General features: G+C 63.6%; 410 protein-coding genes, 4 tRNA genes and 4 pseudogenes. 212 read left to right on the plus strand and 206 right to left on the minus strand.

Annotated elements, in window-relative coordinates; all coding sequences use genetic code 11:
• Window positions 1–155 precede the first annotated feature (155 nt).
• Window positions 156–1298 carry an acyl-CoA dehydrogenase family protein gene (locus CH286_RS01675; protein WP_037155591.1) on the minus strand — a complete coding sequence of 381 codons (1143 nt, stop codon included), beginning with the start codon at window positions 1296–1298 and terminating at the stop codon, window positions 156–158.
• Between the two features lie 95 nt (window positions 1299–1393).
• On the opposite strand from CH286_RS01675, the gene CH286_RS01680 reads away from it, so the two are divergent.
• From CH286_RS01680 to CH286_RS01705, 6 genes are all read left to right on the plus strand, one after another.
• Complete coding sequence (locus tag CH286_RS01680) at window positions 1394–1975, plus strand: TetR/AcrR family transcriptional regulator (protein WP_230592549.1); 582 nt, start codon at window positions 1394–1396, stop codon at window positions 1973–1975.
• A gap of 81 nt (window positions 1976–2056) precedes the next feature.
• Window positions 2057–3076 carry an LLM class flavin-dependent oxidoreductase gene (locus CH286_RS01685; protein ID WP_032377156.1) on the plus strand — a complete coding sequence of 340 codons (1020 nt, stop codon included), beginning with the start codon at window positions 2057–2059 and terminating at the stop codon, window positions 3074–3076.
• A gap of 84 nt (window positions 3077–3160) precedes the next feature.
• Window positions 3161–3967, plus strand: coding sequence for a transglutaminase-like domain-containing protein (locus tag CH286_RS01690; RefSeq protein ID WP_052058828.1), 807 nt, complete (start codon window positions 3161–3163; stop codon window positions 3965–3967).
• 117 nt (window positions 3968–4084) lie between these two features.
• Window positions 4085–4255, plus strand: coding sequence for a CsbD family protein (locus tag CH286_RS01695; protein WP_027495724.1), 171 nt, complete (start codon window positions 4085–4087; stop codon window positions 4253–4255).
• A 91-nt stretch (window positions 4256–4346) separates the two neighbouring features.
• Window positions 4347–4604 (plus strand): lipopolysaccharide assembly protein LapA domain-containing protein, encoded by a 258-nt coding sequence (locus CH286_RS01700; RefSeq protein WP_032377157.1) that lies wholly within the window; start codon window positions 4347–4349, stop codon window positions 4602–4604.
• 28 nt (window positions 4605–4632) lie between these two features.
• Window positions 4633–4860 (plus strand): hypothetical protein, encoded by a 228-nt coding sequence (locus CH286_RS01705; protein WP_037155588.1) that lies wholly within the window; start codon window positions 4633–4635, stop codon window positions 4858–4860.
• 64 nt (window positions 4861–4924) lie between these two features.
• Here CH286_RS01705 and CH286_RS01710 read toward each other — a convergent pair whose 3' ends face one another.
• Together CH286_RS01710 and thiD are read right to left on the minus strand one after the other, a co-directional pair.
• Window positions 4925–5230, minus strand: coding sequence for a membrane protein (locus CH286_RS01710; protein ID WP_037155585.1), 306 nt, complete (start codon window positions 5228–5230; stop codon window positions 4925–4927).
• A gap of 103 nt (window positions 5231–5333) precedes the next feature.
• A complete protein-coding gene (thiD, locus tag CH286_RS01715) occupies window positions 5334–6125 on the minus strand; it encodes a bifunctional hydroxymethylpyrimidine kinase/phosphomethylpyrimidine kinase (protein WP_032404113.1) in 792 nt (263 codons plus the stop codon).
• Between the two features lie 210 nt (window positions 6126–6335).
• Between thiD and CH286_RS01720 the strand changes: the two genes are divergently transcribed.
• The 7 genes from CH286_RS01720 (at window position 6336) to CH286_RS01750 (ending at window position 12378) form a co-directional block, all read left to right on the plus strand.
• Window positions 6336–6773, plus strand: coding sequence for an SRPBCC family protein (locus CH286_RS01720; RefSeq protein ID WP_094608159.1), 438 nt, complete (start codon window positions 6336–6338; stop codon window positions 6771–6773).
• Window positions 6770–8089, plus strand: a complete 1320-nt coding sequence (locus CH286_RS01725; protein WP_255182536.1) for an APC family permease — start codon at window positions 6770–6772, stop codon at window positions 8087–8089. Before CH286_RS01720 ends, CH286_RS01725 begins: the two co-directional genes overlap by 4 nt.
• Complete coding sequence (locus CH286_RS01730; protein WP_094608160.1) at window positions 8086–9678, plus strand: phytoene desaturase family protein; 1593 nt, start codon at window positions 8086–8088, stop codon at window positions 9676–9678. Before CH286_RS01725 ends, CH286_RS01730 begins: the two co-directional genes overlap by 4 nt.
• Before the next feature lie 157 nt (window positions 9679–9835).
• A complete protein-coding gene (locus CH286_RS01735; protein WP_052058827.1) occupies window positions 9836–10192 on the plus strand; it encodes an STAS domain-containing protein in 357 nt (118 codons plus the stop codon).
• A gap of 31 nt (window positions 10193–10223) precedes the next feature.
• The gene (locus tag CH286_RS01740) at window positions 10224–10613 is read left to right on the plus strand and encodes an STAS domain-containing protein (protein WP_032404116.1); all 390 of its coding nucleotides are present in this window, start codon (window positions 10224–10226) and stop codon (window positions 10611–10613) included.
• A 28-nt stretch (window positions 10614–10641) separates the two neighbouring features.
• Complete coding sequence (locus CH286_RS01745) at window positions 10642–11094, plus strand: ATP-binding protein (protein ID WP_037155579.1); 453 nt, start codon at window positions 10642–10644, stop codon at window positions 11092–11094.
• Window positions 11095–11109: 15 nt separating this feature from the next.
• Window positions 11110–12378, plus strand: coding sequence for a PP2C family protein-serine/threonine phosphatase (locus CH286_RS01750; RefSeq protein WP_037155577.1), 1269 nt, complete (start codon window positions 11110–11112; stop codon window positions 12376–12378).
• A gap of 19 nt (window positions 12379–12397) precedes the next feature.
• Here CH286_RS01750 and CH286_RS01755 read toward each other — a convergent pair whose 3' ends face one another.
• Window positions 12398–13642, minus strand: coding sequence for a TetR/AcrR family transcriptional regulator (locus CH286_RS01755; RefSeq protein WP_141215771.1), 1245 nt, complete (start codon window positions 13640–13642; stop codon window positions 12398–12400).
• Window positions 13643–13868: 226 nt separating this feature from the next.
• Here CH286_RS01755 and CH286_RS28360 point away from each other — a divergent pair, with 226 nt between their 5' ends.
• Together CH286_RS28360 and CH286_RS01765 are read left to right on the plus strand one after the other, a co-directional pair.
• Window positions 13869–14249: a LuxR C-terminal-related transcriptional regulator gene (locus CH286_RS28360; RefSeq protein WP_306436903.1), complete on the plus strand. Its 381-nt coding sequence runs from the start codon at window positions 13869–13871 to the stop codon at window positions 14247–14249.
• A 78-nt stretch (window positions 14250–14327) separates the two neighbouring features.
• Window positions 14328–15092 carry an alpha/beta fold hydrolase gene (locus tag CH286_RS01765; protein ID WP_094608162.1) on the plus strand — a complete coding sequence of 255 codons (765 nt, stop codon included), beginning with the start codon at window positions 14328–14330 and terminating at the stop codon, window positions 15090–15092.
• 8 nt (window positions 15093–15100) lie between these two features.
• Here the strand turns inward: CH286_RS01765 and CH286_RS01770 are convergent, their stop codons facing one another.
• Together CH286_RS01770 and CH286_RS01775 are read right to left on the minus strand one after the other, a co-directional pair.
• Complete coding sequence (locus CH286_RS01770; protein WP_052077852.1) at window positions 15101–16021, minus strand: MBL fold metallo-hydrolase; 921 nt, start codon at window positions 16019–16021, stop codon at window positions 15101–15103.
• A 2-nt stretch (window positions 16022–16023) separates the two neighbouring features.
• Window positions 16024–17688 carry an FAD-binding dehydrogenase gene (locus CH286_RS01775; protein WP_094608163.1) on the minus strand — a complete coding sequence of 555 codons (1665 nt, stop codon included), beginning with the start codon at window positions 17686–17688 and terminating at the stop codon, window positions 16024–16026.
• A 128-nt stretch (window positions 17689–17816) separates the two neighbouring features.
• On the opposite strand from CH286_RS01775, the gene CH286_RS01780 reads away from it, so the two are divergent.
• Together CH286_RS01780 and CH286_RS01785 are read left to right on the plus strand one after the other, a co-directional pair.
• A complete protein-coding gene (locus CH286_RS01780; protein ID WP_141215773.1) occupies window positions 17817–19019 on the plus strand; it encodes a helix-turn-helix domain-containing protein in 1203 nt (400 codons plus the stop codon).
• A 96-nt stretch (window positions 19020–19115) separates the two neighbouring features.
• Window positions 19116–19868, plus strand: coding sequence for an alpha/beta hydrolase family protein (locus CH286_RS01785; RefSeq protein ID WP_032377170.1), 753 nt, complete (start codon window positions 19116–19118; stop codon window positions 19866–19868).
• A gap of 18 nt (window positions 19869–19886) precedes the next feature.
• On the opposite strand, the gene CH286_RS01790 is transcribed toward CH286_RS01785, so the two are convergent.
• Window positions 19887–20786 carry a 3-hydroxyacyl-CoA dehydrogenase gene (locus tag CH286_RS01790; protein ID WP_094608165.1) on the minus strand — a complete coding sequence of 300 codons (900 nt, stop codon included), beginning with the start codon at window positions 20784–20786 and terminating at the stop codon, window positions 19887–19889.
• A gap of 352 nt (window positions 20787–21138) precedes the next feature.
• Window positions 21139–21963, minus strand: coding sequence for a dienelactone hydrolase family protein (locus tag CH286_RS01800; protein ID WP_037155570.1), 825 nt, complete (start codon window positions 21961–21963; stop codon window positions 21139–21141).
• 179 nt (window positions 21964–22142) lie between these two features.
• Between CH286_RS01800 and CH286_RS01805 the strand changes: the two genes are divergently transcribed.
• Entirely contained in the window at window positions 22143–22997 is an 855-nt protein-coding gene (locus CH286_RS01805) for an SGNH/GDSL hydrolase family protein (RefSeq protein WP_094608166.1), read from the plus strand.
• Here CH286_RS01805 and CH286_RS01810 read toward each other — a convergent pair whose 3' ends face one another.
• The gene (locus tag CH286_RS01810; protein ID WP_094608167.1) at window positions 22998–23375 is read right to left on the minus strand and encodes a hypothetical protein; all 378 of its coding nucleotides are present in this window, start codon (window positions 23373–23375) and stop codon (window positions 22998–23000) included.
• 68 nt (window positions 23376–23443) lie between these two features.
• Here CH286_RS01810 and CH286_RS01815 point away from each other — a divergent pair, with 68 nt between their 5' ends.
• Window positions 23444–23983 (plus strand): TetR/AcrR family transcriptional regulator, encoded by a 540-nt coding sequence (locus CH286_RS01815; RefSeq protein WP_141215774.1) that lies wholly within the window; start codon window positions 23444–23446, stop codon window positions 23981–23983.
• Window positions 23984–24004: 21 nt separating this feature from the next.
• Here CH286_RS01815 and CH286_RS01820 read toward each other — a convergent pair whose 3' ends face one another.
• From CH286_RS01820 to CH286_RS01830, 3 genes are read right to left on the minus strand one after another with little or no spacing between them, the layout of a single operon-like run.
• A complete protein-coding gene (locus CH286_RS01820; RefSeq protein WP_094608169.1) occupies window positions 24005–24799 on the minus strand; it encodes a MerR family transcriptional regulator in 795 nt (264 codons plus the stop codon).
• 55 nt (window positions 24800–24854) lie between these two features.
• Entirely contained in the window at window positions 24855–26147 is a 1293-nt protein-coding gene (locus tag CH286_RS01825; protein WP_052058825.1) for an MFS transporter, read from the minus strand.
• Window positions 26144–27781 carry a class I adenylate-forming enzyme family protein gene (locus CH286_RS01830; RefSeq protein WP_094608170.1) on the minus strand — a complete coding sequence of 546 codons (1638 nt, stop codon included), beginning with the start codon at window positions 27779–27781 and terminating at the stop codon, window positions 26144–26146. Before CH286_RS01830 ends, CH286_RS01825 begins: the two co-directional genes overlap by 4 nt.
• 153 nt (window positions 27782–27934) lie before the next feature.
• On the opposite strand from CH286_RS01830, the gene CH286_RS01835 reads away from it, so the two are divergent.
• From CH286_RS01835 to CH286_RS01845, 3 genes are all read left to right on the plus strand, one after another.
• Window positions 27935–28552, plus strand: a complete 618-nt coding sequence (locus CH286_RS01835; protein ID WP_032404129.1) for a TetR/AcrR family transcriptional regulator — start codon at window positions 27935–27937, stop codon at window positions 28550–28552.
• Window positions 28553–28647: 95 nt separating this feature from the next.
• On the plus strand, window positions 28648–29859 hold the full coding sequence (locus CH286_RS01840; protein ID WP_037156167.1) for an acyl-CoA dehydrogenase family protein: 1212 nt from the start codon (window positions 28648–28650) through the stop codon (window positions 29857–29859).
• A complete protein-coding gene (locus CH286_RS01845) occupies window positions 29856–30881 on the plus strand; it encodes a phosphotransferase family protein (protein WP_037155563.1) in 1026 nt (341 codons plus the stop codon). Before CH286_RS01840 ends, CH286_RS01845 begins: the two co-directional genes overlap by 4 nt.
• 14 nt (window positions 30882–30895) lie before the next feature.
• Here CH286_RS01845 and CH286_RS01850 read toward each other — a convergent pair whose 3' ends face one another.
• Both CH286_RS01850 and CH286_RS01855 read right to left on the minus strand, forming a co-directional pair.
• Complete coding sequence (locus tag CH286_RS01850; RefSeq protein ID WP_094608358.1) at window positions 30896–31828, minus strand: arabinofuranosidase; 933 nt, start codon at window positions 31826–31828, stop codon at window positions 30896–30898.
• A 113-nt stretch (window positions 31829–31941) separates the two neighbouring features.
• Window positions 31942–33546: a diguanylate cyclase domain-containing protein gene (locus CH286_RS01855; protein WP_176458102.1), complete on the minus strand. Its 1605-nt coding sequence runs from the start codon at window positions 33544–33546 to the stop codon at window positions 31942–31944.
• A gap of 191 nt (window positions 33547–33737) precedes the next feature.
• Here CH286_RS01855 and CH286_RS01860 point away from each other — a divergent pair, with 191 nt between their 5' ends.
• The gene (locus tag CH286_RS01860; protein WP_094608172.1) at window positions 33738–34910 is read left to right on the plus strand and encodes a beta-ketoacyl synthase N-terminal-like domain-containing protein; all 1173 of its coding nucleotides are present in this window, start codon (window positions 33738–33740) and stop codon (window positions 34908–34910) included.
• A gap of 10 nt (window positions 34911–34920) precedes the next feature.
• Here the strand turns inward: CH286_RS01860 and CH286_RS01865 are convergent, their stop codons facing one another.
• The gene (locus CH286_RS01865; RefSeq protein WP_032404133.1) at window positions 34921–35124 is read right to left on the minus strand and encodes a zinc-ribbon domain-containing protein; all 204 of its coding nucleotides are present in this window, start codon (window positions 35122–35124) and stop codon (window positions 34921–34923) included.
• 109 nt (window positions 35125–35233) lie between these two features.
• Window positions 35234–36451, minus strand: coding sequence for a formaldehyde dehydrogenase, glutathione-independent (gene fdhA, locus CH286_RS01870; RefSeq protein ID WP_032404829.1), 1218 nt, complete (start codon window positions 36449–36451; stop codon window positions 35234–35236).
• A gap of 267 nt (window positions 36452–36718) precedes the next feature.
• Between fdhA and araB the strand changes: the two genes are divergently transcribed.
• The 4 genes from araB to CH286_RS01890 all read left to right on the plus strand — a co-directional run bounded on the left by araB (window position 36719) and on the right by CH286_RS01890 (window position 42605).
• Window positions 36719–38392 carry a ribulokinase gene (gene araB, locus CH286_RS01875; RefSeq protein WP_094608173.1) on the plus strand — a complete coding sequence of 558 codons (1674 nt, stop codon included), beginning with the start codon at window positions 36719–36721 and terminating at the stop codon, window positions 38390–38392.
• Complete coding sequence (locus CH286_RS01880; protein ID WP_037155560.1) at window positions 38389–39066, plus strand: L-ribulose-5-phosphate 4-epimerase; 678 nt, start codon at window positions 38389–38391, stop codon at window positions 39064–39066. The genes araB and CH286_RS01880 overlap by 4 nt, the downstream gene beginning before the upstream one ends.
• 39 nt (window positions 39067–39105) lie before the next feature.
• Window positions 39106–40590, plus strand: coding sequence for an L-arabinose isomerase (gene araA, locus CH286_RS01885; RefSeq protein WP_032404136.1), 1485 nt, complete (start codon window positions 39106–39108; stop codon window positions 40588–40590).
• 167 nt (window positions 40591–40757) lie between these two features.
• Complete coding sequence (locus tag CH286_RS01890) at window positions 40758–42605, plus strand: multicopper oxidase family protein (protein ID WP_094608174.1); 1848 nt, start codon at window positions 40758–40760, stop codon at window positions 42603–42605.
• On the opposite strand, the gene CH286_RS01895 is transcribed toward CH286_RS01890, so the two are convergent.
• The 3 genes from CH286_RS01895 to CH286_RS01905 all read right to left on the minus strand — a co-directional run bounded on the left by CH286_RS01895 (window position 42574) and on the right by CH286_RS01905 (window position 45443).
• Window positions 42574–43842: a CaiB/BaiF CoA transferase family protein gene (locus CH286_RS01895; protein ID WP_255182537.1), complete on the minus strand. Its 1269-nt coding sequence runs from the start codon at window positions 43840–43842 to the stop codon at window positions 42574–42576. The genes CH286_RS01890 and CH286_RS01895 overlap by 32 nt on opposite strands.
• Before the next feature lie 70 nt (window positions 43843–43912).
• Window positions 43913–44542, minus strand: coding sequence for a TetR/AcrR family transcriptional regulator (locus CH286_RS01900; RefSeq protein WP_094608176.1), 630 nt, complete (start codon window positions 44540–44542; stop codon window positions 43913–43915).
• Window positions 44543–44603: 61 nt separating this feature from the next.
• Window positions 44604–45443: an esterase/lipase family protein gene (locus tag CH286_RS01905; RefSeq protein WP_094608359.1), complete on the minus strand. Its 840-nt coding sequence runs from the start codon at window positions 45441–45443 to the stop codon at window positions 44604–44606.
• A 103-nt stretch (window positions 45444–45546) separates the two neighbouring features.
• Between CH286_RS01905 and CH286_RS01910 the strand changes: the two genes are divergently transcribed.
• From CH286_RS01910 to CH286_RS01950, 9 genes are read left to right on the plus strand one after another with little or no spacing between them, the layout of a single operon-like run.
• The gene (locus CH286_RS01910; protein ID WP_094608177.1) at window positions 45547–47403 is read left to right on the plus strand and encodes a multicopper oxidase domain-containing protein; all 1857 of its coding nucleotides are present in this window, start codon (window positions 45547–45549) and stop codon (window positions 47401–47403) included.
• Entirely contained in the window at window positions 47400–48185 is a 786-nt protein-coding gene (locus CH286_RS01915; RefSeq protein WP_037155554.1) for an MlaE family ABC transporter permease, read from the plus strand. The genes CH286_RS01910 and CH286_RS01915 overlap by 4 nt, the downstream gene beginning before the upstream one ends.
• An 8-nt stretch (window positions 48186–48193) precedes the next feature.
• A complete protein-coding gene (locus CH286_RS01920) occupies window positions 48194–49036 on the plus strand; it encodes an MlaE family ABC transporter permease (protein WP_032404140.1) in 843 nt (280 codons plus the stop codon).
• 2 nt (window positions 49037–49038) lie between these two features.
• Window positions 49039–50244: an MCE family protein gene (locus CH286_RS01925; protein WP_094608178.1), complete on the plus strand. Its 1206-nt coding sequence runs from the start codon at window positions 49039–49041 to the stop codon at window positions 50242–50244.
• Entirely contained in the window at window positions 50241–51263 is a 1023-nt protein-coding gene (locus tag CH286_RS01930; RefSeq protein WP_094608179.1) for an MCE family protein, read from the plus strand. Before CH286_RS01925 ends, CH286_RS01930 begins: the two co-directional genes overlap by 4 nt.
• Window positions 51260–52315, plus strand: a complete 1056-nt coding sequence (locus CH286_RS01935; protein WP_255182538.1) for an MCE family protein — start codon at window positions 51260–51262, stop codon at window positions 52313–52315. Before CH286_RS01930 ends, CH286_RS01935 begins: the two co-directional genes overlap by 4 nt.
• Window positions 52312–53544 (plus strand): MCE family protein, encoded by a 1233-nt coding sequence (locus tag CH286_RS01940; protein ID WP_032404143.1) that lies wholly within the window; start codon window positions 52312–52314, stop codon window positions 53542–53544. Before CH286_RS01935 ends, CH286_RS01940 begins: the two co-directional genes overlap by 4 nt.
• Complete coding sequence (locus tag CH286_RS01945) at window positions 53541–54656, plus strand: MCE family protein (RefSeq protein WP_032404144.1); 1116 nt, start codon at window positions 53541–53543, stop codon at window positions 54654–54656. The genes CH286_RS01940 and CH286_RS01945 overlap by 4 nt, the downstream gene beginning before the upstream one ends.
• Window positions 54653–55954, plus strand: coding sequence for an MCE family protein (locus CH286_RS01950; RefSeq protein ID WP_037155550.1), 1302 nt, complete (start codon window positions 54653–54655; stop codon window positions 55952–55954). Before CH286_RS01945 ends, CH286_RS01950 begins: the two co-directional genes overlap by 4 nt.
• Window positions 55955–55975: 21 nt before the next feature.
• Here the strand turns inward: CH286_RS01950 and CH286_RS01955 are convergent, their stop codons facing one another.
• A complete protein-coding gene (locus tag CH286_RS01955) occupies window positions 55976–56458 on the minus strand; it encodes a hypothetical protein (RefSeq protein ID WP_032404146.1) in 483 nt (160 codons plus the stop codon).
• A complete protein-coding gene (locus CH286_RS01960; RefSeq protein WP_249304988.1) occupies window positions 56455–57051 on the minus strand; it encodes a hypothetical protein in 597 nt (198 codons plus the stop codon). The genes CH286_RS01955 and CH286_RS01960 overlap by 4 nt, the downstream gene beginning before the upstream one ends.
• 156 nt (window positions 57052–57207) lie before the next feature.
• On the opposite strand from CH286_RS01960, the gene CH286_RS01965 reads away from it, so the two are divergent.
• Genes CH286_RS01965 through CH286_RS01990 form a run of 6 tightly spaced genes read left to right on the plus strand, consistent with a single transcriptional unit; the run spans window position 57208 to window position 64273 of the window.
• The gene (locus CH286_RS01965) at window positions 57208–58311 is read left to right on the plus strand and encodes an alpha/beta hydrolase (protein WP_094608182.1); all 1104 of its coding nucleotides are present in this window, start codon (window positions 57208–57210) and stop codon (window positions 58309–58311) included.
• Window positions 58308–59561: an oxygenase MpaB family protein gene (locus CH286_RS01970; RefSeq protein WP_094608183.1), complete on the plus strand. Its 1254-nt coding sequence runs from the start codon at window positions 58308–58310 to the stop codon at window positions 59559–59561. The genes CH286_RS01965 and CH286_RS01970 overlap by 4 nt, the downstream gene beginning before the upstream one ends.
• Window positions 59558–60880 (plus strand): homogentisate 1,2-dioxygenase, encoded by a 1323-nt coding sequence (hmgA, locus tag CH286_RS01975; protein ID WP_094608184.1) that lies wholly within the window; start codon window positions 59558–59560, stop codon window positions 60878–60880. The genes CH286_RS01970 and hmgA overlap by 4 nt, the downstream gene beginning before the upstream one ends.
• Window positions 60877–62364, plus strand: coding sequence for an aldehyde dehydrogenase family protein (locus CH286_RS01980; protein WP_094608185.1), 1488 nt, complete (start codon window positions 60877–60879; stop codon window positions 62362–62364). The genes hmgA and CH286_RS01980 overlap by 4 nt, the downstream gene beginning before the upstream one ends.
• A gap of 35 nt (window positions 62365–62399) precedes the next feature.
• Window positions 62400–63470, plus strand: coding sequence for a lipocalin-like domain-containing protein (locus CH286_RS01985; RefSeq protein ID WP_230592551.1), 1071 nt, complete (start codon window positions 62400–62402; stop codon window positions 63468–63470).
• A 29-nt stretch (window positions 63471–63499) separates the two neighbouring features.
• Window positions 63500–64273 (plus strand): hypothetical protein, encoded by a 774-nt coding sequence (locus CH286_RS01990; RefSeq protein ID WP_094608186.1) that lies wholly within the window; start codon window positions 63500–63502, stop codon window positions 64271–64273.
• 16 nt (window positions 64274–64289) lie between these two features.
• On the opposite strand, the gene CH286_RS01995 is transcribed toward CH286_RS01990, so the two are convergent.
• From CH286_RS01995 to CH286_RS02015, 5 genes are all read right to left on the minus strand, one after another.
• Window positions 64290–65228: a TAXI family TRAP transporter solute-binding subunit gene (locus CH286_RS01995; protein WP_094608360.1), complete on the minus strand. Its 939-nt coding sequence runs from the start codon at window positions 65226–65228 to the stop codon at window positions 64290–64292.
• A 10-nt stretch (window positions 65229–65238) separates the two neighbouring features.
• Entirely contained in the window at window positions 65239–66618 is a 1380-nt protein-coding gene (locus tag CH286_RS02000; RefSeq protein WP_032404835.1) for an MFS transporter, read from the minus strand.
• A gap of 124 nt (window positions 66619–66742) precedes the next feature.
• Complete coding sequence (locus tag CH286_RS02005; protein ID WP_255182539.1) at window positions 66743–68143, minus strand: sensor histidine kinase; 1401 nt, start codon at window positions 68141–68143, stop codon at window positions 66743–66745.
• Between the two features lies 1 nt (window position 68144).
• A complete protein-coding gene (locus CH286_RS02010) occupies window positions 68145–68804 on the minus strand; it encodes a response regulator transcription factor (protein WP_037155532.1) in 660 nt (219 codons plus the stop codon).
• Window positions 68805–68825: 21 nt separating this feature from the next.
• Entirely contained in the window at window positions 68826–70085 is a 1260-nt protein-coding gene (locus CH286_RS02015) for an MFS transporter (protein ID WP_176458103.1), read from the minus strand.
• Between the two features lie 133 nt (window positions 70086–70218).
• Here CH286_RS02015 and CH286_RS02020 point away from each other — a divergent pair, with 133 nt between their 5' ends.
• The 3 genes from CH286_RS02020 to CH286_RS27720 all read left to right on the plus strand — a co-directional run bounded on the left by CH286_RS02020 (window position 70219) and on the right by CH286_RS27720 (window position 72355).
• Window positions 70219–70773, plus strand: a complete 555-nt coding sequence (locus tag CH286_RS02020) for a helix-turn-helix domain-containing protein (RefSeq protein ID WP_094608188.1) — start codon at window positions 70219–70221, stop codon at window positions 70771–70773.
• Between the two features lie 63 nt (window positions 70774–70836).
• Window positions 70837–72126: a competence/damage-inducible protein A gene (locus CH286_RS02025; RefSeq protein ID WP_094608189.1), complete on the plus strand. Its 1290-nt coding sequence runs from the start codon at window positions 70837–70839 to the stop codon at window positions 72124–72126.
• Window positions 72127–72199: 73 nt separating this feature from the next.
• Entirely contained in the window at window positions 72200–72355 is a 156-nt protein-coding gene (locus tag CH286_RS27720) for a hypothetical protein (RefSeq protein WP_165430196.1), read from the plus strand.
• Window positions 72356–72490: 135 nt separating this feature from the next.
• Here the strand turns inward: CH286_RS27720 and CH286_RS02030 are convergent, their stop codons facing one another.
• Entirely contained in the window at window positions 72491–73840 is a 1350-nt protein-coding gene (locus CH286_RS02030; RefSeq protein WP_094608190.1) for an alpha/beta hydrolase, read from the minus strand.
• A 68-nt stretch (window positions 73841–73908) separates the two neighbouring features.
• Window positions 73909–74397 (minus strand): nucleoside deaminase, encoded by a 489-nt coding sequence (locus tag CH286_RS02035; RefSeq protein WP_094608362.1) that lies wholly within the window; start codon window positions 74395–74397, stop codon window positions 73909–73911.
• A 143-nt stretch (window positions 74398–74540) separates the two neighbouring features.
• On the opposite strand from CH286_RS02035, the gene CH286_RS02040 reads away from it, so the two are divergent.
• The 3 genes from CH286_RS02040 (at window position 74541) to CH286_RS02050 (ending at window position 77371) form a co-directional block, all read left to right on the plus strand.
• The gene (locus CH286_RS02040) at window positions 74541–75116 is read left to right on the plus strand and encodes a GNAT family N-acetyltransferase (protein ID WP_094608191.1); all 576 of its coding nucleotides are present in this window, start codon (window positions 74541–74543) and stop codon (window positions 75114–75116) included.
• Window positions 75117–75314: 198 nt separating this feature from the next.
• Window positions 75315–76361, plus strand: a complete 1047-nt coding sequence (locus CH286_RS02045) for an NAD(P)-dependent alcohol dehydrogenase (RefSeq protein WP_094608192.1) — start codon at window positions 75315–75317, stop codon at window positions 76359–76361.
• Between the two features lie 131 nt (window positions 76362–76492).
• The gene (locus CH286_RS02050; protein ID WP_032404160.1) at window positions 76493–77371 is read left to right on the plus strand and encodes a helix-turn-helix transcriptional regulator; all 879 of its coding nucleotides are present in this window, start codon (window positions 76493–76495) and stop codon (window positions 77369–77371) included.
• Between the two features lie 38 nt (window positions 77372–77409).
• On the opposite strand, the gene CH286_RS02055 is transcribed toward CH286_RS02050, so the two are convergent.
• Window positions 77410–78405, minus strand: coding sequence for a Bug family tripartite tricarboxylate transporter substrate binding protein (locus tag CH286_RS02055; protein WP_255182540.1), 996 nt, complete (start codon window positions 78403–78405; stop codon window positions 77410–77412).
• A gap of 168 nt (window positions 78406–78573) precedes the next feature.
• Between CH286_RS02055 and CH286_RS02060 the strand changes: the two genes are divergently transcribed.
• Entirely contained in the window at window positions 78574–79377 is an 804-nt protein-coding gene (locus CH286_RS02060) for a bestrophin-like domain (RefSeq protein ID WP_032404839.1), read from the plus strand.
• Between the two features lie 22 nt (window positions 79378–79399).
• Here the strand turns inward: CH286_RS02060 and CH286_RS02065 are convergent, their stop codons facing one another.
• Window positions 79400–79807, minus strand: coding sequence for a DoxX family protein (locus CH286_RS02065; RefSeq protein ID WP_094608194.1), 408 nt, complete (start codon window positions 79805–79807; stop codon window positions 79400–79402).
• A gap of 94 nt (window positions 79808–79901) precedes the next feature.
• Here CH286_RS02065 and CH286_RS02070 point away from each other — a divergent pair.
• The 4 genes and pseudogenes from CH286_RS02070 to CH286_RS02085 all read left to right on the plus strand — a co-directional run.
• Window positions 79902–80021, plus strand: a pseudogene (locus tag CH286_RS02070) (3-ketoacyl-ACP reductase); the annotation flags it as partial.
• 84 nt (window positions 80022–80105) lie between these two features.
• Window positions 80106–80705, plus strand: coding sequence for a sulfite oxidase-like oxidoreductase (locus CH286_RS02075; protein ID WP_094608195.1), 600 nt, complete (start codon window positions 80106–80108; stop codon window positions 80703–80705).
• Between the two features lies 1 nt (window position 80706).
• Window positions 80707–81459, plus strand: a complete 753-nt coding sequence (locus tag CH286_RS02080; protein WP_037155517.1) for a ferredoxin reductase — start codon at window positions 80707–80709, stop codon at window positions 81457–81459.
• A 116-nt stretch (window positions 81460–81575) separates the two neighbouring features.
• Complete coding sequence (locus CH286_RS02085) at window positions 81576–82442, plus strand: alpha/beta fold hydrolase (protein WP_094608196.1); 867 nt, start codon at window positions 81576–81578, stop codon at window positions 82440–82442.
• On the opposite strand, the gene CH286_RS02090 is transcribed toward CH286_RS02085, so the two are convergent.
• A complete protein-coding gene (locus CH286_RS02090) occupies window positions 82429–82845 on the minus strand; it encodes a MerR family transcriptional regulator (protein ID WP_094608197.1) in 417 nt (138 codons plus the stop codon). The two genes, CH286_RS02085 and CH286_RS02090, sit on opposite strands and share 14 nt — an antisense overlap.
• A 131-nt stretch (window positions 82846–82976) precedes the next feature.
• Here CH286_RS02090 and CH286_RS02095 point away from each other — a divergent pair, with 131 nt between their 5' ends.
• Window positions 82977–83702 carry an SDR family oxidoreductase gene (locus tag CH286_RS02095; RefSeq protein WP_094608198.1) on the plus strand — a complete coding sequence of 242 codons (726 nt, stop codon included), beginning with the start codon at window positions 82977–82979 and terminating at the stop codon, window positions 83700–83702.
• A 156-nt stretch (window positions 83703–83858) separates the two neighbouring features.
• On the opposite strand, the gene CH286_RS02100 is transcribed toward CH286_RS02095, so the two are convergent.
• Window positions 83859–84263: a TetR/AcrR family transcriptional regulator C-terminal domain-containing protein gene (locus tag CH286_RS02100; RefSeq protein ID WP_094608199.1), complete on the minus strand. Its 405-nt coding sequence runs from the start codon at window positions 84261–84263 to the stop codon at window positions 83859–83861.
• Window positions 84264–84297: 34 nt separating this feature from the next.
• On the opposite strand from CH286_RS02100, the gene CH286_RS02105 reads away from it, so the two are divergent.
• Window positions 84298–85047, plus strand: a complete 750-nt coding sequence (locus CH286_RS02105) for a crotonase/enoyl-CoA hydratase family protein (RefSeq protein ID WP_094608200.1) — start codon at window positions 84298–84300, stop codon at window positions 85045–85047.
• Between the two features lie 78 nt (window positions 85048–85125).
• Here the strand turns inward: CH286_RS02105 and CH286_RS02110 are convergent, their stop codons facing one another.
• Window positions 85126–85503, minus strand: a complete 378-nt coding sequence (locus CH286_RS02110) for a nuclear transport factor 2 family protein (RefSeq protein WP_165430194.1) — start codon at window positions 85501–85503, stop codon at window positions 85126–85128.
• Between the two features lie 17 nt (window positions 85504–85520).
• Window positions 85521–86744 carry an MFS transporter gene (locus CH286_RS02115; RefSeq protein ID WP_037155509.1) on the minus strand — a complete coding sequence of 408 codons (1224 nt, stop codon included), beginning with the start codon at window positions 86742–86744 and terminating at the stop codon, window positions 85521–85523.
• Window positions 86745–86999: 255 nt separating this feature from the next.
• On the opposite strand from CH286_RS02115, the gene CH286_RS02120 reads away from it, so the two are divergent.
• Genes CH286_RS02120 through CH286_RS02150 form a run of 7 tightly spaced genes read left to right on the plus strand, consistent with a single transcriptional unit; the run spans window position 87000 to window position 93841 of the window.
• Complete coding sequence (locus tag CH286_RS02120) at window positions 87000–88007, plus strand: fumarylacetoacetate hydrolase family protein (RefSeq protein WP_217902895.1); 1008 nt, start codon at window positions 87000–87002, stop codon at window positions 88005–88007.
• Complete coding sequence (locus CH286_RS02125; RefSeq protein ID WP_032404188.1) at window positions 88004–89134, plus strand: FAD-dependent monooxygenase; 1131 nt, start codon at window positions 88004–88006, stop codon at window positions 89132–89134. Before CH286_RS02120 ends, CH286_RS02125 begins: the two co-directional genes overlap by 4 nt.
• Window positions 89131–90162, plus strand: a complete 1032-nt coding sequence (locus CH286_RS02130; RefSeq protein WP_032404189.1) for an amidohydrolase family protein — start codon at window positions 89131–89133, stop codon at window positions 90160–90162. The genes CH286_RS02125 and CH286_RS02130 overlap by 4 nt, the downstream gene beginning before the upstream one ends.
• Window positions 90159–91106, plus strand: a complete 948-nt coding sequence (locus CH286_RS02135; RefSeq protein ID WP_032404190.1) for a VOC family protein — start codon at window positions 90159–90161, stop codon at window positions 91104–91106. The genes CH286_RS02130 and CH286_RS02135 overlap by 4 nt, the downstream gene beginning before the upstream one ends.
• Window positions 91103–92068: a fumarylacetoacetate hydrolase family protein gene (locus CH286_RS02140; RefSeq protein ID WP_094608201.1), complete on the plus strand. Its 966-nt coding sequence runs from the start codon at window positions 91103–91105 to the stop codon at window positions 92066–92068. The genes CH286_RS02135 and CH286_RS02140 overlap by 4 nt, the downstream gene beginning before the upstream one ends.
• Window positions 92069–92075: 7 nt before the next feature.
• Window positions 92076–93068 (plus strand): cyclase family protein, encoded by a 993-nt coding sequence (locus tag CH286_RS02145; protein WP_094608202.1) that lies wholly within the window; start codon window positions 92076–92078, stop codon window positions 93066–93068.
• Complete coding sequence (locus CH286_RS02150; RefSeq protein ID WP_037155502.1) at window positions 93065–93841, plus strand: SDR family NAD(P)-dependent oxidoreductase; 777 nt, start codon at window positions 93065–93067, stop codon at window positions 93839–93841. The genes CH286_RS02145 and CH286_RS02150 overlap by 4 nt, the downstream gene beginning before the upstream one ends.
• A 7-nt stretch (window positions 93842–93848) precedes the next feature.
• On the opposite strand, the gene CH286_RS02155 is transcribed toward CH286_RS02150, so the two are convergent.
• The 3 genes from CH286_RS02155 to CH286_RS02165 all read right to left on the minus strand — a co-directional run bounded on the left by CH286_RS02155 (window position 93849) and on the right by CH286_RS02165 (window position 97133).
• Window positions 93849–94790, minus strand: coding sequence for a LysR family transcriptional regulator (locus CH286_RS02155; protein WP_037155501.1), 942 nt, complete (start codon window positions 94788–94790; stop codon window positions 93849–93851).
• Window positions 94791–95343: 553 nt separating this feature from the next.
• Window positions 95344–96294, minus strand: a complete 951-nt coding sequence (locus tag CH286_RS02160) for an alpha/beta hydrolase (RefSeq protein WP_037155500.1) — start codon at window positions 96292–96294, stop codon at window positions 95344–95346.
• Between the two features lie 41 nt (window positions 96295–96335).
• Window positions 96336–97133, minus strand: coding sequence for an SDR family NAD(P)-dependent oxidoreductase (locus CH286_RS02165; RefSeq protein ID WP_094608365.1), 798 nt, complete (start codon window positions 97131–97133; stop codon window positions 96336–96338).
• Window positions 97134–97212: 79 nt separating this feature from the next.
• Here CH286_RS02165 and CH286_RS02170 point away from each other — a divergent pair, with 79 nt between their 5' ends.
• Entirely contained in the window at window positions 97213–97776 is a 564-nt protein-coding gene (locus CH286_RS02170) for a TetR/AcrR family transcriptional regulator (protein WP_255182541.1), read from the plus strand.
• Window positions 97773–99086: a lipase family protein gene (locus CH286_RS02175; RefSeq protein WP_094608203.1), complete on the plus strand. Its 1314-nt coding sequence runs from the start codon at window positions 97773–97775 to the stop codon at window positions 99084–99086. Before CH286_RS02170 ends, CH286_RS02175 begins: the two co-directional genes overlap by 4 nt.
• Before the next feature lie 43 nt (window positions 99087–99129).
• Here CH286_RS02175 and CH286_RS02180 read toward each other — a convergent pair whose 3' ends face one another.
• From CH286_RS02180 to CH286_RS02190, 3 genes are all read right to left on the minus strand, one after another.
• On the minus strand, window positions 99130–100290 hold the full coding sequence (locus tag CH286_RS02180) for an epoxide hydrolase family protein (RefSeq protein WP_094608204.1): 1161 nt from the start codon (window positions 100288–100290) through the stop codon (window positions 99130–99132).
• Window positions 100291–100392: 102 nt separating this feature from the next.
• A complete protein-coding gene (locus CH286_RS02185; protein WP_094608205.1) occupies window positions 100393–102846 on the minus strand; it encodes an excinuclease ABC subunit UvrA in 2454 nt (817 codons plus the stop codon).
• 9 nt (window positions 102847–102855) lie between these two features.
• The gene (locus tag CH286_RS02190) at window positions 102856–103155 is read right to left on the minus strand and encodes a hypothetical protein (protein ID WP_141215775.1); all 300 of its coding nucleotides are present in this window, start codon (window positions 103153–103155) and stop codon (window positions 102856–102858) included.
• A 481-nt stretch (window positions 103156–103636) separates the two neighbouring features.
• Here CH286_RS02190 and CH286_RS02195 point away from each other — a divergent pair, with 481 nt between their 5' ends.
• Entirely contained in the window at window positions 103637–104263 is a 627-nt protein-coding gene (locus CH286_RS02195; protein ID WP_141215776.1) for a hypothetical protein, read from the plus strand.
• The gene (locus CH286_RS02200; RefSeq protein WP_094608208.1) at window positions 104260–105453 is read left to right on the plus strand and encodes a PrsW family intramembrane metalloprotease; all 1194 of its coding nucleotides are present in this window, start codon (window positions 104260–104262) and stop codon (window positions 105451–105453) included. Before CH286_RS02195 ends, CH286_RS02200 begins: the two co-directional genes overlap by 4 nt.
• Here CH286_RS02200 and CH286_RS02205 read toward each other — a convergent pair.
• Both CH286_RS02205 and CH286_RS02210 read right to left on the minus strand, forming a co-directional pair.
• On the minus strand, window positions 105440–105730 hold the full coding sequence (locus CH286_RS02205) for a hypothetical protein (protein WP_217902896.1): 291 nt from the start codon (window positions 105728–105730) through the stop codon (window positions 105440–105442). The genes CH286_RS02200 and CH286_RS02205 overlap by 14 nt on opposite strands.
• An 86-nt stretch (window positions 105731–105816) precedes the next feature.
• Entirely contained in the window at window positions 105817–106230 is a 414-nt protein-coding gene (locus tag CH286_RS02210) for a MarR family winged helix-turn-helix transcriptional regulator (protein WP_094608209.1), read from the minus strand.
• Between the two features lie 50 nt (window positions 106231–106280).
• Between CH286_RS02210 and CH286_RS02215 the strand changes: the two genes are divergently transcribed.
• A complete protein-coding gene (locus CH286_RS02215) occupies window positions 106281–107057 on the plus strand; it encodes an alpha/beta fold hydrolase (RefSeq protein WP_094608210.1) in 777 nt (258 codons plus the stop codon).
• 43 nt (window positions 107058–107100) lie between these two features.
• Here CH286_RS02215 and CH286_RS02220 read toward each other — a convergent pair whose 3' ends face one another.
• On the minus strand, window positions 107101–107553 hold the full coding sequence (locus CH286_RS02220; protein ID WP_094608211.1) for a MarR family winged helix-turn-helix transcriptional regulator: 453 nt from the start codon (window positions 107551–107553) through the stop codon (window positions 107101–107103).
• A 62-nt stretch (window positions 107554–107615) separates the two neighbouring features.
• On the opposite strand from CH286_RS02220, the gene CH286_RS02225 reads away from it, so the two are divergent.
• The gene (locus CH286_RS02225) at window positions 107616–107984 is read left to right on the plus strand and encodes a VOC family protein (RefSeq protein ID WP_037176283.1); all 369 of its coding nucleotides are present in this window, start codon (window positions 107616–107618) and stop codon (window positions 107982–107984) included.
• Complete coding sequence (locus tag CH286_RS02230; protein ID WP_255182542.1) at window positions 107977–108447, plus strand: EVE domain-containing protein; 471 nt, start codon at window positions 107977–107979, stop codon at window positions 108445–108447. The genes CH286_RS02225 and CH286_RS02230 overlap by 8 nt, the downstream gene beginning before the upstream one ends.
• 148 nt (window positions 108448–108595) lie before the next feature.
• Here CH286_RS02230 and CH286_RS02235 read toward each other — a convergent pair whose 3' ends face one another.
• Window positions 108596–110071 carry an MFS transporter gene (locus tag CH286_RS02235; RefSeq protein ID WP_094608212.1) on the minus strand — a complete coding sequence of 492 codons (1476 nt, stop codon included), beginning with the start codon at window positions 110069–110071 and terminating at the stop codon, window positions 108596–108598.
• 285 nt (window positions 110072–110356) lie between these two features.
• Between CH286_RS02235 and CH286_RS28365 the strand changes: the two genes are divergently transcribed.
• From CH286_RS28365 to CH286_RS02250, 4 genes are all read left to right on the plus strand, one after another.
• Window positions 110357–110761: an alpha/beta fold hydrolase gene (locus tag CH286_RS28365; protein ID WP_369597533.1), complete on the plus strand. Its 405-nt coding sequence runs from the start codon at window positions 110357–110359 to the stop codon at window positions 110759–110761.
• A 224-nt stretch (window positions 110762–110985) separates the two neighbouring features.
• Window positions 110986–111213 carry a hypothetical protein gene (locus CH286_RS28370; protein WP_329955192.1) on the plus strand — a complete coding sequence of 76 codons (228 nt, stop codon included), beginning with the start codon at window positions 110986–110988 and terminating at the stop codon, window positions 111211–111213.
• A gap of 259 nt (window positions 111214–111472) precedes the next feature.
• A complete protein-coding gene (locus CH286_RS02245; protein ID WP_094608213.1) occupies window positions 111473–112654 on the plus strand; it encodes a lipase family protein in 1182 nt (393 codons plus the stop codon).
• 593 nt (window positions 112655–113247) lie between these two features.
• Window positions 113248–113769 (plus strand): Gfo/Idh/MocA family protein, encoded by a 522-nt coding sequence (locus CH286_RS02250; protein WP_141215777.1) that lies wholly within the window; start codon window positions 113248–113250, stop codon window positions 113767–113769.
• A 25-nt stretch (window positions 113770–113794) separates the two neighbouring features.
• Here CH286_RS02250 and CH286_RS02255 read toward each other — a convergent pair whose 3' ends face one another.
• The 10 genes from CH286_RS02255 to CH286_RS02300 all read right to left on the minus strand — a co-directional run bounded on the left by CH286_RS02255 (window position 113795) and on the right by CH286_RS02300 (window position 124580).
• Window positions 113795–114364 carry a TetR/AcrR family transcriptional regulator gene (locus tag CH286_RS02255; protein ID WP_242640322.1) on the minus strand — a complete coding sequence of 190 codons (570 nt, stop codon included), beginning with the start codon at window positions 114362–114364 and terminating at the stop codon, window positions 113795–113797.
• A gap of 14 nt (window positions 114365–114378) precedes the next feature.
• On the minus strand, window positions 114379–115836 hold the full coding sequence (locus CH286_RS02260; RefSeq protein ID WP_094608214.1) for an MFS transporter: 1458 nt from the start codon (window positions 115834–115836) through the stop codon (window positions 114379–114381).
• Window positions 115837–115940: 104 nt separating this feature from the next.
• Window positions 115941–116627: a FadR/GntR family transcriptional regulator gene (locus CH286_RS02265; RefSeq protein WP_141215778.1), complete on the minus strand. Its 687-nt coding sequence runs from the start codon at window positions 116625–116627 to the stop codon at window positions 115941–115943.
• A gap of 13 nt (window positions 116628–116640) precedes the next feature.
• On the minus strand, window positions 116641–118122 hold the full coding sequence (gene mqo / locus CH286_RS02270; protein WP_094608216.1) for a malate dehydrogenase (quinone): 1482 nt from the start codon (window positions 118120–118122) through the stop codon (window positions 116641–116643).
• 49 nt (window positions 118123–118171) lie between these two features.
• Window positions 118172–119572 carry an FAD-binding oxidoreductase gene (locus CH286_RS02275; protein ID WP_176458105.1) on the minus strand — a complete coding sequence of 467 codons (1401 nt, stop codon included), beginning with the start codon at window positions 119570–119572 and terminating at the stop codon, window positions 118172–118174.
• Window positions 119569–120117 (minus strand): gamma carbonic anhydrase family protein, encoded by a 549-nt coding sequence (locus CH286_RS02280; protein ID WP_094608217.1) that lies wholly within the window; start codon window positions 120115–120117, stop codon window positions 119569–119571. Before CH286_RS02280 ends, CH286_RS02275 begins: the two co-directional genes overlap by 4 nt.
• Window positions 120114–120911, minus strand: coding sequence for an SDR family NAD(P)-dependent oxidoreductase (locus CH286_RS02285; protein WP_094608218.1), 798 nt, complete (start codon window positions 120909–120911; stop codon window positions 120114–120116). The genes CH286_RS02280 and CH286_RS02285 overlap by 4 nt, the downstream gene beginning before the upstream one ends.
• Window positions 120908–121717, minus strand: coding sequence for a PCC domain-containing protein (locus tag CH286_RS02290; RefSeq protein WP_176458106.1), 810 nt, complete (start codon window positions 121715–121717; stop codon window positions 120908–120910). The genes CH286_RS02285 and CH286_RS02290 overlap by 4 nt, the downstream gene beginning before the upstream one ends.
• A gap of 86 nt (window positions 121718–121803) precedes the next feature.
• A complete protein-coding gene (locus tag CH286_RS02295) occupies window positions 121804–123411 on the minus strand; it encodes an AMP-binding protein (protein WP_176458107.1) in 1608 nt (535 codons plus the stop codon).
• A complete protein-coding gene (locus CH286_RS02300) occupies window positions 123408–124580 on the minus strand; it encodes an acetyl-CoA acetyltransferase (protein ID WP_037155444.1) in 1173 nt (390 codons plus the stop codon). The genes CH286_RS02295 and CH286_RS02300 overlap by 4 nt, the downstream gene beginning before the upstream one ends.
• 186 nt (window positions 124581–124766) lie before the next feature.
• Between CH286_RS02300 and CH286_RS02305 the strand changes: the two genes are divergently transcribed.
• Window positions 124767–125990 carry a PucR family transcriptional regulator gene (locus CH286_RS02305; protein ID WP_037155442.1) on the plus strand — a complete coding sequence of 408 codons (1224 nt, stop codon included), beginning with the start codon at window positions 124767–124769 and terminating at the stop codon, window positions 125988–125990.
• A 168-nt stretch (window positions 125991–126158) separates the two neighbouring features.
• Window positions 126159–127049 (plus strand): alpha/beta fold hydrolase, encoded by an 891-nt coding sequence (locus CH286_RS02310; RefSeq protein ID WP_176458108.1) that lies wholly within the window; start codon window positions 126159–126161, stop codon window positions 127047–127049.
• A gap of 68 nt (window positions 127050–127117) precedes the next feature.
• Here the strand turns inward: CH286_RS02310 and CH286_RS02315 are convergent, their stop codons facing one another.
• From CH286_RS02315 to CH286_RS28060, 3 genes are all read right to left on the minus strand, one after another.
• The gene (locus CH286_RS02315; RefSeq protein ID WP_255182543.1) at window positions 127118–127342 is read right to left on the minus strand and encodes a WhiB family transcriptional regulator; all 225 of its coding nucleotides are present in this window, start codon (window positions 127340–127342) and stop codon (window positions 127118–127120) included.
• Window positions 127291–127950 (minus strand): SDR family NAD(P)-dependent oxidoreductase, encoded by a 660-nt coding sequence (locus CH286_RS02320; protein WP_094608221.1) that lies wholly within the window; start codon window positions 127948–127950, stop codon window positions 127291–127293. The genes CH286_RS02315 and CH286_RS02320 overlap by 52 nt, the downstream gene beginning before the upstream one ends.
• Before the next feature lie 73 nt (window positions 127951–128023).
• Window positions 128024–128473: a lyase family protein gene (locus CH286_RS28060; protein WP_255182544.1), complete on the minus strand. Its 450-nt coding sequence runs from the start codon at window positions 128471–128473 to the stop codon at window positions 128024–128026.
• Between the two features lie 331 nt (window positions 128474–128804).
• On the opposite strand from CH286_RS28060, the gene CH286_RS02330 reads away from it, so the two are divergent.
• Together CH286_RS02330 and CH286_RS27725 are read left to right on the plus strand one after the other, a co-directional pair.
• Window positions 128805–130166, plus strand: coding sequence for an FAD-binding protein (locus CH286_RS02330; protein WP_094608223.1), 1362 nt, complete (start codon window positions 128805–128807; stop codon window positions 130164–130166).
• A gap of 875 nt (window positions 130167–131041) precedes the next feature.
• Complete coding sequence (locus CH286_RS27725) at window positions 131042–131992, plus strand: hypothetical protein (RefSeq protein ID WP_255182556.1); 951 nt, start codon at window positions 131042–131044, stop codon at window positions 131990–131992.
• Window positions 131993–132521: 529 nt separating this feature from the next.
• Here the strand turns inward: CH286_RS27725 and CH286_RS02340 are convergent.
• Window positions 132522–133118, minus strand: coding sequence for a TetR/AcrR family transcriptional regulator (locus tag CH286_RS02340; protein WP_094608225.1), 597 nt, complete (start codon window positions 133116–133118; stop codon window positions 132522–132524).
• Window positions 133119–133224: 106 nt separating this feature from the next.
• On the opposite strand from CH286_RS02340, the gene CH286_RS02345 reads away from it, so the two are divergent.
• Window positions 133225–134142, plus strand: a complete 918-nt coding sequence (locus CH286_RS02345; RefSeq protein WP_441347102.1) for an alpha/beta hydrolase — start codon at window positions 133225–133227, stop codon at window positions 134140–134142.
• The gene (locus CH286_RS02350) at window positions 134139–134930 is read left to right on the plus strand and encodes an SDR family NAD(P)-dependent oxidoreductase (RefSeq protein ID WP_094608226.1); all 792 of its coding nucleotides are present in this window, start codon (window positions 134139–134141) and stop codon (window positions 134928–134930) included. The genes CH286_RS02345 and CH286_RS02350 overlap by 4 nt, the downstream gene beginning before the upstream one ends.
• Window positions 134931–135045: 115 nt before the next feature.
• Here CH286_RS02350 and CH286_RS02355 read toward each other — a convergent pair whose 3' ends face one another.
• Window positions 135046–136062 carry a magnesium and cobalt transport protein CorA gene (locus tag CH286_RS02355; protein WP_094608227.1) on the minus strand — a complete coding sequence of 339 codons (1017 nt, stop codon included), beginning with the start codon at window positions 136060–136062 and terminating at the stop codon, window positions 135046–135048.
• Between the two features lie 254 nt (window positions 136063–136316).
• Between CH286_RS02355 and CH286_RS02360 the strand changes: the two genes are divergently transcribed.
• The 3 genes from CH286_RS02360 to CH286_RS02370 are packed head-to-tail and all read left to right on the plus strand — an operon-like array spanning window position 136317 to window position 138889.
• Window positions 136317–136820: an SgcJ/EcaC family oxidoreductase gene (locus tag CH286_RS02360; RefSeq protein ID WP_094608228.1), complete on the plus strand. Its 504-nt coding sequence runs from the start codon at window positions 136317–136319 to the stop codon at window positions 136818–136820.
• 15 nt (window positions 136821–136835) lie between these two features.
• Window positions 136836–137507, plus strand: a complete 672-nt coding sequence (locus CH286_RS02365) for a response regulator transcription factor (protein WP_176458109.1) — start codon at window positions 136836–136838, stop codon at window positions 137505–137507.
• Window positions 137504–138889, plus strand: a complete 1386-nt coding sequence (locus CH286_RS02370; RefSeq protein ID WP_094608229.1) for a sensor histidine kinase — start codon at window positions 137504–137506, stop codon at window positions 138887–138889. The genes CH286_RS02365 and CH286_RS02370 overlap by 4 nt, the downstream gene beginning before the upstream one ends.
• A 362-nt stretch (window positions 138890–139251) precedes the next feature.
• On the opposite strand, the pseudogene CH286_RS28375 reads toward CH286_RS02370, so the two are convergent.
• From CH286_RS28375 to CH286_RS02380, 3 genes and pseudogenes are all read right to left on the minus strand, one after another.
• Window positions 139252–139353, minus strand: a pseudogene (locus tag CH286_RS28375) (amidohydrolase family protein); the annotation flags it as partial.
• A 353-nt stretch (window positions 139354–139706) separates the two neighbouring features.
• Window positions 139707–140048: pseudogene (locus tag CH286_RS28380) on the minus strand (nuclear transport factor 2 family protein); the annotation flags it as partial.
• A 226-nt stretch (window positions 140049–140274) separates the two neighbouring features.
• Window positions 140275–141036: a GntR family transcriptional regulator gene (locus CH286_RS02380; RefSeq protein ID WP_176458110.1), complete on the minus strand. Its 762-nt coding sequence runs from the start codon at window positions 141034–141036 to the stop codon at window positions 140275–140277.
• Window positions 141037–141326: 290 nt separating this feature from the next.
• Between CH286_RS02380 and CH286_RS02385 the strand changes: the two genes are divergently transcribed.
• From CH286_RS02385 to CH286_RS28080, 12 genes are all read left to right on the plus strand, one after another.
• On the plus strand, window positions 141327–141794 hold the full coding sequence (locus CH286_RS02385) for an SRPBCC family protein (protein WP_094608232.1): 468 nt from the start codon (window positions 141327–141329) through the stop codon (window positions 141792–141794).
• A gap of 34 nt (window positions 141795–141828) precedes the next feature.
• Window positions 141829–142182 carry a nuclear transport factor 2 family protein gene (locus CH286_RS02390; RefSeq protein ID WP_176458111.1) on the plus strand — a complete coding sequence of 118 codons (354 nt, stop codon included), beginning with the start codon at window positions 141829–141831 and terminating at the stop codon, window positions 142180–142182.
• The gene (locus CH286_RS02395) at window positions 142175–142930 is read left to right on the plus strand and encodes an SDR family NAD(P)-dependent oxidoreductase (protein WP_094608234.1); all 756 of its coding nucleotides are present in this window, start codon (window positions 142175–142177) and stop codon (window positions 142928–142930) included. The genes CH286_RS02390 and CH286_RS02395 overlap by 8 nt, the downstream gene beginning before the upstream one ends.
• A 126-nt stretch (window positions 142931–143056) precedes the next feature.
• Window positions 143057–144373: an MFS transporter gene (locus CH286_RS02400; protein WP_094608235.1), complete on the plus strand. Its 1317-nt coding sequence runs from the start codon at window positions 143057–143059 to the stop codon at window positions 144371–144373.
• Window positions 144374–144536: 163 nt separating this feature from the next.
• Window positions 144537–145283, plus strand: a complete 747-nt coding sequence (locus tag CH286_RS02405; protein ID WP_217902898.1) for an SDR family NAD(P)-dependent oxidoreductase — start codon at window positions 144537–144539, stop codon at window positions 145281–145283.
• Between the two features lie 30 nt (window positions 145284–145313).
• Complete coding sequence (locus CH286_RS02410) at window positions 145314–146207, plus strand: fumarylacetoacetate hydrolase family protein (RefSeq protein ID WP_094608237.1); 894 nt, start codon at window positions 145314–145316, stop codon at window positions 146205–146207.
• Between the two features lie 62 nt (window positions 146208–146269).
• Window positions 146270–147304 (plus strand): zinc-binding dehydrogenase, encoded by a 1035-nt coding sequence (locus CH286_RS02415; RefSeq protein ID WP_094608371.1) that lies wholly within the window; start codon window positions 146270–146272, stop codon window positions 147302–147304.
• Between the two features lie 78 nt (window positions 147305–147382).
• The gene (locus tag CH286_RS02420; RefSeq protein ID WP_094608372.1) at window positions 147383–148303 is read left to right on the plus strand and encodes a VOC family protein; all 921 of its coding nucleotides are present in this window, start codon (window positions 147383–147385) and stop codon (window positions 148301–148303) included.
• Window positions 148304–148747: 444 nt separating this feature from the next.
• The gene (locus tag CH286_RS28065) at window positions 148748–149113 is read left to right on the plus strand and encodes a PaaX family transcriptional regulator C-terminal domain-containing protein (RefSeq protein ID WP_255182545.1); all 366 of its coding nucleotides are present in this window, start codon (window positions 148748–148750) and stop codon (window positions 149111–149113) included.
• Window positions 149114–149322: 209 nt separating this feature from the next.
• The gene (locus CH286_RS28070) at window positions 149323–149451 is read left to right on the plus strand and encodes a hypothetical protein (protein ID WP_255182546.1); all 129 of its coding nucleotides are present in this window, start codon (window positions 149323–149325) and stop codon (window positions 149449–149451) included.
• 129 nt (window positions 149452–149580) lie between these two features.
• On the plus strand, window positions 149581–150360 hold the full coding sequence (locus CH286_RS28075; protein ID WP_094608238.1) for an FAD-dependent monooxygenase: 780 nt from the start codon (window positions 149581–149583) through the stop codon (window positions 150358–150360).
• 147 nt (window positions 150361–150507) lie between these two features.
• The gene (locus CH286_RS28080) at window positions 150508–150795 is read left to right on the plus strand and encodes a hypothetical protein (protein ID WP_094608239.1); all 288 of its coding nucleotides are present in this window, start codon (window positions 150508–150510) and stop codon (window positions 150793–150795) included.
• Window positions 150796–151195: 400 nt separating this feature from the next.
• On the opposite strand, the gene CH286_RS02440 is transcribed toward CH286_RS28080, so the two are convergent.
• Genes CH286_RS02440 through CH286_RS02485 form a run of 10 tightly spaced genes read right to left on the minus strand, consistent with a single transcriptional unit; the run spans window position 151196 to window position 160186 of the window.
• Complete coding sequence (locus tag CH286_RS02440) at window positions 151196–151522, minus strand: isochorismatase family protein (protein ID WP_094608240.1); 327 nt, start codon at window positions 151520–151522, stop codon at window positions 151196–151198.
• Window positions 151523–151565: 43 nt separating this feature from the next.
• The gene (locus CH286_RS02445; RefSeq protein WP_094608241.1) at window positions 151566–153323 is read right to left on the minus strand and encodes a thiamine pyrophosphate-binding protein; all 1758 of its coding nucleotides are present in this window, start codon (window positions 153321–153323) and stop codon (window positions 151566–151568) included.
• On the minus strand, window positions 153320–154783 hold the full coding sequence (locus tag CH286_RS02450) for an aldehyde dehydrogenase family protein (RefSeq protein WP_037155384.1): 1464 nt from the start codon (window positions 154781–154783) through the stop codon (window positions 153320–153322). The genes CH286_RS02445 and CH286_RS02450 overlap by 4 nt, the downstream gene beginning before the upstream one ends.
• A 2-nt stretch (window positions 154784–154785) precedes the next feature.
• Window positions 154786–155529, minus strand: a complete 744-nt coding sequence (locus CH286_RS02455; RefSeq protein WP_094608373.1) for a class II aldolase/adducin family protein — start codon at window positions 155527–155529, stop codon at window positions 154786–154788.
• Window positions 155530–155549: 20 nt separating this feature from the next.
• Entirely contained in the window at window positions 155550–156788 is a 1239-nt protein-coding gene (locus tag CH286_RS02460; RefSeq protein ID WP_255182547.1) for an NAD(P)/FAD-dependent oxidoreductase, read from the minus strand.
• The gene (locus CH286_RS02465; RefSeq protein ID WP_094608243.1) at window positions 156785–156982 is read right to left on the minus strand and encodes a ferredoxin; all 198 of its coding nucleotides are present in this window, start codon (window positions 156980–156982) and stop codon (window positions 156785–156787) included. The genes CH286_RS02460 and CH286_RS02465 overlap by 4 nt, the downstream gene beginning before the upstream one ends.
• Window positions 156983–157021: 39 nt before the next feature.
• A complete protein-coding gene (hcaB, locus tag CH286_RS02470; protein ID WP_037155375.1) occupies window positions 157022–157828 on the minus strand; it encodes a 3-(cis-5,6-dihydroxycyclohexa-1,3-dien-1-yl)propanoate dehydrogenase in 807 nt (268 codons plus the stop codon).
• Window positions 157825–158136: a hypothetical protein gene (locus CH286_RS02475; RefSeq protein WP_094608244.1), complete on the minus strand. Its 312-nt coding sequence runs from the start codon at window positions 158134–158136 to the stop codon at window positions 157825–157827. Before CH286_RS02475 ends, hcaB begins: the two co-directional genes overlap by 4 nt.
• A complete protein-coding gene (locus CH286_RS02480) occupies window positions 158133–158750 on the minus strand; it encodes a 3-phenylpropionate/cinnamic acid dioxygenase subunit beta (RefSeq protein WP_052058804.1) in 618 nt (205 codons plus the stop codon). Before CH286_RS02480 ends, CH286_RS02475 begins: the two co-directional genes overlap by 4 nt.
• Window positions 158747–160186: a Rieske 2Fe-2S domain-containing protein gene (locus tag CH286_RS02485; RefSeq protein WP_037155371.1), complete on the minus strand. Its 1440-nt coding sequence runs from the start codon at window positions 160184–160186 to the stop codon at window positions 158747–158749. Before CH286_RS02485 ends, CH286_RS02480 begins: the two co-directional genes overlap by 4 nt.
• 193 nt (window positions 160187–160379) lie before the next feature.
• On the opposite strand from CH286_RS02485, the gene CH286_RS02490 reads away from it, so the two are divergent.
• Together CH286_RS02490 and CH286_RS02495 are read left to right on the plus strand one after the other, a co-directional pair.
• Window positions 160380–161171, plus strand: a complete 792-nt coding sequence (locus CH286_RS02490; protein WP_037155369.1) for an IclR family transcriptional regulator — start codon at window positions 160380–160382, stop codon at window positions 161169–161171.
• A 230-nt stretch (window positions 161172–161401) separates the two neighbouring features.
• A complete protein-coding gene (locus CH286_RS02495; protein ID WP_094608245.1) occupies window positions 161402–162772 on the plus strand; it encodes an SLC13 family permease in 1371 nt (456 codons plus the stop codon).
• 269 nt (window positions 162773–163041) lie between these two features.
• Here CH286_RS02495 and CH286_RS02500 read toward each other — a convergent pair whose 3' ends face one another.
• Window positions 163042–164040 carry a helix-turn-helix transcriptional regulator gene (locus tag CH286_RS02500; RefSeq protein WP_094608246.1) on the minus strand — a complete coding sequence of 333 codons (999 nt, stop codon included), beginning with the start codon at window positions 164038–164040 and terminating at the stop codon, window positions 163042–163044.
• A gap of 104 nt (window positions 164041–164144) precedes the next feature.
• On the opposite strand from CH286_RS02500, the gene CH286_RS02505 reads away from it, so the two are divergent.
• The 10 genes from CH286_RS02505 (at window position 164145) to CH286_RS02545 (ending at window position 174513) form a co-directional block, all read left to right on the plus strand.
• Window positions 164145–164600: a VOC family protein gene (locus tag CH286_RS02505; RefSeq protein WP_094608374.1), complete on the plus strand. Its 456-nt coding sequence runs from the start codon at window positions 164145–164147 to the stop codon at window positions 164598–164600.
• Window positions 164601–164784: 184 nt separating this feature from the next.
• Complete coding sequence (locus CH286_RS28085; protein ID WP_255182548.1) at window positions 164785–165291, plus strand: aldo/keto reductase; 507 nt, start codon at window positions 164785–164787, stop codon at window positions 165289–165291.
• Between the two features lie 77 nt (window positions 165292–165368).
• A complete protein-coding gene (locus tag CH286_RS28090; protein WP_255182549.1) occupies window positions 165369–165515 on the plus strand; it encodes a hypothetical protein in 147 nt (48 codons plus the stop codon).
• A 298-nt stretch (window positions 165516–165813) separates the two neighbouring features.
• A complete protein-coding gene (locus CH286_RS02515; RefSeq protein WP_094608247.1) occupies window positions 165814–166623 on the plus strand; it encodes an SDR family oxidoreductase in 810 nt (269 codons plus the stop codon).
• Complete coding sequence (locus tag CH286_RS02520) at window positions 166620–168146, plus strand: flavin-containing monooxygenase (protein WP_094608248.1); 1527 nt, start codon at window positions 166620–166622, stop codon at window positions 168144–168146. The genes CH286_RS02515 and CH286_RS02520 overlap by 4 nt, the downstream gene beginning before the upstream one ends.
• The gene (locus CH286_RS02525; protein ID WP_094608249.1) at window positions 168143–169777 is read left to right on the plus strand and encodes a phytoene desaturase family protein; all 1635 of its coding nucleotides are present in this window, start codon (window positions 168143–168145) and stop codon (window positions 169775–169777) included. The genes CH286_RS02520 and CH286_RS02525 overlap by 4 nt, the downstream gene beginning before the upstream one ends.
• 71 nt (window positions 169778–169848) lie before the next feature.
• Window positions 169849–170937 carry an LLM class flavin-dependent oxidoreductase gene (locus CH286_RS02530; protein WP_094608250.1) on the plus strand — a complete coding sequence of 363 codons (1089 nt, stop codon included), beginning with the start codon at window positions 169849–169851 and terminating at the stop codon, window positions 170935–170937.
• Between the two features lie 53 nt (window positions 170938–170990).
• A complete protein-coding gene (locus CH286_RS02535) occupies window positions 170991–171779 on the plus strand; it encodes a cyclase family protein (RefSeq protein WP_037155356.1) in 789 nt (262 codons plus the stop codon).
• The gene (locus CH286_RS02540) at window positions 171776–173440 is read left to right on the plus strand and encodes a thiamine pyrophosphate-binding protein (protein ID WP_094608251.1); all 1665 of its coding nucleotides are present in this window, start codon (window positions 171776–171778) and stop codon (window positions 173438–173440) included. The genes CH286_RS02535 and CH286_RS02540 overlap by 4 nt, the downstream gene beginning before the upstream one ends.
• Before the next feature lie 104 nt (window positions 173441–173544).
• Entirely contained in the window at window positions 173545–174513 is a 969-nt protein-coding gene (locus CH286_RS02545) for an AraC family transcriptional regulator (protein ID WP_094608252.1), read from the plus strand.
• On the opposite strand, the gene CH286_RS02550 is transcribed toward CH286_RS02545, so the two are convergent.
• From CH286_RS02550 to CH286_RS02575, 6 genes are read right to left on the minus strand one after another with little or no spacing between them, the layout of a single operon-like run.
• Window positions 174495–174938: an acyl-CoA thioesterase gene (locus CH286_RS02550; protein ID WP_037155347.1), complete on the minus strand. Its 444-nt coding sequence runs from the start codon at window positions 174936–174938 to the stop codon at window positions 174495–174497. The two genes, CH286_RS02545 and CH286_RS02550, sit on opposite strands and share 19 nt — an antisense overlap.
• Entirely contained in the window at window positions 174935–177316 is a 2382-nt protein-coding gene (locus CH286_RS02555) for a bifunctional salicylyl-CoA 5-hydroxylase/oxidoreductase (RefSeq protein WP_094608253.1), read from the minus strand. Before CH286_RS02555 ends, CH286_RS02550 begins: the two co-directional genes overlap by 4 nt.
• Window positions 177313–178974 (minus strand): AMP-binding protein, encoded by a 1662-nt coding sequence (locus CH286_RS02560; protein ID WP_094608254.1) that lies wholly within the window; start codon window positions 178972–178974, stop codon window positions 177313–177315. Before CH286_RS02560 ends, CH286_RS02555 begins: the two co-directional genes overlap by 4 nt.
• Window positions 178971–179897 (minus strand): acyl-CoA thioesterase, encoded by a 927-nt coding sequence (locus CH286_RS02565; RefSeq protein ID WP_255182550.1) that lies wholly within the window; start codon window positions 179895–179897, stop codon window positions 178971–178973. Before CH286_RS02565 ends, CH286_RS02560 begins: the two co-directional genes overlap by 4 nt.
• A gap of 8 nt (window positions 179898–179905) precedes the next feature.
• Complete coding sequence (locus CH286_RS02570; RefSeq protein WP_094608255.1) at window positions 179906–180400, minus strand: cupin domain-containing protein; 495 nt, start codon at window positions 180398–180400, stop codon at window positions 179906–179908.
• The gene (locus tag CH286_RS02575) at window positions 180397–181242 is read right to left on the minus strand and encodes a fumarylacetoacetate hydrolase family protein (RefSeq protein ID WP_094608256.1); all 846 of its coding nucleotides are present in this window, start codon (window positions 181240–181242) and stop codon (window positions 180397–180399) included. The genes CH286_RS02570 and CH286_RS02575 overlap by 4 nt, the downstream gene beginning before the upstream one ends.
• A 107-nt stretch (window positions 181243–181349) precedes the next feature.
• Here CH286_RS02575 and CH286_RS02580 point away from each other — a divergent pair, with 107 nt between their 5' ends.
• Complete coding sequence (locus CH286_RS02580; RefSeq protein ID WP_094608257.1) at window positions 181350–181763, plus strand: RidA family protein; 414 nt, start codon at window positions 181350–181352, stop codon at window positions 181761–181763.
• 9 nt (window positions 181764–181772) lie between these two features.
• Here the strand turns inward: CH286_RS02580 and CH286_RS02585 are convergent, their stop codons facing one another.
• Window positions 181773–182645: a PaaX family transcriptional regulator gene (locus CH286_RS02585; RefSeq protein WP_094608376.1), complete on the minus strand. Its 873-nt coding sequence runs from the start codon at window positions 182643–182645 to the stop codon at window positions 181773–181775.
• 1362 nt (window positions 182646–184007) lie between these two features.
• Between CH286_RS02585 and CH286_RS02590 the strand changes: the two genes are divergently transcribed.
• Window positions 184008–184379: a hypothetical protein gene (locus CH286_RS02590; protein ID WP_094608258.1), complete on the plus strand. Its 372-nt coding sequence runs from the start codon at window positions 184008–184010 to the stop codon at window positions 184377–184379.
• 33 nt (window positions 184380–184412) lie between these two features.
• On the opposite strand, the gene CH286_RS02595 is transcribed toward CH286_RS02590, so the two are convergent.
• Window positions 184413–186017: a carboxylesterase/lipase family protein gene (locus CH286_RS02595; RefSeq protein ID WP_094608259.1), complete on the minus strand. Its 1605-nt coding sequence runs from the start codon at window positions 186015–186017 to the stop codon at window positions 184413–184415.
• Window positions 186014–186604, minus strand: a complete 591-nt coding sequence (locus CH286_RS02600; protein WP_094608260.1) for a TetR/AcrR family transcriptional regulator — start codon at window positions 186602–186604, stop codon at window positions 186014–186016. The genes CH286_RS02595 and CH286_RS02600 overlap by 4 nt, the downstream gene beginning before the upstream one ends.
• A 240-nt stretch (window positions 186605–186844) precedes the next feature.
• Here CH286_RS02600 and CH286_RS02605 point away from each other — a divergent pair, with 240 nt between their 5' ends.
• Entirely contained in the window at window positions 186845–187558 is a 714-nt protein-coding gene (locus CH286_RS02605) for an IclR family transcriptional regulator (RefSeq protein WP_094608261.1), read from the plus strand.
• Between the two features lie 438 nt (window positions 187559–187996).
• Here CH286_RS02605 and CH286_RS27570 read toward each other — a convergent pair whose 3' ends face one another.
• A complete protein-coding gene (locus CH286_RS27570) occupies window positions 187997–188629 on the minus strand; it encodes a hypothetical protein (protein ID WP_141215779.1) in 633 nt (210 codons plus the stop codon).
• Window positions 188630–188740: 111 nt separating this feature from the next.
• On the opposite strand from CH286_RS27570, the gene CH286_RS02620 reads away from it, so the two are divergent.
• A complete protein-coding gene (locus CH286_RS02620; protein ID WP_255182551.1) occupies window positions 188741–190450 on the plus strand; it encodes a hypothetical protein in 1710 nt (569 codons plus the stop codon).
• A 1-nt stretch (window position 190451) separates the two neighbouring features.
• Here the strand turns inward: CH286_RS02620 and CH286_RS02625 are convergent, their stop codons facing one another.
• Both CH286_RS02625 and CH286_RS02630 read right to left on the minus strand, forming a co-directional pair.
• The gene (locus CH286_RS02625; protein ID WP_094608378.1) at window positions 190452–190931 is read right to left on the minus strand and encodes a MarR family winged helix-turn-helix transcriptional regulator; all 480 of its coding nucleotides are present in this window, start codon (window positions 190929–190931) and stop codon (window positions 190452–190454) included.
• 289 nt (window positions 190932–191220) lie between these two features.
• Window positions 191221–192399 carry a DUF4062 domain-containing protein gene (locus CH286_RS02630; protein WP_141215780.1) on the minus strand — a complete coding sequence of 393 codons (1179 nt, stop codon included), beginning with the start codon at window positions 192397–192399 and terminating at the stop codon, window positions 191221–191223.
• A 906-nt stretch (window positions 192400–193305) separates the two neighbouring features.
• On the opposite strand from CH286_RS02630, the gene CH286_RS02640 reads away from it, so the two are divergent.
• The 4 genes from CH286_RS02640 (at window position 193306) to CH286_RS02655 (ending at window position 198312) form a co-directional block, all read left to right on the plus strand.
• Window positions 193306–193986 carry a DUF3159 domain-containing protein gene (locus CH286_RS02640; RefSeq protein ID WP_094608265.1) on the plus strand — a complete coding sequence of 227 codons (681 nt, stop codon included), beginning with the start codon at window positions 193306–193308 and terminating at the stop codon, window positions 193984–193986.
• 86 nt (window positions 193987–194072) lie between these two features.
• Complete coding sequence (locus CH286_RS02645; RefSeq protein ID WP_094608266.1) at window positions 194073–194795, plus strand: MerR family transcriptional regulator; 723 nt, start codon at window positions 194073–194075, stop codon at window positions 194793–194795.
• Window positions 194796–194834: 39 nt separating this feature from the next.
• Window positions 194835–196403 carry an alpha/beta hydrolase gene (locus tag CH286_RS02650; RefSeq protein ID WP_255182552.1) on the plus strand — a complete coding sequence of 523 codons (1569 nt, stop codon included), beginning with the start codon at window positions 194835–194837 and terminating at the stop codon, window positions 196401–196403.
• A 22-nt stretch (window positions 196404–196425) separates the two neighbouring features.
• Window positions 196426–198312 (plus strand): S9 family peptidase, encoded by a 1887-nt coding sequence (locus CH286_RS02655; RefSeq protein WP_094608268.1) that lies wholly within the window; start codon window positions 196426–196428, stop codon window positions 198310–198312.
• A 74-nt stretch (window positions 198313–198386) separates the two neighbouring features.
• On the opposite strand, the gene CH286_RS02660 is transcribed toward CH286_RS02655, so the two are convergent.
• Window positions 198387–199028 carry a TetR/AcrR family transcriptional regulator gene (locus CH286_RS02660; protein ID WP_255182553.1) on the minus strand — a complete coding sequence of 214 codons (642 nt, stop codon included), beginning with the start codon at window positions 199026–199028 and terminating at the stop codon, window positions 198387–198389.
• Window positions 199029–199166: 138 nt separating this feature from the next.
• On the opposite strand from CH286_RS02660, the gene CH286_RS02665 reads away from it, so the two are divergent.
• The 3 genes from CH286_RS02665 to CH286_RS02675 are packed head-to-tail and all read left to right on the plus strand — an operon-like array spanning window position 199167 to window position 201897.
• Window positions 199167–199619 carry a hypothetical protein gene (locus CH286_RS02665; RefSeq protein WP_141215781.1) on the plus strand — a complete coding sequence of 151 codons (453 nt, stop codon included), beginning with the start codon at window positions 199167–199169 and terminating at the stop codon, window positions 199617–199619.
• 21 nt (window positions 199620–199640) lie between these two features.
• A complete protein-coding gene (locus tag CH286_RS02670) occupies window positions 199641–200282 on the plus strand; it encodes a hypothetical protein (protein WP_094608270.1) in 642 nt (213 codons plus the stop codon).
• 22 nt (window positions 200283–200304) lie between these two features.
• The gene (locus tag CH286_RS02675) at window positions 200305–201897 is read left to right on the plus strand and encodes an alpha/beta hydrolase (protein WP_094608271.1); all 1593 of its coding nucleotides are present in this window, start codon (window positions 200305–200307) and stop codon (window positions 201895–201897) included.
• Window positions 201898–202367: 470 nt separating this feature from the next.
• Here CH286_RS02675 and CH286_RS02685 read toward each other — a convergent pair.
• From CH286_RS02685 to CH286_RS02715, 7 genes are all read right to left on the minus strand, one after another.
• A tRNA-Leu gene (locus CH286_RS02685) sits at window positions 202368–202441 on the minus strand.
• Window positions 202442–202485: 44 nt separating this feature from the next.
• Window positions 202486–203937 (minus strand): short-chain fatty acid transporter, encoded by a 1452-nt coding sequence (locus CH286_RS02690; RefSeq protein WP_094608273.1) that lies wholly within the window; start codon window positions 203935–203937, stop codon window positions 202486–202488.
• A gap of 116 nt (window positions 203938–204053) precedes the next feature.
• Window positions 204054–204998 carry a Ppx/GppA phosphatase family protein gene (locus CH286_RS02695; protein WP_032377243.1) on the minus strand — a complete coding sequence of 315 codons (945 nt, stop codon included), beginning with the start codon at window positions 204996–204998 and terminating at the stop codon, window positions 204054–204056.
• Window positions 204995–205525, minus strand: a complete 531-nt coding sequence (locus tag CH286_RS02700) for a DUF501 domain-containing protein (protein ID WP_094608274.1) — start codon at window positions 205523–205525, stop codon at window positions 204995–204997. Before CH286_RS02700 ends, CH286_RS02695 begins: the two co-directional genes overlap by 4 nt.
• A complete protein-coding gene (locus tag CH286_RS02705) occupies window positions 205522–206073 on the minus strand; it encodes an FtsB family cell division protein (RefSeq protein WP_032377245.1) in 552 nt (183 codons plus the stop codon). Before CH286_RS02705 ends, CH286_RS02700 begins: the two co-directional genes overlap by 4 nt.
• A gap of 192 nt (window positions 206074–206265) precedes the next feature.
• The gene (gene eno, locus CH286_RS02710) at window positions 206266–207552 is read right to left on the minus strand and encodes a phosphopyruvate hydratase (RefSeq protein WP_008718800.1); all 1287 of its coding nucleotides are present in this window, start codon (window positions 207550–207552) and stop codon (window positions 206266–206268) included.
• A gap of 88 nt (window positions 207553–207640) precedes the next feature.
• The gene (locus CH286_RS02715; RefSeq protein WP_032404887.1) at window positions 207641–208351 is read right to left on the minus strand and encodes a lytic transglycosylase domain-containing protein; all 711 of its coding nucleotides are present in this window, start codon (window positions 208349–208351) and stop codon (window positions 207641–207643) included.
• Window positions 208352–208540: 189 nt separating this feature from the next.
• Here CH286_RS02715 and efeU point away from each other — a divergent pair, with 189 nt between their 5' ends.
• The 6 genes from efeU to CH286_RS02745 all read left to right on the plus strand — a co-directional run bounded on the left by efeU (window position 208541) and on the right by CH286_RS02745 (window position 215217).
• The gene (gene efeU / locus CH286_RS02720; RefSeq protein WP_032404888.1) at window positions 208541–209422 is read left to right on the plus strand and encodes an iron uptake transporter permease EfeU; all 882 of its coding nucleotides are present in this window, start codon (window positions 208541–208543) and stop codon (window positions 209420–209422) included.
• A 14-nt stretch (window positions 209423–209436) separates the two neighbouring features.
• The gene (efeO, locus tag CH286_RS02725) at window positions 209437–210576 is read left to right on the plus strand and encodes an iron uptake system protein EfeO (RefSeq protein WP_094608381.1); all 1140 of its coding nucleotides are present in this window, start codon (window positions 209437–209439) and stop codon (window positions 210574–210576) included.
• Window positions 210557–211807 (plus strand): iron uptake transporter deferrochelatase/peroxidase subunit, encoded by a 1251-nt coding sequence (efeB, locus tag CH286_RS02730; protein ID WP_032404267.1) that lies wholly within the window; start codon window positions 210557–210559, stop codon window positions 211805–211807. Before efeO ends, efeB begins: the two co-directional genes overlap by 20 nt.
• A gap of 369 nt (window positions 211808–212176) precedes the next feature.
• A complete protein-coding gene (locus CH286_RS02735) occupies window positions 212177–213907 on the plus strand; it encodes a DEAD/DEAH box helicase (protein WP_094608382.1) in 1731 nt (576 codons plus the stop codon).
• 1 nt (window position 213908) lies between these two features.
• A complete protein-coding gene (locus CH286_RS02740; RefSeq protein WP_037155235.1) occupies window positions 213909–214463 on the plus strand; it encodes an SWIM zinc finger-containing protein in 555 nt (184 codons plus the stop codon).
• Between the two features lie 112 nt (window positions 214464–214575).
• Window positions 214576–215217: a dihydrofolate reductase family protein gene (locus CH286_RS02745; protein WP_094608275.1), complete on the plus strand. Its 642-nt coding sequence runs from the start codon at window positions 214576–214578 to the stop codon at window positions 215215–215217.
• Window positions 215218–215319: 102 nt separating this feature from the next.
• On the opposite strand, the gene CH286_RS02750 is transcribed toward CH286_RS02745, so the two are convergent.
• The 3 genes from CH286_RS02750 to CH286_RS02760 all read right to left on the minus strand — a co-directional run bounded on the left by CH286_RS02750 (window position 215320) and on the right by CH286_RS02760 (window position 220601).
• Window positions 215320–216234, minus strand: coding sequence for a MazG family protein (locus tag CH286_RS02750; protein ID WP_094608276.1), 915 nt, complete (start codon window positions 216232–216234; stop codon window positions 215320–215322).
• A 2-nt stretch (window positions 216235–216236) separates the two neighbouring features.
• Window positions 216237–219815 (minus strand): transcription-repair coupling factor, encoded by a 3579-nt coding sequence (gene mfd, locus CH286_RS02755; RefSeq protein WP_255182558.1) that lies wholly within the window; start codon window positions 219813–219815, stop codon window positions 216237–216239.
• 216 nt (window positions 219816–220031) lie between these two features.
• Entirely contained in the window at window positions 220032–220601 is a 570-nt protein-coding gene (locus CH286_RS02760) for a TetR/AcrR family transcriptional regulator (protein WP_032404272.1), read from the minus strand.
• Between the two features lie 55 nt (window positions 220602–220656).
• On the opposite strand from CH286_RS02760, the gene CH286_RS02765 reads away from it, so the two are divergent.
• Window positions 220657–221637 carry an alpha/beta fold hydrolase gene (locus CH286_RS02765; protein ID WP_094608277.1) on the plus strand — a complete coding sequence of 327 codons (981 nt, stop codon included), beginning with the start codon at window positions 220657–220659 and terminating at the stop codon, window positions 221635–221637.
• 1 nt (window position 221638) lies between these two features.
• Here the strand turns inward: CH286_RS02765 and CH286_RS02770 are convergent, their stop codons facing one another.
• Window positions 221639–222283 (minus strand): ScbR family autoregulator-binding transcription factor, encoded by a 645-nt coding sequence (locus CH286_RS02770; RefSeq protein ID WP_032377254.1) that lies wholly within the window; start codon window positions 222281–222283, stop codon window positions 221639–221641.
• Between the two features lie 189 nt (window positions 222284–222472).
• On the minus strand, window positions 222473–223105 hold the full coding sequence (locus tag CH286_RS02775; RefSeq protein WP_080730482.1) for a TetR/AcrR family transcriptional regulator: 633 nt from the start codon (window positions 223103–223105) through the stop codon (window positions 222473–222475).
• A 243-nt stretch (window positions 223106–223348) separates the two neighbouring features.
• Here CH286_RS02775 and CH286_RS02780 point away from each other — a divergent pair.
• The 8 genes from CH286_RS02780 (at window position 223349) to CH286_RS02815 (ending at window position 230808) form a co-directional block, all read left to right on the plus strand.
• Window positions 223349–223419, plus strand: a tRNA-Gln gene (locus CH286_RS02780).
• Between the two features lie 54 nt (window positions 223420–223473).
• A complete protein-coding gene (gene glmU, locus CH286_RS02785; protein ID WP_032377256.1) occupies window positions 223474–224946 on the plus strand; it encodes a bifunctional UDP-N-acetylglucosamine diphosphorylase/glucosamine-1-phosphate N-acetyltransferase GlmU in 1473 nt (490 codons plus the stop codon).
• A complete protein-coding gene (locus tag CH286_RS02790) occupies window positions 224943–225926 on the plus strand; it encodes a ribose-phosphate diphosphokinase (RefSeq protein WP_032377257.1) in 984 nt (327 codons plus the stop codon). The genes glmU and CH286_RS02790 overlap by 4 nt, the downstream gene beginning before the upstream one ends.
• A gap of 147 nt (window positions 225927–226073) precedes the next feature.
• Complete coding sequence (locus CH286_RS02795) at window positions 226074–226706, plus strand: hypothetical protein (RefSeq protein ID WP_230592568.1); 633 nt, start codon at window positions 226074–226076, stop codon at window positions 226704–226706.
• Between the two features lie 18 nt (window positions 226707–226724).
• Complete coding sequence (locus CH286_RS02800) at window positions 226725–227921, plus strand: sensor histidine kinase (protein WP_032404275.1); 1197 nt, start codon at window positions 226725–226727, stop codon at window positions 227919–227921.
• Window positions 227918–228580 carry a response regulator gene (locus tag CH286_RS02805; protein WP_032404276.1) on the plus strand — a complete coding sequence of 221 codons (663 nt, stop codon included), beginning with the start codon at window positions 227918–227920 and terminating at the stop codon, window positions 228578–228580. Before CH286_RS02800 ends, CH286_RS02805 begins: the two co-directional genes overlap by 4 nt.
• A gap of 93 nt (window positions 228581–228673) precedes the next feature.
• Entirely contained in the window at window positions 228674–229426 is a 753-nt protein-coding gene (locus CH286_RS02810; protein ID WP_094608278.1) for an ABC transporter ATP-binding protein, read from the plus strand.
• Window positions 229423–230808 carry an ABC transporter permease gene (locus CH286_RS02815; RefSeq protein WP_094608279.1) on the plus strand — a complete coding sequence of 462 codons (1386 nt, stop codon included), beginning with the start codon at window positions 229423–229425 and terminating at the stop codon, window positions 230806–230808. Before CH286_RS02810 ends, CH286_RS02815 begins: the two co-directional genes overlap by 4 nt.
• On the opposite strand, the pseudogene CH286_RS02820 reads toward CH286_RS02815, so the two are convergent.
• A pseudogene (locus tag CH286_RS02820) lies at window positions 230772–231783 on the minus strand (helix-turn-helix transcriptional regulator). The gene CH286_RS02815 and the pseudogene CH286_RS02820 sit on opposite strands and share 37 nt — an antisense overlap.
• Window positions 231784–231879: 96 nt before the next feature.
• Here CH286_RS02820 and CH286_RS02825 point away from each other — a divergent pair.
• Window positions 231880–232275 (plus strand): RidA family protein, encoded by a 396-nt coding sequence (locus tag CH286_RS02825; RefSeq protein ID WP_094608280.1) that lies wholly within the window; start codon window positions 231880–231882, stop codon window positions 232273–232275.
• Window positions 232276–232284: 9 nt separating this feature from the next.
• On the opposite strand, the gene CH286_RS02830 is transcribed toward CH286_RS02825, so the two are convergent.
• Entirely contained in the window at window positions 232285–233280 is a 996-nt protein-coding gene (locus CH286_RS02830; RefSeq protein WP_094608384.1) for an aldo/keto reductase, read from the minus strand.
• Window positions 233281–233381: 101 nt separating this feature from the next.
• Here CH286_RS02830 and CH286_RS02835 point away from each other — a divergent pair, with 101 nt between their 5' ends.
• The gene (locus tag CH286_RS02835; RefSeq protein WP_094608385.1) at window positions 233382–234233 is read left to right on the plus strand and encodes a helix-turn-helix transcriptional regulator; all 852 of its coding nucleotides are present in this window, start codon (window positions 233382–233384) and stop codon (window positions 234231–234233) included.
• Between the two features lie 4 nt (window positions 234234–234237).
• On the opposite strand, the gene egtD is transcribed toward CH286_RS02835, so the two are convergent.
• Genes egtD through egtA form a run of 4 tightly spaced genes read right to left on the minus strand, consistent with a single transcriptional unit; the run spans window position 234238 to window position 238510 of the window.
• A complete protein-coding gene (egtD, locus tag CH286_RS02840; protein WP_037155214.1) occupies window positions 234238–235206 on the minus strand; it encodes an L-histidine N(alpha)-methyltransferase in 969 nt (322 codons plus the stop codon).
• Entirely contained in the window at window positions 235203–235952 is a 750-nt protein-coding gene (gene egtC, locus CH286_RS02845) for an ergothioneine biosynthesis protein EgtC (protein WP_037155211.1), read from the minus strand. The genes egtD and egtC overlap by 4 nt, the downstream gene beginning before the upstream one ends.
• A complete protein-coding gene (gene egtB, locus CH286_RS02850; protein WP_176458113.1) occupies window positions 235953–237257 on the minus strand; it encodes an ergothioneine biosynthesis protein EgtB in 1305 nt (434 codons plus the stop codon).
• Window positions 237254–238510 carry an ergothioneine biosynthesis glutamate--cysteine ligase EgtA gene (gene egtA / locus CH286_RS02855; protein ID WP_094608282.1) on the minus strand — a complete coding sequence of 419 codons (1257 nt, stop codon included), beginning with the start codon at window positions 238508–238510 and terminating at the stop codon, window positions 237254–237256. The genes egtB and egtA overlap by 4 nt, the downstream gene beginning before the upstream one ends.
• Window positions 238511–238655: 145 nt before the next feature.
• On the opposite strand from egtA, the gene CH286_RS02860 reads away from it, so the two are divergent.
• Window positions 238656–239825, plus strand: a complete 1170-nt coding sequence (locus tag CH286_RS02860) for an aminotransferase class V-fold PLP-dependent enzyme (protein ID WP_094608283.1) — start codon at window positions 238656–238658, stop codon at window positions 239823–239825.
• Here the strand turns inward: CH286_RS02860 and CH286_RS27575 are convergent.
• On the minus strand, window positions 239768–240769 hold the full coding sequence (locus CH286_RS27575) for a DMT family transporter (protein WP_176458114.1): 1002 nt from the start codon (window positions 240767–240769) through the stop codon (window positions 239768–239770). The genes CH286_RS02860 and CH286_RS27575 overlap by 58 nt on opposite strands.
• 73 nt (window positions 240770–240842) lie before the next feature.
• Here CH286_RS27575 and CH286_RS02875 point away from each other — a divergent pair, with 73 nt between their 5' ends.
• From CH286_RS02875 to pth, 3 genes are all read left to right on the plus strand, one after another.
• Entirely contained in the window at window positions 240843–241451 is a 609-nt protein-coding gene (locus CH286_RS02875) for a TetR/AcrR family transcriptional regulator (protein WP_094608284.1), read from the plus strand.
• Between the two features lie 178 nt (window positions 241452–241629).
• Window positions 241630–242292: a 50S ribosomal protein L25/general stress protein Ctc gene (locus CH286_RS02880; protein WP_032404287.1), complete on the plus strand. Its 663-nt coding sequence runs from the start codon at window positions 241630–241632 to the stop codon at window positions 242290–242292.
• An 88-nt stretch (window positions 242293–242380) separates the two neighbouring features.
• Entirely contained in the window at window positions 242381–242968 is a 588-nt protein-coding gene (pth, locus tag CH286_RS02885; protein ID WP_230594531.1) for an aminoacyl-tRNA hydrolase, read from the plus strand.
• A gap of 91 nt (window positions 242969–243059) precedes the next feature.
• Here pth and CH286_RS02890 read toward each other — a convergent pair whose 3' ends face one another.
• Entirely contained in the window at window positions 243060–244694 is a 1635-nt protein-coding gene (locus CH286_RS02890; RefSeq protein ID WP_032404289.1) for a fatty acyl-AMP ligase, read from the minus strand.
• 217 nt (window positions 244695–244911) lie between these two features.
• Between CH286_RS02890 and CH286_RS02895 the strand changes: the two genes are divergently transcribed.
• Together CH286_RS02895 and pnuC are read left to right on the plus strand one after the other, a co-directional pair.
• Window positions 244912–246546: a peptide chain release factor 3 gene (locus CH286_RS02895; RefSeq protein ID WP_052077867.1), complete on the plus strand. Its 1635-nt coding sequence runs from the start codon at window positions 244912–244914 to the stop codon at window positions 246544–246546.
• A gap of 6 nt (window positions 246547–246552) precedes the next feature.
• Complete coding sequence (gene pnuC / locus CH286_RS02900) at window positions 246553–247206, plus strand: nicotinamide riboside transporter PnuC (RefSeq protein WP_094608285.1); 654 nt, start codon at window positions 246553–246555, stop codon at window positions 247204–247206.
• 166 nt (window positions 247207–247372) lie between these two features.
• Here pnuC and CH286_RS28095 read toward each other — a convergent pair whose 3' ends face one another.
• The gene (locus CH286_RS28095; RefSeq protein ID WP_230592570.1) at window positions 247373–247597 is read right to left on the minus strand and encodes a hypothetical protein; all 225 of its coding nucleotides are present in this window, start codon (window positions 247595–247597) and stop codon (window positions 247373–247375) included.
• Window positions 247598–247667: 70 nt separating this feature from the next.
• Between CH286_RS28095 and CH286_RS28100 the strand changes: the two genes are divergently transcribed.
• Entirely contained in the window at window positions 247668–248018 is a 351-nt protein-coding gene (locus CH286_RS28100) for a hypothetical protein (protein ID WP_230592571.1), read from the plus strand.
• Window positions 248019–248028: 10 nt separating this feature from the next.
• On the opposite strand, the gene CH286_RS02910 is transcribed toward CH286_RS28100, so the two are convergent.
• The 4 genes from CH286_RS02910 to CH286_RS02925 all read right to left on the minus strand — a co-directional run bounded on the left by CH286_RS02910 (window position 248029) and on the right by CH286_RS02925 (window position 252604).
• Window positions 248029–249027 carry an enoyl-CoA hydratase/isomerase family protein gene (locus CH286_RS02910; protein WP_094608286.1) on the minus strand — a complete coding sequence of 333 codons (999 nt, stop codon included), beginning with the start codon at window positions 249025–249027 and terminating at the stop codon, window positions 248029–248031.
• A gap of 49 nt (window positions 249028–249076) precedes the next feature.
• A complete protein-coding gene (locus CH286_RS02915; RefSeq protein ID WP_032377272.1) occupies window positions 249077–249760 on the minus strand; it encodes a DUF4166 domain-containing protein in 684 nt (227 codons plus the stop codon).
• A 112-nt stretch (window positions 249761–249872) separates the two neighbouring features.
• Complete coding sequence (locus CH286_RS02920; RefSeq protein WP_032377273.1) at window positions 249873–251669, minus strand: ABC-F family ATP-binding cassette domain-containing protein; 1797 nt, start codon at window positions 251667–251669, stop codon at window positions 249873–249875.
• Window positions 251669–252604, minus strand: coding sequence for a 4-(cytidine 5'-diphospho)-2-C-methyl-D-erythritol kinase (locus tag CH286_RS02925; RefSeq protein ID WP_094608387.1), 936 nt, complete (start codon window positions 252602–252604; stop codon window positions 251669–251671). Before CH286_RS02925 ends, CH286_RS02920 begins: the two co-directional genes overlap by 1 nt.
• A gap of 95 nt (window positions 252605–252699) precedes the next feature.
• Here CH286_RS02925 and CH286_RS02930 point away from each other — a divergent pair, with 95 nt between their 5' ends.
• The 3 genes from CH286_RS02930 to CH286_RS02940 all read left to right on the plus strand — a co-directional run bounded on the left by CH286_RS02930 (window position 252700) and on the right by CH286_RS02940 (window position 255122).
• Window positions 252700–253689, plus strand: a complete 990-nt coding sequence (locus CH286_RS02930; RefSeq protein WP_032377274.1) for a helix-turn-helix transcriptional regulator — start codon at window positions 252700–252702, stop codon at window positions 253687–253689.
• Between the two features lie 12 nt (window positions 253690–253701).
• Entirely contained in the window at window positions 253702–254517 is an 816-nt protein-coding gene (locus CH286_RS02935) for a DNA/RNA non-specific endonuclease (RefSeq protein ID WP_094608287.1), read from the plus strand.
• Between the two features lie 101 nt (window positions 254518–254618).
• On the plus strand, window positions 254619–255122 hold the full coding sequence (locus tag CH286_RS02940; RefSeq protein ID WP_094608288.1) for a hypothetical protein: 504 nt from the start codon (window positions 254619–254621) through the stop codon (window positions 255120–255122).
• Between the two features lie 3 nt (window positions 255123–255125).
• On the opposite strand, the gene rsmA is transcribed toward CH286_RS02940, so the two are convergent.
• The 3 genes from rsmA to CH286_RS02955 all read right to left on the minus strand — a co-directional run bounded on the left by rsmA (window position 255126) and on the right by CH286_RS02955 (window position 258075).
• The gene (gene rsmA, locus CH286_RS02945) at window positions 255126–256001 is read right to left on the minus strand and encodes a 16S rRNA (adenine(1518)-N(6)/adenine(1519)-N(6))-dimethyltransferase RsmA (RefSeq protein WP_094608289.1); all 876 of its coding nucleotides are present in this window, start codon (window positions 255999–256001) and stop codon (window positions 255126–255128) included.
• Between the two features lie 18 nt (window positions 256002–256019).
• On the minus strand, window positions 256020–257147 hold the full coding sequence (locus CH286_RS02950) for a resuscitation-promoting factor (protein ID WP_094608290.1): 1128 nt from the start codon (window positions 257145–257147) through the stop codon (window positions 256020–256022).
• A gap of 100 nt (window positions 257148–257247) precedes the next feature.
• Window positions 257248–258075, minus strand: a complete 828-nt coding sequence (locus CH286_RS02955) for a TatD family hydrolase (protein ID WP_094608291.1) — start codon at window positions 258073–258075, stop codon at window positions 257248–257250.
• Window positions 258076–258096: 21 nt separating this feature from the next.
• Between CH286_RS02955 and metG the strand changes: the two genes are divergently transcribed.
• Window positions 258097–259641, plus strand: coding sequence for a methionine--tRNA ligase (metG, locus tag CH286_RS02960; protein WP_094608292.1), 1545 nt, complete (start codon window positions 258097–258099; stop codon window positions 259639–259641).
• Window positions 259642–259712: 71 nt separating this feature from the next.
• Here the strand turns inward: metG and CH286_RS02965 are convergent, their stop codons facing one another.
• Window positions 259713–261092, minus strand: coding sequence for a WS/DGAT/MGAT family O-acyltransferase (locus CH286_RS02965; RefSeq protein ID WP_094608388.1), 1380 nt, complete (start codon window positions 261090–261092; stop codon window positions 259713–259715).
• 171 nt (window positions 261093–261263) lie between these two features.
• On the opposite strand from CH286_RS02965, the gene CH286_RS02970 reads away from it, so the two are divergent.
• The gene (locus tag CH286_RS02970) at window positions 261264–262283 is read left to right on the plus strand and encodes an alpha/beta hydrolase (RefSeq protein WP_032377280.1); all 1020 of its coding nucleotides are present in this window, start codon (window positions 261264–261266) and stop codon (window positions 262281–262283) included.
• A gap of 14 nt (window positions 262284–262297) precedes the next feature.
• Entirely contained in the window at window positions 262298–262726 is a 429-nt protein-coding gene (locus tag CH286_RS02975) for an SRPBCC family protein (protein WP_094608293.1), read from the plus strand.
• Between the two features lie 4 nt (window positions 262727–262730).
• Here CH286_RS02975 and rsmI read toward each other — a convergent pair whose 3' ends face one another.
• Window positions 262731–263555 carry a 16S rRNA (cytidine(1402)-2'-O)-methyltransferase gene (rsmI, locus tag CH286_RS02980; RefSeq protein ID WP_230592572.1) on the minus strand — a complete coding sequence of 275 codons (825 nt, stop codon included), beginning with the start codon at window positions 263553–263555 and terminating at the stop codon, window positions 262731–262733.
• A gap of 107 nt (window positions 263556–263662) precedes the next feature.
• On the opposite strand from rsmI, the gene CH286_RS02985 reads away from it, so the two are divergent.
• Window positions 263663–265174 carry a dolichyl-phosphate-mannose--protein mannosyltransferase gene (locus CH286_RS02985; RefSeq protein WP_032404897.1) on the plus strand — a complete coding sequence of 504 codons (1512 nt, stop codon included), beginning with the start codon at window positions 263663–263665 and terminating at the stop codon, window positions 265172–265174.
• A gap of 24 nt (window positions 265175–265198) precedes the next feature.
• On the opposite strand, the gene CH286_RS02990 is transcribed toward CH286_RS02985, so the two are convergent.
• The 3 genes from CH286_RS02990 to CH286_RS03000 form a co-directional block, all read right to left on the minus strand.
• A complete protein-coding gene (locus CH286_RS02990; protein ID WP_094608294.1) occupies window positions 265199–265621 on the minus strand; it encodes a DoxX family protein in 423 nt (140 codons plus the stop codon).
• Window positions 265622–265687: 66 nt separating this feature from the next.
• The gene (locus tag CH286_RS02995; RefSeq protein WP_037155173.1) at window positions 265688–266056 is read right to left on the minus strand and encodes a GntR family transcriptional regulator; all 369 of its coding nucleotides are present in this window, start codon (window positions 266054–266056) and stop codon (window positions 265688–265690) included.
• Between the two features lie 10 nt (window positions 266057–266066).
• Entirely contained in the window at window positions 266067–266735 is a 669-nt protein-coding gene (locus CH286_RS03000) for an SDR family oxidoreductase (protein ID WP_037155170.1), read from the minus strand.
• 62 nt (window positions 266736–266797) lie between these two features.
• Between CH286_RS03000 and arsC the strand changes: the two genes are divergently transcribed.
• Both arsC and soxR read left to right on the plus strand, forming a co-directional pair.
• Complete coding sequence (gene arsC / locus CH286_RS03005) at window positions 266798–267181, plus strand: arsenate reductase (glutaredoxin) (RefSeq protein ID WP_052058787.1); 384 nt, start codon at window positions 266798–266800, stop codon at window positions 267179–267181.
• 61 nt (window positions 267182–267242) lie between these two features.
• A complete protein-coding gene (gene soxR / locus CH286_RS03010; protein WP_080730484.1) occupies window positions 267243–267743 on the plus strand; it encodes a redox-sensitive transcriptional activator SoxR in 501 nt (166 codons plus the stop codon).
• Here soxR and CH286_RS03015 read toward each other — a convergent pair.
• From CH286_RS03015 to CH286_RS03035, 6 genes are all read right to left on the minus strand, one after another.
• Window positions 267659–268561 (minus strand): SDR family oxidoreductase, encoded by a 903-nt coding sequence (locus CH286_RS03015; RefSeq protein WP_032404300.1) that lies wholly within the window; start codon window positions 268559–268561, stop codon window positions 267659–267661. The two genes, soxR and CH286_RS03015, sit on opposite strands and share 85 nt — an antisense overlap.
• A 74-nt stretch (window positions 268562–268635) precedes the next feature.
• Window positions 268636–268806, minus strand: a complete 171-nt coding sequence (locus CH286_RS27740; RefSeq protein ID WP_165430185.1) for a hypothetical protein — start codon at window positions 268804–268806, stop codon at window positions 268636–268638.
• Window positions 268807–268880: 74 nt separating this feature from the next.
• Window positions 268881–269555 carry a ScbR family autoregulator-binding transcription factor gene (locus tag CH286_RS03020; protein ID WP_032404301.1) on the minus strand — a complete coding sequence of 225 codons (675 nt, stop codon included), beginning with the start codon at window positions 269553–269555 and terminating at the stop codon, window positions 268881–268883.
• Window positions 269556–269743: 188 nt separating this feature from the next.
• Entirely contained in the window at window positions 269744–270178 is a 435-nt protein-coding gene (locus CH286_RS03025; protein ID WP_242640307.1) for an effector binding domain-containing protein, read from the minus strand.
• A complete protein-coding gene (locus tag CH286_RS03030) occupies window positions 270175–270630 on the minus strand; it encodes a GyrI-like domain-containing protein (RefSeq protein ID WP_032377291.1) in 456 nt (151 codons plus the stop codon). Before CH286_RS03030 ends, CH286_RS03025 begins: the two co-directional genes overlap by 4 nt.
• Before the next feature lie 140 nt (window positions 270631–270770).
• A complete protein-coding gene (locus CH286_RS03035; protein ID WP_037155165.1) occupies window positions 270771–271970 on the minus strand; it encodes an MFS transporter in 1200 nt (399 codons plus the stop codon).
• An 85-nt stretch (window positions 271971–272055) separates the two neighbouring features.
• On the opposite strand from CH286_RS03035, the gene CH286_RS03040 reads away from it, so the two are divergent.
• A complete protein-coding gene (locus CH286_RS03040) occupies window positions 272056–272946 on the plus strand; it encodes a LysR family transcriptional regulator (protein WP_032404303.1) in 891 nt (296 codons plus the stop codon).
• 129 nt (window positions 272947–273075) lie between these two features.
• Here the strand turns inward: CH286_RS03040 and CH286_RS03045 are convergent, their stop codons facing one another.
• The 7 genes from CH286_RS03045 to CH286_RS03075 form a co-directional block, all read right to left on the minus strand.
• Window positions 273076–273957 (minus strand): glycosyltransferase family 2 protein, encoded by an 882-nt coding sequence (locus CH286_RS03045; RefSeq protein ID WP_176458116.1) that lies wholly within the window; start codon window positions 273955–273957, stop codon window positions 273076–273078.
• Between the two features lie 241 nt (window positions 273958–274198).
• Window positions 274199–274735, minus strand: coding sequence for an acyltransferase (locus CH286_RS03050; protein ID WP_052058785.1), 537 nt, complete (start codon window positions 274733–274735; stop codon window positions 274199–274201).
• Window positions 274736–274859: 124 nt separating this feature from the next.
• Window positions 274860–274932: transfer RNA gene (locus tag CH286_RS03055), tRNA-Ala, on the minus strand.
• A 55-nt stretch (window positions 274933–274987) separates the two neighbouring features.
• On the minus strand, window positions 274988–275857 hold the full coding sequence (gene sepX / locus CH286_RS03060) for a divisome protein SepX/GlpR (RefSeq protein WP_032377294.1): 870 nt from the start codon (window positions 275855–275857) through the stop codon (window positions 274988–274990).
• A gap of 145 nt (window positions 275858–276002) precedes the next feature.
• The gene (locus CH286_RS03065) at window positions 276003–276650 is read right to left on the minus strand and encodes a GNAT family N-acetyltransferase (RefSeq protein WP_032404305.1); all 648 of its coding nucleotides are present in this window, start codon (window positions 276648–276650) and stop codon (window positions 276003–276005) included.
• A 72-nt stretch (window positions 276651–276722) separates the two neighbouring features.
• Entirely contained in the window at window positions 276723–277982 is a 1260-nt protein-coding gene (gene glp, locus CH286_RS03070) for a molybdotransferase-like divisome protein Glp (protein ID WP_032377296.1), read from the minus strand.
• A gap of 33 nt (window positions 277983–278015) precedes the next feature.
• Complete coding sequence (locus CH286_RS03075) at window positions 278016–278969, minus strand: UTP--glucose-1-phosphate uridylyltransferase (protein ID WP_032377297.1); 954 nt, start codon at window positions 278967–278969, stop codon at window positions 278016–278018.
• Between the two features lie 107 nt (window positions 278970–279076).
• On the opposite strand from CH286_RS03075, the gene CH286_RS03080 reads away from it, so the two are divergent.
• The 5 genes from CH286_RS03080 (at window position 279077) to CH286_RS03100 (ending at window position 282092) form a co-directional block, all read left to right on the plus strand.
• Window positions 279077–279673: a 5-formyltetrahydrofolate cyclo-ligase gene (locus CH286_RS03080; protein ID WP_094608296.1), complete on the plus strand. Its 597-nt coding sequence runs from the start codon at window positions 279077–279079 to the stop codon at window positions 279671–279673.
• A gap of 143 nt (window positions 279674–279816) precedes the next feature.
• Window positions 279817–280173 (plus strand): FmdB family zinc ribbon protein, encoded by a 357-nt coding sequence (locus CH286_RS03085; RefSeq protein ID WP_032377299.1) that lies wholly within the window; start codon window positions 279817–279819, stop codon window positions 280171–280173.
• 88 nt (window positions 280174–280261) lie between these two features.
• The gene (locus CH286_RS03090) at window positions 280262–280924 is read left to right on the plus strand and encodes an SAF domain-containing protein (protein ID WP_094608297.1); all 663 of its coding nucleotides are present in this window, start codon (window positions 280262–280264) and stop codon (window positions 280922–280924) included.
• A 43-nt stretch (window positions 280925–280967) separates the two neighbouring features.
• Complete coding sequence (gene mscL / locus CH286_RS03095) at window positions 280968–281444, plus strand: large conductance mechanosensitive channel protein MscL (RefSeq protein WP_094608298.1); 477 nt, start codon at window positions 280968–280970, stop codon at window positions 281442–281444.
• Window positions 281445–281657: 213 nt separating this feature from the next.
• Entirely contained in the window at window positions 281658–282092 is a 435-nt protein-coding gene (locus tag CH286_RS03100; RefSeq protein ID WP_094608299.1) for a hypothetical protein, read from the plus strand.
• A gap of 130 nt (window positions 282093–282222) precedes the next feature.
• On the opposite strand, the gene CH286_RS03105 is transcribed toward CH286_RS03100, so the two are convergent.
• The 7 genes from CH286_RS03105 to CH286_RS03140 form a co-directional block, all read right to left on the minus strand.
• Complete coding sequence (locus tag CH286_RS03105; RefSeq protein ID WP_094608300.1) at window positions 282223–282666, minus strand: hypothetical protein; 444 nt, start codon at window positions 282664–282666, stop codon at window positions 282223–282225.
• 146 nt (window positions 282667–282812) lie between these two features.
• Window positions 282813–283613 (minus strand): MspA family porin, encoded by an 801-nt coding sequence (locus CH286_RS03110; protein WP_094608301.1) that lies wholly within the window; start codon window positions 283611–283613, stop codon window positions 282813–282815.
• Between the two features lie 772 nt (window positions 283614–284385).
• On the minus strand, window positions 284386–284883 hold the full coding sequence (locus tag CH286_RS03120; protein ID WP_032377304.1) for a MogA/MoaB family molybdenum cofactor biosynthesis protein: 498 nt from the start codon (window positions 284881–284883) through the stop codon (window positions 284386–284388).
• A gap of 89 nt (window positions 284884–284972) precedes the next feature.
• Window positions 284973–286547, minus strand: coding sequence for a S1C family serine protease (locus tag CH286_RS03125; protein ID WP_094608303.1), 1575 nt, complete (start codon window positions 286545–286547; stop codon window positions 284973–284975).
• 102 nt (window positions 286548–286649) lie between these two features.
• Window positions 286650–288119: a HAMP domain-containing sensor histidine kinase gene (locus CH286_RS03130; protein ID WP_032404311.1), complete on the minus strand. Its 1470-nt coding sequence runs from the start codon at window positions 288117–288119 to the stop codon at window positions 286650–286652.
• On the minus strand, window positions 288119–288805 hold the full coding sequence (locus tag CH286_RS03135) for a response regulator transcription factor (protein WP_032377306.1): 687 nt from the start codon (window positions 288803–288805) through the stop codon (window positions 288119–288121). The genes CH286_RS03130 and CH286_RS03135 overlap by 1 nt, the downstream gene beginning before the upstream one ends.
• A 55-nt stretch (window positions 288806–288860) precedes the next feature.
• The gene (locus tag CH286_RS03140; protein ID WP_032404313.1) at window positions 288861–289475 is read right to left on the minus strand and encodes a trimeric intracellular cation channel family protein; all 615 of its coding nucleotides are present in this window, start codon (window positions 289473–289475) and stop codon (window positions 288861–288863) included.
• Window positions 289476–289586: 111 nt separating this feature from the next.
• Here CH286_RS03140 and CH286_RS03145 point away from each other — a divergent pair, with 111 nt between their 5' ends.
• Both CH286_RS03145 and corA read left to right on the plus strand, forming a co-directional pair.
• Window positions 289587–289868 (plus strand): PASTA domain-containing protein, encoded by a 282-nt coding sequence (locus CH286_RS03145; protein ID WP_094608304.1) that lies wholly within the window; start codon window positions 289587–289589, stop codon window positions 289866–289868.
• Window positions 289869–290018: 150 nt separating this feature from the next.
• Entirely contained in the window at window positions 290019–291035 is a 1017-nt protein-coding gene (gene corA / locus CH286_RS03150; protein ID WP_094608305.1) for a magnesium/cobalt transporter CorA, read from the plus strand.
• Window positions 291036–291099: 64 nt separating this feature from the next.
• On the opposite strand, the gene CH286_RS03155 is transcribed toward corA, so the two are convergent.
• From CH286_RS03155 to mrf, 6 genes are all read right to left on the minus strand, one after another.
• The gene (locus tag CH286_RS03155) at window positions 291100–292818 is read right to left on the minus strand and encodes a metallophosphoesterase family protein (protein WP_094608306.1); all 1719 of its coding nucleotides are present in this window, start codon (window positions 292816–292818) and stop codon (window positions 291100–291102) included.
• A gap of 164 nt (window positions 292819–292982) precedes the next feature.
• The gene (locus CH286_RS03160; protein WP_094608389.1) at window positions 292983–294164 is read right to left on the minus strand and encodes an RtcB family protein; all 1182 of its coding nucleotides are present in this window, start codon (window positions 294162–294164) and stop codon (window positions 292983–292985) included.
• A 320-nt stretch (window positions 294165–294484) separates the two neighbouring features.
• Complete coding sequence (locus CH286_RS03165; protein ID WP_032404317.1) at window positions 294485–295546, minus strand: VIT1/CCC1 transporter family protein; 1062 nt, start codon at window positions 295544–295546, stop codon at window positions 294485–294487.
• 26 nt (window positions 295547–295572) lie between these two features.
• Window positions 295573–295740 (minus strand): 50S ribosomal protein L32, encoded by a 168-nt coding sequence (gene rpmF, locus CH286_RS03170; protein ID WP_032404318.1) that lies wholly within the window; start codon window positions 295738–295740, stop codon window positions 295573–295575.
• Between the two features lie 2 nt (window positions 295741–295742).
• Window positions 295743–296003 carry a type B 50S ribosomal protein L31 gene (locus CH286_RS03175; RefSeq protein WP_094608307.1) on the minus strand — a complete coding sequence of 87 codons (261 nt, stop codon included), beginning with the start codon at window positions 296001–296003 and terminating at the stop codon, window positions 295743–295745.
• Window positions 296000–297250, minus strand: coding sequence for a ribosome hibernation factor-recruiting GTPase MRF (gene mrf / locus CH286_RS03180; RefSeq protein ID WP_094608390.1), 1251 nt, complete (start codon window positions 297248–297250; stop codon window positions 296000–296002). The genes CH286_RS03175 and mrf overlap by 4 nt, the downstream gene beginning before the upstream one ends.
• Window positions 297251–297370: 120 nt before the next feature.
• Between mrf and rpmB the strand changes: the two genes are divergently transcribed.
• The 7 genes from rpmB to CH286_RS03215 all read left to right on the plus strand — a co-directional run bounded on the left by rpmB (window position 297371) and on the right by CH286_RS03215 (window position 300466).
• The gene (gene rpmB, locus CH286_RS03185) at window positions 297371–297607 is read left to right on the plus strand and encodes a 50S ribosomal protein L28 (protein WP_094608391.1); all 237 of its coding nucleotides are present in this window, start codon (window positions 297371–297373) and stop codon (window positions 297605–297607) included.
• Complete coding sequence (rpmG, locus tag CH286_RS03190) at window positions 297604–297774, plus strand: 50S ribosomal protein L33 (protein WP_170944568.1); 171 nt, start codon at window positions 297604–297606, stop codon at window positions 297772–297774. The genes rpmB and rpmG overlap by 4 nt, the downstream gene beginning before the upstream one ends.
• A 2-nt stretch (window positions 297775–297776) precedes the next feature.
• Entirely contained in the window at window positions 297777–298082 is a 306-nt protein-coding gene (gene rpsN / locus CH286_RS03195; RefSeq protein ID WP_032404321.1) for a 30S ribosomal protein S14, read from the plus strand.
• Window positions 298083–298096: 14 nt separating this feature from the next.
• Complete coding sequence (rpsR, locus tag CH286_RS03200) at window positions 298097–298351, plus strand: 30S ribosomal protein S18 (protein WP_008719028.1); 255 nt, start codon at window positions 298097–298099, stop codon at window positions 298349–298351.
• A gap of 82 nt (window positions 298352–298433) precedes the next feature.
• Window positions 298434–299360 carry an AEC family transporter gene (locus tag CH286_RS03205; protein ID WP_032404322.1) on the plus strand — a complete coding sequence of 309 codons (927 nt, stop codon included), beginning with the start codon at window positions 298434–298436 and terminating at the stop codon, window positions 299358–299360.
• A 46-nt stretch (window positions 299361–299406) separates the two neighbouring features.
• A complete protein-coding gene (locus tag CH286_RS03210) occupies window positions 299407–299871 on the plus strand; it encodes a hypothetical protein (protein WP_037155123.1) in 465 nt (154 codons plus the stop codon).
• 25 nt (window positions 299872–299896) lie between these two features.
• Complete coding sequence (locus tag CH286_RS03215; protein WP_094608308.1) at window positions 299897–300466, plus strand: DUF1707 SHOCT-like domain-containing protein; 570 nt, start codon at window positions 299897–299899, stop codon at window positions 300464–300466.
• 4 nt (window positions 300467–300470) lie between these two features.
• On the opposite strand, the gene CH286_RS03220 is transcribed toward CH286_RS03215, so the two are convergent.
• The 11 genes from CH286_RS03220 to CH286_RS03270 all read right to left on the minus strand — a co-directional run bounded on the left by CH286_RS03220 (window position 300471) and on the right by CH286_RS03270 (window position 313267).
• Window positions 300471–302417 (minus strand): vWA domain-containing protein, encoded by a 1947-nt coding sequence (locus CH286_RS03220; RefSeq protein ID WP_094608309.1) that lies wholly within the window; start codon window positions 302415–302417, stop codon window positions 300471–300473.
• Window positions 302417–303802: an ATP-binding protein gene (locus CH286_RS03225; protein ID WP_032404326.1), complete on the minus strand. Its 1386-nt coding sequence runs from the start codon at window positions 303800–303802 to the stop codon at window positions 302417–302419. The genes CH286_RS03220 and CH286_RS03225 overlap by 1 nt, the downstream gene beginning before the upstream one ends.
• A gap of 116 nt (window positions 303803–303918) precedes the next feature.
• Window positions 303919–304788 carry a DUF559 domain-containing protein gene (locus tag CH286_RS03230; protein WP_094608310.1) on the minus strand — a complete coding sequence of 290 codons (870 nt, stop codon included), beginning with the start codon at window positions 304786–304788 and terminating at the stop codon, window positions 303919–303921.
• Window positions 304789–304938: 150 nt separating this feature from the next.
• The gene (purH, locus tag CH286_RS03235; RefSeq protein WP_094608311.1) at window positions 304939–306489 is read right to left on the minus strand and encodes a bifunctional phosphoribosylaminoimidazolecarboxamide formyltransferase/IMP cyclohydrolase; all 1551 of its coding nucleotides are present in this window, start codon (window positions 306487–306489) and stop codon (window positions 304939–304941) included.
• Entirely contained in the window at window positions 306486–307178 is a 693-nt protein-coding gene (purN, locus tag CH286_RS03240; protein ID WP_094608312.1) for a phosphoribosylglycinamide formyltransferase, read from the minus strand. The genes purH and purN overlap by 4 nt, the downstream gene beginning before the upstream one ends.
• Before the next feature lie 5 nt (window positions 307179–307183).
• A complete protein-coding gene (locus CH286_RS03245) occupies window positions 307184–308626 on the minus strand; it encodes a cell division protein PerM (RefSeq protein ID WP_176458118.1) in 1443 nt (480 codons plus the stop codon).
• Window positions 308627–308697: 71 nt separating this feature from the next.
• Window positions 308698–309891 carry a DUF5336 domain-containing protein gene (locus CH286_RS03250; RefSeq protein ID WP_141215783.1) on the minus strand — a complete coding sequence of 398 codons (1194 nt, stop codon included), beginning with the start codon at window positions 309889–309891 and terminating at the stop codon, window positions 308698–308700.
• Between the two features lie 95 nt (window positions 309892–309986).
• Window positions 309987–311111, minus strand: a complete 1125-nt coding sequence (gene sfnG, locus CH286_RS03255) for a dimethylsulfone monooxygenase SfnG (protein ID WP_094608314.1) — start codon at window positions 311109–311111, stop codon at window positions 309987–309989.
• A gap of 23 nt (window positions 311112–311134) precedes the next feature.
• The gene (locus tag CH286_RS03260; RefSeq protein ID WP_094608315.1) at window positions 311135–312358 is read right to left on the minus strand and encodes an acyl-CoA dehydrogenase family protein; all 1224 of its coding nucleotides are present in this window, start codon (window positions 312356–312358) and stop codon (window positions 311135–311137) included.
• Between the two features lie 68 nt (window positions 312359–312426).
• Window positions 312427–312768: a DUF2200 domain-containing protein gene (locus CH286_RS03265; RefSeq protein ID WP_037155106.1), complete on the minus strand. Its 342-nt coding sequence runs from the start codon at window positions 312766–312768 to the stop codon at window positions 312427–312429.
• Window positions 312769–312778: 10 nt separating this feature from the next.
• Window positions 312779–313267, minus strand: a complete 489-nt coding sequence (locus tag CH286_RS03270; protein WP_037155104.1) for a hypothetical protein — start codon at window positions 313265–313267, stop codon at window positions 312779–312781.
• A 127-nt stretch (window positions 313268–313394) separates the two neighbouring features.
• On the opposite strand from CH286_RS03270, the gene CH286_RS27745 reads away from it, so the two are divergent.
• The gene (locus CH286_RS27745; protein WP_155292698.1) at window positions 313395–313568 is read left to right on the plus strand and encodes a hypothetical protein; all 174 of its coding nucleotides are present in this window, start codon (window positions 313395–313397) and stop codon (window positions 313566–313568) included.
• 126 nt (window positions 313569–313694) lie between these two features.
• Here CH286_RS27745 and sucD read toward each other — a convergent pair whose 3' ends face one another.
• The 3 genes from sucD to CH286_RS03285 form a co-directional block, all read right to left on the minus strand.
• A complete protein-coding gene (sucD, locus tag CH286_RS03275; RefSeq protein ID WP_032371251.1) occupies window positions 313695–314606 on the minus strand; it encodes a succinate--CoA ligase subunit alpha in 912 nt (303 codons plus the stop codon).
• Between the two features lie 8 nt (window positions 314607–314614).
• A complete protein-coding gene (gene sucC, locus CH286_RS03280) occupies window positions 314615–315778 on the minus strand; it encodes an ADP-forming succinate--CoA ligase subunit beta (RefSeq protein WP_032377331.1) in 1164 nt (387 codons plus the stop codon).
• Window positions 315779–315924: 146 nt separating this feature from the next.
• The gene (locus CH286_RS03285; RefSeq protein WP_094608316.1) at window positions 315925–317790 is read right to left on the minus strand and encodes a hypothetical protein; all 1866 of its coding nucleotides are present in this window, start codon (window positions 317788–317790) and stop codon (window positions 315925–315927) included.
• A 232-nt stretch (window positions 317791–318022) separates the two neighbouring features.
• Here CH286_RS03285 and CH286_RS03290 point away from each other — a divergent pair, with 232 nt between their 5' ends.
• Complete coding sequence (locus CH286_RS03290) at window positions 318023–319030, plus strand: M23 family metallopeptidase (protein WP_032377333.1); 1008 nt, start codon at window positions 318023–318025, stop codon at window positions 319028–319030.
• Between the two features lie 85 nt (window positions 319031–319115).
• Here CH286_RS03290 and CH286_RS03295 read toward each other — a convergent pair whose 3' ends face one another.
• Entirely contained in the window at window positions 319116–321605 is a 2490-nt protein-coding gene (locus CH286_RS03295; RefSeq protein WP_094608317.1) for a UvrD-helicase domain-containing protein, read from the minus strand.
• A 331-nt stretch (window positions 321606–321936) separates the two neighbouring features.
• Between CH286_RS03295 and CH286_RS03300 the strand changes: the two genes are divergently transcribed.
• Window positions 321937–322227, plus strand: coding sequence for a chorismate mutase (locus tag CH286_RS03300; protein WP_032378292.1), 291 nt, complete (start codon window positions 321937–321939; stop codon window positions 322225–322227).
• A 44-nt stretch (window positions 322228–322271) separates the two neighbouring features.
• Here the strand turns inward: CH286_RS03300 and CH286_RS03305 are convergent, their stop codons facing one another.
• Window positions 322272–323723: an NAD-dependent succinate-semialdehyde dehydrogenase gene (locus CH286_RS03305; RefSeq protein WP_094608392.1), complete on the minus strand. Its 1452-nt coding sequence runs from the start codon at window positions 323721–323723 to the stop codon at window positions 322272–322274.
• Window positions 323724–323806: 83 nt separating this feature from the next.
• Here CH286_RS03305 and pgi point away from each other — a divergent pair, with 83 nt between their 5' ends.
• Together pgi and CH286_RS03315 are read left to right on the plus strand one after the other, a co-directional pair.
• Entirely contained in the window at window positions 323807–325456 is a 1650-nt protein-coding gene (gene pgi, locus CH286_RS03310; protein WP_032404339.1) for a glucose-6-phosphate isomerase, read from the plus strand.
• 124 nt (window positions 325457–325580) lie between these two features.
• A complete protein-coding gene (locus CH286_RS03315; protein ID WP_094608318.1) occupies window positions 325581–326549 on the plus strand; it encodes a type IV toxin-antitoxin system AbiEi family antitoxin domain-containing protein in 969 nt (322 codons plus the stop codon).
• Between the two features lie 51 nt (window positions 326550–326600).
• Here CH286_RS03315 and CH286_RS03320 read toward each other — a convergent pair whose 3' ends face one another.
• A complete protein-coding gene (locus CH286_RS03320) occupies window positions 326601–328217 on the minus strand; it encodes an acyl-CoA dehydrogenase family protein (protein ID WP_094608319.1) in 1617 nt (538 codons plus the stop codon).
• Entirely contained in the window at window positions 328204–328806 is a 603-nt protein-coding gene (locus CH286_RS03325) for a TetR/AcrR family transcriptional regulator (RefSeq protein ID WP_032404341.1), read from the minus strand. The genes CH286_RS03320 and CH286_RS03325 overlap by 14 nt, the downstream gene beginning before the upstream one ends.
• A 61-nt stretch (window positions 328807–328867) precedes the next feature.
• Between CH286_RS03325 and CH286_RS03330 the strand changes: the two genes are divergently transcribed.
• Genes CH286_RS03330 through CH286_RS03340 form a run of 3 tightly spaced genes read left to right on the plus strand, consistent with a single transcriptional unit; the run spans window position 328868 to window position 331141 of the window.
• Window positions 328868–329632: a crotonase/enoyl-CoA hydratase family protein gene (locus CH286_RS03330; protein ID WP_032404342.1), complete on the plus strand. Its 765-nt coding sequence runs from the start codon at window positions 328868–328870 to the stop codon at window positions 329630–329632.
• Window positions 329629–330879 (plus strand): hypothetical protein, encoded by a 1251-nt coding sequence (locus CH286_RS03335; protein ID WP_094608320.1) that lies wholly within the window; start codon window positions 329629–329631, stop codon window positions 330877–330879. The genes CH286_RS03330 and CH286_RS03335 overlap by 4 nt, the downstream gene beginning before the upstream one ends.
• Window positions 330880–330895: 16 nt before the next feature.
• Window positions 330896–331141, plus strand: coding sequence for a DUF2630 family protein (locus CH286_RS03340; RefSeq protein ID WP_032378297.1), 246 nt, complete (start codon window positions 330896–330898; stop codon window positions 331139–331141).
• Here the strand turns inward: CH286_RS03340 and CH286_RS03345 are convergent, their stop codons facing one another.
• A complete protein-coding gene (locus CH286_RS03345; RefSeq protein ID WP_094608321.1) occupies window positions 331142–331900 on the minus strand; it encodes an SDR family oxidoreductase in 759 nt (252 codons plus the stop codon).
• 29 nt (window positions 331901–331929) lie between these two features.
• Here CH286_RS03345 and CH286_RS03350 point away from each other — a divergent pair, with 29 nt between their 5' ends.
• Entirely contained in the window at window positions 331930–333372 is a 1443-nt protein-coding gene (locus tag CH286_RS03350) for a dihydrolipoyl dehydrogenase family protein (protein ID WP_094608322.1), read from the plus strand.
• Here the strand turns inward: CH286_RS03350 and CH286_RS03355 are convergent.
• Window positions 333366–334772: an APC family permease gene (locus CH286_RS03355; protein ID WP_094608323.1), complete on the minus strand. Its 1407-nt coding sequence runs from the start codon at window positions 334770–334772 to the stop codon at window positions 333366–333368. The genes CH286_RS03350 and CH286_RS03355 overlap by 7 nt on opposite strands.
• A 38-nt stretch (window positions 334773–334810) precedes the next feature.
• Between CH286_RS03355 and CH286_RS03360 the strand changes: the two genes are divergently transcribed.
• Together CH286_RS03360 and CH286_RS03365 are read left to right on the plus strand one after the other, a co-directional pair.
• Complete coding sequence (locus tag CH286_RS03360; protein ID WP_037155084.1) at window positions 334811–335404, plus strand: TMEM175 family protein; 594 nt, start codon at window positions 334811–334813, stop codon at window positions 335402–335404.
• 9 nt (window positions 335405–335413) lie between these two features.
• On the plus strand, window positions 335414–336190 hold the full coding sequence (locus tag CH286_RS03365; RefSeq protein WP_032404346.1) for an IclR family transcriptional regulator: 777 nt from the start codon (window positions 335414–335416) through the stop codon (window positions 336188–336190).
• Here CH286_RS03365 and CH286_RS03370 read toward each other — a convergent pair.
• From CH286_RS03370 to CH286_RS03390, 5 genes are all read right to left on the minus strand, one after another.
• Window positions 336178–337167, minus strand: coding sequence for a 2-hydroxyacid dehydrogenase (locus CH286_RS03370; RefSeq protein WP_094608324.1), 990 nt, complete (start codon window positions 337165–337167; stop codon window positions 336178–336180). The genes CH286_RS03365 and CH286_RS03370 overlap by 13 nt on opposite strands.
• Window positions 337164–338087: a hydroxymethylglutaryl-CoA lyase gene (locus CH286_RS03375; RefSeq protein ID WP_094608325.1), complete on the minus strand. Its 924-nt coding sequence runs from the start codon at window positions 338085–338087 to the stop codon at window positions 337164–337166. The genes CH286_RS03370 and CH286_RS03375 overlap by 4 nt, the downstream gene beginning before the upstream one ends.
• Complete coding sequence (locus tag CH286_RS03380) at window positions 338088–339308, minus strand: CaiB/BaiF CoA transferase family protein (protein ID WP_032404349.1); 1221 nt, start codon at window positions 339306–339308, stop codon at window positions 338088–338090.
• Between the two features lie 47 nt (window positions 339309–339355).
• On the minus strand, window positions 339356–340747 hold the full coding sequence (locus tag CH286_RS03385) for a GntP family permease (RefSeq protein WP_094608326.1): 1392 nt from the start codon (window positions 340745–340747) through the stop codon (window positions 339356–339358).
• Between the two features lie 151 nt (window positions 340748–340898).
• Window positions 340899–341459 carry a molybdenum cofactor biosysynthesis protein gene (locus CH286_RS03390; RefSeq protein ID WP_037155075.1) on the minus strand — a complete coding sequence of 187 codons (561 nt, stop codon included), beginning with the start codon at window positions 341457–341459 and terminating at the stop codon, window positions 340899–340901.
• A gap of 74 nt (window positions 341460–341533) precedes the next feature.
• On the opposite strand from CH286_RS03390, the gene CH286_RS03395 reads away from it, so the two are divergent.
• Window positions 341534–343078 (plus strand): carboxylesterase/lipase family protein, encoded by a 1545-nt coding sequence (locus CH286_RS03395; RefSeq protein WP_094608327.1) that lies wholly within the window; start codon window positions 341534–341536, stop codon window positions 343076–343078.
• On the opposite strand, the gene CH286_RS03400 is transcribed toward CH286_RS03395, so the two are convergent.
• Window positions 343071–343937 carry a DNA-formamidopyrimidine glycosylase family protein gene (locus tag CH286_RS03400; RefSeq protein WP_094608328.1) on the minus strand — a complete coding sequence of 289 codons (867 nt, stop codon included), beginning with the start codon at window positions 343935–343937 and terminating at the stop codon, window positions 343071–343073. The genes CH286_RS03395 and CH286_RS03400 overlap by 8 nt on opposite strands.
• Before the next feature lie 29 nt (window positions 343938–343966).
• Between CH286_RS03400 and CH286_RS03405 the strand changes: the two genes are divergently transcribed.
• Genes CH286_RS03405 through CH286_RS03415 form a run of 3 tightly spaced genes read left to right on the plus strand, consistent with a single transcriptional unit; the run spans window position 343967 to window position 345654 of the window.
• Window positions 343967–344767 (plus strand): thymidylate synthase, encoded by an 801-nt coding sequence (locus CH286_RS03405; protein ID WP_283164489.1) that lies wholly within the window; start codon window positions 343967–343969, stop codon window positions 344765–344767.
• On the plus strand, window positions 344764–345273 hold the full coding sequence (locus tag CH286_RS03410; RefSeq protein WP_094608329.1) for a dihydrofolate reductase: 510 nt from the start codon (window positions 344764–344766) through the stop codon (window positions 345271–345273). Before CH286_RS03405 ends, CH286_RS03410 begins: the two co-directional genes overlap by 4 nt.
• Before the next feature lie 54 nt (window positions 345274–345327).
• Window positions 345328–345654 (plus strand): cupin domain-containing protein, encoded by a 327-nt coding sequence (locus tag CH286_RS03415; RefSeq protein WP_032377351.1) that lies wholly within the window; start codon window positions 345328–345330, stop codon window positions 345652–345654.
• Here CH286_RS03415 and CH286_RS03420 read toward each other — a convergent pair.
• The gene (locus tag CH286_RS03420; RefSeq protein ID WP_032404355.1) at window positions 345647–346507 is read right to left on the minus strand and encodes a universal stress protein; all 861 of its coding nucleotides are present in this window, start codon (window positions 346505–346507) and stop codon (window positions 345647–345649) included. The genes CH286_RS03415 and CH286_RS03420 overlap by 8 nt on opposite strands.
• 98 nt (window positions 346508–346605) lie before the next feature.
• Window positions 346606–347511, minus strand: coding sequence for an acyl-ACP desaturase (locus tag CH286_RS03425; RefSeq protein WP_094608330.1), 906 nt, complete (start codon window positions 347509–347511; stop codon window positions 346606–346608).
• A 328-nt stretch (window positions 347512–347839) separates the two neighbouring features.
• Here CH286_RS03425 and CH286_RS03430 point away from each other — a divergent pair, with 328 nt between their 5' ends.
• The 6 genes from CH286_RS03430 (at window position 347840) to CH286_RS03460 (ending at window position 355851) form a co-directional block, all read left to right on the plus strand.
• Window positions 347840–349072, plus strand: coding sequence for a PucR family transcriptional regulator (locus CH286_RS03430; RefSeq protein ID WP_032377353.1), 1233 nt, complete (start codon window positions 347840–347842; stop codon window positions 349070–349072).
• Window positions 349073–349159: 87 nt separating this feature from the next.
• A complete protein-coding gene (locus CH286_RS03435; protein ID WP_032378300.1) occupies window positions 349160–349861 on the plus strand; it encodes an ABC transporter ATP-binding protein in 702 nt (233 codons plus the stop codon).
• Window positions 349862–349911: 50 nt separating this feature from the next.
• Window positions 349912–352329, plus strand: coding sequence for an FtsX-like permease family protein (locus tag CH286_RS03440; protein WP_141215784.1), 2418 nt, complete (start codon window positions 349912–349914; stop codon window positions 352327–352329).
• A 394-nt stretch (window positions 352330–352723) separates the two neighbouring features.
• A tRNA-Arg gene (locus CH286_RS03450) sits at window positions 352724–352799 on the plus strand.
• Between the two features lie 100 nt (window positions 352800–352899).
• On the plus strand, window positions 352900–354243 hold the full coding sequence (locus CH286_RS03455; RefSeq protein ID WP_176458119.1) for an HNH endonuclease: 1344 nt from the start codon (window positions 352900–352902) through the stop codon (window positions 354241–354243).
• A gap of 222 nt (window positions 354244–354465) precedes the next feature.
• Window positions 354466–355851: a DEAD/DEAH box helicase gene (locus CH286_RS03460; RefSeq protein WP_094608333.1), complete on the plus strand. Its 1386-nt coding sequence runs from the start codon at window positions 354466–354468 to the stop codon at window positions 355849–355851.
• 43 nt (window positions 355852–355894) lie between these two features.
• Here CH286_RS03460 and CH286_RS03465 read toward each other — a convergent pair whose 3' ends face one another.
• Window positions 355895–357175: an MFS transporter gene (locus tag CH286_RS03465; protein WP_094608394.1), complete on the minus strand. Its 1281-nt coding sequence runs from the start codon at window positions 357173–357175 to the stop codon at window positions 355895–355897.
• Window positions 357176–357199: 24 nt separating this feature from the next.
• Between CH286_RS03465 and CH286_RS03470 the strand changes: the two genes are divergently transcribed.
• Both CH286_RS03470 and CH286_RS03475 read left to right on the plus strand, forming a co-directional pair.
• Window positions 357200–359233, plus strand: a complete 2034-nt coding sequence (locus tag CH286_RS03470) for an ABC transporter ATP-binding protein (RefSeq protein WP_176458120.1) — start codon at window positions 357200–357202, stop codon at window positions 359231–359233.
• Window positions 359230–359967 carry an energy-coupling factor transporter transmembrane component T family protein gene (locus tag CH286_RS03475; RefSeq protein ID WP_094608334.1) on the plus strand — a complete coding sequence of 246 codons (738 nt, stop codon included), beginning with the start codon at window positions 359230–359232 and terminating at the stop codon, window positions 359965–359967. The genes CH286_RS03470 and CH286_RS03475 overlap by 4 nt, the downstream gene beginning before the upstream one ends.
• 3 nt (window positions 359968–359970) lie before the next feature.
• On the opposite strand, the gene CH286_RS03480 is transcribed toward CH286_RS03475, so the two are convergent.
• From CH286_RS03480 to CH286_RS03545, 14 genes are all read right to left on the minus strand, one after another.
• Window positions 359971–361578, minus strand: coding sequence for a VWA domain-containing protein (locus tag CH286_RS03480; RefSeq protein ID WP_255182554.1), 1608 nt, complete (start codon window positions 361576–361578; stop codon window positions 359971–359973).
• Window positions 361579–361727: 149 nt separating this feature from the next.
• Window positions 361728–363359 (minus strand): substrate-binding domain-containing protein, encoded by a 1632-nt coding sequence (locus CH286_RS03485; protein WP_176458121.1) that lies wholly within the window; start codon window positions 363357–363359, stop codon window positions 361728–361730.
• A 72-nt stretch (window positions 363360–363431) separates the two neighbouring features.
• On the minus strand, window positions 363432–363863 hold the full coding sequence (locus CH286_RS03490) for a type II toxin-antitoxin system Rv0910 family toxin (RefSeq protein WP_032377358.1): 432 nt from the start codon (window positions 363861–363863) through the stop codon (window positions 363432–363434).
• A gap of 83 nt (window positions 363864–363946) precedes the next feature.
• Window positions 363947–365578 carry a solute symporter family protein gene (locus tag CH286_RS03495; protein ID WP_032404359.1) on the minus strand — a complete coding sequence of 544 codons (1632 nt, stop codon included), beginning with the start codon at window positions 365576–365578 and terminating at the stop codon, window positions 363947–363949.
• A complete protein-coding gene (locus CH286_RS03500) occupies window positions 365575–365874 on the minus strand; it encodes a DUF485 domain-containing protein (protein ID WP_032404916.1) in 300 nt (99 codons plus the stop codon). Before CH286_RS03500 ends, CH286_RS03495 begins: the two co-directional genes overlap by 4 nt.
• 264 nt (window positions 365875–366138) lie before the next feature.
• Window positions 366139–367881, minus strand: coding sequence for a sodium/solute symporter (locus tag CH286_RS03505; RefSeq protein ID WP_094608336.1), 1743 nt, complete (start codon window positions 367879–367881; stop codon window positions 366139–366141).
• A gap of 6 nt (window positions 367882–367887) precedes the next feature.
• Window positions 367888–368193: a hypothetical protein gene (locus tag CH286_RS03510; RefSeq protein WP_230592612.1), complete on the minus strand. Its 306-nt coding sequence runs from the start codon at window positions 368191–368193 to the stop codon at window positions 367888–367890.
• Window positions 368194–368260: 67 nt separating this feature from the next.
• Window positions 368261–369061, minus strand: a complete 801-nt coding sequence (locus CH286_RS03515) for a LytR/AlgR family response regulator transcription factor (protein ID WP_037155058.1) — start codon at window positions 369059–369061, stop codon at window positions 368261–368263.
• A complete protein-coding gene (locus CH286_RS03520) occupies window positions 369058–370230 on the minus strand; it encodes a sensor histidine kinase (RefSeq protein WP_037156002.1) in 1173 nt (390 codons plus the stop codon). Before CH286_RS03520 ends, CH286_RS03515 begins: the two co-directional genes overlap by 4 nt.
• Window positions 370227–371408 carry a lipase family protein gene (locus tag CH286_RS03525; protein WP_094608337.1) on the minus strand — a complete coding sequence of 394 codons (1182 nt, stop codon included), beginning with the start codon at window positions 371406–371408 and terminating at the stop codon, window positions 370227–370229. The genes CH286_RS03520 and CH286_RS03525 overlap by 4 nt, the downstream gene beginning before the upstream one ends.
• Window positions 371409–371436: 28 nt before the next feature.
• Window positions 371437–373065, minus strand: a complete 1629-nt coding sequence (locus tag CH286_RS03530) for a Na+/H+ antiporter (RefSeq protein WP_094608338.1) — start codon at window positions 373063–373065, stop codon at window positions 371437–371439.
• Between the two features lie 78 nt (window positions 373066–373143).
• Window positions 373144–373332, minus strand: coding sequence for an antitoxin (locus CH286_RS03535; protein ID WP_032377365.1), 189 nt, complete (start codon window positions 373330–373332; stop codon window positions 373144–373146).
• Between the two features lie 40 nt (window positions 373333–373372).
• A complete protein-coding gene (locus tag CH286_RS03540) occupies window positions 373373–375787 on the minus strand; it encodes an HAD-IC family P-type ATPase (protein ID WP_094608339.1) in 2415 nt (804 codons plus the stop codon).
• Between the two features lie 23 nt (window positions 375788–375810).
• Window positions 375811–376926 (minus strand): MBL fold metallo-hydrolase, encoded by a 1116-nt coding sequence (locus CH286_RS03545; protein WP_094608397.1) that lies wholly within the window; start codon window positions 376924–376926, stop codon window positions 375811–375813.
• A gap of 94 nt (window positions 376927–377020) precedes the next feature.
• Here CH286_RS03545 and htpG point away from each other — a divergent pair, with 94 nt between their 5' ends.
• Window positions 377021–378946: a molecular chaperone HtpG gene (gene htpG, locus CH286_RS03550; RefSeq protein WP_094608340.1), complete on the plus strand. Its 1926-nt coding sequence runs from the start codon at window positions 377021–377023 to the stop codon at window positions 378944–378946.
• A gap of 72 nt (window positions 378947–379018) precedes the next feature.
• On the opposite strand, the gene CH286_RS03555 is transcribed toward htpG, so the two are convergent.
• Together CH286_RS03555 and shbA are read right to left on the minus strand one after the other, a co-directional pair.
• A complete protein-coding gene (locus tag CH286_RS03555) occupies window positions 379019–380665 on the minus strand; it encodes a purine-cytosine permease family protein (protein ID WP_094608341.1) in 1647 nt (548 codons plus the stop codon).
• 113 nt (window positions 380666–380778) lie between these two features.
• Window positions 380779–381354: an RNA polymerase sigma factor ShbA gene (gene shbA / locus CH286_RS03560; protein ID WP_037155048.1), complete on the minus strand. Its 576-nt coding sequence runs from the start codon at window positions 381352–381354 to the stop codon at window positions 380779–380781.
• Between the two features lie 197 nt (window positions 381355–381551).
• On the opposite strand from shbA, the gene CH286_RS03565 reads away from it, so the two are divergent.
• A complete protein-coding gene (locus tag CH286_RS03565; RefSeq protein ID WP_176458123.1) occupies window positions 381552–382499 on the plus strand; it encodes an alpha/beta fold hydrolase in 948 nt (315 codons plus the stop codon).
• A 67-nt stretch (window positions 382500–382566) separates the two neighbouring features.
• Here CH286_RS03565 and CH286_RS03570 read toward each other — a convergent pair whose 3' ends face one another.
• The 3 genes from CH286_RS03570 to CH286_RS03580 all read right to left on the minus strand — a co-directional run bounded on the left by CH286_RS03570 (window position 382567) and on the right by CH286_RS03580 (window position 385496).
• On the minus strand, window positions 382567–383241 hold the full coding sequence (locus tag CH286_RS03570) for a hypothetical protein (RefSeq protein ID WP_037175505.1): 675 nt from the start codon (window positions 383239–383241) through the stop codon (window positions 382567–382569).
• 192 nt (window positions 383242–383433) lie between these two features.
• Window positions 383434–384768: an ammonium transporter gene (locus CH286_RS03575; protein ID WP_037155043.1), complete on the minus strand. Its 1335-nt coding sequence runs from the start codon at window positions 384766–384768 to the stop codon at window positions 383434–383436.
• Entirely contained in the window at window positions 384765–385496 is a 732-nt protein-coding gene (locus CH286_RS03580) for an enoyl-CoA hydratase (protein ID WP_032404371.1), read from the minus strand. The genes CH286_RS03575 and CH286_RS03580 overlap by 4 nt, the downstream gene beginning before the upstream one ends.
• A 56-nt stretch (window positions 385497–385552) precedes the next feature.
• Between CH286_RS03580 and CH286_RS03585 the strand changes: the two genes are divergently transcribed.
• Window positions 385553–386626 (plus strand): NAD(P)-binding domain-containing protein, encoded by a 1074-nt coding sequence (locus CH286_RS03585; protein ID WP_094608399.1) that lies wholly within the window; start codon window positions 385553–385555, stop codon window positions 386624–386626.
• Window positions 386627–386644: 18 nt separating this feature from the next.
• Here the strand turns inward: CH286_RS03585 and CH286_RS03590 are convergent, their stop codons facing one another.
• Complete coding sequence (locus CH286_RS03590; protein WP_094608342.1) at window positions 386645–387472, minus strand: uroporphyrinogen-III synthase; 828 nt, start codon at window positions 387470–387472, stop codon at window positions 386645–386647.
• A 41-nt stretch (window positions 387473–387513) separates the two neighbouring features.
• On the minus strand, window positions 387514–388362 hold the full coding sequence (locus CH286_RS03595) for an aldo/keto reductase (protein WP_032404373.1): 849 nt from the start codon (window positions 388360–388362) through the stop codon (window positions 387514–387516).
• A gap of 54 nt (window positions 388363–388416) precedes the next feature.
• Here CH286_RS03595 and CH286_RS03600 point away from each other — a divergent pair, with 54 nt between their 5' ends.
• A complete protein-coding gene (locus CH286_RS03600) occupies window positions 388417–390048 on the plus strand; it encodes an ABC-F family ATP-binding cassette domain-containing protein (protein WP_094608343.1) in 1632 nt (543 codons plus the stop codon).
• A gap of 19 nt (window positions 390049–390067) precedes the next feature.
• Here the strand turns inward: CH286_RS03600 and CH286_RS03605 are convergent, their stop codons facing one another.
• Window positions 390068–390898, minus strand: coding sequence for an alpha/beta fold hydrolase (locus tag CH286_RS03605; RefSeq protein ID WP_255182555.1), 831 nt, complete (start codon window positions 390896–390898; stop codon window positions 390068–390070).
• An 81-nt stretch (window positions 390899–390979) separates the two neighbouring features.
• Between CH286_RS03605 and CH286_RS03610 the strand changes: the two genes are divergently transcribed.
• The 7 genes from CH286_RS03610 to CH286_RS03640 all read left to right on the plus strand — a co-directional run bounded on the left by CH286_RS03610 (window position 390980) and on the right by CH286_RS03640 (window position 396467).
• Window positions 390980–391435: a MarR family winged helix-turn-helix transcriptional regulator gene (locus tag CH286_RS03610; protein ID WP_094608344.1), complete on the plus strand. Its 456-nt coding sequence runs from the start codon at window positions 390980–390982 to the stop codon at window positions 391433–391435.
• 64 nt (window positions 391436–391499) lie between these two features.
• Complete coding sequence (locus CH286_RS03615) at window positions 391500–391772, plus strand: helix-turn-helix transcriptional regulator (protein ID WP_094608345.1); 273 nt, start codon at window positions 391500–391502, stop codon at window positions 391770–391772.
• Window positions 391769–392296, plus strand: a complete 528-nt coding sequence (locus tag CH286_RS03620; RefSeq protein WP_032404378.1) for a hypothetical protein — start codon at window positions 391769–391771, stop codon at window positions 392294–392296. The genes CH286_RS03615 and CH286_RS03620 overlap by 4 nt, the downstream gene beginning before the upstream one ends.
• Before the next feature lie 4 nt (window positions 392297–392300).
• Window positions 392301–392852: a hypothetical protein gene (locus tag CH286_RS03625; protein ID WP_037155026.1), complete on the plus strand. Its 552-nt coding sequence runs from the start codon at window positions 392301–392303 to the stop codon at window positions 392850–392852.
• Window positions 392853–392868: 16 nt separating this feature from the next.
• Complete coding sequence (locus CH286_RS03630) at window positions 392869–393762, plus strand: ABC transporter ATP-binding protein (protein WP_094608346.1); 894 nt, start codon at window positions 392869–392871, stop codon at window positions 393760–393762.
• Window positions 393759–394958, plus strand: a complete 1200-nt coding sequence (locus CH286_RS03635) for an ABC transporter permease (RefSeq protein WP_094608347.1) — start codon at window positions 393759–393761, stop codon at window positions 394956–394958. Before CH286_RS03630 ends, CH286_RS03635 begins: the two co-directional genes overlap by 4 nt.
• A 24-nt stretch (window positions 394959–394982) precedes the next feature.
• A complete protein-coding gene (locus CH286_RS03640) occupies window positions 394983–396467 on the plus strand; it encodes a carboxyl transferase domain-containing protein (RefSeq protein WP_094608348.1) in 1485 nt (494 codons plus the stop codon).
• 70 nt (window positions 396468–396537) lie between these two features.
• Here CH286_RS03640 and CH286_RS03645 read toward each other — a convergent pair whose 3' ends face one another.
• A complete protein-coding gene (locus CH286_RS03645; protein WP_032377384.1) occupies window positions 396538–396936 on the minus strand; it encodes a hypothetical protein in 399 nt (132 codons plus the stop codon).
• Between the two features lie 127 nt (window positions 396937–397063).
• Here CH286_RS03645 and CH286_RS03650 point away from each other — a divergent pair, with 127 nt between their 5' ends.
• From CH286_RS03650 to CH286_RS03675, 6 genes are all read left to right on the plus strand, one after another.
• Window positions 397064–397729 (plus strand): class I SAM-dependent methyltransferase, encoded by a 666-nt coding sequence (locus CH286_RS03650; RefSeq protein WP_037155019.1) that lies wholly within the window; start codon window positions 397064–397066, stop codon window positions 397727–397729.
• Entirely contained in the window at window positions 397726–398334 is a 609-nt protein-coding gene (locus tag CH286_RS03655) for a TetR/AcrR family transcriptional regulator (RefSeq protein WP_037155017.1), read from the plus strand. The genes CH286_RS03650 and CH286_RS03655 overlap by 4 nt, the downstream gene beginning before the upstream one ends.
• 94 nt (window positions 398335–398428) lie before the next feature.
• Window positions 398429–399676 carry a molybdopterin-dependent oxidoreductase gene (locus CH286_RS03660; RefSeq protein ID WP_037155015.1) on the plus strand — a complete coding sequence of 416 codons (1248 nt, stop codon included), beginning with the start codon at window positions 398429–398431 and terminating at the stop codon, window positions 399674–399676.
• Entirely contained in the window at window positions 399673–400125 is a 453-nt protein-coding gene (locus tag CH286_RS03665; RefSeq protein WP_037155012.1) for a hypothetical protein, read from the plus strand. Before CH286_RS03660 ends, CH286_RS03665 begins: the two co-directional genes overlap by 4 nt.
• A gap of 145 nt (window positions 400126–400270) precedes the next feature.
• On the plus strand, window positions 400271–402127 hold the full coding sequence (locus CH286_RS03670) for a propionyl-CoA synthetase (protein ID WP_094608401.1): 1857 nt from the start codon (window positions 400271–400273) through the stop codon (window positions 402125–402127).
• A 73-nt stretch (window positions 402128–402200) separates the two neighbouring features.
• Window positions 402201–403103 carry a DMT family transporter gene (locus CH286_RS03675; RefSeq protein WP_094608350.1) on the plus strand — a complete coding sequence of 301 codons (903 nt, stop codon included), beginning with the start codon at window positions 402201–402203 and terminating at the stop codon, window positions 403101–403103.
• Window positions 403104–403109: 6 nt separating this feature from the next.
• Here the strand turns inward: CH286_RS03675 and CH286_RS03680 are convergent, their stop codons facing one another.
• Window positions 403110–404438: a cryptochrome/photolyase family protein gene (locus tag CH286_RS03680; protein ID WP_094608351.1), complete on the minus strand. Its 1329-nt coding sequence runs from the start codon at window positions 404436–404438 to the stop codon at window positions 403110–403112.
• Window positions 404439–404579: 141 nt separating this feature from the next.
• On the opposite strand from CH286_RS03680, the gene CH286_RS03685 reads away from it, so the two are divergent.
• The 4 genes from CH286_RS03685 (at window position 404580) to CH286_RS03700 (ending at window position 407930) form a co-directional block, all read left to right on the plus strand.
• Entirely contained in the window at window positions 404580–404786 is a 207-nt protein-coding gene (locus CH286_RS03685) for a hypothetical protein (protein ID WP_032378310.1), read from the plus strand.
• A 17-nt stretch (window positions 404787–404803) separates the two neighbouring features.
• Window positions 404804–405532 carry a response regulator transcription factor gene (locus CH286_RS03690; RefSeq protein WP_032404385.1) on the plus strand — a complete coding sequence of 243 codons (729 nt, stop codon included), beginning with the start codon at window positions 404804–404806 and terminating at the stop codon, window positions 405530–405532.
• Window positions 405529–406830: a sensor histidine kinase gene (locus CH286_RS03695; RefSeq protein WP_032404386.1), complete on the plus strand. Its 1302-nt coding sequence runs from the start codon at window positions 405529–405531 to the stop codon at window positions 406828–406830. The genes CH286_RS03690 and CH286_RS03695 overlap by 4 nt, the downstream gene beginning before the upstream one ends.
• A gap of 62 nt (window positions 406831–406892) precedes the next feature.
• Window positions 406893–407930, plus strand: a complete 1038-nt coding sequence (locus tag CH286_RS03700) for an isopenicillin N synthase family dioxygenase (protein WP_094608352.1) — start codon at window positions 406893–406895, stop codon at window positions 407928–407930.
• Here CH286_RS03700 and CH286_RS03705 read toward each other — a convergent pair.
• Complete coding sequence (locus CH286_RS03705) at window positions 407923–408282, minus strand: FKBP-type peptidyl-prolyl cis-trans isomerase (RefSeq protein ID WP_032377394.1); 360 nt, start codon at window positions 408280–408282, stop codon at window positions 407923–407925. The genes CH286_RS03700 and CH286_RS03705 overlap by 8 nt on opposite strands.
• An 85-nt stretch (window positions 408283–408367) precedes the next feature.
• Entirely contained in the window at window positions 408368–409042 is a 675-nt protein-coding gene (locus tag CH286_RS03710; protein ID WP_094608353.1) for a DUF2848 domain-containing protein, read from the minus strand.
• Window positions 409043–409172: 130 nt separating this feature from the next.
• On the opposite strand from CH286_RS03710, the gene CH286_RS03715 reads away from it, so the two are divergent.
• Window positions 409173–410522 carry an MFS transporter gene (locus CH286_RS03715; protein WP_037175552.1) on the plus strand — a complete coding sequence of 450 codons (1350 nt, stop codon included), beginning with the start codon at window positions 409173–409175 and terminating at the stop codon, window positions 410520–410522.
• Here CH286_RS03715 and CH286_RS03720 read toward each other — a convergent pair.
• Window positions 410494–411135, minus strand: a complete 642-nt coding sequence (locus tag CH286_RS03720) for a GntR family transcriptional regulator (RefSeq protein WP_032404390.1) — start codon at window positions 411133–411135, stop codon at window positions 410494–410496. The genes CH286_RS03715 and CH286_RS03720 overlap by 29 nt on opposite strands.
• Before the next feature lie 46 nt (window positions 411136–411181).
• Between CH286_RS03720 and CH286_RS03725 the strand changes: the two genes are divergently transcribed.
• Entirely contained in the window at window positions 411182–411982 is an 801-nt protein-coding gene (locus CH286_RS03725) for a carbon-nitrogen hydrolase family protein (protein ID WP_094608354.1), read from the plus strand.
• 128 nt (window positions 411983–412110) lie between these two features.
• Here the strand turns inward: CH286_RS03725 and CH286_RS03730 are convergent, their stop codons facing one another.
• The 5 genes from CH286_RS03730 to pdxH all read right to left on the minus strand — a co-directional run bounded on the left by CH286_RS03730 (window position 412111) and on the right by pdxH (window position 417306).
• Window positions 412111–413409 carry a citrate synthase gene (locus CH286_RS03730; protein ID WP_032377399.1) on the minus strand — a complete coding sequence of 433 codons (1299 nt, stop codon included), beginning with the start codon at window positions 413407–413409 and terminating at the stop codon, window positions 412111–412113.
• Window positions 413410–413479: 70 nt separating this feature from the next.
• Window positions 413480–414418: a carbohydrate kinase family protein gene (locus CH286_RS03735; RefSeq protein WP_032404392.1), complete on the minus strand. Its 939-nt coding sequence runs from the start codon at window positions 414416–414418 to the stop codon at window positions 413480–413482.
• Entirely contained in the window at window positions 414415–415344 is a 930-nt protein-coding gene (locus tag CH286_RS03740) for an aldose 1-epimerase family protein (RefSeq protein WP_094608355.1), read from the minus strand. Before CH286_RS03740 ends, CH286_RS03735 begins: the two co-directional genes overlap by 4 nt.
• Window positions 415328–416626 (minus strand): MFS transporter, encoded by a 1299-nt coding sequence (locus tag CH286_RS03745; RefSeq protein WP_176458127.1) that lies wholly within the window; start codon window positions 416624–416626, stop codon window positions 415328–415330. The genes CH286_RS03740 and CH286_RS03745 overlap by 17 nt, the downstream gene beginning before the upstream one ends.
• A 5-nt stretch (window positions 416627–416631) precedes the next feature.
• Window positions 416632–417306, minus strand: coding sequence for a pyridoxamine 5'-phosphate oxidase (pdxH, locus tag CH286_RS03750; RefSeq protein ID WP_080734566.1), 675 nt, complete (start codon window positions 417304–417306; stop codon window positions 416632–416634).
• A gap of 78 nt (window positions 417307–417384) precedes the next feature.
• Here pdxH and CH286_RS03755 point away from each other — a divergent pair.
• Window positions 417385–417576 (plus strand): citrate/2-methylcitrate synthase (locus tag CH286_RS03755; RefSeq protein WP_303396142.1); only part of this gene is annotated, 192 nt, incomplete at its 3' end.

The raw sequence follows: 417576 nt of genomic DNA on the forward strand, positions 1-417576 counted from the left end.
TGGACCCGCTCCACCGCCGCCTCACCCGAGGGATGCTCCGCACCCGCGAGACGTTTACGAAGATCGGCCAATTTACCCGCAGTGGTATGGATATCGGGTTCGGTTGTCGTCATGCAGATGTCCCCTACGTTGTGTGAAAAGCCGGGTACGGATCGTCAGTTGCTTGCGAGCGATCGCGCGATGACCAGACGTTGAATCTGGTTGGTGCCCTCGAAGATCTGGGTGATCTTGGCGTCGCGCATGTATCGCTCGACGCGGAAATCCCTGGTGTAGCCGTAACCGCCGAACACCTGAACTGCATCGGTGGTCACCTTCATGGCTGCGTCCGTGGCGATCAGTTTTGCGACGGAAGCATTGCGGGAGTACGGAAGTCCTGCGTCCCGGCGGCGGGCCGCATCGAGATAGGTAGCGCGGGCGGAATCGACCGCAGCCGCCATGTCCGCCAGTACGAAGCCCAGCCCCTGATGGTCGATGATCTTCTTGCCGAACGCAGTGCGCTCCTGGGCGTACTTCACGGCATCGTCGAGTGCTGCCTGGGCGATTCCTACTGCGACAGCAGCAATTCCGAGCCTTCCGGCGTCCAGCGCACTGAAGGCGATCTGCAGCCCTTGGCCCTCCGCTCCGATTCGCCATTCGGTGGGTACGTGCACGTTGTCGTAGTGCGCGGAGGTCGTCGGGATCGCATGCAACCCCATCTTCTCCTCGGGCTTACCGAAGCTCAACCCCTCGGTTCCGTTCGGAACGAGGAAGCACGAGATCCCCTTCGAGCCTTCTCCGGTGCGGGCGAAGAGGTTGTAGAAATCAGCCACACCGCCGTGCGTGATCCAGGCCTTCGATCCGTTCACCGTGTAGCCACCGTCGGTCGCGGCGGCCTTGCAACTCAGCGCCGCTGCGTCGGAACCGGCCTGGGCCTCGGACAGCGAGTACGCACCGATCTGTCCGCCGCCGAGCATGCCGGGGAGCTTGTCTTCCTTCTGCTGATCGGTACCGAACGCCATCATGGGATAGCAGGCCAGACCGTGCACGCTCACCGCCACTGCAACTGCGGCCCAACGTGATGCCAACTCTTCGAGAACCTGCAGGTAGACCTCGTACGGCTGGCCGCCACCGCCCCACTCTTCGGCGTACGGCAGGCTCAGCAGACCCGCCTCGCCCAGTGTCGCGAACACCCCGTCCGGGTAGGTCTCATGGCGTTCGTGTTCGTCGACGATCGGGTCGAGTACCTTGTCCGCCACATCTCGGGTGAGCGCTATGAGGTCACGTGCTTCAGCGGTGGGCAACAGGCGATCGACGGGCACGGACAACCTCCGGGACTTTTCAGCATCAGTACTGCAGGGTGATCCGCAGTACTGATGCACAGTACTGCACAAGTCGATGCAGTACCATCCTTGATGTGAACGCACCCGTGACCTCGCACGCCACGGCGCGCCGTTCCGAGCTCTTCGACCAACTCGTGAGTCTGTTCTTGGCCGAGGGATTCGCACACCTGACACTCGACACCATCGCGGCACGGCTTCGCTGCTCCAAGTCCACCCTCTACACCCTGGCGTCCAGCAAGGATCAGCTGGTCGGCGCAGCTACAGTGCACTACTTCAAGTCCATGACCACCCAGGTCGAAAATGCGGTCGCCGAGGTGGACGGCACCCGCAATCGCATCACCACCTACCTCACCGCCGTCGGTGCTGCTCTGGAATCGGCATCCGAACAGTTCATGACCGATCTGGCATCGCTCGAGTCGGCGCGTTCGGTGTACGAGCGCAACACCGCAATCGCCGCACGACGCGTCCAGGAGTTGATCAGCGAAGGAGTTGCCAGTGGCGAGGTACGTGACGTGCACGCGGCCTTCGTCGGCGACGTCGCGTCCTCGGTCATGGTCCGAATTCAGACGCGAGAAGTGTTCCGATTGACCGGCCTGAGTGACGGAGATGCGTATCTCGAACTGGCAAAATTGCTTACCGCTGGAATCGGCGCGTAGCAGCGGAGTCGGGAATGAAACCACCCCGACACGTGCTGAAGTACAGTGAATATGGTTGATCCTTCAACGAAAGAGCACGTGATGAAGAAGATCGGATTCCTGTCCTTCGGTCATTGGTCCCCGTCCCCGCAGTCACAGACGCGATCGGCGTCGGATGTACTGCTGCAGTCGATCGACCTCGCGGTGGCGGCCGAAGAACTCGGGGCCGACGGCGCGTACTACCGCGTGCACCACTTCGCCAACCAGCTTGCCTCTCCGTTTCCGCTGCTCGCCGCCGTGGGGGCCAGAACGAGCACCATCGAAATCGGTACCGGCGTCATCGACATGCGCTACGAGAATCCTTTCTACATGGCCGAGGATTCCGGCTCTGCCGACCTCATCTCGGGCGGGCGGTTGCAACTCGGGGTGAGCCGAGGATCGCCCGAACAGGTCATCGAGGGTTACCGGTACTTCGGATACTCCCCCGCGGAGGGCTCCGATCATGCAGACATGGCTCGCGAGCACACCCGCATCTACCTCGATCTCCTGGAAGGCAAGGGCTTCGCTCAACCGAACCCGCGGCCGATGTTCCCCAACCCGCCCGGCCTGCTGCGCCTGGAACCTCACGCACCGGGTCTGCGCCAACGCATCTGGTGGGGTGCAGGCACCCGCGAGACGGCCGAGTGGACAGCACGCCAGGGCATGAACTTGATGAGCTCGACCCTGCTGAGCGAAGACACCGGAGTGCCCTTCCATCAGTTGCAAGCCGAGCAGATCGAACGTTTTCACAAGACGTGGAGCGACGCAGGCCACGACTTCGCTCCTCGAACGTCCGTGAGTCGCAGCATCTTTCCGATCGTGAGCGACCTGGATCGCGCCTACTTCGGACGGGAGGGAAGCGGCGACGACCAAGTCGGCTACCTCGACGGCGGCAAGGCCCGGTTCGGCAAGACCTACGCAGGTGAGCCCGACCGACTGATCGAAGAACTCGCCGCAGACGAGGCGATCGCCGCCGCGGACACCCTCCTGCTCACCGTTCCGAATCAGTTGGGCGTCGATTACTGCGCTCACGTGGTGGAGACACTGCTCCGCGACGTGGCCCCCGCACTGGGGTGGCGCTGATCACTCCATGACGAGGCGCGATTGGTTTCGGTGGATACGGGTACTGGCAGCAGGTTCACCCACCACCACCTGCCAGGAGTTCCAGTGCTCAAACGCGACGTATCCGCGCGCCTCGATGTAGACATCACCGCAGCCACCACACTCGAATTCCAGATCGCGATTGCTCCGCACCCGGGCACGACGGTCACCGAATCACTGTCCTTCGTCCTCGACGGCAAACCCATCGAGGCAAAGGAAGTGAGCGGGCCGCACGGCAACCGGATTCACGTCATGCCCGCCGATGTCGGCAACCTTCAGGTCTCGTACGACGCCACGATTCTGGGTAACACCACCCCGGCACCGGTCACCGACTACGACATGTCGCTCTATCTGCGACCGAGTCGGTACGCCGAGGCCGACAAGTTCTACGGTTTCGCCGCCACCGAATTCGGCGACTACGCGGACTCCGAGGAACTGCTGGCGAAGATTTCCGCGTGGGTCGGCGCTCGGCTGAGTTACGTTCCGGGAAGCAGTGATCCGATCGACGGTGCTGTCGACACGTTGCTCGCCGGACAGGGCGTCTGCCGGGACTACTCGCACCTCGTGGTCGCCATGCTGCGTGCGGTCAACGTTCCGGCCCGCCTGGTGGCGGTGTACGCGCCCGGCTGCGATCCGATGGACTTCCATGCTGTCGCCGAGGCGTTCGTGGGCGGCCAATGGCGTGTTGTCGATGCCACCTGCCTCGCCCCCCGCTCCACGTTGGTACGAATCTCCGTCGGTCGCGATGCTGCCGACACCGCATTCCTGGACAACCACAAGGGTGCCATCACGTTGAACAGTTCCGTGGTCACCGCCGTGGTCGACGGTGAGCTCCCCCAGGACGACATCACCGAGCTGGTCTCCCTCACCTGATCTTTCGACCGAACGCCACCGCGATATGAGCTACATCACAGTGGCGTTTGTTTTCGCGCGCGAAAACCGACTATCTATCCGTTACCAACATTCACAGCCACCTGAAAGGCGAACACCATGAGCTTCATCGACAAGGCCAAGAACGCAGCAGAAGACGCCATCGGCAAGGCGAAGGAAGTTGTGGGCGACGCCACGAACAACAAGGACCTCGAGGCCGAGGGCAAGAAGGATCAGGGTTCGGCAGGCGTGAAGAAGGTCGGCGAGAACATCAAGGACACCTTCAAGTAACCACCCCAGCTCATCGAGTGCCGCCGATCTCGATGATCGGCGGCACTTGCACTTCATCCCACTTTTCACACCGGAGAACGGAAAACCCCTCATGACCACATCGACCGACACCACGACCACCAAGCGCCGCGGCGGATTCGCCTCGAAGCTCGCCCTGCTGATCACGCTCGTACTGGTCGCCGCACTGGTGATCTTCGTACTGCAGAACACCGTGCACACCACGATCAACTTCCTGGGCTGGAACTTCGATCTCGGCCAAGGAGTCTCGCTGCTCGGCGCAGCCGTGGTCGGTGCCGTCATCACGCTGACCGCTACCGCCGCACTGAAGGTTCGACGCGCAGTCCGCTGACCGACTCCCACACGAAAGGATCCTTCCGATGCTTCCCTTGCTGGCACGCAAGTACCTGTACCGCTACCTCATCGTCGCGATCGGGCTTCCCATCCTCGCTCGCACGTTGGCCTTCGCCGGGCAAAGCCTCGAAAAGCGGACGGGGAAAGACAACTTCGTGTCGAAGGGACTGAAGTCGGCCGGCAGATTTGCGCAGAAACGGGCCGACAAGTCGCAGGGCAAGAAGGAACGCAAGTCTCAGCACGCCCTGCGCTAGGCCCGCCGACGAGTACGTCGACCGGTTGTACCGGCCGTGAAGGCGCCGGTCGAGGTCGAGTCGATCAATGTCCAGCCGGGTCGGTCAGCGACTTGCCTTCCTGAGCCTTGACGCGCTTGCGCTCCAGGAGAACCAGGGCAATCCCGGCCACGAGCAGAACCGGCGCGGCAATTGCCCCGATCCACACCCACCCGGTGAATCCGTACCCTGCCGCGGTGAGAGTGAGGCCGAGGCTCACCAACGCGACTCCGATGCAGATGTAGCCCGGCCAGTTGCGGGTGTCGACGATTGCCTCACCCGCGTGGCCGCGGGTCGTCCGATCGTCGTCGGTTGCCCCGGCGTCGGATTCGCTCGTGTTCTCGTCTGCCATGTGGATCCTCTCCGGATACGGACCGTTCGTCCCATTCGAGACGAACCGTCCACGTCGGCTGCCCGCTGGACCTCGGCGGTAAACCTGACGTCGGATCGGACGGTCAGTCGTGCCAACTCACAGCAGCGAACGGAGCACGGCTCGCGAGCCGGCCGACGATGCCGGCGTGCGCGAAGTTCTTGGCCGTCGCCACGGCGTCCAGCACGTCCGCGCCCTTGGCCAACTCCGCGGTGATGGCTGCGGCGAATACGCAGCCCGCACCCGACACACGTTCTTCGCCCACTTTGGAAGCACGGAGCACGGTGAGGTCGGACCCGTCGTAGACGACATCGACGGCCTCGCCGCCGGGCAGCCCGGCACCACCCTTGACCACCACGTAGCGAGGTCCGAGGTCGGCGATTCTCTTCGCGGCCTCGCCGAGCTCGTCTACGGTGGTGATCTCGTCCATCCCGGACAGCGTCTGCGCCTCGAACAGGTTCGGGGTGATCACGGTGGCCAGCGGAAGAATCTCGCGCCGGAGCGCATTGTCGGTGTCGAGCGCGGCACCGGGCTCCTGGCCTTTGCAGATCAACACCGGATCGACCACAACGTGCCGCCACGACTGCCGACGCAACGAGTCGGCCACCGTGTCGACGGTGTCCGGGGTACCGAGCATACCGATCTTGACGACATCGAGATCGTGTGCGGCAGTGGCGACTTCGATCTGATCGGCGATGACCGACCTGTCGATGGGAACGAATCGATGACCCCAGCCGGACTTCGGATCGAACGACACGATGCAGGTGATCGTTCCGACGCCGTACACCCCGAGCCGCTCGAATGTCTTGAGGTCTGCCTGCAGACCGGCACCGCCGGTAGCTTCCGAACCTGCAATGACATACGCGATTGTCGACATGCACTCAGTATGACAATCCTGGATCGCCCGTGAATCAGGTGGTCGACATCCGATTGGGTCCGGCTGTTTCGGGGCATACGTCGAATTCGGTTCGGCTCACCGAGCGACCGACGACACCGCGCAGCACATCGACTTCGAGCCCAGGAGTAGCGGAGCACGATCGCTGATCGTGCAATCACGCCCAACGACCAGAGTCCCGGAGGCCGAACAGTGCCCACCAGCAGGAACACGACAGCCAGTTGCGACGAGGTGTGGGACGTTCTCGCGAACGGATGGAGCTACGCGACATGGGTTGTCGGTGCTTCCCGAATTCGCGCCGTCGACGGCAACTGGCCCGCTGCCGGAAGCTCGATCCATCATTCGGTCGGCACCTGGCCCGCGGTACTCAGTGACGTGACCCGGTCGGTGGGAATGCACGCCGGTCGTGAACTCCAGCTGGAGGCGCGTGCACTGCCGTTCGGAAAGGCGTCGATCACAGTGCGGTTGCACCCGATCCCCACCGGATGCCGCATCGAGATCATCGAACATGCGATCACAGCACCGTTCGACCTGGTGCCGGACCGTATACAACATATTCTCGCGCATCCACGCAACGCCGAGGCTTTGCGCAGACTTGCACTCCTGGCCGAGCGGTCCACCGCGCCGTGACCAACACTCCACTGCGACAAGCAGTCTCGGGGAGAATGTTGTTCGTATTCATTCTCGGCGACGTGCTCGGTGCCGGAATCTACGCTCTCGTCGGCGAGATCGCGGGTGAGGTCGGCGGAGCCATTTGGCTTCCCATGCTCGTCGCCCTGCTGATGGCGCTGCTCACCGCTGCCTCGTATGCGGAGTTGGTCACCAAGTACCCACGAGCAGGCGGCGCAGCCGTGTTCGCGCAACAGGCGTACGGAAAACCTCTCGTGTCGTTCCTGGTCGGGTTTTCGATGCTCGCCGCAGGCGTCACCAGTGCCGCCGGGCTTGCGCTTGCCTTCTCGGGCGATTACCTGGGCGTGTTCCTCGACGTGCCGGCCGTCCCCGCTGCAGTGGTCTTCTTGCTGCTGGTCGGGTTGCTCAACGCGCGTGGAATCACCGAATCTCTCCGGGCCAACCTCGTCATGACAGTGGTCGAGGTGTCCGGACTGGTGGTCGTCATCGCCCTTGCCGGACTCGTACTGAGCCGCGGAGACGGCGTGCCGTCGCGCGTCCTCGAATTCACCGACGAGACAACCCCGACGCTGGCCGTGCTCGGGGCGGCCCTGCTCGCGTTCTACTCGTTCGTGGGCTTCGAGACCTCGGCGAACATCGCCGAGGAAGTCGAGGACGTGCGCCGGGTCTACCCACGAGCCCTACTGGGCGCCGTCACGGCGGCCGGTGTGGTGTACGTGCTGGTCGGGCTCGCAGTCTCGACCGTCGTGCCTGCCGACAAGCTGTCGGAATCGACAGGCCCACTGCTCGAGGTCGTCGCCGCCGCAGACGCCGGCATCCCGCCGTGGGTGTTCAGCCTCGTCGCGCTCGTCGCGGTCGCCAACGGCGCGTTGCTGACGATGATCATGGCGTCGCGACTGACGTTCGGGATGGCGCGCGACGGTCTGCTCCCCGGAGCGCTGGCCAAGGTTCTCCCCGGACGCAAGACACCGTGGACTGCCATCGTGGCCACCACCGTCGTCGCAATGGTTCTCTGCACAACCGGATCTGTTGCGGCACTGGCCGAAACCGTGGTGCTGCTACTGCTGTTCGTCTTCGTCAGCACCAACGTCGCAGTGCTCGTGCTACGCCGCGATCGCGCAGACACCGACCATTTCCGAACGCCCACAGCACTTCCCGTTCTCGCGCTGATCACCTGCGCTGTACTGCTGACCCAACAGTCGGCGGCAACGTGGCTGCGCGCCGGACTGCTCCTCGCGGTGGGGGTCGCACTGTACGTCGTCGGTACAGTCCTGACCAGGAAGACCACGACCGAGCAGAGGAGCGCTTCCCGATGACCACCACCGAGGTCGACGCGATTGTCATCGGCAGCGGTCACAACGGGTTGGTAGCGGCCGCAGCGATGGCCGACGCAGGCTGGGACGTGGTGGTCCTCGAAGCCGCCGAGCACCCAGGCGGTGCCGTGCGCAGTGCCGAGCTCGTTCCGGGTTTCACCAGCGACCTCTTCAGCGCCTTCTACCCGATGGCGCTCGCATCGCCTGCCATGACCGCACTCGAGCTCGGACGACACGGGTTGCAGTGGTCGCACTCCCCTGCGGTGTACGGCCATGCACGGTCGGCACAGGACACCGACGCTCCGGTCGTCCATCACGACGTCGAGACCACGGCGGCGCTACTGTCCGAACACGACGCGCGAGACGGCGACACCTGGCTGCGGCTCTTCGAGCAGTGGGAGCGCATTCGCAAGCCGCTCCTCGATTCACTGTTCGGACCCTTTCCGCCCGTGGCACCCGCAGCACGGCTGGTCCGCACCCTCGGGGTGCCCGAGACACTGCGTTTCGTCCGATTCGCGGCCCTTCCGGCCCGGGTGATGGCTCACGAGTTGTTCCACAGCGAAGCCGCGCGTTGCTTGCTGCTCGGCAATGCCATGCACGGCGACGTGCCGACCGATGCCCCCGTCAGCGGAATGATGGGCTACCTGCTCACGATGCTCGCCCAGGACGTCGGCTACCCCGCCCCGGTCGGTGGATCATCGGCGCTGACCGACGCTCTGATTCGCCGAGGGGCCGCATCGGGTGCCGCGCTCGAATGCGGACAGCTGGTCGAATCGATCGACGTTCGCGGCGGTCGCGCGCGTGCGGTGCACACGGCGGCCGGAGACACGTTCCGTGCGCGCAGGGCAATCGTCGCCGATGTATCGGCACCGGCACTGTACGGCTCACTGCTTCCGTTCGACGCAGTTCCGCGTCGAGTGCACGACGACCTGCGCACCTTCGAGTGGGACACCCCGGTGGTGAAGGTCAACTACGCCCTCGATCATCGAATACCCTGGAACTCACCGTCTTTGGCGGATGCAGGCACAGTTCACCTCGGTGCCGACGACAACGGCCTCGTCCACTGGGCCGCCGATCTCACCACCGGAGTTCTCCCACAGAGCCCGTTCATGCTGTTCGGCCAGATGACCACTGCCGATCGAAGCAGGTCGCCGGAAGGTACCGAAAGCGCATGGGCCTACACCCATCTACCGAGAGGCGTCGTCGACGATGCCGCGGCCGACACCGTTGCCGACCGTGTGGACAGAGTTCTCGATGCTCATGCACCGGGATTTCTGGATTCGATCGTCGGCCGGGTCGTGCAGCGACCGAGCGATCTGCACGGTGCCGATCCCAACCTGTACGGCGGCGCAGTGAACGGTGGGACCGCACAGCTTCAGCAGCAATTGATATTTCGACCGACTCCGGGGCTGGGACGGTCGGAAACTCCCGTCGAGGGTCTGTTCCTCGGTTCTGCATCGGCGCACCCCGGTGGCGGGGTACACGGAGCAGCAGGCCTGAACGCTGCTCGGGCAGCGCTCGGGCAGCGCGGCGTGCGAGGTTGGATGAAGAAGAAGGTCACCAGTTCGCTCATAGAGCTGCTGACCAGGTGACGGCGTTACCGAACCGATACTTGTCGTTACCGATTCGTGATCTGCGGCAGAGCCTTCCGCAACTACGCACTGACATTGTTGAAAGCACAACAACTCAGCGTCTCGCACCGCACGGGCACACCGATCGGAGCGAGCGCTTCGGGGAAGAGGTAAGGACATGCTGACGAGCACTGCAACCATGGAACGCTCCCTCCGCGACGACGAAGGCGTCTTCCGACTCGAGACAGTTCGCACTTCCGACGGCCTCGACACACTGCGCGCATTCGGCGAGCTGGACATGTCCACTCGTGCCGAATTCGTCCACAGCCTCGACTGCCTCGCGTCCACGTCGGATCGGGTGGTGGTCGATCTGTCGCAGGTGTCGTTCATGTATTCGGGTGTGGCCAATGCGATCATCGATGCGACGTACGCGCATCCGGGCAAGATCGCCGTATTCGCACCTGCACGATCGGTTCGTATGGTTCTGGACGTGCTCGGTGCCGGCGGGTTGTTGATCGACAGTTTCCGGTCGTGAATCGCACTCGGTAACAGGTAACGTCGCAGACATGTCAGAGGAGCCGACCGGAGGGCCGTTCGAGATCGTGTCGGCTGCGCACGACTCGACAACCGTACTCACTGTTCGAGGGGAATTGGACCTCGACACCATCCCCACACTGTCTGCCACGGCGTTTCCTGCGGCCGACACCGCCAAGGGGGGCCTGGTCGTGGACTTGACCGATGTGAGCTTCCTGTCGTCGAGCGCGATCACAGTGTTGGTGCGCGTGTGCGATCGACTGCCGGACGCCTCGCGCATGGCGTTGGTTGCGGTGAACGGCGTCGTCGTTCGGCCCGTGCAGCTCAGCGGAATCGATCGCGTGATGGCCACGTTCACCACCGTTCCTGACGCCGTTGCGCACGTGCAGTCGTCGACTCGCAGCGGCGAGGCCGACCGATGACACCACATCCCCGGTCGGAGCGTAGATCGTGACCGAGAGCAATTCGGGGTCAGCCCCTCTGCGTTGGAGTCACACAGCCCAGGCCGAGCCGACCACGGCAACCACGCTTCGGCGGCGGCTGCGCGGCTGGGTGCTCGAACTCGGAGTGAACAGCGCTCTGGTGGACGACATCGTGCTCGGGGTCTACGAGGCGCTCGCCAACGTCGTCGAACATGCCTATCGCGCGTCCCCCGAAATCGGAACGATGACGATCACCGCGGCGTACGACCACGAGACGCTCACCGTGACCGTCTCCGACACCGGAACGTGGCACCCACCGACACCGACGACCACTCGTAGCCACGGCCTGCAGTTGGCCGCCGCAGTATCGGACGAGCTGTCGGTCGATCATCGACCCGGTCTCGGCACGGTCGTGACCGTCGCGTGGAGCAAGCCGCTCGCCGCGGCCCGCCCCAGCGGGTCATCCCACCGCGCGACCTGATCAGGAGGAGTACCCATGACCGCTTCGGCTGCCGAACTACTCGCCTCTGCGCCCTGCGGAGTGTTCTCGGTCGACGTCGCCAGCGGCAGAATTCTGTACGCGAACGTGGCCGCCTCTCGAATCACCGCCCGCAGCCGTGACTCGCTGGAGGGAACCCCCGTGGCAGACCTCTTCGGTACCGAATTCGCGCCGGTGCTGGCCGGCCTGCTCGACGCTGCATCCACATCCGATTCGGACGTGCCGATCGGGACTGCAGCCCAGCTGACCGGCGCGCCGGGGCGAGCGTCGTCCACTGCGGTGTCCGTGCTGGCGAACAGACTTCGTTCGGAGTCGGGCGCGATGACCGTCACGATGACGCTGCACAACGAGACGGAACGCCGAGTGCGCGAGCAGGATCTCGTCGACGCCCGTATTCATGCCGAGGCGGCTCAGGACGATGCCGAAGCAGCCCTCGATCGATCCCAGGATGCGCTGGGAGCATCGGAGCAAGCCCGAAAGTTGGCCGAGGCCGAACGGACTCAGGTTCAGATCTTGGCGTCGACGCTTCAGCGGACTCTGCTACCACCGATCCTCTCCGCGCCGACCGGCATGAACGTCGCAGCCCACTATCACCCCGCGTCCCTCGATGAAGTCGGTGGTGATTTCTACGATGTGTTTCCACTCGACAAAGACACGTGGGGCTTCTTTCTCGGTGACGTGAGCGGTAAGGGTGCCGGTGCCGCCGCCGTCACGTCACTGACCCGGTACACCTTGCGGGCCGCGGCAGTGTTCGACCGCAACCCGATCTCGGTGTTGGAGAACCTCAACACCGTTCTGCATCACGAGTTTCACGGCGACGACCCGAGGTTCTGCACGGTGGTGTTCGGCACCATCACTCCGCAACCGAACGGCGCGGTGGTGCACCTAGCAAGCGGCGGGCATCCACCTGCGATACGCGTAACCCACGACGCTGCAGTCGATTTCGTCGACACCACCGGTGGGCAGCTCGTCGGTGCCCTGTCCGAGCCCCACTTCGAATCGGCATCGGTGACGCTGCGGGCCGGTGACGTCATGGCGTTCTACACCGATGGGCTGACCGAAGCCATCGTGGGGCCCGGCCGAACTCGCTTCGACGACAACGGCAACCTCGAGACCTTCGTCGCCGAGATGGGGCCCACCACTGCTCCGAAGATCGTCGACGACCTCACCACCCTGCTGGCGTCGTTCGGAGACGGACTTCAGGACGACGTGGCTCTGCTCGCCTTCGACGTCCCACTTCCCGACACAGACTCTGTCGAGGCATAGTTGTCGTGGAGTGCGTCGATCAACGAGACAATATTCCGGACAGGAACACTTTCAGCACATTGTCGGCGACTTCTTCCGGGGATTCTCCCGATCGCGTCAGCGATCTGATCACCACATTGTTGGCGAGCACGGTGGCCAGTTCGACTGCGGACACCTCGGTAGCGAAGTCGCCTCGGAGCTGACCGCTCTCGAGAATCGGGGTCAGTGCCGACGGCACGGGAAGGTGTTCCCTGATGGTGGTGACGGTACCGGGCTCGTGAAATTGCTCGAAGCTCAGCGCAAGCAACATTCCCGAGCTCATGGCCCGGTTGCGCGACACGAACTCCGCCAGACGATTCACCGAACGCACTAGAGCGACAACCGGTTCCACGTCGAGCCGAGCATCCGCGCGACCCAGCCGGAGTACACGCTCGAACTCGGGGGTGAGTGCGGCGACGATGATGTCGACTTTGCTCGGAAACAATCGCTTGAGATCGGTGACGGTGAGCGAGGACGCCGACGCGATGTCCGCGAGGGTGACCGAGAAGTATCCGTGCTCCGAGAACAGCGTCTCGGTGGCCACGATGACATCGGATTCGATGTCGCCCCTTGCCGGATCGAGGGATTCGAGCGATGGCAGCGCATCGACCTGCTCGTCGGTACGCTGCCGTCGATCCGAGTGGACCGGGTCCACCGCCCAATCGAGCAACGAATCGATGGCCGTGGCCACGCGTTCCGCGGAGATCGTTCCCGGGCTGAGACTTTCGCGGAAGGCAAGCCCGTCGAGCAGAGCTACGAACACTGTGGAGAGGTCGGCCACCGTCAGCGGCGTTCTCACCGAGCCGCCCACAGCGCGGAGTTTGTGCCGCACTGCGCTCTCGACGGCGTGATCCATGGCATCGAATTCCGGTGCCAACGAGGACCGCGCTCCGGCGTGATCGGAGGCGATCATGGCACCGATCATCCTTTGACGCAGCAGCCCCGAGGTCAGCTGCTCGAAATAGGCCGCGAGATCCGAGGACGGCTGCTCGGCGACGTCATCGGGCGGTGAGTACTCCAACGTCACGTGTGCGAGCAGATCCTCCATGAACGCTTCCTTGCCGCCGCGCTCGCCGGTGCGGGAGGAACCTGGATAGGCATTGTGAAAAGTCTGATGCGACAGTCCTGCTTCTTCCACGACCGCTGCAATGGACAGCGAGCGCGCCAACACCGTCATATCGAGATCGGTCAGCAGGCGGGAACCGGCCCGGAGCAATTGTTCGCGTGGTGTGGATTTCGAGCTCAACGACAACCGCCTACGGATGTTCGATCTGATGGATCGTCGACTATATCAATACACACCACGAGCTGAATTTTTATAAGTGTATAAAGTGCGTTGGATTCGGATGTCGAATTACGCAGTGATCCTCGAACATGATGGTGTTGTTTCATATTTCGCGGCGTGGTCGGATTATCGAAACACCCAAGACGGACAACGGGGATCGAATGCCATGCGGGACACGAACACAGGTGTGACGACCACGACGCTCGAGATTGCGTCCGGTGGGTCGCTTCACCCGTCACAGCGATTTGCGCCTCGGCGAAGCGCGTCGGCGGTGCGCTCCCGAACCACGGCAACCCCCGGCACCGATAGGCCTCGGGTGCCGCAGGTACCGGCCGAGTTCGTCGATCCCGGATTGACCACGCGCGAAATTGCGGTTCTCGGAGCCTGGTTGCGCTGCGACTCCAAGCAAGAAGTGTGCGCTGTGCTGCATATTGCGCTGGGCACGGTGAATACCCATCTGTCCCGTATTCGCGCGAAGTATGCGAGTGTCGGTCGAGCCGCGCCGACCAAAGCGTCGCTGGTGGCGAGAGCACTGCAGGACGGCCTGGTCGCCCTGGACGATCTGTGAGCGAAGGTCGGCACGAGGCGGACAGTGCAACGATGCCCTGCCCGCCCAGGTGACGACGCACGTGGCACACTTCGATCGATGAACGACAAGCCTGTGTTGATGTTGCTGCACGGTGTCACCATGTCGGGAGCAGCGTGGAACGACGTCGTGCCGTTGCTGGCCGAACGGTTCGATGTCATTGCTCCCACCGCGGCCGGTCATCGTGGAGGCCCGGCGCTCGAAGGCGTGGCGACAATAACCGCCGTCACCGATGCCGCAGAACGCGAACTCGACGAGCGCGGCCTGGATGCAGTACACATCGCCGGAAATTCGATGGGCGGATGGATGGCCGTCGAACTGGCGAGACGGGGACGCGCACGCTCGGTCTGCGCCTTCTCACCAGCAGGACTGTGGGAGAAGGATGAGAAGCCAGGTGCCAGCAGAACCACCTTGATCCGTACCAAGAGACTGGCCGACGCGACTCGTCGTCTCGCCCCGTCGCTGATGAGGTTCGGTCTCGCTCGCCGAATTGCCATGCGCGACATCGCAGTCCACGGGGACACAATGACGCCGCAGCAAGCCGTTCGGTCGTTTCAGGATCTTGTCGGGTGTGAGGCAGCGTACGAACTACTGAACACCCGCGAGAGCATGGATCCACTCCTCGACCTGCCGTGCCCGGTCACCGTCGCATGGGCCGCTCACGATCGCATCTTTCCGCCTGCAGAGTTCGTCCCCATTGCCCGGCAGCGCCTCCCTCGGGCCCGGTTCGTCACCGTGCCGGGCGTCGGCCACGTTCCGATGATCGACGACCCGGTTCTGTGCGCACGAACGATCGTCGATTCGATCGAGAACCAGGCGGGCTGACGCGTCCGTCAGGCCCACGGGTCCACACGTCGCCACAGCGTCGGTAGCTCGAGAACGACTCCGTCTCTCAGTGCGCAGTCGGCCAGCACGTCGATCGAGACAGTCATATCGTCGAAGGCGTACGGGAGTGCATGTAGGGGCTTGTGCAAAGGCCGAAAGAAGTTGTCCCAGTGCGTCAGAACGACGCGCCGGGCACCGACGACCGAGACCGTCTCGCGCCAATACTGCTCGATGAACGCTCGCGATTGCCGGCCGAGTTGGCCCATCGACAGATAGACCACGTCTGCGCGGCTTCCGTGGAGCATGCCCACCCGGAAACCGGCGCTGCTGTGGACGAGTGCGGTCCGGCCGCTGGGAATGTGTTCGATCAGCATCGACCACGCCTCACCGCACCGATACTCGCTCACCCGAGCGGGCTGGCTCAGAGGTCGCTCGATCACCCCGTGCGCTCGATCCGGATGCGAGTGAACGGATTCGAAGAATGTGACGGCGAAATTCCCATGCTCGGTCGTTTCACCGTTCTCGACCGCGACGATGCGGTCGTCGGGTAGGTCCGAACCCTGCCCGATGAAACCGGTCGAGGAACCACCGACCAGAACCGCCCCGGTTATCCGAGCCACCGCCGCTGAATCGAGGGCGTGATCGTAGTGCGAGTGGGCACACAGAACAGCGTCGAGCGAGATGATTCCCGCTCTGCGCAGGGCGGCGTCGATGCGCTGCATGTCGGAACGAAGCGGCAGCGCAAGGGTTCTCGCCAGTGACGGGCGCGAGAAGAACCCATCGGTGAGAATCGCGGATTCGCCGTCGTCGAACAACACCGTGCTGACACCGAGGAAAGACACCGTCACCGGCGAGGAAGGAGTCGCCGACGCGGTGGTGGCGATCTCCGACGGGCCCGGCAACGGGGGCCGACCGACGCGTCGGAACACCGTCACGCCTGCGCTGCGAGCGCACGCCCGGCTTGCCGGCCCCCGAAGATGCACCCGCCCAGGAACGTTCCCTCCAGCGAACGATATCCGTGCACCCCACCACCGCCGAATCCGGCAATCTCGCCTGCCGCCCACAGCCCCTCGATCGCTCTCCCCTCGCTGTCGAGAACGCGCCCCTGAAGGTCGGTTTGGATTCCGCCCAACGTCTTTCGAGTGATGATGTTCAACCGCACCGCAATCAACGGTCCCGATTTGGGATCGAGAATTTTGTGCAGAGACGCAGTACGCGCGATGCGCTCCCCGCGCGAACGACGGGAATTGTGAATCGCGGAGACCTGCAGGTCCTTGGTGAACGGGTTGTCGACTTCCCGGTCGCGAGCCTCGATCTGCCGGCGCAAGTCCACCAGGTCGATCAGGTCCTCGCCGGAGACCCTGTTCATTCCCTGCACGAGTTCACCGAGGGTGTCGGCGACGACAAAATCCTCGCCGTTCTTCTTGAACGCCTCGACCGGTGCACTGGCACCGGGCAAGACTCGGCCGAGTACGAGCTTGAGGTTCTTGCCGGTGATGTCCGGGTTCTGCTCCGATCCCGACAGTGCAAATTCTTTCTCGATGATCTTCTGGGTGAGGACGAACCATGAGTACTCGAAACCGCTGTCCTGGATGGCTTTCAATGTTCCCAGTGTGTCGAAGCCCGGGAAGTTGGGAGCCGAGAATCGCCGACCACGCGCATCGAACCACATCGACGACGGTCCTGGAATGATCCTGATTCCGTGGTTCTTCCAGATCGGGTTCCAGTTCTTGATGCCTTCGGTGTAGTGCCACATCCGGTCCTTGTTGACCAGACGTCCGCCGACCTTCTCGGTGATACCGAGCATGCGGCCGTCGACGTGTTCGGGGACTCCCGAAATCAGCGATTTCGGAGCCGTTCCCAGACGAGCCGGCCAATTCTCCCGCACCAGATCGTGATTCGCTCCGATGCCGCCCGCAGTGACGAGCACCGCACCGGCGCGCAACTCGAACTCCCCCACCTCGACGCGAGTACTGCCCGCACCGCGTTCCGCTGCGCTGGGTTCGAGAATTGCGCCGCGCACTCCCTCGACCACCCCTGCGCTGACGACGAACTCGTCGACGCGATGACGAAAACCGAAGCGCACCAGTCCTTTGTCCGCAGCCTCGCGGACACGACGCTCGAACGGTGCGACGACGCCCGGCCCGGTGCCCCAGGTCAAGTGGAAGCGTGGAACCGAGTTGCCGTGCCCGTCGGCGAGGTACCCGCCGCGTTCGGCCCAGCCGACGACAGGAACCCACCGCACGCCCTGCGCGTGCAGCCAGGACCGCTTCTCCCCTGCCGCGAAATCGAGGTACGCCCGTGCCCACTGGTGACCCCAGTAATCCTCGCCGGCGGGATCGTCGATACCCCGATCGAATGTCGCGGTGCCGAGCCAGTCCTGCCAGGCCAGTTCGGCCGAATCCTTGATGCCCATTCGTCGCTGTTCCGGAGTGTCGACCATGAACAGCCCGCCGAGTGACCAGAACGCCTGTCCACCCAGATTCTGCTCGGGCTCCTGGTCGAGGAGAAGCACACGCTTTCCGGCGTCGGCCAATTCGGCGGTTGCCACCAGTCCGGCCAAGCCCGCGCCCACCACGATCACGTCTGCGTCCATTGCCCCACTCTTCTGCTCGACCCGGATGTCTCCTTCGACTGTGCTGAGGTCGCCGCCGGAACTCAAGGAAACCGACTCGAATGACTATAGGATTTATCAGTCACTGACAAGGAGTGGGAGGTGGATCGATGTACCCAGCGCGGGTCGCCGTGGTCGCGAAGATCGAATCGGAGTTGGGCCCCGTCGTCGCATCGGCAGTACTCGCGATTCGCGACGCGATCCCGGTCTACCGATCACTGCAGGGTGCACAGTTGGCCGATGTCGAGGGCATTGCGTATTGGTCACTGAGGCGGTTGATGGCCCTGTGGGCGCACGGCGATCGGACGATCGACGACCGTGACCACAGCAGATTCCGCGCGATCGGTGCCGCGCGCGCCGCGGACGGGCGCCCGCTGGCCGATGTGCTCCGTGCGTATCGAGTCGCGTCGAGCGTGTTCGTTCGGCACGTGACAACCGAGTATCTCGATGTACTCGAACCACCGGACATCGCCGAACTCGGCCTCGGCGTGCTCGACGCCATCGACGCAATCTCCGAGGAAATCATCGGCGCGTACGTCATTGCGCGCGAACAGCTCACAACCAACCGCGCGCAGGCGCACGCCGCGTTGCTCGACGACTTGCTGGCTGCCAGACACAATTCACCCGGGACGGTGTCGGATCGTTCCCGCGAACTCGACCTGAAGCTACCCACGCACCCGAATCTGCTCGTGGTGCAATCGACAGATCCGGGCCGACCCATGTCCGACGACACCGTCGAATCGCTGGTTCTCGCAGTGGGACTCGTTCCCCCGGACCGCACCGCGACGTCGGGTCAGCGGACTCACCTGTGCACTCGACGCGAACAACGCGCGATCGCGTTGCTGCCACCATCGATCCACCGCGCCGAGGCCGACCTCGCGTGTCGAGATCTACTGCTCCGCGGATGCCTCGTGGAGAGATCGACCGTTGCCGGTATCAGCAGTTCGTGGCGTCTCGCCTCGGAAGCGCTGGACACCGCACCGGATCACGCGTTCGACGACCGGGCACTGCTCGATCAGGGTGACGGTCAGCTGCTGGCACTGTTGACCGCGCGCCCCACCGCGGACACGAGCGAGGTGGTACGTACCGTGCTCGGTCCGCTGACCGAGGCGGCGAACGAGCACATTCTGCAGGGCCTTTCGGCCTTCATCTCCACCGGTACGGCAACGGCTGCCGCCACCCGACTACAGGTGCACCCGCAGACTTTGCGCTATCGATTGCGCCGGGCCCAGGAACTGACCGGACGCGATCCGCGATCGGCCTGGCATCGACTGGCCCTCGATACTGCGATACAACTACGCCAACTCGGTTGACCCGGCTCGGCTGAACCCAGCGTCGTCGGTGGTCATACGCCACTGCGACCGTGCCTTACTACTCGAGCCCGAGTTGTGGATCCTAGGATGACCGGTATGTCGGAACAGGTCACGTTTTCCAGCGCAACCGGACCCACCTTGGCAGGCGTGGTCGATGTTCCCGAGGGTGAAGCGCGAGGGTGGGGCGTATTCGCTCACGGATTCACGCTGGGCAAGGACTGCCCGGCGGCGAATCGAATGTGCAAGCAGCTCGCGGCCGACGGCATCGGAATGCTTCGCTTCGACAACCTCGGTCTGGGCCACTCCGAGGGCGACTGGGGCGACGGTTCGTTCTCGAACAAGGTGCACGACACCGTCAAGGCCGTCGAGTTCATGAACGCGACCGGTCGCGAGGTGAAGTTGCTCGTCGGCCATTCCTTCGGCGGCTCGGCGGCCATTGCTGCAGCGCACGACTGTCCGACGGTCGAAGCGGTCGCCATCGTCGCCGCCCCGTTTCAACCCGCGCATGTCGAGCACAACTACGACGCACTCATTCATCGGATCCAGGACGAGGGCGAAGCGCCGTTCCACGCCGGCGGCAAAGCGCTGACCCTCAAACGACAGTTCGTCGACGACGTCCGCAAAGCAGACCTGCGCGAGCGCATCACCACCCTGCGGAGACCGCTACTCGTCATGCACTCCCCCACCGACAACACGGTAGGGATCGACAACGCCAGCGAGATCTTCCAGGCCGCCCGTCACCCCCGGAGCTTCGTTTCGCTCGAGGGGGCCAATCACCTTCTCACCGGCAAGAATCAAGCAGCTCGTGCCGGTCGGATCATCAGCGCCTGGGCGGATCCGTACCTCTGACAGGCGGGATCGAGCGATTCAGTTGATGTTCCACGACTCGACAGCATCCAGTCGCTGGCCGTCGGAGTCGTACGTGTAGAAGCCTTCACCGTCCCCGAGACCGGTCTTTCCCGAGTCGATACCCTTTTGCAGTATGTCGGCAAATTTGACCTGAACCTCGCCACCGTGTGCGCGCGCGATATGTGCTGCGACGTTGAAGCCGACAGTGTCGTATATCTGGAACGGACCGGCGGGTGCCCCGGTGGCTATGCGCCACACGTTGTCGATGTCCGCCGGATTGGCAACCCCGCCGACGTAAAGGTTGGCTCCTGCTTGCAGCAGCGGGATCAGAAGACTGTTCAGCACGTATCCCGGAATTTCCTTTCGGACCGGAACGGGAACGAGACCGATCTCCGAAGTAAAGCTCAGTACGACATCGAAGTAGACAGGATCTGTTGCAGCAGTTGCCATCACCTCACCGGTGTTGTACCGCCACACGAGATTGGCGAAGTGCAATGCAAGAAACTTTTCCGGCCGCCCGGTGGCCTCGGCGAAACTGCTGGGCAGTAGCGACGACGAGTTGGTCACGAAGATAGTTTTCGGCGGAGCGGACGCGCCGATATCCGACCAGACCTTCTTCTTCAGGTCGAGATCCTCCGGAACTGCTTCGATCACCAGGTCGGCGTCCGAAACGGCCTCGGCGACGCTGGTGGTGGTCGTGATGGATTCGATGGCCGCGTCGAATCGCGCCTCGTCGAAAGTCTTCAGGTCACGCTTGTAGTAACCGCGCATCCATTCCCAGCGATCCGGCAGCTTGGCAAGTAGTTCGTCGGAAATGTCGTATCCCACAACGGTTTTTCCGTGGTAGGCAGCCTGCATCATGATCTGCGAACCGAGCACTCCGGTTCCGAATACGGTCACGTTCTCAACATCGGTCATGGACGACACACTTCCCTTTATGGAGTCACTGGTTTCCCGCTCTCCAAGTTCTACCGCTGAGCGCGGAGCCATCGTCTCGTGGGGTCCAACAGTGGACCGACTCGCCCGACGACAGCGCCTTTACACTCCACAGGATCGACGGTTCACGCATACTCGAACGATGGCTGTGGATCCCCGCGGAAGAGACCTGAAGCGCGTCGCGTAAGGCGTTCAGCGAGATGGTGGCCGATCCCGAATATCAGACGGTGACGGCGTTACGGACCGCCGCGTCGAAAGAGGCGGTTCTGCAGGCCACCATCCCGTGGTCGTGAATTCGACCTTCGGCTTCGCATCGTGTTCGTGCCGCGGGACCTCACGGCGTTGCGAGCAACTTACTGCGGAACAGGTCGAGTACCTGGTCCAAAGCCTGCCGGGTCGGCTGACCCGGCTCGTCGATGAGTCCTTCCGTCACGACGGAGTGTGGCGGCCCGAAGGCTTCCGGGTTGAACGCAGAATCGGGCAATTCCACCGACACGAATGCGTCGCCGAGTTGTTCCCTCAGAAACTCGAACCGTGCAGGGGGACACATCTTGTCGCCCTGAAACCGCATACCGAGGACAGTGAGATCTCCCGCAGCACAACGGCTCTTCACCTTCGAAAGGTCGCCGGCATTGATGTCGATGGAACGACTGCGTGACTTCGATGCCGCGAACGGAAGGGACGGTTGCGACAGCACCGGCGCGATCAATCGATCGTCGGCGGCCATCGCGAGGGCGAACCCGCCGGTGAAGCACATTCCGATGGCACCGACACCTGGTCCGCCGCACCGCTCGTGTTCCTCGGCCGCCAGAGCACGCAGCCACACCACGATCCGCGACGACTTGCCGGTGGCCAAGATGGTGAATTCTCGGCTGATGCACGCCGGCACCATGGCACGGGACATGGTGGCAGCGGTACCGAGCAGTCCGAGGGGTGCGGTCAGCGGGTCCTTCCCGTCGACGCCGAACAGGTGCGGCACGATCGCGGTGCATCCGATTCCGGCGACGGTGCGCGCGAAGTCCGCAACCTTCGGCGTGATGCCCGGCATTTCGGACATCACGATGACCGCCGGCCCGGTGCCGATGCGATAGACCGGTGCCGTGCGCCCGTCTGCGGTGAACTCGGTTCGTTCGAAATCGGCCAACGCGTCGTCGGTCATGGGAGTACGTCCTTCGGAGAGGGGTACACGCGGCTGCGGTGTCGAAGACGAGCATAGAGCGATGGCGCAATTTGTCCGGAAGACCAGCGACTACCGCGTGTACTCCCGCAGCAGGCGATCGCCGCGGCACCGAACGGCGGTACGCTCTCGAGCAGCATCCGCCGGCGAGGGAGTCTGTCATGCGCATCGGAACGCATCGGTTCGGTCTCGGAATTGTCGTGTCCGTCATTGTCGCGCTGGCGATCCCCTCCCATGCAACAGCGTCGCCCATCGAGTACGTCAACCTCGGCGACAGCTTCGGTGCAGGCAACGGCGTGCTGCCGCTGGCACCGAACACGCCACTGAGGTGCCTCCAGTCGGAACAGAACTTTGCTCATCTCGTCGCGCGCGAGCAGGGCTCCAGCCTCACCGATGTCAGCTGCGGCGGTGCTGCCACCGACGACTTCTATGCCCCTCAATTCGAGGGCACACGACCGCAATTCGATGCATTGTCGCCATCGTCCGATGTGGTGACCTTGATGATCGGTGGCAACGACAACAGCGTGTTCTCGGGAGCGATCGCAGCATGCGTGAGTGCACTCGCAACCCACGCCGGTGCATTCGATCCGTGCACGCAGCAGAACGGAAGTAGCTTCGACGACAAGATTCTCGACAGCACCCTGCCGGCCGTCCGACAAGCACTGCGCGACATACATACTCGCGCGCCCGAGGCGAAGGTGATCATCATCGGCTATCCATGGCTCATCCCCGCAGCGAGCACGTGCGAACCGTCGGTCCCCGTCGCGCTCGGCGACGTTCCGTATCTGCGCAACCTCCAGGCCACGCTGAACGATGCCATCCGCGAGGCAGCGGCCGACACCGACACGACCTTCGTGGACATGTCCGTGGCGTCGGAGGGGCACGACTCCTGCCAGCCCGTCGGAGTGCGGTGGGTGGAACCACTGCTGTTCGCGGATCAGTTCGTGCCGCTGCACCCCAATGCCCTCGGTGAGGCCGCGATTGCAGCAGAAGTCACGGACGCGCTGGCCGGGTGATCACGAGGAGGTCGAGTCCGCGATGATCGTTGCGCCCAGCACGACGAACAACGTTGCGCCTGCCGCTACTCCGACCAAACTCGAGGCAGGCGCGCCCGCGCGACGGCCGAGCACACTTGCTGCGACGTCGAGGACATCGATTGCGATCCCGGCCTCCACGGCCGCTTTGCGAACGTCCGCGGATGGGTGGTGCAGCGCCATTCCCAGCGCGAGATCGCGGACTCCGAAGAGGCGCGTCACAACCCCCGCACTTCCGACTTGACGCATGGGTCCGAGACCGAAGGCACGCCACGAATGTGCGGGACTCACCCACGAGACCAGTCCGGCGGTCGATCGCAGAACCGACAGTGCGAGCAAGGGAGTCGAACGTGTACGCATAGCGTCTCCTTCGAGTTGTAGTGGTCACTACAACAAAAGCTACCTGTAGTGACCACTACAATCAAGGTGTGGTCAAGAGACATTCACGCGAAGAGATGCTGTCCGTGGCACTGGACGCCGCCCTGGAAGGCGGCCTGAGCCGCTTGACCTTCGGCAGACTCGCGTCTCGTTTGAAGATCAGTGATCGCATGGTCGTCTACTACTTCCCGACGAAGGACGACCTCGTCACGTCTGTTCTGTCAGTGGTCGGAGATCGATTGCAACATCTGTTGGCCGCGGCGTTCTCGACGCCCATGAACGACCACCGCTCACTGGTTGCGACGGCGTGGCCGGTTGTGGCACAGCCGGAGTGCGATCCGCTGTTCGGGCTCTACTTCGAGGCGATCGGCCAAGCAACAGCAGGACTCGAGCCCTACAAGTCCGTGGCCTCGCACTTGGTCGAGGGCTGGATCGAATGGCTCGGAGGCTTCGTCGTCGGTGATCAGGACTACCGACGCAGGGAAGCTGCCGCAGCTGTGGCTGTGCTCGACGGCCTTCTGCTCATGCGTCTACTCGGAGGCAGTGACCTCGCCGACTCGGCATCGACGTCACTGCTCGATCACCGATAGATCCGCTGGGGCAGAGCGGGTTCAGGACGCCGCTAATTCTGGGAGTGGCGTCTGGAACGACCACAGATGACCCTCGGGATCGCGAACGCTGTATTCACGAACGCCGTAGGGCATGTCGGTGGGCGGGTAGTCGATGGCTGCTCCGGTTGCCGCCACGCGAGCGTGATGGGCATCGACGTCGTCGACGAGGATCGCAAGCGACGCGGTGACCGCGCCGGTGGTCAGCGGCGACACCATACGATGTTCGGGGGCCTCGCGGTGCAACCAGACAACACCGTCACCGGCGTGAACCTCGCCGTGGACGGCTCGGTCGCCGTCGTATTCGATCTGTCCGGGAGCCAGTCCCAGCACGTCGACGAGGTAGGAATGGGCTGCTGCGATGTCGCGGTAGACCAGCAAAGTGGTGCGGCGAGTGACCGCAGGCTCTTCGGTCGACAGGCCGGAGAGCAGGTCCAGCAGGGCGTCGTCGCTCGGGCGATCACCATGAAGAAGTCGGTCCTCCACGGCCCGAACACGCTCTCGCACACGAGCGAGGTCGGCCATTCGTCGATCCAGGTCGGCCAGATGATCCCGCGTCAGGTGCTGGAGGTCCACGGCCTCCGGATCGACGTCCGCAAGCGGAGTGCCCAGTTCTCGGAGCAGGCGAATCCGGTACAGCCGGTCGAGATCTCCGCCGTCGTACCGACGCCTACCCCCTCCGTCCCGGTCCGGAGCGAGCAGGCCCAACTCTTCGTAATAGCGCAGGGTCCGCTCGGTGACGCCGGTCCGACGGGCGACGTCACCGATACCCCAGGTGGCCGAATCACTGCTGTTCATGTAGGCAACGGTAGAACCTCACGCCACGTCAGGAGCAAACTCCGGTCGGGACGGGTCATACGTCTTCGAGTCGAATTCCCTTGGTTTCCTTCATGAAGAAGCAGGCGACGCCGGTCAGAGCGGCCAGGAACATGATGTACACGCCGAACACCCAGCCCAGATCGAACCCGAGGAACAGCTGGTTGAGATACGGCGCGGTTCCGCCGAACACCGCCACCGAGAACGAGTAGGCGAATCCGATTGCCTGCGTGCGGAGTCGGGTGGGAAAGCTCTCCGACAGTGTCGACGACAGAATCGAGGCCGGGACGGCGATGACGAGCAGGGCCACCGTCGACGGGAGCAGCAATGTCCACCACTGCGTCGAGATCAGCATCGTCAGCGGGATCTGCAGCAGGAACATCAGCACGGCGAAGGCGGCCAACATCGGCCGTCGACCGATCGAATCCGAGAGACGACCGAAGAACGGTAGGGACACCAGCGCTATCAACTGCGCGATGACGAGCATCCAGTACGCGGTGTCGGGATTCATCCCACGCTGTGTGATGGCGAATGTCGAGACGTACGAGGTCCAGGTGTAGTGCGCCGCCGTGATTCCCGACGTCATTCCGATCATCAGCACGACCGCCTTCACGACGGTCTTGCGTGCGATCGGTGCTTGTTCGACCTTGTTCTGCTCCGAGTCGAACACCTCGCTCTCGTCCATGTTCTTGCGCAGGTAGAGAGCGAACAGCGCCAGGAGTGCGCCCAGCAGGAAGGGGATGCGCCAACCCCATTGCCCGACAGCAGAATCCGACAGTGTGGAGGTGATGACGCCACCCACTGTGTATGCCAGAGCCGATCCACCGAAGATCGCGACGAACGCGACACTGCCCCACATGCCACGTCGGTTCGGCGGCGCGATCTCGCCGACGTAGGAATACGCCGTCGCCGACTCGCCACCATGCGCGAAACCCTGCATGACGCGTGCGAGCAACAGCAGTACCGACGCCCAGGCCCCGATCGCACCGTAGGTGGGCATGATGCCGATCAGCAGGCTGCCGGTCGCCATCATGAGCATCGTGGTGACGAGGACGAACTTACGGCCCTTCTTGTCCGCGATCCGTCCGAACACGATGCCGCCGAGAGGCCGCATCAGGAATCCGACCGCGAAGACCGCCAGCGTGGACAGCAATGCGGAGACCGGATCGGACTGGCTGAACATCGCTGCCGCGATGAATGGTGCGAACACTGCGTAGGCGCTCCACTCGTACCATTCGAGTACGTTGCCTATCGTGCTGGCGAACAGCGATTTCTTGCGTGAGGAGATATCGGGCGTCGAGCGGGTGTCCGGTGATGATCCGACGGTCATGGAGTGTCGCTTTCGATCGAATGAAGCTCGACAGGAACAGGTTTGAGTGCTGCACGTCGAATCTTCCCGGTCTGAGTCTTGGGAAGTTCGTCGATGATGTGAATGGCTTTAGGACGCTTGTACGCGGCCAACCGATCGCGCGCGAAATCGACCAGCGCATCCGGTGTCACCGAGGTTCCGTGTCGCAGAGATACGTAGGCCACCACCGATTCGCCTTGGTAGGCGTCGGGTCTGCCCACCACGGCGGCCTCGAATACTGCAGGATGTTCGTAGAGGGTGTCCTCGACTTCCCGGGGCCAGACCTTGTATCCCGACACGTTGATCTGGTCCTTGAGTCGGTCGACGAGATACACCCATCCGTCGTCGTCGATGATCGCCACGTCTCCCGTGCGAAGACGACCTTCGGGCATCGTCGACGCGGTCGCAGCGGGATTTCTCCAGTAACCGGAGACCACCTGGGGACCCGAGATCACCAGCTCCCCAGCAACTCCCGGATCCGTCGGCTGCCCTGCGGGGTCCACCGTTCGTAAGGTCACACGGGGTAGCGCCAGCCCGACGGACAACGACCCACTCGCGGGATCGACCGGCGCACGCACGCCGGGCGGAACGGCGATGACGCCCGCCGTGGTTTCGGTCATGCCGTATGCGTTGTGTATGTAGCAGCCGAACGCGGACTCGAATGCGGTCACCGTCGCGGGCGGAATCGGCGCACCGCCGGAGTACAACGCCTTCACCGACTCGAAATGAGCTCGCGTCACCCCCGCGGTCTCGGAGATCGCGTTGAACACCGTGATGGACCCGATGGTGTAGGTGACACGATGCTCGACGAAGGCGTCGAGAGTGACTGCTGCGTCGAAACGATGCGCGAACACGAGCACGCAGTCGCGAATCAGGGCCACCGCGGCGTCGAGCATTGCGCCGGTGATGTGAAACAGCGGCGCGACTGCGAACACGACGTCACCGTCGACGAGACCGGCCCGTTCCCCGAAATCGAGAGCAGTGGCGAATGCGTTCGCGTGCGAGATCTGCGCGCCCTTCGGCGGACCCGTGGTTCCCGACGTGTACGCCAGAAGTGCGAGATCGTCTGGCTTCGGATCGAACTCGGGGATGGATCGGCCACGGTAGACGTCGATCAGACCCATCAGATCCTCGTCGGGCCGAGGTGTCACGCGTGACCTCGACGAAAAGACTCGTGGGTCGTTGCGTGTCTGCACATCGAGTCCGCTTGTGCTCACGATCGATCGAATCGAACTGCCGCGCAACGTCGCCCCCACAGCATCGAGGTCGCGTTCGTCGCACACGAGTGCGATCGGTTCCGCATCGTCGATCAAGGTACGCAGTTCACGGTTGCGGTACATCGGGTTGAGGATCAACGCGACCGCCCCGATCTTCCACAGTGCGAGAAACGTCAAGGCGTACTGCGGAATGTTCTGCAGATAGATGCCGACGCGATCACCCTGCGACACGCCTCGCTCGATCATGGCCGCGGCAAGCGCATCGGATGCCTCGTCCACCTCGCGGACAGTGAGCACGGCGTCGAAGTACGCCAGTGCCGGCCGGTCCGGGGTGTCGGAGACTCGGTTACGCCAGGCGTCGAGAACAGTTGCAGGCCCGGTCGCTCCGTCGAGGGTCATGGACGGCCCTTTCGCTCGAGCAGAATTTCGGCCCGAATGGACCGACCGAACACTCGCTCGGTCTGCGTTTCAACAGTGTTGCGGATCACAAGTTTTGTGTCAACCCGGTGCATAGGGGTCGGCCCCAGCCGAGTCGACCTCTACGGTAAGCGCATGACCGCGACCCACATCTGGCGAACCTACGAGGGCTCGAACCTCTCCCCAGCTTTGGCGTCGGCGCTGAACATGTTCGTCGAGCAGGGGTACCACGGCACGTCGGTGCGGCAGATCGCCGCAGGTGCCGGCCTGTCGGTTCCCGGCCTCTACCACCACTTTCCATCGAAGCAGGCCTTGCTGGTCGGCATCATGGATGCGTCGATGGACGAACTGCTGGATCGCACCCGATCGGCCGAGGACGGGGCGGGTCCGTCGCCCAGCGACCGATTCGACGCAGTCGTGGAGTCCCTGCTGTTGTTCCACATTCACCGGCGCGACGCCGCCTTCGTCTGCTCGACGGAAATCCGCAGTCTCGACTCGGCGAATCGCACCGCGTACATCGCCAAGCGGGACGAAGAGCAACGGCTGCTCGACGCGATCGTTGCCGAAGGAGTCGAATCCGGGGTCTTCGACACCCCGCACCCGGCGGATGCCAGCCGAGCCGTCACCACCATGTGCGTCGGCCTCGCCACCTGGTATCGCCCCGACGGACCGATGACGCCAGGCGAATTGGTCGCCGTGTATCTCGACATCGCCCGACGGACGGTCGGTGCCGCGACCGCGATACCCGAGTAGCGGCGCGGGCCGGGTCCCTTGACCCGGAGGGGCAGTTGTGCCAACCTTCGAGGAACCGAGCGAGTGTTCGGTCGGTACTGGACAAGGAGCGCATGGTGGCCATCGATCTGACGTACGACCCGGACATCGAGAAGCTGATCGACCGGACTCGCGCCTTCACTCGAGACCACGTGCTTCCCATCGAGGACCGGTTTCTGGGCAACATCACCGATGCGGGCGGCGACCGACTTCGCGTCGAGATGCAGGTGGCCGCGAAGGACGCGGGCGTGTTCGCACCACATGCGCCCGTCGAATACGGCGGCCACGGGCTGTCGATGAGTGACCGCGCCCCGGTGTTCGAGGAAGCCGGCTATTCACTGTTCGGCCCCATCGCCCTGAACCTCGGTGCGCCCGACGAGGGCAATGTCCACATGCTGGCGCACATCGCGTCGGCGGCACAGAAAGAGCAATTTCTCGCTCCCCTCGCGCACGGAGACGTGCGCTCGGCTTTCGCAATGACCGAACCTGCCCCGGGTGCCGGTTCAGATCCCTCGGCGTTGACCACCGCGGCCGAAAGGGTCGAGGGTGGATGGAAGATCAACGGGCACAAGTGGTTCATCACCGGTGCCGACGGTGCGGGGTTCTTCATCATCATGGCCCGAACATCGGGTGAGCCGGGCGATCGAGGCGGAGCCACGATGTTCCTGGCCCCCGCCGACACTGCGGGCATCACGGTCGGCCGACATATCGGCACTTTGGACAAGGCCATGATCGGCGGACACTGCGAGGTGTTCTTCGAGAACGTATTCGTGCCCGACGAGAACGTGCTCGGGGCCGTCGACGAGGGATTCGCCTATGCCCAGGTGCGTTTGGGACCGGCCCGCATGACCCATGTGATGCGCTGGCTCGGAGCCTCGAGGCGAGCTCACGACATCGCCGTCGCCCAGGTGGCCCAGCGCGAAGGGTTCGGCGGGAAGCTCGGCGATCTCGGCATGGTGCAGAAGATGGTCGCGGACAACGAAATCGACATCGCGGCCACTCGCGCACTGTTGATCAAGGCGTGCTTCGAGCTGGACCGGGGTGGACACGCGAGCAACGAGACATCCATCGCCAAGACGTTCGCCGCCGAGGCGATCTTCCGCATCGTCGACCGAAGCATCCAGATGTGCGGAGGTCTCGGCGTTTCGGACGATCTTCCGCTGGCGCGGCTCTCCCGCGAAGTGCGGCCGTTCCGCGTGTACGACGGACCGTCCGAGGTACACCGCTGGGCCATCGCCAAGCGGACGATCGGTGCCGCCAAGCGCGCCGCGCGGGAGGCACAGTCGTGAGCGATCTGCAGGGAATGAATCGCGATGCGCTGGAACGGTTCCTGCAGAACAACGGTATCGAGCTCGATGGCACGTTGTCGGTCGAGATGATCAGCGGTGGTCGCTCCAACCTCACCTACAAGGCATACGACGACACCTCGACATGGGTCGTTCGTCGACCGCCCACCAGTGGGCTCACCCCCTCTGCACACGACATGGCCCGCGAGTGGGCCGTCACCGAGGCACTTGCATCCACCGATGTCCCCGTCGCCCGGACAGTGGCCTTCGATCGAGACGGTTCGGTTCTCGGCGCTCCGATGACCGTCGTGGATTTCGTACCCGGCCGAGTGGTCCGCACGCGTGAGGATCTTTCCGACCTCACCGACACGCAGGTCACCGAGAACGCCGCCGAGCTCGTCCGGGTACTCGCCAGGCTGCATGCCGTCGACCCCGCTGCTGTGGGCCTCGGAGCGTTCGGCCGACCCGACGGTTTCGTCTCCCGCCAGGTCGCGACGTGGGCTCGGCAGTGGCACAGCGTCAAGACCCGAGATCTACCCGATGTCGACCGACTTCACCGTGCACTCGAGGCTGCGATACCGACGCACTCGGCGTCATCCATCGTCCACGGAGACTATCGCGTCGACAACACCATTCTCGATGCCGACAACGTCGGTTCTGTTGCCGCCGTGGTCGACTGGGAGATGTCCACCCTCGGCGATCCCCTCACCGACGTCGCACTGATGTGCATCTACCGTCAACCCGTGTTCGATGCGGTCCTGGGCGCGGACGCGGCATGGACGAGCGATCGATATCCCTCGGCCGACGACCTCGCACACCAGTACGCAGTGGAATCCGGTCGTGAACTGCACAATTGGGGCTTCTACCTCGCCCTGGCCAATTTCAAGCTCGGAGTGATCGGTGAGGGCATCACTCACCGCGCGCTGTCGGGTTCCGATACCGGAGCCGGTGCCCGTAACGCCGCAGACGCCACCGGGGAGTTCATCGCAGCCGGGCTCAGAGCACTATCGGGTACCACCGACTGACACGGACGCCCTCGTCAGGCAGGCTCTCTCATCACGCCGACATGGCGCACGGTTCCCGATAGGCCCGGGAGTTCCGTCGGTTCGGACCAGACGTTCATACCGTCCGAACTGTCGGAGTAGAAGTACTTCCGGTTGGTGTAGTCGTCGTAGTAGAGCCGCCAGGTGCCGTCCGGCAACTCGATGACGGCGGGGCCTTCCTTCAAAGGACCGAAGTCGCGGAACGGAGCGGGCGTATAGGGCCCGATCAACGACGGCGCGGTCCAATGCTCGATCACCTTGCGGGTCTCGTTCTTCGTGAACGCGTGATAGGTCGATCCGGACTTCACGACCGTGGTATCGATGTGGTCGGCGTCGATCCCGACGAAAGGAACCGGGAAGCTCCACATTCTCAGGCCCGGATCCATCGCGGTCATCAGATACGGCACGAATCCACCACCGGTCGAGAGCGACACGATGATGCTGACGCGGTCACCGTCGACGAACCATTCGGGTGCCCAAGCCTTCGTGGTGAACGGCGACAGGGACGGACCGTCCGAGAAGCCGGCCGAGCCGGTGAAGCCGGGCGGGCTCGCCGATCCGGTTCCGGCGCCGGTACCGGGCAGGAAGGCGCAGCAGAACGGAATCGGGAAATTCTGCAGGAACGTCCAGTCGACGCGGTCGCTGCTGCGAGCGAAGCCGATGTTGGCTCCGCCGCCCGTCGTGTAGGTCGCGTAGTACATACCGTCGGTGTGCCGAAAGATGCTCGAGTCTCGCACCACGCCGGACGGCGGCTGGTACGCCGAGGTCTGCAACGCGGTGAAGTCGGTGCCGTCGCTGGATTGGTAGACGTCCATGTTGCGATCACTGTCGTTGCTGAACGCCACCATCGTGTAGCGCCACTCGGAAGGCGCGGCGGCACCGGTCCCCGCGGAGGCGAACAACAGGCCGGCTACAGCGAGGACCACCATCGACATCGCGAGCATGCACTTTCGAGCGGTCGGTATCACCGAAGCAGTATCTACGACCCATACGCCTCGTGCGTAACTTTGGCAGCACGCACGAGAAATCGTTACCGATTCTGTTACGGATGCGAAAGATACTGCGTTGCGGGCTTGGCTTGGTACATCTCGTGGTCGGCGTCGTCGAGAATGTCGAGTGCACTTCGGGTGTCATCGCTGTCGACGGTGACACCACCGATGCTCGCCGTCACCGTCAACACCCGTCCCGCCGTCGTGATGGGAGAGGCGAGCTCGGCGCGCACATCATCGGCCTCGGTGCCCGCCCGATGTGGAACCACTGCCACGAACTCGTCGCCACCGATTCGTCCGACGAAGGCGTCGGCCGGGAGCGCTCTGGTCAGACGCGCGGCAACCACTCCGAGCACAGCGTCGCCGACAGTGTGTCCGTGCAGGTCGTTGATCGTCTTGAAGTTGTCGAGGTCGATGAACAGCACCGCCATGGCGTCGTCGCGGGCCGGCCGCGCCAGTTCCTCGTCGAGGCGCGCCAGGATCAGCGGCCTGTTCGGCAGGCCGGTCAGATCGTCGTGAGTCGCGGCATGTTCGAGCTTTATGTTCATCCGGTAGGCGTCGGTGATGTCGACGAACGTGGCGACTACGGAGGGGGACGGGCTGCCCGACGTCAGCATCGTCGCCGTCAACGACAGCCAGAAGTTCCGGCCGTCTCGTCGACGCTCGATGCCGATCACCGCCTGGCTGGGCGCGCCGGTCTTTCTCGTAGCGGCGACCGGGTGCTCGAACGGGTGAATCGGTCCCTCGTCGGTTCCGTACACGCGGAAGGGGAGGTACGCCCCCTGCCCTGTCTCGGTCCCCACCTGAATGTCCAGGATCGTCTTCGCCGCGAGGTTCGCCGACTCGATGCGGCCGGTGTGATCGAGCACGACGACCCCTGCCTCGAGCGATTCCACCACGGCGGTGAAGTGGTCCTCGGCCCGTCGCACCGCACTTCGGTCGGCGCACACCAACACCCAGCCATCGGGCATCTGAGCCGCGGACACCACTACCGCCAGCGCGGTGCCGTCCGCACGACGATGCGACTCGCACAGTTGTCCACCGGCCCGCAGAATCGAGGCCGGATCGCACGGAACGCCGACCGCGTACGAGACGCTGCGACCGAGAACGTCGGCCGAACACCGTCCGTACACCGACTCGGCTGCGGGGTTCCAACTCGACACCAGACCATCGGACGACACTCCGACGATGGCATCGCTGACGTGCTCGACCAAGGCGGCTTGATACCGCAACGCCTTCTGTGCCGCCTTGTGCTCGGTGAGATCTCGCAGAATGACCTGAAACGCCGGCTCGCCGTTCCACACCGTACGCACGGACACTGCTTCCATGGTCAGTGTCGTCCCGTCGAGTGCAAGCACCGTCGCTTCGGACGCAGCGCTGGCCGTGCCGTGAATGCCGAGAGCGGCGATGCGCTCGAACATGGGCCCGATCGACTCGGCAGCAATGAAGTCTTCGATCGGCCGTCCGATGACCTCTTCGGCGCTTTCGGCGCGTAGGTATCGCATTCCGGCAGGGTTCAGATAGACGAGTGTCCCACGTCGGTGAACACCGATCGCGTCCGGTGAATGCTCGACGAGAACCCGGTAGCGGTCTGCCAATCCAGGCGACGCGGGACTTGGTTCAGGGTCGCCGACGCTCTCGCGCTCCCCTGGGGCCATGCTCGGTCCTCGCGTTCGTAGACAGACGGTCAACACCCGATTGAACCACCAGAACGGAGATCGGTGGAGTTCGATGCCCGATTTACAACGAACATCCGATTCTCGACTGGACCCAATGCCGGTTTCACGGGCTAAATCGAGGCGTGAGCCGAATCCGGCTTGCATACCTCGGAAAGAAACGGATATCGACGATGAGCACTCAGGGCATCGGCATCACGGGGATCGACATCAGCGGGATCGGCGCAGTGTCCGGCTACGGCTGGGGCACCGACGCCCTGTGGCACGGCCTGTCCACGGGCAAGGCGGCAGCCACCCTGCACCACGATCGCACCCGACGCGGCAGAAATCCGGTGTGGCTGGCAAAAGTCCCCGACGGCGGAGACCACGGCGACGGCACCAGCCGGTTCGGTCGGGCGCTTCGCGGGGCCGCACGGGAGGCCATCGACGACGCGATGAAGCGCGGTTGGCATCCGGGGCGACGTGTCGGTCTGATCCATGCCGTCGTCCTCGGTGAAGTGGACGAGTGGCGAAACTTCTACCTGGAGGACGGTGGTGAGCGCCGAGTACGTGACTATTTGACCTTGATGCCGTCGACGCCGGTGTCGCTCTTGATGCAGGAATACGGTTTTCACGGCCCGGCCATGAATGTCTCGGCCATGTGCGCATCGGGCAACGCCGGCCTGCTGACTGCCAAGATGTGGCTCGATACCGACTTCGTCGACGACGTCGTGTTCGTCGCCACCGATCTGTCGCTGACGCCGGAGAACATCGATCATTTCGTCAAGCTCGGCGTCGGCGTCGTCGACGTGGAGCCCCAGGAGGGCTGCCGGCCGTTCCAGGAGGGCAGTCGCGGATTCGGAATGGGCGAAGCGGCAACGGCTTTCGTACTGTCCAATCGAAGCTCTGCCTCGTACGCTCGGGTGTTGGGCGGCTCCATGACGCACGACGCGTTCCACGCCACCTCGATCGACCCGGCCCTCACCCAGGTACGAGGATGCTTCGAGCAGGCCTTGGCCGATGCCGGCGTCACACCACGCCAGGTGCGTTACCTCAATGCCCACGGCCCCGGCACCGCGCAATGCGACGCAGCGGAGACGGAGATGTTGGAGACGGTGCTCGAGTCACACGCACAGGTGTATTCGGTGAAACCGTTGACCGGACACTGCCAGGGTGCGGCCTCGGCAATCGAAACAGTCTCTGCGGTCATGGGATTCGAACGTGGAATCGTGCCCGCAGCACCTCAGGTCTCCGATGCCCATCCCCTGCTGCTCGACGGATTCACCACGGCAGAAAGCGGATTGACGGTGAAGTCGTCACTGGGAATGGGCGGACACAACTCGGTGGTGGTGCTTGCTCCGGCGTGACGTGCCTTCCTCAGACCTCGGTGGCAGCTCCGCAGATTCCGCACTCCTCGAATTCGACTCGCTTCCAGCGTGCAATCGGAACGAAGAACAGCGTGAATTGCTGATACTGCTTCATCCGCACCCACTGCGTGGTGTTGTGGCACCGCGGGCAGTTTCGCGTTGCGCCAGGGCCGACGTGTTTGCGCTTGCTGCCGAAACCGAAGAGTAGGAACATCACCCCAGCATAGGTGGCCGAACGACTGCCGAACTCGATGCAGCACACGTTCGAGCCACCCTCGCATTCTCGCGATGGTGGCTCGAACGACTGCCGGGGTCGGACGCTGTCAGCCGGCGATCATGCCGTGCGGGTCGATGACGAATTTCTGTGCAACGCCACTGTCGAATTCGCGGTAGCCGCGCGGTGCATCGTCGAGCGTGATGACCGTGGCATTCACGGCCTTGGCAATCGAAACCCGTTCCTTGAGAATCGCATTCATCAACTCTCGGTGGTAGCTCATCACCGGGCACTGCCCGGTGGCGAACGACAGCGACTTGGCCCAACCGGTACCGAGGCTGAGCGAGAGAGCGCCACGCTGCGCAGCCTCGTCCACACCGCCCGGATCGCCGGTGACGTACAGCCCGGGGATCCCGATGCCGCCACCCGCCGTGGTGATCTCCATGAGCGAGTTGAGCACCGTCGCCGGTGCCTCGTGAGACGAATCTCCACCGTGACCGCGAGCCTCGAAGCCCACTGCATCCACCGCGGCGTCGACCTCGGGGACGCCGAGAATCTGTTCGATCTGATCCTGCGGTGCACCCTTGCCGACGTCGACGGTCTCACAGCCGAAGGTTCGCGCCTGGGCCAACCTGTCGGCGTTCATGTCGCCGACTATCACCACCGACGCTCCCAACAGTTGCGCACCGACCGCAGCAGCGAGGCCGACCGGACCCGCACCCGCGATGTAGACCGTCGCACCGGGTTTCACTCCTGCGGTGACCGCTCCGTGGAATCCGGTGGGAAAGATATCGGACAGCATCGTCAGGTCCAGGATCTTCTCCAGCGCCTGGTCCCGGTCGGGAAACTTCAACAGGTTGAAGTCCGCATACGGTGCCATGACGTACTCGGCCTGGCCCCCGACCCAACCGCCCATGTCGACGTACCCGAACGCCGACCCGGGTCGATCGGGGTTCACGTTGAGGCAGATGCCGGTCTTGCGTTCCTTGCAGTTTCGACACCGTCCACACGCGATGTTAAACGGTACCGAGCAGATGTCTCCGACCTTCAGGAATTCGACGTCACGACCCACCTCGACGATTTCGCCGGTGATCTCGTGGCCCAGCACGAGCCCCTCGGGTGCGGTCGTGCGCCCGCGCACCATGTGCTGGTCGCTGCCACAGATGTTGGTCGAGACGACCTTGAGGATCACACCGTGTTCGCATTTTCGACCGACATTGGCGGGGTTCACTCCGGGTCCGTCGGTCAACTCCAACCCGGGAAACGCGATGTCGTGGACCTCCACCTTCCCCGGGCCGGCGTATGTCACTGCGCGGTTGTCTGCCATGAGTTCTCCTCTTCGATGAGTGAGCTGGGTGACCGGCAGGCCGAGATCATCGACTCGATCTGCGCCTGTGGCCCGCGTCACACCAGTATGCACAGTTCTTCATGTGTTCGCGGACACCGAACTCGCAGTGGAGGTGAGCGACCCGAGATCGACGCCCCGTCCCCCAATCGATCGACCATCACATACCGAGCACTTGACTCAGCCCGATGTTAGCGCTCACACTGTGTTGCACACGTCACAGTCGGTGGCACAGTGAAGGAGATTTGCATGCCGGTGGACCAGTACACGGTGGGCATCGACTACGGCACCCTCTCCGGCCGTGCCGTCGTCGTCCGCGTCTCGGACGGTGCCGAAATAGCATCTGCCGTACACGAATACCGACATGCCGTGCTCGAGGAAACTCTGCCCGGCAGTACAGTCCGACTGCCCGACGCCTGGGCCCTGCAGGTACCCGACGACTATCGCGACGTCCTACGCCATGCGGTACCCGCAGCGATCGCGGCCGCCGGAATCGCGCCGGAGCAGGTGGTGGGCATCGGTACCGACTTCACCGCATGCACCATGGTGCCCACCTATGCGGACGGCACCCCGCTGAGCGAAGACCCTCGATTCGCCGATCGACCACACGCATACGTCAAACTGTGGAAACACCATGCAGCGCAGGGACAAGCCGATCGCATCAACGAACTGGCCGCCCGACGCGGCGAGAGCTGGCTCCCCCGCTACGGCGGCTTGATCTCCTCGGAATGGGAATTCGCCAAAGCGCTGCAGATCCACGAGGAAGACGCCGAGATCTACGAGGCCATGGACCGGTGGGTCGAGGCGGCCGACTGGATCGTCTGGCAGCTGTGCGGAAACTACGTACGCAACGCATGCACCGCGGGCTACAAGGGCATCTACCAGGACGGGAAATATCCTTCGGTCGATTTCCTGACCGAACTCGCGCCCGGCTTCGCCGGATTCGTCGCCGACAAACTCGATCAGCCTCTGGGTGAACTTGGCTCGCGGGCAGGCACGTTGACCGCCGAAGCTGCGGTATGGACGGGACTGCCCGAGGGAATCGCCGTCGCGGTCGGCAACGTGGATGCTCACGTCACGGCACCGGCCGCGGGCGCAGTCGAGTCGGGTCGCATGGTCGCCATCATGGGAACGTCCACCTGCCACGTGATGAATTCGACCGTGTTGAACGACGTCCCCGGGATGTGCGGCGTCGTCGACGGCGGCATCGTGGCCGGCTCCTACGGGTACGAGGCGGGCCAGAGTGGCGTCGGTGACATCTTCGGATGGTTCACGCGCACTTCGGTTCCCTCGTCGTACTCCGAAGCAGCGGCGGCCGCCGGGGAGTCGGTGCACGAATACCTGACGCGGCTCGCGTCTGCCCAAGAAGTGGGCGAGCACGGCCTGGTCGCGCTCGACTGGCACAGCGGCAACCGGTCGGTGCTGGTGGACCACGAACTCTCCGGACTCGTCATCGGAACCACACTGGCCACGCGTCCCGAGGACACCTATCGCGCACTGCTGGAGGCCACCGCATTCGGAACCCGCGTCATCGTCGAGACGTTTCGCGACAGCGGCGTTCCTGTCGAGGAATTCGTCGTGGCCGGGGGTCTGGCTCGCAACCCACTGCTGATGCAGATCTACGCGAATGTACTGCGAATGCCATTGTCCGTCATCACTTCCGCGCAAGGGCCCGCACTCGGCTCCGCCATCCATGCCGCCGTGGCCGCCGGTTGCTACCCAGACGTGCCGGTGGCGTCGAAATCGATGGGGAAGGTTCGCCGCGGTGCCTTCGTACCGGACGAGTCCCGATCGAAGGCCTACGACTCGCTGTACGAGATCTATCTGGAACTACACGATCGCTTCGGTCGGGACGTACCGACGATGCGCCGGCTGCGATCACTCCGACGCGCCGCCCTGACCAGGAAGTTGGAATCGAAATGACGGTTGTCGACGATGTTCGCGAAGTCGTCGAGGAGATCCGCAAGGACGTGTGCACATTGCACGCCGAACTGATGCGCTACGGATTGGTCGTGTGGACGGCAGGCAACGTGTCCGCGCGCGTACCCGGGCGAGATCTCATGGTCATCAAACCCAGCGGCGTCGCCTACGACGACCTGACACCGGGCAACATGGTGGTCTGCGATCTGCACGGTCGAGTGGTCGAAGGTGAGCATGCGCCGTCCTCGGACACCGAGGCACAGGCGTACGTCTATCGGCACCTCGACCACATCAACGGTGTGGTGCACACTCATTCGCCTTATGCGGTCGCGTGGGCTGCTCGAGGAGAACCCATCCCGGTCGTCACCACGATGTGCGCGGACGAATTCGGCGGAGACATTCCCGTGGGTCCTTTTGCCGTCATCGGCGACGACTCGATCGGCCGCGGCATCGTCGACACCCTGGCCGGCAGTCGGTCTCCCGCCGTCCTGATGCAGAACCACGGAGTGTTCGCAGTGGGACCCAACGCTCGATCCGCGGTGAAGGCGGCGGTCATGTGCGAGGACGTCGCACGGTCCGTACATCTGTCTTACCAACTGGGACAACCACTTCGCATTCCGAGCTCCTCGGTCGACGCACTGTACGACCGATACCAGAACGTCTACGGCCAGCGCTGACCGGCGCCACACACTCTTTCCACGGAAGGTACATTCTCCATGTCCGAAGTATGGTTTCTCACCGGCAGCCAAGCCCTCTACGGTCCCGAGACGCTCGAGCAGGTAGCGGTCCAATCACGTGAGATCGCAGACAAACTCGACGACGCACTACCGGTGTCGGTCGTCTGGAAGCCGGTACTGCTCGACGCCTCGTCCATCCTGCGCTGCATGCGCGAGGCCAACGCCTCCGACGACTGCATCGGCGTTGTCACTTGGATGCACACCTTCTCCCCCGCCAAGATGTGGATCGCCGGCCTCGATGCCCTGGACGTCCCACTGCTGCACCTGCACACCCAAGCCGGAATGTCGTTGCCGTGGTCCACGATCGACATGGAGTTCATGAACCTGAACCAGGCTGCACACGGCGATCGCGAGTTCGGGCACATCGAATCCAGGGTCGGTGTACTGCGGACCACCGTCGCAGGCCATGTCGACAATCCGACGGTACGGACGCGGGCGGAGCAGTGGGCACGTGCGGCCCTCGGGCGGGCCGAGCTGCGGTCGCTACGGCTGGCTCGTTTCGGCGACAACATGCGCGACGTCGCCGTCACCGAGGGCGACAAGGTCGAGGCACAGCTACGCTTCGGCGTTTCCGTGAACACCTATGGCGTCAACGATCTCGTGGACGTGGTCGACGGTGTCAGCGAGGCGGCAGTCTCGGAACTCGTCGATGAGTATCGGTCGCTGTACGACATTGCCCCCAGTCTGGACAAGGACGGGGACCGTCACGACTCCCTTCGATACGGTGCACGCGTCGAAGCCGGAATGCGGCAGTTCCTGACCGACGGCGGATTCAAGGCCTTCACCACCAACTTCGAGGATCTCGGTGGGCTTCGTCAGTTGCCGGGACTCGCAGTGCAACGGCTGATGGCCGACGGTTACGGCTTCGGCGGCGAGGGCGACTGGAAGACGTCGATGTTGTTGCGCGGCATGAAGGTGATGGCCGAGGGACTGGACGGTGGCACGTCCTTCATGGAGGACTACACCTACCACCTGGTGCCCGGAGAAGAGAAGATCCTCGGCGCACACATGCTGGAGGTGTGCCCATCGATCACGACGTCGCGACCCACACTGGAAATCCATCCGCTGTCGATCGGCGGACGTGAGGATCCGGTGCGGTTGCGATTCACCGCCGATCCAGGACACGGCGTCGTCGTCGGGCTGTCCGACGTCGGTGAGCGATTCCGATTGACGGCCAACGTGATCGACGTGGTCGAACCCGACGAGGCACTGCCGAAGCTGCCGGTGGCGTGTGCAGTGTGGGAACCGCAGCCGTCACTGTCGGTGTCGGCAGAATCGTGGTTGACAGCCGGCGCGCCCCACCACACTGTCCTGAGCACGGCCATCGGTCTGCCTGTGCTGGAGGCGTTCTCGGACATGATCGGGGTCGAGCTGCTCGCGATCGACTCCACCACCACCACACGCGGATTCCAGCAGACCTTGCGTTGGAACGCGGCGTACCACCGACTCGCAGCGAGGTTGTGACCGCAGCCCATCCAATTTCGAAGGCGCCACGTCAGACGTCGTCTACCTGATCGAACGACCGAACCACCGTCGGACGCGAGTATGGAGCGGGCATTCAGCTGAAAAGCTAATCCATACCGTACCGAACTGTATTGTCACTCCCGTCTGCATCAGGGAGGACGGAACCGATGGTGAAACGACAGTGGCAGCCGAGCAGGCGACGGCTCCTCGGTAGCGCAGCAGCCGTGGTGGCAGGGACCGTAAGCGGTGCATGGCTTTCGCGTGCGAGCGCCGACCCGACGGCTCCGTTCTTCCCGTCGCGCGCGCACGACCAACCGACGATCCCTGGAATCTCGGTGTTCTCGTACAAGTCTCCGAACTTGACCAAGTTCATCGACCCACTGACGATCCTGCCGCGCCGCCGCCTGGGCGGGGACATCGTCGCCGGACTGCACCAGCACCGGTTTCACCGTGACCTACCGGAAGTTGCGAGCTGGGGATTCGACGGCGTCACTCATCTGGGTCCGATTCTGGAAGTTCGGCGCGGTGAGATCATCTCCACGCGGTTCGTCAACGACCTGCGCTCGCACGTGCTCGCGGCCGACGTCGACACCACTTTGCACGGTGCCCTCGAAATCGACCGCACGGAGCCACCATTGGCTGTCCATCTTCACGGAGCGCCCAACCGCCCCGAGTTCGACGGCTATCCGACGTCTGCCGTTCGACCCGGCCAGAGCGTCGAGATGACCTTCGGGAACGATCTCGACGCAACTACGCTGTGGTACCACGACCACTCGATGGGAACGAGTCGTCTGTCGATCTATTCCGGGCTGGCCGCAACCTATTTCGTTCGTGACGACTGGGATACCGGTGAGGCAGACAATCCACTCGGGCTCCCGTCGGGGACTCGTGAGATTCCGTTGATGTTGTGCGACAAACTGTTCTACGACGACGGGCGGTTGCGCTACGACAACACCCCGACCGTGCAGCAGGGTCACTGGGCGGGCGGACTGTGCGGGGACGTGATGGTGGTCAACGGTAAGGCGTGGCCCTATCTCGACGTCGATCGAGGCGTGTATCGCTTTCGGTTGATCAGTTCGAGCCAACTCAACGACTACCGATTGGCACTGTCGAACGGCGAGCCGTTCTGGGTGATCGGTAGCGATGGTGGACTTCTGGACGCCCCGGTCATGGTTGGCGAACTGGACATCGCGCCCGCCGAACGCTACGACATTCTGATCGACTTCTCCCGTGCCGAGCCAGGAACCGCCATCGATCTGGTCAACACGATGCAGATATCGATCGCGGGACAGGCCAACGGCGCCATGGCGATCCGCGACGTGATGCGCTTCGTCGTCGGCGAGAGCCAGGCACCGGTGCGGACCGTCCCCCACACGCTGAGGCGCTCGGCCACTGCTGTTCCGGGGACACCACAATCTGTCCGTACAGCGACGCTGTCTGTCAACGCCAACACCGAGAACCCCACGTTTCTCGGTGTCCTCGGTATGAGTCTGAACAACATGCGATTCGATCAGTCCGATTTCGACATGCCGGTGCAGGGAACCACCGAGCAGTGGGATTTCGTGAACGCGGACGCCACCTTTCAGGTTCATTCGATGCACGTTCACCTGGTGCAGTTCAAGGTCCTCGGCCGCCAGGACTTCGACAAAGTGCGCTACCTGGCCGAGAACCCACCGCCGCTACTGGGTACTCGCTGGACACCGTCGGCCGACGAGTACACCACGAACAGCCCGGAACCGCCCGCGCCGTACGAATCCGGATGGAAAGACACTGTCCGATGCCCACCGAACCAGATCACTCGAATTCTGGTCCGATGGCCGACAGCCGATGAACTCGGATTCGATCCTGACGCGGAGTTCACCGGCCCCGACGGCGCCGCCGCGCAGGGGTACGTGTGGCACTGCCATCTGACCGATCACGAGGACAACGAGATGATGCAACGACTGAGGGTCGTGTCGGCCGAGGGCGCTGCCCCCTCCTCAGTCACGCACGGTGCCGGCGGACACCACCATTGACCTGCTCTCCACCGAGATCTGTTCGAGCGCTCGCCAACTCACCGAGAATATCGTCGGTGTGTTGACCGAGTTCAGGTCCTACGTTGCGGATCGACACCGATCGCTCGCCGATTACCGGTACGATGCCGGGAAACCCCACCGAGACCGGGTCAGGACCACCTGTATCGACAGGGAACTGCTGAATCATGTTGCGAGAGAGCATCTGCTCGTCCGTACAGATATCGGCCGCTGTATTGATCGGACCGCTCGGCACCTCCGCTGCGTCGAGCACTGCGAGCGCCTCGGCACGAGTCGCCGTGGCAGCCCACGCACCGATCGCCTCATCGAGTTCGTCTCGACGTTTCCACCTGCCCGCACCACCGGACAGTTCGGGATCGGTAGCCAAGTCGGGACGCCCGATCGCCAGCATGTAGCGAACGAAGATGGCGTCTCCGTTGCCTGCCACAACGATCGACAACCCATCCGAGCACGTGTAAGCGTTGGACGGCGCTATCCCTTCCATCCGCCCGCCGAGACGTTGCCGCTCGACACCGTACGCCAGGTAGTCGGGAATCAGTGACTCGAGCACCGAGAACATGGATTCGCTCAGCGCAACATCGATCACCCGAGACGACAGCGGCAGCGGACCTTCTTCGATGGTCCGAGAACGATTGTGCAGCAACGCCATCACTGCTCCGAATCCTGCATACAATGCGGCTACCGTGTCGCCTATGGACACTCCGACCCGAACGGGCGGCCGGTCGGGATCGCCGACCAACTCCCGAAATCCGCTGTACGCTTCGGCAACTGCAGCAAATCCCGGCCGTTTCGACAGCGGCCCGGTTTGCCCGAACGCCGAAATGCGCACGAGGACGACGTTCGGATTGGCGGCATCGAGGGCGTCCGGCCCGATGCCCCACTTCTCCAGTGTTCCAGGGCGGAAGTTCTCGACCACCACGTCGCACGTCGCCGCCAAGTCGAGGACGGACCGTCGACCCTCTTCGGTCTTGAGATCGAGCACGATCGACTTCTTGTTGCGGTTGAGCGTTCTGAACAACATGGAGGTCGTCCCTGAATACAGGCGCCACGAACGGGTCTCGTCGCCCGTGTCCGGGCGCTCCACCTTGATCACTTCGGCACCGAAATCCGCGAGCAGGCGTGCAGCGGTGGGCCCGGCGATGTAGTTCCCCAGTTCCAGTACGCGAAACCCGCTCAGCGGCAGTGCATTCGAGTCAGCAGATGGGTCTTCTCCGAGCACAGCAGCCTCCGTCGAGTGATGGGAATCAACCCACTCACAGTACCATTGAGTATGGTACTGATTTACGGCTTCAATGGCGCGTGAGCAGCTCGAACATCGCATGAACTTCCGCAGCCGATGGAGTTGGCAGGCTGCCCCGCGCATGAACGAACCCGATGCCCGAGTACACGAGAATGCCTGCCCGAAGCCGGGCCTCGTCGGGGTCGAAGCCGAGATCGAGCAGCGAGCGCTGGACGACCTCGAAGATTCGATTGTCGAGTTCGCGCACCGCGTCGGCGATCTTGCCGTAGTTGCGAGCCCAGTCCCGAACAGCCGACTCCACAGCCCAGGTTCGTTGGTCGATCAACAGTTCGGCCATGATCTGCAGACGCTGCTCGACCTCGACGGTCTCGAGGCCTTTCAGTCCACGAACAGTGTCGTTCTGAGTGTCGCACCACTTGTCCGCTATCGCTTCCATCAGCTTGTCGATATCGGCAAAATGCCAGTAGAAGCTCCCCTTGGTGACCTCGAGGCGTTCACACAACTTGGTGATCTTCACACCGGAGACGCCGTCGGTGGCCATCAGCTCGAACGAGGCGTCGATCCAGTCGTCGACCGACAAGCGTGTTGCGCGACGCGCCGGTTTGGTCCCGGCCTTTGCCCCCACAGCCTTCTTTGCGGGTGCACGTCGCGACGACGCCGACCTGGGTGTGCCTGCCATCAGAGTGAACTCCTCGCTGTCGGAGCGGCGTACCGCCCTTCGATCGTACGATCCGAAGTCGTCATCCGACGGCAGGGGCGGTAAGGGCGGTGAGGGCCAACCGACGAACGAGTGGATCGTTCATCAGTTGCAGGTGGTTCGCCCGATCGCTCGGGTCCACATCCTGGACGATCACGTTCTCACTGCCGGGTACTGCTGCCGACAGAGGGTCGGTCATCAGGCCGTCGTACCGCGACATCACGTTGACATATCGCACCCCCGGCACCACCCACCCAGTGCGAGCAGCATCGTGCATGTACCCGGAGTTGGCGACGATCTGGCCGCACGCGGCGCAGATCGGTTCGAGCAGAGGCTTTTCCACCACGGCGAGAGCGTCGTAGATTCCGAGGCTCCGATTGACGGCAGCGATCGTGCCGAGACCGGCGATATCGGTCCCGTTCCACAGCGGCCCCACGGTCACCAGCGTGCGAACGTCCTCCGCACCGGCGTGCGCAATCCACTGCTGCGCCACCAACCCGCCTGCACCGTGCGCGAGAACCTGCACTCGGTCGGCCCCGGTGCGTTCGCGGACGGAGCCGACGAATTCTCCGAACTCGATTGCCGAGTCCTCGATTCTCGACAGACCTGCCACCGCCAGTCCGTTCTGCTGCAACAGAACCGAAGCCTCCGAGGCACCGTAGGTGAACGCGAACGCGCACACACCCCGGCCACCCAGCTCGTCGAGCCACCCGTCCCACTCGCGCTCCGAAGATGCGAGATCGTGCACCAGGACGGTGGGCGTGGCGCACGTCGAGGGGGACGCAGCGGCGGCCGAAACGCCGAAGCTCGTGACGGCGGCAACGATCGACGAGGTCGTGACGACAACCCGCGCCACTCGACCTGCGTTCTCACGCAGTTTCATCGGGCCCTCCATCTGCGGTTTCGGTGAAAGTGATTGACCACACCATACAGTGCGGTATGGTGTGTGTCACATCGTTCGACCGGCGCGAAAGGCCCCCTCACACATGGCGCACGACATGACCCGCCGCAATCTTCTCCGAGCGCTGGGTGTCGGCACCGCAGCAGTGGCACTCGGCGGCGTCAGCGCCTCCCGCGCATTCACCTCGCCCATCGACAACGCATTCGAGAGTCCGCTGCTGTTCCACTCGCCCAACGTGACTGCGTTCCGAGATGCGCTACCGACACTCCCGACCGTGTCGGGATCGAATCTCTCGGTCGATGCGGTGTCTGCGATGCACAGATTCCATGCGGACATGCCCGAGGTACCTACCCTGGCCTATCACTGCGGACCGAACGCACAACCCGGCTACCTCGGGCCCATCATCGAAGGGCACGCCGAGGACCCGCTGACCCTCCGATTCTCCAACAACATGGCCCTGCACCCCATGGCCCAGGACATGGACACCTCGCTGCACGGTGTAACCGACAGTTTCCGTACCTCGACCCCGATGTCCCTGCACCTGCACGGCGGCGTGACTCCTCCCGAGAGCGACGGCAATCCGGAACAGCTCACACTCCCCGGAGGAAGCATCGTCCACCACTTCCCCAACGGCCAGGAAGCGGCAACGCTCTGGTATCACGATCACGCGATGGCCATCACCCGGGTCAACGTCTACGCGGGCCTGGCCGGTATGTACCTACTGCGAGATCGATTCGACACCGGCCTCACCGACAATTCCCTCGGCTTGCCTGCCGGTGAATTCGAAATGCCACTGGTCATGCAGGAGAAAATCTTTCGCGAGGACGGTCACCTGAGCATCCGATCGACTCGCATCGTGCCCGAGGGTTCCTGGGAAGGTGGAGCCGTCGGAGATGTGGGGCTCGTCAACGGCATGATCTGGCCCGAACTCACCGTTGCCCGAGGCCTCTATCGCTTTCGGATGATCAACGCCGCGTCGTACAGCGTGTGGAATCTGCACTTCGAGAACCACATGAGGTTCTGGGTCATCGGTAACGACGGAGGATTGCTCGACGCCCCGGTGCCCGTGACGTCGATCAGAGTTGCTCCGGGTGAGCGATACGACGTACTCGTGGACTTCTCCGACTACGACGCGGGCCAGACGGTCGAGTTACGAAACGACGAGGCCCCACCCTTTCAAGCGGCCGTCATCGGCGCGGTCACCATGCCGCTGTTCTGTCGGTTCAGGGTGGGTGCCGCGCGCGGATTCATCGGAGGGGTACCGACATCGCTGCGCGGCGGTCGAGGGCCGGCACCGATCGCACCGATCCAGCAGCCGACGAAGATCCGTACCGTCACCGTCAGCCAGCCCTATGCGCTGCGCAATCCACCGGCCATCATGTCGCTCAACAATCTTCGCTACAGCGACCCGGATATCGAGATGCCTCGGCCCGGAACGGTCGAGCAGTGGAACATCGTCAACATCACTCCCGATCCACACCCGATCCACATCCACCTCGTCACGTTCAGGATCCTGAGCCGCACTCCCCTGCGCACCGTCGATTACCAGGTGGCAAATCCACAACCCGCCGTCGGAATCAAGTGGACTCCCGATCCGGAGGGGTTTCTCGCCGGACCCGCAACCCCGCCTGCCCCGTGGGAAGCCGGATGGAAGGACACGGTCCGGGTGGACGGCGGTACGGTCACTCGCATCATCGTTCGTTTTCCGACGGCCGACGAATTGGGGTTCGACCCCGACGCCACCTTCGCCCGGCCCGGCGGTACGTCGGCGCAGGAACCGAGTCCCGAACACAGCGTCGATCACGGCCCGATGCATCAGGTGCACAACGGAATGGACCATTCCGCGGAACCCGCGGGCGACCTTCAGGGCTACGTCTGGCACTGCCATCTCCTCGACCACGAGGACCACGACATGATGCTGAAGTATCGGATAACCCAGTGACACAGCCTCTTCGGAGTGCAGCGCGCGCGACCGCCAAGGCGACGTCGGCGGTCGGTGAGTTCTACGGCCTCTCGATCGACACCGCGGTGGCACTGGGACGCAGAGACTTCCAGTGGCGCGAGTTCGTGGACCAGAGCTGGTTCATCGCCCGAGTGTCTCTTCTACCCACGATCTTGATGTCGATCCCCTTCACGGTTCTGGTCGTATTCACACTCAACTCACTGCTCTCGGAATTGGGAGCCAGCGATCTCAGTGGCGCGGGGGCCGGACTGGGTGCGGTGACCCAGATCGGTCCCCTGGTGACCGTATTGGTCGTTGCCGGTGCTGCGGCCACAGCGATTGCCGCGGACCTCGGATCGCGCACCATCCGTGAAGAAGTGGCGGCGATGGAGGTGCTCGGCATCGACCCCATTCATCGGCTCGTCGTTCCTCGTGTCGTTGCCTGCACCATGATCGCGGCGCTGTTGAACGGAGCCGTATGCAGCATCGGCCTCGTGGGCGGCTTCTTCTTCTCTGTGTATCTCCAGGACGTCACGCCAGGTGCTTACGTATCCGGGATCACCCTGCTCGTCGGCCTACCGGAACTGCTCCTGTCCGAGATCAAGGCGGCATTGTTCGGTTTACTGGCCGCACTGATCGCCTGCTACCGCGGCCTATCCGTCGTCGGAGGGCCACGAAGCGTAGGCGAGGCAGTCAACGAGACCGTCGTATTCTCCTTCGTTGCTTTGTTTCTCGTCAATCTCACGCTGACGTCTGTCGGCCTTGCACTGAGCGACCGGTGAAGAACGTGATGGGCTTCGATATCGCCGTCCGAGTGAATCGTCGGTACCGCAGCGTTGTCCGCGGAATCGACACCGTGGGCGATCTCGCTCTGTTCTTCGGACGCGCCGTCGCGTCGACCGGAAAAGCCGCACGTGACTACAGAGCCGAAACCCTGCGCGTACTTGCCGAGATCAGTCTCGGCACAGGCGCTCTCGCGGCCGTCGGTGGAAGCATCGTCGTGCTGGGATTCCTCACGCTGTTCGCCGGCGCTACCGTTGCAGTCCAGGGATTCGACTCCCTGGGGAATATCGGTGTCGATGCCCTCACCGGTTTTCTCGCCGCGTATGTCAACGTTCGTGTGGTAGCTCCGATCACTGCCGGCGTCGGCTTGGCGGCAACTATCGGCGCAGGCACCACAGCGCAATTGGGTGCGATGCGCATCAGCGAGGAGATCGATGCGCTCGAGGTCATGGCCATCAAATCCGTGCCGTATCTCGTCGGAACGCGGGTGCTTGCAGGCATGCTCGCTGTGCTGCCCCTGTACTCCTTGTCACTTATCACCTCGTTTCTGGCCAGCCGAATCGCCACAGTCGTCGTTCTCGGACAATCCGGCGGCGTCTACGACCACTACTTCTCGACGTTTCTCGTCCCCTCGGACGTCCTGTGGTCCTTCCTGCAGGTCTTCGTCATGGCGGCTGCCGTCATGCTCATCCACACCTACTACGGCTACACGGCCACCGGTGGGCCGGCAGGAGTGGGAACTGCCACCGGTCGCGCCGTCCGACTCTCGCTCATCACCGTCGTGATGGTGACGTTGATGATTTCGCTTGCCCTCTACGGTAATTCCCGATCAGTACACCTGGCGGGGTGACGATGAACCACACACACCGGATCGGATCGGCTGCACCCCGTGTGGCTGCCGTGATCATGGCCGCACTGCTCGTTCTCGCAGTGGCGGCCACCTACTTCGCCTTCACCGGCGCGGTGGGCGATGCCGTCCGTCCACCGACCAGGGTGACACTGCAGTCGGATCGGAGCGGCCTCGTGATGCAACCGGGGGCCTTGGTGAAGATGCACGGCGTGGAAGTGGGAACGGTGGACGCCGTCCGCCAGGTTCCAGGTGGCGCGGTCGTCGAGCTTCGCCTCGACGGCGCTGCAGCACAGTCCATTCCGGAGAACGTCGAGGCCCGGATTGCCGCTACCACGATCTTCGGGTCGAAGTTCGTCACGCTCACCCAGCCTGCCAGTCCATCGACCACACCGATCGTGTCGGGCGCGGTCGTCGAATCATCCTCGGTGACAGTGGAGGTCAACACCGTGTTCGAGACCCTGACCGAGGTGCTGGCGGCTGTGGAACCGGACAAGCTGAACGCGACGCTGACCTCGTTGGCCACGGCAACGAGTGGGCGCGGTAGCGATCTGGGGCTGACCCTCGACGAGACGAACGCACTGCTCGCCGGCGTCGAACCTCGGGTTCCGACGCTGCAGCGCGACATCGCATCGGGAGCGACCGCCACCGAGACGTTGGCCGACGCAGCACCGGATCTGCTGACGAACCTGAACAACCTGACGACGACCGGGCGCACGCTCGTCGACACCACCGACAGTCTCGACGCCGTGCTGCTCGGCGTGATCGGAATGGCCGAGGTGGGAAATACGGTGCTGACGGACAATGCTGCAGGCATCTCGAGCACTGTGCACGAGTTGAAGCCGACAACCGAACTGCTCGAGGAGTATTCGCCCGAGTTCACCTGTTTCCTACAGGGAGCGGACCGCGCCCGGGTCGGTGCCGAGGAAGTTTCCGGCGGAAATGGACGCACCATGTTGCTCAACAGCACCGTGCTCTTCGGCATACCGCCGTACGAGTACGAGTCGGACCTGCCCCGAGTAGCGGCGTCCGGTGGACCGCGATGCGGCGCATTGCCCAACGTGCCGAACGATGCCGTACCGACCCCGTACGTGGTTGCCGACACCGGATCGAACCCGTTCCGTGCCGGCAATACCGGCCCGGTCTTGTCACCGAGTTCGTTACTGGACTTTCTGCCCGGCGGACTCGCCGCACCGGGCGGGACCCGATGAGCCGCACATCCACGACGATCAAGCTGATCGTGTTCGTGGTGGTGATGGCCGTCGTGCTCGCGTGCCTGGTCGTCGTGTTCGGACAGGTCAGATTCGAATCGACAGCCTCGTTCCGGGCAGTCTTCACCAGTGCATCCGGCCTTCGCAGTGGAGATTTCGTACGAGTTGCAGGCGTGGAAGTCGGCAAGGTCGGCGACGTCACCATCGTCGACAACGATCGCGCGGCGGTCGGCATCGACGTGGGTGCAGGTTACGTCGTGACGTCGTCCACGACCGCAACCGTGCGCTACCAGAATCTCGTCGGCGACCGCTATCTCGAACTCGCGGACGGACCCGGGGATGCGGTTCCGATGGACGAGGGTGCCACTATTCCACTCGAACGAACCTCACCCGCACTGGATCTGGACCAACTCATCGGCAGCTTCGAGCCACTTTTCCAGGCCGTCGATCCCTCGAAGGTCAACGATCTGAGCGCAGAACTCGTCGCGACACTGCAGGGTCAGGGCGGATCGATCGCATCCCTGCTCGCCCATACCGCCACACTGACCACATCCCTCGCCGATCGAGACGAGGTGATCGGACGGGTGATCACCAACCTGGACACGACCTTGACGACGTTGGCAGACCAGAAGGACGTCGTGTCCACAGCACTCGATCGTGCCCAGAATCTGGCGTCCGGCCTGGCCACCGACAGCGCCGCGTGGGGCACGGCACTGAACGATATCGATTCGTCATCGGCCACGGTGGCGGACCTGCTTAACGTGGCCAGACCGCCGCTGAAGTCCACGCTCGACGAGCTCGGTCGCACTGCTGCTCAACTGGATTCGGAAAAGGAGACGATCGGTAGCGTCGTCTCCCGGTTGCCCGATACCTACGCTGCGCTCAGTCGGCTCGGCGCGTACGGAAACTTCTTCAACTATTACCTGTGCGGCATCAAGTTGAAGATCGATACACCCGACGGCCGAGGGCTGACCACGCCGCTCATCGGCCAGGAAACGGGAAGGTGCGCGCCGCGATGAATCAGCGAGTTCGAGGTCGCAATATGCTCCGACTCGGTATCGTCGGTACCGTCCTGGCGATACTGCTGACGCTGGTGGCGACGAATGTGTCATCGCTGCCGATATTGTCGGCCAGCTCTGAATACAGTGGCACATTTCGGGACACCGGGGGGCTCGCCGTCGGTGCCGATGTCGAGGTCGCAGGGATTACGGTGGGCACAGTTACCGACATCGAAATCGACTTGGACACAGTCATAATCACGTTCACCGTGAGCGGCGACGTCATACTGCGAGAAGATACCCGTCTGTCCATACCGACACAGACGGTGCTGGGTACGAAGAACCTGCGCATCGATCCCGGCACCAGCGGCCGATTGAGTTCGGGGGCTCGGATCCAGCTGGACAACACCACGAGCCCGTACCAATTGACCGACGCGCTGGGAGATCTGACCGACGATGTCACCGAACTCGACACCGATGGACTCACCGACGCCATGCGCGTGACCACCGACGTACTCGAGCAGACACCCGCCGACCTCGCGGCCGCTGTCGACGGTGTAGGTCGACTGTCGCAGACCATCGCATCCCGGGACGAATCCTTGCGGTCGCTGCTGGCGGCAGCGGAACAAGTGACCGGGGTACTCGCCACTCGCAGCGAACAGATCGACACTCTCGTCGTCGATGCCGACACGATCCTGCGTGAACTCGATCGCCGCAGAGCCGCCGTGGACCGGCTGTTCGACAGTGTCACCGACCTCGCCCAGAATCTGAGCGGCCTCGTCGCAGACAACGAGGCCCAACTCGGGTCGACGCTCGCCTCACTGGATTCGGTCCTCGAGGTTCTGGAACAGAACCGAGACAACATCGGTCAGGCCATCGAGAACCTGGGTCCCTACATCACCCAACTCGGTGAAGCAGTGTCGAGTGGACCGTTCTTCAACTCGTACATTCAGAACTTGATCCCCGGGCAGATCATCTCTCCGTTCATTCGGGCCGCCCTCGGACTCGGTCCGGCTCCCGGCGAATCTGCCACCGTGAACCCGTTGTCCGTCATCGACGGAGCGCCGCGGTGACGGCCCGGCAGTGGCAACTGGCCGCCATCGGAACCGGCTTGGCGGTGCTGGCCGCGGTCTCGTACACCGTGGTCCCTCGCATGATCACCACGTCCATAGTCGCCGAATTCTCGAGCACCACCGGCCTGTACGTCGGTGACGACGTGAAGATCATGGGAGTCGATGTCGGCTCCGTCCGGTCGATCGAACCCCGCGGCGATCACGCCGACGTGGAGCTCGAAGTCGACTCGTCCTATCCGGTACCCGCCGATGCCATGGCCGTGATCGTCTCGCAGAGCCTGGTCGCCAGCCGTTTCGTCCAACTCACCCCGCCCTACACCGGTGGCCCGGCAATGGACGACGGGCAACGAATCCCGATCTCGCGCACGGCGGTTCCGGTCGAGTGGGATCAGATCAAGGCCCAGCTCGCCCGGGTGGCCGACGCGTTGGGAACCGCGACACCTGATCGACAGGCACCTCTCGGGGCCCTGGTAGACGCTGCCGATGCCAACCTGCGAGGTCAAGGGCAGAACATCGCCACTACGGTCAGTCAGCTCTCCGATGCGCTGAAGACGTTGTCCGACGGCCGAACCGACCTGTTCGCCGTCGTCCGGAACCTGCAGGTATTCGTCTCTGCACTGTCGGCGAGCGGACAGCAGATCGTGAACTTCAACAACTCGATGGCGTCGATCACCGAGGTCCTGGATACGAACTCCGAACAGATCGGTACCGCGTTGACGTCACTGGATGTCGCGGTGGGCGATGTGCAGCGCTTCGTCGCCGCCAATCGAGACGGTCTCGACGACACTCTCCGCAGCCTGCAGAGCGTGATCGGTGAACTCGCCGCGCAACGGGACGGAATCGCGCAGATACTCCATGTCGCCCCGACCGCGTTGTCGAACCTGAACAACATCTACCAGCCGGCTCACAATGCGATCGTCTCCGCGCTGGCACCGAACAACTTCGCCAATCCGATGGACTTCATCTGTTCTGCCATTGCCGCAGCGGAGGAAGTCGGAGCTCAGGAAGGGGCGAATCTGTGCGTGCAGTACCTCGGTCCGTTGCTGAAAACACTGGCCTTCGATTATCTTCCCTTGTCCACCAACCCGATTCACGGAGTGGGCGCACTCCCCGATCAGCTGGTCTACAGCGAACCCGAGCTCGTACCGGCCGCCCCGGCACCATTCCCCGCCCCGGCACCCTCGCCGTCGTCGCTGACGGACCTCCTCCTTCCGGGAGGCGGGCAATGACGACGCGCACGCCGAAGCGTCGTTCGATACTGCCGCTCACCGGTGTGGCACTCGTTCTGCTGACCTCCGGGTGTGGCTGGCAAGGTCTCAATTCCCTCCCGCTCCCCGGCACCGAAGGCGAAGGGCCAGGCGCATATTCGGTGACCATCGAGATGCCGGACGTATCCACCATCGACCGCAATTCGCGAGTGCTCGCTTCCGACGTCACGGTGGGACGCGTCGCAGACATCGAACTGGACGACGGCCACGCGGTCGTCACCGTGCACATCGACCAGGGCGTGGAGCTGCCGGAGAACGCCGTGGCAGCAGTCGGACAGACCAGCCTTTTGGGCTCCACCCACATCGAACTGTCGCCGCCTACCGCCGTGTCACCCACCGGCCGTCTCGCCGATGGAGATGTCATCCCGCTGGATCGAGCAGGCGCGTACCCCACCACCGAACAGACGCTGTCCTCGCTCTCGCTCGTGCTGAACGGCGGCGGACTTCCCCAACTCGGTGACATCGTCGACGAGCTGGACGCCGCACTCGGTGGACGGCCGGAATCGGTTCGCGCTCTCATCGATCGTCTGAACACCCTTCTCGACGGTCTCGTCGAACAGCAAGCCGACATCGAACGCTCCATCGACAACCTCGATCGCTTCGCCGCCGACGTCGCGGCTCAGAACCAGGTGCTTGCCGACGCCGTCACGACACTCGGGCCTGCACTGGACGTCTTGTCCGATCGCCGACAGGATCTGACCACCGCACTGGTCTCGCTAGGCACGCTGGGAAGCACCGCGAAAGAGATCGTCGACGACACCGGCGGTGACCTGGTCGCCGAACTGGAGGAGTTGCGTCCGGTCCTGGCCTCCCTGGCAGACTCCGGTACGTCACTGACCGACTCGTTCCGCTACCTACTCACCTATCCGTTTCCGATCGACACCTACCAGAATGCGGTGCGCGGCGACTACGCCAACGGTGATGTGACACTGGACCTTCGGCTCGACACCCTCGACAATGCGCTGTTTCTCGGCACGCCGCTCGAAGGCGCACTCGGATCGTTCTCACCCAGCCCGGCAGCGACGATCCCGTCGACCACAGATCTTCTCATCCCACCGGCAGGCACTCCATGACACCGAAGCAGTCTCTCCATCGCAAGCTGTGGATCATTCTGGTGGTCGCGGTGGTCTCGACCTCGACCACCGGGATCTACTTCGCGCGAGTGTCGGAACAGCTCGGCATCGGCCGCTATCGAGTCGCCGTCGAACTCGCGGACGGTGCCGGTCTGTACACCGGAGCCAACGTGACGTATCGAGGGTCCGAAATCGGCCGGGTCGTCGAGCTGACCAGCCACGGTGACGGAGCGCGGGCAGTGTTGTCACTCGAGTCGGATGTCGCAGTTCCCGCCGACACCGAAGCCGAAGTCCACTCCATGTCCGCGATCGGCGAGCAGTACATCGACATCGTCCCCGACTCGTCCGACGGACCGTATCTGTCCGACGGTTCGGTGATTCCCCGGGACAGGACATCGGTCCCCGAACAGGTTGGGCCCACGATCGACCTGCTGCAGACGGCGTTGGCATCCATCGGCTCCGACAACCTTCGGAGCGTGCTCGACGAAAGCGCTGCAGCGCTGGGCAACAACGGAACGAACGTAGCCGAACTCCTCGACTCGTTCCGGACCCTGAGCGCCGACGCGAACGCCGATGCCGCGTCGATCACCGGACTGATCGACAACGCCGACCCCGTCCTGACTGCCGCCGCAGCGAGCAGTGAGTCGATCAGAGCCTGGGCGGCATCGCTGACCGGTGTCACCGGAGAACTACGCGACCGCGACGCGTCGATCCGCTCCCTGATCGACAAGGGCACACCGATGGCCACGGAAGTGACCGCGTTGTTCCAGCAGCTGCAGCCGACACTGCCTCTGCTACTGGCGAATCTGACGACCGTCGAACAGGTTGCCGTGGTCTACAACCCGTCGATCGAACAGATTCTGGTGTTGTACCCGCCCCTCATCGCAGCGACACAGGGAACAGGAATGCTCAATTCCCAGTCCGGCGAGCCGGGCCAGAACACGTACTTCGCGGCGCAGGTGAACGACCCACCGCCCTGCACCACCGGGTTCCTACCGGCATCCGAACGCCGATCACCCACCGAGATCGACACCATCCCGACTCCTGACGGGCTCTATTGCAAGGTCGATCCGGCCGATCCGACTGCCATTCGTGGCGCGAGAAACCTTCCGTGCATGGAGTTTCCGGGGCGTCGTGCCGCTACCGTGGAACTATGCCGCGACCCGGTGGCATCCACCGGCGAATACGACACGACCGATAGTTCCTACATCGCCGGCGACGGTCGGCGATACGTCGACGAGAACCTCGACACCACGACGCAGACCCTGGACGGCCTGCTGGTCCCTGGCGGGGGCTGAGCGCCCACGACGTCCTCGGAGTCAGATCGGATCGAGTGTGGAGATCAACCACCGGCCGTCGACCTGGGTGAGTTCGATCCGGAGGCTGCTCGATGCGGCCTTCGGATCCGGTGCGTCGGTGGAGGTGATGTTCTGGTTCACGAACACCAGTGCCACCGCCGAGTCTTCCGACGATGACACCACTGAACTGGCCGATACCGTTGCACTCGAGGTGATTCCGCGATCTTTCGCGGCCGGAGCGATGGACTCGGCACCGAATGCGCTGTAGTAGTTCAGGAAATCGCCGGTGAGGAAGGACGCGGCATGCTCGATGTCGGCGTCGACCGACTCGGCGCGGTAGGACAGGACCGCGACGGCACCGTCGTCGGCCGCGTCGCTGATTGCCGAGCGCACCTGCTGCTGCTCTTCGTCGGCTCGATTCATCACGTAGAGCGAGGCCGTGGATGCGCCGGCGCCGACGAGCAGCACCGACAGGCCCGCTACCAGTAGCCGATGGTGGATCACGGGACGAACTCCACATCGGAGACCAAGATCGACTCGCCGGCGTTGTCGAGGGTCACTCGCAGTCTCCACACTCGCGGTTCTTCCTGCGCGCCGGACGAATTGGTGACACTCGACGTCGCTGCCACGAGAACACTCGCTGTGCGGTCGTCGGCGTTCTCGATTCCCGCTTCGGTGATGGACCCCGTCGCCTGCACATCGGCTTGCTGCACCACCGAGACGAAATCATCTGCTCGCTCGCCGAACTGGTCGCGAAACGTGCCTGTCGAACGCTCCAGAACTCGCGCGACATCGTCGTCGACGGTCGACGCGGAGATCGTGGTCAGATCGAGCACACTCTGGCGGGCAACCTGCAGATAGCGCTGCTGAAGGTCCTGTGCAGCAGCCAACTTCTGATGCTGATGCAGCAGCAGTGCACTGCTCGCGCCGAGCGCCACGACCCCGAGCACAGCGAACCCGATCAGACTGCGACGCAGCCGCAGCGGACGCCTGGGTTCATCGTTCGATTCGTCCTTGTCGACAGCGATGTCATCGACATCCGGCGCATCCTCGGTCGATTCGGATGCGCTCTCCAGCACTGCTTCTCGCTCACTCATCGATATCACTCTCTCAGTCCAGAACCAACCGACCGTACTACACAGTATGGACGGTTCGCAGCCGAATGAACGAAAAGAACGGGACTTGTCCATACCTCGAAGTATGGTACGTTCCTGTGACTCGGATCGCATTCGTCCTAGGAGGCGGACCCTCAAGTGATCGTCGACAATTTCCAGAGAATCCAATACGAACCAGCCCGAGACGGCCGGGTGGAAATGCACTCGGGCCTGTCCCGGCACTACCCCACGCTGCACGCCAATCTCGTTGCCCCGCAGCACCACGACCGCAGTGTCGGAATCCTTCTCGCACATCCCACCTCGGACTTCCTCTCGCACTTCCTACTTCGCGGCTTCGCCGAGGCAGGTCTGCCGATCATGGGACTGAACACGCGGTACAGCTCCAACGAACCGGCACTGTTGATGGAACGCGCGATCGCCGATGTCGGATCCGGTGTGCGCTGGATGAAGAACGAACTCGGCTTCGAGAAGGTCGTTCTTCTCGGGTTCAGTGGCGGCGGCTCGCTGTCGACCTACTACCAGGAGCAGGCGGAGTCGCCGACCGTCGAGGTCGACGGCCCCGCGCTGGTCCCGGCCGATGCACTGATGCTCGTCGGAGCTCACTCCGGGCGGGCGCGCGTACTGCGGCACTGGATCGACCCCGCGGTCACCGACGAGAACGATCCGTTCTCCACCGACCCAGAGCTCGATCTGTACAGTCCCGATCGCAACATTCCCCTCGATCGGAACTGGGTCGAGCAGTACCGCGCGGCGCAGCTCGAACGCATCAGAAGAATCGACGACTGGGCAATCCGCGAACTCGACACCGTGTCGGTCCGGGGCGCGTCGGATCACGCATTCGTGGTCCACCGTACGGTCGCAGACCCTCGATTCGTCGACCTCACGCTCGATCCAAGCGACCGGCAACCGGGAAGCATGTACGGAGATCCCCAGCGCGCCAACACCGCTGCCGGCGGGCTCGCACGATTCGTGTCGGTACGCAGTTGGCTGAGCACCTGGAGCTCGGATCACACCGGAGCCGACGCCCTGAAGAATCTACCGAGGATCGATGCACCGACGCTGATCGTCTCGCTGCTCGGCGATCAAGCAGCCTTCGCCGGAGATTCCCGCTCGATGCACGACGCCAGTCCAGACTCGACACTCGTCGAGCTGCCCGAACTCAATCACTATCTCGTCGACCAACCCCACGGAGTCGGCACCGTCACCGACGAATGCGGCACCTGGATGGAGAAGAACGTATGACCCTCACCGCGGACACCGGACGCGTACCGACCGCCTTCACCTACTGGGAGCATCGGAAGAACCCGCGTCTCGCCCGAGTCGAATCGACGGTGCGAAAGCTGTTCGGCACGTCGCTCTTTCCGTCCGACGACCTCGCCGCCGACTTCTGCGACAGCCTGTTCCACGGAGACCCCGTCGCCGAGAACTTCGTCGACGAGGTGTTCGCTTCTGATCCGAAGGCCGGGCGCGCACTTCTCGACCGAGCGTTGGTGGAGGGCATCGACGCACTCGACGACGTACCGGCCAGCATGCGTGTTCTCTTCGACGAGTTCGAGACGCTGCCGGAGTGGGTGCGGCCGGAGCTCGTCGAACAGGGCGCGGCCATCTGGCGGCGCTGGGGCACGATGTTGTTCGCTGTTGCGGGCGGCATCACCCTCGAGATGTACACCGAGGCCGCCGTTGCGACACCGCTGTCCCTCGCCGGCGGCTACGCAGGCGACAACGCACTACGTCGATTTCTGGAAACCTGCCAGTTCTGGGTCGACACGTCGGAGCCGGGGGCACTGCTGAGCATCGGATCGACCGGCCGCGCAACCGCGATGAAGGTGCGGGTGATGCACGTTGCAGTAAGACGCCGCATCGACGGGCATCCCGAATGGCACACCGAGAAGTGGGGCTACCCCATCAGCCAGGGCTATCAGATGCTGACGCTGCTCGGTGGCAGCACCGTACCCGCGTTGGCCCTGCGACTCGTCGGGCTGCAGACCACACCCACCGAGATTCGCGCGCTGCTGCATTTTCAGAAGTTCATGGGTCATCTGCTCGGGGTGAACGTGGACAACTTCCCGACCACCATCGCCGACTCACTGCGCATGACGGCCATGGTCTCGGCAGCACGTAGTCACGACGCCGGGGTACACGGCAAGGAACTCATCGAATCGTTTCCCGCCAGCTTTGCGCCCAGGCCGCACCAGAAGGGATTGGCGCGCCTACGTGCTCGGTACAACTACGGCATCTACGGCGCGTACACCACGCTGTTCATGGGCCCGGCGACGCGTGCGAAATACGACATGCCTTCGGCGTTCCCATGGATTCTGATCGTGCTCGCGCGATTCCCTCTCATCACCGCGCTCGAGCTCGTTCGCCGAATCGTTCCCGGGGTCGCACCGAGAATGGAACGAATTGCCGACGCGCACCGCCGCAGCTGGCTTCGTGCCCAAATGGACGGCCGAGAGGCCGAATTCGATGCCCAGGGAGCATTGCGCCGATGACCGAGAACCTCCAATATCAGACCGGATTCGGGAACGAACATCATTCCGAGGCGATCGCCGGTGCCCTGCCGTGGGGTCAGAACTCCCCGCAGCGAGCGCCCTACGGCCTCTATGCCGAGCAGCTCTCGGGAACCGCGTTCACCGAGCCGCGCGAAATCAATCGGCGCAGTTGGGTCTACCGCATCGACCCATCGGCACGGCACCCGAGGTTCGAGCGCATCGACAACCGCCACTTCCGATCCGCTCCCTTGGTCGACGGCGTACTCGACGTCAATCGTCTGCGCTGGAATCCGCTGGACACCCCGTGGCCGGACGAGGACTTCCTGGACAGCATGTACACCATGGCAGCGAACGGTAATGTGCTCGAGCGCAACGGAATCGCCGTGCACATGTACCACGCGACACAGTCGATGACCGACCGGTACTTCGCCGACCTCGACGGTGAACTGCTCGTCGTTCCGCAATCGGGTGGAATACGAGTGCACACCGAGTTCGGACTCCTCGACGTCATGCCCGGCGAGATCGCCGTGATCGGTCGTGCAGTGAAGTTTCGGGTGTCACTGCACGCGGATTCTGCCTCCGGGTACGTCTGCGAGAACTACGGGTCCTACTTCACCCTGCCCGAACTGGGCCCCATCGGATCCAACGGCCTGGCGCATGCCCGTGACTTCTCGTATCCGGTTGCCGCGTTCGAGGATCGCGCAGACACCGTGCAGGTGGTCCAGAAGTTCGGCGGCCAACTCTGGGCAGCGGAATACGACCACTCCCCCTTGGACGTCGTGGCCTGGCACGGCACACACAGTGCGTACAAATACGACACCGACCGTTTCAACGCCATGGGCACCGTCGGGTGGGATCACCCCGACCCATCCATCTTCACCGTTCTGACCTCGCCGTCGGAGCGACCCGGCCAGGCGAATGTCGACCTCGCCATCTTTCCCCCGCGATGGAACGTCGCCGAACATTCGTTCCGGCCTCCCCACTTCCACCGCAACATCATGACCGAGTTCATGGGACTCGTTCGAGGGCAACATGATTCCAAGGCCGAAGGTTTCGTCCCCGGTGGGGCGAGCCTGCACAACATGTGGGGAGCCCACGGGCCCGACCTCGAAACATTCACCACCGCGTCGAATGCAGAGCTGGTGCCCCAGAAGTTCGACGGCTCATTGGCCTTCATGTTCGAGACCCGGCTTCCGCTGATCACGACGGACTTCGCGCACAGTGCTGGGCACCGTCAGCCGGACTACGACTCTTCGTGGAGCGGCTTGCAACGACATTTCGTTCCCCGAGATTCCGCATCCAGAGGAGATCCACGATGACCACAGCCGACATCACCCGACCTGAATTCGATCTACCCGAGCCACTGCTTCGCATCGGTGGCGCACGTATCGCCGCGGCCGACGGTGCCACGTACACCTCGACCAATCCTGCCACCGGCGAGGTGGTCGCCCAGATCGCCGCGGCCGGCCAGGAGGACGTGGATGCGGCGGTTCGCTCTGCGCGCGAGCAGTTCGAGCACGGCGAATGGTCGCGGACCAGTGGAGCCGAACGAGGTAGAGCTCTCAACCGACTGGCAGTACTCATCGAAGCCAACGCCGAGACACTTGCCGCGCTCGAAGCCGTCGAGATGGGCAAGCTCTTTCGCGACTCCGTCGGCGGTGACATTCCCTGTGCCGCCGAGGTGTTCCGGCACTTCGCCGGGTGGGCAGACAAGATCTCCGGCTCGACCGTGTCCCTCCCCAACTTCGGCCCACAGAACAGATTCGGCTACACCGTCCGTCAGCCGCTCGGTGTGGTCGCCGCAATCACCCCCTGGAACAACCCGGCCCTCATCGCGGCCTGGAAGCTGGCCCCGGCTCTCGCCGCCGGGAACACCGTCGTCGTCAAGCCCGCCGAGGATGCCTCGTTGTCCACGCTACGACTGGCCGAACTCGCCACCACAGCGGGCATTCCCGATGGCGTGATCAACGTGGTCACCGGTCTCGGTCCCGTCGCAGGTGCGACCCTGGCCACGCACCCCGGTGTCGACAAGGTCTCGTTCACCGGCAGTCCCGCTGTGGGACAATCGATTCAGAGCTTCGCGGGCGGCAGCTTTCGCAAGCTCGTTCTCGAACTCGGAGGCAAGGCACCCCAGCTGATCTTCGAGGACGCGGACCTCGACGCTGCGATGCCCTGGATCGCAATGGGCAACTTCTACCATCAGGGTCAGGTGTGTGCTGCCGGGACGCGAGTGCTGGCGCACGAATCCGTCGTCGATCAGGTTGTCGACGGACTCGTTGCAGCAGCAGAGAGCGCTGTGGTCGGCGATCCCTTCGACAACCGGTCCACCATGGGGACCATCGTCAACGCGAAGCAGCTCGCCCGCATCGAGGGGTACATCGACTCCGGCATATCCGAGGGCGCACAGCTGATCTACGGCGGTAAGCGCGAACGCAGTACGGGAATCTACGCACAGCCCACGGTATTCCGCGGTACCAACGACCTCACCATCGCCCGTGACGAGATCTTCGGCCCGGTTGCCACAGTGATCAGCTTCCGCACCACCGACGAGGCAATTCGGATAGCCAACGACACTCGGTACGGACTCAACGCAATGGTTTACTCGCAGAACATCTCCCGTGTCCATTCCGTCGTCGAGAAGCTTCGGGTGGGAACGGTCTGGGTCAACGGATGGGGTGTGCCGGATCCGGCACTGCCCTGGGGCGGCAGAGCAGGGAGCGGCATCGGCCGCGAACTCGGCCGATCCGGACTCGAAGGCGACACCGAGGAAAAAACAGTACACATCGGCTTCGACGGCCTGTGATGCCTGAAACCAGCAAACGAAGCGGAGAACCAGAGATGACATCGACCGAAATCGTAGAGACCTGGAACGGCCCCGGCAGGACCGACGCCGCCCTGACCACAGTTCTGCCCAGACACAACGGTGCGCACCCCGTGCCGGGCAGCCGAACAGGCTTCGAGCACTGGTACTTCGATGCCCATCTCGACGACGGACACACCATCATCGGCTTCCTCAACCTGCGCCGGCCGGAGGAGCCGGCAATGGTGGCCAAGCCGAGCGTGGAGATCCTGATCTACGCACCGGATGGAACCCGCCGTCAGATCTTCAAGCGGTACTCGAAGAAGGAGTCCTCGGCGTCGATGTCTCAGTGCGATGTTCGGGTCGGCCCCAATCACGCCTGGGCCGAGTTTCCTCCGGACAGTCTGCCCATTCATCATCTGTCGCTCTCGGAAGAGGACGTCACGTTCGATCTACGGTTCCACAACGAGCTACCCAGCTGGATGCCCGGCGAGGGCGAAACCTTGTTCGGCGAAACCGATGTGTTCGGCTGGGTCGTCGCTGCTCCACGTGCACGTGTCGAGGGGTCGATCACGATCGGAGCAAGGACGAAAGCTGTGTCCGGCAGGGGATACGCCGACCACAACTGGGGTGCAGGCGATATGAAGAGCGTCATCGATCGCTGGCACTGGGGACGCCTGTACGACGACGACTACTCGCTGCTCTACGCACTGGTGAAGACGCAGGAACGCCTCGATGCGCATGAGAGCCGGCCGATGATGCTGGCGTACAAGGGCGAGGTCATTCTCAGCTCGGGTGAGGCGGAGGTCTCCGAAGGGCCGATGAAGTACAACGCGATTGCCAACCGCGAGTATCCGGAATGGCTGAAGATCGAGATCCCCGGCGTCGTCAAGTTGATACTCACCGTCGAGAACGTGGTGCACGCGCACGACCTACTGGACGACGTGCCGATCGCCGGGCACAAGGTGTTTCGCCCGCTGTTGTACCGACTCGTCGGCCATCCGGGCTACTTCCGATTCGATTCCACATTCGAGCTCACAGTGGTCCGAGACGGTGTCACCGATGTTCGCACGGGCAGAACCCTGCATGAACTCGTCGCCCTGAACTGATTCCACCACTGTCCCGGAAAGGCACTGCTGTGCAACATAGTTCGATTCGCTACCGCCGACCGTCACTGGCCACCGGGTTTGCCCTTCTGCTGAGTGTGGGGGTGACCCCCACCGCGGGCGCGGTAGAGCCGACCGACATCGGCGGGTTCTACGCCCGAGATTGCGTCGAAGTGTCGGCCATCGTCTCGGTGCCGCCGGCCAACGCCGACGCTGCACTGCCCGACGGGTACACCTCGTCGAGCTTCTTCGGACTTCCTGGAGGCCCCGGAGTACCCGGCAGTTCATCGTTGCTCATGGGTGTCGAGACATGCCAGAGCGGCACTATCGACGGGGTCCCCTTCGACGGACCGTTCGCCTTCGGCGAGCGAGTTCTGTCGGTCGACCGCCACGACGCCGCCTCGGGTTACCATTTCTATGCCGTCGAACAGGTGACCGACAACCGAAAGATCTACGACCTGATGCACGGAGCCGGTTTCGACATCGCGTATCTGCCGGGAGTAGGCGCTACCGCCGACGCCGCCGGCGGGATCTCCGAGGGGGGATCCGTCCGCATCGTCGATCAGGCACCACTGCCACAGTTGCCCTCGCCGCTCGACAAGGTCAGCATCTGGAACGAAGCCGGGAGCGGCACAAAGGTTCTGCGGCTGTCGGTACACCACCCGACGGCACAGGCCGGAGTCGGTCGAGTATCGGCCGATGCGGGTTCGGCGATGGCCTCGTTGATCGGCACCGAGGAGGCAACCGGGTTGGGCGCGATCAACAGATTCGATTTCGAGGCGCGAGTGGAGTCGATCGCGCGTTAGTCCACGTTGAGCCGGCTCACCCGTGCCGTCTTCGGTATTCCTGTTCGGCCCCGGGATGCAGGGGGATGCTGCCGGTCATGACGAGCGAGCGGGCGTCGAGGAATTGACTGCCGACCGCCTGCCCTGGAACCAGTGCGGACGATCGATCCAGCAGCACGCCCACCAGTTTCGAGACAACACCGTCCGGCACTTCGGGGTGCGCCAGGAGCACGTTCGGAATCCCGACGGTCGTCACCTCGGGGTGCTCGCCGTACACGTTCGCCGGAACGAGCACCGCCTCGTAGGCAGTACCGAATTCGCGGCGCAGATCAGCGACGACGGCTCCCAGATCGAGCAAGCGGATCGCAGTTCGAGGCTCGGCGAACGCCGGGGTCGGCAATCCACCCGCCCACATCACTGCGTCGATTTCGTTGTCGGCCAACGCATCCGATGCCGCGCCCATCGGCAACTGCACCTGCTCGACCGCAGCCGATCCGGATACACCCACCGCGTCGAGGACACGTTGCGACACCATGGTCGCACCGGACCCCGCGGCTCCGATACTCACCCGGCGACCCCGCAGATCTCCTGCGGTCCGGATGGCGGAGTCCGCTCGTACCGCGACCTGAAAGTAGTTCTCGTACACGCACCCGACCGCCGCGAGATCTGCACTCGGATGGCTGTACGCCGCGTCGATGAGAGTCAGCGCCAACTCGGCCCGTCCGGTGCCGAGGGCTTCGAGGTTGTCGATGGAGCCGGCCGACGTCAGCGGAACGATATCCGCAGCACCGGCGTCTGCGGCACCGTCGGCCAACAAGCCTGCGAACTCCCAGAAGAAGCCGCCGACCTCGCCGGCGGCGAGACGCAACTGGGTCGGCAACTCCGATGTGCACGCACCCAGCGCGGCAGCCGTCAAGGAAACAAGACCCGCCCGCAACGCCGTCCTCCGAGAGAACAACGCTGCGGGCGGATTCATGTCAGTCACCCTATGACGTGGTGGACTGCTCGAACGCTCGCCCCTGCTCCCGGTCCAGCACGGTCTCTGTCTTGTTCCGCAGAACGAAGATGTACACCAAGAGCGAGATGGCGATGACGATCGTGACGTAGAGGATGAACCAGCCGACGTGCCCGCCGTTCTTCGCGGCCTGGTAGATCAACGGGGCGGTACCGCCGAAGGCAGAGTTCGCGAGCGCGTATCCCAAACCGACGCCGAGGGCACGGATGTGCGAGGGAAACAGTTCGGCTTTGACGATCGCATTGATCGAGGTGTAACCGGTGAGAATGACGTAACCCACGCAGACCAGCGCCAAGGACTGCACCACCGACGTGGCGGACGGCAGATACGTGATGAGTACGTAGGTGTACAGCACCCCGCCGACGCCGAAGAAGACGAGCAGCGGCTTGCGACCGACCTTGTCACTGATCAACCCGCCGATGGGCTGCAGCAGCATGAGGAAAACCAGCCCGAACAGGTTGATCCACGTTCCGGTCATTCCGCGGTCCTCGTACGCCGCCTTGATCATCGAGGGTGCGTTGACGCTGTAGGTGTAGAACGCGATGGTGCCACCAGCGGTCACCATGAAGCAGATCAGCAGGGCGCGCCAATGCTTGGTGACCAGCTCTTTCATGGATCCCGAAGATCGATCGGCTCCGCTGCGCACGGCCTCGAGCTGATCCTTGGTCAGCGACTCGTCCATGCTGCGGCGCAGCCAGAAGACGACCACTGCGGCGACGCCACCGATGAAGAACGCGATCCGCCAACCGAAGTCCTCGATCTGTTCCCGCTCGAAGAAGACCTGCATCAGCAACAGCGTCACCTGCGCCAGAACGTGTCCGCCGATCAGCGTGACGTACTGGAACGAGGAGAAGAAACCGCGACGCTCACGGGTGGCGGCCTCGGACATGTAGGTGGCCGACGCCCCGTACTCACCGCCGGTGGCGAAGCCCTGCACCAGACGGCACAGGATGAGGATGACGGCGGCCCACACGCCGATGCTCTCCCGCCCGGGGGTGAACGCGATGACCATCGAGCAGGCCGCCATCATCGAGACACTGAACGTCAACGCGGCACGACGGCCTCGTCGGTCTGCGTAGCGTCCGAAGAACCACGAACCGACCGGACGCATCAGGAAGGTGACCGCGAAGATGCCGTAGACGTAGATCGTCGAGTTCTTGTCTGCCGAGTCGAAGAATTGGTTCTCGAAATAGGTCGCGAAGACGGTGTAGACGTAGACGTCGTACCACTCGACGAGGTTGCCCGACGACCCACGCAACGTGTTGTACACGGCGCGACGAGTGGCGGCGGGAGACGAGATGGGTGGGGTCGATCGCGGCGAACCGGTGATCGAAGTGGCCTCGTTGGCCATGCTCTGGTCCTTCCACATTCAGCGGGCGGTGGGCTGCCGGCTGGCAATCGGCAACCGAAGTCCCCCCTACTGTGACGGCAAGCACAGCCCGAAACCAAGCTGTTTCACGATTCCTAACACTCCCTTAGGAAACGACCCTCGGTAGCCGAATCTCGACACGCAGTCCAGACGGTCGACGCGCCTCGACCCGGATGGATCCGCCCGCTCGCTCGGCGAGCGCACGGACGATGGACAGACCGAGGCCGGTTCCGTCCCCGCGAGCAGTCGACGCCCGAAAGAATCGATCGGCGACCTTCGGCAGCTCGTCGACAGGAACGCCGGGCCCGGTATCGGACACCCACATCGTGATGTCGGTGTCCGATGTCCGACGCCCGATCTCGATGTCCGAACCGGCCCCTGCGTACTTGGTTGCATTGCTCAAAAGGGCATCGAAGATTCGAGTCAGGTCGTCCCCGGGCATCATCACTCGGCCGTCCTCCTCGGACTCCCACGTCGTGACGTCGACACTCATTCCTGCCGAAACCACTGCACTCGACCAGAACTCCACCCGATCCGCAATAACAGCGCCCGAGTCGCACCCCGTTGATCGGGTGCTGGACGGGGTTTCGGCGGCAGCGAGGACGAGCAGGTCTTCGACGACGGCACTGAGGCGGTCGACTTCGAGGGTGGTCCGACGGTGCGCTTCGGTCGCCGACTCGGGTACGCGCATTCCGAGCACATCGTTTCGAATTCTCAACGCAGCCAACGGGTTACGCAGCGCATGAGCAGTATCTGCCACCAACCTGCGCTGCGCAGCGGTTGCTGCCTCGACATCGTCGGCCATGGCGTCGAACGCCCGGGACAGTTCGCGTACTTCCGGTGGCCCATCGTAGGCGGCCGGCTCCGGCGTCGGGGCCTCGCCGATCGGTAACCGATCGTGGAACTTGCCGCCGAACGAGTGAACGCGCGACGACAGTGCGGTCAGTGGCCGAACAACCCAGCGTGACAATGCAACAGCGATCACCGCCACCGTTGCGAGAATCAGGAGAGCTCCGCCGGCGATCACCATCCAGGCAGTACCGACGTCCCGACGGGCGGAGGTAGTGGACGCCTCGAGGACCACCGCGCCGTCCACCTGAGTTCCCCCGCCGACCGGGGCAGTGATCAACGCCGTCGACTGCGACCACGGCGACAGACTCGACGGTAGGTCACCCCGCTGATTTCGCAACGCTCCCGCGATGGCCTGCTGGACGTCGGCGCGGTCGAAGTCCAGACCGGACAGTGCACGCGCCTGACCGTTGCGGTCGACGACGGCAATTCCCTCGTCGTACAAATTGCTGTAACGATCGACAGACTCCTGAAGGCGAGGAATCCCGGACCGGTCCTCCCGCGAACCCAGATCGGCGAAAAACGTTGCGGCGGCTGTCCTGTTCTCGGTGAATCTCTGGGCCCGCTCCCTGCCCACCAACACTGCCAACGGAACCGCCAACGCCAGCACGACGACAGTCGAGTAGATCATCAGCACCATCAGTACACGCAGGCGCACGTCAGCTGTCCCAGCGGTAGCCGAAGCCGCGGATGGTGACGATGGTGCCCGGCCGATCGAGCTTGGATCGCAAGGCCGTCATGTGCACATCGAGCGTCCGCGAAATCGCGACGTACGCGTCACCCCAGATGGCGTCCATCAACTGTTCCCGGCTCACCGCTTCGCCGCGTCGAGTCACCAGATGAGCCAGAAGGTCGAACTCCTTGGTGGTCAGTGCGATGTCTCGTCCGTCTACTTCGACCCCTCGTCCGATGAGGTCGACAACGATGTCGCCGAGCACCACCCTGTCTGTGCCGGCATCGCTCGCCGCGCGCCGACGACGCGCCGCGACCTCGAGCCTGGCATGCAACTCCCCCAACCGAGCCGGCTTGACCACGTAGTCGTCCGCGCCGGTGCGCAGAGCCCGCACCACCGACCGCTCGTCGTCGCGCGCGGTGAGCACCACCACCGGAATCGAACTCAGGGTCCGTAGCTTCCGAAGGACTTCGAGGCCATCCATGTCCGGTAGCCCGAGATCCAGTAGTACAACGTCCATCTCGTGATAGCCGAGTAACACGTCGGCACCGCGGCGCATGCGGACAGGCGTATGACCCACCTCGGTCAACGCGTCCACCAACGCATCACCGACTCCGTCGTCGTCTTCCACCACTGCAATACGCATCGAGATCAAGATAGGCCACCATCAGGGTTGGACGAACGTCACCGGCGAATCTCGCCCGGCCATCCATCCGCACAGTGTCAGCGGAACCATGACCGCCAGTAATGCGAGTAGGGGCGCAGTCCACGAGCCGGTCGAGCTGTGGATCGCACCCGCCACGACGGGTCCCGCTGCGGCAACGAGGTAGCCGATCGATTGCGCCATGGTCGACAGGCTCGTTGCCGTCGCTGTATTCGGAGCTCGTAGATTGATCAGCGTCAGAGCGAGCGAAAGTTGCCCTCCCTGACCGAGTCCGAGCAGAATCGCCCACATTGGAGCCAGCTCGATACTGCCTGCCAGAACACCGATCAGTCCGACGACGGACAATGCGACGACAGCGATTGCGAGCACACTCTGCCGACGGATGCGGGCGGCGAGTACGGGGACGGTCAGCGCCGTGGCGATGCTCGACACCGACAGCGCAGTCAGCAGCAGTCCCGCATTCTCGGCACTGAGCCCGCGATCTCGGTAGATCGTGGGGAGCCACGCAATCATCGAATACGCGAGCAACGATTGCAGTCCCATGAATCCGGTGACAGCCCAGGCGACAGATGATCGCAGAACAGCGGTCTGCCACTTCGGTTCGGCAGATCGGTCCGTTGAGGTCGTCGTCCGGTCGACGTGGCGATACCGCCACGCGAGAAGTGCCATGGCCCCCAGCGCGGCGGCGGACGGTACGGCCCAGACCATGAGAGTCGTTCGCCAGTTGTGGAATACCGACGAGTCGATCGGAATCGTGGCTCCCGAGGCGATTCCTGCGCTGGCACTGACCAGTGCCGTGAACAAGCCCGTCATCGATCCGATTCGGTGTGGGAAAAGCAGTCGGATCAACACCGGACCGAGAACGTTCGCAACTGCGATGCCCATCCCGGCGAGCAGAGTTCCGATTATCAGCGCCGGCCACAAAGGCGCGCCCCGCAGCGCGGTCCCGACGAGAATCAGCATCAGGCATCCGGTCAGCACGACGGGTACGGTCCATCGCCGAACTGCCCGAGTCGCAGCGACGGCAAAAAGACCCAGACACAGGACCGGTCCGGTGGTCAGCAACGCGGCCGAACCGGACCCCAGAGCGTAGGACTGTCGAATTTCGGCCAGCACCGCCGACGCGCTCCCGAACACCAAGCGTAGATCGAGGCCGAGCAGAACGATTGCTGCCACAGCGGCACCCGTTCCCACTACGGAGAGAGCAGTTCGATCGGAACCCTCCGGGCTGCCGGCCGGATGTTCCGAGCCGGTATCGGTCACCGGTGCTCCCATCCTCGAATCGCCATGGCTCGCAATCGACCATCGCAGGCGGGCGCCGACAAATCAACCCCATGGGCAATTTGTATGACCCACAGGGCAATATTCTGCTGTCGGTGTGCGTACCATTTCTTCCATGCCGGGCCATCCGAGTGACGAGAACTGGATCGGACGCAGGATCGCGAGTCTTCGGCGCGAACGGGGTTGGACACTGGCCGCCCTCGGGGAGCGGGTCGGCCTGTCGACCACGCAACTCTCGCGCATCGAGTCAGGGAGTCGGCAGTCGTCGGTGGGCACGTTGATCGAACTTGCACGCGTGTTCCAAGTGACGTTGAGCGAACTCGTCGCCGAGGAGCCGACTCTCGCGTTTCACCTGGTGAGAGCCGCAGAGCAGCGTCGCCACGGTTCTGCCAACGGAGCGATGACTCCCCTGTCCGGCAACTACCCCGGTATCGATGCCGTTCTGTTGACCATCCCGCCCGCCTCGGATGCCCCGACTGCCAACCACGCCGGCGAGGAATGGCTCTACATACTGGACGGCTCGGTGGAGGTCACCATCGGAAACGACAGTGTTCGACTCGAAACCGGAGATGCGCTGCACTTCCCGTCGCTCAACGCTCACTCCGTCCGCGCACTCGGCGACGAACCCGCGCGTGCACTGCTGGTGTCCACCACCTCGCGCACCCACTGACGTCATGCGACGAAGAGCGGCCACCGCAGCTCCGCTCGAACCCCGGGACAGTAAGGTCGAGGAATGACTGTGCGAGCGGGTGTAGTGGTCACAGGAACCGAAGTGCTGGCCGGTCGGGTTGCCGACCGGAACGGCCCGTGGGTAGCCCAGCAACTCCTCGAGCTGGGCGTCGACGTAGCACACATCACGATCTGTGGCGACCGACCCGATGACCTGACGGCACAACTGCGATTTCTCGCGGATCAGCGCGTCGATCTGATCGTCACCACCGGAGGCCTCGGTCCGACCGCCGACGATCTCACGGTGGCGACAGTCGCTGCGTTGTACGGCCGAGAAATGCACCTCGACGTTCAGCTCGAGAAGCGAATCTCCGAGATCGTCGAGCGCTGGCGCAGCCGGCTCAGCTCCGCGGTCGACTCCGAGCCGCTGAAGGCGGGAATTCGCAAGCAAGCCATGGTTCCCGAAGGTGCGCAATCTATTTCGCCAACCGGGACTGCGCCTGGCGTGGCGATATCAGCGAACGATTCTGGGACGCTTCCCGCAGTGCTGATCTTGCCCGGTCCTCCTCGCGAACTACAAGCGATGTGGACGGAGGCACTCGCGTGCGCGCCCATAGCCCAGGTCTTGTCTCGGCGCGCGCAGATCCGCCAGGACACCATTCGCGCATACAGGCTGTCCGAAGCCGATCTCGCCGCAACATTGCGGACGGCAGAACGTGCCATCCCAGGATTCGACGCACTCGAAATCACCACCTGCTTGAGTCTCGGTGAGCTCGAGATGGTGACCCGCTATGCGGAGTCGGCAGCAACCGCATACTCCGACCTCGTCGGCCTCATCGACGAACACCATGGTGCACAAGTCTTCTCGACCGACGGATCCACCATCGACGACATCGTGGCCGACCGACTGACCGGCCGAACAATCGCCACTGCGGAATCCTGCACCGGAGGCATGATCGCGGCCCGGCTCACCGACCGCGCAGGCTCGTCTGCGTATGTGATCGGCGCTGTGGTGTCGTACGCGAACGAAGCGAAGATCGGCCTGCTCGACGTTCCCGCGGAGACCATCGAACAGCACGGAGCCGTCAGCGAACCGGTCGCGGCATCGATGGCCGAGGGCGCACGGACCCGACTGGGCGTCGACATCGCCGTATCCACCAGCGGAATCGCGGGACCGGGCGGCGGCACGGAACTCAAACCGGTCGGCACCGTCTGCTTCGCTATTGCCGCTGTCGGCCGACCGACCTCGACCCGCACGCTTCATCTCCCCGGCGACCGGGCAAGTGTGCGTGCGCTGTCCACCACAGCAGCGATGCACATGCTCGCCGACGCGTTGAAGCCTGACCGGGTGTAGTTCTGTGTCCAGCGGGGCACTCCCAGGAGGTCCTGATACCGGCGACCGGTCGCCTCGACCACTAGGAGATTCCATGACGATGCCCAGCGATGCAAGCGAAGCAGTACCGTCCCACGGCAGCAATGACGGTCCGCGTGACCACACCGCCGAGACCGATGCAGTCGAAGGCGCGCACGTGGACGAAGAGAACGTGCCGCATCCTCCGACCGACGAGGCTCCCCAGAACTGAGCGGTCGCCCGATGGCTACCGAGTGGTCGAGAGTCGATGTCACTGCTTGGACCCGGGCCGATCGCAAAACTCACCGCAAGACCCCGTCCCGAAAAACTGATTGCACGCCTCGAGGATCCATCTCTCGGTGAAAGATCAGACGAAGTCTCGCAGGAACTCGATCCTGAGACGGTTGTAGTCGTCGGTCCACTGCGAACTCACCGCCATGAATCCATGGTCGAGTCTCGCCTCGTTCTTGCTGTACAGGTTCAGGCGATTGGCGACGCCCACTCTGTCCAGCTTGGCGCTCAGTTCGGCTGCCTGGTCCGGGAAAGTACCGGTGTTGCCGTCGGAGATGAAACTCGGCGGGAAGTCGGCTGTCGCGTTGTCCGTGACATTCGCCTGCGCCAGCAGCGCCGTGTCGGTGGTGTCCAGGTAGCTTCGGGCCGCGATGTCGAAAAAGAAGCCGTTCGACGGGCTCGGTGATTGTGGTGTACCCGCTCTCCCGACGTCGAGGGCAGCGCTTTCGAACACGATCGCCTTCAAGGCATTTCGGTCCAGGGTCGGTTCGACGCCCAGTGCGCGCGCGTACTCGGGGTTGGTCTGCACAATGGCGTAATTGCCCACGATGTGGCCACCCGCGCTGGTTCCGGCGAGCACGACGCGACTCATGTCGAGTCCGTACCGGTCGGCGTTCGTGTCGAGAAAGCGCATGGCCTGGCCCAGTTGGATTGTCTGCGTGGGGAAGCGGTACTGCGGCGCGAACGCGTAGTTCAGCGACACCACGTTGTAGCCGGCGTCGAGCATGGGGCCGGCCCAGGACGCACCGTCCGAATCTGTGCTGGGAGCACCGTCCGCTTTGTCTCCGACTATCCAGCCACCACCGTGAACCGATACGTACGTGGGCCGGCTGATCGATGCATCGTTGTCCGCGATGTAGATGTCGAGAAACGAATTCGGCAGCGCCGAGCCGTATTCGACGTCGCTGGTGAGACGGGCCCCGTCGACCACCGTCGTCGTTGTCGGCGCGTCGGACGCGAAGGAGTTGCTCTGCCCCAACGCGTGCAGCGATCGAATCAGCGGTGCCGGACTGGCTGCGGTAGTTATCACCAGCGCGGAGACCACCACCGCACTCGCCGCAGCGAAACCGGCCGGTACGACGGCAACCGCCCTACGGATACCGGCCCGAGGCGACGAGTCCACCGAACGGCCCGCCCAAGCCGAAGCCAGCAGAAAGAATCCGAGTGCAATCGCCGCGGTCGAGCACAAGACCCACAGTGTGTGAAAGCCCGTCACCAGCCATGCGACCTGAGTGACGACGACGGCAGTGCCGAGCGAAGTGCCTACGGCTGCAGGCTTCCCGGCATCGGACGAGACGAGCCATATCGCCACCACTGCCATGGCGATGACCCACAATCCCACCGCGAGCTGCTGACGGATGAGAACGAACTCGAGCCACGCCAGTAGGACGCTGCCGCCACCGGTCGCTGCGAGCGCGGTTGTCATCGCACTCGTACGCTGCCTGTTGTCGATCTCGATGCCGTCCGGCACGGCCTTCCCCTCTGTGTTGCTCTCTACTGCGCAGACGCGTGACGTTGCCGGTGTAGTTCGCGAACGGCATCGCCGAACTCGGCGACCGGCCCGTCCACCACGATCCCCGGCACGATCTGTTCGATGGGCGACGGTGTGATCGCGAGTGGTGCAGCGTCGAATTCCTGGAGCCAGGTGAGCAATTGAGCGGTGGACGTCGCGTATACGATGCGCCCGAGCCCGACTATTCCGTGACTCGCAGCGCACATCACACAATGCTCACCAGAGGTGTAGACCGTCGCCGCTCGACGCTGAACAGGGCTCAGATTGGTAGCGGCCCAACGTGACAGAGCGATCTCGGGGTGCTGGGTTGGATCGTTCCGGTCGCCCACCCGATTCCTGTCCTCGGCCAACACTTCCCCGCCCTCCGAGACGAGCACCGAGCCGAACGGATCGTTGCCCGTCCGCACCGCCTCCGCCGCCAAGTCCACAGCACGGACCAGGAACGTGCGGTCGCTCGAGGAAATACTCACAGCGCACCGCCGGGTGCATCGACGATCGAAGTGTCCACGCCACGACCGTACCGGGTCGAGACGCGGAAACTCCGGGCCGGTTCGTCCGGACACCGGGTGCTTGTTCCGGGGCAGCATCCATCGATGCTCGGTATGGTCGGCGGGTGAGCTTCTCGATACGGCCGGCCACGTCGTTCGCGGATCTGCGTGAAATCCTCGGCCCGAAGAACCCGACGTCCTCGGTCTGCTGGTGCCTCAGCCACCGAATCGATTCCGCGACCAACAGGGCACTCGTCGGCCCCGAACGCGCCGAGTACGTGAAGAAGCTGACCCGTCGAACAGTCGCGCCGGGGGTACTGGCCTACGACGGCGACGAGGTGGTCGGCTGGGCGGGAGTTGCACCGCGCTCGGAGTTACCGTTCGCGCGGTCCAACAAGATTCCGCACGTCGACGATCTGCCGGTCTGGACGGTCTGGTGCTTCCGGGTCAGGGCCGGCCACCGAAAACGAGGAATCGCACACGCGTTGTTGGACGGTGCCGTTCGGTTCGCGGACGACCATGGTGCCCCGGCGGTCGAGGGGTATCCGGTCGACAACGAGGGCAAGAAAGTCGATCTCACCATGGCATACGTGGGAACCCGTCGGCTGTTCGAGTCGGCGGGCTTCGAGTTCGCCGTCGAAACAACGTCGGTGTCGGGTGGCTTCCCTCGGGTGATCATGCGAAAAGACCTGCGGCACTGAGGTGGTACGGTTCTGCCGTTACGCCACATCAGGATTGGACAACCACGGCAGTTCACCCGGCTCGCGTCGACGCGGAGAGAAGCAGGCGCAGATCAGCAGCAGGTGGACGATCTCCAGCAGAACCGACAAGGGGTGCTCTCCTGGTGCACCTCTCGTCAGAGACTGTCTCGATCTCGCCGACTCATGTTTCATCGAAACATGACAACTTCCGTGAAGGCCTACGCCGCCACCGCAGCCGACCAGCCGCTGTCCCTCATCACGATCGAGCGCCGCGACCTCGGACCACACGACGTCCGTATCGACATCGAGTTCGCCGGCATCTGCCACTCCGATATTCACACCGCGCGCGGCGAATGGGGCCCGGTACCGTACCCGCTGGTCGTCGGCCACGAGATCGCAGGAACAGTGGCCGAGGTCGGATCCGAGGTCACCACGCACGCCGTCGGCGATCGTGTCGGAGTCGGCTGCATGGTCGACTCGTGCGGCGAATGTGCCCAGTGCGTCAAGGGTCTCGAACAGTACTGCCTCGTCGGCAACATTCAGACCTACGGCGGCACCGACCGCGACGGCACGACCACCCAGGGCGGCTACTCCCAACAGGTCGTCGTCACCGAACACTTCGTGGTGAAGATCCCCGAGGGCATCGCGCTCGACGCCGCCGCACCGCTGCTGTGCGCCGGGCTCACCACCTATTCACCGCTCCGGCACTGGGGAGCCGGTCCCGGCAAGAAGGTCGCGGTGGTCGGCATGGGCGGGTTGGGCCACATGGCCGTCAAGATCGCCCACGCCATGGGTGCCGAGGTGACGGTTCTGTCGCAGTCGCTGAAGAAGCAGGAGGACGGACTTCGACTGGGAGCAAACCACTACTACGCAACCAGTGACCCCGACACATTCGAGAAGCTCGCGTCCACATTCGATCTGATCATCAACACCGTCAGCGCCTCGATCGATCTGAACGCACACCTGTCTCTGCTCGCCGTCGACGGCGCAATGGTCAACGTGGGCGCTCCCGCAGAACCCCTTCCGTTGCAGGTCTTCTCGCTCATCCCCCACCGCAGAACGTTCGCAGGATCGGCCATCGGATCGATCGCCGAAACGCAGGAAATGCTCGACTTCTGCGCCGACCACCACCTCGGAGCCGACATCGAAGTCATCTCCGCCGACAAGATCAACGACGCGTGGGAACGGGTACTCTCCTCCGACGTTCGCTACCGATTCGTCATCGATACCTCGACCCTGATCTGATCGAGTAGGGGTAGCCGGTGCAGTCGGCGATCTGCTTGCACCGGCGACCTCGAAATCCACCGATGCGTCATCACGAAGGATGTATCAGCAGGGCGTCGCTCGATTCGACCGGCAGACTTAGGCTGGACCGCATGGACAACAAGGCAGAGGTACGCGAGTTCCTCATGACCCGCCGAGCCAGGCTCACCCCGGATGCGGCCGGTATCACGGGTGGAAGCAGCCGTCGCCGAGTCGCCGGACTACGACGAAGCGAAGTGGCAGCACTTGCCGGCCTCTCTGTCGAGTACTACGCGCGTATCGAGCGCGGTGCCATCGGCGGTGCATCGGCGTCCGTGCTCGATGCCCTCTCGCGCGCACTACAACTCGACGACACCGAACATGCACACCTTCTCGACCTTGCGCGAGCTGTGGACGGAGTACCGACCTCCGGACGCCCTCGACGCAAGGCTGCCCGCCCCGCTGCCCCGAGAATCAGCCTGCAATGGGCCCTCGATTCGATAACGGACGGGATTGCCTTCGTACGCAACCAACGTCAGGATCTGCTGGCGACGAACGAACTCGCGAAAGCGTTCTACGCCCCTGTGATCGGGGACGGTGGACGAACGCCCAACCTCGCTCGATTCCAGTTCTTGGATCCTTCGTCCCGAGAGTTCTACCCCGACTGGGACACCTTCGCCGAAATGTGTGTAGCCATCATGCGCGCCGAAGCAGGTCGCGACCCGCACGACAAGGGACTCCAAGACCTCGTCGGGGAACTCTCCACGCGCGACGAAACATTCCGAAAACTGTGGGGTGCCCACAACGTTCGAACCCATGGGGCCGGCATGAAGCGCTTCAACCACCCGGTCGTCGGCGAGGTTCACCTCGCTTACGAGGCGCTCGCTATCACCGCCGATCCCGGGGCCGTCCTCATGGTGTACACCGCTGAGCCGGGCTCGCCGAGCGCGGAACGCATACGGCTTCTCGGATCATGGGCCGCAGAACGCACCGAGGCACAGCCGAACCCCTGACCCGTATGTAATCGACTGTCGCCGCCGCGCCGCGCCGCTCACCGCGGAACCGCTTGCACTCCGGTCTCCACATCCTTCTGGGTCTCGGCCAGGAAAGTTTGGAACTCGTCGCCGATCATGAAGGTCGTCGTGAATTTGCTGCGCTCTGCGATCTGCTTCCAAGTGGGTGTCTCCACCATCTTCCCCAACGCCGTCCGCCAGTAGTCGACCGCGTCGACGGGCATGTCCGGTGGCCCGTACAGTCCGCGCCAATTGGCCAGCGTCACATCGAATCCCAGCTCTCGCGCGGTGGGAACGTCGAGACCTGGGATCCGATTGTCGGCCAGAACGCCGATACCGTCGAGGTCCCCGGATGCCAGTTGATCGACGAATTCACTGACGCCACCGATGGCCACGTCGATCTCACCACCCAGAAGTGCGGCGATCTGTTCGCGGCCACCCTCCTGGGTGACGTAGCGGACGGCAGACGGGTCGCCGCCGGCAGCCGAAACCAGCAGGGAGAAAGGCAACTCGTCATCGTGGGCCGCACCGACCACGACGCCCGATGGGTTGGACGCTATTGCCGTCATGACTCCGCGAAGGTCGGTGAGAGGACTGCCGGGACGCGCTACGACGACGTAGTACTCGGTCATCAGTCGGGCGATCATCGTGACGTCGTCGTAGCCGTATTTCGACACCCCACTCACCTGGTTCACCATCATCGACAACGACGTCACCGCAAGCTGATCGTCGGCGCTCCGATGGTCCTCGACCATCGTGGCAAGGTAGTCGGCACCACTCCCGCCGGGTCGATTCTGCACCGGCAGAGCTGTTTCGACGATCTTCTCCTTCTGCAGGGCATCCACGACCGAACGGATGGTGAGGTCGAAGCCACTGCCGGGATCGGCTCCCGCCGTCATCGTGACGGGGCCGTCGGGATAGGGCACCGAATCGGACGTAGATGCAGGATCGGTGTCGGGTCCGGAATCGGTACATCCGGCCAACACCAATGCGGCCGCGATCATGACGCCGAATATCGATTTCTTCGCGGTCACAGCATCGCCCCTCGGCCCGGTCCGCACAGCGGTCGCTGCTTCCACCCAACTCTAGGATGCAGTGACAAGGGGCGGAGCAAAATGACGTCCGGACAATCGCGTTCACTCATGCGCGACGAGTACGCGATTCCGCCGACGCGCCGGAGCGCACTCACTTACAGTTGCGCAGTGCCGAGCTGGATACTGGGTCTGATCGTCGTACTCGTCGTGGTGTTGGCTGTGACGGCCAAACTCGCTGCTCGCACCCGCGCGCCCGATCCGGGATGGTTCATCGACAGCACTCGTGCAGCCGGTGCACTGACGGTCATCGGAACGATGTTCTCTGTCCTGCTGGCATTCACCATCTTCTTCGCGCTGCAGAGTTACCAGCGCGCGAGCAATGGGGCCAGCGTCGAAGCCGTCGCCGTGACGGAGCTGCACAATGTGGCCGATGTCCTCGAAGGACACGGCGGTGCACAGTTGCACGGTGGCCTCATCTGCTACGGCCGTGCTGTCGTCTCGGACGAATGGTCTGCAATGGCGCGCGGTGAAACGTCCCCATCGGTCAATCATTGGGTGGACACCATGGCCCAGGATTTTGCCGCCACCACACCGGAAGGTGCCTCGCAGGAGGCGGCGTACGGACAGTGGTTCGATCAGCAAGCCGAACGCCGCGACGGTCGCCGCGACCGACTGGCCGAGGCAACACCGTCGGTTCCGTTTCCTCTCTGGATCGTGCTGGGCATCGGAGCGTCGGCAATTCTCTCGTACATGTGCGTACAGGCGGATCGCCGCGAATCCGCTGTAGTGCAAGCCGTTCCGATCGCGTTCGTATCCGCGCTCGTGGCCTCGGCGCTGGTCGTCGTCGCGTTTCTCGACCACCCGTACTCCGATTGGTCGGGCAGCATCCAACCCACCGAGATGAACGTGACGCTGCAGTTCATCGACGACGGCCACTCGGCCCCGTGCGACGAGTCCGGCAACCCCACCTGACCCGACGGATGCGCAGCACCCTCTACCGCACGATCGGCATGACCTGACGCACCTTCGGATCCCGCAGATACAGCGCACCCCAAGCAAGAACTCCGACGTACACCGCGAACAAGACCGTAGTGAACAACGGCTTGTCCACTCGCCAATTGGTGAGGACGGCACCACCGAGATATCCGGTCAGCAGAACCGCACCGAGAAACGCGGTACGAGGCACCAGGTAGAGAACCAGGCACACAAGCAGGACGATGCCGATGACGGGCGTCATCTCGTCGCGGAGCCCCAACTCCGCAGTCGAATCTTTCACCTGCTGCACATTCAGTAGTTTGCCGACGATGTCGAAGATCAGGAATAGCGCAAGAAGGCCGGTGAGGCCCCAGCCAGCGCGGGTTGCGCGGCGTGAGTTGGTCGCAGGGGTGGTCGTCGTGGTCATGGTCGTCTCCGATGCTCGATACGTAAGGTGTCGCCGGTATCGACTGCCGTCGGTACGAAAACTCACCGCCGTGAGAAGCACACCAGGACTGCTTCCGCCTCGATCACGAACATTGGGTCCACCGGAGGACATCGCCGAGACCGTGGCCCACCTGGCCGGTCCTGCTCGATGGATCAATGGTCAGGTCGTGTACGCCAACGGCGGGATCGTCTGACCCCCTTCTCGGATATTGGGCAGCTCCACGTCGAATGCGTCCTGACTTGTCAGACTCCCGACCACGAGCGCACAATTCGTCACCATGGCACTGATCTCGAAGGGCTTCGTCGGCCGCAGACGCGGCGACGATGGGCGCACTCCCCCCGGTCAGTATCTGACCAAGGATTTTCCCGTCCTCGCGATCGGGCCCGCGCCCGTGGTCGCGACCGAAACATGGTCGTTCTCGATCACCACCGAACGGGGCGAGACTCGCAGCTGGACCTGGGACGAGTTCGCGGAACTTCCGCACGACACTCCGACCGTCGACATCCACTGCGTCACCAAGTGGTCGAAGCTCGATACCACCTGGAAGGGCGTAAGCCTGGACGTTCTGCTGGACGGTCTCGATACCGATGCCGGGTTCGTCGTGGTCCACGGCTTCGACGGCTACACCACCAACCTCCCCCTCGAAGACCTCAGGGATGGCAGGGCCTGGCTGGTGACCGAATTCGACGGCGCTCCCCTGGCTCGCGAACACGGTGGTCCCGCAAGACTTCTCGTTCCGCATCTGTATTTCTGGAAATCGGCCAAGTGGATCTCGCGTATCGAACTCACGCTGGAGAACGAACAAGGCTTCTGGGAGCGCGGCGGCTACCACGACTACGGAGATCCGTGGCGCGAGCAGCGGTACCAGGGCGACTGACGTGACATCGGCGGCTGGGGCGAAACCCTGGCTCGTTGCCACGGTGCAGACCGTGCGGCGTGAGACACCCACCGCGTCCACCCTGGTTCTCGACGTCGACGGATGGCCCGGCCATCTTGCCGGGCAGCACGTGGACGTCAAGCTCACCGCCGAAGACGGCTACAGCGCACAGCGAAGCTACTCCTTGGCCTCGGCACCCGACGGCACGTCGCGCATAGAGATCGCGGTCCAGAACGTCGCGGACGGCGAGGTGTCGCCGTACCTGGTCGAGTCCGTCGAGGTCGGCGATCGCATCGAGATCCGCGGGCCGGTGGGGCGATGGTTCGTCTGGCGGCCGTCCCAGCCTTCGGAGACCCAGTCTCCTCCAATCCTGTTGGTGGGTGGCGGTTCCGGCATCGTCCCGCTCCGCGCGATGGTTCGCGCGCAGGCTTCCGCGACGGGCGGACGAGTACCTTTCCGGGTCCTGTACTCGGTGCGCGAACCCGCAGAGGTCTACTTCGCCGACGAGTGGGCTCACCCTCCGGCCGGCGTGGACGTCACCATGATCCACACACGGCGTGCTCCCGCCGGCAACGCACGGCCCCTCGGCCGCATCACGGTCGAGGACCTCGACGCCCACGGATGGCCGGCAGAGTTCGAGCCGCGGTGCTACATCTGCGGCCCCACGAGCTTCGTCGACACGGTGGCCGACATGTTGGTTGCTCGGGGTCACTCGGCAGCGAACATCCGTACCGAGCGTTTCGGACCGAGCTGAGGGAAGGCCCTCGGCTCGGCACCGCGTACATGGTAGATGAACTATCCACATTTCCACGGTCACAGTGGGGTTCGGATCCGTCCCTTCTGGATCCGGCTTCCCATACTGTCGGCATCATGACCATCGATCGAGTACCGGTATCCGGCGGAGACATCGTCGTGGAAACTCACACTGGGACCAGTGAGCCCGTCCTCGTGGTGCACGGGGTCTCCAGCCAGCGCATGCTGTGGAGCTGGCTGCACGCGGAGTCGCCGCACCTGACCCTCGTCGCACCGGATCTGCGCGGCCGAGGTGACAGTGTGGATGTCACGGGACCGTCATCGCTGACACGGCACGCAGACGATCTGGACGCCGTCATGGATGCATTGGGACTCGACTCCGTGCACGTGTGCGGAATGTCGATGGGAGCGTTCGTGGCGGTCGAGTTCGCAGCCCGGTATCCGTCCCGGGTGAAGAGTCTCGTTCTTGTCGACGGGGGCGTGCCGGTACCACCGCCCGCCGGTCTCACACAGGACAACGTTGCGGCTGCCTTCGCAGACAAGATTGCTCGAACTCAGCAGCGGTGGAACGACATCGAGGATTACATCGAGTTCTTGGTGTCGACGTCGTTGCCGCTACTCGACCCGGCCGATCCGCTACTACGGACGTACGCCGAACACGATCTGGCCGACGGATCGATTCGACTGTCTTCGGCTGCGGTCGTCGCCGACGCCACGGACGTGTTCTTCGGCGCTTCACGATTCCGGGAACTGACGATGCCGATTCGATTCCTGCACGCGCAGTGGAGCATTGGTGCAGATTCCGCCCCGATGTACTCGCCCCAGGACATCGACGCGCTCGACCTGACATCCATCACCCCGATGCCTGGACTCGATCACGCAGGGACGATCATGACGTCGGTCGGTGCGGCTGCAGTGGGAGAAACGATCGACGAAGCAATCGATGCGGAGCCAGAAGGAGTCGGGCACTTCACCGATGCGTAGCAGAGGCGTCGGCCTCGAACGGTGCCCATGGGGTGTCTCGAAGCGCAGGACAGTGTTCGGGTGTCGGGTTGTGTGCAATGTCGATCATCCGATCGAGGACGTCACGCGTGGCGGCCAGATCGGCCATGGCCGCGGTGATTCGGTCTCGTTCGACTCTCATGATCTCGAAGGCCTCGGGCGAGCTCTGGCCGCTGTCTATACACGGCAGTAGTTGCAGAATCTTCCGACTCGAAAGACCAGCGGAGAAAAGTTGCTGGAGTAACTTCACGCGCTCGACGGCAGACTCAGGGTAGACGCGTTGTTCGCTGGAGGTACGTTCGGACGCCAGCAAGCCCTGCTCTTCGTAGTAGCGAAGAGCTCGCGTGCTCACTCCTGCCAGGTGTGCCACCTCGCCTATACGCATCCAGTATCTCCCTCGGAGGAATGTTTCGGTTCTTGGACTTGCCCTTGACGTTAACGTGAAGTTTTAGCCTTGTCGATGTCGGACCGATCAGGACCGAAAACACGAAAGTTCGCGAAGAAAGTAGGGTCCCCATGGACTTCTCCGACCAGATCGCGCTCGTCACCGGAGCCAACCGTGGCATCGGCCGTCACTTCGTCCTCGAACTGCTCGATCGAGGTGCGGAGAAAATCTACGCGACAGCTCGCAGACCAGAAACGCTCGACTTCGACGACAACCGGGTGGTTCCGTTGACGCTCGACTTGCTCGACAGCGAATCGGTGAGAGCAGCGGCGTCGACGGCGTCCGATGTCACACTGCTCGTCAACAATGCGGGCATCTCCACCGGTGCCGCGCTCGTCACCGGTGACCTCACCGAGGTTCGACGCGAGATGGACACACACTTCTGGGGCACACTGCACGTCATTCGGGCATTCGCCCCGGTACTCGCAGCACAGGGTGGCGGCTCGATCGTCAATATCTTGTCGGCTCTATCTTGGTTCGCCACAACGGGATCCGGGGCCTACTCTGCCGCGAAGGCCGCCGAATGGAACATGACGAACGGTGTACGCCTGGAACTGGCACCGCAGGGAACATTCGTACAGGGCGTACTTCTCGGCGCTGCAGATACCGACATCGCCGCCGGCTACGACGGACCGAAGATCGATCCCCGCACAGTGCCGCGTGCCGCCCTGGACGGTCTGGCGGCCGGCTCCATCGAAATCATCGTCGACGAATGGACCGCTATGGTGAAGTCCTCTCTCGCCGGCGATCCCGCAGCTTTCTATGCACAGATGGCCGAACTACTCGGAGCGAACTGACTTTCCATCCCAACTCCCGAACCCCAACCGAAAGGCACTGGGCGGGGCCATACGGATTCGATCCGAGAACTGTGGGGTGCACCGAACCGTTCGGTCGGGCGGAAGGGATGTGAGCGGCGAGGTGTCGCACTACGGAGCCGCTCTTTTCACGCTCGCCTAGGTTCGATCCCGAGCCAGGATGCGTTCGAGGTAGTCCAGGTCTTCGCGGAGCATGGAGATGGCCCGTTCGGGTCCCTCGGGTACGACGGGCTTGCCGCTGTCCTGGGCAACAGTGCGCAGTGCCATGTCGGCGAGTTGGACGGCCACGCTCCGATCGGCGTCCGGATCACCGCTCTGATGCCACCAGGCAACCCAGTTCAGCATGCCGATGATGCCGAGTGCCGCAGTACGCGGATCGACGGGCCTGAATTCCCCTGCCTTGACACCGCTTTCGACGACCGTCACGAACTCCTTGCGGACGTGTCGTCGACTCTGCTGGTAGGTCCGCGACATCTCCTCGGGGAGGTCGGCTTCCGACCTGATGATGAGCTTGAAGCGGTCGGCGGTCTCGGCCTGATTCAACGCCGAACGCGTAGGACACACGGTCTTATGGACTTTGAACAATCCCGATGCTCGAAATCCCATCTCCGAGGTCGACACAATCGAAGCCCTCGAAGACGCGGTCACCGCCGCTGATCGTGACCCCGACCTGCGGGTGGCAATCCTCACCGGTGCCGGCTCTGCATTCTCTTCCGGCGGCAACGTCAAGCACATGCGAGACAAAGAAGGAATGTTCGGCGGAACCCCCGCCGAACTGCGGCAGGGCTACCGACACGGCATTCAACGCATCCCCAAAGCGCTGTACCACTGCAAGATCCCAACCATTGCTGCCGTCAACGGTGCAGCAATCGGTGCCGGATTCGACCTGGCATTGATGTGCGATCTGCGGATCGCTTCGACCGCAGCATTATTCGCTGAGAGCTTCGTCAAAGTGGGCATCGTCCCCGGGGATGGCGGTGCGCGGCTGCTGCCCCGTGCCGTCGGATTGGCACGTGCCAGTGAACTCGCCTTCACCGGCGAAGCCATCGACGCCACGACCGCCCTCGCGTGGGGTGTCGTCTCCGCTGTAGTAGACCCGAGCGCACTGATCGACGAGGCTCACGCTCTCGCCGACCGAATCGCGGTCAACCCTCCACACGTGCTCAGGATGACCAAAAAGCCACTGCGCGAGGGGCAACATCAGTCTCTCGAGAGTCTGCTCGAACTGTCCGCGGCCATGCAGGCCATCGCACACCATACCGAGGATCATCATGAGGCCGTGGCAGCTCTGCTCGAACGTCGCGACGCTCGGTTCAGCGGCCGATGATCGCCCGACAGTAGGAATGATGAGCAAAGGTTTGGTGCTGTGCACCCCGGTACAGGGCCTCGAACTCGCCACCGATAGTCAGAACAGCGGATGTGGGTTCGTCGCGGTTTCGGGTAGGGCCTGGACAACGTCCCAGTGCTCGACGATCGATCCGTTTTCGAGCCGGTAGATGTCTGCTACCGCGAGGATCGGCCTACCCGGCACCGTTGCGCGAACATGCACGACCGCGAGGTCCTCCTCTACCACCATCCGCTGCACCTCGAAGTGAGCATCAGCGGTGAAAACGTGCTTCAGGTGGTCGATGGCTGCGGGTCGCCCGTCCGCAATTGCGGGATTGTGTTGGATGTAGTCCTCGGCAACAAATCTGTCGAACGCCGAAGGCACGTCTTTCTCGTAGTAGAAGAGCCGGACGAACTCTTCGACGATTTCACGTGTGGTGGGCGGAACGAGACTCATCATCGACCTTTCGAAAGTCAGGATTCGAATGCAGGCTGAGCCGAGCGAACGGAGGACAGTCGAGTCGCGGCAACAGCCACGACGAGCGTCACCGCGCCGACAACCAACAGGGCCGCGGACAGCCCGCCGACCACAGCGGCGACCCCCAGTACGATCAACGCCGAGAAAAATTGCCCGATGAACAGGCACGCAGTCCACGCTCCGGTTCCACGGCCGCGTTCGCCGAAGTCCAGGGTGCCGAGAACCCACGTCAGCAGCGTTGGAAGAAGGACACCACAACCCGCCGACGCGATCGCACCGCCCAGTGCCACCGCCAGGGGTGACGTAGCCAGTCCGATGATCGCTATGCCGATACCCGCGGCAGCGAATGCGCTCGGCAGCAACACCTTCGGGCCGAAAGCACCGAGACGCGTGAACGAGATCGCACCGACGGCCGTAGCAATGGCAACAAGTGCGCTCACCAACCCGATGGCGCCCGAACCCGTCATGCCCACGTCCGCGAGAGCGTACGGAATCTCGACGATCGGAACGTAGAAGACAATTCCGCCGAACAGCGTCACGGTCAAAGGGACGGCCAACGCAGCCCAGTCGACCGGGGGCAGCTTGGCGACGACGACGTTGCTCTCTCGGCGAGCGGGTGCCCAGAGGACAATCGGAACGAGCAGCGCGAAGAGTATGCCAACCGAGTACAGCCAGAACGGCGTGCGCCAACTCGACACCGCGAGAGCACCACCCAGTCCGATGAACAGAACGGCAGACAACGAACTGAAGACCACCTGTAGCCCGAGGTATCGGGCGCGGACCTTTCCGTCGAAGTAGTCAGCGATCAAAGTCGTGCAGCACGTCATGATCGCGGCCTCGGCGATTCCCACCCCAACCCTGGAGATGACGATCGCGCTCAGAGCATCGAGCCACAACGGTGCTGTGCCGCACAACGCGTAGATCACAAGTGCGATTTTGAGCAGTCGGAGCCGGCCGACTGCATCGACGATCCGTCCCGCCCCCAGCGCCAGGAGCCCCACCATCAGTGCAGGGGTTGTGACCACGAGCGGAACGAGCCACGTCGCCGAGGAATTGCCGGCGAACGCGTCGAGCATCTGAGGTTGAACCGGAGCGAGCAAAACAGCGCCGAGCACCGAGAGGCAGCTCATCGCGATGAGCAGAAACCCTTGACGGCGTCCAGCGATACGCATGGTGTCGGCAGTGATGCCCTGTCTGTCGGGCGATATTTCGTAGGTCATCGAGACTCCACAGATGTTGAGGGATGGACGAAGATCGGTCTGGCCACGCGATCGACATCAGTGTGTGCGGCAAGAACTTCATAAGGAAATAAGTTCTTGCGAGGTCCGCTATAACTCGCATTTATAGCGATTACGCGTCGACGCATAAATATGACTGATGGTGCACATCAGCTCTTTCGTATTCCCTGATGCGCTCGGACGCGCGAAGCTGGTCGAAACCACATCTCGTACGCAGTCGCAATCGGACCCGAACTCGTGAAAGAAGTTGAACTGGTGGACCTTGCATCGCTTTCCCTCCCCTCCTTCGCACTCGGTACGGCTCGAATCGACGGCGCGATTCACGCCGTCGCACTGACCAACATGAAGGTGCTCGACCTTGACAGCGTCGCAACACATCTGGGCTTGAACGTCCCGATCACCACTCGCGCTGTCATCGACGATTGGGATCGAGTTCTCCCGATCCTCAGAAACATTGCCCAGTCGCCGGACGGATCCTGGACACCATTGACCGAGGTCGAGGTCCTTGCCCCCATCGAGCCCCGGCAGATACTGCAGGCGGGCGCCAACTACCGCACCCATGTCATCGACCTGGCCGTCAAGCACGCCGATATCGCGAACGGCCGCACCGAGGAACAAGTTCGCGCCGAGACGGCGGAAATGATGGACAAGCGTGCCCGCGAGGGCGACCCGTACTTCTTCGTCGGTCTGCCGTCGGCCGTGACAGGCCCGTATGACGACGTCACTCTGCCCCCTGGGACGGAAAAAAACGACTGGGAGCTCGAACTCGCAGCGGTGGTAGGCCGACGGGCTCATCGCATCGGTGTCGACGATGCTCTCGATGCGATCGCCGGGTACACGATCGTCAACGACCTGACCACCCGAGAGCTGGTCTTCCGCCGCGATATGCCGCAGATCGGTACCGACTGGCTCCGGGCCAAGAACTCACCGGGATTCCTACCCGTCGGGCCGTGGATCGTGCCCCGCGACGAAGCCGGCGATGTGGCCGAACTCCGACTGACCTTGGAACTCAACGGGACGACCATGCAAGACGAATCGACCAAGGACATGCTGTTCGGCGTTGCCGAGCTGGTATCGGCAGTGTCGCAGACGGTGACCCTGCTACCCGGCGACCTCGTGCTCACGGGAAGTCCGGCCGGCAACGGTATGCACTGGGGGAGGTTGCTGCGGGACGGCGACGTCATGACGTCGACGATCACTGGTCTCGGCCATCAGCGGACGACAGTTGTCGGGAGTCCGCGATGACATCGGCAATCCACTCCGTGCTCGTCATCGGTGGCGGTATCGCCGGATGTGCAGCCGCCATCGGGTTGGCGGCCGGCGGCGTCGCCGTAGACCTGATCGAACGCGGACCGCGTTCGAATTCGAGCGGTTCAGGAATAACATTGCAAGGCAACGCATTGCGGGTACTTCGAACGCTGGGCGTGTGGGAGTCCGCTGCCGAGTGCGGTTTCGGGTTCGATACTCTCGGCCTCCGCGCACCTGACGGCACGGTTCTCGTCGAAATGAACGACGCACGTACGGGCGGACCTGATCTTCCCTCAACTTTGGGAATGGAACGACCGGTTCTCGCACGAATACTACGAGACGCCGCAGAAAATGCGGGCGTGAAGATACGCTTCGACACCTCTGCTGAGGTTCTCGCACAGGATGATTCGGGGGTGGACGTCGAATTCTCCGATGGTGATGCTCGTCGATACGACGTCGTCATCGGTGCCGACGGGTTACGGTCGACAACGCGACAGGCACTCGGTATTGAACTGGACACGACACCGACCGGAATGGGAATTTGGCGCCTCGTAGGCCCGCGGCCTGCGTCCGTCACCCGCACGGATCTGATCTACGGCGGCCCAGGGTACATAGCGGGTTACTGTCCCACCGGGGAAGATTCTCTGTATGCGTACATCGTAGAAGACGCTCAGGATCGCGCCTCGCTGACAAAGCAGCAGCAACTCGATGTCATGCGCGACCTCGCAGCGGGCTACCACGGACCGTGGGACGAAATCAGGTCGAGCCTCATCGATCCGGACGCGATCAACTACACCTGTTTCGAGAGCCACGTGCTCGAGGGACCATGGCACCGGGGCCGAGTCGTCCTGATCGGTGATGCTGCACATTGCTGCCCTCCCACACTCGCCCAGGGCGGAGCTCAAGCGCTGGAAGACGCGGCCGTCCTGACCGAATTGCTATTGGCGGCAGACACAGTCGACGACGAACTGTTCCGCATGTTTGTCGAGAGACGATTGCCACGGGCCAAGGAAGTCGTAGACGCGTCTGTCCGCATCAGTCGCTGGATGCTCGATCATGATACGAACGCCGATGTGCCGGGCCTGATGGGCCACATCGCAGCGTTGGTGAGCGAGCCGGCATGAGCACGCCGACGGTCGACGTTCACGCGCATGCGATCATCACCGACGTCGAAGCAGCAGTCACCGGACTCCCCGGTCTGGACGCGCACCGCGCGCTGGAAGCTGTGCGAAACGGAGCGGAATCGCTTGCCGTGTCGGGAAAAATGGTGGGATCGCGAATCCCCCAGCTCACCGACCTCGACCGCCGACTCCACGACATGGACGATGCAGGCATCGACGTCCAGGTCATCTCCCCCTCACCGTCCCAATACCACTACTGGGCGGACGTGGAACTATCGCAGACCATCACGCACTGCGCGAATCGCGGTATCGCCGCGCTCGTTGCCGAGGAACCGTCACGCCTACTGGGGCTCGGACTCGTTCCGCTGCAGCATCCCGACGCGATCGTGGCCGCACTCGACGACGCCGTACTCACCTGTGGTCTGAACGGTGTGGAGATATCGTCCTTCGCGCAGACGGCGCACGGCACGATCGAACTGTCCGACGCATCGCTGGAACCATTCTGGACCCGAGCCGAGGAACTCGGTGCGGTGGTGTTCCTCCATCCGTTCGGCTGTTCGCTCGATGCGCGACTGGATCGCTTCTACCTGTCCAATACAGTCGGCCAACCTACCGAGAACGCAGCTGCCCTGTCGCACCTGATCTTCTCCGGCACGCTCGACCGCCACCCAGCCCTCAAACTGGTTGTCGCGCATGGTGGCGGGTACCTGCCCACCTATCTGGGTAGATCCGATCACGCGTGGAAGGTCCGTCCGGAGGCTCGGCGCTGCGCGGAACCGCCCAGCAACTACCTACGGCGCTTGACCTTCGACTCGTTGGTCCACGGACCGAATCAACTTCGGGCTCTCGTCGACGCGGTCGGGGCAGAATCGGTCGTCCTGGGATCGGACTACCCGTTCGACATGGGAACAGAAAACCCGGTCGCAGAAGTGCACGCAGCAGGTTTACCGGAAACGACCATCGAACACGTACTCGGCGGCAACGCTGCCGCACTCGGATTACGCACCACCACAGTAGGAGTCACGCCATGACCAGAGCCGAGAATTACGCGCTCACCCACCTGCGTCACATCGATCTGGCTGTACCGGAATACCAGAAGGAGCTCGAATTCTACACCGGGCATTGGGGATTGACCGTCGCAGCGACCGACGGTGATGTCACCTATCTGGCCGCCGAGGGCTCGCCGGAACAGTACGTGGTCCGCATCCGAAAGGACAACGACAAACGATTGGACCTGGTCTCGTACGGTGCCGCCGATGCCGCCACTGTCGACACGGTCGCAGAAAGACTCGGACGGGACGGAGTCACGTTGGTTGGCGATCCGGACGTACTGCAGACGCCGGGTGGCGGATACGGGTTCCGATTCTTCGACAACGACGGCCGCACCATCGAGATCTCGTCCGATGTCGCCGTTCGTAAGCATCGAAAGATCGAAGAAGGCGAATCGATCCCGGTCAAACTCTCGCATGTTGTACTCAACACCCCGAACCCCGAAGAGACAGTTGCGTTCTACGACAAGCACTTCGGATTCCGGTTGTCCGACACGCTCATGCACCCTCGCATGGGCAACATGATGTGGTTTCTGCGTACCAACAGGCAGCACCACAGCATGGCGGTGGCGCGTGGACCCCACGTCGCCTTGCACCACGCCTCCTTCGAACTCCGTGGAATCGACGAGTACATGAGAGGGACCGGCAGGATGTTGCGTGCCGGTGTCGAGAAGATTTGGGGGCCCGGACGGCATCAGGCGGGTAACAACACGTTCACGTACTTCCTCGACCCCAACGGAAACACGATGGAGTACACCACCGAACTCGAAATTCTGGACGAAGACACCTGGCACCCGCACCTGCTGGATTTCTCGACTCCCGAGGTCTCCGATCAGTGGGGCACCGCCAACGCCATGAACGAGTTCGTGGCACAGCAATCATTCAACGACCCCGACAAGGGCTTGTTCGTGGCACCACCGCTATGAAGTTCGCGACCTTCAGACACCACGGATCCACCCACACGGGTGTCGTCGACGCCGATGCGGTGCACCCAATCGGGTCCGTCGACAGCATGCTCGAGCTCCTCCGCGGTGGACTCGACGCGGCACTCGTCCTCGGGAAATCTGCACTCCGATCTTCGGCAATTCCACTGTCGGACGTCGTCTTACAGGCACCACTGGTGCCACCGACCATCCGCGACTTCGTGACCTTCGAGGAACACGTCGCGGGGGTGCGCCGCAGCATCGACGGAGCCGAAGGAGTGGTCGACGCTTGGTACGAGGCACCGAGGTTCTACTTCACCAATCCCTACGCCGTCATCGGTCCCGGCGACTCGGTGTTGGCGCCGCGCGACACCAGAGCACTCGACTTCGAACTGGAGGTTGCCGCGGTGGTGGGGCGTTCGGGATCCAGTTGCACCGTGGAGCAGGCCCGCGATCACATATTCGGCTACACGATTCTCAACGATTGGTCCGCCCGCGATATTCAGGGTCGAGAGATGCAGGTGAACCTGGGGCCCTCGAAAGGCAAGGACTTCGCCAACACACTGGGACCTTGGATCGTGACGGCAGACGAGCTCGATCGTCATCGCGACGAGGATGGCTTTCTACACCTCGACTGTTCCGTCACCGTCAACGGTGCACTGGTGGGCCACGATTCGTTGGCCAACATGGCGTGGACGTTCGATGCAATGGTGGCGTACGCATCACGCGACACCTGGATACATCCCGGAGACGTACTCGGTTCCGGCACCGTAGGCAACGGCGGATGTCTCGCCGAATTGTGGGGACGAAGCGGCGAGCGGACTCCCCCGCCGCTGCTACCGGGCGATGTCGTCACACTCACCGTCGACAGCATCGGGTCGGTCACCAACACCATCGGTCGATCGACTACAGCACCCATCGTTCCGCCCGCGAGACGCGCCGACCACGAACGACCTGCGAGATAGGGAAAAGATGACTGTGCAACGGATTCCGCAAACACGACTCGACCGAACGGACCCTGCAGGGGCGATTGCGGCCTCGGCGCAGCGTAACCGAAACTGGAACCGCTGGGGCGCAGATGATGTGCGCGGAACCATGAACTTCCTTACCGACGAGATTCGCGCCGATGCAGCCGGGTTGATCGGACGCGGAGCATCGTTTTCACTGTCGCAGAGTTTCGATATGGACGGCCCGCAGAAGGGGTGGCGACGACGCACCAACCCGGTCCACACGATGTTGGACACCGGTACCGACGCTGCAGCGGGCGTACAAAGATTTCCGCACGGGATCGGTGGTGCCGATGATGTGGTGGCCATGCCGCTGCAGTGCTCGACTCAATGGGACGGGCTCGGCCATATCTTCGACCACGGCAGAGCGTGGAATGGAAGGGCAGCAGACGAAGTCGTCACCTCCCTGGGGGACAATGTCACCGGAATCGAGACAGTGGCGAACGGGGTGGTGGGCCGCGGGGTTCTGCTCGACGTCGCCCGTCATCTGACGCCGGACGGAGAACTCCCCGACGGATTCGCCGTCACCACCGACCACCTCCTCAGCACGATCGAGGCGCAGGGTGTCACATCCGAAGTGAGGACAGGTGATCTCGTGCTCGTTCGCACCGGCCAACTCTCGCGAGCTCGACGCGAGGGGTGGGGCGACTATGCAGGCGGTGCGGCACCCGGGCTGTCCTTCACCACCGCAGACTGGCTGCACGACAGCGAAATTGCGGCCATCGCGACCGACACCTGGGGGTTCGAAGTCCGCCCGAACGAGTTCGACGATGCATTCCAGCCGCTGCATCAGGTGGCGATTCCCAACATCGGACTGTTCATCGGCGAGATGTGGGACCTCGATGCGCTCGCCGACGACTGCGCGGAGGACGGCGTATACGAGTTTTTCCTCACCGCCGCGCCCATACCTTTCACCGGGGCTGTCGGCTCCCCGGTCAATCCGATCGCTGTCAAATGACAGGACGCCTGAGCGGAAAGGTCGCAGTCATCACCGGAACCGCGGGCGGCCAGGGTCGAGCTGCGGCACTACTGTTCGCGGCCGAGGGTGCCACCGTGGTCGGATGCGACGTCGATGCCACCGGAGCAGAAGAAACGGTCGCCATGGTCCGCGCGGCCGGTGGCACCATGTCCAGTACTCATCCCCTCGACCTGACCGACGATCGCCAGGTAGGCAATTGGATGTACTCGATCGGAGTCGAGCACGGCAGAGTAGATGTTCTCTACGCAAACGCCGGCGCGACGAGGTTCTCGGCGATCGGTGACACCTCGCACCTGGAGTGGAAGTTCGTACTCGACCACGAACTCGATCTGGTGTTCCTCCCGATCAACCACGGTTGGTCGTTGCTGGCCAGGAGCTCTGCCCCAAGCATCGTTCTGGTCGGATCCACGGCCGGTGTCAGTGGATCGTCCACCAACACGCGCCTGGCACACACGGCCACCAAGGGCGCGGTCATCGCGATGACCAAACAACTTGCAGCAGAGGGTGCCCCGCACGGAATCCGAGCGAACTGTGTCAGCCCCGGCATGATTCGAACCCCAGCAACCGAAGGCGATCTGTTGGCCCCCGGGCATCCGATGAATCGGATAGCCGAGAAGATTCCTCTCCGCCGAATCGGGACACCGGACGAGGTGGTGCAGTGCGCGCTGTTCCTCGCATCGGACGAGGCGTCGTATGTCACGGGATCCAACCTGATGGTGGACGGAGGCTGGTCAGCGGTTCTGCCAGGCTGAGCCTGACTTACCCGGACGATTCAGCAGGGCCAGTTGCCATGTCCGCTGCCCGAACTACGAGGTCGCGAAAGTAGACGTGCTCGGGATCTCGTTCGTACACCGGGTGCCACCACATTGCTTCCACTAATGGGGCGACCTCCACCGGGCACGGCAGGGTTCGAATGCCGACATTGAGCGGCATCAGCCGAACCAGCCGCTCCTGTAGCAAGGCTATGCGTGCACTCCCTGCAATCAAAGACGGCACGGACAGAAAGCTTTCGGTGATGACTTGCACCCGGGGTTCGATGCCCAGCATCCGGAGCTGTCGAGCTGCAGGGGTCGATGCCGTCTGTCCGTGGTAGACGAGCACCCACGGAAAAGTTCGTAGCTGCTCATCGGAAATCGAATCGCGGACCGAATCATTATCCGTCGACAATGCGATCACCCATTCGTCGCGGTACAAATCGGTGTGCGGCAAATCGGTGATGAACCCGTGAGGCATCAGTAGTACATCGGAGCCCAGCAGCGTGCGATCGGCATGCCCCACCTGATCCGGGCTCGTCGGTGCGAATCTCAGTGTGGCCCCAGGTGCCTCTTCGGTGAGCAACGAAACCAAAGTATCACCGAGGACACTGATTCCGTAATCGCTTACCAGCATGGAGAATTCGCGAGTTGTCTCGGTCGGATCGAACTCGGGCTGGGCCGAGAAAACACGCTCCACTCCGTCCAAAGCCAGCCGAACCCGTCCGCGCAGTTCGGAGGCCAAGGGGGTAAGTCGATAGTCGTTTCCCACCCGATACAGCAGCTCATCGTTGAAATGGCGACGTAGCCGTGCCAGCGACGCCGACAACGCGGGCTGACTCAACCCCAAATGCTGAGCTGACTTCGTAACGCTCCGACTCTGGAGCAATACATCCAGAGACACAAGCAAATTCAGATCGAGATTTGCAAGACCGCTGACACTGCGCATACTCGAAGCCTAGACAAGTACCGATACCTCTGCAGCCAGTCGGGCATCAGTCATGCCGCCAAGTGGAAGTTCGCTGTCACCGAAGAACACCCCGGATCTGTCGCCCTTCCGAATGCGAGCCACGCTGCAGCCTGATGACGTTGGCTCGCCACTAGTCGAAAAGGCCGTTGCCGAGTTCTCTCGACTGCGTTGCTCTTTTGATTTACGCACCTCACGGGACTTCGAGATGCACAGCAATATCTGAACGAAGTCGCCTATTCGCTGCAGCGGGTCTGGAGATTCGTCGTGTGTCCGAGCGCCTGCCGGAATACGCTTAAATGCAGTTCTTTCCGGCGATTCCCGGTCACTAGCCACTGGAACCGCCTCGCGTAATTTCCGTTCGCCACCGCAGGTTGGCTCGGATCGCGTCTCCGACGCTTGCCGTGAAATCGGAAGCAACCTCCGCCGAATCATTCAGTGCGGGTACGACTTCCGCCATCGGTCGGCGAGTCGGGTCGATCGAACGCCCGGTGCTCGCCAATCCGAGAACTGTGGGGTGCGCCGAACCGTTCGGTCAGGCGGAGGGGACTGCCCGGAGTTGCAGGGGCACGTTGTCGGCCAAGAACGTCAGTTGATCTCGAATCACCGAGGAGAACAGTGGATCGACGTACGGGTCGAAATGACCGCCCGAGTAGACGCGTACCGTGGCTTTGCGCACTTTCCCCGCGGCGCGTTGTGCGACGGACGCCGGGGTGACGGAATCATCGGACGCAATCTGCACCAGCGTGGGGCAGTCGATCGCGGACATCGTACTGCCCGGGGAATACCGCCAGATCCTCAACAGTATCCGGGCCGCCACGGTCTCGGGGTAGTCGCCGTCCTTCAGGTCGGACTCGAGCACCAAGCGGTCGCGCCCTTTCATCGCGTCGGGTGACACCATCACTGCGCGAGCCCCCGGCAGCCCGACACTGTCGACGTAGCGCGGCGATCGCCCGAGCACAGCGCGGACGCTGTCGGTGATGGCGGCTGGTGCCAGCCGCAACGCCTGCCGGAACCCGGTCGCGCGAACGGCGGCGATGCCGTCGACGTGGGGCACCTGGGCGATGACCGCTGCAAACCGAATGCCGTTGCCCGCCAAAGTGAGTACGTGGCCACCGGCGAACGATGTACCCCATCCGACGATTCGGTTCTCGCCGACCCCGTCGAGCGAGCGAGCAAAGTCGACTGCGCTTCGCCAATCGGCAAGCTGCGAACCCACATCCAACATTTGGCGCGGTTCGCCGTCGCTGTCCCCGAAGAACCGATAGTCGAAGACGCAGACCACGTAACCAGCCTCGACGAAACGCTCGGCGTACGCGTACAGGCGCATCGCCCGAGGAGTGCCGAATCCGTGCGCCATCACGATTGCCGGCCGTGCCTCGGCGGCGGACCCAGCGGGACGAAAGACCGTTGCTGCGCATCGAACTCCGTCCGACATGAACGATGTTTCGGCACGGGTGAAGCCGGTGTGGTTGCCGGTGGTCATGCGTTCGTCTCTCTGTTCTCCAGCAGCACGGTGATCGGATCTCACAGCTTGAAAGGGTTGAGGGTTTTGCCGAGGTAGTAGCCGATGCGAGTCGGAATCGGCTTCGCGGCAGCAGCAGTCACCTTGTTGACCATTCCGGGCACGCACACCGGCGTGCCGTTGTTCACTGCCCGCCATCCCTCTCGGACAACGTCCTCGGGCGACTGCCACAGCAGAGAGGGCAGCTTGGAGGTCGCTGCATCTCGGGTTCCCATTACGTCGTGGAACTCACTGTGGGTGAAACCAGGGCAGAGCGCAGTCACGTGGATGCCGTGCGGGCGCAACTCCATGTCGAGTGCTTGCGACATGTCGAGCACATAGGACTTGATTCCGGTGTACAGCAGACTCGCACCAGGTGGCAGCAACGCCGCCAACGACGACAGATTCACGATTCGGCCGTACCCGCGTTCTTTCATGCCGGGCACCGTGAGATGAGCGAGTTCGGTGACGGCAGTGATCATCACCTGTATTTCCGCGGCGTGTGCGTCGAACGGCGCATCTGCAAACGTGGAGTTCCCCGACATGCCCGCGTTGTTGACGAGGATGTCGACGTCGACGCCGAGGGATTTCGTTTCGTCGACGATGGCCCGGGGCGCAGAGCGATCGGCGAGGTCCGCGGGCACGACGTCGCATCGCACATCGTGCTGGGACGACAGCTCGTCCGCCAGTGCGATGAGTCGGTCCTCGCGCCGCGCGACGAGAACGAGGTTGTGCCCCTCGGCCGCGAGGTGTCGAGCAAATGCCGCGCCTATGCCCGCTGATGCTCCGGTGATCAGCGCGGTTCTTCCGGTCTTCGACATCGACGAGCCTCCACTCTCTTGAACGGTATCCAAGGACGGTAGCAGGCTCTTGAAGACCATTCAAGATATAGTTGTTCCTATGCCGAAGAACCGCGGACTTCACGACAGGGAGAGCAAGCGAGAGGACATCGTGCACGCCGCCCGCGAAATGTTCGTATCCGACGGCTTCGACCGCACCTCGATCAGCCGTCTGGCGAAAGCAGCGGGCGTCACCGCGAATACGCTGTACTGGTACTTCGGCGACAAGGACGACATCCTGGTCGCTGTTCTGACGGCCATCGCCGCCGAGGACGCCACGGATTACCTCCAGATCGTCGATCTACCGCTGGCCGACCGGCTGTACTGGCTGGTGGAGCGGCTTCGGAGAGTCGGCCCATTGGTCTCCACGGTGCACGATCGGGTGGCCGAGTCGGAGGCCATCGATCAGTGGCACAACGGGTTTCATGCCTTCGCGGAATCGCTGTTCGCCGCCGATATCGAGGCTGCAGGCCTATCCGGTGAGGCGGCCGATGCCATGCTCCGCATCGGTACGTTCGTCGTCGAGGGCTTGCTGACTCACGCAGCGTCGCCCGAAGTCTCCCGCGCAGTCATCGAGCAACTCGTCGACACCATCGCACCCGCACCAGGAAGCAATCCACTATGAGTACCGAACCCGATACCGCGTCGACCGGTCGTCTGCGAGTGGCAGCCGACCACGCCGACTCGGAATCGATCATCGCGATTCCCAGCATGGACCCGTTCTATCGGGCCCCTGCCGGATTCGAGCGCGCGGAGCCGGGGACCGTGTTGCGGTCCCGCGAGGTGACCCTCGGGTTGTTCGGTGTCATTCGGCAGAAGGTGTCGGCGTGGCAACTTCTGTACCGGACCACCAGCCTCGAGGGGGCAGCGCGCGTCGCGGTCACGACGGTGATTCTTCCGGTCGGGTGCCGAGCGCGACCGCAGCGCGCTCTGCTGTCCTATCAGTGCGCGATCGACGCCGTGTCGGATCGATGCTTCCCGTCCTACGTCCTGCGGGCGGGCGCTCGAGCCGTCGGCTCAGTACCGCAGTTCGAGTTCATGATCATCCTGTACGCACTGCGCCGCGGATGGGTTCTGTCCCTTCCCGATCACGAGGGCATGAACGGACAGTGGGGAGCACCGATCGAGCCCGGCTACTGCACACTCGACGGCGTCCGCGCGGCACTGTCTTTCGAGCCGCTCGACCTCGCAGCCACCACCCCTGTCGCACTGTGGGGGTACTCGGGTGGCGGATTGGCGACGTCATGGGCCGCGGAGGCTGCAGCCGACTACGCCCCTGAACTCGACATCGTCGGCGCTGCACTCGGATCGCCCGTCGGCGATCCCGGATCTGCATTTTCCCGCCTCAACGGCACGGTTTTCGCGGCGCTGCCCGCGATGGTGGTGGAGGGCCTCCGTCGCACCTATCCCGTACTCGACCGCCTCGTTCGCGAACACGTTGCTGCGGCGGGGCTCGAAACCCTCTCATCCCTGCACCGCAAAACGACAGTGCACGCCGTCATGTCCATGGTGATGCACGATCTGGAGCGACACCTCGATATCCCGATGGCAGACCTTCTGGCGACACCCGAGATGGTGCGAATTTTTCGGGATATCCAACCTGGCAAGACAGCACCCAACTTTCCGCTTCTCGTGGTGCAGGCAGTGCATGATCCGATGATCGACGTGGACGACGTCGACGGGCAAGTACGCCGCTACCGCGCTGCGGGGGCGAACGTCACGTACATCCGTGATCGCCTCAGCGAACACCTGTCGCTGCACCCGATCGCAGCCCCCGTCACTCTTGATTGGCTCTCGGATCGCTTCGCGGGCAAGCCGACCGACGAATCGTCGACGAACACCGTGTGGTCGCTGGCGGGATCTTTGCCCGGGTTGCGGGGATTGCTCGGACTGGCTGTGTCCACCGGACGCGCATTCGCCGGCCGGATCGGTTGAGCGACAATGACAGAGCGGCAACGATGACGGTCCGAGAGGTCGGTCACTCGGCCGACGACGTAGACAGAAACAACCGGAGATCCGCGGCAAGACGCACCGGCTCCTCCATCGCCGCAAAGTGACCACCGTGATCCGGGACCTCGCTCCAGTGCACGATGTCGAACTCTTGTTCCGCGAGGTGCCTGATGCCGATGTCGTGCGCGAACATGATGGCACCCACCGGTTGCGACGGTTTAGCCTTCGGACCATCCCAGGCTCCACCCTCGGCCGCGTAGACCGTGTAGGCGGCGCTACCGGCGCTCCGAGTCAACCAGTACAGGGTGACGTGGGCGAGTATCCGATTGCGGCCGAGGGCACCATCCGGTTCCGCGTCGAACGGATAAGTCCACGCGCGGAATTTGTCCAGCATCCATGACAACTGACCGATGGGACTGTCGGTCAGAGCAGCACCGAGAAGTTGCGGACGCGTCGACTGGATGGAGATGTACCCGAACTCCGACTCCATGAACTGGCCCACACGTCGATAGCGGTCCAATTCGGTTTCGGTGCAACGTTTCTGCTCTGCCTCGTCGGGTTCCTGGAAGGGTGCGCCGATGGACCCGTTGACATGAATGGCGGCGCAGTGGTCCGGATCGAGACGACCCATCGCCGGTGCGACTCCGGCACCGTAATCACCGCCCTGCACTACATAGGACCCGTATCCGAGGAAACTCATCAACTCCACGAACGCTTGGGCCACGCGATCGGTACTCCACCCGCCGTCGGACAGCGGCGTCGAGAATGCGAATCCGGGGACGGATGGCACGATCACGTCGAAGGCTTGAAGGTCGGCGTCGTCCGGCTCGGTCAGCAGTGGGACGAGGTCGAGGAATTCGAGGTACGACCCCGGCCATCCGTGGCACAGCAGCACGGGAGTGGAGTCGGCTCGCGACGACCGCACGTGAAGGTAGTGGATGCGCTGCCCGTCGATCTCCACCATGTACTGAGGGAACGACGCGAGCTGCTTCTCCACCTCTCGCCAGCTGAAGTCGTCGACCCAGGTGGTCGCCATCGAACGGAGCACGGACACAGGCACTCCAGTAGTCCAGTCGTCGGCACCGAGGGGTTCGGGCAGACGTGCGTCCCGAACACGACGGGCTAGGTCGTCGAGCTCGGATTGCGGAACGTCGACAACGAACGGGGTGGGAGGCTCAGTGATTGTCATGACGTCATCGTGCAAGGTATCGCGGACAGCGGTGGTCCTGAATTGCCGGCAAGCCCACGATGTAGCTCGCATAGTTGTCGGTCGCGTCGGTAGGGCTGAAGCTCAATGAGACGAAGCGGCAGTTGAGGATTGGAGCCGTCGGGCCAGATATGGTCCCGTGATGCTGTCCGGAGACGCCGCCACTTCGGCGGGCGTCCCGGTGGCAACCACGGTGCCCCCGTTGTCGCCGCCGCCGGGACCGAGGTCGATAACCCAGTCTGCGGAGGCGATGGCATCCAAGTCGTGTTCCACCATCACCACAGTGTTGCCCGCGTCGACAAGCAGGTGTAGTTGGCGCATGAGCAGTGCGACGTCGGAGGGATGCAGCCCTGCCGTCGGTTCGTCCAGCAGATAAAGGGCAGTGCCGCGGCGGGTGCGCTGCAATTCGGTGGCTATCTTGATGCGCTGCGCTTCTCCGCCGCTCAGCTCGGTGGCAGGTTGACCGAGCCGAAGGTAGCCGAGCCCGATGTCGCGCAAGGTCTCCAGACTGCGGGATGCTCCCGCGATATCGGCGAAGAACATCGCAGCCTCGTCCACCGACATGTGCAATACCTGGGCAATCGTCTTGTCGCGCCAGGTGATTTCGAGAGTTTCCGGGGTGTACCGGTCACCATGGCAGGTGGGGCAAGGGCCGTAGGTGCCGGGAAGGAACAGCAGCTCCACCTCGACGAAACCGTCACCCTGGCACGTGGGGCATCGTCCGTCGGCGACGTTGAAGGAGAACCGTCCTGGTGACCATCCGCGGGCCTTGGCCTCATCGGTGGCGGCAAACAGTTTGCGAACGATATCGAACATTCCGACGTAGGTGGCCAGTGTCGATCGGGGGGTTCGGCCGATGGGGCGTTGATCCACCCGGACCAGGCGGGTGAACATCTCGATTCCGGACACCTCGGCCACGTCGACCTCGATCTGCGCGTCATCGTCCTCGTCCGCAGCGGTCTCGAGTCGGTGGCGCGCCACCTCGAACAGGACCTGGCTGACGAGCGTCGACTTCCCAGAGCCCGACACACCCGTCACTGCCGTCAACACCGCGTGTGGGAACTTCGCCGTCAACTCCTGCAGATTGTGCCGGGTGACTCCGGTCAGAGTCAGCCAGTCCTGAGTGGGGCGCGCCTCGCGCTGCTCGGATTCCGCCCGACCGAAGAGGTGCCTGCCGGTGACCGATTCCTCGATCTCCTCCAACCCAGGGACGGGGCCGCTGTACAGAACCCGTCCACCGCCCTCGCCGGCCGCGGGACCGATATCGACCACCCAGTCGGCGCGGCGAACCACGTCCATGTCGTGTTCGACGACGAAAAGGGAGTTGCCCGACGCCTTCAGCTGGTCCAGGACGTCGAGCAGTGGCTCGGCATCCGCGGGATGCAGTCCTGCGGAAGGTTCGTCCAGCACGTAGACCACCCCGAAGAGACCGGAACGGAGTTGCGTGGCGATCCGCAATCGCTGCGTCTCGCCAGGCGACAGCGTCGTCGAGCTACGCCCCAGCGCCAAATATCCCAAGCCCAGGCCGAGCAACACATCGATTCTGACCAGCAGGTCGGCGGTGATGCGTACCGCCACCTCGGTTCCCTCTCCTTCCTGTTCGCCGATCGGGCGCAACACCTGCGCTAGTTCGGTCAAGGAAAGTGCATTGATCTCGGCGATCGAGCGGCCCGCGATGGTGACGGCCAGCGCATCGGCGCGCAGTCCACTGCCGGAGCACATCGGGCAGCGAACGGTCTCGGTGAACTGCAGCGCGCGGTCCCGCATCCGCTCGCTGTTCGAGTCCGCCAGAACGTGCATGACGTGACTCCGAGCGCTCCAGAACTTGCCTTCGTAGCTGTGGTCGACGCGGCCCTCTTCGGGTTCGATCCACACCTTGGGGTGCTCGTCGGTGAAGAGAAGCCACTCCCGGTCCTTCTTCTTCAGCGTGCGCCACGGCACGTCGATGTCGATACCCAGTCCGGCAACGATGCTGCGCAGGTTGGCACCCTGCCACGCACCCGGCCACGCCGCGATCGCCCCCTCGCGAATACTGAGCGAGGGGTCGGGGACGAGCAATTCCGTTGTCACATCGTGGAAGTCGCCCAATCCGCCGCATCGCGGGCACGCGCCGGCGACCGTGTTGGGTGAAAACGCCTCCGCCGCGAGCAGCGGCGCACCATCGGGATAGCTACCGGCCCGCGAGTACAGCATGCGGAGCAGGTTGGACATGGTGGTGATGGTGCCGACGCTGGAGCGTGAGCTGGGCGAACCCCGGCGCTGCTGCAGCGCAACGGCCGGTGGAAGGCCGGTGATGGAGGCGACATGGGGTGCGCCCACTTGCTGAAGCAGCCGACGCGCGTATGGCGCAACCGACTCGAAGTAGCGTCGCTGCGCTTCGGCATACAAGGTGCTGAAAGCCAGTGACGACTTTCCGGACCCCGACACCCCTGTGAACGCGACGAAGGCATTGCGAGGTATGTCGACATCGACAGCGGCCAGATTGTGCTCAGTGGCGCCGCGCACACGGACATACCCGTCCCACGTTGAGTCCGTCACCGAACGAGCCTAGCTGGCGTCCTCGGCCCGAGGGCACAGAAGCGGCGGGATGCGCTGCATCGGCGGGTGGGCATGATCCGTCAACGTCGAAAGAAGAACGTTTCCGCGCCGTCTGTGCGCCACGCTCAGGTGCGAACGTGGAATCTCGGCGAGTAGTCCCAATTTCTGCCATGATCCGAACACCTCGGATCGCTTGCGCGCCAGTGCATACAACGTCGTCTCGGACATCGCGAGTACCACCGATGGTGTCATCTTCTGACGTCGAGCCGCGTGAAACCGCAAGGGCCACATCGAGAATCCGGTCACCACCGACGGACTCCTGCGCACCCGCCCGGGCTTTGCTCTCACGGAACCTGACTTGTCGGTCGCATGTCGGGTCCGGCCCAATATTCAATGGCCGGGCCGTACCGTTCACCGTACGAAGAACGACGTTGCTGCCTGGCGCTTTTCTCGAGATCCGGGAACCATCCCTCGGAACAGCAATGTAGGCACATTGGTTTCGCCCTCTCCCCTCGCCCGACCACTTTTTGCATTACGTGATGTCGCGGCTATCGCGAATGCCGTCTGGCGACGAGGGCAAACTTCTGATTTCTTCGTAGTAAATGTACTTTCAGTTTTTTTCGAGCAGAGCGACAGCGGATACCCACGCGCCTTTGATATCAATGAACTCGGTGACGAACGACCGCGCACTGTTGCACCGCAAGCACCACTCTGCTCATTCCACCCCTGTTGGACTGCACCGATCACGAGGTCCATGTGCACGAACAACACTCGGCACCGAGGAGTACCCGTGACACAGATACATGTTGCGCACCAAGAACATCGGGTGCCGGCGGAGCATCGTCTGCTCGGACTCGACCGACGCACGTTTCCACCGGCGCTCTTCGTCGTCGCGGTCTTCGTAGTGCTGACCATCTTCGTGCCACGTGTCAATGCAGCCATCGGCTGGGACGATCCAGTGGTAGCCGGCGAGCAACTCGCGATCACCGACACCATCGTCTTCACCCCGGCCACCGGCTGGGATGTCGAAGCGGGCTTTCGGGCAAAAGATCAGGGACGCAGGTCCGGCGACGCCACCATCGCCGGGAAGGGCGTCACCTTCCAGGTCTCGCCGGACACGTTCGACGGCACTCCCGGTGAATTGTTGGACCAGGTAGAGAAGGTCACCTCCCGCACCGAAGACCCGACCTTCCGGGTCGACGGCGACCGGACCACTCTCACCACGACGGCGGGCGAGACGGGTGTCGCGCAGCCCTACAGCAGTGTGACCGGCGACGGTGTGGTCGCAGCATTCGTCATCTCCGGTACCGGCGTGAAAATCACCGCCTACGGTCCTCCCGCTCAGATGACCGCAGCCGTCGACGACATCCAGACCATGATCGCCAGCATCCGGACCGTAGACGGGAACAACTCATGAGCGAGACCGGTACCGACACCACGCGCAGCTCCGAGTCTTCCGAAGCCCGCCAACGCCAGGCCCGTGCGATCGAGGTCTCCGGCTGGGGTGAGCGTTTCCGCTTCGTGCAACCCCACAATCTTTCGTTCTGGGTCTACCTCGCTTTGACTGCGATCGGCGTGTTCCATGCGTGGGCGTTCTTCGCGCCGTCGGCCGGTTTCTACGCCGACGCTTTCGCGATCTCGGCAATACTGTGTGGTTTGTGTGGGCTGGCGTGGTTCGCCTGGTTCCGTCATATCGACCGTTGGGAGCGCCAGCCAGGCCGCCTCGTTCTCGCTGCGCTTCTGTGGGGCGCTATCCCGGCAACCTTCGCGTTCGCGTACACCGTGAACACCGCGATGCTCGGCATCTACTCCAAGCTGTTCGGTCAGGTGTGGAGCGCCGACTGGGCAGCCGGTGCTACTGCACCGATCACCGAAGAGGCCGCCAAACTCTGCGGATTCATCCTCCTCATGGGCCTCGCCCCGCGATTGATTCGGACCGCGAACGACGGTCTGATAGTCGGCGCGTTCCTCGGACTCGGATTCGCGGTCTTCGAGGATTTTCTGTACGCGGCCAACTCCACTGCCCGGGCGTTCGGTACCGATCCGGTCGGTCAGGCAGTGCAGATGTCGTTCACCCGCATCGCGGTCAGCTTCGTTTCCCATCCGCTCTTCAGTGCCCTCGTCTGTACGGGTGTCATCTACATCATCGGCACCGCGGCCCAGCCACGCCGGATCGGGCGCGGCCTGGCATTCGTCTTGTTCGGCATGTTCCTGCACTTCACCTGGGACGACGCCACCGGCCTCGGTATGGGTGGCATCTTGACCTTCCCCGTCATGATCGGCTCCATCGTGCTCGGGTTCACCGTGCTGACCATCGCGTTTCGACGAGCAGCGCCGCGCGAGTACCAGTTCGTCCGCGACATCCTCGCCCCCGAGGTCGAAGCGGGGACCGTGACCGACGCAGAGGTGGACGGCATCCTGGAGAAGAAGGCGCGTAAGGCGTTCATCAAGTCCGCGCCCCATCACAAGTCCCGTCGAGCACGCAAGCATCTTCGGCGCGCGATTCTCGACCTCGCCCACGACCTTGCCAGCGGGAAAGGAGCCGACACCGAGGCCGTGCGTCACTCTCGCTCGGAGGTCGAGCGTCTGCGCGTCAAGGCCGGCTGACCGACAACCGAACAGAACCGGTGTGCGGTCGATGACGTCGATGGAGACGGTCCATGTCATTCATCGTCACCATGCCGAAGGGCGTGGTGGTCATTCCCTCCTCCTTGTAGTCACACACGTGAGGATGCGTGTTGTTGGCTCGGCGGTAGGTCGGACAATAGATGAGCCATGGGTAACCGTGATAGGCGACGATCACAGGCACGTCCACCCCGAAGGGACTGTCGTACTCGCGTTGCGGCATCCAGTGCGGATGCTCGGTCTCGTCCTGCAGCCGCATGAGGGTAAGGACCGTACGGTCACTGGGAGCACACGGAGCGGAGTTCGCCTCGCTGACCGCCGCAGCGGCACTCGAGACCGTCCAACTCAAGGCTCTTCGGTGAGATTGCGAAGAGTCCGAAGTAGTTCGCGGCGTTGCACTTCACCGAGTGGCGCGAAGAGGCCTTCCAGCGTTTCGCGCGTCAGCTGTCGACCTTCCGTGAGTGCGCGCACTCCCGCGTCGGTCAGGACGTGTTCCACCCGGCGTCCGCGGCCCGAGGAGCGTCTGATGAGCCCTCGCTCTTCGAGCCTGCCCGCCAAAGTCCCGAATGCCTGATCGCTCTGAAAGGTCGTCACAGCGAGCTCGTGCCCGGAGGCACCCGGCATGCGATCGATCGCGCGCAGCGCATCCCACTGCACGAGGCTGACACCTATCTCGCGTAGAGCAGCGTCCATCGCGCGGTGATTTCGATACTGCGCGCGCTTGATTGCCTGTCCGAGGACTTCGAGATCGGTAGCCATGGTGCTACCGTATCAATATCATTATATAAACATATTGATACAGGAGAATCATGAACGCATCGTTGCCGATCGACTTCCCCGTCGCCTCGACCGCTCACCTTCGGTCACGAACCGCGCTGGTACTGCACGGCGGCGGCGGACCTGGAACCGTTGCTCCCCTAGCCGGACACGTCGCGCTCCACCGGCACGTGCTGACACCCACCCATCCTGGCTGGGACGGCACCGACCGTCCGGACAACATCACCTCGATCGCGCAACTCGCCGCCGGTTACCTCGCCCTCTTGCGCGAGCGCGGGTACACCGACGTCGTGGTGATCGGGTCCTCCATCGGCGGGTGGATCGCCCTGGAAATGGCAGTGCAGGCCGCCCGTGCCGAGCAGTACCGAACATCGATCGGAGCAGTGGTCGTCATCGACGGCGTCGGAGCGATCGTGGACGGAGAACCTGTCGCGGATTTCTTCGCCCTCGACGCTCGCGAACTTGCCGACGCCGCATGGCACGACCCGCACCGTGGATACATCGACCCCGGCACTTTCACCGATGAACAGCGAGCGATGCAGTTGGCAAATAGGAACACCATGGAAACCCTGGCGGGCAGGAACATGAGCGATCCGACTCTGATGGCGCGGCTCGACGCAATCACAGTGCCGACGCTCGTGGTGTGGGGAGAGAGCGACCGAATTGTCACACCGGCCTACGGACGGGCCATCGCCGACGCGATCTCCGGCGCGCAGTTCGTCGAAATCGCCCACGCCGGACACCTGCCCCACTTGGAAGCGCCGGACGCGACCTGGACGGCTATCGATCCGTTCCTGGCGGACATCTGAAAGTTCATCGGACAATGCGCGGGCCGTCGAAGAGCCGCCCTGATCAACCGTTCGGATGGTTCAGCGACTCGATGATGGTCGACAGAATGCGCCGGGTCGCGACCTGGTCCTGATCGGACAACCCTGCGAGCATCTGCTTCTCGATTGCCCTGACGGCCACCGTCGCCCGGGCCAATCTCCGTCGCCCGGCGGCAGTGAGACTGGTGGGCAGGGCCTTGCCGACGGGTGCTCGAGCGGGCCGACTTACATATCCGTCGCGTTCGAGTGACTGCAGGAGAACATTCATCGCCTGCCGCGTGACAAAGGTGCCCCGTGCCAGATCCGAATTCGACAGGCCCGGACGTTGCGACAGAAGCTCGAGGCACGAGTAGTGGGTCACCGTCATCCCGAGGGGCCGAAGGGCCGCTTCCATAGCGGCACGAAGCGCACTGGAAGCCTCCTTCAGTTGGTATCCCAGAGACGTCTTCAAGTCGATACCCTCATCCGCTTGACTCATGTCAGTAGTTTGACATAGCTTGATGTGTGTCAACAAACTGACAAACGAAACGGAGCATCACCATGGCTGTCACCGGACCCGACTTCATCAACCTCCAAGCAACCGACCTCGCCGCATCGCAGTCGTTCTACGAGCACTACCTCGGTCTCGTGCGTTCGCAGGCCGGCCCGCCTCACGCCGTCGTTTTCGAGACGTCCCCGATCGCATTCGCGCTCCGCGACGTCATCCCCGGCACCGACATCGCGTCCACCCCGCAGCCCGGCATCGGTGCGGCAATCTGGTTGCACGCCACAGATGTTCAGGCCATCCATGATGCCCTCGTCGCCGATGGCAAGACGATCGTCTCCGCGCCGATCGACGGACCCTTCGGCCGCACGTTCACATTCGCCGACCCCGACGGCTATCACATCACCCTCCACGACCGTGCCTGAACCGCGCACGAAGATCATGACGAGCCACACGCCCCCGAAGACCCGCCCGAGGCCCGCCACGGACAAGCCGGAGCAGCGGTTCTGGATCAACACCGTCAGCCTGGACCACGTCGAGGCAGCCACCAAGGGTGGCTTCACGCAGGCCGATCACGGCGCGAGAACGCGTCTCGGTCGACCTCGGCCGGGCGACGAAATGATCTTCTACTCCCCCCGCACGAGCCTCCAGAACGGTACTCCCGTCCGACAATTCACAGCATGGGCGACCATCACCGGGGACGAGCCCTATCGAGTCGACATCACCGAGAACTTCCGGCCGTGGAGACTGGCCGCCACGTTCACCCCTGCACACCCGTGGACGCACGACCGCTTGTCGATCGACTGTCGTTCATTCCAGACGCTGCCCACTGGGGTCTTCCCTTTCGTCGCGGACTGTTCACCATTCCCCGAGAAGACTTTTCGATGATCTGTGCCCGGATGCGCCGCTGACCTCTCCACAACCACGTCACACCGCCAACGTGGATGGAGACGTCACAACGGCCACCATGCTCACAGCCGACTCGGCGAGCAAAGCAACCAAGTCCGCGCGCCTCGATTGATATCTCCCTGAGCGATCAGAGTCCGCCAAGGCCTGACCGCGCCCGGGTCATGCCGAGCAGCACCAGCGCTGCAGCCGCCGCCGTGATGACGAACCCCGCTACGGTCACTCCGGTTTGGAACGAGGCCGCTTGCTCGGCGCTCCACGTAGTACTCGAGATGTTGCCCGTGAAGAGAGCGGCGAGGATGGTGCCGGTGACGGTGATCCCGACGCCGGTAGCGACCTGACTCGATGTGTCGACCATGGCGGCCCCGATGGTGGTGCGGCTCTCCGGGAGACCTGCCATGACGTTGGTACCTGCGACGACACCGACTATGCGCATACCTACCGCGACGAGGACGAGAGCAAAAGCGACCCAGACATACCCGTATCGGCTACCAACGGCGAAGACGGCCAGCCCCAGCACCACCGCCGCCGCGCTCATCCAGGCGGCGTGGTTCATCCCCACTCGTCGCAGGAACGGCGCGACGAGTCGGCCGCCCACGAGCAGCACAACGACCTGAGGGAGCATCCCTATCGATGCGAGGGCCGGCGACCATCCCCATGCGAGCTGCAGCTGCAGTGTGACCATGTAGCCGAGGCCGGCGATGGCGAGACCGGACGCGGCTTTGTAGGCGAGACCGCTGGACACGAGGGGAAGCGCGACGAGCTTCAGGTCCAAGAGCGGGTACCTTGCCGTGCGAGCGCGGACGACGAACAGCGTTGCCGCAGCAAGGGTTCCGGTAGTTGCTGCCCACGGCGTCCATGATTCGGGACCCACCTCGACGAACAGGGTCGGCGCGACGAGCGCCAGGACGATGGTGGCCGTCCCGAAAAACGCCCCAACGACATCGAGGGGGTCGCGGTGCAACTCCTCGGGAAGGTCTTTCATGACGCCCACGCGGATTCCGATGAACGCGAGAATCGCAATGGGTACGTTGATCACAAGCAGGACCTGCCAGGGCGCGAAAGCGAGAACGAAGCCTCCTGCGGTCGGTCCGATCGCCAACCCGACCAGACCGACTGTCGATATCAGGGTGAGGGCTCGAACGCGTAAGGACTCCTCACCGAAGAGCCGGAACGCGAGCGCCATGGAGCCGGGGGTGGTCATGGCCGCCGCGACACCCATCGCGGCACGCACTGCGATGAGCTGCTCGGGAGTCTCGACGACGGACGTAGCCGCGCTGGCAACCGCCAGTAATACCAGGCCGCTCAACATCATTCGACGTCGCCCGAATCGGTCTGCGATGGCACTGAACAGCAACATCAGTCCCCCGAACACGACCGCGTACACGCCGGAGACCCACTGCAGCGCGGTGGTCGACGCACCGAGTTCACGCCCGATGGTAGGAAGGGCAACGTTGAGGATCGAGTTGTCGAGCATCTCGAAAAGAAACACTGCAGAAAGGCCGGCCAGTGCTACCGCGGCGGCTTTCAAAGTCTGCGGACGGTGCCGCGTCGAAGAGGCCTGCGCCTCATCTGTGTTGGCTGGTCGCTCATTTTTCAGGCTCATACACGTCTCCATCCAAAGGAGAAGTGGCAGCTCGGTGAGCGGCGTATGAACGGGGCTGACAGCCCTCGCTTTTACTTCCGGTAATCCGACTCTAACAGGCAGCAGCAAGCGAGGGGAGCCCGACTTCGTTGCTGGAATGTTCCGGATTTCCGCCCCGACCGGGGTCCAAAACCAGCCGGCTACCGGACCACCAGATTCGGCGATTCGATGTGAGCGCGCGTGGCCGGTGCACACAACTATCACGATGATCTAATATCTCGACTATCGAGACACTTAGGAGGTTCGGTGAGTAGGTTCTCTGATAGCACCGCAGCTGAGAGATTCTTTTCGGCCTACGACCGCGTGCTGGGGAAGTGGCCGCTGCCCATCGACACCATCGACGTCGAATCCAACTACGGCACAACCCGAGTCAACGCCTCCGGACCCGCCGACGGACCTCCGGTGGTGCTGCTGCCCGGTGGCGGATCAACCTCGACCGTCTGGTTCGCCAACGTCGCGGCCCTGGCCCGGGAGAACCGGGTCTTCGCAATCGAGCCGATGGGTGACCCCGGACGAAGCGTGGTCGGTCCGAAAACGATCCGCACGGTCGATAACCTGATGTCCTGGCTCGATCAAGTCCTCGAAACACTCGTTGCCACGCGAACTTCGATGGTCGGACATGGGTACGGGGCAACGGTGGCGCTCGCATAGGCGCTGCACCGACCGGAGCGCGTCGGCGCGCTCGTCCTGCTGGATCCCCCTTCGTGTTTCGTCGGCATGCGGCTGGCGTATTTTCTGCGCGCGGTGCCACTTCTGGTGCGACCGACTCGCGAACGGATGCGTTCTCTGATCCGGTGGGAAACGCAGAATTCGCAGCGCGACGCCGACTGGCTCGACCTCACAGAGCGAGGCACCGACTCCCGTCGGCGAAACCAGTGGTTCCTCGCCGCCCCAAGGGAGGTCGATGGGCGACGCTGTCCGCGGACGTCACCGTCGTCTTTGCCGGTGAGAGTAAGGTGCACAACGGTTCTCGTGTTGCCGAAGCTGTTGGGAAAGTTCTCCCGAACGCACACACCGTCGTCCTGACCGGCTGCAGCCACCACATGCTGCCGATGCTCCCGGCCGGGGAACTCGATGCCGTGCTGCTGACCGCCCTACGTTGACACATGTTGTCTGATCACCGCCAGCTGTATCTGGGCAGCGATCGAGAGGGCGGGAACCCGCTGTTCTTGTTCACAACGCTGGATTCGTAGGAACTTCGATGCCCCAGTCGGACTCGAACCGACACTGTGCGAATTCCAAGGGAACCAGGGGCCGCGGGTGTGACCCGCGGGGACGTCCCCATTTTTGCGTTCTCCGACCACCTCGCACTGTACGGTGACCGCGGGGATGGATACGGTTCGAGAAGAATGTCGGGGGATCATGGCTCTGTTCGGTGTGCTCGATCGCGTATTGACTCGACGACTGCCTCTGGAGCCTCCGGACGATCCCCATGCCGCGATCCTTCCGACCCCGATCGACAACGACGCCTTCTTCCTCACCCCTCCCGGCATCGAGGACCTCGCGCCCGGTGCGGTGATCCGGCAGCGCACGACTCGCGGTCTGGTGCCTCGGCCGCGAACCGCCCTGCATCAGTTCATGGTGCGATCGACCGACGCGCGGGGTCTCCCCGCCGGCGTCACCGCCTCGCTGCTGATCCCGAGGCGGCCGTGGACCGGCCGCGGACCGCGGCCCGTCGTCGCCCACAACGTGGCCATCGATTCTCTCGGAGCCAAGAGCACGCCGTCGTACCGGCTCGTGCACGGTGTCGGTGCCGACCTCCCGCCGGTGATGCCGCTCTGGCTCGCCCGCGGATACGCCGTCCTCGTCGCCGATCACCAAGGCCCGCGGATGTCGTACTCCGAAGGCACGATGGCCGGGCATGCCGTCCTGGACTCGTTACGCGGGATGGCGGTCGTCGCCCCGGAGCTCGCCGACAGCCCAGTGGTGGCCTACGGCTATAGCGGAGGCGCGATCGCCACCACGTGGACGGCACAACTGCAGCCGAGGTACGCGCCGGACGTGAGGTTGGTGGGCGCCGTCGCCGGTGGAACACCCACCGACTTCTCGATGCTGCTGGACACCATGAACGGCACCATCGCGGCCGGCCTGCTGGGTGCGGCGAGCATGGGTCTCGCGCGTGAGCACCCCGAGATGGTCGAGCTGTTCGGCCCGAAGGCGCTACTGTTGGCGTCCTGGGTCAAGGACATGTCCGTCCTCCCCCTGGCCTTGGGCGGGTTGGCACGCATGCGAATCGAGGACTTGGCGTCCGAGCCCGACCCGTTCGACTCCGACATCGCGCGGCGGGTGATCGCCGCGAACCGTCCGGGTGCCGAAGCGCCGTCGGCACCGGTCGCGTTCTTCCACGGTTCCGAGAGCAAGTGGATCGGCGATCGCTTCATCCCCGAGGCCGGCGTGACTGCCCTGATCGAGCAGTGGCGCACCAAGGGTGCCGACGTGCACTACGAGCCCGTGGCGGGCGACCACTTCATCGGTGCCATGACTGGACTTCCGTTCGTTTTGCGTTGGACCGCAGGGCAATTCGCGATCAACGGTTCGGGTTAGCTCACCGAGGCGTGATAGCGCTGTGACCTGAGGAATTCTGGTGCCCCCAGTCGGACTCGAACCGACACTGTGCGGATTTTAAGTCCCTAGAAGTGGATTCACCTGAACGTCCCTGGACTCGATATTTGTTTATTTACAACGGTTTTCGTACATCACCGTCCGAACGAGTCCATGTTCGATCGTACCGACTTGTGACACCCTCGTGACATCGTACTAGCGCCGGTGCTCCGGCACCGGACAGTCGTGATCAGTCGCGGACATCTACAGTCTCCGGTGGACGAGCGCGCCACACCGCATCAACACTCTGTGCGGACTCGCGACAACGAGACTCGTTCGTCGCAGATAGACGTCGCCCTGGCGTCACTAGGCAGGTGAGTCTGTGTGACCCCACCTCGCTTCGACGTCGAGCCGGCAAGTTTCGTCACTGTCGTTGTACGGCCGGGATTTCGCTGCCGGGGGCCACAGGACACGGAACAAAGATTTAGACGTCTGAATCATCTGGATTGTCCTTCCGGAGTTGACCTTCATTGCCGCAAACGCCTGGATGACAGCCGATCTGGAATCCATCCCGCCGAACCGAGGTAGTGATGCAGATGGCCGCGCCCGCATCGGCTGATCCGCGATGGAGTTACGAACTCGGCCGAAGTGCGGTCATGGACATGGGGTGCTACAGAATTCATGCTCTGCGTCAGCTGAGTAATCGGGTCGCTGGAGGCGAGCCGACGCTTTCAGGCGCACGCGGTGTCGAGCGGTCGAGGCAGGTGGACGAGTCGTTCGATCTCGAGGTCGAGTTCCCGAGCAGGGTAACCGGTTCCGTCTCGAGCTCGATGGTGGCAGATCATGTCGAGATGACGTTGCGACTGGTAGGTGATCGCGGCGAGGTGTACGCACCGGACTACGCCCTGCAATACGGCGACGACCGGGTACTCGTCACCACCGAGGATGGGACGACGGTCGAACATCTGGGCTTGCGCTCGACCTACACATACCAGCTCGACGCGTTCGCGGATCACCTGGCCGGCGGCACCGCACTTGCGATCGGTCCGGACGACGCGGTCGCGAACATGGCCTTCATCGACGCTGCCTACACCGCAGCGGGTCTGAAGTTGCGCTGAGAGTACGAAGTGGCGCTCGACGAGATCATCTCGGAGACAGCGTGATTGCGTTGTGAATGAGGTCGGCGTAGCGGCGCCAGGTCTGGGGGTCGTGCTCATCTGCTTCGAACAACACTCGCGACACGCCCCCGAGCATCACGCGGATGTCCTGCGTGGTCACTCCCTCTCGCACACTGCCACGGCGTTGCCCCTCCGCGATGATGCGCGCAAGGGGCTCGCTGTCCTCGGCCCTTCCAGGCAGCGCCTCCGCGAGTGAGCGGTCGCGAGCCAGTCTGTCGACGATGTCCCGGAACATGATTCGCAGTGTCTCGTACGGATCGTCGAGATTCTCTGCTGCCTGATCGATGTACCGTCCGAGCCATTCGAGTTGGAATGCTGCGACCGCAGCGACGAGGTCTTTTTTGGTCGGGTAGCTGCGGTACACAGTTGCTTTTCCGACCCCGGCCCGACTGGCGATCTGCGGAATCGTGGCGCTGACACCTTTTTCCGCGAACAACTCCACGGCCGCCGCGAGGATCCGCTCGTGGTTCGCCCGCGCGTCGGACCGCCTGTCCGACCAGTCGGCAGGCGGTCCGGAGTTCGCGGTGGTTGTCACTACTTCAGTGTGCATCACCGCACTGGGGTCGCGCCCTCGACGTCGGTATCGACACCGGAAACGTCGGTGTCGACGGTGCGTGATTTCGGCAGCGCCGCACTGACGATCAGGGCGATGATCGATGCCCCTGCAGCCAACCAGAACGACGTCGTGAATGCGCTGTCCTTGGGCAAGGGACTGCCATCGCCGACGCTCCCGGCGATGATCGTGGCAACGACCTGCGATCCGATGGCAGTTCCCAGCGACCTGAACAGCACGTTCATCCCTGTTGCCTGACCGCGTTCTTCTGCGGGTGTGTTGTCGATGATCAAGTTCGGCATTGCCGACAGGCTCATCCCGACGCCAAACAGGACAATCGTCGAGAAGGCGATGACCTGCGCCTGGCCGCTGTGATCGAAACCGAGCAACGCCAGACCGACTGTGGTGACAACGGTTCCGATCAGTAGCGCGAGCTTGCCGCCAAACCTTCCGATGAGGCGTCCTGCCAGAGCGCCCGCGACGAGCATTCCGAGACAGCCTGGCAAAAGTACGAGACCGGAACCGGTGGCATCGAGACCGAAGCCGTAGCCCGATTGCTCGGGCAGCTGCGAGATCTGCGGGATCAGCACGAAGATCCCGAACATGCTCGCACCGATCAGAAGAGTGGCGAGGTTGGTGACGGCAACGATCGGTCTCGCAAGTGCCCGCACGTCGACCAGCGGGTCGGCGACCTTGGTCTCAACAAAGACGAAAGCAGCAAGTACAGCGAGCCCGGCAATCGCCAATCCCAGCGTCGACGCTGACGTCCACCCCCACGTCGATCCCTTGTTGAGCGCGAGCAGCGGGGCCGTGAGACCGATCGCAAGCAGAACAAGTCCGACGAAGTCCACTCGTCCCACATTTTTCGGTCCGGTCGCGGGCAAGAGCAAAGATCCGGCGGCAGCCAGACCGGAAAGGATCGCGCCCGACCAGAAGATCCAGTGCCAGGAGGCATGATCGACGAGCAGACCGCCGAGGAGCAGACCCAAGCCGGCCCCCAATCCGGCGATGGCCGAGATCAGCCCGAGCGCGGCAGCGCGCGCTTTTCGGTCGAGAACGTCGCCGATGATGCCGAAGCACAGCGGAAACAGACCGCCGCCGACGCCTTGAACCACCCGCGCAGCGACCAGAACCCAGACGTTCGGCGCAAGCGCTGCAACGACACTCGCCGCAGTGAAGACGACCAGGACGATCAGGATCAGTCTGCGCTTGCCGTACATGTCCCCGAGCCGGCCGACCACAGGAGTCATGATCGCCGCCGAGATGAGGTAACCCGTCAGTACCCACGCCACATTTGCCGACGAGGTGTCGAGCGACGTCGCCAGATCGCCGATAGCCGGAACGACCGTCGTCTGCGCCAGCGCGAAGGCTGCTGCAGCAAGCGCCAGCACCAACGTGATGGTCAATGTCGATGGTTCAGCCCGTTGTGGACGTACCTCGGCCGATGCCGCCATGTCTTACCCACCCTTTACTAAGTGGACCCACGGGTCCGGTTGGCACGACGATAGCGTAGTTGTACGGCCCACGCATCTTCGATACGCCCTCCCTCGGACGCCCGTCAGGAGCGTTCGAGTCTGACGAGCGAGGCATCGAGGTGCGTCCGCATGGCCGCGGCCGCTCCCATGGGATCACCGGCCGCGATGGCGTCGCGGATTCGGTGATGCTCGTCGAGAACCCTGCGTTGGTGTGCGCTGTCCTGCCCGTCTTCACCGACGTACGGTCGCGTGATGACCGCGGCTCCGAGGCTGTCGAGCACCTCGAGCAGAAAGCGATTGTTCGACGCGAGTGCGACGGCTCGGTGGAACACGAAGTCGGCCGCCACCGCATCACTTGCGTCGACCGGGGCAGCGATGGACGCATCGAGAGACGCGTCGAGAGAGGCCACCGCGCCGTCGGTACGCCGCGTTGCTGCGAGAGCGGCCGCCTCCACTTCCACAGCCCGTCGAAGTTCGAGCAAATGGACACGGTCGGCCCGGTTGTGTACCGATTCCAGCGACCGACCGAAATCACCGGAAGGAGGTTTGGCGAGCACGACCGATCCCCTGCCCTTTCGGGTCTGGACCAACCCAGCTGTGCGCAGTCTCGAAATCGCCTCGCGCACAACCGTCCTGCTGACACCATGAGTGGACGCGAGTTCGTTCTCGGACGGAATCAGAGAGCCCTGAGGCCACACTTCGTCGCTGATGCAGCGTCGAAGCTCGCTCTCGACACGATCCGTCAGTCCGCCTGCCTCGTTTTCGATCACGATCGACACACTCTCACTGTCGAGCCGGATCGAACAGTTTCAACACCCCGTCGGCCCCGTCGACGACCCGAGACCCGACGCCGGGAACCACGTCGTCGAGCGCGTCGCGCCATCCGATCATGCGGTCAGGAAAGCTTCGTTCGAGTACATCGAGCATGATCGAGGCCGACGCGGACGCTCCAGGCGACGCCCCGAGCAGTGCAGCGAGTCGCCCCTCACGCGGGGTGACGATTTCCGTTCCGAATCCGGCGATGGCTCCGCGGCCCCCGATGCGTTTGACGACCTGCACCCGTTGCCCGGCCGTCGCCAACTGCCAGTCCGCGGCCTCCGCAGTAGGGACGAACCGCCGAAGAGAACGGATGCGTGCGTCCTGCGACATCGCCAACTGACCGACGAGGTATCGGACCATCTCTCGGTTGTGGATCCCCGCACCGGCGTAGGTCGTCCAATTCTGCGGCGTCACCGATCTGGGCAGATCCATCAAGCCTCCACGCCTGAGAAACCGCGGCGAGAATGCCGCGAACGGACCGAACATGAGGTATCTGCGGCCGTCCACGACCCGCGTGTCGAGGTGCGGTACGGAGATGGCGGGCGCACCCGGTTCGGCGTGACCATAGACCTTGGCGTGATGGCCGGCCACCAGATGTGCCGCATCTGTCCGTAGGAACTGCCCACTGATCGGGAATCCGCCGTAGTCACTGATGCCGTCGACGCCCGCCCGCTGCAGCAGGGGCAACGTGCCGCCGCCTGCACCCAGGAACACGAATGCACCGTGCACACCATAGGTTCGGTCGCCGGCGATATCTCGCACCTTCAGGTCCCAGCCGGTGCGCGAACGACTCAGCGAACGTACATCCTGGCCAGTTCGGATGTCTGCGCCCTGGCCTGCCAAACCCTCGTACAGCCGCCGGGTGATCACCCCGTAGTCGACGTCGGTGCCTCCGCCACTGCGACAGAGAGCAACCTCGCCCCTCGGCGACCGGCCGTCGAACATCAGCGGGAGCCACTCGGACATCTGGTCCCGATCCCGGGTCATCGTCATTCCGTCGAAGAGCGGATTGCCTTGCAGCGCTTCATGACGCAGGCGAAGGTGTTCGATACCGTCCGCGCCGTGCGCGAATCCGAAGTGCGGCACGGTGCGAATGAAATCCTCGGGCTCACCGAGCATTCCATCGCGCACGAGCGTGGCCCAGAACTGTTTCGAGGCCTGAAACTGCTCACCGACCGTCACCGCACTGCTGACGTCGATCGTTCCGTCGGCGTTCAACGGCGTGTAGTTGAACTCGCACAGGCCGGCATGCCCCGTCCCCGCGTTGTTCCAACCAGACGAGCTTTCGAGACCGAGTCCGTCCAATCGCTCCAACACGAGAATCGACAACTCCGGGGCAACCTTGCGCAGCAACATTCCCAGTGTGGCGCTCATGATTCCGCCACCGACCAAAACCACGTCGTAGTCCACAGGACACGCCCCTTCTCCGAATGGGCGTCGACCCATCCAACCTGTTATACATCTACTTCACATGTATAACAGGTTGGCGGCGGTGTCACCGGCGAGTTCCGGATCCTCCTGCGAGCACCGCGCACGGATTCAAGATCCCCGCCGGATCCAGCGCTACCTTCACTGCGCGTTGTGCAGCGATCGCGACGTCATCGAGCTCGACTTCCAGCCAACTCGACTTCAACCGACCCACGCCGTGTTCACCGGTGATCGTCCCGCCGAGTTCCAAGGCCCGCTCGGTGATCGCGTTGAATGCGGCCAAAGCTGCGGTGCGGCTCGACGGATCGTTCTCGTCGTAGATGACGGTCGGATGCAGGTTGCCGTCACCTGCGTGCCCGAACACTCCGATGGTCAGGCCGTATTCGGCTGCAATGGATTCCACCGAGGCGATCAGATCCGTGATGGCAGAGCACGGCACCGCCACGTCGTCGAGAAGCCAGTCCCCGAGTTGCTCCAGCGCCGGAAGCGCAAGCCGACGTGCTTCGAGAAGCATTGCAGCCTCCGTGGGGTCGGAACTGACCGCAACGTCGGTCGCGCCGTTGTCGGTACAGATCGATTCGATCTTCGACAGCACTTCGAGTGCGTCCACGTCGTCGCTCTGCACCAACAGAAGCGCATCGACGTCGTCACCGATTCCCATCTTGGACAACGCATTCACCGCCTGAACCGTCGTGCGATCCAAGATCTCGAGCATCGACGGTGTCGAACCGGACGAGGAGATGTCGCCGACGGCGGATCCTGCGCCTGCGAGCGAGGGGAACGACGCGACAAGCGTCTGCGCCTGTCGAGGTGCGGGAAGCAGTTTCACGGTGATTTCGGTGATCACTCCGAGCGTTCCCTCCGATCCGACCATGAGACTGGTCAGGTCGTAGCCGGCGACGCCCTTGACCGTCCGTCGACCGGTACGCATGACTCGTCCGTCGGCCAGGACCACTTCGAGTCCCAGGACGAAGTCACCCGTCACGCCGTACTTGACGCAGCACATTCCGCCTGCATTGGTCGAGACGTTGCCGCCGATCGTGCTGAAATCGACGCTACCCGGGTCGGGCGGATAGAACAGTCCCGATTCCGCTGCCCGGCTTCGTAAATCGCCGGTAACCACCCCTGGTTCGACCACTGCAATTCTGTTGACCACATCGATCTCTTTGATCGCCGTCATACGGTGCAGGCTGAGCACAACCGCCCCGGACGACGCGTTGGCCGCTCCACTCAATCCGCTACCAGCACCGCGCGGGACGACGGCAACGCCGCACTCGTGCGCGAGACGCATGCACAGCGCAACCTCATCGGTGGTGCGGGGCATCAGAACAGCCAACGGCACACCGTTGTCGGTGAACCGCGATTGGTCACGAGCGTAGGCAACGACGATGTCCGGGTCGGTCACGACTATCTCGTCGGGTAGCGATTCGAGAGCGAGCCGAACCGCGCCGTGCACCGGGGCGCTCATCGCACTGCCTCGAGTGCACGTCGGTGCTCCGCTGCAAGTTCGACGTAGTGGTGAGCATTGCCACCGTTCGCCGCGATGGCATCCGCGTCGAGCGCGCGTTTGATCTTTCCCGGCACACCGGCGATCAGCGAACCTGCCGGGACGACGGTTTCCTCGGTGATCACGGTGCCCGCTGCGATCAGCGAGCCTGCGCCGATCACTGCGCCGTTCATGATCACGGCGCCCATGCCGACCAGCACACCGTCCTCGATTCGACATCCGTGCAGGATGGCGTCGTGCCCGACGGTGACGTGGTTTCCGATGGAGACGGGCATTCCTGGATCGGTGTGCACGACGCAGTTGTCCTGGATGTTGGTGCCCGATCCGATTCGAATTTCTTCGGCGTCCGCTCGCAGAGATGCGCCGTACCAGATGCTGACGTCGCGCCCTAGCTCCACGGAACCGATGACGGCCGCCGTCGGGGCGATCCAGGCCGCCTCGTCGACGACCGGCCGTCGTTCACCGACACCGAAAACCAGGGCAGCGACCGAACGTTCGGCGGTCATCGAGACCTCATGGAGAGCCCACCGTCGACCGGCAGCATGACACCGTTGACGTAGGCGGCTTCGTCGGAGGCCAGAAAGACAGCGGCGTGGGCAACATCCCACGGCGATCCCATGCGCCCGGTCGGGCTGGCAGCATCGCGCTCCGCCATTTCCCTGGCAGCTTGACGTTCGTCGCCACACACGATCTGCTGCGACACCAAGGGTGTGTTGATCAGGCCGGGAAGAATCGCGTTGGCGCGGATACCGCGGGAGGCGTACTCGAGTGCCACGGAGACCGTGAGCTGATCGACGGCACCCTTCGACGCCATGTAACTGGGGTAGTTGTACCCGGTGTGACGGACGGCGGCCAGCGACGACACGTTGATGATCGAACCGGTTCCCGCCTCCAACATCCAAGGAATGGTGTGCTTGCATGCGAGAAAAACGCCGGTCAAATTGACCTGCATGGCAGCATCCCATGCGGCGAGATCGAGTTCGGTGATATCCCCGACCCTGGCCGCGCCGACATTGTTGTGCAACACCGTAGGTGGACCGAAACTCTCGGCTACGTCCGCCACTGCGGCACGAACCTGTTCCTCGTCGGTGACGTCGGCAGAGAACGCCTTGGCGTTACCACCCTCACGAACGATTTCCTTGGCCGTGAGTTCGGCCTCGGCCGGACTTCTGTCTATCGCGGCGACCACCGCTCCTTCGCGTGCGAACGCCAACGCTGCGGCGCGCCCGTTGCTCAGGGTAGCGCCGCTCGATCCAGCGCCGAAAACGATGGCGACTTTACCCTCTAGTCTGTCGTTCATGTGTTCCTCGAATCCTCGATGATCAGTAGTTCGAAGGTGACTGCGACCGGATTCCGGCCTCGCAGTAGCGAACCCGCGTGCACATCACCGCGCAGGTCGACCAGGATCCCCGACAGGGTTCCGCGCGGAGCACCGTCGGCGTCCGGAACGATAGATCCTTGAATCGTCACGATTTCCGTTGCCGGGCCGTCGACGAGCTTGTCCGAATCTCGACGCTGCAAGCAACCACCGACAAGACTGCCGACGCCTGCGCGTACCAGCGCGCGCTCGAAACCGTTGGTGCGGCACACTTCCTCCGCGGCCATCACGATGTCTTCACCGGGCAGAATTCGGCTTATCACTGCGCGCGCCTGATCGCGCTGTCGGCCTGACACGTGTGCCGGCGCCACTGGTGTGAACGCGGGCATACGGGTTTCGGGATCAACCGAGCTCACCATGTCCACACCCGAAAGGGTGTGCAGAACTGCGTACACCGGGACTGCCCCCAAACGAGACTCGGGCCAGAGGTGGCCGGCACGAAGCGTTCCTGACGCATCGATCCACGCGGCATGGCAGTGCATGAACCGCTCACCGTTCCGATAGCCGAAGGTCACCGAGGCAATGAGCAATTGAGCAGGTACCTCGGACTCGTGTGTCTCGCTGTAGCTGACCGGGTTCTCACCGGTGCCGCACGCTGGAAAGCAGTACGAGATGCGGTCCAATGTGCCGCCCATGAGTTCGAACTGGGCCGACGAGGCGCCATGTCGATCGGCAACGATGTCCAGCGCGTCGATCAGCCGAATGTTCGGCTCGAGCGTGACGTTCACCGAGGATGTATGAGTCGGTACCGTGTGTCGGCGATCCGGGTGGCGTGGCCCCGGAAATACGAGCGCGGCCGAGTCCGTCGTCAGAGTCATCGTCCACTCACCGCCACAGCCTCCACGCCGCGAATCTTCAATTCCGCCTTGACATCTTTCTTGGCCACCTTGCCGTATGCAGTGGTCGGTAACGCCGACCACTGCACGAAGTGCCTCGGCAGTTTGTACTTGGCGACGGAGGGCGCGAGCCAAGCACTGAGTTCTTCCGACGTGGTCGCGTCGGACTCGGAGCACACCCACACCGCGACTCCGATCTCTCCCCATACCGGGTCCAGAATGCCGACCACCGCCACATCGATCACCGACGGGTGCTTCAATATCTTTTCTTCGATCTCCCGGGGGTACACATTCGACCCTCCGGAGATGTACATGTCCGACGCCCGACCGGTGATGTACAGGAATCCCTGCTCGTCGAATCGGCCGAGATCGCCGGTATGAAACCAACCGTCGCGAAACGCTTCCGCGTTGGCACTGTCGTTGTCGAGATACCCCGCGCACACTGCCGGTCCCGCGACACAGATCTGACCTTGCTCGCCCGTCGGCACCGCCGTTCCGTCCTCGGCGAGTACAACGACGTGCATACCGGTTCGAGGTCGTCCGCAGCTTCCGAAATCGACACCGGTAAGCCCCTTGCGCCCATGTTCGCCGGGGCGAAGCACTGTGATGTTACCCGTGACTTCTCCGAGCCCGTAGTACTGAACAAGGACGTCGCCCAGCACCTTTCGAGCTGCTTCCTGATCGACTGCGTACATCGGTGCACCGGCGTAGATGACGTACTCGAGCGACGAATGGTCGTGTTCGTGCACGGCGGGGTGCTCGACGAGCTTCTTCAGAATCGTGGGAACGGTGAAGACGTTGCTCACGTGCTCGCGGGCGATCGTCGCCCACACCTCGTTGCCGTCGAGGCTCGCGGATTCGGTCAGGATCGTCGCTGCTCCCGCAGCTACCTGAGGTAGGAGATGCACTCCTGCGCCGTGGGACAGCGGTGCGACGACGAGCGATGCATCGTCTTCGCTGGTACCCGGCATCAGATCGGCCAGGTGGTTGTTGATGACGAAACTCAACTGAAAGTGCGTCAGTATCGCGGCCTTCGGGGTTCCACTGGTGCCGGAGGTGAAGAAGTACCACGCGTGGTCCTCGGAGTCGACGCCTTCGTTGCCGAATACATCGGATGCGGAGATCTCGGTATCGGCAAGCGCAGCAATCGAATCAGCGCCTTCGGAAGCGATCCACAAGGTGCCCGCAGTCAGGTCGACAGCGTCGGCGATCGCGGCAGCATGGTCGCCGCAATCCCGGTGACTCACGAGAGCGACAGGCTTGCACACCGCCGCGATCGATGCGGCGTCACCGGGAGTGATCCGGGCGTTCGTCGGCGCCAAGATCGCGCCGACTCGCCAGATCGCGAACATCGCCTGAACGAATTCGACGTGATTCGGACTGTGCACCAGCACCACGTCGCCCTTGGCTACACCCCGACGACGTAGATCGCCGGCCAGCAGGTTCACCGCGGCGTCCAGGTCCTTCCAGCTCCACCGCACCGGACCACAGACTACCGCTGGGCGATCGGGAATTCGCTTGGCATTGGTGGTCAGCATCTCCGCGAGGTTCATCGCACGACGACTCGCGGCAACGGTGGCGGTCATCGAACTGCCTCCAGAATCGTTGCGTAGTTCACGACAGCTGCCCCGCCCATGTTGAAGACAGCAGCACGATCTGCGCGCGGCAGTTGCATGTCGCCGGCTTCCCCGGTCAGCTGCATCGCCGCCATCACGTGCTGCGAGACGCCCGTCGCGCCGATCGGGTGGCCTTTGGACTTGAGTCCGCCGGAGACGTTCACCGGCAACTTCCCATCGCGTTCGGTGACCCCCTCGGCAAGGATCGTTCCGCCTTTACCCGTCTCGGCAAGCCCGAAGGCCTCGTACTGCAGCAACTCTGCCACGGTGAAACAGTCGTGGGTCTCGAGGAGGTCCAGATCGTCCAAGGTGACACCCGCGTCGCGAAGGGCGTTCGAAAAAGCGGTCTTGGCACCCTGAAAGACCAACGGATCTCGCCTGTTCGCTATCGCCATGGCCTCGTTCGCGTGCGCTCTCGACTTGATCGTCACAGCGCGCCGTGCCGTCCGCGCCACATCAGCGGAGGCAACCACCAGAGCAGCAGCGCCGTCCGAGACCATCGAACAGTCCGTACGTAGAAGCGGAGCCACGACGAAAGGATTGCGGTCGGACACTGTCCGGCAGAACTCGAAGCCCAGGTCTTTTCGCATGTGCGCGTACGGGTTCGCCACGCCGTTGCGATGGTTCTTGGCGGCAATTGTTGCCAACGCGTCCCGCGGATCGCCGTACCGGTCGCCGTATTGGGTGGCGAGCGAGGCGAAGACGCCGGGGAAGCTGCCGTACGACGCCTCGGTTGCCAGATGTGTCGCGCCGAGCAGTATGTCACCGACCTGCGCACCCGGTGTTGCTGTCATCTTCTCGGCGCCGACGACGAGCGCAATCCGGCCCCGACCGCTCTCTATGAAATCGAGCGCGGCGTACAGCGCTGCGCTGCCTGTGGCACAAGCATTTTCGGACCGAACTGCGGGTGTAGCGCCGAGTTCGTGTGTGCCTGCTCCTACGAGAGCAGCGTCGAAACTCTGTGGCGAGAATCCGGAGTTGAAGACCCCGACGTGGACAGCGTCTACATCGGTGGAGCTGACGCCGGCGTGGTCGAGAGCTGTGCTGGCGACACGCGCCATGAGCGCTTCGACGTCGGGGTCAGCGAGTTTGCCGAACTCGGTGTGTGCCCAACCGATGATGCTGGGAGTGTGTGTCATTGCGTGACTCCTAGAGCGATGTGCTCCCGGTCGGCTGGTGCTGATTGGTAATGCGTACAGCCGATGAAGGAGGCTTGGTTGTACGTTCGAGTATCGATCGGCAGTGAGCCACGCAACATGGCACCGCGTTGCGATTTCGGACGGATTTATCCACGTTTTGTAGAAGTTGCCTGGAAGATGGGTTGAATGACCAGTCCGATCATTGCCGGTGCCGAGGTTCGCTCGCTGGTGGACGAGCTCGGTGAGTTCCTCGGCCGCTCGGTCGTCATCGACGATCCGGCGGTGCGGCTGATCTTCTCGAGTCGCCATTTCGGCGACGAGGACACCGTCCGCATACGCGCGATGCTCGACCGCGACGCGGGCGACGAGATCGGCAGATTCGTTCTGGGCCAAGGCGCGGCCCGGTGGCACGGCCCGCACATACTCGAAGGGAGCATCGTGCTGGGGCTCAAGTCCAGGCTGTGCGTGCCCCTGTACGGCCCTGGCATGTTGATCGGACTTCTGATGGTCATCGATGCCGATCAGACGCTGACCGATGACGAAATCGACCACATCGAAAAAGTCAGCCGTGACATCGCATCACACATGTACGCGGACTCGCTCGCATCCGATCCACAACAACTCGAGCGGCGAACTGCGTTGCGTGATGTGCTCTCCGAGGACGCACAAGCCAGGCAGGGCGCACTCGCCTACTTCGAGGAGAGCAGGGACCTGTCAGCTCTCGACAGCATCACCGTCACCGTTGTGGTAGCCGACCGTTCGGATCACTCGAACACCCCGGTGGAGATTGCATTGCGGGTCGCGATCGACACCGTGACCCGAATTCAGTCGAAGAGCGCACGCGCCTACATCACCGAGGACCGTGCCGTACTGCTGCAGGTCAAGGGATCGCCGATGGACCGGAGCGATCTGGAGCGGCAGGCCCGCCAGATCGAGTCGGAATTGACGCGACTCCTGGGCGATGGTTCGGACAGCACGTGGATCGGGATCGGGACCGTGACAGGCGGCTTGGCCAATGCGTTCACGGCACGGCACCGTGCGGACATTGCAGCGAAAGCGGCTGCACGCATGGCGTCGATCAAGGACACCGTCGTCTTCTGGGACGACCTCGGAATCGACGCTGTGCTCCTCGATCTCCCCGAGTCATCGCTGGTGTGGACCACTGTTCCGCAGCCACTACGAGACCTGATCGATGCCGACGAGTCAGGCAAGCTCGTGCAGACGCTGCGTAGTTTCCTCGACAACGGTGGCTCGATTGCACGTACCGCGACCGCCCTGCACATGCACCGAACTTCTCTCTACTACCGGCTCGAACAGATCCGGGCCGCAGCCGGTATCGATCTCGATTCCGGCGCAGACCGACTGTCGATGCACGTCGGTCTGCATCTGCTCGAGATCGTCAGGCGCTGATCCGAGCCGCTGTCCAGTCGTTTTCTACATAATGACGGAAAAAATGCGCTCTTCTTCGACGTTTGTTCATGGTGATGGCAGTCACTCCAGGGCCACAATCAGTCACAGGTTACTTCGCGTCGGACAGCCTCGACCGTCCCGCGATCACAGACGATGGAGGATCGACACATGAGTTCATTCACCACAAGCGACGGCTGCATCCTCGATGTTCATGACACCGGGCACGTCGCGTCGGGACGCACCTTGGTCATGCTGCATGGTTGGTCGCAGTCTCGCGCCATGTTCGATCGGGTCATACCTCTGCTGTCGGAGTCGGTACGGGTCGTCAGCTTCGATCAGCGCGGCCACGGCGAGTCGAGCAAGCCCTCCACGGGTGCGCGCATAGCCCGACTCGCGGCGGACCTGGACGAGGTCCTCGACCATCTCGGCGTCGAACGGGCCACGTTTCTCGGCCACTCGATGGGCGCGTCGGTTCTGTGGAGCTATCTCGATTCACACGGGACGTCCAAATTCGAGAAGTTCGTCATCGTCGACCAGCCGAGCGCCTGCGCTGTGCTGCCGTGGATGACCGCTGAAGATGCGAAGCAAGCCGGTGCGATTCTCGACTTCGAGGGCGCTGCTCAGTTCGCTTCCGCGGTCGCCGGCCCCGATGGACCCACCGCTCGCCACGACTTTCTGGTGTCGATGCTCACCCCGAACATCCCGGCCGACGATCTGGAGTGGTTGTACCGTGAAAACCTGAAGCTACCGGCCGCATGGGGCGCTCGATTGCTGTTCGATCACATCATGCAGGACTGGCGAGACATTCTCCCGACGATCGACGTGCCCACTTTGGTCATCGCAGGCGAGGTCAGTCATGTTGCCCCCGCTTCACAGATCTGGACCACGGACCACATCGCCGGTGCTCGCTTCAGGAAGTTCACCGAAGCCGAAGGTGGCGCACACTTCGCCTTCTTCGAGAACCCCGCACCTTTCGCGGAAGCGATTCTCGACTTTCTGTCCGGCACTGATAGTGATGCTGCAGAACATATCTCGCACGCCAATGCCGTGACAGCGTGATGCGGAGGCCGGCGTCGCACCTCGTCGTCGCCGGCCTCCGGAAAATGCGACTCAGACCTCGCATCAGGCTACCGAATGAGCCAACGACGTTCTGTTGTTCCACTTACCCGCGGAAGTCGGATCCACCGCCGCACAGACGGTGTAGTTCCGCCCCAAATCCCTTGTAGCTCTATAGAATCGATCGCGTACCGAAGACACGCGGTCGACACGGGACACTGTCCGCAAATTCTCTTGGCATTCGCTACAGCCTCGCTGTCGACTTCCTTCGACTTGAAGAAGAGATCGAAACCCAACCCCCGACAGCGGGCCCGGCTCTGCCATTCGATGTGTTGTCGACGAAGCCGGGGTCCACTGCTCGGTCGAGGTACGCGGTGTTGCCGGTGTTCCAGAACGTGTACAGCGTCTGCGCGATACGAACGACCTCGCGGGTTCGGTACGTCGCCGACGAGGTCAGGAACGCCACCACCCCGTTCGCCGTCGCCATCACCGACAGGCCGGGCGCAGGTTTCCAGGCGGCGACGCCGGAGAAAAACAGGAACGAACCCCCCTCGCGAACCTGCGGCGAGAAGTGCTTGGCCAACAGGATCGGCCCGATCACTTTTGCGTCGAACGCATGTCGTATGGCACCCGCGTCCAGTTCCGTGACGGGCCCGTTCGCGTGATCTGCTGCGAGACCGACGACGCGGTCCACCGCGCCGACCGACGTGGCAGCCAGTGCAATGGATGCCTGGTCCCCGAGATCGATCGTCAACGCACTCGCCCCCGGACCCAGCTCCGAGACTGCAGCATCGAGTGAATCGCGGTGTCGCCCAGCGAGGATGACTTCGCCGCCGCGGTCGAGAACGGCCGACGCGATCGACCGTCCGATTCCCGAGGATCCACTGACCAGAAGTACGCGCATTGGGTGATCCTTTCGTTGGGTGTGCGTTCCAATTCAGTGAAGCAAGAAAGTGACCGTCGAACAATCGATGCTTTCACTCGCTGCTATCGGAAATGTCGATACCGATCATTCTTGCCGGGTCGACGATACGGTCGAATTCGTCGCCGTCGACGAATCCGATGGCCAGGGCCGCGTCGCGCAGTATGCTGTCGTCGGCCAGAGCCCGGTGCGCCATCGCCGCCGCCTTCTCGTACCCGATCACGGGGGACAGTGCAGTGACGAGCATCAGCGACCGGGCGACGTAACCCGCGATGGTGGGACGATTCAATTCGATTCCGTCGACGCAGTATTCGGTGAACTTCGCGCACATGTCGCCGAGAATCGTGGCCGAATGGAGCACGTCGTCGATGATGATCGGGCGCATCGCGTTGAGCTCGAAGTTGCCCTGCGTACCGGCGAACGCCACGGCGGTGTCGTCGGCGATCACCTGAATGCACACCATCACCGTTGCCTCGCACTGAGTGGGGTTCACCTTGCCGGGCATGATGGACATTCGATGGCCGCCACTCGGCTGATGGTGTCTGCTTACGAACCCGTCGCTTTTCCTTGTGTCTCCATCGAACCTACGAATCGCAGCCAGGCGGGTCTGGTCGCGGGCTGCCGTCCGTCGACTCAGCGAAGCGCCTCGAGTTTGTGCTGGTGAGGGGCGGTGTGGCGCGACTCGACGGAGTGTTCCCGCCTTCGTAAGCGCACCGACTGCATCTCCCGGGGAGCAGTCACCGCCCACTGTTGACCGGTCGCACTTGTCGAACACGTTGCGGTACAACGAAAGAGGACGAACGACACCACAGCCTCCACACGACGATAAGGAACACATGACATTCGCCGAGACGACCTCGATAACCGACCTGTTGGATCGCGCCACACGGGGGTCGGTATGGGGCCCGGGTTCCGCGGAATACGACGACGAGGTGGCCGGATTCAATGTCGCCGTGGCTCATTCACCGGCCGCAGTGGTCGTCGCCGCCGATGCCGGCGACGTCGCGGCGGCGGTTCGAGTCGCAGCAGCCGCCGGTTACGGGGTGGCCGTCAAAGCCACCGGCCATGGTGCCCGCGCGACGGACGACACGTCGATCATGATCTCCACCCGGCGGTTGAGCGACGTACACATCGATGCCGGTGCGCGCACTGCGAACGTCGGTGCCGGTGTCCGGTGGCAGCAAGTACTCGACGCGGCCGCGGTGTTCGATCTCGGCGCACCGTCCGGGTCATCCACCGCTGCGGGAGCTGTCGGATACACCCTCGGCGGTGGGCTGAGCCCGCTGGGTCGAACCATCGGATTCGCCGCCGACCTGGTGCGCTCGTTCCAGATCGTCACTGCCGCCGGCCGAGTGACCATGGTCGACGAGCACACGGACGGCGAGTTGTTCTGGGCGCTGCGGGGCGGGGGCGGCGGCGGGTTCGGCATCGTGACCGAAATGGTGATCGATCTGCTGCCGATGCACACGGTGTTCGGCGGTGGCATGTTCTTCGATCTCGACGACGCCCCCAGCGTTCTTCACGCATGGCGAACCTGGGTGCAAACTGTGCCGGAATCCGTGTCGACATCGATCGCGCTCCTGCACTTGCCGCCGGACCCCGCCCTCGCGGTAGAGCTTCGTGGCCGCACCGTCCTACACCTGCGGTACGCCCACGTCGGATCCGCCGAACGCGGCCAGGAACTACTCGCGCCGATGCGCTCGATCACCGGACCCATCATCGACACGGTGGCCACCATGCCGATGACCGCATTGGCCTCGATTCACATGGACCCGGTCGAACCGTTGCCGGTGATCGAGCGCGGGCTGCTGTTGTCGACGATGACCGAAAAGACAATCGACGCGGTCCTGTCCGCTGCCGACCTGCCCGTCGCCACAGTCGAATTGAGATTGATGGGCGGGGCCTTGGATCGGTCGCCGCGATCCCCCGGCTCTGCGGGCGGACGTTCGGCCGCATTCTGCCTGTATCTGATCGGGGTTGCCGAGCCGGCCATCGCGGCGGACCTACCAGGCGTGCTCGACGAACTCCTCTCGCGTTTCACGGCCGATTCCGCCGACCGCGCATTCCTCAACCTCGCAGGCACGGGGTCGATGAATCTGGTGCGGGCAGGATGGACCACAACCGAATCGGAGCGACTGGAAGCGGCCCGACACACGGTCGACCCAACCGGTGTGTTCGCTCCATCCGCACGTTGGTAGCTGCGACGACTCGACGTCGCCGACCCGAAGACGGTAACCCTGGTTGGGCGCGCCCCGAGTGTCCTTACGACATCTACTCGTGCTGGCAAGGGACGCCGACACCATCCGCCGCAGCCTCCGCTGCCGCGACGTGCTCATGTGGACCAAAATGGCCGCTACGCCGACATGGTTCTGTTGCAACAGGCTCGGTGTAGCGTCCGTGTCGCTGTCGTCGGGGTTGGATTGACGTCACGGCGACGCTCCGCCGCTTCCTCCTCTGTCTCGGGGCGATAAATGCGGGCGTCGCCGTTCAGTATCAAATCATCGTTGGTGCGACCCGACGCCTTCAGAATGGTGTTCAGCGAGGCTTCTGCGTAACCTTGGGCAGCCAATTCGGTTTCGGCGGCGTCGAGCAACAAGGCCCGCGCGCTCCGACTGTTCTGCGACTACACTGCAGATCTACGCAATTGCTGAACTGCGCTGTGCGAGAAAGTGTTCAGTACCCATCCCGCATAAGTCTGCTTTGAATGAACACCGCCACCCACTCCGGCGAGCAAGGGACAGACCGCGCGCTGTGTTCTGACTAAACCTCGAGGACCCTCTGACGTGCTCTGCCCACGCTCGGTGACCGAAAGGTCGCGTCGACCGTTTTCGGGTGTGCGTCGATAGCTGGCCGACGCAGCGTTTCCACGGTTGTCGGTACCCGGGCGATGACGAGAGTTGTTAGATATCAGGCCGGTTGGTGCGGATTGAACCCGATGATGTTGCGCCACGAACGAAGCTACGAATCCTGCTAGGGCCATTCCGGGGTAGGTGGATTGTGGCCTGCGGCCGCACGAAACGGGCAGGAATGTCAAGGATCCTGCGCTGTGGTGGCGGCACTGGACCGCGGTACGATGACTTCGTCGCCCATCATTCCGACAGGGACCCTCGACGTCGACTGGATCACCGAGGTCGGTCAGCGCGATTGGGTCTTGGTCACCAACGGCCGTCGATTGCGAACCCGACCCGACGAGGCCACCGCAGCGGTCGCCCACAAGCTGAAAGTGGTTCACCTCCACGGCTCGGCCGGCACCGCAAACGCGTGGGGGCAAGCCGAGCGAGTCTTCCAGAGATGGGCTGCGATCGAACAGCAGATCAACGCAGCTCCAGTCGGTCCATGGCGGCTCTCGATCGAGTCCACACGCCATCGGCTGCTGAACTTCCAGCAGGGTTCCCCCAGCGGTAAACCAACCGCGGAGTTTACAGAAGATCGAATAATACTGTTGCTCAACAGTATTGATACCAGGATGCCAAACTCCCACAAGGCCGTGCGCGAGACGAGAAAGTGTGTCGAGTTTCCAGACCCGATCGTCGCCCGCGCTACGTACGGCGCCGACGTCAGACAGCTCCCGGGACCTAGTTGTGACAGCCTCGTGACACCGAGCTGCACGCGAATACGATCGTTCGTAGCAAAACTCGCCCCTGAGCTGCACGAATGTGAAGATGCGACGATGGAGAAGGTACCCGCGCGGATTTCAAATCCGGTGCGTCGCTCGCCCATTGAAAACCAGCGAAGTTCACCGAAGTCCACGACACCCGCCGAAACTCGTCACCGGCAGAGATTTTCGGATTCATATAGACTCTCGAGCGCCCCAGTCGGACTCACACCGACACTTGACGGATTTAAGTCCTTTCCGAGTGGAGCTGCTATCTCCCGCGCTCGCACATCTTCCCACTCTGACCTCTGCATTGTGCGTCCGCCAGCGTCTCGGGTGCCTGACCGGATCTGGCCGTATTGCGGGCTGGGTGCGGACCGAGCTCGGACCTGCCATCCACCCAAGCCAGAAACTCACCTGCGAGATTGATTGCGATGGCTCAATTACGTTGCGTTAGAAGTAATATCGTGGCAGAGTCGTTCGAAGGGATCGTGGCCGAGCATCGTCTGCACACGGCATTCCTGTTGTCCTGCTGCGGACTCCAACAATCCGAGGTGTCGCCACCCCGGGTGGAACGACACCTCAACCTGTCGAGGTGGACGCTCAGCGTCGAACACAGCCATGTTGATGTTGGCAGGTAGCGAGCACGCCATCGATGCCCCGAAAACATTACGGTCGCGGCACACATCCCCTGCCACCAGGCGCGGTGACCGACCTGTCGGCAACTGCACTCGCGGGCCCAGCAGCACGAGCCCTCGCCATCGGTGTCCCGTGGGACCAGGACCGGCTCGTCTGCTCGAACGTAGATGTGACCGCCCGTCCGCCCACGCACCACACCGAACGATCGCACGGACCAGTGAGAACGCGGGCTGGGCGCGCGATAGGGATAGGCCATCCCGTCGCTCTCGAACAGAGCCTCTATCAGGGTCACGTTCGTCGCCGCTGCCAATCGATCGCGCTATCGACGAGTGGTTCCATCCTGGGGCGGCGCAGGGCATTCTCCGCCGAGAGCGGACGGTGGCCAGCGTGAAGCCAGCGCCTCGCAGATAGCGCGTTGTTCGTGCTCGTCCTGGGTGTGCATGAGCAGTCCCTCGACAGTGAATACCGCGATCATCACCTCGGCGTCGATCGTCGCGGCAGGCACACCCGCGTCCTCGAGCTCGGCCCCGAACACACTGCCGGTGAGCAGGTGAAAGTTGTGGTGCCATTCGGCGACCGCCGGGGAATGCCCCACGCGCGCATGCACGGTGGTAACCAGTCCGCTCATCTCCGTCAGCCTGCGGACGATCCACAACACTCGGGCGGCGATCGGTTGATCGGCCACATCTCGATAGCGCGGCCACACCTCGGCCATCACGGCCGAGAGCACCGCTATGAGGACATCGTCCTTGTCGCCGAAGTACCAGTAGATGGTGTTGGCAGACACGCCTGCTTCCTTGGCCAGCCGGTTCATCGATGTCGCGTCGTAGCCGCCGTCGACGTACAGTCGCCGCGCGGCCGCGACGATCTCGGCCCGCTTCTCGTCCGCCGCCTGGGGTCGTTTGTTGCGCGGCACAGTTTCCAGCCTCCCTTGCCCGTCGGATCGCACGCAGATCTTGAATGTCAATCAAGACAGTGTTAATGTCCTTGAACTGCATTCAAGATACTCGATGAAGGAGAGCATGGTGCACCGTCGAAACAGCTATGTTCGGTCCGATGTCACTTTTACATCCAGAGGTATTCTGTGTTCGGCATGGTTGTATCGCCCTGATGGTGTGATGAACCCGCCGATCGTGGTCCTCGCCCACGGTTTCGCGGCATTCAGAGAATTGCGACTCGACGCGTACGCCTCACGATTCGCTCAGGCAGGGTACGCCGCGCTGGTCTTCGACTACCGGCACTGGGGCGACAGTGACGGTCAGCCCCGACGTGTCCTAGATATCGCAAAGCAGCATGCCGATTGGCGCGCTGCGGTCGCGTTTGCTCGCACACTCGACAATGTCGATGCTTCCCGTCTGGTCGGGTGGGGTTCCTCGTTCGGCGGGGGCCATGTTCTCGACCTCGCGGCCAAAGATCACACGCTGGCGGGAGCGATCGTTCAGGTTCCCCATGTCAGCGGTCCTGCGTCGACATTCACGCAGAAACCAAAAGCGGTAGTCCGCTTGATGATTGCCGCGATTCGGGACCAGGTGGGGGCGTGGACAGGTCGTCCGCCGTACCGAGTCAAGTCCATCGGTCGTCCCGGTGAAATGGCGATGATGACCTCCCCTGGCGCGTACGAGCAGGTCGAACGCATGGGTGACATGCGAGAAGAGCTCCTGCTGGAGAACGATGTCGCAGCTCGGATCGTGCTCCGCGTGCCGTTCTACTCTCCCGGCCGCCACGTCCGCCGCGTCACGGCACCAACGTTGATCCAGCTTGCCAAACACGACGATGTCACCCCCATCGACACAGCACTCGCCGTGGCCCGTCGCATCCCCAACGGAGAAATCCTTACTTACGACTGTGGTCACTTCGATCCTTATCTCGACCCCTACTTCGATACGATCGTCGGCGACCAAATCGACTTCCTCGACCGAACAGTGGGAGAAATGCGATGAGCACCACAGGCCGCACAGCCCTTGTCACGGGCGCGTCAGCGGGAATCGGCGCCAGCTTCGCCCACCACCTCGCCGCCAAAAACTACGATGTGATCCTGGTTGCCCGACGCGCCTCACGGTTACACGAACTCGCATCGGACCTACGCAGCCGATACGGGGTACGCGCCGAGGTCGTCGCCGCAGATCTGAGCGCACCAGAAGGGCCGACGACAGTCGTCGACCGGGCCACCGAACTGGGCATACCTGTCGACGTACTGATCAACAACGCCGGCCTGTCGTCGAGTACCAAGTTCTCCGCCACCCCATGGAATGCGGTTGCCGCCGAACTGCAGCTCATGGTGACATCAGTGACCGAACTGACCCACCTGGTGACTCCGGGTATGAAAGACCGTCGTTGGGGGCGAATCGTCAATCTTTCCTCTCTTGCAGCGCTGTCCCCGCCGGGCGAAGGATTGCTCTACACCGGGATCAAAACGTACGTACTGAACATGTCTCAATCCCTCGATATGGAACTCAAACCGTTCGGAATCAACGTCACTGCATTGTGTCCCGGCTTCACCCACAGCGAGTTCCACGACGTCATGGGAACGCGAGATGCGGCTGACCGACTGCCTCGTTTCATGTGGCAACAACCCGAGGACGTCGTCGCCGAAGGCTGGGCAGCAGTGATGGCCGGAAAACCCGTCTGTACGCCCGGAATCGTCAACAAGATTTCCGCCGCCGCGATGCGTCCCATCCCCCAACGCATTCAATACATCCTCGGACGCACTTTTAATCCGTTCAAATAACGGCACCGAAGACGAGTCGACGTGACTCGAACATTTCCGTCACGTCGACTGTTCGGGATCTGCGAAATCCCTGCCGCAAAGGATGTAGTTGTGAGCGAACGAACTTCGGCCTCTGTCACAACCAATTCTGGCGGCGAAAGACGATATACAGCAGGATCGAACTGATCGCCATTGCCACCAGGGCGAGTTGATATCCGAACTGCCAGGACAACTCGGGCATGGCGTCGAAGTTCATTCCGTAGATCGCAGCGATGAGTGACGGTGCAAACAGGATCGCGCCCCATGACGAGATTTTCTTCACCTGTTCGTTCTGCTCGAGACTCACCTGCGTCATCGAGCGGATCTCGTCGTTCTGTTGTTGCGCAACAAGAGTCGCATTCACCAACAGTGCGTTCTGCAGGTTCGAGCGGACTGCATCGACGCGCTCATCGACTCGCACACAGTGATCGAGAACCCGGCGCAGATTTCGCTGCAACTCGATGTCCACGTCGTATTTGTCCGACCCTCGTCGCAGCGATTCGATCATCGGAACCAAAGGTGCTGTAGCGCGCTGTAATTCCGCCACCTCATGAGCGAGGGTGTAGATACGCCGGGAAACAGCGGGATCGAACGAGAACAACTGATCTTCGATCTCGTCGGTGTCGATCTCGAGCTCCTCGACGACAGGAAGATACTCGTCGACCACTTGATCGAGGATCGTGTAGAGGATCGCTTCCGGTCCCAGCCGGAGCAGGTCTGGGCTACTTTCGAGCCGTTGACGTACGTCTGCAAGCTCGGGCGACTCGGCATGACGAACCGTCACCACGAAGTCCACACCCACGAACAAATGCACCTCCCCCAGTTCGACTTTCTCGTTTTTGTCGAGGTAGCGGGCGGGTCTGAGGACGACGAACAGCTGCTCGCCGTAGCGCTCGAGTTTGGGTCTCTGGTGGGCAGCAATCGCGTCCTCGACCGCCAGCCGATGGATATCGAATTCATCTGCCATGGACATGATTTCGTCGATACCAGGGCGATACAACCCAACCCATGCCACGCCTCTGCACTTGCGCATCACCTCGAACGTGATCTCCAAGGACTCGGGGTTCGCGGTCCTCTTCCCGTCGACATACACAGCGTTGTCGACTATTGCCACAGATGAACCTCCGAATTATCCGAACATGGTGTGTAGCGAGCCTGCCAGACGAATCTTCGTCGACGACGAATCCTTACGAAACAATTACGCACTCCCTCAACGGGGAGGCAGAGGCGCTGTACCGCAGACACAGCGGTGCCCTTCCGAAAGATGTCATAGCCCTTACATTCTCTTGGCCCGACGCTGGACCAGGCACCAGCACACTTGATTCATCGCCGGAGAACACGACTTCCGGCAATCAACCAGGAGGTCACATGCGTACTCGTACATCCATTTCGGCACTGGCCCTCGGCGTCGCAGTGATCGCCCTACTGCCCGCCTGCTCGTCGAAGATCGCCGAAGCCACCGAAGGCAGCACCTCTCGAACGCTGCCCACAACGTCCGAGATAGAAGCCATCTACAACACCTGGAGTGACGCGGTCGAGACGGGCGATCCGGACACCGTGAACGCTCTGTACGCAGATGATGGTGTGTTGCTGCCGACTGTGTCTCCCGGTGTGTTCGATTCCGTCGAGGAGCGGAGGGGATACTTCGAGTTCTTCCTCCAGAACAAGCCTGTAGGGGTGGTTACCGAGGGGCGGGCTCAGCCGCTCAGCAGCACGTTGGCGGCATACTCGGGCCTGTACACATTCACGCTCGGCACGACCGGCGAGGTGATTCCGGCCCGCTTCACCTATGTCTTCCAACGTGAGTCGGTAAATGACCAGTGGAAGATCATCGATCACCACTCGTCGAAGGAGCCTGTGGCAGCGAGCTGACGCTTCATCGAGCACATGTTCGACGTGCGCGTACTACTCGTCGAGGACGACCGATCCATCGCTGATTCACTTCGCTCCGGTCTGGAGAGATACGGATACGAGGTAACAGCGGTGGCAACCGGTTCCGCTGCTCTGTCCGCTTCCGCTCCCGATGTTGTCCTGCTAGACCTGGGACTCCCTGATATGGACGGTCTCGACGTCTGCAGAATGCTTCGCGCCCATTCGACGGTGCCGATCATCGTGATCACCGCCAGGGGTGACGAGATCGACACCGTCGCCGGTCTCGAGGTCGGTGCCGACGACTACGTCGCCAAACCGTTCGGTGTGCGCGAGATAATTGCACGTATTCGGGCAGTGATGCGCCGCATCGACTCGGCCCCCGATTCTGCGGCAGCTGTCCAGGCAATCGGCGACATCCAGATCGACCGTTCGGCGCGCCGCGTTCTGGTCCACGACAAAGAGGTGGCACTGACGCCCAAGGAATTCGATCTGCTGGCGTATCTCGGCCTTTCACCGGGGGCGGTGCGTACCCGCGAGGAGTTGATGGACGCGGTGTGGGACGAACATTGGTTCGGGTCGACCCGCACTCTCGATGTTCACATCGCCGCATTGCGACAGAAGTTCGCTGACAGATTTGTGATCACCACCGTCCGCGGGGTCGGTTTCCGTTTGGACGTACCGACATGACTCGTCGCCTGGTGATGTCCTACTTGTTGTTGGTCGTATTCGCCCTCGTGATTTTCACAGTGCCGGTGGGGATTTCGCTGGCGTCGTTGCTCAATGGTAATCAGGAGGAAGTCGGGCTTCGGGAGGCACGCACGGTGGCGGTCCTGTTGGCCGAACTCGAAACTGCTCCGTCCTCGGCTACTGCAGAGGGCGCTGCCCTCGCACTCGAAACGCTACGCACGAACCTCGAGGAACAGACGGACGGGCGAGTGGAACTGTTGAGCTCGACCGGAAGTCCGGCATTGGGTCGCGACATCCTTCGTCCGACCTCGACAGATCTGGCCGATACGAGAGATGGCAAGGAAACCGTCCTGCATCTCGACGAATCGGTACTCGGCGAGCCTGGGTTGCAGGTGACGGTACCCGCGTTATCGGGAGACCAGGTGGTCGGCGCAGTTCGATTGACCTATCCGTCCGGTCCCGTCGACCGACAGATCATCGAGATCTGGGTATTCAGGGCGCTCGCCGGCTGCGCCACACTCGGAGTCGCAACTGTGATCGCACTGTGGCTCGCCCGCTCCATGACCCGTCCGCTCCGCATGCTCGACGCGATGGCAGGACAACTGTCGGCAGGTGACTTCTCGGCCCGCGCTGATGTCGCTGCGGCCGGACCGGAGGAGACAAGACTGCTGGCGGAAACGTTGAACGACGGTGCCCGCAGGATCGGGACCCTCGTCGATGCGCAGCAAAGATTCGTGGCTGACGCCTCACACCAGTTACGCACGCCCCTTACTGCTCTGCGGCTGAGCCTGGACAATCTGCACGACGGACTCAGATCCGAGAACGACCGTCGTGCAACGGATCATGCGATAGCGGAGACGGTTCGGATGACTCGTCTGGTCAACGACCTGCTTGCGCTGACCCGAGCCCAGAGCGCCGTCCCCAGCATCGAATCGGTGTCCATCTCGTCGATCACGAGAGAGCGAGCAGTAGCCTGGGGGGCCGCCGCCGCCGAGGCGCAGGTGACCCTGAACGACGAAGTGCCGCACCAAACTTTCGCCCGTATGACACGTGGCCACCTGGAACAGATCCTCGACAACACACTGTCCAACGCAATCGCGTTTTCACCAGCAGGATCGACGGTGACCGTTTCCGCGCATACCAGTAGGTCCAGAGTGCTGGTGCAGATACGTGATGAGGGACCCGGCCTGTCGGACAGCGATATCGAACGCGCACTGGACCGTTTCTGGCGTGGACCTCAACCACCGTTTTCGCACTCCGATGGCAGTGGCCTCGGCCTACCGATTGCCGCACAACTTGCGGAGGAGAACGGAGGATCGATCACCCTTCGGCGCGGTGACCACAGGGGTCTCGTCGTCACTGTCGAGCTCCGCTCAGCGTGACAGTCTCGAATTCTCAACCAGGAGCGGGCTCGATGATGCCGGAATACAGGTCTCAGCTCACCGTTTGATGTTCGAACGGAGAACGGGTGATCCCCCGTCGCCACATGGTGCTCGAGCTTGCTCTCGGTCGCCGACCACTCGAATAGGTTGAGGATCAACGAATTCTCGCAGCCGACGCTGCTGCTCGCTCGAGTACTTCTCTGCGGGCATCTTCTGTGGGTATTGTCAGGAGGCCGTCTCGTCTCACGAACTCGCCGTTGATCAGAACGATGTGTATGTTTCCTGTGTGCGTCGCCAGGATTACTGGCCGACGGGATCGTTGAGCGGCGCCGTGTTCCAGTCCTAGCTCGCACCACGATGATGTCTGCTCGTTTGCCGACCTCCACGGTGCCGATTCGATGGTCGAAACCGAGTGCACGAGCACCCTGGACGGTGGCGAAGTCGAGCGCATCGCTTGTCGACAGGTTTGGTTACCTCGAACTGCGCCCATACTCCGCGGGCCCAGTCGAGCAGATCGACGTGTCCATCGCCTACACGCTTGGGGTGGTCGACATCGAGAATTGCGACCGAATGCCATGCACAAGCCATTGTTCGAGGTCTTGGAGGTCGATACGTGCACGTAGTCGTAGAGCCCCATAGGATCTGATCTCGGTCGGTGGCGACAACGCGGGTAGGGGCCGGGGGCGTGCGCAGCGGAGGACGCTTTGCCTACGAGACCTGTGTCGTCGTGGCCGCGGGTCCACGTGACGTCCAGGTCCATTTTCGAGATCAGCCACTGGTCGTCGACTTTGGCGAATTTCCAAGTGTACGAGTCGCACTCGTCAAAATTTCGGTTCAGGTCAGATCGCGAATGTGTGCAGGCGGCAATGAAGTTCGTTCGTCCCGATGCCTGGCCCTCGGCAGTCACCGTGATCTGAATACTGCCGTACAGATGATCGGTGACCTCGAAGGGCGACAGAGCAGCATGTCCACATTCGGCAAGCCCGTCCCGACCTGCGTGATTGGCGAACGGCATCGTGATGCGAGCCTCTTCGGTGAAACATTCCTGCCAGGACGACCGCTGCTTGCGGTCGACCGCAGCGGCGCAGCGGATCGGCAACTTTCGGATCTGGTCCTTGTCGATCAGGTTTTGCAACTGTGCGCTGTCGGTGGTGAGCATTGTGCACTTCTCGATATCCGCTTAGTTGACCCTGTGATTCAGGGCATAGCCAAAGTGTAGACACCTTTCGTGTGGGTGCGGCTTTTTCGGCATGCATCTCGTCGGTTCCAATCACCCACGACCCGCCGCCGACTCGACCGTGGGGACCCCCGACCGGCAGGTGGGTGAAATTCGACGAAACGAATAGTTGGCTCGGTTATCCCAGTAGGCAACTGCCGGTCGAACGTCAACGGCGTGGGATCGACGCTTTTCCTCCGGCCATCACGAGCGCCTCGCTGACCGCGTGATGGGCGCTGCCCGGAGCAAGGTCGTCCAGCACTGTCAGGGCGGTGCGTGCCAGGTGGCCGGCCATCATGGCACCGGCTCGCTTGGCGTCCGTACCGCGAATGGCGTTCAAGATTTTCTCGTGTTCGTCATGGGCGGTCGCGAACGACTGGGGGTGCCAAATTTGATACAGCCTCAGATAACGCTCACTACGTTCCGAATACGAGGTGATCGTTTTCATCAACGGATCGCTCACCCTTGCCATGCACGCCAGGTGAAATTGACGGTGCACCTCGCCCCACGCTGCCATATCGCCCAGGTCGTGGACGCGCTCCATCTCGGTCAACAAGGTGGTAGCCCGGATGTACTCATCTTCGGTCAATCTCCCGGTTGTGGTTCTGACCGCCAAAGCCTCGAGGGCGATACGGCCGCCGTAGAGCTGATCGAGTTCGTTCGCATCGACATTTCGTACACGGCCGGCCTGATTCAGATCTGCCTCGATCAGGCCCTCCTCCTGCAGCATGCGGAATGCTTCCCTCACCGGACCTCGGCTGGTGCCGAATCTGCGCGCCAACTCGGCTTGCTTGAGCGACGTTCCGGGCGGCAGCGTCGAATCGAGGATGAGGTCGCGAAGATGACGGTGCACTTCGATGCTGGTCGTACGCGGGTTGGTGAACGACGGCCGCGGGATAGCCGAAACCCTCTGTTCGGAAAGCTCGGTCACGATTCCCACCCTCTCGACTACACGATCGCTCGACTCGCAAGCGCTGCCACCTGATTGTGGCAGAGCAATCGGGTCCGACACCGCGTTCGACTCTTTCGCCACCTCCCACCAGCCCTGCGGGTTGTCGACCGTACCGATCGACGACGGTGAGAACCGCATCACTCCTGATCAAGACTGTGATGCTTGACACGGACAAATAGTGTCGACACTATGAACCTGCGTTACTCACACTTGCCCCGGTTCATCGAGTCGATGCTCCCGGCGTCCCCTACTTTCGAGGAGAAGATCGCGTGATCGAAGCAAGCAGCACTATTGCAGTGAACAACCCCGATGACACCGAGACATTGACGCGAGACGATGTGTGGGCGGGACTGGTGGAAAAGGCGGAGAACCCACTCCCGTACGTCCGCAACATTTCCGAATGCGTGGTTGCCGAGCGGTTCGAGGGCGGTTTGATCCGTGACATCGTTCACGTCGGACAGCACGTGCGCGAGACAGTCACCTTCTACCCCAAATCACGTGTCCATTTCGTCCGTACACATGGAATCGCGAGAGGCACCATCGACAACGAGATCAGCGAATCAAGCGATGGCACACTTGAATTGACTTTCACATTCCGCATCGTCGTGGACGGTGTCGACGCGGGAAGCGCCGAGGAAGGTGAGTTTGCATCGAATATGAAAGCGGACTATCTCGACGCCGTACAGACGACACTTCAGGCAGTGCGTGACCGCGTTGCTACTTCAGCGTCCCAGTGACCGGAATCGAGACGACATGACAAAGACACCATCAATGGCAACCGCATCAGAGGTTTTCGCCGTCATCGACTCCCTCGACGTAGAGGCATTCGCGAACATGTTCGCCGAGTCGGGACGCCTCACATTCGCGAACGGGACGACGATGATCGGCCCGACGCAGGTGCGCGCCGGCGTCGACACCTTCTTCACCACGATTCGAGGCCTACACCATGAAATCGTGAACGAGTGGCAGGTGGAAGGCACTGCGATCACCGAGCTCGAGGTCACCTACGATCGACTCGACGGCACCAGCGTCACTATTCCAGTGGCGACTCTGTGGCGACAGAACCCCGACGGTTCATTCGACAACTACCGAGTCTTCTTCGATCTGGAGCCCGTTTATGCTTGATCTATCAGGAAAAGTAGCCGTCATCACCGGTGCGGGCGGGGGTATCGGCCAGGCATGTGTTGCGGCGTTCATCGAGTCCGGTGCATGCGTTGTGGCCGCGGATCGAGACGTCGAAGCAGGCAGACGGACCGTTCGAGATCTTCCGTCGGGCAGTCCAGCGATATTCGTCGAAACCGATGTCACCGACGCAGACTCCGTGGGAGCAATGGTCGCAGCCGCTGTCGACAACTTCGGCGGACTACATATCGCCCACAACAATGCCGGCGTCGAGGCCGCCGGCAAGAACGTCGTCGAGATGAGCGAAACCGACTGGTACAGAACGATTGATGTCAACCTTTCCGGTGTATGGCAATGCCTTCGTGCGGAAATTCCAGCAATCATCGCCTCCGGCGGCGGCTCGATCATCAACACCGCCTCAGCCCTGGGACTCGTAGCACTTCCCCACCAAGCCTCCTATGTCGCATCGAAACACGGTGTCATCGGTCTCACCAAAGCTGCCGCGCTCGAATTCTCCGCATCAGGAGTGCGGATCAACGCCATATGCCCCGGAGTGGTGCGCACCGCAATGATCGACGAGGTCGCCGCATCCGATCCGACATTCATGGACAAAATGCACGCAATGCATGCCATCGGCCGAATTGCCGAACCCCACGAAATTGCCGACGCCGCAATCTGGTTGGCGTCGAATTCGTCTTCTTTCGTCACCGGTACCGCGCTCAGCATCGACGGGGCCTACACCGCAAGCTAGGCTCGGGCCCCAATATCGCCTCGGACGTTGATCCGCGAATACAAGCGCCGCAGGTATGGGCACAACGTCTAAGTGTCGACACTTTTTCTATTCTTTGTTTTCACAAGCGATTCTTGGGAGTTCACGATGTTCGACTCGAAAAACCAGCCTGCGATTGCCGCGGCACCACTCGGAGCACGCAGACGCAGCAGCGGCATGATTGTCTTGTTGTGCTTCCTCACCATCACTTTCGACGGTTACGACCTCGTCGTCTACGGCACGACCATCCCGTCGATACTGGGTTACGACGCGTGGAATATCAGCCCGAGCACAGTGGGTTTGATCGGGAGCCTGACCTCGTTCGGATTGCTCATCGGGGCTTTGAGCGCCGGTTCCCTCAGTGCTCGCTTCGGCGCGCGTGCAGTCATGGTGGGCTCGATCATCTCCTTCTCGTCGATGATGGGATTCGCGGCACTTGCGCCCAATCCGGAAGTATTCGCTCTGGTGAGGTTTCTCGGCGGTCTCGGCCTCGGGGCGGTGATGCCCACCGCGATCTCGCTGACGGTGGAATACTCCCGGCGTGAGCGTCGCAATCTCAACAACGCGCTCATGTTCAGCGGATACGCCGTCGGTGCAATTCTGGCCTCGGGCACCGCCATTGTCGTGCTTCCGCAGCTGGGGTTTCGGTGGATGTACGCCATCGGGCTCATTCCCTTGCTGCTCGTACCCGCTATCTGGCGAGTGTTGCCCGAATCCCGCGTCTATCTGATCGCGCAGGGCCGTCGATCCGAAGCCGATCACCTCACCGAGCAGTACGGCTTGGACGACGCCGCTGTTCGCACTCGTTCACAGACGGACCGAAGCATGCGCCAATTGCTCGCGCGCACACATGCCCTCCCCCTGGCATTGTTCACCGTCGCCACATTCTGCGGTTTGCTGGTCATCTATGGCGTCAACACCTGGCTACCCAACATCATGAGAGAGGCCGGGTACTCGCTCGGAATGTCACTGACGTTCTTGGCCACCTTGAACGCAGGGGCGATCGTCGGGGGAATTACCGGCTCTGTCGTCGCGGACCGAATCGGCTCCAAGATTCCCGCTGTGATCGCGTTCTCGATTGCGACCACCTCGACGATCTTGATCAGCACGGGGCTTCCCACCGCAGGACTGTTCGTGGTGGTTGCCATGCTGGGAATGGGCACCACCGGGACTCAGATCGTCGTCACGGGGTGGGTGGCCACCTACTTCCCGGACGCGCTGCGCACAGGTGCCATCGGATTCGTCCTTGGACTGGGCAGGCTCGGTGCCATTGCGGGCCCGGCCATCGGTGGATGGATCACCGCATCCGCACTCGGCCACCAATGGAACTACTACACCTTCGCTGCATTTGCAGTCACGGGCGCGGTAGCCATGTTCCTCGTCCCACTCACGCGCACAGAATCGACCCGACACACTCCTCAGTGATCAGGCCACCCGTACGTCAGCACAGTGATGCTTGACACAAGGACTAAGTGTCGACACTATTGATACGGACTCGAGCGACATCCGCTGATCACGCTGATTGAACGCGTAGTCGTGTGGCGGGATGACAGGCCGGAAAAACAGATCGATCAACGTTTGGAGAACTGTGAATTCATTGGAAGGCTCCGTTGCCATGGTTACCGGCGCGGCTCGCGGAATCGGTGCGGCATCGGCGCACGCGCTTGCCCGCGAAGGCGCGGCAGTGTTGATCTGCGACCTTCTCGACGACGACGCAGAAGAAACACTGCGATCGATCGTCGACTCCGGTGGACGCGCGTCGTATATACGCACGGACGTATCGGACTCCGATTCCGTCCAAGCTGCAATCGCGCATGCCGAGAGGACATTCGGACCGCTCGACATCGCTCACAACAACGCCGGTACCTTTCGGCCGGCTCCACTGGCCGAGCTCGACGACGACGACTGGGACACCGTCATCAAGGTCAATCTCACCGGCGTGTTTCTCTGTATGAAGTATCAGCTTCGTGCCATGCTCCCCCGCGCCACAGGGTCCATCGTCAATACGGCATCGGTCTGGTCGTTCGCCGGCTCCAATGGCCAAGCAGCTTATGCCGCAAGCAAACACGGCGTTGTTGGATTGACGAAAACGGCTGCACTGGACTACGGCACCTCAGGGATACGAATCAATGCCGTAGCCCCGGGCCCGATCGCCACCGCGATGACAGCATCGGTTCCGAACGAGATCATGGAGCAGGTTGTCGGAAGGACCGCAGCCCAGAGGTACGGCCAACCCGACGAAGTCGGCAACGCCGTGGCATGGCTGTCATCGAGCCAGGCGTCGTACATCAACGGCGTCGTACTACCCGTGGACGGCGGATGGCTCGCTAGCTGAGCTCACTGAAATCGAATGAAAGAAACCTCTATGACTACACCGACTTGGTCCCTCGTCCAGTACACGGTCGACGGTGCCGACGTTACGCTGGGAATAGCCTCCGACGGCGTCGTCCGGCGCGCTCCGATCGACCTGAACAAGATGAACACCGTCGAACTACTTCGCCAATGGGACACCCACCGGGATATGTTGCAGAACCTCGACATAGACGAACTGGAGATCGTCGACAGCGCCGTACTCGTGGCACCGCTGACATACCCGAACTCGATCCTGTGCGCGGGCGTGAACTACTACGACCACGCCGAAGAAATGGGCACCGCACGGCCCGACCCCGCGGCGGATCCATTCTTCTTCCTCAAGTCGCCTACCGCCACGGTCATCGGGCCCGCCAGTGATATCGCGATCTTCGACAAGGATCGGTCCAACGTGGACTGGGAGGCAGAGCTCGGTGTCGTCATCGCACGCACATGTGACTCGATTACCGAAGAACAGGCAGCCGAATATATCGCGGGATACGTAGTAGCCAACGACATATCCGACCGTGGACTGTTCCACCGCGACAACGCAGTCTTCCCGGCATTCGAATGGGACTGGGTGGGACACAAGAGCCAGAACGGCTTCTGCCCCATCGGACCCGGGATCGTACCTTCCTGGCAAGTACCCGATCCGCAGGCACTCGGGATACGCCTCGATGTCAACGGAACGATCAAGCAGGACTCCAACACCTCCCAGATGGTCAGCAACGTCTACGCTCTCGTCGCTGCTGCGAGCCGCATCATGACCCTCGCTCCCGGTGATCTCGTTCTGACGGGCACCCCGGCCGGAGTCGGCATGCCGCGTAAGGACTTCCTGAAGGTCGGCGACGTCGTCACCGTGGCAATCGACGGGATCGGAAAACTCACCAACACGATCGTTGCAAAATGACCTCCCACGACGACATCGCGCGTGTTACGAGCTGGCCAACGGAGGCAACACTGCCGGGCACGATGACCGCTGTGACATTCCGACAATTCGGTGGACCCGATGTTCTGCACCCGGAAGAAGTTCAGGTACCACCACTCGCGCGGGATCACGTTCTGATACGCGTCGGTGCAGTGAGTGTCGGCCGACTGCTCGACCTCGTAGCGCGCTCCGGCAACCATCCATACGCTCGCTTTTCGTTCCCGCACATACTCGGGGCCGAGCACGCCGGAGTCGTCGCCGCGATCGGTGCCGACGTCACCGGACATCGGATCGGAGATCACGTAGCCACCTTCCCCGTGGTCACGGACCCAAATTGTCCTGTCGTGCAGGCTGGATACGGAGAATTGTCACCGACACTGCAAATCATCGGCACTCACCGTCAGGGGGCGTACGCCCAGTACGCTGCAGTCCCCGCGCGCAACGTGTTCTCCGTACCGGACGGTCTGTCACCCTCCGACGCTGTGGCGGTGGCATTGGCCGGTGCGGTGGCGATGAACCAACTGCACCGCGCGGGATTTGTTCCTGGACAACGCCTTGTCGTACAGGGAGCCACATCGGCACTGGGATCGACGACGGCTCTCCTTGCCCAGCATCTCGGTGCCGAACTGATCGTTACGTCACGACATGCCGACAAGCGAAAGCGACTGTCCGCTCTAGGTTTCGCCAATGTGCTCGACTCCACGTCCGTTTCGCTGGCGCAGGACATCAGAGATATTTTCACAGGCCGCGGCTCAGACATTGTCGTCGACAACCTCGGGGACCTCGCATTGTGGACCAAGGGCATGGACGCCTTGGCACCCGGTGGAGCGATGGTCACTTCAGGAGCATTCCTCGGCCGCGAAGTCACCGTCGATCTGCAGAGGCTGTACTCGCAGGGACAACGAATAATCGGCGTTCGAACGGGGAACCTCGAATCGGCAACCCGCATGTGGGCAGAGGTCCACAAGGGTTTCCGCAGCGTCGTCGACCGAACGTTCCCGCTGAGATCGGCATCCGAGGCTCATCGATACGTGGAATGCAGCTCCAACGTAGGCCGCGTGACTCTTACCGTGGACTAGAACCGACCAAGCACAGGCACCGTCGGCCCGATCGTCGTGTTCGTGCCGACCGAAGACGAACATTGGAAAGGACAACCCATGACCAGCGCACCCAATCCCGATGGAGCGGACCCAGCGGCCCGAGTATCCAAACTTGGTTACGTCACTTTCGACACTCCTGACGTCGAACGAATGGTGTGGTACTACACGCAGGTTCTCGACTTCGCGGTCGTCGAGCAGTCCGCGGACGAGGCATTTCTCACCACCGGTGCGGACCACCACAGTGTCGTCATCAAAAAGGGCGACAAGAAGGCTCGCTCGGCCGTGGGCTACGAGGTGTGGGATTCACTCAGCGACGCTCAGCAACGCCTGAACAACGCCGGTTACGAGGTCGAACGACGTTCCGACGTCGCGCCCGGAACCCCCGACGTAGTCATCCTGAGCGAGCCGGGGACCGGCGTCGAACTCCACCTCATCGAGTCGCAGAAAGCCAGCGGAGTCGACGGACGCGCGACGCTCCGACCGACCAAACTGGGTCACGTCGCAGCGTTCACACCCGAGCTCGACCGAATGCAGAACTTCTACCAAGATCTACTCGGATTCAAATGGTCCGACACCATCGGCGACTTCTTCGTCTTCCTCCGGTGCAACGCAGACCATCACGCTGCAAACTTCATGTCCAGCACGAAGAAGGTAGGTATGCACCACATCGCCTACGAGATGCGGGATCCGAACCACCTGATCACGATGGTGGATCACCTCGCCAAGAACGACTTCCGTTTGCACTGGGGACCCGGTCGTCACGGCCCCGGACACAATCTGTTCACGTACCACAAGGACCCCGACGGCAACACGATCGAACTGTTCACCCAGCTCGACATCATTCACGACGAAGCCAAGGGTTATTGGGAGCCTCGTCCGTGGCACGAGAGCTACCCGCAGTACCCGCGGACGTGGGAGGTCGATGTCGCGACCGTGAACATCTGGGGCCCGATCAACGAACAGGAAATGGAACACTGAGTTTACGCAGTGGGTTGCGGACAATTTTGTCCGCAACCCACCCGGTACCGGACGGTTCCCAAATATGTAACGTAAAGATACGATTGCATCTACTTTTGTTGCATATTTAGCTGAAGCAGCCACGGTGCGACCACGATCTCTCGTCTTCGACTTGTACGGCGAGTATTTTCGCTTCACCGGCGGTGCCGCGAAGCTCGGTGCCCTCAACCGAACTCATGGGGGTCTTCGGTGTGGAGCCTGCCACGGTCAGAGTGGTGATGGCACGGCTGCGCAAGGAAGGCTGGTTCGACTCGGCAAAACTCGGTCGAGAAGTCACCTACCTGCTCGACGAACAGAGTTGGAGATTGCTCGAAGACGGGCGCAGTCGAGTATTCGAACGTCTGGTGGGCGAGTGGGACAGGACCTGGACCCAGGTCCTGGTGGATCCGACAGGCCTCGAACGCGATGGACGCAAGCGCATCGAGACAGCGCTGCCTGCGCAGTCGTGCTTCGGGGCTGACCGACGACCGGTTCATTGCAGAACGCTGTTGGGATCTGGCCGAATTGGGCGAGGGGTATCAGGAATTCATTTGCCTTCATACGTCACGTATCGCGCGGTACCGACGAGGAGTGACCGGTCGAAAGGCTCTCGAGGAGCGGATGGAACTGGTGCAGGCCTACCGCCGCTTCCCCTTTCGCGACCCGGATCTTCCCGAGCCCCTTCTCCCGCCGCGGTGGCGCGGAGGTCCCGCGCACGTGCTGTTCGTCGAATGCGACGACGCACTACGGGACGAAGCTGAAGCATTCGTGCGGTCAGCCCAGGGCCTCTGAGTGCACGAAAAGCAAAACATGTATCATTTACATTGACTAATTTCACCGTTCTGTCACATAATGTGTTTAATGGGACCCGATAGACGGGCAATCAAAATCTCTTACAAGGGACGACATCGATGTCACACCCAGGCGCAACGACAGACTCCGGCCCATCACCTGACCCCCGTGTAACACCTGACCCCCGTGTAAATCCACTACGGGTCGCAGTGATCGGCGGCGGCCCCGGCGGATTGTTCTCGGCCATTGCACTCGCCCAGCGCGTACCCAACTCGGTCGTCGACGTCTTCGAGCAAAACAAGGAAGCCGACGTGTTCGGCTTCGGAGTGGTGTTCTAGGATAGTACGCTCGACTAATTCGACAAGGTCGACACGGTACTTCGAGACACACTCACCGATCATGGTCGACACTGGGACGCGATCGAGGTTCGAGCCAAGGGGCAGACCGTCCGAGCCGGCGGAAACGGTATGTCCGCCGTTCACCGCCGCGTCCTCCTCGGCGCACTACAGAGCCGCGCGGCCGCCCTGGGCGCGAACTTGCACTACTCCAGCTTCGTCGATGCCCAGTCACTCGATGCATCCGGCAAGTACGATCTCGTCGTCGTCGCAGACGGCACCAATTCTGCATCACGCCAACACTTCTCGGATCAGTTGAATCATTCGGTCGAAGATGCGACCGTCAAATTCATCTGGTTCGGCACCACCTTCCAATTCGACGGCCTCACGTTCTTGCACACCGAGTCCGAGCACGGGAACTTCGCGGTCCACGCCTACCCCATCGGGTCCGACTCGAGCACCTTCATCGTCGAGACCGACGAGGACACGTGGCGTCGCGCCGGATTGGATGGATTCGACTCCTCGTCCCCGTCGGGAGTCTCCGACACCGTCAGCCAGAAATACTTGAGAACCCTGTTCGCCGACCAAATCGAAGGTCATGAACTGGTGGCCAACAATTCCCGGTGGTCGAACTTCCGAACCCGACGCACCGAACACTGGCACACGCGCGCCGAACACGGCACTCCGGTGGTGTTCATCGACGACGCGATGCATACAGCCCATTTCTCGGTCGGATCCGGTACCAACATGGCCATGGAGGACGGTGCTGCGCTCGCACACAGCGTCGCTGCGCATTCGGACATGAACGTCGCACTGACGGAGTTCGAGAACACTCGTAGACCTCAGGTCGCAAAGATCCAGACCTCGTCCGTCCCTAGCTTGTCCTGGTGGGACCACTTCGGCGAGTACTAGCGTTCGCTCGAGCCGTGGCAGTTCGGGTTCCACTTCTTCAGCAGGTCGATTTCTGCCGAGAAGAATCGTGTCCGCGATCCGCAGTTCGTCGCGACCATCGAGATCTCGTGGACGAAAGAGCATGAAAGCGAACCTCTTTCGACGCCGTTGACAATCGGAGCGAAGACCCTGGTTACACGACTGCTGACCGTCGTCGACACCGCAGACGGCCAGCTTCACCTCTCCGACGGGACAACGACGATCACTGCGGCGTCGGAGTACGACTCAGCCCACGGCACCCTGCCGTTGGTCACGGCCCCTGACGTACACGGCACCACTCTCGGCCCATCCACCCGTCGCCTCATTTGCACCATCATCGAAAACAACCCGGCTGCAGTCGTGGTCCGCGGCGGCACGGAACTGTCGCGAGTTCTGTGTTCGGAACTGATGAGGTAGGTCGCGCCGGTCGGAATCCGAGGAGGGCGGCAGGAACGAGACGAGGAGAGAACTGACCCGACACACCATCGGTCCGCTCAAACGACGGTTCGTCAAATTCACTACACGCGAACGGGACACGCCCACAGGGTGAATCGACGACAGGCCCAGCATGTGCACGGCCACTGTCGGCAGTCAACGGGCGCGCCGTGCCCTGGCATACCCCTACGAGGTCCGCGGGCCAGGGGCTATTCAGTGTTTGAGTGGTCACTGTTCAGCATGCACCGTCTGGTTCAACCGAGGCGGTGAACGCTAGGTCCCTCCGTAGACACGCGGGGCGGCACCATCAGCTCGGCCTCACCGTCTCCTGCAACCAGCGGAGGGTTGCGGCATCTCGATGTCGCGCCCCCACTGTCTCGCCTCAGGCTCGAGCAGTTACGTACGGCAGCAACGATCCGTAGAACGGAATCGCATACTCCTCGTACAGGGTTGCAAGTTCCTGACCGCCGTCGTTACGCAGATCTCGCTGCAGCTCGGCTGAAACACCGACGGTGCTGTTGAGCGTGACGCCGCCGCGGTACACACGGGTCGCCGCCGCCTCTGATGCCAGTGCATTCCACGTGCCGGACGCATCGAGCACTGCGTGAGTTCGGAAACCCTTCTGCACAGCCGATAGGGCCGCGAAGGTGACACATACATCGGTACTGATGCCGGCGATGATCAACTGCGTACGACCGGTCGATACCATAAATTGTATCCTGTCGAACGAAGTGACCGACAAACTCGCGCGGTCAGTTGAGTTCACGCGTCAGGCCAGCTGACATGGCGGCGGAATAGCCCGGCCTGACAACGACATCCACGACAACAGGTCGACCAGAGCGTACTAGGGACATAGCCTCGGCAAGTGCGCCCGGCAAATCAGCCATCGAGGTGATCGGCCCGATTCCCTCGAGGCCCTGCGCCCGCGCCAGCTGGGCAAGGTCCGGTGCTGGATCATCGATGCGTTGTCCTATCCATTTGCGGTCGACGTCTCGATTCCTCATTACCGCGACCTTTTCCTGGTGCACCTCGTCATTGAAGTAGGACCGATTGTTGGACACGACCGCCAGGAACGGAATGTCGTCGTGCGCCGCAGTCCACAGGGCCTGTACTCCCATGAGGTAATCGCCATCTCCGAGTATGCCGACGGGGATACGCCCCTCGCCCGCATCCCGCAGGGCCAGGGCGGCACCCACCAACATGCCAGGCCCGGACCCGATCCCGCCACCACCGTCGTAACCGAGGAAGTCGAGCGGGTGGGTGAAATCCCAGTCGTCGCCATTCCATCCGAGCGGCAGCCGCACCAGGGTTGCTTGGTGCCCCGCCAATTCAGCGCGTAAAGCGACGGCTATGTCCGACAGTGAAATTGGACGGTCCGCGGTATCCATTTCGTCGTTCTCGCGTACCGCAACTCCGCCGCTCGCGTCCGCTTTTGTGAGGGGTGGGACGTCGAGCGAGGTCAGAAGCTGCTCGACCGCGGTATCGGGATCCGTGGCCAACCACACGTCGACCTCAGGTCGCGCCTGACTGTCTTTACTCCAGCCGTTGTAGAGGTGCTGGTCGAGTGACGCGTTCACCAGAGTCCGTGAACCGGTCGCCGGGGCCTGAGCGAGCGTTCCTGCTGGATCTATCCAGTCCAGCGCAAGTACACAGTCCGACGCCTCGAGCACTTCTTTACCCGCCGCCCCGAGAAAGAAGCCGGGCCCAGAGACGTGAGCAGGATGCGTTGTAGGAAAGGACGAGCCTGCCTTGAGATCGGTGACGACTCGAGCACCGATCGCCTCGACGAGCTCGATCCTTCTTTGCCAATCGATTTCGGACCGCCCGACGCGGCCCGCTAGGACAACGGGCCGTTGAGCGGACGTCAGCAACGTCAACGCACGTGCGATCGACTGCGGAGATGCGACAGATTTGTCGCTGGGCAGACCCGCGCTGACACGTGGCACCACGACGGTACGGTCGAGCGCTTCTTCCTGCACAGCCGCGTCGAGGCACACATAGGTCGGTCCTGGCGGCTCGGCGCGCGCTATGTCCCACGCTCGCGCGAGGGCATCGGACGTCGCTTCCACGGAAAGTGGCTGATCGTCCCACTTCACGAACGGCCGCACCAGGGCAGCCTGGTCCGACGAGGTATGAATCCAGTCGATCCAAGGTCGCCGAAGAGCAGCATCAACTGGACCGGTCGCACCCAGCAGAAACACCGGAACCCGGTCGCACCACGCGTTGTAGATGGCCATGCTCGCGTGCATCAGACCAACATTGCTGTGGATGGCAACCGCGAGCGGCGTGCCCGTCACCTTGGCCCAGCCGTGTGCCAATGCCACAGTGTGCTCTTCGTGCAAACACATCAACATTGCAGGCCGGCTGCCGCCGAGATGGTTGACCAAGCTGTCGTGAAGCCCCCGGAAACTAGCTCCCGGGTTCAGGGCAATGTAGGGAATGCCTGTGTGTCGCAGAAAATCTGCAACGACATCGCTGCCGTAGACCGGGTCGGGTTTGTTCGTCGTCATGAAAGCACCACCGTTGTCGCTTTGGTTTCGGAATAAGACAGCAATTCTTCGACGGATTCCTCGCGGCCCACCCCCGACGACTTCACACCGCCGAATGGAAGGCCCCAGTAATGACGACTGGCACCGTTGACAATCACGTATCCCGCATCGATCGCCCGCGCCATACGGTGCGCCCGAGTGATGTCGCTGGTCCACACTGCGCCGGTCAGGCCGTATTCGACGGAGTTCGCGATCGAGATGGCTTCGTCCTCGTCACTGAACGTAATGACAGAAAGGACCGGCCCGAAGATCTCGTTCTGGGCGACGGCGGAGTCCGGGGGGACGTCGGCGAGTACCGTCGGTTGCAAGAACCACCCCCGGTCACCTAGCCCAACCGGCCGTGATCCGCCCGCAACTACCCTGGCTCCGCTCCGAACACCGGATGCGATGGCGTCGAGGGACTTTCGGTACTGAGCCTCCGAGATCAGCGGACCCATCTGGGTGGTCGGGTCGAGCGGGTCGCCAACCACGATGTCCGTGACGATTGCGGCGACCCTTGCCGTCACCTCCTCTGCGATGGACTCGTGCACGAGTAGCCGACTGGTCGACCCGCACGATTGCCCGGCAGTCCAGGTGAAGTTCATTCCTGTGACCGCAGCCTCCACTGCGCGATCCAAGTCGGCGTCAGCCATGACGATCATCGCGTTCTTGCCGCCGAGTTCGAGTGTGATGTTCTTGACCGCAACGGAGGCGGCGTCCTGTTGAATCATGCGACCGGTCTCCGGGGAGCCGATGAAGCCGATGCGGCGAACATCGGGATGGCGAACCAATGCTCGACCCGCCCCGGCTCCGCGTCCGCTGACCGTTACACACAAGTCACGGGGTAGAACCGTTGCTGCCAATTCCGCCATGCGGAGCGCGGACAGTGGGGCTTGGTCGGGGGCTTTGACGATAACAGCGTTGCCGGCCACCAGTGGCGCAGCCGCTTTCGATGCAGAGAAGAAGAACGGGTGATTGAACGCTCCGATGCGGGCCACGACGCCGAACGGCTGCTGGGTCGTGTAGTGGAGATTGTCGCTGACCGGAATTGTGCGTCCGCCCAGGTCGAGTGCGGCATCACAGAAGATGTCGATCAAGTCGGCCGCCGCATCGACGTCGATGCGCATCATTGGGAGCGGGAATCCTCCGTCGATGGCATCGAGAGTCGCGAGCTCGTCCCGGTGTTCCCGAACGACGCGACCGAATGCGCGCACTTGGTGTGCTCGCTCCCGCGGAGGCAAAGCGCCCCAAGCGCGCTGAGCGATCGTGGCACGACGAACGACGTCGTCGACCTCGGTATCCGAGCAATCCGGAACGTGCGTCAAAATTTGTCCGGTTGCGGGATTCTCGACGGCATACATGCTGGTGGGTGAAACAGATGCGCCGTCCTGCAGAATGGTCCATTCACGCTGTGCGGGCGAAATGTCGATTAATGGTGTCATTGCTAGTTTCCGTTCGTGATGTCGGCGAGCGCGACCTCGTGCCGCCACGCTGTCGCGGTGTTGAAACTGGGACCGAGGTCGGGAAGGTCGCTCCAGTCAGCGTCGTCGATCGGTCGCAGAACCCCACCTGCGGAAAGTATTTGAAGCGACATCCGAGCCAGCTCGCTGACACTGATCGCTTGCAGTACGGCACCCTGCACACTGGTGGACGCGGAGGTTATTCCATGGCCTCGACAGATGACAACGGGGCGACCATTCATTGCATCAGCCATCTCGCTGCCAAGCTCCATTGTCCTGATCAGCACTGCCCGCCGGTAGACAGGAATACCTGCGCGAGCGAGATGGGCTCCCGGAATGTCATATGCGCCGTATATCGGCATCAGTTCGATTCCGGCGAGATCGGCTGCGACCACGTGCGGTGGATGCAAATGCGCGACTGCGCGATTGTCGGGGGACACAGCCATCGCCGCTGTGTGAACCGGAAGTTCGTTCGGAACGCTGTAACCGTCGAGTTCACCCGGTAGCCCGGCTGAGCCGTCGAAGTTCACGAGGCGAATATCCGACGCACGAGTGGACGCGACTCCACGGTCGTCCGCGCTTCGACACCGTATGAGAAGGCGCTGATCGTCGATTCGGAGGCTGATGTGCCCTAGAATCCCATCAACGAGTCCCCTTGCTGCAGCAACTCGACACGCTTCGGCTACGTCAGATCGCTGCGCATAGAGCGGCTGCCTCGATCGCTCGATTTGTTGATCGGTCGTTTTGCTCACGTGTGCCCCCCTGACGGTGGTTTCGGAGCCGCGAGCTGCTCGAGCAATTCGACGAACGACGCGAAAGTCGTGTCATTGTCCAGACCGCGCCTCGCGGCTACGACTACTTTCGGCCAATTCACTGCGACGACACCGGCGAGATATGAGTCCGCGGACGCGTAGGCGATGGCGAATCGATCGGGCGTAGTCGAATGCTCGACGAGGATGTTCTCGCGCGACCCCGCCAACCCCACGATCTGAATCTTCCAGTCGTACTGGTCGCTCCAGACATACTCGACGGGTCTGTGTCCGAGTGGTTCCGACGGTGTCACGATGTTGTGCGCAACTACCGTCGCTTGATCGACTGCGTTGGTCCAATGTTCGAGTCGCGTCAGGCCACCGCGACGTTCGTTGTCGAAACGCGCGACGTCGCCTACCGCGTACACGTTCGCTTGTCCGACTGCTTTGCAGAAGCGATCACAAACAACCCCGTTGTCGATGTCGAGGCCGGACGAAGTCAGCCAACGATCGTTCGGTTGAGCTCCGATACCGACGACCACCACGCTGGCATCGAGGGCGCTACCGTCCGTCAATCCAATTCGGAAAGCACCTCGTTCACCGTCGATCGTTTCGACTCCTACACCCAACCGAACGTCCACGCCGTGAGCTGCATGCAGATCGATGAACCGTTGACCCATCTCTGCACCGAGGATGCGTGACATCGGGACTGGGCTCGGGTCGATCATGGTGACTTCGAGTCCCAACTTGCGTCCCGTCGCCGCTACCTCGGCTCCGATGAAACCTGCGCCGACGACCGCGAGGCGACCTCCGGCCGCCAGATCGGCACGTAGCGCGACCGCATCCGCCATCGACCGGATGACGTGTATGCCGGATCGGTCGCCCCACGGTGACGGGCGTGCGCTCGCACCGGTTGCCAGAATAACCGCGTCGTACCTCACGACCGTACCGTTCTCCAACAGAACGGTCGATTCGGCAACGTCGAGACGTATTGCTGCACTACCCAACACGAGGTCTATATCGAGTTCGACAGCGCCGGCTTCGTCGATGAGACGCACCTGATCGGGCTCCACCTCGCCGGCCAGTACAGCCTTCGAGAGCGGAGGCTTGTCGTACGGCATCTCCGCTTCGTCACCGACCAGAACTACACGGCCATCGAAACCAGCGTTTCGCAACGCCTGTGCGGTACGAACACCGCCGATCGATGCGCCGACGATTACCGCTGTATAGGCGATCACTCGTCGACCAACCATAACGCCGAGACGGGACACGACTTTGCCGCTGTCTCCACCCGCGCGCGCTCGGACTCCGGTACGTCGGTGATCAATACATCTACAACCCCGTCATTGTTGATGTCGAAGTAGTCATCGGCCCCAACCACACAATTGGCATAGCCCTGGCACGCTACCAAATCTGCCTTCACCGTGGTCATGGTCTCTCCTTTCCGGGTTGGCTTTCGCAAGAGTTCGAGTCATTCCGACGAGGGTTTGGGTGCACCGATTCCGAACCCGCCGTCAGGGTGTGTTTGCCCTCCCGTTATGCCCCGCGAACGATCGGAGGCGAAGAACACGAAACTCCACGCGTGGTCTCTGCCAGACAACGCGACTTTCAGCGGCGTTCGCGCCGCAAGTTGTTTCGCGCGGTCGGGAGCATCGTCCAACCGAATTGTGTTGGTCCCCAGAGATTCGAGGCCACGAAGGTCCGTGTTGAGCGTTCCGCCCGGTGCCACGCCGTTCACACGAATCCGAGGCGCCAATTCGTAGGCCAGTGTTGCCACCAGTCCACGGACTGCGAATTTGGACGACACGTACAGCAGCCCTCCGCGCCCTGGGTAGAAAGACGACGCAGACTCTGCCAGAACGATCGATGCCCCGTCGTGTCTGTCCAGTTCAGGCAGCGCAGCCTTGACCGAGTTGACGTGGGTGAGCACGTTGGCCGAATACATCTCGGTAAACGCACCGGATAGCACTTCCGCTGGGATGTCACGAATCCCTTTGTAGAAGTCGAAGATGCCGACGCAATTCACCAAAGTGTCTACGCCCCCGTATGCGTTCGCGACCTCAGTGACGGCACGCTCATTGTCCTCGAAGACGGTGGCGTCACCTTCGACGACCGCGACTCCAGGCAGTTCTCGTCGCATCTGGTCACATTTGCCGGCGTCACGTTCGAGGACCCCAACCTGTGCGCCCTCCTCGATATATGCATCGACGACGGCACGACCGATTCCGGACCCCGCGCCCACCACGAGAGCACGCTTGCCCTCGAGCCAACCGGTCATTCGTCGTCTCCTTCGGAGATCAACGGCGCGAACATATTTCCGACCATGGCAGCGAACGTCGCCTCGTTCTGCCACGTCAACGACTCCAGTTCGAGAGGGTCGACCGAGACCCACTGTCCGGATCTCACCGAGTGGATCAGAAGGCGCACGCCGTTCCTCGTCTCGACTCGGCGGACCGTCACCTCAGCGAATTCGTTCGCGATGGTCAGAGGTTCTCCGACCGAGGCCGCAATGTGCGATTCGAGCTCTGCGGCTGCCCGTCGGGCGGCCTCGGCATCCTCGTCCTCGCCTTCCCATTTCAGGCTCACAGGAACACCGCCAGATTCTGCATGCGCATTACGGACTCGTCGACCGAAATCGTGCGACGCGCCAGCTTCCATTCACCAGCGACTTTTCGAAGCAAATCCTCACGTCCGCACGACACGAACGCAGATTCGTTCACGTCACCGCGGCTACGGAACAACAACTCGGCACTGTCGACGATCAGATGTTCGCCGCTACCGTCCGCGACGAACGTTCGCACATTTGTAATGAAGTGCCGCAGACGAGAAGGGGGATCCTCGGTCCATGCGTGCTCTGTTGCGAACCGCGCTACCCGACGACTCAGCGAGTAGAAATTCTCGTCGAAATGAGCCATTCCGGGCGAGGTGTCGAATCCGGCCCCGAGAGCAGTGGTGACCTTGACCGGCATAACGTAATGGATATCGGGCGTCAATGTTTCGAGCCAGCTATCGTAGCTCTGAGTATCGAAAAGATACGCCTCCTCCACCAGGAACTGGTGGGCATCGACGTGACGGGGATCGTCGAACCGCAACGGCGCACCAATACGGCGATTCCGCGGCGCATGATCGCCCAGAGCGGCTTGTTCGGAATAGGTCGTCCCGTTCCGGACGCGCGCATATCCGACGGTCGGGATGGTCATGCCTTCGACCCCGCTTCTTCAGTCCTGCTGCAGCTCCCGTTTGTCTGTGCCATCGGCCTGATTCCCTTGGGGTTGTCAGTACCCACCGCTGTGAAAGACGATGCAAGATGGGGCTTCTCCAAGTACTCAGCCCACAGTTCGAGCAGTGCGCGCTGATTGTGCTCGTTGTATCCCACCTGCGCGAAGCCTGGACCGTGAAACTCGTTCGGGTCGAGTTGCGGGACGACTGGGGCACCATCAGCCAGTAGGCCCATGCGACTGTTCAGCGTAAGTCGACGAGCCATCGAGCCAGCAGCAGTGTTGGTCAACGAGACCCAGTTCTCCACGTCGTCTTGCTCGAACATGCCTGTCGAACCGAAGCACATGAGGTACGCCTTGTAGGAGTTCTTCTTGTACTCTTCCGGCGCTGCGGAATCGACGGCGAACCACGACAGAACTTCGGTCTCGTTCTCGCTGATTGGCTGCCACATCCGAATGGAAATGAACGGGAGGACGTTATCGCCGTCCTCCACTTTCGGCCAGTTGTGAACAAAACTGAGGTTGGGGAATACCGATGCTGCAGAAATCATGAACCCGTCTTCCCCGACAACTTGTTGCTGCTGAGTTGACCATGTTTGCTTTGCCCGCTCGACCATATCGTCGGTGTATCCGACGTATCGCATTCGCTCGTCGAACGACCCCTCTGGAAGCTTGTATGTGGTTCCCCCGCCCTTTCCTGCCCAGTACGTTGCCCCATCCTTTCGCTTCTCGGCCTTCGGTTCGCGGAATAGTCCGATCTCCACGACCGAGGTGTGCGTCTGGGGGGTGTGGTACATGTCGCCGGCGAAGTTCTCGGCACCGATCTTCCAGTTCGCTTTGACTCGCCAGCGCTGCGGTCCACGCACCTCGAGCCCGTGCGAGCTCTGTTTTGTGTAGTAATCCAGGTAGAACTTGAAGTCACCGAGATAGTCCTCCAGCGACTCTGCATCGGGATCCATATTAATGAAGATCATCCCGTTGTAGCTCGCCAGATTCGGTGCAGGAAGAAGGGTTTGACCCTTTTTCTTGAATCCATCCTCGCCTCCGTACGCGTCCGAGTGGAACGGCAAACCGATGATTCGTCCGTCGTTGCGATACGACCACCCGTGGTAGGGGCACCGAAAATTGGATGCATTCCCCATCTCAGCGCGACATACTTGCATTCCTCGGTGCAGACACATGTTGAACATCGCCCGGATCTCGCCTTTCGAGTCGCGAGCAACGATGAAAGAATCGTCCAGCACACGACGAACGACGTAGTCACCCGCGGTGGGTATCTCCGATTCGTGCGCGACGAAGAGCCATGCACGGCTGAAGACCGTCGCCTTCTCCTCCTCGAAAATCTCTCGGTCGTTGTAGATGTGCGCGGGGATCATCCCGTGTCGCACATCCTCCAGTACTTGAGCGTTGGCGGTCATCGAGCGCTCCCATACGTTGACATTCCTTGACTCTGCCGTCTTACAGTCTCTGTATAGCAGAAGCATACTCTGTTGGAAAGAGGCGATTCGTAGGAATGCCACGTTTATGCAGCTAGAGGGAGCGCACCCACCGGCCAAATGGCCTCTCCGAAGGAAAGCCCGAGGCGAACCCGCGTCCTGTAACGTCTCTGCTATGCAGAAGCCCAGCGTCGACAGCCTCGAGTTCGGGCATCCGCCTCAGTACCCGATCGAATCCGTGGACAACGCATTGAGACTGCTTCTCCTGCTCGGTGAGCGCCATGAGATCCGCATGACGGAGGCAAGCAAGTTCCTAGGAGTTGCGTCGTCGACAGCTCACCGTCTGCTGGCGATGCTGCAGTACCGCGGATTCATCCGGCAGGACCCCACTTCCAAGGCGTACCTACCGGGCCCGGCTTTGACTGGAGTCGCGTTCGCAGTCCTCGGAAGACTGGATATTCCGACAACAGCGGCACCTGTACTTCGACGGCTCAGCATGGAATTACGCGAGACGGTCCACGTGGGAATGCTCGACGGCCAGTCGGTACGCTTCGTGGCAGCCCTCGAAAGCCCTGCAGCGGTCCGAGTCGCATCCCGACTCGGCCGCGTCATGCCCGCGCACTGCACGTCCACTGGCAAAGCGATGCTGGCTGAGTTGAGCCCCACCGAACTTCGATCTCTGTATCCAGACGAGGTTCTCGCCGGCGTCACCCCTTGGTCCCTGACGAGCCGGGATGCGCTGGAAGAGCAATTGCAGGCAGTTCGCGCCAACGGATACGCGGTCAACCGTGAAGAGTCCGAGGAAGGTGTTGCGTCGGTGGCGGTCCCGGTCCTAACTTCCGCGCCAGGTTTACGACTGGCACTCAACGCGTCTGCACCTAAGTTCCAACTTCCCGCAGGAAAAGTGCGCAAGTTCGCATCGACCCTGACCGCCGCGGCCGAGGATCTGGCTCGCGCACTGGTTTGAGCGCAATCAGGCACGTTGACTCGCGGCATTCAGCGTAGCGCCTGGAAAACGTTGCGCCCCTGCAGTTCAGATTCAAAACCTCCCTTCAGCCAGGCATCGAGACTTCTCTGCACAGCAGAGTCGGCTTGTGTCTTGCAGAATGTCTGCTTATGGTGTGTTCTACATCTCAACCACCACACTTTGTACGACACCTCAACCAGTTGTGAGGCCGTCGACCGGAGGAGTCAGCAGTGACATACATAGACATCCTGGGAATTGGCCTTCTAGCCGTCATATTCGCTATCGGCACCCTGCGCCCGATCAATCTAGGCGTGCTCTCTCTGGTGGGCGCATTCACTTTGGCCCTATTCTTCGCCAATAGATCCACAGCCGACGTACTGGACGGATTCCCCGCTGATTTATTCGTCCTGCTGGTCGGAGTGACCTTCCTCTTCGGAATTGCCTCGGCAAACGGTACGATCGAGTGGATTGTTGACAGCTGCGTACGGCTGGTGGGAGGACGAGCACTTTACATACCGTGGATCGTATTCTTCGTCTCGGCAATTCCGACGACAGCTGGAGCACTCGGACCGGCGACCGTAGCGTTACTTGCTCCTCTTGGGATCCGATTGTCGCTGCGCTACAACATGAACCCAGTTCTAGTGGGTCTGATGGTCATTCACGGCTCCGCCGCAGGAAACTTCTCCCCCGTCAACGCTCTGGGTGCAATCGTCAACCAAACTGCCGAGCGTGCGGGCCTAAGTTCGTCTCCTCTCGTTCTGTTCGCGGCAAACTTCGTGTTCAACATCGGTCTCGGCGTCGCAATATTTCTGATTTTCGGCGGAGTCCAGTTGATCCGTGACAGACGCGGGAAAGTTGTTGAAGGCACGCCTTCCAGAACACACGGAGTTGACCACCCGATTGGTGGCACTACGGCTATGACGGATGACTCGGCCGGCGGAGGAGGAGGGACCAGCCTGACCGCAATCAAGTCAACCGCCCTCACGGCTGTCGACAGGAAGCAAATTACTGGGCCTCAGATCTTGACGCTGGCTACGATCGCCGTGACAGGCGGCGTCGCGCTCGCATTCGAAGCGAACATCGGAGTCGTGGCCCTTTTCGCAGCTGTCTTCTTGAAGCTCGTCACTCCCAAATCCAGCGCGAATGCAGAGAAACTCATTGCGTGGCAGACTGTGCTGTTGATCTGCGGAATCATCACTTACGTTGGCGTGCTCCAAGCAATCGGCACGGTGGACTCGATCGGAGACAGCGTAACAAATCTGGGAATTCCATTGCTGGCGGCGTTTGTGATCTGCTTCGTTGGGGCGGCGGTGTCCGCATTCGCGTCTAGCACTGGAATCTTGGGCGCATTGATCCCACTCTCGATTCCATTCTTGCTGCAAGGTGAGGTGAGTGTCATTGCGTTCCTGGTTGCTTTGTCCGTGTGCGCAACGGTTGTCGACTCAACGCCATTCTCGACAGTCGGATCGCTGGTGGTCGCAAACACGCCCGAGGCCGATGCGAAAAGAGTTTACAAGGGTTTGCTGAGGTGGGGAATGAGCATGATCGTCGTCGCTCCTGTCGCGACTTTCGTTCTCATCATTGTTCCGTCTGCCATCTGACGTCGACGGCATCCCAAATGTTGTGGGGCGAAGAAAAGCCCCGTCGGCATCTCACAAAATCGTTCTTCCGCGACACCTCTGATACACAACCCGCTTCGTTGGATACCAAAACCGAGAAACCGATTTGGTCGGGACGATTTCCAGCGACCGTCAACAATGCAGTGGCGGTGAATACCGTTTCTACGATCGACGTCACATGGTCGGCCGCGGTCTCTTCGTCAACGCGGCACGCCGTCGTCAGCGGACCGGTACCGCCGACTAGCTCAGCGTCATGAGTCGACCGAACCGTCACCTCTTGCGGTTGCCAAATTACGCGAACCGAGTTGTCCGAACGCTTGTGTCAGTTCCACCGGGCCGATGACCTGAATGTCGGTGTCGAAACGGTTGAGGGCGGCGGCGAGGGCTACCCAGGACCACGAGCCGACCTCGAGGCTGCACCGTCCGGAGTCGAGGTCTTCGACGATTCCGTCGCCCGCGAATGGGAAGACGTAACTGGCGGGGCGGTTGAGAATGACTTTCCCGGTGCAGGGCCACTGGTTGGTGCGTTCAGCGCCTTTGAAACGGGCGGAAATGTACTCGAATACATCGCCGCCGGGTACTTCACGGGGGGCGAATCTCGGTCCCGTCGGAGTGCGGGGTGTGATGCGGTGTGCGCTGAAGATGCGCCAGTCATCGCGCTCGAGGTCCCAGGCGACGAGGTACCAGTGGCTGTGCGAGGTCACCAAGTGGTGTGGCTCTACTCGGCGCGGTGGTGCCGCCTCGGACGCGTCGTCGGGGTGCCGTCCGGCGTAATCGAATCGCAGCACTTCCGAGGCTCTCGCTGCCGTTGACAGCGCGATGAGTACGTCCGGCGAAACGAAGGTGGGTGCTCCGTCTCCGGGGCGGCTCGCGATGGTTGTGAACTCGAGTGCGTTCAAACGATGTCGCAAACGGGACGGCATGATCTGTCGCACGGTAGTCAGCGCTCGGAGGGCCGCTTCCTCGATGCCGACTCCGGTCACGGTGGCAGCCTGCAGTGCGACGGCGAGTGCGATCGCCTGGTCGTCGTCGAACAGCAGCGGGGGCAATTCGCTGCCGGCATCGAGTCGGTAGCCGCCGTCGGTGCCCATCGTCGCCTGGATGCTGTATCCCATCTCGCGAAGACGGTCGACATCGCGGCGCACTGTGCGGTGGCTGATGTTCAACCGCTCGGCGAGCACTGAGCCCGGCCAGTCGCGTCGAGTCTGAAGCAGCGAAAGCAGCTTCAACAGTCGGGAGGTCGTGGTCATTTCTCGAGCTTAGGCCGGCATCTAGGTCAGAAAACGCCCTATATAGCTGCAAAACTCGATGCCGTCGGGGAAAACACTCCGCCGTGTACTCATCAGGAGCAGAAATGACCATCCAGACCACCACCCACTTGAACTTCCGGGGCGACGCCCGAGCAGCACTGGAGTTCTACCAGTCCGTGTTCGGCGGGCACGCCGTGATCAACACTTACTCGGACTTCGGTATGCCGGCCGAACTGCCTGGTGCCGACAAGGTCGTCTTCGGTCTCGTGGCCGCGGAGAACGGCTTTCGGGTGATGGGTTACGACATCCCGGGCCAGACCGAGGGCTCGATCACCGGTGGTGGCTCGACCAGTCGCGAGAACGGCACCACCCTCACCGATCAGGCACTGTTCGTCTCGATCGGTTCCGACACCCTTGCTGAGGTCCAGGGTTACTGGGATGCGCTGTCGGTCGACGCCGTGATTGTCGAGCCCCTGGCCTCATCGGCATGGAGCGCCGGCTTCGGCATGCTTACCGACCGGTTCGGTGTTACCTGGAGCGTCGGCGTCACCGCCGCCTGAGTGACCCGCCGCGGGCGGGTTCATCAACCCGCGCCGCGGCGTTGCCAGTTGCACTCTTTCCATTCTCTGAGGAATCCACAGTTTCGCTGTCCTGTCCGACATCGACTGGCTCGCCGTCACCACCGCAACCATCGTCCAAGCCCTGCTCGGCACAACGATGTTCGGGTCGGCTGGAAACACTGATGTGGACGATTGCCACCGAATCATCCACCGTGCCCTGGACGCGGGCATCAACTTCGTCGACACCGCCGACGTCTACGGCGGCGGTGTGACCGAAGAGATCGTCGTGCTCGCCACCAAATTCAGCGGGCCGATGGGTCGAAACCCGAACCGTCACGGTGCGTCCGGTCGGTGGATTGCGACCGCAGTCGAGGATTCGCTGCGACGCCTCGGTACCGACTACATCGACCTTTATCAGATCCACCACTTCGACCCTGCGACGGACATCGAAGAGACCCTCTCGGCGCTCACCGATCTCGTCACGAGCGGCAAGGTGCGCGCGGTGGGGTCGTCGAACTTCCTTCCCTCCGACATCACCGAAGCACAATGGGTTTCGGAGAGAAGGGGTCTGATTCGGCTGCGAACAGAACAGCCGTCGTACTCGATCCTCGCCCGGGGCACAGAACGCGAGATTCTCCCCGTCGCAGAGAAATATGGGATGAGGGTTCTCACCTGGAGTCCGCTGTCGTAGGGGCTGCTCACCGGAAAGTACAGCTCGCACTCGGACGCGAAGATTTCGTTAGGCTGGAAGATGTGGGGCCCAGGCACATGACCGAACAGACAAAGTACGACGGCGCGGGCATGTGGCTCACACACATGGCTATGCCGTTCGTCCGCGCCCACCCACAGGTGACATCGGCAATTGTCGCACCGCGCACCATGGACCAACCCGACGATTTGCTCGCCGGATCTTAGAAATCGCTCACCGACGACATGCTCGACCGAATCGACGAGATCACCCCGCCCGGCACGGACACCGGCGTCTTCGACATCGGTTATCACCCGCCGGCGGCAGTGCACATGAAACCCTGATGTGATTGCGCTCTCTCACAGCTGGATTGGGCGGCCACACATCGCGGCACGTCAGTTTCGATCGGTGCGCCATCGGGACTATCGCTGCGCATTTCGGATATGCGAGCCCCCTCGATCTCCGTAATGTCCCTCGCTACCGAGGGCCCGCGAGTTGTGGCTCTCCAATCGCAAGGGAGGCCCCGTGACAACCGCAGACCTGACAGGACGAACGGCCATAGTCACCGGCGGAGCCACGCTGCTCGGGCGCGGAGTCGTACAGGTGCTCGCCGATCACGGCGCATCCGTCGTCATTGCCGACATCGACGAGGAGAACGGCAGAAGCGTCGCACAGGAGACGTCGAGCTCCAGGGTCACCTTTCGTCGGGTCGACGTCACCGACGACGCGGCGCTGGCGACTCTCGTCGCCGAGACGGTCGCCGAGCACGGCGGCCTCGACATCGTGGTCAACCTGGCGGCCGTCTACATCGACGACGGATTCACAACCACGCGAGCAGATTGGCTCACGGCTCTGAACGTCAACGTCGTGAGCATGGTCGCCTTGGTGCAAGCCGCGCACCCCCATCTGAGGGCGAGCCGACACGCGTCCGTCGTCAACTTCACGTCGATCTCGAGCTCGGTCGCGCAGACCGGACGTTGGGTATACCCAGCAGGCAAAGCAGCGATAGCCCAGCTCACCCGATCGATGGCCATGGACCTCGCCGCCGATGGCATTCGGGTCAACTCGGTCAGCCCGGGCTGGACGTGGTCCGCGATCATGGACAACCTCTCCGGCGGCGATCGGGTCAAGACCGACCGGGTTGCCGCGCCGTTCCACCTCACCGGACGTGTCGGTGACCCCAGCGAAGTCGGCAACGTCGTCGCCTTTCTTGCGTCCGATGCAGCCTCGGTCGTCACCGGAGCCGATTGGGCCGCGGACGGCGGATACTCCGCCATGGGTCCCGAGCAAGCCACTCCAGCCATTCCCCTTCTCGCCGAACAGGATCCCTCATGAATGTCCATAGCATCCGTCCCCGCAAGACCATCGCGATAGTCGGTGCCGGGTTCGCCGGACTGTCTTCGGCACGGGTACTGAGCGAACTGGGGCACGCCGTCGTCGTGTACGAGAAGGCCCCCGACGTCGGCGGTGTGTGGAGCGCGACGCGTCGTTACCCGGGACTGAAGACGCAGAACGACAAGGGCACCTACGCGTTGTCCGAGATGCCGATGCCGAAGCACTACCCTGAATGGCCCTCCGGCGAACAGGTCCAGTCCTACCTCGAAAACTACGCTCGCACATTCGATCTCATGGATCGTGTGCACTGCGATACCGAGGTGATCGATGCTGCTCCGACCCCAACCGGCGGCTGGGACGTCACCACGAAGCGCTCGGATCCAGCGGTGCATGGAGCCGAGCCGGTCACCAACACCGAGCACGTCGACCATCTGATTCTCGCCAGCGGCATCTTCTCCGAGCCTTTCGTTCCGGCGTTCGAGGGTGCAGACGTCTTCCTCGACGCAGGGGGCCGGATCTTCCCCGCTGGGGACCTTCACAGCCTGGACCAGGTGGCCGACAAGCACGCGATCATCGTCGGATACGGTAAGTCGGCGTGCGATATCACCGTCGAGGTATCGAAAGTCGCGGCCTCCACCACTGTGGTCGCACGTGAATTGTTGTGGAAATTGCCTCGGAAGATTCGCAACGTAGTCAACTACAAGTTCATCATGTTGACTCGGCTCGGCGAGGGCCTGTTTCGCTACCACTCGGTGAATGGAGTCGAAAGACTGCTCCACGCAGCCGATTCCACGATCGCCGGCTCGATGGTATCCAGCGTGGGAAGCGTCACCACCCAACAGCTCGGCCTGAAAAAGCTCGGCCTGATCCCGCAGGGTACGTTCGCCGACATCGCGCGGTCGACGGTCTCCCTCGTTTCGGAAGGATTCTTCGAGGGGATCGCGGACGGAACCATCGACGTGCGCCGTGAAACCACCATCGTGCGCCTGCTCGAAAAGGACGGACATCCGCACGCCGAATTGTCGGATGGCACGGTGATTCGGGCGGATGTCGTGCTCGCAGCGACCGGCTGGAAGCAGAACATCCCGTTCCTGTCCCCGGATGTGCTGAGCCGGTTCACCGACGCCAACGGTGACTACGTTCTGCATCAGCAAATCCATCCCGTCGGGGTGTCGGATCTGAGCTTCGCCGGATACAACTCCTCGTTCTTCTCGCCGCTGTCGGCAGAGACATCCGCGTTGTGGATCGGTTCACTGCTCGGCGGAAATCACACGCTTCCGTCGGATGAAGAGATGCGAGCGTCCGTCACGAAACGCCTTGCCTGGATGCGCGAACGCACCAACGGCAATCACGCGCGAGGGACCAACGTCATTCCGTTCTCGGTGCACAACATCGACGAAACGCTGAAGGACATCGGAATCAACGTGTCGATGCTGACGAGGGCGAAGCAATGGCTGTTTCCGGTGAACCCGAGTGATTATCGTGGAATCGTGCAGACATTGAAGAAGCGGATCCACGGGTGACCACCCGCAGTTTCGACGCCGTTGTGGTCGGTGCAGGTATCAACGGAATGGTCGCTGCCGCAGAACTCGCCGGCGCCGGGTGGTCGGTCGCGCTCGTCGATGAACGCGAGAAGCTGGGCGGATTCATCGCGTCAGACTCGCTGACACGCCCCGGTTTCGTACACGACACCTTCAGTTCCTGGCACCCCTTGTTCGTCACCGGCGGCGCGTACGCGACGCTCGGTGACGATCTGCACCGTCATGGTCTCGCGTACTCCAACACCGACGGAGCTGTCACGGCCGCGGTTTCCGATCACGGTGTCGCAGTGGCACATCGCGACCCGACGAAAACCGCCCACAGCTTCGAGTACGAGCACGATCGCGCGGCGTACGCAGCTATGCTGGCCGAGCTCGAGTCCTGGTCCCCCCATGTGTTCGGTGCCCTGGGCTCGGAACTGCGGCCGTTCGATCTCGCTCGCCTGGGCGTGTCGATGGCGCGCGCGCTGGGCAAGGACGGCAGCATCGATATGCTGCGCGTCTCGGCGCAGAGCGGACGCGCGCTGATCCGTGAGCGCTTTCGAGGTTTCGAGGCCGACCACCTGTGGTCTCCGTGGCTTCTGCATGCCGGCCTGTCCCCCGACCACGCGACCGGCGGGCTGATGCTCCCGATCATGGCTTTCACCATGCACGCGGTCGGGCTGCCTGTGGTGACCGGCGGCGCGGACAATTTCGTGACCGCATTCGCGCGCGTGCTCAGCGAGCGCGGGGTGACGGTGATACTCGGTGAAACCGCGGCGCACATCGAGATTCGGTCCGGTCGCGCCGTTGCAGTGCATCTGGCCGACGAGAGACTGTCGGCGACGCGGGCCGTACTGTCGTCGACAGCAACGCCCAGACTCTACGACAACCTGCTCGATCCCGCGGCCGTTCCTGCTGCGGGCCGGCGCGCAGCCGATCGGCATCGCCCGGGCCGCGCTGCGATGCAACTGCACTTCGCATTGGACCGTCCCGTTCGGTGGTCGGATTCGCGACTGGACGATGTGCCGCTGGTACATATTGGTAACGGTGCGTCGAGCACCGGAATCGCATGTGCACAAGCCGAATCCGGCTACCTACCGGCAGATCCCACGATCGTCGTAGGCCAGCAGTGCGTTCTCGATCCGAGCCGCGCTCCGACCGGCAAGGCCACTTTGTGGGTACAGCTTCAGGAGCTTCCGTTTGCGCCGAAAGGCGATGCGGCGGGTTCGATTACGACGGACGGTACGTGGAGTCCCGACACAACGGCAGCGTACGTCGATCGCGTGTTGGACTCGATCGAGCGCTTCGCACCTGGTCTACGTGCGACCGTGTTGGACTCGTATTCCATCCCGCCGACCGCACTGACTGCAGCGAACGCGAACGCCGTCGCCGGCGATCCCTACGGCGGTGCGGCCGAAATCGATCAATCTCTGTTCTGGCGCCCCGGTACCGGCACGGGCCACCGCACCGGCATCGACGGACTGTTTCACATCGGTGCTTTCACGCACCCCGGCCCGGGACTCGGCGGTGGTTCGGGCCACCTCGTTGCGCAGCAACTGCTCGCGCCATCTCGTCGCACCCGCACTGCCGATCGCATCCGCGTCGGTATCGAGAAATTTACATCGAAAACATGACGACAGTCATCAAACCGCTATATCGTCATGGTGCTCGGTCAGAGGGCACCCCCGAACGATAGGACGAAGCGATGCTTTCACTTTCCGATCCCACACACTTCGCGCTCGGTTTGTTCTCGGCGAACTGCAGCAGCGGCCTGGCCGTGACCAAGGTTCCCGAACGGTGGTCGGGGTCATGGGAAGACAATCTTGCAGCCGCACAGATCGCCGACGAAGCAGGCCTGGACTTCCTTCTTCCGATCGCGCGATGGATCGGCTACGGCGGCGAGACCAACTTCCACGAAGGTGTACTCGAGCCCATCGCGTGGGCAGCGGCATTGCTCGCCCGGACGTCGAACATCACCGTGTTCGCCACCGTGCACACCGCGTTCAACCACCCGATCGTCACCGCGAAGCAAATCGCCACCCTTGACCGCATCGGAAGCGGTAGGGCGGGACTCAATATCGTCGCCGGGTGGAACGAGCCCGAGTATCGCGCGTTCGGGATGGACCTACCGTCCAATCACGACGACCGATACGCATTCGGGCAGGAGTGGCTCGACGTCGTGACGAAGCTGTGGACCGAAGTGGGTCCGTTCGATTTCGACGGCAACTTCTTCCATATGGAAGGCGTCCACTCCGATCCCAAGCCCCTGAACGGGCGGGTGCCGGTTCTCAACGCGGGGGCCTCACCTCAGGGCCGCGCGTTCGCGGCGAAGAACGCAGACTTCCTGTTCACCCCTGTGCAGGACTTCGACAATGCTGCCGCGACGGTCACCGACGTCCAAGCCGCCGCCGAGGCGAACGACCGGTCGATCGGGGTGTTGACCCTGTCTCACGTGGTGTGTCGACCGACCGAGCAGGAGGCCCTGGATTACCTGGAGTATTACGCGGACACCAACGCAGACTGGCAGGCCGTCGACAACCTCATGGCACTCCAGGGTTTGCATGCTCAATCGTTCTCACCCGAGATGCTCGCCAACTTCCGCCCCCGGTTCGCCGCAGGCCACGGAAGTTACCCCCTTGTCGGCACTCCCGACCAGATTGCCGACAGCATCGAGAAGCTGGCTGCGAGCGGCTTGGCCGGCACCACTTTGGCGTTCGTCGATTATGCAGCCGAATTGCCGTACTTCGTCGACGAGGTTCTGCCACGTCTACGCCAGCGCGGCCTGCGGGCATGAGATCTCGACCCGGCCGACAGTAGCTTTGCCAGAACCGACGAAAGGCTCGAACGATGACCACTCCAGCGACAACCTCGACACTGACCAGCCTGTTGACCGAGCTGGCGAACGGCGCGATACGCATCGTCGACCTCACTGCTCCCCTGTCGTCCACGACACCGGTGCTGGCCCTGCCCGCACCGTTCGCGAACACGATCTCACTGTCCCTCGAGCCAGTCAGCGACTTCGACGATGCAGGCCCAGGATGGGGATGGAACAACATTCACACCGGAGAGCACACCGGCACTCACGTCGATGCGCCCGCTCACTGGGCAACCGGCCGGGACGGCCATACCGTCGACACGATTCCCCCGTCGCGACTCGTCGGTCCCGCCGTCGTGCTGGACTTCACCGCCGAGGTCGCGTCGGACCCGGATTTCCTGCTCGAGCCTGCCCACCTGGACGAGTTCGTGGCGAAGAACGGCCCCCTTCCGGACAACGCCTGGTTGGTGTTCCGCACGGGATGGAGTGCTCGCAACCAAGACGCCGGAGCGTTCTTGAACGCTGACGACAGCGGCCCGCACACTCCCGGAGTGTCGGTGGCCGGTGCGCAGTGGCTGGCCGGGTCGGCCATCTCCGGATTCGCCGTCGAGACCGTGGGCGTGGACGCCGGCCAAGCGGCCGGGATGGAACCGATGTTCCCGGTCCATCACCACCTTCTCGGTGCCGACAAGTACGGCGTCACCCAACTGCAGAACCTGGACCAGCTCCCCACCGTCGGTGCTGTACTCGTAGTCTCACCGCTGCCGATCGTCGGCGGAACCGGTTCTCCTGCACGCGTTCTCGCGTTCGTTCCGGCATGACACGCACGGTTGCACACCTGGTGGCGGACGTGCTGGCCGATCTCGGAGTCGGACACATCTTCGGTGTTGTCGGTAGCGGAAACTTCGACGTCACCAACGCCCTCATCGCACGCGGCATCCCCTACACAGCAGCACGGCACGAAGGAGGTGCCGCATCGATGGCCGATGGATTTGCCCGCCTTGCGGCGCTACCCGCGGTCGTCAGCGTGCACCAGGGTTGCGGACTGACGAACGCGATGACCGGCATCGGCGAGGCCGCCAAGAGCCGCACCCCCGTCATCGTGCTGGCCGCAGACGTCGCAGCATCCTCGCGACTGTCGAACTTCCGCATCGACCAAGACGCACTGGCCCACAGCGTCGGCGCTGTCTCCGAGCGTGTGCACTCGGCGGCGACCGCCATCGCCGACGTGACCCGAGCGTGGCAGACCGCCGTGCACGGCCGTCGCACCGTGGTGCTCAATCTGCCGCTCGACGTCCAGTCCGCTCCCGCACCGGAACTCGCCGGTACCGTCGCGCGCCCATCGGCTCCCGAGCCGGTGCGTCCGGCACAGTCGGCGGTCGAGCAGTTCGCGGCCCTACTCGCGGGGGCTTCGCGACCGGTGTTCGTCACCGGCCGTGGTGGCCGCGGTGCGGGCCCGGAGATCTCGGCTCTGGCCGAGCATGCCGGGGCGCTCGTGGCGACCTCAGCAGTCGCGAACGGCCTGTTTCGGGGTGAGGAATTCGATCTGGGAATCTCCGGTGGGTTCTCCGCTCCGCTGACGGCACGATTGATCGTCGACGCAGACCTCGTGGTGGGGTGGGGATGCGCGCTGAACATGTGGACGATGCGACACGGATCGTTGATCGGACCAGATGCACGAGTGGTCCAAATCGATGACACAGCCTCCGCACTCGGTACGCATCGCCCGATAGACCTCGGAATTCACGGCGACTGCGCATCCACCGCGATCGACGTCCTCACCGAACTCGCGCGTAACACCATGGCGCGCAATGGGTACCGGACACCGAAGGTCTCCGACGAGCTTTCCGCACGTCGATGGTGGAACGATACCGAGACTCCCGACTTGTCCACCTCGGCGACCATCGACCCGCGCCCGTTCACGAAAGCCCTGGACGACATGCTGCCCGCAGAACGAGTGGTAGCCATCGACTCGGGCAATTTCATGGGATACCCGTCGACGTATCTGCGCGTTCCCGACCATATGGGTTTCTGCTTCACACAGGCGTTCCAATCGATCGGTCTCGGATTGTCCAGTGGCATCGGAGCAGCATTGGCTCAACCCGACCGCCTTGCGGTGGTCGGCACCGGCGACGGCGGCTTCATGATGGGTATCTCGGAACTCGAGACCGCTGTTCGACTGGGACGTCCGATGCTGATTGCGGTGTACAACGATGCGGCCTACGGCGCGGAGGTTCACCACTTCCAAGACCTCACTCACGACGGCGCCCCTACGGATCTGTCGACGGTCACCTTTCCTGACAGCGATATCGCCGCTGTGGCCAGAGGATTCGGTGCCCGCGGAGTAACCGTGCGAACTCTCGCCGACTTGGACGAAGTGCGGCGCTGGGCCACAGCACCGGATGGCGTCATGGTGATCGATGCCAAAATCGCCGCTGACGGCGGAGCGTGGTGGCTCGCAGAGGCATTCAAGGGCCACTGAGCGGTAGGCGCTCAGAGGTATCGTCGATTTTCGACGATCGATACATCCTCGCAACATTCCGCGGCTATGATAGAGGTCACACAGCCCGGAAGGTGAGGACCGCCATGCCCGCTCTGCTTCGCCGTCATCCGGTGCTCGCCACAGCCGACCTGGACGAAGCACGCTCGTCGGTCGGACAGGCCTTCTGCCCGCATCGCCTGACGGTGAAGGCTCGCCACAGCACGCTGTCGGTAGTGCACAATGCTGCCTCCGTGGGCGGAATCGGCATGAACTACCTCCGCTACGGACAGGACGTGCGGATCACCCCCGGGACCTTCGAGTCCTTCTACCTCGTGCAGATCCCGCTTCACGGCACTGCTCGAGTTCGGGTCGGCGATACCGTCGTGCAATCGGACCGACGGTTCGCCTCCCTCCCCTCACCAACCCTGCACGTCGACATGGAATGGTCGGCCGACTGCGAACAGCTTCTCGTGCACATTCCCCGCGAGGCTGTGCAGTCGGCCGCCCGAGCGGAGCCGGGTGCATCGACGGATCCGGTTGTGTTCCACCCGCTGGTGGACATGAACTCACCTGCTGTGTCGAGCTGGATGAGGATCGTCCGCCTTGCCTGCGATGAGGCCGAACGAGAAACCGGAATTCTCTCCTCATCACTGGCCGCGAGTCACTTCGAGCAGGTCCTCATCACGGGACTTCTTGCAGCGCAACCGAACTCCTCTATGCAGTCGCCTGAGCCGACACAGGCCGCGCTGACATCTCGAACTGTTCGTTGCGCACTGGATCTGATACGCGAACAGCCGGAATACCCCTGGAAGGTTGCGGAATTGGCTGCCAGAGTGGGAGTGGGTCCGCGGACACTTCAAGCTGCTTTTCAGCGTGAGCGAGGAACCACCCCGCTCGAGGAACTGCGCAGAGCTCGCCTCGCACGCGCGCACGCCGACCTGGTCGACGCCGCCCCCGATGGTGCCAGTGTCACCGAAGTTGCGACCAGATGGGGGTTCTTCCACCTCGGTCGGTTCTCACAGTTCTATCGCGCCGAATTCGGCCTGAGCCCGTCTCAGACTCTCGCGTCCTGACCCGGCCCGTCAGTCGTCTTCACCCAACCTTGCAGCACCTCGAACCATCGCGACGGCCACGGAGCGGCAACGGCTCCCGAGGCAGTGCGGTCGATGTGGACGGTCACGTATGCGCCCCTCGCTGCCAGTTGTCGATCTCGCCCCTCGAACGCCTCACCCCAGATCGAGAACTCGAAACGCATCGATGACGACCCGAGGTGTGCGATGTCGAGGTCCGTCGTCACTTCCTGTCCGAAGTACAGCGGTGCATGGAAGTCGACCTCGTACCGCACTCGTGGGACTACCGGAAAATAGCCGACGAGGCCACACTCGCGAACGAGTGCGGCCTCGGCAGATTCGACGAAACGGATGACTGTGCTGTTGTGGTAGATGCCTGCTGCATCGGTGTCCACCCATTCGACCCGGCCTGTCAGCGAGAAAGTCATGCGGGCACTGTACTTCTCGGGCGCCAGCGGACATGGGCGGAGTTGTCGGAACCGTCCCGAAGCAACGACAGGCGAGGTGGGATCTTGTCGGTACGAGAGGTCGGTGGACGTCGCCGACCCGCGTGCCACTGCACAGGCCACTGCGCTCCGGGTCCTCGGTACTCCTGCTCCGCAGCAGCGTGCAGCGTCCACTGTGGGTCGTAGAGATGCGGTCGACCGAGCGCGCAGATGTCTGCTCGGCCTGCCAAAAGAATGGAATTGACATCGTCGTACGACGAAATCGCTCCCACGGCGATGACAGCCACTCCTGCTGCCGCGGCCACCTCGTGACGTATCCGGTCGGCGAACGGAGTCTGATACGACCGTCCGAACGCCGGCTTCTCGTCCTTGGTCACCTGGCCCGAGGACACATCGATGGCGGCGGCACCGTGATCGACGAACGCCCGCACGATCTCGACGGCGTCCTCCAAGGTGTTTCCGTCCGGAGCCCAGTCGGTCGCCGAGATACGCACGGACACGGGGAAACTCGACGGGACCGCGCGCCGGACGGCGTCGAAGACCTCGAGCGGGAATCGCAGGCGGTTCTCCAAACTACCGCCGTAGGAGTCCGTTCTCACGTTCGCAACCGGAGACAGGAACGACGAGAGCAAATATCCATGCGCCGCATGGACTTCGATCAGGTCGAAACCGGCGGCAACTGCGCGCTCGGCCGCGGCGACGAAATCGGCCACCACGATGTCCATGTCTTCGCGAGTTGCCTCGCGTGGAACATGGCATCCGTCGCCGTATGGAAGTGGCGACGGTCCGATCGGCTCCCAATTACCCGAATCGAGCGGCTCGTCGATTCCGTCCCACATCAGCTTCGTCGACCCCTTGCGACCCGAATGACCCAGCTGAACTCCGATTTTCGCAGCGCTGTTGCCGTGGACGAACGACGTCACACGGGCCCAAGCATCGCTCTGTTCATCCGTCCACAGTCCCGGGCAGCCCAGGGTAATCCGGGCTTCTGGCGACACGCACGTCATCTCCGTCATGAGCAGGCCTGCCCCACCCAGCGCCTTGGAGCCGAGATGAACGAGATGGAACTCTCCGGGCAGACCGTCGACGGCCGAGTACATGTCCATCGGCGAGAGCATGATTCGATTTGCCAGGTCCAGTTCACCGATGCGTACCGGTTGGAACATCGCCGGTGCTGATTCGGCCGCATTTCCACCCGCAACGGTGTCGGCAAACCGCTGCTGCACCAGTGCGGCGAACTCGTCGTCGCGCTCGCCGAGGTTCTCGAATGTGATTCTGCGAGAACGGGTCAACAGATTGAAGACGAACTGTGTGTCCTCTTGATCGGCATAGAGACCGATGTTCTCGAACCACTCCAACGAAGCCTGGGCTGCTCGCTGGGTACTCTCCACCACAGGCTTGCGCTCGGACTGGTACGCCGCAAGGGCATCGGAGATGTCCGCGTGCTCGTGCACACAAGCAGCGAGCGCGAGCGCATCCTCCATCGCGAGCTTCGTTCCCGACCCGATCGAAAAGTGGGCGGTATGCGCCGCGTCGCCGAGAAGGACTACGTTGCCGTCGAACCACCGCTCGTTACGAACGGTGTTGAACGAGAGCCACTTCGAGTTGTTGGTCAGAATATCGTGACCGCCGAGGTCGTCCTCGAATATTTCCCTGATCCGGTCCACTGCATAGGTGTCCGACACTCCCGGCGGAAGATCGTGATCCTCGGTCGCGTCGAGACCGGCACGCCGCCAGACATCCTCGTGCATCTCGACGATGAACGTCGAGCCCTGGTCCGAATAGGGATAGCCGTGAATCTGCATCGTGCCGAACTCGGTACGTTTGACGATGAACTCGAATGCCTCGAACACCTTGTCGGTACCGAACCAGATGTACTTGTTGTCACGCCTGTCGAGCGTCGGCCGAAAAGCTTCCGCGTACCGGGTCCGAACTGCTGAATTGACTCCGTCGCAGGCGATCACCAAGTCGTACGAGCCCCGCAGGACGTCCGTGTCGGGTGCCTGGGTGCGGTACTGCACCTCGACCCCCAACTCCGCGACCCGCTGCTGCAGGATGGACAACAGTTCCTTGCGGCTCATCGCCGCGAACCCCTGCCCGCCCACCGTGTAGGAGCGGCCGTCGATATCGACATCGATGTCCGTCCACCGAGCGAACCGACGCTCCATCTCGGTGTGCACGACGGCGTCGGCACCTTCGATGCTGCCGAGAGTCTCGTCCGAGAACACGACGCCGAACCCGAATGTGTCGTCGGGCGCATTTCGCTCCCAGACATCGATCCGATGGCTCGGATCGAGTTGTTTTGCAAGGGCGGCGAAGTAGAGACCGCCTGGGCCCCCACCCACGATAGCAATCCTCATGAAGGGTTCTCCTGTGTCGTTTCGCGGAGCTTGAAGTGCTGGAGTTTGCCGCTCGAATTGCGTGGCAGGGCATCGATGAAGCGAATCCGTCTTGGGTACTTGTACGGTGCCAGTTCGGCTTTGACGTGGTCCTGAATGCATTTTACTGTGACTGCGTCCTCGGCAACTCCGTCTCGAAGCACAACGAACGCGCTGACGATCTGCCCCCGTTCGGCATCGTCTTCGGCAATGACGGCCGCATCGACGACGTCGGGATGCGTGTCGATGCATGCCTCGACTTCGGGGGCACCGATGTTGTAACCCGAGGACACGATCATCGAATCGGTTCGGGCACAGTAGAAGAAGTAGCCATCTTCATCTCTGTAGAAGGTGTCGCCGGTGACGTTCCAGCCGTTCTCGACCCGCTCGTGCTGTCGATCGTCGGCGAGGTAGCGGCACCCGACAGGACCGATCACCGCCAGTCGACCGGGTACACCCGCCGCCACCGGTTCGCCGTCGTCGCCGAGGATCTCGGCTCGATAGCCGGGCACAGGCTTTCCGGTCGAACCCGCGCGTGTCTCGCTCGCTGCGGCGGTGGACAGGAAGATGTGAAGCAATTCTGTGGCGCCGATCCCGTCGATGACCTCGAGACCCACCGACTCTCGGATGTGATTCCACACCGCCGCCGAGATGTGTTCTCCTGCGCTGACTGCGACTCGAAGATCCTCGAGCAGTGAGATCTTGCCTGCTTTGATGATCTGTTTGTATGCCGTGGGTGCAGTGGCCAGGACAGTCACGCCCTCGTTTCGCACCAGATCAGCGAGTTCGGCCGGGGCTACCGCGTCGGTGAGCAGGGCACAGGCACCGGCTCGGAGCGGGAACACCACGAGCATCCCCAGGCCGAAGGTGAAGGCCATCGGAGCGGTGCAGGCAACGACGTCGCCTGGTCGTAGTCCGAGACCGTGTTTTCCGAACGTGTTGTCTATCGAGAGCACATCGCGATGGAAGTGCATGGTGATCTTGGGGGTTCCCGTACTACCGGAAGTAGGGCATAGCACTGCGACGTCGTCCGCCGCGGTCTCGACTGCCACGAAGTCGGTCGGCTTGTCCGCCGACCGAGCCGTCAGATCGTCGGAATCGCCCCCTCCGAACGGAACCACCACGAGTTCGGGATGAGCCTCGTCGCGAACGATGTGGAGATCGTGCGCGAATCGCGCGTCCACCAGCGCGACGACAGGTCGAGTCTTGTCGACGATCGGCGTCAGTTCACGCGAGCGAAGTGCGCTCATCACCACCACGGCGATGCCGCCGGCTTCGAGGATCGCCAGCCACGACGCCACCGCCATCGGGGTGTTCGGCGAACGAAGCAGGACACGGTTACCCGGCGCGACTCCGAGGTCCTCGGTCAACACCCGAGCGATGCGATGCGTGTGGTCGCGCAATTCGCCGAGCGTCCAGGCGACTCCGGCCGGTGTACGAAGGGCAGGATGGTCGGCACCGAATCGGTCGACGGCACGCTCGATGAGCTCGGCCCCGGCGTTGAGCCGCTTCGGGTACTGGAGCTCCGGGGTCGTAAATTCGAGGATCGGCCACAATTCGGCGGGCGGGAGGTTGTCGCGCGCGAACGTGTCTACGTAGGCACTGGGAGAGAGGGTCGGCGTTGTCGTATCCGTGGTCATTGCACGGCTCCTGTCGTCTCTGCATCGATCATGCCCTCCTGGACGACGGTGGCCAGGTGGATTCCGTCGGGGGTGAAGAACCGGCCCAGGCCGACACCGCGACCGCGATCAGCGGCCACCGCCTCCTGGGCGTAGAGCAGCCAACCGTCCATCGCACCGGGTTCGGGGGCGCGATGGAACCACATCGCGTGATCGAGGCTGGCGGTGATCAGGCCTTTCTCGGCCCACGGGTGGCCGAGCGCCCGCAGCACGGGCTCGAGAATGGTGTAGTCACAGACGTAGGCGAGCGCGGCGAGGTCCCGCTGTGCATCGGACAGACCGTCCACGGGGCGTAGCCGGTCGAACGGACGCACCCAGATTGCCTGGTGTGGGCTCTGCCCACCCTCGGTGTCGAGATAGACCGGCCCCGGTACGTGCCGCATGTCGAAGCTGCGGCCCGTCGACCAGTACTCTTTCGAGATCGCGGTCATCGTGTTCTCGCCCGAAACCGGTTGCTCGGCCAAGTACTGCGCCGAGGACGGAAGGCCCTCTGGCGCAGGCACATTTAGGGGTACTGCGCTGCCCAGCGATCCGCTGTGACCGCCGGCCGCGACCGAGATCATGCCGACATAGGCGACTTTGTCGTTCTGATACGCACGAACCTGACGGGTGGCGAACCTACGCCCGTCACGCACTACCTCCACGTCGTAGTGCACCGGGGCGCCGATGTCGACAGGGCGCAAGAAGTACGAGTGCATCGAGTGCATCGACTTTCCGTCGGTCACCGAACGCATGGCTGCGGCCGCCGCCTGGGCGACCATATCGCCGCCATATGCCTTGGGCCACGGGCATTGCTGAGTCACGGCAGTGAAACCCAGATCGGCGTGACGCGGTTCGTCCTCGGTCAGCGATACGCACCGGGTGAACATTTCGGAGGTCGCCACTTCGGGAGTCACGGCCGATTCGACCAGTCGCGCAGTGAATCATCGGACACCGGAGCAAGATTGACGACGATGTTGTCCGGTGTACGGGTAGTGAGCCAGTGCAGCGGTTCGGTGCGGCTGAGATTGCATTCGATATGCGGCATGAACGGTGGCACGAAGACCCAGTCGCCTTCGTTCATGTCGATGTACTCGGAATAGTTCTCACCGAAATAGATACGTGCGCGTCCCGACAGCACGTACCCGCCCGTCTCGGCTTCTCCGTGATGGTGTGCCAGAGAGCGGTAACCAGGTTCGTTGCTCACCTTTCCGTACCAGATCTTGGTTGCGGGGGTGTGCTGGGGACTGACACCGGAGATTCGTACCGCACCCTCTGTCTGTCCGGTTCGGCCGTCCTCTTCGCCGGCCCGGGTCACAACAGGAACGACGTGCCCATCCTCGCTTGCGTATGCCGAGTTATCGCCTTGTAGAACGTATCCGGCGTTGGAATCGATTCGGGTGGTCATGCTGTTCTCCTTGCTCGAGATGCCGGCTCGGTGACCCGGACGGTATTGGTGAGGGTGCCGATGGATTCGATCTCCGTTTCGAGAACGTCGCCGTCGGCGAGAAACCAGGCGGGCTCACGGGCCATGCCTATTCCGCCCGGTGTGCCGGTGAGCACGAGATCACCGGGACGCAGAGTGGTGAAAATCGATATGTACGAGAGAAGTTCGGCAGAGTCGAACACCAGCGTGCGCGTGCTGTCGTGCTGAACTTGCACGCCATTGACCCGGCACGTGATGGTGAGACCAGCCCCCGGATCGACCTCGTCTGCCGTGACCACGACCGGACCGACCGGGGTCGTAGCGTCCCATGCCTTGCCTTGGAACCACTGCAGGGTGCGCTTCTGCCAGTCTCGCATCGATACGTCGTTCGCGACGGTATAGCCGAGGATCGCATCGGCTGCCTCGGAACGAGAAGCCCGCTTCAACGTCCGCCCGACGACTACGGCCAACTCCGCCTCCCAATCGCCCGAGACATCTCCGGGGATCACCACGTCGTCCGTCGGCCCGGTGAGCGAATCCGCAAATTTGGTGAACAGCGTTGGGTGAGTGGGCAGATCGCGACCGGTCTCGGCGATGTGCTCGCCGTAGTTCAATCCGCAGCAGATCACCTTGGCAGGTGCCGGCAGTGGTAGTGCGAGGTCGCCGGTGACAAGAGGACCTGTCACAGTTCCGGACTCGGGTGCGGTCCAGCCGGTACTCAGTAGTTCGGACAGCGATAAAGCAGGCAGCGCGACCCAACCATCCACGGACGCAGCCGCCGCAACGGTCCTCCCGTTGTCGAGTCGAAGCGTCGCGAGCCTCATCGTGTGTCCTTCCGACGTGATCTTGTATCGAGTTTTGCACGATCGTCGTAAGTGCGCAATACTTATCGGCAATTCGATTACTCGGCGACCCCCGGAAGGGACCCCACATGGCTCACCACACAGTCAATCCGCCCGAACTGCCGACACCCAGCGGGTTTTCACACGGCACGCTGGCCGGCAACACGCTCTACCTGGGCGGACAGACGGCCCTGGACAAGAACATGAACATCGTCGCCGGCGGGATCGTGGAGCAGTTCCGCCAGGCGTTCTCGAATGTTCTGACCACTTTGGCCGCGGCGGGTGGGCAACCCGAGGATCTGGCCAACATCACGATTTTCTTGACCGACATTCCCGACTATCAAGCGCACGGTCGCGAGATCGGACGTGTGTGGCGTGAACTGGCCGGGCAGGTGTATCCGGCGATGGCCGGTATAGGTACCACCGCTCTGTGGCAACCAGAGGCCCTGATCGAAATTACAGCTGTCGCAGTGATTCCCGAAGAGCGACTGGTCCGGACATAGACAGCAGACTCAAACCTGGTCGACGAAGGAGTGCGCCGGCCTCTCGAGCAGCGCGCGTAGATCGGCGAACAGAGCGGTAGCCCGCTCACCGGGCCAGGGCTGAGGAAGAAGGTGAGCGGGCAGGCCCGGGTCACGATATGGGAGCCGCCTCCAGGCCGTCAGTACGCGAACGTAATCTGCGAACGCCGCGCCAGGGTGCTCGGCCGGTGACGCCTCGTTCCACGTCTCCCGAAGTGCTTCGTACTGGGCGAAGAACCGAACATAGGCGGCTCCGAGTGCCTCCAGGTCCCACCACTGCGACACCTGACGCGCGATGTCGCCGGACGCGAGATGCGCGCCGACGAAGACGTCGGCGTAGGCATCGAGTCCGTCCCCCGCCAGTGCAGTAGCGCAGTCCTGAGCCAGATGAGCCGGTGCGATCCACACACCCGATGTGACATTGCCGAAACCGAGACCCGAGAGGCGGGTACGGAGCGCATGCCTGCTGCGACGCTCGCTTTCCGGGACCGAGAAGACCACCATGGTCCAGTCTTCCTCGATCGCAACCGGCCTTGCGAAAATTCGTCGATCACCGATGGCAAGAATGTCCTGAGCGACGTCCGACAGCGCATATCCTGCTGTCGTGCCGCGCTTCTCGGCAACAAGAATCCCGCGCCGTTTGAGTCTCGACACGGCGGACCTCACGGCGGGCGCGTCCACCCCCACGGGCTCCAAGAGACGAATCAAGCTGCTGACACTGACCCATCCTCCGAACTCACGGACATAGAGCCCGACCACGGTGACAATCAGGGATCGAGGAGGAAGCGATCGGTCAGCAAGATCTTCTGCGCCGTCGACCGAGTCGACGTCGCCCATCATGTCGGAACCGTCGAAATCCACCACGTGCCAATCCAACCACACGGCAAATCGACCTACCGCAGTTCCCCATTTCGAGACCACGGAGACGAAGCCGCCGGACTGCCGCTGAACCCAGATCCATTGGCCGAGTCCACGGCAGGCCTGTGCGTGCCTGGGTGCTGATCGCGCCCTTCCTCGGCTTCCTGCTCTACGTCGTGAGCACCAATCGCACACTGATGAGCGACCTGCACAACACCTGATGGAGGAACATCGTCGGTGAGCTCGGGTTTCTTTCCATATCCCGCTCTCAGGACTGTTTCGTCTACTGCAGCGCGCGGTCTCGCATCCGCCGGCTGTTCGAGCCCGCCAGAGCATGCATGACGTGACTACGGGCGCTCCAGAACTTACCTTCGTAACCGTGGTCGACGCGGCCTGCCCCCAGTCGGACTCGAACCGACACTGTGCGAATTTCAAGTCCCTAGAAGTGGATCCGCATGAACTTCAATGGACCTGATATTCGTGTATTTGCAACGGTTTTCGTGCATCTCCGTCAAGCCCAGTCCATGCTCGATCGTACCGACTTGTGACGCTCTCGTGACACCGAACTGCCGCCGATTCTCCGACACCGGGCAGTCCTGAACGGTGTCGGACAACCATGGCATCGGGTGGACGGAGAGCGTCCTGGCGCACCGGCGCTCTGTGCGGACTCGTGACAACGAGACTCGTTCGAGCGATGCCACATCGCCCCGGAGCCAGTAGGAAAGTGCGACCACGTGACGAACCGCATTTGTCCAACAGATTTTTGGACAAATGCCGCTTCAGGCAGGCGTCCGCGATCCGCAGACGACTTTGCATCAGCCCACTTCGATGTCGAACGGGCAGATTTCACCACTATCGTCGTCCGGCCGGCATTTCGCTGCCCGTCTACCTGCTTGGTCTACAAAGAGTTTGCGGAGCCGGATGAAAGAAGCGGTCGCGATGAGATGTCAAACGGACCGGTGCGGCGACGCGACTCCAGTTCGTTTCGAAGTGATGAGTTCAGACATGCGCTCCGGAGGGACCGGAATGCAGGATCTATCACGGTAGAAATTGCCGTCGGAAGAAGGCAAGTGAGCGTTCCGACCTGAATTCATCGTGACGTCCCAGTAGGTACCACGCCCGAAAATGTAGGCGGGTTAGGCCCTGTCGGCAACAACGAGACCTGGATTCCGGAACGATCGGGCCTCAAATTGCTGTCGATGGGTGGTGGAGCAGTCTACGAGCTTGCCGCACCGGCCGCGGAACGCCAGCGAAAAAGAAAGCGACGGAGCCGCAAACTGGTCGGACATTGCAGCGACACTGCTATCCGGAGAGATAACGAGTTGGCTCAACGTCCGTGGTCGCCGAGGCGGTGTCCACACCCGGCCGGTGTTCGCCGCGTGGGGCGAGACGTCATTCTTCTTCGCCATCAAGGCATCGGCGTCGAAAACTGCCCACCTGCAGAACGACAACGAGGTCTCGCTGGCCATCGACCTCGGCGACGTGCATCTCGTCGCCGAGGGTGTTGCCGAACGCCTCACAACAGCGGACGACATGCACCGAGCCTCCGCAGCCATGCTCGACGTCTTCGACTGGCCCACCGAGGTTCGAGACGACGAACTCGACGCACCGTACGCGGCACCGACGCCCGGTGGGCCACCCTTCCAAGCGTGGGAGCTACGTCCCACCCGCGCTTACGCATTTCCGACCCGAGACCAGGTCGAGCCGACCAGGTTCGTGTATCGGGCGGCTGACCGTTGATTTGATGACGCTGAACGATGTAAGGCTCGTGCGTCACTCTGGGGTGATCGCGTCCCACAGCTCGCAGTGGTGCTCCGCTCGATGATCGACGAGGTGCACGCCTGACCCGGTGACCGGATTGTCGAATTGCATGACCGGGGTTTCGGTACCGGTGGTGACGGGCCACTCGGGGTCATCGGACGCACCGGGAGTACCCGTGTGGGCGAACGCGGCCCAGGCGGCCACCATGTCGTCGCCGAGCTCGCGTTGTCCGGGTTCGGTGAGCAGATCTTCGCTGCCGAGATCGAACAGGTACGGCAGGTCGGTGGCGTGCGCCGCCCCCTGGGGCACACTCGATGACCCCACGCCGCTCACGTCGTGCGCGCTGCGATCTGCGAATTCGTAGCTGTACACCGGTGTTCCGGCCGCAGCGAGATCGCGTGCACCGCGAGATGTCGTGCAGGCCCACGCCACATCGGTCACCACGGTGGCCCACGCAACGGGAGCCGACTCGTAGTCACCGAGCGGATACGCAGCGCTCACCGCTCCCACGTCGGCCGGGAAGGAGCTTCGAATCAACGACTTGTAATTCTCCGCGGTCACTGCGGTCGGGTCGGTGAGCAAGAGTCCGCCGATGAACGAGCGATGTTCGTCGCGATTGCCGCCGGACAGGACGGGAACCTTCAGCCAATTCCCCTGCTGGACTGCTGTCGACGGTTGCTGCGGAAGCAGTTCGGTCCCGTACGCGATCGGGTTACCGAACAACACTGCCTGCCCCAGTAGGGCATCGACGGGTTGTGCGCGTAAGCACCCCAGCGGGTCGGGGTCGGTACACCCGAGCGCAGCAGCAGCCACAGAACCCTGGGCTTCGCTGTCGGACAACGAAATCAGAGATGATGACGCAGGCAAACCGGGGAACAGCGTTCCAGCGGGCCACGCGAGGCTGCACGAGCCGGAGGAGAAAATGGCCCTGTCGACGAGACCTACCGCAGCCGGTGATGTCAGCGCGGCGCAGACGGACGTTCCGCCGGCCGATTCACCGAACACAGTGATCGAGTCGGGGTTCCCGCCGAATACCTCGGCGTTGTCGTTGGCCCAACGCAGAGCAGCCAATTGGTCTGCGAGACCGAAGTTTCCGGCCTCGTCGAGACTGGGCAATCCGAGATAGCCGAGCATCCCGAGCCGATAGTTCGCAGTCACCACGACGACGTCACCCTGATCGGCAAGCCGCTGAGCGTCGTACGGCGCGCCGGCTCCACTGGTGAAACCGCCACCGTGCCACCACACCATCACGGGGCGCGGTGTCTCGCTCGCTCGGGCCGGCACGGTGACATTCAGGAACAGGCAATCCTCGTCGGTCGACGAGACGGCCTGCGCAGTCTCTCCCGTTTGTGGACACGGTGACCCCGCCCGGGTGGCATCGAGGACGTCACCGGTATCGGAAACCGGTTCGGGCAGGGTCCACCGGCGGTCACCGGTCGGCGGCTGCGCGTACCGAACACCGAGGAACTGGCGCGTCTCGCCCACGGCCACCCCCTGCAGAGTCCCCGTCGTGGTGTCCACCACCAGATCCGACCCGGTCGCCGCGTTGTTGCCCACCGACGAACAGCCAGTGGCGACCAGCACCGTCGCCGCGAGGACCGCCAGTGCGCGCCTCACGAGATCACCCGCGTGGCCCCATCAATGGTGCTGACCAGCTCGTCGGCAAGCACAACCGGGTCGGCTCCCGCTGCGGTCAACCCGACCGCAGTATCCAGGATGGCGCGGATGGTCAGCGCCATGAGTGTCACGTCGAACTCGCGCATCTGACCGGCCACCTGACCGTCCCGGAGCAGGCCGGCGGTCGCCATCATCTCGGCCGCATGCTCAGGTCGATCCTCCCGCCGCAGACTGTCCCCGGTGCGGCTGGTGTAGATCGCGGTGAGGGCCCGGAGGTGACTCGGGTAGCGGGCGTAAAACGCAATGCTCCCCCGAACGAACGACGCCACGCTGTCGCGGGGCGACTGCGCCGACAGCGTGTCCGGCTGCACTTCCCGGCGGCCGAGGTCGTAAACGGCGTCCACAGCTGCCTCGAACAACTCGCGACGTCCCCCAGGAAAGTGGTAGTTCACCACCCCGCGGCTGACGCCCGCGCACTCGGCTATCCGCACCAGAGAGGCCTGTTCGGCACCCAGGTCGGCCAGAACGTCGATCGCGGCATCGACGAGTTGAGCGCGTCGTGCCGATTGGAGGAACGTGTGGTCCATGAGGCCAATTTAGCATCATCGCTTAAAATCTGACACCTATGTCAGATCCAGATCCAGGAAGGCGACGCCGTAACTCGGTTTTTCGTCGCCGGTCCGCTCGACGTCGCTCTGCTCGCATCGTCATTCTGGCCAGGCGATCGACGGCCTCGTCGATCACATGCTCTTCCACTGATGACATGCGGCAGACGATACGAGCATCCCGATGCTCTAACCTAGGATGCATCTCATGAACGGGATGACATGTCGCTGCTCGAACGCTACACGTTGATTCTCGACGCATTTCCCCCCGGTGACGCCTTGGGGCTTGCGCAAGTTGCTACACGGACCGGCCTGCCGAATTCAACCGTGCACCGAATGCTGGTCGACATGGTTGCCGTCAATTGGATACAGCGAGCCGGACGCCGATTCGAGCTCGGCATGCGACTGTTCGAGCTCGGTGAGCGAGTCCCGGTCAATTACCGACTTCGCACGGCCGCAATGCCGTACATGCACGATCTACACGCAGTCACGGGATATACGGTGCACCTCGGAGTCCGCGACGAACATGACATCGTCTACATCGAGAAGCTTCAAGTGCGTACACCGATGCCGCTACCGTCACAAATCGGCGGACGCCTTCCACTGACCTGCACCGGTGTCGGCAAAGCACTGCTCGCGTTCGAGGGAAACGAACTTCGCGAAGCTGTTCTCGCGCGGCCGCTCCGTCGATACACAGACAGATCGATAGTAGACGCCGACGTAGTGAGGAGTCAGCTGATCGATATCCGTAAGACCGGGATAGCAATCGAGCGCGAAGAAGCCGCCGACGGTGGTTGCTGCGTTGCATCGCCCATATTAATCGACGGCAAACCGATCGCTGCGATCTCTGTATCCGTTCCGACCCTTCAGTTTCGACCGGAGTTATTAGCTCCGGCTGTGCGCACCACCGCCCTGGCCCTGGCGCGCGCACTATAGAGAAATGGCCCGTCCGACACTGTCCGTCCCGTCTTGCGCAACGACGATTGCGGCGCTCGGGTGTCGCGGGAGGAAGGTGCCGCGCCGGCCCGACCCCGTCAGCATCCCTGACAGCTGTCGGTTATTTTTGGTAATTTTGCGATTTCAGCGAACAGATCGCAGCGTCTGTCCTGTTCGGCACGTCGCAGCTCCCGTCGATCGCGCCCCGAGAGTTCCCGTCGAGATGCGGACGCTCACCGAGGACGAGGTTCAGCGGCTACTGATGAATTCTGCGTCTGACCGAGCTCATCGGCGATAAAGCTTTAGCCGAATGCAGGATCCTCCGCGTAAATCTCGCGAGCGATGTTGATCAGATGCACTCCGTCCCAATTACGTTGTGTGACTGTCTGTCTCTTCAATTGCAGAACGCTTGATTGGAGAATCCGAGCAACCGGCAGGTCAGTGTGACGGGACTCCGTCAGCAGGAGGGTCGAGTACCAGCGGTGGGGGCACCTCCCGCTTGCGGGGGGAGTTCGTTTCGGGTTGACGTCCCGGTAAAGATAGGCGAATGAACTCGGCTTCGTGCTCGAGCAGCTTGATTCGTTTGCGGGCCCTTCGCAACTCGGCGGACTCGTCCGAGCCCGCCGCCGCGGCACCACTGCGTGCGATTCCATCGTCGCGGTCGGCGATTTTCAGCCAGCGATGCAGACATCCTTCGGATATTCCGAAAACCTTCGCGATCTTACGTAGCGGGGCCTCGCCCATGTGTGCGACGGTGACGACGTCGCGGCGGAACTGGCTGCGACTACGTCGCTGCCGCGGCGGACACCGCTGTCGAGGGCTAGAGTCTGCGCCGAAACTTTCGGCTACCGTCGCAGCGAGGTTACCCAGACCGAGATGCACCGCAAGATTCCTCACCGAAAGGCTGGCCCAATCGTCTGCCTCGGCCCGGATGGCCTTGCGTTCGACCTCTTTCGCTACCAGATCTTTGACGCCATGTGTAGATATAATTTCTCCCTGCGTGACCGCGAATCTCATCCCTTCGTGAGTCGACCTCTGCGCCGACGCCGTGCCCGCTGTGGACCCTCCCATACAGTTCGCACCTGGTTTGTGACTTACAAGAATTTGCGCCTGGGCATCGGCCCGCATGTAAGGATTCCTTACATGAAACGGTCCCGATATTCCTCCGACCCATTCAGACTCGTGTCCACCGCCGCAATTACGGCTCTGATGGCTCCATTGGTTGTTGTCACCGGATCCACCGCTGCCGCAGACCCTGCGCGGACCGAGACTCTGTGGACATCGAGCTCCCCGGTCGACGGCATCATCAGCTCCGAGATCACACTCCAGGTACCGCTGCCACCCGGCGTAGCCCCGCACCCGGATCGGTGCGATGCCCTTTCCTATCTTCGCTGGCGCTCGTCCTCGGGCCCACAGGACTCGGCGTCGGCAGACCGGATTCTCGTCGCCCAGCCCGGTGTCTTCGAGGGTGCCGGTGCGTTCGACAGCGTCGCGCGCAATACTGTGGCAGCGGCAGCAGTCCAGGGCACCTCGATCGAGTTCTGGGCCCTCGACCGTCGGTCGAATTGCCTGGAGGATCACTATGGCGTTCAAGCCGCACTGAAAACACGGGACTTCGACACCGCCGCGAACTACTACTTCAGCGGTGCGGACGTCGACGGGAGAAAATTCGCCGGATACGCGGACGGGGCCGACACACAATGGCTCGAAAGCCAAGGCCTGGAACAAACATTGAGAGACCAATACGACATTCTCCGGCTCGAGCTACCGGACCCCGAGACCCGTAAAGACAAGGTCCTCTGCGGTGGACACTCACTCGGCGGATTCCTCACCGGATACTTCGCGGAGTGGGACTTCGACGGTAACGCCGCCACCACCGACGACGCTGGGTACAACCAATGCGGCGGATACTTCGCCCTCGATACCGTCATCAAAGCCGGTATGCCTGCGTTGGGGGGACCCGAACTCAGCGAAATACCGCCGCCTCTGGCGGGGCCGCTCGAACAAGCGTCGCTCGCACTCGACAGCGCGTTGCCCGTGCTCCGCCTCCCGGCCGTCATCAACCCGGAAACGACGAACCTCCTGGCGCTCGCAGGCCTGGCCGCAACGTTGGACCCGGAAGGCGTGAATGCCCTTCTCGACCGAGCCCCAGACAACACAAACATCGATCTGACTCTCCGTACGTTGCTGTCCAAGGACGCCGCAATGGCCGTCACAGGATCTCCCGATGTGCGAGATCTCGAAGTCTCCAACGAAGCCACCGTCGGCGCATTACTCGACGACAACTCCCAACCACTCGGGTTCCTGCAATCCAGCATAGGATTTCTCACCGGAGGACCCGTCGTCGACAAGTCGTTCCCACTGCCGTCCTCGTTAGCGCTCGGCGACAGTGGAAGTGGCGCTTTCGGCGACGCGAACAAGGCATCACCGTCGGTGTACGGCAACCCTGACGTCACCTATCGCTGGTTGGATTACGACGAAGTAGGTACCGCTGCATCGCTTCCCAACGAAGCCGAGTACACAAACCGCTCCAGTGAGGTCTCTTCCGTCGCTGAGGTCGCACGCAGCCTCAGCGAACCACCGCTCGACTTCACCGAGTGGTACTTCCCCTCGCGATTGAACTTCGACCTTGGCCAGACTGCCGCCCCGTCCATCGCCGAGCATCACCTGCACCTGGACGGTGTGAGCCGAAACCCAATAGTCACATTCCACGGCGACGGCGGAATCTCGTTGCCGGAGTCGAACAATCCGAACGACGTACCTGTTGTTCTACCCGGATACAACCACATCGACGTGCTGACAGCCGCGCCAGTTCAGAACGACGGTCGCCCAGAAGTAGTGTCGACCACTCTCGCCCGGTTCGCAGCCAACCCCTCATCCGGCGGCCGCTAGCTCAAGAGCCGTTGACCGCTGTGCCACAGAGCGCACGTCGACATTCGACCAGAACCTCGCGCAACCCGATTCGCTGGTCGTCGGATAAACCTGCGAGCATGCGCTCTTCCAGTGCTCGCACGTCGACGTCACACCGTTCCAGCAACAATCGACCGGCGTCGGACAAATCGATCAAGATCCGACGCCGGTTCGATGTATCCGCTCGACGCGCGACAAAGCCTTTCGACTCCAGGTTGGTGACCATCTCGCCCATCGTCTGCGCGGTGACAAACGAATTTCGAGCCAACTCCGCCGAGGACGCCCCATCGCGTCGAGCCAACACGGTCAATGCCGTGTACTGCAACACGGTGATGCCCATTGGCTTCAGCAATTCGTCCAAACGAACACGCACCGCCAACTCCAGCTGCTTGACGACGTACAACATGGTCGGTGGTTCGTTGACAAGCGCGACCGTCTCGGTCTCTGAATCGGACTTCCGCATCAGGGCCACACTCCGGACGATACCGTTCGAACCTCGGACCACAGCGAAACCGACGAACACACGCCCCCGCGGCGGCCACACGGAGTCACCATCTGCCGTCCGATGTGGCGCACGGTCGCACCGCTGCCGCACGACGTTTTCGATCTGATCGTCCCAATGAAATGTAGGCGCTGAGGACATCTCCCATCCTCAGAGCCTGCGACCCTCCAGGATTTGTGGCTGCAAACAGCTTCGACCCGTTGCAGAAGCGTAGGAAGTCCACCTAGAACACGGGCGCAGGAGATCTCCCTCAGACGCCGCTCAGCAGTCCTTCGATAGTGACCGTTGAGGGGGCGGGAACGTTGTCGTAGATCTTAGGGGGCGCCCAGGTGACCTTCAGCCGTCGCTTTCCGACTACAGACGGACCAAGAACGACTGCGTTGACAACGGCAGCAGAGCCCGACTCGAACAGGTGTTGCGTAATCAGCAAGGACACGATCGGCCGGAGGACCGAGTCGTCGAGCCCAAGTCGACGGATAAGTTTGAGAGGATCGACCGGTGCCGTCAGCGCGCCCCAGGGCGAGAAAGAATCGTCGCTTGCAGGCTCGCCGAACAATCCGGCTGTCAGCGATTTTTTCTGAACCTCGTCAGCGGGGACACCGTTTATCGAACCGAGACGGAATACGGCAGCCGCCGACTGTCTCTGCGAGACAACAGATAATTCAATGGTTTCGTCGTGGACGTTTGTCGAGCGCATCGTCGAGGACAACCGATCGATCCGTACGACTTTGGACTCTGCAGTGGAGGCAAACACAATTTGCGTTCGAGCGTCCCGCAGCTGACCAAGTTCCGCGTGAACCGAGGCGGAACGAACTTGGGCTTTGATGATCAATTTCGTGCCGTCGCCGGAAATATCCGTTGCCCTGAAAAACAACGGTCCCAACCTGACCCACGGTGCGAGGTCCTCTGCTGCCAAAGCCATCAATCGTGTGCGAATGCGTTCTTGAAGATCATCAACCGTATGCCATGTGCTGGTGGTGTATAGATTTCGTGCACCTGCGATGAGATCTCGCTGCTGGCCATCGAAGTCCGAGGAGTTGGCGTCACCTACGAACAGACAAAGTCTCAGCCCCTGTTTTTCTGCCTCTAGAAACTCCGCGTGGGTTGCCGAGTAACCATCGGACATCCGGACTCCATATCGCGGACCCCAAAGACCGACGTAGACATCAGACCCCCGAACGCCCGCCAAATACGCCTCATCGGCACTGACGTCCTGTGCTCCGAGCTCATGCTCGAACATCACTGGATCCGCGCCGATATCTGCGATCGCGGACCTCGACGCTGCACGCTCATCTAGCATGTCGGTAATCAAGCTGGAAACAAAGATCCTGCGGCCGGACGCCCAGTCAGCGATGTCTTCTTGCCTCGGCAACACGGATGCGGAGCGTTGATCTATGTCTACATGTGGGCCCATCACCTGATTAGACATCACCCGACCGATAAGTCACGTGAGGACGGGATCTGAGCGGCCTCGTTGGTCGTATCGTCCAGGTGGCAACATGTAGATCTGGCAATGTCCGGGACACGTATTTTTTTGAGATGTGTCAATATGTGTCACTCTCACGAGCGTTCGAACGTCCATGCACGTCCCATACCAACCCTGACCTGCGGAATCGCAGTGCCCCCAGTCGGACTCGAACCGACACTGTGCGGATTTTAAGTCCCTAGAAGTGGATCCACCCAGACTTCAGAGGACTCAATATTTGTTTATTCACAACGCTTTTCGTGCATGACCGTCCAGCCCAGTCCAGGTCCGAACGTACCGACTTGTGACACTCTCGTGACACCGAACTGCCACCGATTCTCCGACACCGGACAGTCCTGATCGGTGTCGGACAGCCACGGTATCGGATGAACGAAGAGCGTCCTGGCGATCGACGCTCTGTGCGGACTCGTGACAACGAGACTCATTCGTCGCGAATCCATATCGCCCTCGAGTCAGTGGGACCGTGCGACTGCGGGCTCCACAGCGACGACTTTGCATCAGCGCACTTCAGCGTCGAACGGGCAGGTTTCGTCGCTGCCCTTGTACGGCCGGGTTTCGCTACCCGGCCGCCTGCTTGATCTGTCTTGGAGTTGCGGAGCCGCCAGAGCCGCGGTGCGCCTGGAGTGCTCTGGCGGTTCAGCAAAAAACCAACTCTCTCTGACGCAGTCGACGCTGTTCTCGGGCCACCGACCTAGCGATCACGCTGCCAGGACATGACATCTGTCATGGCCGGCCGATGATGCTGTCACCAGATCCCATGTTTGTGTGCACTGTTGTGTGCCGGTCGCCGAGACGACAGTAAGGGAAGCAAGAGCGAACCGAAGCATCGACGAGGAGGGCACCGTGAACATGCCAGAATCGACATCGGCCGACAACAACGAGACGCAGACAGTTTCGGGTGGCAAGACCACTGAAAAGGTCGATGCAACAAAGCTTTTGCTCGACAACCTCGGCGGAACCAGCGGAATGATCTACACCGCGATTCCGGTCGTGGCATTCGTCACCGCTAACGCTCTGGTGGCCCTACCCATCGCCGTCGGCATCGCTATCGCGATCGCACTGGTGATCACCGTAATTCGTGTGCGGCGCGGTGAGCCGATCGCGCAGGCCAGCGGCGGACTACTGGGCGTCGTCGTCGCAGGCGGCGTTGCGGCGTGGACTGGCTCTGCGGGTGGATACTTCCTCATCGGAATCTGGCTGAGCTTGGCCGGAGCGGCCCTGATGCTGATCTCGATACTCGCCCGGCGACCATTGACCGGGCTGCTGTGGAATGCGCTGCACGGCAACGAGTACGCCTGGCGGTCGAATCGCTTCGTCACCCGCGCCCATTACATCGCGACGTCGACATTCGCCGTATTGTTCGGTGCCCGCTACGTCGTTCAGGACTGGTTGTACGACACCGACGCCACCGGCTGGCTCGCATTCGCCCGGATCGCAATGGGCACCCCGTTGCTCGCACTGGCAGTGTTCGTCACCGTCTGGGCCTTCCGCCGCTCCACAGCACAGTTGGTTCACTCGAACCCCGCGTAGACCTTGCTGGACGAGTTGACCCTTGACTATGCCGTTAGGTCACAGTCGACACTGATTCCGACCGAAACGAACCGGAGGAGAGCGACATGGGCTGGAGCACGCGGCAGATCGCCGACCTCGCCGGCACCACCCTGAAGTCGGTTCGGCACTACCACGAAGTCGGACTACTCGATGAGCCCCAGCGTGCCTCGAACGGCTACAAGCAGTACGGCGTCACACATCTCGTACGGCTGATGCAGATCAAACGCCTGACCGAACTGGGATTCTCGTTGGCCGACATCGCCGCTCAGGGTGATGGGCGCGACCATCCGGAACAGGCGCTGCGCACCCTGGATGCCGAACTCGGCGCAACGATCGAGCGTCTGCACCGAGCACGGTTGGAAATCGCGATGCTTCTCCACGAATCCCTTCCGACCGATCTGCCACCCGAACTCGGATCTGCTGCAGCACATCTGACGACAGCAGACCGTCAGTTCATCACCTTCGCCAGCACCGTACTGAACCCGACGGCGCTCGACGCCTACGGCGATCTGCTGCGGTCCACTCCGCAGCTACCCACCGATCCGGAGTTCGACAACCTCCCAGCCGACGCCGACAGCGAAACCACCACGGATCTCGCGGAACGAATGGCGCCGCACGTTCGCCGGCTGGCGGCTCGTTTCCCGGCCCTGTTCGCCGACACGGAATCCGACGGCGACAGGCAACGGGTGACTCGCGCCCTCGCAGTCGCCGTGGAGGACCTGTACAACCCTGCGCAACGCGACGTGCTGCGACAGGTTGCGGCACTCAACGCCATCGATCCCGAATAGACGATCAGCACAATGCAATTCGATAGGAGTAGACCGACCATGCCCGTATCCGCCAACAGGAGAGCAGGACTTTTCGCTGTAGCGTCAGCGTCCATCATGCTGCTCGGTGCCTGCAGCCAGTCGCCGCCGGAACCGGACGCCGGCTCCGAGCCGACAGCGCAGTTTCAGCAGTTCTACGACCAGGACGTGACCTTCGAGCCGTGTGAAGGCTACGGCACTACCACGACCGACGAGCAATTGTTCGCCAGTGACCCAAGATTCGAATGCGCCCGAGTGGATGTGCCACTCGACTACGAGAACCCGGACGGACGCACCGCGCAGATCGCGCTGCTCAAGGCCCCCGCACGCGGAGAAAAGGTGGGCTCGCTCCTGCTCAACTCCGGCGGACCCGGCGGGCCAGGAATGAGCATGGCGGCGTCAGGTGCGACGGCGACCTGGGCGCAGAGTCCTCTCACCGAACGATTCGACCTGATCGGGTTCGATCCCCGCGGTGTCGGTGCGTCCACACCGGCCATCGACTGCTTCACCGATGAGGAGTACGAGGCAGGGCAGGCCTACACCACGGTCCTCACGGGCTCGAGAACCCTCACCGAGGACGGTGCACGACAGCTGGTGAGCCAATGCTCCGAACGATCCGGCAGCGACGATGTCCTCGAACACGTCGGCACCCGCGACGCTGCCCGCGACATGGACATTCTCCGCGCCGTGCTCGGCGACGACACCCTGAGCTACTTCGGCCAGAGCTACGGAACACGACTCGGTGCGGTCTACGCGGAAATGTTCCCGGAGAACGTGCGCGCGATGGTCCTCGACGGCGGAATCGATCCGGGGCAGGACACCGCTGAGCGCAGGATCTACCAATACACCAACTTCCAAAAAGCTTTCGACGACATGGCCGCGGCATGCGCGAGCACGCCCGACTGCCCACTGGGCACCGATCCGAGCAAGGCTGTCGACAACTTCCAACAGATCGTCAGACCGTTGATCGACAACCCGATCGTCACCCCCGATGGCCGCGTCATTGACTTCGACGCCGCCTACGGTGCCGTCATCGCGGGCCTCTACGACTCCTCGGCATGGCCGGTCATCACCAAGGGAATAGCAGAACTTCAAGCAGGACAGGCCGATACCCTTCTGAAGATCAACGACATCTTCGGCGGACGTGACGCCGACGGCACCGTCCCGAACTTCTCCGAAGCGCTTTACGCGATCAACTGCATGGACGAACAGCGCAACACCCCGGAACAAGAAGTCGATCTCAAGCGGCAGATTCAAGAGATAGCACCGTTCACCGACGCCGGCCTCGGACCGGACGGCGCACGAGACCCTTGCGAATTCTGGCCTGCAGAACCGACTCTCGACATCCCCTACGCCACCGACATCGACGGACTGCCCGACACTCTGACCATCTCGATCACCGGCGACCCGTCCACACCGTACGAGGGAGGCGTCAACTTGGCGAACACCCTCGGCGGCTCGCTTCTCACCGTCGATGGCGACCAGCACACCGTGGCGTTCGGTGCAACAAGCACCTGCGTCAACGACATCGTCGAGAACTACCTCGTCGATCTCCAATCCCCACCGACCGACACCCGCTGCGCTCTGTAGCAGCCGAACGAAAGGACGAATCATGACTGCACCCCCACTGATCTCGGTCGAGGACTTCTTCGGCCCACCCGTTCGCTCCGGTGCCACGATCTCACCGGACGGCAACACGATGGCGTTCCTCGCGCCGTGGAAGAACCGTCTGAATGTGTGGATCGAGAACCTCGCGCCCGGCAGCGAACCACGCTGCGTCACAGCGGACGAAACCCGGAGTGTGCACGACTTCCGGTGGACGGACGACCCCCGCTGGCTGCTGTATCTGCAGGACACCGGTGGTGACGAGAACGACCACGTGTTCCGAGTCGACCTGGAGGATTCCGATGCCGCTGCTGTCGATCTGACGCCGTTTCCCGGTTCCCGCGCGGTGGCCATCGAACCGGTGCGGGGGCGGGCAGGGGTGTATACCGTCCTGATCAATGCGAGAAACATCGCCGAGTTCGATCTGTACGAAATCGACATTGCCACAGGTGAATTGACGATGATTCGGCAGAGCCCGGGCGTCGGCCGGTATCCGATACTCGGTGCCGACGGCAAGGTGTTCGTCTTCGCGATGACCGCCGACGGCACCATCGACATCACGCGGTTGGACGAGTCCGGTGCAGAAACCACGGTGGCGTCGTTCGATGGCACCGATTACCCGATGGGCATCAGCCCGATGCAGATCACTGCGGACGGTACCGGCATGTGGCTGGGTTCCAACCGAGGGCGCGACTTGGCCCATCTGATTCGACTCGACCTGGAGACCGGCGAGGAGACCGTCGTCGACAGCCACCCGACACTCGAACTCGACGGTGCGCGACGAGCCGTCGAGCAGACCTCGCCACCGCTGATCTGCGACAGTGCAACCGGAGAGCTCATCGGTGTTCGGTATCTGGGAGAACGCCAGGTGATCCATGCATTGGAACCGGGTTTCGCAGAGATCCTGAAGAATCTGGAGCAACTGTTCGACGGTGACATCGGAGCACTGTCCTCCGACGAAAGCGGACAGAAGTGGATTGTCAGCTTCATCCACGACCGCGATCCGTCCGTCTCCTACTACTACGATCACGCCACCGGATCGAGTCGCCGACTGTTCCGCCCCTACCCACATCTCGATCCCGAGGACATGGCCCCGATGGTGCCGGTGAGCATTCAGGCGCGCGACGGGCTGGCTCTGCCGTCGTATCTGACGCTTCCGGTGGGCGTGACACCCGAGAGTCTGCCGATGGTTCTGTTGGTGCACGGCGGCCCCTGGTATCGGGATTCGTGGAACTTCGATCCCATCGCGCAGATGCTGGCGAACCGCGGATATGCAGTGTTGCAGGTCAACTTTCGCGGGTCCGTCGGATACGGCACAGCGCACACGAACGCCGCGGTCGGTGAATTCGCGGGCGCGATGCACGACGATCTCATCGATGCAGTGAACTGGGCGGTCGAAGCGGGGTACGCCGATCGCGAGCGAGTTGCCATCATGGGTGGTTCCTACGGCGGCTATGCGGCGCTGGTGGGCGCATCGTTCACTCCCGACACGTTTACCGCGGCGATAGACTGCGTCGGCATCTCGGATCTGTCGAACTTCATGCGCACCCAACCGGCCTTCATCGGCCCGGGAATCATCAACAGCTGGCACCGCTTCGTCGGCGACCCCGCCGACCCCGATCAGCTGGCCGACATGCTCGCACGATCCCCCATCTCCAAGCTCGACGCGATACGCGCGCCACTCCTGATTGCACAGGGTGCCAACGATCCTCGGGTCGTCAAGGCAGAATCGGACAACGTCGTCGAGCGCCTGAGGTCACGTGGCGTCGACGTCGACTACCTCGTGTTCGACGACGAGGGCCACGGATTCGTCAACCCGGAGAACAGTATTCGCTACTACCGCGCGGTGGAAGAATTTCTCGCCCAGCACCTCGGCAGCCGTAGTCTGCAATGACCGGAAGCACAGTCGATGTCGATGCGATTCGACAGGATGTGACACCGGGCAAGAACTCGAGCTCGTCGTCGAAGTCAGTCCGAGTCGCCCTTCGGCACGGGTGCAGCGGTGTGAAAAAGCATCGAAATGGCGTGGTGCAGAACGTCTGTTTCCGAGCGAATTCGAGCAGCGTCGGTCGGGAGGGCTCGCGCTACGGAGAGCCCGTCCAGTACCACGTTGAGATAGGCGGCGCGCTGGGTGTTGTCACCCGGCGGCAGGGCACCTTCTTTGTCGAGGACGTCCAGCCAGTGTTCGATGTGCCGGAGTCCGGCCGCGCTGAGAGCGATGTACGTGTCGATGGCGTCAGCGTTGAGCTCCGAGCTGAGGTAGGTGCCGAACGCCCGTCGCCACGTATCTCGGGCTTGCTCACCGGTGCCGGTGGCCGACAACACCTGCTGCATACACCCCAATAATCGCTCCTCGGCAGGCACAGTGGCGTCTTCGATGACATTTTTGTTCGCCACCAGCCCGGTGATTCCCGCGGCGACTTCGTCCATCAACGCTTGCTGCGTGGGAAAGAAATGACGCAATGATCCGGTACTGACCCCTGCTCGCGCGGCGACCGCTCGGACGCTGATCCGGGTACCCGGATCCTCGGACACCATCGTCGCGGCTGCGATCAGAATCCGATCCCTTGTGCTGGGTTCGCTTTTTCGAGTCTCCACATTGTCCGACACCTCCCCGACCCTAATACAGCGTGATACGTTAAATCTACTATCACGCTGTACTAGTCGCGCCGTGGAAGAGAACCCCACAGCACTGGCACCTACGCCACCGAGCCTCTGAGCCTCTGAGCCTCTGAGAGAGGAATTACGATGTTCCACAGTCGATCCCATCCGAATTGGAAGGATCACGGCCGCCGGACGGCAGTGCTCGAAACCGCCGCAGCGACGATGGCCGGATTGTGGGCTCTCACCTCATGCAGCGCACTGTCCCCGGTCGAGCCGCAGCCTTCGGCTGCACCGACACGTTACGACCAACAAACGATCGACTTCCCTGCGTGCAACCCGCTGTCACAGGCATTGCCGACGACAGGGTCGAATGCACAACGCTCGAAGTACCGCCGTAACCCTGCGGCCATTTCGGAGACCGGTGCCGTCAACGACCCCACGCTCGAGCACACCGTGAGTGTCTCGCCCAGCATCGCTGCGGCCCTGCGGATCTGGGCACGCGCCCGGTTGCTTCTACTCAACATTCGCGTCTACTTTTCCGTGACCATTTTCCATCACAGTGTGCTAGCGTCATCAGCGACTATCACGCTGTACTAGTAGAGATCGAGGATCGAGCAGATGGGAATCAAACGGTGGCGCTACCGCCGCATTCGCGCCGGATCGGGTGAACCGCTCCGCCGCTACCGCTGGTGGCAGATGTTCGGCAGATCGCTCCGGTCGATCACGCTCACCGCACCCGACGGCACGACGTCGATCTACGCAGTCGATGTACGGCACATGGGCGACGCAAAGGACGGTGAGGTGCGCGCTCGCCTCTACGTCGACGGCGCACTCGAGTCGTACGCCAAGATGCCGACCCGCTTCCCCGTCCCCGGTGGGCACATCGAGGTCGCGGCCACGGGGTTCGGGCTCAAGCGCTGCCATTACGTGCGTGAGGACGGCACCGAACAGCAGCTGTCTCCCGATCCCGCATCCGCAGAGGGACGTCGCGCTCGGCTGCACCACCGGCACCCCGGTCCCAGTCGCGTCATCGGTGTCATCTCGATGCTGCTCGTCATCGGCGGACTCTGCGTGGAGGTGCCGCAAATCATCGCATCCCTCTCTCTCATTCCCGCCATCGCCGACTCGATCGGGACCTTCACCTCACCTATCCGACTCCCGATCCACGTCAACCTGCTCATCGCATTCGCCGCTGTCATCGGCAGCACGGAACGAGCTCTCCGGATGCGATCGAGCTGGATAGACGAACTCGCCAGCTGAACCCTACGAAAGGAACACCACCATGCCACACACAACTCCGACGGGATTCCGACGGAAGGCCGAGGAGCGACGGCGATGGCCTAAGCCGGTGATGGCGGCGGCGGCCGCTGCCTCAGTGTTCCTGCTCGCCGGATGCTCCGGTGCAGCACCGAATGATGACGACAGCGCGAACGGGGTTGGCCTCGAACGGTTCATGGAGCAGGAGCTCGCGTTCGGGGCGTGCGATGCCAGCGTCGTGGACTCCCAGCCGCCCGTTCCCCAAGTCGTCGAGGCCGCAAAGAAGGCGGAGTGCGCGATGCTCACTGTCCCGATGGATTACGAGGATCTCGACGGCGAGACCATCGAGATAGCCGTGTCCCGTATTTCCGCCACCGGCGACAACCCGATCGGCTCTGTCCTGCTGAACCCAGGCGGTCCCGGAGCGGCAGGGACGACGCTCGCACCGCTGGTGAATGCCCTGTGGACGGGAGGCCCCATCCCCGAACGCTTCGACATCGTCGGCTTCGATCCGCGTGGAGTCGGTCTGAGCAATCCGGCAATCGACTGCTACTCCGATGAGGAGCGCGACGCCGACGCACCCCTGTCGGCTCTCGGTAGGTGGACCGAAGAATCCGCGCGCGCCATTGTCGACAAATGCGCCGACGGCTCCGGAAGCGCAGAGGTACTCGCCCACCTCGGAACACGGGATGTCGCTCGCGACATGGATGTGCTCCGCTCCGCGCTCGGCGATGACAAGCTCACCTATGCGGGAGTCAGCTACGGCACTCGACTCGGCTCGGTGTACGCTGACCTGTTCCCCGACAATGTCCGTGCTCTCGTTCTTGACGGCGCGGTGGATCCGCTCATGGACACCGCGGATCGCAGGATCCAGCTCAGCGAAGGACTGCAGGCATCGTTCCAGCGTTTCGCCGACTTCTGCGTCACACAAGCCGCATGCCCACTCGGAACCGACCCGGCGCAGGCGACCGCTGCAGCCCAGAAGCTCCTCCAACCCCTCGAAGAAAAGCCGCTCGTAGCCACTGACGGACGACAGGTCGGCTTCCTCGCCGCCGGCGAAGGAATCGTCTCCGGCCTCTACTCCGAAGCCAACTGGCCCGCCATCATCACGGGACTGACGGAGCTGAAAGCCGGACGACCCGACGCCCTCCTCGCACTTCGCGACGGGTACTACGGCCGATCCGACAGCGGGGAGTACACCAATTCGTTCGAAGCGCTCTTCGCCATCAACTGCCTCGACGAGGAACGGTTCACCGAACAAGAGATGACTCAGCTCGGCCGCGATCTCAACGAGGCTGTGCCGTTCCTCGACCCCGGATCGCCTCCCCCTGCGCAGGACGGCTGCGAGTTCTGGCCGGCCGAGCCCACGCTCGGATATCCCTACGCCACCGACATCGACGGGCTTCCCGAGGTGCTCGTGGTCTCGGCCACCGGCGACCCCGTGACGCCTCACGAAGGAGGCATCAGCCTGGCCGACACCCTCGGGGCGCGGTTGCTCACGGTCGAGGCCAACCAGCACGGGACGATCATCTCCGCCAACGCCTGTGTCGACGGAGCGATCGCCGACTACCTGATCGACCTCGAACTACCGGATGAAGGTGCACGCTGCACCATCTGACCCTGCTGAGCCATCGAGCGGGCCCTGATCCGCTCGATGGCTCAGCCGTCCCTGCGCTCAATCACGAGCTACCGCAATCGCATCGTTATGCAGCGCATCGGCGTGGAACGCCGCGCGCCTCGGCTACGCATCATGGATCATCCTCGCTGGGTTCGTGCTTACCGTGGCGGGAATGGTCGCAACTTCTTCGATGGGTGAAGATTCGAGGTCGCGGGTGTCGAGCAGGTCAGCCAGGTCCAGTTGTGACAGCCTCGTGACACCGAGCCACACGCGAAGAAAACTGTCCGACAGGAAACTAGGCCTGAGCTGCACGAATGCGAAGTTTTGATGACGGAAAGTTTCAAGAATACGCGGATCTGAAATCCGCTGTCTCGGTTGTCCACTCAGATCCGTGGGATGCCACCGAAGTACACGCTACCACCCGAAAAGCACTGTCCTGGTCCAGAAATCTGGATCCATGTGGACTCCGGTGCCCCCAGTCGGACTCGAACCGACACTGTGCGAATTTTAAGTCCGCTGCCTCTGCCAATTGGGCTATAGGGGCCACCGCTGGAGTCGCGCTCCAGCGGTGACGATCATATCGGGCTGCTACTGGGCAGGGATGACCGGCGGCACGAAGTCGAAAGTCATGCCGAGAAGCCACACGAGCAGCAGGACCACCGGGAAGTGGAAGATGAACTGCAGGAACGTGAATCCGATCAAGTCTCGCGCTCGCAGGCCTAGAACCGCCAGCAGAGGCAGCATGAAGAACGGATTGATCAGGTTCGGCAACGCCTCTGCGACGTTGTAGATCTGGACTGTCCAGCCGAGGTTCATCTGCACGTCCGTCGCCGACTGCATGACGTACGGCGCTTCGACGAGCCACTTGCCGCCGCCGGAGGGAACGAACAGCCCGAGCACGACGGTGTACACCGCAATGACCACGGCGAATCCGCCACCGCTACCGATGTCGGTGAAAAAGTTCGCGAGGTGCTCGGAGATCGTGACGCCTCCCCTGCCCTCCGCCTTGGTCAACATGGCCGCCATCGCCGCATACAGCGGAAACTGCACCAGGATCCCGGCGGTCGCGGGCACCGCCTTGCTGACCGAATCGAGGAAGCGCCGCGGGGTGCCGTGCAGCACGAGTCCGAGCATCAGGAACACCAACAAGTACCCGTTGAGGCTGCTGACCACCGACAGCACCGGCAGCGTCAGCAGTTGGGAGACAAGCCATCCCAGAGTCATCGCGCCGGCGAACAGTGGCAGGATGCGGCTGTACTCGAGCCACTCCCCCGGCCTGGTGCGCGGTGCCGGTTCCGCGACGGTGTCGTCGAGATCGACCTTCATGTCCGCGGCAGTCTTGATTGCGGCACCCTTGGGAGCGGACACGTGTGCGATCACGACAGTCAACACGATGATGATCGCGCACATCAGCAACGACTGCCACGTGAAAATCGTGGTTCCGAAATCGAGTACTCCGGTGACCGAAAGCAGTGTCGCCGGAAGCGATTTCGCCGTCGCCTGCAGCTGCGCAGCCGAGGACGACATCCCGAGTGCCCAGACCGCTCCGAGTCCCATGAATGCCGCAGCCCCGAGTGCTCGGTAGTCCGTTCGCAGATCGTCACGGCGCGCGATGGCACGGGCTAGTAGACCGGCGAACACCAAGCTCAAGCCCCAGTTGAGGAACGAGACCGAGCAAGACAGTAGTGCCACGAAACTGACTGCGCTGCTGGAACTCTTGGGCACTTGCGCCAGCCGAGTGATGAGCCGCGCGACCGGCGGAGAGGTGGCCACGACGTAGCCGGTGAGAACGACCATGGCCATCTGCAGGGTGAAGGCGGTCAGATCCCAGAACCCGTTTCCGAATGCGTCGACCACATTCTGCGGAGACGACCCGTTGGCGAAGGCGGCGACGGCAACGACCACCACGCCGACGAGGGCAAAGATGTACGCATCGGGGAACCACTTCTCGGTCCCCTTGGCGAGCGCTTGCGCTACGCGAGCCAGCCCTTTCTCGGCCGGCGCCTGGTTGGCCGGTGCCTGCTCGGCGGGTGACGTCATCGGTGGTCCTCACCTCGAAGGGAGCCGTGACGTGGGCCACAGCGCCTGTAAGGCTTCACCGAATCACGCAGCGATGCAACCTACATCGCCGCAGACCGCATCTGCAGAATTGCAGATCAGATCTTGATGGACATCGCGATGCCGTCGAGGATGTCGTGCTCACTGACCGTCAATGAGCTAACGGCACCGCGTCGCTCGAATTCCTCGGCCAATACGCTGCACACAATTGCACCGCCGCCGATGACGTCGACCCGACCTGGATGCATGGGGCCCAACGCACTTCGCTGCGTATGCGTCATGCCGATCAGTCGCTCGCATACCTCGAAGAGCTGATCGAAGGGCACTCGCGACAGGTGCACCGCGTCTGCGTCGTACTCGGGCAGGTCCTTGGCGATGGCAGCGATGGTCGTCATCGTGCCGGCCACACCGACCCAGCTCGACGCGTCGCCGATCGACACTTCCTCGAACGCCTCCGCCAACTTCTCGCGGGCGTACTCACGCGCGCCGTTGATCTCGTCCGCGGTGGGAGGATCCGAATGCAGGAATCGTTCAGTCAGACGGACACAGCCGATGTTCGCCGAGAACGCAGACTTGACGCCTTTGGCGTCGCCCAGTACGAGCTCGGTAGAACCGCCGCCCAGATCGACAACCAGGAAAGGCCCTGCCGCAGAGTCGAGTTCACCGACTGCACCGGCGAAGGACAACCGCGCTTCCTCGTCACCGGTGATCACTTCGGCCTCGGCACCGGGGATGACCTTGCCGAGCACCTCGCGCACCATGGAGAAGAAGTCCTCGCGATTCGACGCATCCCGGGTGGCAGAGGTGGCCACCATTCGCACTGCGGTGGCCCCTGTCTTGCGAATGATCTCCGCGTACTCGACCAACGCCACACGAGTGCGTTCGATGGCCTCGGGGACGAACGCTCCCGTCGCGTCGACTCCCTGACCGAGCCGCACGATCCGCATCTCGCGGGCGACGTCGGCGAGGGACTTCCCGTTGTTGTCAGCGACGAGCAGGCGAATCGAGTTGGTGCCGCAATCTATTGCTGCAACCCTGGTCATTGTTTCTCCGCACGTAGTTCTTCGACGGTCGGCCAATCGGCCGGAATAGCCTTGCCACGCAACGAGTTCTCGGCGGCAAGGGCCACCGACTCGTCACCCAGCGGGTTGACGCCCGGGCCCTTAGCCAACGAATGGGCGATCAGGACGTGCAAGCATTTGACCCGATCGGGCATGCCACCACCGGTGAAATCCGTTCCGAGAGATTCGATCTCGTCACGCTCGGCCAGGTAGGACTGATGGGCGCGCAGGTAGGCAGCAGCCAGCTCGGGATCGGTGCCCAGGCGTTCGGTCATCTCCCGCATCACACCGGCCGATTCCTGCCGGCTCGCCTCGGCCGTCAGCCGCGGATCGGTCAGATAGAACAGGGTGGGGAACGGCGTGCCGTCGGGCAGCTTGGGGGCGGTTTTGACCACGCCCGGCCTGCCGTCCGGAGATCGATATGCGATCTCGAGTACGCCACGCGGTTCACGTCCGAGCTGCGATGCGACCGCATCGAGATCTTCCTGCGAGACTGCCGAGGAATTCACCCGACCGGTCCTCCTTCTGATTGTGGTGCCGGAGCGGCCGGCACGGGTTCTGGCTGTACGACGGGCATCGGTGCGGACGTCGGCTCCGCTGGCTCGTTCGATCCCTGCGGCTGAACTGCGGTGTTCCAGAGGTCGGTGTACCAGGGACCCGTCGGCGCACTGTCGGCCGCGAGTTCCTCCGGCGTCTTGCCGTAGTCGCCGGGCAACTGCACCTGGTACGGCGTCTCCCCCGGCATGACGAACCGCAGGCGCTCACGCGCATCGGCCGCGATGCGGGACGGCTCGTCGAGCTGAGATTTCTGGGTCTGCAGCGCTTGTACGTCGTTCTCCAACGCTTGCCGCTCGGCCAGCACGGACTCGAGTTCGCTGCGCTGCGAGAAGTAGGTGCGTAGCGGTACTGCCAGCGTCAACGCCAGCGCGCACACCACAACACCGAGAATGACGGCCCGTCCGGTGGACAGTCCGAGGAACGTCCGCTCGGGCATCTTGGGCCGACGAACACCGACGCGCCGGGGAGCGGCCTTGCCGCCGACCACCGCGTCGCGCACCTGCTCCGATGGTTCCGGCGGGGTGGCCGTCCGACCGGAGGCGTTCTCGTCACGAGAGACGCCCCCGGCCTTCGACCGAGTCGAAGAGGAGGAGCGGCCGCGGGGTCGGGGATCACGTCCACCTGGACTGGTCCCGGACCTTCCGCGCCGTGCCATCATTCATCTCCACTTCGTGCGATACGTACCTGCCTGCTATCCCTCGTAATTGAACCGGGGGAAAGACAACTCGCCGGCGTAACGCGCCGCGTCGCCCAGAGCTTCTTCGATACGCAGCAACTGGTTGTACTTGGCCACGCGCTCGCTCCGAGCCGGAGCACCGGTCTTGATCTGGCCGCTGCCGACGGCAACTGCCAGGTCAGCGATGGTGGTGTCCTCGGTCTCGCCGGACCGGTGGCTCATCATCGTCTTGTAACCGTTGCGGTGAGCGAGATCGACTGCGTCGAGGGTCTCGGTGAGCGTGCCGATCTGGTTGACCTTGACCAGCAGCGCGTTGGCCGCACCCTTGACGATGCCGTCTTCGAGACGCTCGGGGTTGGTGACGAACAGGTCGTCTCCGACGAGCTGAACCTTGTCGCCGATCGACTCGGTGAGTGCAACCCAGCCGTCCCAGTCGTTCTCGTCGAGCGGATCCTCGATGGAGACCAGCGGGTAGGCATCGACCAGTTCGCCGTAGAACGCCGACATCTGCTCGGCCGACTTGGTCTCACGCTCGAAGGCGTAGCCGGTACCTGCGGTGTAGAACTCGGTGGCCGCCACGTCGAGCGCGAGAGCAACGTCCTGGCCGGGCTTGAGGCCGGTCTTGCCGATGGCCTCGAGGATCAGGTCGAGAGCTGCCTTGGTGCCGGCGAGATCGGGAGCGAAGCCGCCCTCGTCGCCGAGTCCGGTGGACAGGCCCTTGGCCTTGAGCACGGACTTGAGTGCGTGGTAGACCTCGGCACCCCAGCGCAGCGACTCCTTGAACGTGGGAGCACCGATCGGCGCGATCATGAACTCCTGCACGTCGACGCCGCTGTCTGCGTGTGCGCCGCCGTTGATGATGTTCATCATCGGCACGGGAAGGATGTGTGCGTTCGGTCCGCCGAGGTAGCGGAAGAGCTCCAGGCCGGTGGACTCGGCCGCAGCCTTGGCGACAGCGAGCGAGACACCCAGCAGGGAGTTCGCGCCGAGGCGAGACTTGTCGGGCGTGCCGTCGAGATCCAGCAGAGCCTGATCGACCGTGCGCTGCTCGATGGCGTCGAGGCCGATGACCGCGGGCGCGATCTCGTCGAGCACCGCGTTGACGGCCTTCTCGACGCCCTTGCCGCCGTAGCGGTCTCCGCCGTCACGAAGCTCGACGGCCTCGTGCTCACCGGTGGATGCGCCGGAGGGGACGGCTGCGCGGGTCAACGTCCCGTCGTCCAATGCGACCTCGACCTCAACCGTGGGGTTGCCACGGGAATCGAGGATCTCGCGAGCTCCGACCTGCTCAATGATGGCCACGAATGCTTCTCCTAGTAACGGGGACCGGCGGACTGTGCCGGGTGCAAGACTAGCCGCTCCCCCGTGGTGCCCGCGATGCACGGAGTTTCTACGGCCTGGTGCCCACCGAGTACGCGGCCGCGCGATCTCGCACGTCACGCAGATACTGGCCCGAGAGGTTGTACGCCATCAACGCCGTCTCCCAGCCCTGTGCCGTCCGCAGATCGCCGCCGCGGGCGCACAGATAGCGAGCTGCCGTCAACGCCGCATCGTCGATGTTGTCCGGATCTGCGATGCCGTCGCCGTTGGCGTCGACACCCCATTTCTTCCACGTCTCGGGGATGAACTGCATGGGACCCATCGCACGGTCGAACTCGGCGTCACCGTCCATGACGCCGCCGTCGGTGTCGGGAATCTCGGCGACACCCGGCCCGCCGTCGAGAGGAATACCCCGGATCGGCGGTGCGACCAGCCCGTCGGGCTGCACCGAGGACCCCTGGAACGTGCCGTGTCGGCTCTCGATGTAGCCGATGCCGGCCAGTGTCGTCCACGCAATTCCGCAGTCTGCGTCCGTCTCGGTCATGATCGCGGCCGCGTGCCCGTACGACGCGAGAGCCGTCACCGAGATACCGAGCGCGTCGGTCTGAGGTTCGGCCCACGCGAGCAACAGATCGGCTGTCCGGCCGGGGGCATTGAAGTCGATCAGCGGCACCTCGGTTCCCGGACCGGGCGGAATGCCCTCGGGAATCTCACGCTTCGGCTCGCTGCTGCCACATGCGGTGAGTGCAAGGAGGAGCGATGCGGTGGCGAGCACGCAGATTCGTGAGATCACCTCACCATCCTGCACACGCAAGGTAATAGAAAGCTAAAGACCCGTAAAACCCCAGTTCAACGTGCATTCGACTGGCGATGCAGGGTGTATGTTTCTGTCAACCTTCACGCATGAGGGTCGCCTACCCTTTGAGAGGGAAGGCGTACCAATGTTCATTGCAAAACAGGAGAAGTGCCCGTGTCCGTTCTCGCCGCCGCAGGATCCGCGCCGTCGATCGCCACTCAGATGTTCGGCAGCGGTCTGATCGGTCTTCGCGAGGGCCTCGAGACCGGCATCGTGGTGATGATCCTCGTTGCGTTCCTCGTCAAAGCCAACCGACGCGACGCACTCAAATGGGTGTGGCTGGGCGTCGGGCTGGCCGTTGCCATGGTGGCCGCGATCTTCTTCGTCATCCACTACGGCACATCCACGGTCACCGGACTGACCGCCGAGATCATCGCAGGCGCGGCATCGCTCGTGGCCGTGGTCATCGTGACGGCGATGGTGCTCTGGATGCGGACCGCCGCGAAGAACATCTCCGGCGAGCTGCGGGCGAACATGGAGAAAGCACTCACCGTCGGGCCTGCTGCAGTGCTGACGCTCTCGTTCTTCGCCGTCGGCCGCGAAGGTGTCGAAACCGCACTGCTCATGGTCGGCTACGCCGAGAACACCAACGGCAGCCTGTGGCCGCTGCTCGGTCTACTGCTCGGCATCGTCGTCGCTGCCGTGCTGACGGTGTTCCTGTACTTCGGTGCCGTGCGCATCAACTTCGCCGTCTTCTTCAAGTACACCGGCATCTTCCTCATCGTGGTCGCCGCCGGAATCCTCGCCTACGGCATCCGCGCACTGCAGATCGGCGGAGTTCTGCCCGGTGGCAGCGCTGTCGCCTTCGACATCAGCGCGCACTTCGACGCCTCGAGCTGGTACGGCACCGTGCTCGGCGGCATCTTCAACTTCCGTCCCGAACCCACTGTCTTCCAAGCGATCGCATGGGTGCTCTACATCGTCGTCGTGTTGTTCCTCTTCCTCCGGCCGGTCCACGTTCCCGCGGCTCCCGAGCCCGTACTTCAGAACTCTTGAAAGGCACCACCATCATGCGTCGTTCCACCATCGCTCTGGCCGCGGTCGCGGTTCTGCCGATAGCCCTGGCCGGATGCACCGAAAAGTCTTCCAACGAAGCCGCATCGGGCGATATCGCCGTCACCGCGACCGACTCCTCCTGCGACGTGAGCGCATCCGAAGGCACCACCGGTAACTCGACGTTCCAGATCACCAACAACGGCAGCAAGGTCACCGAGTTCTACGTCTACGGCGCGGGCGACCGCGTCATGGGTGAGGTCGAGAACATCGGACCCGGGTTGACGCGTCAGCTCATCGTCGCCCTGCCCGACCCCGGCACCTACCAAACCGCCTGCAAGGCAGGCATGGTGGGCGACGGTATCCGCGCCGATTACGTCGTCTCCGGCGACTCGGTCCGCACCGCCGACGAGAACGGCCTCCTCACCGAGGCCGCCGCCGGCTACAAGCGCTACGTCGTCAGCCAGATCGACGCGTTGCAGGACACCACGGCATCGTTCGTCACCGCCGTCAAGAGCGGCGACGTCGACGCAGCCAAGGCCCAGTTCCCCATTGCGCGTAGCTACTACGAGCGCATCGAGCCCGTGGCCGAGAGCTTCCCCGACGACCTCGACCCACGTATCGACCTGCGTGAACCGGACGTGGAGCCCGGTGCCGAGTGGACCGGATTCCACCGCATCGAGAAGGACCTGTGGTCGCAGGGGCTGCAGCCGGACACCAACGCAATGGCCGATCAACTCGAGGCCGACATCACCGAACTCGCCGACAAGATCAAGGCCGACGATTTCACCATCGACCCCATTCAGGTCGCCGGTGGCGCACAGGGATTGCTCGACGAAGTTGCCAAGACCAAGATCAGCGGTGAAGAGGACTTCTTCTCACACACCGACCTGTGGGACTTCCAAGCCAACGTCGACGGCTCCCAGGCCGCCATCGCTGCGGTGCGTCCCATCCTCGACGAGCGCAACGCCGAACTCGGTACCGCCATCGATGCCCGCTTCGCAGAACTCGACGCCGAACTGGCCAAGTACCGCAGCGGCGACGGCTTCGTCTTCTACGACACGGTGACCGAACCACAGCGCCAGGAACTCTCGAACAAGATCGACGCATTGTCCGCCGAAGTGAGCCAGGTGCAGGGTGTCGTTGCCGGACAATAAGACTGGACAATTCTCCCGACGGCGCCTCTTCGGTGCCGTCGGGACGGGGGCTGCACTCGTCGGAGTAGGAGCCATCGCTGGACACGCGACCGCGTCGGGTGCCGAGGCACCCGCTTCGGACGTCGTCGAATTTCGCGGAGACCACCAGGCCGGAATCGTCACCCCGGCACAGGATCGCATGCACTTCGTCGCCTTCGACATCACCACCGACTCACGCGACGACGTTGTTGCGCTGCTGAAGAAGTGGACCCTGATGGCCGAACGGCTCACCAAGGGCGAAGAGACGTTCGACGGCGGTGCCGTCGACGGTGGCCAGTACAACCCGCCGTCGGATACCGGCGAAGCACTCGGTCTGACTGCGTCGTCGCTGACGCTGACGATCGGATTCGGTCCGTCGATGTTCGATCGATTCGATCTGGCCTCCAAAAGACCTGCGTCGCTTGCCGACCTGCAGCACTTCCCGGCCGACAACCTCGATCCCCGACGCTCCGGCGGCGACCTTTGCATCCAGGCCTGCGCCGACGACCCCCAGGTTGCCGTCCACGCGATCCGCAACCTCGCTCGTGTCGGATTCGGCACCGTCTCGGTGAAGTGGTCTCAACTCGGCTTCGGCCGAACCTCGTCCACGTCCACCGCCCAGGCAACGCCGCGAAACCTGTTCGGCTTCAAGGACGGAACGGCGAACCTCAAGGCCGAGGACCCGTCGCTGCTCGACGAGAACGTGTGGGTAGCTTCCGATGACGACCAGGAATGGATGGCAGGCGGCTCCTACCTCGTCGCCCGTCGCATCCGCATGCTCATCGAGTCGTGGGATCGCACCACACTGAAGGAACAGGAGCGAGTGATCGGGCGCAGCAAGGGATCCGGCGCGCCGCTCGGCCAGAAAGACGAATTCGACGCACTCGATTTCGAGTCACAGGGCCCCGAGGGCACCTTCATCGACAAGACCGCGCACGTACGCCTGGCGTCGAAGGAAAACCTCGGCGGCGTCCAGATCCTGCGTCGGGGATACAACTTCACCGACGGATCTGACGGCTTCGGACACCTCGACGCCGGACTGTTCTTCATCGCCTACTGCCGCGACCCACTGACCCAATTCGTGCCGATGCAATTGGCCCTGTCCCGCAAGGACGCACTGAACGAATACATCCAACACGTGGGTTCTGCGGTATTCGCCTGCCCTCCCGGCGTCGGAGAATCCGAATACTGGGGTTCGACGCTGTTCGAGTAGGTCGGTTGCCCGTGTCGCGTCAATGGACCATTGCACACGTCTGACCCGTGCAGTGGTTCATTCACGCAATAGCCCGGTCCGCGTCAATGGCGCACTGCATACGTCCGACCGGTGCAACGGTCCATTGACGCGGGCGGGTGAGCCCTCAGTCCAGCGGAGAACACCGAATCATCTGGGTGTCAAATTTCGACGTAGGGTCATAAATTCCGTTATTTTGCAACAGCTTTCGGAAATATTTCGAGTTTGACAGAACTGTGCGGCCTGCTTATGTTCTAGCGGTTCGGATTCGTCGCCGACTGCTTCTCGAAGGGATTCATGCCCCTCCCCCAGACTGCCGATACTCACGCGACCTACCTCCTCGATCGTCACATGTTCGCCCTGTGGACCTGGTCATCCGGCACTGTCGCACCTCCCCCACCCGTCGGCGATGCCCAGACGGTCACGCTGGCAGTTCCGACTCCAGACCTTTCGGGTTTCGAGGTGTCCGACGTCGACTGCGCGTTGATAGAGCCCGATCGACTGGCTGACGTTGTCCTCGACACTTCCGGTGCCTCGGTCGATGCGTGGCGGACGCACCTGGCGGGCGGCGGTTCTGCGCTGCCGATCGCGGGGCATGCGGTTCCCGATGCCACCGGGAGAGCGGTCATGTCGGCGGAACACGCCGTCGCCACCTTTCGCCACACGACGGCCGTCGCCGCCGAACTGCGCACAGCGCTGGTCGCGGAGATGCGGCCCTACCAGGTGCGCGGCGTGAGTTGGCTGCGTGAGACGGTGACCGCCCACGGCGGTGCGGTGCTCGCGGACGAGATGGGGCTCGGCAAAACGCTGCAGGCAATCGGCTACCTCGTCGGGCGCGCCGACGAGGGGCCACAGGTGGTGGTGAGTCCGACGTCGCTGGTCGGGAACTGGGCACACGAGATCGCTCGGTTTGCGCCGAGCCTCTCGACCGTGACCTGGCGCGGCGGGCCACTGCCGGCAATGGACCCGAGAACGGTGATGCTCACCGGGTATCCGACGTTGCGCACGCACGGTCCACAACTCGCCGATCTTCACTGGGCCACTGCCGTATTCGACGAGGCACAGGTGCTGAAGAACCCGCGTACCCAGATCTCGAAGGCCGCGCGACTCATCCACGCCGACGCGACGATCGCGATGACCGGCACGCCCGTCGAGAACCATCTCGACGAATTCTGGGCGCTGCTCAACCTCGTCGCACCGCACGTGTTCGGGAACAAGACTCAGTTCCGGCGTCGCTTCATCAAGCCGATATCGGACGGTTCCGGCGCCGCCGCCATTCGGCTACGGGCAGCGATCGAACCGGTTGTGTTGATGCGAAAGAAGTCTCAGGTCGCCGGATCACTTCCGCCGAAGATTCACGCCGACCTGATCTGCGATCTCACCGAGGAACAACAGCGGTTGTACGACCGCGTCCTCGATCAGGCGATCGACGACGGCTTCGGCGATGGCGTGCAACGCCAGGCCCGGGTGCTGGCGGCTCTGACCGCACTGAAACAAGTCTGCAATCACCCGGCACTGGTCACGGGCGACTCCGATGATCTGTCGGGGCGTTCGGGGAAGCTCGACCTCTGCACCGACATCGTGGCCAACAACCTCGAAACCGATTCGCCGACAATCATCTTCACCCAATATCGCAGGACCGGCGAGCTTCTCGTGCGACACTTCGGCGAGCAGTTCCGAGTGTCGGTGCCGTTCTTTCACGGTGGCCTGAATCAGGAGCAACGGGCAGATATCGTTCGACGTTTCCAGTCCGACGACGGCCCTACCGTACTGGTGCTGAGCCTGAAAGCCGGCGGCACCGGACTCACCCTGACTCGCGCAGCCGACGTCGTCCACTTCGACCGATGGTGGAACCCAGCCGTCGAGGCGCAGGCCTCGGATCGAGTCCATCGGATCGGGCAGACCCGCACGGTCACCATCACCACGCTGACCACCGACACCACCATCGAGGAGCACATCGCGGCCATGCATTCACGAAAATCGACGCTGTCCGACGTCGCCGATATGTCGGGTGTAGCCGAGCTGGCGAAGTTGGACGACGACCGGCTCGTCGACACGCTGCGCCGCAAGCGAAGCCGCTGACGTGGCGGACGACGACTTCGGCTACACAGTGTGGGGGCGGGACTGGGTTCGACTCGCCCAGCCGTTACGCGTGACCCGGCCCGACCCCCGGCTGCCCCGCGCCCGCGCACTGGCGAAGGGCGGAAAAGTGGAGGTGACGATCAGTGCCGGCAAGATCCGAGGAGCCGTCGAACACGGCCGCACAACACCTGAGGTGTCTATCGAGGTGGCACCGATGCCTTCACCTGCTCTGAACATCATCACCACCCAATTACAGGGAACCCGAACAATTCTCACCGACGAGATGTACAGCGAATGCACTGATCGAGGTCATCCGCCTGTACCCACACTCACCCGGGTCGAATGCACCTGCTCCGACAGCACCGGTCGCTGCGTCCACGTGCTGGCAGTCTTCTACGACGTGGCCCGGCGCATCGACGACGACCCGCGGCTGGCACTCGATATCCAGGACTTCGTCCGAGCCACGTCCGGCAGCACACAGGGCGACGCTGCGGTTCCGCACAGATGGATCGCACTCGACGGCCTCGATCCGGCCGACTACTTCACGGTTCGGTGATCGATGACGTGTGCCACCGGACTAGTCTGATCCGATCCAGTTCAGCGATGAGTTTCTACACGCGGCTCGGTCTACACGTCGTAGATCTTCATCATCGACATCGGGAGCACACATGGGACAGCTGGTTCGGGTACAGAACTTCACCATTTCGAGCGATGGGATCGCTGCGGGAGTGGACCAGAGCTTCGAGAGCCCGTTCGGTCTCGATCATGGAAGCCTGATGGCGTGGTGCGGGGCAACCGCGAGCTGGCCGAACCGCACCGCTCCAGGCGGCAGTCGTGGTCTGGACGACTACCTCGCCCGCGACTTCGCGAACAACATCGGTGCCGAGATCATGGGCCGACACAAGTTCGGCCCTCAACGCGGTCCGTGGGCCGACCACGAATGGCAGGGCTGGTGGGGCGAGGAACCACCGTTCCACACACCCGTCTTTGTCCTCACCCACCACGAGCGACCATCGATCACACTCTCCGACACCACGTTCCACTTCGTCGACGGCGAGCCGTCCGAGGTGCTGACACAGGCAAAGGAGGCGGCCGACGGTAAGGACGTGCGCCTCGGCGGTGGCGTCACCAGCATCCGGGAATTCCTCGATGCCGATCTCGTCGACACCATGCACATCGCTGTCGCTCCCATCGAATTCGGTTCGGGCCTGAAGCTGTGGGATTCACCCGGCGAGTTGGACGACAGATTCGAGCACGAGGTCGTCCCCAGCAGCAGTGGAATCACTCATCACCTGTTCTGGCGTAAGTAGTCGATCCGGATCAATGCGGCTTTGTTGCACTCTGAGCGACTGAAACCCACATTGATCCCATAACCGAGGGACGAGGTGAGGGGTGGAGCGGGTGGTGTAGGACTACCCCCGCAGACCCCAGTGCTCGATCCAATCCAGTGCAGACATTTCTCCCGGCGCGATGCCCGCGTTACGGGCGGATGCTTCGGCGTTGCGGATCAGGGATGCAAAATCCAATACCCGACGCCGCAGTGCGTCCTCGGCGCTTTCTCCACCGTGCGAATGGTCGACCCCGATGTGCACGACGCGTAGGCCGTCGGGAACGAGTTCGTCGGGTAGGCCGGCCTTGGTGGCTCGTCCGATCACCTTCTGCGCCAGGGCGAGTGACGGCTGGGACAAAGCAATGCCGTCGATGCAGGATCGCCGTGCCTTTTCCGACGCCTTCTGCGCTTCCCAGGCGCGCTCTTGTTCGACGATGTCGATCGGTCCGCCGTCCTGGCGAGCGAGGTGCGGGCTGCGGTGGGTGAGTTTGGCAACGAGTCCCGCGGCGACGTCGTCGATATCGAACGCATTCTCGGCGGCGTTCTGAGCGATTCTGGAGTGAAAGAGTACCTGCAGCAACAGGTCTCCGAGTTCCTCGCGCAGGTCGTTCAAGTTCCCTGCGGCTATGGCGTCGAGGAGTTCGTAGGTTTCTTCCAACAGGTAACCACGCAGCGATTCGTGGGTCTGCTGCGCTTCCCAGCCACCGACGGTGTGCAATCGGTCCATCAAGTGCACCGCTGCGATCACGTCGTCACCGGGCAACTTCTCGGCGGCGATGACTCGTTCTCCGCGCGCGATCCGGTCCTGGACGTCGGGGTTGGCCCGGTCGGTGCTGACCAGGACGGGATCGACGGCATCGGGCGCAGCGGTGCCGGAGAACAGCCACCGCACCCGCACCGGTACCTCTTCGGTGAATTGCACCGCACCACCGAGGAATTCGACAGCATCCACGGGTACCTGCGCCGGACGAACGGGGTCGAGCAGAACTACCGTCACCGCTACACCCCCACTGTTTGCTCCAACAAGACCGACCGAGATGGCTTCCCGTCCAAGGATAGGATGAGATCGGCGATGAACTGCACCAATTCGACGTCGCGCACGCGCGCCGCGCCCACTCCGCCACCCTCGACGCGCGGCAGCGGCAATTGCACCACCCCGGTCGTCGCCCGGTAGGTGGCGCTGGGATAAAGCCGCTTGAGGCGAATCTGCTTGGAATCGGGCAACTCCATCGGAGCCAGCTTCACCTGCGTTCCGGCGACGTTGACGTCGGTCAAGCCGTATTCCTTGGCGATCAGCCTCAACTTCGCGATGGAGACCAGGCGGCCGACCTCCTCGGGAAGGGGCCCGTACCGGTCGACGAGTTCGTCGATGACGGCGTCGATACCAGCAGAATCGGCTGCCGCAGCGAGCTTTCGGTAGCCCTCGAGGCGCAACCGGTCGCTGGTGACGTAGTCGGGTGGAATGTTGGCGTCGACGGGAAGGTCGATGCGCACTTCCTTCGGAGCCTCGTCGGTCGTGATGGGCTTTCCGTCCGCAGCGGCGCGGTAGGCCTCGACCGCCTCACCCACGAGCCGCACGTACAGGTCGAATCCAACGCCTGCGACGTGCCCGGACTGCTCGGCTCCCAGAACGTTTCCGGCACCGCGGATTTCGAGGTCCTTCATCGCCACGGCCATACCGGCACCGAGGTCGGAGTTCTGCGAGATGGTCGCCAGGCGATCGTAGGCGGTCTCGGTCAGCGGCTTCTCCGGTGGATACAGGAAGTACGCGTAGCCACGCTCGCGACTACGACCCACTCGCCCTCGGAGCTGGTGCAGCTGAGAGAGGCCGAGCGAATCGGACCGCTCCACGATCAGCGTGTTGGCATTCGAGATGTCCAGACCGGTTTCGATGATGGTGGTACACACCAGCACGTCGGTCTCGCGCTGCCAGAAACCCTGCACGGTCCGTTCGAGTGTCTCCTCGTTCATCTGACCGTGGGCGGTCGCGACCCTGGCCTCGGGCACCAGATCACGAATCTTCTTGGCGGCCTTGTCGATCGAACTGACTCGGTTGTGGACGAAGAACACCTGACCGTCACGCAGCAACTCGCGCCTGATGGCCGCGGCGACCTGCTTGTCGTTGTACGCCCCGACGTAGGTGAGCACCGGGTGCCGCTCCTCGGGCGGGGTGAGAATGGTGGACATCTCACGGATGCCGGCCAGACTCATCTCGAGGGTTCGTGGAATCGGCGTGGCCGACATCGTCAGCACGTCCACGTGGGTTCGAAGCGACTTGATGTGCTCCTTGTGCTCGACGCCGAAACGCTGCTCCTCGTCGACGATGACCAGACCGAGGTCCTTCCAGGCGACACCGGTCTGCAGCAATCTGTGTGTCCCGACGACAATATCGACTGTGCCGTCGGCCAACCCGGCCATGACCTCTTTGGACTCGGACCCGTGCGTGAAGCGGGAGAGCCCCTTCACCGTCACCGGGAACGACGCCATGCGTGCGGTGAAGGTCTGCAGATGCTGTTGTGCCAGAAGCGTTGTCGGAACCAAGACGGCGACCTGCTTGCCGTCCTGCACAGCCTTGAACGCGGCGCGTACTGCGATTTCGGTCTTGCCGTACCCGACGTCGCCGAGGATGACGCGGTCCATCGGGACCGCCTTCTCCATGTCGGCCTTGACGTCGGTGATGGCGGTCATCTGGTCGACCGTCTCGGTGAATCCGAACGCATCTTCCATCTCGAGCTGCCACGGAGTGTCGGGCCCGAAGGCATGCCCGGGAGCTGCCTGACGAGCGGCGTACAGCTGCACCAGCTCGCCGGCGATCTCACGAACTGCCTTGCGCGCCTTGCGTTTGGTATTGGCCCAGTCGGATCCGCCGAGCTTGCTCAACGACGGCAGCTCGCCGCCGACGTAGCGTGAGAGCTGATCGAGCGAGTCCATCGGGACGAACAGTCGGTCGCCGGGATGGCCCCGCTTGCTCGGTGCATATTCGACGACGAGGTATTCGCGTCGGGCACCACCGATGGTGCGTTCGACCATCTCGACGAATCGACCGATGCCGTGCTGATCGTGCACGACGCTGTCGCCGGCGACGAGAGCAAGGGGATCGACCTGATTGCGACGCTTCGCCGGAAGCTTGCGCCCCTCCCCCGCTGCGGCGACGCGGTTGCCGGTCAGATCGCTTTCGGTGACGACGACGAGCTTGGCATCGGGGAACACCAGGCCGTCGTGCAACGATCCGCAGAGGACGTTGACGACGTCCGCGACCGGAACCGCACCGGACTCGAGATGTGCTGCAGGCACTTCGGCCTCGGCGAGGCGTTCGATGATGCGAGTGGCGGTACCGGCGCCCGCCACGGAGATGACGGCGCGGCCACCGGTGGCAATGTGCGCCCGCAGGGTGGCGAACAGGGCCGTCAGAGCTTCCTCGGACCCGCGGACCTCCGGGACCGAATCGACAGCGAGTTCGACTTCTTCGCCGTTGCCGGATGCGAGCGGGCTGATGGTCCACCAGGGACGGCCGTGCACCTGCGCGGACTCGCGAACCTGTCGAAGAGACCGATACGCCGAGGCACCGAGATCCAGTGACGCGCCTTCGAGACTGGACGTGTCGAGGGTGGAGGTATCGAGCGGCGCAGCTCCACCGATCGAGGCTGCCGTCCAGGATGCTTCGAGGAACTCTTGGCCCGTGCGCACCAGATCTGTTGCGCGCGTGCGGATTCGCTCAGGGTCGCACAGCAGTACGTGCGTTCCCGCGGGGAGGGTATCGGCGAGCAATTGCAGTTCGCCCGGCTGCAGCAGCGGAAGCAACGCTTCCATTCCCTCCACGGGAACTCCGGCGGAGAGCTTGTCCAGCATCTCCACCAGCGCCGTGTCACCCGCGTTGTCGGCGGCGAGCACTGCGGCGCGGTCGCGGACCTCCTGGGTGAGGAGCAGCTCACGGCACGGCGGCGCGATGACGAGTTCGACCTCGTGATCGGGCAGCGACCGTTGATCGGAGACCGCGAACGCGCGGAGTTCGGTGATCTCGTCGCCCCAGAATTCCACGCGCACCGGGTGATCTGCCGTCGGCGAGAAGAGGTCGAGGATGCCGCCGCGGACGGCGAACTCGCCGCGCTTGCCGACCATGTCCACGCGCAGGTATCCGAACTCGACGAGTCGGTGGATCAAGCCGTCGAAGTCGATGTCGAGCCCGACCTTCAACGTCACAGGTTCGATCTCGCCGAGACCGGGAGCCATGGGCTGCACCAGCGAGCGGACGGTGGTGACGATGACGCGCAGAGGATCGCCGTAATCGGTATCGCCGGGACGCGCGAGCCGGCGGAGCACGTCCAGTCGCTTGCCGACTGTGTCTGCGCTCGGTGACAGTCGCTCGTGTGGAAGCGTCTCCCACGACGGGAACATCACGACGCCGCCGCCGAGGATCTGGCGGAGTTCGTCGGTGAGGTCGTCCGCTTCACGCCCGGTGGCGGTGACGATCAACAGCTGAGTGTGCTGCGCGATCGCGGCCGCGACGAATGGGCGAACCGAGTGCGGTCCGATGAGGGTGTGCTCAGCGGTGCCGATCGCGTCGGCAACGGCCACCATCGACGAATCCGTCAGCGCAACGCTGGCCAGACCCGACAGTTGCAGCGCCGCGTCGGGAACGATCGGGGCCGGCCCGGATGGCGACACGGCAGGCAGAGAATCGGAAGACAACAGCAATGCTCCTACAAGCGATTCGAGGCGACGGCTGCGCATGCACAGTCGCCATCGAGTCTATGGGAGTACGCCGACAACCTGGCAGGCGGGAGACACGCGAGCTCAGCTCAGAGCTGCGTCGAGCATCGCCGCGAGTGACTCGCCAGCAGCAGCCGAATCGTAATCCGGGTCGTGCAGGCATTCGGTGACGATCGCGTCGACCGCGCCGCCGGTGATGATGGCGAGCGTTCGTGAATCGACACCGTCCGTCCCACGTGCACGGACCGACGCGTCGATGAGGTCGGCCAACGGCCGCCATCGCTGCTCCGGCGTGTGTCCGGCCGTGGAGTTTGCCAGCGCCTCGATCAGCATGCGCGTGTGCCGGGGGTGAGCGCGGAGGTGGCCGACCATGGCCCGGACGTACGCCTGAGGACCGTCCTGCGCTGGAACATCCCCGACCGCAGCAGCCACGTCCTGGACGAGAGCATCGAGAACGAATCGATACGCCGCTTCCACAACCGCATCCTTGGTTCGGAAGTGGTACAGCACAGCCGCTTTGGTGATGCCGGCGTTGTCTGCGATACGCGCGAGCGAGACGTTCGAGTATCCGTGCTCGGCGACCGCAGCGATCGTGACGTCGATCAGCTGCGCGCGCCGGGTGCGTTCGATGAAGCTCGGTTCTCTCGTTGCCACAACCGCCAGCTTACCGTACGGTCGAAATACTTACCGATCGGTTAGGAGACCGGACATGAACGATCGAGTACCGAAAACACGCCGTCGATACCTGAAGATCGCAGCCGGGGCGTTGACCGTCGGCGCGCTCGCCCTCACGTTCGCGCTCCGATCCCCCTCACCTGTTGGGCACTGGAACAGCGCAGAGAGCGAGGATCGATTTCTCGCCGCATACGACCGCGCTTTCGAAGATCTACCCACCCCGGCAGAAACAATCGACGTTCGCACCGACTATGGCGTCGTCCGCGTCTATCGGTTTGCCGGCACGGGCGGCTCCACGCACCCGCTACTACTCCTACCTGGGCGGTCCTCCGCGACCCCGGTCTGGGCAGCGAATCTTCCGGGCCTGCTGACGATCGGGGACGTCTACACCGTCGATCTACTGGGCGAACCGGGTCGCAGTATTCAAGAACGTCCGATCTCCGGTGACGAAGATCAGGCAGACTGGCTCGCGCAGACCCTCGCGGCTCTGCCCGTCGACAAAGTGCACGTGATCGGGCTGTCCATCGGCGGGTGGACGGCGGCGAACCTGGCACTGCACGACAGCTCCCGCATCGCCTCCCTCACACTGATCGACCCTGTGGAGGTCTTTTCCGACATCCCCTGGAGCACCGCGATCCGCGCGCTCCCTGCCGCCGTACCGTGGCTGCCGAAGTCATGGCGAGACGGCTTCAACTCGTACACCGCGGGCGGTGCCGAGGTCCAGAACGTTCCGATTGCAGACATGATCGAGGTCGGAATGCAGGGCTACTCGCTGAAACTGCCGCAGCCCACGCGAATCACCGAAGAACGCCTAGCGACACTCGAGGTGCCGCTACTGGCCGTCATCGCAGGAAAGTCCGTGATGCACGACGCCACGGATGCCGTCGCCACGGCAGAACGGGCGCTTCCCGACGGGACCGTGCGGCTCTATCCCGACGCCTCACATGCCGTCAACGGCGAATATCCGGATCGCCTCCAGGGCGATATTGCAGACTTCGTTGCGGAGAACTCGTGAGTTACGGGCCGAAGCGGATGACTCGACGAGCCGCGAACTCGCGGAAGTAGTCCAACTTGTTGGCAGGAACAAGGGCCGGCAGGAGGTAGTACCAGAGTCGCTCCATGCGCGAGGGCAGTTCCTCGGTGGTGGAGGTGGCGACCGCAACCATGTGCACGCCGGTGAGAATCTCGAGTACGAGCGAACCGATGGTGCGTGAATCCGAGTTGGGATCGATGTCGCCCTGCGCGATCGCCTTGGCGGCGAGCCTGTCGAACGACTCGCTCCAGCCGGCCATCACATTGCCCTCGGTGCCTCGGTAGTCACCGATCTGATGGCTCAATCGGAGCATGGCCGAGACCATGGGATCGCTGACCGAGAGATCGACGACGATGTAGGAGATGCCGATAGCCGCTTCGAGTGCGGGGATGCGACCATCGTTGAACTGCGAGCAGGCAGTGGTCAGACGAGTGTTGCCCTCGTCGATGACCGCACGCGCCAATTCTTCCTTGGAACCGAAATGGAAGTACAGAGCGCCTTTGGTGACCTGAGACTGAGAGATGATCTCGCTGAGACTCGCGTTCGCGTACCCGAGGCGCAGGAATACATTCGCTGCGCCCGCGAGCACGGTGTCGCGGGTTATCTCAGCGCGGGCCTGCCTGACCATAGGATCCGCCTTCGCGATTCTGTACTGACACTGCGCAAATTACGCCCGAACGGTACCACTGAGTGGCTTTACGTCTCATGCCAACATGCATCGGTCCGGTTGAGCACTGTGCCGTGAGTGACACAGCTCTCATGGCCGACAAAGGGGACGATACCCCCTCTTTCACCGCGAAGAGACGAAACCGGGTACTCATTCCTCGGTCAGTCGAGGGTCCGCTTCCAGGTTTGTCAACCCGTTCCAGCACAGGTTGACCACGTGTGCAGCCACCACTTCCTTCGAGGGAGTGCGCACGTCCAGCCACCACTGCGCCGTCATCGACACCATTCCGACCAGGGCCTGGGCATACATCGGGGCGAACTCGGGATCGAGGCCGCGACGCGAGAAGTCTCCGGCCAACATATGTCCGACGCGTCCGATGGCCTCGTTGAGCAGGGACGAGTACTTGCCGTCCTCGGCAGAGGCAGGGGAATCACGAACGAGAATGCGGAAACCGTCGGTCCGATCCTCGATGTAGGTCAGCAGCGCGAGCGCGACACGTTCCACACGGATTCGCGATCGATTGAGGTCGAGAGATTTGGTGATCATCCCCAGCAACGTGGACATCTCACGGTCGACGATGACGGCGTAGAGGCCTTCTTTACCGCCGAAATGTTCGTAGACGACCGGCTTGGACACGTTGGCACGTCCGGCGATCTCCTCCACCGACGCGGCCTCGTAGCCACGTTCGGCGAAGAGCGTCCGTCCCACCTCGATCAGCTGCTCGCGACGTTGAGTGCCGGTCATCCGAACTCGAGGTGAGCGTTCTTGCTCCGAGGCTGACATGGAAACCGCTTCCGTTACCGACCGTGCACGTCCTGACGCCGGAATCGACGACCACCTCACCCTAGCGATGTCCGATCCATCCCATTGGTGTGCCTGTGGGAACGACCTGCCCGGTCTGTTATACGTCGCGGTTCGACTCACCACTACCTCTCATGCGAGGATCGTTGCGCTCGGTGGGAGCGCAACGGCTTGACGAATGCGTCGTTCGATTCGTCGGCCACTGTCTGTACCACCGGTCGATTATCCGCCGTGGTGTAATGGCAGCACCTCTGATTTTGGTTCAGATAGTTCAGGTTCGAGTCCTGGCGGCGGAGCGAGCAACATCATTCACGCATGCCCGTCTTTCGCGTTACCGCCTGAGGAGCTCAATGCCTGTGCAGACCGCCGTGGTCGTTCTCGCTGCGGGTGCAGGTACCCGAATGCGCTCGAAGACCCCGAAAGTTCTGCATCCTCTCGCCGGACGCACGATGCTCGCGCACGCCCTTCACGCGGCCGCCGACCTCGGGCCCGACCACCTGGTTACCGTCGTCGGACACGATCGTGAACGAGTTTCTTCCGCCGTGCACGATCTCGCGGCCACCTTGGGTCGCACCATCCACACCGCTGTTCAGGATCGACAGTTGGGTACCGGACATGCCGTGCAGTGCGGCCTGGCCGCGCTCCCGGACGACTTCGAGGGCACGATCCTCGTCACCGCGGCCGACGTCCCTCTGCTCGACGGCCACACCCTCAAGGCATTGCTCGACGAGCATCTGAGTGCCCCGCGTCCCGCGGCCGCGACGGTGCTGACCTTCGTCCCGGACGATGCCAACGGCTACGGCCGCATCGTTCGCACCGACGACGGCGAGGTGGCCGAGATCGTCGAACACGCCGACGCCACCCCCGCGCAGGTGCTGATCGGCGAGGTCAACTCCGGCGTCTACGCGTTCGACGCGGTGGCGCTGCGCACCGCACTCGGCAAGCTCAGCACCGCCAATGCCCAGCACGAGCTGTATCTGACCGACGTCGTCAAGATCAGCAAGGCCGACGGCAAGGCTGTCTACGGCACCCAGCTCGCCGATCCCGACCTGGTGGTGGGCGTCAACGATCGCGTGCAGCTGTCGCACGTCACGTCGGTACTCAATCGCCACATCATCGAGCGGCACATGCGGGCAGGCGTCACCGTCGTCGACCCGTCGACCACGTGGATCGACATCGATGTCACTCTCGGTGCGGACGTTCGCCTCGAGCCCGGTGTCCAGCTGCACGGCAAAACCCATATCGCCGACGACGCGGTCGTCGGGCCGGATTCGACCCTGCGTGACGTCGAGATCGGGGAACGCGCGTCGGTGGTGCGCACCCACGCCGAGCAGGCCGTGATCGGACCGGATGCCACCGTCGGACCGTTCACGTACCTGCGTCCGGGCACCGTTCTCGGCACCGGCGGCAAGCTCGGTGCCTACGTCGAGACCAAGAACGCGACGATCGGCAACCACACCAAGGTTCCGCACCTGACCTACGTCGGCGATGCCACGATCGGCGACCACAGCAACATCGGTTGCTCCAACGTCTTCGCCAACTACGACGGCGTCAACAAGAGCCGCACGGAAATCGGATCCCATGTACGGACCGGTTCCGACTCGACGTTCGTCGCTCCCGTTCACGTGGGCGACGGCGCTTACACCGGCGCAGGGACAGTGGTTCGGGAAGATGTTCCTCCCGGCGCGCTGGCCGTCTCCGGTGGCAAGCAACGCAATATCGAAGGCTGGGTCATCGACAACAGGCCCGGAACCGAAGCTGCGCAGGCAGCGGCGCTCGCAGATCGTGATCGGCACGAACAAAAGGACGGCGAACAGCAGTGAGCACCCCCAATTGGATCGACAACCAGAAGAACCTGATGTTGTTCTCTGGTCGAGCACATCCGGAGTTGGCCGAGCAGGTCGCCAAGGAACTCGGCATCGAGATCACCCCGCAGACGGCACGTGACTTCGCCAACGGCGAGATCTTCGTGCGCTTCGAGGAGTCGGTCCGCGGATCGGACGCGTTCGTTCTGCAGTCGCATCCGTTCCCGCTCAACACCTGGCTGATGGAACAGCTGATCATGATCGACGCTCTCAAGCGTGGATCGGCCAAGCGCATCACCGCGATCCTCCCGTTCTACCCGTACGCCCGCCAGGACAAGAAGCACCGCGGCCGCGAGCCCATCTCCGCTCGCCTCGTCGCCGATCTGCTCAAGACCGCAGGTGCAGACCGCATCATCACCGTCGACCTGCACACCGATCAGATTCAGGGCTTCTTCGACGGCCCCGTCGATCACATGCACGCGCACAGCCAGCTCGCCGATCACATCCGCGGCAAGTACAGCCTCGAGCACATCACCGTCGTCTCCCCCGACTCCGGCCGCGTCCGCGTCGCCGAGAAGTGGGCGGACTCCTTCGGCGGCGCACCGCTGGCCTTCATCCACAAGACGCGTGATCCGCTGGTGCCCAACCAGGTCAAGTCCAACCGCGTCGTCGGCGAGGTCGAGGGTCGCACCTGCATCCTCATCGACGACATGATCGACACCGGCGGTACCATCGCGGGCGCCGTGAAGGTTCTCAAGGAAGCAGGCGCGGGCGACGTCGTCATCGCCGCGACTCACGGCGTTCTGTCCAACCCGGCCGCCGAGCGCCTCGCCAACTGCGGCGCCAAGGAAGTCGTCGTCACCAACACCCTCCCGATCAGCGACGAGAAGCGCTTCGAGACGCTCACCGAGCTGTCGATCGCACCCCTGCTGGCCCGCACCATCCGCGAGGTCTTCGAAAACGGTTCCGTCACCAGCCTTTTCAACGGCAGCGCATAACAATAGGTCTGTTTCGCTCGACCGGAACCCGCCCCACCCACTCTCCGTCCGCACTGCATGAACTACGTCACGTCGACGACCGGAATATGCAGCTCGCGAGACGGGGGTGTGTGGGGCGGGTTTTGTTGTCACCTAAGATGACTCGTCGTGATCGACGCGCACTCTCTCAACGGCCCGGCTGGAACTACTACCGTCAGAATTGCTCGATGGACGCCGGGCGGGTGCGTCTGGTGCGGCAGCACCGACAGCGTCGAAACCTTCAGGAACGAGCCTCGCTGCGGTCTGTGCCGCGAGAAGGAAGCCGTCATCGACGAGGCCAAGCACTTCATCGGCATGTACGGTCTGCGGCCCCTGGGCGGCACCCTGGCATCCGAGGACGACGAGGAGCGCGAGTACCGCGTCACCGCCCGCGATGCGCGTGAGGTCCTCAACCGCATTCGGCTCGAGAAGCTTCCCGACCCGGCCGCCGTACGCAAGGCGTTGCGCCCCAGGGCCGCTGCCGCGGTGAACGCACCGGCCTCACCCTCGTCGACCTCCGCTCCGGCGAAGGCACCGACGAAGAAGTCGCAGGCCGGTGTCACCGGAATCGATGCGATCGAACTGCAGTCCCGCGTGGAGAAGTTGCTCGGCCAACTCACCTCCGTCGACGAGCAGATCAGCGCACTCGACGGCGTTCAGGGCCTCCCCGCACGCGCTCGCATGAAGGATCTCGAACGTCAGCGGACCACCGTGCTGACAACACTGGCCGCGCTCGAGAAGGCTCGTCGCCGCACCAACTGATCCACGTAGTCTGATCGAGTGCTTCGCAAGCGTTCGATCTCACGGCAGGTGCTCGATGTCACCTACGCCGTGGTCTTCGTTCTGCTCCTGCTGCCGTCGACTCTGAGCCAATCCTCCGGTTCTCCGAGCGCAGCTGTTCTGATCGGGTTCGGCATCGCATTGGCCATCCGGCGCCGATCGCCACGATGGTCCTTGGCGCTCGCCTGGGTCCTTGCCGTCGTACAGATGGTCAGCGGAGTGCTCCCCCTGTCGGCGGATACAGCGATCTTCGCGATTCTGTACTGCTCGGCCGCGTACGGCGACAACGTGGTTCGACGCCTCGGTCTCGCCTCGGCCGTCGTCGGCGGAGTGATAGCGGCGCTGTACCTGGCGTTCGTGGACGGCAATCCATTCGGGGCGCCCACCGATGCAGGATTTCAGGAACCGAGGCTGCTGCAGGCCGCCGTTCTCCTCGCTGCGCTGTGGGCCATGCTCGGGCTGTCCTGGGCGCTCGGTCGACTCGCCTACGCCCGGCGTACAGCCATCGAATCGGCACACGCACGCGAGCTCGCCGAGGTACACCAGGCGCGAGCCGAACATGAAGTGGCAATCGAACAGGAGCGCAACCGAATTGCCCGGGACATGCACGACATCGTGGCGCATTCCCTGGCCGTGGTGATCGCTCAGGCCGATGGCGCACGCTACGTGCGTGCACTGGACCCCGCGGCCGTCGACACTGCACTGACGACGATCTCCGACACAGCGCGCGAGGCACTGTCCGACGTCCGGGTGCTGCTGGGGCAGCTCCGCCACAGCCAAGGCGATCTACCGACCCCCGGTCCGGGCGACCTGGAGCGTCTGCTCGACCAGATGCGCGCCACCGGCCTGAACATCGACTCCTCGATCGACACCGGCGACGTGTCGTTGGGTGCCGGAGCGCATCTGGCGTTGTACCGCATCGCGCAGGAATCGTTGACCAATGCACTGCGCCATGGCGATCCGAACGCGCCGGTGACCGTCGCCATCGAATCGGATTCTGCCGGCGTCGAACTGACGGTACGAAACAGTGTGTTCCCGGGGCTTCCCGCGGCGGAATCGTCCGGCCACGGAGTGGCCGGCATGAAGGAACGCGCCGGCCTCTCCGGCGGCACGTGCACAGCGACCGGCGACGCCTCGTCATGGACTGTGACGGCGTGGTTGCCCACCACCACCCCCTCGACGAAGGGCACGACGTGAGTTCCGATCGCATCGAAGTTGCGCTGGTCGACGATCAGCAGCTGTTCCGAGCCGGCATTCGCATGCTGATCTCCTCCCAGCCCGACCTGGAATTCGTCGGGGAGGCGGGCAACGGACGAGAAGCCGTCGAACTCGCAGCGTCCGTCACTCCCGACGTGATGCTCATGGACATCCGGATGCCGGTGCTCGACGGTATCGCCGCGACCGAGCAGATTCTGGCCGCCTCCGACACACCACCGCGCATTCTGGTACTCACCACGTTCGACCTGGACGAGAGCGCTGCGCGAGCCATTCGTTCGGGCGCAAGCGGATTCGTGCTCAAGGATGCCGACCCGGAGTTTCTGCTCGCTGCGATCCGTACGGTCCATGCCGGAAACTCGGTGATCGCCGCGTCCGCGACGACCGGCTTGTTGGCGCATTTCACTCCGACGCCTCCGGTTCCGACGGTGCCGGCCGCCTTCGAGACCCTCACTGCGCGGGAGAAGGAGCTCTTCCGGCTCACAGCCCGCGGGCTGAGCAACTCCGAGATCGCCGAACTGGAGTACCTGAGCGAAGCGACGGTGAAAACACACATCAGCCGCATATTCGCCAAGCTGCACCTGCGCGATCGAGTGCAGCTGGTGGTCTACGCATTCGAGCACGGACTGAACTCGCCTTGACCCCGGGACTGACGCCGATGTCATCCTGCAGATGTACGACGCGAAGACTCGCGCCTGATTACTTCGATCCGGCGAATTCATAGCGTTGTGGGCATGACGATCACAGCAAGCCCTGTTGCACGGGCATTTCAGGTCAGTAAGCACTTCGGCGACTCGTCCAATCCGGTGAGCGCCCTCGACAACGTCTCTCTCGACATTCACGCCGGCCAGTTCACCGCCATCATGGGACCGTCCGGTTCCGGCAAATCGACGCTCATGCACGTCATGGCCGGACTGGACAACGCCAGCTCGGGTCACTTGATGCTGGCCGGTGCAGACATCACCTCGGCCAACGACGACGCTCTGACGACGTTGCGACGCAAGCAAGTCGGGTTCATCTTCCAGTCCTTCAATCTTGTTCCCACTCTGGATGTTCGGGGCAACATCCTGCTGCCGTTCGAGCTCGACGGCCGCGCACCCAGTGCACAGGAGTCGGCCTGGATCGAGCAACTCATCGATACCTTGGGACTACAAGGTCGGGTGAACCACCGTCCACATCAGCTCTCCGGCGGACAGCAGCAGCGCGTCGCGATCGCCCGTGCGCTGGGGACTCGACCGCATCTCATCTTCGCCGACGAGCCCACCGGCAACCTCGATTCCCGCACCGGCCGCGAGGTTCTCGGCCTCCTGGCCGCGGCGGTGCGCGAGTACGGCCAGTCGATCGTCATGGTCACCCACGATCCGATCGCAGCCAGCTACGCCGATCGCATCGTCTTCCTCGCCGATGGGCGAATCGTCAACGAGCTCGGGCGTTCGAGCGCAGAACAGATTTCGAGCTACATGCTGGGAATGGAGAGCGTCCGATGAGTGCGTTGACTTCTGCTCAGGCGTCGAAAGAGCACGGTGCCAGCATTCTGGTGACATCGCTGGCGTCGTTCTTCGGAGTTGTGTTGATTCAGGCAACCGCGTTTCTGGTCGACATCTTCGGGGATTCAGACCTCGACGGTGCTGCCGTCAACGCGCTGTACAGCGTGGCGCTGGTGTTCATCGGCCTCGCGTTGTACGTCGCGGCGGTGGTCACCTCGAACACGTTCGCGACGATCGTCGCGGGGCGCACCCGCACCATCGCACTCCTTCGACTGTTGGGAGCCCGCTCTCGTGACCTGCGCCGATCGGTAGCCCGCGAGGGCCTCGTCGTCGGATTGTTCGGTGGCGCAGTCGGTATGGTCCTCGGCGTCGGCGCGAGTCACCTGGCCCGGGCCGTTGCGGTCTCGGCCGGTCAGCTGCCGGATGTCCAGTACACGACCGTTCAGCCCGTGGTGCTTCTGCCCGTCGTGATCGTGGTGCTGACGACCACCGTCGCGTCGTATGTGGGGTCACGAAAGGTCCTGGACGTCACACCTGTCCAGGCAACCGGAGGTGCCGTCGACACGGGCGTGGAGGCTCCGCGGTCGCGTCGGATCAGGACCGCGCTCTCTATCGTGCTCATCGCCGGCGGCGTGGCTCTGCTGGGGCTCGGTGTCCTGATCGGGATGGTCAACCCGGGCGGTGTTCTGGTCGCGTTCCTCGGTGGTGTCGCATCGTTCACCGGAATCATGGTCGGGGCGTACCGCATTCTGCCCGCCACACTGAAACTGGTCGGGAGACTGTCCGGCCGTGGACCCGCTGCCCGATTGGCATCCGCCAACGCGATTCGCTATCCGGATCGCAGTACCCGTACCGCGGTGGGACTGTTGATCGGGGTGACGTTGGTGACGACGTTCGCGGTCGCGATGTACAGCTACCGGTCGATGCTCGTCAACGAATACGACGAGGCCACGGTCGGCCAAGTGCTCACCGTGACAGTAGGAATCATGACCGGACTCATCGGCTTCTCGGCCGTCATCGCGGCCGTCGGAATGGTGAACAACCTGCTGCTGAGCATTCTGCAGCGCACCCGTGAGATCGGTCTGCTGCGTGCACTCGGATTCACCCGCAAGCAGATTCGAGCGATGATCGTCTCGGAAAGTACTCAGATGGTGGTCTCGTCCATGGGCTTCGGTCTGATCCTCGGCATCGTGTACGGCTGGGCCGCAGCACAATCGCTGCTGGGCTCACTCGATTCCCGCGGACTCACCGCGCCCACCCTCCCGTGGGCAGTCATCGCCGGAACCGTGTTGTGCGGTGGACTCCTCGCACTCGGGGCCTCACTGACCCCGGCGCGACGTGCCAATCAGATCTCGCCGGTACTCGCGTTGGCGGACGCCTGATCGCGTGGTCTGTAGCGCTCGGCGATTGCAAGGGCCCGGCCGTACAGACCATCCCGCAACGACTGCGGCACCAGGACTTCCGCGTCGGTACCGAGTTGCCACAGAGCCCACTCAGCGTGCCGCGCATCCTGGAAAGTCATGTCCATTCGCAACCGACCGTCACCGCCGAGATCCTCGTCGGTGACGGTCAATGCGGTGTCTGCCAGTTCTTCCCGGCGCCTCGGGTCGATGAGCGCCGACACCGTCACAGGGGTGCCGCCGTTCCTGAATCGGGTGCTGCGCTCGTGCCACATCCGGTCGAGATGCACGCTGTCCGGCCGTTCGGCCGGCTCGAGAAGCACCTCGGCGTCCTGCACCCGCGAAAGTCGGTAGGTGCGGTCTTCGCCGTCTCGGGTCGCCAGCAGGTAGCTCCGGCTTCGCACTGCGACCAAGCCGACAGGATCCACCGTGCGCCACTGCGCATCTCGGTCGTTCGGCGCGTAGAGAATCCGGAGCTTTCTGCCGTCGAACACGGCCCTGCGAACCGAGTCCATGATGGGAGCGGGTATCTGCTCGGTGACAACCCGTCGAGACAGAAGGTCTGTCTCCGGCTCGATGAGTAGCCGGCGGGCAGCAGTACGCGCGGTGTCGTGATGGCCGTCGGGCAACGCGTCCATCACCCTTTCGGAGCGCTGACACCACTCCGGATCCGAGGCCGAGCGCGTGCTCTCCGCCGTTCGATCCCACTGCAGCCAGTAGCGACAGGGCCTCATCGTGGTTGAGGCCCGGAAATTCGGTCCTGAAGCCAGGCAGTAGCGCGAACCCTCCCAGCCTGCCGCGCTCCGCGTAGACAGGGACGCCCGCAGTCGACAGGGCATCGATGTCGCGGAGCACGGTACGAGTCGACACTTCCAGTTCGACGGCGAGAGAGTCGGCCGTCATTCGGCCGCGCTGGCGCAACAGAAGCACCAGCGAGACCAACCTGTCCGCACGCATGCGCGAACGGTACCGAAATACACGACAGAGGGTGTCGTGTATCGCTGTCAATCTTGCTTCGTATCGATCGGAAACGAACGAGACGGAGACGAAGATATGGAAAGAACTGCAATCGACCCGGTGAACTGGTCAGTCGCTCTGGGCTTTCACCAGGGCGAGCTGGTCACCGGACACACCAGGACCCTCTACTGCTCCGGGCAGACCTCGACGAACAGCGACGCCGCGCCCGTGCACGAGGGAGACATGAAAGCGCAGCTGACGCTGAGTCTCGACAATCTGGACGCAGTGTTGGCGGGGGCCGAGATGTCGATCTCGAACGTGGTGAGGCTGGGCGTGTACACCACCGACGTCGACCTCCTGTTCCAGCACTACGGCGTACTCATGGCGAGACTGGGAGCAGCAGGAGTTGCACCGACCACCACGATGCTGGGGGTGGCCAGGTTGGCAATCCCGGGTCAGATGATCGAAATCGACGCCATCGCCGTGGGCTGACGCCTCTGCTCAGGCCTCGCTGTCGAGTTGCGCCATCTGAGACTCGGCATAGCGGGTGCCGGCGACCGCATCCGTCGGCACGGCCGACTCGATTCGGGCCACCTCATCGGGGCTCAACGAGATATCCTCAGCAGCAATGGTTTCCATCAACCGCTCGACCGAGCGGGCACCGATCACCGGGACGATATCGTCACCACGAGACATGACCCAAGCGATGGCGAGCTGCGCGACGGTGATGCTGCGGTCGTCGGCGATTTCGGCGAGTAGTTCCACCAACTCGACGTTCCGGGTGAGGTTCTCCCCCTGAAATCGCGGGCTGTGTGCCCGGAAATCGTCGGCGGACAGTGGCTTGTGAGCTCGAAACGTGTTGCTGAGCAACCCACGTGAGAGCACGCCGTATGCCGTGATTCCGACGCCGAGTTCACGCGCGGTATCGAGGATGTCTGACTCGATACCGCGCGAGACGATGGAGTATTCGATCTGGAGATCGCTGATCGGGTGCACCGCCGCCGCTCGCCGCAGTGTCTCGCTACCGATCTCGGACAGACCGATGTGGCGGACGTAGCCCGCCTCGATCATCTCGGCAATGGCACCGACAGTATCCTCGATCGGCACCCGTGGATCGAGTCGAGCCGGCCGGTAGACGTCGACGTGATCCACACCCAGCCGCTGCAACGTGTAGCCGAGCGAACTCTTGACGCTCTCCGGTCGGCCGTCGAAGCCGAGCCATCCACCGTCAGGCCCGCGCAGGGCTCCGAATTTCACCGACAGCACGACGTCGTCCCGGTTGCGCTCTTTCAGTGCCCTTCCTATCAGCATCTCGTTGTGGCCGGCACCGTAGAAGTCACCGGTGTCGACAAGATCGACGCCTGCGTCGACAGCAGCATGGATGGTGCGGATCGATTCCCGGTCGTTCGATTCGCCGTATGCACCGGACATCCCCATCGCGCCGAGGCCGATACGCGAAACGGTGGGTCCGGACTTTCCCAGTTGTGTTCTGTTCATGTCGTCCACTGTGCGTTCCCGACGAGAATTGCGGCAGAGAGCAGTTGTCGGAGGACTGCCGATCCCTGGCTCGAACCGGCGACGAGGCGCACACTCGATACGTGGAACTTGACGAACTGGCCGATTTTCTCCGACGACGTCGGGAACTTCTGACTCCCGGCGACGTAGGTGTCGCACCGGGACCGCGACGCCGCACGCCCGGGCTGCGGCGCGACGAGGTGGCACTGCTGGCCGGCATGTCCACCGACTATTACACCCGCCTCGAACAACGCCGCGGGCCGCACCCGTCGACTCAGATATTGAGTGCGCTGGCCCGCGCCCTGAGGTTGGACGACGACGAGCGAGACCATCTCTACATCCTCGCCGGCCAATCACCACCGACGCGGATGGGTGCGGACAAACACGTCGGCCCCGGCCTCATGCACCTGTTGACCAAGCTCGACGACACACCCGCCTGCGTCGTGACCGACCTCGGTGAGATCGTGGCGCACAATGCGATGTACCTCGCGCTGGCCGAGGACCCGCGCAGGTACACCGGGCTCGGCAAGTACGTGGTGTGGCGTTGGTTCACCGATCCCGGCACGCGCCGCAACTTCGTACGCGAGGACTGGGATCGGATGGGCCACAAGCACGTCGCCGATCTTCGAGCAGTGTCGGCCAGGCGAGCAGGCGATCCTGAGGTCGCTGTACTGGTCGAGCGTCTACGCGCCGCCAGTTCCGAGTTCGAGACGATTTGGAGCGAACACCGAGTCGCATACAAGACGTCGGCGTCCAAACGCTTCGTGCATCCCGAACTCGGCGTAATCGCGGTCCACTGCGAGACACTCGTGACTCAGAAAGAGGGCCAACACCTCCTGGTCTATTCGCCGCAACCGGGAACCGATGCCCGAGAGAAACTGGATCTACTCGGCGTCATCGGCACTCAGCAACTGGATGTGACTCTCGCCGAATAGGTCGCTACCCACCCTTGCGCGCGAGGATGAGCGCGAAGCGAGATTCTGCATCGGACCACAGATGGTCGACGTCGAATCCCGCGGCGGCGAGTTCTTCGGTGATGCCTTCCGGTCGAAACTTCGCCGAGATTTCGGTGCGCAGATCCTCGCCGGCGTCGAAGTGCACGGGCAGATCGAGATCGGCGAGATACACCTCCTGCGGCGACGAGGCCCGTAGCCGCATCTCGATCCACTCCTGCTCGGCATTCCAGAGCGCAACATGCTCGAACGCGTCGGCATCGAAGTTTCCGCCCAGGCGAGAATTGATCACCGACAGCACGTTTCGATTGAACTCCGCCGTCACCCCGGCCGCGTCGTCGTACGCCGGAACGAGAACCTTCGGGTCGATGACCAGCCCGACACCGAGCAGCAGGTGCTCTCCTGGATCGAGCGCGTCGGCGATGGCCTTCAGAAATTCCTCGCGCTCCTCGGGGATGAGGTTGCCCAAGGTGCCGCCGAGAAACGCAATGGTGCGTGAGTTACCCGCCGGCAGATTGTGCAGTGTGTCGGTGAAATCACTGACGATGCCGTGCACCTCGAGAGCGGGGAACTCCTGGGCGATCTGCTCGATGGCTCCCTCGAGCGCCGTAACGGATACATCCTGCGGCACATACGTTTTCAGTGATCCGTGCTTGACCCCTGCAGCGAGCAGAATCTTCGTCTTCTCCGACGAGCCCGAGCCCAACTCGATCAACATCGTCGATTCGGTTGCCTCGGCGATGTCGAGGGCATGTTCTTCGAGGAGTGCCCGCTCGGTGCGGGTCGGGTAGTACTCCGGCAGCACGGTGATCTGCTCGAACAACTCGCTGCCCAGTGCGTCGTAGAAGTACTTGGGCGAGAGCCACTTCGGTGAAGACGTCAACCCGTCTCGCACATCCTTGCGTAATTCGTCCACCAGTGCTGTGTCTGCGAGGTGTACCTCGACAGTGCTCATGTGTGCTCCTCTTCGTCGAGACGGGAAACGGTGAACTCCGACGCCGTGGCAACGACAAGACTGCGGTCGTCGATGTGCGTCCAGTCGGTACTGTCGTCGGTCGGTTCGGATGCGATGGTGACGGCGTCATCGGAACGACGGACCGACAATGCGTGATGCACTGCGGTGGCGTACATGTTCTCCCCATCGCCGAGGAGGAAGTTGAGCCTGGACCCCGGCGCACGCGCTTCGATGCGCCGAACCAACGTGGCGAGGGCTGCCGGCGGGTCGAGAGTGTCGAGTAACTGCCGCAACACGATCCAGACTGCGGCTGCGTCGGTCGGAGCAGGCAACGTGAGTGCATCGACCGGTGGCACCTCGGACCACAGGTCGGTCAGCGAGTGGGGCCAGCCGCGAACCACACCGTTGTGACTGAACGCCCAACGGCCGTCGGTGAACGGCGCGCAGGCCGATCGTTCCACCGGCATTCCCACCGTGGCCGATCGCACCGCGGCGATCACCGACGTCGAATGGAGCTGCGGCAGAACATCATCGACCGCCGGATCGGTCCAGATGGGCATCGGATTGCGGTAGCTGCGCACCGAACCGTCCTGCCACCACGCGACGCCGAACCCGTCGGCGTTGATGGTGCCCCCGCCGCGCATGTCGTTCGGGGCGTACGACTGCACACGTAAACTGTGTTCACCGTCGGTGAGCACTCCCCCGACGGACGTGCGGGGGCCGAGATACCCCAGGTGACGGCACATTCAGCTGGGCTCGACGTCGCGGGCCAACCGGAAGCCGCTGAAGATCTGCCGGCGAATCGGGTGGTCCCAGTTACGGAACGTGCCTCGACACGCCACTTCGTCGGTGCCGAAGGAGCCGCCGCGTAACACCTTGTAATCGCCTCGCAGAAACACCTCGGAGTATTCGGCGTAGGGGAACGCCTCGAATCCGGGGTACGGCTCGAAGTCCGACGACGTCCATTCCCAGACGTCACCGATGAGTTGGTGCACGCCGTCCGCGGACGCACCGTCCGGATACGCGCCCACGTCCGCCGGTTCGAGGTGCCGCTGATTCAGATTGGCATGCGCCGCAGTGGGTTCGTCGTCGCCCCACGGGTAGGCACGGCTGGTACCGGTCTCGGCATCGAAGCGCGCGGCCTTCTCCCACTCCGCCTCCGTCGGTAGGCGCTTGCCCGCCCACCGGGCGTACGCGTCGGCCTCGAACCAGCACACGTGAACGACGGGTTGGTGCGGACGCACCGGACGGCGCACCCCGAAGCTTCGACGCCACCACGTGCCGTCGGAATCGCGCTCCCAGAACTGCGGAGCGCTGAGATCGGCCTCGACGCGGTGCTGCCAACCCTTCTCGGTCCACAGATCGCGGCGTCGGTATCCGCCGTCCTCGATGAACTCGACGAACTGTGCATTGGTGATCGGGGCGCGGTCCATCGCGAACGTGGGCACGTGCACCGGGTGGGCCGGACGTTCGTTGTCCAGCGCCCACGGGTCGAGTGAGGTGCCCATCGAGAACGACCCACCGGAGATGATCGCCTCACCCGAGACCTGAACCGCAGACGACGGCGGCGCAGGGGCGGCGAGAACAGCGGGCCCCGAGCGCAATTGATGCGTCGCCAGCATGGTCTCGTCGTGTTGCTGCTCGTGCTGCGCGATCATGCCGAACGCGAATCCGTGCTTCTCGACCGGCCTGCCCGCAAATGTGCTGCGGTCGAGCACGTCCCAGGCCTTGTCTCGAACGGTTTGCACGTAGACGCGCGCCTCGTCGGGAGTGAGCAGCGGAAGCGACGTTCGTGAAGAACGCGAGTGCTTGAACGCGTCGTACAGCTCGTCGATATCGGGACGCACTGGGTCACGGCCACCGACGTCGCGAACCAGCCAGAGTTCTTCCTGACTTCCGATGTGCGCGAGATCCCAGACCAGCGGGCTCATCAACGGCGAATGCTGCGCCATCAGTTCGGTTTCGTCCACGCAATCGGTGAGTGCTGCGCTGCGGGCGCGGCTGCGTGTGAGGACCGTTTCGATCCTGTTCCTGAGTTGTTCGGCGCTCACACCGATTCCTTTCGAGTGTGGAATTCCCGCGTCGCAGAGTCGAATTCGCTCGGGGGCTCGCCCGAGTGACATCGGCGAGCGGCCGCCGACAGGTAGTCGGCGTGCTCGCCGCCGAACTCCGCCGCGAGTTTCAGCAATTCGGTTGCGGCCGATCGGAGATCGCGGTCGCCCAGCCCGACGCGCGCCGCGTCGATCCAACGTCCGGCGGTCCCTGCTCCGATCTCGGTGGCGCGAGCCACCAGCTCGGGTGTCGACAACAGCGCCTCGAACGCCGCCGCAGGAACCACCCACTGCCCGTCCGGCTGGGCATCGAGGTAACGGATCTCGAGGTGACCGCACGCTCGAACCTGAGGAAAGAGGGTGGTCAGGTGGTAGTCGAGATCCCCGTATGTTGGTGCGCGCCCGACGACACCTGGATCGGCCAACCATTGTGCGAACGTCGTACCCGCGGGCGCTTCCCAGTTCTGGTCGACGCCCTGTATGCAGAGCAGCGGCACGTCGAGAGCCCACCGTGCGTAGTCGGAAATCGGGTCGCCGGTAGTGGGAACCGCGGTTCTGCTGGAATCCGTTCTACTGGAATCGAGTTCGAGCCACGTCCGCATGCGCTGGGACGCCCATACTCCTTCCGGGGCTCCCTCGAGTTCCGGGGATCGCGCGAATGCCGCCACGAAGGCCGGGCCGATGACGTGGAGCATTCGCCAACGCGCGGCAACCTCGGCTCGATCACGACCGGCGTCGACACTCACCTGCGCGGCAGCCGTGTTGCACATCATCAATTTGCCATAGGGGCCGATGGTGGTGAATCGGTTCTCCATCGCGCAGTATCTCGGCAGGACGAGGAGCCGTTCCGGAGCACGCGCGGTATCGGCCGGAACCGCCAGGATGTTGATGCCGGAGTCCTCGAGCATGTCTCGCAACAACCGGGCATCGGCGTCGAGCATCGGTGCGAGATCGGAAACGGATGTATAAGGCGAACTGGACAATTCGACTTGGCCGCCGGGTTCGACGGTGACCATACTTCCGCCCGGCAACGTCAGGGCGGGTGACTCGGGGGCGATACTGCGCGGGGAGTGATCACCGAGTGCAGTTGCAAGCGAAGAGAGGCTGGGACGCGTTCCGTCGTCGAGGGCAGTGAGCCACTCGAGTTCGGCACCGATCAGGGCCGGTGGACCCAGCTTGAAACACACTTTCGACACGTACGCCTCGGCTGCTGGGCGTGTGCTCAGCTCGAGGGATTTCTCGTTCGACGACACTTTTTCCTTCTTTCCGCACTCACCACGTTCTTCGCTACCGAACGTACCCAGCTGCGGGGATCGAAAACGCCGTGATCCCGCGTCGTATCGAGGCTACCGATTGTGCAACCCTGATGCCGAGAGTTCCTGACAGGAAGGACGCCCGATGCTCGATCACGACCGCATTCGCCGCGACACCCCCGGTGCGTCGGGTCGGGTCTTCCTCGACAGCGCCGGGTCCTCGTTGCCGCCGACCGTCGTCGTCGATACCGCCGTCGCGCACCTGCGCCGGGAAGCGGAAATCGGTGGCTACCGGGCCGCAACCGAACGAGCGAACGACCTCGCCGCGGTGAAGACATCGATCGGAACGTTGATCGGGGCTTCGGCGTCGAGCATCGCACTGAGTGACTCCGCGACGCGCGCGTGGAACGACTTCTTCTACTCGGTGCCGCTCTCCCCCGGTGATCGAATTCTGCTGTGCGAGGCCGAATACGCCAGCAACGCGATCTCCGCCCTCCACCGCGCCGAGGTCACCGGAGCGATCGTCGAGGTGATTCCGAGCGACGAATCGGGACTAATCGACATCGACGCGCTGGCAACCATGCTCGACGATCGCGTCAAGCTGGTCTCGGTGGTGCACGCACCCACCAACGGCGGTCTGATCAATCCCGCTCGCGCTGTCGCAGATCTCGCCCACCGACACGGTGCCCTGGTACTGCTCGACGCCTGCCAGTCCATGGGGCAGATGCGTGTCGACGTCGCCGAGCTCGATGTCGACGCTCTGTCCGCCACCGGACGCAAATGGCTTCGTGGCCCGCGCGGAACCGGATTTCTCTACCTGCGTCCAGGATTGGCGTCGACGCTGCATCCACCGGCCCTCGATTTGCACAGCGCTCAGTGGGAAGACACCTCCACCTACCGAATGGCCGACGACGCCACACGATTCGAGTTCTGGGAATGCGACGTCGCGGCCAGGCTCGCACTCGGCGCTGCCGTCGACTATCTACTCGAGCTCGGCATCGACCACGTCGAAGAAGCCGTCGCCGAACGTGCCGAGTACCTTCGCGCCGGACTCCGAAAAATCCCCGGGGTGACGGTGCAGGATCTGGGCGATCGCAAGAGTGGCATCGTCTCCTTCACCGTCGACGGTGAAGATCCCGTCACTGTTCGCGACCGACTCGCCGCCGAGGAAGTGACGGTGACCGTCAGCCACCGCAGCTCGACGCGACTGGACATGACAGGCCGGGGACTCGACGCCGTGGTGCGCGCATCTCCCCACTATTTCGTCACGTTCGCCGAACTGGACACGATGCTCGCTGCGCTCGCAGGTGAGTGACCGGCTCTCCGGTCGTTCCGCAGGCTCCACTCCGGGCTCGTAGCAGGGGTCGGCAGGAGTGGACCCCGCGAAACGACCCGTTCCACACTTCCGCTCACATAGGTAGCCACTCCGATTGCCGAGACCACGAGGCCACCCACTCCAACCCAGGTGATCGCATCGCCGAACATGAGCCAGGCCCACACCATGGTCGTCGGCGGAGTCAGGTAAAGCAGCACACTGGCGCGGGTGGGCCCGCTGCGACGCACCACGAACAGATACGCGCCGTATGCTCCGAAGGTCGACAGCACCACGGTCCAGGCGACGGCCAATCCGAAACCCACCGTCATCGGCGGTGCGGCATCTCCGGCCAGCATGCTCCATGTCATGAAACCGGCTGCGCTGATCGAACATTGGATGGCCATCGACAGCGCGATCGGCTCCTTCGGTGCCAGGATTCGCTGACCGATCGTCCCTATCGACAGAGCCAGCATCCCGGCGGCCGGTAGCAAGTAGACGGGCCAGGCGAGATCCGCACCGGACATGTCCCCCACCACGACCAGCGTTACCCCGACGATCCCGACGACGAGCCCCAGACTCTGCCTCGCCCCGACGCGTTCGCCGAAGATCCTGCTCGACGCCAACGCGACCAGCAGAGGCTGCAGGGCGGCGATCAGCGCGGCGACACCTGGCGGCACGCCCATCCCGATGCCGGTGATGGTGGCCCCGAGGTAGAGGAACTGGCAGAACAGGCCGAGGACGGCGTGAATTCGGATGGCGTGCCAGGTCGGTGTCAGCCGTCGATATCGGCACCAGGCGATCAGTAGCACCACGGCCGCGACATAGCGCCAGGCCAGCAGCGTGTGCGCGGGGGCTTGCGCTGTACCGAGCTCGGCTCCGATGAACCCCGAACTCCACAGCACCACCAGGGCAGTACCTGCGACGGCGTCGACATTTGCTTTCATGCAGCGATGTAAACATACAGGTCTGTATACTCGCAGTGCACCTGCTTCCCACCAGCGCTTTCGGAAGGCAACCATGCTCGACAAGCCACTCACCCCCGCCGGAGAACGCATTCTCACCGTCGCCAGCGAGCTGTTCTACGCCCGCGGAATTCGCGCCGTCGGCGTCGACCTCATCGCCGAGGAAGCCGGCACCACCAAGAAGACCCTGTACGACCGCTTCGGCTCAAAGGACGGCCTGGTGCAGCGGTACCTCACCCGCCGCTACGGCCTGTGGTGCGAGCACGTGAGCCGGTACGTCGAATCCCTCGCCCCGGGAGACGCGCGCATCCTGGGGGTGTACGACGCCCTCGATCTGTGGATGCGCGACAACCATCGCGGCTGCGGATTCGTCAACGCGTTCGCCGAGTTCGGCGGCACCGACAGCCCGGTACTCGAGATCATCAAGTCCGAGAAGGAATGGACCAGATCGCTGTTCGCGCGATTGGCCGACGACGCCGGGTATGCCAACGCCGAACAGCTGGGATCGCGACTGTCGGTACTGCACGAGGGCGCGGTGGTGATGGGAACCGCGGGCGGCCGTGACGATGCGATATCCGTGGCGCGTGATGTTGCCGCCGAGTTGCTCGCTGCGCTCGCAGGTGCGCGAAAGTTCGTAGCAGGGGTCGAAATTCCGCGCACATGACGTGGTCGTGTATTGTCTTCCAGGTTGTCTCGGCGAGGGTAGATCCACGATTTCAGGATCCACCGTTATCGACGCGGCTCGGCCCCGTTGGCCGCGCTCGTTCGTGTCCGCCCCGACGAGCTTGACCGCCCGACGAAGTACGCCGCACGAACCACAGTTATCAGGAGCATGTAGCACCATGGCATCGAAGGTAAACAATCTCACCGCGCAGGTCCGCACCGAATTCGGCAAGGGCGCAGCTCGCCGCGCACGTCGCGACGGCCTCGTTCCCGCCGTTCTGTACGGACACGCCACCGACCCCCAGCACCTCGCGCTGGACGCTCGCGCGTTCGCGGCTGTGCTGCGTAACGACGGCACCAACGCTGTGCTCACCCTCGACATCGCCGGCAAGTCGCAACTGGCGCTCACCAAGTCGATCGTCGTGCACCCGATCCGTCGCAGCATCGAGCACGCCGACCTCCTCGTCCTGAAGAAGGGCGAGCGCGTCACCGTCGAGGTCAACATCATCGTCGAGGGCGACGCCGCACCGGGCACCCTCGTCACCACCGACTCGACCGCGGTCGAGATCGAGGCCGACGCACTGGAGATCCCCGAGAACTTCGTCGTCTCCGTCGAAGAGGCTCAGATCGGTACCCAGATCACCGCAGCCGACCTGGACCTTCCGTCCGGCGTCACCCTGGTGTCCGACGGCGAGACGCTCCTCGTCAACGTCGTCGAGGCTCCGTCCGAGGAAGACCTCGAGGCCGACGGCGAAGGCACCGAGCCCATCTCCGAAGAGGGCGAAGCCGAGACTCAGGAAGAAGCAGAGTCCACGGACGAGGAAAGCTCCGACGAGAGCTGATTCTCACCCACCACGTCGAACGGCGCGTCGATCCCCCACGGGACCGGCGCGCCGTTCGTTTCGAATCACCGATGAGAGAATGACGACCGTGAGTGTTGACCCCGAAGCGCCGGCCCTGATCGTCGGGCTCGGCAATCCTGGCCCGCAGTACGAAAAGACCCGCCACAACGTCGGTTTCATGGTCGCCGACGCCTTGGCCGGACGCATCGGCGGGGCGTTCTCCTCGCACAAGAAGTCCAATTCCGACATCGTGCAGGCACGTCTGGGGCGTCGCTCGGTGGTCGTCGCCAAGCCGCGGACGTTCATGAATCTCTCGGGCCAGCCGGTGGCCGCGTTGGCACGGTTCTTCTCCATCGACGCGGCGAACATCGTGGTGGTGCACGACGAGTTGGACATCGACTTCGGTGCTCTACGACTCAAACTCGGCGGCGGCGAAGGCGGACACAACGGGCTGCGCTCGATCTCCCAGCATCTGAGCACCAAGGACTACCTGCGGGTTCGCGTCGGCGTCGGACGCCCACCCGGACGAATGGATCCGGCGTCGTTCGTCCTCAAGCCGTTCTCGGCGGCCGAACGCAAGGATCTCGGCGTCGTCGTCGAAGAAGCCGCGGACGCCGCCGAACTTCTACTCTCGGCCGGGCTCGAAGCAGCCCAGAACAGGGTGCACCCGCGCTGAACCCCACACCCCTGTTGTGAGGTGCGCGCCTGTTCTCGCTTCCGAACGCACGCGCGCACCCCGCAAAATAGATGTGAGGTCTCCTGCCGTTTCAGGCGATCAGTGACGCCGAATTGGCCCGTCGCAGTTTGCCGCTCGACGTCTTGGGAATGCTGCCCGGTCCGAGTACGGCAACGGTGCGGGGTCGCACTCCGACCTCCGAGTGCACGGCGTGGACCACCTCACGTTCGATGCGCTTGACCTCGTCCGCATTGCCGATGTCGTTGGTTTCCACGGCTACAGCGAAACTTTCACGCTTGTCGCCTGCATCGAGCCGGATGGCAACGGCATTGCCGGGCCGCACACCTGCGACGGTTTGTGCTGCCCGTTCGATGTCGGTGGGATAGATGTTGCGACCGCCCATGATGATGACGTCCTTGATGCGTCCGCAGACGACCACCAGTTCTTCCTCGGTGATGTAGCCGACATCGCCCGTGTCGAGCCAGCCGTCGGCGTCTTGCGTCGAGACCGGCCCCTCGACGGTGATGTACCCGGGGGTGACGGCCTTGCCCCGCACTTCGATGATGCCGACACCTCTAGCGGTCAGCACCTGCCCCTCCTTGTCGACGACGCGGCCCTCGAGGCCCGGCACGAATTTGCCGAGGGTGGCGAGAGATCTTGTGTTGCCACGCGTGGACGGAACGGCTCGCCCGAGAGTCTCGAGCAGGTCCGCGTCGACCACGTCGATCACCTGACCGCGAGCGGGGTCCGGAATCGACACCGCCAGAGTGGTTTCCGCCATTCCGTACACCGGCGCGAGAGCCAACGGGTTCAGCTTGTACCGGGCGCCGGCCTCTGCCAACGCGATCATCGTGTCCGGATCGACAGGCTCCGCCCCGTTCCAGGCGTAACGCAGAGTGGACAGGTCGAGGTCCAGATCGTCCTCGGCCTGGCGCAACCGACGCGCAAGCAGTGAGTACGCGAAATTCGGTGCCGCCGTGACGGTTCCGCGGTACTTGTGGATGAGCTTGGCCCACAGCAGCGGCGAACGCAGAAAGTCCAGCGGAGTGATGCTGACGACCTCGGCACCGACTTGCATCGGCACCGAGAGAAAGCCCACCATCCCCATGTCGTGGAACAGCGGCAGCCAACTGACCATCACGTCGGACTCGACGTCGAACTCGATGCGGTCGATCATCGCGTACGCATTGACGTAGAAGTTCTCGTGCGTGATCCGAACGGCTTTCGGTGAGCCGGTCGAACCGGACGTGAGCTGCTGCAACGCGATATCGGATTCCGCCGTCGGCACCGGGTCGATATCGCGACCGGTCTTCATGTCCTCGATCTTCAGCACGGTGATGCCGCGCTCCTCGAGCACCGGGGCGGCGATGTCGAACGGGGCCCCGAGAACGACGGCCTTCGCCTCGATCATCCGCACGACGGTCTCGGTGTCCTCGCCCCACACTGCGAGGTCGGTCCGCGGAGTCGGCTGATGAAGCATCGTCACCGATGCCCCGCGCATCCACGTCGCCTGACACGCGGGTGCGATGTCCACCGGCTGACCGGCCAGGATGCCGATCGCGTCACCGTGCACGACGCCCGCGTCGGCCAGCGCGCCTGCCATACGACGCGCCTGCTCGTGGATTTCGCCCCAGGACTGTCGCAGCGCCTCATCGGGCTCGCCGGTCACCAGACCTCGCTTGCTGGTGCTCGCGGTCTCGAACATTTCCTCGGTGAACTTGCTCAACGCGCGTCTCCTCGTGAGGTGTATCCCGCCCCACCGAACACAGTAGGCAGTCCCGCCCCGCCCGCGAGGCACAACAGGCCGCGTATCCTGAGAATTCGAACGCAGGATTTTGCCCGGTCACCGTGTCGGTGCCGCCTTCAACGAGAATGAGGTTTTCGTGAGTACCCCGTCCAGTACCCCCGACGTCGACGCAGCGCTCGAAGGGTCCGGACCGGCAGTGCGCGGCGATTCCGGGCCCTCTCGAAACCCTTCGAAAGAGCTCGAGACCGAGGTCGCCCGACGTCGGACCTTCGCGGTGATCTCTCACCCCGACGCGGGTAAATCGACGCTCACCGAGGCACTCGCACTGCATGCACGCGTCATCTCCGAGGCCGGAGCCATCCACGGTAAAGCCGGCCGTCGCTCCACCGTCTCGGACTGGATGGAGATGGAGAAGGCCCGCGGAATCTCGGTGAGTTCGACTGCGCTGCAGTTCAATTACCACACTTCACCCGATGCCGAGATCACCAACGTCATCAACCTCGTCGACACTCCCGGCCACGCCGACTTCTCCGAGGACACCTACCGCGTGCTGACCGCCGTCGACGCGGCCGTGATGCTCATCGACGCCGCCAAGGGCCTGGAACCGCAGACTCTCAAGCTGTTCCAGGTGTGCCGTCAGTTCGGCATCCCGGTGATCACCGTGATCAACAAGTGGGATCGCCCGGGCCAGTCGCCGCTGGAGCTGCTCGACGAGATCGAGTCGCGGATCGGCCTTACTCCGACGCCGCTGTACTGGCCCGTCGGCATCGCGGGCGATTTCCGCGGGCTGCTCGACGTGCAGGACGGCAGCTACATCCGCTTCACCCGCACCGCGGGCGGTGCGACCATTGCGCCGGAGGAATTCATGTCGGCCGAGGCAGCCGCCGAACGCGAGGGCGTCGACTGGGAGACCGCGGTCGAGGAAAGCGATCTACTGATCTCGAGCGGTCAACGGCACGATCAGGAGATGTTCCTGGCCGGCCAGACGTCGCCGGTGATCTTCGGCTCGGCGATGCTCAACTTCGGTGTTCGGCAGATTCTCGACACCCTGGTGGCCTTGGCCCCCGCGCCGGGATCTCGCGAGGATGCCTCCGGCGGCGTGCGCGAGGTCACCGACCCGTTCAGCGCTGTGGTGTTCAAGGTGCAGGCGGGTATGGACACCGCCCATCGGGACCGACTCGCCTTCATGCGTGTGGTGTCCGGCGTCTTCGAACGCGGAATGGTCGTCACGCACGCCCAGACCAAGAAGCCGTTCACCACCAAATACGCCTTGACGGTGTTCGGCCGCGATCGCACGACGGTCGAGAACGCCTACCCGGGCGACATCGTCGGCCTCGTCAATGCGACCGCACTGGCCCCTGGCCACACCCTGTACTCGGACAAGAAGGTCGAGTTCCCGCCGATCCCGTCGTTCGCGCCCGAGCACTTCTCGGCACTGCGCGTCGACAGTGCGGACAAGTACAAGAAGTTCCGCCGCGCCGTGGAACAGCTCGACTCCGAGGGCGTGGTTCAGGTGCTGCGCAACGACATTCGCGGCGACGCCTCCCCGGTGCTCGCCGCCGTCGGTCCGATGCAGTTCGAGGTGGTCACCGCACGAATGAAGACCGAATTCGGCGTCGATGCTCGGATGGAACCCCTCGGGTACTCCCTTGCCCGGCGGACCGACGCGGCATCGGCCGTCGAACTGGGTCGTCAGCGTGGGGTCGAAATCTTCACCCGGACGGACGGAGCACTGCTGGCGCTGGTGAGCGACAAGTGGCGCTTGCAGTACATCCAGAAGGAAATGCCGGAGTTGACCCTCGAACCGCTCGTCGCCGCGGGCGATCAGTAGCACCTTGTGCTGATCGATCTGCTCGATGCCGAATTCAGCGTGTTCGGCCACCCCGTGCTGTGGCGTGAGGTGGTCGGCAACGGCTTCGGGCTGCTCTCGGCCATCGGTGGGATGCGACGCGTCGTGTGGGCGTGGCCGGTGGGCATCATCGGAAACGCGTTGCTGTTCACCGTGTTTCTGGGCGGCGTGTTCCATACACCGCAGGCACTCGATCTCTACGGCCAAGCCGGACGCCAGCTGATGTTCATCGCCGTGAGTGTCTACGGGCTGGTGCGCTGGATGCGAGATTCCAAGCGATCGGGGGCCGCTGTGCTCCCGCGGTGGGGTACTGCGCGAGAACGGACCGCCATGCTCGTGGTCGCGGTCGTCGGCACGGTGGTGTTCGCGCAGCTCTTCGGCTATCTCGGCTCGTTCGGCAAATGGGCCGACGCGTGGATCTTCACCGGATCGATGCTGGCCACCTTCGGAATGGCGCGCGGACTCACAGAGTTCTGGCTGATCTGGATCGCGGTGGACGTAGTGGGGGTACCGCTGCTCGTCGTCGCCGGTTTCTACCCGTCCGCGGCTCTCTACGTGGTGTACGCCGCGTTTGTCGCCTGGGGTTTTGCCGTGTGGTTCAGGATCCAGAACAAATACATCGGTCGAAAAATAGCGTCTTAAACAATCGTGATGCTACTCTCAGTGTGTCCGAACAAACTTAGAGTACGTTTTGGCGTGCTCGACGCCGAGTGAGTCGTCCTGATCGATATCCGATCGTGACATCTCGGCACCGAGTCACCTGGGAACACGATGAAGTGGAAGACGACATGACGACACAGGGATCGAACTACCCATTGGCCGGGATCAAGGTCGGTGGCGCTCCTGCGCATCGTTTGGCGACGCCGCCGAAGTCCGGCTCCACTTCGCCCACCAGTGCCCGCACCGATTCTTCGGCGGCAGCGCCCGCCGAGAAGGCGGTCGAGGCCGCAACCACCGAGAAATCGGCCGAAGCGGCCACGCCCACCGAGAAGGCGTCCGCAACAACGCCTGCACCAGCAACGTCGTCCGTCACGGATTCAGCGACCCCCCGCGCGGATCGACGTCGTCCAGAGAAGCCCGCCACGGAATCGAACGAGGTTGAAGTGACTACAAGCGATCAGATCTCAGAACACGGCCTGCCCACCAACGGCCGCTCCACGTCTCACGGATCGACCGGCTCCACGCCGACGCTCGGGCGTGGCCAGGCTCCCGACCGTCGTACCGCCATGGGCGTCGCCTCGGTACGCATCGCAGGCCGGCTGACCCAGAACGAGCTCGGCAGCCGCACCGGTGACATCCGCACCCCCGATACCTCCGTCGGCCCCGACGAGCTGCTGCAGCTTCTCGGCGAATACCTCGTCTCGGGTGGCCTGCAGAACCCCGAGATCCACGTGCGTTCCAACGGCCAGACCATCGTGCTGGACCTGCAGAACCCGGCCAAGGGTTACCGCTGACCCCAGACGGTCACAACAGCTGCTGGAAGACCTCTGGTCGCACCATTTCGAGTACCAGAGGCTTCCACTGCGGTGCACGGTCCTTGTCGACCAACACCGCGCGTACACCCTCGGCGAAATCCGGCTCGGTGATGATCCAGGTAGCCATTCGCAACTCGCGGTCAAGGCATTCCCGCAACGTGCTGTCTGCTCCGCGCGCAATCAGCGCGTCGGTGGCCATCAGGGACGTCGGAGACAACGTCGCCAGCTGAGTCTTCGTTGTGCGCGACCACGGTGTATCGCACTCGAGTGCGTCGATGACGTCGACGAGAGACTCCTTCTCGAACACCGCCGCCACCGCCTCCGCGTCGAACGACAGCTCCGTCGACGACGGTGCCGTGGTGTGACGCTCCAGCGCTTGGTGAATATCGGTGCCGGCGAGGATGTCGGCCTTCAGCTCGTCCACCACCTCGCTCGGGCAGAAGTGCGTGGCCAATCCGAGTGCGAGAGCGTCCGATCCGGTGATGCGCGTACCCGTGAGCGCCAGGTAACGCCCGACACGACCGGGCAGCCGCGACAGAAAATAGCTCGACCCCACATCCGGCACGAAGCCGATCGCCGTCTCCGGCATGGCCAGCACTGCGTTCTCGGTGACGATGCGGATGCTGCCGTGAATCGAGATACCCAGACCTCCGCCGAAGGCCGCGGCCTCGATGACGGCGATGTACGGCTTGGGGTAGTTCGCGATCAGTTCGTCGAGATCGTACTCGGCCGCGAAGTACTGCGGACCGGCGTCGTGGTCGCCGTCGACGACTGCCTGCCGAATCGCCTTGATGTCTCCGCCCGCGCAGAACGCCCGCGGCGAACCGCTCGTCACCAGAACCGACGCGACAGCATCGTCGTCTAGCCACGCATCGAGAGCGTCTCGGATGCCCTGGATCATGGCACCGTTCAACGAGTTCAGAGCCTCCGGCCGATTCAGGACGATATGTCCGACCCCGCCGGACACCTCGGCTTCGACAACGGCCACAGTTGACTCCTTCACACGCGCATCGTTCGACGCGTAACAGTAGCGCGCGCTACTCGCGAGACTCCACCGATCGCGGGCGCGCGTCACCGGGGATGTCGGCAGGTCGACACGGCCTCTCCTCTGCGGTGAACCATCCGCGGTACAGAAACAACTGGCCGAGCACCGGACTCTGCACCTTGATCTCGATGCGATGCCGCTCCTCGGCTGCGTCCCACCACTCCCGACCGATCGTCAGCGCCGACGCCACCTTCGGCAACTTCGGCGCCAGCGGGCCGAGCAGGAATCTCGGCACTTCGCTCTCGAGTATCAGACCGCCCTCGTCGTCGACCTCACACCTGGTGTGCACCACCATGTCCGAGGAGAATCCCAGATAGTCCAGGGCATACGCGTCGGATTCCGCCGAGGAGACCATCACCGAGTTCATCCCCTGCGGATGGCCGACGAAGGCGAAGCGTCGCACGAAAGACAGTGTCTCGCGGCCCAATTCGTCGACATACGCGTAGTTGGCGATGGTGAACGGCACGTCCTTGCCCACACCGGCGGGGAACAGTCCACGCTTGCGGCCGGCCCACAGCAACGGCGGCGGCACCAGCCGAGAGTGCGTCATCTCCTCCATCACGCCCACCCCGAATTGGGCGAGATGGTCCGAGGACTTCAATCCGAAGCGCCACTGAACCTTGGGATGCAGACGGGAGAAATCCGAACCGAGTACTTCCGCGACCACCGATGCCATGTCTCCAGTATGCGCATCGGGCACGTGAGCGAAACTTCGTAGTGGACTACGAGCCAACTAGAACCCCGGGTCGTTCCGCAGGCTCCACTCCTGCCACGTGCGGCGGAGCCGCTCACTCCAACTCGGCGGCCAGTTCCATCCACCGTTCCTCGGCAACGTCCTTGTCCGCAAGGACCTGCTTGAGCTCGGTGTCGAGAGCGACGAGTTTGCTCTGCTCGGTCGACGCGTCGACTAGTTCTGCGTGCAGCTCGACCTCACGCTTGGAGAGCCGAAGGACGAGCTTCTCGAGCTTGCTGAGTTCCTTGCGTGCTGCGCGCTCCGAGGCCGCATCACGGGTGGCCTTGCGCGGTGCCCCACCGGTGGTCAACGAGTCCGGCGTCGCGTCGGCGGCGAGGACGGCCCGCCTACGCAGGTACTCTTCGATGCCGCCGGGAAGGTTGGTGAGCTTGCCGTCGCCGAACAGTGCCCACGTCGAGTCACAGATGCGCTCGATCAGGTACCGGTCGTGACTGATGACGACGAGCGTGCCCGCCCAGCCGTCCAGGATGTCCTCGAGCTGCTGCAGGGTGTCGATGTCCAGATCGTTGGTGGGCTCGTCGAGCAACAGCACGTTGGGCTCGGCCATCAGAACTCGCGTCAACTGCAGGCGGCGACGTTCGCCACCGGACAGATCTCCGACCGGTGTGCGCTGGCGAGCGGGGGTGAAGCCCAGCCTTTCCGCGAGCTGCCCAGCAGAAATCTCCTTGTCGCCCAACGTGATCCGCTCGGCCACTTCCTTGACCGCGTCGAGGACACGCAGCTTCTTGGGTAAGTCGTCCAATTCCTGCTTCAGCCAACCGATCTTGACGGTCTGGCCCTGAATGCGCTTGCCCGCGGCGGGCTGCAGTTCACCGGCGAGCGTGCGGAGCATCGTCGTCTTACCCGAACCGTTGACGCCGACCAGACCGACGCGCTCGCCGGGAGCCAGACGCCACGTGAAGTCCTTGACCAACTCGCGGCCGTCGGGAGTTTCCAGGCGCGCGTCCTCGAGTTCGATGACCACCTTGCCCAGCCGACGCTGCGCGAAGGAGGACAGTGCTACGGAGTCACGAGGCGGCGGTACATCGGCGATCAATGCCTCCGCAGCCTCGATGCGGTACTTCGGCTTGGACGTTCGCGCAGGAGCACCGCGGCGCAGCCATGCAAGTTCCTTGCGGGCGAGGTTGCGACGCCGCTCCTCCGATGCGTCGGCCTGACGGGACCGTTCGGCCCGCGCGAAGACCCAATCGTTGTAGCCACCCTCGTAGGTTTCGATACCACCCCCGACGACCTCCCACGTCTGATTGGCGACGGTATCGAGGAACCACCGATCGTGAGTGACCACGACGAGTGCGCTGCGACGCGACACCAGGTGCGCAGCGAGCCATTGCACTCCTTCGACGTCCAGGTGGTTGGTGGGCTCGTCGAGCACGAGCAAGTCCAGGTCCTGCACGAGCGCCGCAGCCAGCGCGACGCGACGCCGCTCGCCGCCCGACAGATTGTCGATCGACGCGTCGAGCCCGGAGCTGCCGACCGGTCCGAGATCGGCGATGCCGATGCCCGTCAGGATGTTGCGCACCCGAGAATCACCGGCCCATTCGTGCTCGGCCATTCCGAGTGGGTCGAGCACCACCTGGCCGACGGTCGACCCGGGCGGAAGCACGCCACGCTGAGTGACGACGGCCATCCGCAGGCCGTTGACTCGGCTGACGCGTCCCGAATCGGGCGGTTCGAGACCGGCCAGAACCTCGAGTGTGGTGGTCTTGCCACCGCCGTTGAGGCCCACCATGCCGATGCGCTCGCCCTCCTGTACACCGAGGGAGACGCCGTCGAGCAGCGGCTTGACGCCGAAGGACTTGCTGACGTTTTCGAGATTGACGAGATTGACCATCAGGAAAAACCAATCGATTCATTAGTGACAACACGAGCGCCGGGAACCGGCCCACTCGCAACACGGACGGTGCGGCACACGCCGGCACCGGACAGTTCAGCGCTCACCGACACCGCCGCATCGGCGTCGGCGCACAGAAACGCGCACGTGGGGCCCGAGCCCGAGACGATGCCCGCCAACGCCCCGGCCGTGACCCCCGCTCGAAGGGTGCGACGCAGCTGTGGCATCAGCGACACCGCAGCAGCCTGCAGATCGTTGCCGAGCAACGGTGCGAGTGCTCGCGCATCACCGGACGTGAGCGCGTGCATCAGATCCTCGGTGCCACCGAGGCGAGGCGGACTGCCCTTGGCACGCAACTCGTCGAGCTCGTTGTACACCGCGGGCGTCTGCAGACCGCCCTTGGCCAACGCCAGTACCCAGTGAAAGCTGTTGCGCGAGAGCACCGGAAGCAACTTCTCACCGCGTCCTGTTCCCACCGCGGTGCCGCCGTGCAACGAGAACGGCACGTCGCTACCGAGTTCGGCCGCAACCTCGTCGAGCTCGTCGCGAGAGAGATCCAGATGCCACATCGCATTGAGCGCCACCAGCGTCGCGGCAGCATCGGCACTTCCGCCTGCCATGCCTCCGGCCACCGGAATGCCCTTGTCGATCGTGATCTCCACCGACGGCTCACGGCCGACTCGACGCCCCAGCAACACCGCGGCCTTCCACACCAGATTCCGCGAATCGGTGGGAACCACCTTCGCGTCGTCGCCGCGCACCCGAACCGAGAGCGACGTGGCCGGAATCACCGACAGCTCGTCGGACAGCGAGAGCGCCTGGAACACCGTCGTCAACTCGTGAAAGCCATCGGGACGCAGGTCACCGACCGCGAGATGCAAGTTCACCTTCGACGGGGCCCGAACGACAACGGGTGTGGGAACGACAGACAGCACGAGTAACCACAGTAGTGGAGAAACAGCGGCCGAGTTCACCACCGGGGTTTTGCATGCGGACCGAACATGTCCGCATTGCGTGGCATCGTGTGAGCATGAAAGAAACCTCGGCACGGCTGCTGCGGTTGCTCTCCCTGCTTCAGACCCGTCGCGATTGGGCGGGCGCGGAGCTGGCGGAGCGGCTCGACGTCACCCCGCGGACGCTGCGCCGCGATGTGGACAAGCTGCGCGATATCGGTTACCCGGTCAATGCGACGCCGGGGGTGGGCGGCGGCTATCAGCTCGGCCCCGGTGCCGAGATGCCGCCGCTACTGCTCGACGACGACGAGGCACTGGCGGTGGCGTTCGGGTTGCAGTCCGCCGCCGGTGGGTCGGTGGCAGGCATCGGCGAGGCGTCGCTGCGGGCACTGACAAAACTGCGGCAGGTGATGCCGTCGCGCATCCGGCATCGGCTCGACGCGCTGCGAATCGACGTGGTGGAACAGACGCCGCGTTCGGCGGTGGACGCCTCGGTGCTGTCGACGGTGGCGGCGGTGTGTCACGGGCACGAGCGGCTGCGATTCGATTACCGCAAGCACGACGGTTCCGAGTCCAGACGTGAGGTGGAACCGTACAGTCTGGTGCGGGCAGGGGCACGCTGGTATCTGCTGGGATGGGATGTGCTGCGGGAGGATTGGCGATCGTATCGAGTGGATCGTCTGATTCCGAAGATTCCGACGGGTCCTCGGTTCACCCCGCGAGAGTTGCCTGCAGGCGGGGCGGCCGCGTTCGTCTCGAAGGGAATCGATCGCGCGTTCACTCAGGTGCAGGCGAGGATCGCACTGCATGCACCGATCGAGACTATCGCTCCGATGATCGACGAACAATGGGGCGCAATCGAATCCATCGACGAGCACACCTGCGCGGTGGTGCTGTCCGGCGATTCGCTGCCGTCGATCGCGCGATGGCTGGCGGCGTTCGACACCGATTTCACCGTGCTCGATCCACCGGAATTACGTGAGGAATGCCGAGTCGTGGCAGAGCGACACGCGAGACTGACCGACCGGTACCTCGCGGCGGTTCACTCTCCGGTAACCGACACGTGAGTCAATGGACCGATGACGACCCCATTCGTTTTCGACCCGAAGTTCCTGGCCGACATCGACGTTCCGTTGCCCGATCGCGCGGGTGTGGTGGTACTGCCGTACACGCACTTCTCGGTGTCCATCGACCCCGACCGACGCCTCGCCGCGGTCACCGGTGTCAACATCGACGGGGCCAGCCTGAAGGATGTCGAGCGGGGCGACGACTGGCGATTGGACGACCGCCTGCCGCCGTCGCAGCAGGCCGGTAACGAGCTGTACTCCAACAACGACCTCGATCGCGGACACCTGGTTCGCCGGCGAGACCCGGTGTGGGGCGAGCTGTCGGTGGCCACCCGCGCCAACGAGGACACCTTCCACTACACGGTGTGCGCTCCGCAGACGGCCACGCTGAACCAATCGAAGACACTGTGGCTCGGGCTCGAAGATTACGTTCTGGGCTACGCAGAGCAATACGGCCGACGTCTTTCGGTGTTCAGCGGCTGCGTATTCGCCGACGACGATCCCATCTACCGAGGCATCGCCATTCCGCGACGGTTCTTCAAAATCGCTGTGTGGTCACAGGATTCGAATCCTGCATGCACCGGCTACGTGCTGGACCAGTCGCCGTCTCTCGACCCGATCCTCGACAAACCGCTGCGACTCGAGACCGATCCCCCGCCCCTCGGCCCCTACCGGACGTACCAGGTTCCGGTGGCCGACATCGCGTCGGCGACCGGTCTCGAGCTGGACCTTCTGATCGAAGCCGATCGTTACGCACCGGTGGCCGCGGCCCGCGGTGCGGCGTCGAGGTGGACCGAGCTGACGCGACTTTCGGACATCCACCTCTGAACGAACCACTTGGTTCGATACGGAATCGTGACGCGCAGCGGCGCGGAATGCCAATAGCATTGCTCAGCATCTGACGAGGCGTCGACGAACAGGGGTTCGACATGCGAAGACGATGGACGACGGCACTGCTGGCGCTGGCGATGACGGTGGCAGCGCTGTTCGTCTCGAGTGGCACGGCGGCGGCGGCACCGCATTCCCATCTCACGACCGTGTCCATCCCGAGCGCGTACCCCTGGGAAGCGCCGTACTCGCTCGAGGTCAACGGTTACAGCGGCCTTCGATCGGACTACGGCGGGCCGTATCACGCATTCCTGGCGATCACCGCGCAGCCGCCGACCACCGACCCGATCTACAGCCAGAACTGGCGTTTTCTGTCGTTCGCTTCGCACACCGAAGTGCAGTGGCGCAACACGACGACCGGCGCCTCGGGCGTCGCACACGAGGACAGAACTGCGAGGTATCCGTGGGGTGAGGCCTACATCGACACCGGTCTCGGGTGGGTCGAGTACACGATCACGCTCACCTCGGGAGCATTGATTCAGCAGCTCAATCCGCAGCGGGTCACGTCGTCCGGCGCACTCGAAGTGACCCTGAACCCGTTCTGACGGTCAGGCTTCGGTGGCGGCCAAACGGACGAAGGCTGCGGCGTCGATGGTCTCGCCGCGTGCCGTCGGGTCGATTCCGGCCTCGCGAAGTCGCCGTTCGGCGGCGACCGGGGAGCCTGCCCACCCCGCCAGGGCTGCTCGTAAAGTCTTGCGCCGCTGCGCGAATGCGGCATCGATCACGGAGAAGACAGCCTTGCGATGCGCGGTGTCCGTCGGCCACGGTGGCTCGGCATACCGATCGATGCGAACCAGGCCCGACTCGACTTTGGGGACTGGCCAGAACACCGAACGACCCACTGCTCCTGCCCTCTTGACGTCACCGAAGAATCTCGCCTTGACGCTGGGGATGCCGTAGATCTTGCTTCCCGGCACCGCGGCCAGTCGATCGGCCACCTCGGCCTGGACCATCACCACAGCCACCCGAAGACTCGGCAGTTCCGAGAACAGATGGATCAGCACGGGAACGGCGACGTTGTACGGAAGATTGGCCACCAAGGCGGTCGGCTCCCCGGCAATCTCCGCGGCGCGGATACGAAGGGCGTCGGCCTCGATGACCGTCAGGCGGTCGGCCAGAGTCGGGGCCCGGTCGGCCACCGTGATCGGCAGACGGGTCGCAAGCTTGGGGTCGATCTCGACGGCGATGACGGCCTCGGCGACATCGAGCAGCGCGAGTGTCAGCGATCCGAGGCCAGGGCCGACCTCGAGCACCGTGTCCTGTGGGCCAACTCCGGCCGAGGCGACGATGCGTCGGACGGTGTTGGCGTCGTGCACGAAGTTCTGGCCGAGCTGCTTGGTGGGCCGTACATCGAGCTCGGCGGCCAACGAGCGGACCTCGGCAGGACCGAGAAGAGCCGCAGATCCCCTCACATGTTCGGACACGGGCGAAACTCTACGTGACTAGCGATAACCCAGACGCGAAGTGCAGGCAGGCCATGCGCCCCAACCCTGGGACTTCTGCGTCACCGATGCGATGGCGATCTGCTCTTCGCGGGTGGCGAGATCGGCGCGCGGAGCGTACTTGAGGCCGCCCTGGCGTTCCCACGTGTTCTGGTCGAACTGCACGCCGCCGTAGAAACCGTTGCCGGTGTTGATCGCCCAGTTCCCGGTTGCCTCGCATTGGGCAAGCGCGTCCCAGATCGCCCCGTTCTCCACCGGCGGCACCTCGGTACCGGGCTTGGCTCCGACGCGAACCGTCTTCGGCTGCGCTGGCACCTTGACCACTTCGTCGACCTTCTCGCGGCCGACCTCGACACCGTTGACCATGTTGATTTTCCAGGTGATATCGGAGACACCAGGAGCGCCGGGATTCTCGACGACGGTCTTGCTCATGTTCATCGTCGGATCCTCGATGCGCTGCTCGGGAGCATCGACATCGGTGGTCTCGGACTTGGTCACGGTCCGATCGCGCGTCACGACGATCTCTGCGCCGTCGGTGACGGTGGCGTCCGGATCCGGGGTGACGGTATCGGCCTCTTCAAGCGGCTTGCCCGCTGCTTCGAGGAATTCACGCACGGTCGGTGCGGCCAGAGTGACCGGGGTGACCGGGGAACCGCCGTCGACCAGCGAGACCTGCTTGGGGAGAGCCACGTCGAGCTTGGTTCCGTCGAGGGGCAGTCGTTCGGATCTGGACGCGGACACGTGCACGTCCTCGGCCAAACCGGTCTGCTGGAGTGCCTCGTCGACGGTCAGGGCGGTGGTCCAGATGTCCTCGGGCTTGCCGTCCACGTTCAGCGTGATCTCACGGGCGCGGCGCAGCACCACGGTGTCGCCGTCGTTGAGCCCGGAGTCCGGGGCGGGAACAACCAGATCCTTGTCCGACGGCGCGTAGCCGGCGTCGAGCAGGGCGCTGTTGACGTCGGTCTTCATCGTGCTCAGCGAAATCATGTCGCCGTCGACGTCGATGGTCACGGTCTTGTGACGGCTCACGGCCATCACACCACCGGCGACGAGCGTCATCAACAGGGCCGCGATGACCAGGTAGAGCGTGGTCGAACGGGCGGAGTTGAGACGTCTGATAGTCGACAAGTTTCGTATTCCTGGCGGTTGTGAGCTGACTCTGTACGCAAAACATCGAGTTCGGTCACGGTACGGTAACGAATTAGCACCCATGCCGCAACTTCAGCAGCTAGAGGCCGTACACCCTCTCGGCATTCGCCGTGGCGTGCGCAGCGAGCTCTGCCGGATCCTGGCCACGAATCTCGGCCAACGCCCGGGCCGTGTACGGCAGGCAGTACGACTCGTTGGGGGCACCACGGAACGGGTGCGGAGTGAGGAACGGAGCGTCGGTCTCCACCAGTACCAATTCGTCGGGCACCAGCACCGCGGCCTCCCGCAACGCGTGCGCATTCTTGAAGCTGACGGTTCCCGAAAAGCTGAGAACGTAGCCGGCGTCGACGCAGGCCGTCGCGGTCTCGGGACCACCGGAGAAGCAGTGGAAGATCACCGTCTCGGGAGCACCCTCCGATTTCAGAACAGCCAGCAGATCCTCGTCTGCCTCACGGTTATGAATCATCAACGGCTTGCCCAGTCGCTTCGCCAGGTCGATATGCCAGCGAAATCCCTCGTGCTGCTCGGCCACCGTCGCGCAACCGTCGAGCTTTCCCTGCCAGTAGTAGTCCAGCCCTGTCTCCCCCACGGCAACCACACGAGGATCGGAAGCCAACCGCTCGATCTCGGCCTTGGCGTCCTCATCGAGCACGTTCGCGCGGGTGGGGTGAATGGCCACCGCGGCCCATACCCGCGGATCCCAGGACGCAGCGTCGACGGCGAAGCGCGCGGCCTCGAGATCGTCGGCGATGGTGACCACGCGGGTGACGCCGACGGACTCGGCCTTGTCCACGATCGCGGCCACACTCGCCGCGTCGGTCGCGCCGCACGCATCGAGGTGGGTGTGCGCGTCGACGAGGGTGCCGACGGGCTCGGGCAACGGTGGTGCGGGACGGTCTCTACTCACGATCGTTAGAGTAGGCGCACCATGACTGCGCCAGCTGATGCCTCACGGCCACCCTTCTACGTCACCACGGCGATCGCGTACCCCAACGGCGCTCCCCACATCGGGCACGCCTACGAGTACATCGCCACCGACGCCATCGCGCGCTTCAAGCGCCTCGACGGTTACGACGTGCGATTCCTGACGGGAACCGACGAGCACGGGCTCAAGATGCAGCAGACTGCCCAGACCGAGGGCGTCGACGTTCGCGAACTCGCCGCACGCAACTCCGATGCGTTCCAGGCCGCTCAGGATCTACTGAAGATCTCGTATGGTCGCTTCATCCGCACCACCGACGCCGACCACCACGCCGCCAGCCAGGAACTGTGGAAGCGGATGGAGGCGAACGGCGACATCTACCTGGACTCGTACTCCGGGTGGTACTCGGTGCGCGACGAGGCGTTCTACACCGAGGCCGAAACGACTCTCGGCGAGGACGGCTCCCGCGTCGCGACGGAGACGAACACGCCCGTCGAGTGGACCGAGGAATCGTCGTACTTCTTCCGGCTCTCGCAGTACCAGGACAAGCTCCTCGCGCTGTACGACGCGTCGCCGGACTTCATTGCGCCCAACACGCGCCGAAACGAGATCGTGAATTTCGTCAAGGGCGGTCTGCGCGACCTCTCGATCTCTCGAACCACGTTCGACTGGGGCGTTCCGGTTCCCGGCGATCCCGCGCACGTGATGTACGTCTGGGTCGACGCACTGACCAACTACCTCACCGGAGCCGGCTATCCCGACATCGAGTCGGAGTCGTACCGGAGGTTCTGGCCGGCCGATCTGCACATCATCGGCAAGGACATCACCCGCTTCCACACCGTCTACTGGCCTGCGTTCCTGATGTCCGCGGGTATCGAGCTACCCAAGCGGGTGTTCGTGCACGGATTCTTGAACGTCAAGGGCGAGAAGATGTCCAAGTCTCTCGGCAACGTGCTGGACCCGAAGTCGTTGGTGGAGAACTACGGTCTCGATCCGGTGCGCTTCTTCTTCCTGCGCGAGGTCTCGTTCGGTCAGGACGGCAGCTACAGCCACGAGGCCATCGTCGCCCGTGTCAACGCCGATCTGTCCAACGAACTCGGCAACCTCGCGCAGCGTTCGCTGACGATGGTCGCGAAGAATCTGGAAGGAAAGCTCCCGACACCCGGCGACTTCAGCGCCGAGGACGAGGCGATGCTGGCTCGCGCGGACGCGCTGCTGGAGATCTGCCGACGCGAATTCGATGTGCAGGCAATCCATTCCGCGCTCGAAGCGATCTGGTCGGTACTCGGTGAGACCAACCGCTACTTCTCGCTGCAGCAGCCGTGGGTGCTACGCAAGACCGATCCCGATCGCATGGCCACCGTGCTGTACGTGACGATCGAGGTGCTACGCATCGTGAGCATCCTGGCGCAGCCCGTCATGCCAGATTCCGCGTCGCGCATCCTCGACCTGCTCGGTGCGTCGAACCGCGAATTTGCCGATTTGGCAACACGTTCGGTACCCGGCACGGCACTACCGACCCCGACGCCGGTGTTCCCCAAGTACGAGTAGAGCGCTCCGCGCATGTGAGTGGAACTTCGACCCCCACTACGAAGTTTTACTCACATGCGGCGAAGCCGCTCTCACAAGGTCTTTTCGAGCTCTTCCAACGTGTTCTCCAGATGCGTCAGCATGCGCTGCAGGTGCGGCACACTGCGTCGGCACCCGATGAGTCCGAAGTTCAGCGAGTCGCCGTTGCTGGCGACGGTGATGTTGAGCGCCTGCCCGTCGGCCACGATCGAGGCCGGGTAGATGCCGTCGAGTTTCGCGCCGTTCCAGTACAGATCCTCCTTGGACCCCGGCACGTTGGAGATGATGACGTTGAACGGCGGCGGGGTGTAATCGACGAATCCCGGCACCGGACCGAACAGCAACGGGGCCATGGTGATTGCGCCGACGGTGAGCGCTTCGAGCGTGTTGAGCTCGCTCATCATCTGCTTGCCCTTGACGGTCGAATCCTTGATCCGCTCCAGCCGCACGATCGGATCCGATTCGTCGGTCGCCAGATTGCACAGGATCACCGTCACCGAGTTACCGGCATCCCTGTCGTCCCCCTCCTTGCGCAGCGACACCGGAACCATCGCGATCAGCGGCTCCTCGGGCAACGCGTTCTGATCGATGAGGTACGCGCGCAGCGCTCCCGCGCACATCGCGAGCACCATGTCGTTGAGCGTCGCGTCGAGTGCGGTACCCACCGTGCGGATGCGCTCGATCGACCAACTCTCGGCGGCGAATCGGCGGGCCCCACCGATGGGCACGTTGAACATCGTCCGCGGCGCTTGTAACGGCAGCTGCGCTCCTTCCTTCTTCAACGCACGCAAGCCGATTCGGGCCGTAGCGGGCGCGAAATCGACCAAGTCCCCGACGATCTTGCGGCCCACCGAGAGTCCACTGCTCAGCTGCGCCAATCGCCCGGACTGGTCCTCGGCGACCTGCTTCTTGCGCCGACCGAACAGCGACGGGTCCCAGGTGGCGACCCCACTTCGATCGTCCGGGTCCGTGCTGAGAGTCCGCTGCATCAGCTTCAACGCGCTCACTCCGTCGACCAGCGAGTGATGCACCTTGGTGTACAGCGCAATTCGACCGTCGGCCAACCCCTCGATGATGTGTAGTTCCCACATCGGCCGATAGCGATCCAGCGGTGCGCTGTGGTTGAGCGAGAGGAACTGGAACAGTTCCCGAATGCGTCCGGGTGCCGGCAGCACCGTACGGCGAACGTGGTACTCGAAGTCGACGTCCTGATCGAATGCCCAGGCCAGATTGCCCATGATCTGCACGGGCCGCGCAGGGCGCTTTCGGAAGAGCTCGTGCACCTCGCCGGAGGTGAACTTGCGGTGCACTTCCTCGGCGAACTCGTGCGGATCGCCGGGCGGCACGAACAACTCCAAACCGCCCACGTGCATCGGGTGCTCCCGTGACTCGGCGATCAGAAACATCGATTCCGTGATGGGCATGAGTGCCATGAGCTGTCCCTTTTCCATTTGTTTTCGGTCACGGTACGGCACCGAATGTGACTCAGAACACGACCTTACGTCCGGTCACGAAAAGCTACCCGCTATTGTCCGTTACCAGGGGTTCCAAATAGAGCGGGGTTCCAACGCACGGCGCACACGCTCCGCGCAACGACAACGGGGATGGAGGCGACGGCTATGAACCCGGCGCTCACCGTAGTGAAATCGACCGACCCGGCGGCCACCGCACGCCGACGCGACATCCGCGGCGCGAGCCTGCAGTCGCAGATCCTGTCCAAGTACCTGCAGTTCACCGTCCGCCCGTTTCTGACCGTGTGGGCGCAGGCCCCCTCTCTTCCGTGGCCGATGGGGCTTGTCGACTACGCCGGTCTGCTCGTCCCGCAGATCAGCGGCACCACGCGCAGCCGCGTCATGCTGGCCGAGTGCGAAGCCGAGTGGATCCGCGCCGAGGGAACCGGAAGCGATCGCGTGGTCCTGTACCTGCACGGCGGCGCGTTCGTCTGCTGCGGCCTGCGTACCCATCGCCGGATGACCTCACGGGTCTCCAAGCAGGTCGACGGATCGGTGTTGTCGGTGAACTACCGGATGATGCCGCGCAATCCGATCACCCATGCGGTCGAGGACGGCGTGGACGCGTACCGCTTCCTTCTCGATTCCGGTTACCGCCCGGAGCAGATCATCCTGGGCGGCGATTCGGCCGGCGGGTACCTCGCGTTCATGGTCACCCTGGCGCTGCGCACCGTCGGCCTGCCCGCACCCGCCGGAATCTTCACCATGTCCCCGCTGACCGATATGGACCCCACCGGCAAACTCGACCACGAGAACGCGTCGAAGTGTTCGGTGTTTCCGTCCAACGCGGTTCCCGCACTGACCGCACTGGCCGATCGCGTCGACGCGCGCATCGTCGTCGAGGGGCACCGCGGTCCGCGGGTCTCACCCGTCGACGGCGACCTCACCGGCCTGCCGCCGGTGTTGATTCAGGTCGGTTCGACCGAAATGGTCTATGCCGACGCAGAACTCATGGCTCAGCGCCTCGCGGTCGCCGGAGTCGACTGCGAACTTCAGGTGTACGAGGATCAGGTCCACGTGTTCCAGGCGGCCGATTTCGTCCCCGAAGCCCGACGCGCGCTACGCGCCATCGGCGAGTTCGCCCGGAACGTCAGCCCCCGTACAGAAAGCTGAGATACCTTCTCCCCATGGCAGTCACAGTGAACAAGTCCGTCGACATCGACGCCGACGCAGCGACAATTCTCGACGTTCTCGCGGACGTCGAAGGCATCCCCTCGTGGTCTCCGGTACACAAGAAGTGCGAGGTGGTCGATCGCTTCGAGGACGGCAAGCCGAACCACGTCAAGATGAACGTCTCGATCATCGGTGTCAACGACGAGCAGTTGGTCGCGTACACCTGGAGCGAGAACGAAGTGTCGTGGACCTTGGTGGACAGCACTCAGCAGAAGGCCCAGGACGGCCGGTACACGTTGACGCCCAAGGACAACGGCACCCACGTCGAGTTCGAGTTGACGGTCGATCCGAAGATTCCGCTACCTGGCTTCCTGGTGAAGAAGGGAACCAAGACGATCCTCGAGGCAGCCACCGAAGGTCTGCGTCAGCAAGTGGTGGGCTGACGCGCTACTGCTCTTTCCGCGCAGCGAGTACGGCCTCGTAGACCTCACGCTTGGAGACGCCGTCGACCGCCACCTGGGCGCAGGCGTCTTTCAACCGCATGCCCGACGCCACCAGGGTTTCCACCTCGGCCACGAGATCCTCGGGCTCCTCGGCGACGGCGACCGCTCCTTCGAGTACGACGGTGATCTCGCCGCGCACTCCGCCCCTCGCCCAGTCGAGCAACTCCGCCAGGCCGCCGCGTCGGACCTCCTCGTAGGTCTTGGTGAGCTCCCGGCACACCGCGGCGCGGCGAGCGGGACCGAGTACGTGCACGGCATCCTCGAGACACGCGACGAGGCGATGTGGGGCCTCGAAGAAGACGATGGCCCGCGGTTCGGCGAGCACCGACTGGAAGTAGGTGCGTCGCTGGCCTTGCTTACGCGGCGCGAAACCGTCGAAGCAGAACCGTTCGACCGGCAGACCCGACAACGCGAGCGCAGTCGTGACGGCCGACGGACCGGGCAGACAGGTCACCGGCAGATCGGCATCGACGCACGCTGCCACGAGGCGGTAGCCGGGATCGCTCACCGACGGCATCCCGGCGTCGGTCACCAGCAGCACCGTCTTGCCCTCGGCCACGGCCTCGACCAGCGCCGGCAGCCGAGCCGTCTCGACCTGGTCGTAGAAACTGACCACGCGCCCTGCGATCACCACGCCGAGCGAGGACGCGAGTTGTTTGGTGCGCCGGGTGTCCTCGGCGGCGACGACATCGGCACTGCCGAGGGCATCACGCAGGCGCTGCGAGGCATCACCGACGTCGCCCATCGGGGTGGCGGCAAGGATGAGCATGACTCCAGTGTCCCGCATGCAGTGCGGCGGCCTGTCATGCACCGCGGATCAACGCCTACGATCGGTACGTGACCTTGCTGACCTCTGAGCGCTCCGGCGACCGGTCGATGGTCAGTCCCGGGCCCACGGTTGCCGCGCGCGACTGGTTCCACGACACCGATGCCAGGCGCGGCTGGATCGTCACCCTCGTCATCACCGCCGTCTGCGCGATCACGCGATTCACGATGCTGCGCTACCCCACCGACGCGGGGACCCCGGTCTTCGACGAAAAGCACTACGCCCCGCAGGGCTATCAGGTACTCACCGGCGGCGGGCTGGAGGACAATCCGGCGTACGGCCTGGTGGTGCATCCACCGGTCGGCAAACAGCTGATCGCCGTCGGAGAAGCGTTGTTCGGTTACAACGGGTGGGGTTGGCGTTTCTCGTCGGCCGTGGCCGGAACTCTGTTGGTGCTGTTGGTGATTCGAATCGTGCGACGCCTCGCACGGTCGACGCTGGTCGGTGCGATTGCCGGGATCCTCCTGATCGTCGACGGGGTCACCTTCGTCAGCAGCCGGATCGGCATGCTGGACATCTTTCTCGCGCTGTTCGTCACCGCGGCACTGGGCTGCTTGATCGTCGACCGCGACGACATGCGACAACGGTTGTCGAGAGTTCGTGACGAGGGCCGAATGGACGCGAGTGCGCTCGGTCCGCGAATGGGTGTGCGATGGTGGCGATTCGGAGCCGGCATCATGCTGGGGCTCGCCTGCGGCACCAAGTGGTCCGGCCTGTACTTCATTGCGTTCTTCGGATTGCTGAGTGTGGCATTCGATGTGGCCGCACGTCGCTCGTACGGCGTCGGGCGCCCCTGGCGGGGAACGGCATTGCGTGACATCGGGCCTGCGCTCTACGCCTTGGTCGTCGTTCCGATCGCGGTGTATCTGATGACCTGGTGGGCATGGCTGACCTCCGAGACGGGCGTCTACCGGCACGAGGTCGGCAGCGGCATCGGCGCCGGCGGGCCGTTCTCGTTCGTGCCCGAAGCCCTGCGGTCACTGTGGTACTACAGCGGCAGTGTGCTGCAATTCCATGAGGGACTGACCAATTCGGCCGGCAACCGGCATCCGTGGGAATCGAAGCCGTGGACGTGGCCGATGGGCCTTCGTCCGATGCTCTACTACTTCGCCGACGGCGAGAGCGTGTCCGGCTGCTCGGCGTCCTCGTGCGTGAAGGCGATCATGCTGATCGGCACGCCCGCGATGTGGTGGCTGGCGTTGCCGATGCTCGCCTGGGTGATCTGGTCGGTGTTCGTTCGGCGCGACTGGCGTTACGCAGCAGTGCTTGTCGGCTACTCCGCAGCACTGCTGCCCTGGTTCACCACACTGGACCGGCAGATGTACTACTTCTACGCGGTAGCCCTCGCCCCGTTCATGGTGATGGGCTTCGCGTTGGTGCTGGGCGACATCATCGGCAAGGCAACAGCGTCAGCGGAACGGCGAGGTACCGGGCTACTGCTGGTGGCCCTGTACCTCGCCGTGGTGATCGCGAATTTCGTCTGGCTGTGGCCGATCCTCACCGCGATGCCGATCACGCCGCAGATGTGGCAGGAACAACTGTGGTTACCGAGTTGGCGCTGACCGACGATTGCCGCTCGATACGGATCAGCGGAGAATTGCCGTCTTGCCTTTGGTGAGTCCGTCGATGCTGACGCGGCCGGCACCGAATGCGGCCAGCAGCAACGCGCCGACACCGAGGGCGACGACGAGCTCGTAGCCTTTGTCTGCGGCGAACACACCGTGCTCGAAGTGAACGAAGACAGCGGCGCCGAGCATGTCGAGGAAGAGCAGCAGGCCGGCGATGGGGGTGAAGATACCCAGCACCAGGGCACCGCCGCCGATGAGTTCTACGAATGTGGCGAAGTATGCGGACGCCGTGGGGAGCGGGACGTTCATCATCTCGAAGCTGGCCGCGGCACCGTCGAGACCGTAGGTGTTCAGCTTCTGCCAGCCGTGAGCGATGAAGACGACTCCCAGACCGATGCGGGCTACGAGGGCGACGGCGTCGCGGACGAGGGTGGAGTTCATTGTGCATCCTTCTGACACGACTACATGGGCCGCACCACGATGTCAGAAGTATGTTGAAGCGTCAACTTAGCGGTCGTTCGCGCCCTTGAGTGCTGATTCGAGGAACGATCGAGCCTGGTCGTCGTCCAGGCCGATGGAACGGACCGTCTTGACGAATTCCGTCGCCGCTCGGGCCGCGATATCGCGTGAGGGATCGCCGCCCGATGCGACGAAGGAACCCGATCGTCCGCGTGTCTCGATGACGCCTTGCTGCTCGAGCTCTCGGTATGTCTTCGCTACCGTGTTCGGAGCGATCTTCAGCTCCTCGGCAAGGCCACGAACCGTCGGAATCTTGGTACCGGCAATCAGATCTCCCGACCGCACCAGCCCGAGAATCTGCATCCTCAACTGCTCGAACACCGGTGTCGTGTTCGACGGATCGATATGAACGCGCACAGTCCGTGCCTCAACCGACCGCGTCGACTGCGTCGACGATGGACGTCGAACCGGACGTCAACATCAATGTCTTGTGTACTGCTCCACCGGTATCGAGCAGCTGCGCGATCACGGCGGCCACATCGGCACGCGTCACCTCACCCGATTCGAGAGGTGGCTCGGTGAGCGATACCGAGTTCGTGGGATCTTCGTCCGTCAATTTGCCCGGACGCAGAATGGTCCAGTCGAGACCGGACCTGGCCGAAACATTCTCTTCTGCAGCAGTTTTGGCGTTGATGTAGGCCTTCCAGCCATCGTCCAAGTCCTCTGCCACCGGCTCTCCCGCACCGAACGAGCTGATCAGCACGTAGCGGCGAACACCGGCCTTCTCGGCCGCGTCGGCCAGCAACACCGCGCCCGCGCGATCGACGGTGTCCTTGCGCTCCGGGCCGCTGTTGGGTCCGGCACCCGCCGCGAACACCACTCCGTCGGCACCGTCGAGAACGGCCGCCAACTCGTCGACGGACGCGGACTCGAGATCGATCACCTGCGGCAGCGCGCCGAGTGCTGTGACGGCATCGACGTGGTCGCCGTTGCGAATCAACGACACCGCACGATCTCCGTGCGCCGTGAGTACCTGCGTCAGATGCTGGGCGATCTGGCCGTGCCCACCTGCAATGACAATCCGCTTGTCGGTCATAACCACTCCCGTTCCTGGCCTGAATCTGTCGGCTTGGCTACCCGCGTGGCAAGATCGCAAACATGACCGTCCCTGGGGAGAGGAGCCTGCGGAACGACCCATCAGGCTCGGCAACCATCTACCACAATCCGCGGTGCAATACCTCGCGCACTGCGTTGAAATTGATCGAGGAAGCGGGCGTCACTCCGCGAGTGGTCCGATACCTCGAGTCACCGCCCACCGAGGACGAGATCCGTACCTTGCTCGCCGACGCCGGTCTCGAACCCCGGCAGGCCGTTCGCACCCGCGAGAGCATCTACAAGGAATTGGGCCTCGGATCCGCGGACGACGACACGTTGATCGCCGCGATGATCGAGCATCCGATTCTCATCGAACGCCCGATTGTGGTGACCGAGAAGGGAACCGTGCTGGCGCGGCCAGCCGACAAGGTACACACCGTTCTCTGATCTTCGTGGCCTCGGTGAGCAGCTCGCACAGGAAGGCAAGACCTGAAGTAATGTCGAGGTCGTGCCGATGCCCGAGTGGAACGTTCGTGAGCTGACTCCAGGCCAACTCTCCGAGCGCAGTGGCGTTGCCGTGTCTGCGCTCCACTTCTACGAGAAACAGGGGCTGATCACCAGCCGCCGAACCACGGGCAATCAGCGCAGGTTCCACCGCGAGACCTTGCGACGCGTGGCGTTCATCCGTATCTCACAGAAGGTCGGAATTCCGCTGGCCGAGATCCGGCAGGCACTGAGCGAGCTTCCGGACGAACGGACGCCGACGCGCGAGGACTGGGCCCGCCTCTCGACGCGGTGGCATCGCGAACTCGATTCTCGAATAGAACAATTGACCAGGCTGCGCGACAACCTGACCGGGTGTATCGGCTGCGGATGTCTATCTCTTGCCGGCTGTGCTCTGGCCAATCCACACGACGAGCTGTCTCATTCGGGTCCGGGTGCGCGCACGCTGGATGTCGATTTCGACGACCCCTCCACGCGCCGCGGCACCAGCAACTTCGAAAATTGATCGTTGGCGCGCTGCAGCACGAACTCGTAGGGCGGCGCGAACTTGCGGGCCATCCAGTAACCGAACCTGATGTCGTTGGAGGAGTACACGAGGTACTTGCGCTTGGCGATTCCGGTGAGGATGGCATCGGCGACCACGGACGGTTCGACGGCACGCTTCTCGAATCGATGCTGCAACTTCTGCACACGCGGATCGTCCCGGTCGACGCCGGCAATCTGAAGTGTGTTCACCAGACCGGTTTTGACGCCGCCCGGCACGACAAGGCTGACGCCGATTCCATGGCGCTTGAGGTCGTATTTGAGTACCTCGGACACTCCGCGCAGGCCGTATTTGCTTGCGCTGTACGCAGCGTGCCACGGAAGAGGAATCAATCCGGCCGCGGACGAGACGTTGACCAGATGACCGCCGCGTCCGGCCTCGACCATGGGCGGCAGAAACTTCTCGATGATGTGAATCGGCCCCATGAGATTGACGTCGACCATCGACTTCCAGTGCCGGTGCTCGAGGTTCTCGACGGTTCCCCACGCCGAGATGCCGGCGATGTTCATCACGACGTCGAGGCTGCCGAACTCGGCATGGATGTCGTCCGCAAACGCGGTGACCGCCTCGAAATCGGACACATCGAAGGGCAGCGAGTGGCTGACGGTACCGCCCGCGCGACCGACCATGTCCACCGTCTCGGCCAATCCTGGGCCGTTGATGTCGGTGAGGAAGAGCTCCGCACCCACCTCTGCGGCAGCGATGGCCGTCGCCCGACCGATTCCGCTGCCCGCGCCCGTGATCAACGTCTTTTTGCCGCGCAGATCGTATGTAGCCATCGAAGCCTGTATCCCCCACCGGTTGCCACGTTCAGTTCGATTTCGACCCTACGCGGTGACGACCGACAGGGTTGTCACAATCTTTGCGACATCTCGTCTCGGTAGTCGGCAATGGTGTGCTCGATACGCGCAGCGTCGTCGTCCGCACCGCGTTTGCGCGCGTCGTCCGCGCGCTGCTGCAAAGTGCCGATCGCTTTCCGCAGTTCGTTGTCCGACATTCTCGATTTCTGGGCAGTGTGTTCCATGTCACACAGTGTGCCCGGCGCGCAGAAGCCCGGCAAGCACTACCCGATCACGAAATTTTTCGGTACGAAACTTCTCAGACGGTGACGGATGCGGAAGTGATGTTCTCGCGCACGAAACTGGACAGACTCCGTGCTGCGAACTCACGGAAATAGGCGAGCTTGTCGGCGGGCACGAGCGATGGGAGCACGGTGTTCCATACCTTTTCCATCCGTGCGGGTGCGTCTTCGAGACGTGACTGCGCCTCGGACACCATCAAGACTCCGGCGAGCATCTCGCACACCAGCAATGCCGCGTTGCCCGCATCCAGGTGATCGGCAACGTCGCCGTGCTCGATCGCCCGCTCGAAAAGATGCTCGAAGATGTTTCCCCACGTGCCGAACACACTGCCACGCGCAGTGTCGGAACCGTCGATCTCCATCTGCAACCGGTACATGACTCGAACCAAAGGATCCGACGCCGCGAGCTCGAGCACGGAGTACGAGATTCCGATGACGGATTCGAGCGCCGGGCTACGACTGTCGACCAGGCCTGCACACGCGGTTGACACCCGCTCGTGGCCTTCGTCGACGATCGCGCGGGCCAACTCTTCCTTGGACGCGAAGTGGAAGTACAACGCCCCTTTGGTCACGCCGGACTGCGCGGAAACCTGACTGAGGGTGGCATTTGCGTGCCCCACCTCGAGAAAGAGATCTGCCGCCGCGCGTAGTGCTGCTGCGCGCGTTGCTTCTGCTCTGAGTTGTCTCACCATGTTGCTGCACCCCTGCTCTGTCGACCTTGCGATGACATCGACGCCCTGTCCACGCTGCCTGCCCGTCGACCGACGGCGTGAGAGCCGAATTGACGACGCCCAATCGGGCCGACTGCGTTCGACAATAGTAACCGGTTCGATGGTGACTTTGTGATTCGAAAGTGACTATTGCGTGAAGAAGGTTCCGTTTACAAAACTATTGAAATGAAAAGTTCCACTTCTCCAGATTTTGTAACGACTTCGACTTCCTCTTTGTATGCCCGAAAAATTAGCCCGGACGCCACACAGTCGTCGACCTGAGCCCACACGTCCTCGACAGGGTCTGCCAAAGAACCACTCGGCGTGAATACTGCAAACACACCGGTCGGTATTGAAACGAACACATCCCCCGCATCGACGTCAGCAGGAGAATCGACCGAAACAGCGACGACTGCATTGACCGTGCCGTGCGGATCCGGCACGTAGACCGTGCTCACTTCGTTCGCGCCGATGTGCTTCTCGCGCACACGATCTCGCAAGAATCGCATCCACTCGCTACCGCTGGATTCGGCACCGGCGTCCACTCTCGGCGCTACCAATCCACTGAACAGTTCCGCACTGCGCGCTGTCACTCGAAAGCTCACGACGAACCACCGGGCACCGTGATCGCCAGATAGAGATCGATTTTGTATGCGTGCGGATAGCACTCGTAATCGCCGGTGAACGATCGCACTATCTCACCCTGTTCCTCCGCATGATCGATCTGAGTCCACAGACGGGTGAGAACCTCGGGGAAATACCCCACTGCAGAAAATCGTGCATATTTCGCGGCGGGGACTTTCGCGACAAGGTGCCCTCGCGCAACTTGACCCAGCGAAGAACACAGATAACCGACTATCTGTGTGTTGTAAGAGCCGATACCGGGGGCGAAGTCGGTGTAAATGGAAGCCAACGGTCCCGACGTGTCCTGATTGAGCACCGCCGACCAGGCCTGATCCAAAGCGGGGTCGTTGAGCCTGCCCAGTGCCCGTTTGGGGCTGCGAACTGGAAGACCGGCAACCCACGTTTCGGGGAGGTCGACGATCTCGAACGACATTCGTACTCCCAAAGAGAAGTTGCAGGGGCAGATCCTGTGCTCGGAACCGGTCCGGTCGAGGATATCGCCCGTCAATCTACCGGCCCGACGGGCAGGTCGATCGTCAATCGATCAACCATACCGTCAGCCCGTTTCGACTGCTAACCAACTTCTGCACGCACAGCCGATGCTTCGGGCGCTCTCAGGTGTCGGGCCGCCAGTACCGCGACCACCAGGCCGAATCCACCGACACTCAGCCATGGCAGCAGGTCGATCGCGGACGCCGCGAAGGTGCCACCGACGAATCCGCCTGCAGCGATGGCGAGGTTGACCAGCGCGACGTTGAGTGTCGCGGCGAACCCCCCGCCCAGTGCCACGACCGCAGTGGTCACGATCGGAAGCGCGGCCATCTGCGCGGCACCCCACACCGCCAGCGCGGGAAACACCACCGCCGCGGAGCCACCGGACAGTGCGAGCGCGGCCACCGCGACCATCGCGATCACTGCCAGCACGGTCACCCAGAACGTATCGGCACGTCCTCCCAGGTAACCCCCGATGGCATTGCCCAGCAAGCCCGCTACGCCGAATACGCCCAGCCCCATCGAAATGCCGCCGGATCCCATTCCGGCCGACTGTTCGAGGTAGACACCGAGGTAAGGAAAGAAGAAGTTGGACACGAGCAGAATTCCGACAGCCACTCCCAGCAAGCCGAGAACGCCGGGCACGGTGACCACCCGGAGTTGGTGCATGCCCCCACGTACTCCCGACCCCTCGATTCGACGCGGCAGAACGGTCCACAGACCCGCTGCCAGCACCGCTCCGAGCACGGCCAGCGCCACGAACACTGCACGCCAGCCAGCAACCCCGCCGAGATACGTACCGATCGGTGCCCCGAGGAACATCGCGCTCATCAGACCCCCGAAGACCAGAGATACGGCCTTTCCGCGCGCCTCAGGCGCAACGAAGGTGGTGACGGTACTGACGGCCACGCCGAGCGCGACCCCCTGCGTCGCCGCAGACGCGATGCGTCCGATCAGAAGCAGCGGCAGTCCGGGCGCTGCTGCCGCAACCAGATTCGCCGCCGCGAATACGAACAGAAGCGCGGTCAGCAGTGCGCGTGGATGACGGTGCGCCAGGGCGAGGCCCAGTGGGATGGCGAGAATTCCGACCGAGAGCGCATACAGAGTGACGGTGAGCCCGGCGGCACCGACGGTGGTGTCCAGATCCCGGGCCAGCTGAGGAACGAGTCCGATGGCCACGAACTCTGCTGTTCCGATCACGAATGCGACGGCGGCGAGCAACAGGACAGGGGGCGACAGCAGAGATCGCTGCTGCACATGGGCATACACGGTGGACGTCATGTCGACGACGCTAGAACCGAATCGGTATAGGATCAAAGACGAATTTGCAGTGCACTGTATAGACAAATGCTATAGGAGCCGGCGAATGAGTATCCGCCAGTACGAATACGCACTCGCCGTGGCCGAGGAGGGGTCGGTGACCGCGGCGGCCGAGAAGCTCCGCGTCGCTCAGCCGTCGATATCGCAACAGATCAGGTCGCTGGAGAAGGAACTCGGCGTGGAATTGTTCGTCAGGACTTCCCGCGGACTGAGCCTCACCGTTGCCGGACGCGCCTTCGTCAAGGAGGCATCGATCGCGGTGTCCGCCGCTCGCCGCGCTCGCGCTGCCGCAACGGCCTGCTCCGGCACGGTTGCCGGCGAGCTGGTCGTCGTCGTCGAGACCGGACTGGGGATGTGCCAACTCCCGCGAGCCATCGGAGAGTTGCGGCGACGGTATCCCCGCCTCGAGGTGACCCTGTACGAGGAGTCGGACCCCCAGGCCATCGACCGCTTGGTGCGCACCGGCGAAGCAGACCTGGTGCTGTCCAGCGACTACGGCCACTACGACCCCGACGCCACGGTCATCGGCGACGAATCGTATGTCGTCGTACTGTCCGAAGGACATCCGCTGTTGACGAGGAAAGTACTGACGCTGAAGGAACTGGCGTCTCAGCCGTGGGTTCGACTTCGACGGGGCAGTGCTCGCGACGACGTCATCACGCACGCACTTCGCTCGCACTCGTTGTCCGTATCGACGGTCGCGCGCGCATCCCAACTGGCCACTGCGGTCAAGCTGGCTTCGGAGGGTCTGGGCGTCACACTGATACCGGCCTCAGCCGTCCCACCGGGATACGGGCACCTTGCGCGCCCGCTCGATCCGCCGGTGTCGCATGCCGTTCGCGCAAGCGTCCGCTCGCCTTCCGGTCCCGCCGAGTCTGCGTTGCTCGACTATCTGGGCCACGAGAATTGGTGCGGCCTCGACCTCGTCCACGCCTGAGGCCGACAATTTCATCGCCCTGATTTTCGGACGAAACGGGCTTTGTAGATATTGCCCCACGGTTTATCGAGAGCCGAACAATCGACGACTTATTACATTGCTGTTATTCACCGTCGAGCAACCGAGAATTCACTTCCCGGAGGCGGCCGCAAATCGATCTTCGCGAATGGCGGACAGATGTCGGTCGGATGTATCGCTCGAGTCGGAATGTGAAACCGGGAGAATGCGCGAATCACATGTGGACAACATGCGCGTCAGCGGCCAATGAACAGTGTGCAGGATCATGTCCGCGACCAACAATCGACGCAGCGACTTACCCGCCAGGCTGTGGAACGCCCAGGTCCGATAGGAACTGAGTACATAGTGGCGGTATTCGAGTGGCGGTGTGAGCAGTCGACGCCCCGACACCTCGACACACATCGTCTTGATCTGTGCGATGTGCAGCCCGACGCGGTAGAGGCACAGCGAAAGATCGATGTCCTCGTGCAGGTCGGTTCGCAAACTCACTCGGTCGCGGGCCGCCTCCCAGGCAGAGCGACGAATGGAGAAGTTGTTGCCGGACGCTGCAGATACCCGCAGCTCATCGGGCTTTCGCTTGGTCGTGTACTTGACGAAGGCCCGGTAAGGAGCAGCCCAGGGCGAGTCGTAGAGAAAGATCGGTCCGGTCACCGCGGCGTAGTCCAGCCGTCGATCGAAGAAGTCCAGAATCGATTTCGCCCAGCCTGCGCCGACGCGGGTGTCGGCATCGATGCGTCCGATGATCGATCCGCTCGCGTGATCGAATCCGGCATTTCGTGCATGCACGACTCCCCGCTCGCACTCGGCTACGAGTTTCACCATCGGAAATCGACGTCGGCGGTCGAGCACGATCGCGGCGGTGTCATCGGTGGAGTTGTTGTCGACGACGATGATTTCGTGAATGTGTTCTTGCTGCTCGAGCAGTGCATCCAAGCATTCACCCAAGTGGGCGGACTCGTTGAATGCAGGAACAACGATCGAAAGAGTGTTCACCCGTGCCAACCCCTGACGAATTGTTTTGGCAATCGTGTGGCTCGATTCGATTGCAGAATTCGTTAGTCCCGAAATACGAGCCGCGGACGGATCTGATGCTACCTCACTATTGCGGGAAGATAATTCGTCGATTTATGCATGATAAACAATATTAATTACGACTGAAGATCACCGAACGTACTTCGATTCACCCGAATAACGATAAAACGGGTGATCAGCCGGTTCAACCGTAGTGAGCCGACTAATCGTTCAGGCTTCGGATTCGTCTCGCCGGACTGCCCACGTAGACCCCGTCGGGATCACAGTCCTTGGTCACCAGAGAGTCGGCACCGATGATGCAGCCCGAGCCGACGCGGACCCCCGGCATGATGACGGCACTGGAGCCCACCCAGGTTCCCGATCCGATCGTCACCGGTCTGCCCACCAAGCGCCCTGCCCGTCGAGTCGGAGCGCCCACCTCGTGCGTGCTGGTCAACACGCGTACATGATCGGAAAGGAAGACCCCGTCACCGATATCGATGTTCGCCACCGTGTCGAAGTAGCAGCCGTAATTGACGAATACACCGGCACCCAGACGAAGCACGCCTCGCCCCTGGACCATCTGACCGCCGTAGACGAGCGCCTGGGCACCTCCCCGCACACGCGCTCCCCGTAGCGCACGTCCGCGGAGAATCGCGGGCAGAAGCGGGCAGTTGGCCAACGCCACCACGGCCGACTGCCGCACCTGGAACACAGCCCAGAGGACGTCGTCGGCTACGTATCCTCGCCAACCTCGCATGAGCAAAACCTTAGCTGTGCGCACTGAGCCGACCGAGCGGCACACGCCGATCGCAACAAGCGGCGACCAATACGAAAACAGGCCCGATCGACAGTGTCGACCGGGCCTGTAATCCATTGCGGTGTGGAGCTGAGGGGAATCGAACCCCTGACCTTCTCGATGCGAACGAGACGCGCTACCAACTGCGCCACAGCCCCTTTGCCGTCAGCGAGACCGGCTGGGTAACTCTAGCAAAGCCGTGTCGGACGGCTGCTACGCGCCCTGCGCCCGGCGCAAGTTCCGATCGTCGTCACGGCTGGCCTGGAACGGCTCGTCGTAGTGGTCGAGATGTTCGAACTCGGGATCCTCGTCGTCGATCTCGAGCACAACTGCACCGGGTCGACGCAGTCGCTGCGGGACGAGCTCGAGCTCTTCGTCGGTCTCCGACTCCACCCCGAGCCGGGACCGGCCCATTCGGGTGAGCCGACGCCGGCGCACCTCTTCCTCGATCTGCACCTGCCTACGCAGGTAGTACAGATAACCGACGAGGACGGCGACGGACAGACCGCACAGCCACCAGATCGTCGGAGAAATGATGAACGCCAATGCCGCTGTGGTGATCGCGGCGAAAACCAGACCCAGTACTGCGCGCTGCCGGAAGGCATACCGCGCAGCGCGGGCGATCGCGTCCGCCTCGGGATCGAAACCGCCGCGGCCGCGTCGGCGAGGCACGAAGTCGTCGTCGACGACACCGGGTTCGTGCGCGGCTGATCTCTCGCGCGCTGGTTCCTGAACCGGTGCGTCGCGTTCGAGATCGTTCTCTGCTGCGTGAGTGTCCATCGGGTCCTCCGCGGTACCGGGTAGATCGGGTGAGTCGATACGAACAGTCGCCAGTGTCGGGCCGAAGATCTCACGGGCAGGCGCGGAGACTCGAAGGTCGTCCTCCGGCCGCCAGTCAGGATCGCTGCGGTGGCCGGTCGCTGGGCCGCGCTGCTTTCGCTTGGTGCCACCCCGATGCAGCACGCGCGTGGCGAGCGCCGCGTCCGTGGTCTGCATGATCTGGGGACGCTTGGTCATCAGCATGGGAAGAAGAACGAAGAGCCAGACGGCCACGAGACCGATCCAGATGATCGAGTTCGGCATCGGCGATGTTCTCCTCCCTTGGGCAACGGCGACAGTCGTGACGACATCAGGCTATGGGGAGGAGGTGCAAGAACGACGCAGACGCGCCGACCCGAATTACACTCCTGTCACTTTGACAACAGGAGTGCCATCTTCTCGGGAGATATCAGGCCCATGCGGCCCGCCCCGAACGAACCAACCGATCGACGACGGTTCCCTGTACTTCACCGGAGGTGATGGCCACGAGCTTGTGATCGCGCCATTCACCGTCGACGTCGAGGTACTTGTAGAGCAGACCTTCTTCGCGGAACCCGACGTTGCGCAGCACGGCCTGGCTGGCGAGGTTTTCCGGTCGCACCGTCGCTTCGACGCGATGGAGTCCGACGGGGCCGAAGCAGTGGTCGAGTCCGAGCGCGAGTGCTGCCGTAGCGACGCCCTTACCGTTGACGTCCTTGGACACCCAGTAGCCGATCCATGCGGACCGCAATGCGCCGCGAACGATGTTTCCGGTGGTGATCTGCCCACAGAATTCGCCGTCGACCTCGATGACCATGGGCAGCATGTGCCCTTTGCGAGCCTCGGACTTGAGGCCCGAACACAGGGTGGGCCAGGACGAGATGTGATGCCGTGAATTCCAGCTGCCCTCGCCGCTGGGTTCCCAGGGCTCGAGGTGTGCCCGATCTTCGGTGCGAATCCGGCTCCAGGCTGCCGCGTCTCTCATCCGTACCGGGCGTACCGTCACGGTTCCGCCGGCCACTCTCACAGGACCCAATTTCGCCGGCCAACCTGGGTGGCTCGACCACGTTCGCGGCATCCGTCGATGGTATGCGCTACGCGCAGTGGCGGGGTTATGCGCCCTCCGCGGCGCTTGAACGTGCCACTGGCGTCAGCCACGTTGAGCGAGGAACGAGACCTTCACTTCTTCGCCGGTGCGGATTTCGGTGACCTCGGGATCGATGACGACCAGGCAGTTTGCCTCGGCGAGGGTCGCGAGGAGATGCGACGACGACCCCGGCGCGCCCCCGAGCGCCTGAACCAGATACTCGCCCGTGCCCTCGTCGCGCATGAGTTGGCCCCGAAGAAATCCTTTGCGGTCCTCGATCGAGGTGATCGGCGCTACGGTTCGCGCCGTGACGGTCCGACGCATCGGCTGTCGTCGACCGAGCGCAATGCGAATCAACGGACGCACCATCACCTCGAACACCACCAGCGCACTGACGGGGTTCGCCGGCAGCAAGAAGGTGGGTACTTCGTCGCGTCCGAGTTGGCCGAACCCCTGCACCGACCCGGGGTGCATGGCGACTCGTTCGACCTCCATGTCGCCGAGCTCACCGAGAGCTTCTCGCACCCCGTCCGACGCGCCGCCGCCCACTGCCCCGGCGATGACGACGATCTCGGATCGGATCAATTGGCCCTCGACCACCTCGCGCAGACGCTTGGGATCGGTACTGACGATCCCGACGCGGTTGACGTCGGCTCCGGCGTCGCGCGCTGCGGCGGCGAGAGCGTAGGAGTTGACGTCGTACACCTGTCCGGGCCCGGGGGTCCGATCGGTATCGACCAGTTCACCACCCACGGAGATCACCGACAGCCGGGGACGCGGATGCACCAGCACCTTGTCGCGGCCGACCGCCGCGAGCAATCCGACCTGAGCGGCACCGATGATCGTGCCTGCGCGGACCGCCACGTCACCGGGCTGTACGTCGTCGCCGATCTTGCGGACGTAGTCACCCGAGCGCACCGGACGGAACACCTTGACGCGGGCTCGACCGCTGTCGGTGCGATCCAGCGGCAGCACCGCATCGGCCAGGGTGGGCAGCGGCGCGCCGGTGTCGACTCGTACTGCCTGGCGCGGTTGCAACCGGATGGGTTGACGCGACCCGGCCGAGACCTCGCCGACGACGGGCAGCGTCAGGTCGATGCGCTCGTCTTCCTCGTTGCGCAGATCCGTACCGGCGGCTGCCACATCCACGCTGCGCACTGCGTAGCCGTCGATCGCCGCCTGATCGAAACCGGGAAGAGGACGCTCGGTGACCACTTCCTCGGCACACAGCAGGCCCTGTGCTTCCGAGATGGCGACCCGAACAGGCCGTGGAGCCACCGCCGCGGCGGTCACTCTGGTCTGCTGATCTTCGACCGAGCGCATCTGGCCCTTCCTCTATGGCATCGACCCGCGATGCTATTCGTACGTTGTCAGTTCCGGTGCCCAGCTGTCGCTCAAGCGTTCGTTCAGCCATTCGCGCAGCGCCGGACCGTAGTCGTCACGTTGTAGAGCAAAGTCAACCGCAGCGCGCAGGTATCCCCCGGGATTTCCGAGGTCGTGTCTCGATCCACGGTGCACCACCACGTGCACGGGATGGCCTTCTTCGATGAGAAGCGCGATGGCATCGGTGAGCTGCAGCTCGCCGCCGGCACCGGGCTTTATCCGTCGCAGAGCGTCGAAAATCGCGCGGTCGAGCAGGTACCGGCCCGCTGCAGCCAGGTTGGACGGGGCGTCCTCCTGCTTGGGCTTTTCGACCATACCGGTGACCTTGAGGACGTTCGGGTTGACCGCGTCGGGCACGATCTCGACGGAGAAGACGCCGTAGGAGGAGACCTTGTCGTCTGGAACCTCGATGGCACACAGCACCGAGCCGCCGCGCTTGGCGCGCACGCGAGCCATGACGTCGAGCACACCCCGCGGCATCACCAGATCGTCGGGAAGAAGAACTGCGACCGAATCCTCGTCGTCGTCGAGGGCTTCTTCGGCACAGGCGACGGCATGCCCCAGTCCGAGCGGTTCGTGCTGGATGACCGACTGCACGTCGAGGAGTTTGGGGGCGACGCGCACCTTTTCGAGCATTTCGAGCTTGCCGCTCGCTTCCAGCTTCTTTTCCAGAACGAGGTCCTCGACGAAGTGGGCGACGACGCCGTCCTTGCCGGGTGAGGTGACGATGACCAACCGCTGTGCACCGGAATCCGCCGCTTCTCCGGCGACGAGTTCGATACCTGGTGTGTCGACGACCGGAAGCAGTTCCTTCGGAACGGTTTTCGTGGCCGGCAGGAACCGGGTGCCCATGCCTGCGGCAGGAACGATGGCCGTGCGGAAATGCACAGGCGTGGCGGCGGTCGTCGCGGTAACGGCTTCTGTCATGGTGCTCACCCTATCCATGGTTTCTGGTGATCTGCTCGCCGTGTGCTGCGTTCTACCTCCGAGTGCATATCGTTGATCGACTGCACACGAAGGGTGAGTGAACCGTTGTGACCGTTCCCGAATTCTCGGAGAACACGCCCAAGGATCGATGGCGGGCGCATGTCCTCGCCGAACGCCGACTGCTCGACGATGCGCAGCGCGCGGTGGAGTGCTCCGAACTCTGCCATGTCGTGGCAGAGTTGGCGGCCGAACACCCGTCGGTGGCCGCGTACGTGCCGGTCGGCCGGGAGCCGGGTTCGATCGAGATGCTCGACGCGATGGCCGCGGCCGGCTCGACAGTCTTGCTTCCGAGTGCGCACGAGCCGGGACCGTTGCGCTGGGTGACGTACTCCGGGAGCGAATCGCTGGTGGCCGCACCCTTCGGCCTGCTTGAACCCTCCGGACCGGTCCTCGATCCCGATGCTGTGTCGGCCTGTTCGCTGGTGCTGATTCCGGCGCTGGCCGTCGATCGGCGTGGCGTCAGACTCGGACGCGGCGCGGGGTTCTACGACCGAACACTCGACCTGTGCGGACCCGACGCGATGCTGGTCGCGGTGGTGCGCGACGGCGAAGTGGTGGATCGACTACCGGACGAGCCACACGACCGAAGGGTGACGCACGCGTTGACCCCCGGCGGCGGACTCGTACGCTTGGGTACGGAATAACGTTCCGATTCGATTGGTTGGCACTCCTGACTGTAGAGTGCTAATGCTCTCCCAGTTTCGACGAACAGATAAGACACCGGCGGTGTTCGGCCTCGGCTCGCAGAGCAGCCAATCTCCTCGGTGACCAGCGCGGAGGAATCACGATGCCCACTTACTCATACGCATGCACCGAGTGCGACAACCGCTTCGACATCGTCCAGTCCTTCACCGACGACACGTTGACGGTGTGCCCGGCATGCTCCGGCAAGCTTCGAAAGCTGTTCAATTCCGTCGGCATCGTCTTCAAGGGCAGCGGCTTCTACCGCACCGACAGTCGCGGTGGCTCGAGCACCTCGAGCGAGGGCGCAGGCGAGAAGAAGTCCGATGCCGCCGCCGCGAAGTCGGATTCGAAGTCCGAGTCCAAGTCCGACTCCAAGCCGGCCGAAAAGAAATCTTCCGATTCGTCGTCGTCGAGCTCCTCGTCTTCGTCGTCCACCACGAAAGCTGCTGCAAGCCAGTAGATTTCCGCTTCATCCACAGGCCGGGCCGTTATCCACAGCCCGGCCTTTTCGGCGTTCGAAGTGCCCTCGTCGGCGATAGCGTTCCAGCATGACCGCTCGTAAGAACCGACTCGACTCGACTCTGCTCGATCGCATCACCCTGCGGCCGGCGTGGGTCGGCTCCCCGAAGTTCCGGCGGGTGGCGGCAGGCGCATTGGTGGCACTTGCAGCAGTCTTGTTCGTCGACGACGCCGCCGGCGACGACCGAGTCGAAGTGATCACCGCAGGACGCGATCTGACACCCGGGACGGTTCTGGCGCCGGCCGATGTGGTCGTCAGCGACTGGGATTCAGCCAGTGTTCCCGAGGGCGCACTGATCGATACGGGTGCGGTGGACGGCCAGACGCTCACCGGGCCGGTACGAGCGGGCGAATTGCTCACCGACGTACGCCTACTCGGATCTCGGACCGCCACGACGGCACTGGGCACCGAGGCACGCGTCGTACCGGTGCATCTCGCGGACGCCGGAGTGAGCGACCTGTTGCGTGAAGGTGATCAGGTCGACGTGTTGACCGTCGAGGTACAGGAAGACCCGAACGCCGTCCCCGCCGCCCGAGTGCTGGCGTCGGGCGCCGTGGTCGTCCTCGTCTCCGCCGACGCCGGGGGCAGCAGACAGCGAGATCGCGTGGTGCTGCTCGCGTTACCGACCGACGATGCGACGACGGTGGCCGCCGCGTCGTTGGTCAGCGCGCTCACCGTCACGCTGCACTAACGTTTCTCGAGACAGAACAAACCGAACGTTGGGAGAAGGGCTCATGCTCAAGGGCTTCAAGGACTTTTTGCTGCGCGGCAACGTCGTGGATCTCGCAGTCGCGGTCGTCGTCGGTGCGGCATTCACGGCCATCGTCACCGCATTCACCACCAACATCATCAACCCCCTCGTCGCCGCCCTCGGTGGCAGCAACGAATACGGGTTCGGCTTCAACATCACGTCGTCCCCGGAATCGTTCGTCAATGTCGGCGCGGTCATCACAGCGATCATCAACTTCATCATCATCGCGGCGGTTGTCTACTTCGTGCTGATCCTGCCGGTGAACACCGCGAAGAAGCGCTTCGTCAGCCAGCCGGAGAAGGAACTGAGCGACGTCGACGTGCTGGTGCAGATTCGCGACATCCTCGCGGGCGGAACCGCAGCGGGACAGAAACTTTCGACGGCCGCCGACACCACCGGCGGTAGCGGAGAAGCAATCGATTCCTCCTCCCCCGACCTCGGGAAGCACTCGAAGGACTGACATCTCACTCTCGCCCGCGCTTGGTGGGCCCCTTATCGAATGAATGTGCCAGTCACGCACTCTGAGTGCGTGACTGGCACATTCATTCGTTGGCGGGGTTAAGCAGGCTTCGAGCTCCCCTTCCTGTCCGTGATAGCAGTGTCCAAACTTGCGATCGTGCCGCCGTCAATTTTCAAATTCCGAAACTGATTATCAGAAGGAAGGCTTCCCTAGATGACAGAGAACGACCCAACAGACCAAATTGGACAGATAAGGCTCTGGTCTTTCATCTGCCTCGCGTCCAGCCTCGCCATTGCAGTGGGAAGTCTCGCGCCTTGGGCGACGGTTCTCACGTTCAGCAAAGGCGGCACAGAAGGCGATGGCACCATCACCCTTGTGCTTGGCGCAATCGCCTCCGTGTTGTCATTCATCCTCGTCGCCCGAGATGGGGCTGCCCTGCTTGGAGACCGCTACATACTCCCTCTACTTGCACTAGTCGTCGTTGTGATCGCGGCTTACGACATCGTCAGCGTCGGAGAAGTCACGTTTGAAGTGCTGAGCGCTGAAGCGAACCCTGCAGTTGGATGGGGATTGTGGTTTGTCATGATCGGCGGATTGTTCCTGCTCAGTGGCTCAATTCTTACTGCGCTGAAATTTGAGGAGTACTGATGACGAACGCGCCGTAGGGCTACTATCTGACACCTGAGGGTCTGCAAGATTGTGCGCCATTCACGTTGTTTGACAACGTGAATGGCGCATTCATTCACTCAGCGGTGCGTCGAGACGCGGCCGGCGAAACTCAGTTGGTGAAGGTAGACAGCGGAAGCGCGTCGAGGGTGATCGTCGTGCCGTCCGTCTCGCATGCAGACTTCACTGCTGCACCGTTGTCGACGAAGGCCTTACCGGATTCGCTGTCGGTGGTCGAGAGTTCGAGTGTGTCCGCCGGCAGTCCATCGCTGAAGGTCGTCAGCGAGCTCGCGACATCGCCTGATGCGGTGCCGGGCAACGCTTTCAGCTTGTCGACTGCGGCCTGCTTGTCTGCAGTCCACTTGTCGATGTTCTCTGCTGATCCTGGTCCCGCTGCAACCAGTCCCACGAAGGCGTTGTGGTCGGTGGCGAAGGTGTTGCAGACGTCGGTGTTCTCGCCGGAGGCCGCTGGCTCGTCGCTGCTACAACCGGCGGCGAGGCCGAGAGCAAGGATCGCTCCCGCGGCGACGACTGTGAAACGGGCTTTCGAGTGCATCTTCGGTTCAGTGCCTCTCTGTATACGTCGAACTACTTCTGTGCAGAACATAGTTCAGGCCCGTACGGAGTGATCCGTACGGGCCTGAACTTGTCTCGAATTTCAGCAGGTGACGTTACGTCACCGAGCTACAACCGATTCGGAAATCAGTTGAGGCGAACCGGGACGCCGTAGGTGATGGCCGTGTCGCCCGTTGCGCTGGTCAGCGAAACGTACGGACGGATGGTGACGTTGCCCAGGATGCCGGTGGCGGTGCCGTGCAGGTTCGCGACCTGGATGGATCCGCTGGTGCCTGCTGCGTCACCCTCGGAAGAGGTGATGTCGGCCTCTTCGTTCTTGAGTGCATATGCGCTCTCGGACTGGACGACGCCGGGGCCGTTGGTCAGTGCGATGGTGCCGGTGGCCTGCGGGATCAACTGAACGCCGACGTCGAGGCCGCTGGTGGAGGTGCCCTTGCCGCCGAGATCGACAGTCGGTCCGGCCAGAAGCTCTCCGGTAACCGGGTCGGTCGGCCCAACGAGCGGGATGTTCCCCGTAACCGAGGACTCGTTACCCGAGCCGAGGTTGAACTCTGCCGAAGGCGAGGACCAAGAGACCTCGACGCCACCGTTGAGGCTCAGCGGGTAGCCGATCTGGTAGCCGATCTTGAGGGTGCCCTCGAAGTCGTCGGCCGTGGGGCCCTGGACATCCCAGCTGGCCCTACCGTTGGCGAACCACTCGCGGGTGAGCGGGTTGCCGTCGAGCGGAGCAACACCGTTGATGAAGGTGTCGGACAGCGTCACCGTGACGGTGTTGCCGTCGCCGTCGACGATCGAGTTGGAGCTGTCGACAGCGGCGGAAGCGGTTCCGGTACCGAGCACCAGGCCGACTACCGAAGCGCTGGCAGCAACTGCGACGCTCATGGACTTGAGTCCCCGGCTGCGCCGCGACTTCTGGATCTCCGTCATTTATTCCTCATCATGTTCAGTCCCAGCGCGGTGTCGCACGGGGAAGCTTGTGGCTTTCACCCTCGAACTAGATCGCACGCAACGGTGTGTGCGAGCCCGAGCCGGATGGAGCCGTGAAGGCCACATCCTCGTTCAACAGTTCCGAGATGAAGGGCGCGGCACCGGTTGGTCCCACGCCCTGATCCTTGGAAGCTGAGGGGAACATTAGAGGAGATGCCTGACCGTGACAATCCCTACGATCGGCCGCCAAACGTTGCCGACTCGTGATGTGTTTCGACGGCGTGAACAACTTTCACAGCAGTGTTAGCGATAACCCAAGTCACAGCATCTCTCGAAGGCGTCGAACTGTTACATCCGCCTCATTCACGTAAACACACCCTGATGTGGGAATACTCCGACATCGTCATGTCCCGATCGGCCGAATAGTCCGGTCTGCCCAGCGTCCGCTACGCCCGTTTTGAGCCTTGTCGTCCGAAGCTACCAATGGGTAGCTCGCTAACGGTAGGTAAACGAGTAACTAACAGACCTGTCATTCCAGCCAAGAAAATGTGTCGTGGATCACATCAAAAGTAATGAGGTGGTCGCTGCTGCTTCAACCATTCGTCCGACTGCGAATCGCTCGACTGCGCATCCGGGCCGTCGTTTCGCTCGTCTCCAGTCGTCTCGGGGAGTACTTCGCCGAAGATGCGAGCGAGCCGGGCCCGTTCTGCTCGGGCCCGGCTCGCTTGGTCTTCGGCCGATCGATCGTCGTTCGGCTCGTTCATCGGCGTCGCTACGCGTCCAGCCCCGACAGCTCGGCTATGACCTGGCTCGCCAGCGGCGTCAGCGTGGCCATGCCGTCGCGAATAGCTGCCCGCGACGACGCCAGGTTGACCACCAGGGTGCTGCCGGACACCCCGACCAAGCCTCTCGACAGGCCCGCGTCCAGCGAGCCTGCTGCCAGACCCGACGAACGCAGCGCCTCGCTGATACCCGGAATCTCACGATCGAGCACCTCGGCGGTGACATCGGGGGTCACGTCGCGCGGCGAGACGCCCGTGCCGCCGATCGACACCACCAGATCGACTCCACCGATCACCGCTGTGTTGAGGGCATTTCGCACGTCTACTTCGTCGGCAGTCACTGCGACAACGCCGTCGACGAGAAACCCTGCCTCGGTCAACAGTTCGGTGACGAGAGGTCCCGTCGAATCCTTCTCGGTGCTGTGCGCAGTCCGGTCATCCACGATGACGACCAACGCGCGCCCTGCCAGTGGTGCGTCGAGTTCCATACCGCTCACCGTAGTAGTAAGGCCTCCACCCGGCTCACGCTGTGCATAAATCGTTGCAACCGTCCCGTGCCTGCCCGCTTCCCGCAACATCAGCGACCGCCCGGGAAGGACGGGATCTGGAAGGGCAACTGCTGTTCCTGCTGCTGGGTCTGAGGCTGCTGCTGGGCCGCGGCCGGATCCGCCGTTCCGAGCGTCACCTTCGCCGTCTTCTCGCTACCACCGTCCGTGTAGGTGACGGTGACGGAGTCTCCGGGGGCGTGCGAGCGGACCGCCGCGATCAACGCGTCACCGCTCGAGATGATGCGATCGTCCAGCTTGGTGATGACCGCGCCCTTCGGAATTCCTGCTGACGCCGCCGGACCCCCCTCGGTGGCCTCGACGACGGTCGCGCCGTTGGCATCGTCCTTCGACGGCACCTGAACCCCGATCATGGCCTGGGTCGCCTTGCCTGTGGTGGTCAGCTCGTCGGCGATGCGCTTCGCCTGATCCACCGGGATTGCGAACCCGAGCCCGATCGAGCCGCTCTGCGTACCGGATCCCTCGCTTCCGCCGAGTGTGGCGATTGCGGTGTTGATACCGATCAGCTGGCCATCGGTGTTGACGAGCGCGCCGCCGGAGTTGCCCGGGTTGATCGCAGCGTCGGTCTGGATGGCGTCGATCACAGAGTTCTGATTGCCGGACTCACCGGAAGTCGACACCGGCCGGTTGAGTGACGACACGATGCCGGTGGTGACGGTGCCCGCCAATCCGAGGGGTGAACCGATCGCGACAACCTGCTGTCCCACTTCGAGATTCGACGACGAACCGAGTTCGATGGGTGTCAGATTGGATTTGCCCTCGGCCTTGATGACGGCCATGTCCGACACCGAGTCGGCACCGACGATCGTGGCGTCGGCCACCGAGCCGTCCGAGAATGCAACGGTGAGTTTGCCGTTGGCGCCTGCGCCCGTCGCAACGTGGTTGTTGGTGAGGATCAAGCCGTCGCTGCTGAGGATGACGCCCGAGCCCTCACCCTCTTCCTGCGAACCCTTGACCTGAATCTGCACCACACTCGGGAGCACCTTGTTCGCGACGGCCTGAACGGAGCCGTCAGGGAAGTTCGCGGCAGGTTGCGCGGCTGTGACAGTCGAGTTCAACGAATTGCTGACTGCGCCACCGTTGCCGTTGGCGTTGTTGGTCGCAATCGCACCGACCGCGCCGCCGATTCCGCCACCGACCAGAACGAGAGCGATGGCTCCGGCCACCAGCGCCGAGCGACCGGGCCGGGTCTTCACAGCGCCGTGCGTCGAATTCGACTGCGGTGCAACGTGCTGCGGCTGGGCATGAGCCTGCGTGGACGCCTGGGGATGGCCCTGCTGGCCGTACGGCCCGTAGCCGGGCTGGTAGGCCCCCTGTCCGTAGCCGGCGTACTGCTGCGGGTAGCCCTGCTGCGGCGGTTGCGACCCTGCGTTGTGGGGTTCGTTCTGCTGAGACGGGAACTGCTGCGTCGGGTGCTGCTGAGTGGAATCCTGCTGAGCCGGATTCTGCTGAGTCGGATGCTGCTGTGTCGGATGCTGCTGGGTCGAGTAGCTCTGCTCGTCGCCGCCCGAAGCCCGGTTCGCCGGATGCTGCTCGGACCCGGCACCCTGTCCGGGCTGTTCGGATTCGTTACGGTCGTCACTCATCGTTGCTGCTTCCTTCAGTAGAGACCTCGATATCCGAGGTCCGCCCGCCTTCTTGCTACTCACTGTGCAGGGCGGTACTGAGAGCGCGCTGAGATCCGGCTATCAGTTTGCCGAGAGTGTGTGGGGATCCGGGGCACCTTCGCCCGGCAGCACGATCCGAATGAGCGCACCGCCGCGTTCGGATACCTCGACCCCGATGGTGCCGCCGTGCTTGACGACCACCTGTCGCACGATGGCAAGCCCCAGGCCACTTCCGGGCATCGAGCGCGACGCCGTGGAGCGGTAGAAGCGCTCGAACACCAGCTCGCGATCTTCCTCGGGGATGCCCGGGCCCGCGTCGTCCACCGTCAACTCGAGCAGACCATCACCGATCTGCCGCATAGCGATTCGTACTTCCCCGCCGCTCGGACTCCACTTCGCTGCGTTGTCCAGCACATTCAGCACTGCCCGCGACAGTCCCGCTTGGTCGCCGTAGACGAACCACGGCATCAGGGTTGCCTCGAAGTCGATTTCGTTGCGGCGTCGGCGTGCTCGTTCGAGGCTGCGTTCGACGGCATCGGCAAGGTCGACGCGCTCGAACACCGTCTCCGGTGCGTCCTCACGCGCCAGATCGACCAGATCTCCTACCAGCGTGGACAGTTCCTGGATCTGCGCCACCACGTCGGTTCGCAGTTCGGCCATGTCCTCGTCCGGAATGGACGGCGCACCGGGGCGACCGGCCGCGATGAGCAACTCCATGTTGGTCCGAAGCGATGTCAACGGTGTGCGCAGTTCGTGGCCTGCGTCGGCGACCAATCTGCTCTGCCTGCCCCGAGATTCGGCGAGCGCCCGGAGCATCGTGTTGAAACTCTCTGTCAAACGGGCTAATTCGTCGTCACCGGTTACCGGAATCGGCGTCAGATCATCGGTGCGCGCCACTCGTTCGGCTGCGGCTGTCAATCGAGCGATCGGCCGTAAACCGGTGCGGCCCACAGCCATGCCTGCGCCGGCAGCCAACACCACGCCGCAGCCACCGACGATGAGCAGAACCCATGCCAGACGATCGAGCACTTCTCCGGTGGGTAGCAGTCGTTGCGCGACGACGAGGGTGCTGCCGTCCTCGGTGCGGATGGCCAGCACTCGCTGATCGTCGAGCGTGCGCAGCGACGATTCCTGATCTCCGCGCACCACGGCGAGTTCGGCGTCGCCGATCGGGACCTTCGGCCCGGGAGGGTTGTAGCTGGACATGTCCGGATAGATCAGCGCCACACTCACGTCGGTGCTGTACAGCGTGGCACCGGCAACGAAGCGAGGATCGTACGAAACCAGGGTCGACTCCGCCAAAGCCGATGCACGAGAACGCAATTGCGTGTCCACATCGCCGTACAGCGCCCGCGACACAACCGTGTACGCGGCAATGGCCATGACCGCGACCGCAATTGCCACGACCGAGGCGGCCAGCAGCGTCACCCGCCAGCGCAACGACACCGATCGAGTCAGAGGCGTCGGCGGCCGCATTGCTGTCGGCGGCCGCATCGCGGTGGGCGAGCTTCCGCCGACGTCGGCCGTCTTGCGTCCGAACGGAGCGACCATCACGGGGGCGTTTCGCGTAGGACGTATCCGACACCGCGAACGGTGTGGATCAGCCGCGACTCCCCCTCGGCCTCGGTCTTACGGCGCAGATAGCCGACATACACCTCGAGCGCGTTGCCCGACGTCGGAAAGTCGTAGCCCCAGACTTCTTCGAGGATTCGACTTCTGGTGAGGACTCGGCGTGGATTGGTCATCAGCATCTCGAGCAACGAGAATTCGGTTCGGGTGAGGCTGATGGAGCGCTCGGCACGCGAGACCTCCCGGGTGACCGGGTCCAGAGACAGGTCCGCGAACGTCATGGTCTCCGAGTCGATGCCCGCCTCCATCGCAGTGCGCCGTAACAACGCCCGCAGACGGGCCAGTAACTCTTCGAGCGCGAACGGCTTGGGCAGGTAGTCGTCGGCCCCCGCATCGAGACCGGCGACCCGCTCGGACACAGAATCCCGAGCCGTCAGCACGAGAATCGGCAGGTCGTCGCCGACACTGCGCAATCGCCTGCATACTTCGAGGCCGTCGAGCCGAGGCATCATCACGTCGAGTACCAACGCATCGGGCCGCCCCGCCGCTACCTGCTCGAGCGCGTCGAGCCCGTCGACAGCCAGGTCCACGGTGTACCCGTTGAACGTCAGCGACCTGCGCAACGACTCACGCACCGCTCGATCGTCGTCGACCACCAATATCCGCATTCGTACAGTTTGTCCTGGTCGACTGAGATCTGTCTGAGAGGGGTACCTACTCCGCCTAGAGCACCGGAAGGTTCCGTGCGAGCGGGAGGTTCCACTTCCGCCACAGCGCAAGCAGACGCAACCCAGTCGCAAGCACTGTTCCCACTACCAGTCCCACGTTCTCCGGCAGTGCCAGAACATCGGCCAGCACGACCGCCGACGCGCCGAGCAACGCAGGCAGGGCGTACAGATCCCGATGCAGCAGCAGGGGCACTTCATTGACCAATACGTCTCGGATCACCCCGCCGGCCACCGCCGTCGTGGTGCCGATGAGGGCTCCCGACAGGGCGCTTCCGCCGGAGGCCAACGCGATCGTCGCACCGGTCGACGCAAACAGCCCCATCCCGAAGGCGTCGAGCACGAGAACGCCGCGTCGCACCTTGCCCATCTGTCGATGAGCCACGAAGACGACCAACGACGCACAGAAGCCGACGGTGATGTTCGGCCACGTGTCCAACGACGTCGGAGGGTGGATTCCGAGAAGCAGATCACGAATGATCCCACCGCCGATACCGGTCGTGATTCCGACGACGCAGACCCCGAAAAGGTCCAGTCGTCGATGCACTCCGACCAGGGCACCCGACGCGGCGAACACCGCGATACCGATCAGGCCCAACACGTCGAGAAGCATCGGATCAGCATGTCACGGCACTGACAGGGTTTTGACAGCAACATCCGAGCGCAACCACAGGACCGACGAGCACATTCGAGTCGTCACCGATTCCAACCTCAGGAGCACGTCATGCGTATCGGATTCAAGAAGACCATTGCCACAATCGCCGTAGCCGGTTCCCTCTCACTCGGCGGCGGTGCCATCGCCCAGGCCGCGCCGGACCGGGCCACGATCCCTGCTGTCGCAGGGACCTCGGAATCGGACGCCCTGCAGGCACTCTCGGATGCCGGCTTCACCAACGTCACCACCGACTACGACCGCCCCGACGCCACCGTGATCGGAACGAATTTCCAGGCCGGAGCCAAGGTCAGCGAAAACGCGTCCATTCTGGTGATCGTCGGCAACGGCTAGCTCGACGGCAACAGGATCGACGTCGGACAGCCGCTCTCCTAGGGCACGTGCGCGAAATGCACTTGCTGCTGCGTCGCTTCACTGTTTCAGGCGATAGTCTCGATCGAGTGCCGTCCGGCACATCTGTTTCTCGAACCGAGGTGACCCGAAGTGCCGATCGTCGACAACGCCGTCTACGTGGAGGGGAAGCGAACCGCGAATCCCGAAAGCCTCGATATCACTTTCGAGTGCATGCGAGATCGCCACGGAATGGCATGGATTGGTCTCTACCGACCCGAACTCAGCGAAATCAACGCTGTGGCAAACGAGTTCGGACTTCATCGGCTGGCCGTCGAGGATGCCATTGCGGCCCATCAACGACCGAAGCTCGAACGGTACGCCGAGCAGCTCTTCGTCGTACTGCGCCCAGCCAGGTACATCGACGAGACCGAAAAGGTCGAATTCGGCGAATTGCACATTTTCCTCGGCGCGGATTTTGTGGTCACCATTCGCCACGCCGAATCGCCCGAACTCGGCAAAGTGCGGCACCGGCTCGAAGAATCCCCGGAATTGCTCGGACTCGGGCCCGAAGCGATCCTGTACGGCATCCTCGATCAAGTCGTCGACGAATACGTTCCCGTCATCAAGGGGTTGCAAACCGACATCGACGAGATCGAGGATCAACTGTTCACCGGCGATCCGAGTGTGTCGCGTCGAATCTATTCGCTTTTGCGTGAGGTATCCGAATTCGATCGTGCTGCAAAGCCTTTGGTCGACATGATCGAATCGCTCAAGCGCGGTTCGGACAAGTATCACGTCGACGTCGAATTGCAGCGCAATCTTCGCGACGTGCTGGACCACGCGATCCGCATCTCGGACCGCATCGAGGCGTTCCGGTCCAATCTGCAGAACGCGATGACCGTGCACTCCACCATGGTGGCGCAGCAGCAGAACGAAGAAATGCGCAACATGACTCAGGTCAGCCTGGAACAGAACGAACAGGTCAAGCGCATTTCGTCCTGGGGTGCAATACTTTTCGCGCCCTCGCTGATCGCCGCCATCTACGGCATGAACTTCGACGACATGCCCGAACTGAAATGGCAGTTCGGCTATCCACTCGCACTGATCGCCATGGTGATCTGTTCCAGCGCGCTGTACGTGGTGTTCAAACGCCAGAAGTGGTTGTAGAGCGGCTTCGCCGCATGTGAGTGGAACTTCGTAGCAGGGGTCGAAGTTCCACTCACCTGGGCACTCAGGAGGAGCCGAACCTCGGACCGATCGGGATGTCGCGGGTGAACGTCAACCTGTCGAACTCGTTGCCGTATTCGTCGATGGCACCGATGATCATCTTGCTGGGCGTGATCCCCGGAATACCCGGCACCACATCGACTCTGACGAACGAGTAGTTGAGGAACCGCACCCGAGACCAGGTGATGGACTCGGCCGACTTGGTGCCGTCCGGTGCCCACACGTAGCTGTTCGGAACTGCCGTGTCGGGGAGCTCGTGACCCCGATAGCTGACGCCTTCGCCGTCCTGGAACGTGTATCGGGGACGACCGCCCCCGCCGACGGTGTAATACACGGTGCCGTCCGTCTTTCCACTGACTGTCGCGTTGTCACCGGCGACCCGCGTCGCGCGATTGCCACGGATGGGGTCGGTGCGCTCGAAGACGTGATTGTGGGCCTGGAGCACCACATCCACCTCGTACTTGTCGAACAGCGCTACCCAGGCGTCGCGCACACCGCCGTCGCTCGCGTGGGTGGACGTCGTCGAGTACGCGCAATGATGGAAGAAGCAGACGATGAAGTCGATGTTCGGATCGGCACGGTATTTCGCGAGAGTCTGCTCCACCCAGGTGTTCTGGGCTCCCCCGCTGTACCCGGTGTTGGCCTTGATCTCGTAGCTCACGTCGTTCGCATCGAGCGACAGGACGGCAGTGTTGCCGTAGACGAACGAGTAGGCCGACGGGCATCCCTTGGGCCCGGTGGTCGGCTGATCGAGCCGCGCCGCGTGACCGCCGTATCCGTTGGGGCTGTACAGCGCCTCCATGTCGTGATTGCCGGTGGCAAACAACCACGGGGCGGTGGACGCACTCGCCTCGATCGCCTGAAAGTAGCCGTCCCAGACGAAGGGGTTGAACTTGTCGAACCCCTTCGGCGGTGTCTGTCCGTGCTTGGCGAACTGGGGAGGCAGACCTGCACCCGAAGGATCCGCATAGGCGATATCCCCGGCGAGAATGTGGAAGTCAGGACGCGACGCCTCGATCTGTCGATTGATGTTGCGCGCGTGCTTGACCGACGGTTCGTTGTCTGCCTTGTAGTACAGGTCGTCGTAGTCTCCGGCCACCAGACCCGCTGGCTGCGAGGGTGTTTCGTCGACGCCCTGATCGCCCATCATCGTGAACCGGAACGGAGCGATACGACCGGTCGGCAGTGCCGGGGACGCGCTGCGGATGTCGCTGACGAACCCGTCCGCGGTGCGCCAGCGGTAGTAGTGCGGCAACTTCGGCGTCAGATTGTCGACGGGCACGTGCACGTAGTACTGCTCGGCCGAGAGAATCCCACCGTCGGTCTGCGGCACCTGGCTGATCAGGTTGCGCACCTCCGCGGACGTTGTCGCGCCCAGTGCAGGCGTGGGGCCGTGATCGAGAAACACTCCGGTAAGCCCTGGGTTCCGCGAAAGCTGAGCCGAGAACCGCAGCTGCGTCGCCGGGTCGTTTCCGAATCCCATGTGCCGGCCGGCCACGGCCAATGGAGCATCCTGCGCGTAGGCAGTGCGTGCGAACACCGAATTCCCGACGCCTACCGCGGCGGCCGTCGCGGCGGCACCCACCAGGAAGTTGCGTCGACTGACCGGGTGCCGACGCAGGAACGACCGGTGCCAATCATGCTGTTCGGCCATGGTCATGTTCTCGGCGAGCGTGCCCGGGATTCCGGTTGCGACAGTCTCGCCTGCGGGATTGAGCGTCATGCATCGATCGTGACCGCACAGCCCCCTCGAACGCTGAACAGAACGGAACACTCGAAGTGAACAGACAGAGAACAGCGATGCACAACGGGACGAACGAGGACAATCCCGTCGTGCAGGGAACCTCGTGACCCACTCCGAGTTTCCATGCTTGACGGGAGGCCGATTCAGGTCCCCTTGACGTTGAGGATCTGCCGCAGCTCGTGCTCGATGCTCACCAGGTCTCGGGCGTCCTCCATCACGACATCGATGGACTTGTAAGCGTCCGGAATCTCGTCGATGAAGTCTGCGCTGTCACGAAACTCGATCCCCTTCATCCGCTCCCGCAGATCCTCGTGAGTGAACCGCTTCCTGGCCTCGGTCCTCGAGAACTGCCGACCGGCACCATGAGGAGCCGAGCACAGCCCGGCCCGCGAGCCCTTACCGACCACCACGTACGAACGAGTTCCCATCGAGCCCGGAATGATCGCCTTGACACCCGCGTGAGCGTCTACCGCGCCCTTGCGGGTGAGCCACACGTCTTTGTTCGCATGCGTTTCCTTCACCGTGTAGTTGTGATGGCAATTGATCCGCTCGACCTCTCGATGGTCGTCGGTTCCCATCCACTCGGCGAATACCGCACTGAACCTGTCCATCATCTCGGCCCGATTGAGGTATGCGAAACGCTGCGCCCACTTCAATTCTCGGAGGTACTGCCCGAATTCACGGGAGCTCTCGGGCAGGTACGCCAGATCCTTGTTGGGCAACGAGATCCACCACTGCGCACACAGACGCTGCGCGATCGCGATGTGCTTCTTGGCAATCTTGTTACCGACGCCCCTCGACCCACTGTGCAGAAACAGCCACACCCGATCGGTCTCGTCCAGGCACAACTCGATGTAGTGATTTCCGCCGCCCAACGAACCGAGCTGCTCACGCCACTGCGGTGAGTGATTGAGCTCGACACCGTCCTTGGCCGCCAACTCCTCGAGTTCGAGTAGCTTCGGTGCGGTGAAATCCCACCGGTCGACGCCGACGTTGTAGTTGCCCGGCGACAGCGGGATGCTTGCCTCGATGGCGAGTCGCAGGTCTGTCAGATTACGGCCGTCGACGTCGTCGAGGGTGAATTCCGTTCGGACGCCGATCATTCCGCAGCCGATATCGACACCGACGGCGGCCGGAATAACAGCACCGAGCGTAGGAATCACTGTCCCCACGGCGCTTCCCATACCGCTGTGGGCGTCGGGCATCAGGGCGACGTGCGGATGTACGAACGGCATCGACGCTGTTTCACGGGCCTGCTCGAGAGTCTTGTCCTCGAGCAGAGAAGCCCAATTGAGCAAACGTAAGCCCACCTTGTTCGGGGGCATGATGTTCCTTCCTGCCCCCTTGCACAAGAGGGCGCTATTCGATGGGTCGATTCACCAGCGGAGCTTGTTTGCCGCAGAGAGCGGCACATCGCTCCGGCGAATACGCGCGCAGCACAAGGCTCGTACCGGCTCTCGAGTCGAGAGCGGCACCAGACAGAACGGTTGCGCACATGATGAGAACCCTATCGATCGATGTGTAATCCACGCGAGCGAATTTCTCGCAACGTCGGGGATGGGACCGAATGCACGGAAGTGCGATGCTCAGACGGGATCCCGTCGATGAGGCCCGATAGTGTGCAAGCCTGCCCAAGACGCCGGCCCTACACTCCCCCACCGAATGCGAGTCCCAGCAAATACGTTGCCCCAGCCGCGCCGTAGCCGATGGCCAGCTGGCGCAGTGCACGTTTGACGGGCGGGCCACCGCTGAGCAGGCCCACCACCAGGCCGGTGCAGATCAACGCAATTCCGACGAGGACGGCGGCAACGGCAAGGGCCACATAGCCTTCGAGACCGAACAGGTACGGCAACACCGGGATGACGGCTCCCGAGGCGAAGAAGCAGAAGCTGGCTCCCGCCGCTCCGAGTCCTGTTCCGATGGACTCGTGCTCGTCGACGTCGGGTGCCATCTCGTCGTCGGTGGGCAACAGCCGCAACACTTCCGACGCTTTGGCGTCGGCCTCCTCGTGTGTCATTCCCCGGGCCCGGTACACCAGCGCCAGTTCGTTGGCGTCGACGTCGAGATGTTGGACGGCATCGCGCGCCGCACTGTCCGGGGACGACGCTTCGAGCAACTCGCGTTGTGAACGGACGGAGACGTATTCGCCCGCACCCATCGACAGCGCACCGGCGAGCAATCCGGCCAGTCCGGTGACCAGAACGATGTGATTGGACACTCCGGAGCCGCTGATGCCGAGCACGAGCGCGAGATTGCTCACCAGCCCGTCGTTGGCACCGAACACTGCGGCCCTGAACGTGCCGGACAGCCGATTGCGACCGCGCGCGGCGAGCGCTCTGATGACCTCGGCGTGGATCTGCTCGTCGGCGGTCATCGCCTCCGTTGCATCGGCGTCCGTGGCGTACGGCGAGCGAGTCTCGGCTCGTTGCGCCAACGCGAGTACGAACACCGAACCGAAGCGACGCGCCAGGACACCGAGGATTCGAGTGCGAATGTCGCCTTTCAGCGGCATGCCGACCCGCTCACCCAGCAGATTTCGCCAGTGCTGCTCGTGGCGGCCTTCCGCATCGGCGAGTTCGAGCAGTATCTCTCGCTCCTCGCCGGTGCGTCGGCCTGCCAGATCGCGATAGACGGCGGCCTCCGCCCGCTCGTCGGCGAGATACTGCCGCCATCGCTTCACATCTCGCGAACTGGGTCCATCGTTCATGATCGTCAAGATAGACCCGTCGGAGATCAACTCGGGTCGTACACCCCGGACTGCACTGCCTTGACCAGTCTGCGCGGCACTCGAAACTCCTGGCCACCCACGCGCACCGTCACCAGATCCGGGGCGACGGCCTTCCACTGCGCTCGCCTGCTTCGGGTGTTCGAGCGCGACATCTTTCTCTTCGGAACAGCCATGACTAGACGTCCTTTCGGCTTCGGCGGCCGTATCGCTTCTCGAACTTCTCGACGCGTCCCTGGGTATCCATCACGCGTGCGGCTCCGGTCCAGAAGGGGTGCGATTCGGACGAGACGTCGACGACGATCAGCGGGTAGGTGTTGCCGTCCTCCCACTCGGTCTCGCGCGCGGACGTCACGGTGGATCTGGTGAGGAACTTGTTTCCGGTGCTCGAGTCCTGAAACACGACCGGGTGGTAGTCGGGATGAATGCCTGGTTTCATTCTGTTGCCTCTCGTGATTGTTCTGCGTACGGGGATTCGCTGCTCTCGCAGGGGTCTTCGTGCCACTGACCGAACGGATCGGTCCAGCCGGACCACGCCGAGGGGTCGGTCATCTCGTCGTCGGAGACCAAGGCCCACTGGAGCGTTCGGTCGATCTCGGTGGGATCGGCCTCGTGAACGAGGATCACCAGCGAGGTATCGCGATCGCCGAACTCGTCGTCCCACCGCAGTGCCGCCATCGCCCGTCGAGTGGTGTCGATGCGATCCTGCTGCTCCGGAGTCATTGCGGCGAGCCACTTTCCGGCGCTCGCAACCCGCAATCCGCCGCCGGCCGATTCGATCCACAGCGCCTCGTCGGGCTGTGTGGCAACCCAGGCCCGTCCGCGGGCAGTGACAACGCCGTCGAGCAGCACGTCGATGGCCTCGTGCAATCGCTCCGGATGAAACGGCCGGGTTGCGGTGAACTCGACAAGTGCGACGCCGCAGTCGACAGTCAGCGGGGGCTGACCCCGAAGCAGCGGCGAGTGGGCATCGGTGATCGCACCGCGCCGGGCGTCCGCGGGCACAGAGGCGAGAAGCGCCGGGGCGTCGACCATTACGTCCTGGGCGACCCAGACAACAGGTGCGTTCGGTGCCAACCGCGCGAGGACAGCGGCAAGCCGAGCACGTTCCCACGCGTCGACCTCGGGACCGGCGGTGACGACAAGGGCGTCGGCGTAATCGACCTGGCCGACGACCAACTGCGCGACCGTTCGATCGTCGTCACCACTGGCGACGACGCCTCGATCGGCCATCGCGTCGTCGCCGGTGGCGTCGGCCAACCAGGTTGCGGCGTCGAGGCAGTCGATCACTGCTTCGATGCGGACGTCACGCGAGGCCGGACCGTCGATTTGCCCGACGATGCCCGCCACGACGACGTTCTCGACGGCCCAGCACAACGCCTCGGGCTCGAGCGCGGGGTCCATCGGGAGCACGATGCGATCGACACTGCTGCGCGTCGACAGTGCGCGCAGCAGCGGCAACAGGTCCTCGCGGAGCGTGCAGGAGACGCAGCCGTGCGCCAGTTCCAGAATGGTTTCGCGAGGGTTCTCGCCCAGCATGTAGAGCGTGCGCCGCACCACCCCTTCGGCGACTCGGCTCAGATCGTGGCGGACTGCAACGGTCCCGGGCGCGAGCAGCGACGTCACCACTGCGTCCATGGCTCCGGTCCAGCCGGAGACGAGGACCATCGGGGTTCGATCGTCCAGTGAGTTGTTCACGAGCACCCTTCTTCTCGACAACGATTGTCATTACCTGTGGATGCACGCTACATTCGAGAACACGCTTTGTCGAAAACGATTGTCATAACGGCAAGAAAAGGAGTGCTCATGTCAGCGCACTGCCAAGTCACCGGCCGCACCCCCGGCTTCGGAAAGTCGGTGTCGCACTCCCACGTGCGCACCAGCCGCAGGTGGGACCCCAATATTCAGCGCAAGACGTACTACGCGCCGAGCCTCGGCCGTCGCGTCACCCTCACGCTCTCGGCCAAGGGGATCAAGACCATCGACCGCGATGGCATCGACGCCGTGGTCGCCAAGATCCGCGCACGCGGGGAGAAGGTCTGATGGGCAAGAGCACCGACGTCCGGCCGATCGTCAAACTCAAATCGACTGCCGGTACCGGCTACACCTACGTCACTCGCAAGAACCGTCGCAACGACCCCGACCGATTGGTGATGAAGAAGTACGACCCGGTCGTCCGCAAGCACGTCGATTTTCGGGAAGAGCGTTAGCCATGGCAAAGAAGTCGAAGATTGAGAAGAACGAGCAGCGCAAGGTCATCGTCGCCCGCTGGGCAACGCGTCGCGCAGAGCTCAAGGAGACCATTCGCAAGCCCTCGAGCAGCGATTCCGAGCGCGTGCAGGCCCAAGCAGCACTGCAGCGTCTGCCACGCGATTCGAGTCCGGTACGATTGCGCAATCGTGACGCTGCGGATGGACGTCCGCGCGGTTACCTTCGGAAATTCGGGCTGTCCCGCGTGAAAATGCGCGAGATGGCACACCGTGGGGAGCTGCCAGGCGTCCACAAGTCGAGCTGGTAAGGGAAAAGGTAGAGATGGCAGTCAAGAGAGCACCGTCGAAGAAGGTCCGCGCAGAGGCGGGTCGTCGACCGAAGAAGAACCCGTTGAACGCCGCCAAGGTCACCACGGTGGACTACAAGGACATCAACCTTCTTCGTCAGTTCATTTCCGACCGCGGCAAGATCCGCAGCCGTCGGGTCACCGGGCTCACCCCGCAGCAGCAGCGCCAGGTCGCTGTCGCAGTGAAGAACGCTCGTGAAATGGCATTGCTGCCGTTCACCAGCCGCTGAATCAGCTTTCGAGAAAGGCCACGTAGCCATCCGGCTACGTGGCCTTTCTGTCGTTCCCTAGCAAGAGATGAGCACTTCGACGATGTCCGGCGTTCTCGAGGGCTTCACCGTCATCTTCGTTGTCATCGCACTGGGTTACCTGCTCGCCCACCTGAAAGTGCTCGGCGAGCACGGCCAATTCGTCCTCAGTCGACTCGTGTTCTTCGTCGCGACACCGTCACTGCTGTTCGTCACACTGGCGAACTCGGACCTGTCGGTCATCCTCTCGCCCGTGTTGGCCGTCGCCGGCTCCACGGCACTGCTCGTCGGAGCAATCTATTTCGTCATAGCGAAGCTCGCGCTGAAACGGGCCGTGCCCGACGCGACCGTAGGTGCGCTGGCGAGTTCGTACGTCAACGCCGCCAACCTGGGCATCCCGATCGCCGTGTTCGTACTGGGCGACGCCAACTTCGTCGCTCCCCTGCTGCTCTTCCAGATCATGATCTACACCCCGATCGCCGTGACCATCCTCGACATCTCCACCAAGATCGACGAGGTCTCGCTGTTCAAGACCGTCACAACGCCGTTCCGAAACCCGATCGTGCTGGCCGGAGCCGCGGGACTCGTTCTGTCGATCACGGGATTCGAGCTGCCCGAGGCATTGATGCAGCCGTTCCAACTGGTCGGAAATGCCTCCGTACCCGGTGCCTTGCTAGCCTTCGGTCTGTCCCTCTACGGTGCCCGCGTGCTGCAGAAGGGCATCAGTCCGCGACGGGACGTCGCCCTGGCAACGGTGTTCAAAATGGCGCTGCAGCCACTGCTCGGCTACCTGATGGCCCGGTTCGTCTTCGGTCTGGACGGTCACGACCTGTTCGCCATCGTCGTCGTTTCGGCACTGCCCACCGCGCAGAACGTGTTCGTCTTCGCCAGTCGCTACCAGCGCGGAGTGGTACTCGCCCGTGACACTGCGTTCGTGACCACGCTCGTGTCGATCCCCGTCATCGCACTCGTGACGGTGTTCCTCGCGTGAGCCGAACACAAAGGTTCTCCTCAGCTCTCGGCGCTAGTTTGGATGTATGAGGTTTCTCGCTGCAGGTGTCATGTTGTGCCTGCTGCTGGCGGGCTGCAGTACGGTCTCCGGTGGCGACGAGGACACAACGCCCACGGTCGGTTCCACCACTCCCGTCGGCCACATCCAGCAGCCGAGCGCCCCTCCGGTTCCACACGAGGTTCCCGTCGGCGACGTCGGCACCATGTTCGAGCCGACTCCTGATCTGATCCGAGCCACCACCACTCCGTTCGAGTCGTGGAGCCAGGTTTCCCCCAACACCATCGCCGTGCACTTCGTGACCGGTACTCCGGAGTGCTACGGGGCCGACGCCACGGTGACCGAGACCGACTCGACGGTCACCGTCGAGCTGCGTACCGGCACCAGACCCGACGCCGCCGACAAGTCCTGCATCATGGTTGCCGTCTACGCCACCATGCAGATGACGTTGGCATCGCCTCTCGGTAGCCGCACAATCTTGAATGCGGCCTGACCGCTACGCAGGTAGGGTCCGAGCGGTGAGCGATCAACTCCCCGACCGAGATCGAAGCCAGGTACGCGCGGCCGACGCCGACAGGAACCTGGTCGCACAGTTGCTCAGTGATGCTTTCGCGAACGGCCAGCTCACCGTGAGCGAGTACGACGAGCGCACTGCCGCGGTGTACCAGGCCAAAACCTACGGCGAACTCGATCTGCTGACCGGCGACCTGGCACTGTCTCCGCCTCCCGCGTCTGCACCGTCGGGTGGTTCCTCGAACGACCGCGTGATCGCCATCATGAGTGGTGCCGTGCGCAAGGGTGAGTGGACAGCCGCCTCGCGGATCGACGCCGTCGCCTTCTGGGGCGGAATCGAACTCGACCTACGACGGGCCTCGTTCTCCGCACCGGACACCACCATCAACTGTGTGGCCATCATGGGCGGCATCGAGGTCATCGTGCCGCCCGGGGTGAGCGTGGAAGTACGTGGCATGGGCATCATGGGCGGTTTCGAGCACGTCAGCGCGGCCCACCCCGGTGCACCGCGCGTCATCATCACCGGCTTTGCGTTCTGGGGCGGCGTCAGCGTAGACATCAAGGCTCCCGACTAGTGAGCTAGGACCGCCGACGCTTGAGGTAGTCGCTCACCACCGCAGCACCCAGCCCGTCCAGATCCGGCGCGATGACTCGTCCACCCACCCGCTCGGCCATCTTGTCGACGACCCTGGCCAGGCCGGGATCGTCGCCGAGCCGGAAGATCGTCACCTGCGCACCGAGTTTCGCGACGGTATCGAGCTCCCGCACGGTCAGTCCCAGAGTCTTCGACGACGGCGGGTAGTCGAAATACGCATGACCGTCCGGCTCGAGATGCGCGGTCGGCTCACCGTCGGTGACGATCAACACCACCGGCTGCGCGTTGGGATGACGCCGCAGATGACGCACTGCCAGCATCAGTGCGTGGTGCAGATTCGTGCCCTGATCGTAGGCACCGTCCAAGCCCGCCAGCTCCGACGCCGTCAATGTCTGTGCGTGCCTGCCGAATCCGATCAGCTGCAGATCGTCCCCGCGGAATCGAGTGCTGACCAGATGATTGAGAGCCAGTGCAGTGCGCTTCATCGGCACCCAGCGGCCGTCCATCACCATCGAGAACGACGTATCGACCAGCAATGCAACCGCGGCCTGCGTTCTGGTCTCGGTCTCGCTGATCTCCACATCGGTCACCTGCAGCTGCACCGGAAAGCTCGATCCTGTTGCCGCTGAACGCAGTACCGCATTGTTGACCGTGCGCGTCACGTCCCACGGTTCGGTATCGCCGAACTCCCACGCCCGCGACGCTCCCGTGGGCTCGCCCATCGCACCCGCCTTGCGAGTGTCCCGCTCGCCGCCACGTCGAGACAGTTTTCCCGCGACATCCTTCAGCGCGGACTGCCCCAGCTGACGCATGGCCTTGGGTGACAGTCGCCATTGGCCGTCGGCACCCTTGTCCATGAAACCCTGCTGCTGCAGCGCCTTTTCGAGCTCCGAGAGCATCCGCGCATCGGCCGCCGCCTCGGGCCCGAGTTGCTTCAGCAGAGCGTCCGCGTCGATGTCGTCGAGTGCGGCACCGTTGTACTGCTGCGAGAGCTGGTTTCCCAGGTTCTCGAGATCTGCGATGTCCTGGAGTGCACCGGTGCCGTCGCCCAGACCCATTCCGTTCTCGCCGCGGAAGTTCTGCGAGCCGTCCCAGTCCTCACCAGGCCTGGCCTGCTGCAGGTTCTGATCGAGTTGATCGAGCTGGTTCAACAGGTTCGAGTCACCGAAAGCCTGCTGCGCCAATGCATCCAACTCGGCCCGCTGCTCGGGAGTCAACGAGTTACGCAGCCGCTGCGCCGCCGCGGCCCGCTGTGCGAGCGAATCCAACAACTCGTCGACGTTCTTCGGGTTCTCCGGGAAGTGCTGACCGTGCTTGTTCATGAACTGGTCGAACTGCTCGTCGGTGTCCTCACCCTTGTTGTGGGCGTCGAGCAATTCGTTGAGGTCCTTCAGCATCTCGCTGATGGCCTGACGGTCCTCGTCGGTGGCACCTTCGAGGGCCTGCTTCATGCCGGCGAAACGCTGATCGAGCATTTCGCGTCCGAGCAGGTCCTTGATCTTCTCGTAGTTCTCGCGACCCTCCGACGAGCGCCAGTCGTAGTCCGAAAGCTCCTGCACTGCTTGGGCAGTGGACGGTGAGAGGTCGCCGATCTGCATCTCCTGGAACCGAGCGTCGTCATCGAGCGCACGCGCCAAGGCCTTGCGCTCCTCGAGCACCGCCTTGTCCAGCAGCTCACGCACTTCTTCCAGAGTGCCGTCGAGGTTGTTCTTCTTCAAGAGGTCTCGCCGACGCTTGGCCGCCTGAGCGGCCAGGTCGTCGAGCCCACGCAGGTTCTTCGTCCCACGCCGCAGCATCTCCTGCAATGCCCGACGCGGCGACGCCCCCTCGAGTACATCCTCGCCTATGGCGTCGAGCGCCTCGCGCAGATCCACCGGTGGTGCAAGGGGATCCGGCCCGTCGTGATACCGCCCGTATCTGGAGCGACGCATCAGCTGTACACCGTCTGACCGTCGTCGTCGGGATCCTTGGAGATCCGACGTGCGAGGTAGAGACCTTCGAGTGCGAGTTCGACCGCGGCTGCTTTCTCGCCGTCCGAGGTCGCGTTCAGCCGCTCGTGGATATCGCCGATGACCTCGACGTCAGGTAGCTCGTCGAGCAGAGCTTTGGCGGTGATCCGGTCGCCGGTGACGATCGGCTCGCCGGTCTCGACTGCCGTCACCAGCGCAGCGAGGTTGATGCCGCCGAGATGTGCCCGGACGGTATCGGCGGTCGCGCGGCGCAGCATGTGCTCGAGTACCTCGATTTCGCGTCCTTCCTCACCCGACTCGAACTCGACCTTGCCGCGCAGCACCTCGATGATGGTGCCGAGATCGACCGGCCGGGCCACGGGCTCGGCCTCGCCGAGTATCGCGGCCCGGTGAACGGCTGCGGCAGCGATGGTTTCGGCAGCTGCGATCGCAAATCGAGCGGAGACGCCGGAGCGCTGGTCCACCGACGGCGACTCCCGCAGCAGTCGAGTGAAGCGAGCGAGCACCTCGAGGAGGTAGGTCGGGACGGCGGCCTGAAGATCCGCTTCCTGTTCGATGACGGCTACTTCATCGTCCAGTTCCAGGGGGTAGTGCGTCCTGATCTCGGCACCGAAGCGGTCCTTGAGCGGGGTGATGATGCGTCCGCGATTGGTGTAGTCCTCCGGGTTCGCGCTCGCCACCAGCATGACGTCGAGTGGCAAACGCAGGGTGTAGCCACGAACCTGAATGTCGCGCTCCTCCATGACGTTGAGCAGCGAGACCTGGATGCGCTCGGCGAGGTCCGGAAGCTCGTTGATTGCCACGATGCCGCGATGGCTGCGCGGAACGAGCCCGAAGTGAATGGTCTCCGGATCGCCGAGGCTGCGACCCTCGGCCACCTTGACTGGATCGACGTCACCGACGAGGTCGGCCACCGACGTATCCGGAGTGGCGAGCTTCTCCGCGTATCGCTCGCTGCGGTGCCGCCACTCGATGGGAAGGTCGTCGCCGAGTTCTCCGGCTTTGCGAATACTGGCCGGCGTGATCGGTTCGTAGGGATGCTCACCGAGTTCGGCTCCGGCGATCACCGGCACCCACTCGTCGAGCAACAGATTCAGGGTGCGCAACAGGCGCGTCTTGCCCTGACCACGCTCGCCGAGCAGTACCACGTCATGACCGGCCAGAATCGCGCGCTCGAACTGCGGCAACACCGTCGAGCCGAATCCCACGATCCCCGGCCACGGATCTTCGCCGTCGCGCAATGCCTTCAGAAGATTCTCTCGCAACTCTTCCTTGATCGACCGCTGCCGATGTCCGGATGCCTTGAGTTCGCCGAGAGTGGAGATGCCAGGTTTGGTAGAGGTCACTTCTCCACGCTACGAGCGTTTGGCAATTGCTGCCATCGAGAGCGGAAGACCGCTGCCGCCGAGTTCGCACCTATGCCACTTGAACTGGACAAATCGCCCGCATAAGTGCGACCTCGCTACACCGGGGCACCCGCAGCCCGGAGCTTTGCCCTCACCCGGGCAACCACGTCGTGCGATCGGAGCCGCATCTGCTCGGAGTTGACGCGCACGATCTGCCACCCACACTGCTCCAGATCCTCGAACCGCTCGATGTCGCGAGTCCGCTGACGCTCATCGAGCCAATGGTGCACGCCTTCGTACTCCACCCCGACCCGCCAACGACGCCACCCCAGATCGATGCGTGCCACGAACCTGCCCGAACTGTCACGAATTTCGATTTGCGTCTCGGGTTTCGGCAACCCCGCCTCGACCAGCAGGAGCCGTGTGCGCGTCTCCTGTGGCGATTCAGCACCGCAGTCGACGACATCGAGTGCTCCGAACAAGCGCCGGATTCCTCGGGTGCCCGGTCGCTGCAGCGCATACGCACGTATGGCTTCCCCGTCGACCCCGGTTGCGGCAAGTAGTGAGTCGAGAAAGACCACAGATAGCGGCGGCGGCACCCAACGCCCGATATCGAATCCAGTGCGCACGGGAGTGGACACCGCGAACCCTTGGGCGGTCGTCACATCGTCGGTATCGAACGCGTCGTGGTGGATTCGAAGCCCGGGCAGCTGATGGGAACGACCTGCCGCAAGCACACTCGGAGGCGCAGTCGAATCGATCCATTTCGCACCATGAACTGCTGCTGCAGAAATACCTGCAATGACGGCACCGTGGCCGACGCAGATCGATGCGGCGAAGGCCATCGTTCGCGCATCGATAGTGGTCCCGTCGCAGACATACTTGTCGCGGAAGACCCTCACGTAGTTGCGGCTCAGCTCGTACCTGCTGAGAGCGCCCGAGCGTATCGCCTGCGAACCCCGAAACGGCCCGAACTGAATCCCCATGGCTTCAACCTTGGCAGGCTCGACACCCCGAAAAAGGCCTGCTCAGCCATCTGTGGATAACTTTCTATCCATCCACAGATCGCCGAATTCGCAGTTATGCGGCCGAAAATGAGGTAAAGGCCTGCATAACTTCGAGCTCGGCGTCACGCACTAGTGAGCGAAGTGCCGCGAACCCGTCAGGTACAGCGTCACGCCTGCGTCCTGTGCGGCAGCGATCACTTCGTTGTCGCGAACCGAACCACCGGGCTGTACAACAGCTTTGACGCCTGCGCTCATCAGAACCTGCAGGCCGTCGGGGAACGGGAAGAAGGCATCGGAGGACGCGACCGAACCGGCGGCGCGATCCCCTGCCCGCTGCACAGCGAGGTGGGCGGCGTCGACGCGGTTGACCTGCCCCATTCCTACGCCCACCGACGCACCGTCGTGAGCCAGAAGAATCGCGTTGGACTTGACGGCTCTTCCTGCACGCCAAGCGAATTCGAGATCCTTCAACGTCTGCTCGTCGGCAGGTTCGCCGGCCGCGAGAGTCCAGTTGGCCGGATTGTCGCCGTCTGCATCGAGTACGTCGCGCTGCTGCAGCAACGTGCCGCCGGAAATCGGCTTGAGTTCGACGCCGGACGTGGGCGGCGCCTCGGCCAACAGAACGCGAATGTTCTTCTTGCGCTGCAACACTCCGAGGGCACCGTCGGCGTACGCCGGCGCGATGATGACCTCGGTGAAGATCTCGGCCACCTGCTCGGCCATCTCGACGGTGATCTCACGGTTGGCTGCGATGACGCCACCGTAGGCACTCACCGGGTCGCAGGCGTGCGCCTTGCGGTGCGCCTCCGCGATGTCCTTGCCGACGGCGATGCCACACGGGTTGGCGTGCTTGATGATCGCGACAGTGGGCTCGGCATGATCGAAGGCCGCCCGCCACGCCGCGTCGGAATCGGTGAAATTGTTGTAGGACATCTCTTTACCGTGCAGCTGCTCCGCCTGCGCGATGCCGGAGCCCGCAGGGTCGACGTACAGCGCGGCAGCTTGGTGCGGGTTCTCGCCGTAGCGAAGCACGGCCGCGCGGTCCCAGGTTCCGCCGATCCATTCGGGGAACGAAGACTCGGACTCGACCAGCACGTTGCTCATCCACGACGCCACCGCGACGTCGTAGGCAGCGGTGTGCTGAAATGCCTGCGCTGCAAGCGAAGTCCGCTCGGCGAGGGTGAATCCGCCACCTGCGACGGCAGTCAGGACGTCCTCGTAACGGTTGGGGTCGACAACCACGGCAACCGACGGGTGATTCTTGGCCGCGGCACGCACCATCGACGGTCCACCGATGTCGATCTGCTCGACACATTCGTCGGGCGTGGCACCACTGGCGACGGTCTCGGTGAACGGATACAGGTTCACCACGACGAGCTCGAATGCCTCGATGCCCAGCTCCTCGAGCTGCGAAAGATGCTCGGGCTTACGGGTATCGGCGAGCACTCCGGCGTGTACCCGAGGATGCAGCGTCTTGACGCGTCCCTCGAGGGTCTCGGGGAATCCGGTGAGGTCCTCGACCTTGGTCACCGGGATTCCGGCGTCGGCGATCTTGCTCGCCGTCGATCCGGTGGACACCAGAGCGACGCCCGCGCCGTGCAAGCCGGTCGCCAGTTCGATCAGTCCGGTCTTGTCGTAGACGCTGACCAGTGCGCGGCGCACTGCTTTACGTTCACTCATCGGATTATCTGAGCCTTTCGTCCATCGGAGGTGACACCTGTGGTGGCCACGGCTGCGATCACGTCGACCAGCAACCGTCGCTCGACAGTCTTGATGCGTTCGTGCAACGCGGCTTCGTCGTCGTCGTCGAGCACCGGAACGGCTTCCTGCGCCAGGATCGGCCCGGTGTCGACGCCGGAATCGACCAGATGAACCGTCGAACCGGTCAGTTTGACGCCGTGATCGAGTGCATCCCGAACGGCGTGCGCACCCGGAAACGACGGCAGGAGCGCGGGGTGAGTGTTGACGATGCGTCCGGCAAAAGCGTCGAGAAATCGCTCGCCGAGGATTTTCATGAAGCCGGCGGTGACCACCAGATCCGGCTCGTGACCCAGGACGGCATCGGTGAGCGCAACATCCCACTCGGCACGCTCGGCATAGTCTCGCAGCCCGATCCGAAAGTACGGTATCCCGGCCTCGTCCGCACGGCGGGCAGCATCGCAGTCGCGATCGACTCCGACGGCGACGATGCGCGCGGGATAGTTCTCGGACGCTGTCGCCGCGATGATCGACTGCAGCAGCGAGCCGGTCCCCGACGCGAGGACGACGACCCGCGCGGGTGTCTCACGCAAGGCAGTCAGCGCACTACTCCTGAGGTATCGAGGGGGAACGTTCGAGCCAGCAGAAAGCCTAGTCGCTGCGCCCCACACACCGACTACCGGGCAGGTCCGTCCGTGTCCCCGGGCGGGGCGACGATCTCGGCGTCCAGCGGCTCGTCGGTATCGGCATCGACCGCCGGCTCGGCGACCGGTTCCTGGGCAGGCTCGGCCGGAAGTTCGTCCACGACCTCCGCCTCGACGACTTCTTCGACGTCCAAACCGTCCTTCGGCTCGGAGGCGGGAGCCGCTTCGATCGCCACCTCGGCGGCGGGCACCACAGCCGAGGCCGGTTCGTCGTGTTCGTGTTCGGGTTCGGGTTCGGGTTCTGCTCGACGCCACACGACGATGGCCGCGGATATCGTGCCCGCGACGGCCAGCCAGGCAAATGTCAACAGTCCGAAGCTCCAGACGGTGACCTCGACGGTTCCGAAGGTGCCGAGGCTTCCACCTGCGGCGTATCCGAACAGGGCTGCGAGTACTCCGGCTGCAGCTGCCACCACCCACACCGAGGACACAGCGACCTGGATGTCGGCGCTGCGGATGGCGCAGTCACGGCCGAGCAGCAGCCCCGCGCCGATCGGGACGGCGAGCATGACGACCCAGATCGTCTGCGCAGGGCCTTCTGGAAGGACGGCCAGGATCGGCAACGGCGGAAGCGGGCCACCCGTCGTCGCGAAGAGACTCACCGATGCGTCGCCGAAACCAGCTGTGGACCCGGTCGCCACGGCGAGCGCGCCGATCAGGACGTTGGGGAGGTAGAGCACCGACAGAGCGGTCAGGCCGAGCATGCCGACGAAGTCGCGCCCACTTTCGACCAGTGCACCGGCGGTTTCCCAGGAGGCGAGCAGAGCGAGCAGCACCACGGCCGCGCCACCTGCGACGAGGATCGACAGTGCGCGCACGAGCGGTGCGACGAGGGCACGAACCCATTCCTGGACACCGCGGCGGAGCACAAGGGAATCCCAGCGCGCAAGGATCAACCCGGTTCCGGACGCGGCCGCGTGAACGCCGGCTACCCAGGAGAAGGCCGCGAGAGCATTGGGGCTCGACAGGCCGATGACGGTGGACGCGTCCCCGGCAACGGCCAAGGCGATCGCGGTGACGGCGAGCGGACCGGCCAACGAGGCGGCGAACACCCACCGAACCATGCGGCGTTCGGTGTCCGGATCCACCGCGCGGTGGACGGTACGAGCGACGGACCAGCCGATGATCAGGGTGGGCAGTAGCGGTGCGACGCCGAGGGACGTCCCGCCGATGGTCAGGGGAACCAGATGCACGGCGAACCACGTGCCGGCAATAGCTCCGAGAGTTCCGGTGAGATCGCTGTTCACCGAGACGAGAGTGACCAGAACGAGGGTGGTGGCGATCACCACGACCAGCCCGGAGGTCTTGAACGCCACGGCGGCGAGCATGCGCGACTGGTCCGGGGTAGGCCCGGTGCCGACCCGGGCAGTCCTCGCAGCCGCGCGTCGAGTGTCTCGATTCAATAGATCGCTCATCGCAACGAGAGTCGCATCAACTTCGCGGCACGCCGGTCAGGCGCGCCGCGAAGTGGGATGTGATGCCTGAATCAGTCGTGCTTCTTCTCGTCGTCCACGGCGGGCGTGGCACCGAACGACTGCGTGGGCGCGCCGTAGGGCGTCGACTGATCGCCCGATGTGGGCTCCTCGGGCTTCACCGGGGGCTGGCCGTAGCCCGACGGCTGACCGTACTGATACTGATTCGGTGGGTACGCCTGCCCCGCGGCGGGGGTACTCGGACCGGTGTAGGGCGGCGGTGAGTAGCCACCCTGCGGCGACGTGTTGGGCGCAGATTGACCGCCGTACGACGGCTGCCCACCCGGATTGTACGAATGCTGACCCGACGACTGTCCGCTCGGAGCCTGACCGTAGTTCGACGGAGCTCCCGGAGCCTGTCCGTACGACGGCGGATTGCTGTAGTTCTGGGGCTGCGACGGCCCACCGAACGATGTCGTGGGCGCGTTGTACGGGTTCTGCTGTCCGTAGCCGGCCTGCTGATTCTGACTGCCGTAGCCTGCGGGCTTGGGGGCAGGTGCCTTGACGATGCCCGCGTCGAACAGCAAGGCCACCACAGCGGCCGCAGCTTGTACGAAGCCGAGGACCAGCACCAGGATTGCACCGATACCGAGCGAACTGGTGGTGCTGGCGAACTCGTTGCCCTCGGCGCTCGGCAGACTGAACGACTGGAAGACCAGCACCAGGAATCCGGTGATCGCCAAGGCGGCAACCACGGCCTGGTTCTTGGCATCCTTCTGCAGCAGCGACGCACCGGCGATCAGGCCGGCGGCCAGCAGCAGCGCCACCGACACCGCGCTGCCACCGGAAGCGAAGAACGTGGTGCTGAACGACGTCTGGATGCTGCTCGGCAGTTCCTGCGCCGAGCTGACTTCGGCAGTGACGAGATCGAGCAAACCGAGCAGGAAGTTCACGATGCCGAGCCCGAGCACCACGAACGTGAGAATCCTCGGCAGGTTCGTCAATCCCGATCCGGGCGACTTACGTTCGGGTGCAGGGGATCCGGGCGCTGACGTCCCGGGCGCGCCGGGTGCCGAGGTGCCCGGCACCGGAGGCCCGAAAGGATTGGATACCGACGGTTGATGGAACGGCTGACCCTGACCGTGGCCCTGCGCAGGTGACGGAGGCTGATTCGGCGAGGAGGACTGACCGTAGGACGGTCCGCCTCCGCCGTAGCCACCAGAGTTGGAGCTGCCCCCTGATTCAGGGCCGCCGGGCGAGTAGGTCATCGCGTCTCCTCATCCTGATAGTTACGTACCCAGGGTCGGTCGGGTCCTTTCGACTCACGCTACTGCACGGACCCGACCGATCCAGGCACTCCAGGTCAACGGGCCCCGACGAGCTCCTGGTCGTCGACTTCGGCGGCCTCGAGTTCCCGAACCAGCGGAAGCACCTTGGCTCCGAAGTACTCGATCTCCTCCTGGAAGTGCAGGAAGCCACCGAGAATCAGGTCGACGCCGCGGCGTCGGTAGGCAACGATCCGCTCGGCCACTTGCTCCGGCGTCCCGATCAACTGGGTCTTGAAGCCGTCGTTGTACTGAACGAGATCCTCGAACGACGAGTCGGCCCACATACCCTTCTTGTCACCCGTCGAATTCCCGGCCTGCTGCACCGCTCCCTTGAAGCCTTCGACGGCGGGCTTGTTCGCCTTCTCGATGATCTCGCGCAGCGTGTCTCGCGCTTCCTTCTCGGTGTCGCGGGCAATGATGAAGCCATTGAGGCCGAACTTGACCTCGCGCTGATGATCACGCGCGATGCGTCGAAGATTGTCGAGTTGCTCGGTGACGCCGTCGAAATCCTTGCCGTTGCTGAAGTACCAATCCGAGTACCGACCGGCATTCTCCTGCGCCGCAGAAGAATTCCCGCCCTGGAACAGCTCGGGATTGCGCCGCTCCGGGGTGTTGAGCGGTTTCGGCTTGAGGGTGAAATCGTGGATCCGATAGAAGTCGCCCCGGAAGTCGACGTCGTCCTCGGTCCAGATCTTGCGCAGCACCTGCAGGAATTCGGCGCTGCGACGGTATCTTTCGTCGTGCTCGAGCCACGGTTCACCCAGGTGGGTGAACTCGTCCTTGAACCAACCACTGACGACGTTCACCGCGAAGCGGCCGTTGGACAGGTGATCCGCGGTAGCGCCCAGCTTGGCCAGAACGGCCGGCTGCCATAGCCCCGGATGCACCGCCGCAATGACTTTGAGCCTCTCGGTGGCCAGCAGGAGTGCGAGCGAGAAGCTGGTGGATTCGTGCTGGAACTCCGCCCCGTAGCTGGCCTCGTAACGCACCTGACTCAGCGCGTACTCGAAGCCGTTGTTCTCGGCGGTCTGCGCCAGCTTCTTGTTGTACTCGTAATCCCAGCTGGTGCGTTGCTCGATGGTACTGGTGACCAGACCACCCGAGACATTGGGTACCCAGTATGCGAATTTGATTGCGTCGGCGATTTTTTCGGTGCTCACAGTTCTTCTCCTCCGAACATGTTCTACGAATACCAGGTGGGCTCGGGCAGCTCGCCGGTGAGAACCCAGCGCCCTACCTCGCGCCGCTTGTACGCGACCGGATCGTGCAGGGTGTGGGTACGCACGTTGCGCCAGAAGCGGTCGAAGCCGTACTTGCTGGCCGTCGCACGCGCACCGAGGGCCTCGAACACCGTCGACGTGATCTCGAGCGACACCTCGGTGGCGCGAGCCTTGACCGCGGCCACCCGTACCTCGTGATCACCGCGCTCCTCGGCGGTGACGTTCCAGGCATTGTCGTGAATCTTTTTGCCTTCCAACGCTACTGCGTCGGCAAGGGCTTCGACGGCCCACAGCTTGGCGGTCAGGTCGCCGTAGATGTCGATGATGTACGGCTCGTCGACGGCCTTGTCCACGGTGCTGTGCAGCCAGGCGCGAGTCTTGTCCTTGGTGTACGACGCTGCCTCCTCGAGAGCACCCCTCGCGATTCCGAGGTAGAAGTTGACGAACACCAGTTGGATGGTCGGGACGTTGAGCGTGTTGTAGACGCGAGGCTGAAAAGCCTTGTCCACGAATCCTGCTGCGCTGGCCCAGTCGACGCGAACCTTGTCGATGGTCACGCTGCCGCTCTCGGTCTGACGCTGGCCGATGTTGTCCCAGTCGTCGCGGAAGGACAAGCCCTCGATGTTGGACGGCACGATCGCGAACACGTGATCGGTACTGCCCTCGAGCGCACCTTCGAGCACGGTCACGTCCGAGACACGGCTGCCGGTGGAGAAGGTCTTGGAACCGTCGAACACGATGGTGTCACCCTCGTCGGTGACGGCAACGTCGTTGTCCCGAGGATTGACGGCACCGCCGAAGAACCACTTGTTCTTCGTTGCGTCGGCTTCGACGGCCTCGATCTGCTCGGGTGTGCCGACGAGTCGGGCGGCCCAGAACCACAACAGGTGATAGCCCAGCAGCTGACCGATGGAACCGTCGGCGGCGGCGACGGTACGGATCACCTGGTACGCCGTCGGCCAATCCTGCCCTGCACCGCCATGTTCGACGGGGCCCAGCAGCGTGACGAGACCGGCGTCCTTGAGTAATTGAACTTCGGCGGTGGGAGCCTCACGTCCCTTGTCGCGGGCGACCGCGTCGACGGCGAGAAGCTGCGCTACCTCACCGGCGCGAGAAATCCACCCGGCAGCGGTGGTGGGAGCGTCGGGCCAGTCCTTGGTGAGAACACGGTTTTCTGTGGTTGTCATGACGCACAGTGAAGTCCTGCGCCGAAGCAATGACCACAGTTCGATTCATCGTGATTCCAACCCGATCGTCAGCTACGCAGAATCTTCGTCATTGCCTTGCCCTTGGCGAGTTCGTCGATCAGTTTGTCCAACAGCCGGATCTTCTTCATCAGCGGGTCCTCGACATTCTCGACGCGAATGCCGCAGACGACTCCGGTGATCAGTGTCGCGTTCGGGTTCAGGTTCGCTGCCGCGAAGAAGTCCTCGAACGTCGTCTCGGCCTCGAGATGTCGATCGAGGGTGGCTTGGTCGAATCCAGTGAACCACCGGATGATCTCGTCGACCTCCGCTGCAGTGCGGCCCTTTCGTTCGACCTTCTTTACGTAGAGCCGATGGACCGTCACGAAGGCGGTGGTGAAGATGTTGTGCACGGGGGTCAATCTAGTCCACTGGTGTGCCCGCGAAATAGGCCCGCACGCGCGGAGTGAACAGCAGCAGTGCCACCGCCAGCAGGATCACCACTTGAATCGCTTGCACCACGTGGGTCCACGGAAGATTCGGGGTGAAGATCAGGTAGGAGTAGGCGGCCACTCCGAAGATGCTCCAGCTCAACAAGAGCCGATGTTCGGATGGACTGCGCCTGGAGAGTCGCTGGACAAGATACGAGTAGCCGAAGATCAGGCTGACCACAGTGATCACCCGCAGCGAGTAGGCCCCGTAGACGATCGCTTTCGCCGAGGCCGGAAGGGAGCCGTCGTCCATGCCCTGTCGATGCATCTGGAAATCCGCCAGCGACTTCGCCAGCGCCACCGAGGCGAGTGCATACAGACACGAGACCACCATGGCCGCGATCATCAACCGGCCGACCGGCCGCACGGCGGGGTCTGCCTGCCATCCCTCCCGATGCAGGCGACGCAGAAACTCGGACATGCACCCAGTGTCTCAACTTATTGTTACTTCTGCTATTGATATCCGTTTGACTCGACTTTGGAAACGAATTACCTTGCTGGACAGCCCTTTCGGTGCACAATAGAGTCAGTCCAGTGGGGAGGGAGACATGACGCGTAAGAGATTCGAGTACTTCAAAGTCGGCCTGTTCCTGATCTGCGCAATCTTGATGGCGTGGGCAGCCGGAACATTCGGGTCGATCTACTACGCCCTGATGTCGGCACTGTTCGGCGCGATGACCGTGTTCGTTCTGTGGCGAGTGGACAAGTTCGAGACTCAGTAGCGCCGCCCGGTCCGCGTGAATGTCACATTGCCGCGCCCAGACGTATGCAGTGGTCTATTCACGCGGCGCGAGCGCACGAAAAAGCCCGCCACCGGATTCGGTAGCGGGCTTCTTACGATGTGAAACTTACTTCACAGAAAGCGATTCCAGGATTTCGCGCGCGAGTGCAGCGGTCTCGGACGGCGTCTTGCCGACCTTGACGCCTGCGGCCTCGAGTGCGTCCTTCTTCGCCTGCGCCGTTCCCAGCGAGCCGGAGACGATGGCGCCGGCGTGGCCCATGGTCTTGCCCTCGGGAGCGGTGAAGCCTGCGACGTAGCCGACGACCGGCTTGGTCACGTTGGCCTTGATGTAATCGGCTGCACGCTCTTCGGCGTCGCCGCCGATCTCACCGATCATGACGATGATCTTGGTCTCGGGGTCCGCCTCGAACGCCTCGATGGCGTCGATGTGGGTGGTTCCGATGACCGGGTCGCCGCCGATGCCGATGGCCGTCGAGAATCCGAAGTCGCGGAGCTCGAACATCATCTGGTAGGTCAGCGTGCCACTCTTGGAGACCAGGCCGATGGGGCCGGTTCCCGAGATGTTGGCGGGCGTGATGCCGACCAATGCCTCACCGGGAGTGATGATTCCGGGGCAGTTCGGGCCGATGATGCGGGTCTTCTTGCCCTTCTCCACGTTGTAGGCCCACGCGTACGCGGAGTCCTGCACGGGGATGCCCTCGGTGATGACGACGAGCAGCGGGATCTCAGCGTCGATGGCCTCGACGATGGCGTCCTTGGAGAATGCCGGCGGCACGAACGCGATGGACACGTCGGCTCCGGTCTTCTCCATGGCCTCCGAAACCGAAGCGAACACCGGCAATTCGATGTCGTTGCCCTGAGCGTCGACGTGCTTGACCGTGGTTCCGGCCTTGCGTGCGTTGACGCCACCGACGACCTGGGTGCCGGCCTTGAGCATCAGGGCGGTGTGCTTGGTGCCTTCGCCGCCGGTGATGCCCTGGACGATGACCTTGTTGTCCTTGTTCAGAAAGATAGACATTGTTTCCTCTACTTCGCTGCCAGCTCGGCGGCCTTGTCGGCGCCCTCGTCCATGGTTCCGGCGAGCGTCACCAGCGGGTGCGCGGCGTCGGCGAGAATCTTGCGGCCCTCTTCGACCTTGTTGCCGTCGAGACGGACGACCAGCGGCTTGTTGGCGTCGTCGCCCAGCTTCTTCAGCGCGCCGACGATGCCGTTGGCAACTGCGTCACAAGCGGTGATGCCACCGAATACGTTGACGAACACGCTCTTGACCTGCTCGTCACCGAGGATGACGTCGAGGCCTGCGGCCATGACCTCGGCCGACGCTCCGCCGCCGATGTCGAGGAAGTTGGCGGGCTTGACGCCGCCGTGTGCCTCGCCTGCGTATGCGACGACGTCGAGGGTCGACATGACAAGTCCTGCACCGTTTCCGATGATTCCGACCTGACCGTCGAGCTTGACGTAGTTGAGGTCGTTCTCCTTGGCCTTGGCCTCGAGGGGATCGGCTGCGTCCTTGTCCTCGAACTCGGCGTGGCCGGCCTGGCGGAAGTCTGCGTTGGCGTCGAGCGTCACCTTGCCGTCGAGGGCCAGGATCTGATCGTCGGGGGTGCGAACCAGCGGGTTGACCTCGACCAGGAGAGCGTCTTCGTTGATGAAGACCTCCCACAGCTTCTGGATGGTCACCGCAGCGGCATCGAGCACCTCGGCGGGCAGCTTGCCCTTCTCGGCGATCTCACGAGCGAAAGCGAGGTCGACGCCCTTGACTGCGTCGACCGGGATACGTGCGAGTGCGTCGGGGTTCTCCTCCGCCGTCACCTCGATCTCCACTCCACCCTCGACCGAACACATCGCGAGGTAGGTGCGGTTGGTGCGATCGAGCAGGAAGGAGATGTAGTACTCCTCGGCGATGTCGGAGGCTTCTGCAACGAGAAGCTTCTTGACGACATGGCCCTTGATGTCGAGTCCGAGAATCGCTTCTGCGTTCTCGGTGGCTGCTGCGACGTCCTTGGAGTACTTGACTCCGCCGGCCTTGCCGCGGCCGCCGACCTTGACCTGTGCCTTGACCATTACTGGCTTGCCGATTTCTTCGGCAATCTGTGTTGCTCCGGCGACCGTGTCGGTGACACGACCGGCGGAGGTGGGTACGCCATGCTTGGCGAACAATTCCTTCGCCTGGTATTCGAAGAGATCCATCAGCTCACCGTCTCGTCTACGTTGACGCCCGCTCCAGGGGTGTGAGCGGGTCTGAGCATGGACTTTATCCAGGTGCCCCGACGGCGCATCGGGCGCATGCATGCTATGTGGCCTATCTCACCGCCGAGGGCGCGATGAAATGGCCGTCACCGATCGGCGCGGCGGGCCGAAAGTGCCGCAGCGACACCGAGAACGACGATTCCCACCACCAACGGCAGTACGGCGGGCCCCATCACCGGATCCGTTGCACGCGCAGATGTCAGCGGCCAGGACGCGAGATGAACGATGCCGGCGACCGCTGCTGCCGCGAGCAGAACTGAGCCGCGCGCGGCCCGAGCACGTGCGGCGACGAGGGCTGCGACGACGATGCCGACGGCGAGCACCATCTGCCCCCAGGTATCCCAACCCCACGGAAATTCGGTGACGGTTGCCGCGGTGACGTCGCTACCCCGATACAGCGGCAGCGCCAAGCCGATCGCGAGAAGTGCGGCACCGAGCAACCCGACACCCAGCACGACGCCGTCCGTCGACACGTCCGCGGATGTGTCGACATCGTCGCGTTCGGCCGATCCGGCGAACAGTGCCAGGAGTCCGGTGACTGCCGCTGCGACGACGCCCGCGATGATCGCGAGAGCGCCGATGCCGGTGCCGACTCCGTCCACGTCCTCGGCAAGCACGACCGATTGCAACACCGAAGCCGCCGCCGACACCGCGCCGAGCCAGAACAAGGCCACGAACGGGCGTGCAGCAGAGGCGAACTCGGAGAACATCAGCGGCACCGAACCCAGAATCATCACGAAGCCGGCGACCAACACCACCCGGGTGGCCAGGATCTGCGGCACGGCGGTGCCCGAGTCGGTCTCGAGAATCGGCAGCAACGATCCGACGACGAACAGCGCGCCGGCGAGAACGCCTGCACTGCCTGCTGCGGCATGCCATCTGGTCGCTCCTGGACCAGCGACCCCGCGGGCACTTCGCGCACCCGCCTCGCGTTCCTGCGCTCGCTGCAGCGCGCGCCGGTCTCGGGCAGCGGCGACGGGTGCGAGCGCTGCGCCGCAGACCAGCAACCCGATTCCGGCCGCCGTCCCCAGATAGGCCCCGGGCCCGGCGCTCACCCGAGCGCCGGTGCTCAGTCCGGCGAGCAGACCGACGCCCGCGAACCCCAGCACGCCGAGTCCGGCTCCGACGGACGCACCCGAGGCCACCAGCGGCGACAGCGAGGCCAGCGCCGACGCAACCACCACGAGTGCCGCGACGCCGACGACCCCGGATCCCACGGCGACGAACACCGGCGATTCCACGACGGCGGTGACGATCACCACCGGGTCCTCCGAGCGGTACAGCGACGAGAACGCCGCGACGGCCGCGAGCACACCGAACACGCCGAGCAACGCCCCCAGCAACGAACCGACCCGACCCGCCGACGCGCGCCCCACATGCTCGGAATAGACCGAGTGGCCGTACCCGTCACCGAGCCCGGCGCGATGCACCGCGGACCACCCCGCAACGCCCGCCAGCACCGACGCTGCGTGACCGACGAGCAGAATCTGGGCACCAGTGGTGGAGTCGAGCATGGCTGCGCTCAGGGGACGAAAAAGCTCGAGCCGATTCGCGTCGATCGGATCCGACAGCAGAGCGATGTCCAGCAGCGTGATTCCGAGAGCCACCGCGCCGTACCCGGCCAGGAGTGCCGCGGCGAATTCGATACGCCTCGTGGCAGCACCCACCGCCGCTGCGACGGCAACCAGGATCGGAAGAGCGACGGCAACAACCGCGACCGACGCGGCGCCGCTTCCCACCGGCGAACCGTCGACGCTTCGGACGACGCCGACGAGTGGGGCCGCCACCGCGGCAGCTGCTGCGATCAGAGCGAAGACGAGTGCAACCGCGACGCGCGACGTGGGTGACGGATCGTCCGCTCTGTCGCCCGGCCCATCGAGCGGCTCGATTCGTTGCGGTTCCGCACGCTCGGAACCGCGGGCGGACGAGTCGTCGAAGGTGGGAGTCGGCATTCGGATCACGGTATCGGCTCGACGGACGTGGACACCGTTACTGTTGCTTCATGCACTCCGGGTGTCCGATTACGGATGTGGCTCCTCACGACATAAACACTGGTCGGCCTGTGAGCCATCTCACATATCCTCCCAGTTTGGGCTGTTAACTTGCGCGCCCCGCAATCATTTCGTTACCGTCTGCCGAGTCTTTCAGTAACGGCCAGGTCACGGATAACGGAGGTTGTAGGTCTTGCAGCAACACCGTGCGTCCTTCACCTCCAGCCGGTTCTCTCGACCCGCCGCTGAAGAAGCGACCACGGTCTACAGCTACGAGCCTGCCGACGACAACGGCGCGTACGACGCCTACTCCTACCCCGCGTACCAGTACGCCGAGGCCGAGTACGTCGACACCGCCTACGTAGCACCCGACGAAGCACCGACCGTCGTCACGACGTTCGCGACCACCGCAGACGCCACCCCCGTGGCCCGTCGCGGCGGCGCACACCGAATCCCGCTTCCCCCCACCGCCCTCAAAGGCCGCGCTGCTGTACTCGCCGTGGCTGCCGGTGCTGTCGTAGCTGCAGGCCAGGCCGTCATCAACGACGACTCGCCCACCGCGGTCGCCACCTCCGAGTACGCGCTCGCCGCCGGTGAAGCACCCGCCGCCGCAGTCGCGGCCACCACTGCCCCGCAGACGGCCGAACTCGACGCAGATTCGTCGAGCGCAACGCCGTCGCAGGCACCGCAGATTCTCAGCGTCGCGGCACCGGCCGATCTGAGCCAGTTCAACGACTTGCTCGCCAAGGGCCAGCGCTTCAGCGAAGAGCGTGCTGCACGTGAAGCAGCCGCCCGCCGGCCCCTGTTCGCCCTCCCCGCGCAGGGCACCTACACCTCCAACTTCGGTACTCGATGGGGCGTTCTCCACGCCGGTGTCGACGTTGCCAACGCCATCGGAACTCCGATCTACGCCGTCGCCGACGGCAAGGTCATCGACTCCGGTCCGGCCGCAGGCTTCGGCATGTGGGTACGACTGCAGCACGCCGACGGCACGATCACCGTCTACGGCCACATCGACAGCACGCTCGTCACCGTCGGCCAGGATGTCATGGCCGGCGATCAGATCGCACGTATGGGCAACCGCGGCTTCTCCACCGGACCGCACCTGCACTTCGAAGTCCACCTCCCGGGCGAAGTCAAGATCGACCCGCTCCCCTGGCTCGCCTCCCGAGGAATCTCCCTCGGACCCGAAATGGACTGAGTCTCTTCCACTACTGCACAACAAGCCGGACCCCGCTCTCGCAGGGCCCGGCTTTCGCGTTGTCGGGGTCTTTACAGCTTGGTCTCTACAGCTTGGTCATCGGGACGCCACCGATGAGCATCATCTTGACGCGGCCGGCCGAGCCGAAGTCGATCAGGACCATCGCTTTGACCCCGGCACCGGTCGATTCCAGCACCGTACCCAGGCCGTACTTGTCGTGACTGACTCGATCACCGACGGCGAGCACAAGATTGGAGTTGCGCCCCTTGGCGGCACCGAAGCTGGGCGACGAGCTCTGGCCGCGTGACGAGGAGCCGCCGTAACCACCCGAGCCATAGCTGTTCGAGCCGTAACCACCGCCCGAGCCGTAACTGTTCGAGCCGTAGCTGCCGGATCTCCCACCGCCGATCGCGCGGCCGCCGCCGGTGCCGGGATCCTCACGTCGCCAATCGATCAGGTGCTGCGGAACCTCTTGCAGGAACCGCGATTCCGGGTTCGCGATAGGCTGGCCCCACGCCGACCGCATGATCGCGCGCGTGAGATAGAGCCGCTGCCGTGCGCGAGTAATGCCCACGTATGCCAGGCGTCGTTCCTCGGACAGTTCGTTGGGGTCACCCAGTGCTCGCATGTGCGGGAATTGGCCGTCCTCCCAGCCGGTCACGAAGACGACCGGAAACTCCAGGCCCTTCGCGGTGTGCAGCGTCATCAATGTGACGACTCCGGTGCCCGAGTCGGGAATCTGATCGGTATCGGCCACCAGGGAGACCCGTTCGAGGAACGCCGCGAGCGAACCCGGTTCGGCCAGCCCGTCGACGCCACCGTCGTCCTCGCTTCGGTCGTCGCCTGTCTCAAGCGCTTCCTCCGCCACCGCGGCCTGGTTTCGCGCCTCGGACGTGAACTCCCTTGCCACGCTCACAAGTTCGTTGAGATTGTCCAGGCGTGCACCGTCCTGCGGATCACTGCTGGCTTCGAGTTCGGCGCGGTAGCCGGTGCGGTCGAGAACGGCTTCGACGACATCACCGATATCTGCGATGTCGTTTCCGTCGCCGTCGGTCGCGGTGAGTACGGCGCGCAGTTCGTCGAGCAATTCCATGAACTGTGCGATCAACTTCTGCTGCCGCGAGTTGAGCAACGCCACCCTGCCCGCGGCCGCGTCGTGCAAGGCGCGCGAGAAGCTGATGTCACGTTGCTCCGCGTGGACGGCGACACACGCCTCGGCACGATCGCCGATACCTCGGCGCGGGGTGTTCAGGATGCGTCGCATGCTGACGGTGTCGTCCTCGTTGGACAGCACCCGCAGATACGCGACCAGGTCCCGTACTTCCTTGCGCTCGTAGAACCGGACGCCGCCGACGACCTTGTACGGCAGACCGAGTCGAATGAAGATCTCTTCGAGCGCACGCGAGGAGTTGTTGGTGCGATAGAACACCGCTACCTCGTCGAAGCGCACATCTCCGCCGTCGACGAGTCGGTCGATCTCCGAGGCCACGAACGACGCCTCGTCGTGCTCGTTGTCTGCGACGTAACCGACGATCAGCTCGCCCTCGCCGGTGTCGGTCCACAACTTCTTCTCGCGGCGACCGATGTTGCGAGAGATCACGGCATTGGCGGCCGAGAGAATGTTCTGCGTCGACCGGTAGTTCTGCTCGAGCAAGATAGTGCGAGCGTCGGGGTAGTCGCGCTCGAATTCCTCGATGTTGCGGATGGTCGCGCCGCGGAAGGCGTAGATGGACTGATCGGCATCGCCCACCACACACAGCTCTCCCGGAGCGACGGTGCCCTCGAGCGCTCCGTCGGCATCGGGAGTGCCCACCAGCTCTCGCACCAGCATGTACTGAGCGTGGTTGGTGTCCTGATACTCGTCGACCAGCACGTGCCGGAATCTGCGGCGGTAGTACTGGGCCACCTGCGGGAAGGCCTGCAGAATTCCCACTGTCTCGCCGATGAGGTCGTCGAAGTCCATGGCGTTGGCCGCGCGCAGACGCTGCTGATAGATGCGATAGACCTTCGCGACGAGCCGCGGCAGCTCGGCAGGGTCGCCGTCGGCGTCCTCGGTGGCCTTGTCCGGGCCGATCAGTTCGTTCTTGAGGTTGGAGATCGCCGTCGAGAGCAGCCGCGCCGAGAACTTCTTGGTGTCGATCTGCAGATCCTTGGAGATCATCGTCAGCAATCGGCGCGAGTCGTCGGCGTCGTAGATCGAGAAGTTCGAGTTCAGCCCGGGCAACAGCGCTGCCTGTGCCCGCAGAATTCGCACACAACTCGAGTGGAACGTCGATACCCACATCGCATTCGCTCGCGGTCCCACCAGACCGGCGACTCGCTCGCGCATCTCCGCGGCGGCCTTGTTGGTGAACGTGATGGCCAGAATCTGACCTGGGGACACCCCGCGCTCGGCGAGCAGATACGCGATACGACGCGTCAGCACCGCTGTCTTGCCCGAACCGGCTCCAGCCACGATGAGCAGCGGCGATCCGGTGTGCACAACGGCCTCACGCTGCTGGGGATTGAGCCCTTCCAACAACGCGTCGGACGCAGCATTCTTACGGGACGCGAGGCCTTGGAGGAATGTGTTCATCGTCAGGTCAGGTTACCGGCGCGTACCGACAAACCCACATCGCGTGGTCCCGGCCTCGACGGATAACTTTTCAGGACGGTCGGCCCGTGGCACACTGGATCGGTGATCGAAAAAACCGTACGTCATCGCCTGCGTCGGGTCGGCCGCTCCTCAGCCATACGTACGGGAGCCTGTCGATAGACGCAACGCCCCTGGTTCCAGGCGGGGGCTCGAAGGTCCGGGCAGGAAATTCGAGCCGGGAACCGAGCCGCCGAGCGATGCAGCTCCGAATACGAAAGGCGTAACGGTGACGGACGACGCAGCGATCCAAGATGTGACCCGAGGAGAGACGATGGCCATGACGACGAAGATCGACTCAGAGATTGCAGTGCCTTCCAGCGAGGCCGAGATCAACGATTTGCGCCAGGAAATCGACCGCCTCGATGCCGAGATCCTGACGGCAATCAAGCGTCGCTCCGAGGTCTCGCAGATCATCGGCCGCACCCGCATGGCCTCCGGTGGTCCGCGCCTGGTGCACAGCCGCGAGATGAAGGTCCTCGAGCGTTTCAGCAGCCTCGGTCAGGAAGGCCACACGTTGGCCATGCTCCTGCTCCGCCTCGGTCGCGGTCGCCTCGGACACTGATAGACCCCTCGGTTGGGCGCGCGGATGCACGCCCAACCGACGTTCTACGTCAACGCGATGTACTTGGTCTCGAGGTATTCCTCGATGCCCTCGGATCCGCCCTCACGGCCGAATCCCGATTCCTTGACTCCACCGAACGGCGCAGCCGCGTCCGAGATCACTCCGCGGTTGACGCCCACCATTCCGCTGTCGATGGCGTCGGCCACCCGTAGTGCGCGGTCCAGGTTCTCGGTGTAGATGTACGACGCCAGGCCGTATTCGGTGGCGTTCGCTGCGTCGATACCTTCCTGCTCGGTGTCGAAGCCGACAATGGGAGCGACAGGCCCGAACACTTCCTCTCTCAGGATCCTGGCCTTGGCTGGCACGTCGGTGAGCACGGTCGCCGGGTAGAAGTACCCATCTCCGCCCGGTGCGGTACCGCCGAGCGCGACCGTCGCTCCCTTCTCCACTGCATCGTCGACGAGCTCTTGCACGGTTTCGAGCTGATCTGCGTTGATCAGTGGCCCGAGCTTGGTGTCGGGGTCGACGCCGGGTCCGAGCTTCATCTCGGACATCTTCGCCACCAACTTGTTGGTGAACTCCTCGCGAACGCTGTTGTGCACGTGCAGCCGGTTCGCCGCGGTGCAGGCCTCTCCGCCGTTGCGCATCTTCGCCAGCATCGCGCCGTCCACCGCGTCGTCGATGTTCGCGTCGTCGAACACTACGAACGGGGCATTGCCACCCAGTTCCATCGACGTCCGCAGCAACCTCGTCGCAGATTTCTCGACGAGCGATTTACCGACTCCCGTCGAGCCGGTGAACGTGAGTTTCCGCAAGCGTGGGTCTTCGAGAAGTGGTCCGGTGACGTCGCCGGACTTCGACGTCGTCAGTACCGAGAGCACACCTTCGGGCAAGCCGACCTCGTCGAAGATCTGCGCGAGCAGCAGCATCGTCAGCGGGGTCTCGCGGGCGGGCTTGACGACGATGGTGCAGCCGGCGGCCAGAGCAGGCCCGATCTTCCTGGTACCCATCGCGAGCGGGAAGTTCCACGGGGTGATCGCCAATACCGGGCCCACGGGAGCCTTGGTGACGAGAATTCGACCGTTGCCCGCAGGAGCCGGGGTGTAGCGCCCGCCGATGCGCACGGCTTCCTCGGCGAACCAGCGGAAGAACTCGGCACCGTATTTCACTTCGGCCTTGGACTCGGCGAGTGCTTTGCCCATCTCGAGCGTCATCAGCAGCGCGATGTCGTCGGCGCGTTCGGTGACCTTCTCGAAGGCCGCTCGCAGAATCTCGCTGCGCTCGCGCGCAGGCGTTGCCGCCCAGCTCTTCTGCGCTGCAGCGGCGGCGTCGAGCGCCTTCATCGCGTCGGCGGGCGATGCGTCCGCCACCTCGGTCAGGGGCTTGCCGGTCGCCGGATCGTTCACCGCGAACGTCTTGCCTCCCTCTGCGTCGACGGCCTTGCCGCCGATCCACAGTTTTGCCGGAATCGATTCGATCAATGCACGTTGGTCCATACCGTCCATGATGCCTCCGCAGGGCCTGACGCAAACGACAAACGACGCGCGCGCGACTCGGCACGGGATTACTGTTGGTTCGTATGAGCGTCGATATCACCGGCACGGATGCCTGGCAGAAGCTGACCGATCACCACTCCACGATCGCCGATACTCATCTTCGGACACTGTTCGCCGAGGACTCCGACCGAGCGCACACATTCACCCTCGACGCCGCCGATCTTCACATCGACTACAGCAAGCACCGAATCACTCGCGAGACCGTCGAGTTGCTCGTCGAGCTCGCCCGCACCGCCGATGTCGAAGGCAAGCGCGACGCGATGTTCTCGGGCGAGCACATCAACACCTCCGAGGACCGCGCCGTTCTGCACACCGCGTTGCGTCTACCGGCCGACGCGTCGTTGACCGTCGACGGCCAGGACGTCGTCGCCGATGTACACGAAGTCCTCACTGCTATGGGCGAATTCACCGATCGTGTGCGTTCGGGCGAATGGGTCGGTGCCACCGGCGACAAGATCTCCACCGTCGTCAACATCGGCATCGGCGGATCCGACCTCGGACCGGTCATGGTCTACAACGCGCTCCGGCACTACGCCGACGCGGGGATTTCCGCGAAGTTCGTCTCCAACGTCGACCCAGCCGATCTGGTCGGTGCACTCGACGGACTCGACCCGGCATCGACGCTGTTCATCATCGCGTCCAAGACGTTCTCCACCCTCGAAACATTGACCAACGCGACCGCGGCCCGTCGCTGGCTCGTCGACGCACTCGGTGAAGACGCCGTCGCCAAGCACTTCGTCGCCGTGTCCACCAACGCCGAGCGCGTCGCGGATTTCGGCATCGACACCGCCAACATGTTCGGCTTCTGGGACTGGGTCGGCGGACGCTATTCCGTCGATTCGGCAATCGGTCTGTCGGTCATGGCCGTCGTCGGCAAAGACGCGTTCGGCGAATTCCTGGACGGCTTCCATCGGATCGACGAGCACTTCCGGTTGACGCCTCTCGCCGAGAACGCACCGGTGCTGCTCGGCCTGATCGGCCTGTGGTACAGCTCGTTCTTCGGCGCGGAAACCCGTGCAGTGCTTCCGTATTCGAACGACCTGTCCCGCTTCGCCGCGTACCTGCAGCAGTTGACGATGGAGTCCAACGGCAAGTCCGTCAAGGCCGACGGCTCCCCCGTCACCACCCCCACCGGCGAGATCTTCTGGGGCGAGCCGGGCACCAACGGCCAGCACGCCTTCTACCAATTGCTGCACCAGGGAACACGTTTGGTGCCTGCCGACTTCATCGGATTTGCCGAGCCGACCGACGATCTACCCACCCGCGACGGCACCGGCTCGATGCACGACCTGCTGATGAGCAACTTCTTCGCCCAGACCAAGGTGCTCGCCTTCGGCAAAACGGCCGAGGAGATCGCCGCCGAGGACACACCTGCAGATGTGGTGCCGCACAAGGTGATGCCGGGCAACCGTCCGTCCACCTCGATTCTCGCGTCGAAGCTCACGCCGTCGGTGGTCGGCCAATTGATCGCCCTGTACGAGCATCAGGTGTTCGTCGAAGGCGTCATCTGGGGCGTCGACTCCTACGACCAGTGGGGCGTCGAACTGGGCAAGACTCAGGCCCTCGAACTGACACCGGTGCTCACCGACTCCGAAGCTCCTGCTGCACAGTCGGATTCATCGACCGATTCCCTGGTGCGCTGGTACCGGGCGCAGCGGGGTCGTGCGAGTTAGCTTCGGCTGCGAATCAGCTCCCCAGTTCTGAAAATCTGCCTGCGATCGGCGTCGGAAATCCAAAACTGGGGAGCTTTTTAGCGCTAGACGGATCCGATTCGACGGTCGGCGCGTCCAAGTAGTCATGGACTTACCCCAGACGGATCTGTTCACGCGAGCCGATGCGCTCGCGTTCGGTCTGACCGACGACGACCTGCGGCGACTCCGCCGCACCGGTGAGCTGTCGGTCCTGCGACCAGGCTTCTACGTACCGGGCGACGTGATGCAGTCGGCCAGTCCGACAGAACGTCACTCGCTGCTCGCGCGGTCGTACCTGTTGTCGGCACCATCGGGCGAAGTCCTCAGCCATGTTTCGGCAGCGATTGCCTGGGGCTTCGACATCTGGCAGCTTCCGCTGGACAAGGTCCACATGACCCACGGACTCGACTACGCCAGCAAGCGTCGGCCGCTACGAATCCTCCACGGCACCATGCTGGATCCCACCGAACGTACGACGATCAACGGTTACGCGGTCACGACAGCGGCCCGGACCATCGTCGACATTGCGCGAACCACCACCGTGGATCGATCCGTGTGCGTGGGCGACAGCGCACTCAGATCAGGCCACACCGATTCCGACGCCCTGTCGGTGGCAGTGGAGTCGGCTCGCTTCCGCACCGGTATCTCCGCCGCCCGGCGGGCAGTATCGCTGATGAGCGGACGGAGCGAGAGCGTCGGCGAATCTCGAAGTCGCATGCTCTTCGAGACGCTGCCCCTGCCCACGCCGCTGCTCAATCAGTGGGTATACGACGGGGCGGGCCGATTCGTCGGACGCGTCGACTTTCTGTTCTGGGAGTTCAAAGTGATCGGCGAGTTCGACGGCGAGTCCAAGTACGACTCGAAGCGGGTACTCCTCGACGAGAAGTACCGCGAGGACAGACTCCGAGATCTGGGGTGGGTTGTAGTGCGCTGGAACTGGCGAGACTTGGACGATCCGCGGGCTCTGCTGCGCCGCTTCGAGCAGGCCTTCGCCCGCGCGGCAGCCTTGCCTACGCCGGCCGGGTGGTTCGGGGACCAGCGTCTGGCAGCGGATCAGCTCCCCAGTTTCGGATAACCGACTCCGATCGGCGTCACATTTTCGAAAGTGAGGAGCCGATCCGCGGCATCACACCCGCGCCAACACCGCTGAGGTATCGACTCCCGTCGGCAGGGTGCCGAAGGCGATGCCCCAGTCGCGGTCGAGTCGAGTGGCGCAGAACGCATCGGCCACAGCAGGATTCCCGTGCATCACCAGCTGCGCACCTTGGAAGGTCAGAGCCATCAGTTCGACGACTCGCCTGGCCCGATACTCCATGTCCGAGGTGTCGGAGAGTTCTTTCCCGACACGCGCGATGGCGTCGTCGAGGCGAGAATCCACGCCCGATGCCTGGCCGATCTCACCGAAGAAGGCCTCGACGCTGTCCGGCTGCCGCGCCAATGCACGCAGGGAATCGAGTGCGGCGACGTTGCCCGACCCTTCCCAGATCGACATCAACGGCGATTCGCGGAACAACCGAGGCATACCCGATTCCTCGACATAGCCGTTACCACCGAGACATTCGAGGGCTTCGGCGGCATGTGCCGGTGCCCGCTTGCATACCCAGTACTTGGTGATGGCCAACGCGATTCGGCGCAGTGCGCTCTCCTGCTCGTCGCCGCGGGCCGAGCCGTCGGTGGCCTGCGCCAGACGAATCATGGCGGCGGTCGCGGCCTCGGATTCGATGGTCAAGTCCGCCAGCACGTTTCGCATCAGTGGTTGATCGATCAGCTGAGCGCCGAACGCCGCTCGGTGCCGAGCATGATGAACCGCGCGGACTGTGGCGTTACGAATTCCCGCCGCAGATCCTATGACGCAGTCCAGCCTGGTCATGTTCACCATCTCGATGATGGTGCGCACGCCGCGGCCCTCTTCACCCACGAGCCAACCGGTCGCCCCGTGGTACTCGAGCTCGCCGGATGCATTCGACTTGTTGCCCAGCTTGTCCTTCAAGCGCTGCAGCATCATTCGGTTACGGGTGCCATCGGGCAGGACGCGCGGAAGCATGAAACACGACAGCCCACCCGGTGCCTGCGCCAGGGTGAGGAACATGTCCGACATCGGCGCAGAGGTGAACCACTTGTGACCGATGATCGAATACGTCCCGTCCGACGACGGGGTTGCGGTGGTGGTGTTGGCGCGGACGTCGGATCCGCCCTGCTTCTCGGTCATCGACATACCGGCGATCAGTCCGCGTTTCTCGGACGGGACACGCAGACCGAAGTCGTATTCCCGCGAGGCCAACAACGGCTCGTATTGTGCTGCCAGAGAGGGGTTGTGCCGCAGTGCCGGAACGACGGCGTAGGTCATCGAGATGGGGCACATATGACCCGCCTCGGTCTGTCCCCAGACGTAGAACTTCGCGGCGCGGGCAACGTGCGCACCCACACGATCGTCGGTCCAGGGGCTGGCATGCAGTCCGTGCTCGACGGCGACGGTCATCAAATCGTGCCAGTGCGGGTGGAATTCGACCTCGTCGATGCGATGACCGTAGCGATCGTGAGTCTTCAACACAGGTGGGTTCTCGTTGGCGAGCCGCCCCCACTCCTGAGCCTCGACTCCGCCGGCGAGGGCTCCCAACTGCCGAACCTCGTCGAGCGCCCAGCCGCCACCGGCCCGCGCCAGGCCGTCGAGCAACGACGCGTCCGCGGATGTGTCGTACGGGCTCAGGTCGATTGCCTGATTGAATACCTCATGCGTGTCCATCTCGAACTCCTAACGCGCGCAACGACAATGCGACCAGACCCGGGACCGGATCCTTGGATTCATGGGAAGACAACGGACCGACCAGAACTTCGCCGACGGCCCCGACCAGACCTGCTGCCGAGATCGCTGCGTCCTGCTCGGGGATCTCCCCGGCTGCGATGCCTGCAGCGATCGCGTCGGCGAATGCCTCGGTGAATTTCCGCCGGAAGACCAACCGCTCGGCGTCGACGGCGGGGTCCACCGGTTCGGCGAGCAGCGCGTACGCCATCGTTCGGTTCTTCAGGGCTCGTCCGGCGAAGGTCTCCACCACTGCCGTCACCCGCTCGGCAGTGCTTCCATGCCCGGCAACGGCGACCACCGCGGCGACCTCACGGCCGCAGACCTCGCGGAAGATGGCGACCACCAGGTCCGCCTTGCCCTCGAAGTGGGTGTAGACGCTGCCTGCGGATACTCCCGCGGCCGCAGCGACCGACGCGATCGACAGACCTGCGTAGCCGTGCGTCGAGAGCACCTCGATGGCGGCAGCGAACAGCTTCTCGCGGCCGGCGTCGAGCCTGGCTTGCACCGCGGGGGTTCGGCGATAGGGCATGCAAGGATTGAAGCACTGATTCATTGCTTCACGCAAGAGAACTCGAGTAGGGTTCACAGACATGCCGGTACGGATCGAACGATCAGGCCCCGTCACCACAATCGTTCTGTCGCGCCCGGAGGTGCGGAACGCCGTCGACGGCCCCACGGCCCAAGAGCTGATTCAGGCGTTCGAGGAGTTCGACGCCGACGAGGCCGCATCGGTGGCAGTGCTGTGGGGCGAGGGTGGCACGTTCTGCTCGGGAGCCGACCTCGGCGCGCTCGGCACATCCCGCTCGAACCACGCGACCGAACACGGTGACGGCCCGATGGGTCCGACGCGGATGCGGTTGTCCAAGCCGGTCATCGCGGCGGTCTCCGGGTACGCCGTCGCGGGCGGACTCGAGCTGGCACTGTGGTGCGACCTGCGTATCGCCGAGGACGACGCCACGTTCGGCGTGTTCTGCCGCCGGTGGGGTGTTCCGTTGATCGACGGCGGCACAGTGCGATTGCCGCGCATCATCGGTACCGGTCGGGCGATGGACATGATCCTCACGGGCCGCGCCGTCGATGCCCAGGAAGCTCTGAACATCGGACTGATCACCCGAGTGGTTCCGGTGGGGCGGGCCCGCTCCGAAGCGGAGGCCTTGGCCGCCGAACTCGCTCTACTGCCCCAGACCTGCATGCGCGAGGATCGATTGTCCGTTCTCGAGCAGGACGGCCTTGACGAGGAGTCCGCGATGAAGAACGAGTTTCGACATGGTGCCATCTCGATCACCGCCGACGCGCTCTCGGGCGCGAGCAAGTTCGTCTCGGGCGCGGGACGCCACGGCACCCCGAGTCCGTGATCTCGACACGCTTGTCGGTGATCGACGAGATTTTCCTCCGCACCCATCGCGGATATGGCATTCCCATTGCACTGCAGGGTATCTGGCGTACCACCGAGACGGTGACGAGGCAGGAACTCGGCCGGGTACATCAAGAATTGGCCGTCGGGCAACTCGGCCGTAGAGTCGGCAAGCCCCGCATACCCGGTGCCCGACTCCGCTGGGACATCTCACCTGAGTCGCTGCCGCTCGAGTACGGCACCGATGCCGTCGACGACGTCATCGCATGGGCCGATACCCAGGCCGACGTTCCACTCGACCCGCAGTACGGTCCCGGTTGGCGATTGACGGCCGCTCCCCTCACGCACGGCGGCACCGTGGTGTCGTTGGTCTGCTCACACGCGTTGGCCGATGCGCGGGGTCTCATAGATGCTGCCGCACAGGCATTCTCCGGTGACACAAGGCCCGTCCCCGTCCCGCATCCAGGCTCGGATGCCCGAGACGCGATCGCGATGATCCTGAAAGTCCTCGTTCGATCCATCGCAGCGACGGCGAGGTTGTGGGTCAGCAAGAAGGCCCGAGCCGAACTGCGTGCGTTCACCACCGCCGACACCGGTGGCGTCGCCCCGCACCGGGCGCGGCAGATGCACGCGGTGATCGTCGATATCGATGTTGCAGAGTGGGATTCGGCGGCAGAAAGCGTTGGCGGTTCGGCCAATTCCTTGTTCGTCTCCATTGTGGCCGCCACGATGAGCGAACTCGGTTCACCCGCCGTGACCGTCGACATCCCCTTCCGCACCGGATCCGGTGATGCCAACTCGATCGGGATGGCCACCGTCGCCGTCCGTGGAAGCGACTCACCCGCGGACATCCGAATCGCCTGCAAGGCCGCATTCGGAGCTCCCGTCGGAGCGCCGGCCGGCTATCCACCGGAGATCGTTCAGCTGCTCCCCCACCGCATCGCCGCGAAGCTGACGTCGACACCGGGACGCGGAGAAGTGTTGTGCTCCAACATCGGCGATATCCCGAGTGCCGTCACCACCCTCGGCCCCCACCGATCACGCGGGCTGGCCACCCGGGCGATCCACCCGAATCCGTCGGGCGCAGTGTCCACCATCAGAATGTCGACCTACATCTCTCGAATGAACGGCAACTACACGCTCTCGCTCGTGTGCACCGACGACGCCCTGGTCGGTTCGTCGGCCGAGCTCGCATCGGCTGTACAACGAGCTCTCGCGACGCGAAACCTGGCCGGTAAACCCTGGTAGGTCTACCGTGGTCGCCATGAACGAGCACGATATCCACACCAAGATCCAGCAGCTCATCGCCACCGAGCACAAGCTCCGCAGCGAGACCCAGGCCGGCGACATCGACCCGACTACCGAGAAGGCCGAATTGGCCTCCCTCGAGCACGCCCTCGATCAGTGCTGGGACCTGCTGCGCCAGCGCCGCGCACGCATCGACGCGGGCAAGGACCCCGATACCGCAACCGCCAACAGCGTCAACCAGGTCGAGGGCTACTTGCAGTAGTCAGACCATTCGATCCGTCAGCACGTTCGGCAGAAACCGCAGCGCCGCGTCGATGCCTCGCCACTTGAGGCCGGGCAGCGCGGCGCGGCGAGTTTCGCTCTCGATCGCGTCGATCATGGCGGTCACACCCTGGTCCAGAGTGGCTGTGAGAGCGGCACTGTCGCCCGCCTTGGCGGACATGTCGGTGGCGATGAAGCCCGGCAGCAACGTGGTGACGGCGATGTCGGTTCGCGCCAGTTCGGTCGCCAGCGATTCGCCCAGCGAGGCCACGGCAGCCTTGCTCGCCGAGTAGGCCGCCTTGGCTCCCGGCAGTCCCCGGTCTGCACTGATCGACGAAACGAACACCAGGTGCCCGCGCTTCTGCTCTCGGAAGATCGAGAGTGCGGCCTCCGCCTGCGACAGGGCACCGACGAAGTTGGTGCGCGCGGTCTCCAGGTTGGCCTCGGCCCGCCCGGTGCCGATCTTCGCGCCCTTGCCGAGCCCGGCATTGACGATGACTCGATCGAGTCCGCCCAGTTCGTCTCGCAACGTGCCGAACACCTCGCCCACTGCATCGTGATCAGTGACGTCGAGGGCACGGACCGAGACGGTGATGTTCGGGTTCTGGTGCATCAACTCGACGCGGAGTTCGTCGAGTCGCTCCACCCGCCTGGCACACAGCGCCAGATCGCGGCCCATGGCGGCGAACCGTCGGGCCATTTCCTCACCGAGCCCCGAGCTCGCTCCGGTGATCAGAATCTTGTTCCGAGTGGTCGCCATAAACGGCGAGCCTATGTCACTGTGGAGTGATGGCCCCAGAGAGCTCGGAATTCGATGTCATCGTTATCGGCGGTGGCCCGGTCGGCGAGAACGCCGCACAGTACGCAATACAGGGCAGCGATCGCACCGCAGTGATCGTCGAGCACGAACTACTCGGCGGTGAATGCTCCTATTGGGCCTGCATGCCCAGCAAGGCACTGCTGCGTCCGAGCGAGGTTCTCGACACCGCGCGAAACATGCCGGGAGTCAAAGAATTGGTCGGTGATCAGCCCCTCGATGCCGACGCTGTTCTGGCCCGACGCGAGTCCTACACCCACGGCCTGGACGACTCCTCGCAGGTGACGTGGGCCGAGTCGGCGGGCATCTCGGTGATCCGTGGCCATGGGCGACTCACCGGGATCAAGACCGTCGAGGTCGACGGCCGCACACTCACTGCCCGTCACGCCGTTGTCCTCGCCACCGGAACCACAGCCTCGGTGCCGAACACCCCCGGTCTGCGCGACGCCCAGCCGTGGATCTCCCGCGATGCCACCAACATTCACGAGACGCCCGGGCACATCGCGGTGATCGGCGGTGGCGTCGTCGCGACGGAGGCGGCCACCTGGTTGCTCTCTCTCGGAGCAAAGGTGACGATGATCGTGCGCGGATCGTCGCTGCTGGCCGGTTCCGAACCGTTCGCCGGCGAACTGGTCGCCGAGGCTCTGAAGAAGCGCGGCGCAACGATCATGCTCGACGCCTCCCTCGAGTCGGTGTCACGAGAGAACCCTGCCGCCACCGGCATCGGACGAATCCACGGCGGCCCGGTCACTCTGGTCGTCGGCGGTAGCGAGATGGTCGCCGACGAAGTTCTCGTCGCTGCGGGACGTACTCCGGCGAGCTCTGACCTCGGCCTGTCGAACCTCGGACTCGACGAGGGCCACTACATCGACGTCGACGATCACCTGTCGGTTCCGGGTCACGACTGGCTGTACGCAGTGGGTGACGTCAACGGCCGCGCGCCGCTGACGCACATGGGGAAGTACCAGGGCCGGGTGGCCGGTGACGTCATTGCCGCCAGGGCCGAAGGAAAGCCGCTGGACCAGAAGCGATTCCGCGCCACGGCAGACCACGGTCAGATCCCCCAGGTGGTGTTCACACCGGTCGAGGTGGCGTCGGTGGGACTGACCGAGGCAAAGGCCGGTGAACAAGGCATCGACGTCGAGATCGTGGCGCAGGACATCGCCGTCGCGGGTTCGTCTCTGCAGCAGGACGATTACTCGGGCCGGGCGCAGCTGGTGATCGACCGCGGCACCGACACGATAGTGGGCGCGACGTTCGTCGGGCCGGGCGTCGCCGAGCTCGTTCATGCCGCCACTGTCGCGGTGGTCGGTAAGGTCTCGCTCGACGATCTGTGGCATGCGGTGCCGTCGTATCCGACGGTCAGCGAGATCTGGCTCCGGCTACTCGAAGCTCGTCGAACAACCGATCACTGACGCATGTAGGCGGCGGCGATGCCCTCGTAGGTCTTCGGATCGGCACGCCTGATGCGCAGTGCCACCAGGACTCCGAGGATCGCCGCAAGGATCAGCACCACTGGAATTGCGTTGACGATCGCAGAATCGGAACCGGTCAGGATGCTGTAATGCGTTCCGGCAAGCACCAATCCGGTCATGAACCCGGCGAAGCCGATGCCGGGGGCAATTCCGGTGCGCCACAGTGAGCGATCCGGATGGCCGATGAAGAACACCACCACCGACAGCGCCGCAGCGGCTTGAAGGGCGATCACTCCGAGGGTGCCGAGGCCGATGGCACCGGCGGCGTAGATCAGGTACGGGTCTGCACCGGTCACCGCGAACGCAGTCAGCGACACTGCAGCAACGACCGAGGCGGTGACGCTGCCGATGTGCGGGCTCGAGTGGCGCGGGTGAATTCGGCCCAGTCGCACGGGAAGTACGCGCTCTCGCCCGAGGGCGAACAGATATCGACTGGCCGCGTTGTGCACGGCGAGATACGACGCGAGCACACTGGTGCACAGCAGCACCGCGGTACCGTCGTACAGCACGGTTCCTCCGTACTGCTGCGCCAGCGTGAACAGAAGATTGCCCAGTTCGGTCTGGGCCAGCACCGGTGCGTCGACTCCGCCCGCGGCCCCGACGATGATCCAACTGGTCAGCACGTAGAAGACGGCGATGAGCGTGACCGCGATGAACGTCGCGCGCGGGATGCTGCGCCTGGGATCCTTGGTTTCCTCGCCGTACAGTGCCGCAGACTCGAATCCGATGAAACTCGAGAAGGCGAACATCATCGCTATCCCCAGCGATCCGGAGAGCACCTGCGTCGGGGTGAACGACTCCAGCGGCACTGCCGCGGTTCCCTTGTCGCTCACCACCAGGACGTTGAACACTGTCAGAAAAGCAAACTCGAGCACCATCAGCGTTCCCAACACCTTGGCCGAGAGGTCCGCATTTCGGAAGCCGAGAAAAGCGACAATCACGACAGCGGCTGCCGTGAAGACGTACCACGGAATGTCGATACCGGAATCGGCGAAGACCAAATGCGTGAAATATCCGAATGCGCCCGAAAGCCCGCACGCCAGCGAGGTATACGCGACAACTGCGACATATGCGGCAGCAACACCGGGTGGCTTCCCCAGCGCCAGACCGATGTAGGTGTAGAACGCACCGGTGCTGTACACCTGCTGGCTGATCGCCGCGAATCCCACCGAGAAGCACAGCAGCACAACGGCACTGATCGCATAGGCAGCCGGCAATCCGGCACCGTTTCCGCGTATCAGAGCCAACGGTACGTTGCCGATCATGGCCGCCATCGGTGCCGCGGCGGCGACAACGAGAAAAACAACTCGACCGGTGGTGAGAGTACGTCGCTCGGACATCGTTGGGACGCTACTCGCAGAGGGAGCAGAATGCTGACATGGAATACGAGCGTGGATTCGACAGACTGGTCAACTTCAGCGATGCCGTGGTCGCGATTGCCGCTACATTGCTCATTCTGCCGTTGGTGGAGCTGGCCGAACCGGACGAAAGCGCACAATTCGTCGATATTCTGCGTGACCACGGCGTCGAGCTGTTCGCATTCGTACTCAGCTTTCTGGTCATCTTCTCGCAGTGGCTGAGCCACCATCGTGTCTTCCGAAACCTGGTCGGATACACCCGGAGTCTGATGTGGGTGAACTTCGTCTGGTTGTTGTCCATAGTGTTTCTGCCGTTTCCCACCAAGTTGATCGCCGAGAAGAGCGGCTACGACGCGAGCGCGTCACCGCTCTACGTCGCGACCATCGCGGTGTCGGTCATCGCGATGTTCGTGGCCGACGTGATCGTGTCTCGGCACCCGAACATCGTCGCGAGCGATACCCCGACGTCCGCGAGCACGCGCAACGGAGCCATCACCTCGACACTGATGCTGGTGGCTCTCGGGCTGTCGTTCACCCCGCTCGGTCTGTGGTCGCTCCTGATTCTGTTGCTCACCGCGCCGATCAACCGCCTCGAGGATCGAGTGGCCAAGTAGATTGGACGTGTGAGCACCGAGAGCACGTCGAAGCAGCAGCCGCTTCTGGTGCTGGGCAAGATCACCGAGATACTCGACGCCTTCTCGTTCGACCGTCCCTCGTTGACCCTCGGCGAGATTCAACAGACCACCGGACTACCGACCTCGACTGTCCAGCGTCTGGTCACCAATCTGGTGCAGCAGGGATTTCTGGACCGGAGCGGCGATCGCATTCGCATCGGGGTGCGCATGGCCTACTGGGCCGCGACGGCGACCAAGGATCTCGACGTGCTGTCGATCGTCAACCCGATACTCAAGGACATGCGCGATCTGACGACCGAAACGGCGTGCTTCTTTCGGCCCGAACAGAACTATCGCGTGTGCGTCGCGATCGCCGAGACGCGACATGCGTTGCGACGAGACATGTACGTAGGCAAGGTCATCCCGCTCAGCGCGGGATCGGCCAGTCGCGTCCTGCTGGCCTGGGATTCGGAACTGGCCGAGCGTGTTCTCTCCCGCGAGCTCGAATCGATGACCGAGCAGACGGTGACCGAGGCAGAGACGATGCGAGCACTGTTGGCACAGACCAGGTCCGACGGCTACGCGATCACTACCGGTGAGCGCGAGACCGGAGCGTCGGGCCTGTCCGCTCCGGTGTTCGACTCGGCTGCGGACATCGTCGGTGCCGTCACGATCAGTGGCCCGACACTGCGGATGCCGCAATTGCAGTGCGAGGCCTGGGTGGATCTGCTGATCTCCCACGCCGAGCAGATCACGAGAACCTTGGGCGGACGCTACCCCGCGTGACCCCACGCGTCGGGATTGACCGGATGCGGTGGCATCGAACCACCGAACATCGCTGCTGCATTGGTGGCGCACAGCCGAGCCATCTCCGAACGCACCGACACCGTCGCGCTCCCCACGTGTGGGAGCAACACCGTGTTCGGTAGCGACGCCAGCCCCGGTTCGAGGTCCGGCTCGCGCTCGTAGACGTCCAAACCTGCTGCGGCAACGGTGCCCTCGCGAAGCGCGGTCACCAGGGCTGCCTCGTCGATCACCGGACCCCGCGCAGTGTTGATCACGATCGCCGACGGTTTCATCGCTGCGAGTACCTGCGCGTTCATCAGATGGTGCGTGGAATCCGACAACGGCACATGAAGGGAGAGGAAGTCGCTGGTCGTGACGATCTCGTCCCACGACGCATGCTCGACGCGACCTGCGAACTCCCCGAGTTCGTCATCGGAGACCTCGCGGTCGCCGGGTGGGCGGGGACAGAACTTGACCGTCATACCGAAACCCAGTGCTCGACGCGCGGTGGCGCGGGCGATACGACCGAACCCGGCCAGCCCCAGCACTCGACCCGAGACATCGCTGCCGAGAAGCAGTTCCGGCTCCCATCCGGTGAACGAGCCGGAGCGGACGAACGCGTCGGCCTCGACGGCGCGGCGGGCAGTGGACAGGATGAGCAGCATCGCGATGTCTGCCGTCGAATCCGTCAGCACCCCGGGGGTATTGGCGACCGTGATGCCGCGTTCGGTTGCGGCTGCAATGTCGATGTTGTCGAATCCGACAGCGTAGTTGGAGATCCCGACGAGTGATGCCGAGGCCAGCAGCTCCGCATCGAACCGATCACGCAGCTGGGAGACGACCACGGAGTAGTTCCCCGAAGCGCAGGCCCCGACCAACTGCTCGTGATCGACCTCCCGTAGGTCCACTTCCCCGGCGGCGCGCAGAATATCCATGCCCGGGGCTGGGATCTCGGTGGTGACGAGGATGCGACTCATACGACCCACTCGAAAGCTCGCGCTTCGGACCGTGCACCCTGAACTGTTTTCGACCTCATGGGCTCGCCCAATTCGGTGAGCAACTCCTCCGACAGAGTCGCCATGGCTGCAAGGGTTTTCGGCTCGAACCAGTCCGGCCGCGTCGCGAACAGAATGTCCTCCGACGAGGTGTTACCACTGGCTCCGGGGGCGAAAGGACAACCGCCGAGTCCGCCGAGCGAACCGTCGACCATCGTTGCTCCGGCGGAGATCGCGGCAAGAGTGTTCGCAACGCCCAGGCCCCAGGTGTCGTGACCGTGGAACACCACTCTGCGATCGGGAGTTTCGGCGCGCACCCGCGAGATCAGCGACTGCACCTGCGCCGGCACCGCCTGCCCCAGGGTGTCGCAGATGACGATATCTGTTGCGCCCGTTGCTCGTTCGTCGTTGGCGATCTCGATGACCCGATCCGGCGGCACCTGTCCCTCGAACGGGCAGGTGAAGGACGTCGCGATGCACAACTCGATCTCACCGCCCACCGATCGTGTGATGTCGACGGCATCGGGCATGGCCGCCAGCGACACCTCGGTGGTACGACCGATGTTGGCCTGATTGTGTGAGTCCGATGCGGAGAAGCAGTACTGAAAGTTTCGGGCCCCGGCGGCGGCGGCCTTCTCGACGTGACGTGGAGTGGCGACCCACACCCAGCATCGCGCGAGTTCCTCGGCGGTCAATTCACCGATGACCTCGAGTGTGTTGGCCATCGGCGGCACCTTGTCGCCCCGTGCCATCGACCCGATCTCGAGCGACGGTACACCGAGTTCGATGAGCGCCCTGATGATCTCGAGCTTGCGTTCGGTGGAGAGCATCTTGCCGGTGAGCTGAAGTCCGTCGCGCATCGTGACGTCGCGTAACTCCGCGGCGGGGGTGAATCGGTACATCTACAGGCCCATCTCTTCGTCGGTGCGGCCGAGCAGGGTCGACAGTACTTCTCGGGTGTGTTCACCCAGATCCGGTCCGACCGAACGAATCGGCAGAGACGTATCACCGATCACCGGAACGACACCGACGAATCCGACGTCGGTCGGCTCGTCCTCGCCGGTGTCGACCTGGAAGTGCTGGATCATGTTGCGGGCGGCATACTGCTCGTCGGCGACGATATCGGCCGCGGTGTAGATCGGCCCCGACGGCACTCCGGCGGCGTCGAGGATCTTCAAAGCCTCTTCGCGCGAGTGCAATCCGGTCCAGGCCGAGATAGCGGCGTCCAACTCGTCGCGTCGACGCCATCGGCCGGCGTTGGACGCCAGGTCCGGATCGGCTCCCAGATCGGGACGGTCGATGGTCTCCATGTAGCGCTGGAAGATGGCGTCGCCGTTGCCGGCGATGATGATCGAGTGACCGTCGTTGCACGGGTATGCGTTCGACGGTGCGATGCCTTCCATCCGGCCGCCCGTCCGTTCGCGCTCGACGCCGTAGGCGAGGTAGTCCGGGATCAGCGATTCCATCATCGACAGAATCGACTCGTTCAGTGCGACATCGATGGAACGTTGCGCCAGCGTGAGCGGAGTCTGCTGATCCGGTGCCTGCGCCGCCCGCAGAGTCTGTCGCTGAAACAGGGCCATGACACATCCGAAGGCCGCGTACAGACCGGCGATCGAGTCCCCGATCGAGACACCGACTCGCACCGGGGGCCGGTCCGGATCACCGACGAGGTTGCGGAAGCCGCCGTATGCCTCTGCGACAGCGGCGAATCCGGGTCGTTGCGACATCGGGCCGGTCTGCCCGAAGGCCGAGATACGCGTGATGATCAGTTCGGGGTTGGCTGCGCTGAGCACCTCCGGTGAGATGCCCCATTTCTCCAGAGTGCCGGGACGGAAGTTCTCGAGCACGATGTCGCACTCGGCGGCGAGATCGACGACGTCCTTACGCCCCTGCTCAGTGCGCAGGTCCAGCACGATCGACTTCTTGTTCCGGTTGATCGTGCGGTAGAGCATCGACGTGGTGCCCGAGTACAACCGCCAGTTACGCAGTTCGTCTCCGGTTCCCGGCCTTTCGACCTTGATCACCTCGGCACCGAAATCAGCGAGCATGCGTGCCGCAGTGGGTGCGGCTATGTAGTTGCCGAGTTCGAGAACTCGAACTCCGCTGAGCGGCAGTGCCATCGTGTTCCTTTCGATACTCCCAGAATCAGGTCTCACAGAATCAAGGCTCACAGGATCCAGCTCATCGGCACGATCAACACGATGGCGATGACCGAGGCCAGCGAGACGCCCACCGAGCACGTCTTGAGTGTGCCCCTGGTCGACTGGCCCATCAAGGACTGCAGCAGCCAGAAGGTGTTGCTGGTGACGTGCACGGCGAACAGCGACCCCGCGCCCGCGGCCAACGCGATGAACACCGGGTCGAGGCCGATGAGCGGAGCGACCGGGGCGAGGATTCCGGCCGAGGTGATGGCGGAGATCGTCACCGATCCCACGGCGATGTGCAACGCGGCAGCGATGACCCACACCATCAACAGTGGAGCCGCGGTACTGGCCGTGAAGTACTGGCCGAGGATGTCGCCGAGACCCGCCTCGTTGATGACGGCCGCGAGCGAACCACCGACACCGGTGAGGATCAGAATTTGCCCGCTTTCGGCGAAACCGCGAGCCAGTGCTTTCTCCACTCGTGTCTGACCGACGTGGTAGCGGCCGATGAGACACGTCCCGACCAAGCCGATGAGCAACGCGATGACTGGGCTGGCGATGAATTCGACCACCGGAACCGATATTTCGGCCACTTCGAGTACGGCACCGATGGCGATGAGGACGAGCGCGAGCAGCAGCGGCGAGAGCAACACCACCAGCGACGTCTGCTTCTCGGTACGCACCTTCTGCGCCACGCCACCTCCGGTTTCGAGGGGCTCGTCGTCGGAATCGACAGGCTCCGGAACCACGGGCTCTGGGACTACGACGATCTGCTGCTCGTCCTTCTCCTCGTTCCACCAACCGTGCCGGAACACGAACGACATGATGGCCACCGACAGCACGACGACCGGAACGATCAGGATCAGTCCGTAGATCATCATCTTGCCCAGCGGCACGCCGAGCAGGCCGGCCAGCGCGAGCGTCGCGACACCAGGGACCATGAACACGATTCCGCACTCGAGCGAGATGGCCAGTGCCGTGGCCATTCTCGCTGTTCCGTATTTGCCGATCTTGGGGGCGAGGTTTCGAGCGAGCGGAGCGGAGATCACCAACAGCACGTCGAGGAAGATGGACTGCAACACAGTCGCGATGGTCAGCGACAGCGCATACGGGAGCCGTTTGGGCCCGAACGTTTTCAGTAGGGTGCCGACGAGACGCTGGATAGCGCTCATCTCCTGCAGCACCGACCCCATCAGCACACCGAACGCGATGAGCAGCCCCACCTCGGCCATGATCTCGCCGAAGCCGCCCGTGATCGTGTCGACGGTGGCCCCGACTCCGAGCTTCGTCGCCAGACCCAGGTACGCAGCCCCGAGTACGAGCGAGATCACCGGGTTGAAGTGAAAACGAACGATGAAGACCACCACCGCCAGCACGGCAACGACGGTGTTGATCACGATCCACATATCGGACATCGGCAATTCTTCCCGCTGGATTCAGTGACCCACGCCATGGCGCGCGGTTCGGTGTGATCCGTCACACCAAGACTCATATTATGGGCACAGATTTGCTTCGTGAGCAAGCAGGTGGGTTGCCTTCGACGCCGGAGGCGCAACGACGAGGAGGTCAGATCGGCTGCGCGCGCCTGACCGACAGTGCTGCACGTGCCGCATCCAGCTCGACAGGGGAGCGCACCGCCAACTCTCCGACCCGCAGAATGCCGTCGGACAGCGGTTCGACACGGAGCCCGCCACGACCGATCAGCGCCTTGCGCGCACCGTCGGCCACCATGCGGTCCATCCACGCGCACGGGTGAGCCGGCCTGCCGCCGCGGAACGTGATCCAGCCGTCGCCGGAGTTCAGCTGAAACTCCTCCCCTCGCAGCGGGTCAAGTTCGAGCCCGCGAACCACGAGGTTGCGCCTGGCCACGGCCGGATCGGGTACCTCGACACCGAGCACATCTCCCACCGCCTCCCAGGCCTCGACAGCCAGGAGGCTCACCGCGGCCTCCGTGTGCGCCTTCACGCCGAAGAAGCGATCGCCGCGGATGCCCTTGTGGGCCACGATCTCGACACTGGACGGCAGGTCGGTCGGTACCTCGGCCGGGCCGTCCTTGGATCTCCCGAAGTACGCGTGCGTCGGCGCTCGCAGCAGCTGCACGATTTCGGCGCGATATTCGAAAGACATGTATTCGAGTCTGCCCGGTACCCAACCCCGCCGGTTCTTACCCGGGAGTAAGGACCGGTCAGTACACTCGCGACATGGCTGTGACGACACGCGTGACCACCTCCGACGGCATCATCGAGGGCAAGCCCGTCGGTGACCTCACCACCTGGCGAGGCATTCCCTACGCCGCCCCGCCCGTCGGCCCGCTTCGATTTCGAGCGCCGCAACCCACCGAGCCGTGGGAGGGCGTGCGCGACGCCACCGAGTGGGGCAACGCCTCGATTCAGCACAAGCGCGGCACGATGCTCGCGATCGGCAAGTATCAGCCGTCGAGCGAGGACTGCCTGACGCTCAACGTGCTGGCACCGAACGCACCGAGCGAGAATCCGCGTCCGGTCATGGTGTTCATCCACGGCGGCGCGTACACACTCGGTACGTCGGCCACCCCGCTGTACGGCGGCGGCTCTCTGGTGCGCCGCTCGCTGAAGGACGGCGACGGCATCATCTACGTCTCGGTCAACTACCGGCTCGGCGCACTGGGCTACCTCGACATGTCCCAGTTCTCCACTCCCGAGCGGCCGTTCGACTCCAACCTCGGCTTACGGGATCAAGTTGCGGCTCTGGAATGGGTACAGCGCAATATTGCCGAGTTCGGCGGCGATCCCAACAACGTCACCGTCTTCGGCGAGTCCGCGGGCGGAAACGCAGTCACCACGCTGCTGGCGGTTCCCGCCGCGAAAGGCCTTTTTGCTCAAGCTATTTCCGAGAGCTCCGCCCCGGGCATGACGACCACCAAGGAACGCGCCGATCAGTGGGCCCGCGAATTCGTCGGCTACCTCGGCGGCACGGTCGACAACGCTGCCGAGACGCTGGAGAACGCCGAGGTACTGCGGCTCGGACGGGCGGGCACCAAACTCGGTCTCACCACGTTGCACCGCACTCCGGGCCTGCTCCCGTTCGGCCCGGTCATCGACGGCGACTTCCTGCCGGTCAGCCCGATCGAGGCCTACGCGAACGGCACCGCGCACCGCGTTCCACTGATCATCGGCACCAATGCGCGTGAGGGAACACTGTTTCCGAAGTTCCTCGACGCGTTGCCCACCAACCCCGAGCGCATCACGAAACTGTTCTCGCTCACCGACCCCGACGCCGAAGCCGTTGTCACTTCAGGCTACCGGGGCTACCCGAACGAGCGCTCAGCCATCGACTTCGGTGGCGATTTCACCTTCTGGAAGCCGTCACTGGAAGTGGCCGAGGGGCATTCGCGTCACGCATCGACGTACTTCTACCGGTTCGACTTCGCGCCGCGGTCCATGAAGGTACTGGGCCTCGACGCCACCCACGGGTTCGAGTTGTTCGCCGTGTTCGGCATCAGCAAGACGCTGTTCGGCAAGGCGCTGACGCTCGCCGGCGGACGAAAGGCCTTTTCCGACGTCACCGAGCAGGTGCAGTCGCAGTGGATTGCGTTCGCCACCAACGGAAAACCGCTGGACTCGTGGCCGGAATACGACGAGGCCGAGCGCAAGACGTTGATCTTCGACACCCGCACCCGGGTACAGAAGGATCCGCGGAGCGACCGGCGCAAGGCGTGGGCCGGCTACCGCGGCTACGACAGCCAGAAGCTCGAACCCGTTACTTGAGCAGACGGGACATGCGGCGGTCGGCGAGGATCTTGCCGGCCGTCTGACACGTGGCGCAGTACTGAAACGATCGATCGACGTACGCGACTTCGCGTACCGGGTCGCCACAGACCGGGCACGGCAGTCCGGTCCTGGCATGCACCCGCATGCCCGATCGCTTCTCCCCCTTCAGACGCGCCGCATCCTGTCCGGCCGAGCGCGCCACCGCGTCGGACAGCACCGAGCGCATCGCCGCGTAGAGCGTCGCGACGGATTCGGGATCGAGCTTGCTCGACGACGCGAACGGCGAGAGCTTCGCGACGTGCAATATCTCGTCCGAGTAGGCATTGCCGATGCCGGCCAACAAGGACTGGTCCACCAACGAGGTCTTCAGTCGCGCAGTGGTACTTCCGAGAATCTCGGCGAACTCGAGCTCGGTGACCGTCAGCGCATCGGGCCCGAGGCGCGCGATGCTCGCGACCTGCTGAGGATCACGGACGACCCAGACCGCCAGTCGCTTCTTGGTACCGGCTTCGGTCAGGTCGATGGCAGGCGTGGCTCCTTCGGGGGTGAAGAAATGGATGCGCAGCGCCAACGGGCCCTTGCCGGGCTTGGGCGGCGCGGCGCTGGGATTGTCCACCCACCGCAGCCACCCGCCGCGCGAAAGGTGCGTGATCAACCACAGGTCACCCGCGCGCAGTGCCAGGTGCTTGCCGAAACGGGCAGCATCGGTGACGTCCTTGCCCTGCAGCTCGGTGAGCGGCGGATCGAACGTCTTGAGAACACTGAGTGCGGCGATGTCGATGCGTCCGATCACAGCACCGACGGCATGCTCGCGCAGAAAGCCGGCAAGGGCTTCCACCTCGGGTAATTCCGGCATGTGTCCAGTATGCAGCTACGATGACCGTCGTGATGGTTCCGACTCCGTACGAAGATCTGCTGCGCCACATCCAGGGCACCGGGACGGCGAAGTCCGACCGAACCGGGACCGGCACCACCAGCGTGTTCGGGCATCAGATGCGCTTCGATCTGGCTGCGGGCTTCCCGTTGATCACCACCAAGAAGGTCCATCTGAAGTCGATCGTGTACGAGTTGCTGTGGTTCCTGCGGGGCGATTCCAACGCCACGTGGCTACAGGAGCGCGGCGTGAGCATCTGGGACGAGTGGGCAGCTCCGGACGGCGAGCTCGGCCCGGTCTACGGAGTGCAATGGCGGTCGTGGCCCACCCCGTCCGGCGAGCACATCGACCAGATCAGCCAGGTCATCGAGACTCTGAAGACGAATCCGGATTCGCGTCGGATGATCGTCTCGGCCTGGAACGTCGGCGAGATCCCGCAGATGGCACTGCCGCCCTGCCACGCGTTCTTCCAGTTCTACGTGGCCGACGGCAAGCTCTCGTGCCAGCTGTACCAGCGCAGCGCAGACATGTTCCTCGGTGTGCCGTTCAACATCGCCAGCTACGCGCTGCTCACGCACATGGTGGCGGCGCAGACCGGGCTCGAGGTGGGCGATTTCGTGTGGACCGGCGGCGATTGCCACATCTACGACAACCACCGCGAGCAGGTTGCCGAACAGCTCTCCCGAGAGGCATATCCGTACCCCACTCTCAAACTGGCACAACGGGATTCGATCTTCGACTACACCTTCGAGGACATCGAGATAGTGGACTACCGGCACCACCCGGCGATCAAGGCCCCGGTCGCGGTGTGAGTGCCGAACGATTCGTCGGTCTGATCTGGGCTCAGAGCCGGGCCGGAACGATCGGTGACGGGGGTGGCATCCCCTGGCGCGTTCCCGAGGACATGGCGCACTTCAAAGCCACGACGGCCGAGCATCCGGTGATCATGGGCCGCAAGACCTGGGACTCACTGCCCGCGAAGTTCCGTCCGCTGCCGGGGCGTCGCAACATCGTGGTCACCCGCAACTCCTCGTGGTCCGAAGACGGTGCCGAGAACGCATCGAGCGTCGCCGACGCCGTGGCCAGGGTGGGCGAAAACCCGGTCTGGATCATCGGCGGCGGCGAAATCTATCGCAGTGCAATGAGTATCGCGACCCACCTCGAAGTCACCGAAGTCGATCTCGACGTCGACGGCGATACCAGTGCTCCCGCAATTCCGGAGGGCTGGATCGCGAAGGCCGGCGAGTGGCAGAGCAGCCGAGTGAACGAGACTCGGTTTCGCTTCGTGGAGTACGGAAAGGCTACCCAACCTTCCTGAGCGCGTTCAGGATTCCCCCGTCGTGACTGCGGGCAGTGCGTCATACTGACGATCATGGACAAGAAGTCACTCACCGCCCTTGCCCGTCAACAACTCAAGCTTGCCGTCGGCGCGTCGAGTGGCCGCAGTTCGCAGACGGTCTACGGCGGTCATCGACGCCACCTGAGGCAGACCGTCGTGGCCCTGGCCGCCGGGAACAAGTTGGCCGAACACGATCTGTCCGGCGAATCCACCGTCCTGGTCCTGAGCGGAAAGCTCGAGCTGATCAGCGGCGAGCGATCGTGGAAGGGCTCGACCGGCGACTTGCTCGTCATCCCCGACGCCCGCCACAGCGTCGAGGCCATCGAAGACGTGAGCTTTTTGCTGACCGTCGCTATGTGAGCGCTTTTCTCACTACGAGCACGGGGCAGTCCGCGGTGTTGACGAGTGCGAAACTCGTGGACCCCAGCAGCATTCCACCGAATCCGCCCCGTCCCCGGTTGCCCACCACTATCAATGCCGCGGTTTCGGACAGGCCACTGAGAACTCGTACCGGTCGGTCCTGAGCCACGATGCGCTGCACCTCGACCTCGGGAAACCGCTCCTGCCAGCCGGCGAGACTCTCGGCCAGTAGCGCCTCTTCGCCGTCCGCGATGGCGTGCCAATCCTTGGGCGCGCGTCCGAACGATTGCGTCAGATCCACATCGGACCACACGTGTACCGCGATCAACACGGCCGCACGCGCCGACGCTTCGGCGAACGCCCACTCGACGGCAGCCTGATTGACGTCCGACCCATCGATGCCCACGACGACCGGGCCCTCGGCAACCGGGCGACCGTCGATGTCACGACCCCGCACCACGGCCACCGGCGAGACGCTGTGAGCCGCCAAAGACAATGTGACAGCGCCGGTTTCGCTGGCACCGATCACCAGAATCTCGGCCTGCGCCGAGACGCCGATGAGAACGTCCATGACACCGCCCTCGATGGCACTCGACGTCACCTCGAACGCGGGATCATCGACGACCAGCGCGGCCAGAGTCTCGGCCGCCACCAACCTGGACTTGGCTGTCGCAACGAATTCCGTTGCTTCTCCGGCAAATTCGCTCAGGTCGACTACTCCCGGCATGTCGACGGCAGTGACGATGTGCAACCGCCGATCGCGTCGGTGCGCGCAGAGGGCCGCCCATATCACCGCCTTGTCCGCCGCGGCGGATCCGTCTATTCCGACGATGATCGGTCGAGAGCCTGTCACGATGGGGGCCTCCGGTCGTTGCCCCGAACACGAGGTGTGGAGCGTGAAGAAGAGTAGGAGTTCAGGTTAGTCGATGGACCCCGCCGAGGTAAGTGGTCTCAGCTGGCGCGCAATGCGTTTGCGTACTCCTGCGTTCGCATGGAGCTGCGCTCGATGGTGGCGGCCTGGGCATCGAGATGGTCCAAGTAGTCCGCCAGTTGATCGCGTTTGCGCGCTCCGGCACCGAGATCTGTCCGCTCGAAGATGCGCCACTGGGCCAACATGGGCCGCAGCACCTCGTCGAGATGGCGAGCGAGGTCGTAGATACCGTCGCGCGCGATGAGCATCGCACTGCGGGCGAAACCCGGCAGGTTGGTACCCGGTAGCTGGAAGTTCATGACGACCTCGGTGATGGCGGTGACCGTCAGGCCGGGTGCCACGGCGAGCGCTGCCGAAACCAGGTTCTCGAAGAATCGGACGTGCAGTTCCTGATCTGCGACGATGCGCCCGAGGAGACGATCTGCTACCGGATCATGGCACTGATCTGCGGTGTTGCGATGACTGATGCTCGAGACCGACTCGTCCAGGGCCACCTGAACGAGTGACCGGAGCAGGTGTGCGCCGTTCATCGGGGAGTCGAATCCCACCGCCATACATTGCGCTCGAGCTCGTCCGAGGGCGACCGGATCGACGCTGCGGGTGGCGACCAGGTAGTCGGTGACGGCCGCTGCATGCCGACGTCGTTCGTTGCTCCAGTCGGTGAGCCAGGACGGCCAGGCACCGACCTCGGTTGCCACCGCATCCCGGCGGTAGAGCGGAATGTTCTGCTCTACCAGAAGATTCGTCACCAGCGCGGCTTTCGCAGTTTCGGTCAGCGTCGAGGGACGCGATCCCCAGTACATCTCGGCACGGACGAAGTCGGCCGGTTCCCAGTGAACGGACTCGGCGCGGTGACGGGCGAGATTCTCCTCGATGGTCGGGCGCAACTCCCGGAGAACAGTGAACTGACCGATATCACTGTGCATGCTCGTCCCTTCGTCGCCCACTCCCAACGAGATCAAGGTAGATGTGCGCTGCACACCCCGTGAACGGCTTCGCGATTGTTTAGGGCAAGTCGCAGCCGTCCGCGCCACTCGCTCGAGATAGATCACAACGAGTTTTGCCGAAAACCTGGATCACACGTTGATAACAACCTATGATCGATCCTGTTAGAGGCCAGGAAACAAACTTGAAGTACGAAAACACCGCGGTTTTACGCTCGGTTGCATAGATTGAGCCATGGAAGCGCGTTGATACGCGTGAGTAAGTTTGCAGTCCGAATGACCTGAAGAATCCAACACGAAGGGTTGATCTGTGACCGTTCACAACTCGACTAGCCTCGGAATCATGGTCGCGGGTCAGCCTGCGTCGGCTCCTCTTCGCGACTTCCGCGCGGTGGCGCGGCTCCTGGTAGGGCATTTCGCAGCCAACACTCCCTGTGGGTCGTTGCCGGGCGAACAGCTCCACGGCGACGTCACCGAATTCACCGTCAAATGCATCAGCATCGCCGTCCAGATGCTCGACGAACGCCGCGCTCCGGCCGAGTCCGACCTGGCCGAGCTCCGCGCCAAGGCCAGCCAGTGGGCTCGCGAAGGTGTTCCGCTCGAATCCGTGCTCAGCGTCTACCACGAGGGCATCCAGATCGGTTGGAACCTGGTGTCGAAGCGGGCAGGCGAGGGCGATGCCGCACAGCTGATCGAGGCCGCGCGCATGTTCGTGCTGCTGTCGGAGAAGGTATCCATCGCCGCCAGCAAGAGCTACGTCGAAGAACTGCAAGCAGTGGCCAGCGAACACCACACTGCAGCGCACACTCTGGTCACCTCACTTCTCAGCGGCCACAACGCGGTGTCGATGGCACGTCAGTCCGGCATCGAACTCGCCGACAGTTACCTCGTGCTCGCCATTTCGGTGCCGCCGCACCCGGACGAGAACGACCCCAACATCCAGAAGACGGTCGCCGCTCGCAGAAAGCTGCGTCGTGTGCAGGCCGAACTGGCCACGATCTGCGGCCGCACTCCCCTGTCCCTGCTGAGCACCGAGGGCGGCACCGTCCTCATCCCCGGTGTGCACGACGACGAGTGGGTCGAGGCTCTGGTGCATCGCATCGGTACCGCCGCCGAGGTGCCCGTCACCGTCACCGCCGAGCAAGCCGCCACCGCGGACATCCCCACCGCAGCCGATCAGGTACACGAACTGCTGTCCCTGGCCCATCAACTGCACCGCCCGTCCGGCCTGTACCGCATGGACGACCTCGTGCTGGAGTACCAGCTGACGCGTCCGGGCCCCGGCCGTCGCCACCTGACTCAGATCCTCGAGCCGCTCGATTCGTCACCCGAGTTGCTCGAGACCCTCGAGATCCACATCTCGCACGATCTGAACCGGCAGCGATCTGCCCGCCAGCTCCATCTGCACACCAACACCGTGGACTACCGCCTCAAGCGGATCGCACAGCTCACCGGCTTCGACCCCACGCGTCCGTCCGGAATCCGACACCTGCAGGCCGCGCTGGTGGCCCGCCGACTCGAATCCTCGCGCGGCGCAGCCTGATCTGAGAGTTCCGACCGGTTTCTCGATCCGACGGCAGGTAGCGTCGAAGATACATTCGAGAAGCAAGGGGATTCGTCCGTGGCGAAGTTGATGCTGGAGTTGTCCGGGGTGGTCAAGGAGTACCCCACCGGAGAGCAACCGGTGCGGGCGTTGGACGGCATCGATCTCACGATCGAGGGCGGCCAGTTCGTCTCGCTCGTCGCACCGTCCGGTGCCGGCAAGTCGACGCTGCTGCACATGCTCGGCGCACTCGACACCCCGACGTCGGGTTCCATCCGGTTCGACGACGTCGAAGTCACCACCCTCGACGACAACGCGCAATCCGATTTCCGACGCCACCAGGTGGGCTTCGTCTTTCAGTTCTTCAACCTGTTGCCGACGATGTCCGCGTGGGAGAACGTCGCCGTCCCCAAGTTGTTGGACGGCACACCCATCAAGAAGGCCAAGGCCGACGCGATGCGACTGCTCGAGATGGTCGGGCTCTCGAATCGATCCGAGCACCGGCCGGCTCAGCTGTCGGGCGGCCAGATCCAACGCATCGCGATCGCCCGAGCATTGATGATGAATCCGGCACTGTTGATCGCCGACGAACCCACCGGAAATCTCGACTCGAAGACCTCCCACAACATCCTCGAGATTCTGGCGGACGTGGCACACGCCAGCGAGGGGCGTCGAGCAGTGGTGATGGCGACCCACGATCTCGAGGCCGCGCGCTCCACCGACCGCATCGTCAGCATGATCGACGGTCGCGTCGAGTCCGACACACCGACGGCCGGTCTCGATCGGTGATCGGGACCGCGCTCAGCAGATTTCGAGTCATCAGCCTTCGCGACCTCCGCATGCACTGGGTGCGTTCGCTCGTCTCGGCCGGAGTCGTCGCCGTTGCAGCCGGGTTGCTCATCGCTGTGCTCGGCACGTACGGGTCGTTGACCGGATCGGTCGAACGTCTCGCGGTGACGATCGCAGGCAACGCGAGTTACGAAGTCGTCGGCGTCACCGACTCGGGCTTCGACCAGAGCGAACTCGACGTGGTGCGCTCCGTTCCCGGCGTCGACACCGCGGTTCCCCTGCTGCGCAGCACCGTTCGGTCCGATGTCGGCGATCTGACGGTTCTCGGTGTCGACGCGTCCGTCACGGCACTGCAGTCGGATCTGCAGGGCGCGGTCGGCAACGCGGCCGGGCTGTTGTCCGACCCATCCGGTGTATTGGTCGGTGCCGCAACGGGTCTGAAGCAAGGCGACACCGTCACCATCGACGACGTTCCGACGACTGTGGTCGGCGTGGTCGACGGCCCGGGTACACAGCGCATCGGTGGAGGCATGTTCGCGGTCGCGCTCCTTCCCGCTGCGCAGGCACTGACCGACCGTCCGGGTGAGCTCGACTCGATCTTCGTCCTGGGCAGCGGCGACAGTCTGCGTCCCGACCTCGACGCCGCGCTCGCCGGCCGAGTGTCGGTGATGAATCCGGACTTTCGGGCCGACCGCGCGAACCAGGCGATGAGCCTGACGCGCAATGCCACGCTGATGGTCTCGCTGATTGCATTCGTCGTCGCGGCGTTCCTCGTTTTCAACGTCATGAACATGGCCATCGCGAAGCGTCGACCCACGATCTCTCTGCTCCGGGCTGTCGGCGGTCGCCGCGGCGATATCGTCCGCGACCTGTTGTTCGAGTCCGTTCTGGTGGGCCTGGTCGGCGGTGCCGTCGGTGTTCCGTTGGGAATCGCGATGGGCCGCATCGCCATCGAGAGCCTTCCACCGTTCCTGTCGCAGGCATTCGACGCACGGATCGAGTACGTGTTGCCCGGTTTTGCAATTCCCGTGGCGATTGCGGCGTGCGTCCTGGCCTGTGTCGGTGCCTCGGCCGTCGCCGCGGTACAGGTGTATCGCATCTCGCCGATCGAAGCACTCGCCGTCGGCGGCGGGGAAACCGCAGGCGGACCGCGCCGTCGATTCGTTGCTGCTGCTACCGCGTTCGGCCTCGTCGCCATTGCCGGATCGTTCGTGTTCGCCGTCAGCGTCGACGGGCAACTGACCCTCGGTGCCGGTGCACTGTTCATGTTCGGCGTCGTCGCGCTGTGCGTCGGGGCGACGGGTCCGATCGTGTCCGCCACAGCGGCCGTCCCTCGCCGCTGGGGTGGTGCCGGCCGACTGGCCACGGCCACCATCGAACGGGCCCCGCGGCGGATCTGGGCAACGGTGATGACGATCGTGATTGCGGTGGGAGTCAGTGTCGGAGTGTCGGGTTCGTTGACCAACATGACCGACTCGGCGGCCGAATCGCTGTCTTCGTTGGCGAACACCGACCTGTACGTGTCGATGAGCTCCCCCGACGCCATACCGTCGGGCCCCATCGTTCCCTCCGAGGTGGAAGAAGCCGTCGCATCGACTCCCGGTGTGTCTCGCATCGTCGAGGGGCAGTGGGCATACGCCACGATCGACGACGAACTGGTGTCCATCCAGGGCGTCGCCGACGGCAGCAATGCGGTGACACTCGCGTCGCTCACCGACGACGTGCGTTCCCAGGTGCTCGCTGGTGACGGTGTGGTGCTGTCCCAGGGGTTCGGCAGAACGTTGGGTGTGTCGGTGGGCGACTACATCGACCTCCCGACGCCGACCGGTGTGCAGAACGTGCGGGTGCTGGATCTGGTGGACTACATCAATGCCGCAGGCGGCACGATGGCGATCTCGTTGAACTCGATGCAGCGCTGGTACGACCGCCCCGGTGCGACCTACCTCGAGATCAGCGTCGACGGAGACGTTGACGCTGTGCAGGATTCGTTGCGTTCGACACTTCCGCCCGAGACCTTCGTGTACACCGGAGCTGCCGCACTCGAGGGCACCAGCGCGGCCATCAGACAGTCCGGTGCACTGGCCATCGCGCTGCAATGGATCGTCGCACTCGTGGCTGCGGTCGCGTTGCTCAACACGTTGACGTTGTCGGTTCTGGAGCGTCGACGTGAACTCGGCGTACTACGTGCCATGGGCGGTGGACGGGGAACCTTGGCGCGAATGGTGTTGGCGGAGGCACTGTCGGTCGGCATCGTGGGCGGTGTGCTCGGCCTGATCATCGGCGCCGGTCTGCAGTATCTGAGCACACTGATCCTCGGAGCCAGCATCGGAATCCCGGTTGCCTACACCGCCGGGTGGTCGGTGCTGCTGTACGGACTCGTCGCCCTCGGCCTGTCACTGCTGGGTTCCGCTCCCCCTGCCGTGCACGCCTCGCGACTGAACATCGTGGACGCCATTGCGGCGGATTGAGTGGTGGGCGGGGGCCTACGGGTCCGCACACGCGCGCGCGTTCGTCAGATGCGAGCGGAATAGTGTGACGAGCCTGCGCGCGTCTGACAAAGGCGCTCGCGTTTGTGGAAGGAAGGGTGATCGGCCCGCGATATCCAGTGTTTCGTCGGTATCGAATCGACTGCCGATCACACCGCTCACCAGCACCGCACCGCCCTGAACCTGATCACGTCGATGACCGGCACAGTGACGAGCAGCGGCGACCTGCTTCACGATCGCCACGGTGGGCCGCTAGACTAGCGAGCGCGATGTGGGCCAGCTGAGCATCTCGACAGCGAACCCATCCGCACCCGATTGTTCGCTGGATCGAAAGCCGTTGCTGGACAATGACTTCGATCCAAAAGAACGGTCACCAGCCTTCGTAGCTCAGGGGATAGAGCAACCCTCTCCTAAAGGGTAGGTCGCAGGTTCGAATCCTGCCGAGGGCACCACACAGCAATTTGGTGACCCTCCCCAGTTTCGTGCATCTATTGCGGAACCACAAAAACCTCCGTACTATCGAACATGCATTCGAGTACTGGGGAGGAACTCGTGGTCACAGCCGTACAAGATTCACCGCTGACGTCCGATGAAGTGTTGCGTTTCGTCGCGCGACTTCAGGCGTCCGATGTCGTTGTCGACGCAGCAGCCGGGATCGATTTGATCTCCGCTCTCGAGACGGTCAAGTGCGTCAGCGTGGCAACGCAAGCCGTGGTGACCGATGCCGTCGCAACAGCCATCAGCGCCGAGCGTAAAGAACTCGGTAAGCCGAAGGCTCAGTGGCGCAGCGGGATTGCGTCACAGATCGGCCTGGCCCGACGCGAGTCGCCGAACCGTGGGGGCACTCATCTGGGACTCGCTCGCGCGCTGGTACACGAAATGCCGCACACTCTCGCGCGCCTGAAAGCCGGCGAACTCAACGAATGGCGGGTCATGATTCTCGCTCGCGAGACCGCGTGCCTCACTGTCGACGATCGCCGCACCATCGACGAACGACTCTGCGCAGACCCGGCAACCCTGTCCGGTGCCGGCGACCGCACCATCGAGGGTCGCGCCCGCGCACTCGCCAACGAGCTCGACGCCGCCTCCCAGGTCAAGCGACGCGCCAAGGCATACGCAGCTCGGCGCACCAGCACCCGCCCGGCACCCGAATCGATGGGCTTCTTCACGGCGTTGACGTCGATGGAGAAGACAGTCTGCCTGTGGGCCACGCTGCGACGAGACGCCGACACCATCATCAACGCCGGCGGCGACACACGCACCCGCGACCAGATCATGGCCGACCTGGTGTTCGAGCGAATCACCGGCGCATCGGCGGCTCAAGGTCCGCCGGTGACCGTCGACATCGTCATCTCGGACTCGACCCTCCTCGCCGGTGGTGACACGTCCGCATATCTGCACGGCTATGGCGACATTCCGTCCGACGTCGCCCGGCAACTTATCCGAGACACGCTCGACAGTGAGACGCACATCGCATTGCGCCGTCTCTACGCCCATCCGACATCCGGAGCACTGACGGCCGTGGAGTCCACATCGCGAGGTTTTCCCACCGCGTTGGGACGCCTCATCGATCTTCGAGATCGCACCTGCCGCACCCCATGGTGTGACGCGCCGATCCGACACCACGATCACATCAGACCGCACACCGCAGGTGGCAAAACCAGCGCCGAGAACGGCGCAGGCCTTTGTGCCGCATGCAATTACGCGAAAGAAGGGGAAGGCTGGACGGCCGAAGCGATACGAGACAAACGCAACGCGCGACATCGCTACGGGCTCATCTCACCCACGGGGCACACCTATGACTCGAGTGCCCCGCCCATGCCGGTGGTCGAGCTCTACAACTCGCGGATCGAGAACGTGATGATCACCGGGCTCTTCGACGACGACGCTGCGTGACGCGTCACCGCGGGAAGAGACCGAGCCACAACTCGGTTACACTCGGTGACGACGCGCGTAGCTGCACGTCAGACGTCGTGGAATGCTCCCGAATCACCATGTGCACCCTGCACAGGCTTCTCTTACGGCGATCGAAACTGCCCACCGGCAGTCTCGCCACCTTGCATCTCGGCCCAAGGCCCGCAGGTGCAACACCCTGCCCGAAAGGCACTTTTCATCACTATGACGACCCCACAAACTTTTGCTGCGCTCGGCGTACCCCAGGCCATCGCGGATGTACTCGCGAGCCAGGGCAAGACCGAGGCGTTCCCAATCCAGGCCGACACGCTCCCCGACACTCTGCAGGGACGCGACGTACTCGGACGCGGAAAGACCGGCAGCGGAAAGACACTCGCATTCGCCATCCCGATGGTCGCTCGTCTCGCCGGACAGCTTCCCGGCAACCGCAAGCCCGGCCGCCCGCGTGGCCTGATTCTTGCGCCGACGCGTGAGCTCGCCACCCAGATCGCCGTCGCGATCGAGCCCCTCGCCTCCGCATACTCGCTGAAGGTCACCACGATCTTCGGTGGTGTGTCGCAGGTTCGCCAGGTCTCCGCGCTCAAGGGTGGAGTCGACATTGTCGTCGCCTGCCCCGGCCGCCTCGAAGACCTGATGAAGCAGCGCCACCTCACGCTCGACGGCGTTCAGATCACCGTCCTCGACGAGGCCGACCACATGGCCGATCTGGGCTTCCTGCCCGTCGTCACCCGCATCCTCGCCGCCACCCCGGACAAGGGCCAGCGCATGCTGTTCTCGGCGACCCTGGACAACGGCGTCGACAAGCTGGTCAAGCGCTTCCTGCACAACCAGATCACGCACTCCGTCGACGAGGCCACCTCACACGTCGAGGCCATGACCCACAGCGTCTTCGAGGTCGACGGCGTCGAAGCCAAGAAGAAGCTCGTCCATCATCTTGCCTCGGGTACCGGACGCCGCATCCTGTTCATGCGCACCAAGCACCAGGCCCGCAAGCTGGCCAAGCAGCTCACCGACGCCGGAATCCCGTCCGTCGACCTGCACGGCAACCTCTCGCAGGCCGCACGCGACCGCAACCTCGCAGCCTTCTCCTCCGGCCAGGCCCGCGTTCTCGTCGCCACCGACGTCGCAGCCCGCGGCGTCCACGTCGACGACGTTCAGCTGGTCGTCCACGTCGATCCCCCGGCCGAGCACAAGGCGTACCTGCACCGCTCCGGCCGCACGGCACGCGCCGGAAGCGCCGGCGACGTCGTGACCGTCGTCCTGCCAGAGCAGCGCAAGGACACCGCAGTGTTGCTGCGCAAGGCCGACATCAAGGTCACCCCGATCCGCGTCACCGCCGACTCGCCCGCAGTGGCGAACCTCGTCGGCGAGCAGGCCCGCTACGTCGAGCCTGCACCGCGAGTCGAGCAGGCCCCGGCCCGCACCGGAGCCCCGCGCAACAACAACGCGCGACGCGGCGGCCCGGCCCGTTCGGGTGGTCAGCCGCGCAGTGGTGGACAGCCCCGTAGCGGTGGCGGTCAGCCGCGTAGCGGTGGCGGCGGCCACAGCCGTCGTGCAGCAGGACCGGCCACGAGCCAGCGCAGCCGCTGATCTGAGCACGTAAGAATCCCAGCCTGAGCGCGGAAAGCCCCTTTTACGAGGGCTTTCCGCGCTTTCCTGTTCTCACGCTCACCACGGCAGCAACCGCACAGAGGACGGCCGCACCGAACCACGCCATCGTGTAGGCGCCGGTGGCGTCCCGCACGACGCCTGCGACGACCGATGCGATACCGGCACCGATCTGATGTGAGGCGAACACCCAGCCGAACACCAGTGAGCCTCGATCGCCGAAGACCTCTCGACACAGCGCAATCGTGGGCGGAACCGTTGCCACCCAATCCAATCCGTAGATCACCACGAAGATCACGATCGACGGCTGAATGGTCGCGGACAGCAACCACGGCAGAAACAGCAGCGATACACCACGAAATCCGTAGTACGCCGCCAGTAGGTAACGCGGGTCGACGCGGTCGGTGAGCCACCCCGATCCGATCGTCCCGACGAGGTCGAAGATTCCCACCACCGCCAGCAGTCCCGCTGCGGTGGTTTCGTGCATTCCATGGTCGTGTGCGGATGGGATGAAGTGAGTTCCGATGAGCCCGTTCGTCGTCGCGCCACAGATCGCGAAGCCCAGAACCAGAGCCCAGAACGTACGAACGCGGCTCGCATCACGCAACGCCTGTATCGCGGCCCTGGCAGGGTTCACTGTCGAGTCCGCAACCACCGCCGTGTAGCCCTCCGGCGCTCCGTACGGTGTCACTCCGATGTCCGCGGGCATGTTTCGCAGCCACCGCAGCACGAAAGGGACCACGATCAGCGAGCCACCCGCGATGAGGAACGACGCGGCCCGCCAACCGGACCTGTCGACGAGTTGCGCGATCACGGGCAGGAAGATCAGCTGCCCCGTCGCGCTGCCTGCCGTCAAGATGCCCGACACCAAGCCACGACGCCGCACGAACCACCGATTGGTCACCACCGCCGCAAAGACCAGAGCCATCGATCCGGTGCCGAGACCGATCAAGACGCCCCAGGTCAACACCAACTGCCACGCCTGGGTGACGAAGACACTGAGAGCACTGCCTGCCGCAACGATCGTCAACGCAACCGACGTCACCGCCCGGATTCCGAAGCGGTCCATCAAGGCTGCGGCGAACGGAGCCGTCAGGCCGAAGAGCACAAGATTGACGCCCACCGCCAGCGACAGCATCGACCGCGGCCAACCGAGCTCCTCCTGCAACGGCACCATCAACACGCTCGGTGCCGCACGGAAGCCCGCTGCACCGACAAGGGCGAGGAATGCCACGGCCGCGACGATCCACGCCGGATGAATCCGCCTGCGGGTCCCGATCTCGGAAGTCACCCAGACAGTGTGCATCAGCTGAGCTGGCACACTGGAGCGGTGACCGTCAGTTCTCCTCGCACTCCGAAGTCAGGGCCCCTCGGTCCTCAGGAATTGGCAACCGCCGCGGTCATGAGCAGCTTCACTGTCGCGTTGACGGTGATCGGTGTGCTCGTGCCCATGGCAACGATTCTTCAGGTCGTCGCGGCCATTCCCATGTCGGTGGTCGCGCTTCGGTATCGGACGCGCGCGCTTCTCACCGCTGCGGTAGCAGGCACCCTCGTCGGATTCGTCGCCGCCGGTACTCAGACGGCCCTCACCGTGGCCAGCGCCGCGCTGTTGGGCGGCCTGGTCGGGCGGGCGAAGCGCAAGAAGCAAGGACTGTTCGGCGTACTGGTCACCTCGATGGTCGTCGGGCCTGCGCTCGGGGCCCTGACGGTGTTGCTGCTCCTGATCCTCGTTCCGCTACGCACGTTGTTCCTCGACACCCTCCGCAACACCCTGGAGGGAGTGTCCAGGTTGCTCGAGCGCACGTCGGCCTTGCAAGGTGCCGCCGATGTGCTCCGCAGCAGCGCCACCGCGGTACTCGACAACTGGTGGTGGTGGGTCGGCGGTTCGATCGCGTTCGGGATCGTCACCGGAACGCTGTTCGCCTGGCTGATCCTCACCGCCATCCTCGACCGTCTCTCCACCATCCCCACTCCCGAGGCACTGGTCTCGAGCACGGACGACGAGGAGATCGGACCACTGCCGGTCACCCTCACCTCGGTCGGATATCGGTACCCGGGAAGTGCCACGCCTGCGTTGACCGGAGTCGAACTCCACATCGGACAGGGTGAATTCGTCGCGATCGTCGGCCACAACGGCTCCGGCAAATCGACACTGACGAGGATCCTCGCCGGCCTGGAACCGTCTGAAGGCACCGTGAACAGGCCCGGCGCAACCGGACTCGGTCGGTACGGTGGCACCGCAATGGTTCTGCAGCGACCCGAGAGCCAGATCCTGGGCACTCGCGTCGCCGACGACGTGGTGTGGGGACTGCCGCCCGGCGACTCCCGTCCCGACGTCGACGCCCTGCTCGACGAGGTGGGTCTCGGCGGCATGGGTGCCCGCGACACCGCATCCCTGTCCGGCGGCGAGATGCAGCGACTGGCCGTGGCCGCCGCCCTGGCCCGCCGTCCCGCCCTGCTCATCGCGGATGAGGCAACCGCCATGATCGACGCTGCCGGCCGCGAGCATCTGGTCTCGCTCCTTGCCGAACTACCTCGCAGACACGGCATGTCGGTCGTGCTCGTCACCCACCATGTCTCCGAAACCGTTGCCGCAGATCGCGTCGTGCACCTGCACGAGGGGTATCAGGTACAGCACGACTCGGGGTGGATGCAACCGAATACTGCAAATTCTGCTGTACTGCACGACAATTCGAGCCAGCGTCTGCTCGAAGTAGCCGACGTTCGACACACCTACAACCGTCGAACTCCCTGGGCGCAGGGCGCACTGAACGGGATCGACATCACCGTCAAGCGTGGTGAAGGAGTTCTCGTTCTCGGCGGAAACGGCTCGGGTAAGTCCACTCTCGCCTGGATCATGGCCGGACTCACCGGCCCGACGAAAGGCACCGCGCAGCTCGACGGCAAGGCCATGACCACCCGGGTGGGCGACGTCGGACTGGCATTTCAGCATTCCCGCCTGCAGTTGCAACGTCGCACCGTCTCCGAGGACATCGCCGCGGCAGCCGGGCCCGAAACCGGTTCTGCCACAGTCTCGGCCGCCATGGATGCGGTCGGCCTCGACAGGTCTCTCGCTGCCCGCGAGATCGATTCGCTCAGCGGTGGTCAGATGCGACGCGTCGTGCTGGCCGGGCTCATTGCGCGTCGGCCTCGCGTGCTGGTTCTCGACGAGCCTCTGGCCGGCCTCGATCCACCCGGCCGCGACGACATCATCGGCGTTCTCGCCGGACTACGTGAACGCGGCGTCGGGATCGTCGTCATCTCACACGATGTGGACGGCATGGACACCGTCTGCAGCCGCACCATCACGATGTCCGACGGCCACATCGTCTCCGACTCGATCCTGGGGAGTGTGTCCTCGTGACCACCGTCGTACTGCGTCAGGTCCCCCGGCTCTCGCCGATCCATCGGCTGTGGGCCGGCACCAAACTCGTCGTCGTCCTGCTCCTCAGCGTCACTCTCGTGGTGGCACCGACCTGGCCCGCGCTCGGAATCGTGTTCGGACTGTTGGTGATCGCCGCGATCATTGCGCACGTTCCGATCACGGCGCTGCCGCGTCCACCGTGGTGGATCTGGGCATTGTTCGGCGTCGGAGCCTTGATCAATCTGCCGATCGGCAGCGCAGCAGTGCTGGTGTACCTGCGTGCGACGCTCTTCGTCTTCGTGTTGCTCGGTGCCTCGATGATGATCGGCTGGACCACCTCGATGAGTGACGTGGCCCCGGCCGTATCGAAACTCGGCGCACCGCTGAAGAAGCTGAAACTGCCGGTCGACGAGTGGGCGATCGCCGTGGCGTTGAGCCTGCGATCGCTTCCGCTGTTGATCGAAGAGATGCGAACCCTCAACGCGGCCCGACGCCTTCGCCCCAAGCCCGTTGTGAACAGCGCCTCGGACAATTCGCTGGTCGACATCGTCACGACGGTCATGTCGGTGGCCATCCGGCGGGCCGACGAGATGGGTACGGCCATCACCGCTCGCGGCGGTACCGGGATGATCACCGCCACCGACTCTCGATTCAAGGCCTCGGACGCGCTGACGCTGGCCGTGGTGACGGTGGCCTGCGCCGCAGCGATCGCCATCAGCTTCCTGGTGGGGTGAAGGCTATTCGCCCGCGAGGCGCTCGGTGCGAGAGTTCAAAGCCTTCACGAACACATCGGGGATGTCTCGCGGATCCTCGGCGATGTAGCTCGTTCCACCCGTGACCGCTGAAATCTGTTGCAGCGCAACGGGGTCTGCATCACTGGTGACGCCGACGGTAACGATGACGATGGGCCGAACGGGATCTTGTTCCTTCTGCAGCGCTGCCAGCAGCTGATCCAGCGAAATGCTGCCGTCGTCTTCGTTGGCTCCGTCGGTCAGGATGATGACGCTGTTGACGTAGTTCGGGTCGTAGCCCTCCTTGACCCGGCGGAATGCGGCCAGAGTGGTGTCGTACAGCCCGGTTCCGCCTCCGACCAGAGCAGGTAGACCACGAATGGAGTCGAGGATCGCCTGGCGCTGCGGCTTACCGTCGACCGTGTTGCTCACCGGACCGAGCGGCACCAGTTCTCGATAATCCTGTTTCCCACCACCGAGTCCGATCGAGAAAGCCCACAGACCCATCTGGGTCTGGTCACTGAACAGGTCGTTGGCACCGACCGATGCATCGACAGTCAACGCGATACGAGTCGAGTCACCCGATTTCGCGGCCATCGAACCGGATACGTCCTCGACGACGAGGGTGCGCAACGGCAGCGCGAGTACGGCCCAATCTCGCAGTGTCGTCTCGATGGACAGGGGGTTCTTGATCTCCAGCGAGGCAACGGATCCGACACCCTTGCCGTCGGGCAGCGGGGTGCCGCTCGCGGTACGGAAGCCGGCCGCGACAAGCGTGTCGGTGGCCGACTGGGTGGCCAGGACCGAGGCCAATGCCGCTCCGGCTTCCTTGACACGGTCGTAGTCGGGCCCGGCCGGAGCGGTCACCGCCAACGGATAGTTGAGGAAGTAGCTGCCGGTCGGCGGAACCGACTCGGTGAGCTCCGCGCCCGGGTTGTCCGCCTCGTAGGCGAGCAACGCCTGTTCGGTTGCCACGCTGGTGCCGCCCTCGGCGGCCACCTGGGCCACCAGATCCGGGGTGTCGTGGGGAGCGTCGGCAATCCGTCCGAAGTCCTGCGCCATGGGTACCAACGCTGCGGATACGGCCTTGGCATCCGAGATCGCGACCTCGGATTCGGCAAGCGCGCCGAGAATGGCTGCGTTCGACGCACTGCTGGTGAGGGGGTCTCCGATGCGCTGCCCGGGAAGTTGCAACACGCTGAGCCAGGTATCGGTGACCGGCACCGCATCGGATTTCGAGACCAGAACGGGAAGCGTGTTCGCGACGGACGTCTTGGCCAGCTCGGGCAGAGCACCGGTCGAGCGCAGGGTCTTGAGCAGCCACAGCGTCGAATCCGGGATCCACAGGTCGGGGCGATTCTCGGTGCCCGCGATCTCCGTCGCAGTATCGGTGGGACGCTCGGAGCGGACATCGAAGTTCACGCACCCACGATCGAACTCGCCGGCCCGAGAGACGATCTGCTGCACCGGCTCGGCGATGGAGGCGTCCACCGCGAGCGAGACGGTGTCGAGGGAATCGCAGGAATCCGCACCGGATGCACGGACGGCCCGGACGCCGAACCAGCCGCCCGCCGCGACCACTACTACCGCGAGCGCCGCTGCGCCCCAGGTCACGACAGGACTGAACCTACGACTGCTGCCGCTGTGACGTCCCGACATCGACTTCGCCCCCTACTTCGACCCCCGACACGCCTCTGCGCCACGGTTACTCCGCACTACCCCAGGTGACGGAGAGCACGCGGCGCACATCATAGCCGCTCCCGTCACCGACCGGAACGGCTCCTCAGCGCATTCACGAAGACATTCGGGATTTCGGCCGGATTTCGAGCAACAAAGCTCGAACCACCGGTCGCAGCCGAAATTTGCTGCAGCACACCGGCATCGGCGTCGTCGGTGATGCCGATGGTGACGATGACGACTGGCTTGGACGGGTCCTGCTCGGCGCGTAGGGTCGACAACAGCTCGTCGAGCGAGATGCTGTCGGGATCCTCGTTGGTGCCGTCGGTGAGGATGATGACACTGTTCACGGCATCGGGGTCGTACCCCTCCTGCACGGTGCGGAACGCAGCCAATGTGGTGTCGTAGAGGCCGGTACCGCCCCCGACCAGCGACGGAAGGGTTCGAGTTTGCTGCAGCAGCACCTCGCGCTGAGTGGTGTTGCCTACCTTCTCGTCCATGCGCCGGATCGGTGCCAGCTCTTTGTAATCCTGGCTGCCGCCACCGAGTCCGATCGAAAATGCCCACAAGCCCATCGACGCGTTGTCGGGGAACAGGCGATTGCCGGTCTCGCTGGCTTGCACCGTCATGGCGATGCGCGTGTTCGCACCGGCGCTGTAGTTCATCGATCCGGAGACGTCTTCCATCACCAGTGCCCGCGAGGGAAGCGCCAGCACCTGATACTGCTTCAGCGTCGACTCGGCGGCCTGCTGATCGGCAATCGTCAGGGGCGTCACCTCCCCGATCCCCCGATCGGAACCCAACACTGCATTGTCCGCGGAGCGGAAACCGGCCTCGGACAACGCCTGTTGGCCCTGCTCGGATTCGATGGCCGCCGCCAAAGCCGTCCCGACGGACTTCGCGGCCTCGTGTCGGTCGCCTGCAGGCTCGGTCACGGCCAACGGAAAGTTCAGGAAGATGCTGCCCGTCGGCGGTACCGTCGCGCCGAGATCGTTGTCGTTGTCGGTCTGGTACTGCAGGAAGGTCTGCTCCGAGACCACGGCAACTCCGCCGTCGGCGACCACGTCGTCCAGACGAGCATTCGGATCGGCCTCACCGCGGGTGGCAGCCTGAGCCTGTGCGATGGGAACGAGCGCCGCCGAGACCGAGTCGAGGGCCTTCTCGTCCGATCCGGCCTCGGCCACCGCGCCGAGGATCGCCGCGTCGGACATGGTGTTGGTCAACGGGTTTCCGATACGCAGACCTTCGAGTTTCAGGGCAGTGAGCCACGTGTCGAAGAACGGCACCTCGTCCTTGCGGGCAGCGAGCACAGCGGGGGTACTGGCCACCGACTGACTCGCGAGGTCGATCAGCGATGCGGTGGACCGGACGGTCTTGCCGACCCACAGTGACGAATCCGGAATCCAGAGAGAGGGAACATCGGCACCCTTGGCCACCGCGGCCGAGACCTGACCCGATTCGCTCGCGGTCACGTCGATCCGAGCGCAATCCAGTTCCTCTGCGGACGTGCCGTCGACGATCTTCTGCAGCACCGGCGCGATCGCGGGATCCGCGGCCAGCGAGTAGGACGCGGGGTCGCCGCATTCGGAACCGAAGGCCTTCTGTGCAACGACCACGCCGCCTGCGACCACGACGAGGAGCGCGACGGCAATGACGCCGTACTTCACCACTCCTCTACTGCTCGTCGTGGACGACGAAGCACTGTGCCTACCGGGCATGACATGACCTCTCCGTAGCGAGCGAGAGGGAGAAGTTCGTCCGCCCCGCCGTTCGGTTCGCCAGATACTACGTCAGGCGTAGATCTTGACGAACGTCTTCAACGAGTTCTCGATGTCGCCCTTGAGTGCACGGGCCACGCCGGAACCGATCGGACCGAACAGCGGTGCACCGCCCAGGTTGATGTCGATGGTGATCTCGGAACCGTCGCCCTTGGATTTCACGGACATGTTCAATCCGATTTTGACTCCGCCCTTGCCGTTGCCCTTGAGCTCGAGCTTCTTGGGCGGATCGTAGGACTCGATCTTCCAGGACACCCGGTTGCGCATACCTTTCACGCTGGCGATGGAGTCCAGAGTGGTGCCGACGGCCAGCTGCTCGGGCAGCTCCCCCCGCCACGCTTCGTGGATGGAGAGCCATTGCTCGTATCCGGACAGATCGGACGCGTGCTCCCACGTCTGCTCAGGGGTCAGTGGGACGTCGAGGGAAACCTTCAGCTTGGCCACAGCAGGGATGGTAACCGCTGAACGAGAAGTGCCCGTGTGAGGCCTTGCTCACACGGGCACTTCTCGACGCGTCTACAGGTGTACTAGTGCGCGCTGGCCTTCTCCGCACCGATGCCGGTGAGGGAGCGAACCTCCATTTCGGCCTGCTTGTCGGTGTTCTCGGTGTCCTTCGAGATCAGAGTTCCGACGATGCCGAGGATGAATGCCAGCGGGATCGACACGATGCCCGGGTTGGAGAGCGGGAACCAGGCGAAGTCCGAGCCGGGAATCATCGACGTCGGCGATCCGGAGACGGCCGGGGAGAAGACGATCAGCACGATCGTCGAGATCAGGCCTCCGTACATGCTGAACAGTGCGCCGGTGGTGGTGAAGCGACGCCAGAACAGCGAGTACAGGATGGTCGGCAGGTTCGCGGCCGCCGCGACGGCGAACGCGAGTGCCACCAGGAAGGCGATGTTCTGCCCGTTGGCGAGGATGCCGAGGCCGATGGCCAGGATGCCGATGACGACGGCCGTGATGCGCGAGACCTTGACCTGCTTGGCGTCGTCGACCTTGCCCTTCTTGATGACGCTCGCATAGATGTCGTGAGCGAACGACGCCGACGCGGTGATGGTCAAACCGGCGACCACGGCGAGGATGGTCGCGAAGGCGACCGCCGAGATGACGCCGAGCAGAATGACGCCGCCGAGCTCGAAGGCCAACAGCGGAGCCGCGGAGTTCTGACCGCCGGCCGAGGCCAGGATGCGGTCTGGTCCGACGATCGCTGCGGCACCGTAGCCGAGCACCAGGGTGAACAGGTAGAACGCACCGATGAGCGCGATGGCCCACACGACGCTGCGACGAGCTTCCTTGGCGGTGGGCACCGTGTAGAAGCGCATCAGCACGTGCGGCAGACCCGCAGTGCCGAGCACGAGTGCGATGCCGAGCGAGAGGAAGTTGATCTTGGAGGTGGCACTGCCGCCGTACTGGGCGCCGGGCTCGATGACATCGCGCGCTGCGACGGCGTCGCTTGCCGACGAGGACACCATGGCCTGTGCGCTACCGAGCAGCTCGGAGAAGTTCAGGCCGAACTTGGCGAGCACGAGGACCGTCATGAATGCGGCACCGGCAATGAGCAGAACGGCCTTGATGATCTGCACCCAGGTGGTGCCCTTCATGCCGCCGATGAGCACGTACGCGATCATCAGCACACCGACGATGGCGATGACGATGGACTGCCCGGTGCGGTCGGAGATGTCGAGCAGCAATGCGACGAGTCCGCCTGCTCCTGCCATCTGTGCGAGCAGGTAGAACAGCGAGACGGTCAAGGTGGACAACGCGGCCGCGGTGCGAACCGGGCCTTGCTTGAGCCGGAAGCTCAGCACGTCCGCCATGGTGAATTTGCCGGTGTTCCTCAGCAACTCGGCGACCAGGAGCAGGGCCACGAGCCAGGCGACGAGGAAGCCGATGGAATACAGGAAGCCGTCGTAGCCGTAGACGGCGATGGCACCGGCGATACCGAGAAAGCTTGCCGCCGAGAGGTAGTCGCCGGCGATGGCGACGCCGTTCTGAGGCCCGGAGAACCCGCCACCTGCGGTGAAGAACTCTGCAGAGGTCGCGTTCTTCTTCGATGCGCGAATGACGACGGCCATCGTGATGAGGACGAACGCGCCGAAGATCGCGATGTTGACGAGTGGCTCGCCGACGGTGGTGCTTGCTGCTTGCGCGAGATTCATCGCTTCGCTCCCTGGGAGGCTTCCATCTCGGCGCGCAGGGCTGCGGCGCGAGGATCGAGTTCACGGTTGGCGAACTTCACGTAGATGCCGGTGATGGCGAACGTGGTGACGAACTGGCCGAGGCCGAGCAGCAGACCGACGTTGATGTTGCCCCACACCTTGGTCGACATGAAGTCGACGGCGTAGGTGCTCAGCAGCACGTAGATGACGTACCAGACCAGGAAGAACCCGGCCATCGGGAACACGAAGCTACGCAGGCGGTGTCGGAGTTCCTGGAACTCGGGACTGGCTTGCATGTCGACGAACGCTTGCGCGTCCGGTGGCGAATTGGTTTCCGGTGCGGTCACCTTGGACTCCTGAAGTAGATGTGAGCTCTAGCTGAGTCGGAACAGTAATGAGAGTCAGGTCACAAAATCAGGAGGTGGCATCGATCACACGGCGGGCTGCGGGAGTGTGCGACGAGCGGTCGAGAATGGCAGATGAGCGGCGGCGGCGGGAGTGGAGCCTGCGGAATGACCCAACGAGTGGAGTGGAGCCTGCGGAACGACCCGAAGACGCAGTTACAGTTCGCGCTCTCGGTCTTTGCCCATGTCGAGGCCCTCGGGTAGGTGCAGACGGGCGAAGATGCGGGAGATGTCCGACGGCACCGTTTTTCGGGTGGCGAGGCTGACGACGATCATCGCGGCGAAGGCGACGGGAACGCTGACTGCGGCCGGGTAGCCGAGTATCGCTGCCGCCCAACCGCCGAGGACGCCTTCGGAGATGGGGGTGACGACGGAGATCGACGCGGCCACGAGTGAGATCCCACCGCCGAGGAACAGACCGGTCGCGGCTCCCGCTGCCGTGAGTCCGCGCCACCAGATGCCCAGCACCAGCAGGGGGCACAGGGTGGATGCGGCGACCGCGAACACGAGCCCGACGGTGCGTGAGAGGTCGAGTGAGACAACGCCGATCGACAGGGCGAGCGGTACAGCGCCGGCAAGTACCGAGGCGACGCGGAAGTCTCGCACCTTGCCCGAGAGCACATCGGTACTCAACACTCCGGCGATGCTGACCAACAGACCGGACGAGGTCGACAGGAACGCCGCGATGGCACCGGCGGCCACGAGAGCGGCGAGCAACTGCCCTGGAATTCCGGACAGCACGGAGCCGGGCAACAGCAGTACCGCGGCGTCCGATGCCCCGGTGATGAGCAGTTGCGGTACGTACAGGCGAGCGAAGACGCCGAGCACCGTCGGGAACAGGTAGAACATGCCGAGCAACGCCAGGACGGTCAACGAGGTGAGTCGCGCGGCTCGGCCGTCCGGGTTGGTGTAGAACCGCACCAGCACGTGCGGCAGTCCGAGGGTTCCGAGGAACGTGGCCAGAATCAGCGAATACACCTGATACAGCGGGTGCGCGCCGCCCAGTCCCCCGCCGGGCATCGCCCATGCCCTGTCGGTGGTCGGCGCTCCCGCCACCACAGGGACGGGCGAGCCTGCGTCCAACGTGAGCACAGTGCCCGATCCCAGTTCGTGTTCGCCTGCCTCGAGACGCACTCGGCCGTCGACGCTCTCGTCGTCGAGGGTGCCGGCCACGGATACGACGATCGGTGAATCCACCTGTACGAGAACATCGGTGGTGATGTCGACCACGGTCTGCTCGGACACGGTCGGTGGGGCCGGGCTGCCGACGCTGCGGTCGTCGGCGAAGAAGTACACGGCCAACACCAGTGCCGGGATCGCGATCGCGGTGAGCTTGAGCCAGTACTGGAACGCCTGCACGAAGGTGATCGAGCGCATTCCGCCGCCGACGACGTTGGCGATGACGATGAGCCCGACAGCCAGGGCCCCGACCCAACCCGGTACTCCGAGGAGGATGTTCAGGGTCAGGCCTGCGCCCTGGAACTGCGGCACCAGATACAGCGCGCAGATGACCACCACCACCAACATGGCCACGGTGCGCAACCATGGTGCACCGAGCCGGAACTCGACGAAATCCGGCACCGTGTACGCGCCACTCCGGCGCAGGGGCGCGGCGACGAACAGCAAAAGACCCAGGTAACCCGCGGTGAAGCCCACGGGATACCACAACGCATCGGCACCGTATTTGGCTATGAGACCGGCGACGCCGAGAAACGATGCAGCAGAAAGATATTCACCACTGATGGCCGCGGCATTCCACCGCGGCCCGACCGAACGCGAGGCCACCAGAAAGTCCGAGGTGGTGCGGGCCAACCGAACTCCGTAGACGCCGATGCCCACGGTGGCCGCGGCTGCCAGGAGCAGCGCGATCACCGTTGCGACGGGAATGGACTGGTTCACCGAAGCCTAGTCCTCGACCAGATCGACGAACTCCGTCTCGTTGCGCTCGGCCCGGCGCACGTACGCCCAGCCGACCCCGAACAGCAGCGGATAAATTGCCACCCCCAGCACCAACCACGGCAACCCGATACCCAGCAGGGCGACATCGGTGAAACGCTCGAGCAGCAAGCCGGACAACGGGATTGCGAACAGTATCGACAGCGTCATCACCGCCAACCGCACCGACAGCAGCAGTTGGGCACGAACGAGACTACGGACCAGGGCGTCGCCCACCTCGGTTTGCTCCTGCACTTCGACGCGGGTGCGCACCATCCGTGCACCGCGACGTTGCGAGAGTACGACGCGTTGCCGATGCGGCTGGCTCACCGCGCACCCCTGATCATCGCGACGACCACGATTGCAGCGGCCCGCGGACCAGTCTGTCCTTGAGCTCCCTGGCGTGCCTGCGGCTCACCGGCAACTCGCAGGCGGCCAGATCGCCACTGCCCCGCAAGCACACCACCAGACCCGAACCGACGCTGCGGATTCCCGTCACCAGCCGCAGCGAGACCAGATAGGAGCGGTGCACCCGCAGGAATCCCGCATCGGCCCAGCGACTTTCGAGTGCCGAGATCGGTATCCGCACAAGGTGCGAGCCGGTACCGGTATGCAATCTGGCGTAGTCACCGTCGGCCTCGACCCATGCGACCGAGGACCGGTGCACCAACGTGGTGGTTCCGCCGAGTTCGACCGGAATCACCTCGTCGGCGGAGGTGTCGGCGGCCTGCGCCGGTCGACGGCGGGCAACCAGGACGCGTCGAACGGCCTCGGCGAGCCGATCCTCGCGCAGTGGCTTGAGCAGATAGTCCACGGCACCCAGATCGTATGCGGCGAGTGCCCGATCGTCGTGGGCGGTGACGAACACGACGGCGGGTGGCCGCGCGAAGGCCGACAGGATGCCGGCCAGCTCGAGTCCGTCGAGGCCGGGCATGTTGATGTCGAGGAACACGGCATCGACAACCGGTTGCGCGGAGCTCTGCTGGAGCTGCCGGAGCGCGGTGGTCGCGTCCTGCGCGGTGAACACCTCGGAGACGGCGTCCTGCTCGCGTAGCAGGAAGGCGAGCTCGTCCAGCGCGGGGCGTTCGTCGTCCACCGCGAGCACGACCAATCCGCGCCCGCTCGAGGTTCCGGCCTGCGTCATGCCCGCACACCCGGCCTGAATTTCGGCACGCGCATGCTCACCTTGGTGCCTGCGCCCGGTGCGGTGTCCACGACGAGACCGTAGTCGTTTCCGAAGGCCGCCCGCAGCCGATCGTCCACGTTCGCCAATCCGACATGAGCCGCGTCCTCGGTGTGCAGGCTGCCCGACCGCAGCACCTCGGGGTCCATCCCCACGCCGTCGTCCTCGATGCTGATCACCGCATCGGTGCCCTCGTCGGCCGCGATGATCGTCACGCGGCCGCCGTCGGCCTTGCCCGACAGGCCGTGCCGGACGGCGTTCTCGACGAGCGGCTGCAGCGCGAGGAACGGCAGCGCAACCCCCAACACCTCGGGCGCGACCTGCAACGAGACCTGCAACGAATCACCGAAGCGAGCACGCTCGAGCGTCAGATACCGGTCGATGTTGCGAAGCTCGTCCGCGAGGACGGTGAATTCGCCGGCATTGCGGAACGAATATCGAGTGAAATCGGCGAACTCGAGCACCAGTTCGCGGGCCCGATCCGGATCGGTACGGACGAACGACGCGATGGTGCCCAGTGCGTTGTAGATGAAGTGCGGGCTGATCTGCGCTCGGAGCGCCCGCACCTCGGCGCGGTCCAACCGAGCCCTCGACGCATCGAGTTCGGCGAGCTCGATCTGCCCGCACGCGTAACGCGCGACCTCGGCGATGGCACCGAGCACGCCCGGCCCCGGCTCGTCGACCATGGCCGCACCCAACACCCCGACCACGGGCGAATCGTCGACTACCAGCGGCTGCGCCACCAGCGCCTTCACCGGGTGGATCGAACCGAGCGGAAGGCGCACCAGCACTCGCCGCTGCCCGTCCACGGCTCGCTTCGCCGCCTCCACGAACGCCGGTGTCAGCTCGTCCCACGGACCGTCCCAGGCCAGCAGGGAACCGTCGGGATCGCAGATACCGAGAGCGTCCGCCCCGGTCAGCACCCGCAGATGAGGTGCCGCAACCGATGCCGAGCGGGCGTCGAGACCGTCACGCAGGGGCTTGGCCGCCAGGGATGCGGTGTGCAGGGTGGAGTGCACGGCTCGTTCGGCCGGTGTGGTCAGATCGCGTCGACCACGCAGGCTGATGACTGCGATCACCGTGACGATCAGCGCCACGATCACCGCCAGCCAGGCCAGGGCAGCCGTCATCGCACGCACGTACCCGAAGTCGGTACGTTCAGGAATCGTTCGACGAGCCAGTCGACTCCGATGGCGTTGGCTGCCAGCTCGGCGTGGCCCTGTTGCGGTTCGGCCGTGAACTCGATGTCGTCGCCCATGCCGCAGGCCGTCGCAACGGCATCCCGAGTCCACTGCGGATCGATCAGATCGTCGCGCTCGCCGACCAGTACGAACAGCGGAACATCGGTGCGAGATGTCGGCAGCGCCACCGATTCGAGCCAGTCCGTCATCCGATCCGCTGCCTGCTCGGTGGCCGGAAGAGCATCGGCCGGGTCGATGACAGCTCCGGCGTCGGCCTTGGAGAAGCCGAGCAGATCGCTGCACGCCGTCAGTGCGGTCACGTTGTCGGCGAACGTGCCGCGGATGTAGTCCGAACGCTCGACGCTCGGATCCGCGACGTGCAGACCCTCGAACAGATACGGCACCAGCAGCTGGCGCGGCAAGGTCTGTTCGGTCTCGGGGGCGAGGATGCGAGTCAGATCGGCGGTGGGCGAGAGCGCCGCGGCACCCACCAACTGCAAGCCGTCGCCGTATTCTGAGTTGCGCTCGGCAGCTGCCCAGACCGCTTGCCCACCTTGGGAAGTGCCCACTGCACCCCACCGGGTACCGACGTCGGGCACCACGTTACGGGCCGCGCGCACCGCGTCGATGACGTCGTAGGCGGCGGCGTCTCGGTCGAGGTAAGCCGGATCCCCGGGTGTTCCGAGCCCCTGGTAGTCGGTCACCACCACCACGGTGCCGCGCTCGAGGAACGGCGTCACCAATCCGATGGTGCCCAACAGATTCGGGTAGAGCGAGGGTGCACATTCGTCGGTGACGCCGGTGGTGCCGTGCCCCACCGACACGATCGGCCAGCCGCCCGGAGGCGCAGAACCTTTGGGCACGAACACCGTTCCCGACGTCTCGGTACCCCCGCCGCTCACCCCGTCGGTGGTGCGGTAGACGATCTTGAAGGCCGTTCCACCGAGGTACGCGACGCCGATGTCGACCTGGCCCAGCTGCATCGACGACACGATCGCGCCGCGTTCGGAGCCCTCGGGCGCAGGAATCGCAGCCGGGACGGACGGTTGTGTCGGTGACGCCGGTGTGCTGCAGGCGGACAGAGCGAACGCGAGGGCCGCGGCCGCCACCAACCCGCTCGACCTCACTGTCTCTGCGCTCCTACATTGCGTTCGTCTACGTCGTGCGTCGTTGAATGCGGGCCTCGGCCGCAATCTCTTCCACGTCCAGACCATTCAACACTGCGCGCAGAGCTTCGTCGTCCAGCTCCCCCGAGTCACGGGCGGCGACCAGCGCCGCCCGCTGCGCGACCAGCACGTTGTGCCGCAGGGTATCGAACAGCGCTCCGGCCGCCGCGATTCGCTTCTCCCTGTCCTCGGTCTCGTCCGCGTCCAACCGTGCCCGCACCGAACGGCGTACGCGCGAGATCACCTCGGCTACCCGATCACTGTCGACGCCCGCGATTCCGTCCTTCGCAGCACGCTCGAGGTAGGTCTCGGCGGCGGTGCGGGCGATGGCCTGGGAGAGCAATCGCTGATTGTCGGTGCGTTGCTGCTCGAGTGGATCTGCGACGTCGAGTCGGCGGATCATCAGCGGAAGCGTCAGGCCCTGCAGCAGCAACGTTCCGACCGCGACGACGAACGCGACGGCCTGAATCACTGCGCGACCGGGGAATTCGTCGCCCGCCACCGTCGTCAACGGCACACCGGCTGCCGCGGCAAGCGTCACCACTCCGCGCATGCCTGCCCACGAGAGCACCAGGTTCTGCTGCCAGCTCAGACCGGTCTCGCGTGGTGCCTTTCGCCGAAACAGTCTGCGAAACAACATGTGTCGACCGGAATTGACGAAAATCCAGGCTGGGCGGACGGCCATGACCACCACGAGCACCACCAGCGCGTATCCGAAGACGTGATGGACCGGCAAACCCTCGCGTTGCACTTCCTGGAACACGAATTTCAGCTGTAAACCCATGTAGGCGAACACGAACGCCTCCAGGAGCAGATCCAGCGTCGGCCACACCTGGCGTTCCTGGACCCGAGTGGTGACCGAGACGTCTGCGGTGATGCGGCCCAACACGAAGCCGGCGGTGACAACGGCCAGGACACCGGAGGCATGAATTTCCTCCGCCGCCAGAAAGGCCGCGAACGGCAGCACGAGACCGAGCACTGTCTCGAGGGCCGAGTCGGCGATGCGCTTGCGGATGAACCGGACGATGCGCGACAGGACCAGCCCGACCAGAACGCCCCCGACGATCTCGTAGCCGAAGTACAACACCGGTGAACCCAGTTCGATGCGGCTCCCCGTCACCGACGCCACGGCCAGGGTGAACAGGGTCAGTGCGGCCGCGTCGTTCACCAAGCTCTCGCCGGTGAGGATGGCCATCATTCTCGCGGGGAGGCCGAGCTTGCGGCCGACGGCGATCGCAGACACCGCATCGGGCGGGGCCACGACGGCACCGAGCACCAGGGCCGCACCGAGCGTCAGTTCGGGGATCAGCAGATTCGCGAACCAGCCGACGGCGACCGTCGTCACGATCACCATGACCAGTCCGAGCCGAAGGATCTGGCCGAGGTTCCGTCGGAAGGTGACGAACGAGAAATCGAGCGCAGCCGAGTAGAGCAGCGGCGGAAGCACCACGCCGAGGATCAACTGAGGCGAGAGACTCACATGCGGAACGCCGGGAACGAACGACGCGATCGACCCGACGGTGACCAGAACGAGCGGGACCTGAAGGTCCAGACGCTTGGCGAAACCGGCAACGGCAATCGCGAAGATGACTACGAGAAGAAGAATCGGTCCGTCCACCGAGACGATTGTGCCGTCAGCCGCACACTATGGCGCGACCGACGGCCGCTATGACGAACTCCGGACGACCGGTACGTCCTACTTGTCCGGAATTGCCTTCTTGGCTGCTTCCTGAACCTTGTCGATCTTGTCGGAGTACTTGCCACCGGTCTTGTTGTCGATGAAGTCCCCCGCCTTCTCGACGACGTCGTCGATCTTGTCCGAGTTCTCGGCCGCAAGGTCCTTGCCCTTGTCGACGATGCCCTTCAAATTGTCTGCGAAGCCCATGACTGTCTCCTGTCGCTGGAATGATCGAACACCTGGAAGCTTACGTTTTGTACTGCGTGTTGCGTAGTGATGTTCGATTGCGCAGTGCCGATCCGAACCGGTGCGCGACCTCGACGAGCGCGATTCCGATGCCGCCGATGATCAATGCACTGGTGGTGGCTCCGATGTTGGACGGGTCGAGCTTGAAGAAGGTACGGCAGAACGGGATTGCGAACAACAGCAGGTAACCGCCGACCGATCCGGCGAGAAGCAGGATCTTCCACCAGTTGTAGGGCCGTGCGACGACGGCCAACACCCACAGCGCGATCATGATCAAGGTGATCAGCGCGGTCGTGCTGGCCTGCGTCACCTGAGCCTCGGTGGCGTTGGGGCCCGCGTACACCAGCAGGTAGGACACGAACGTGCACGAACCGACGATCAGCCCGGACGGGACGGCCAGCCGCATCACCCGCGAGACGAACCCGCTGCGCGCCCGCTCGTTGTTGGGCGCGAGCGAGAGCACGAACGCCGGAATGCCGATGGTGAACCACGCCGCGATCGTCACGTGTCGCGGCAGGAACGGATACGGAATCGGTTCGAAGTGGAAGATCTGCGAGAGCACACCCGAAAGCCCGATGAGAAACGCCAGCAGCACCGAGTACACGGTCTTGGTCAGGAACAGATTGGAGACTCGCTCGATGTTGCCGATGACACGTCGCCCCTCCCCCACGACGTAGGGCAGAGTGGCGAACTTGTTGTCCAACAACACGATCTGCGCGACGGCTCGCGTGGCCGCACTTCCCGAGCCCATCGAGACACCGATATCGGCGTCCTTGAGAGCCAGCACGTCGTTGACGCCGTCACCGGTCATGGCGACCGTGTGGCCGCGAGATTGCAACGCGCCCACCATCGCCCGCTTCTGATCGGGCCGGACGCGGCCGAACGTCGTGGAATTCGCGAGAGTGTCGGCCAGCTTCTCGGAGTCCTCGGGCAGCTCTCGCGCGTCGATCGGGGCGTCGCCGCCGGGTAGGCCGAGCGACCCGGCAACCGCACCGACCGAGACGGCATTGTCGCCGGAGATGACCTTCACCTCGACGTGCTGACTTGCGAAGTAGTCCAACGTCTCTCGGGCGTCCTCGCGCACCTTCTGCTCGAGAATCACCAGCGCGCGCGGGGAGACGACACCGGGCGCATCCGGGGCGTCGACCGGGATGTCACTGCTGGCGAGCAGCAATACCCGCAAGCCTTTGGAACCGGTGGATTCGGCCAGTCGAGCCGTCTCGGAGCCCGGGTCGAGCAACACGTCCGGGGCACCCAGCAGCCAGTTTCCGTGCTCTCCGTACGACAGGCCGCTCCACTTCTTGGCCGAGGAGAACGGGGCCACGGCGCTCTGCGTCCACCCCGGCGAGTCGGGGTACGCCTCGCCGACGGCCTGCACGCTCGCGTTGGGCCGCGGGTCGTCGTGCGCCAGAGATGCGAGAGCGGCTGTGGCGGAATCGGAATCGCTGTCGTCGATCAACACCAACTCGTGTAGCCGCATCCCGTTCTCGGTGAGCGTGCCGGTCTTGTCGGCGCACACCACGTCGACCCGGGCGAGCCCTTCGATCGCAGGCAGCTCTTGCACCAGGCATTGCCGTTGACCGAGCCGGATCACACCCACCGCGAACGCGATCGACGTCATCAGCACCAGGCCCTCGGGGACCATCGGAACGAGCGCTGCGACCATGCCGTTGAGGGCCGGCCTCAAAGCCTGCCCGCTGGAGAACAATTGGTTGTAGATGATGAGCGCGCCGGCCGGAATCATCAGGTACGTGATGAACTTCAAGATCTTGTCGATACCGCTACGCAGCTCGGACTTGACCAGGGTGAACTTGCTGGCCTCCTCGGCGAGCTTGGCCGCGTAGGCATCGCGCCCCACCTTCGTCGCGCGATACGCACCGCTGCCCGAGACCACGAAGCTGCCCGAAAGTACTTGCGCTGCCTGAAGTTTGTGCACCGTGTCGGCTTCACCGGTGAGCAACGACTCGTCGATCTCGAGGCTCGCGGTCTCGATCACCTCGCCGTCGACGACGATCTGATCACCGGGCCCCAGTTCGACGATGTCGCCGAGAACGACCTCGTCGGGCGGAATCTGTTGCGAGACACCGTCGCGTCGTACCTGCGGCTTGTTCTGACCGACGATCGCCAGCCGATCCAGCGTGCGCTTGGCGCGAATCTCCTGAATGATGCCGATGCCACTGTTCGCGACGATCAACAGCCCGAACATGCCATCGATCACCGAACCCGTCGAGAGCACGATGATCAACAGCACACCGAGAATTGCGTTGATGCGAGTGAATACGTTGCCGCGGACGATGTCGCGAACCGAACGAGAGGCGCGGGCCGGAACGTCGTTCGATTTTCCCTCGGACTTGAGCCTGGCGACTTCCGCCTCGGTCAGCCCGGCATCACGCTGCGCATCGGCGTCGATAGACATGCGTGCAGCTTAAACCTGTTCGGTCAGCCCAGCCGGGACCACCAACGATCGTCGTGCAGGGTTCGCGTGCCGTCTATGCGCTGCCCCGGCATCGGCACCGCCACCTGCACTCCGACGTCCTGCGCGGCGGCGTGCAGGCGCACGATCGGCTCGGACCACGGGTGAAAAGCCAGGTTGAACGTCGCCCAGTGGATAGGCACGAAGATGCCCGACGCCGTCAGATCCACGTGCGCGTTGACCGCTTCCTCCGGATTCATGTGAATGTCCGGCCACCGCACGTCGTAGGCACCGACGGGAAGAAGCGTCAGATCGAAGGGGCCGTAGTTGCTGCCGATCTCGGCGAACTTCGGTGTGTAGCCGGTGTCGCCGCCGAAGAAGACGCGTCGAACCGGACCGGCGAAGGCCCAGGACGCCCACTGCGTCGAGTCCCGGGTCAGACCGCGGCCCGAGAAGTGCCGAGCCTCGGTGCACGTGACGGTGAGGCCACCGAGGTTCGTCTGCTCGTCCCAGTCCAGTTCGATGATGCGTTCCTCGGGCACCCGCCACTTGCGCAGGTGCGCTCCGATTCCCAGCGGCACCACGAACGGTGCCGACTGCGTGCTCGCCAACTTCTGCACCGTCGCCTTGTCGAGATGGTCGTAATGATCGTGGGAGATCACGATGGCGTCGACCCGCGGCAGGTCGATCAACTCGACCGGCGTCGGATGCAGCCGCGCCGGACCCACCACCGAGGACGGGGACACGCGATTGCTCCACACCGGATCGGCGAGAACGCGATAGCCGTCGACCTCGATGAGCACACTCGAATGTCCGTACCAGGTGACCGCAAGCTCGCCCGCGTCCACCGGAGCGATCGGCGGGGCCAACGGAATCGGCCGCTGCGGCCTGCCCTTGCCGCGTTCGGTGACGAGCGAGACGAACATGTTCTTCTCGCCCTTGTCGCCGCGGCCCGGCACGTAGCTGGAACTGGGGTCGGAGTTGTGGAACCGGCGATCGCGGTATCGCGGGGACCCGGCGGCGTAGGGAGTGATGTGCACTCGCCGGGCACCGATGGCCGACGGCAGACCCCACAGGGCACGCGCCAACCATGCCCCGCTCAACGCTGCCGTGGCTCCCAGTACGAACTTCGTCTTCGTCACGGCCACCACAGTAGGCGGCGCCGACGTCTTCGCAGCTCACCCGTAGCCTTGCCGTAGAATATTCGCGTCGGTTTTGCTGCTAGAAGGGGAGACATTGAGTACCGAACAGCTCGAATTCCAGGCGGAGACGCGTCAGCTCCTGGATCTGATGGTGCACTCCATCTACTCCAACAAGGACAGCTTTCTCCGTGAACTGATCTCGAACTCCTCGGACGCGCTGGACAAGCTGCGCCTGGAGTCGTACCGCAACAAGGACCTGGACGTCGACGTCTCGGATCTGCACATCGAGATCGATATCGACTCCGCGGCCCGCACCCTCACCATCCGCGACAACGGCATCGGCATGTCCCGCTCCGAGGTGATCGACCTGATCGGCACGCTGGCGAAGTCCGGTACCGCCGAGGTCCGCAAGAAGCTCAAGGAAGCCAAGGATGCAGCTGCTTCCGAGGAATTGATCGGCCAGTTCGGCATCGGCTTCTATTCCACGTTCATGGTGGCCGAGAAGGTCACGCTGCTCACCCGCAAGGCAGGCGAGAGCACTGCCACCAAGTGGGAGTCCACCGGCGAGGGCACCTACGAGATCACCGACGTCGACGACGCCCCGCAGGGCTCCTCGGTGACCTTGGCCCTCAAGCCGGCCGACGAGGAGGACCACCTCCACGATTACGCGTCCGAGCGCAAGATCAAGGAACTGGTCAAGAAGTACTCCGACTTCATCGCCTGGCCCATTCGCATCGACGTCGAGAAGCGCGTCAAGAGCGAAGAGGAAGGCGGCGAGGACACGGTCACGATCGAGACCGAAACGATCAACTCGCAGAAGGCACTGTGGACCCGCTCCAAGGACGAGGTGTCCGAGGAGGAGTACAAGGAGTTCTACAAGCACGTCAGCCACGCCTGGGACGAGCCGCTCGAGGTCATCCCGTTCAAGGCCGAGGGCACGTTCGAATACCAAGCGCTGCTGTTCATTCCGTCGCAGGCGCCGTTCGACCTCTTCATGCGCGAGAGCAAGGCCGGCGTGCACCTGTACGTCAAGCGCGTGTTCATCATGGACGACTCGCAGGAACTGCTGCCCGAGTACCTGCGCTTCGTCAAGGGTGTCGTGGACGCAGCGGACCTCTCGCTCAACGTCTCTCGCGAGATCCTGCAGCAGGACCGGCAGATCCGGGCGATCCGTCGACGCCTCACCAAGAAGGTGCTCTCGACGGTCAAGGAACTGCAGAGCGAGCAGCCCGACAAGTACAAGACGCTGTGGTCGCAGTTCGGCACGGTCCTCAAGGAAGGCCTGATCTCCGACAACGACAATCGCGAAACCCTGTTGGGCATCGCGTCGTTCGCGTCCACCAACTCCGAGGAGGGCGTGACCACCCTCGCCGAGTACGTGGACCGGATGAAGGACGGCCAGCAGCAGATCTACTACATGACGGGTGAATCGCGTCAGCAGATCGAGAGCTCGCCGCACATGGAGGCGTTCAAGGCGCGCGGGCTCGAGGTGCTGCTGCTCACCGATTCGGTCGACGAGGTGTGGGTCGGCAACGTCACCGACTTCGACGGAAAGTCGTTCCAGTCCATCGCCAAGGGCGAGGTGGACCTCGACACCGAAGAGGAGAAGAAGGAGTCCGAGGCCAAGCGCGAGGAGCAGGACAAGGAATTCGCGGACTTGCTGACCTGGCTCACCGAGACCCTCGGTGAGGACGTGAAGGAGGTACGTCTGTCGACCCGTCTGACGACGTCACCGGCCTGCGTCGTCGGCGACGAGTTCAGCTTCTCCCCGCAACTGGAGAAGATGTACAAGGCATCGGGACAGTTCGTGCCGACCTCCAAGCGGATCCTCGAACTCAACCCCACCCACGATCTGGTGACGGGATTGAAGAAGGCCCGCGAGGATCGCAGCGATGACCCGCACCTCGCCGAGACTGCCGAATTGCTGTACGCGACGGCACTTCTCGCCGAGGGTACGGAGCTGAAGGATCCGGCGAAGTTCTCCAAGCTGCTCGCCGATCTGTTGACCCGCACGATCTGAGTGCCTGCGGCAGTGGTGTGGTCGAGTGCCCCAGAGGCGGGGCATAACCACACCACTGCGGCGCAGCCGCAGTCACTGCGGAGGCAGGATGTGCTCCCCCGTCTTGTCGGTGCTCAGCGAGAGCGAACTGATGTACTGCTTCTCGCCGTCCGGCCCCGGCACGTTGGATGCGATCATGTCGGGTCGCTCGAATTCCATTCCGCTGACATGGCACATCACGAGCTCGTCGGACGGGTTGCCGTGCTCGTCGAACATCGGTAGATCGATCCCGTCGTCGGTGCGTCGCAGGTAGTACTTGCCCTTGGTTGCCACCGCCAGGATGGGTGGAAGTACCAGTGCGAGAACGAGAGCCACGATCGGCGAGTAGGGCTTGATCGCGGATCCGAATGCCCCGAAGAAGACCAGAATCGACAGTATTGCCGAGGCCGCCATGGATCCGAAGCCGACCGGGTTGATGTTGTAGAGCATGCCGCGTCGGAACTCGGGCACCTTGGGCGAGAGCTTCAGGATGTACTTGTTGAACACGATGTCCGAGGCCACCACCGCGATCCATGCGATACCGCAGTTGGCGTAGAAGCCGAGGATGTTGTTGAGGAAGCTGAACATGTTGGCTTCCATCAGGATCAGTGCGATCGCGAGGTTGAACAGCACGAAGACCATCCGGCCCGGGTACGTCTTGGTGATGCGGGTGTAGGAGTTCGTCCACGCCAATGATCCCGAGTAGGCGTTGGTGACGTTGATCTTGATCTGGCTGATGACGACCAGGATCACCGCGAGCGTCATGGCGAGCCAGCCGGGCATGAAGTTCTCGTAGATCTCCAGGAACTGGTGCACCGGCTCGTTGGCGATGGTGGATCCGTCGACGACGTTGGCGATCAGGTACACGGCGAGGAAGAGTCCGACGACCTGCTTGAGGGCACCGAAGATCACCCAGCCCGGTCCGGCGAGAAGCACTGCAGTCCACCAGCGCCGGGAATTCTCCGGAGTCTTGGGCGGCATGAAACGCAGGTAGTCGATCTGCTCGGCGATCTGCGCGATGAGCGAGAGACACACGCCGGCCGCGAGCATCACCGATCCGATGTTGACGCCCTTGCCGTCGGCCCCGTCCTGGCCGCCGAAGGCGAAGAACTCGCCGACCGAATCGGGATTGCTGATCACCAGGTAGACGAACGGCAGAACCATCAGCACCAGCCACAGCGGGGTTGTCCAGACCTGAAGTTTGGCAAGGGCTTTCATGCCGTAGATGACCAGCGGGATCACCATGATCGTCGACACCGCGTACCCGATGGGCAACGGAATACTCAGTCCCAGTTCGAGTCCCTGCGCCATGATCGAACCCTCGAGCGCGAAGAAGATGAACGTGAATGTCGCAAAGATGACGTTGGTGACCACCGACCCGTAGTAGCCGAATCCGCTTCCCCGAGTGATCAAATCGAGGTCGATGTTGTAGCGGGCAGCATAGTAGGCGAGCGGGAGCCCGGTCACGAAGATCACGACGGCGAACACCAGGATGCCCCAGAGCGCGTTGCCGGTCCCGTACGAGATTCCGATGTTGGCACCGATGGCGAAGTCCGCGAGATACGCGATTCCGCCGAGCGCGGACGTCGCGACAACACCGGTTCCCCATTTACGGTAGCTACGCGGCGCGAAGCGCAGCGTGTAGTCCTCGAGCGTCTCTTTCAGCGCGGTGTCTGTCGGCGCAGGCTGTACGGCGGTCATGGATCAGTAACGTAGGTCTGCCACGTTGCCGCGGTGTCTTGCGTGTGTGTAGCTACTGTTACTCATTCCGACGAATCGGACATACGCTGGTAATACCCGCTTTCGCGGCTCTATCAGGCGACTGCGCGGGCGTCCAGCAGCGAGAAGTTCGACAGTTCGGCACGAAGCATGTTCATCGCCCGATGCTGGGCCACCCGCACGGCTCCGGCCGTCATTCCGAGGGCAGCACCGGTTTGCGGTGCCGTCAGACCCCACACCACTCGCATCAGAATGATCTTGCGGTACTTCGTCGGCAGAGTGTCCATCAGCGCCTGCGCGTGACTGCGCAGTTCGCCGCCGAGAGCGAGCTGCTCCGGCCCGGCGTCCTGAGACTGCTCCTCGGGCATGTCGTCGATGGAGAACGTCTGTCGCAATACAGATTTACGCCCGGCGTCGGCCAACTTGTGGGCAGCGATTCCGTACACGAAGGCCATGAAGGGCTTCCCCATGTCGCGGTACTTGGGAATGGCGGTGACCAAGGCGAGGCATACGTCCTGCACCACATCGTCGGCGGCGACGTCGAGGTTGCCGATTCGGGCGGCGCAATATCTGCGTACCGGCGGCTGGATCAGCACGAGCACCTGCTCGAGGGCGGTTCGATCTCCCGCGACGGCCTGCGGTACTACCTCGTCGAGCCTGTCCACGCCCATGGCCGATCTCCTCACTGGCAACGCGCGCCCTCACCTGAACGCTCATCAGTGCTTCGGTGCAGATTCCCGCTCGGCTTGGTCGCAGTGGCTATCACATCCGAAGAAAATGTGATTCAGGTAACACGGCGTGTCGCGGGAGCGAAGTACCCGACAACAACCTCGTCGCAGCACGTGACCTTCACACCCGCGGAGCGCACATGAACATCAGCGAGCAGACCCATCAGGTCGGTCGCCGCAGCACCGTCGCTGCGAGCGATGGCACTGCACTGGCGGTTCGCGAATTCGGACATCCGAATGCGCCTCTGACCGCGGTGTTCGTGCACGGGCACTGCCTGCGGATGCAGTCGTGGACGGACCTGCGCCGGCAGGTGGAACACACGTGGGGCGACGACGTCCGAATCGTGATGTACGACCACCGCGGTCACGGGGAGTCGAGTGCGGCCGTGCCGGAGAGTTGCACCATAGATCAGCTCGGCGAGGACCTGGCCGACGTGATCCGCGCTGTCGTCCCGGTGGGACCGTTCGTCGTGATCGGACACTCGATGGGCGGCATGACGGCGCTCTCCTACGCGCGTCAGTACCCGGACGCCATCGGCTCCCGCCTCGTCGGGGTCGGGTTGATCGCGACGTCCGCCGGCGGGATCACCGACGACGGGCTCGGTAGTTGCCTCGCGCATCCGGCCGTGTCGGCATTTCAGGCGGCTGTTCGACGCGCCCCCCGTCTGATGTCGGGCGCCAAGAGGCTCAGTCGCGGGGTCTGCGCCCCCATCGTCCGGACGGCGGGATGCGGCTCCCACAAAGTCAGCCCGCGGGTGGTCACGCTAGCGACGGCCATGCTCGGCGACACGTCCATCGTGACGATGGCCGGGTTTCTCGGCGCGTTTCGAGGCCTCGACGAGGTCGCCGGCCTCGCGGCACTCGCCTCCATTCCCACTCTGGTGCTGTGCGGCTCGGACGACCTGATGACGCCGATGCGGCACTCGGAAACCCTTGCCGCCCATCTTCCCGACGCACGACTGGTGCGCGTCGCGCAGGCCGGGCACATGGTGATTCTCGAACGAGCACACGAGGTGGCGGAGGCCGTCGTCGAACTCGTGACAACCGCTCGGCGTGCTCACGTGGGGGATCTCGCCCTGGCACGCTAGACCTTTCGACGACTGTGGCCCGCACCGGATATCCGATGCGGGCCACAGCACTGTTGTCGAGGCGGTGTTACTTCTTGACTGCGGGCGGAGCGTTGAGCAGCTGGATGAACTGTCCGGCGTTACCGATGACCGCGCCGAGGCCACCGGCGGAGGTGCCGGCGAGCGATCCGATGGCACCGAGGGCGATCGCGCCGATGACGCAGCCGCCGATGGGGCCGGCTCCGAGAAGAGTTGCAACCGGTGCAGTCACGACGACTCCGGTGATAATTCCGAGGAGGCATCCGCCGACGATTCCGGTTGCAGCACCGAGGAATCCACCGACCGAGGCCGTGAGGCTGAGGTTGTCCTTGACACCAGCAACTGCGGCGGGCAGGTCGACCTGCTGCAGGCCGGGGAGAGAGGTGGAGACCGGGGTTGCCGCGGCGGGCGAGACATCGGCGGTCAGGGTGGCGTGGTTACCGTCGATCACGGCGGCGACGGGGTGCGAGAATCCGTCGGCGGCAATGGCCAGCGGCACCGAGTCGACCACGGCACCACTGGAATCGCGGACGACGAGGTGGTTGTCTTCGTTGCTCAGGGTGCCGGCCGTCGTGTCGACGAGGACCTGGTTGCCGGCCTGGGTGACGTTCCAACCGACGGCAGCAGCGGGAGCCGGTGCCGGATCGGCATAGGCGGTGCCCATGGCGGTCGTCATCGCTGCAATGACCAATGCGGACGTTGCCGCGAATCGAGTCAGCTTCATGTTCCTCAGTCTTTCGTCGTGTCCATCACTCGATGTCGAGCAGCGAAAAACTATGGGGCCAACAAGCGGTCGAGGCGAACCGAAGATGAACGAACGGGGTCGAATCGAACAACGATCGATCGCATCAACCCGAAAGGGACAGAACGACTTTCAACGACCGATCGGTTCGTAAAGGGCGTGTACGGGTTGCCCCTACTTACCGAAAAGACCAGGCTTGTTGCTGCCCCCGTGACCCACTCCGAAGTCGTAGGCGGACTCGGCATGCTCGTGCTCGTCGAGGCCGTCGGCTTCGTGCTGCGCGTCGGCGCGCACACCCATGACAGCCTTGATCGCGAACGCGATTCCGGTGGTGACCACCGCGCAGTAGACGAACACCGCGACCACCGCTATCGCCTGCACCCCCAGCTGATGCAGGCCGCCGCCGTAGAACAGACCGTCCACACCCGCCGGCATCTGCGCACTGGCAACGAGCCCGATCATCAGCGTGCCGACGATGCCACCGACGAGGTGCACGCCGACGACGTCGAGCGAATCGTCGTAACCGAAGCGGTATTTGAGGCCGATTGCCAGAGCACACAAGGCACCCGACGCGATGCCGATCGCCGCGGCACCGATCGGAGTGACCGCTGCGCACGACGGTGTGATGGCCACCAGACCGGCCACGACGCCCGACGCCGCGCCGAACGACGTGGCGTGACCGTCTCGCCACTTCTCGACGACGAGCCACGCCGCCATGGACATTGCTCCGGCACCCATCGTGTTCACCAGGGCCACTGCGGCGACGCCGTCCGCAGCCAACGACGATCCCGCGTTGAAGCCGAACCAACCGAACCACAGCAACCCGGCACCGAGCATGACAGCCGGAAGGTTGTGCGGGCGCATGGGATCTCGCGGCCAGCCGCGACGCTTGCCGACCACGAGCGCGAGCACCAGCCCGGCAACTCCGGCATTGATCTCCACCGCGGTACCGCCGGCGAAGTCGATCGCGCCGAGCCTGTTCGTCACCCATCCGCCGAACTCACTGGTGAGCCCGTCGAGCGAGAACACCCAGTGCGCCACAGGGAAATACACGAGGGTGGACCACAACGCCGCGAACAGCACCCAGGGAACGAACCGCATCCGGTCTGCGACAGCGCCGGATATCAGCGCCACCGTCACCATGGCGAATCCGGCCTGGAACGCCGCGAACACCAGTGCAGGAACGGTTCCCACCAGCGGAATCGACACCGCTCCCCCGGCCGAGGTGTAGACCCCGCCCAACAGACCCTCGAAACCGGCGTACTGCAACGGGTTTCCGATCCACCCGCCGATCACGTTGTCGCCGAACACCATCGAGAAGCCGAACACCAACCACAGCAGCCACACCACGGCGATGGCCGACAGGCTCATCATCATCATGTTCAGCACACTCTTCGAGCGCACCATGCCGCCGTAGAAGAAGGCCAGGCCTGGCGTCATCAGCAGCACCAGCGCAGTACTGGCCAGCAGCCACGCGGTGTCGCCCGCATCGGGCGCTCCGGTGATCACTTGCCCACGAACTTCGGCTTGCGCTTCTCGGCACGTGCCCGTCGCGCTTCCTTCATGTCCTCGCTGCTCCATGCGGCCTCGAACGCCGCATGCTGCTCCGGCGTCGGATCATCGCGCATCTCGTCGTCGTTGAACACGAGCTTGAGGTGTTTCAGGGCCAGCGGAGCGAGTTCGGTGACCGACTCGGCCCACTGCGTTGCAACCGCGAGATCGCCGAGTTTGTTGGCCAAACCGCACGTGTACGCCTGCTCGGCGTGCACCCGCTCCCCGCCCAGCAGGATCGTGCGTGCCACTCCCCCACCTGCGAGCGCAGCCAACCGCCGGATGGTCCAGTTGCTCACCGCGATACCGAGGCGCGTCGACGGAATCTCGAAGAAACTGCCCGGCGCCACGACCCGAAGATCGCAGGCGATCGCCAGCTGCGTCCCCGCACCCACGGCCGGGCCGTTCACCGCAGCCACCACCGGAATCGAGGTGCGTTCGATCGCCGTCAGCATCTCTTCGAGGATCTGCCCGAACGACTCGGGAAACGCGTCGCCGGTCAGATCCGCACCTGCGCAGAAGCTGGTGCCCTGACCGGTGATGACGAGAACCCGCGCCCCGTCCCGCTCGGCCTGTTCCACACCGTGGCGCACCGCAAGACACAGCTCCGTGTTCAACGCATTGCGTCGATCCGGGCGCTGCAATTCGAGAGTGACGACATCGCCGTCACGAGAGAGTCCGATCACGAGAGCAGAGGTTACCGACCAGTACCGGTTTTACCTACTGGGTGGCTGATCTACTGATAGGCGTGATCGACACTCGAGTTGCCGTCATCGGCGCGGGGCAGGCCGGACTCTCGGCCGGCTACCACCTCCATCGAGCAGGCCTGGATGCAGGCGCAGGCTTCGTGATGCTGGACAGCGCCCCCGGCCCCGGCGGCGCCTGGCAGTTCCGGTGGCCGTCGTTGACGCTGAGCACCGTCAACGGGGTACACGACCTGCCCGGTATGACCTTCGCCGAAACGCTGGGCGACGCGCCGGCCGACACCATTCCGGCCGCCGAGGCAGTCCCCCGCTACTACCGCGAGTACGAGGACCGCTTCGAACTGCATGTTCGACGGCCCGTCACGGTGACCGTCGTGTGCGATCGCGAACCTCTCTTCCGGGTCGAGGCCGGGGAGACGGTCGTCATGGCCGAGGGATTGATCAATGCCACAGGAACGTGGGAGAAGCCGTTCGTTCCGCATTACGACGGAGCCGAGACGTTCACCGGCAGGCAATTGCACACGAAGGATTACCGGACGGCCGACGAGTTCACCGGCAAGCACGTGGTGGTGGTGGGCGGCGGGATCTCGGCCGTCCAGCTGCTCGACGAGATTTCCCGGGTGACGACCACAACGTGGGTGACCCGCCGACCACCGGTGTTCCGGGACGGTGAGTTCGATCAGAATGCCGGACGCACGGCCGTGGCGATGGTCGAGGAGAGGGTGCGGGCGGGCCTGCCACCGGGCTCGGTCGTATCGGTGACCGGGCTGTTGCTGACGCCGTCGTTGGCCGCCGCACGCGAGCGCGGCGCGCTCGAGCGCAGGCCGATGTTCTCGAGGATCACCGCAGACTCGGTGGTGTGGGACGACGGATCGAGTCAACGCGCCGACGTGATTCTGTGGGCCACCGGTTTTCGCAGCGCACTCGACCACCTGGCCCCTCTGCGCTTGCGCGGGCACGGCGGAGGAATCGTCATGGACGGTCGACTCGCCACTCGAGTGGCAGCGAACCATCGCGTCCACTTGCTCGGCTACGGGCCGTCCGCGAGCACGATCGGAGCCAATCGCGCGGGACGAGCCGCGGTGACGGAGCTGCTGGAAACGCTGGGCTGAGTCTTTACGGCGAGGTCTTTACGGCGAGGCGAGCCGCTCGGTCACGAACTTCGCCAGCGCTCCCAATCGTGCCCGGCTCGGCATCGACGTCGGGACGTCCAACGCATCCAACGGCGCCGACGTCACCGGCCCCACGCAAATCGCGGCGACGGGGCCTCGAAGCGCGTCCAGGAAGGCGTCGAGCAGGCCGTTGTCCTTCGCGGTAGAGAGCAGGGACGCGACGGCGGGGGCGCTGGTAAATGTCACCGCGTCCACGCGGTGCTCGATGATCTGCGACAGCAAGTCGATGAGTGGAGCCTGATCGACGGGACGGATCCAGCGGTACACCGGGATCGGTCTGACGTGCGCACCGAGTTCGCTCAGCGCGTCGCTCAGGTGGATCGTCGGTTCCCATTCGGTGATGACTCCGTGCAGCTGAACTGCGACGTCCACTCCGGAAACACCTTCGGCGGCAAGATGATCGGAGACTTCCTGCGAGGCCTCGGTGGCCGGCGACCACTCTTCACGAAGCCCCGTGCCACGAATTGCCCCGCGCGCCTTGGGACCTCGGGCAATGATCCGCGTGTGACTCAGTGCTGTCAGAAGGTCTTCGCGGATACCCCAGTCGGCCGCCGCGTCGAGCCAACCCCGAAAACCGATGCCGGTACTGATCACGACGATCTGCGGTGGTCGCTCGACGATGCCCTCGGTGGCGGACTTCAGCTCCGAGTCGTCGATCAGGGGCAGAACGTGAATCGCCGCGGCGTGAACGATGTTCGCGCCGCGGCGTTCGAGCATGGTGGCCAATTCGTCTGCACGTCGCTCGGCGGTGAGGGCAACGGTCTTGCCTGCGAGCGAATCGGACATGAGTACAGACTAGGCCCCCGACGTGCCTGGAACGTGACAGGTCAGCTGCTGAACTTGTCCGGGTCCGGGCCGGTGCGGCCGTCGGCGGAGTCCAGCGCATTGATCTGCTGAATTTCGTCGTTGCTCAGCTCGAAGCCGAACACGTCGAAGTTGCTGGCAATGCGCTCGGGGGTGACCGACTTGGGGATCACTACGTTGCCGAGCTGGATGTGCCAGCGCAGGATCACCTGGGCAGGGGTGACTCCGTGCGCCTCGGCGATGGGCGCGAAGGCCGGATCGTCCAGAACGGTGCCGGAGCCGAGCGGGCTCCAGGCCTCGGTGGCGATGCCCTTCGAGGTGTGGAAAGCGCGAAGCTCTTCCTGGATGAAGCGCGGGTGCAGCTCGATCTGGTTGATCGACGGCGTCTCACCGACCGCGTCGATCAGCTTCTCGAGGGTGGGAATGGTGAAATTGGAGACGCCGATCGAACCGATCCGGCCGTCGGCCTTGAGCTTCTGGAACGCCTTGAAGGTATCGATGTATTGGTCGCGATCGAGTTGCTGCCAGTGAATGAGGTACAGGTCGAGGTACTCGAGTCCGAGGCGATCCATGCTCGCGTCGAACGCCTTCAAGGTGGAGTCGTAGCCCTGATCGTCGTTCCACAACTTGGTGGTGATGAACAGCTCGTCGCGGGCAATGCCGGACTCGGCAATCGCCTTGCCGGTGCCGGCCTCGTTCTCGTACACCTTGGCGGTGTCGATGCTGCGGTATCCGACCTTCAGAGCCTCGGCCACTGCGGCCTGGGCACCGTCATCGGGAACCTGCCATACACCGAACCCGAGCTGGGGAATGGACGTGCCGTCGTTGAGCACGATGGTCGGGACAGTACTGGTCTCGGCTGAATACGTCATACGAATGGCAACGGTGGGTGGGGTGGTGTTGTTCCCGGGCCATAGAGTTTCGGTGTGACCGCAACGCTTCGTATCGATGATCTCGCCGCGTTCCACGGCGATCGAACCCTGTTCTCCGGCCTGGATCTGACGGTGACCGAGGGTGATGTGATCGGGCTCGTCGGGGCCAACGGTGCAGGTAAGTCGACGTTGTTGACGTTGCTCGCCGGGGTGGGGACGGCCGATCACGAGGGTGAGATCTACACCAGCCCACCCGACGCGACCGCCGGCTATCTGGCGCAGGAACCCGAGCGGATAGCCGGAGAAACGGTGCTGGATTTTCTCGGTCGACGGACTGGAGTCACAGCGGCCGAATCCACGATGAACGAGGCCGCCGAGGCTCTCGGTTCGAGTGACGAGGACCTCTACACCCCAGCGCTGGAGAAGTGGCTGGCCCTCGGCGGCGCGGATCTGGCGGAGCGCACGGCGAAGGTGCTGGCGGATCTCGGTCTGGAGGTCGACGGGTCTGCGCTCATGACGGCGCTGTCCGGTGGGCAGGCCGCCCGCGCGGGGCTCGCGGCGATTCTGCTCGCCCGCTACGACATTCTTCTGCTCGACGAGCCGACCAACGACCTCGATCTGGCGGGCCTCGAGCAACTGGAGCAGTTCGTCGTCGCGACGCGTGCGGCGATCGTCGTCGTCAGTCACGATCGTGAATTCCTGGCGCGGACGGTGACGGGCGTCGTCGAGCTCGATCGAGCTCAGCGTCGCATCGATGTGTACGACGGCAGCTACCAGTCCTATCTGGCAGAACGCGAGATTGCGCGCCAGCATGCGCGGGAGAAGTACGACGAGTTCGCGGACACCAAGTCGGCGTTGGAGTCTCGGGCGCAGATGCAGCGGAACTGGATGGAGTCAGGGGTGCGCAATGCGCGCCGCAAGGCCACCGACAACGACAAGATAGCCCGCAAGACCCGCGCCGAGTCGACAGAGAAGCAAGCCGCGAAAGCCCGTCAGACACAGCGCCGCATCGAGCGACTCGAGGTGGTCGAGGAACCGCGCAAGGAATGGGAGCTGCGAATGGAGATTGCGGCAGCTCCCCGCAGCGGCACCGTTGTCTCGGTGTTGGGCGGTGCTGTCGTCCGGCGATCAGGGTTCACATTCGGACCGGTGACGACGCAGATCGAGTGGGGCGATCGAATCCTGATCACCGGGCCCAACGGCTCCGGCAAGACGACGTTGCTGTCGGTACTGCTGGGCAGGCTCAGCCCGGACGAGGGCACGGCCTCACTGGGATCCGGAGTCGCCGTCGGTGAAATCGACCAGGCACGAGCATATTTCGTCGGAGAGGGCACCGTATCCGATGCCTTGAGCGCAGCGGTTCCCGAGTGGCCCGACGCCGAGGTGCGTACATTGCTGGCCAAGTTCGGACTGCGCGGCGACGACGCACTCCGGCCCGCGTCCTCACTCTCGCCCGGTGAGCGAACCCGCGCCGCGCTCGCATTGCTGCAGGCCCGCGGCGTGAATCTGCTCGTCTTGGACGAGCCGACCAACCACCTCGATCTGCCCGCCATCGAGCAACTCGAACGTGCGATGGAGAACTTCGAAGGAACCCTGCTGCTGGTGACCCACGACCGCCGAATGCTCGACACGGTCCGCAGCACTCGTCACTGGACGATGGCCGACGGGCAGCTGTCGGAACTGTAAGGGGCAGCACCCGATTCACTCAGCTCAGCAGAATCTCGTTCACCTCGGCTGCGGGAAGCATTGGCAATGTGTGATGCGTTGCGTTGTCCAGGATTACCGTCCTCGCTGTGGGCAGAACCGTTCGGACTGCCGCCTCGATGCGGACCGCGTTGTGCACCTTCCCTTTCCCTGCGAGGACCACGGTAGGGCGAACACCGAAGTTGTCGAACGCAGCAGGTTTCGGCCGTTTCGGAACAATGGTTTTTGTGGTCGGGGCATGCGCGGCTCCCAGAGCAAGTACGTCGAGCCAATCCGAATCCAGCCGCGCGCCGTCGGTTTCCCATCGGACGAAAGTAAGCTGCCGTTTCTCGTTGGGAGACAGCAGAATCGGCAGGGCGTGAAGCAGGTACCGCGGACTCATGGAGCCGAAGCAGGAATTGGGATCGAGTAGCGTCAGCGCGTCGACGCGGCTCTTGTTTCGCAGGGCGTACGCCAGAGCGATCATCGCGCCGTAGGAGTGGCCGCAGAGCGCCGCGGTGGGCAGCTTCAGCTCATCCAGCACCGCCGTCACCCAGTTCAGCAGCTCGTCCACGGAGTCGATGGACTGGTCACCCGGCACGCTCCGACCGGCGTCGCCCATCAGGTCCACCGCGTACACCCGATAGTGCTGCGAGAGCGCTGCAACGTTGGCGAACCAGACGGTCGACGTCGCGCCCGCGCCCGGCAGTAGCACCAGCGCCGGACCGTCGACGGGTCCGCAGGCGTTCACTCGGGTCGTGCCGTGCACCGTTTTCACGTCGATGGCCTGGGTATGTGCCGGCCACTTCCGCAGCACCCGGTTGTATGCGGCATAGAACTTCTCCAACGTCACGGCAACCCTCTATTCTCTCGATGATCGAGATAGTAGACAATGGAGAGACTTCCCGTCCAGCATCCACCGAGGGATCAGCACATGACCGAGTCCGCCTCTACCGTCCACCAGCTACGCGCACTGACGGTCGACCTCGATCTTCTGGGCGCGGAGTTCGCGCAGAGACATGCGCTCCACCCGACGGATATCCGGGCGCTGATCTGTCTCCTCGACGCGGACCGAGCCGGAACGCGCGCCACGCCCGGCTGGCTCGGCACCCAGCTGGGCCTGGAATCCGCGTCGATCACAGCCCTGGTCGATCGAATGAGCAAGCGCGACTTGGTATCACGCGAAGCGGACCCATCCGATCGCCGGCGAGTACTGCTGCGCGTGACCGCTCATGCCTCGGAACTCGGCACCACGTTCTTCGGCCCCGTCATCGGCCGAGCAGTCGACGAGCTGGCGCGCTTCACACCCGAGCAGCGGGCAACGATCGACGAGTTCCTGACGACGATGCGCGCCATCGTTGCCGACGCCCGGGAACAACAGGAAACGTAGCCCACTGAAGCAATCCGTTATTACCCGTTGACAGATCGTTGGGTTTATACAACACTTCATTGTCATGAGCCCCGTCAAGCGCGGTACCGCGCTCCCGATCTACAACAGGGTGGGTGTTCTGCGGGCAGAACGAAAGATGAGCCGCGCACAACTGGCCGAACTCGTCGAGGTGAACCCGCAGACGGTGGGTGCCCTCGAACGAGGCGACCACTACCCGAGCTTGGACCTCGCGCTGCGCATCTGCGACGTCTTCGACCTGCCGATCGAAGCGGTGTTCTCACGCACCGAACTCGGACCACTCTCGGCCGAACTCTTCCGAAGGGAGAAGGACCGATGAACACAAGTCCCAGCATCTTCAGCAGATATCAGGAAGCCCGCACGAGAGTATTCCTGGAGAACGAAAGGACCTATGCGAACTGGCTACCGGGACTGCGACCCCAGAAACGACGCCGAGCCTTCGTTGCGTTCCTTCTGGTACTGCTCGCGGCATCTGCGGGATTCGCACTCTCGGAACCGGTGTTCGACTGGGCGATCGGATCCTGGGGAATCTGCTACATCGTGTTCACGTTCGCGGCAATCGTCCTCGGCATCGTGTCGAATCGGCGCGCCGAAGCCCCGGCGGATGCGCTCGACGAGCTCGAAGTCCAGCTCCGCAACCAGGCCCGATCCATCGGCCTGACGGTCACTCAGGTCTTGGGCACCGCGACTGGAGCGTACTTGCTCATCGGATCCGCCTTCGGGGCAACGAATCTCGGTATCTCCGGTGGAGCACTCGTCCTGACTGCACTGCTCACCGGTGGGACGACCCCCGCAATGCTTCTCGCATGGACTACCCCCGACCCCGACCCCGAGGACGGCTGAGACCATGACCCCGCAACCCGACATCCTCACCCGCTATCAGGCCTATCGGACCCGCCGATTTCTCGAGAACGACGCCAAGACACGCCATTGGCTTCCCGCGTGGCGAACCCAGCATCGTCGCCGAATCCTCGTTGTTGCGGTGGCTGTACTCCTCTTCTCGTTCTTCGTCGTCAGCATCGGCAGCCTGTTCTCCAAGTGGTTCGCAATCGGATGGGTACCGGCTGCACTGCTGTTTCTTCCAATCTGGACAGCGCTGCAAACGGTCTCCGGCCGGCACGGCGACGCACCGGTCGGAGCACTCGACGAGTGGGAAGTGCAGCAACGCAACGAAGCTCGATCCATCGGCCTGACCATCACACAGACGCTGGTTCTGGCAGCAGCATTCGCGTCGATATTCCTGTCGACGGCGAACGACGAGATGCCCCGCCTCGCCTACGCAGGCGGCGGATGGACGCTGGCGGCACTGATGACCGGCATCTGCTCCCCCGCAATGATTCTCGCCTGGATCACCCCCGATCCCGAACCAGAAGACACCGAAGATTTCGACCAGCAGTAACGACCGAAAGGGCACCATGAGCACCCTCACGATCGACTCCGTCTCCAAGAGATACGGCGACAAAATCGCCCTGGACAACCTGAGTTTCGACGTCCGGCCGGGCGAGCTGTTCGGCTTCGTCGGCAGCAACGGCGCGGGCAAGACCACCACGATGCGCATCGCATTGGGCGTACTTTCTGCAGATTCCGGCCAGGTTCTGTTGGGCGGCAAGCCTGTCGACCTCGACGTCCGCCGCACGATCGGCTACATGCCGGAGGAGCGCGGCCTGTACCCGAAGATGAAGGTCGGCCCGCAATTGGCATACATGGCCGAGCTGCACGGCTTGTCGTCGAAGGATGCCAAGGCCGCGGTGATCCGCTGGACCGAACGTCTCGGTATCGACGAGCGAGTGAACGACACCGTCGACGCGCTGAGCCTGGGTAATCAGCAGCGCGTGCAGTTGGCAGCAGCGCTGGTGCACGACCCAGCGGTTCTCGTGTTGGACGAACCGTTCTCCGGCCTCGATCCGATCGCCGTCGACGTCATGAGCGAGGTCCTCCGCGAAAAGGCCGCTGCCGGAGTGCCCGTGGTGTTCTCGAGCCACCAGCTCGATCTGGTGCAACGCCTGTGCGACCGCGTCGGCATCATCGCCGCGGGCTCGATGAAAGCCGTCGGCACCGTCGACGAACTACGCGGATCGGGAGATTCGCACCTGCACGTCCACGCACCGAACGCCGCCCCCGGATGGGCGTCGGGCATCGACGGAGTGAGAATCCTCGGCCAGAGCGACGGCATCACCGTTCTGGGGTTGGCACCGGGAGCCGACGATCAATCAGTTCTGCGGGCCGCGCTCGCGACCGGACCGGTACACGAATTCTCCATCCAGAAACCTTCCCTGAGCGACCTGTTCCGAGAGGCGGTAGTGGCATGAGCTCACAACTGAATTCCTTCAGCGCGGTCTCACTGATTGCCAAGCGCGAGTTCACCGTTCAGGTGATGAAGAAGAGCTTCGTCATCAGCAACGTCATCATTCTGGCCGTCATCGTCGGCGGCATCATCGCGTACTCGATCTTCTCCGGCAGCGGCGACGAGGAACGCGACGTGATCGGCGTCGCCGGAGATCAGTCCATCGCGGCCGTACTGGAGGCAACCGGGGACGCCGTCGGCAGCCCCGTCGAGGTCCGTGACGTCGCCGACGCAGCCGCCGCACGGAGCGGCGTCGAATCCGGGGATCTCGACGTGGCGCTGGTTCCGGACGGAACCGCAGGCGCATACACAGCCGTCACCGAGTCCGATCTGACCGGAACGTTGCGCGCCGTCGTCGAGGGCAGTGTTGCGACACAGGCTACGAATACTGCGCTGGCTCAACAGGGTGTCGACCAGAACGAACTCGCAGCGACGACGGGTGCCGCAACAGTCACCGTCGACGCGATCGATCCGCCCGACCCCGAAGCCGGTCAGCGGACCGCTCTGGCGCTGTCGGCAGTGTTCCTGCTGTACGCCCAGATCATCGGCTTCGGTATGTACGTCGCAATGGGCGTCGTCGAAGAGAAGTCCTCACGGGTGGTCGAACTGCTGCTCTCCACCGTTCGCCCACTGCAGCTGCTGTGGGGCAAGATCCTCGGCATCGGTGCCGTCGGCATCCTGCAGCTCGCCCTCTACGGAATAGCCGGTGTGGGAGCAGGATTGGGCACGGGCGTACTCACCGTCACCGGTGCCGCCGTCAGTGTCTTCGCTGCCACGTTGGCCTGGTTCGTCCTGGGCTTCGCCTTCTTCGCAGTGCTCTACGCGGCGGGCGGGTCGATGGTCTCGCGGCAGGAGGACGTGAACTCGACGACCATGCCGCTCCTGATCCTGATCATGGCAATGTTCTTCGCTGCCTTCTACTCCGTCAGCGATCCGGAGAGCACACTTGCGAACACGTTGAGCTGGATCCCCCCGTTCTCCGCGATCATGATGCCGTTGCGCATCGCCGCCGGCGTGACCTCGCCGGTGCAGATCGTCGGATCGGCGGTCCTGATGATCGTCACCACCGCGATCCTGGCGATGGGTGCAGCCAAGATCTACCAGCGATCCATTCTGCGAATCGGCAAGACCGTCTCGTGGAAGGAAGCGTTTGCTCGCTAGGGTTCGCTGCGTAGGCTCCCCGAAATGAGCCCACGGACATCCGCCGCCGAGATTCTCGACTCCGTTCTCGACGGCGGATCGTTCGTGTCGTGGGACTCCACGCCCGTAGACGTCCATCCTGGGGAGTCCTATCTGAGGGACCTGGCCAAGGCTCGCGAGAAGAGCGGCGTCGACGAGTCGGTGTTGACGGGCGAGGGCACCATCGAGGGCCGACGCGTGGTGATCATCGCCTGCGAGTTCGCCTTCCTCGCCGGCTCCATCGGCGTTGCGGCGGCCGAGCGCATCACCTCCGCTGTCGAACGCGCCACCGCCGAACGGTTGCCGCTGATCGCCTCCCCCACGTCCGGCGGAACACGAATGCAGGAGGGCACACTCGCGTTCGTGCAGATGGTCAAGATCGCCGCGGCCGTCACCGCGCACAAGATGGCACATCTGCCGTATCTGGTGTATCTCCGTAATCCCACGACCGGCGGTGTCTTCGCATCCTGGGGTTCGCTGGCCCACGTCACCGTCGCCGAACCCGGCGCTCTCATCGGTTTCCTCGGCCCCCGCGTGTATCAGGCGTTGTACGACAAGCCTTTTCCCGACGGAGTCCAGACCGCCGAGAACCTCTACCAGCACGGGGTCATCGACGGGGTGGTGCCGGTCGATCAGTTGGGGAATCTACTCACGCGAGCCCTGCGGGTGATCCTCGACGCGCCGGCGTGGACCGATATCGCTGATGAACGTGCCGCGCCCATGACCGAGCGGTCGGCCTGGTATTCGGTGCAGTCGTCGCGTCGCGCCGATCGCCCCGGGATTCGGCAACTGATCGAACATGCTGCTACCGAGCAGGTTCCGCTCAGTGGCACCGGGCAAGGCGAGGCCGATACCTCGATCCTGTTGTCGCTGTGCCGCATCCGCGGCGCGTCCTGTGTGTTGTTCGGAAACGACCGGAGCAGCAGCTCGGCCAGCGCCACAATGGGCCCCGCGGCATTGCGCGAGGCCCGACGCGGAATGCGGCTGGCCGAGGAACTGCGGATCCCACTGGTGCTCGTGATCGACACGTTCGGCGCAGCACTCTCCAAAGAAGCCGAGGAGGGCGGTCTGGCACCCGAGATCGCGCGCTCCATCTCGGATCTGGTCACCGTCGACACACCCACAGTGTCGGTGCTGCTCGGGCAGGGCACCGGCGGCGGAGCCCTCGCGTTACTACCTGCCGATAGAGTCCTGTGCGCCCAGAACGCCTGGCTCGCACCACTTCCACCCGAGGGTGCCAGCGCCATCGTGCACCGCGACACCGTCCACGCAGCGGAGATGGCGGAGGCGCAGGGCATCCGGTCGGTCGATCTACTGCGCGACGGCATCGTCGACGCCATCGTCCCCGAACTGCCCGACGCGGCCGACGAACCGGCCGCGTTCTCCGGTCGCATCGCCGATGCCATCGCCCGAGAACTGCGCGGGTTGTCGACCGTCGATCCCGCCACTCGGACTCGGAACAGGCTGGGCCGCTACCGCACGCTGGGATGAGCGGCTCCGCCGCATGTGAGCGGGCGCCCCCAATAGGTCGTTCCGCAGGCTCCACTCCCGCCGACCCCTGCTACGAGTTTTCGTGCACCTGCGAGGTCACGAGCGCTACCACGTCACCTGCGCGGAGGTCTGCGGGCAACTCGACCGGACTGACGCAACTGCGCCCTGGGCTGTGCACGTCGACTTTGACCACCGGACCCACCGAATGCCGATTGACCACAACGGCTTGCAGCAGATCACCGAACTCGGCATCGACGCCCACCTCGCCTGCGATGACCGAGCGCACCCGAGTCACCAGAATGCGGCCCCACTGCACCGGAGTGCCCTGCGCATCGGCCAGATCCTCCAGCGCAACGCCGTCGACGGTGATTCGGCCACACACACAGTGCGTATCGGCGGGCCACAGCGATGGATCGCACCGCGCAACGTAGGCGGCACCGAGAGACGGAAGCATGTCGAGAAGTGTCATGAGAAGCAGTCTTGCGCCGCGCGGAGGCGTCGAACAGAGGTGTTGACGCAATCTTGACGGCAGCCACGGGAAATTTGACGCACCTCTCACGGTGCCGTCTACTGTACCCACTGGTACATTCAGTCGAGTGATCGCAGACGACGTCTATCGCCGCGGCCGTGCCGGCCTGCCCTCGTGGCTCACCGATTCCCACGGCCGCCGTACCCCTCTGCCGATCGAGCGATGGCTGGGCGGTGCGCATTCGACAGCGCAGGACATCCGGGCAGACGAGGCGTCGATCGCCTTCTGCTCGGGCCCGACCCTCGACCTCGGCTGCGGCCCGGGACGTTTGACCGAGGCCCTCACTCGTGCCGGAGTTCCCACTCTGGGCGTCGACACCTCGTCGGTTGCTGTGGAGATGACGAACCACAGGGGCGGGCGCGCGATGCAACAGGACATTTTCGCTGCGCTGCCCGGGGCGGGCCAGTGGTCGCACGTGCTGCTCGCGGACGGCAACATCGGCATCGGCGGCGACCCGGCTGCACTGCTGAGGACGGTTCGATCGCTGCTGCACGAGACGGGTACGGCCATCGTCGAATCCGCCTTCGGGATCGACGATCGGAGCACAATCGTCCGTTGGGAGACGGGTGACTCGATCGGCGAATGGTTCAGCTGGGCCAGCGTCGGCGTGAGCGCGCTGTACGCGCTGGCGGTAACGGCGGGACTACAAGTCCGGCGAACCATCGAGTCGAACGGTCGGGTATTCATGGAACTCGCTGTTCACAACATCGAGCGAGGAACCGAGGGCCTGTGAGCAAGGAGCTACCGAGAACGGCAAAGGGCCGACGAACCAGAGCGGCAATCGTCGACGCGGCCGCATCGATGATGTACACCCACGGCGTTGCCGGTACGACACTCGACGACGTACTTGCCGCCTCCGAAACCGGAAAGTCGCAGCTCTACCACTACTTTTCCGACAAGTCGGACCTGGTCGAGGCGGTGATCGCCCGTCAACTCGAACGCGTCCTCGCCGCTCAGCCACGCCTGGCCAACATCGACAGCCTCGACGACATCGACGCATGGGCCGCCGAGGTCGTCCGAAACCACGAGCAGCCCGGGGGGCCGTTCTCGTGCCCGCTCGGCTCGCTTGCCGCAGAACTGAAGAACGACGCGGCGTTCGTCCCCAGTCTTCATGCTGCGTTTCGCCGCTGGGAGCAACCGCTGGAGCAGGGGCTTCGCCGCATGGTCGACCGCGGGGAACTGGACGTGGCAACCGATCCGGCCGCTGTTGCCGCCACACTGATCGCGTCGCTTCAGGGCGGAATGCTCATTGCTCGTATCGCGGGGGATGTTCGACCGCTCCGAGACGCGCTCGACGCTGCGGTCGCCGCGGTTCGTCGACGCCGCACCGAGACGTGACAACCGGACGAACTCTGGCGACCGGGCCCCGAGTGCGCTAGGGTCGACCTCACAGTTTGTACTACTGGGTACAAAATGGGAGACGGGAACCAGAATGCAACGACTTCCCACGTTCCGAAGCCCGATCCGTGGCGTCTGGTTCACGTCGGTCCTCGCCTCCGTCCTGCTCGTCGTCCTGCCGATCGTGACGATCACCGGTCTCATCTCCTGGGTCGCCTACGGTCCACAGTTCGGCCAAGCCATGCCGGGTGACGTCGGATGGCTACGGCTTCCGTCGTTCGGTTGGCCGACCGAACCCGTCTGGTTCTACCGACTCACCCAGGGCCTTCACGTGGGCCTCGGACTGATCATGGTGCCGATCGTCTTGGCCAAGCTGTGGTCGGTGATCCCGAAGTTGATCGAGATGCCACCGATTCGAAGCATTGCCCACCTACTCGAACGGATATCGTTGCTGGCCTTGGTCGGCGGTATTCTCTTCGAGATCATCACCGGCGTGCTGAACATTCAGTACGACTACCTCTTCGGATTCAGTTTCTACACCGCGCACTACTGGGGTGCCTGGGTGTTCATTGCAGGATTCCTGGCCCACGTGGTGCTGAAGTTTCCGACCATGGTCACGGCGCTGCGAACCCGCCCGTTCCTGGAACTGATGCGCATTCGGGTGGCCGACACGGTACCCGACGCCGACGACGAATCAGGTTTGGCCACAACCGATCCAGCTCCAGCGACGATCAGCCGGCGCGGAGCACTCACGCTCGTCGGCGGCAGCGCACTGTTCGTGGCGGTCCTCAGCGCCGGACAGACGACGGGCGGCTTTCTTCGCGATGCGGCGATCCTCCTCCCCCGCGGACGGTCCTACGGCAACGGGCCCAATGATTTTCAGATCAACCGCACGGCCCAGGCCGCAGGCATCGACGAGGCGCGGACCGGCAATTCGTGGCGGCTGACCGTACGTGCCGGTGCGACCGAGGTCATGCTCACCAGAGCCCAACTCGAACAGATGGACCTGCACACCGTCGATCTACCGATCGCCTGCGTCGAAGGCTGGTCGACGGTTCAGACGTGGACCGGTGTTCGGCTGCGAGACCTCGCCGCAGTCGCGGGAATCGATTCCGTGGACACCGGTGAGGTGCGTTCGCTCGAACCTTCCGGGTCGTTCAACCGAGTCACCTTCGGGGGACACCAGATGATGCATCCCGACTCGCTGCTCGCCCTTCGAGTGAACGGGGCGAACCTGTCTCTCGATCATGGTTATCCCGCTCGGATCATGATGCCGGCGATTCCCGGGGTACATGCCACCAAGTGGATCGAATCCGTCGAATTCTTCGGGGAGAACGCATGAGTACCTTTCGGACGCGTTACGGCGCCGGCCCGCTGCACCTGGCGGTGACGGCCTGCTGCCTCGCACTGGGCGCGGTTGTCGTACTCACGATCGGCTTTCCGGCACTGTGGAATACCGACGTCTGGTGGCAGTCCATCGGCTTGTGGTTCGTCGGCGCTGCCGTTGTGCACGACGCGATTCTGTTTCCGCTGTATGCCCTACTCGACCGGACGCTGGTTGCTCGACTCGGCCGATTCGTCAACGCGGTTCGTATTCCTGCGCTCGGCGCAGGTCTGAGCCTGCTGCTGTTCGCGCCGGGCATCTTCTCCCAGGGAAGCCAGACGTACGAGGCCGCCACGGGTCTGACGCAGGAGCCGTACTTGATGCGGTGGCTGCTCTTGGTAGCCGGCATGTTCTCAGCCAGCGCCGCGTTCTACGGCGTCCGCGAAGTGCTCCGGCAGAGGCGTTGACGCAATCTTGACTGCTGAGCCACCAATATCGACGCCGATGGGCACCATTGCACGCAACGACCGTCGGTCGACGGGATTCCGCCGGTTGTCGCCGGTAGTGCGCAACCCGGCCCGCACCACGCAGCCCCGAACTACGCTCCACAACATGAGTGGCGAGTATCGGCAGGCGTTCGACGACAGTATCGACAACCGCGAGCAATTCTGGCTCGAAGCCGCAGCAGGAGTCGATTGGGATACCCCTCCCACCAGTGCGTTCGACGGCTCGCGTTGGTTTCCCGGGGCCCGTCTGAACACCTGCTTCAATGCCCTGGACCGGCACGTCGAGGCAGGGCACGGCGACCGGACCGCGTTGATCTACGACTCGGCCATGCTCGGACTCACCCGCAGCTACACCTACGCCGAACTTCTCGACCAGGTCGCTCGATTCGCCGGTGTGCTGCGCGAACAGGGCGTCGGCCCGGGCGACCGCGTGGTGATCTACCTCCCGATGATCCCCGAGGCCGTCGTCGCGATGCTCGCGTGCGCTCGACTCGGCGCGGTGCATTCGGTGGTGTTCGGCGGATTCGCGGCCAAGGAGCTCGCAGCGCGCATCGACGACGCCGAACCGACACTGCTGATCACCGCCAGTGGCGGGTTCGAGCCGGGTCGCGTCATCGAATATCTCCCGCTGGTGCAGCGCGCCCTGACGCTGACGACTGCGAAGGTACCGGCGGTGATCGTCAAAACGCGCGAAGGAATCCCCGGCAGCCACGACTGGTTGGACTGGGACACCCTCATCGCCGACGCCACTGCCGCACAACCGGTTTCGGTGCTGGCCACCGATCCGCTGTACATCCTCTACACCTCAGGAACGACGGGTAAGCCCAAGGGCGTGGTGCGCGACAACGGCGGCCATGCGGTCGCGTTGACGTGGTCGATGCGCAACATCTACGACGTGGGGCCCGGCCAGGTGATGTGGACGGCGTCCGATGTCGGCTGGGTCGTCGGACATTCGTACATCGTCTACGCACCCCTGTTCGCCGGTGCCACAACGGTTCTGTACGAGGGCAAGCCCGTCGGCACTCCCGATGCCGGCGCATTCTGGCGGGTGATCCAGGATCACGGTGTCCGCGCCCTGTTCACCGCACCGACTGCGCTCCGCGCCATCCGCAAGGTCGATCCCCACGCCGCCGAGCTCGAGAAGTACGACGTCTCGTCTCTGGAGACCTTGTTCGTCGCCGGCGAACGCCTGGATCCCGATACCTACGAGTGGATTTCGCGCACGCTCGATCGTCCGGTCGTCGACCACTGGTGGCAGACCGAAACCGGGTGGGCGATCTGCGCCAATCTTCGGGGCCTGGAGCCACTTCCGATCAAATCCGGATCGCCGACCGTACCGGTACCCGGCTTCCAGGTCGGCATCCTCGACGCGTCGGGCAATCCGGTGGACGCAGGCACCGAGGGCAACATCGTCGTGCAGCTGCCACTGCCGCCGGGCGCACTGGTAGGTCTGTGGAACGACGAATCACGGTTCCAGCGTTCGTATCTCGATACGTTCCCCGGCTACTACCTCACCGGCGATTCCGGCTACATCGATGCTGACGGCTACGTCTACGTACTCGGGCGCAGCGACGACGTCATCAACGTTGCAGGGCATCGCCTGTCGACCGGGTCGATGGAGGCGGTGCTCGCCGGCCACCCCGCCGTCGCCGAATGCGCCGTCATCGGTATCCACGACGACCTGAAAGGCCAGCGCCCCAGCGGTTACGTAGTACTCAAAGCCGGGGAGAACATCACCGAGGAGCAGCTGCGTACCGAACTGGTCGCCATGGTGCGCGATCAGATCGGTGCCCTTGCGACGTTCCGCGACGTGACGATCGTCGGAGCGCTGCCGAAGACCCGATCGGGCAAGATCCTGCGGAAGACGATGCGCCAGATCGTCGCAGGCGAGGAGTACGGCGTGCCGTCGACCATCGAGGATCCGGCCGTCCTCGATGCACTGGAGAAGCTGCTCGGCAGATAGACGGCGGTAATACGAGCAACCATGGCCGAAACCCGCGCGCCACAGGGATGTCCCGCGCGATAGCGTCATCGACATGACAGATCTCGACACCCGTCCTGCCGTCGACTGGCTCGCCCTCGGTGCGGTCATCGTCACGGTGGTCTCGTGGGCCTCGGCCTTCGTGGCGATTCGCGGCGTCGGCGAGTCGTTCGGTGCCGGCCCGCTGGCATTGGGCCGGCTACTCATCGGCTCGTTCGCACTCGGCGCGATAGTTCTCGTCAAGAGAAGGTGGGTCAAGCCGAATCGGACACAGTGGCTGCAGATCATCAGCATCGGCGTCTTCTGGTTCGGCATCTACAACGTCTCCCTCAATGCCGCCGAACAGCGCGTCGACGCCGGGACGACGTCGATGATCATTCAGATCGGGCCGATTCTGGTCGCCCTGTTCGCGGGTCTACTTCTGGGCGAGGGCTTTCCGAGGTGGTTGGTGATCGGTGCAGGCATCGCGTTCGCCGGGGCCGTCATGGTCGGTGTCGTCACCGCCGTCACCACCACCGCGACCACCAAGACAGACGCCGACTTCCTCGGCATCGCACTGTGTCTGGTGTCCGCAGTGACCTACGCGATCGGAGTACTCAGCCAGAAGCCGGTGCTACGGACGATCCCCGGACTTCAGGTCACGTGGATGGCATGCACCATCGGCGCGGTGTGCACGCTGCCCTTCGCACCCGTACTGCTCGACGACCTGTCGACCGCCTCGACCGGTGCCACCGGCGGACTGATCTACCTCGGCCTGGTCCCGACCGCACTGGCCTTCAGCACGTGGGCCTATGCGTTGACGAGAATGAACGCAGGCAAGCTCGGCATCACCACGTACGCCGTGCCGCCGATCACCATCACTCTCGCCTGGCTCTTGTTGGGCGAAGTCCCGCACTACCTCGCCGTGGTGGGCGGAGTGATCTGCCTGGTGGGAGTCGGGTTGTCCCGCAGGAAATAGCAGCCGCTACAGCGCCTTGAACCGTGCGATCGCCACTTCACGCTCGTGCTTGTGGTCGACGATCGGCTCCGCGTAGCCCTTGGGTCGACCGAACTTCAACGTGTGCACTGCTTTTCCTTCTTCACCGCGCAGCTCCGGCACCCAGCGTCGAACATAGTCGCCGGTAGGGTCGAATTTCTCGCCCTGGGTGATGGGGTTGAACACACGGAAGTACGGCGAGGCGTCGGTACCGGTTCCCGCGGTCCACTGCCAGCCGTGCTGGTTGCTGGCCAGATCGCCGTCGACGAGATGCTGCATGAAGTAGCGCGCACCCCGCCACCACGGCAGGTGCAGATCCTTGACGAGGAACGACGCGACGATCATGCGGACCCGGTTGTGCATCCACTTCTCCGAGTTCAACTGCCGCATACCGGCATCGACGATCGGGAAGCCGGTCTCACCCTTGCACCAGGCCTCGAACAACTCGTCGGCGTGCTTACCCGAGTCGAGTTCGATCTTGTCGAACTTCTTGACGTAGTTCTCACGCGCACTGTCGGGACGCTGAAAGAGTATGTCTGCATAGAAGTCTCGCCAGCAGATCTGCCGACGGTACGACGCGGACCCTTCGCTGCGTAGTTTGCCGAGGTCGGCCAACATCGTCCGCGGGTGAATGGTTCCGTACTTCAGATGTACCGACATTCGGCTCGTCGAATCCAGGTCGGGACGATTGCGCTCGTCGTCGTACGCAGCAACCTCGTCGAGAAATTCCTTCCACTGCTTCGACGCGGCCGCCTCTCCCGCTGCCGCGTCGGACGCTTCCTTCTCGGAAGGAATCTTCACGCGCCGAACACCTTTGACCTCGTCCGGGTCGATCCACGTCGCACTGGCGGCGGACGTATCGGCAGGTCCGCGCCAGCCGTGTTCCAGCCACTGGCGCGAGTACGGGGTGAACACCTTGTACGGCTCGCCGTCGTTCTTGAGGATCCGCCCGGGGGCGACCGCATACGGGGAGCCGGTCTCGACCAGATTCACCTTCTCGCCCACACGCTTGTCTCGATCGCGGCCGTACGGGCCGTAGTCGGCACTGATGTGGACGTCCTCGGAGTCGATCGCCTTCGCCACCTTCGGGACCACCGTCTCGGGGTCACCGTGCACCACCATCAACCTGCCGTCGAGCTGCTCGTTCAGAGCCTCGAGCGAACGGAACAGGAAGTCCTTGCGCGGCCCGCCGGAGGGCTTCAGTAAGCGGTCGTCGAGCACGAACAACCCGAGTACCGGATCTCCGGACTCGGCGGCGGCGGTGAGTGTGGGCAGATCCCCCAGACGGAGGTCACGGCGAAACCATACGAGCGACATGGTTCCAGTCTTACCCAACCGTCCGGAGTGCAACCCGCACCCTCGCCCCGCGCAATTCTCAGAGAATCGCCAACGACGACTCACCAAGGCCGCAACATGGGCCTCTACCTTGGGAAACACAGAAGAGAAAAGGAGAACATCATGACGAACACCCGCCCCTTCCCCGGCGCTCTTTCCCTGGTGAACAGCACCTGCACCTTCGAGAAGTACTACGAGCAGCTCTACGCCAAGGCTCCGGCACTCGCCTGGTCACTCGATGCCGACACCGGCCGCCGCAGTGCGCTCGAGGAGTTCTTCGCCAAGACGCCCGAGGAACGCCGAACCACCGTCGACAGCTGGGTTGCCTGAACCGTCACAATGGACGCGTGACCGAATCGTCGAGTTCCCCCGCCACCGTCCTCGTCGTCGATGACGACGCCGACGTGCTGTCCTCACTGCAACGTGGACTGCGCCTGTCGGGGTTCACCGTCATCACCGCATCGGACGGAGCGGAGGCACTCGGCGTGGTCTCCAGATCCACGCCCGACGCGATCGTGCTGGACATCAACATGCCGGTACTCGACGGAGCCAGCGTTGTGACCGCGTTGCGTGCGATGGGAAACGACATCCCGATCTGTGTGCTCAGTGCCCGTAGCTCGGTGGACGATCGCATCGCCGGGCTCGAATCCGGTGCCGACGACTACCTCACCAAGCCGTTCGTGCTGGCCGAACTCGTTGCGAGGATCCGGGCAATGCTGCGCCGGCGCGGCACCAATCCAGTTGTGCCGGCAGCAGATTCGGGTGTACCGAACTCGGCGGTGGCCATCGGGAGCCTCGTGGTCGACATCCCCGGTTATCGCGTGCATCGCGGCGGAGTCGACATCGACCTGACCAAGCGGGAATTCGAGCTGCTGGCAATTCTGGCTCGGAACAAGGGCGTGGTCCTCACGCGTGAGCGATTGCTCGAACTGGTGTGGGGCTACGACTTCGTCGCCGACACCAACGTCGTCGACGTGTTCGTCGGCTATCTGCGTCGCAAACTCGAATCCGATGGGTCTCCGCGCATCCTGCACACCGTCCGCGGCGTCGGATTCGTCGTCCGAGACGCCGCATGAGCTTCTCGCTGCGCGCCCGCGTCGCTGCCGCCACGGCCCTCGGCGCCACCCTCGTGGTCGCCGCACTCGCGGTGGTCACCTCGGTCGCCATCTCCCGCAACAACGTCAATCAGCTCGACGAGCGACTGACGACAGCGTCCCAGGTGCTGGTCCCGAATTCGTCGACGTTGGAGGCCTTCATCGATCAACTCTCCGGAGCATTCGCCGTCACCATTCGCAGCGGTGACATCGTGGTCGCATCCACACCGACGCGGCTGCCCGCGCTGGACACCGGATCGCAGACCGTCGACGTCGACGGCCAACGGTTCCGCGTCTACACGGCAGTATCGACCGTCGTGTCCACCATCTCCATTTCGATCGGAGTGCCGGCCCTCGAGGCGCAACAGGTGACCGACGAGCAACAAAAACAGGTACTGATGCTGGGGCTGGTTGCGATCGCCGTGTCCACCGGCCTGGGCTGGCTGTTCGGCGGGCGAGCCGTCAGACCGCTGGTGACGCTGACCCGGCAGGTCAGCGCTCAGCCACCGACCGCTCCCGAGACCCGCACCGGCGTCACCGAGGCCGACGCACTCGCAGTCGCGATCGGGGGCATGCTGACCAGACTCAACGAGGCACAGGACCGCACCAATGCCGCCCTCGACACCGCACGCGACTTCGCGGCCGTCTCCGCACACGAACTGCGCACCCCACTGACGGCGATGCGCACCGACATCGAGGTCCTACGAACCCTCGACCTCGAACCCGCACAGCAGCGGGAGATTCTGGGTGATCTCGAGCGAACGCAGGGACGGGTGGAGACGACGCTGACCGCTCTGGAACGACTCGCGTCGGGTGAACTATCCAGTGAGGGTGACAGAGTCGAGACCGACATCATCGACATCTGCGACGTCGCAGCCCAGGACGCGCAGAGACTGCACCCCGAGCTCGACATCCGCGTGGAGTCCGCTCCCGATTCCGAGATCACGATGCGCGCACTACCGACCGGTCTGCGGTTGGCCGTCGACAACGTGATCGGCAATGCCGTCCGGCACGGCAACGCAACCACGATCGTCATCACCGCCGAACGGGTGGACACGACGGTGCGCGTTCTGATCGACGACAACGGATCCGGTGTTCCCCTCGAAGAACGCGAATCGGTGTTCGGTCGCTTCGAGCGCGGCACCAGGGCAGCGAAGGGTGGCTCGGGACTCGGCCTGGCACTGGTTGCACAGCAGGCCGAATTGCACGGTGGCCGTGTCTACTTCACCGACAGTCCACTGGGCGGCGCGCGCCTGGTGATGGAGTTGCAGATTCGCTAGGTTGCCGCATTCGTTACTCGGGGGAAACCCGCGGGATCGACCGATGCGAGGAGGATGGACTCGTGCACTCGTCATCGGATTTCACCGTTCCCATCATCGACATCTCGCCGTACGTCCTGGGTGATCGCTCCCCGGACGCCGACGCGACCGCGCGCCGAGGAGTGGCATCGAAAGTCGACCATGCATGCAGCACAGTCGGTTTCATGCAGATCGTGGGACACGGCATCCGAGACGAGATCGTTGCCGGGCTCGCAGCGGCGATGGATTCGTTCTTCGGACTCGACCCAGCGCAGAAATCGGCCTACATCTGCCCGCCCGAGCTCAACCGCGGCTACACCGCACCGAAGAGCGAAACGCTGAGCCTGAGCCTTGGGCTCGATTCGGCATCGGGCATGAACGACTACTTCGAGGCATTCAACGTCGGCACCGGTGAGCCGAACACCTGGCCCGAGTCGGCCGGGTTCCGGAACGCCGTCGAACTGTATTTCGCCGAAGCTGCCCGCGTGGCCCGGACGCTGACCGGGGTGTTCGCCGACGCCCTCGGGGAATCGCCGAACCTGTTCTCACGCATCACCGATCGGTCACTGGACACGCTGCGAATGAACAACTACGCGCTCGATCCGGGCACCGAGGTACCGGAGCGCGAACTCACCGGGATGAGCGAGCACACCGATTACGGATTGGTGACGGTGCTCTGGGCCGATCGGGTACCCGGCCTACAGGTCCTCGGCACCGACCGACTGTGGCACGACGTGCAGCCTGCCGAGGGCGCGATGTTGGTGAATCTGGGTGATCTGACAGCCCGGCTGACCAACGATCGGTGGATGTCGACTCTGCATCGCGTGCGGCCACCGGTATCGGGCGGGACGATCCAGCGCAGGCGTTCTGCTGCCTTCTTCCACGACGGCAACCTCGATGCAGTAATCGCGCCATTGGCGTCGTGCATCGAGGCCGGCGCAGTGCCCCGGTACCGACCGGTGACCGTGGCCGAACACATTCAGGCAAAGCTCGCGGGTTCCCGAGGCGGAACGGCGAATGCCTCGGCAACCCGCGAAGCCGAGCGGGTGCGACGCTCAGTTACTCGACCTGCAGTTACTTGACGTCGAGCAGGTCGATGACGAACACGAGCGTCTTGCCGGACAGGCGGTGACCTGCGCCGGCTGGGCCGTAGGCGAGCTCCGGCGGAATGGTGAGCTGACGGCGTCCGCCGACCTTCATTCCGGGGATGCCGTCCTGCCAACCCTGAATCAATCCGCGCAACGGGAACTGGATGGATTCGCCGCGGTTCCAGGACGAGTCGAACTCCTCGCCCGAATCGAACTCGACGCCGACGTAGTGCACCTCGACGGTGCCGCCTGCAACTGCCTCTGCGCCGTCACCCTCGACGAGGTCGACCGTCACCAGGTCCAATGGTGCCGGTCCGGCCTGAAATTCGATCACTGGCTTCGTCACTGAAGTCTCCTGCGGTTGATGCCGGCCCGCCGACGCCGGCTGTGAAGCTCTGGGCATATTCCGCTTCGACTTTACGTCGTGACGGTCAGCCAATTGGAGCTGGCATCAAATTCGTCTTGTATTCGCAGGTCAACGTGTTGCCGGTTGCGGGGTCGCCCATCTCCACCTTCCAGGCGTCGGAGAACTGATTCACCCCGTGGTGCATCGAGATGGTGCCCGAGATCAATACCGTTCCACGCGAGAACAGTCCACGTTCGGTGAGCACGTCCAGCCAGTACTGCGGAGCGAGAAGATCACCGAGCGTTCCCGACTGGATGAGCACTCCATCGGCCCAGCCGGTCAGGGTGATGTCGTCCAGTCGGTCGGCCACCTCGCTCAACCGCCATGCACCGGTGCCGAGCACGTCGGGAGCCGCGTTCTTGCTCCACGCGACGCTGTGAACTTCCAGGTCACGATCGGTGTGATCGCATGCCACCGTGAGCAGCACGTCGTCGATCGTGTCGCCCAGGATCACCAGAGCCCATTCCGCCTCACCCGAGGTGCGACCATGTTGGACGGCAACGGCATCGGTCTGCTGCGCCAGGTACGGCGAGATGGGATACAGCGCCGGGGTCACCGTCGGAGCCGGCACGCCCAGTTCGGCCAGCTCGGCGATATGCGACGCCACCTCCTCTTGGTTGCGACCGGCATAGCCCGCATTGAGCAGTGCGGTCACTTCTACCGACTCGGTCGTGCCGTCGGGCAACGTGAATGTGAGCATCAGTAAGGACCCTCTCCTCGTAAATTTTCTGTTTCCGATACGCCCAAAGCCTTGCGCATACGTCTTGTATACAGCAAGTATGGAGCACGTACAACGGATAGAGTGATCCCAGGCACACGAAGGAGTCGTCATGACCGAACCAGTTTCGGTGGATAGAAAGGGCCTGGCCAAGGCCTTTGCCGCCAGCCTGACCGGAACGGCATTGGAGTGGTACGACTTCGCCGTCTACTCGGCCGCCGCAGCGCTGGTGTTCCCGTTGGTCTTCTTCCCGGACAGCGACCCACTGACCGGGACTTTGCTGGCCTTCTCGACGTACGCCGTCGGGTACATCGCCCGTCCGGTCGGTGGATTCGTCTTCGGGCGACTCGGCGACGTCATCGGCCGAAAGCAGCTTCTCGTCATCACCCTGATGCTGATCGGCGTCACGACGTTCGCCATCGGCTTGATCCCCGGCTACGACACCATCGGCATCGCCGCCCCGATCATCCTCGTCACCATGCGGTTCTGCCAGGGCGTTGCCGTCGGCGGCGAGTGGGGCGGAGCCGTTCTGCTCTCCAGTGAATACGGTGATCCCCGTAAGCGGGGCTTCTGGTCGTCCGCCGCGCAGATCGGGCCACCGGCGGGTAACCTGCTCGCCAACGGCGCACTTGCAATCTTGACGCTGTCGTTGACCGACCAGCAGTTCGAGTCCTGGGGATGGCGTGTTGCATTCCTCTTCTCGGCCGTACTCGTCGGGTTCGGTTTGTGGATCCGACTGAAGCTCGAGGACACCCCGGTGTTCAAAGCACTTCAGGAGAGCGGCGATCGCTCCGAAGCTCCGATCAGTGAAGTGTTCAAGACCGAACTGCGACCACTGGTGGCAGGCATCATGTCTCGTGTCGCACCCGACGTCATCTACGCACTGTTCACGGTCTTCTCCATCACCTACGGCACGCAGAAACTGGGCTTCGAACGCAGCGAGGTGCTTACGGCCATCCTGATCGGATCGGCGTGCCAGCTCGGCCTGATCCCGCTCGCCGGAGCGGTGTCCGACCGCATCAACCGGCGCCTCGTCTACGGCGTCGCCGCGGTCGGCGGTGTTGCCTGGAGCGCACTCTTCTTCCTCGTCATCGGCGGAGGATCTCTACCGCTGCTGATCCTGGGTGTGGTTGTGGGCCTGGCGTTCCACTCGTTCATGTACGGGCCACAGGCAGCATTCGTCACCGAGCAGTTCAGCGTGCGATTGCGCTCCACCGGTAGCTCGTTGGCGTACACGATCGCCGGAGTGTTCGGCGGAGCGATGGCACCGCTGATCTTCGTGTACCTGTTGGACAAGACGGACAGTTGGGTACCGATCGCCGGATACATCGTGATCGTCGGTGCCGTCACACTCGTCGGCCTCGCACTCGGGCGCAACCCCGACCCCACCGAGGACGAGCACTACGTGCTCCTGAACCAGGAGAACGAAAAGGCTACGCGCGCAGCAGAGTCTGAAGTGTGACCTCGAGGTGAGCGTCGATCTTCTCGTGCACCAGGCCCTCATCGCCCGCACCCAGTGCGTCGATGATGGCCTGGTGCTCGGCGCACACCCGATGCTGCCGGTTGGCCGCGGTGAACAACGCACTCAACCCCACGCGAAGCTGGCGCGCTCGCAGGCCGGCATACGTACGAGAGAGCAGATCGCTTCCAGCCGAATCGATCAGACTCTGGTGAAACGTGCCGTCCCAGTCGATGAACTCCTTCGGCGCATCCGCACTGTCGGAGTTCATCAGCAATTCCTGCTGCTCGAGCGCATGCTGCATCGCCGCGATCGGAGCGTCCCCGGCGCGCAGCGCACGGGTGGCTGCGTGCCGTTCGAGGACACCGCGCAGATCCATCAGTTCGGCGATCTGCCGTCCGGACATCGCCGGCACGTGCGCACCGCGCTTGGGCACCATCTCGACCAGACCCTCGGACTGCAACATCAGCAGCGCTTCACGAACCGGCGTGCGCGATACACCGATTCGCGTTGCGAGCTCCTGCTCGTTGAGAAAAGTGCCGGTGGCGGCCGGTGACGACAGCACCTGATCGCGCACGAACAGATACGCCTTCTCCCTCCCCGACAGCGGCTGCATACGATATGTATACCTGTCTTCCTCCGACGAAACCAGGAGTCACACCGTGAGCTCGTCCATTCGCATCAGCCTCGCCCAGATCACCAGCGGCGAACACCCCTCCGAGAACCTCGAACTCATCGACACTCATGCTCGTGCCGCCGCACATGCCGGATCGGACGTCGTCGTGTTTCCCGAGGCGACGATGCGCTGCTTCGGCGGACCCATCCGAAAGTTCGCACAGCCTCTCGACGGCGAATGGGCCGAGGCGGTGCGCTCCATCGCGTCCGATGCCGGCATCACCGTCGTCGCGGGGATGTTCACCCCCGCCGCGGATGACCGAGTGACCAACACACTGCTCGTCACCGGCCCCGGCATCGATGCGAGCTACGACAAGATTCACCTGTTCGACGCGTTCGGATTCGCCGAATCCGACACCGTCGCACCGGGTTCGGACCCTCTCGTGGTCGATATCGCCGGAGTTCGGGTTGGCTTCGCCACCTGCTACGACATCCGATTCCCCTCGCTGTTCCAGAAACTCGGGGATCTCGGCGCGGAACTCGTCGTTGTTCCGGCATCGTGGGGATCGGGTGACGGCAAAGTCGACCAATGGACCCTGCTCGCTCGCGCACGCGCCTTGGATTCGACGACGTTCATCGCAGCCTGCGATCAGGCCGAACCCGCTGCCGCCGAGGGAAATGCACCATTGGGCGTGGGGCACAGCATCGTCTGCTCCCCCACCGGCGAGATTCTCGGGCAACTGGACGCGACGCCCGGCATGCTGACGATCGACATCGATACCGCCATGGTCGACGCCGTGCGAAAGACGCTGCCGGTCTTGAAGAACCGCAGGCACTTCGACGCCTGACGGTGTCGCGAACTCGAAGTAAGGGACGGAATTCGGCCGCATCGCGTCCATGACTTCGAGTTCGGCACGGGGATACAGCAATGCCGCCGACTCCCGAAGGAGTCGGCGGCATTCTTGTACAGCGGGAGCTAGCGGGAGCTGACGTCCTGGTAGTCGCGCTCGGTGTAGCCGGTGTAGATCTGGCGCGGACGGCCGATCTTGCCGGTCGTGTCCTCGTTCTGCTCGCGCCAGTGCGCGATCCAGCCGGGGAGACGGCCCATTGCGAACAACACCGTGAACATGCGCGGCGGGAAGCCCATCGCGCGGTAGATCAGGCCGGTGTAGAAGTCCACGTTGGGGTAAAGCTTGCGCTCGACGAAGTAATCGTCGGTGAGAGCGGTCTCTTCGAGCTTGAGGGCGATCTCGAGCAGTTCGTCGCCGTTGCCCAGCTTGCCGAGGATCGTGTGCGCAGTTTCTTTGACCAGCGTCGCGCGCGGATCGAAGTTCTTGTACACACGGTGTCCGAAGCCCATGAGCTTGACGCCGTCTTCCTTGTTCTTCACTCGACGCAGGAAGTCCGTGGCGTCGCCGCCCTCGGCCTTGATCTTGTCGAGCATCTCGAGCACGGCCTGGTTGGCTCCGCCGTGCAGCGGGCCCCACAGCGCGTTGATGCCGCCGGAGATCGAGGTGAACAGGTTGGCCTGCGAGGATCCGACGAGGCGCACCGTCGAGGTGGAGCAGTTCTGCTCGTGGTCGGCATGCAGGATGAGCAGCATGTCGAGTGCCTTGACGATCTCGGGATCGACCTCGTACGGCTCGGCCGGGAAGCCGAACGTCAGGCGCAGGAAGTTCTCGACCAGGCTCTTGGAGTTGTCCGGGTACAGGAACGGCTGGCCGACGGACTTCTTGTAGGCGTATGCCGCGATCGTCGGCAGCTTGGCCAGCAAGCGGATAGTCGACAGCTCGACCTGTGCCGGATCGTTGGGGTCCAGGGAATCCTGGTAGTACGCCGACAGCGCGTTGACTGCGCTCGACAGCACCGGCATCGGGTGAGCGTTGCGCGGGAAGCCGTCGAAGAACCGCTTGAGGTCCTCGTGCAGCAGGGTGTGTCGACGGATCTTGTCGGTGAACGTCTCGAGCTGATCTGCGGACGGCAGCTCCCCGTAGATCAGCAGGTAGCTGACCTCGATGAACGACGACTTGCCCGCAAGTTGTTCGATCGGGTATCCGCGGTAGCGCAGGATGCCTGCGTCACCGTCGATGTACGTGATGGCCGACTTGGTCGATGCGGTGTTGACGAACCCGCCGTCCAATGTCGTATAGCCGGTGGTGGCCAGCAACTTTCCCAGCTCGATGCCGTTGTTGCCTTCGGAAGCCTCGGCAATCGACATGGAGTATTCGCCACCGGGATAGGTGAGGGTGGCTTTGGCGTCATTCTCAGCGGGCACGAATGGTCCCTCTCGAACTCGTGTAACGGACACGTACTTGAAGCGGACAGTTCTTACGTCGATAGTGAAACTAGTCTCTCGACGCCTCGGACGCCCAGGGAGGGTCGGCACCGGGGCGCGAAACCGTGATTGCCGCTGCCTTCGCGGCGAACTCGAGCGCTTGTTGCCAATCTTGCTTGCTCATCGCTTTCACCGCGTTCGATGTGATAATGGTCTCCTTCTGCAAAAAGCTCAGCAGAGCCCCGTGCACGGTGTCACCAGCGCCGATCGTGTCGACGACATCGACGGCCACACCCGGCACCGAGATTTCGTCGGCTGCGGTGAATACCGAGATGCCGTCGCCGCCGCGGGTCATGACCACAGCGGTGACCCCGGCCGCGAGCCAGTCGTCGACGGTTGTCCCCTGCGTTCCCAGCCCCAACCAGTACGAGTCGTCCTCGGACACCTTGAGGATGTCGATGCTGGGCAACCACGAGCGGAAGCGGTCACGGAAACCGTCGGCGGTGATGTCGCCGCTGGTGCTGTCGATGGCGGCCGGGCGAATGTTGGGGTCGAGCATCGTGAGCTTGCCCGCCGCCCGCGCCCGGTGCAGCAATCCCGCGTACATCGACGCACCGGGCTCGTAGAGCAACGACAACGTGCCGAACGAGAGAACACTGATCTCGTCCGGGAGATCGCCGGGATCGGCCACGAGCCGATCGGCGGTGCCGTCGGCATAGAACGAGTACTCGGCGCTGCCGTCCTCGGCGAGAGTGGTCATCGCCAAGGTGGTCGGCTCGTCGCCGCGCTGGACCCACGAGATGTCGACGCCTGCGTCGCGCAGACTCGCCAGGATCTGCTCGCCGAAGGGGTCGCGCGATATCCGTGAGAGATACGCGACGGGCGAACCCAATCGACCGATCGCGACGGCGACGTTGAACGGTCCGCCGCCGAGCTTGGGCGAGAGCAGCGGCCCCTCGTGCACCGGGACCAAGTCGACCAAAGCTTCGCCGCACACCAGAATCGTCACTTCTCGTACCTCATTCCCCAGGTGCCCGACCAAATTTGCCCCGGCTCGAGCACGACCAGATCGATCTCGGAGTTCAACGCATCGGGTGGGCACGTCATCGGTTCGATCGCCAACGCCCGCCCTCGGTCGGGATAGGCCTGATCGTTGGCCGGATCGGCGGTGAACACCTGCACCCAGCCGAAGCTCGCGTCGGTCCACAACACGGTCGCAGCGCCGTCGGGGCCACGCAGAACATGGTTCGCACGGCCGTCGCCGTCGGGCAGCGACGCACTGAACGGGGTGTCCAGCTGCACGCCCTGCAGCGTGCGCGGCTCCCGGAAGTCGTACTCGGTATCGGCCGTCGGAACGGAATTGCCCACGGGCAGATTGCGCACCGGATCGAGCGGTAGCCGTGTCCCGGCCGAGAGCTCGAGCGTGCACTCGTCGAGCGGCACATCCCCCACTCGGACGTAGGTGTGGAAACCCATCCCGTAGGGCGCGGCCGAATCACCGGTGTTCTTCGCGGACGCGGTCACGGTGAGACCGTCCGCCGACAGCTCGTGCACCACCGTCACCGTCAACGAGAACGGCCATCCCTGGTGCGTCCCGACGTCCACGCTCTGCTCGACGCGACTGTCGGTGTGTTCGACGAGAGTCCACGCCACCTTTCGGACGAAACCGTGACTGGAGTTGTTTCGCGAGGGCTCGCTGATCTCCAACCGATGTTCGACGCCTTCGAAGGCGAACGTCCCGTCGGCCGTCCGGTTGGGCCACGGGGCCAACACCAGCCCCGCCGACAGCGGCGGCTTCGAACCCGCCGCCCACGTCTCGGTGAGCGCGGCACCGTCGTATTCGAGAACTCGCAGGCCCGCTCCGACGGCAGCGATGTCTGCCCGATACTTATCGCTCGTCAACGAGTAGGTCTGTGCATCAGCCATGGGAGTCATTGTCTACCACCTTCGGTCCGACGACGGCACCCACTCGATAGCGAATGAATGCCGGAAGAGCCAGCGCCGCGATCGAGACACCGATGACGACCAGTACGCCGCCGCCGGCCGCGGCGGCTGCCGTCCCCACCGACGCGGCTGCGGCACCGTGCAGCACGTCGCCGATACGAGGCCCTCCCGCGACGACGACGATGAAGACACCTTGCAATCGGCCGCGCATCTCGTCGGTCGCAACCGTCTGCAGCATCGTGCTGCGGAACGCCGCCGAGATCATGTCGGCCCCGCCGCCCAGAGCCAGGAACGCCAGCGCCAACCACAGGGCAACGGCGGTCGCCCCGTCGGTGGCCGCGCCGACGGCGACGCCGAACCCGATCATCGCCACGCCCCACACGACGATGCAGATCAGCACCGCCAGGCCTTGCCTGCGCACTCGTGGAAGCCAGCCGGAGAACACTCCGCCCACCACCGCGCCGGCGGACATGGCCGCGAACAACATGCCCAGCACCGGCCCGCCCGACGCCGGATCACCGAAGCTCTCGTGCGCAATCTGTGGAAAGAGAGCCCTGGGCATACCGAACACCATGGCAATGATGTCGACGACGAAGGATGCCAGCAGCACCTTCTGGGTGGCGAGATAGGCAAAACCGTCGAACACCGAACGCAATCCGGCTCGCTGACCCGACTTGGCCGGCGGAATTCCCGGCAGCCGGATCACGGCCCACAGCGTTGCGAACAGCGCGATGGTGTCGATCAGGTACAGGGTCTCGAGCCCGATGTAGTAGATCAGGATGCCTGCACTCAGTGGGCCGGCGATCGCACCGAAGTTGAACACCGTCATGTTCAGAGAGTTCGCAGCGGGTAGCTGTTCTGCAGGCAGAATCCTGGGCAGAATCGCGCTGCGGGTCGGCTGATTCACCGCGAAGAATGCCTGCTGAACTGCCAAGAGCACCAGGATGATCCAGACGTTGTTCAGGTCGAGAAACGCCTGCAGCCAGAACAGCGCAGATGTTCCGATCAGACCGCACGTGGTGATCATCAGCAGGGTGCGGCGGTCCATCACATCGGCCAGCGCGCCGCCCCACAGACCGAACACGATGAGCGGCACCAGGGCGAACACACCCGTCAGCCCCACATAGGCAGAGCTCAGCGTGATCTGGAATACCTGTTGCGGCACAGCAACAATGGAGAGCTGAGCACCGATGACGGTGACGATGTTCGCCAACCACAGCCGGCGGTAGGCCGGAGTCTTCAGCGGTGTCGTATCGGCAAGAATGCCGCGCAACCCGCTCACGGCTGCAGACGCTCGATCACACCACTTGCCACCGTCAGGCGAATCCTGTTGTGCATACGGCTGGTTCGGCCCTGCCAGAATTCGACCGTCTCCGGCTCGACGCGAAAGCCGCCCCAGTTCGGCGGTACCGGTACCTCGACACCGTCGAACGTTGCGGTGACCTCGGCCAGCTTGGCGACCAGGTCTTCCCGCGAGCCGACAGCGCGTGACTGCTCGGACGCCCATGCCCCCAGCTGGGAGCCGCGCGGCCTGGTGCGCCAATAGGTTTCGGTGGTCTCGGCGTCGACCTTGACCACCGAGCCCCGCACGGTGAGCTGCCGGGCACTCGCGATCCACGGGAACGTCACCGACGCGTAGGGATTCACCGCGAGCGCACGGCCCTTGTCCGAGTCGTAATTGGTGTAGAAGACCACGCCGTCGGCGTCGAGGCCCTTGCACAGCACGGTGCGAGTCGCGGGTCTGCCTGCCTCGTCGACGGTCCCCAACACGATGGCATTGGGCTCGGGTAGATCTGCCGCTACCGCGTCGGCCAACCACTGCTGTGCCAGTGGGAACCACCCGCCGGCCAGAGCATCGACCTCGAGGTCGTCGGGCTCGCCGTAGTCGACCCGCATGTGCGCCAGGCGCTGTTCATCTGCAGACACGAACCCAGACGCTACTCCCGCGTACATGCTCGCTATGGTTCTGGCACAGTACGCCCGGATGCGGCGCAGAGCCGGGCGCAAACGCGACGAGGGAGTCCACAGGCCATGGCTGTTCAACACGTTCCCGAGGATTTCGTCTCCGGTCTCGAAGGTGTCGTCGCGTTCACCTCCGACATCGCCGAACCCGACAAGGACGGCGGCGCACTGCGCTACCGCGGCGTCGACATCGAAGAACTCGTCGCACAGAACGTCACCTTCGGCGACGTCTGGGCCCTGCTCGTCGACGGCGCATTCGGC

Origin of the sequence: Rhodococcus sp. WWJCD1, assembly GCF_002258735.1 — a bacterium.
Lineage (GTDB): Bacteria > Actinomycetota > Actinomycetes > Mycobacteriales > Mycobacteriaceae > Rhodococcoides.

Bases quoted from the DNA above. Each gene is read 5' to 3' on its own strand.
- CH286_RS03040 (WP_032404303.1), top strand. From the start codon at position 272,056: ATGAGTATCCGCCAGTACGAATACGCACTCGCCGTGGCCGAGGAGGGG.
- CH286_RS02645 (WP_094608266.1), top strand. From the start codon at position 194,073: ATGGGCTGGAGCACGCGGCAGATCGCCGACCTCGCCGGCACCACCCTG.
- sucD (WP_032371251.1), bottom strand. From the start codon at position 314,606: ATGTCTATCTTTCTGAACAAGGACAACAAGGTCATCGTCCAGGGCATC.
- egtD (WP_037155214.1), bottom strand. From the start codon at position 235,206: ATGAGCACTGTCGAGGTACACCTCGCAGACACAGCACTGGTGGACGAA.
- CH286_RS03030 (WP_032377291.1), bottom strand. From the start codon at position 270,630: ATGTCGTTCGAGATCGTCGACCTCCCCGAAACGTGGGTTGCCGGTCTT.
- rsmI (WP_230592572.1), bottom strand. From the start codon at position 263,555: ATGCTCATCCTTGCCGCCACCCCGATGGGCGACGTCGGTGATGCCTCG.
- CH286_RS02125 (WP_032404188.1), top strand. From the start codon at position 88,004: ATGACATCGGCAATCCACTCCGTGCTCGTCATCGGTGGCGGTATCGCC.
- CH286_RS01960 (WP_249304988.1), bottom strand. From the start codon at position 57,051: ATGAGTGAGCGAGAAGCAGTGCTGGAGAGCGCATCCGAATCGACCGAG.
- CH286_RS03640 (WP_094608348.1), top strand. From the start codon at position 394,983: ATGAGCCCACGGACATCCGCCGCCGAGATTCTCGACTCCGTTCTCGAC.
- CH286_RS02665 (WP_141215781.1), top strand. From the start codon at position 199,167: ATGTTCCACAGTCGATCCCATCCGAATTGGAAGGATCACGGCCGCCGG.
- CH286_RS02110 (WP_165430194.1), bottom strand. From the start codon at position 85,503: ATGAGTCTCGTTCCGCCCACCACACGTGAAATCGTCGAAGAGTTCGTC.
- CH286_RS03540 (WP_094608339.1), bottom strand. From the start codon at position 375,787: ATGTCTATCGACGCCGATGCGCAGCGTGATGCCGGGCTGACCGAGGCG.
- CH286_RS03330 (WP_032404342.1), top strand. From the start codon at position 328,868: ATGCCGGTACGGATCGAACGATCAGGCCCCGTCACCACAATCGTTCTG.
- CH286_RS28060 (WP_255182544.1), bottom strand. From the start codon at position 128,473: ATGCCCGGCAAGGTGAACCCCACTCAGTGCGAGGCAACGGTGATGGTG.
- CH286_RS01985 (WP_230592551.1), top strand. From the start codon at position 62,400: ATGACATCGACCGAAATCGTAGAGACCTGGAACGGCCCCGGCAGGACC.
- CH286_RS02450 (WP_037155384.1), bottom strand. From the start codon at position 154,783: ATGACACCATTAATCGACATTTCGCCCGCACAGCGTGAATGGACCATT.
- CH286_RS02575 (WP_094608256.1), bottom strand. From the start codon at position 181,242: ATGAGGCTCGCGACGCTTCGACTCGACAACGGGAGGACCGTTGCGGCG.
- CH286_RS02310 (WP_176458108.1), top strand. From the start codon at position 126,159: ATGAGTTCATTCACCACAAGCGACGGCTGCATCCTCGATGTTCATGAC.
- CH286_RS03680 (WP_094608351.1), bottom strand. From the start codon at position 404,438: ATGTCGCTCGTATGGTTTCGCCGTGACCTCCGTCTGGGGGATCTGCCC.
- CH286_RS01850 (WP_094608358.1), bottom strand. From the start codon at position 31,828: ATGGTGGTCCTCGCTGTAGCCGGCCTGTTGTTCGCCTCCGCGGGGACC.
- CH286_RS03140 (WP_032404313.1), bottom strand. From the start codon at position 289,475: ATGCTTCTCGACGTGTTGGGCCTGATCGGTATCGCGGTGTTCGCCGCG.
- CH286_RS01810 (WP_094608167.1), bottom strand. From the start codon at position 23,375: ATGCGTACACGTTCGACTCCCTTGCTCGCACTGTCGGTTCTGCGATCG.
- CH286_RS03075 (WP_032377297.1), bottom strand. From the start codon at position 278,969: ATGACAGAAGCCGTTACCGCGACGACCGCCGCCACGCCTGTGCATTTC.
- CH286_RS02320 (WP_094608221.1), bottom strand. From the start codon at position 127,950: ATGCGCGTACTTCTGGTCAGTGGATCCTCGGGAATCGGACGGTCGATC.
- CH286_RS03175 (WP_094608307.1), bottom strand. From the start codon at position 296,003: ATGAAACCAGGCATTCATCCCGACTACCACCCGGTCGTGTTTCAGGAC.
- egtC (WP_037155211.1), bottom strand. From the start codon at position 235,952: ATGTGCCGTCACCTGGGGTATCTCGGCCCCCGCACGTCCGTCGGGGGA.
- hmgA (WP_094608184.1), top strand. From the start codon at position 59,558: ATGACCGAGAACCTCCAATATCAGACCGGATTCGGGAACGAACATCAT.
- CH286_RS02150 (WP_037155502.1), top strand. From the start codon at position 93,065: ATGACAGGACGCCTGAGCGGAAAGGTCGCAGTCATCACCGGAACCGCG.
- CH286_RS03000 (WP_037155170.1), bottom strand. From the start codon at position 266,735: ATGACCGACAAGCGGATTGTCATTGCAGGTGGGCACGGCCAGATCGCC.
- CH286_RS02775 (WP_080730482.1), bottom strand. From the start codon at position 223,105: ATGTCAGCCTCGGAGCAAGAACGCTCACCTCGAGTTCGGATGACCGGC.
- CH286_RS02155 (WP_037155501.1), bottom strand. From the start codon at position 94,790: ATGCGCAGTGTCAGCGGTCTTGCAAATCTCGATCTGAATTTGCTTGTG.
- CH286_RS01685 (WP_032377156.1), top strand. From the start codon at position 2,057: ATGAAGAAGATCGGATTCCTGTCCTTCGGTCATTGGTCCCCGTCCCCG.
- CH286_RS03635 (WP_094608347.1), top strand. From the start codon at position 393,759: ATGAGCTCACAACTGAATTCCTTCAGCGCGGTCTCACTGATTGCCAAG.
- mscL (WP_094608298.1), top strand. From the start codon at position 280,968: ATGCTCAAGGGCTTCAAGGACTTTTTGCTGCGCGGCAACGTCGTGGAT.
- shbA (WP_037155048.1), bottom strand. From the start codon at position 381,354: ATGGGCGTGGACAGGCTCGACGAGGTAGTACCGCAGGCCGTCGCGGGA.
- CH286_RS03205 (WP_032404322.1), top strand. From the start codon at position 298,434: ATGTCCGGCGTTCTCGAGGGCTTCACCGTCATCTTCGTTGTCATCGCA.
- CH286_RS02880 (WP_032404287.1), top strand. From the start codon at position 241,630: ATGGCATCGAAGGTAAACAATCTCACCGCGCAGGTCCGCACCGAATTC.
- CH286_RS03625 (WP_037155026.1), top strand. From the start codon at position 392,301: ATGACCCCGCAACCCGACATCCTCACCCGCTATCAGGCCTATCGGACC.
- CH286_RS02810 (WP_094608278.1), top strand. From the start codon at position 228,674: ATGACGATCACAGCAAGCCCTGTTGCACGGGCATTTCAGGTCAGTAAG.
- CH286_RS02930 (WP_032377274.1), top strand. From the start codon at position 252,700: ATGAAAGAAACCTCGGCACGGCTGCTGCGGTTGCTCTCCCTGCTTCAG.
- CH286_RS02505 (WP_094608374.1), top strand. From the start codon at position 164,145: ATGACCATCCAGACCACCACCCACTTGAACTTCCGGGGCGACGCCCGA.
- CH286_RS03675 (WP_094608350.1), top strand. From the start codon at position 402,201: ATGACAGATCTCGACACCCGTCCTGCCGTCGACTGGCTCGCCCTCGGT.
- CH286_RS03155 (WP_094608306.1), bottom strand. From the start codon at position 292,818: ATGACGCTCAATCCCGCAGGCGAGACTGTCGCAACCGGAATCCCGGGC.
- CH286_RS03105 (WP_094608300.1), bottom strand. From the start codon at position 282,666: ATGCACTCGAAAGCCCGTTTCACAGTCGTCGCCGCGGGAGCGATCCTT.
- CH286_RS03485 (WP_176458121.1), bottom strand. From the start codon at position 363,359: ATGCCCGGTAGGCACAGTGCTTCGTCGTCCACGACGAGCAGTAGAGGA.
- CH286_RS03210 (WP_037155123.1), top strand. From the start codon at position 299,407: ATGAGGTTTCTCGCTGCAGGTGTCATGTTGTGCCTGCTGCTGGCGGGC.
- CH286_RS02085 (WP_094608196.1), top strand. From the start codon at position 81,576: ATGACCATCGATCGAGTACCGGTATCCGGCGGAGACATCGTCGTGGAA.
- pdxH (WP_080734566.1), bottom strand. From the start codon at position 417,306: ATGTACGCGGGAGTAGCGTCTGGGTTCGTGTCTGCAGATGAACAGCGC.
- CH286_RS02485 (WP_037155371.1), bottom strand. From the start codon at position 160,186: ATGACCGCCAACGCTCAAGTACTGGAGGATGTGCGACACGGGATGATC.
- CH286_RS01805 (WP_094608166.1), top strand. From the start codon at position 22,143: ATGCGCATCGGAACGCATCGGTTCGGTCTCGGAATTGTCGTGTCCGTC.
- CH286_RS02045 (WP_094608192.1), top strand. From the start codon at position 75,315: ATGACAACTTCCGTGAAGGCCTACGCCGCCACCGCAGCCGACCAGCCG.
- CH286_RS01765 (WP_094608162.1), top strand. From the start codon at position 14,328: ATGAACGACAAGCCTGTGTTGATGTTGCTGCACGGTGTCACCATGTCG.
- glp (WP_032377296.1), bottom strand. From the start codon at position 277,982: ATGCGCTCGGTCGAAGATCAGCAGACCAGAGTGACCGCCGCGGCGGTG.
- CH286_RS02550 (WP_037155347.1), bottom strand. From the start codon at position 174,938: ATGACTTTCTCGCTGACAGGCCGGGTCGAATGGGTGGACACCGATGCA.
- CH286_RS02215 (WP_094608210.1), top strand. From the start codon at position 106,281: ATGAACGCATCGTTGCCGATCGACTTCCCCGTCGCCTCGACCGCTCAC.
- CH286_RS03645 (WP_032377384.1), bottom strand. From the start codon at position 396,936: ATGACACTTCTCGACATGCTTCCGTCTCTCGGTGCCGCCTACGTTGCG.
- CH286_RS02220 (WP_094608211.1), bottom strand. From the start codon at position 107,553: ATGAGTCAAGCGGATGAGGGTATCGACTTGAAGACGTCTCTGGGATAC.
- CH286_RS03285 (WP_094608316.1), bottom strand. From the start codon at position 317,790: ATGCCGACTCCCACCTTCGACGACTCGTCCGCCCGCGGTTCCGAGCGT.
- CH286_RS03125 (WP_094608303.1), bottom strand. From the start codon at position 286,547: ATGAGTGACGACCGTAACGAATCCGAACAGCCCGGACAGGGTGCCGGG.
- CH286_RS02640 (WP_094608265.1), top strand. From the start codon at position 193,306: ATGCCAGAATCGACATCGGCCGACAACAACGAGACGCAGACAGTTTCG.
- CH286_RS02420 (WP_094608372.1), top strand. From the start codon at position 147,383: ATGACCAGCGCACCCAATCCCGATGGAGCGGACCCAGCGGCCCGAGTA.
- CH286_RS02940 (WP_094608288.1), top strand. From the start codon at position 254,619: ATGCGAAGACGATGGACGACGGCACTGCTGGCGCTGGCGATGACGGTG.
- CH286_RS02445 (WP_094608241.1), bottom strand. From the start codon at position 153,323: ATGACGACGAACAAACCCGACCCGGTCTACGGCAGCGATGTCGTTGCA.
- CH286_RS01705 (WP_037155588.1), top strand. From the start codon at position 4,633: ATGCTTCCCTTGCTGGCACGCAAGTACCTGTACCGCTACCTCATCGTC.
- CH286_RS01945 (WP_032404144.1), top strand. From the start codon at position 53,541: ATGACGACGCGCACGCCGAAGCGTCGTTCGATACTGCCGCTCACCGGT.
- CH286_RS02210 (WP_094608209.1), bottom strand. From the start codon at position 106,230: ATGGCTACCGATCTCGAAGTCCTCGGACAGGCAATCAAGCGCGCGCAG.
- CH286_RS02160 (WP_037155500.1), bottom strand. From the start codon at position 96,294: ATGACCACCGGCAACCACACCGGCTTCACCCGTGCCGAAACATCGTTC.
- CH286_RS03250 (WP_141215783.1), bottom strand. From the start codon at position 309,891: ATGACCTACTCGCCCGGCGGCCCTGAATCAGGGGGCAGCTCCAACTCT.
- CH286_RS03110 (WP_094608301.1), bottom strand. From the start codon at position 283,613: ATGACGGAGATCCAGAAGTCGCGGCGCAGCCGGGGACTCAAGTCCATG.
- CH286_RS02020 (WP_094608188.1), top strand. From the start codon at position 70,219: ATGCCGGGCCATCCGAGTGACGAGAACTGGATCGGACGCAGGATCGCG.
- CH286_RS02670 (WP_094608270.1), top strand. From the start codon at position 199,641: ATGGGAATCAAACGGTGGCGCTACCGCCGCATTCGCGCCGGATCGGGT.
- CH286_RS02735 (WP_094608382.1), top strand. From the start codon at position 212,177: ATGTTCGCCCTGTGGACCTGGTCATCCGGCACTGTCGCACCTCCCCCA.
- CH286_RS03715 (WP_037175552.1), top strand. From the start codon at position 409,173: ATGACCGAACCAGTTTCGGTGGATAGAAAGGGCCTGGCCAAGGCCTTT.
- CH286_RS03295 (WP_094608317.1), bottom strand. From the start codon at position 321,605: ATGAACACATTCCTCCAAGGCCTCGCGTCCCGTAAGAATGCTGCGTCC.
- CH286_RS03555 (WP_094608341.1), bottom strand. From the start codon at position 380,665: ATGACCGCCGTACAGCCTGCGCCGACAGACACCGCGCTGAAAGAGACG.
- CH286_RS03230 (WP_094608310.1), bottom strand. From the start codon at position 304,788: ATGGGGATTCAGTTCGGGCCGTTTCGGGGTTCGCAGGCGATACGCTCG.
- CH286_RS02675 (WP_094608271.1), top strand. From the start codon at position 200,305: ATGCCACACACAACTCCGACGGGATTCCGACGGAAGGCCGAGGAGCGA.
- CH286_RS01880 (WP_037155560.1), top strand. From the start codon at position 38,389: ATGACGGTTGTCGACGATGTTCGCGAAGTCGTCGAGGAGATCCGCAAG.
- hcaB (WP_037155375.1), bottom strand. From the start codon at position 157,828: ATGACCGGTTGGCTCGAGGGCAAGCGTGCTCTCGTGGTGGGCGCGGGG.
- CH286_RS02520 (WP_094608248.1), top strand. From the start codon at position 166,620: ATGAATGTCCATAGCATCCGTCCCCGCAAGACCATCGCGATAGTCGGT.
- CH286_RS03460 (WP_094608333.1), top strand. From the start codon at position 354,466: ATGACGACCCCACAAACTTTTGCTGCGCTCGGCGTACCCCAGGCCATC.
- CH286_RS01920 (WP_032404140.1), top strand. From the start codon at position 48,194: ATGGGCTTCGATATCGCCGTCCGAGTGAATCGTCGGTACCGCAGCGTT.
- CH286_RS02135 (WP_032404190.1), top strand. From the start codon at position 90,159: ATGACCAGAGCCGAGAATTACGCGCTCACCCACCTGCGTCACATCGAT.
- CH286_RS02540 (WP_094608251.1), top strand. From the start codon at position 171,776: ATGACACGCACGGTTGCACACCTGGTGGCGGACGTGCTGGCCGATCTC.
- pgi (WP_032404339.1), top strand. From the start codon at position 323,807: ATGAGCGTCGATATCACCGGCACGGATGCCTGGCAGAAGCTGACCGAT.
- CH286_RS02400 (WP_094608235.1), top strand. From the start codon at position 143,057: ATGTTCGACTCGAAAAACCAGCCTGCGATTGCCGCGGCACCACTCGGA.
- CH286_RS03400 (WP_094608328.1), bottom strand. From the start codon at position 343,937: ATGCCGGAATTACCCGAGGTGGAAGCCCTTGCCGGCTTTCTGCGCGAG.
- metG (WP_094608292.1), top strand. From the start codon at position 258,097: ATGACTGCGCCAGCTGATGCCTCACGGCCACCCTTCTACGTCACCACG.
- CH286_RS01800 (WP_037155570.1), bottom strand. From the start codon at position 21,963: ATGACCGACGACGCGTTGGCCGATTTCGAACGAACCGAGTTCACCGCA.
- CH286_RS02205 (WP_217902896.1), bottom strand. From the start codon at position 105,730: ATGCGGCTGCAGGACGAGACCGAGCATCCGCACTGGATGCCGCAACGC.
- CH286_RS03565 (WP_176458123.1), top strand. From the start codon at position 381,552: ATGAACATCAGCGAGCAGACCCATCAGGTCGGTCGCCGCAGCACCGTC.
- CH286_RS02235 (WP_094608212.1), bottom strand. From the start codon at position 110,071: ATGAGCCTGAAAAATGAGCGACCAGCCAACACAGATGAGGCGCAGGCC.
- CH286_RS01780 (WP_141215773.1), top strand. From the start codon at position 17,817: ATGTACCCAGCGCGGGTCGCCGTGGTCGCGAAGATCGAATCGGAGTTG.
- CH286_RS03660 (WP_037155015.1), top strand. From the start codon at position 398,429: ATGCAACGACTTCCCACGTTCCGAAGCCCGATCCGTGGCGTCTGGTTC.
- CH286_RS01980 (WP_094608185.1), top strand. From the start codon at position 60,877: ATGACCACAGCCGACATCACCCGACCTGAATTCGATCTACCCGAGCCA.
- CH286_RS02370 (WP_094608229.1), top strand. From the start codon at position 137,504: ATGACTCGTCGCCTGGTGATGTCCTACTTGTTGTTGGTCGTATTCGCC.
- CH286_RS02050 (WP_032404160.1), top strand. From the start codon at position 76,493: ATGGACAACAAGGCAGAGGTACGCGAGTTCCTCATGACCCGCCGAGCC.
- CH286_RS02200 (WP_094608208.1), top strand. From the start codon at position 104,260: ATGAGCGAGACCGGTACCGACACCACGCGCAGCTCCGAGTCTTCCGAA.
- CH286_RS03535 (WP_032377365.1), bottom strand. From the start codon at position 373,332: ATGGGCTTCGCAGACAATTTGAAGGGCATCGTCGACAAGGGCAAGGAC.
- CH286_RS02875 (WP_094608284.1), top strand. From the start codon at position 240,843: ATGCTCGACAAGCCACTCACCCCCGCCGGAGAACGCATTCTCACCGTC.
- CH286_RS01700 (WP_032377157.1), top strand. From the start codon at position 4,347: ATGACCACATCGACCGACACCACGACCACCAAGCGCCGCGGCGGATTC.
- CH286_RS02440 (WP_094608240.1), bottom strand. From the start codon at position 151,522: ATGGTATCGACCGGTCGTACGCAGTTGATCATCGCCGGCATCAGTACC.
- CH286_RS02545 (WP_094608252.1), top strand. From the start codon at position 173,545: ATGCCCGCTCTGCTTCGCCGTCATCCGGTGCTCGCCACAGCCGACCTG.
- CH286_RS02600 (WP_094608260.1), bottom strand. From the start codon at position 186,604: ATGGACCACACGTTCCTCCAATCGGCACGACGCGCTCAACTCGTCGAT.
- CH286_RS02765 (WP_094608277.1), top strand. From the start codon at position 220,657: ATGAACGATCGAGTACCGAAAACACGCCGTCGATACCTGAAGATCGCA.
- CH286_RS03380 (WP_032404349.1), bottom strand. From the start codon at position 339,308: ATGGCACTGCCGCTCAGCGGAGTTCGAGTTCTCGAACTCGGCAACTAC.
- CH286_RS03395 (WP_094608327.1), top strand. From the start codon at position 341,534: ATGGCTGTGACGACACGCGTGACCACCTCCGACGGCATCATCGAGGGC.
- CH286_RS01935 (WP_255182538.1), top strand. From the start codon at position 51,260: ATGAATCAGCGAGTTCGAGGTCGCAATATGCTCCGACTCGGTATCGTC.
- araA (WP_032404136.1), top strand. From the start codon at position 39,106: ATGTCCGAAGTATGGTTTCTCACCGGCAGCCAAGCCCTCTACGGTCCC.
- CH286_RS02920 (WP_032377273.1), bottom strand. From the start codon at position 251,669: ATGGTCAATCTCGTCAATCTCGAAAACGTCAGCAAGTCCTTCGGCGTC.
- CH286_RS01900 (WP_094608176.1), bottom strand. From the start codon at position 44,542: ATGGCAGGCACACCCAGGTCGGCGTCGTCGCGACGTGCACCCGCAAAG.
- CH286_RS02655 (WP_094608268.1), top strand. From the start codon at position 196,426: ATGACTGCACCCCCACTGATCTCGGTCGAGGACTTCTTCGGCCCACCC.
- CH286_RS03015 (WP_032404300.1), bottom strand. From the start codon at position 268,561: ATGGCTACATACGATCTGCGCGGCAAAAAGACGTTGATCACGGGCGCG.
- CH286_RS01925 (WP_094608178.1), top strand. From the start codon at position 49,039: ATGAACCACACACACCGGATCGGATCGGCTGCACCCCGTGTGGCTGCC.
- CH286_RS03375 (WP_094608325.1), bottom strand. From the start codon at position 338,087: ATGTACCGATTCACCCCCGCCGCGGAGTTACGCGACGTCACGATGCGC.
- CH286_RS03370 (WP_094608324.1), bottom strand. From the start codon at position 337,167: ATGAGTCGCATCCTCGTCACCACCGAGATCCCAGCCCCGGGCATGGAT.
- CH286_RS02180 (WP_094608204.1), bottom strand. From the start codon at position 100,290: ATGACAATCACTGAGCCTCCCACCCCGTTCGTTGTCGACGTTCCGCAA.
- CH286_RS02030 (WP_094608190.1), bottom strand. From the start codon at position 73,840: ATGACAACCGCGCTCGCAGCGACCGGTGGCGGCAGCGTCCTACTGGCG.
- mfd (WP_255182558.1), bottom strand. From the start codon at position 219,815: ATGGTGGCCGTTGCCGACGCGATCGGCACCGCTGAGCACACCCTCATC.
- rpsR (WP_008719028.1), top strand. From the start codon at position 298,097: ATGGCAGTCAAGAGAGCACCGTCGAAGAAGGTCCGCGCAGAGGCGGGT.
- CH286_RS02630 (WP_141215780.1), bottom strand. From the start codon at position 192,399: ATGTCTAATCAGGTGATGGGCCCACATGTAGACATAGATCAACGCTCC.
- CH286_RS02170 (WP_255182541.1), top strand. From the start codon at position 97,213: ATGCCGAAGAACCGCGGACTTCACGACAGGGAGAGCAAGCGAGAGGAC.
- CH286_RS01950 (WP_037155550.1), top strand. From the start codon at position 54,653: ATGACACCGAAGCAGTCTCTCCATCGCAAGCTGTGGATCATTCTGGTG.
- CH286_RS02140 (WP_094608201.1), top strand. From the start codon at position 91,103: ATGAAGTTCGCGACCTTCAGACACCACGGATCCACCCACACGGGTGTC.
- CH286_RS28065 (WP_255182545.1), top strand. From the start codon at position 148,748: ATGGACGCAAGCGCATCGAGACAGCGCTGCCTGCGCAGTCGTGCTTCG.
- CH286_RS03665 (WP_037155012.1), top strand. From the start codon at position 399,673: ATGAGTACCTTTCGGACGCGTTACGGCGCCGGCCCGCTGCACCTGGCG.
- CH286_RS01775 (WP_094608163.1), bottom strand. From the start codon at position 17,688: ATGGACGCAGACGTGATCGTGGTGGGCGCGGGCTTGGCCGGACTGGTG.
- CH286_RS02490 (WP_037155369.1), top strand. From the start codon at position 160,380: ATGCAGAAGCCCAGCGTCGACAGCCTCGAGTTCGGGCATCCGCCTCAG.
- CH286_RS27575 (WP_176458114.1), bottom strand. From the start codon at position 240,769: ATGAAAGCAAATGTCGACGCCGTCGCAGGTACTGCCCTGGTGGTGCTG.
- CH286_RS03100 (WP_094608299.1), top strand. From the start codon at position 281,658: ATGACAGAGAACGACCCAACAGACCAAATTGGACAGATAAGGCTCTGG.
- araB (WP_094608173.1), top strand. From the start codon at position 36,719: ATGCCGGTGGACCAGTACACGGTGGGCATCGACTACGGCACCCTCTCC.
- CH286_RS02580 (WP_094608257.1), top strand. From the start codon at position 181,350: ATGGCTCACCACACAGTCAATCCGCCCGAACTGCCGACACCCAGCGGG.
- CH286_RS27720 (WP_165430196.1), top strand. From the start codon at position 72,200: ATGACGATGCCCAGCGATGCAAGCGAAGCAGTACCGTCCCACGGCAGC.
- CH286_RS03440 (WP_141215784.1), top strand. From the start codon at position 349,912: ATGCACTGGGTGCGTTCGCTCGTCTCGGCCGGAGTCGTCGCCGTTGCA.
- CH286_RS01835 (WP_032404129.1), top strand. From the start codon at position 27,935: ATGACCGCGACCCACATCTGGCGAACCTACGAGGGCTCGAACCTCTCC.
- CH286_RS03145 (WP_094608304.1), top strand. From the start codon at position 289,587: ATGCGTATCGGATTCAAGAAGACCATTGCCACAATCGCCGTAGCCGGT.
- CH286_RS03085 (WP_032377299.1), top strand. From the start codon at position 279,817: ATGCCCACTTACTCATACGCATGCACCGAGTGCGACAACCGCTTCGAC.
- CH286_RS03035 (WP_037155165.1), bottom strand. From the start codon at position 271,970: ATGACGTCCACCGTGTATGCCCATGTGCAGCAGCGATCTCTGCTGTCG.
- CH286_RS03120 (WP_032377304.1), bottom strand. From the start codon at position 284,883: ATGGAACTCGACGCACCACTGGCAGGGCGCGCGTTGGTCGTCATCGTG.
- CH286_RS03305 (WP_094608392.1), bottom strand. From the start codon at position 323,723: ATGGACCAACGTGCATTGATCGAATCGATTCCGGCAAAACTGTGGATC.
- CH286_RS03620 (WP_032404378.1), top strand. From the start codon at position 391,769: ATGAACACAAGTCCCAGCATCTTCAGCAGATATCAGGAAGCCCGCACG.
- CH286_RS03520 (WP_037156002.1), bottom strand. From the start codon at position 370,230: ATGACGGCTGCCCTGGCCTGGCTGGCGGTGATCGTGGCGCTGATCGTC.
- CH286_RS01970 (WP_094608183.1), top strand. From the start codon at position 58,308: ATGACCCTCACCGCGGACACCGGACGCGTACCGACCGCCTTCACCTAC.
- CH286_RS02695 (WP_032377243.1), bottom strand. From the start codon at position 204,998: ATGACCAGGGTTGCAGCAATAGATTGCGGCACCAACTCGATTCGCCTG.
- purH (WP_094608311.1), bottom strand. From the start codon at position 306,489: ATGAGTGAACGTAAAGCAGTGCGCCGCGCACTGGTCAGCGTCTACGAC.
- CH286_RS03270 (WP_037155104.1), bottom strand. From the start codon at position 313,267: ATGTCCGAGTTTCTGCGTCGCCTGCATCGGGAGGGATGGCAGGCAGAC.
- CH286_RS03220 (WP_094608309.1), bottom strand. From the start codon at position 302,417: ATGCGTCGCTCCAGATACGGGCGGTATCACGACGGGCCGGATCCCCTT.
- CH286_RS02175 (WP_094608203.1), top strand. From the start codon at position 97,773: ATGAGTACCGAACCCGATACCGCGTCGACCGGTCGTCTGCGAGTGGCA.
- CH286_RS03090 (WP_094608297.1), top strand. From the start codon at position 280,262: ATGACCGCTCGTAAGAACCGACTCGACTCGACTCTGCTCGATCGCATC.
- mqo (WP_094608216.1), bottom strand. From the start codon at position 118,122: ATGGGTCGACGCCCATTCGGAGAAGGGGCGTGTCCTGTGGACTACGAC.
- CH286_RS01740 (WP_032404116.1), top strand. From the start codon at position 10,224: ATGTCAGAGGAGCCGACCGGAGGGCCGTTCGAGATCGTGTCGGCTGCG.
- CH286_RS01855 (WP_176458102.1), bottom strand. From the start codon at position 33,546: ATGGCCCCAGGGGAGCGCGAGAGCGTCGGCGACCCTGAACCAAGTCCC.
- CH286_RS02415 (WP_094608371.1), top strand. From the start codon at position 146,270: ATGACCGCTGTGACATTCCGACAATTCGGTGGACCCGATGTTCTGCAC.
- CH286_RS02360 (WP_094608228.1), top strand. From the start codon at position 136,317: ATGCGTACTCGTACATCCATTTCGGCACTGGCCCTCGGCGTCGCAGTG.
- CH286_RS01710 (WP_037155585.1), bottom strand. From the start codon at position 5,230: ATGGCAGACGAGAACACGAGCGAATCCGACGCCGGGGCAACCGACGAC.
- CH286_RS02330 (WP_094608223.1), top strand. From the start codon at position 128,805: ATGACATTCGCCGAGACGACCTCGATAACCGACCTGTTGGATCGCGCC.
- CH286_RS02010 (WP_037155532.1), bottom strand. From the start codon at position 68,804: ATGCGTATTGCAGTGGTGGAAGACGACGACGGAGTCGGTGATGCGTTG.
- CH286_RS01735 (WP_052058827.1), top strand. From the start codon at position 9,836: ATGCTGACGAGCACTGCAACCATGGAACGCTCCCTCCGCGACGACGAA.
- CH286_RS02690 (WP_094608273.1), bottom strand. From the start codon at position 203,937: ATGACGTCACCCGCCGAGCAGGCACCGGCCAACCAGGCGCCGGCCGAG.
- CH286_RS01750 (WP_037155577.1), top strand. From the start codon at position 11,110: ATGACCGCTTCGGCTGCCGAACTACTCGCCTCTGCGCCCTGCGGAGTG.
- CH286_RS02480 (WP_052058804.1), bottom strand. From the start codon at position 158,750: ATGACCATCCCGACCGTCGGATATGCGCGCGTCCGGAACGGGACGACC.
- CH286_RS03495 (WP_032404359.1), bottom strand. From the start codon at position 365,578: ATGAATCTCGCGCAAGCAGCAAGCACCACCGTCGGCGAGCCACTCGTC.
- CH286_RS03245 (WP_176458118.1), bottom strand. From the start codon at position 308,626: ATGAGCGATCTATTGAATCGAGACACTCGACGCGCGGCTGCGAGGACT.
- CH286_RS01790 (WP_094608165.1), bottom strand. From the start codon at position 20,786: ATGACCGATGTTGAGAACGTGACCGTATTCGGAACCGGAGTGCTCGGT.
- CH286_RS02570 (WP_094608255.1), bottom strand. From the start codon at position 180,400: ATGACCACCCGAATCGATTCCAACGCCGGATACGTTCTACAAGGCGAT.
- CH286_RS02410 (WP_094608237.1), top strand. From the start codon at position 145,314: ATGACTACACCGACTTGGTCCCTCGTCCAGTACACGGTCGACGGTGCC.
- CH286_RS02990 (WP_094608294.1), bottom strand. From the start codon at position 265,621: ATGAACTCCACCCTCGTCCGCGACGCCGTCGCCCTCGTAGCCCGCATC.
- CH286_RS02075 (WP_094608195.1), top strand. From the start codon at position 80,106: ATGGCACTGATCTCGAAGGGCTTCGTCGGCCGCAGACGCGGCGACGAT.
- CH286_RS02165 (WP_094608365.1), bottom strand. From the start codon at position 97,133: ATGTCGAAGACCGGAAGAACCGCGCTGATCACCGGAGCATCAGCGGGC.
- CH286_RS02560 (WP_094608254.1), bottom strand. From the start codon at position 178,974: ATGACCACGGATACGACAACGCCGACCCTCTCTCCCAGTGCCTACGTA.
- CH286_RS03720 (WP_032404390.1), bottom strand. From the start codon at position 411,135: ATGCAGCCGCTGTCGGGGAGGGAGAAGGCGTATCTGTTCGTGCGCGAT.
- CH286_RS03360 (WP_037155084.1), top strand. From the start codon at position 334,811: ATGGAATACGAGCGTGGATTCGACAGACTGGTCAACTTCAGCGATGCC.
- CH286_RS02095 (WP_094608198.1), top strand. From the start codon at position 82,977: ATGGACTTCTCCGACCAGATCGCGCTCGTCACCGGAGCCAACCGTGGC.
- CH286_RS03570 (WP_037175505.1), bottom strand. From the start codon at position 383,241: ATGAAGCTGACTCGATTCGCGGCAACGTCCGCATTGGTCATTGCAGCG.
- CH286_RS02395 (WP_094608234.1), top strand. From the start codon at position 142,175: ATGCTTGATCTATCAGGAAAAGTAGCCGTCATCACCGGTGCGGGCGGG.
- CH286_RS02860 (WP_094608283.1), top strand. From the start codon at position 238,656: ATGCTCGATCACGACCGCATTCGCCGCGACACCCCCGGTGCGTCGGGT.
- CH286_RS03320 (WP_094608319.1), bottom strand. From the start codon at position 328,217: ATGGACACGCATGAGGTATTCAATCAGGCAATCGACCTGAGCCCGTAC.
- CH286_RS03670 (WP_094608401.1), top strand. From the start codon at position 400,271: ATGAGTGGCGAGTATCGGCAGGCGTTCGACGACAGTATCGACAACCGC.
- CH286_RS28090 (WP_255182549.1), top strand. From the start codon at position 165,369: ATGACCGAACAGACAAAGTACGACGGCGCGGGCATGTGGCTCACACAC.
- CH286_RS02535 (WP_037155356.1), top strand. From the start codon at position 170,991: ATGACCACTCCAGCGACAACCTCGACACTGACCAGCCTGTTGACCGAG.
- CH286_RS03300 (WP_032378292.1), top strand. From the start codon at position 321,937: ATGGCCATGACGACGAAGATCGACTCAGAGATTGCAGTGCCTTCCAGC.
- CH286_RS02345 (WP_441347102.1), top strand. From the start codon at position 133,225: ATGGTGCACCGTCGAAACAGCTATGTTCGGTCCGATGTCACTTTTACA.
- CH286_RS03340 (WP_032378297.1), top strand. From the start codon at position 330,896: ATGAACGAGCACGATATCCACACCAAGATCCAGCAGCTCATCGCCACC.
- CH286_RS02025 (WP_094608189.1), top strand. From the start codon at position 70,837: ATGACTGTGCGAGCGGGTGTAGTGGTCACAGGAACCGAAGTGCTGGCC.
- CH286_RS01930 (WP_094608179.1), top strand. From the start codon at position 50,241: ATGAGCCGCACATCCACGACGATCAAGCTGATCGTGTTCGTGGTGGTG.
- CH286_RS01860 (WP_094608172.1), top strand. From the start codon at position 33,738: ATGAGCACTCAGGGCATCGGCATCACGGGGATCGACATCAGCGGGATC.
- CH286_RS02985 (WP_032404897.1), top strand. From the start codon at position 263,663: ATGGTCAGTCCCGGGCCCACGGTTGCCGCGCGCGACTGGTTCCACGAC.
- CH286_RS03415 (WP_032377351.1), top strand. From the start codon at position 345,328: ATGGACAAGAAGTCACTCACCGCCCTTGCCCGTCAACAACTCAAGCTT.
- CH286_RS02365 (WP_176458109.1), top strand. From the start codon at position 136,836: ATGTTCGACGTGCGCGTACTACTCGTCGAGGACGACCGATCCATCGCT.
- CH286_RS03160 (WP_094608389.1), bottom strand. From the start codon at position 294,164: ATGCCCCCGAACAAGGTGGGCTTACGTTTGCTCAATTGGGCTTCTCTG.
- CH286_RS03065 (WP_032404305.1), bottom strand. From the start codon at position 276,650: ATGCCGCGAACGTGGTCGAGCCACCCAGGTTGGCCGGCGAAATTGGGT.
- CH286_RS03465 (WP_094608394.1), bottom strand. From the start codon at position 357,175: ATGCACACTGTCTGGGTGACTTCCGAGATCGGGACCCGCAGGCGGATT.
- CH286_RS02555 (WP_094608253.1), bottom strand. From the start codon at position 177,316: ATGAGGATTGCTATCGTGGGTGGGGGCCCAGGCGGTCTCTACTTCGCC.
- CH286_RS03510 (WP_230592612.1), bottom strand. From the start codon at position 368,193: ATGGTGCGCACCCGCGTCGAAGTGCAGGAGCAAACCGAGGTGGGCGAC.
- CH286_RS02625 (WP_094608378.1), bottom strand. From the start codon at position 190,931: ATGCGGAAGTCCGATTCAGAGACCGAGACGGTCGCGCTTGTCAACGAA.
- CH286_RS03355 (WP_094608323.1), bottom strand. From the start codon at position 334,772: ATGTCCGAGCGACGTACTCTCACCACCGGTCGAGTTGTTTTTCTCGTT.
- CH286_RS03260 (WP_094608315.1), bottom strand. From the start codon at position 312,358: ATGACAACCACAGAAAACCGTGTTCTCACCAAGGACTGGCCCGACGCT.
- CH286_RS03685 (WP_032378310.1), top strand. From the start codon at position 404,580: ATGACGAACACCCGCCCCTTCCCCGGCGCTCTTTCCCTGGTGAACAGC.
- glmU (WP_032377256.1), top strand. From the start codon at position 223,474: ATGCCTGTGCAGACCGCCGTGGTCGTTCTCGCTGCGGGTGCAGGTACC.
- CH286_RS02975 (WP_094608293.1), top strand. From the start codon at position 262,298: ATGGCAGTCACAGTGAACAAGTCCGTCGACATCGACGCCGACGCAGCG.
- CH286_RS02465 (WP_094608243.1), bottom strand. From the start codon at position 156,982: ATGACCACGGTGAAGGCAGATTTGGTAGCGTGCCAGGGCTATGCCAAT.
- thiD (WP_032404113.1), bottom strand. From the start codon at position 6,125: ATGTCGACAATCGCGTATGTCATTGCAGGTTCGGAAGCTACCGGCGGT.
- CH286_RS03165 (WP_032404317.1), bottom strand. From the start codon at position 295,546: ATGAACGATGGACCCAGTTCGCGAGATGTGAAGCGATGGCGGCAGTAT.
- CH286_RS27740 (WP_165430185.1), bottom strand. From the start codon at position 268,806: ATGGAACACACTGCCCAGAAATCGAGAATGTCGGACAACGAACTGCGG.
- CH286_RS02770 (WP_032377254.1), bottom strand. From the start codon at position 222,283: ATGGTCAGGCAGGCCCGCGCTGAGATAACCCGCGACACCGTGCTCGCG.
- CH286_RS03500 (WP_032404916.1), bottom strand. From the start codon at position 365,874: ATGCAAGCCAGTCCCGAGTTCCAGGAACTCCGACACCGCCTGCGTAGC.
- CH286_RS02915 (WP_032377272.1), bottom strand. From the start codon at position 249,760: ATGGCATCGGTGGTCGCGGAAGTACTCGGTTCGGATTTCTCCCGTCTG.
- CH286_RS01905 (WP_094608359.1), bottom strand. From the start codon at position 45,443: ATGAAACTGCGTGAGAACGCAGGTCGAGTGGCGCGGGTTGTCGTCACG.
- CH286_RS01730 (WP_094608160.1), top strand. From the start codon at position 8,086: ATGACCACCACCGAGGTCGACGCGATTGTCATCGGCAGCGGTCACAAC.
- CH286_RS03710 (WP_094608353.1), bottom strand. From the start codon at position 409,042: ATGCTCACATTCACGTTGCCCGACGGCACGACCGAGTCGGTAGAAGTG.
- CH286_RS02350 (WP_094608226.1), top strand. From the start codon at position 134,139: ATGAGCACCACAGGCCGCACAGCCCTTGTCACGGGCGCGTCAGCGGGA.
- CH286_RS02390 (WP_176458111.1), top strand. From the start codon at position 141,829: ATGGCAACCGCATCAGAGGTTTTCGCCGTCATCGACTCCCTCGACGTA.
- CH286_RS02530 (WP_094608250.1), top strand. From the start codon at position 169,849: ATGCTTTCACTTTCCGATCCCACACACTTCGCGCTCGGTTTGTTCTCG.
- CH286_RS27745 (WP_155292698.1), top strand. From the start codon at position 313,395: ATGACGCGTAAGAGATTCGAGTACTTCAAAGTCGGCCTGTTCCTGATC.
- CH286_RS01820 (WP_094608169.1), bottom strand. From the start codon at position 24,799: ATGAACAGCAGTGATTCGGCCACCTGGGGTATCGGTGACGTCGCCCGT.
- CH286_RS02145 (WP_094608202.1), top strand. From the start codon at position 92,076: ATGACTGTGCAACGGATTCCGCAAACACGACTCGACCGAACGGACCCT.
- CH286_RS02745 (WP_094608275.1), top strand. From the start codon at position 214,576: ATGGGACAGCTGGTTCGGGTACAGAACTTCACCATTTCGAGCGATGGG.
- efeO (WP_094608381.1), top strand. From the start codon at position 209,437: ATGCGTCGTTCCACCATCGCTCTGGCCGCGGTCGCGGTTCTGCCGATA.
- CH286_RS02280 (WP_094608217.1), bottom strand. From the start codon at position 120,117: ATGACCGCCGAACGTTCGGTCGCTGCCCTGGTTTTCGGTGTCGGTGAA.
- CH286_RS02000 (WP_032404835.1), bottom strand. From the start codon at position 66,618: ATGGCCAACGAGGCCACTTCGATCACCGGTTCGCCGCGATCGACCCCA.
- CH286_RS01890 (WP_094608174.1), top strand. From the start codon at position 40,758: ATGGTGAAACGACAGTGGCAGCCGAGCAGGCGACGGCTCCTCGGTAGC.
- CH286_RS01995 (WP_094608360.1), bottom strand. From the start codon at position 65,228: ATGAATCCGCCCGCAGCGTTGTTCTCTCGGAGGACGGCGTTGCGGGCG.
- CH286_RS02250 (WP_141215777.1), top strand. From the start codon at position 113,248: ATGGCCGCGCCCGCATCGGCTGATCCGCGATGGAGTTACGAACTCGGC.
- CH286_RS02815 (WP_094608279.1), top strand. From the start codon at position 229,423: ATGAGTGCGTTGACTTCTGCTCAGGCGTCGAAAGAGCACGGTGCCAGC.
- CH286_RS01830 (WP_094608170.1), bottom strand. From the start codon at position 27,781: ATGACCCTCGACGGAGCGACCGGGCCTGCAACTGTTCTCGACGCCTGG.
- CH286_RS02295 (WP_176458107.1), bottom strand. From the start codon at position 123,411: ATGACCGCCACCGTTGCCGCGAGTCGTCGTGCGATGAACCTCGCGGAG.
- CH286_RS02285 (WP_094608218.1), bottom strand. From the start codon at position 120,911: ATGAACGACAGACTAGAGGGTAAAGTCGCCATCGTTTTCGGCGCTGGA.
- CH286_RS02225 (WP_037176283.1), top strand. From the start codon at position 107,616: ATGGCTGTCACCGGACCCGACTTCATCAACCTCCAAGCAACCGACCTC.
- CH286_RS02130 (WP_032404189.1), top strand. From the start codon at position 89,131: ATGAGCACGCCGACGGTCGACGTTCACGCGCATGCGATCATCACCGAC.
- CH286_RS03615 (WP_094608345.1), top strand. From the start codon at position 391,500: ATGAGCCCCGTCAAGCGCGGTACCGCGCTCCCGATCTACAACAGGGTG.
- CH286_RS01785 (WP_032377170.1), top strand. From the start codon at position 19,116: ATGTCGGAACAGGTCACGTTTTCCAGCGCAACCGGACCCACCTTGGCA.
- CH286_RS02090 (WP_094608197.1), bottom strand. From the start codon at position 82,845: ATGCGTATAGGCGAGGTGGCACACCTGGCAGGAGTGAGCACGCGAGCT.
- CH286_RS01865 (WP_032404133.1), bottom strand. From the start codon at position 35,124: ATGTTCCTACTCTTCGGTTTCGGCAGCAAGCGCAAACACGTCGGCCCT.
- CH286_RS02935 (WP_094608287.1), top strand. From the start codon at position 253,702: ATGACGACCCCATTCGTTTTCGACCCGAAGTTCCTGGCCGACATCGAC.
- CH286_RS03315 (WP_094608318.1), top strand. From the start codon at position 325,581: ATGGACTTACCCCAGACGGATCTGTTCACGCGAGCCGATGCGCTCGCG.
- CH286_RS03595 (WP_032404373.1), bottom strand. From the start codon at position 388,362: ATGACGTATTCAGCCGAGACCAGTACTGTCCCGACCATCGTGCTCAAC.
- CH286_RS03630 (WP_094608346.1), top strand. From the start codon at position 392,869: ATGAGCACCCTCACGATCGACTCCGTCTCCAAGAGATACGGCGACAAA.
- CH286_RS02965 (WP_094608388.1), bottom strand. From the start codon at position 261,092: ATGGCACTCATGCCCATCACGGAATCGATGTTTCTGATCGCCGAGTCA.
- CH286_RS02260 (WP_094608214.1), bottom strand. From the start codon at position 115,836: ATGGCGGCATCGGCCGAGGTACGTCCACAACGGGCTGAACCATCGACA.
- rpmB (WP_094608391.1), top strand. From the start codon at position 297,371: ATGTCAGCGCACTGCCAAGTCACCGGCCGCACCCCCGGCTTCGGAAAG.
- CH286_RS03740 (WP_094608355.1), bottom strand. From the start codon at position 415,344: ATGACTCCCATGGCTGATGCACAGACCTACTCGTTGACGAGCGATAAG.
- CH286_RS02830 (WP_094608384.1), bottom strand. From the start codon at position 233,280: ATGAACAGAACACAACTGGGAAAGTCCGGACCCACCGTTTCGCGTATC.
- CH286_RS03130 (WP_032404311.1), bottom strand. From the start codon at position 288,119: ATGGTCGCTCCGTTCGGACGCAAGACGGCCGACGTCGGCGGAAGCTCG.
- CH286_RS02245 (WP_094608213.1), top strand. From the start codon at position 111,473: ATGGCTCTGTTCGGTGTGCTCGATCGCGTATTGACTCGACGACTGCCT.
- CH286_RS03390 (WP_037155075.1), bottom strand. From the start codon at position 341,459: ATGTCTTTCGAATATCGCGCCGAAATCGTGCAGCTGCTGCGAGCGCCG.
- CH286_RS02500 (WP_094608246.1), bottom strand. From the start codon at position 164,040: ATGACCACGACCTCCCGACTGTTGAAGCTGCTTTCGCTGCTTCAGACT.
- CH286_RS03590 (WP_094608342.1), bottom strand. From the start codon at position 387,472: ATGTCCGATTCGCTCGCAGGCAAGACCGTTGCCCTCACCGCCGAGCGA.
- CH286_RS01910 (WP_094608177.1), top strand. From the start codon at position 45,547: ATGGCGCACGACATGACCCGCCGCAATCTTCTCCGAGCGCTGGGTGTC.
- CH286_RS03135 (WP_032377306.1), bottom strand. From the start codon at position 288,805: ATGCGGATATTGGTGGTCGACGACGATCGAGCGGTGCGTGAGTCGTTG.
- CH286_RS02275 (WP_176458105.1), bottom strand. From the start codon at position 119,572: ATGAGCGCCCCGGTGCACGGCGCGGTTCGGCTCGCTCTCGAATCGCTA.
- CH286_RS28075 (WP_094608238.1), top strand. From the start codon at position 149,581: ATGTCCGCCGTTCACCGCCGCGTCCTCCTCGGCGCACTACAGAGCCGC.
- CH286_RS01825 (WP_052058825.1), bottom strand. From the start codon at position 26,147: ATGACCGTCGGATCATCACCGGACACCCGCTCGACGCCCGATATCTCC.
- CH286_RS01695 (WP_027495724.1), top strand. From the start codon at position 4,085: ATGAGCTTCATCGACAAGGCCAAGAACGCAGCAGAAGACGCCATCGGC.
- CH286_RS03020 (WP_032404301.1), bottom strand. From the start codon at position 269,555: ATGGTGAGACAACTCAGAGCAGAAGCAACGCGCGCAGCAGCACTACGC.
- CH286_RS02065 (WP_094608194.1), bottom strand. From the start codon at position 79,807: ATGACCACGACGACCACCCCTGCGACCAACTCACGCCGCGCAACCCGC.
- rpsN (WP_032404321.1), top strand. From the start codon at position 297,777: ATGGCAAAGAAGTCGAAGATTGAGAAGAACGAGCAGCGCAAGGTCATC.
- CH286_RS02300 (WP_037155444.1), bottom strand. From the start codon at position 124,580: ATGACACACACTCCCAGCATCATCGGTTGGGCACACACCGAGTTCGGC.
- CH286_RS02115 (WP_037155509.1), bottom strand. From the start codon at position 86,744: ATGACCTACGAAATATCGCCCGACAGACAGGGCATCACTGCCGACACC.
- CH286_RS03385 (WP_094608326.1), bottom strand. From the start codon at position 340,747: ATGTCCGATATGTGGATCGTGATCAACACCGTCGTTGCCGTGCTGGCG.
- rpmF (WP_032404318.1), bottom strand. From the start codon at position 295,740: ATGGCTGTTCCGAAGAGAAAGATGTCGCGCTCGAACACCCGAAGCAGG.
- CH286_RS03425 (WP_094608330.1), bottom strand. From the start codon at position 347,511: ATGCACAGTGATATCGGTCAGTTCACTGTTCTCCGGGAGTTGCGCCCG.
- CH286_RS02650 (WP_255182552.1), top strand. From the start codon at position 194,835: ATGCCCGTATCCGCCAACAGGAGAGCAGGACTTTTCGCTGTAGCGTCA.
- CH286_RS03345 (WP_094608321.1), bottom strand. From the start codon at position 331,900: ATGGCGACCACTCGGAACAAGATTCTGATCACCGGAGCGAGCTCGGGG.
- CH286_RS02305 (WP_037155442.1), top strand. From the start codon at position 124,767: ATGACCAGTCCGATCATTGCCGGTGCCGAGGTTCGCTCGCTGGTGGAC.
- CH286_RS02970 (WP_032377280.1), top strand. From the start codon at position 261,264: ATGGAGGCGACGGCTATGAACCCGGCGCTCACCGTAGTGAAATCGACC.
- CH286_RS02605 (WP_094608261.1), top strand. From the start codon at position 186,845: ATGTCGCTGCTCGAACGCTACACGTTGATTCTCGACGCATTTCCCCCC.
- CH286_RS03350 (WP_094608322.1), top strand. From the start codon at position 331,930: ATGGCCCCAGAGAGCTCGGAATTCGATGTCATCGTTATCGGCGGTGGC.
- CH286_RS03610 (WP_094608344.1), top strand. From the start codon at position 390,980: ATGACCGAGTCCGCCTCTACCGTCCACCAGCTACGCGCACTGACGGTC.
- sepX (WP_032377294.1), bottom strand. From the start codon at position 275,857: ATGCCGAACTCGATCATCTGGATCGGTCTCGTGGCCGTCTGGCTCTTC.
- CH286_RS27725 (WP_255182556.1), top strand. From the start codon at position 131,042: ATGACTTCGTCGCCCATCATTCCGACAGGGACCCTCGACGTCGACTGG.
- CH286_RS03050 (WP_052058785.1), bottom strand. From the start codon at position 274,735: ATGCGAGGTTGGCGAGGATACGTAGCCGACGACGTCCTCTGGGCTGTG.
- CH286_RS03325 (WP_032404341.1), bottom strand. From the start codon at position 328,806: ATGCCCTATCGCCGAACCCCCGCGGTGCAAGCCAGGCTCGACGCCGGC.
- CH286_RS03695 (WP_032404386.1), top strand. From the start codon at position 405,529: ATGAGCTTCTCGCTGCGCGCCCGCGTCGCTGCCGCCACGGCCCTCGGC.
- arsC (WP_052058787.1), top strand. From the start codon at position 266,798: ATGACCGTCCCTGGGGAGAGGAGCCTGCGGAACGACCCATCAGGCTCG.
- CH286_RS27570 (WP_141215779.1), bottom strand. From the start codon at position 188,629: ATGGGAGGGTCCACAGCGGGCACGGCGTCGGCGCAGAGGTCGACTCAC.
- CH286_RS02825 (WP_094608280.1), top strand. From the start codon at position 231,880: ATGGAAAGAACTGCAATCGACCCGGTGAACTGGTCAGTCGCTCTGGGC.
- fdhA (WP_032404829.1), bottom strand. From the start codon at position 36,451: ATGGCAGACAACCGCGCAGTGACATACGCCGGCCCGGGGAAGGTGGAG.
- CH286_RS03515 (WP_037155058.1), bottom strand. From the start codon at position 369,061: ATGACGCAGGCCGGAACCTCGAGCGGGCGCGGATTGGTCGTGCTCGCG.
- sucC (WP_032377331.1), bottom strand. From the start codon at position 315,778: ATGGATCTCTTCGAATACCAGGCGAAGGAATTGTTCGCCAAGCATGGC.